The 367,723-nt window shown below is 59.4% G+C and carries 374 protein-coding genes, 5 tRNA genes, 1 other RNA gene, 1 pseudogene and 1 riboswitch; of the genes and pseudogenes, 239 read left to right on the forward strand and 142 right to left on the reverse strand.

Annotated elements, in window-relative coordinates; translation table 11 throughout:
* Nucleotides 1-5 precede the first annotated feature (5 nt).
* The 8 genes from GAL_RS00840 to hmgA form a co-directional block, all read right to left on the reverse strand.
* Nucleotides 6-701, reverse strand: coding sequence for an NnrU family protein (locus GAL_RS00840; protein WP_024095719.1), 696 nt, complete (start codon nucleotides 699-701; stop codon nucleotides 6-8).
* Between the two features lie 53 nt (nucleotides 702-754).
* Nucleotides 755-1,432, reverse strand: coding sequence for a maleylacetoacetate isomerase (gene maiA, locus GAL_RS00845; protein WP_024095720.1), 678 nt, complete (start codon nucleotides 1,430-1,432; stop codon nucleotides 755-757).
* A 51-nt stretch (nucleotides 1,433-1,483) separates the two neighbouring features.
* A complete protein-coding gene (locus GAL_RS00850) occupies nucleotides 1,484-2,026 on the reverse strand; it encodes a VOC family protein (protein ID WP_024095721.1) in 543 nt (180 codons plus the stop codon).
* Nucleotides 2,023-2,253 carry a DUF2783 domain-containing protein gene (locus GAL_RS00855; protein WP_024095722.1) on the reverse strand — a complete coding sequence of 77 codons (231 nt, stop codon included), beginning with the start codon at nucleotides 2,251-2,253 and terminating at the stop codon, nucleotides 2,023-2,025. The genes GAL_RS00850 and GAL_RS00855 overlap by 4 nt, the downstream gene beginning before the upstream one ends.
* The gene (locus tag GAL_RS00860) at nucleotides 2,250-3,869 is read right to left on the reverse strand and encodes an FAD-dependent oxidoreductase (RefSeq protein ID WP_024095723.1); all 1,620 of its coding nucleotides are present in this window, start codon (nucleotides 3,867-3,869) and stop codon (nucleotides 2,250-2,252) included. The genes GAL_RS00855 and GAL_RS00860 overlap by 4 nt, the downstream gene beginning before the upstream one ends.
* A 154-nt stretch (nucleotides 3,870-4,023) precedes the next feature.
* Nucleotides 4,024-4,974, reverse strand: coding sequence for an MBL fold metallo-hydrolase (locus tag GAL_RS00865; RefSeq protein WP_024095724.1), 951 nt, complete (start codon nucleotides 4,972-4,974; stop codon nucleotides 4,024-4,026).
* 11 nt (nucleotides 4,975-4,985) lie between these two features.
* Nucleotides 4,986-6,242 (reverse strand): fumarylacetoacetase, encoded by a 1,257-nt coding sequence (gene fahA / locus GAL_RS00870; protein WP_024095725.1) that lies wholly within the window; start codon nucleotides 6,240-6,242, stop codon nucleotides 4,986-4,988.
* A gap of 106 nt (nucleotides 6,243-6,348) precedes the next feature.
* Nucleotides 6,349-7,710, reverse strand: coding sequence for a homogentisate 1,2-dioxygenase (gene hmgA / locus GAL_RS00875; RefSeq protein WP_024095726.1), 1,362 nt, complete (start codon nucleotides 7,708-7,710; stop codon nucleotides 6,349-6,351).
* Between the two features lie 72 nt (nucleotides 7,711-7,782).
* Here hmgA and GAL_RS00880 point away from each other — a divergent pair, with 72 nt between their 5' ends.
* The 3 genes from GAL_RS00880 (at nucleotide 7,783) to GAL_RS00890 (ending at nucleotide 9,969) form a co-directional block, all read left to right on the forward strand.
* A complete protein-coding gene (locus GAL_RS00880) occupies nucleotides 7,783-8,223 on the forward strand; it encodes a MarR family winged helix-turn-helix transcriptional regulator (protein ID WP_014878845.1) in 441 nt (146 codons plus the stop codon).
* A 57-nt stretch (nucleotides 8,224-8,280) separates the two neighbouring features.
* Nucleotides 8,281-9,495 carry an adenylate/guanylate cyclase domain-containing protein gene (locus GAL_RS00885; protein WP_024095727.1) on the forward strand — a complete coding sequence of 405 codons (1,215 nt, stop codon included), beginning with the start codon at nucleotides 8,281-8,283 and terminating at the stop codon, nucleotides 9,493-9,495.
* 168 nt (nucleotides 9,496-9,663) lie between these two features.
* Nucleotides 9,664-9,969, forward strand: a complete 306-nt coding sequence (locus tag GAL_RS00890) for a VPEID-CTERM sorting domain-containing protein (protein ID WP_024095728.1) — start codon at nucleotides 9,664-9,666, stop codon at nucleotides 9,967-9,969.
* A gap of 36 nt (nucleotides 9,970-10,005) precedes the next feature.
* On the opposite strand, the gene xrtE is transcribed toward GAL_RS00890, so the two are convergent.
* The 5 genes from xrtE to trmD all read right to left on the reverse strand — a co-directional run bounded on the left by xrtE (nucleotide 10,006) and on the right by trmD (nucleotide 14,360).
* A complete protein-coding gene (gene xrtE, locus GAL_RS00895; RefSeq protein WP_024095729.1) occupies nucleotides 10,006-11,637 on the reverse strand; it encodes an exosortase E/protease, VPEID-CTERM system in 1,632 nt (543 codons plus the stop codon).
* Complete coding sequence (locus GAL_RS00900; RefSeq protein WP_024095730.1) at nucleotides 11,624-12,433, reverse strand: division plane positioning ATPase MipZ; 810 nt, start codon at nucleotides 12,431-12,433, stop codon at nucleotides 11,624-11,626. The genes xrtE and GAL_RS00900 overlap by 14 nt, the downstream gene beginning before the upstream one ends.
* Nucleotides 12,434-12,653: 220 nt before the next feature.
* Nucleotides 12,654-12,875, reverse strand: coding sequence for a 50S ribosomal protein L31 (gene rpmE / locus GAL_RS00905; protein ID WP_014876110.1), 222 nt, complete (start codon nucleotides 12,873-12,875; stop codon nucleotides 12,654-12,656).
* An 11-nt stretch (nucleotides 12,876-12,886) separates the two neighbouring features.
* Entirely contained in the window at nucleotides 12,887-13,258 is a 372-nt protein-coding gene (gene rplS, locus GAL_RS00910) for a 50S ribosomal protein L19 (protein WP_014876109.1), read from the reverse strand.
* A gap of 301 nt (nucleotides 13,259-13,559) precedes the next feature.
* On the reverse strand, nucleotides 13,560-14,360 hold the full coding sequence (trmD, locus tag GAL_RS00915) for a tRNA (guanosine(37)-N1)-methyltransferase TrmD (RefSeq protein ID WP_024095731.1): 801 nt from the start codon (nucleotides 14,358-14,360) through the stop codon (nucleotides 13,560-13,562).
* A 55-nt stretch (nucleotides 14,361-14,415) separates the two neighbouring features.
* On the opposite strand from trmD, the gene GAL_RS00920 reads away from it, so the two are divergent.
* The gene (locus tag GAL_RS00920) at nucleotides 14,416-15,456 is read left to right on the forward strand and encodes a phosphotransferase family protein (RefSeq protein WP_244462788.1); all 1,041 of its coding nucleotides are present in this window, start codon (nucleotides 14,416-14,418) and stop codon (nucleotides 15,454-15,456) included.
* A 5-nt stretch (nucleotides 15,457-15,461) separates the two neighbouring features.
* Here the strand turns inward: GAL_RS00920 and rimM are convergent, their stop codons facing one another.
* The 8 genes from rimM to ffh all read right to left on the reverse strand — a co-directional run bounded on the left by rimM (nucleotide 15,462) and on the right by ffh (nucleotide 21,003).
* Nucleotides 15,462-15,965, reverse strand: a complete 504-nt coding sequence (gene rimM / locus GAL_RS00925; protein WP_024095734.1) for a ribosome maturation factor RimM — start codon at nucleotides 15,963-15,965, stop codon at nucleotides 15,462-15,464.
* Between the two features lie 150 nt (nucleotides 15,966-16,115).
* Nucleotides 16,116-16,757 carry a 5,6-dimethylbenzimidazole synthase gene (bluB, locus tag GAL_RS00930; protein WP_024095735.1) on the reverse strand — a complete coding sequence of 214 codons (642 nt, stop codon included), beginning with the start codon at nucleotides 16,755-16,757 and terminating at the stop codon, nucleotides 16,116-16,118.
* Between the two features lie 4 nt (nucleotides 16,758-16,761).
* A complete protein-coding gene (gene rpsP / locus GAL_RS00935; protein WP_014876104.1) occupies nucleotides 16,762-17,121 on the reverse strand; it encodes a 30S ribosomal protein S16 in 360 nt (119 codons plus the stop codon).
* A gap of 41 nt (nucleotides 17,122-17,162) precedes the next feature.
* On the reverse strand, nucleotides 17,163-17,471 hold the full coding sequence (locus GAL_RS00940; protein ID WP_024095736.1) for a chorismate mutase: 309 nt from the start codon (nucleotides 17,469-17,471) through the stop codon (nucleotides 17,163-17,165).
* Between the two features lie 57 nt (nucleotides 17,472-17,528).
* Nucleotides 17,529-18,131 carry a GNAT family N-acetyltransferase gene (locus GAL_RS00945; protein WP_024095737.1) on the reverse strand — a complete coding sequence of 201 codons (603 nt, stop codon included), beginning with the start codon at nucleotides 18,129-18,131 and terminating at the stop codon, nucleotides 17,529-17,531.
* 37 nt (nucleotides 18,132-18,168) lie between these two features.
* Nucleotides 18,169-18,789 (reverse strand): GNAT family N-acetyltransferase, encoded by a 621-nt coding sequence (locus GAL_RS00950; protein ID WP_244462787.1) that lies wholly within the window; start codon nucleotides 18,787-18,789, stop codon nucleotides 18,169-18,171.
* 122 nt (nucleotides 18,790-18,911) lie between these two features.
* Nucleotides 18,912-19,457, reverse strand: coding sequence for a GNAT family N-acetyltransferase (locus tag GAL_RS00955; protein ID WP_024095739.1), 546 nt, complete (start codon nucleotides 19,455-19,457; stop codon nucleotides 18,912-18,914).
* A gap of 4 nt (nucleotides 19,458-19,461) precedes the next feature.
* Nucleotides 19,462-21,003 (reverse strand): signal recognition particle protein, encoded by a 1,542-nt coding sequence (gene ffh / locus GAL_RS00960; RefSeq protein ID WP_024095740.1) that lies wholly within the window; start codon nucleotides 21,001-21,003, stop codon nucleotides 19,462-19,464.
* Between the two features lie 492 nt (nucleotides 21,004-21,495).
* Between ffh and GAL_RS00965 the strand changes: the two genes are divergently transcribed.
* The 4 genes from GAL_RS00965 (at nucleotide 21,496) to GAL_RS00980 (ending at nucleotide 26,018) form a co-directional block, all read left to right on the forward strand.
* On the forward strand, nucleotides 21,496-23,496 hold the full coding sequence (locus GAL_RS00965; RefSeq protein ID WP_024095742.1) for a GTP-binding protein: 2,001 nt from the start codon (nucleotides 21,496-21,498) through the stop codon (nucleotides 23,494-23,496).
* Nucleotides 23,497-23,600: 104 nt separating this feature from the next.
* Nucleotides 23,601-24,128, forward strand: coding sequence for a prolyl-tRNA synthetase associated domain-containing protein (locus GAL_RS00970; protein ID WP_024095743.1), 528 nt, complete (start codon nucleotides 23,601-23,603; stop codon nucleotides 24,126-24,128).
* A gap of 106 nt (nucleotides 24,129-24,234) precedes the next feature.
* Nucleotides 24,235-25,113 (forward strand): LysR family transcriptional regulator, encoded by an 879-nt coding sequence (locus GAL_RS00975; protein ID WP_024095744.1) that lies wholly within the window; start codon nucleotides 24,235-24,237, stop codon nucleotides 25,111-25,113.
* Nucleotides 25,110-26,018, forward strand: a complete 909-nt coding sequence (locus tag GAL_RS00980; protein ID WP_024095745.1) for a DMT family transporter — start codon at nucleotides 25,110-25,112, stop codon at nucleotides 26,016-26,018. The genes GAL_RS00975 and GAL_RS00980 overlap by 4 nt, the downstream gene beginning before the upstream one ends.
* Before the next feature lie 6 nt (nucleotides 26,019-26,024).
* Here the strand turns inward: GAL_RS00980 and GAL_RS00985 are convergent, their stop codons facing one another.
* On the reverse strand, nucleotides 26,025-26,372 hold the full coding sequence (locus tag GAL_RS00985; RefSeq protein WP_024095746.1) for an ArsR/SmtB family transcription factor: 348 nt from the start codon (nucleotides 26,370-26,372) through the stop codon (nucleotides 26,025-26,027).
* Nucleotides 26,373-26,467: 95 nt separating this feature from the next.
* Between GAL_RS00985 and GAL_RS00990 the strand changes: the two genes are divergently transcribed.
* From GAL_RS00990 to GAL_RS01020, 7 genes are all read left to right on the forward strand, one after another.
* Nucleotides 26,468-27,364, forward strand: coding sequence for a DMT family transporter (locus GAL_RS00990; RefSeq protein WP_024095747.1), 897 nt, complete (start codon nucleotides 26,468-26,470; stop codon nucleotides 27,362-27,364).
* Between the two features lie 193 nt (nucleotides 27,365-27,557).
* Nucleotides 27,558-27,902 (forward strand): AtpZ/AtpI family protein, encoded by a 345-nt coding sequence (locus GAL_RS00995; RefSeq protein ID WP_014876092.1) that lies wholly within the window; start codon nucleotides 27,558-27,560, stop codon nucleotides 27,900-27,902.
* A gap of 27 nt (nucleotides 27,903-27,929) precedes the next feature.
* Nucleotides 27,930-28,733: a F0F1 ATP synthase subunit A gene (locus tag GAL_RS01000; RefSeq protein WP_014876091.1), complete on the forward strand. Its 804-nt coding sequence runs from the start codon at nucleotides 27,930-27,932 to the stop codon at nucleotides 28,731-28,733.
* Nucleotides 28,734-28,790: 57 nt separating this feature from the next.
* Nucleotides 28,791-29,015 (forward strand): F0F1 ATP synthase subunit C, encoded by a 225-nt coding sequence (locus GAL_RS01005; RefSeq protein WP_008562443.1) that lies wholly within the window; start codon nucleotides 28,791-28,793, stop codon nucleotides 29,013-29,015.
* A gap of 86 nt (nucleotides 29,016-29,101) precedes the next feature.
* A complete protein-coding gene (locus GAL_RS01010; protein ID WP_024095748.1) occupies nucleotides 29,102-29,647 on the forward strand; it encodes a F0F1 ATP synthase subunit B' in 546 nt (181 codons plus the stop codon).
* Between the two features lie 4 nt (nucleotides 29,648-29,651).
* The gene (locus tag GAL_RS01015) at nucleotides 29,652-30,212 is read left to right on the forward strand and encodes a F0F1 ATP synthase subunit B (RefSeq protein WP_024095749.1); all 561 of its coding nucleotides are present in this window, start codon (nucleotides 29,652-29,654) and stop codon (nucleotides 30,210-30,212) included.
* Nucleotides 30,213-30,404: 192 nt separating this feature from the next.
* Entirely contained in the window at nucleotides 30,405-31,154 is a 750-nt protein-coding gene (locus GAL_RS01020) for an acyltransferase (protein ID WP_024095750.1), read from the forward strand.
* Nucleotides 31,155-31,191: 37 nt separating this feature from the next.
* Here GAL_RS01020 and GAL_RS01025 read toward each other — a convergent pair whose 3' ends face one another.
* Nucleotides 31,192-31,962: a FadR/GntR family transcriptional regulator gene (locus GAL_RS01025; protein ID WP_024095751.1), complete on the reverse strand. Its 771-nt coding sequence runs from the start codon at nucleotides 31,960-31,962 to the stop codon at nucleotides 31,192-31,194.
* 203 nt (nucleotides 31,963-32,165) lie between these two features.
* Between GAL_RS01025 and GAL_RS01030 the strand changes: the two genes are divergently transcribed.
* From GAL_RS01030 to GAL_RS01045, 4 genes are all read left to right on the forward strand, one after another.
* On the forward strand, nucleotides 32,166-32,459 hold the full coding sequence (locus GAL_RS01030) for a hypothetical protein (protein ID WP_043939774.1): 294 nt from the start codon (nucleotides 32,166-32,168) through the stop codon (nucleotides 32,457-32,459).
* A 123-nt stretch (nucleotides 32,460-32,582) separates the two neighbouring features.
* Nucleotides 32,583-36,038 carry a chromosome segregation SMC family protein gene (locus tag GAL_RS01035; RefSeq protein ID WP_024095753.1) on the forward strand — a complete coding sequence of 1,152 codons (3,456 nt, stop codon included), beginning with the start codon at nucleotides 32,583-32,585 and terminating at the stop codon, nucleotides 36,036-36,038.
* Nucleotides 36,039-36,096: 58 nt separating this feature from the next.
* On the forward strand, nucleotides 36,097-36,564 hold the full coding sequence (locus GAL_RS01040; protein WP_024095754.1) for a YbjN domain-containing protein: 468 nt from the start codon (nucleotides 36,097-36,099) through the stop codon (nucleotides 36,562-36,564).
* 63 nt (nucleotides 36,565-36,627) lie between these two features.
* Nucleotides 36,628-37,017 carry a hypothetical protein gene (locus GAL_RS01045; protein WP_024095755.1) on the forward strand — a complete coding sequence of 130 codons (390 nt, stop codon included), beginning with the start codon at nucleotides 36,628-36,630 and terminating at the stop codon, nucleotides 37,015-37,017.
* Nucleotides 37,018-37,066: 49 nt separating this feature from the next.
* On the opposite strand, the gene GAL_RS01050 is transcribed toward GAL_RS01045, so the two are convergent.
* The 4 genes from GAL_RS01050 to GAL_RS01065 all read right to left on the reverse strand — a co-directional run bounded on the left by GAL_RS01050 (nucleotide 37,067) and on the right by GAL_RS01065 (nucleotide 41,543).
* On the reverse strand, nucleotides 37,067-38,239 hold the full coding sequence (locus GAL_RS01050) for a lytic murein transglycosylase (RefSeq protein WP_024095756.1): 1,173 nt from the start codon (nucleotides 38,237-38,239) through the stop codon (nucleotides 37,067-37,069).
* A 40-nt stretch (nucleotides 38,240-38,279) separates the two neighbouring features.
* Complete coding sequence (cbiB, locus tag GAL_RS01055) at nucleotides 38,280-39,191, reverse strand: adenosylcobinamide-phosphate synthase CbiB (RefSeq protein ID WP_024095757.1); 912 nt, start codon at nucleotides 39,189-39,191, stop codon at nucleotides 38,280-38,282.
* Nucleotides 39,188-40,141: a threonine-phosphate decarboxylase CobD gene (cobD, locus tag GAL_RS01060; protein ID WP_244462786.1), complete on the reverse strand. Its 954-nt coding sequence runs from the start codon at nucleotides 40,139-40,141 to the stop codon at nucleotides 39,188-39,190. The genes cbiB and cobD overlap by 4 nt, the downstream gene beginning before the upstream one ends.
* 427 nt (nucleotides 40,142-40,568) lie before the next feature.
* Nucleotides 40,569-41,543: a glutathione S-transferase family protein gene (locus GAL_RS01065; protein ID WP_024095759.1), complete on the reverse strand. Its 975-nt coding sequence runs from the start codon at nucleotides 41,541-41,543 to the stop codon at nucleotides 40,569-40,571.
* A 327-nt stretch (nucleotides 41,544-41,870) separates the two neighbouring features.
* Here GAL_RS01065 and GAL_RS01070 point away from each other — a divergent pair, with 327 nt between their 5' ends.
* Nucleotides 41,871-42,233 (forward strand): hypothetical protein, encoded by a 363-nt coding sequence (locus GAL_RS01070; RefSeq protein WP_024095760.1) that lies wholly within the window; start codon nucleotides 41,871-41,873, stop codon nucleotides 42,231-42,233.
* A gap of 150 nt (nucleotides 42,234-42,383) precedes the next feature.
* On the opposite strand, the gene GAL_RS01075 is transcribed toward GAL_RS01070, so the two are convergent.
* A complete protein-coding gene (locus tag GAL_RS01075; RefSeq protein WP_024095761.1) occupies nucleotides 42,384-43,556 on the reverse strand; it encodes a MalY/PatB family protein in 1,173 nt (390 codons plus the stop codon).
* Between the two features lie 97 nt (nucleotides 43,557-43,653).
* Between GAL_RS01075 and def (GAL_RS01080) the strand changes: the two genes are divergently transcribed.
* The 5 genes from def (GAL_RS01080) (at nucleotide 43,654) to GAL_RS22620 (ending at nucleotide 46,412) form a co-directional block, all read left to right on the forward strand.
* Nucleotides 43,654-44,172 carry a peptide deformylase gene (def, locus tag GAL_RS01080; protein WP_024095762.1) on the forward strand — a complete coding sequence of 173 codons (519 nt, stop codon included), beginning with the start codon at nucleotides 43,654-43,656 and terminating at the stop codon, nucleotides 44,170-44,172.
* Nucleotides 44,173-44,243: 71 nt separating this feature from the next.
* The gene (def, locus tag GAL_RS01085; protein ID WP_024095763.1) at nucleotides 44,244-44,753 is read left to right on the forward strand and encodes a peptide deformylase; all 510 of its coding nucleotides are present in this window, start codon (nucleotides 44,244-44,246) and stop codon (nucleotides 44,751-44,753) included.
* Nucleotides 44,750-45,247, forward strand: a complete 498-nt coding sequence (gene def, locus GAL_RS01090) for a peptide deformylase (RefSeq protein WP_024095764.1) — start codon at nucleotides 44,750-44,752, stop codon at nucleotides 45,245-45,247. The genes def (GAL_RS01085) and def (GAL_RS01090) overlap by 4 nt, the downstream gene beginning before the upstream one ends.
* Nucleotides 45,248-45,316: 69 nt before the next feature.
* Nucleotides 45,317-46,222, forward strand: coding sequence for a methionyl-tRNA formyltransferase (fmt, locus tag GAL_RS01095; RefSeq protein ID WP_024095765.1), 906 nt, complete (start codon nucleotides 45,317-45,319; stop codon nucleotides 46,220-46,222).
* 13 nt (nucleotides 46,223-46,235) lie between these two features.
* Nucleotides 46,236-46,412 (forward strand): hypothetical protein, encoded by a 177-nt coding sequence (locus GAL_RS22620; RefSeq protein WP_024095766.1) that lies wholly within the window; start codon nucleotides 46,236-46,238, stop codon nucleotides 46,410-46,412.
* A 77-nt stretch (nucleotides 46,413-46,489) separates the two neighbouring features.
* On the opposite strand, the gene GAL_RS01100 is transcribed toward GAL_RS22620, so the two are convergent.
* The 7 genes from GAL_RS01100 to GAL_RS01130 form a co-directional block, all read right to left on the reverse strand.
* Entirely contained in the window at nucleotides 46,490-47,113 is a 624-nt protein-coding gene (locus GAL_RS01100; protein WP_024095767.1) for a trimeric intracellular cation channel family protein, read from the reverse strand.
* A complete protein-coding gene (rnhA, locus tag GAL_RS01105; RefSeq protein ID WP_024095768.1) occupies nucleotides 47,110-47,577 on the reverse strand; it encodes a ribonuclease HI in 468 nt (155 codons plus the stop codon). Before rnhA ends, GAL_RS01100 begins: the two co-directional genes overlap by 4 nt.
* A complete protein-coding gene (locus tag GAL_RS01110) occupies nucleotides 47,570-48,169 on the reverse strand; it encodes a class I SAM-dependent DNA methyltransferase (protein ID WP_024095769.1) in 600 nt (199 codons plus the stop codon). Before GAL_RS01110 ends, rnhA begins: the two co-directional genes overlap by 8 nt.
* The gene (locus GAL_RS01115) at nucleotides 48,166-48,618 is read right to left on the reverse strand and encodes a DUF3429 domain-containing protein (protein ID WP_024095770.1); all 453 of its coding nucleotides are present in this window, start codon (nucleotides 48,616-48,618) and stop codon (nucleotides 48,166-48,168) included. Before GAL_RS01115 ends, GAL_RS01110 begins: the two co-directional genes overlap by 4 nt.
* On the reverse strand, nucleotides 48,615-49,232 hold the full coding sequence (locus GAL_RS01120; RefSeq protein WP_024095771.1) for a LysE family translocator: 618 nt from the start codon (nucleotides 49,230-49,232) through the stop codon (nucleotides 48,615-48,617). The genes GAL_RS01115 and GAL_RS01120 overlap by 4 nt, the downstream gene beginning before the upstream one ends.
* Before the next feature lie 131 nt (nucleotides 49,233-49,363).
* A complete protein-coding gene (gene ispH, locus GAL_RS01125) occupies nucleotides 49,364-50,314 on the reverse strand; it encodes a 4-hydroxy-3-methylbut-2-enyl diphosphate reductase (protein WP_024095772.1) in 951 nt (316 codons plus the stop codon).
* Between the two features lie 185 nt (nucleotides 50,315-50,499).
* A complete protein-coding gene (locus GAL_RS01130; RefSeq protein WP_024095773.1) occupies nucleotides 50,500-51,069 on the reverse strand; it encodes a LabA-like NYN domain-containing protein in 570 nt (189 codons plus the stop codon).
* Between the two features lie 139 nt (nucleotides 51,070-51,208).
* On the opposite strand from GAL_RS01130, the gene folK reads away from it, so the two are divergent.
* From folK to recO, 11 genes are all read left to right on the forward strand, one after another.
* Nucleotides 51,209-51,778, forward strand: a complete 570-nt coding sequence (gene folK, locus GAL_RS01135; RefSeq protein ID WP_024095774.1) for a 2-amino-4-hydroxy-6-hydroxymethyldihydropteridine diphosphokinase — start codon at nucleotides 51,209-51,211, stop codon at nucleotides 51,776-51,778.
* A 92-nt stretch (nucleotides 51,779-51,870) separates the two neighbouring features.
* A complete protein-coding gene (rpoZ, locus tag GAL_RS01140; protein ID WP_024095775.1) occupies nucleotides 51,871-52,224 on the forward strand; it encodes a DNA-directed RNA polymerase subunit omega in 354 nt (117 codons plus the stop codon).
* A gap of 40 nt (nucleotides 52,225-52,264) precedes the next feature.
* Complete coding sequence (locus GAL_RS01145; protein WP_024095776.1) at nucleotides 52,265-54,397, forward strand: RelA/SpoT family protein; 2,133 nt, start codon at nucleotides 52,265-52,267, stop codon at nucleotides 54,395-54,397.
* A gap of 33 nt (nucleotides 54,398-54,430) precedes the next feature.
* Entirely contained in the window at nucleotides 54,431-55,084 is a 654-nt protein-coding gene (locus GAL_RS01150) for a DUF2062 domain-containing protein (RefSeq protein ID WP_024095777.1), read from the forward strand.
* A 99-nt stretch (nucleotides 55,085-55,183) separates the two neighbouring features.
* The gene (locus GAL_RS01155) at nucleotides 55,184-55,945 is read left to right on the forward strand and encodes a pyridoxine 5'-phosphate synthase (protein WP_024095778.1); all 762 of its coding nucleotides are present in this window, start codon (nucleotides 55,184-55,186) and stop codon (nucleotides 55,943-55,945) included.
* A gap of 60 nt (nucleotides 55,946-56,005) precedes the next feature.
* The gene (acpS, locus tag GAL_RS01160) at nucleotides 56,006-56,437 is read left to right on the forward strand and encodes a holo-ACP synthase (RefSeq protein ID WP_040104281.1); all 432 of its coding nucleotides are present in this window, start codon (nucleotides 56,006-56,008) and stop codon (nucleotides 56,435-56,437) included.
* A gap of 63 nt (nucleotides 56,438-56,500) precedes the next feature.
* Nucleotides 56,501-57,337, forward strand: coding sequence for a signal peptidase I (gene lepB / locus GAL_RS01165; protein ID WP_024095780.1), 837 nt, complete (start codon nucleotides 56,501-56,503; stop codon nucleotides 57,335-57,337).
* On the forward strand, nucleotides 57,334-58,020 hold the full coding sequence (gene rnc / locus GAL_RS01170; RefSeq protein ID WP_024095781.1) for a ribonuclease III: 687 nt from the start codon (nucleotides 57,334-57,336) through the stop codon (nucleotides 58,018-58,020). Before lepB ends, rnc begins: the two co-directional genes overlap by 4 nt.
* Nucleotides 58,017-58,922, forward strand: coding sequence for a GTPase Era (gene era, locus GAL_RS01175; RefSeq protein WP_024095782.1), 906 nt, complete (start codon nucleotides 58,017-58,019; stop codon nucleotides 58,920-58,922). Before rnc ends, era begins: the two co-directional genes overlap by 4 nt.
* Nucleotides 58,923-58,928: 6 nt before the next feature.
* Nucleotides 58,929-59,258, forward strand: coding sequence for a DUF1491 family protein (locus tag GAL_RS01180; protein WP_024095783.1), 330 nt, complete (start codon nucleotides 58,929-58,931; stop codon nucleotides 59,256-59,258).
* Between the two features lie 2 nt (nucleotides 59,259-59,260).
* Entirely contained in the window at nucleotides 59,261-59,986 is a 726-nt protein-coding gene (gene recO / locus GAL_RS01185) for a DNA repair protein RecO (protein ID WP_024095784.1), read from the forward strand.
* Here recO and GAL_RS01190 read toward each other — a convergent pair.
* Nucleotides 59,970-60,374 carry an META domain-containing protein gene (locus GAL_RS01190; RefSeq protein WP_024095785.1) on the reverse strand — a complete coding sequence of 135 codons (405 nt, stop codon included), beginning with the start codon at nucleotides 60,372-60,374 and terminating at the stop codon, nucleotides 59,970-59,972. The genes recO and GAL_RS01190 overlap by 17 nt on opposite strands.
* Nucleotides 60,375-60,486: 112 nt before the next feature.
* Nucleotides 60,487-62,172, reverse strand: a complete 1,686-nt coding sequence (locus GAL_RS01195; RefSeq protein ID WP_024095786.1) for an acyl-CoA dehydrogenase family protein — start codon at nucleotides 62,170-62,172, stop codon at nucleotides 60,487-60,489.
* Between the two features lie 146 nt (nucleotides 62,173-62,318).
* Between GAL_RS01195 and GAL_RS01200 the strand changes: the two genes are divergently transcribed.
* Together GAL_RS01200 and GAL_RS01205 are read left to right on the forward strand one after the other, a co-directional pair.
* Complete coding sequence (locus GAL_RS01200; protein ID WP_024095787.1) at nucleotides 62,319-63,107, forward strand: sulfite exporter TauE/SafE family protein; 789 nt, start codon at nucleotides 62,319-62,321, stop codon at nucleotides 63,105-63,107.
* 58 nt (nucleotides 63,108-63,165) lie between these two features.
* Nucleotides 63,166-64,065, forward strand: coding sequence for a cation diffusion facilitator family transporter (locus GAL_RS01205; RefSeq protein ID WP_024095788.1), 900 nt, complete (start codon nucleotides 63,166-63,168; stop codon nucleotides 64,063-64,065).
* A gap of 69 nt (nucleotides 64,066-64,134) precedes the next feature.
* Here the strand turns inward: GAL_RS01205 and GAL_RS01210 are convergent, their stop codons facing one another.
* Complete coding sequence (locus GAL_RS01210; RefSeq protein ID WP_024095789.1) at nucleotides 64,135-65,733, reverse strand: phosphoenolpyruvate carboxykinase; 1,599 nt, start codon at nucleotides 65,731-65,733, stop codon at nucleotides 64,135-64,137.
* 347 nt (nucleotides 65,734-66,080) lie between these two features.
* On the opposite strand from GAL_RS01210, the gene GAL_RS01215 reads away from it, so the two are divergent.
* The 7 genes from GAL_RS01215 to GAL_RS01245 are packed head-to-tail and all read left to right on the forward strand — an operon-like array spanning nucleotide 66,081 to nucleotide 71,463.
* Nucleotides 66,081-66,782 (forward strand): response regulator transcription factor, encoded by a 702-nt coding sequence (locus tag GAL_RS01215; RefSeq protein ID WP_014876049.1) that lies wholly within the window; start codon nucleotides 66,081-66,083, stop codon nucleotides 66,780-66,782.
* Between the two features lie 32 nt (nucleotides 66,783-66,814).
* On the forward strand, nucleotides 66,815-68,527 hold the full coding sequence (locus GAL_RS01220) for a sensor histidine kinase (RefSeq protein WP_024095790.1): 1,713 nt from the start codon (nucleotides 66,815-66,817) through the stop codon (nucleotides 68,525-68,527).
* Between the two features lie 3 nt (nucleotides 68,528-68,530).
* Nucleotides 68,531-68,968 carry an HPr kinase/phosphorylase gene (locus GAL_RS01225; RefSeq protein ID WP_024095791.1) on the forward strand — a complete coding sequence of 146 codons (438 nt, stop codon included), beginning with the start codon at nucleotides 68,531-68,533 and terminating at the stop codon, nucleotides 68,966-68,968.
* Nucleotides 68,961-69,851, forward strand: a complete 891-nt coding sequence (gene rapZ, locus GAL_RS01230; protein WP_024095792.1) for an RNase adapter RapZ — start codon at nucleotides 68,961-68,963, stop codon at nucleotides 69,849-69,851. The genes GAL_RS01225 and rapZ overlap by 8 nt, the downstream gene beginning before the upstream one ends.
* 9 nt (nucleotides 69,852-69,860) lie before the next feature.
* A complete protein-coding gene (locus GAL_RS01235; protein WP_024095793.1) occupies nucleotides 69,861-70,268 on the forward strand; it encodes a PTS sugar transporter subunit IIA in 408 nt (135 codons plus the stop codon).
* Nucleotides 70,269-70,538, forward strand: a complete 270-nt coding sequence (locus GAL_RS01240) for an HPr family phosphocarrier protein (protein WP_014876044.1) — start codon at nucleotides 70,269-70,271, stop codon at nucleotides 70,536-70,538.
* Between the two features lie 34 nt (nucleotides 70,539-70,572).
* Nucleotides 70,573-71,463 (forward strand): lysophospholipid acyltransferase family protein, encoded by an 891-nt coding sequence (locus tag GAL_RS01245; RefSeq protein WP_024095794.1) that lies wholly within the window; start codon nucleotides 70,573-70,575, stop codon nucleotides 71,461-71,463.
* A gap of 90 nt (nucleotides 71,464-71,553) precedes the next feature.
* On the opposite strand, the gene GAL_RS01250 is transcribed toward GAL_RS01245, so the two are convergent.
* On the reverse strand, nucleotides 71,554-72,429 hold the full coding sequence (locus tag GAL_RS01250; protein ID WP_024095795.1) for a 3-hydroxybutyryl-CoA dehydrogenase: 876 nt from the start codon (nucleotides 72,427-72,429) through the stop codon (nucleotides 71,554-71,556).
* A gap of 155 nt (nucleotides 72,430-72,584) precedes the next feature.
* On the opposite strand from GAL_RS01250, the gene GAL_RS01255 reads away from it, so the two are divergent.
* Entirely contained in the window at nucleotides 72,585-73,406 is an 822-nt protein-coding gene (locus GAL_RS01255) for a DUF6473 family protein (protein WP_024095796.1), read from the forward strand.
* 92 nt (nucleotides 73,407-73,498) lie between these two features.
* On the opposite strand, the gene GAL_RS01260 is transcribed toward GAL_RS01255, so the two are convergent.
* The 6 genes from GAL_RS01260 to GAL_RS01285 all read right to left on the reverse strand — a co-directional run bounded on the left by GAL_RS01260 (nucleotide 73,499) and on the right by GAL_RS01285 (nucleotide 77,919).
* Nucleotides 73,499-74,425 (reverse strand): electron transfer flavoprotein subunit alpha/FixB family protein, encoded by a 927-nt coding sequence (locus tag GAL_RS01260; RefSeq protein WP_014876040.1) that lies wholly within the window; start codon nucleotides 74,423-74,425, stop codon nucleotides 73,499-73,501.
* Nucleotides 74,425-75,183, reverse strand: a complete 759-nt coding sequence (locus GAL_RS01265; RefSeq protein WP_024095797.1) for an electron transfer flavoprotein subunit beta/FixA family protein — start codon at nucleotides 75,181-75,183, stop codon at nucleotides 74,425-74,427. The genes GAL_RS01260 and GAL_RS01265 overlap by 1 nt, the downstream gene beginning before the upstream one ends.
* A 320-nt stretch (nucleotides 75,184-75,503) precedes the next feature.
* A complete protein-coding gene (locus GAL_RS01270; protein WP_024095798.1) occupies nucleotides 75,504-76,076 on the reverse strand; it encodes a cob(I)yrinic acid a,c-diamide adenosyltransferase in 573 nt (190 codons plus the stop codon).
* 3 nt (nucleotides 76,077-76,079) lie between these two features.
* Entirely contained in the window at nucleotides 76,080-76,286 is a 207-nt protein-coding gene (locus tag GAL_RS01275; RefSeq protein ID WP_024095799.1) for a twin transmembrane helix small protein, read from the reverse strand.
* Nucleotides 76,287-76,353: 67 nt separating this feature from the next.
* A complete protein-coding gene (locus tag GAL_RS01280; RefSeq protein ID WP_024095800.1) occupies nucleotides 76,354-77,184 on the reverse strand; it encodes an SDR family NAD(P)-dependent oxidoreductase in 831 nt (276 codons plus the stop codon).
* A 33-nt stretch (nucleotides 77,185-77,217) separates the two neighbouring features.
* The gene (locus GAL_RS01285) at nucleotides 77,218-77,919 is read right to left on the reverse strand and encodes an SH3 domain-containing protein (protein ID WP_024095801.1); all 702 of its coding nucleotides are present in this window, start codon (nucleotides 77,917-77,919) and stop codon (nucleotides 77,218-77,220) included.
* Between the two features lie 307 nt (nucleotides 77,920-78,226).
* Here GAL_RS01285 and parC point away from each other — a divergent pair, with 307 nt between their 5' ends.
* The 3 genes from parC to tuf (GAL_RS01300) all read left to right on the forward strand — a co-directional run bounded on the left by parC (nucleotide 78,227) and on the right by tuf (GAL_RS01300) (nucleotide 82,748).
* Nucleotides 78,227-80,575 carry a DNA topoisomerase IV subunit A gene (gene parC, locus GAL_RS01290; RefSeq protein ID WP_040104249.1) on the forward strand — a complete coding sequence of 783 codons (2,349 nt, stop codon included), beginning with the start codon at nucleotides 78,227-78,229 and terminating at the stop codon, nucleotides 80,573-80,575.
* A gap of 127 nt (nucleotides 80,576-80,702) precedes the next feature.
* Nucleotides 80,703-81,314, forward strand: coding sequence for a hypothetical protein (locus tag GAL_RS01295; RefSeq protein ID WP_024095803.1), 612 nt, complete (start codon nucleotides 80,703-80,705; stop codon nucleotides 81,312-81,314).
* Nucleotides 81,315-81,572: 258 nt separating this feature from the next.
* Nucleotides 81,573-82,748: an elongation factor Tu gene (gene tuf, locus GAL_RS01300; RefSeq protein WP_024095804.1), complete on the forward strand. Its 1,176-nt coding sequence runs from the start codon at nucleotides 81,573-81,575 to the stop codon at nucleotides 82,746-82,748.
* 997 nt (nucleotides 82,749-83,745) lie between these two features.
* Here the strand turns inward: tuf (GAL_RS01300) and GAL_RS01310 are convergent.
* On the reverse strand, nucleotides 83,746-84,456 hold the full coding sequence (locus tag GAL_RS01310) for a lysophospholipid acyltransferase family protein (protein ID WP_040104247.1): 711 nt from the start codon (nucleotides 84,454-84,456) through the stop codon (nucleotides 83,746-83,748).
* 152 nt (nucleotides 84,457-84,608) lie between these two features.
* Between GAL_RS01310 and GAL_RS01315 the strand changes: the two genes are divergently transcribed.
* Nucleotides 84,609-84,684 (forward strand) — tRNA-Trp (locus GAL_RS01315).
* Between the two features lie 162 nt (nucleotides 84,685-84,846).
* On the opposite strand, the gene GAL_RS01320 is transcribed toward GAL_RS01315, so the two are convergent.
* Entirely contained in the window at nucleotides 84,847-87,039 is a 2,193-nt protein-coding gene (locus tag GAL_RS01320; protein WP_024095807.1) for an O-linked N-acetylglucosamine transferase, SPINDLY family protein, read from the reverse strand.
* A 301-nt stretch (nucleotides 87,040-87,340) separates the two neighbouring features.
* Between GAL_RS01320 and secE the strand changes: the two genes are divergently transcribed.
* Both secE and nusG read left to right on the forward strand, forming a co-directional pair.
* Nucleotides 87,341-87,538, forward strand: coding sequence for a preprotein translocase subunit SecE (secE, locus tag GAL_RS01325; RefSeq protein ID WP_008560174.1), 198 nt, complete (start codon nucleotides 87,341-87,343; stop codon nucleotides 87,536-87,538).
* Between the two features lie 243 nt (nucleotides 87,539-87,781).
* Nucleotides 87,782-88,315, forward strand: a complete 534-nt coding sequence (gene nusG, locus GAL_RS01330) for a transcription termination/antitermination protein NusG (protein ID WP_014876030.1) — start codon at nucleotides 87,782-87,784, stop codon at nucleotides 88,313-88,315.
* Nucleotides 88,316-88,372: 57 nt separating this feature from the next.
* On the opposite strand, the gene GAL_RS22745 is transcribed toward nusG, so the two are convergent.
* Nucleotides 88,373-88,660, reverse strand: a complete 288-nt coding sequence (locus GAL_RS22745; RefSeq protein ID WP_024095808.1) for a DUF6525 family protein — start codon at nucleotides 88,658-88,660, stop codon at nucleotides 88,373-88,375.
* A 299-nt stretch (nucleotides 88,661-88,959) separates the two neighbouring features.
* Here GAL_RS22745 and rplK point away from each other — a divergent pair, with 299 nt between their 5' ends.
* The 7 genes from rplK to rpoC all read left to right on the forward strand — a co-directional run bounded on the left by rplK (nucleotide 88,960) and on the right by rpoC (nucleotide 100,438).
* Nucleotides 88,960-89,385: a 50S ribosomal protein L11 gene (rplK, locus tag GAL_RS01340; RefSeq protein ID WP_024095809.1), complete on the forward strand. Its 426-nt coding sequence runs from the start codon at nucleotides 88,960-88,962 to the stop codon at nucleotides 89,383-89,385.
* A gap of 1 nt (nucleotide 89,386) precedes the next feature.
* Nucleotides 89,387-90,085 carry a 50S ribosomal protein L1 gene (rplA, locus tag GAL_RS01345; protein ID WP_014878906.1) on the forward strand — a complete coding sequence of 233 codons (699 nt, stop codon included), beginning with the start codon at nucleotides 89,387-89,389 and terminating at the stop codon, nucleotides 90,083-90,085.
* Nucleotides 90,086-90,530: 445 nt separating this feature from the next.
* The gene (rplJ, locus tag GAL_RS01350) at nucleotides 90,531-91,049 is read left to right on the forward strand and encodes a 50S ribosomal protein L10 (protein ID WP_040104246.1); all 519 of its coding nucleotides are present in this window, start codon (nucleotides 90,531-90,533) and stop codon (nucleotides 91,047-91,049) included.
* Nucleotides 91,050-91,130: 81 nt separating this feature from the next.
* Nucleotides 91,131-91,505: a 50S ribosomal protein L7/L12 gene (gene rplL, locus GAL_RS01355; RefSeq protein ID WP_024095811.1), complete on the forward strand. Its 375-nt coding sequence runs from the start codon at nucleotides 91,131-91,133 to the stop codon at nucleotides 91,503-91,505.
* Nucleotides 91,506-91,779: 274 nt separating this feature from the next.
* Nucleotides 91,780-95,916, forward strand: coding sequence for a DNA-directed RNA polymerase subunit beta (gene rpoB, locus GAL_RS01360; RefSeq protein ID WP_024095812.1), 4,137 nt, complete (start codon nucleotides 91,780-91,782; stop codon nucleotides 95,914-95,916).
* 6 nt (nucleotides 95,917-95,922) lie between these two features.
* Nucleotides 95,923-96,168, forward strand: coding sequence for a hypothetical protein (locus GAL_RS01365; RefSeq protein ID WP_024095813.1), 246 nt, complete (start codon nucleotides 95,923-95,925; stop codon nucleotides 96,166-96,168).
* Nucleotides 96,169-96,196: 28 nt separating this feature from the next.
* Nucleotides 96,197-100,438: a DNA-directed RNA polymerase subunit beta' gene (gene rpoC / locus GAL_RS01370; RefSeq protein ID WP_024095814.1), complete on the forward strand. Its 4,242-nt coding sequence runs from the start codon at nucleotides 96,197-96,199 to the stop codon at nucleotides 100,436-100,438.
* A 132-nt stretch (nucleotides 100,439-100,570) separates the two neighbouring features.
* Here the strand turns inward: rpoC and GAL_RS01375 are convergent, their stop codons facing one another.
* A complete protein-coding gene (locus GAL_RS01375) occupies nucleotides 100,571-101,833 on the reverse strand; it encodes a DUF6161 domain-containing protein (RefSeq protein ID WP_024095815.1) in 1,263 nt (420 codons plus the stop codon).
* A 269-nt stretch (nucleotides 101,834-102,102) separates the two neighbouring features.
* Here GAL_RS01375 and GAL_RS01385 point away from each other — a divergent pair, with 269 nt between their 5' ends.
* Both GAL_RS01385 and GAL_RS01390 read left to right on the forward strand, forming a co-directional pair.
* The gene (locus GAL_RS01385; RefSeq protein WP_040104279.1) at nucleotides 102,103-102,927 is read left to right on the forward strand and encodes a glycosyltransferase; all 825 of its coding nucleotides are present in this window, start codon (nucleotides 102,103-102,105) and stop codon (nucleotides 102,925-102,927) included.
* Nucleotides 102,924-103,826, forward strand: a complete 903-nt coding sequence (locus GAL_RS01390) for a DMT family transporter (protein WP_024095817.1) — start codon at nucleotides 102,924-102,926, stop codon at nucleotides 103,824-103,826. The genes GAL_RS01385 and GAL_RS01390 overlap by 4 nt, the downstream gene beginning before the upstream one ends.
* Nucleotides 103,827-103,832: 6 nt before the next feature.
* Here GAL_RS01390 and GAL_RS01395 read toward each other — a convergent pair whose 3' ends face one another.
* The gene (locus tag GAL_RS01395) at nucleotides 103,833-104,609 is read right to left on the reverse strand and encodes a putative rhamnosyl transferase (protein ID WP_024095818.1); all 777 of its coding nucleotides are present in this window, start codon (nucleotides 104,607-104,609) and stop codon (nucleotides 103,833-103,835) included.
* A gap of 414 nt (nucleotides 104,610-105,023) precedes the next feature.
* On the opposite strand from GAL_RS01395, the gene rpsL reads away from it, so the two are divergent.
* From rpsL to rpmD, 30 genes are all read left to right on the forward strand, one after another.
* Nucleotides 105,024-105,395, forward strand: coding sequence for a 30S ribosomal protein S12 (rpsL, locus tag GAL_RS01400; RefSeq protein ID WP_005621086.1), 372 nt, complete (start codon nucleotides 105,024-105,026; stop codon nucleotides 105,393-105,395).
* A 15-nt stretch (nucleotides 105,396-105,410) separates the two neighbouring features.
* Complete coding sequence (rpsG, locus tag GAL_RS01405; protein ID WP_014876015.1) at nucleotides 105,411-105,881, forward strand: 30S ribosomal protein S7; 471 nt, start codon at nucleotides 105,411-105,413, stop codon at nucleotides 105,879-105,881.
* An 18-nt stretch (nucleotides 105,882-105,899) separates the two neighbouring features.
* Nucleotides 105,900-108,017, forward strand: coding sequence for an elongation factor G (gene fusA, locus GAL_RS01410; protein WP_024095819.1), 2,118 nt, complete (start codon nucleotides 105,900-105,902; stop codon nucleotides 108,015-108,017).
* 66 nt (nucleotides 108,018-108,083) lie between these two features.
* Complete coding sequence (gene tuf, locus GAL_RS01415) at nucleotides 108,084-109,259, forward strand: elongation factor Tu (RefSeq protein WP_024095804.1); 1,176 nt, start codon at nucleotides 108,084-108,086, stop codon at nucleotides 109,257-109,259.
* Nucleotides 109,260-109,520: 261 nt separating this feature from the next.
* Nucleotides 109,521-109,967, forward strand: a complete 447-nt coding sequence (locus GAL_RS01420; protein ID WP_024095820.1) for a Panacea domain-containing protein — start codon at nucleotides 109,521-109,523, stop codon at nucleotides 109,965-109,967.
* A complete protein-coding gene (locus GAL_RS01425) occupies nucleotides 109,936-110,340 on the forward strand; it encodes an ABC transporter permease (protein ID WP_024095821.1) in 405 nt (134 codons plus the stop codon). Before GAL_RS01420 ends, GAL_RS01425 begins: the two co-directional genes overlap by 32 nt.
* 330 nt (nucleotides 110,341-110,670) lie before the next feature.
* Nucleotides 110,671-110,985, forward strand: coding sequence for a 30S ribosomal protein S10 (gene rpsJ, locus GAL_RS01430; protein WP_008563081.1), 315 nt, complete (start codon nucleotides 110,671-110,673; stop codon nucleotides 110,983-110,985).
* Between the two features lie 18 nt (nucleotides 110,986-111,003).
* Entirely contained in the window at nucleotides 111,004-111,717 is a 714-nt protein-coding gene (gene rplC, locus GAL_RS01435) for a 50S ribosomal protein L3 (RefSeq protein ID WP_024095823.1), read from the forward strand.
* Complete coding sequence (gene rplD, locus GAL_RS01440; protein ID WP_024095824.1) at nucleotides 111,714-112,331, forward strand: 50S ribosomal protein L4; 618 nt, start codon at nucleotides 111,714-111,716, stop codon at nucleotides 112,329-112,331. The genes rplC and rplD overlap by 4 nt, the downstream gene beginning before the upstream one ends.
* Complete coding sequence (locus GAL_RS01445) at nucleotides 112,328-112,624, forward strand: 50S ribosomal protein L23 (protein WP_024095825.1); 297 nt, start codon at nucleotides 112,328-112,330, stop codon at nucleotides 112,622-112,624. Before rplD ends, GAL_RS01445 begins: the two co-directional genes overlap by 4 nt.
* A 181-nt stretch (nucleotides 112,625-112,805) precedes the next feature.
* Nucleotides 112,806-113,750 (forward strand): hypothetical protein, encoded by a 945-nt coding sequence (locus GAL_RS22405; protein WP_145957924.1) that lies wholly within the window; start codon nucleotides 112,806-112,808, stop codon nucleotides 113,748-113,750.
* A 256-nt stretch (nucleotides 113,751-114,006) separates the two neighbouring features.
* Nucleotides 114,007-114,849, forward strand: coding sequence for a 50S ribosomal protein L2 (rplB, locus tag GAL_RS01455; protein ID WP_024095827.1), 843 nt, complete (start codon nucleotides 114,007-114,009; stop codon nucleotides 114,847-114,849).
* 3 nt (nucleotides 114,850-114,852) lie between these two features.
* A complete protein-coding gene (gene rpsS, locus GAL_RS01460; RefSeq protein ID WP_005980699.1) occupies nucleotides 114,853-115,131 on the forward strand; it encodes a 30S ribosomal protein S19 in 279 nt (92 codons plus the stop codon).
* A gap of 3 nt (nucleotides 115,132-115,134) precedes the next feature.
* On the forward strand, nucleotides 115,135-115,515 hold the full coding sequence (gene rplV / locus GAL_RS01465; RefSeq protein WP_008560423.1) for a 50S ribosomal protein L22: 381 nt from the start codon (nucleotides 115,135-115,137) through the stop codon (nucleotides 115,513-115,515).
* Nucleotides 115,515-116,222 (forward strand): 30S ribosomal protein S3, encoded by a 708-nt coding sequence (gene rpsC, locus GAL_RS01470; protein ID WP_024095828.1) that lies wholly within the window; start codon nucleotides 115,515-115,517, stop codon nucleotides 116,220-116,222. The genes rplV and rpsC overlap by 1 nt, the downstream gene beginning before the upstream one ends.
* Nucleotides 116,223-116,234: 12 nt before the next feature.
* Complete coding sequence (gene rplP, locus GAL_RS01475; protein ID WP_014876004.1) at nucleotides 116,235-116,648, forward strand: 50S ribosomal protein L16; 414 nt, start codon at nucleotides 116,235-116,237, stop codon at nucleotides 116,646-116,648.
* Between the two features lie 167 nt (nucleotides 116,649-116,815).
* Nucleotides 116,816-117,436: a TIGR02466 family protein gene (locus GAL_RS01480; protein WP_024095829.1), complete on the forward strand. Its 621-nt coding sequence runs from the start codon at nucleotides 116,816-116,818 to the stop codon at nucleotides 117,434-117,436.
* 6 nt (nucleotides 117,437-117,442) lie between these two features.
* Complete coding sequence (locus tag GAL_RS01485) at nucleotides 117,443-117,670, forward strand: DUF6552 family protein (protein WP_024095830.1); 228 nt, start codon at nucleotides 117,443-117,445, stop codon at nucleotides 117,668-117,670.
* 54 nt (nucleotides 117,671-117,724) lie between these two features.
* The gene (locus GAL_RS01490) at nucleotides 117,725-118,090 is read left to right on the forward strand and encodes a hypothetical protein (protein ID WP_024095831.1); all 366 of its coding nucleotides are present in this window, start codon (nucleotides 117,725-117,727) and stop codon (nucleotides 118,088-118,090) included.
* Nucleotides 118,091-118,301: 211 nt separating this feature from the next.
* A complete protein-coding gene (gene rpmC / locus GAL_RS01495; RefSeq protein WP_014876000.1) occupies nucleotides 118,302-118,502 on the forward strand; it encodes a 50S ribosomal protein L29 in 201 nt (66 codons plus the stop codon).
* Nucleotides 118,503-118,514: 12 nt separating this feature from the next.
* Nucleotides 118,515-118,745, forward strand: coding sequence for a 30S ribosomal protein S17 (rpsQ, locus tag GAL_RS01500; RefSeq protein WP_014875999.1), 231 nt, complete (start codon nucleotides 118,515-118,517; stop codon nucleotides 118,743-118,745).
* 99 nt (nucleotides 118,746-118,844) lie between these two features.
* Nucleotides 118,845-119,213: a 50S ribosomal protein L14 gene (gene rplN, locus GAL_RS01505; RefSeq protein ID WP_005621870.1), complete on the forward strand. Its 369-nt coding sequence runs from the start codon at nucleotides 118,845-118,847 to the stop codon at nucleotides 119,211-119,213.
* 2 nt (nucleotides 119,214-119,215) lie between these two features.
* Nucleotides 119,216-119,527: a 50S ribosomal protein L24 gene (rplX, locus tag GAL_RS01510; RefSeq protein WP_014875998.1), complete on the forward strand. Its 312-nt coding sequence runs from the start codon at nucleotides 119,216-119,218 to the stop codon at nucleotides 119,525-119,527.
* Nucleotides 119,520-120,083, forward strand: a complete 564-nt coding sequence (gene rplE / locus GAL_RS01515) for a 50S ribosomal protein L5 (RefSeq protein WP_024095832.1) — start codon at nucleotides 119,520-119,522, stop codon at nucleotides 120,081-120,083. Before rplX ends, rplE begins: the two co-directional genes overlap by 8 nt.
* A gap of 18 nt (nucleotides 120,084-120,101) precedes the next feature.
* The gene (gene rpsN / locus GAL_RS01520) at nucleotides 120,102-120,407 is read left to right on the forward strand and encodes a 30S ribosomal protein S14 (protein ID WP_008561382.1); all 306 of its coding nucleotides are present in this window, start codon (nucleotides 120,102-120,104) and stop codon (nucleotides 120,405-120,407) included.
* 13 nt (nucleotides 120,408-120,420) lie between these two features.
* Nucleotides 120,421-120,813 (forward strand): 30S ribosomal protein S8, encoded by a 393-nt coding sequence (gene rpsH / locus GAL_RS01525; protein WP_014875996.1) that lies wholly within the window; start codon nucleotides 120,421-120,423, stop codon nucleotides 120,811-120,813.
* Between the two features lie 12 nt (nucleotides 120,814-120,825).
* Nucleotides 120,826-121,359: a 50S ribosomal protein L6 gene (gene rplF / locus GAL_RS01530; RefSeq protein ID WP_024095833.1), complete on the forward strand. Its 534-nt coding sequence runs from the start codon at nucleotides 120,826-120,828 to the stop codon at nucleotides 121,357-121,359.
* 11 nt (nucleotides 121,360-121,370) lie between these two features.
* Nucleotides 121,371-121,730, forward strand: a complete 360-nt coding sequence (gene rplR / locus GAL_RS01535; RefSeq protein WP_014875994.1) for a 50S ribosomal protein L18 — start codon at nucleotides 121,371-121,373, stop codon at nucleotides 121,728-121,730.
* Between the two features lie 168 nt (nucleotides 121,731-121,898).
* Nucleotides 121,899-122,465: a 30S ribosomal protein S5 gene (gene rpsE, locus GAL_RS01540; protein ID WP_014875993.1), complete on the forward strand. Its 567-nt coding sequence runs from the start codon at nucleotides 121,899-121,901 to the stop codon at nucleotides 122,463-122,465.
* Between the two features lie 12 nt (nucleotides 122,466-122,477).
* Nucleotides 122,478-122,666, forward strand: a complete 189-nt coding sequence (gene rpmD, locus GAL_RS01545) for a 50S ribosomal protein L30 (RefSeq protein ID WP_008559881.1) — start codon at nucleotides 122,478-122,480, stop codon at nucleotides 122,664-122,666.
* A 205-nt stretch (nucleotides 122,667-122,871) separates the two neighbouring features.
* Here rpmD and GAL_RS01550 read toward each other — a convergent pair whose 3' ends face one another.
* Together GAL_RS01550 and GAL_RS01555 are read right to left on the reverse strand one after the other, a co-directional pair.
* On the reverse strand, nucleotides 122,872-123,090 hold the full coding sequence (locus GAL_RS01550; RefSeq protein WP_024095834.1) for a hypothetical protein: 219 nt from the start codon (nucleotides 123,088-123,090) through the stop codon (nucleotides 122,872-122,874).
* A 207-nt stretch (nucleotides 123,091-123,297) separates the two neighbouring features.
* On the reverse strand, nucleotides 123,298-124,710 hold the full coding sequence (locus GAL_RS01555; protein WP_024095835.1) for an aminotransferase-like domain-containing protein: 1,413 nt from the start codon (nucleotides 124,708-124,710) through the stop codon (nucleotides 123,298-123,300).
* Nucleotides 124,711-124,790: 80 nt separating this feature from the next.
* On the opposite strand from GAL_RS01555, the gene GAL_RS01560 reads away from it, so the two are divergent.
* From GAL_RS01560 to GAL_RS01650, 19 genes are all read left to right on the forward strand, one after another.
* On the forward strand, nucleotides 124,791-125,735 hold the full coding sequence (locus tag GAL_RS01560) for an EamA family transporter (protein WP_024095836.1): 945 nt from the start codon (nucleotides 124,791-124,793) through the stop codon (nucleotides 125,733-125,735).
* Nucleotides 125,736-125,884: 149 nt separating this feature from the next.
* Nucleotides 125,885-126,100 carry a DUF1127 domain-containing protein gene (locus tag GAL_RS01565; protein WP_024095837.1) on the forward strand — a complete coding sequence of 72 codons (216 nt, stop codon included), beginning with the start codon at nucleotides 125,885-125,887 and terminating at the stop codon, nucleotides 126,098-126,100.
* A 623-nt stretch (nucleotides 126,101-126,723) separates the two neighbouring features.
* Nucleotides 126,724-127,194 carry a 50S ribosomal protein L15 gene (gene rplO, locus GAL_RS01570; protein WP_024095838.1) on the forward strand — a complete coding sequence of 157 codons (471 nt, stop codon included), beginning with the start codon at nucleotides 126,724-126,726 and terminating at the stop codon, nucleotides 127,192-127,194.
* Nucleotides 127,195-127,304: 110 nt separating this feature from the next.
* Nucleotides 127,305-128,669: a preprotein translocase subunit SecY gene (secY, locus tag GAL_RS01575; RefSeq protein ID WP_024095839.1), complete on the forward strand. Its 1,365-nt coding sequence runs from the start codon at nucleotides 127,305-127,307 to the stop codon at nucleotides 128,667-128,669.
* Complete coding sequence (locus tag GAL_RS01580; RefSeq protein ID WP_024095840.1) at nucleotides 128,666-129,313, forward strand: adenylate kinase; 648 nt, start codon at nucleotides 128,666-128,668, stop codon at nucleotides 129,311-129,313. Before secY ends, GAL_RS01580 begins: the two co-directional genes overlap by 4 nt.
* Before the next feature lie 335 nt (nucleotides 129,314-129,648).
* The gene (gene rpsM / locus GAL_RS01585) at nucleotides 129,649-130,017 is read left to right on the forward strand and encodes a 30S ribosomal protein S13 (protein WP_014875983.1); all 369 of its coding nucleotides are present in this window, start codon (nucleotides 129,649-129,651) and stop codon (nucleotides 130,015-130,017) included.
* 15 nt (nucleotides 130,018-130,032) lie between these two features.
* A complete protein-coding gene (rpsK, locus tag GAL_RS01590; protein ID WP_014875982.1) occupies nucleotides 130,033-130,422 on the forward strand; it encodes a 30S ribosomal protein S11 in 390 nt (129 codons plus the stop codon).
* 115 nt (nucleotides 130,423-130,537) lie between these two features.
* Nucleotides 130,538-131,554: a DNA-directed RNA polymerase subunit alpha gene (locus GAL_RS01595; RefSeq protein WP_014875981.1), complete on the forward strand. Its 1,017-nt coding sequence runs from the start codon at nucleotides 130,538-130,540 to the stop codon at nucleotides 131,552-131,554.
* A 134-nt stretch (nucleotides 131,555-131,688) separates the two neighbouring features.
* On the forward strand, nucleotides 131,689-132,111 hold the full coding sequence (gene rplQ, locus GAL_RS01600; protein ID WP_014875980.1) for a 50S ribosomal protein L17: 423 nt from the start codon (nucleotides 131,689-131,691) through the stop codon (nucleotides 132,109-132,111).
* Between the two features lie 188 nt (nucleotides 132,112-132,299).
* Nucleotides 132,300-133,697 carry a trypsin-like peptidase domain-containing protein gene (locus GAL_RS01605; RefSeq protein WP_024095841.1) on the forward strand — a complete coding sequence of 466 codons (1,398 nt, stop codon included), beginning with the start codon at nucleotides 132,300-132,302 and terminating at the stop codon, nucleotides 133,695-133,697.
* A gap of 2 nt (nucleotides 133,698-133,699) precedes the next feature.
* Entirely contained in the window at nucleotides 133,700-135,022 is a 1,323-nt protein-coding gene (locus GAL_RS01610) for a replication-associated recombination protein A (RefSeq protein ID WP_024095842.1), read from the forward strand.
* A 134-nt stretch (nucleotides 135,023-135,156) separates the two neighbouring features.
* The gene (gene crcB, locus GAL_RS01615) at nucleotides 135,157-135,537 is read left to right on the forward strand and encodes a fluoride efflux transporter CrcB (protein ID WP_024095843.1); all 381 of its coding nucleotides are present in this window, start codon (nucleotides 135,157-135,159) and stop codon (nucleotides 135,535-135,537) included.
* The gene (locus tag GAL_RS01620; protein WP_024095844.1) at nucleotides 135,534-136,580 is read left to right on the forward strand and encodes an RluA family pseudouridine synthase; all 1,047 of its coding nucleotides are present in this window, start codon (nucleotides 135,534-135,536) and stop codon (nucleotides 136,578-136,580) included. Before crcB ends, GAL_RS01620 begins: the two co-directional genes overlap by 4 nt.
* Before the next feature lie 12 nt (nucleotides 136,581-136,592).
* Entirely contained in the window at nucleotides 136,593-137,261 is a 669-nt protein-coding gene (locus tag GAL_RS01625) for an HAD-IA family hydrolase (protein WP_024095845.1), read from the forward strand.
* 4 nt (nucleotides 137,262-137,265) lie between these two features.
* Nucleotides 137,266-137,973 (forward strand): ATP12 family chaperone protein, encoded by a 708-nt coding sequence (locus GAL_RS01630; RefSeq protein WP_024095846.1) that lies wholly within the window; start codon nucleotides 137,266-137,268, stop codon nucleotides 137,971-137,973.
* A gap of 229 nt (nucleotides 137,974-138,202) precedes the next feature.
* On the forward strand, nucleotides 138,203-139,219 hold the full coding sequence (locus tag GAL_RS01635) for an amino acid ABC transporter substrate-binding protein (RefSeq protein WP_024095847.1): 1,017 nt from the start codon (nucleotides 138,203-138,205) through the stop codon (nucleotides 139,217-139,219).
* Nucleotides 139,220-139,362: 143 nt separating this feature from the next.
* Nucleotides 139,363-140,595: an amino acid ABC transporter permease gene (locus GAL_RS01640; protein ID WP_024095848.1), complete on the forward strand. Its 1,233-nt coding sequence runs from the start codon at nucleotides 139,363-139,365 to the stop codon at nucleotides 140,593-140,595.
* A gap of 3 nt (nucleotides 140,596-140,598) precedes the next feature.
* Nucleotides 140,599-141,897, forward strand: a complete 1,299-nt coding sequence (locus GAL_RS01645; RefSeq protein WP_024095849.1) for an amino acid ABC transporter permease — start codon at nucleotides 140,599-140,601, stop codon at nucleotides 141,895-141,897.
* Nucleotides 141,898-141,909: 12 nt separating this feature from the next.
* The gene (locus GAL_RS01650) at nucleotides 141,910-142,701 is read left to right on the forward strand and encodes an amino acid ABC transporter ATP-binding protein (protein WP_024095850.1); all 792 of its coding nucleotides are present in this window, start codon (nucleotides 141,910-141,912) and stop codon (nucleotides 142,699-142,701) included.
* Between the two features lie 159 nt (nucleotides 142,702-142,860).
* Here the strand turns inward: GAL_RS01650 and GAL_RS01655 are convergent, their stop codons facing one another.
* The 4 genes from GAL_RS01655 to argB form a co-directional block, all read right to left on the reverse strand.
* Nucleotides 142,861-143,319: a DUF411 domain-containing protein gene (locus GAL_RS01655; protein ID WP_024095851.1), complete on the reverse strand. Its 459-nt coding sequence runs from the start codon at nucleotides 143,317-143,319 to the stop codon at nucleotides 142,861-142,863.
* A gap of 208 nt (nucleotides 143,320-143,527) precedes the next feature.
* Nucleotides 143,528-144,025, reverse strand: a complete 498-nt coding sequence (locus GAL_RS01660) for a SixA phosphatase family protein (protein WP_024095852.1) — start codon at nucleotides 144,023-144,025, stop codon at nucleotides 143,528-143,530.
* A complete protein-coding gene (locus GAL_RS01665) occupies nucleotides 144,022-144,801 on the reverse strand; it encodes a hypothetical protein (RefSeq protein WP_024095853.1) in 780 nt (259 codons plus the stop codon). Before GAL_RS01665 ends, GAL_RS01660 begins: the two co-directional genes overlap by 4 nt.
* A 92-nt stretch (nucleotides 144,802-144,893) precedes the next feature.
* Complete coding sequence (gene argB / locus GAL_RS01670) at nucleotides 144,894-145,754, reverse strand: acetylglutamate kinase (protein WP_040104276.1); 861 nt, start codon at nucleotides 145,752-145,754, stop codon at nucleotides 144,894-144,896.
* A 215-nt stretch (nucleotides 145,755-145,969) separates the two neighbouring features.
* Here argB and GAL_RS01675 point away from each other — a divergent pair, with 215 nt between their 5' ends.
* Complete coding sequence (locus GAL_RS01675) at nucleotides 145,970-146,698, forward strand: SDR family NAD(P)-dependent oxidoreductase (RefSeq protein WP_024095855.1); 729 nt, start codon at nucleotides 145,970-145,972, stop codon at nucleotides 146,696-146,698.
* Between the two features lie 90 nt (nucleotides 146,699-146,788).
* Here GAL_RS01675 and yihA read toward each other — a convergent pair whose 3' ends face one another.
* From yihA to ttcA, 5 genes are all read right to left on the reverse strand, one after another.
* Nucleotides 146,789-147,439 (reverse strand): ribosome biogenesis GTP-binding protein YihA/YsxC, encoded by a 651-nt coding sequence (gene yihA / locus GAL_RS01680; protein ID WP_024095856.1) that lies wholly within the window; start codon nucleotides 147,437-147,439, stop codon nucleotides 146,789-146,791.
* Nucleotides 147,439-148,194 carry an MOSC domain-containing protein gene (locus GAL_RS01685; protein WP_024095857.1) on the reverse strand — a complete coding sequence of 252 codons (756 nt, stop codon included), beginning with the start codon at nucleotides 148,192-148,194 and terminating at the stop codon, nucleotides 147,439-147,441. The genes yihA and GAL_RS01685 overlap by 1 nt, the downstream gene beginning before the upstream one ends.
* Nucleotides 148,191-150,008, reverse strand: coding sequence for a membrane protein insertase YidC (gene yidC / locus GAL_RS01690; protein ID WP_024095858.1), 1,818 nt, complete (start codon nucleotides 150,006-150,008; stop codon nucleotides 148,191-148,193). The genes GAL_RS01685 and yidC overlap by 4 nt, the downstream gene beginning before the upstream one ends.
* Nucleotides 150,009-150,478: 470 nt before the next feature.
* A complete protein-coding gene (locus tag GAL_RS01695; RefSeq protein WP_024095859.1) occupies nucleotides 150,479-152,023 on the reverse strand; it encodes a putative bifunctional diguanylate cyclase/phosphodiesterase in 1,545 nt (514 codons plus the stop codon).
* Between the two features lie 66 nt (nucleotides 152,024-152,089).
* Nucleotides 152,090-152,977 (reverse strand): tRNA 2-thiocytidine(32) synthetase TtcA, encoded by an 888-nt coding sequence (gene ttcA / locus GAL_RS01700; RefSeq protein WP_024095860.1) that lies wholly within the window; start codon nucleotides 152,975-152,977, stop codon nucleotides 152,090-152,092.
* A 164-nt stretch (nucleotides 152,978-153,141) separates the two neighbouring features.
* On the opposite strand from ttcA, the gene GAL_RS01705 reads away from it, so the two are divergent.
* Nucleotides 153,142-153,714, forward strand: a complete 573-nt coding sequence (locus GAL_RS01705) for a DUF3833 domain-containing protein (RefSeq protein WP_024095861.1) — start codon at nucleotides 153,142-153,144, stop codon at nucleotides 153,712-153,714.
* Between the two features lie 5 nt (nucleotides 153,715-153,719).
* Here the strand turns inward: GAL_RS01705 and yidD are convergent, their stop codons facing one another.
* The 3 genes from yidD to rpmH form a co-directional block, all read right to left on the reverse strand.
* Nucleotides 153,720-153,992 (reverse strand): membrane protein insertion efficiency factor YidD, encoded by a 273-nt coding sequence (yidD, locus tag GAL_RS01710; RefSeq protein WP_024095862.1) that lies wholly within the window; start codon nucleotides 153,990-153,992, stop codon nucleotides 153,720-153,722.
* A gap of 100 nt (nucleotides 153,993-154,092) precedes the next feature.
* Nucleotides 154,093-154,545 carry a ribonuclease P protein component gene (gene rnpA / locus GAL_RS01715; RefSeq protein WP_024095863.1) on the reverse strand — a complete coding sequence of 151 codons (453 nt, stop codon included), beginning with the start codon at nucleotides 154,543-154,545 and terminating at the stop codon, nucleotides 154,093-154,095.
* A gap of 26 nt (nucleotides 154,546-154,571) precedes the next feature.
* On the reverse strand, nucleotides 154,572-154,706 hold the full coding sequence (rpmH, locus tag GAL_RS01720) for a 50S ribosomal protein L34 (protein ID WP_005980833.1): 135 nt from the start codon (nucleotides 154,704-154,706) through the stop codon (nucleotides 154,572-154,574).
* 399 nt (nucleotides 154,707-155,105) lie between these two features.
* Here rpmH and GAL_RS01725 point away from each other — a divergent pair, with 399 nt between their 5' ends.
* The 6 genes from GAL_RS01725 to GAL_RS01750 all read left to right on the forward strand — a co-directional run bounded on the left by GAL_RS01725 (nucleotide 155,106) and on the right by GAL_RS01750 (nucleotide 160,512).
* Complete coding sequence (locus GAL_RS01725; protein WP_024095864.1) at nucleotides 155,106-155,909, forward strand: TVP38/TMEM64 family protein; 804 nt, start codon at nucleotides 155,106-155,108, stop codon at nucleotides 155,907-155,909.
* Nucleotides 155,910-155,911: 2 nt separating this feature from the next.
* Nucleotides 155,912-157,333: a dihydrolipoyl dehydrogenase family protein gene (locus GAL_RS01730; RefSeq protein WP_024095865.1), complete on the forward strand. Its 1,422-nt coding sequence runs from the start codon at nucleotides 155,912-155,914 to the stop codon at nucleotides 157,331-157,333.
* A gap of 16 nt (nucleotides 157,334-157,349) precedes the next feature.
* Entirely contained in the window at nucleotides 157,350-158,738 is a 1,389-nt protein-coding gene (locus GAL_RS01735) for a sensor histidine kinase (protein WP_024095866.1), read from the forward strand.
* 110 nt (nucleotides 158,739-158,848) lie between these two features.
* Nucleotides 158,849-158,925 (forward strand) — tRNA-Arg (locus GAL_RS01740).
* A gap of 281 nt (nucleotides 158,926-159,206) precedes the next feature.
* The gene (locus GAL_RS01745) at nucleotides 159,207-160,115 is read left to right on the forward strand and encodes a helix-turn-helix transcriptional regulator (RefSeq protein WP_024095867.1); all 909 of its coding nucleotides are present in this window, start codon (nucleotides 159,207-159,209) and stop codon (nucleotides 160,113-160,115) included.
* A gap of 106 nt (nucleotides 160,116-160,221) precedes the next feature.
* Complete coding sequence (locus GAL_RS01750; protein WP_024095868.1) at nucleotides 160,222-160,512, forward strand: putative quinol monooxygenase; 291 nt, start codon at nucleotides 160,222-160,224, stop codon at nucleotides 160,510-160,512.
* Between the two features lie 645 nt (nucleotides 160,513-161,157).
* Here the strand turns inward: GAL_RS01750 and GAL_RS01755 are convergent.
* From GAL_RS01755 to GAL_RS01765, 3 genes are all read right to left on the reverse strand, one after another.
* Entirely contained in the window at nucleotides 161,158-164,037 is a 2,880-nt protein-coding gene (locus tag GAL_RS01755; protein WP_024095870.1) for a Hint domain-containing protein, read from the reverse strand.
* A 370-nt stretch (nucleotides 164,038-164,407) separates the two neighbouring features.
* Nucleotides 164,408-164,483 (reverse strand) — tRNA-Ala (locus tag GAL_RS01760).
* A 175-nt stretch (nucleotides 164,484-164,658) separates the two neighbouring features.
* A complete protein-coding gene (locus GAL_RS01765; protein WP_014875934.1) occupies nucleotides 164,659-164,985 on the reverse strand; it encodes a TIGR02300 family protein in 327 nt (108 codons plus the stop codon).
* 100 nt (nucleotides 164,986-165,085) lie between these two features.
* On the opposite strand from GAL_RS01765, the gene GAL_RS01770 reads away from it, so the two are divergent.
* On the forward strand, nucleotides 165,086-165,778 hold the full coding sequence (locus GAL_RS01770; protein ID WP_024095871.1) for a M48 family metallopeptidase: 693 nt from the start codon (nucleotides 165,086-165,088) through the stop codon (nucleotides 165,776-165,778).
* A 76-nt stretch (nucleotides 165,779-165,854) separates the two neighbouring features.
* Nucleotides 165,855-166,523: a GntR family transcriptional regulator gene (locus GAL_RS01775; protein WP_040104275.1), complete on the forward strand. Its 669-nt coding sequence runs from the start codon at nucleotides 165,855-165,857 to the stop codon at nucleotides 166,521-166,523.
* Between the two features lie 9 nt (nucleotides 166,524-166,532).
* On the opposite strand, the gene GAL_RS01780 is transcribed toward GAL_RS01775, so the two are convergent.
* Together GAL_RS01780 and GAL_RS01785 are read right to left on the reverse strand one after the other, a co-directional pair.
* A complete protein-coding gene (locus tag GAL_RS01780; protein ID WP_024095873.1) occupies nucleotides 166,533-167,435 on the reverse strand; it encodes a DUF1206 domain-containing protein in 903 nt (300 codons plus the stop codon).
* Nucleotides 167,436-167,591: 156 nt separating this feature from the next.
* The gene (locus GAL_RS01785; protein WP_024095874.1) at nucleotides 167,592-168,554 is read right to left on the reverse strand and encodes an acetyl-CoA carboxylase carboxyltransferase subunit alpha; all 963 of its coding nucleotides are present in this window, start codon (nucleotides 168,552-168,554) and stop codon (nucleotides 167,592-167,594) included.
* A 119-nt stretch (nucleotides 168,555-168,673) separates the two neighbouring features.
* Here GAL_RS01785 and GAL_RS01790 point away from each other — a divergent pair, with 119 nt between their 5' ends.
* Nucleotides 168,674-169,510, forward strand: a complete 837-nt coding sequence (locus GAL_RS01790) for an AraC family transcriptional regulator (protein ID WP_024095875.1) — start codon at nucleotides 168,674-168,676, stop codon at nucleotides 169,508-169,510.
* Nucleotides 169,511-169,513: 3 nt separating this feature from the next.
* Here GAL_RS01790 and GAL_RS01795 read toward each other — a convergent pair whose 3' ends face one another.
* Complete coding sequence (locus GAL_RS01795; RefSeq protein WP_024095876.1) at nucleotides 169,514-170,110, reverse strand: LysE family translocator; 597 nt, start codon at nucleotides 170,108-170,110, stop codon at nucleotides 169,514-169,516.
* 73 nt (nucleotides 170,111-170,183) lie between these two features.
* On the opposite strand from GAL_RS01795, the gene GAL_RS01800 reads away from it, so the two are divergent.
* Nucleotides 170,184-170,636, forward strand: coding sequence for an Lrp/AsnC family transcriptional regulator (locus GAL_RS01800; RefSeq protein ID WP_024095877.1), 453 nt, complete (start codon nucleotides 170,184-170,186; stop codon nucleotides 170,634-170,636).
* 51 nt (nucleotides 170,637-170,687) lie between these two features.
* Here GAL_RS01800 and GAL_RS01805 read toward each other — a convergent pair whose 3' ends face one another.
* Together GAL_RS01805 and GAL_RS01810 are read right to left on the reverse strand one after the other, a co-directional pair.
* Nucleotides 170,688-171,293, reverse strand: coding sequence for a hypothetical protein (locus GAL_RS01805; protein ID WP_024095878.1), 606 nt, complete (start codon nucleotides 171,291-171,293; stop codon nucleotides 170,688-170,690).
* Between the two features lie 80 nt (nucleotides 171,294-171,373).
* The gene (locus GAL_RS01810; RefSeq protein WP_024095879.1) at nucleotides 171,374-172,336 is read right to left on the reverse strand and encodes an L-malyl-CoA/beta-methylmalyl-CoA lyase; all 963 of its coding nucleotides are present in this window, start codon (nucleotides 172,334-172,336) and stop codon (nucleotides 171,374-171,376) included.
* A 313-nt stretch (nucleotides 172,337-172,649) separates the two neighbouring features.
* Between GAL_RS01810 and dgcN the strand changes: the two genes are divergently transcribed.
* From dgcN to GAL_RS01825, 3 genes are all read left to right on the forward strand, one after another.
* Nucleotides 172,650-173,651: an N-acetyltransferase DgcN gene (gene dgcN, locus GAL_RS01815; protein ID WP_024095881.1), complete on the forward strand. Its 1,002-nt coding sequence runs from the start codon at nucleotides 172,650-172,652 to the stop codon at nucleotides 173,649-173,651.
* Between the two features lie 159 nt (nucleotides 173,652-173,810).
* On the forward strand, nucleotides 173,811-174,776 hold the full coding sequence (gene dgcA / locus GAL_RS01820) for an N-acetyl-D-Glu racemase DgcA (RefSeq protein WP_024095882.1): 966 nt from the start codon (nucleotides 173,811-173,813) through the stop codon (nucleotides 174,774-174,776).
* 10 nt (nucleotides 174,777-174,786) lie between these two features.
* On the forward strand, nucleotides 174,787-175,647 hold the full coding sequence (locus tag GAL_RS01825) for a D-amino-acid transaminase (protein WP_024095883.1): 861 nt from the start codon (nucleotides 174,787-174,789) through the stop codon (nucleotides 175,645-175,647).
* An 82-nt stretch (nucleotides 175,648-175,729) separates the two neighbouring features.
* On the opposite strand, the gene GAL_RS01830 is transcribed toward GAL_RS01825, so the two are convergent.
* The 4 genes from GAL_RS01830 to ald form a co-directional block, all read right to left on the reverse strand.
* Nucleotides 175,730-176,404, reverse strand: coding sequence for a type 1 glutamine amidotransferase domain-containing protein (locus GAL_RS01830; protein WP_024095884.1), 675 nt, complete (start codon nucleotides 176,402-176,404; stop codon nucleotides 175,730-175,732).
* Between the two features lie 30 nt (nucleotides 176,405-176,434).
* Nucleotides 176,435-177,466, reverse strand: a complete 1,032-nt coding sequence (locus tag GAL_RS01835; protein ID WP_024095885.1) for an NADP-dependent oxidoreductase — start codon at nucleotides 177,464-177,466, stop codon at nucleotides 176,435-176,437.
* Between the two features lie 94 nt (nucleotides 177,467-177,560).
* On the reverse strand, nucleotides 177,561-178,148 hold the full coding sequence (locus GAL_RS01840; RefSeq protein WP_244462784.1) for a TetR/AcrR family transcriptional regulator: 588 nt from the start codon (nucleotides 178,146-178,148) through the stop codon (nucleotides 177,561-177,563).
* Between the two features lie 130 nt (nucleotides 178,149-178,278).
* Nucleotides 178,279-179,394, reverse strand: a complete 1,116-nt coding sequence (ald, locus tag GAL_RS01845; RefSeq protein ID WP_024095887.1) for an alanine dehydrogenase — start codon at nucleotides 179,392-179,394, stop codon at nucleotides 178,279-178,281.
* Between the two features lie 137 nt (nucleotides 179,395-179,531).
* Between ald and GAL_RS01850 the strand changes: the two genes are divergently transcribed.
* The 3 genes from GAL_RS01850 (at nucleotide 179,532) to ppk2 (ending at nucleotide 182,813) form a co-directional block, all read left to right on the forward strand.
* Complete coding sequence (locus GAL_RS01850; RefSeq protein WP_024095888.1) at nucleotides 179,532-179,990, forward strand: Lrp/AsnC family transcriptional regulator; 459 nt, start codon at nucleotides 179,532-179,534, stop codon at nucleotides 179,988-179,990.
* Between the two features lie 102 nt (nucleotides 179,991-180,092).
* Nucleotides 180,093-181,682 carry a GMC family oxidoreductase gene (locus GAL_RS01855; protein ID WP_024095889.1) on the forward strand — a complete coding sequence of 530 codons (1,590 nt, stop codon included), beginning with the start codon at nucleotides 180,093-180,095 and terminating at the stop codon, nucleotides 181,680-181,682.
* Nucleotides 181,683-181,895: 213 nt separating this feature from the next.
* Complete coding sequence (gene ppk2 / locus GAL_RS01860) at nucleotides 181,896-182,813, forward strand: polyphosphate kinase 2 (RefSeq protein WP_024095890.1); 918 nt, start codon at nucleotides 181,896-181,898, stop codon at nucleotides 182,811-182,813.
* 420 nt (nucleotides 182,814-183,233) lie between these two features.
* On the opposite strand, the gene rpsU is transcribed toward ppk2, so the two are convergent.
* The gene (rpsU, locus tag GAL_RS01865) at nucleotides 183,234-183,440 is read right to left on the reverse strand and encodes a 30S ribosomal protein S21 (protein WP_005614280.1); all 207 of its coding nucleotides are present in this window, start codon (nucleotides 183,438-183,440) and stop codon (nucleotides 183,234-183,236) included.
* Nucleotides 183,441-183,678: 238 nt separating this feature from the next.
* Between rpsU and GAL_RS01870 the strand changes: the two genes are divergently transcribed.
* Nucleotides 183,679-184,401 (forward strand): COQ9 family protein, encoded by a 723-nt coding sequence (locus GAL_RS01870; RefSeq protein ID WP_024095891.1) that lies wholly within the window; start codon nucleotides 183,679-183,681, stop codon nucleotides 184,399-184,401.
* 91 nt (nucleotides 184,402-184,492) lie between these two features.
* Nucleotides 184,493-185,485, forward strand: a complete 993-nt coding sequence (locus tag GAL_RS01875) for an NAD(P)H-quinone oxidoreductase (protein ID WP_024095892.1) — start codon at nucleotides 184,493-184,495, stop codon at nucleotides 185,483-185,485.
* A 36-nt stretch (nucleotides 185,486-185,521) separates the two neighbouring features.
* On the opposite strand, the gene GAL_RS01880 is transcribed toward GAL_RS01875, so the two are convergent.
* The gene (locus GAL_RS01880) at nucleotides 185,522-186,379 is read right to left on the reverse strand and encodes a DUF2189 domain-containing protein (RefSeq protein ID WP_024095893.1); all 858 of its coding nucleotides are present in this window, start codon (nucleotides 186,377-186,379) and stop codon (nucleotides 185,522-185,524) included.
* A 208-nt stretch (nucleotides 186,380-186,587) separates the two neighbouring features.
* Complete coding sequence (locus GAL_RS01885; protein ID WP_024095894.1) at nucleotides 186,588-187,259, reverse strand: ribonuclease T2 family protein; 672 nt, start codon at nucleotides 187,257-187,259, stop codon at nucleotides 186,588-186,590.
* A 142-nt stretch (nucleotides 187,260-187,401) separates the two neighbouring features.
* Between GAL_RS01885 and GAL_RS01890 the strand changes: the two genes are divergently transcribed.
* The gene (locus tag GAL_RS01890) at nucleotides 187,402-188,175 is read left to right on the forward strand and encodes a DUF1013 domain-containing protein (RefSeq protein WP_024095895.1); all 774 of its coding nucleotides are present in this window, start codon (nucleotides 187,402-187,404) and stop codon (nucleotides 188,173-188,175) included.
* 255 nt (nucleotides 188,176-188,430) lie between these two features.
* Nucleotides 188,431-188,507: transfer RNA gene (locus GAL_RS01895), tRNA-Met, on the forward strand.
* A 146-nt stretch (nucleotides 188,508-188,653) separates the two neighbouring features.
* Here the strand turns inward: GAL_RS01895 and recR are convergent.
* The 4 genes from recR to GAL_RS01915 form a co-directional block, all read right to left on the reverse strand.
* Entirely contained in the window at nucleotides 188,654-189,253 is a 600-nt protein-coding gene (gene recR / locus GAL_RS01900) for a recombination mediator RecR (RefSeq protein WP_024095896.1), read from the reverse strand.
* A 159-nt stretch (nucleotides 189,254-189,412) separates the two neighbouring features.
* Nucleotides 189,413-189,757 (reverse strand): YbaB/EbfC family nucleoid-associated protein, encoded by a 345-nt coding sequence (locus GAL_RS01905; protein ID WP_024095897.1) that lies wholly within the window; start codon nucleotides 189,755-189,757, stop codon nucleotides 189,413-189,415.
* Nucleotides 189,758-189,767: 10 nt separating this feature from the next.
* Nucleotides 189,768-190,163 (reverse strand): hypothetical protein, encoded by a 396-nt coding sequence (locus GAL_RS01910; protein WP_244462783.1) that lies wholly within the window; start codon nucleotides 190,161-190,163, stop codon nucleotides 189,768-189,770.
* The gene (locus GAL_RS01915; RefSeq protein WP_024095899.1) at nucleotides 190,160-191,977 is read right to left on the reverse strand and encodes a DNA polymerase III subunit gamma/tau; all 1,818 of its coding nucleotides are present in this window, start codon (nucleotides 191,975-191,977) and stop codon (nucleotides 190,160-190,162) included. The genes GAL_RS01910 and GAL_RS01915 overlap by 4 nt, the downstream gene beginning before the upstream one ends.
* A 224-nt stretch (nucleotides 191,978-192,201) precedes the next feature.
* Here GAL_RS01915 and GAL_RS01920 point away from each other — a divergent pair, with 224 nt between their 5' ends.
* A complete protein-coding gene (locus GAL_RS01920) occupies nucleotides 192,202-192,753 on the forward strand; it encodes a protein-tyrosine phosphatase family protein (RefSeq protein WP_040104243.1) in 552 nt (183 codons plus the stop codon).
* 56 nt (nucleotides 192,754-192,809) lie between these two features.
* Here GAL_RS01920 and GAL_RS22110 read toward each other — a convergent pair whose 3' ends face one another.
* The 3 genes from GAL_RS22110 to GAL_RS01930 all read right to left on the reverse strand — a co-directional run bounded on the left by GAL_RS22110 (nucleotide 192,810) and on the right by GAL_RS01930 (nucleotide 195,798).
* Nucleotides 192,810-193,223, reverse strand: coding sequence for a hypothetical protein (locus tag GAL_RS22110; RefSeq protein WP_024095901.1), 414 nt, complete (start codon nucleotides 193,221-193,223; stop codon nucleotides 192,810-192,812).
* A 92-nt stretch (nucleotides 193,224-193,315) separates the two neighbouring features.
* Nucleotides 193,316-193,554, reverse strand: a riboswitch (cobalamin riboswitch).
* A 183-nt stretch (nucleotides 193,555-193,737) separates the two neighbouring features.
* Nucleotides 193,738-193,836: signal recognition particle sRNA small type (ffs, locus tag GAL_RS22115), an RNA gene on the reverse strand.
* Between the two features lie 90 nt (nucleotides 193,837-193,926).
* Nucleotides 193,927-195,798, reverse strand: coding sequence for a 5'-nucleotidase C-terminal domain-containing protein (locus tag GAL_RS01930; RefSeq protein ID WP_024095902.1), 1,872 nt, complete (start codon nucleotides 195,796-195,798; stop codon nucleotides 193,927-193,929).
* Nucleotides 195,799-196,112: 314 nt separating this feature from the next.
* Here GAL_RS01930 and nudC point away from each other — a divergent pair, with 314 nt between their 5' ends.
* Both nudC and GAL_RS01940 read left to right on the forward strand, forming a co-directional pair.
* The gene (gene nudC, locus GAL_RS01935; RefSeq protein WP_024095903.1) at nucleotides 196,113-197,117 is read left to right on the forward strand and encodes an NAD(+) diphosphatase; all 1,005 of its coding nucleotides are present in this window, start codon (nucleotides 196,113-196,115) and stop codon (nucleotides 197,115-197,117) included.
* A gap of 68 nt (nucleotides 197,118-197,185) precedes the next feature.
* Complete coding sequence (locus tag GAL_RS01940; protein ID WP_024095904.1) at nucleotides 197,186-197,653, forward strand: SRPBCC family protein; 468 nt, start codon at nucleotides 197,186-197,188, stop codon at nucleotides 197,651-197,653.
* A 13-nt stretch (nucleotides 197,654-197,666) separates the two neighbouring features.
* Here the strand turns inward: GAL_RS01940 and GAL_RS01945 are convergent, their stop codons facing one another.
* Nucleotides 197,667-198,500 (reverse strand): prephenate dehydratase, encoded by an 834-nt coding sequence (locus tag GAL_RS01945; protein ID WP_024095905.1) that lies wholly within the window; start codon nucleotides 198,498-198,500, stop codon nucleotides 197,667-197,669.
* Nucleotides 198,501-198,619: 119 nt separating this feature from the next.
* On the opposite strand from GAL_RS01945, the gene GAL_RS01950 reads away from it, so the two are divergent.
* From GAL_RS01950 to fnrL, 6 genes are all read left to right on the forward strand, one after another.
* A complete protein-coding gene (locus tag GAL_RS01950; protein WP_024095906.1) occupies nucleotides 198,620-199,123 on the forward strand; it encodes a c-type cytochrome in 504 nt (167 codons plus the stop codon).
* A 241-nt stretch (nucleotides 199,124-199,364) separates the two neighbouring features.
* A complete protein-coding gene (locus GAL_RS01955; protein ID WP_024095907.1) occupies nucleotides 199,365-201,287 on the forward strand; it encodes an extracellular solute-binding protein in 1,923 nt (640 codons plus the stop codon).
* Between the two features lie 9 nt (nucleotides 201,288-201,296).
* Nucleotides 201,297-202,382 (forward strand): microcin C ABC transporter permease YejB, encoded by a 1,086-nt coding sequence (locus GAL_RS01960; RefSeq protein WP_024095908.1) that lies wholly within the window; start codon nucleotides 201,297-201,299, stop codon nucleotides 202,380-202,382.
* 3 nt (nucleotides 202,383-202,385) lie between these two features.
* Complete coding sequence (locus GAL_RS01965) at nucleotides 202,386-203,492, forward strand: ABC transporter permease (protein ID WP_024095909.1); 1,107 nt, start codon at nucleotides 202,386-202,388, stop codon at nucleotides 203,490-203,492.
* An 88-nt stretch (nucleotides 203,493-203,580) separates the two neighbouring features.
* Nucleotides 203,581-205,191 (forward strand): ABC transporter ATP-binding protein, encoded by a 1,611-nt coding sequence (locus GAL_RS01970; RefSeq protein WP_024095910.1) that lies wholly within the window; start codon nucleotides 203,581-203,583, stop codon nucleotides 205,189-205,191.
* Nucleotides 205,192-205,479: 288 nt separating this feature from the next.
* A complete protein-coding gene (gene fnrL, locus GAL_RS01975) occupies nucleotides 205,480-206,220 on the forward strand; it encodes a transcriptional regulator FnrL (protein ID WP_024095911.1) in 741 nt (246 codons plus the stop codon).
* An 84-nt stretch (nucleotides 206,221-206,304) separates the two neighbouring features.
* Here fnrL and GAL_RS01980 read toward each other — a convergent pair whose 3' ends face one another.
* Nucleotides 206,305-207,144 (reverse strand): universal stress protein, encoded by an 840-nt coding sequence (locus GAL_RS01980; RefSeq protein ID WP_024095912.1) that lies wholly within the window; start codon nucleotides 207,142-207,144, stop codon nucleotides 206,305-206,307.
* A 206-nt stretch (nucleotides 207,145-207,350) separates the two neighbouring features.
* Between GAL_RS01980 and ccoN the strand changes: the two genes are divergently transcribed.
* From ccoN to ccoS, 9 genes are all read left to right on the forward strand, one after another.
* The gene (gene ccoN, locus GAL_RS01985) at nucleotides 207,351-208,961 is read left to right on the forward strand and encodes a cytochrome-c oxidase, cbb3-type subunit I (RefSeq protein ID WP_040104242.1); all 1,611 of its coding nucleotides are present in this window, start codon (nucleotides 207,351-207,353) and stop codon (nucleotides 208,959-208,961) included.
* Between the two features lie 14 nt (nucleotides 208,962-208,975).
* Nucleotides 208,976-209,704: a cytochrome-c oxidase, cbb3-type subunit II gene (gene ccoO, locus GAL_RS01990; protein ID WP_024095914.1), complete on the forward strand. Its 729-nt coding sequence runs from the start codon at nucleotides 208,976-208,978 to the stop codon at nucleotides 209,702-209,704.
* Between the two features lie 12 nt (nucleotides 209,705-209,716).
* Nucleotides 209,717-209,914 (forward strand): CcoQ/FixQ family Cbb3-type cytochrome c oxidase assembly chaperone, encoded by a 198-nt coding sequence (locus tag GAL_RS01995; RefSeq protein ID WP_024095915.1) that lies wholly within the window; start codon nucleotides 209,717-209,719, stop codon nucleotides 209,912-209,914.
* Nucleotides 209,911-210,780 carry a cytochrome-c oxidase, cbb3-type subunit III gene (gene ccoP / locus GAL_RS02000; protein ID WP_024095916.1) on the forward strand — a complete coding sequence of 290 codons (870 nt, stop codon included), beginning with the start codon at nucleotides 209,911-209,913 and terminating at the stop codon, nucleotides 210,778-210,780. Before GAL_RS01995 ends, ccoP begins: the two co-directional genes overlap by 4 nt.
* 152 nt (nucleotides 210,781-210,932) lie before the next feature.
* On the forward strand, nucleotides 210,933-211,706 hold the full coding sequence (locus tag GAL_RS02005; protein ID WP_024095917.1) for a transglutaminase-like domain-containing protein: 774 nt from the start codon (nucleotides 210,933-210,935) through the stop codon (nucleotides 211,704-211,706).
* Nucleotides 211,707-212,264: 558 nt separating this feature from the next.
* Nucleotides 212,265-213,704, forward strand: coding sequence for a cytochrome c oxidase accessory protein CcoG (gene ccoG, locus GAL_RS02010; protein WP_024095918.1), 1,440 nt, complete (start codon nucleotides 212,265-212,267; stop codon nucleotides 213,702-213,704).
* Nucleotides 213,701-214,171 carry a FixH family protein gene (locus GAL_RS02015; protein WP_024095919.1) on the forward strand — a complete coding sequence of 157 codons (471 nt, stop codon included), beginning with the start codon at nucleotides 213,701-213,703 and terminating at the stop codon, nucleotides 214,169-214,171. The genes ccoG and GAL_RS02015 overlap by 4 nt, the downstream gene beginning before the upstream one ends.
* Before the next feature lie 6 nt (nucleotides 214,172-214,177).
* Nucleotides 214,178-216,358 carry a heavy metal translocating P-type ATPase gene (locus tag GAL_RS02020; protein ID WP_024095920.1) on the forward strand — a complete coding sequence of 727 codons (2,181 nt, stop codon included), beginning with the start codon at nucleotides 214,178-214,180 and terminating at the stop codon, nucleotides 216,356-216,358.
* Nucleotides 216,359-216,401: 43 nt separating this feature from the next.
* Nucleotides 216,402-216,560 (forward strand): cbb3-type cytochrome oxidase assembly protein CcoS, encoded by a 159-nt coding sequence (gene ccoS / locus GAL_RS02025; protein WP_024095921.1) that lies wholly within the window; start codon nucleotides 216,402-216,404, stop codon nucleotides 216,558-216,560.
* A 76-nt stretch (nucleotides 216,561-216,636) separates the two neighbouring features.
* On the opposite strand, the gene GAL_RS02030 is transcribed toward ccoS, so the two are convergent.
* From GAL_RS02030 to GAL_RS02040, 3 genes are all read right to left on the reverse strand, one after another.
* The gene (locus tag GAL_RS02030; protein WP_024095922.1) at nucleotides 216,637-218,226 is read right to left on the reverse strand and encodes a D-alanyl-D-alanine carboxypeptidase family protein; all 1,590 of its coding nucleotides are present in this window, start codon (nucleotides 218,224-218,226) and stop codon (nucleotides 216,637-216,639) included.
* Nucleotides 218,227-218,560: 334 nt separating this feature from the next.
* Nucleotides 218,561-218,899: a hypothetical protein gene (locus GAL_RS02035; RefSeq protein WP_024095923.1), complete on the reverse strand. Its 339-nt coding sequence runs from the start codon at nucleotides 218,897-218,899 to the stop codon at nucleotides 218,561-218,563.
* Nucleotides 218,900-218,939: 40 nt separating this feature from the next.
* Nucleotides 218,940-219,653, reverse strand: coding sequence for an HAD family hydrolase (locus GAL_RS02040; protein WP_024095924.1), 714 nt, complete (start codon nucleotides 219,651-219,653; stop codon nucleotides 218,940-218,942).
* 88 nt (nucleotides 219,654-219,741) lie between these two features.
* Between GAL_RS02040 and clpS the strand changes: the two genes are divergently transcribed.
* The 5 genes from clpS to GAL_RS02065 all read left to right on the forward strand — a co-directional run bounded on the left by clpS (nucleotide 219,742) and on the right by GAL_RS02065 (nucleotide 223,889).
* A complete protein-coding gene (gene clpS, locus GAL_RS02045; RefSeq protein ID WP_024095925.1) occupies nucleotides 219,742-220,083 on the forward strand; it encodes an ATP-dependent Clp protease adapter ClpS in 342 nt (113 codons plus the stop codon).
* A gap of 14 nt (nucleotides 220,084-220,097) precedes the next feature.
* The gene (locus GAL_RS02050) at nucleotides 220,098-221,090 is read left to right on the forward strand and encodes a class I SAM-dependent methyltransferase (protein ID WP_024095926.1); all 993 of its coding nucleotides are present in this window, start codon (nucleotides 220,098-220,100) and stop codon (nucleotides 221,088-221,090) included.
* 106 nt (nucleotides 221,091-221,196) lie between these two features.
* The gene (locus GAL_RS02055; protein WP_024095927.1) at nucleotides 221,197-222,000 is read left to right on the forward strand and encodes an SDR family NAD(P)-dependent oxidoreductase; all 804 of its coding nucleotides are present in this window, start codon (nucleotides 221,197-221,199) and stop codon (nucleotides 221,998-222,000) included.
* A gap of 37 nt (nucleotides 222,001-222,037) precedes the next feature.
* On the forward strand, nucleotides 222,038-222,931 hold the full coding sequence (gene hemF, locus GAL_RS02060) for an oxygen-dependent coproporphyrinogen oxidase (RefSeq protein ID WP_024095928.1): 894 nt from the start codon (nucleotides 222,038-222,040) through the stop codon (nucleotides 222,929-222,931).
* A gap of 124 nt (nucleotides 222,932-223,055) precedes the next feature.
* Nucleotides 223,056-223,889: a glycoside hydrolase family 25 protein gene (locus GAL_RS02065; protein WP_040104241.1), complete on the forward strand. Its 834-nt coding sequence runs from the start codon at nucleotides 223,056-223,058 to the stop codon at nucleotides 223,887-223,889.
* A 77-nt stretch (nucleotides 223,890-223,966) separates the two neighbouring features.
* Here GAL_RS02065 and hemC read toward each other — a convergent pair whose 3' ends face one another.
* A complete protein-coding gene (hemC, locus tag GAL_RS02070) occupies nucleotides 223,967-224,929 on the reverse strand; it encodes a hydroxymethylbilane synthase (RefSeq protein ID WP_040104272.1) in 963 nt (320 codons plus the stop codon).
* Between the two features lie 110 nt (nucleotides 224,930-225,039).
* Here hemC and hemE point away from each other — a divergent pair, with 110 nt between their 5' ends.
* Nucleotides 225,040-226,074, forward strand: a complete 1,035-nt coding sequence (gene hemE, locus GAL_RS02075; RefSeq protein WP_024095931.1) for a uroporphyrinogen decarboxylase — start codon at nucleotides 225,040-225,042, stop codon at nucleotides 226,072-226,074.
* Nucleotides 226,075-226,173: 99 nt separating this feature from the next.
* Nucleotides 226,174-226,341 carry a hypothetical protein gene (locus GAL_RS22625; protein ID WP_024095932.1) on the forward strand — a complete coding sequence of 56 codons (168 nt, stop codon included), beginning with the start codon at nucleotides 226,174-226,176 and terminating at the stop codon, nucleotides 226,339-226,341.
* A gap of 1 nt (nucleotide 226,342) precedes the next feature.
* Here the strand turns inward: GAL_RS22625 and GAL_RS02085 are convergent, their stop codons facing one another.
* Complete coding sequence (locus GAL_RS02085) at nucleotides 226,343-227,443, reverse strand: CaiB/BaiF CoA transferase family protein (RefSeq protein WP_024095933.1); 1,101 nt, start codon at nucleotides 227,441-227,443, stop codon at nucleotides 226,343-226,345.
* A gap of 215 nt (nucleotides 227,444-227,658) precedes the next feature.
* Here GAL_RS02085 and GAL_RS02090 point away from each other — a divergent pair, with 215 nt between their 5' ends.
* Nucleotides 227,659-229,839: a heavy metal translocating P-type ATPase gene (locus GAL_RS02090; protein WP_024095934.1), complete on the forward strand. Its 2,181-nt coding sequence runs from the start codon at nucleotides 227,659-227,661 to the stop codon at nucleotides 229,837-229,839.
* Nucleotides 229,840-229,868: 29 nt separating this feature from the next.
* Here the strand turns inward: GAL_RS02090 and GAL_RS02095 are convergent, their stop codons facing one another.
* Nucleotides 229,869-230,063, reverse strand: coding sequence for a SlyX family protein (locus tag GAL_RS02095; protein WP_024095935.1), 195 nt, complete (start codon nucleotides 230,061-230,063; stop codon nucleotides 229,869-229,871).
* A gap of 205 nt (nucleotides 230,064-230,268) precedes the next feature.
* On the opposite strand from GAL_RS02095, the gene hisS reads away from it, so the two are divergent.
* From hisS to GAL_RS02125, 6 genes are all read left to right on the forward strand, one after another.
* Entirely contained in the window at nucleotides 230,269-231,756 is a 1,488-nt protein-coding gene (gene hisS / locus GAL_RS02100) for a histidine--tRNA ligase (protein ID WP_024095936.1), read from the forward strand.
* Nucleotides 231,757-231,759: 3 nt separating this feature from the next.
* On the forward strand, nucleotides 231,760-232,848 hold the full coding sequence (locus GAL_RS02105; protein ID WP_024095937.1) for an ATP phosphoribosyltransferase regulatory subunit: 1,089 nt from the start codon (nucleotides 231,760-231,762) through the stop codon (nucleotides 232,846-232,848).
* Nucleotides 232,845-233,537, forward strand: a complete 693-nt coding sequence (hisG, locus tag GAL_RS02110; RefSeq protein WP_024095938.1) for an ATP phosphoribosyltransferase — start codon at nucleotides 232,845-232,847, stop codon at nucleotides 233,535-233,537. Before GAL_RS02105 ends, hisG begins: the two co-directional genes overlap by 4 nt.
* 266 nt (nucleotides 233,538-233,803) lie before the next feature.
* The gene (locus GAL_RS02115; RefSeq protein ID WP_024095939.1) at nucleotides 233,804-234,466 is read left to right on the forward strand and encodes a hypothetical protein; all 663 of its coding nucleotides are present in this window, start codon (nucleotides 233,804-233,806) and stop codon (nucleotides 234,464-234,466) included.
* 342 nt (nucleotides 234,467-234,808) lie between these two features.
* Nucleotides 234,809-235,156 (forward strand): helix-turn-helix transcriptional regulator, encoded by a 348-nt coding sequence (locus GAL_RS02120; protein ID WP_024095940.1) that lies wholly within the window; start codon nucleotides 234,809-234,811, stop codon nucleotides 235,154-235,156.
* Between the two features lie 1,182 nt (nucleotides 235,157-236,338).
* On the forward strand, nucleotides 236,339-236,854 hold the full coding sequence (locus GAL_RS02125) for a hypothetical protein (protein WP_024095943.1): 516 nt from the start codon (nucleotides 236,339-236,341) through the stop codon (nucleotides 236,852-236,854).
* Nucleotides 236,855-237,499: 645 nt separating this feature from the next.
* On the opposite strand, the gene GAL_RS02130 is transcribed toward GAL_RS02125, so the two are convergent.
* The 4 genes from GAL_RS02130 to GAL_RS02145 form a co-directional block, all read right to left on the reverse strand.
* Nucleotides 237,500-239,086: a GmrSD restriction endonuclease domain-containing protein gene (locus GAL_RS02130; protein ID WP_081731400.1), complete on the reverse strand. Its 1,587-nt coding sequence runs from the start codon at nucleotides 239,084-239,086 to the stop codon at nucleotides 237,500-237,502.
* A 132-nt stretch (nucleotides 239,087-239,218) separates the two neighbouring features.
* Nucleotides 239,219-240,433: a GIY-YIG nuclease family protein gene (locus GAL_RS02135; protein ID WP_024095947.1), complete on the reverse strand. Its 1,215-nt coding sequence runs from the start codon at nucleotides 240,431-240,433 to the stop codon at nucleotides 239,219-239,221.
* The gene (locus tag GAL_RS02140; RefSeq protein ID WP_024095948.1) at nucleotides 240,433-242,505 is read right to left on the reverse strand and encodes a DEAD/DEAH box helicase; all 2,073 of its coding nucleotides are present in this window, start codon (nucleotides 242,503-242,505) and stop codon (nucleotides 240,433-240,435) included. Before GAL_RS02140 ends, GAL_RS02135 begins: the two co-directional genes overlap by 1 nt.
* Nucleotides 242,506-245,223, reverse strand: a complete 2,718-nt coding sequence (locus tag GAL_RS02145) for a class I SAM-dependent DNA methyltransferase (RefSeq protein WP_024095949.1) — start codon at nucleotides 245,221-245,223, stop codon at nucleotides 242,506-242,508.
* A 396-nt stretch (nucleotides 245,224-245,619) separates the two neighbouring features.
* Between GAL_RS02145 and GAL_RS22935 the strand changes: the two are divergent.
* Both GAL_RS22935 and GAL_RS02150 read left to right on the forward strand, forming a co-directional pair.
* Nucleotides 245,620-245,730, forward strand: a pseudogene (locus tag GAL_RS22935) (hypothetical protein); the annotation flags it as partial.
* Between the two features lie 59 nt (nucleotides 245,731-245,789).
* Nucleotides 245,790-246,809 carry a tyrosine-type recombinase/integrase gene (locus tag GAL_RS02150; protein WP_024095951.1) on the forward strand — a complete coding sequence of 340 codons (1,020 nt, stop codon included), beginning with the start codon at nucleotides 245,790-245,792 and terminating at the stop codon, nucleotides 246,807-246,809.
* A 106-nt stretch (nucleotides 246,810-246,915) separates the two neighbouring features.
* Here the strand turns inward: GAL_RS02150 and GAL_RS02155 are convergent.
* From GAL_RS02155 to GAL_RS02175, 5 genes are all read right to left on the reverse strand, one after another.
* Nucleotides 246,916-246,992 (reverse strand) — tRNA-Pro (locus GAL_RS02155).
* A gap of 43 nt (nucleotides 246,993-247,035) precedes the next feature.
* A complete protein-coding gene (locus GAL_RS02160) occupies nucleotides 247,036-247,992 on the reverse strand; it encodes a DMT family transporter (RefSeq protein ID WP_024095952.1) in 957 nt (318 codons plus the stop codon).
* Between the two features lie 209 nt (nucleotides 247,993-248,201).
* Nucleotides 248,202-249,305 (reverse strand): 3-isopropylmalate dehydrogenase, encoded by a 1,104-nt coding sequence (gene leuB / locus GAL_RS02165; protein WP_024095953.1) that lies wholly within the window; start codon nucleotides 249,303-249,305, stop codon nucleotides 248,202-248,204.
* A 141-nt stretch (nucleotides 249,306-249,446) separates the two neighbouring features.
* Nucleotides 249,447-250,511: an endonuclease/exonuclease/phosphatase family protein gene (locus tag GAL_RS02170; RefSeq protein ID WP_024095954.1), complete on the reverse strand. Its 1,065-nt coding sequence runs from the start codon at nucleotides 250,509-250,511 to the stop codon at nucleotides 249,447-249,449.
* Nucleotides 250,508-251,341: a hypothetical protein gene (locus tag GAL_RS02175; protein ID WP_024095955.1), complete on the reverse strand. Its 834-nt coding sequence runs from the start codon at nucleotides 251,339-251,341 to the stop codon at nucleotides 250,508-250,510. Before GAL_RS02175 ends, GAL_RS02170 begins: the two co-directional genes overlap by 4 nt.
* 359 nt (nucleotides 251,342-251,700) lie before the next feature.
* Here GAL_RS02175 and GAL_RS02180 point away from each other — a divergent pair, with 359 nt between their 5' ends.
* Nucleotides 251,701-252,678 carry a DUF2332 domain-containing protein gene (locus tag GAL_RS02180; RefSeq protein ID WP_024095956.1) on the forward strand — a complete coding sequence of 326 codons (978 nt, stop codon included), beginning with the start codon at nucleotides 251,701-251,703 and terminating at the stop codon, nucleotides 252,676-252,678.
* 69 nt (nucleotides 252,679-252,747) lie between these two features.
* On the opposite strand, the gene leuD is transcribed toward GAL_RS02180, so the two are convergent.
* Both leuD and leuC read right to left on the reverse strand, forming a co-directional pair.
* A complete protein-coding gene (gene leuD, locus GAL_RS02185; protein ID WP_024095957.1) occupies nucleotides 252,748-253,353 on the reverse strand; it encodes a 3-isopropylmalate dehydratase small subunit in 606 nt (201 codons plus the stop codon).
* A 12-nt stretch (nucleotides 253,354-253,365) separates the two neighbouring features.
* Nucleotides 253,366-254,769 carry a 3-isopropylmalate dehydratase large subunit gene (gene leuC, locus GAL_RS02190; RefSeq protein WP_024095958.1) on the reverse strand — a complete coding sequence of 468 codons (1,404 nt, stop codon included), beginning with the start codon at nucleotides 254,767-254,769 and terminating at the stop codon, nucleotides 253,366-253,368.
* Between the two features lie 304 nt (nucleotides 254,770-255,073).
* Here leuC and GAL_RS02200 point away from each other — a divergent pair, with 304 nt between their 5' ends.
* The 3 genes from GAL_RS02200 to rlmH all read left to right on the forward strand — a co-directional run bounded on the left by GAL_RS02200 (nucleotide 255,074) and on the right by rlmH (nucleotide 257,588).
* Complete coding sequence (locus tag GAL_RS02200) at nucleotides 255,074-256,435, forward strand: mechanosensitive ion channel family protein (RefSeq protein WP_024095959.1); 1,362 nt, start codon at nucleotides 255,074-255,076, stop codon at nucleotides 256,433-256,435.
* Between the two features lie 228 nt (nucleotides 256,436-256,663).
* Nucleotides 256,664-257,032 (forward strand): ribosome silencing factor, encoded by a 369-nt coding sequence (gene rsfS / locus GAL_RS02205; protein ID WP_024095960.1) that lies wholly within the window; start codon nucleotides 256,664-256,666, stop codon nucleotides 257,030-257,032.
* An 85-nt stretch (nucleotides 257,033-257,117) separates the two neighbouring features.
* Complete coding sequence (rlmH, locus tag GAL_RS02210; protein ID WP_040104271.1) at nucleotides 257,118-257,588, forward strand: 23S rRNA (pseudouridine(1915)-N(3))-methyltransferase RlmH; 471 nt, start codon at nucleotides 257,118-257,120, stop codon at nucleotides 257,586-257,588.
* A 39-nt stretch (nucleotides 257,589-257,627) separates the two neighbouring features.
* Here the strand turns inward: rlmH and GAL_RS02215 are convergent, their stop codons facing one another.
* A complete protein-coding gene (locus tag GAL_RS02215) occupies nucleotides 257,628-257,996 on the reverse strand; it encodes a hypothetical protein (protein WP_024095962.1) in 369 nt (122 codons plus the stop codon).
* Nucleotides 257,997-258,032: 36 nt separating this feature from the next.
* Nucleotides 258,033-258,791 carry a DUF599 domain-containing protein gene (locus tag GAL_RS02220; protein ID WP_024095963.1) on the reverse strand — a complete coding sequence of 253 codons (759 nt, stop codon included), beginning with the start codon at nucleotides 258,789-258,791 and terminating at the stop codon, nucleotides 258,033-258,035.
* A 90-nt stretch (nucleotides 258,792-258,881) separates the two neighbouring features.
* Here GAL_RS02220 and GAL_RS02225 point away from each other — a divergent pair, with 90 nt between their 5' ends.
* The 6 genes from GAL_RS02225 to GAL_RS02250 all read left to right on the forward strand — a co-directional run bounded on the left by GAL_RS02225 (nucleotide 258,882) and on the right by GAL_RS02250 (nucleotide 265,241).
* Nucleotides 258,882-260,330: an FAD-linked oxidase C-terminal domain-containing protein gene (locus tag GAL_RS02225; RefSeq protein ID WP_024095964.1), complete on the forward strand. Its 1,449-nt coding sequence runs from the start codon at nucleotides 258,882-258,884 to the stop codon at nucleotides 260,328-260,330.
* An 83-nt stretch (nucleotides 260,331-260,413) separates the two neighbouring features.
* On the forward strand, nucleotides 260,414-261,514 hold the full coding sequence (locus GAL_RS02230; RefSeq protein ID WP_024095965.1) for an FAD-binding protein: 1,101 nt from the start codon (nucleotides 260,414-260,416) through the stop codon (nucleotides 261,512-261,514).
* A 3-nt stretch (nucleotides 261,515-261,517) separates the two neighbouring features.
* On the forward strand, nucleotides 261,518-262,852 hold the full coding sequence (gene glcF, locus GAL_RS02235; RefSeq protein WP_024095966.1) for a glycolate oxidase subunit GlcF: 1,335 nt from the start codon (nucleotides 261,518-261,520) through the stop codon (nucleotides 262,850-262,852).
* 130 nt (nucleotides 262,853-262,982) lie between these two features.
* Complete coding sequence (locus GAL_RS02240) at nucleotides 262,983-263,837, forward strand: trypsin-like serine peptidase (RefSeq protein WP_024095967.1); 855 nt, start codon at nucleotides 262,983-262,985, stop codon at nucleotides 263,835-263,837.
* Entirely contained in the window at nucleotides 263,834-264,649 is an 816-nt protein-coding gene (locus tag GAL_RS02245; protein ID WP_024095968.1) for a trypsin-like serine peptidase, read from the forward strand. The genes GAL_RS02240 and GAL_RS02245 overlap by 4 nt, the downstream gene beginning before the upstream one ends.
* Nucleotides 264,650-264,782: 133 nt before the next feature.
* Nucleotides 264,783-265,241 carry an Hsp20 family protein gene (locus GAL_RS02250; protein WP_014875848.1) on the forward strand — a complete coding sequence of 153 codons (459 nt, stop codon included), beginning with the start codon at nucleotides 264,783-264,785 and terminating at the stop codon, nucleotides 265,239-265,241.
* A gap of 99 nt (nucleotides 265,242-265,340) precedes the next feature.
* Here the strand turns inward: GAL_RS02250 and GAL_RS02255 are convergent, their stop codons facing one another.
* Together GAL_RS02255 and GAL_RS02260 are read right to left on the reverse strand one after the other, a co-directional pair.
* Nucleotides 265,341-267,530: an esterase-like activity of phytase family protein gene (locus GAL_RS02255; RefSeq protein WP_024095969.1), complete on the reverse strand. Its 2,190-nt coding sequence runs from the start codon at nucleotides 267,528-267,530 to the stop codon at nucleotides 265,341-265,343.
* Nucleotides 267,531-267,661: 131 nt separating this feature from the next.
* Nucleotides 267,662-269,137 carry an NAD-dependent succinate-semialdehyde dehydrogenase gene (locus tag GAL_RS02260; RefSeq protein WP_024095970.1) on the reverse strand — a complete coding sequence of 492 codons (1,476 nt, stop codon included), beginning with the start codon at nucleotides 269,135-269,137 and terminating at the stop codon, nucleotides 267,662-267,664.
* 199 nt (nucleotides 269,138-269,336) lie between these two features.
* Between GAL_RS02260 and GAL_RS02265 the strand changes: the two genes are divergently transcribed.
* The 12 genes from GAL_RS02265 to GAL_RS02320 all read left to right on the forward strand — a co-directional run bounded on the left by GAL_RS02265 (nucleotide 269,337) and on the right by GAL_RS02320 (nucleotide 281,176).
* Nucleotides 269,337-270,122: an alpha/beta hydrolase gene (locus tag GAL_RS02265; RefSeq protein WP_024095971.1), complete on the forward strand. Its 786-nt coding sequence runs from the start codon at nucleotides 269,337-269,339 to the stop codon at nucleotides 270,120-270,122.
* Nucleotides 270,123-270,342: 220 nt separating this feature from the next.
* Complete coding sequence (locus GAL_RS02270; protein WP_024095972.1) at nucleotides 270,343-271,551, forward strand: aminopeptidase P family protein; 1,209 nt, start codon at nucleotides 270,343-270,345, stop codon at nucleotides 271,549-271,551.
* A 336-nt stretch (nucleotides 271,552-271,887) separates the two neighbouring features.
* Complete coding sequence (locus tag GAL_RS02275) at nucleotides 271,888-272,640, forward strand: CDP-alcohol phosphatidyltransferase family protein (protein WP_024095973.1); 753 nt, start codon at nucleotides 271,888-271,890, stop codon at nucleotides 272,638-272,640.
* 18 nt (nucleotides 272,641-272,658) lie between these two features.
* A complete protein-coding gene (locus GAL_RS02280; RefSeq protein ID WP_024095974.1) occupies nucleotides 272,659-273,285 on the forward strand; it encodes a class I SAM-dependent methyltransferase in 627 nt (208 codons plus the stop codon).
* A 218-nt stretch (nucleotides 273,286-273,503) separates the two neighbouring features.
* Nucleotides 273,504-274,586 carry a hypothetical protein gene (locus tag GAL_RS02285; RefSeq protein ID WP_040104240.1) on the forward strand — a complete coding sequence of 361 codons (1,083 nt, stop codon included), beginning with the start codon at nucleotides 273,504-273,506 and terminating at the stop codon, nucleotides 274,584-274,586.
* A 2-nt stretch (nucleotides 274,587-274,588) separates the two neighbouring features.
* Nucleotides 274,589-274,774, forward strand: coding sequence for a hypothetical protein (locus GAL_RS02290; RefSeq protein ID WP_024095976.1), 186 nt, complete (start codon nucleotides 274,589-274,591; stop codon nucleotides 274,772-274,774).
* A gap of 82 nt (nucleotides 274,775-274,856) precedes the next feature.
* Complete coding sequence (locus tag GAL_RS02295) at nucleotides 274,857-275,978, forward strand: hypothetical protein (protein ID WP_024095977.1); 1,122 nt, start codon at nucleotides 274,857-274,859, stop codon at nucleotides 275,976-275,978.
* Nucleotides 275,979-276,085: 107 nt separating this feature from the next.
* Complete coding sequence (locus tag GAL_RS02300; protein ID WP_024095978.1) at nucleotides 276,086-278,023, forward strand: AAA family ATPase; 1,938 nt, start codon at nucleotides 276,086-276,088, stop codon at nucleotides 278,021-278,023.
* A complete protein-coding gene (locus GAL_RS02305; RefSeq protein WP_145957925.1) occupies nucleotides 278,020-278,745 on the forward strand; it encodes a hypothetical protein in 726 nt (241 codons plus the stop codon). Before GAL_RS02300 ends, GAL_RS02305 begins: the two co-directional genes overlap by 4 nt.
* Before the next feature lie 121 nt (nucleotides 278,746-278,866).
* Nucleotides 278,867-280,252, forward strand: a complete 1,386-nt coding sequence (locus GAL_RS02310) for a DUF6638 family protein (RefSeq protein ID WP_024095980.1) — start codon at nucleotides 278,867-278,869, stop codon at nucleotides 280,250-280,252.
* On the forward strand, nucleotides 280,252-280,518 hold the full coding sequence (locus tag GAL_RS02315) for a hypothetical protein (RefSeq protein WP_024095981.1): 267 nt from the start codon (nucleotides 280,252-280,254) through the stop codon (nucleotides 280,516-280,518). The genes GAL_RS02310 and GAL_RS02315 overlap by 1 nt, the downstream gene beginning before the upstream one ends.
* Before the next feature lie 10 nt (nucleotides 280,519-280,528).
* Nucleotides 280,529-281,176: a DUF1523 family protein gene (locus GAL_RS02320; protein ID WP_024095982.1), complete on the forward strand. Its 648-nt coding sequence runs from the start codon at nucleotides 280,529-280,531 to the stop codon at nucleotides 281,174-281,176.
* Between the two features lie 54 nt (nucleotides 281,177-281,230).
* On the opposite strand, the gene GAL_RS02325 is transcribed toward GAL_RS02320, so the two are convergent.
* A complete protein-coding gene (locus tag GAL_RS02325; RefSeq protein WP_024095983.1) occupies nucleotides 281,231-282,808 on the reverse strand; it encodes a DUF5928 domain-containing protein in 1,578 nt (525 codons plus the stop codon).
* 141 nt (nucleotides 282,809-282,949) lie between these two features.
* On the opposite strand from GAL_RS02325, the gene GAL_RS02330 reads away from it, so the two are divergent.
* Nucleotides 282,950-283,768 (forward strand): sulfotransferase family protein, encoded by an 819-nt coding sequence (locus tag GAL_RS02330; protein ID WP_024095984.1) that lies wholly within the window; start codon nucleotides 282,950-282,952, stop codon nucleotides 283,766-283,768.
* A gap of 128 nt (nucleotides 283,769-283,896) precedes the next feature.
* On the opposite strand, the gene GAL_RS02335 is transcribed toward GAL_RS02330, so the two are convergent.
* The 3 genes from GAL_RS02335 to GAL_RS02345 all read right to left on the reverse strand — a co-directional run bounded on the left by GAL_RS02335 (nucleotide 283,897) and on the right by GAL_RS02345 (nucleotide 287,649).
* Entirely contained in the window at nucleotides 283,897-284,364 is a 468-nt protein-coding gene (locus GAL_RS02335; RefSeq protein ID WP_024095985.1) for an NUDIX hydrolase, read from the reverse strand.
* A 114-nt stretch (nucleotides 284,365-284,478) separates the two neighbouring features.
* The gene (gene ilvD, locus GAL_RS02340) at nucleotides 284,479-286,323 is read right to left on the reverse strand and encodes a dihydroxy-acid dehydratase (protein WP_024095986.1); all 1,845 of its coding nucleotides are present in this window, start codon (nucleotides 286,321-286,323) and stop codon (nucleotides 284,479-284,481) included.
* 120 nt (nucleotides 286,324-286,443) lie between these two features.
* Nucleotides 286,444-287,649, reverse strand: coding sequence for a benzoate/H(+) symporter BenE family transporter (locus tag GAL_RS02345; RefSeq protein WP_024095987.1), 1,206 nt, complete (start codon nucleotides 287,647-287,649; stop codon nucleotides 286,444-286,446).
* 149 nt (nucleotides 287,650-287,798) lie between these two features.
* Here GAL_RS02345 and GAL_RS02350 point away from each other — a divergent pair, with 149 nt between their 5' ends.
* The 6 genes from GAL_RS02350 to GAL_RS02375 all read left to right on the forward strand — a co-directional run bounded on the left by GAL_RS02350 (nucleotide 287,799) and on the right by GAL_RS02375 (nucleotide 292,875).
* Complete coding sequence (locus GAL_RS02350; RefSeq protein ID WP_024095988.1) at nucleotides 287,799-288,353, forward strand: helix-turn-helix domain-containing protein; 555 nt, start codon at nucleotides 287,799-287,801, stop codon at nucleotides 288,351-288,353.
* A 187-nt stretch (nucleotides 288,354-288,540) separates the two neighbouring features.
* Complete coding sequence (locus GAL_RS02355) at nucleotides 288,541-289,404, forward strand: DMT family transporter (RefSeq protein ID WP_024095989.1); 864 nt, start codon at nucleotides 288,541-288,543, stop codon at nucleotides 289,402-289,404.
* A gap of 64 nt (nucleotides 289,405-289,468) precedes the next feature.
* A complete protein-coding gene (smpB, locus tag GAL_RS02360) occupies nucleotides 289,469-289,945 on the forward strand; it encodes an SsrA-binding protein SmpB (RefSeq protein WP_024095990.1) in 477 nt (158 codons plus the stop codon).
* Between the two features lie 188 nt (nucleotides 289,946-290,133).
* Nucleotides 290,134-290,700: a hypothetical protein gene (locus tag GAL_RS02365; protein WP_024095991.1), complete on the forward strand. Its 567-nt coding sequence runs from the start codon at nucleotides 290,134-290,136 to the stop codon at nucleotides 290,698-290,700.
* Between the two features lie 139 nt (nucleotides 290,701-290,839).
* Entirely contained in the window at nucleotides 290,840-291,691 is an 852-nt protein-coding gene (sseA, locus tag GAL_RS02370) for a 3-mercaptopyruvate sulfurtransferase (RefSeq protein WP_024095992.1), read from the forward strand.
* Nucleotides 291,691-292,875 carry an amino acid aminotransferase gene (locus GAL_RS02375; RefSeq protein WP_024095993.1) on the forward strand — a complete coding sequence of 395 codons (1,185 nt, stop codon included), beginning with the start codon at nucleotides 291,691-291,693 and terminating at the stop codon, nucleotides 292,873-292,875. The genes sseA and GAL_RS02375 overlap by 1 nt, the downstream gene beginning before the upstream one ends.
* Nucleotides 292,876-293,065: 190 nt before the next feature.
* Here GAL_RS02375 and GAL_RS02380 read toward each other — a convergent pair whose 3' ends face one another.
* Nucleotides 293,066-294,409: an ammonium transporter family protein gene (locus tag GAL_RS02380; protein ID WP_024095994.1), complete on the reverse strand. Its 1,344-nt coding sequence runs from the start codon at nucleotides 294,407-294,409 to the stop codon at nucleotides 293,066-293,068.
* 26 nt (nucleotides 294,410-294,435) lie between these two features.
* Nucleotides 294,436-294,774 carry a P-II family nitrogen regulator gene (locus tag GAL_RS02385; RefSeq protein WP_024095995.1) on the reverse strand — a complete coding sequence of 113 codons (339 nt, stop codon included), beginning with the start codon at nucleotides 294,772-294,774 and terminating at the stop codon, nucleotides 294,436-294,438.
* Between the two features lie 271 nt (nucleotides 294,775-295,045).
* On the opposite strand from GAL_RS02385, the gene GAL_RS02390 reads away from it, so the two are divergent.
* Nucleotides 295,046-297,310, forward strand: coding sequence for a transglycosylase domain-containing protein (locus tag GAL_RS02390; RefSeq protein ID WP_024095996.1), 2,265 nt, complete (start codon nucleotides 295,046-295,048; stop codon nucleotides 297,308-297,310).
* Between the two features lie 6 nt (nucleotides 297,311-297,316).
* Nucleotides 297,317-297,802 carry a GNAT family N-acetyltransferase gene (locus GAL_RS02395; protein ID WP_024095997.1) on the forward strand — a complete coding sequence of 162 codons (486 nt, stop codon included), beginning with the start codon at nucleotides 297,317-297,319 and terminating at the stop codon, nucleotides 297,800-297,802.
* Between the two features lie 63 nt (nucleotides 297,803-297,865).
* Here the strand turns inward: GAL_RS02395 and GAL_RS02400 are convergent, their stop codons facing one another.
* Together GAL_RS02400 and GAL_RS02405 are read right to left on the reverse strand one after the other, a co-directional pair.
* Complete coding sequence (locus GAL_RS02400; RefSeq protein WP_024095998.1) at nucleotides 297,866-298,474, reverse strand: MlaC/ttg2D family ABC transporter substrate-binding protein; 609 nt, start codon at nucleotides 298,472-298,474, stop codon at nucleotides 297,866-297,868.
* Complete coding sequence (locus GAL_RS02405; protein ID WP_024095999.1) at nucleotides 298,464-299,243, reverse strand: MlaA family lipoprotein; 780 nt, start codon at nucleotides 299,241-299,243, stop codon at nucleotides 298,464-298,466. Before GAL_RS02405 ends, GAL_RS02400 begins: the two co-directional genes overlap by 11 nt.
* A gap of 185 nt (nucleotides 299,244-299,428) precedes the next feature.
* Here GAL_RS02405 and GAL_RS02410 point away from each other — a divergent pair, with 185 nt between their 5' ends.
* From GAL_RS02410 to GAL_RS02435, 6 genes are all read left to right on the forward strand, one after another.
* The gene (locus tag GAL_RS02410; RefSeq protein ID WP_024096000.1) at nucleotides 299,429-301,159 is read left to right on the forward strand and encodes a type I secretion system permease/ATPase; all 1,731 of its coding nucleotides are present in this window, start codon (nucleotides 299,429-299,431) and stop codon (nucleotides 301,157-301,159) included.
* Nucleotides 301,156-302,472, forward strand: a complete 1,317-nt coding sequence (locus tag GAL_RS02415) for an HlyD family type I secretion periplasmic adaptor subunit (RefSeq protein WP_024096001.1) — start codon at nucleotides 301,156-301,158, stop codon at nucleotides 302,470-302,472. The genes GAL_RS02410 and GAL_RS02415 overlap by 4 nt, the downstream gene beginning before the upstream one ends.
* 125 nt (nucleotides 302,473-302,597) lie before the next feature.
* The gene (locus GAL_RS02420) at nucleotides 302,598-303,056 is read left to right on the forward strand and encodes a RidA family protein (RefSeq protein ID WP_014875815.1); all 459 of its coding nucleotides are present in this window, start codon (nucleotides 302,598-302,600) and stop codon (nucleotides 303,054-303,056) included.
* Nucleotides 303,053-303,826 carry a glycerophosphodiester phosphodiesterase family protein gene (locus GAL_RS02425; protein ID WP_024096002.1) on the forward strand — a complete coding sequence of 258 codons (774 nt, stop codon included), beginning with the start codon at nucleotides 303,053-303,055 and terminating at the stop codon, nucleotides 303,824-303,826. The genes GAL_RS02420 and GAL_RS02425 overlap by 4 nt, the downstream gene beginning before the upstream one ends.
* Nucleotides 303,827-303,872: 46 nt before the next feature.
* Nucleotides 303,873-305,060, forward strand: a complete 1,188-nt coding sequence (locus GAL_RS02430) for a GNAT family N-acetyltransferase (protein WP_024096003.1) — start codon at nucleotides 303,873-303,875, stop codon at nucleotides 305,058-305,060.
* Nucleotides 305,057-305,347, forward strand: a complete 291-nt coding sequence (locus tag GAL_RS02435; protein WP_024096004.1) for a 4a-hydroxytetrahydrobiopterin dehydratase — start codon at nucleotides 305,057-305,059, stop codon at nucleotides 305,345-305,347. Before GAL_RS02430 ends, GAL_RS02435 begins: the two co-directional genes overlap by 4 nt.
* Before the next feature lie 76 nt (nucleotides 305,348-305,423).
* Here the strand turns inward: GAL_RS02435 and GAL_RS02440 are convergent, their stop codons facing one another.
* Nucleotides 305,424-305,912, reverse strand: coding sequence for a peroxiredoxin (locus GAL_RS02440; RefSeq protein ID WP_024096005.1), 489 nt, complete (start codon nucleotides 305,910-305,912; stop codon nucleotides 305,424-305,426).
* Nucleotides 305,913-306,035: 123 nt separating this feature from the next.
* Here GAL_RS02440 and GAL_RS02445 point away from each other — a divergent pair, with 123 nt between their 5' ends.
* From GAL_RS02445 to GAL_RS02460, 4 genes are all read left to right on the forward strand, one after another.
* Nucleotides 306,036-307,247: an NAD(P)/FAD-dependent oxidoreductase gene (locus tag GAL_RS02445; protein WP_024096006.1), complete on the forward strand. Its 1,212-nt coding sequence runs from the start codon at nucleotides 306,036-306,038 to the stop codon at nucleotides 307,245-307,247.
* A complete protein-coding gene (gene rsmD / locus GAL_RS02450; RefSeq protein ID WP_024096007.1) occupies nucleotides 307,244-307,798 on the forward strand; it encodes a 16S rRNA (guanine(966)-N(2))-methyltransferase RsmD in 555 nt (184 codons plus the stop codon). The genes GAL_RS02445 and rsmD overlap by 4 nt, the downstream gene beginning before the upstream one ends.
* Nucleotides 307,799-307,822: 24 nt before the next feature.
* Complete coding sequence (locus GAL_RS02455; protein WP_024096008.1) at nucleotides 307,823-308,491, forward strand: HAD family hydrolase; 669 nt, start codon at nucleotides 307,823-307,825, stop codon at nucleotides 308,489-308,491.
* 186 nt (nucleotides 308,492-308,677) lie between these two features.
* Nucleotides 308,678-309,004 carry a hypothetical protein gene (locus GAL_RS02460; protein ID WP_024096009.1) on the forward strand — a complete coding sequence of 109 codons (327 nt, stop codon included), beginning with the start codon at nucleotides 308,678-308,680 and terminating at the stop codon, nucleotides 309,002-309,004.
* 82 nt (nucleotides 309,005-309,086) lie between these two features.
* Here the strand turns inward: GAL_RS02460 and map are convergent, their stop codons facing one another.
* Nucleotides 309,087-309,896: a type I methionyl aminopeptidase gene (map, locus tag GAL_RS02465; RefSeq protein WP_024096010.1), complete on the reverse strand. Its 810-nt coding sequence runs from the start codon at nucleotides 309,894-309,896 to the stop codon at nucleotides 309,087-309,089.
* 157 nt (nucleotides 309,897-310,053) lie between these two features.
* Here map and GAL_RS02470 point away from each other — a divergent pair, with 157 nt between their 5' ends.
* Nucleotides 310,054-310,980 carry a mechanosensitive ion channel family protein gene (locus GAL_RS02470; protein ID WP_024096011.1) on the forward strand — a complete coding sequence of 309 codons (927 nt, stop codon included), beginning with the start codon at nucleotides 310,054-310,056 and terminating at the stop codon, nucleotides 310,978-310,980.
* Nucleotides 310,981-310,984: 4 nt separating this feature from the next.
* Here GAL_RS02470 and sfsA read toward each other — a convergent pair whose 3' ends face one another.
* Nucleotides 310,985-311,683, reverse strand: coding sequence for a DNA/RNA nuclease SfsA (gene sfsA / locus GAL_RS02475; RefSeq protein WP_024096012.1), 699 nt, complete (start codon nucleotides 311,681-311,683; stop codon nucleotides 310,985-310,987).
* 50 nt (nucleotides 311,684-311,733) lie between these two features.
* On the opposite strand from sfsA, the gene GAL_RS02480 reads away from it, so the two are divergent.
* Genes GAL_RS02480 through GAL_RS02495 form a run of 4 tightly spaced genes read left to right on the forward strand, consistent with a single transcriptional unit; the run spans nucleotide 311,734 to nucleotide 314,767 of the window.
* The gene (locus tag GAL_RS02480) at nucleotides 311,734-312,471 is read left to right on the forward strand and encodes a competence/damage-inducible protein A (protein ID WP_024096013.1); all 738 of its coding nucleotides are present in this window, start codon (nucleotides 311,734-311,736) and stop codon (nucleotides 312,469-312,471) included.
* On the forward strand, nucleotides 312,468-313,211 hold the full coding sequence (locus tag GAL_RS02485; protein ID WP_024096014.1) for a GNAT family N-acetyltransferase: 744 nt from the start codon (nucleotides 312,468-312,470) through the stop codon (nucleotides 313,209-313,211). The genes GAL_RS02480 and GAL_RS02485 overlap by 4 nt, the downstream gene beginning before the upstream one ends.
* A 3-nt stretch (nucleotides 313,212-313,214) precedes the next feature.
* Entirely contained in the window at nucleotides 313,215-313,790 is a 576-nt protein-coding gene (locus GAL_RS02490; RefSeq protein WP_024096015.1) for a peroxidase-related enzyme, read from the forward strand.
* Nucleotides 313,787-314,767, forward strand: a complete 981-nt coding sequence (locus tag GAL_RS02495) for an OmpA family protein (protein ID WP_024096016.1) — start codon at nucleotides 313,787-313,789, stop codon at nucleotides 314,765-314,767. Before GAL_RS02490 ends, GAL_RS02495 begins: the two co-directional genes overlap by 4 nt.
* Nucleotides 314,768-314,854: 87 nt before the next feature.
* Here GAL_RS02495 and GAL_RS02500 read toward each other — a convergent pair whose 3' ends face one another.
* Entirely contained in the window at nucleotides 314,855-315,760 is a 906-nt protein-coding gene (locus GAL_RS02500) for a LysR family transcriptional regulator (protein WP_040104239.1), read from the reverse strand.
* 197 nt (nucleotides 315,761-315,957) lie between these two features.
* Here GAL_RS02500 and GAL_RS02505 point away from each other — a divergent pair, with 197 nt between their 5' ends.
* The 4 genes from GAL_RS02505 to GAL_RS02520 all read left to right on the forward strand — a co-directional run bounded on the left by GAL_RS02505 (nucleotide 315,958) and on the right by GAL_RS02520 (nucleotide 317,583).
* Nucleotides 315,958-316,413, forward strand: a complete 456-nt coding sequence (locus GAL_RS02505) for a DUF4399 domain-containing protein (protein ID WP_024096018.1) — start codon at nucleotides 315,958-315,960, stop codon at nucleotides 316,411-316,413.
* 98 nt (nucleotides 316,414-316,511) lie between these two features.
* Nucleotides 316,512-316,835 carry an NIPSNAP family protein gene (locus GAL_RS02510; protein ID WP_024096019.1) on the forward strand — a complete coding sequence of 108 codons (324 nt, stop codon included), beginning with the start codon at nucleotides 316,512-316,514 and terminating at the stop codon, nucleotides 316,833-316,835.
* Nucleotides 316,832-317,188, forward strand: coding sequence for an antibiotic biosynthesis monooxygenase family protein (locus GAL_RS02515; protein WP_024096020.1), 357 nt, complete (start codon nucleotides 316,832-316,834; stop codon nucleotides 317,186-317,188). The genes GAL_RS02510 and GAL_RS02515 overlap by 4 nt, the downstream gene beginning before the upstream one ends.
* 47 nt (nucleotides 317,189-317,235) lie before the next feature.
* Complete coding sequence (locus tag GAL_RS02520; RefSeq protein ID WP_040104238.1) at nucleotides 317,236-317,583, forward strand: hypothetical protein; 348 nt, start codon at nucleotides 317,236-317,238, stop codon at nucleotides 317,581-317,583.
* An 88-nt stretch (nucleotides 317,584-317,671) separates the two neighbouring features.
* On the opposite strand, the gene GAL_RS02525 is transcribed toward GAL_RS02520, so the two are convergent.
* Nucleotides 317,672-319,699, reverse strand: a complete 2,028-nt coding sequence (locus tag GAL_RS02525; RefSeq protein ID WP_024096022.1) for an NADPH-dependent 2,4-dienoyl-CoA reductase — start codon at nucleotides 319,697-319,699, stop codon at nucleotides 317,672-317,674.
* 157 nt (nucleotides 319,700-319,856) lie between these two features.
* On the opposite strand from GAL_RS02525, the gene GAL_RS02530 reads away from it, so the two are divergent.
* Together GAL_RS02530 and GAL_RS02535 are read left to right on the forward strand one after the other, a co-directional pair.
* A complete protein-coding gene (locus GAL_RS02530) occupies nucleotides 319,857-320,339 on the forward strand; it encodes an RNA pyrophosphohydrolase (protein ID WP_024096023.1) in 483 nt (160 codons plus the stop codon).
* 39 nt (nucleotides 320,340-320,378) lie between these two features.
* Complete coding sequence (locus GAL_RS02535) at nucleotides 320,379-320,894, forward strand: hypothetical protein (protein WP_024096024.1); 516 nt, start codon at nucleotides 320,379-320,381, stop codon at nucleotides 320,892-320,894.
* 20 nt (nucleotides 320,895-320,914) lie between these two features.
* On the opposite strand, the gene GAL_RS02540 is transcribed toward GAL_RS02535, so the two are convergent.
* Nucleotides 320,915-321,784 (reverse strand): EamA family transporter, encoded by an 870-nt coding sequence (locus GAL_RS02540; RefSeq protein ID WP_024096025.1) that lies wholly within the window; start codon nucleotides 321,782-321,784, stop codon nucleotides 320,915-320,917.
* Nucleotides 321,785-321,867: 83 nt separating this feature from the next.
* Here GAL_RS02540 and GAL_RS02545 point away from each other — a divergent pair, with 83 nt between their 5' ends.
* Nucleotides 321,868-322,356 carry a MarR family winged helix-turn-helix transcriptional regulator gene (locus tag GAL_RS02545; RefSeq protein WP_024096026.1) on the forward strand — a complete coding sequence of 163 codons (489 nt, stop codon included), beginning with the start codon at nucleotides 321,868-321,870 and terminating at the stop codon, nucleotides 322,354-322,356.
* A 109-nt stretch (nucleotides 322,357-322,465) separates the two neighbouring features.
* Here GAL_RS02545 and GAL_RS02550 read toward each other — a convergent pair whose 3' ends face one another.
* Entirely contained in the window at nucleotides 322,466-323,455 is a 990-nt protein-coding gene (locus GAL_RS02550; RefSeq protein ID WP_024096027.1) for an adenosine kinase, read from the reverse strand.
* Nucleotides 323,452-324,096, reverse strand: coding sequence for an endonuclease III (nth, locus tag GAL_RS02555; protein ID WP_024096028.1), 645 nt, complete (start codon nucleotides 324,094-324,096; stop codon nucleotides 323,452-323,454). The genes GAL_RS02550 and nth overlap by 4 nt, the downstream gene beginning before the upstream one ends.
* 177 nt (nucleotides 324,097-324,273) lie before the next feature.
* Between nth and GAL_RS02560 the strand changes: the two genes are divergently transcribed.
* Nucleotides 324,274-325,131: a methylated-DNA--[protein]-cysteine S-methyltransferase gene (locus GAL_RS02560; RefSeq protein ID WP_024096029.1), complete on the forward strand. Its 858-nt coding sequence runs from the start codon at nucleotides 324,274-324,276 to the stop codon at nucleotides 325,129-325,131.
* Here GAL_RS02560 and GAL_RS02565 read toward each other — a convergent pair.
* Complete coding sequence (locus GAL_RS02565) at nucleotides 325,086-325,370, reverse strand: hypothetical protein (protein ID WP_024096030.1); 285 nt, start codon at nucleotides 325,368-325,370, stop codon at nucleotides 325,086-325,088. The genes GAL_RS02560 and GAL_RS02565 overlap by 46 nt on opposite strands.
* A gap of 102 nt (nucleotides 325,371-325,472) precedes the next feature.
* On the opposite strand from GAL_RS02565, the gene GAL_RS02570 reads away from it, so the two are divergent.
* The 3 genes from GAL_RS02570 to GAL_RS02580 all read left to right on the forward strand — a co-directional run bounded on the left by GAL_RS02570 (nucleotide 325,473) and on the right by GAL_RS02580 (nucleotide 327,717).
* A complete protein-coding gene (locus tag GAL_RS02570; protein WP_024096031.1) occupies nucleotides 325,473-326,180 on the forward strand; it encodes a helix-turn-helix transcriptional regulator in 708 nt (235 codons plus the stop codon).
* Between the two features lie 125 nt (nucleotides 326,181-326,305).
* Complete coding sequence (locus GAL_RS02575; RefSeq protein WP_024096032.1) at nucleotides 326,306-326,965, forward strand: OmpA family protein; 660 nt, start codon at nucleotides 326,306-326,308, stop codon at nucleotides 326,963-326,965.
* 209 nt (nucleotides 326,966-327,174) lie between these two features.
* Nucleotides 327,175-327,717, forward strand: coding sequence for an NADPH-dependent FMN reductase (locus tag GAL_RS02580; protein ID WP_024096033.1), 543 nt, complete (start codon nucleotides 327,175-327,177; stop codon nucleotides 327,715-327,717).
* Between the two features lie 78 nt (nucleotides 327,718-327,795).
* Here GAL_RS02580 and GAL_RS02585 read toward each other — a convergent pair whose 3' ends face one another.
* Nucleotides 327,796-328,212, reverse strand: coding sequence for a VOC family protein (locus GAL_RS02585; RefSeq protein ID WP_024096034.1), 417 nt, complete (start codon nucleotides 328,210-328,212; stop codon nucleotides 327,796-327,798).
* 23 nt (nucleotides 328,213-328,235) lie between these two features.
* A complete protein-coding gene (locus tag GAL_RS02590) occupies nucleotides 328,236-329,303 on the reverse strand; it encodes an NAD(P)/FAD-dependent oxidoreductase (RefSeq protein ID WP_024096035.1) in 1,068 nt (355 codons plus the stop codon).
* A gap of 58 nt (nucleotides 329,304-329,361) precedes the next feature.
* On the opposite strand from GAL_RS02590, the gene mnmD reads away from it, so the two are divergent.
* Nucleotides 329,362-330,060 (forward strand): tRNA (5-methylaminomethyl-2-thiouridine)(34)-methyltransferase MnmD, encoded by a 699-nt coding sequence (mnmD, locus tag GAL_RS02595; protein WP_024096036.1) that lies wholly within the window; start codon nucleotides 329,362-329,364, stop codon nucleotides 330,058-330,060.
* Nucleotides 330,057-330,974, forward strand: coding sequence for a DMT family transporter (locus tag GAL_RS02600; RefSeq protein ID WP_024096037.1), 918 nt, complete (start codon nucleotides 330,057-330,059; stop codon nucleotides 330,972-330,974). Before mnmD ends, GAL_RS02600 begins: the two co-directional genes overlap by 4 nt.
* On the opposite strand, the gene GAL_RS02605 is transcribed toward GAL_RS02600, so the two are convergent.
* A complete protein-coding gene (locus GAL_RS02605; protein WP_040104237.1) occupies nucleotides 330,948-332,906 on the reverse strand; it encodes a lytic transglycosylase domain-containing protein in 1,959 nt (652 codons plus the stop codon). The genes GAL_RS02600 and GAL_RS02605 overlap by 27 nt on opposite strands.
* A 141-nt stretch (nucleotides 332,907-333,047) precedes the next feature.
* Here GAL_RS02605 and dapA point away from each other — a divergent pair, with 141 nt between their 5' ends.
* On the forward strand, nucleotides 333,048-333,920 hold the full coding sequence (dapA, locus tag GAL_RS02610; protein WP_024096039.1) for a 4-hydroxy-tetrahydrodipicolinate synthase: 873 nt from the start codon (nucleotides 333,048-333,050) through the stop codon (nucleotides 333,918-333,920).
* Nucleotides 333,921-334,286: 366 nt separating this feature from the next.
* On the opposite strand, the gene sigJ is transcribed toward dapA, so the two are convergent.
* From sigJ to GAL_RS02640, 6 genes are all read right to left on the reverse strand, one after another.
* Nucleotides 334,287-335,168 (reverse strand): RNA polymerase sigma factor SigJ, encoded by an 882-nt coding sequence (gene sigJ / locus GAL_RS02615; protein ID WP_024096040.1) that lies wholly within the window; start codon nucleotides 335,166-335,168, stop codon nucleotides 334,287-334,289.
* Nucleotides 335,165-335,635, reverse strand: a complete 471-nt coding sequence (locus GAL_RS02620; RefSeq protein WP_024096041.1) for a carboxymuconolactone decarboxylase family protein — start codon at nucleotides 335,633-335,635, stop codon at nucleotides 335,165-335,167. Before GAL_RS02620 ends, sigJ begins: the two co-directional genes overlap by 4 nt.
* Before the next feature lie 145 nt (nucleotides 335,636-335,780).
* Nucleotides 335,781-336,668, reverse strand: coding sequence for a dimethyl sulfoxide reductase anchor subunit family protein (locus GAL_RS02625; protein ID WP_024096042.1), 888 nt, complete (start codon nucleotides 336,666-336,668; stop codon nucleotides 335,781-335,783).
* Nucleotides 336,668-337,462 carry a 4Fe-4S dicluster domain-containing protein gene (locus tag GAL_RS02630; RefSeq protein ID WP_024096043.1) on the reverse strand — a complete coding sequence of 265 codons (795 nt, stop codon included), beginning with the start codon at nucleotides 337,460-337,462 and terminating at the stop codon, nucleotides 336,668-336,670. The genes GAL_RS02625 and GAL_RS02630 overlap by 1 nt, the downstream gene beginning before the upstream one ends.
* 79 nt (nucleotides 337,463-337,541) lie before the next feature.
* The gene (locus GAL_RS02635) at nucleotides 337,542-340,382 is read right to left on the reverse strand and encodes a molybdopterin oxidoreductase family protein (RefSeq protein ID WP_024096044.1); all 2,841 of its coding nucleotides are present in this window, start codon (nucleotides 340,380-340,382) and stop codon (nucleotides 337,542-337,544) included.
* Nucleotides 340,383-340,458: 76 nt separating this feature from the next.
* A complete protein-coding gene (locus GAL_RS02640) occupies nucleotides 340,459-341,592 on the reverse strand; it encodes a citrate synthase (RefSeq protein WP_024096045.1) in 1,134 nt (377 codons plus the stop codon).
* A 32-nt stretch (nucleotides 341,593-341,624) separates the two neighbouring features.
* Between GAL_RS02640 and GAL_RS02645 the strand changes: the two genes are divergently transcribed.
* Nucleotides 341,625-342,476 carry a phosphate acyltransferase gene (locus GAL_RS02645; protein ID WP_024096046.1) on the forward strand — a complete coding sequence of 284 codons (852 nt, stop codon included), beginning with the start codon at nucleotides 341,625-341,627 and terminating at the stop codon, nucleotides 342,474-342,476.
* 37 nt (nucleotides 342,477-342,513) lie between these two features.
* Here the strand turns inward: GAL_RS02645 and GAL_RS02650 are convergent, their stop codons facing one another.
* From GAL_RS02650 to pdxR, 4 genes are all read right to left on the reverse strand, one after another.
* Nucleotides 342,514-343,674 carry an acetate/propionate family kinase gene (locus tag GAL_RS02650; protein WP_024096047.1) on the reverse strand — a complete coding sequence of 387 codons (1,161 nt, stop codon included), beginning with the start codon at nucleotides 343,672-343,674 and terminating at the stop codon, nucleotides 342,514-342,516.
* Nucleotides 343,671-344,417 carry a TSUP family transporter gene (locus tag GAL_RS02655; RefSeq protein WP_024096048.1) on the reverse strand — a complete coding sequence of 249 codons (747 nt, stop codon included), beginning with the start codon at nucleotides 344,415-344,417 and terminating at the stop codon, nucleotides 343,671-343,673. Before GAL_RS02655 ends, GAL_RS02650 begins: the two co-directional genes overlap by 4 nt.
* 5 nt (nucleotides 344,418-344,422) lie before the next feature.
* Complete coding sequence (gene xsc, locus GAL_RS02660; RefSeq protein ID WP_024096049.1) at nucleotides 344,423-346,198, reverse strand: sulfoacetaldehyde acetyltransferase; 1,776 nt, start codon at nucleotides 346,196-346,198, stop codon at nucleotides 344,423-344,425.
* Between the two features lie 193 nt (nucleotides 346,199-346,391).
* Entirely contained in the window at nucleotides 346,392-347,867 is a 1,476-nt protein-coding gene (gene pdxR, locus GAL_RS02665; RefSeq protein ID WP_024096050.1) for a MocR-like pyridoxine biosynthesis transcription factor PdxR, read from the reverse strand.
* Nucleotides 347,868-347,958: 91 nt separating this feature from the next.
* Between pdxR and GAL_RS02670 the strand changes: the two genes are divergently transcribed.
* The 4 genes from GAL_RS02670 to GAL_RS02685 all read left to right on the forward strand — a co-directional run bounded on the left by GAL_RS02670 (nucleotide 347,959) and on the right by GAL_RS02685 (nucleotide 351,171).
* Nucleotides 347,959-348,738, forward strand: coding sequence for a penicillin-insensitive murein endopeptidase (locus tag GAL_RS02670; RefSeq protein WP_244462780.1), 780 nt, complete (start codon nucleotides 347,959-347,961; stop codon nucleotides 348,736-348,738).
* An 82-nt stretch (nucleotides 348,739-348,820) separates the two neighbouring features.
* On the forward strand, nucleotides 348,821-349,138 hold the full coding sequence (locus tag GAL_RS02675) for an ArsR/SmtB family transcription factor (RefSeq protein ID WP_024096052.1): 318 nt from the start codon (nucleotides 348,821-348,823) through the stop codon (nucleotides 349,136-349,138).
* Nucleotides 349,131-350,159, forward strand: a complete 1,029-nt coding sequence (locus GAL_RS02680) for a permease (RefSeq protein WP_024096053.1) — start codon at nucleotides 349,131-349,133, stop codon at nucleotides 350,157-350,159. Before GAL_RS02675 ends, GAL_RS02680 begins: the two co-directional genes overlap by 8 nt.
* A 256-nt stretch (nucleotides 350,160-350,415) precedes the next feature.
* On the forward strand, nucleotides 350,416-351,171 hold the full coding sequence (locus GAL_RS02685; protein WP_024096054.1) for an SDR family oxidoreductase: 756 nt from the start codon (nucleotides 350,416-350,418) through the stop codon (nucleotides 351,169-351,171).
* An 82-nt stretch (nucleotides 351,172-351,253) separates the two neighbouring features.
* Here the strand turns inward: GAL_RS02685 and GAL_RS02690 are convergent, their stop codons facing one another.
* Complete coding sequence (locus tag GAL_RS02690; protein ID WP_024096055.1) at nucleotides 351,254-352,651, reverse strand: aminotransferase family protein; 1,398 nt, start codon at nucleotides 352,649-352,651, stop codon at nucleotides 351,254-351,256.
* A 259-nt stretch (nucleotides 352,652-352,910) separates the two neighbouring features.
* Here GAL_RS02690 and GAL_RS02695 point away from each other — a divergent pair, with 259 nt between their 5' ends.
* The 8 genes from GAL_RS02695 (at nucleotide 352,911) to GAL_RS02730 (ending at nucleotide 363,594) form a co-directional block, all read left to right on the forward strand.
* The gene (locus tag GAL_RS02695; RefSeq protein WP_024096056.1) at nucleotides 352,911-353,717 is read left to right on the forward strand and encodes a 3-keto-5-aminohexanoate cleavage protein; all 807 of its coding nucleotides are present in this window, start codon (nucleotides 352,911-352,913) and stop codon (nucleotides 353,715-353,717) included.
* The gene (locus GAL_RS02700; RefSeq protein WP_024096057.1) at nucleotides 353,714-355,036 is read left to right on the forward strand and encodes an aspartate aminotransferase family protein; all 1,323 of its coding nucleotides are present in this window, start codon (nucleotides 353,714-353,716) and stop codon (nucleotides 355,034-355,036) included. Before GAL_RS02695 ends, GAL_RS02700 begins: the two co-directional genes overlap by 4 nt.
* A gap of 209 nt (nucleotides 355,037-355,245) precedes the next feature.
* Nucleotides 355,246-356,715, forward strand: a complete 1,470-nt coding sequence (locus tag GAL_RS02705; protein WP_024096058.1) for an aminotransferase class V-fold PLP-dependent enzyme — start codon at nucleotides 355,246-355,248, stop codon at nucleotides 356,713-356,715.
* Nucleotides 356,715-357,494, forward strand: coding sequence for a class II glutamine amidotransferase (locus GAL_RS02710; RefSeq protein ID WP_024096059.1), 780 nt, complete (start codon nucleotides 356,715-356,717; stop codon nucleotides 357,492-357,494). Before GAL_RS02705 ends, GAL_RS02710 begins: the two co-directional genes overlap by 1 nt.
* 169 nt (nucleotides 357,495-357,663) lie before the next feature.
* Nucleotides 357,664-358,416, forward strand: a complete 753-nt coding sequence (locus GAL_RS02715; protein WP_024096060.1) for a 5-oxoprolinase subunit B family protein — start codon at nucleotides 357,664-357,666, stop codon at nucleotides 358,414-358,416.
* Complete coding sequence (locus tag GAL_RS02720) at nucleotides 358,413-359,456, forward strand: 5-oxoprolinase subunit C family protein (RefSeq protein ID WP_024096061.1); 1,044 nt, start codon at nucleotides 358,413-358,415, stop codon at nucleotides 359,454-359,456. The genes GAL_RS02715 and GAL_RS02720 overlap by 4 nt, the downstream gene beginning before the upstream one ends.
* Nucleotides 359,453-360,226, forward strand: coding sequence for a LamB/YcsF family protein (locus tag GAL_RS02725; protein WP_024096062.1), 774 nt, complete (start codon nucleotides 359,453-359,455; stop codon nucleotides 360,224-360,226). Before GAL_RS02720 ends, GAL_RS02725 begins: the two co-directional genes overlap by 4 nt.
* 152 nt (nucleotides 360,227-360,378) lie before the next feature.
* The gene (locus GAL_RS02730; protein ID WP_024096063.1) at nucleotides 360,379-363,594 is read left to right on the forward strand and encodes a 2Fe-2S iron-sulfur cluster-binding protein; all 3,216 of its coding nucleotides are present in this window, start codon (nucleotides 360,379-360,381) and stop codon (nucleotides 363,592-363,594) included.
* Nucleotides 363,595-363,657: 63 nt separating this feature from the next.
* On the opposite strand, the gene GAL_RS02735 is transcribed toward GAL_RS02730, so the two are convergent.
* Nucleotides 363,658-366,234, reverse strand: coding sequence for an HWE histidine kinase domain-containing protein (locus GAL_RS02735; protein WP_024096064.1), 2,577 nt, complete (start codon nucleotides 366,232-366,234; stop codon nucleotides 363,658-363,660).
* 72 nt (nucleotides 366,235-366,306) lie between these two features.
* Nucleotides 366,307-367,017: a heme oxygenase-like domain-containing protein gene (locus GAL_RS02740; RefSeq protein ID WP_024096065.1), complete on the reverse strand. Its 711-nt coding sequence runs from the start codon at nucleotides 367,015-367,017 to the stop codon at nucleotides 366,307-366,309.
* Nucleotides 367,018-367,723 lie beyond the last annotated feature (706 nt).

The raw sequence follows: 367,723 nt of genomic DNA on the forward strand, positions 1-367,723 counted from the left end.
AAATCTCAGTAGGGCAGGGGCGAGACGCCGATTACCCCTTCGTGCAGGTGCAGTGTGCCGATCCAGAGCAGCAGACCGATCGCAGTGCGCAGACAGAGACCCCGCAGATGGTGTCGCCGCCAGTTCGGATCACCTATCGGCTTGAGTGAAAACAGCGCAGTATGGGCGAAATATGCTGCCGCTCCCGGACCCAAGGCAGTTGTTGCTTTGGCGTCGAAGAGCAGGATCGCAGCGCTTGCAAGAAATAAGGAACCGCCAAAGACGATGGCATGAGCCAGATCGCCATTGGCTAGAAGATGTGACAACGACCAAAGCAGCAGAGCCAACAAGAGCGGGTGGCGGCTCAGCGCGGCTCGGCCAAGGACATTCTGCGCCGGATCGGCGTTGCGGTTTCCTCCCAGCGTGTAGGGTGTGTCCACCCCTAAGCCCCAGACGGCCAGTACAAAGACCACGGGCATGGTCAGCATAGGCGCCCAGCGGGTCCAATCGAGAGGCGGCCAAAGCTCGACATAGGGCGCCTGCGCCGCCGCGACGATCACCCAGCCAAACAGTACTAGCGACAAGAGCCCGTAGACTGAGAAATAAATCTTGCGGCCCAGGGATGCGATCAGCCGCCCGCGCAGACCGGCGAGCCGGGGAAGAAAGTGACTGACGGTGAACATCGTCATGGCGAGGGCAAAGCCGGTCCAATCGTTTGTCATCTATAATGTCCTAACCCGGCGAATACGGTGTGACTGCGCGCGGTTCATTCTGTTTACGTCTGCGGCGGATCTACAGTGTGAACCGCATCTGGATGCGCCATCGCGAAGGCCGGGTTCTCAGCGCATGTGGCCTCTATCATCATGAGACGCGGCAGATCATCTAAAGCCACCCCCCAGCGGCGCGCGTTGTAGAGCTGCGGTATGAGGCAGAGATCCGCAAGCCCCGGATGATCGCCGGTGCAATAGGGCGCAACCGGATATTCCTCCAGCAGTGCGTTGAAGGCAACAAGCCCCGGGCGAATGAAATGTCGCATCCAGTCCGCAGGCATGTCGACAGGATGCGTGGCTGGGACGGCAGCGGACCCTTTGCAGAGACCACTGGCATGGCGGGCAACTTTCAGATTGCAGACCGGATGCAAGTCGACGGCGATGGCATGAGCCAAGGCTTGAGCCACCGCCCGCTCCGCAGGGGGGCGAGGCAGTAATTCCAGATGCCGGGTCTGGTCAAGGTAGTCCAGAATAGCCAGTGACTGTGTCAGCCGCAGCCCGTCGATCTCCAGCACAGGCACCAGACCTTGGGGGTTGCGGGTCAGATGTTCGGGGCTGACCTGCTCTCCCTTGACCAAATCGACCGTCACGGCCTCATAGGGGATACTCGCCAAGTTCAGCGCGATGCGGACCCGGTAGCTGGCCGATGATCGCCAATAGTCGTATAATATCACGTCAGACATTCCGCTTCCCCTACATTGCGATTGATACAGATCGCAGTACAGCCCGTTGGCCTAAACGTTGTTCAGCTCCTTGGCATGCAGCCAGTTGGCGTGTTTTGGGGCCTTCTTGGTCTTTGACCAGTCCTCCAGCATGTCCCACTTCACGGCGTTGAGGCGCTGGAGAAGCGCCTCCTCTTCTGGGTCGGGGCAGGCCAGCTCAACCCGATGACCGTTCGGATCGAAGAAATAGATTGAGTGAAAGATGGAGTGGTCGGTCACACCCAGCACCTCAACACCGTTGGCCTCCAGATGGTCTTTGAACTCAATCAGTGTGTCGCGGTCTTTCACCTTGAAGGCGATGTGCTGCACCCAGATCGGTGTGTTGCGGTCGCGGTCCATTTCCGGCTTGGTGGGCAGCTCGAAGAAAGCCAGGACGTTTCCGTTGCCTGCATCCATGAAGATATGCATGTAAGGATCAGGCTCATGGGTTGAGGGAACATGGTCCTCGGCGATCGCCAAGACAAAATCCATGTTCAGCATCGTGTTGTACCACTCTACCGTCTGCTTGGCATCTTTGCAGCGATAGGCGACATGGTGGATTTGCTCGATCTTCATGTGTCAGTCTCCCCTTGCGGTAGCGCAGCAGCTGTCAACGCTTGTGTCAGGATTGCGCGTTTCCCAATATGGTTCGCCAGCACCAGGACCAGACGCGCGTTTAGCGCATCGCTTTCGGCTTTGGTCAGCCCCTCATGGGCCGCGAGAAGATCGGCATAGAAATCATCGGCCCTTTCGATGTTCGGGGCCAAAATTAGATTTTCGTGATCGGTATTACGAGCGTTCATGCCGAGGCCTCCTTGCCAATCGCGCGGCGCAGGGCAGCACGAAATTGGTTTTCGTCAAATGCCGGGCGCCGCGCCGCCACATGCTGGTCAGGGCGGATCAGATAGACAGCACTTGTTGCATCACCGAGATAACGTTCGCGCAGGGTTCCGGTCTTGTCGTCTTTGGTCGACAGAGCCAGCCGCGTCACCGGGATACCCGCCTCCTCAAAGCTGTCGGGGGCATCCGCGTCGATGGTCAGCAGGGTAAACCGGTCTGCCAGTTTGGGCAGCAGATATACGTCCGCTATCGACACATCAGGACAGGGGCTACCGGGCTTGGTGCACTGAGGCCCATGTAAGGCATCCGCTGAATTCAGCGCCGACCTCTCATAGGTGCAGGGCAGGGACAGGCGCCCCGAATTCACCAGCGGGCGGGCAAAGGCGTGATGCTCGGACAGATCCAGAACTGCGTCCCGCATGATCCGGCTCATTTCCGATTTCGGTGTGATGAAATCGGTGGAACGGGAGGAGTTCAGGATATTTTCATCTGCACCATGGACGCGCTCTTTGTCATAACTGTCCAGCAGGCTCTCGGGCGCCTTTCCCTCCAGCACCAGTTTCAGTTTCCAGCACAGGTTATCTGTGTCCTGCAAACCGGAATTGGCTCCCCGCGCGCCGAATGGTGAAACCTGATGTGCGGCATCGCCGGCAAAGAGCACGCGACCGTGACGGAATTTCTCCATCCGGCGGCATTGGAAGGTGTAGATTGAGACCCACTCCAGCTCGAATTGCACATCCTCGCCCAGCATTTCCTTAAGTCTTGGGATCACGTTCTCCGGGCGTTTCTCACGCTCCTTGTCGATATCCCAGCCCAGCTGCAGGTCGATCCGCCAAACACCGTCAGGCTGTTTGTGCAAGAGTGCTGATTGCCCCTTGTTGAAGGGCGGATCAAACCAGAACCAGCGCTCTGTCGGGAAGTCCGCATCCATAATCACATCGGCAATCAGGAAGTTGTCCTCAAACACCCGGCCAACAAAATCGAGCCCCAGCATCTGCCGGGTTGGCGAGCCCGCGCCATCGCAGGCAATCAGCCAATCCGCCTCAAGATTGTAAGACCCTTCGGGCGTGTCGATCTCCAGCGTGACGTGATCCTCATGGGTGCCTATGGCAGAGACCTTGTTGCGCCCGCGAATTTCAATCGGGGCCCCGGCAGCCTGAAGCGCGTTCGCCCGCTGAACCAGATACTCTTCAAAGTAATATTGCTGCAGATTGATAAAGGCAGGCTGCGCATGGCCGCTCTCCGGCAGCAGATTGAATTCATAGACCTTACGGTCATCAAAAAACACCTTGCCCAGATTCCACTGCACGCCTTTTTCCACGAGCGGGCCGGAGAAGCCGAGACGATCCGCGATTTCGAGACTGCGTTTGGAAAAACAGATGGCCCGGCTGCCGAAGCTGACCTTGTCATTCTCGTCGAGAACCACGACACCAATTCCCTGTTGGGCGAGATCAATTGCGGCGGCCAGACCCACAGGACCGGCGCCGATCACGATGACCGGGTGGCGCACCGGGGCGCCTGTGTCCTGATCTTCGCTGCGCTGATAGGGGTACATGGGAACTTCAAAGATCTTGTTCATCTGGTTTCCTCCCGAAACTACATGCCCTAGGGCAAAACTCTCCCATGTACCGGCAGAGGTTGCCGGTATCGGATAAGAGCCTGTCATAAGTTGCCCCGGCACGACACGATCTGGATCAAATCTCCCCAAATGTGTCTTTGCCGGGCCTTGGATCTTAGTCCTGAAGCGCCTCCCACATCTCCAGATCGCGCTGGGCGGTCCAGATGCGCGGGGTATCAACGCCGCGGGCCTCATCATAGGCGCGCGCAACGTTGAAGGGCAGGCAATGCTCATAGATCGCATAGTCTGCGAACTTCGGATCACATTCGGCCCGCACTGCGTCCCAGGCCTCTTTCAGGGTGCCGTTGCGTGCCGCAACCTTGGCGGCAGGGCGGTAGGTGCTCTCAACGAAATCACGGGTGTTCTCAATGGCAGCGTTGACCATCTTCTTGCCAACCAGCGCATCACCGCGGCCTGGCGCGATGGCGTCGACGTCATAGGCCTTGATATTATCCAGCGTCCGGCTCCAGTCGCCGAAATGACCATCGCCGCAGTAACAGGCGGAGTGGTATTCAACGATGTCGCCGGTGAACATCACGTTCTGGTCCGGCACATGGATCACAGCATCACCTGCGGTATGAGCGCGGCCCAGATGTTTGATGTCGACCCGGCGATTGCCAAGGTAGACAGTCATGGCATCACTGAAGGTGGTGGTCGGCCAGGTCAGGCCGGGGATGCTCTCATGGCCTTCGAACAGACGTGGAAAGCGCTGGAACTCACTGTCCCAGTCCTCCTGCCCACGTTCAACGACCATCGACCGTGCCTTATCCGACATGATGATGTTCTGAGCGCCAAAGGCGGAAGCGCCCAGCACGCGGACAGCGTGATAATGCGTCAGCACCACATGGGTGATTGGCTTGTCGGTCACGGACCGCACGCATTCAATCACCTTGTTTGCCAGCCGCGGTGTCGCCTGCGCCTCGACAATCATCACGCTGTCATCGCCGATGATGACGCCGGAGTTCGGGTCGCCCTCGGCGGTGAAGGCATAGAGCCCCTCGCCGATCTCATCAAAGGTGATCTTTTTTTCGGTCATGTCCCCTTGGGACGCAAAAGCTTTTGCCATGGTGGTCTTCCTTATCTTGCGTAGGGGTCTTCAAGCGCGGGCAGGACAGTGCCAGTGCAGTCGCCGAATCCGATGGTGTAGCCGTCGCCTTTGGCCGCGCCTTTCAGGGTCAGCGTATCGCCATCAGCGATGAAGGACCGCTCCTCGCCGGTGTCCAGCGTCAGCGGCTCCTTGCCGCCCCAGCTGAGTTCCAGAAGAGATCCCCGGCTTTCCTTAGTGGGGCCGGAGATGGTGCCGGACCCCAGCAAGTCGCCTGCGTTCATCGGGCAGCCAGAGGTGGTGTGATGTGCCAGTTGCTGCGCCGCGGAATAGTACATTTCCTTGTAGTTGGTCCGCGCGATGGTTGTGGCCTCTTTGCCTTCCGGTGCCAGCGTTACTTCAAGGTCGATGTCATAGAGCATCGGCCCGCAGTCCTTCAGGTGGTCCAGCAATTCCACCTCGCGCTCTGGTGTGTCACAGCGGAACGGTTCCAGCGCCGGTTTTGTCACGATCCAGGGGCTGATCGTATTGGCCGTCGCCTTAGCCTGAAATGGTCCCAGCGGCTGGTATTCCCAGGCTTGGATATCACGCGCCGACCAGTCGTTCAGCAACACATAGCCAAAGATATGATCGTCTGCCTCCTGCACTGTGATGGGACCATCGGAGGGGGTGCCGACGATAGCACCCATTTCTAACTCGATATCGAACCGTGCGCAGGGCGCCCAGCGGGGTGCGTCGTCGTTCGGCCCCTTCAACTGGCCCCAGGGGCGGCGTACATCGGTGCCGGACACCACGACAGAGGACGCGCGACCGTTATAGCCGATCGGGATGTGCAGCCAGTTCGGCGGTAGTGCGTTTTCCGGGCCGCGGAACATCGTGCCGACATTGAAGGCGTGGTTCTTACCTGCATAGAAGTCAGTGTATTCGCTGACTGCAAACGGCATGTGCAGCTCGGCATCGGCAGCGGGAACCAGCAGGGGTTCCAGCTTTTCCTGCTCGGCAGCGCCTTCGGACAGCAGCGCGGTCAGACGGTCGCGCAGCGCGGCCCAGACGGCCGGGCCTTCTTCCATCAGGTCGTTCCAATAGGGCACGTCGAACAGCGGCGCATCGCCCAGCTGGATCAGTCCGGCCTCCTCGGCGGCCTGCATATCCAGAATCATGTCGCCGATCGCCACACCACAGCGCGGATCATCGCCGTCGACAGAGAACACCCCATAAGGAAGGTTGTTCAGCGGGAAGGGGTGGGCCGCACTATTTGCAGAGGGGACCCAGGATTTCATCAAAGGCATGCGTGATCCTTTTGTTTGGGAGCCGCTGCTCCAGTCATCTTTCCCGAAATACTCCGGGGGTGAATGCGGCCCTCAGGGCCGCAGAGGGGGCAGCGCCCCCTTTTGCTTACTTTTTGCCAGGGGTGCCGTCGAATTTCTTTTCGATGTCGGCCCAGCAATCTATGTAGTCATCCTGCAGTGGTGCCTCATTGGCGGCAAATGGCGTCAGATGCTGTGGGAAGCGCGTCTCGAACATGAAGGACATGGTGTTGTCCAACTTTTCCGGACCCAAGTTTGCGTTGGATGCGCCCTCAAAGGCGTTCCTGTCTGGGCCATGCGGCAGCATCATATTGTGCAGGCTGACACCACCGGGGACAAAGCCCTGTGGCTTGGCGTCATACTGACCATAGATATTGCCCATCAGCTCGGACATGATGTTCTTGTGATACCACGGCGGGCGGAAGGTATCTTCTGCCACCATCCAGCGTTCCCGGAACAGGACGAAATCGATGTTTGCGGTGCCGGGCTGGCCCGATGGGGCGGTCAGCACGGTAAAGATCGACGGATCCGGGTGATCAAACAGGATGGCCCCAACCGGGCAATAGGTCCGCAGGTCATATTTCATTGGTGCGTAGTTGCCGTGCCAGGCCACCACATCCAGCGGTGAGTGACCGATTTTGGTCTCGTGGAACTGGCCACACCATTTGATGGTGACGGTGGATGGCGTCTCACGATCCTCAAACGCCGCCACTGGTGCCTTAAAGTCGCGCGGGTTGGCCATACAGTTGGCGCCAATGGGACCTCGGCCGGGCAGCTCAAACTTCTGCCCGTAGTTTTCGCAGACAAAACCGCGACAGGGGCCATCCAGCACTTCGACCCGGTAAACCAGCCCGCGTGGGATGATGGCAATTTCCTGGGGTTCGAGATCGATGACGCCCAGTTCGGTCGCAAACCGCAGACGCCCTTCCTGCGGAACGACCAGCAGTTCGGAATCCGCAGAATAGAAATAGCTGTCCACCATCGAGTCTGTGACAAGATAGATATGGCTTGCCATGCCAACTTGGGTGTTCACGTCTCCCGCCGTGGTCATGGTGCGCATCCCCGTGAGCCAGGTCAGCCCCTCTGTGCCATGGGGCACAGGATCCCAGCGGTACTGACCGAGGCTGATCACATCCGGGTCCACGTTCGGGGCAGACTTCCAATAGGGCAGATCAATCTTGGTATAGCGATGAGAGTGTTTTACCGAGGGGCGAATGCGATAGCACCAGGTGCGCTCATTCTGGTGGCTTGGGGCAGTAAAGGCGGTGCCACTCAGCTGTTCGCCATAAAGACCGTAGTTGCATTTCTGCGGGCTGTTCATCCCCTGCGGCAGGGCGCCGGGCAACGCTTCTGTTTCAAAGTCATTGCCAAATCCGGGCATATAGCCCGCGTGAGGCCCGGCAAGAGACGGGGCCTGGATCATTTCATGGGCATCGACTTTGTGATTCATGACGCGCTCCTTTTGGTATGCTTAGTTTCGGTAATAGTTGATTTTGTAACTAACAAGGGATAGCTCTGCCCTATGGATGAAAAAGATGACTTCGCTTTGCAGGATTTCTTGCCGTATCTGCTCAACCGGGCGGCAGAGGAGTCCTCGCTCGAGTTTCAAAAGCACTACAAGAATCGCTATGGAATGCTGCGTAATGAATGGCGAGTGCTGTTTCACTTGGGCAATTACGGTCGCATGACAGCAACTGAGATCGGCCAACGTGCTAAGATACATAAGACGAAGATCAGCAGGGCGGTTGCGAAACTTGCAGAACGTCGTTTTGTGCTGCGTCATCGCGATGAGAAAGATCGTCGGGCCGAGCACCTGGAACTTACGTCGCAAGGTGAGGCGGCTTACCGAGACCTGAGCACGCAGGCTGCGATCTATGACCGTCAACTCGCAGGTCGTCTCAGCGACGGGGAAAGTGCGGCGCTGCGGCATATGTTGCGCAAACTTGCAGGAATTGAGCCATAGACATCGCCGGGCCAAGGCCTCAGATTGGACCGGGACCACAATATGAGGCCGTGCATAATGACGGATGCTGCTTCACGCGCCACGCCGATAATCGACTGGCTCACTGCTGAAGGGCTACGAGGGGCCAGCCGTCAGGAGATGTTGCAGGGATTCTGCCAGAGGCTCGCCGATACCGGGGTACCTCTGCTACGCTTCCATCTCGCACAGCGCGCCTATCATCCGAAATATGGTGGTATTGGGTTCAGCTGGACGCGGGCCGATGGGCTGTCGCATGAGTTTTACGAACACAGCGATACCCCACGGGATGAATGGCTCTACAGCACCTTCTATTACATGTTGGAACGCGACGTTCCGGAGTTCCGCAGTAGGCTGGCGGGCCATGTTCTAGAGAGGTTTCCAGCGTTGGCGCAGTTCAAGCAGCGTGGGGCCACGGATTACTTTGCTTTGGCAAAGCGGTTCGGTGATTTCGCTGATGCGCCTTTTGACCCTCGGCGCCCGGGCGAGGGCATTTTGTCCTCTTGGTCGACCGATCATCCTGAGGGGTTTACAGAGACAGACCTGGCCTTGATCCGCCAGATTTACTCACATCTGGCATTGGCGCTGCGCGCGGCGTCTGCACAGCAGATGGCCAAAGATCTGCTGCAGGTCTATCTGGGCCGCGACGCCGGTCAACGGGTTTTGTCGGGAGAAATTCAACGCGGATCTTCCCGCCAGATTGATGCGGTGATCTGCTACTTTGATCTGAAAGGGTTTACCCAGCTGGCAGAACAAATTCCGGGTGCTGAACTGATTGATATGCTCAACGATTACTTCGGTTTGGCTGTTGAGACGATCCAGTCCCATGGCGGGAATATTCTGAAATTCATGGGTGATGGCATATTGTCCATGTTCGACCTTGGCAGCATCGACGAGGATGCGACTGCTGCCCTAGCTGCAGCCAGCGCGTTACAGGGGAAAATTCGCAAGCGAAATATGCAGCGTTCTGCGCAGGAGGTGCCAACTGCGGATTTTACTTTGGCGCTGCACGCCGGCGAAATTCTATATGGAAATATCGGTTCTGAGAATCGGCTGGATTTCACAGTTATCGGACCAACCGTCAATCTGACGGCTCGGATCTCAGGTATGCATACTTCGGTTGGGCGCAGCATTATCGTATCTGAGCAGGTGCAAAAAGCAGCTCAGCCGACCAACCATGATCTGGTCTCGTTGGGTCGCTATATGCTGCGCGGTGTCGCGGAGCCGGTGGAGTTGTTCACGATCTACGAGGGGTAATTACTGCGGCTTGTTGGGGCTGGAATTCAGCGAAAGGTAAAATTTGCCATAATTTTCGCATTTTTCTCCCTTAGTGCTGAGAGCAGGAAAGGGTGTGGTCAGTGAGGTTCGTCGAAACCTCGCAACGCGTCACCCCGGACAGCGACGGAGCAGCAAGGATAAGATGCAATGAAACTGACACTGCGCATGACCCATCTGACAGCCGCGGCGGCGGTGTGGCTTGCAACTGGTCCGAATGCCTTTGCAGCGGGGGAGTGGCCGGATGCGGGCGGCCCCGGGAACGGCAACGGAAATGGCTGGGGCAATGGCTGGGGAAACGGTTGGGGTAATGGCGGTGGCAACGGAAATGGCAACGGTGGTGGCCAGACGGTGCCGGAGATTGATGTCAGCGCAGGTCTGCTGGCCGTCGCGGCCGTTGCAGCAGCACTGCTGTTGACCTGGGAACTGCGCCGCCGTCGGTCCGTAAATAGCTGACTCTACCGCAGGGTAGGTCGTCAGAGGAAACCGGGCCTAGATCAGGGCCCAGTTTCCCGTGGCAAAGGCGACATAGGCGATCAGCGCATTGGCCACCATATGAGCCAGTATCGCCGCAGAGAGACCACCCCCGCGCAAATACAGCGCACCAAAGATGGCGCCAGCCGCCATTCCCAAGGCAAAACGGTCGTGCATCAGGCCAAAGAGGGCGCTCGTTATGAGAAGTGCGATAACGGCCCGTAGAATCTGACCTTGTCCTGCCATGCGACGCAGCAGATATCCGCGAAAGAACAACTCTTCGATAATCGGGACCAGAATGATTGTGCCAAGCAGTCGTGTCCCTATCCAGAGGGCATTTCGTTCATCCGTGATATCGCCTCGGCTGATATCGGGTGTGGACATGACGATCCAGACAGCAGCAATTGCGGCCCCGGCGGCGATGTCAATTGGCCTTGGTCGATACGCCAACTGGCGCAGGGCAGGCCAGAATACGAACACTGCGGCGGCCATCATCGCCGCACGCAGCGGGTATCCTTGCGCAGGATCCGCCCAAATCGCGGACACCAGCACACCGCTTAACATCATCACGATAAATGGGATGATGGAGGCAAGCAGCATATCAGCGCGCATCGGCGGCAGTTCAGCCGCAGCTGCGGCCAGCGCCTCCGGATTGCTCTGCAACCAGCGAGAGCGATGCGCAATGGCCAGCACCAGCAGTGCCAACAGCGTGAACATCAGCCAGCCGGCGTAACTGTGGAAACCGTTAACGGCGTGCTCCGGTGCAATCCACGCACCGATCAGGATCAGGATGGCAATACGTACAATATTGAATGCCCAGCTGAGCAGAAGCGCAGCAGGGAACAAGACCAGCCAGTACCGCGTCTGACGAATATCGCGTCCCATCAGCAGCGCATATAGCCCCATGAATGTGGTCACGAGCGCAAAGCCCTCTACGCCCGAGCATGGTTCGCCGATTTCCACCAGAAACCCGTCAACCCGGATCAGATGCAGCGCCGCATCAGACCAGACCGTTGCGCCAGAGGCCTCCAGTACCCATGTCACCAGAATGAAGGTCACCGAGGTCAGCGCCTCGATGTTCCAGATGGGTTCCATCATGCGGGTGATGTCCGGCATGACCAGCGCGACCATAAGCGCAAGCGTCAAAGAGATCCCACAACCGCGCAACCAAGTCAGCCACGCGCGTAGCGGCATGAGCGCCAGTAGCCCCCCCAGCCCTGCAACACCACCACCTAGGCAGATCAGAATAAGGGTTGGTGAGATCCAGGCGTTGATCCCGGCCGGACCAAAGAGCAGTAGCGGGACAAGTGCGATTATTAGACCCGCAAGGTTGAGCGCCAGCGCTGAGGGGCGTCTCTGGGCTCGTCCTATGGCTGCCGTCAATGCGTGATATGCGCTAGGCATCAGGATCAGATAAAGCCCGAGCACAGTTAGAAGGGCCAACAAGCGCCCAGCGATCGAGCGGACAGTTGTGCAGGCAAGATCTGCGCCGGTGAATTTGCAATGCACATTCGCCAGCAGTTGATAGGCCACCATAATGACAAACAGTTCAGCAACTGCCAGCCCAAGGATCAGGACCAGCCGACGCCCGCCGCGCTGCACGATCGGTCCGGCTTCACCGGTGGTGGGGTGGTGGTCAGATATCGACATCCACGCCTGGCAGGTTCAGCGATTTCATCATGTCGCGCAGTTCCTGGCGCGCGGCGACGTTTGAGATGTTGAGCTGTTTGACGCCGATATCTTTGAGGTCCAGCAGCGTCAACCCACGCGGGAACAGTTCACGAAAGACCACCCGTTCGGAAAAACCGGGCGCCACACGAAAGCCGATCCGCTTGGACAGCATGGAAATAGCGCGTTCCATCTTTTCCTTATTGACCATGCGCTGGGTGCCAACACGATTACGGATCACGATCCAGTCAATCGGCTTCAACCCGGCTTGGGCCCGCAGCTGCCGCGCATTCCAGACCATTTCGGAATAGACGGACGGGCCGGTGATTTTCTCACCCTTCTGGTCGGTATGGGCCAAAAGGTCGAAATCGACAAAACTGTCGTTCAGCGGAGTGATCAGCGTGTCTGCTAGAGAATGGGCGACTTGGCTCAGGCGGGTATGCGATCCGGGGCAGTCGATCAGGATGAAATCATTGCTGGGTTCCAGTTCGGAAACCGCAGCAGACAGCCGATGATCATAGACATTTTCGCCCGGTTGCAGGCTATCGGCATCGATTTCAGGTAGCTCGTGCAGCGCAACCAGTGGCAGCTCCAGCGCTGCTTTCTCCATGAACGCCTTACGATTTTCCAGATAGCGCCCGAGCGACCGCTGTCGAAGGTCAAGGTCCAAGGCGGCAATTTTATACCCCAGCCGGGCCAGCGTGGTTGCCACATGCATGGAGACGGTGGATTTGCCCGCCCCACCTTTTTCGTTGCCGACGACAATAATATGCGCCACGTTCACTTCCCCCAATCACTGCGCGAAATACTGCGCATCTTGGGCTAACTATACTGTCGGGGCGAATCGATGGGAAGCGCGATATCCGCAGGTTAGGGCCTGATTTAGGCTCTGTAGTTTCCCCAGGGCGAATTTGCGCAATGAACATGGTCGCCGGAGTCGCAACAAAAAACGCCGCCCAAAGGAGCGGCGTTTTCCGAAAAAATAAGACCAGGTTGGCTTAGAAGCCCAGACCTTCGTATTTCTTCTTGAACTTGGATACGCGGCCACCGGCGTCCATCAGACGGGTGGAGCCACCGGTCCATGCGGGATGCACGGTGGGGTCGATGTCCAGCGCCAGGGTGTCACCCTCTTTGCCCCAGGTGGAGCGCATCTTGAGGATGGTGCCATCGGTCATTTTGACGTCGATGAAGTGGTATTCGGGATGGGTGTCTGCTTTCATGATACCACTCCTTACGCTTTGGCTTTGTAGTTTGTATCTTCTGCAATCCGTGCGGATTTACCGCGACGGGCGCGCAGATAGTACAGTTTCGCGCGACGCACACGGCCGCGGCGAACGACAGTGATGCTGTCGATGTTGGTCGAGTGCAGCGGGAACACACGCTCCACGCCTTCGCCAAACGAAATTTTGCGAACGGTGAACGAACCGGCGATGCCGGAGCCATTTTTGCGGCTGATGCAGACGCCTTCGTAGTTCTGCACGCGCGAACGGCTGCCTTCGGTCACTTTGTAGCCGACGCGGATGGTGTCACCGGCTTTGAAATCGGGGATCTCTTTCCCCAGGGCGGCAACTTGTTCCGCCTCCAACTGTGCGATCAGGTCCATCGCAGGTCTCCTATAATTGCTCGTGGTTTTGCCCACGAAGTTTTGCGCGGTTGCGAGAGCTCTTGGTCTTCACCGGGTCCCGCAGATAGCAGCCCGCCAGAGATCACTCCGTTCTTTCCTAAGCGTGTACCGTGCGCACCCTAAATTGCCGAAGAAGACGGGTCAGGGATTTCATAATGCAACAGAACACAGGTCCATAGACGCAAAAGCGAATCCAGACAGGCGCCTTCTATGCCTGTTTGGTCAGCGGATCAAGAGGAGAGGCCGCGTTTAAGAACCGCAAATCCCGCCTTCGGATCGTTCAGTCTGACGTCTTGCGGTCCTGGTGGGCCTGCCAGAGATCAGGACGGCGGGCTTGCGTGATCTCTTCACTCATTTTCTGCCGCCACTCTGCGATTTTACCGTGATGGCCGGACATCAGCACATCAGGAATGCTCTGTCCTTTCCATTCCGCTGGGCGGGTATATTGCGGATGTTCCAACAGGCCGGAGGAAAAACTCTCCTCTTCGGTCGAGGCCTGATTGCCCAGCACACCGGGGATCAGCCGAACAGTGGCGTCGATCATCGCCTGCGCAGCAATCTCGCCGCCGGTCATGACGAAATCCCCTAGGGAGACTTCCTGAATGCCGTAGTGCTGCAACACCCTCTCGTCGACGCCCTCGAAACGACCACAGAGCAAGGTGACCCCGTCGCAACGTGCAAGATTCTGCATCAAGGCCTGATCCATGCGCCGCCCGCGCGGGGACAGGTAAATCAACGGCCAGTTGCCAGAGGTGCCCGCCATCGTATGCTCAATCGCATCTCCCAGTACGTCTGCCCGCAGCACCATGCCCGCTCCCCCACCTGCCGGGGTGTCGTCGACGTTGCGATGTTTGCCGATACCAAACTGGCGCAGATCAACCGTATCCAACTGCCACAGACCCTCTTGCAGGGCCTTGCCGGTCAGGCTTTCGCCCAGAATGCCGGGGAAGGCAGTCGGGAACAGCGTCATGATCTTCGCTTTCCACACACCGGCGAGATCTGGTGTCGGTGTTATCAACTCGCGCGGCTTGAACGAGGGGCGAATGGCCTTGCGGCCGTGAGATTTGTTTTGTGCACTCATGAGACGCTGTTTAATCCAGTTAGAACGACACGCAATAAAAAGCTTTGGTGTTTGGATGAATCCGGAAATGGCCCCCAATGTAACCGACCGTGAGTATCAGGCCGCAATCGAGGATGTGCAGGCGCGCGCCAGAGCGTTCTGGCCGCGTATTGCATCGGACCTTGGTCTGGATGCCGAAGGTGCCCGGTTTCGTCAGCTTCTGGTGAACAGCCGGTATCAGCATGTTCGTAGCGTTCAGGCGGTGAAAACGGCAACCGGGCAACACTATGTTTTGAGAGCTGCGTTTGATGAAGCCAACGCCGTGTGGCAATGCAAGTCTCTAGACAGGCATCAACAGGCGTCGGAGAGGCTGAGCGCAGTCCCAGGTGTGTCATCACCTTCGATATTGTGGCGCGATCGGGATCGCGTTGTTGTGTTGATGGATTTCGCCGAGGGTGACACAGCGTACCGCGCACTATCGATGAGTGAGTACGGGTTTGGTGAGCGAGCAGATGTGCTTCGGCGGATAGGGCATGCTGTTGCTGCGCTTCACCGTGTATCGGACGTTGGAGAACGAAGGTTTTGGCCCAAATCATTTTTGAAACAGGTTTCAACTCGGGCAGAAGCTGTTCGGGCGGGGCAATTTCAAGTCCTGAAACCCAAAAAATTCCTAGGACTATGTGCGTTGCTGCATCGCGCTGGACGTTCTGCCCGCGGGCAGGTTTTTCGCGGTGCGGTAGAACACGGCGATTTGCATCTGCGTAATATTATGATGTCCGACACCGAGGTGTCCTTCATCGACTATTCAAACCACAAGGGGATTTTTCCCCAACGGGACATCGCAGATATTTGGCTATCGAACTGTCCGGATCACCTGGCACCTAACGGACGTCAGCCCGGTTTCGGCGGTATTGCCAGCGCGGATTGGGTGGCATTCGAAGACGGATATGGCATGCAGCTGACAGCTGATCCGCTCTTCCGGTTTTTCTTCATCTGGCGTCTGTTCAAACTGTGGTCCGCTCTGGCAGCGAGGCCATCGGATCAACACCGGCGCACCACCGAAGTCGTGGCCGGTGCTCAAAATGTTCTGGAGCAACTGTTGGCAGCTGAAGGCTGACGGGCTCAGAATACGCCATCCGGCGGGTCTGCGATGATGCGTCCGCTTGCAAGATCAACCGTCGGTACAGCCGCCAGCGTGAACGGTAGCAGCACGGTTCTACTCTCCGCTGGGAGAGTGATTTCCAAAAGATCGCTGGCGCCGTGGTTCTGGACCGATTTTACGGTCCCCAGCAGTGTCCCGCCGGTATCACAAACCTCAAGACCCATTAGATCGGTGTGGTAATATTCATCATCCGGGAGATTTGGTAGCCGCTCTCGTGGTGCAAACAGGCGGATCCCCTTCAATGCATCGGCCTGCTCCTTGGTCTCGATCCCGCCGATACGGGCGGTAAACCCGTTCTTGATGGCGCGGACCAAGGTGATCGTATAGGTTTGGCTGCCGTCTTCATTGCTGAGCGGCGCATAGTCTTCGATGTCTTCGGGCATGGCGCAGAAGCTCTTCAGCCGCACTTCGCCCCGTACCCCGTAAGAGCCGGAAATTGCACCCACGCAAATCTGCTCAGTCATTCTGTCCATCCTTTGCAGAAACGAGCAGCAGTCCAAGTGCCGCCTGCGAGTCCACAGCGTTCTGTTTGGTAATTGCGTTCATAGAGAACACCTGCGGTAAAGGCGATCAGAACAAAAACCGCAAGCCGGATCAATCGCCACATCTGTGGATTACCGGGTTTCGACCGGCAATGCGTTGCGGCGGGTTTCCCAGCCCAGCTGTTCCAGTTCCGGTGTTTTGGACATCCGCTCCGGGTGGCCAACGCAGAAATATCCGATCAACTGCCAGTCGGCCGGAACATCCAGATCCCGGTTCAGCTGTTGCGGATCAAGGATCGACACCCAGCCCAGCCCCAGACCTTCGGCGCGCAGGGCGAGCCAGAACAAGGTCACAGCAGTGACGACAGAGTAGCGGCGCATCTCCGGCATGGTGCCAGCGCCGAGCTTGTGCCCTTTGGTGGTGGAATCATCGCAGTAAATCGCCAGCTGAACCGGTGCTTCGCGCATGCCGGACAGTTTCAGCTTGGCATAACGCTCAGCTTTGGCTTCGGAAAAGCCTGCCAGCGCGGAGGCATTTGCGGTCTCGAAATTTTCAAGTGCGGCGGCCCGGGCTGCGTCACTTTCGACACGGATCACCCGCCAGGGTTCGCTGAGCCCGACCGAGGGCGCCAGCTGAATGGTGTCGAGACAGCGCGTAAGCACTGCCTCGTCCACCGGATCGGAGCGAAACCGGCGCACATCGCGCCGGACGCGCATCAACAGATCAAGTTGCATGCGGAAGTCTTCAGAGAATGAATTGTCCCGCATGTTCATCAACTTACTCCGCGTCTGCAGTCGCTTCAGCAGCCTTGGCTGCTTTTTCTTCGGCGCGCTCCTGAGCTTTCTTGCCCGGGGTGCCTTTCTTGGGGTTGTTCCGCTCCACCTTAGCGCGAACGCCAGCAGCTTCCAACATCCGAGCGATACGATCTGTGGGCTGAGCGCCCTGATCCAGCCAGTGCTGCACGCGCTCCATGTCCATTTTCACGCGCTCTTCGCTGTCTTTCGGCAGCAGCGGGTTGTAGGTGCCCAGCTTTTCGATGAAGCGACCATCGCGCGGCATGCGGCTGTCAGCAGCCACAATGCGATAGAAGGGACGCTTTTTCGAGCCGCCGCGGGCCAGACGAATTTTCATTGCCATGGGTTCAGTCTCCTTTAATGGCGTTTACAGGGATATCCCTGTTATTCCTGGTGTTTCTTATGGTGTCGGATGACTTCCTGAATGATGAAATTCAGGAAAGCCTTGGCGAAATCGGGGTCCAGGTCGGCCTGTTCCGCCAGGTCTTCGAGCCGTGCGATCTGCGCGGTTTCGCGCGTCGGATCGGACGGGGGAAGGTCGTGTTCAGCCTTGAGCTGGCCCACCGCCTGGGTGTGCTTGAATCGCTCGCCCAAAGTGTAGACGAGAATAGCATCAAGGCGATCAATGCTCTCGCGGTGGCCTTTCAGCAGCGTCGCTGCACGGGCGACGGGATCTTGGGTCTCTGTCGTCATTTCTGGCTCCACGAGGGAATGAATGGGACGCGCGTTGCGCGGCTGTGGATGATGGGATCAGTCAAGCGCCCAGCCCTCCGGTTTGAACAGGGGATCTGCGTAGTGGCTGATTTCCATCTCGATCCCATGGACCAGCTGGCTGTCCTTCAGCGCATTCGGGGCCGGGTGGCGATAGACAGCGTCACTGCCGTCAATCGTCGCAGCATCGTGATCCTTCTGTGCGCCCAGCCGTTCTGCCAACCGGATCGAATCCAAATTCTTTGGATCAATATAGCTGACCGCACCATCCCAGCCGAGCGTATTGTAATAATAGTTGCGCGCCGCATGAGTGGCTTCCAGCGCATAGCCTTTACCAGCGGCGTCGGGCCAGATGATCCAGGCGATTTCGCGTTCGGGCCAGCCTGCGGGCATCCAGCCTCCGGCCATCCCGTAGGTTTCCTCGGTGATCTTGTCGTGGATCATCCACATGCCAAACCCGCGCACCTGCCAATGGCCGATCTCAGCCGCGTAAAGCATCCAAGCTTCGTACGGGTTCAGTGGACCGCCCATGAAGCGCGCGCGATAAGAGCTGAAGGTTGCCTTGAAGTCGGGATAATCCACGGCTTCGGGGCCCCGAAGAACCAGACGTTTGGTTTCGATCACTGGGATGGACGAGGGCATCAGGCACACCCTACGTTGCTGAAATAACGACGAAAGGTCATTGGAGACGCCCGGTTATCACAGGTTCGCCCAAGAGACGCTGGCGAGGCTGATGCCGCCAGGTTCGCATGTTGTTGGCCGGGGCCAGGCGGAAAGACACCAATTGCTCAGGGCGGGCGCCGATGCGCTGCGCCAGAGCGATGGATGCGGCGTTATCTTCCGGAATGAAAGACGCGATATTGCTCCAGTTTTTCTCACGGAAGAGCCAGTCAAGAACGGCTTCTGCCGCCTCGCTTGCATAGCCTTTGCCCCGCGCATCCTCTGTCAGGTGCCAGGAGAGTTCGGGTTCGGGCCAGCCTTTGGGGAACCATGGGCCGATCATGCCGACTGGGCGTCCGGTGCTGCGCTCGACCAAGGCGAACAACCCATAACCGCGAAGGTGCCAGTGGCCAATGATGGTTGCAATCGACCACCAGAGCGCATCTGGATCGTCAGCTGCATCAATGAAGCGCGGGGCGCCAATCCGCAAAAAGGCATCATGCGCGTCGAAACCGGCCTCCGCAGGGGACACCAGTGTAAGCCTCTGCGTCATGAGGCTGGGAAAACGATAACCCGTGTCTGACATTACCACATCCGTATCAAACCCTGCGGCACAGGCCGCAGCGATCTGTTTATGCATCAAAGACGGTCTAACCATGCCAGATGCCGGAAAAGAATGGGTTAAAGCACCGCCCAAGCGTGGCAGAGGCGCCACAGCGGCACTGGTAGGGTAGCCTAGGTGACAGGCAAGAGAGAGATCCATCATGCGTAGGCCTCCATCCCGCCGTCATTCAGGCCATTGGGTGATGGATGACGCCAGATTTGCACCTCACCAAAGCGCTCGTGCTTAAAATACCCGTCCTGCCGTGCACCAAGCCGTTGCGCCAACGCGCGCGAGCCATGGTTATTGGTGTCGATCAGGCTTATCGCTGTCGTCCAACTCAGCACGTCATACGCATAGTTGCGCGCGGCGCGTGCGGCCTCGGTTGCATAGCCTTTTCCACTGAACCCCTCGAAGAGGTCCCAGCCGATCTCAGGTTCAGGCCAGCCATGGGGGAACCAGAGGCCGATTATCCCGGCCGCTTGTCCGGACTGCTTTTCCTCGACGGTCCAGCGCCCATAGCCGCGCAGCTGCCAATGACCAATCTCCAGACCAAGCTGACGCCAGACCTGCTCAGCACCCATTTGCCCACCAACGAATTCCGCCCGATCGGAGGCAAAAAAAGCGCACAGCGCCTCGAAGTCCGCGAGCGTAGGCGCGCGGAGGATCAGGCGATCTGTCTCAAGGGTGGGGATGGCTACGGTCATGAATTTACTTCTTCTTGCCCAAACCGCTCAGACCGCCGGGCAGGCCCATGCCACCAAGGCCGGGTAGCCCGCCAGGCATACCGCCCATGCCACCGGGCAGCCCCTTGCCGCCGCCCATGGCTTTGGCCGCTGCTTCCAGCGCTTTTGGGTCCATCTGGCTCGGATCCATTCCAGCCATATCGGGCATGCCGCCGCCTTTGCCGAACATGCCTGACATGGCTTGTTTCAGCATCTTGCCTTTGCCCATCTTGCCCATCTTCTTCATGACGTCGGCCATCTGACGGTGCATTTTCATCAGCTTGTTGAGGTCGGAGACCTGCATACCTGACCCTGCGGCAATGCGTTTCTTGCGAGACGCCTGAAGTAGGGCAGGATTGGCGCGTTCTTTCTTGGTCATCGATTGGATCATGGCGATCTGCTGACGCAAGACCTTGTCGTCAAAACCGGATTCTTCGACCTGTTTCGCCATTTTGGCCATGCCGGGCATCATCTGCATCATGCCCTGCATGCCGCCCATCTGGATCATTTGCTCAAGCTGCATCTTCAGGTCATTCATATTGAAATGACCCTTCATCATGCGCTTCATCATGCGCTCGGCCTGTTCGGCCTCGATGGTTTCCTGGGCTTTTTCAACCAGTGCAACGATGTCGCCCATGCCAAGGATACGACCCGCGATTCGGTCGGGCTCGAAGGTCTCGATAGCGTCCATCTTCTCGCCCAGACCGACAAAGCGGATGGGTTTACCGGTGACCGCGCGCATCGACAGGGCGGCACCGCCACGGCCATCGCCGTCCATCCGGGTCAGGACAACACCTGAGATGCCGATCTTGGCATCGAATTCTTCGGCCACTTCGACCGCCACCTGACCGGTCAGGCCGTCAACAACCAACAGAGTTTCGCGGGGGGAGACGACGTCGCGGACGTCTTCGACTTCCTGCATGAGCACTTCGTCGATCTGCAAGCGCCCGGCAGTGTCGAGCATGTACACATCGTAGCCACCCAAGGCGGCCTGCTGTTTGGCGCGCTTGGCGATATCGACCGGTTTCTGACCCGGCACGATTGGCAGTGTGTCGACACCGATCTGGGTACCCAACACGGCCAACTGATCCATCGCAGCAGGGCGATACACATCAAGCGACGCCATCAGGACGCGCTTGCCTTCTTTATCTTTCAGACGCTTGGCGAGTTTACCGGTGGTTGTGGTCTTACCCGACCCTTGCAGACCAACCATCAGGATGGGGGCTGGCGGGTTGTCAACTTTCAGCTGGCCTGGATCCTCATCGCCGCGCAGCACATCCACCAGCGCGTCGTGGACGATTTTGACAACCTGCTGGCCGGGTGTAACCGATTTGGTCACCGCCTGGCCTGTAGCCTGCTCCTGTACACGTTTCACGAAATCTCGGGCAACTGGCAGCGAGACGTCAGCCTCCAGCAGGGCCACGCGGACCTCGCGCAGAGCGGTTTTGACATCCTCTTCGGAGAGTGCGCCCTGTTTGGTCAGCCGGTCAAAGACACCGGATAGGCGTTCGGATAAATTTTCAAACATGCCTTCGGCCTCCTATGCCGGTTTCAACGTGGGCGCCCCACATGTAGGGAGCAAAGGATCCATGCGCAATCACCCCCACGGGCGTAACACGCTGGTGGAGGGCGATCCCTGGCAAAGGCGGGGACCGGAAGACTGTAGCGGCTCCCGGATTTGGGCCATGCGTTACGCGTTTGGCCGCAATGAGTCAACCCGGACCGCTTGGCCAGGAAGGGATGGCTCGCTGCCATGCGCTGAGCGCAACGGTTGACGCAAGGCACTGCGGTGGGGGAGTATCAGAGTGCGGGGTACGTCTATACGCGTGCAAGCGCCGTCGCATTGCAGGTGCGTGAACAGCACCTATACGATGGCTCTTCGGTAGATGTCAGACATGAACAAAAACATGGGTCAGCCAAGCCCCCACTGCTGAGGCAGCTATTCTCAAGGCATCTGGTGCGGCATTCCTGCCGTATTCCTTCATCGGGCGGCTTTGCAGCCACAGAAGGATCAAGACAGATGCGTGTATTTACACTTATTGGCCCCTCTCATTCCGGAAAGACTGAGTTGGCAAAAGCTCTGGCGACACTCCAAGAGCCAGAGCAGAAGCCGCAGCAGGCCACAGGTGTTGCGGAGTTGAGAGCGTTTCCGTTCATGGATGAGGCCTGGGGCGTGATCGATATTGCCGGCGGGGTTGAGAACTTGGCGACGGCGGGGCCAGCGTTGGCAGCCAGCGATGCGGCGGTTGTTTGCGTGTCGGCGGACCCATCTGCGGGGGTTTTGGCTGCGCCTTATCTCAGGATGGTCGAAGAGGCGGGCATCCCCGCCTTTCTTTTTATCAACCGTATGGATCAGGCCGCCGGGCGGGTGGCTGATATCGTTGCCGCGCTGCAAACCTATTGTCGGCACAATATCGTCCTGCGTCAGATACCCATGCGCGCGAGCGGGGAGGTGATCGGGGCGGTGGATCTGATCTCAGAACGGGCGTGGAAATATCAGGAAGGGCAGCCCTCAGCCCTGGTGGCTTTCCCGGATAGTATCCATGCCCGCGAACGTCAGGCGCGTGGAGAAATGCTGGAAGCACTGGCTGACTATGATGACGATCTGCTGGAGCAATTGATCGAAGATCGCAAGCCGGTGACAGAAGCGATCTATGACGTGGCCACCCGCGTCTTGCAGCATAACGACTTGATCCCGGCGCTTTTGGGGTCTGCGCTTCATCGCAACGGAATCCTGCGTCTGATGAAATCCCTGCGGCATGAGGTCCCCGCGGTTGAGGTCGCAGCACAGCGGTTGGCAGGGGACGGGCAGCCTCTGGCCGTGGGGTGTATCGGAGACCTCGTTAAACATCTCGGCAAGACGGTCGTCGTCCGCGCGCTGAGCCAACCGGTGGGAGCGGGGGCGCAGGTTGGAGGCAGCAACCTTGGAGCGATGACGCAGTTGAGGGGGGAGCGTACGGCTGCGAAAACCGGCACAAGCGCGCCTGCAGCCGGGCGCGCTGCTGGCAATGGCCGTAACCCATCCCCCGCCGGTTCGGGCCCCTCCGGTTCGTGTGACCTTGCACCGGGGGATATCGCGCAAGTAGTGAAATCGGACCATCTGAGCCTTGGGTACGCCTATCTGGAAAACCGTGCCGCGCAATTGCCGCGGTGGACCCAACCGCGCCCGTCGAGCTACCAGCGGATCATCGCGCCTATGAATGACCGTGATGATGTCCGGCTGACGGCGGCGCTGGAGCGCATTGCTGAAATTGATACCGGGATGCTGGTCGAACAGGATGAGATCAGCGGGCACGCGCTGCTGCACCTGCAAGGGCCGCTGCATCTGCGCCGTATCCTGGGGCTGTTAAACGACTCGTTCGGTATCGAGGTCGGAGATAAACCTGTGCCGCCCGCCCTGCGGGAGACCATCACGCGCCCGGTCACGATCCATCATCGCCACCGCAAACAATCAGGCGGAGCAGGCCAGTTTGCAGATGTGGTGCTGAGCATCGCGCCAGCCGCGCGCGGGTCGGGTTTCCACTTTACCGATGAGGTCAAAGGCGGTGCGGTGCCCAAGGGCTATATTCCGTCAGTAGAGGCAGGCGCGCGCGAGGCATTGAAGGCGGGCGCCAATGGTCATCCTGTTGTTGATGTGCGGGTGACTTTGAAGGATGGCAAGCATCACTCCGTTGACAGTTCGGACTATGCGTTTCGTACGGCGGGCAAATCTGCGGTCCGCGAGGCTCTGGCAGAAGCAGGGTCCATGGTGCTGCAACCTATCATGCGGGTGGAGATTCACGTTCCTTCAGTCTTTACCGGTGGGCTTGTCCCTGTGGTCAGCGGGATGCAGGGGCAGATTCTTGGCTTTGCGGCCCATCCTGAGGCTGCAGGCTGGGATGTTTTCGAAACCTTGCTGCCGGTCGCGGCTCAGGAGCAGCTCTGTAGCAGCCTTGCCAGCGCAACCCGCGGTACGGCCTGGTTCTCGAGCGGGTTTGACCACTACGAAGAGGCACGGCGCATGTCGCCTGCGGCTAGCTAACAACAGTCAGGGAGCGGGTGGGATGTTGATGTTGCCCCTTGTATCTTCATGCGTTTCTCAGTGATCTGCGGGCAATATCAGATGTGCAGAACAATGAGGCCGCTATGGACGCATCATCTCAGTTTCAGGACAGCCTGCCTGTTTCTTCCGACATGCTTCTGGCGCAGCTGGATGCATGGGGCATAAAATACCGGCTGCACAGTCACGTTGCATTACGCACGGTCGAGGACGCGAAGGCGGTTGAAGCTGGCTTCATGCAGGCAGGGGAGCGCGCGCTGCGGCTCAAGAATCTCTACCTGCGGGACAAGAAAAAACGCAATCACCTGGTCAGCCTGGAGCAGGACCGCGATATCGATTTGAAATCGCTAGCGGCCGATCTGGGATTGGGAAAACTGTCATTCGGATCTGCGGAGCGGCTGCTGGAAATACTTGGTGTGCGCCCTGGTGCCGTGACTCCATTGGCTATGGTCAACGGGGTCAATCAGGATGTGCACTTCTATATGGACAAGGCCGCGCAGCAGGCGGAAGTGATCTATATGCATCCTCTGGTAAATGATCGCACCGTCGCGCTTACGCGGCAGGCATTTCTGGATGTGATGGACCGATTGAACGTTACGATCATCTGGGTCTGAAGTGGTGGGCCATCTTGTGATCACTGCGCAATTCTGAACCTTTCTCTGGCTAGGGCCTGCGGAATGTGCATGGTTGCCGTAAGTGAGACGCAGGCAAGAGGTGATCATGGAGAACTGGGACGAGGTACGCACCGCCTATCAGGTGGCCCGGATGGGAACTGTGAGCGGGGCCGCTGAGGTTCTGGGGGTCCATCACGCGACAGTTATCCGTCACATCGATGCGATCGAGGCGCGTCTCGGCGTCAAGCTGTTCCAGCGCCATGCCCGTGGCTACACCCCGACAGAGGCCGGTCAGGATCTGCTGCGGGTTGCGCAGGCCACGGATGATCAGTTCGGTCAGCTGGTTGGTCGGCTCAAGGGGCATGGGGATGCGGTATCCGGCGAATTGGTCGTGACCTCGCTATCCTCAATGTCGACATTGCTGGTGCCCGCGCTTACGGAGTTTCAGCGCCAGCATCCTGAATTGGTGATCCGTTTCCTGACCGGCAGTCGCCTGTTCCGACTGGAGTACGGGGAGGCGCATGTCGCGATCCGGGCGGGCTCGCCGCCGGAGCAGCCGGACAATGTGGTCCAGCCCTTCATGCAACAGCAATATGGGCTCTATGCCAGCGCGTCGTATCTTGAGACCTATGGTCCACTCAAAGGGGTGGAAGACATGCACAATCATCGTTTTATCTGTAACGATGATATCGACAGCCGTGCGCCTTATTTTCGGTGGTTGCGTGCAAATGTAGCTGAAAGTGCGCTTTCTTTTCGCTGCGTGACTGAGGTGTCCATGCAGGACGCTCTGCTTGCGGGGGCTGGTATTGGCTTTCTAACCCGGTGGGAAGCCGCCCGGCACCCGGAACTGATCCAGATGATGGAACCGCTTCCAGAGTGGGCGGGCGAATTGTGGCTTGTCACCCATGTTGATCTGCACCGGACGACCAAGGTGCAGAGCTTCCTCAGCTTCCTGAAAGCCGAAGCCAAGGCCTGGACCGCATGACACCGAGCTATCGCGGTCATCTCGCAATGCTGGTGTTCTCGGCCTTGGTGGCCGGATCGTTTTCGCTTGGCGCGATGGTGGCCAATGACATCGCTCCCATGGCTCTCAATGCTATTCGGTTTGTGATCGCCGCAGTGGTGATTGGTATTGCGGCACAGCTCACCCATGGCCTGCACCGCAAAGATTTTGAGGCGCCTTGGCGTTTCCTCGTGCTGGGTGGCCTGTTTGCCATCTACTTCGTGCTGATGTTCTACGGATTGCAAACCGCCGCGCCAGTGAGTGCGGCTGCGGTATTTACACTTACACCGGTTCTGAGTGGGGTTTTCGGATGGATCCTGCTGCGCCAGATCACGACATGGCGGATGGCGCTGGCGTTGGCGATTGGGGCTGTAGGGGCAATCTGGGTGATTTTTCGCGGCGACCTGTCGGCCATCTGGGCCTTTGAAATTGGCCGTGGAGAGATGATATATTTCTGGGGATGTGTGGTCCATGCCGCCTATACGCCGATGGTGCGCTTGCTGAACCGGGGCGAGCCCGCGGTGGTGTTTACCTTCGGAATGTTGGTCGCGGGCGCAATAATCCTGTTGGTGGTCGGCTGGGGCGACATTCGCGCTACGGATTGGACCGGGCTGTCACCGCTTGTCTGGGTGGTCCTGCTCTATGTCGCGCTGATCGCCAGTGCCGCCACCTTCGTTCTGCTGCAATATGCAACGCTTCATCTGCCCTCAGCCAAGGTCATGGCCTATACCTATCTGACGCCAAGCTGGGTCATCTTGTGGGAAATTGCGCTGGGCCGTCCGGCACCTAGTGGCATCGTGGCGCTGGGCGTGGTTTGCACCATCTGGGCGCTTTGGTTGCTGCTACGGGAGGGGCGCAGCGCAGTGCCGAATATGCAATCCGGCTGACCCGCTTCACTCGGAGGAGGGGTCTGCTGTCGGGCTGCCGAGTTCGGTTTCCAGAAAGCGCTCGAAGGCATCCAGATTGACGGGCTCGAACTGACCGAACCCCTGCATCCAGACGGAGGCGGACCGCATGGCGTCCGGCTGCAATTTGCACCACTTCACGCGGCCATGTTTTTCCTGCGCAATGAGGCCTGCTCGTGTCAGGATCATCAGGTGTTTGGAGATCGCGGCGAGCGACATTTCAAAGGGTTCAGCGACATCTGTGACAGCCATATCGTCCTCCAGCAGCATTGTGAGAATGCTGCGCCGGGTTGGGTCCGCTAGGGCGGCAAATACGGTATCAAGAGGATCGCTCATGCCGACACACCTAAACCGCAAGATGCGGGTCGACAATCCCAAGCCTCTAGCGGCATACAACTGGCGATGACGGCAGAGCGCGAAAGAGACATAGTATGGCATTGAAATATTGGGCGGCGATCTTTGTACTCGGGATCGGCTGGGGCATGTCCTTCATGTTCAATGCTGTATTGCTGCGCGAACTGGGCCCTCTGTCGGTGTCCATGGGGCGGGTAGGCTTCGGTGCGTTGGGATGTTGGATCTATGTCGTGGCGGCGCGTAAGCAGGTGCCGGACCGACCACAGCGTTGGCTGGCGCTTTTTGGTTTTGGTGTGCTGAGCTATGCGGCGCCCTTTGCCTTCTATGCGCTGGGACAGCAGCATATTGCCAGCGGCGTGGCCGGGATCCTTAATGCATTTACCCCGGCCCTTGCCGTTATGGTGGCGCATTTCTGGCCGGGTGGAGAACGGGCGACCTGGCAGAAATCACTGGGCGTGGTTTTTGGCTTTCTTGGAATTCTGGTTTTGTCGTGGCCGCTGCTGCAGGGCGGTCGCCAGTCTGAAATCTGGGCCGTGCTCGTTACGCTTTGCGCGCCGCTGTGTTACGCATTTTCGGTCAACATTGCCCGCCAGTTCCGTGATATTGATCCAGTGGTCCTTGTCGCCGTTGCCTTGACCGGGGCCACTGCGGCCATCACGCCGCTGGCGATTTGGGCTGAAGGTCTGCCGGTGATCACCCGATTGGAGACTTGGGGTGCGTTGTTCATTATCGGCTTCATCCTGACGTCAGCAGCTTTCATCCTGTTCTATTGGGTTTTGCCTCGGGTCGGACCAACCAATATCACCTTGCCAACGCTGATTGCACCGGTTTCCGCCTTGGCGATGGGGGCCTGGATCTTGCAGGAGCCACTCAAACTGGAGCACCTGACAGGGATGAGCCTGATCCTGATCGGGCTGGTGCTGATCGATGGTCGGCTGCTGCGTAAAATACGGCGCCGACCGGCCCTCCGATAAAATCAACCTTTTGGTTGAATATGGATTTTGACCGGAAAACCCTCGTTTGCTCTGGAGACGTGCAGGAGGTGATGCGATAGGCCTCAGGCATAACTTAATAGTTACAATGAGTTGCGTCCGATGTCGCAGGGCTTTCAGGGTTGTTGACTCTGAGGCGAGGACTCCTTAGCACCGCAACAGAATTCACGTGAGGATGGCGACCGTGTCACAAGAGCCAGACAAGCAGCGCTTGGCGCAGCTAGAGGCCAAGTTGGCAGAGGCGCGTAAGGCCCAAGAGCCCAAGCCGCGCGTGGATGAGCATTATTCGACGGCCAATCAGGCTTGGCGGATGGTGATTGAGTTGGTGGCCGGTCTGATGATCGGCTTTGGTATCGGATACGGGTTGGACCTTCTGCTTGGGACCATACCGATCTTTCTGGTGCTGTTCACGATGCTGGGTCTGGCGGCCGGGGTGAAGACAATGCTCCGCAGCGCGCAAGAGATCCAGGAAAAGAAACTGGCCGAAATGGCCGAACAAGATGCGCAGGACCGGGACTGATCCCCCGGCGACAGGAGAAACGGGACAATGGGCAAACTAATCTTTGGTGCAGCTTTTCTGCTGGTACTTGCGTCTGGGCTGTTCTTTGCCCCCGCTATTCCGGGCCTCCAGATTCACCCGACTGACCAGTTCCTGGTCAAGCCGCTGGGTGGCGCAGCTGAATTGAACTTCTACACTCCGACCAACGTGACCCTCTGGATGGGGCTGGCGATTGTCGCGATCTTCGCGCTGATGGTTCTGGGTTCCGCAAAACGCGCGATTGTCCCATCGCGCATCCAGTCGGTTGCTGAACTCGCCTATGGCTTCATCTATAAGATGGTCGAAGATGTGACCGGCAAGGACGGTCTGAAGTTCTTCCCCTACATCATGACCCTGTTCATGTTCATCCTGACCGCGAACATGCTGGGCCTGATCCCGGGCAGCTTCACCACCACATCGCATTTTGCCGTGACTGCAGTTCTGGCCATGCTGGTGTTCGTGACTGTGACTGTGACTGGTTTCGTGCTGCACGGAACTAAGTTCCTGGGCCTATTCTGGGTTGGCTCCGCACCGCTGGCTCTGCGCCCGGTGCTCGCGATCATCGAACTGATTTCCTATTTTGTGCGTCCTGTCAGCCACTGTATTCGTCTTGCAGGTAACGTGATGGCGGGCCATGCGGTTCTGAAGGTATTCGCAGGTTTTGCAGGCGCATTGGGCCTGTTCAGCTTCCTGCCGATCTTTGCCATCACCGCAGTCTACGCACTCGAAGTTCTCGTGGCCTTCATTCAGGCCTACGTGTTCACCATTCTGACCTGCGTGTACCTGAAGGACGCGCTGCACCCGTCGCACTAAGACGCGGTCAGGTCCGAACAATAAGATCCTCAACTTCCAATCGTAAGGAGATACACAATGGAAGGCGAACTCGCACACATCGGCGCTGGCCTGGCTGGCATGGGTACTGGTATTGCTGCACTGGGTGTTGGCAACGTTGCTGCTAACTTCCTGGCAGGCGCTCTGCGCAACCCCTCCGCGGCTGCTTCCCAGACCGCAACCCTCTTCATCGGCATCGCATTTGCAGAAGCTCTGGGCATCTTCTCGTTCCTGGTCGCTCTGCTGCTGATGTTCGCCGTCTAAGACCCTTCGGAACCATTTTCCTTACGGCCGGGCGGTGTGGATGACCGCGCCGCCCGGTGTAACGGCAAGTTCCCTAGGAGGACGACATGGCAACTCAGACGCAGGACGCAGGTCACGGTGCCGCAGAGGCCGCCCACGGTTCGGGCGGTATGCCGCAGCTGGACTTCTCGACCTATGCGAACCAGATCTTCTGGCTCGTGGTCACGCTCGTCGTGATCTATTTTATCCTGTCGCGCATCGCGCTGCCCCGCATTGCGGCAGTGTTGGCCGAGCGTCAGGGAACCATTACCAACGACCTCGCCGCGGCTGAAGACCTGAAGGCCAAAGCCGTAGAGGCCGAAACCGCTTATAATCAGGCTCTGGCAGATGCCCGTGCAGAGGCTCAGCGCATCGCTGCTGAAACCCGTGCGGAAATTCAGGCAGATCTGGATGAGGCCATTGCCAAGGCAGACGCACAGATTGCGGCCAAGGCAGCGGAATCAGAAGTCGTCATCGCCGAGATCAAGGCCGGTGCCATCGCCAGCGTCGAAGCCGTCGCTGTTGATACCGCCGCTGAGATTGTCGCTACCTTTGGTGGCAAGGCAGACGAAAAAGCCGTCGCAGCTGCGGTTGCCGACCGGATGAAAGGATAAGAACATGCGCTCTGTACTGGCTCTTGCTCTGACCTTTGGTGCCACCAGCCCCGCATTTGCGGCGTCCGGCCCGTTCCTGTCGATGAGCAACACCGACTTTGTTGTGACGCTCGCATTCCTGCTGTTCGTCGGCATCCTGCTTTATGCAAAGGTGCCCGGTCTGCTGGGTGGCCAGTTGGACGCCCGCGCCGAAGGCATTAAAAAGGACCTCGAAGAGGCCCGTGCCCTGCGTGAAGAAGCCCAGACCATTCTGGCCTCTTACGAGCGCAAGCAGCAGGAAGTTCAGGCGCAGGCTGATCGGATCGTTGCGTCGGCGCGTGAAGATGCTGCGAAAGCAGCTGACCAAGCCAAGGCTGACCTGGAAGTCTCGATTGCGCGTCGCATGACCGCTGCTGAGGAACAGATCACAGCGGCGCAGGACTCCGCGGTGAAAGAAGTGCGCGATCAGGCAATCACCGTTGCAATTGCAGCGGCGGATGCGGTGATCTCGAAACAGATGACAGCGACCGAAGCCAACAAGCTGATCGACGCTGCTATCGCCGACGTGGACGCCAAGCTGCACTAATTTGCTCTTGCATCGACGCTGTTAAAGAACCCGGCCCAAGTGGCCGGGTTTTTTGTATTCAAATGCGTTGCCTGCGATAACCGCGCACATCCTACTTTCCCTAAAATGGTGGATTGAACGCAGGCCGAGCGATAGAAGAGAGCGCAAGACCCTGCCTGCTGGTGGGGCTTTCGGTTACCAGAGGAGTCACAGATGCGCGTCCATCCGACGGCCATTGTCAGCCCAAAGGCCAAGATCCATCCGAGTGTCGAAATCGGCCCCTTCTCGATCGTTCATGACAACGTCGAAATTGGCGCGGGGACCAACATCGGAAGCAATTGTGAGCTGGGCGTCTCAACCCGTCTGGGGGATGGCTCTCCGTTGCGCATCGGGGAAGGGACGACAATCCGCTCCCATAGCGTTTTCTACGAAAGCTCAAGCTTCGGTGACGGTCTGGTGACCGGGCATCGGGTCACGGTGCGCGAGCTCACCCAGGCTGGACGCGGGTTTCAGATTGGCACGCTGAGCGATATCCAGGGTCATTGCACAGTTGGCGACTACGTGCGGCTGCACAGCAATGTGCACATCGGACAAAAGAGCGTCGTTGAAGACTACGTTTGGATCTTTCCCTACGTAGTGTTGACCAATGACCCGCATCCGCCGAGCGAGGTCTTGCTTGGCGCGCGGATCAAATCATTTGCGGTGATCGCCACGATGACCACTGTTCTGCCCGGGGTCACTGTCGGGGAGGGGGCGCTGGTCGGGGCATGCAGTGCCGTCACCAAAGATGTTGCAGACCACCGGATCGCGGTTGGCAACCCCGCCGTTGACCGGGGAGATGCCAATCGGGTTCGCCTGAAAGATGGCACTGACCGGGCAGCTTATCCTTGGAAATCTCATTTTCACCGAGGATACCCCGAGGCCGTCGTTGCCGAGTGGATGGCGTCATTGCCCGAGGCCTGATGGGGTTGCGGGCCGTTTAAAGTCCGTGGGTTGGTTCCTAGGTCTTGCTAACTTCGTGCTGCAGACGTTGCTTGGCCACCTCAGCATTGCGCAGGGCGCGCTGATGGTCAGTCAGGGCCTGTTTTACATAGTCCAGATGAGTTTCAACAGCGGCCCGTGCTGCCGACGGGTCGCGGGCCTGTAGCGCGGTGTTGATGGCGCTGTGCTGGGCCAATAGGGCATCGCGCGTGGTGTGCTGCTGGAACATAACGCGACGATTATAGAAAACACCTTCACGCAGCAGCTCGAACATAGAGCGCATCATATGCAGCATGACCACATTGTGGCTCGCGTCCATAATTGCGGAATGGAACTGGGCGTCGAGCGCGGCAGCCTCTTCCGAGATGGCGGGATCACCGGCCTGCTCCATCTTGTCAAAAATCGTCTGGATCACCTCCAAATCATAGTCGGATCCATATTTGGCGGCGCGCTCGGCGGCTAGCCCTTCCATATCTCGGCGAAAGCTGAGGTAGTCGAAAACCGCCTCGTCATGGCTCGCAAACAACTGTACCAAGGCCGGGGAAAACGCAGAGCCAAGCACATCGGCAACAAACACTCCGGCGCCAGCCCGCGAGACCAACAGGCCACGGTCCTGCAATTCGGCCAGCGCATCGCGCAAGGAGGGCCGTGATACCCCCAGACGCTCCGCCAACTCCCGCTCGGCTGGGAGCCTTTCGCCGGGTGTGAGAATTCCGCGCAGGATGAACTGCTCAATCTGGCGCACCACAGACGCAGAGAGTTTTTCGGGCTGTACTTTTTGGAAGGGCATGCTGTCAGTCTTTTGAATGCGCGATTGGTCAAAACATATGACCACGGGGCCAAGGCCATCGCAAGAGGATGTGCGCCCAATCAGCAGACAGCCCGCCTGTTCCTTGCTAGTTTGAAGGGACGAGCGAAGATCCAGCCCTAATCGGTATAGGAATACAGATGTGTGATCTCATCAGGCGAACGGTTCGATCCCGCTCAATTTTTATGTTCCTTCTTGCTGTTCCGCGTGCAGCCTGCGATACGGCAAGCCCGCATTTCCGTGGTCAAGCGGTGCAACGGATCACGGTGGAGGGCAGCGTATTTGAGGTGCGCCTGCGCGGGTCGCTTGCAGAGGCAGTGCGCGTCAATCCTCAATATGCACCGCGTCTTGGCCCCATCCGGAAACGCGCACAACGCGCCATGGAAGTGGCAAGTGGCTGCCCAGTGCGCGATGTCCTGGGCGATCAGGCTGTCCTCGTCGGGCGCTTGGACTGCGGGAGCGGCGAAGCCGCGCAATGAAGAGTTATCCACAATATATGGTGGCGATATGACGCTGACCCAGCGGATTTGGGGGGCGGCCACATTGACAGTGGTGTAACAAAACCATGACACTTACATCCCAATGAATCACAGGATATCGGCTTGCGCTTCTCGAAACTCAGACTGAACGGCTTCAAGAGCTTTGTGGACCCAACGGATCTGTTGATCGCGGATGGCCTGACGGGGGTTGTCGGCCCAAATGGCTGTGGCAAATCCAACCTTCTTGAGGCGCTGCGTTGGGTGATGGGCGAAAATCGCCCAAAGGCAATGCGTGGCGGTGGTATGGAAGACGTGATCTTCGCTGGCACCAGCTCCAGGCCGGCTCGCAATTTTGCCGAGGTCAGCCTGCAGATCGACAACAGTGAGCGGCTGGCTCCATCTGGTTTCAACGAGAGTGACAATCTCGAAATCCTGCGCCGTATCACCCGCGATGTCGGTAGCGCCTACAAAACAAACGGCAAGGATGTGCGCGCCCGTGATGTGCAGATGCTGTTTGCCGATGCCTCAACTGGCGCGCATTCTCCTGCTTTGGTTCGACAGGGGCAAATTGCCGAGTTGATTAACGCCAAGCCCAAGGCGCGGCGGCGTATTCTGGAAGAGGCAGCGGGTATCTCTGGCCTCTACCAGCGGCGGCACGAGGCCGAGCTGAAGCTGAAAAACACCGAACAGAACCTGTTGCGCGTCGACGATGTGATTGAACAGCTCGCAGCACAACTCTCACAGCTGGCCCGTCAGGCACGCCAGGCGCAACGGTATCGCGATATCGGTGAACAGCTGCGCCGGGCCGAGGGCATGTTGCTCTATCGTCGCTGGCGGGAGGCGGATGACGCGCGGCTGGAAGCTGAAGATATCCTGCGCAGCCGCGAGACCCAGGCAGCGAAGGCAGAGGCACTGGCCCGTGTTGCCGACGGCAAGCGGCTGGAAGCTGAGAGCGCGCTGCCCCCCCTGCGCGAGGAAGAGGCAATAGCTGCCGCCGTCCTGCAACGGTTGTTTGTCCAGCGTGACACCTTGAGTGATCAGGAGGCGCAGGCGCGCCAGACCATCGAAACTCTGACCAACCGCGTGGCACAGCTGGGCCGCGACATTGAGCGCGAAAGCGGGCTGAACCGAGATGCCGGCGAAACGATTGAACGGCTGGACTGGGAACAGCGTGAACTGGCGCGGGCCGCTATCGGTCACGATGATCGCATGGCTGAGGCAGCCGAGCGGTCGCGAGAAGCGGGATCGGTGCTGCAGGCCCGCGAAGAACATCTGACGAGCCTGACAGAAGATGTCGCGCGGCTTGCAGCACGTCACCAATCAGCGCAGCGTCAGGTTGAGGATTGCCGCCGTGCCTTGCTCCGTGCCGAGGAGGAAGGGGGGAGTTCCCGCGAGGCGATGGCCGAGGCCCGCGATACGCTGGCTCAGGCAGAGTCCGCTTTCGAGGCGGCTATTGAGGCTGAAGAGGAAGCGCGCGCTGCTGCCGAGCTTGCCGACGAGGCGCTCGCTGCGGCCGATGACGCGCGCAACGACACCCAATCGCGCGAGGCTGAGGCCCGCGCCCGCCGCTCTGAAGCGGAGGGCGAATTGGGGGCGCTGCGGGCAGAGGTGACGGCGCTTGCAAAGCTTGTGGAACGCGATACCGCCGAGGGTGGCCATGTTCTGGATGAGATGCGCGTCGCAGCGGGATACGAGAAGGCGCTTGGCGCGGCTCTCGCCGATGACCTGCGCGCGCCTCTGGCGGAGGTTGATGGGCCGAGCGGTTGGGTCAGCTTACCGCCATATGACGGCGATGCGCCGCTGCCAGCGGGGGCGGTGCCGCTTTCGCTGCATGTCAGCTGCCCAGATGCTCTGCAACGTCGGATTTCTCAGGTTGGCCTCGTCGATGGTGATGCCGCGCGTGATCTGCATTCGCGGCTGAAGCCAGGACAGCGTCTGGTTACCCTGGAAGGGGATCTGTGGCGCTGGGATGGGTTCCGGGCTTGGGCTGAGGATGCACCAAGTGCCGCGGCGTTACGGCTTGAGCAGATGAACCGTCTTGAAGCGCTGAAGCAGGATATGGAACATGTTGGTGCGCGTGCGGATGGGGCCAAGGCTGCGCATGAGGTTCTGATGCGCAAGCTGGCAGAGGTTACCACGGCCGATCAGGCCGCGCGTCAGGCGCGACGCGTTGCCGACCAACGCGTCGCCGATGCAGCGCGGGCGCTGAGCCGGGCTGAAAGCCATCGCAATCTGTCCGAAGGCAAGCTGGAAACCCTCAGCATTGCGGTTGCACGGCATGATGAAGACGCTGCGGCTGCGCAGACGCAGTTGACGGATGCGGAAGCCGTTGTCGAAGGGCTGGAGGACCTCGCTGAGGCACGTGCCAAAGTTGAGGATGTAAAGCAGGCGGTAGAAGCTGCTCGGATCACCATGCTAACCCATCGGTCGACGCAGGATGAGCTGCGGCGTGAGGGAGAGGCCCGCACAGCGCGCGGGCAGCAGGTCACCAAGGATCTCTCCGGGTGGCGCCACCGGCTTGAGAGTGCGGACAGGCGGATTGCTGAGCTGACGGAGCGCCGTGCCGCGACTGAAGAAGAACTGCAAGAGGCGCATGAGGTGCCTGCCGAGATTGCAGAAACCCACGAGGAACTGAACCTCGCCATTGAAGAGGCAGAAGCGCGTAAAGCGGTTGCCTCAGATGCGCTGATTGGCGCTGAAACCGTCCTGCGCGACGCTGTTCAGAACGAGCGTGAATGCGCGCGACTGGCCTCTGAGGCGCGCGAGGCACGGGCGCGGTCTGAGGCGCGTTGCGATGCTGCCCGCGAAGCCGTTGGTCATGCTGAAGCGCGTATTCGCGAAGAACAACAGACCGTGCCTGACGATCTGTTGGCTAGCCTTGATGCAACGCCTGAAGACATGCCGAACGCGGAGGAGCTGGAGGCAGAGGTCAACCGTCATAAACGTCAGCGAGACGCGCTGGGAGCGGTCAATTTGCGCGCAGAAGAAGATGCGCGCTCGGTTCAGGATGAGCACGACCAATTGGTGCGCGAGAAGGCGGATCTGGAAGAGGCCGTGAAGACGCTAAGGGCGGGTATCGCCAGCCTCAACCGTGAAGGCCGCGAACGGTTGCTGACCGCGTTTGAGGAGGTGAATGCGAGCTTTACGATGCTTTTCACCCATCTCTTCGGCGGCGGGGAGGCCAACCTGGTCATGGTGGAAAGTGATGATCCACTGGATGCCGGGCTTGAAATCATGTGTCAGCCGCCGGGCAAGAAACTTTCGACGCTGTCACTGCTGTCAGGGGGGGAACAGACATTGACGGCCATGGCCCTGATCTTCGCGGTGTTTCTGTCTAACCCGGCGCCGATCTGTGTGCTGGACGAGGTGGACGCGCCGCTCGACGATGCCAATGTCACTCGTTTCTGCGATTTGCTGGACGAGATGTGCCGCCAAACCGACACGCGCTTTCTGATCATCACGCACCATGCGGTGACGATGGCGCGGATGGACCGGCTTTTCGGGGTCACGATGCAGGAGAAAGGCGTCAGCCAACTGGTGTCCGTGGACCTCAAGAAAGCCGAGGCGCTGGTCGCCTGAGCCCTTGTTCCAACGCGGCGCAGGTTCTATCGTCGGCGCGCCAATGACAGGATTTACAATGAAATTTCTTTCTCTACTGACCGCTGCTGCCCTGTTTGTCCTCCCGGGCCTTGGGCATGCTGAAAACATTCTGGCCAAGGATGCGACCACTCTGGCGCGTTTCTTTGAAACGGAAGGCGTTGAATTTGAGGTCACCACTGATGATGTCGGCGACCCAAAGCTGAAGGTCGACTATTACGGCAATGATTTCTCGATTTATTTCTATGGTTGTGAAAACAACAAGAACTGTGATGCGATCCAGTTCTTCTCTGGTTATCAGACGGATGGTGGCATTCGTGTGGTCAAGATCAATGAGTGGAATACCGAGAATCGGTTTGGTCGGGCCTATATTTCGGACGAAGGGTCCGCTCGGGTGGAACTGGATGTGTATCTGGGGAACACGGGCATGAACCCCGACGATTTTGCTGAGTTGCTTGGCTACTGGTCGCGGATTGTTCAGGAATTTGAAGAATTCATCAACTGGTGACCGCATCTCCCCTGTCACTGAAACGTGAGACGGGGCCGGGGAAAATACAGCTAGGCTGGCAGCATGAATTATCTCACGCTGCTGGCTTTTTTTGTACTTATCGGATCAATCCAACTGCCAGGCAAGGTCTTGGCGCAAGATGGAGCCATGCGGGCGGGTGATCGTCCCTATGACGAAGAGGCGCTTGCGGCGCTACCGGGGCAATCTTTTGTTTTTTATGATGATGGTGAGGCAATATTCGGGGACGACGGAGCCTATTCCTACACTTATTCAGCGGCAAATGGCGGTGGCACTGCATGGGGCAGCTATCGTGTCGCGCAGGATGGTCAGGTCTGTGTGACGTTCGTCAACGGTATGTCCCGTTGCGATCAATATGTGACCAACCGGGATCGCACTGTGGTCATTACCTCAGAGGGGCAGAGATTTCCGGTGCGATCATCGCAAATTCCCTGAGACATTCCTCCGAGGAAACCGCCCCCAAGGGGCGATCTTTCCTCATAGATTAGAGACGCGACAATAGTGTCGGTGTTGGCCAGGCGTCTGCGGGGAGGCCAAGGCGTTTTTGTTCTTTTTGAACTGCAACACGTGTCTTGGCACCTAGGATCCCATCGACATCACCAACGTCATGACCGCGTGCCTGAAGCTTGCGCTGCAACTGTTCCATTTGTTTTGCCGCGAGGCCGGTATCTGGGCTGCCCGCATCGTAACTCGCAGCGCCCGACAGCCGGGTGGCAAAATAAGCGGCAGTCAGCACATAGGTAAAGCTCTGGTTCCATTCGAAATAGACATCGAAATTAGGGTAGGCAAGAAAGGCAGGTCCCTTATGCCCCTGTGGTAGAATCAGCGCTGCCTTGGTATCGCGCTCCGCCAGTCGGCCACTGCGAGGGCTTATGCCCAATGCTTGCCAGTCAGCGACCGTCTCCTTGTGGTGGACACCACTGAGGTTCAGGTCCAGATCTGCCGGGATTGTCACCTCCTGCAACCAAGGCTCATTTGGGCGCCACCCCAAATGAGAGAGCATCTTTGCGCCGGACATCAATGCATCGGGGGCGGAGGTCTTGAGGCTGACATGGCCGTCTCCATCGGCATCGACACCGTTTTCGAGAATGTCGCCAGGTAGCATTTGAACCATGCCGATTTCACCGGCCCAGGCACCGGTGGTGCGGCGCGGATCAAAGTTGCCCTGACGGAACAATTCCAGTGCGGCAAAAACCTGAGGGCGGAACAACTCGGGCCGACGGCAATCATGGGCCAGAGTCACCAGCGCATTCAACGTGTTGAAATTTCCCTGTACGGCGCCGTAGTCGGTTTCAAAGGCCCAGAACGCCAGCAAAACGCTGCGATCAATGCCGTAGGTCGTCTCTATCCTGCGGAATGTGGCGTCGTATTTTCGCGACATCGCCTGACCACGGTCCAGGCGGCTCTTGGAGATCAGCCGACGTGAAAACTCGATAAAGGGTTTCTGGAACACACCCTGCGCGCGGTCGGCCTTTAGGACTGCGGGATCTTGGCGCACGTTCTCAAAGAAACGGTTGACCGTGGCGCTGTCATAGCCCCCCGTCAGCGCCTCTTCTTTCATCAGCTGAACGAAATTGCGAAACCCGCCACCACATTGCGCATGGGCCTGAAGCGGGAGCAGAAATGAGACAAGGGCGAGAATGCTGGGGCGCAACACAGGTGACGTGTCCTTATTGAGATGTGCTGCCCCTTGTTAGCTATAACAACGCGGCAATGGCAACCGTTAGCGCAAGTCCGAAGGCCCAAGAGGCCCATAGAAGGTGTATACTTTGTGTGATGCTGTGGGCGCTGGCGCTTTTGGAGCCACTGGCGTTGACCCAGGCAAAGTCCTGCAGTTGGCCGTCGTAGGATCGCGGGCCGGCGAGTGCGATCCGCAACGCGCGCGCCATTGCGGCTTCGGGCCAGCCAGCATTCGGGGAGCGGTGGCGGCGGGCATCCTGGGTAATGTCAGGCCAGCTGCGCAATACCAGGCCAACGGTGGCGATCATCAGTGCGGACAGGCGTGCCGGGATCAGGTTCAGCAAGTCGTCCAACCGGGCAGCCCCCCAGCCGAAATTCCTGTGCCGTGGCGTCTTGTAGCCAATCATGCTGTCGGCGGTGTTGGTGATCTTGTAGATCATCAAACCCGGCAGTCCGCCAATCAAAAACCAGAATGCAGGGGCGACCACACCGTCGGAAAAATTCTCTGCCCCGCTTTCGATAGCGGAACGCGCAATCTGCGGCGTGGTCATGCCGGTGGTATCACGGCTGACAATCATCGCAACGGCCTCGCGGCCTTCTGTCAGATCAAGACGCAGCCCATCGGCGACGGCCTCGACATGGTCGCAGAGCGACCGCTGCGCCAGCAAGATGGCGGCGATAAGGATTTGAACCAAGGGGCCGAACAATGTCAGCAGCCAGCCAAGCCAGCCGGCTGAAACAACAAGAAGCGTTATGGCCAGAACGCCACGCGCTTTGCGCTGTTTTCCGGTGTTTAATGTCTGGTCAACGAGAGACACAGCACGGCCCATCAACACCGCAGGGTGGGGCAGTCTTGACCAAAGCCAGCGTGGTTCGCCGAAAATGGCATCCAGCAGCAGCGCCGGTATCAACAAGGCGGCAGTTGTCACAGAGCGGCCTCAAGCCGTGCCCAGCCTTCACCCGTTGGCAGACCAAGCCGCAGATAGGTTTTGGAGTATGGGAAAATACGCGCCCAGATTTGAGCGCGGGCGAGCCGGGCCTGCCATGCAGCGGCGTCGTCAACGTCATAAAGACGGAATAGATCGGTGCCGCCGACCAGTTTCGCTCCTTTTCCGGTCACCATCTTGTCGAGACGTTTTGCGTCCTGCTGCAAGCGCGCCCGTGTGGTTTCTGCCCAGTCGGCATCTCTTAGGGCCTGGGCGCCGATGCGCAGGGCCGGACCGGAGACAGCCCAGGGTCCTTGCCAGGCTGCGAGTTTGTTGATCAAGCAGGGGTCACCGATAGCAAACCCCAGCCGCAGTCCCGCGAGCCCCCAGAATTTGCCAAAACTCTTGAGAATTACGACGCCGGGGCGGTCTGCCAAATGCATCAGGCTGTCCGCAGGGCAGACATCACAGAAGCTCTCATCGATGACGACCAGCGGGGCCTGCACATCTTCAGCGCTCCAGCGGCGGCCGTCAGGATTGTTCGGATGAACCAGCACGCTAGCTTCGGCTGGGCCAGCGGTGACAGTCTGCCATCCGTGCGCGGTGAATGCTGCGGCGTGCTCATTGTAGGTTGGCGGTGTTATCTGAACCCATCGGGGGTCGGCCAGGGCGGGAATGGCGGCAATCAGGGCTGAAGCGCCGGGGGCTGCCAGAACGGCTGCCTTTCGCGGCACGTTCCAGAAGTGACGCGCGGCAGTCACCAGGTCAGTCATTGCCGCCTGATCGGGCAGGGCGCCCCAATCCGCTGTGGTCAGCTTCGGCATCGGGTAGGGTACAGGATTGATCCCGGTCGAGAGATCAACCCAGTCGCTGGCTACACCACCATATTTAGAAATTGCGGCGCTGAGGTTGCCGCCGTGGTCCCGTTTGGGGACCTCTGTCAGATCCAGCATGCCTGTCATCTTGGGCCTTAACAAATGAACCAGAACCGAGGGCCAGGAAATATACCGGCCCAGTACCGCCGTATGGAACAGCAATTGTGAGAAAGCAACCATAGCATTTCGGGTTCAACAATTCGCTAATATCGGGGAGTCTTGTGCTTCTGAATCACCTTATGAGTGTATTTCTTGATGAGTAATCTGGACATCTTACACAGGCTAAAGTCGGCCAGAGACGGAACATCTATCGGCGCCCGGTTGGCGTTCTTCCGCCTCGATTCTCTCACCGGGACCGTAAGGTTGGCGGCGCGTTGCGCCAACACTTTCAGCGATTTAGAAGACAATCACGATGGGCCTGCCGAATTGTCGCTGCGCATATGGCGTACCACGAATGCCCGATCGGGGGGATTATCGACCCCCTCGTTGGTGGGCGTCCTGGTGTTCAGTCGCGACCGTGTGGGGCCATCCAGTCGATACGTGGATTGGTTGGGATAATCCGATGAGGATTGATGGTATCATGGCTGTAGTGATAGTGGCGCACGATATGGTCCATCCCGACGGTGTCTGAAACACCCGGCCATTGATAGAGCGCGCGTGTATAGGCCCAGAGATGGGGATAGTCGATCAAGCGTCGGCGGTTACACTTAAAATGCAGGTGGTAGACAGGATCGAAGCGGACCAATGTGGTAAACAACCGCCAGTCTGCCTCGGTCAGCCTGTCCCCCAGAAGGAAGCGGTGCTCTGACAGAATGTCTTCCAGCCAGTCCAAAGTGTCGAACAAAGGGTCGATCGCCGCGTCATATGCGTCCTGTGTTGTGGCAAAACCGCATTTGTAAACACCGTTGTTCAAGGTGGAATAGACCCGGCTGTTCACGGCCTCAATCGGTTCCCGCAGCTCTTCCGGCCAATAGTCGTCATGGTTGCCGGTGATCTCGTCGAAGGCGCTGTTGAACATACGAATGATGTCGGCACTTTCGTTTGAAACGATGGTATTTTCTTTTTTATCCCAAAGAATTGGGACCGTGACCCGGCCAGAGTATTGCGGGTCGGCGCGGGTGTATATCTGGTGCACGTGGTCATATCCGAACAGGTGGTCCCCGGTGGCGCCATGGTCGTCCTTAGCAAGGCTCCAGCCTTTGTCCAGCATGTCCGGGTGTACAACGGATACCGTGATGTGATCGGCCAGCGCCTTTAGCTGACGGAAGATCAGTGTGCGATGCGCCCAAGGGCAGGCCAGCGAAACATAGAGATGGTAGCGTCCGCTTTCGGCGGCAAAGCCACCTTTGCCGGATGGTCCTGCCTGTCCGTCTTTGGTGACCCAGTTGCGAAACTGCGCCTGTGAGCGTTTGAACGCGCCACCGGATGACGCGGTATCGTACCATTGGTCGTGCCAGATGCCGTCAATCAAAAGGCCCATCAAAAACTCCTATGCGCTGTGAGTACATTCTGTGCGGTGTAATCTAGGCTGCGCCTGCGCCTGCGCCCATGGCCCTCGGCGCGCAGCTTCCCTGCGCCAATGCACAGGTGGCGCATACGCGAGGTGTTGGGGGAGCCACTGGTGCTTTGCTCTGGCGTATCTAAAGTGGTGCTGCGGCCAAAGCGTGGAAATGATTCAAAAAGTTCACTTGATTTTATCCTTTGTGCGTTCACACTTGTAAGGAACAGGGCAAAATGCCCACCTGCTCTGGCAGCCAGCCGCGCGGCGGTTGATGTCAGAGCGGTCTCAGATCGAAAGGTCACTGCCATGACGACATTTGTTCCCCAATCGGTACAGGACGCGCTGGATGCTGCGCGGCTCGATGGTATGAAAAACAAGAGCCGCTTGCGGGTGGCTGCGGATGATCATGTCTTCCCAGTGCTGCGCATGTGGAAGGACGGATTTTCGATAGAGGCGGCAGATGCGCCACAGCTGCGCGGGCTGGTCGATCTCTACGATGGAACCCGCCATTTGTCGCAATGCCTGATCGTGGCATCAGATGAAGAGGCGGGTGAAATGCGCTATGAGTTCAAGCGTGCGACGCCGGCGGCGGATCAGGCGCCACTGGATTTCTACCGCGCACCAGATGCGCCTGTTGCACTGATCGCACAGGACGATATGCGGCTGTAAGCATGGCTGGGCCTTGTCGCTTGCCTGACAAGCAAAATAAACCAGTAAGCCAATTGGAAAGGGGACCACGGTCAAGTGGTCTCCTTTTCGTATGGTGTTTCTAACTAGGGGCCGGTGCGACCGGGGCTGTTCCCGGTCACGACACCGCTGCTATTGCAGGTCGGAGAACGCGGCGCGCAGCCGTTCGCAGGCCTCTTCCACCCGCGCGCGTTGCGTGCCGAGGTTGAAACGCAGGAAAGTGTCGCCGCCAGTGCCAAAACTCGGACCGTGATTGGCGGCAATCTTGGCGCTCGTTTCTACCCGCTTGGTAAATTCCTCGCGGCTCATGCCGGTGCCAGAGAAATCGACCCAGGCGAGATAGGTCGCCTCCAGACGGGTGGAGCGTAGACCTGGAATTTCATTCACGGCAGCATCAAAAAGTTGGCGATTGCCATCCAGGTAGGGCACCAGCTCATCCACCCAAGCGGCCCCTTCCGGGGAGTAGGCTGCTGCCGTTGCCCATTGGCCGGGGGAATTCGGCGAGAGGGCCAGCGCCAGCATCCGGCGGGAGAATTGCGCACGCAGCTCGGGATCCGGAATGATCACCTGCCCCGTATGCATACCGGCAAAGTTGAAGGTTTTGGACGGCGCAGTCAGCATGAGCAGGCGATCCGTGATGTCCGGCGCCGCGTTCTGCATTGGGATATGTGTGGCACCGTCGAAGACCAGATCGTGATGAATTTCGTCCGACAACAGGATCAGATCGTGCCGCTTGGCAAAATCCGCAACGCCGCGCAGCTCTTCCTCGGTCCAGACACGGCCAACCGGATTATGTGGCGAGCAGAGGATGACCATTTTCTCGGTGCCGGTCATCTGCGCGTCATAAGCTGCAAAATCCATCTCGTAGCGCCCGTCGTTGACGGTCAGCTCGCATTCCACAACCTCACGCCCCGCATTGCGGATGACTTTGGCGAAGGCATGATAGACCGGTGTGAAGAGCACGATCCCGTCGCCCGGTTGGGTGTAGGTGTCCAGGCACATGCCGACGCCGTTCACCAAGCCTGTTGTGGTGAAAATCGCCTCCGGATCGACCGACCAGCCATGCCGGTTCTGCATCCACCAGCAGATCGCGGATCTATAGGGGCTATCGCAATTCACATAACCATAGACCCCGTGGTCTGCCATCTCACGCATTTTGTCGGTTACAACCGAGGGAACTGCGAAATCCATATCCGCAACCCACATCGACAGGCCCTCGTCGCGCGGGACATTGTAGAGATCCTCCATCATGTCCCACTTGATGCAATGTGTATTCCGGCGATCAATGATCTTGTCAAAATCCATGTCTGAACTCCCGTTGTTCAGGGGCGAAGCTAACGGCAATCCAGCCACGCGCAAGGGGGGCGTTGCAGGGCGGGCGTCAATGGCCTAAATCAGCGGCATGAAACGTCCGATCCTGATCCACCCTGATCCCCGCCTCAAGAAGGTTTGTGCAGCCGTGCCGGATATGTCCGACGCGTTGCGTACGCTGGCCGATGACATGTTGGAAACCATGTATGCCGCGCCGGGTATTGGTCTTGCTGCACCGCAGATCGGGGTGCTGGATCGGCTTATCGTGCTGGATTGCGTCAAGGAAGAGGACGGCCCTGCGCGCCCACTGGTCATGTTCAATCCCGAGGTGGTTGCCGCCTCTGATGAGAGCAATGTCTACGAGGAAGGGTGCCTGTCGATTCCCGATCAATACGCTGAGGTGACCCGCCCCAAGGTGGTTGAGGTCGAATGGATGGATCGCGATGGCAATGCTCAGCGCGAAACCTTCGATGGGCTTTGGGCCACCTGTGTCCAGCATGAGATCGACCATCTGAACGGCAAACTGTTTATCGACTATCTGAAACCGCTGAAGCGGCAGATGATTACGCGGAAGATGCAGAAATTGAAACGTGAGCGCGGGCGCAGCTGAACACCTCTCGCGAGGTTGGGACATAGTCCCCGCCTGAGTGGGGCGAATTCTGACAGGGAAAGGTGAACGAAATGACGGTTCTCCCTATCAGGGCTTGGCCCGATCCGGTGCTGAGCATGCGTGCAAGCCCGGTTGATGCCACAGAGGATGTGGCCGAACTAGCGCGTGATATGCTCGATACCATGTATGCCGCGCCGGGGCGTGGGTTGGCCGCGCCACAGGTCGGCGTATTGGCACGACTGTTCGTGATGGACACCACCTGGAAAGAAGGTGCGCGCGACCCGCTTGTCTGCATCAACCCGGACATCGTTGCGTTGTCGGAGGAGATGGCCACAATGTCAGAGGGCTGTTTGTCGATCGAAGGTGTCAGCCTTGATGTCACGCGCCCGGCCTGGGTCGATCTGGCCTGGAGTGATTTGGAAGGGGTCCGGCATCAACGCCGGTTTGAGGGATTCGCCGCAGCCTGCGTGCAACATGAATATGATCACCTTGAGGGGTGCGTAACCTTCGACAGGGTGTCCCCCACGGCGCGTGCTGCTGCCGTCGCTACCTATGAAACCTATCTGGAGACAACCCGATGACCGTGCGCCCTTGCCTGCCATGGCCCGACAAACATCTGCGCAGCCGTGCCGAGGAGGTCAGCGAAATCACTGATGCAACGCTCGCCCTCTGGCAGGACATGATCGACACAATGGAAGCGATGCCCGGTGTTGGTCTGGCCGCCAACCAGATCGGTGTTTTGCAACGGCTTGCGGTGGTAGATGGCTCCAGCGAGCGGGGGCGGGCAGTGCGTCTGGCCAACCCTGAGATTCTGCATGCCTCGGTCGCGCTGCGCGAGCATGAAGAAGCCAGCCCGAATCTGCCCGGCGTCTCGGCCAAGATCAAACGTCCCCGTGCGGTGACTGTGCGGTACATGGACGAAACCGGCGCCACGGTTGAGCGGGACTTTGTCGGGATTGAAGCCACCAGCGTGCAACACCAGATCGACCACCTGAACGGCAAAATGTATTTCGACAAGCTGTCGAAGGTGAAGCGCGATATGTTGATCCGCAAGGCGAAAAAGCTGAGTGGCTGAAGGTCAATCGGGGTTTCCCGAAGTTAGAGCCTATTTCGGGCGGGTAAATTCAGAGTGAAGGGGCGGCATATGCGTATTGTTTTTATGGGGACGCCAGATTTCTCCGTTCCGGTGCTCAATGCGTTGGTTGAGGCTGGCCACGATATTGCTGCCGTTTATTGTCAGCCACCTCGCCCGGCGGGGCGTGGCAAGAAAGACCGACCTACGCCGGTTCACGCCCGGGCGGATGCGCTTGGGCTTGCAGTGCGCCATCCGGTCAGCCTGAAGGATGCGCAGCAGCAGGCTGAGTTTGAAGCGCTGAACGCAGATGTGGCGGTTGTGGTTGCCTATGGCTTGATCTTGCCGCAGGCCGTGTTGGACGCGCCGCGCCAGGGGTGCCTCAACATCCACGCAAGCCTCCTGCCGCGCTGGCGTGGCGCGGCGCCGATCCACCGTGCGATCATGGCGGGGGATGCGCAGACCGGGGTGTGTATCATGCAGATGGAGGCCGGGTTGGATACCGGGCCAGTTCTGATGCGTGAGGCGACAGATATCGGCGCAGAGGAAACCACGGCTCAGTTACATGACCGCCTGTCTGAAATGGGTGCGGACCTGATCGTGCGGGCATTGACACAATTGACGGAGTTAACACCACAGGTGCAGCCGGACGATGGTGTGACCTACGCCCACAAGATCGACAAGGCGGAGGCCCACGTGGATTGGACACGCCCGGCGAGTGAGGTTGATCAGCAGATCCGCGGGCTGTCCCCATTTCCCGGGGCCTGGTGCGAAATTGACGGCCAGCGCGTGAAACTTCTGGCGTCACGTGTTGTCGATGGTACCGGGGCGGCGGGCAAAGTTCTGGATGACACCTTGCGGGTCGCCTGCGGTGAGGGCGCGGTTGAGCTGCTGAAGTTGCAGCGTGCGGGCAAGGGGGCACAGGAGCGAGAGATCTTCTTGCGCGGCTTTCCTGTCACTGCTGGCACACGGCTTTAAGGGGGGGTAGGCGATGTTTCTAGCTCTTTTCGGCAGCGTAGTGATTGCTGGGATTGTTGGCTACGTTGCGGAGAAAACTGGCTTCACTCAGAACGGCTATCTGTCTTCCATCATCATCTGTGTGGGCGGTGCCTTTCTGTTTCACTTTGTGGTGATCATGTTTGGCATCGGTTTTCGGGCACCGGGATGAAACGCAATCGTTGCCTCAATCGGTGCACTGATTATCGTGCCGTTTCATTGGCGCCGCTAAGGGGCTGAGAGACGGGATCAGCTGCGTGGCGGGCGCGAGCGATAGACCGGCAGATGCCAACCAAAGGTGATGGAGCCTGCCCGCAGAACCCAGCAGATCACTGCACAGGCCAACAGGGCCCAACGGGTCGGCAGGCCAAAGGCGATGCTGATCACGGCGGTGATCGCGCCAGCCATTGCGCAGGAGATATAAAGCTCCCCCTGCTTCAATACCAACGGCACCTCATTGCAGACGACATCCCGCATGAGCCCACCCAGCGTGCCGGTTGCCATGCCCATCAGAACCACGATCACGGGGGGCTGACCTGTCAGTAGGGCCGCCCCGGTACCGGCAGACACCGCCACTGCCAGTGCAAAACTGTCAAGCCATACAACCCAGCGCAACCGGCTCTCCACCAGATGGGCGGTGAAAAACACCAGCACCGCAGCAGCGGCCGCCAGCAGGATATTGGTGGAATCCCCAATCCAGAAAACCGGATGCCGATCCAATAGCAGGTCCCGTACCGTGCCCCCGCCGACAGCGGTCAGACAGGCCACGAAGGCAAAGCCAACGATATCCAGCTGCGCCCGACTGGCCACCAGCGCGCCAGAGGCCGCGAAGACCAGAACGGAGGCGTAGTCCAGAAGGGTGAGGATGGTCATGCTTTGGCTTTGCCGGGTTTGAAAGGGGCCATGCCTGCACGCGCGAGTTCGTCAGCGCGTTCGTTCTCGGGATGGCCTGCGTGGCCCTTGACCCATTCCCATGTGACATCATGCCGACGCTGAGCCTCATCCAGTCGCTGCCACAGCTCGACGTTTTTCACCGGTTTCTTCGAGGCGGTTTTCCAACCGTTGCGCTTCCAGCCATGAATCCACCCGGTGACGCCGTTCTTCACATATGCGGAATCGGTGACAACCGTAAGCGTGGACGGTCGCGCCAGGCTTTCAAGGGCATTGATCGCGGCGAGCAACTCCATCCGGTTGTTGGTTGTTTCGGCCTCGCCGCCGCTTAGTTCCTTTTCCTTGACGATGGTCTCGCCATCCATTGCCCGCAGCAACACCCCCCAGCCGCCGGGGCCAGGGTTGCCGGAGCAAGCGCCATCGGTGTAGGCGAACAGCTCAGCCATGACAGGCCACCGAAATCCAGCGTGCCATTGACCCGTCCAAACCGGCACTTTCGCCTGTGGTGCTGTTGGTGGGGGTGAAACCGGATGAGCCCAGCAGATCCTTCAATTCCTCGTCCTCGTAATAGGTGTAGAGCCGCCCAATGGCGTCCCGGGCCTCGCCCTTACCGAGCTTTAGCGCAATGTAAAAGGGGCCACCTGATCGCAGTGCTCGCCGGATGGCGCGCAAATGTCGGGGGAAGTCGGCGCGCGGGGCATGCAGCAGGCTGAAATTGGCCCAGACACCATCGTAGATGTCGATGCCGGTGAGCTCATCAAAGCTGGCAAGCTGGGTCTGAACCCCGGTGAGCTGATCCGCCAGCGCGATCATTTCAGCCGAAGCATCCATGGCAAGAGGGCGTAGACCGGTCGCAGCCATAACGGCGCTGGATGTGCCTGGGCCACAGCCCAAATCGAGCACGTGGCCACGGGGCGGGCAACTGGCGATGAATTCCTCAAGCCGCGGATCCTGCCGCAAGTGGACCTCGTTGCGGTCTGCATACTCCGCAGCCTTGCGGTTGTAGATTTCCAGAGTTGTGCGGTCCGGTTCGCTCATAGGTACAGGCCTACGGCCAAGCTGGCGATCACGATAGATGTGAGCAGCAGTCGCAGTTGCATCCACCATGATGGCGTCAGGCGCCAGACGGAGAAAGCATAGTCCAGAAGCAACAGCCCGGCGAAGCCGTAGATCAGGTTGATGCCTGCGCTGGTTGGGCCGCCGCCGGTCGTGAAAAACGCCCAGAGTGCGGGCAGCACCGACAGTGCATAGCCCGTTGTCGCCCGCACACCTGAGGTCTTGGTCGCAAATCCCCACAGCACACCGGACATGAAGCTCAGGATGACCGAGCCGTAGAACAGTTGCACATAGGGGCCAACGAACCGTGGCCCGAGATGGGTCGCGCCCCAGGCTTGTAGAGCGGGGTTCAGCGTGGTCAGGGCGCCCCAGACAAATGGCACCAGCCCTGCCAGTCCCAAGACGAGAGGTGCTGGCGGTATCCGGCTCACGCGCGTTCCATCGCCAATCGTGCCGCCAATGCGGCGAACAGCCCGGCAAAGCTGCGGTTGAGCCACTTCACCACTGTGTCGGATCCCAGGATCAGGTTGCGCGCTTGGGCCGCGAACAGGCCATAGAGCACAAACATCGCAAAGGTCATCGCCATGAAAATCAACCCAAGGACAACCATTTCCTGCGTTGCGGTTTCTGGAACGCCTGAGAGGAACGGGGGCAGAAGGGCCAGAAAGAACACGGAGAGCTTTGGGTTGAGAATGTTGATCATAGCCCCGCGCTTGGCAATTTTCATGCCTCGATCTCGCGCTGTGGGCGCATTCGACAGCGACAGGGCGCCATCCGTTTTCAGCATCTGCCACGCGAGATAGAGAAGATAGAGAACGCCCGCGATTTTTACCGTTTGAAACAGCACTGCGGAGGTATGCAGAACAGCTGCCAGCCCCAGTGTTGCCGCCGCCAGATGGGGCACAATGCCGAACGTGCAGCCAATCGCGGCGCAGATCGCGGCACGACGGCCCTGACCGAGGCCAAGCGCCAGCGTGTAGAGCACCCCGGTACCGGGCGCGAGAACGACAACAAATGCGGTAATCAGAAATTGCAGCGAAATCAAATGACTGGTCCTTTCAGGAATAAGGCTTCTCTGAGCAAGGATAATCGGCTGCCAATCAGTTGCAAGACAAAGAAAAGCCGCAGTGGGCGGAGCCCGCCGCGGGTATGTGTAAGGGGCTTTCGGAGGTTGGTTCAGGCGGTTTGCCGCAGGACGCGGGGAACCTTGAACTCGACCCGCTCAATAGCGGTTTCCACAAGTTCGACAGTGACATCAAATCGCTTACGGAAGGCGTCGATGACCTCATTCACCAGCAATTCAGGGGCTGAGGCTCCGGCAGTGATGGCCACCGAGGAAATTCCCTCAAGTGCGCGCCAGTCGATGTTTTCGGCGCGCTGCACCAGCTGTGCATATTGGCAGCCTGCCTTTGCGCCGACTTCGACAAGACGGCGGGAGTTCGACGAATTCGGCGCGCCGACCACCAGCAGGGCGTCTGCTTTGGGGGCGACTTCCTTGACCGCTTCCTGACGGTTTGTTGTGGCGTAGCAAATATCTTCCTTATGCGGGCCAACGATATTGGGGAAGCGTGCCTGCAGGGCTGCGACGATATCCTTGGTGTCATCCACAGACAGGGTCGTCTGGGTGACATAGGCCAAATTATCGGGGTCACGTACCGCCACGGTGGCCACATCATCGGGCGTTTCGACCAGCAGCACTTCTCCATCGGGCAGCTGCCCCATGGTGCCGATGGTCTCCGGATGGCCCTTATGACCAATCATGATCATCTGGAGGCCGTTTTCAGCATGACGCTGGGCTTCGATGTGGACCTTTGAGACCAGCGGGCATGTCGCATCGACATAGATCATCTGGCGCCGATCGGCTTCTGCTGGAATAGACTTCGGCACACCATGGGCGGAAAAGATCACCGGGCGGTCATCAGGGCATTCGTCCAGCTCTTCGACAAAAACAGCGCCCTTATCCCGCAGCCCATCCACCACGTATTTGTTGTGAACGATCTCATGGCGCACATAGACCGGCGCCCCCCATTTCTCGAGCGCCATTTCAACGATTTTAATGGCCCGGTCGACACCGGCACAGAAACCGCGTGGTGCGGCTAGGTATAGCGTCAGGGGTGGCTTGGTCATCGCGGTCTCCTTACCGCTCAGAGCTAGGACGTTCTGTCGGCAAGGTCCAGTGCTGCACAGCGGACTTGTGCTGCTGATGTGTCAAAATGCGCGCGCCGCACAAACGAAAGCCCGCAGCCAGTGAGTAGCACTGCTGCGGGCTGTGTCTGCCATGTCCGAAGCGCGTCGTCGGCGCCAGATTGATATCAGCCGCTTGCGGTTGACACCGAACGCGGATCGCTTTGTTCGCGGGGGGGGCGACCAATCACGTCCTTCAACTCTTCCAGTTCGATGAAATTGTCGGCCTGACGGCGCAACTCGTCGGAGATCATCGGTGGCTGGCTGCGAATGGTGGAGACCACGGAAACCCGTACGCCCTGCCGCTGCAAACTGGCGATGAGGGGGCGAAAATCACCGTCGCCGGAAAACAGCACGATATGATCCACGCGTGGCGCCAGTTCCATGGCATCGACCGTCAGTTCGATATCCATATTCCCCTTCACCTTTCGGCGACCCATGCTGTCGGTATACTCTTTGGCCGGTTTGGTCACCATGGTGAAGCCGTTGTAATGCAACCAATCCACCAAAGGCCGGATGGGAGAGTACTCATCATTTTCCAGCAGGGCCGTGTAGTAAAAGGCGCGCAGAAGCTTGCCCCGGCGCATAAATTCCTGCCTGAGCAACTTGTAATCGATGTCAAACCCCAGCGCCTTTGCGGCGGCGTAAAGGTTCGAGCCATCGATGAACAGCGCAAGCCGTTCGTCCTTGTAAAACATCAAATATGTCCTTCCGGTAGGTCCGTCCCAGCAGTGAGGTTCCGTGAGTGAATGCTGAAATACGCTAAAACGGGTGGACTTAATGTAGGTTATTTGACATTTGCCGCAAGTGTGTCGGGATTAAGAAACGAGGGCAAAAATGACCGAAATCCGGTCAGAGGCGCTTATTGCCATGGGGGGAAACCTGCCTATCGGCGAGCAGTCGGTGGTCCATACCCTCATAGGGGCTGTTGAGCAGTTGTCCGAATCAGACATCCGGCTGGCGGCGGTATCGCGGTTCTATCGTACGCCCTGTTTTCCGGCCGGGTCCGGTCCTGACTATGTGAACGCAGCGATTGCGATACGCACAAATCTGTCGCCGCGTGCCTTACTTGATCTGTTGCATCAGGTTGAGGCAGACTTTGCCCGCCGTCGCGTGCAGCGCTGGGGCATGCGGACGCTGGATCTGGACCTGATCGCCTATGATGATCTGATCTGTCCGAATGTGGCCACCTTTGAACGTTGGAAAGATCTGCCGCTTGATCAACAAATGCAGGAGGCACCGGGTCAGATGCTGATACCGCACCCACGGCTTCAGGATCGCGGCTTTGTCCTCGTGCCGTTGCAGGATATCGCACCGGATTGGCGGCACCCGATTCTCGGTCAGACGGTCCGTGAGCTCTGCGCTGCGCTGCCAATGTCGGATTTGAGTGAGATTTCCCCGGTCTGAGCCGCCAATGCGCCCCATTCGGCGCTTGTCAAGAGAAAGCTTTGGTTTTAGAAGTCACCCTTCTGGACTTATTTTGATTTGGAGAGTCGCCCATGGCCCGCGTGACGGTTGAAGACTGCGTAGACAAGGTTCCCAACCGCTTTGAGCTGGTGATGCTCGCCGCGCATCGTGCGCGTGAGATTTCGGCCGGCGCCGCGCTGACGGTTGAGCGGGACAACGACAAGAACCCTGTCGTATCCCTGCGCGAAATCGCTGACGAAACCCAGAGCGCCGACTCTCTGCGCGAGCGTCTGATCGAAAGCAATCAGACCCAGATCGAAGTGGATGAGCCGGAAGATGATTCCATGGCCCTGCTGATGGGTGCGGAGAATGACAAACCCGCCTCCGATGATATGTCGGAAGAGAAACTGCTGCGTGCGCTGATGGAGGCGCAAGGGCAGGGCTGAGACGTCGCAAGACATAGTGAGCTGAGGCTGCGGACCGGAAATGATTTCACCAGAAGATCTGATTGCTCTGGTCCGCAACTACAATCCCCGGACTAATGCGGACAGGATCGCCGATGCCTATGCGTTCGGTGAGCAGATGCACGATGGGCAGTTTCGCCATTCGGGCGAACCCTATTTCACCCATCCCGTATCAGTCGCGGCCATCCTGACCGAACAGCGGCTGGATGATGCCACCATCATCACCGCCCTGCTGCACGACACCATCGAAGATACCAAAGCTTCCTACGATGAAATCTCCACGCGGTTCGGGGATGAGGTGGCAATGCTGGTTGATGGTGTGACCAAGCTGACAAACCTGCAGCTGTCCAGCCGCGAAACCAAACAGGCCGAGAATTTCCGCAAACTGTTTATGGCGATGTCGAAAGACCTGCGGGTCATTCTCGTCAAACTCGCCGACCGTCTGCACAATATGCGGACCATCAAGGCCATGCGCCCGGACAAGCAGGCCCAAAAAGCGCGCGAGACCATGGATATCTATGCGCCGCTGGCAGGTCGTATGGGGATGCAATGGATGCGCGAAGAGCTGGAAGATCTGGCCTTTCGTGTGCTCAACCCCGAAGGGCGCCAATCCATTATCCGCCGCTTTGTCACGTTGCAGCGCGAAACCGGTGACGTGATCCACCGCATCACCGGCGACATGCGGGCGGAGCTTGAAAAGACCGGGATTGAGGCCGAAGTTTTCGGCCGCGCAAAAAAACCCTATTCCATCTGGCGCAAGATGCAGGAGAAAGATCAGGGCTTTTCGCGTCTCTCTGATATCTACGGGTTCCGCATCATCACGGCGAGTGAGGAAGACTGCTACCGCGCGCTGGGAGCGATCCATCAGCGCTGGCGGGCGGTACCCGGCCGCTTCAAAGACTACATCAGCCAGCCAAAATCCAACGGGTATCGGTCAATCCACGCGACGGTTTCCGGGCGTGATGGCAAGCGCGTTGAGGTGCAGATTCGCACACGCCAGATGCACGATGTGGCCGAAACCGGTGTGGCGGCGCATTGGTCATACCGTGATGGTGTGCGATCCGAGAACCCCTTTGCTGTTGATCCGGCAAAGTGGATTGCGTCCCTCACGGAACAGTTCGACGCGGAGGAGGATCACGATGAGTTCCTCGAAGCGGTCAAGCTGGAGATGTATTCGGATCAGGTGTTCTGCTTCACACCCAAGGGGGATGTGATCAAACTGCCCAAAGGGGCGACGCCGATCGACTACGCCTATGCGATCCACACCCGCATCGGGCATGCCTGCGTAGGGGCCAAGGTGGATGCGATCCGCGTGCCGCTCTGGACCCGTTTGCGCAATGGCCAGTCGGTTGAGATCATCACTGCTGAGGGGCAGACCCCGCAGGTGAGTTGGTTGGACATTGCGACCACCGGCAAGGCACGCACCGCGATCCGCCGCGCCCTGCGTGAAGCGGACCGGGCCCGATTTGTGAAACTGGGCCATGAGCTAGCACGCTCTGCTTTTGAACATGTTGGCCGCAAAGCCACGGATAAGGCGCTGGAAACAGCGGCGCGCGCTCTACGTGTCAGTACGGTGGATGAATTGTTGGCCCGTTTGGGTGCGGCCGTTCTCACTGCTCATGATGTGGTTCAGGCCGTCTATCCGGAGTTGGCCGCAGACGACAGTGATGAAGTGCCTCCTCGCAGGGCAGTAATTGGTCTTGAGCCGGGGCAGAGCTTTGAGCGTGCGCCCTGTTGTCAGCCCTTGCCGGGCGAGCGGATCATTGGCATCACCTACCGCGGGCGTGGTGTTGTGGTGCATTCCGCAGATTGTGACGCGCTGGGAGAGGTGGAGGACCAGCCCGAACGCTGGGTTGATCTGCATTGGCATAGCGGCACCCACCCGGCGGTTTATGGTGTGACGCTGGAACTGACGATTGGCAATGATGCCGGTGTTCTGGGGCGCATTTGCACGTTGATCGGTGAGAAAAAGGCCAATATCTCAGACCTTGAATTTGTCGATCGGAAACCAGACTTTTACCGGCTGATGATTAATGTCGAACTGAGGGATGTGGAACAGCTGCATTCTCTGATGTTGATGCTGGAAGCCGAGAGCGATGTCGCTGCCGTTGCTCGGTTCCGCGATTTGCCGGAAAGCCGCCCAAAGTTAGGGTAGCCGTTCAGCAGGATTTGGGAAGGACGCGTATCTTTGGTATTCAGGCGCCGTGATAGACGTCCGCCTCTGCGCGCGGTTGCCGATTTTCTGTGGCCACGTGGCGGCTGGGGACGCGCGTTTCACTATGTGAAGCACCGTGTGCGCCGTCTGCCCGACTCGCCGGAGCGGATTGCTCGTGGGGTCTGGGCTGGCGTCTTCACCACATTTACCCCGTTCTATGGCATGCACTTCGTTGTGGCAGCGATCATCGCGCGGCTGATGAACGGCAACATTCTGGCGGCTCTTAGTGGCACTTTTTTTGGAAATCCACTCACCTATGTGCCGATTGGCGTCGCCTCTCTGCAGACGGGGCATTGGATTCTGGGAACCGAATTCGATGCCGACGTGGACAAATCACTGGTCGGGAAATTCTTGGCTGCGGGCAGCGATCTTTTTGACAACCTCATTGCGTTGGTCACTGATCGTCCGGCTGACTGGCAGGGGCTGACCCTGTTCTATCACGATGTGTTCTACCCCTATCTTGTCGGCGGCGTCATCCCGGGCATCATCACGGCAACCGTCTGCTATATGCTGAGCGTGCCGGTGATCCGGGCCTATCAGCAGCGCCGCCGGGCGAAGATCAAGGCGAAGTTCGACATTATCAAGAAACGCGCCTCCTTGGACGAGGCAAACGACAGTGATCGTTAACCATCCGTATGTCAGCGTGATTTGGTGCTTTCCGGGCTTGCTCTTGGTCTCTTAGCCCCTAGTGTCAGGCAAAAGGCACTCAATCGGGAACGGCATTCCATGGCACAGACTTCCTCACAAAACACAGGCTTGCGACTTGGTGTGAACATCGACCACGTCGCCACTGTACGCAACGCGCGCGGCGGTTTGGCGCCGGACCCAGTTCGGGCGGCAAAATTGGCCGAGGAGGCCGGTGCTGACGGGATCACCGCGCATCTGCGGGAGGATCGTCGCCACATCACGGATCGCGATATTGACGGGCTGATGGAGGCACTGAGCGTGCCGTTGAACTTTGAGATGGCCGCCACCGAAGAGATGCAGAAAATCGCTCTGCGTCATAAACCCCATGCGGTGTGCATCGTGCCGGAAAAACGCGAAGAGCGCACCACCGAGGGGGGGCTGGAAGTGGCCCGCGAGGAAAACAAACTGGCGCATTATATTGCTCCGCTGCGTGATGCAGGCTGCCGGGTGTCGATTTTCATCGCTGCGGATCAGCGCCAGATCGAAGCGGCGCATCGCATTGGCGCCGAGGTCATTGAGCTGCACACCGGGGCCTATTGCGATGCCCATGCTGAGGGCGATTTTGCCAAGCGTGATGCGGAGCTGGCCGCTCTGCGCGAGATGTCGAGCTTTGCTCAGTCCTTGGGGTTGGAGGTCCATGCGGGTCATGGTCTTACCTATGATTGTGTGCAGCCCATCGCCGCTTTCCCCGAGGTGCGAGAGTTAAACATTGGACATTTCCTGATTGGCGAGTCGATCTTCAGGGGGCTGACCCCGGCCATTGCTGAGATGCGTCGTCTCATGGATGAGGCACGCGGCTGATCGGTTTTTGCAGCAACGGCAGCTCTTGCCAGTTTGGGTCAGATGGCATTTGATCGCCGCATGATCCTTGGCGTTGGCACTGACTTGGCAAATATCGAGCGTATTCAGCGCACGTTGGACCGGTTCGGTGACCGGTTCAAAAATCGCGTCTTCACGGAGATTGAACAGCGTAAGGCGGAGCGGCGGTTAGATGTTGCCGGGACCTATGCCAAACGCTGGGCGGCCAAAGAGGCCTGTTCCAAGGCGCTTGGAACTGGGCTGCGTATGGGAATCGCCTGGAAGGACATGGCGGTGTCCAATCTGCGGACGGGTCAGCCTGTCATGCATGTTACGGGCTGGGCCGCCGACCGACTGGCCAAGATGACCCCGCCCGGCCATCAGGCCATCATTCATGTGACTTTGACCGATGATCACCCTTGGGCACAGGCTTTTGTGGTGATTGAGGCGCGTGCAATCGTCACTGAGCCGCCTGCAACGCCGGGCGATGCTTGACTTACCCGGATCGGCCCCGCATGTAGCGCCGGACCCTTGTTTACAGTTAGACCGGAGAGCCTGATGACGGCCAAAGCAACAGTCGGAAGTTCGATCCTTGAGACGGTCAAGACCATCGTGTACGCGCTGCTGATAGCTGGCGTGTTCCGCACCTTGTTCTTTCAACCGTTCTGGATTCCCTCCGGTTCCATGAAGGAGACGTTGCTGATCGGTGACTTCCTGTTTGTGAACAAGATGGCCTATGGCTATTCCTCCGCTTCCTGCCCAAGCCTGAAATTCCCCAGCGTCGGTATCGATATCGATAGCAGTGATATTTGTGGCTTCCTTGATGGTAATAACTCCCGGATCTGGGCCGGTGATCCCGAACGCGGTGATGTCGTAGTCTTCCGCCACCCTGTCAACCAAAACGACTTCATCAAGCGGCTGATCGGTCTGCCGGGCGATAAGGTTCAGGTCAAAAACGGGGTGCTGCATATCAACGGCGCTGCTGTCGCGCTGCAGGACGCGGGCGAGTTCGAGGAGCTGATGGCGCCACAGGGGCCCGCCGGGTCCTACCCGCTGTGCGAGAATGCACCGGTTGGCGAGGGCGCGATGTGTAAAAAATCCCGCCAGATCGAAACGTTGCCGGGCGGCAGCCAGCATGTTGTGCTCAATATTGGCAATCAGGGGATGGATCACACCGGGATCTATCAGGTCCCCGAAGGTCACTATTTCTTCATGGGGGACAATCGCGATAACTCCTCCGATAGCCGCTTGCCGCAGTCTGCTGGGGGTGTTGGTTATGTGCCGTTTGAAAACCTGATTGGGCGCGCGGACCGGATCATGTTTTCGTCGGCTGGTCGTTCGATGCTGTTTTTTTGGACCTGGCGCAGTGATCGCTTCTTTAAGGGGATCGAGTGAAACTCTCTAAGGATATGCGCGCGTTCGAGACGCGGATCGGCTATAGTTTCTCCCAGCCGGCCCTTTTGGTGCGGGCGCTGACGCACGCCTCTGTGTCGTCTCCCAACCGGCAAGACAATCAACGGCTTGAGTTTCTGGGCGACCGGGTGCTGGGGCTGGTGATGGCCACGGCGCTTCTGGACACCGATAAGGCCGCGACAGAGGGGCAGCTTGCCCCGCGGTTCAATGCGCTGGTGCGCAAGGAAACCTGCGCGGATGTGGCCCGTGATATCGATCTGGGGGCGGTGTTGAAATTGGGTCGCTCTGAGACCATGTCCGGCGGACGGCGGAAACTGGCGCTGCTGGGCGATGCCATGGAGGCTGTGATTGCAGCCGTTTATAAGGATGGCGGGTTTGATGCGGCACAGGAGCTGATCCTGCGCCTCTGGGGCAGTCGCATCGGTCGGGTTGAGGCGGATGCCCGTGATCCGAAGACCACATTGCAGGAGTTTGCCCAAGCGCGTGGCGAACAGCCCCCAGCCTATGTGCTGGTTGAGCGAAAAGGTCCGGACCATCAGCCGGAATTTACAATTTCCGTGCAGTTGCAGGATGGCACCGAAGGCCGCGCAACTGCCGGGTCGAAACGACAGGCCGAACAGGCCGCCGCCAAAACACTTTTGGCACAACTGGAGCAAGACAAATGACCACACGCGCCGGTTTCGTCGCCCTGATTGGGGAACCCAACGCGGGAAAATCCACGCTGCTCAACCGTATGGTCGGGGCCAAGGTCTCGATTGTGACCCATAAGGTGCAGACCACCCGCGCCCGCATTCGCGGGGTTGCGATGGAAGGGGACAGCCAGATTGTGTTTGTAGACACGCCCGGACTGTTCCAACCACGCCGCCGTCTGGACCGCGCCATGGTTGCTGCCGCCTGGGGCGGTGCTGCGGATGCCGATGTGGTGGTCCTGATGGTCGAAGCGCACCGGGGAATTACCGAAGGGGTGGAGCGCATTCTTGAAGGTCTTGAGAATATCGGCGAAGGGCGCAAAATCGCCTTGGCGATCAACAAGATCGACCGCGTGCAATCCGAGGTTCTGCTGGGGCTGACCAAAGATCTGAACGAACGCTATGCTTTTGCGGATACCTTTATGATTTCCGCGGAAAAGGGGCATGGGGTTGAGCACTTGCGCGGCTGGCTGGCAGAGCAGTTGCCAGAGGGGCCGTGGCTTTACCCTGAGGATCAGATTGCTGACCTGCCCATGCGGATGATCGCGGCTGAAATGACCCGTGAGAAACTGACCCTGCGGCTGCATCAGGAACTGCCCTACCAGCTGACCGTAGAAACCGAGAACTGGGAAGAGCGCAAGGATGGGTCTGCCAAGATCGATCAGCTGATTTATGTTATGCGGGACGGTCACAAGGGGATTGTGCTGGGCAAACGCGGAGAGACCATCAAGGCTGTGAGCCAGGCCGCCCGCGCGGAGCTGGAAGAGTTTCTCGACCGTAAGGTGCATCTCTTCCTGCAGGTGAAGGTGCGTCCGAACTGGCTGGAAGAATCCGAGCGTTATTCCGAGATGGGTCTAGATTTCAAAGACGGGAACTGATCCTGCATGGCGCGGCTGACAGCCAGTTTCTGGGTGCAGGCTTATCTCACGCGCTTGCGGCTGGCCGATATCCCCGCCTTTGTCACCGCGCATGGGGATGACACAGCGGGCGCCGTTTTGATCAAGCTGAACACGCTGGACCGCCGCGCGCAGGCCTTGCATCGCTCTTACGATCTGATGAGCGGGGCGCGAAGCTGGGTCACGCTGGCAGAAGGTGATGAGGCCGACGTTGATGCCGCCATCAGCAAACAGCGCAGTTTTGATCCTGATCTCTGGGTGATTGAGGTCGAAGATCGCCATGGCCGTCACCTGCTGGATGAACCGGGGCTGGACTGATCATGGACTGGCGCGACGAGGGCATATTGCTGACGATGCGCCGCCATGGAGAAAGCGCGGCCATTGTCGATGCATTCACTGCCGAGCATGGACGTCACGCCGGGATCGTACGCGGCGGTGCGGGGCGGAGGATGGCCCCCGTGTTGCAGCCTGGTGCGCAATTGGATCTGACTTGGCGTGCCCGGCTTGAAGACCACCTCGGCAGCTATCAGGCCGAATTGATCCGAAGTCGTGCCGCGACTGCCATGTCCAGCCGGTTGGCGCTTGCTGGATTGAACGCGGTCACGGCCTTGCTCGCCTTCTGTCTGCCGGAACGTGAAGCCCACCCGGACCTCTACCGGCGCAGCACGCAGATTCTGGACCTTCTAGGCCGCGATGATATCTGGCCTTTGGCCTATCTGCGTTGGGAGGTCGCCCTTCTGGAAGAAATGGGTTTCGGTTTGGATTTCGAGCAATGTGCCGTCACCGGCAGTCGTCTCGACCTGATCTATGTCTCACCCAAGAGTGGACGCGCCGTTTCACGCACAGGGGCAGGTGAATGGGCTGATCGGATGTTGCCCTTACCTCCGGTACTGATGGGACGTGGAGGGGCGGAGAATAGTGAGATCGTGACAGCCCTCACGACGACCGGTTTCTTCCTGCAAAACCGGCTGGCCCCATCGCTTGGCAACCACCCGCTGCCGGAGGCTCGGGGGCGGTTCATCGATATTCTCAGTCGGCAGCCGTGAAAATCATCTCTCGCCCGGCCTCATTCGACAAAATCATCACCGCGCCTTTGATCTCTACGATTTCCATTGCCTGCAAGGCAGCGAGGACATCGGTTTCTTCCTGCAAGGCGGCGCACACCATACGAGTCGTGGCGAGGCGCTCGACCTCAAACCATGGGTAGGGCGCGGTGAGTTGTCCGGTCACCCGGTTGCAGGGCAACTCACCGGCCAGCACGCCGGGACGGGGAAAGCTCAGTGTCGTGACTTCTGAGACCGCTTCGCCGTCGACCTCACGTAGCTGCCATGTGGCGCTGTTGCCGCCATAGGCCCGCAGAGTTTCATCACCAAGGCAGGCGCTGAGGATACCGGTGAAAAGTATCGCAAGTATCAGAAAATAAGTCTGTTTCATGACGGCACGCTAACTTCTGACGGGGATACGTCAAGGTGAAGACAACGAAAAACCCGGCACAAGGGTGCCGGGTTGGTTGCAGATTAAAGTCTGCTCAGTGATCTGTCCGTGATCAGGCCAGCAGGCGGCGTGCGATCACCTGTGCCTGGATTTCTGCAGCACCCTCAAAGATATTGAGAATACGGGCATCACACAGAACCCGGCTGATTTTATATTCCAAGGCAAAGCCATTGCCACCATGGATCTGCAAACCGTTGTCAGCCGCCGCCCAGGCGACGCGCGCGCCCAGCAGCTTGGCCATGCCGGCCTCAAGGTCGCAGCGATGCCCGTTGTCCTTCTCCCACGCAGAGAAATAGGTGAGCTGACGCGCGATCATGATTTCGACGGCCATCATGGCAAGTTTGGAGGCAACACGCGGGAAGGCGATCAGCGGTTTGCCGAACTGCTTGCGGTCCTGCGCATATTGCATCGCGATATCAAGCGCCGATTGTGCAACGCCAATGGCGCGGGCTGCAGTCTGGATACGGGCGGATTCGAAGGTCTCCATCAACTGCTTGAACCCCTTGCCCTCATCTCCACCGAGGAGGTTTTCACGCTTCACGTGAAACCCGTCAAAGCCCAACTCGTATTCCTTCATGCCGCGATAGCCCAGAACCTCGATCTCGCCGCCGGTCATACCTTCGGTCGGGAACGGGTTTTCATCGGTGCCCGGTGTTTTTTCGGCCAGGAACATCGACAGGCCACGGTGATCGGTTGTGTTGGGGTCCGTCCGCGCCAGAAGCGTCATAACATGGGTGCGGGCGGCGTGGGTGATCCAGGTTTTGTTGCCTGTGATCCGGTAGTCGCCATTGTCGTCCTTTACGGCACGGGTACGCAGGGAGCCAAGATCAGAGCCTGTGTTTGGCTCAGTGAACACAGCTGTTGGCAGAATTTCTGCGCTCGCAATCCTGGGCAGCCAACTGGCTTTCTGCTCCTCGGTGCCACCGGCGATGATCAGCTCAGCCGCGATTTCCGAACGGGTTCCAAGGCTGCCGACGCCAATATAACCGCGTGACAGCTCCTCCGAGACCACGCACATGGAGGCCTTGGAGAGGCCAAACCCACCGTATTCTTCGGGAATGGTCAGGCCAAAAACACCCATTTCGGCCAGTTCCTCGATGATCTCCATCGGGATCAACTCATCCTTCAGGTGCCAGTCGTGGGCGTTCGGCTCTACCTTTTCGAGCGCGTAGCGGCGGAACTGGTCGCGGATCATCTCCAGCTCTTCATCAAGACCGGAGGCGCCAAACATCACGGAACCAGCCTGTTCCTGCATCAACTCGACGAGCCGCAGGCGTGCGGCCTGGGTATTGCCGCTGTCGCAGAGCGTCATCACAGCAGGGGCCATCAGCATCCGCTGGCTGTCCTGCGACAGGCCAAGATCCTGCAGACGCAAGATTTCACCCTGGTTCATCTGAATGCCACCGTAGATCTGCCAGAGGTATTCGCCAAAACCGATCTGAAGCATCAACTGCTCCATCTCGCCAAACTTACCATCTGCCTGTAGCTGCCCGGCCCAACGATGCATCTGGCGCAGGCTGTAAGCGTAGGTCGCAAGCCAAGCGAGCCCATGGGCAGCTGTCTGATGTGCCTCAACCAACGTCCCGGAGACGCGCCCGTCCTCGCTGACCTGTTCGCGTACTGTAGCACGCGCTGCCTCCAGCAGCTGGTCCACCGGCTCCAGCGCAGCAGCGGTCAGTGTCAGCACATCAGAGATAAGCGTCGGTTGCATTTGCGGGTCCTGTCCATCGTGGGCCATGAATCACATCCTTTTCAGCTGCGTATGTGGTAGATCATTTTGCAGTTGCAGCGCAACAAAAATACCCTGCGACATAACGCATAGATCAAAAATTGCGTGCATATTTCGCGAGCGCAGCAGAGGAAACCTGTGCTAAGGGTCTGATCATGTCAGATAATTCATTTGTTATGCTTTTCCTCCCAGCAGAGCTTGCCTCTGTAAATATGCTTGCGGCCTTCGCGATTGCAGCACTTGCGGGTGCGGTGAAAGGGATGGTGGGGTTCGCCATGCCGATGATTCTCGTGTCTGGTCTCAGTCTGTTCCTGCCGCCGGATATCGCCTTGGCTGGCCTAATCCTGCCCACTTTGGTGACGAATGGGATGCAGGCCCTGCGGCAAGGCACGCAGGCGGCATGGCAGTCGGTGAAACGGTTCAGGATTTTTCTACTGATTGGTCTGGTTTTTCTGCTGGCCAGCGCGCAGCTTGTCCGCGTTTTGCCGCAAGATATTATGCTGATCCTGATTGGCGCCCCGATCACCCTGTTTGCTGTGTTGCAGCTGTTTGGGATCGCAATCCCTATCTCCCGCGCCACGCCGCGTGTGGAGGCCATAGTTGCCGCCTTCGCCGGGTTCATTGGTGGGTTTTCCGGAATATGGGGCCCTCCGACCGTCGCCTATCTGACCGCCCTCGGCACTGAAAAACGCGAACAGATGCGAGTACAGGGCGTGATCTACGGCTTGGGCGCGGTGGCCCTGTTGATTGCGCATATCGGATCGGGTGTGATGCGGGCAGATACAGCGCCGTTTTCGTTACTGCTGATCCCGCCAGCTATTTTGGGAATGTGGATCGGGGGACGCTTGCAGGACCGGATCAATCAGGCCACTTTTCGACGGGCAACGCTGCTTGTGTTGCTGGTCGCCGGGGCAAATCTGCTGCGGCGCGGACTGATATATTAGGGTCTAGCAAGCGTGTTAGGGTCGGTATAGGGTGAAAAACGCGCAGAAAGGGCCGCAGATGCCAACGCGACTGAGCGCTGAACAGCTGGCCACCGCATCCATTGCGGTCGCACTTCTGGTGCTTGCAGCAAAGGCGCTGGCCTGGTGGCTGACCGGCTCGATTGCACTTTTCTCCGATGCAATGGAGTCTCTGGTCAATATTGGTGGTGCGATCATTGCGTGGTTTGCGGTCCGTTACGCAAATCGCCCGGCTGATGTCGGCCATCCCTTTGGGCACCACAAGGCGGAGTATTTCTCGGCTGTTGTGGAAGGGATCATGATCATCGTGGCGGCGCTATTGATTCTTCAGGAGGCGATCAGCGCCTTGCTCGTGCCGACTCCCTTGGTTTGGAGCCCGGCCGGATTGTGGGTCAATGCGGGCGCAATGGTGATCAATCTCCTTTGGGCGCGGGTGCTGATCGCACGGGGGGCGGCCCTTAAATCTCCGGCATTGGCCGCAGGCGGCCGCCATCTGATGAGTGATGTCTGGACCTCTGCGGGAGTTCTCGTGGGGTTGGTTCTTGCGATGGGGACGGGCTGGCCCTTGCTTGATCCAATTCTGGCCCTTTTGGTTGCGGTCAATATTCTGCGCGAAGGCTATCTGGTTGTGGCCTCGTCAGTTGGGGGGCTGATGGACCAGGCTGCACCGCTTGATGAGCGCAGGCAGATTGCCACTATAATCCATCACACGGCTCATGGTGCCCTTCAGGTGCACGGTTTGAAAACTCGTCGTGCTGGGCAGGTTGTTTTTGTCGAGTTTCATATGGTTGTCGCGGGCGGGATGACGGTGCGGGTCTCACATGCGATTTGTGATCGTATCGAGGAGGCGATCCGCGCCTCACTGCCGACGGCGCAGGTTACGATCCACGTGGAACCGGAGCATAAACTGGAAGACACTGGCATCAAACCGGGGCAGTAAGCCCTTTGATCCCAGATGTGAAAAAGCCCCGGTCAAATGCCGGGGCTTTTCTGCTGGTTCGTTGCTGGCTTAGCTTATTGCAGCAGCCTTCACGTCGTCATCAATGTAGGGCAGGTACTGTTCAAAGTTATCAGAGAACATCTGCACCAGCTTGGCGGCCTGCGTGTCATAGGCGGCCTGATCGTCCCAAGTCCGGCGTGGATCCAGCAGAACTTCGGCTACACCGGGCACTGTGACAGGCACATCAAAGCCGAAGTTGCCGTCCTTGCGGAATTCAGACTCTGCCAGCGAGCCGTCCAGTGCTGCGGTCAGCAGGGCGCGGGTCGCGCGGATCGGCATACGCGAGCCGATGCCGTAGGCGCCGCCGGTCCATCCTGTGTTGACCAGCCAGCAGGTCGCACCGTGCTCGGCAATCTTCTCACGCAGCAGGTTGCCGTAGACCTCAGGGCGGCGCGGCATGAAGGGGGCACCAAAACAGGTGGAGAAAGTGGGCTCCGGCTCGGTCACACCGCGCTCGGTGCCGGCCACCTTGGATGTGAAACCGGACAGGAAGTGGTACATTGCCTGCGCCGGGGTCAGCCGCGCGATGGGAGGCAGCACGCCGAAGGCATCACATGTCAGCATGATGATGTTCTTGGGGTGGCCGCCGCGGGCGCTGTCCGAAGCATTGGAGATGTAATGCAGCGGGTAGGCGCAGCGCATGTTGGCGGTCAGGCTGTCGTCGTTGAAATCTAGCTCTTTGGTTTCCGGATCGAAAACCATGTTCTCAATCACGGTGCCGAACTTGGAGGTGGTGGCATAGATTTCAGGCTCTGCCTCGGCGTTCAGGTTGATGGTCTTGGCATAGCAGCCACCTTCAAAGTTGAAGGTACCGTTGTCAGCCCAGCCATGTTCGTCGTCGCCGATCAGAACGCGGTCCGGGTCGGCGGACAGGGTGGTTTTGCCGGTGCCGGAGAGGCCGAAGAACACGGCGGTGTCCACCGGGTTACCCTTGGCGTGGTTGGCGGAGCAGTGCATCGGCATGATGCCTTTTTCCGGCAGCAGGTAGTTCAGCAGCGAGAAGACCGATTTCTTGTTCTCACCGGCATATTCCGTGCCGCCAATCAGAATCATCTTGCGATCGAAGTTCATCGCAATCACGGTCTCGCTGCGGCAGTTGTGGCGCTCCGGTTTGGCTTGGAAGCTGGGGCAGTTGATGACGGTGAAATCCGCGATGAAGTCGTTCAGATCTTCACGGTCCGGGCGGCGCAGCATGGTGCGAATGAACAGACCATGCCAGGCCAGCTCGGTCACCATGCGGACGTTGATCGCATGGGCGGGGTCCGCACCACCGACGAGATCCTGAACATAGTATTCCTTGCCCTGCATATGGGCGAGCATGTCTTCATAGAGCGCGTCAAAGCCTTCGGGGCTCATCTCGGCATTGTTTTCCCACCAAATGGTCTTGGCGACACTGTCGGTCTTAACGACATGTTTGTCCTTGGGGGAGCGGCCGGTGAACTTGCCGGTGGTGACCAGAAAGGCGCCACCATTGCCAAGCGTACCCTCGTCGCGCTTCAGGGCCGCCTCAATCAGGGCTGGCTCCATGAGGTTATAATAGACGTTCCCCAGTCCTTCGATACCTTGATCTTCGAGGCGGAATTGCGGGTTAACCCGTCCAGATGCCATGTGTTCTTTCTCCTGTGTCGACCATCAAAGGCCGCAAACAATAAAAGCCGCGCCCTGGGGCAGAAATCGGCACAACGGCCGATGTGGCTGGTCTTAACATGAGGGTTTGTACGCTGAACAGAACGGTTTGACGCAGTTAGCGCCATCAAGGCGATGTTTAGCGCAACCATTTTTTTTAAAGACAATTTGCAGGGGTGGCTGCCGGAATCTTCAGCGCCTGCTAAGGTATTTTTGTCTCAATTGAGGCGAAACTGTGTCCAGATTCTTCAATTGGCATTGATTCGCCGAAGCAGAACGGCGATGAACGTCTAAAAAACGCAAAAAAGAGCAGATTAGGGGCCAATCAGATGTCTAAGATTGCTTTAGTCGATGATGATCGGAATATCCTGACTTCGGTCTCGATGACCCTGGAGGCCGAAGGCTTCGAGGTGGAAACTTATAATGACGGGCAGGCTGCGTTGGATGCGTTCAACAAAAAACTGCCGGATATGGCCGTTCTCGATATAAAGATGCCGCGCATGGACGGCATGGACCTGTTGCAGCGGCTGCGGCAGAAAACCCAGATGCCGGTGATCTTTCTCACCTCCAAGGACGATGAGATCGACGAGGTGCTGGGCCTGCGCATGGGCGCCGATGATTACGTCAAAAAACCGTTTTCGCAGCGACTGCTGGTCGAGCGGATCCGCGCCCTGCTGCGCCGTCAGGAAGCGATCAGCGGCGATGCGGTCGCCACGACCACTGAAAACAAGGTGATGGAGCGCGGGAATCTGCGGATGGATCCGCTGCGCCATTCGGTCAGCTGGAAGGGGCAGGATGTGTCACTGACCGTGACCGAATTCCTGCTGCTGCAAGCGCTGGCGCAACGCCCCGGTTTTGTCAAAAGCCGCGATCAACTGATGGATGTCGCCTATGATGATCAAGTCTATGTCGACGACCGCACCATCGACAGCCATATCAAGCGTCTGCGCAAGAAGATGCGCAGCGCGGACTCTGAATTCTCGGCGATTGAGACGCTTTACGGTATCGGATACCGTTACAATGAAGAGTAACCCCCGTCTGGGGCAGGCGGAGTAAAACGCCGATGCGCGATTCCGGCATAAGCCGTTCACAGCGGGATAATGATGTCGTTCTGGGCGACGATTGGGTCGCACCGGACCAAAACGTTACGCGTGAGCTGCAGGACAAGCGCGCGCGTCGTGGTGTGCTGTCGCTGCGGGGCTCTCCGCTGACGCGCAAGATTATCACGCTGAACCTCATCGCGCTGATCATTCTGGTTTCGGGTATTCTCTACCTCAATTCTTCACGCCAGAGCTTGGTGCTGCAGCGCGCCGGCGCTCTTGCGGCAGAAGCCATGCTGATCTCGGATGTGTTCGAGGCGCAGCTGCCTGAGGTTGGCACGGTTAGTCTGGCTGTCGGCGATGGTATAGATCCTGTGACCACTCTGCAGAATATTAGCCTGCGCGCTGGGGCTGAGGTCTTCGTTTTTGATACCGCCGGCACGCTGATCGCGCAGACCAAAGGTGTCGAACAAGGCGGAGCACTGGATCTGCTGAGGGATGACGACCCATCAGCCACCCTGATCAGCGATGGTCTTGCTGCGCTTTGGTCGGCGGCAGGCGGTTTGCTGAAATCGGATACGCCGGAGCCCACAGCTCAGCCGCTGGAGGATCAGCTGCGTGGTATGGTGCAGCAGGCCCTGGCTGGCGGTACCGAAGTGAAGGCCGTTGTAGACACCAGCGGCGGGACGGTGTTTTCCGCAGCCACGCCGATCCTCTTTCAGGGCCAGGCCATCGGTGTTGTGACACTGGCGTCGCCGACCGGAGAGATCGACGCCTTGGTGCGCGGGGAACAGGAACGCGTCTTGCAGATGTTTGTTGTGGCCCTGGTTGTCTCCATCGGTCTGAGCCTGATCCTCGCCTCCACCATCGCGAACCCGCTCGCGGATCTGGCCGAAGCGGCTGAGCTGGGCCGGGATGGGGATTCCCGAAAATCCAAACCGGGACGTATCCGCATCCCCGATTTGAGCGCGCGGCCCGATGAAATCGGCCGTCTCAGTCGGGCACTCCGTGGCATGGTAAAGGCACTCTATAACCGTATTGACAGCAATGAGCAGTTCGCAGCGGACGTGGCACATGAGATCAAGAACCCACTGGCGAGCCTGCAGTCCGCCGTGGGAACGCTGCGGATGATCAAACGCGAAGACCAGCGTGAGAAGTTGTTGGATGTCATCGAGCATGACGTGCGGCGTCTGGACCGGTTGGTCAGCGATATTTCCAACGCCTCACGACTGGATGCTGAATTGGTCAAGGAGGATGAAGAGAGCTTCGACCTTCTCAATATGCTCGGTAACCTCAATCAGTTCCTCGGCGAGGACGCCCGCGGGAAGGGCATTGATTACATCACCGATTTGCCGAAAACCCCGATCACAATCCAGGGGCTGGAGGCGCGACTGGCCCAGGTTTTTGTCAACCTGATTACAAATGCGATTTCGTTTTGCGAGGACGGCGATGCGATCCGGGTCTGGGCGCGCCGCCGCGACAATCGCGTTTTGGTCGTGGTTGAGGACACCGGCCCCGGCATCCCCGATCAGGCCTTGACCAAAGTGTTTAAACGTTTTTACTCGCAGCGCCCTGTCGAGCATTTTGGCAACAACTCCGGTCTCGGCTTGGCTATTTCGAAGCAGATTGTTGAAGCACACGGTGGTGTGATCTGGGCCGAAAACATTCGCCCGACAGAAGCCGACATCACCTCGGAGCCTCTAGGGGCGCGGTTCGTCGTCGGCCTGCCGGTCTGACCAATGATTGCGACGCGCACCTGTCGATTGCACGCCAGCTGCGTCGACCTCGCGGGGAATGGGGTGCTGATAACAGGCCGGTCCGGCAGTGGAAAATCGGCACTAGCATTGCAATTGATGGCCTATGGTGCAGCGCTTGTTTCAGATGATCAGGTGATTGTAACGCTAGACGATCAGGGGCTGGAGGCCACAGCTCCTGATGCCTTGCATGGTATGATCGAAGCGCGCGGTATCGGCCTGTTGCGGGCTAGTGTATGTTCGCGATCCCGGCTGGTTGCTGTTATAGATTTGGAACAGCTTGAAACAGATCGCCTGCCACCCCAGCTGGAAACGATGATCCTTAACCACCCAATCCGTCTACTGCGCCGTGTTGATAGCCCGCAGTTTGCGTCTGCCCTGATACAGTTGCTCAAATGTGGAGCCGTAAATCCCGATGCTTGACCCGGATATTACCTGCGATCCGTCGGCGGTGCCGATCGTTCTGGTGACAGGCCCGTCTGGTGCAGGGCGCACCACTGCGATCAATGTGCTGGAGGATTTGGGGTTTGAGGCGATTGACAACCTGCCGCTTCGGCTGCTGCCGGGATTGGTCGACGCCAACAGTTTGACACGTCCGATGGCGCTTGGCCTCGACAGCCGCAACCGGGATTTTTCTCCGGCGGCGTTGCTTGATGTGATCGAAATGCTAGCCGCGCGTCGCAATTTGGACCTGACGGTACTTTACTTGGATGCAGATCGTGATGTGCTGCTACGGCGCTACTCGGAAACCCGCAGGCGACATCCGCTTGCCCCGGCTGAGGACCCGGAGGTCGGGGTTCTGCGCGAAATTGATCTGATGCTGCCGATCCGCGACCGCGCGGATCTATTGCTGGACACTTCTGAATTGAACATCCATCAGCTCAAGGCGGATATCGAACGGCGCTTTGCGCCTGGCGGGCGTTCTCTGGCAGTGTCCTTGCAGAGCTTTTCCTATAAACGCGGCGTGCCGCGCAGCATCGATATGGTGTTCGACTGTCGATTTCTGCGCAACCCTTATTGGGAGCAGAGCCTGCGCACCCTGGATGGGCGCGATGCGGCGGTACAGTCCTACGTGCGTGAGGACAGCCGCTATCAGCCGTTTTTCGACCGGGTGCTTGACCTGATCCGCTTGCTGTTGCCTGCCTACCGAGAAGAAGGTAAGTCGCATCTCTCAATAGCATTTGGATGCACCGGAGGGCAGCACCGCTCGGTCACACTGGCAGAAACCCTGGCAAAGGATCTTGCGGAAGACGGGCAGCAGGTGTCAATTAGACACCGCGAGCTGCATGGCCAGCGACAGAAGTGAGGGACCGGCTTGATCGGAATCGTGATCGTTGCACATGGGGGGTTGGCCAGAGAATATCTGGCCGCCGTGGAGCATGTCGTGGGTCCTCAGGTCTGCCTTGAGGCCATCAGTATCGGTCCGGAAGATAACCGGGACGAGAAACAGCGCGAGATCTGCGGGGCCGCTGATGCGGTCGATAGCGGCGGCGGCGTGGTGGTGGTCACGGATCTGTTTGGCGGGTCTCCATCAAATCTCAGCCTGTTGGCTTGTACCCCGGCAAACCGACGTATTCTCTACGGGGCCAATCTCCCGATGCTGATCAAACTGGCAAAATCTCGCCATTTGCCGGTGGCCGATGCCGTCCGGCATGCCATGGAGGCGGGACGTAAGTACATTAACGCCCAAAACATCAACCCCGAAGGGGAGCAAGCGCACTAAATGGTTCAGAAAACGCTGAAAATCGTCAACGAAAAAGGACTGCACGCGCGCGCATCGGCCAAGCTGGTTGAAGTGGTCGAGGGTTTTGATGCCACGGCTGAGGTGTCGCGGGATGGGCTGTCGGCGTCCGGAGACAGTATTATGGGGCTTTTGATGTTGGCAGCCTCAAAAGGAACGACTATTGACATCGAGACTTCGGGCCCGGATGCAGAGGCGCTTGCCTCCGCGCTGGATACGCTTGTTGCCGACAAGTTCGGCGAAGGCTACTGAGGCTCATTCACGACTACGGAACAGGACAAGGCACTTGGCGGATACAGCGCATGATCGGGACACTGGCGTGACGTCAGGGACCGAAGAGACCGGCGAGATCTATGACCGCCGGACGCTCACCTACGCCAATTCCTTTGACGATCGCTGGACGTCGCTTGCGATCCGGGCCATCGAATGGTGCACAGGAAAGCTGACAATCCTGCGTATGGTACGTCGTTTTGAACGCAGCAATGCTGAATACCGTGGCCAGAAATTCTGGCGTGGCGCCCTAAATGTCATGGGTATCGATCTCGAAACACCTATGGAGCAGATCCGGCGTATTCCCGGTGAGGGCCCGGTGATTGTGGTTGCAAACCACCCTCATGGGATGGTCGACGGCATGATTTTCGCGGACCTCATTGGCCGCGTGAGGCAGGACTACCGCATTCTGACCCGCTCGGTGCTGACCGGGCTGGATGAGGCGGCGACCTCCTTCATGATCCCGGTGCCATTCCCCCATGACCCCGAAGCGCAAAGCAAGATGGTCGAGATGCGGGCCAAAACCATGGCTCATCTGAAGGAGGGCGGTGTTGTGGCACTGTTCCCCTCTGGTGTGGTGATGTCATCAGAAACATGGTTCGGCCCCGCGATTGAGCAGGAGTGGAACGTTTTCACGGCGCAGCTCATTCGTCGGTCCGGCGCGCGAGTGGTGCCAATCTTCTTCCCGGGCAGCAATTCCCGTTGGTACCAGATCGCCAACCGGGTGTCGCCGATCCTGCGACAGGGGTTGCTGCTGCATGAAATCGTGCGGTCTTGTAATAAACCACAAAGCCCCGTCGTCGGCGAACCGTTGACCGAGGCGCAGATGGAAAAACTGCAGAGCGATCCGCGCGGCTTTATGGCCTGGCTGCGGGAACATACGCTCAGCCTCGGCGAAGACAGCTGATCAATCGGCAGGTCCTATTCGGGTTGAAAATATCGAGATGAATTGGCCATCAGGCCAAGAGGGGGCAGTGCCGCCTCCGCTCTTTCAGGATCAGCGCGTCGGCACTGGGGTTTCACCGCGATAGTCATAAAAGCCACGCTGAGTCTTGCGACCGAGCCAGCCAGCTTCCACATATTTTGTCAGCAGCGGGCAGGGGCGATATTTTGTATCCGCCAGACCGTCATGCAACACGTTCATGATCGCCAGACAGGTGTCCAGGCCGATAAAATCAGCCAGCTCCAGCGGGCCCATCGGGTGGTTGGCGCCCAGTTTCATCGATTCGTCGATGGATTTCACCGATCCCACGCCCTCATAGAGGGTATAGACCGCTTCATTGATCATGGGCATCAGGATGCGGTTCACGATGAAGGCCGGGAAATCTTCGGCGCTGGCAGCGGTCTTGCCCAGCTTCTCCACAACTGCATGGCAGGCTGAGAAGGTGGCCTCATCAGTGGCGATGCCACGGATCAGTTCGACCAGCTGCATCACCGGAACCGGGTTCATGAAATGGAAGCCCATGAACCGCTCCGGGCGGTCGGTGCGGCTGGCCAGTCGGGTGATGGAAATTGAAGAGGTGTTGGAGGTGAGAATCGTATGCGGCAGGAGATGTGGTAGCAGATCCTCGAAAATTGCCTGCTTAACAGTTTCCCGCTCTGTCGCCGCCTCGATCACCAAATCGGTCTTGCCAATGTCGGCCAGCGTCAGTGTCGTCGAAATGCGCCCCAACGCGGCCTCAACTTCGGTCTGATCAATCTTGCCTTTGCTGGCCTGACGGGCCAGGTTTTTCTGGATCGCGCTTACGGCCGCGTCCAGTGCCTGCTGGCTTATGTCATTGAGAACAACGTCATAGCCCGCCAAGGCCATCACGTGAGCGATGCCGTTGCCCATTTGGCCTGCACCAATCACGCCTATTTTCTGGATGTCCATCGCTCATGCCTCTTGAGAGTTTTCCGGCGGATCATACTGGCGGGTCTGTGGACGGCACAAGGCCGATTGGGCGGCTTTTTAGGCAAAGTTGAGCATTAGCATTTCATCAACGGATCTCGGGTTAGGTGAGTCTCGGGTGAAATTTGGTGGGTATTATGAGCTATGAACTCAAGAGCGCGACAGCGCTTGCGGGCGAGCCTTGCAGCTATGCGGGTTCGAAATTATTGGTCCGCGGGCCGGCGCGTAATCTGACTGAACCATATTTGGCATTTATTGGCGGCACTGAGGTCTTCGGACGCTTTGTCGAACGCCCGTTTGTGTCTGAAACCGAGGCGTTGCTTGACCGTGTGTGTGTAAATCTGGGTAGTGTGAATGCAGGGGTCGACAGTTTCCTGAGCGACCCTGATATTCTTGAAATCGCGGGCCAGGCCGAAACAACGCTGCTGCAGGTGCTTGGGGCACAGAATATCTCCAATGGGTATTACAAGGTGCATCCACGACGCAATGACAGGTTCCTTTGTGCACATGAGCCGCTGCTGGAGCTCTATCCGGAAGTGGACTTTACCGAATATCACTTCAACAAGCACCTGCTGAGCGCGCTCAGATCTTGCTGCACAACCCGTTACCAAACGGTTCGCGATCATCTGCAGGATACGTGGGTTGAGCGCATGGGGGAGTTGATCTCTGCCCTTAACGGTGCGGTGACGCTTCTGTGGGTGCATTACGACGTCGACCAGCAGGCATTGTTTGGTCACGAACCTGCGCTCGTGGACCGGCCCATGGTGGATGCGTTGCGCGCCCGCGTCCTCGGAGTGTTGGAAATTCCCGTGCATACCGCGCGGGATGCAGCCGACATCGACGGTATGTTTTACGGTCAGCTTGACTTGCCCTCAGCGCAGCGCATGCTGGGACCAAAGGAGCATCTGCGGATAGCACAACAGGTGGCGCAATATCTGCGCCCCCGTTTGACCACATAGGACCGGCGCCCTTCGGGCGACTGTTCTATGGGCGCCCACGGAAAAAGCCCGCAACACCGGTTGCGGGCTTCCTCATTAGATAATTGCCAAGCTTACAGTTTTTCGATCAGCTCGGGCACAGCCTGGAACAGGTCGGCGACCAGACCATAGTCGGCCACCTGGAAGATCGGAGCCTCTTCATCCTTGTTGATCGCGACGATGATCTTGGAGTCTTTCATGCCTGCCAGGTGCTGGATTGCACCGGAGATGCCAACCGCAACATACAGCTCAGGTGCGACGACCTTACCGGTCTGACCCACCTGCCAGTCGTTCGGTGCATAGCCCGAGTCGACTGCGGCACGGGACGCGCCAACTGCGGCACCCAGCTTGTCTGCGAGGCTTTCGATCAGTTTGAAGTCTTCTTCGGAGCCAACACCGCGACCACCGGAGACAACAACACCAGCAGAGGTGAGTTCGGGACGATCGCTGGCGGCGACTTTGTCCTCAACCCATTCGGACAGGCCGGGGTTCTCAGCCGCGGAGATGGTGTCAACAGAGGCAGAGCCGCCGTCGCCAGCCGCGTCAAAGGTGGAGGTCCGGAAGGAGATCACCTTTTTCGCATCGCGAGACTTCACGGTCTGGACCGCGTTGCCTGCGTAGATCGGGCGCTCGAAGGTGTCGCCGTCAACAACGCCGGACACATCCGAGATCACCATCACATCCAAGAGGGCCGCCACGCGGGGCAGGACGTTCTTGGCGTCTGTGGTCGCGGGCGCAACGATGTGTTCGTAGTCGGATGCCAGCGACGCGATCAGCGCTGCAGTCGGCTCCGCCAGGCGGTGGCCCAGCGACGCATCTTCGGCAACCAGAACCTTGGCGACGCCTGCGATCTTCGCGGCTTCTTCGCCAGCTGCTGCTGCGGATGCACCGGCGGCCAGCACCGTCACATCGCCCAGTTTGCCCGCGGCGGTAACCGCTTTTGCGGTTGCGTCCAGCGCCAGGGCGCCATCGGTCACTTCGGCAAGGAGAAGAACAGCCATTACACAGCCCCCGCTTCTTTGAGTTTCTCAACCAGCTCATCGACCGAACCCACGATGATGCCAGCGGCACGGGCTTCGGGTTCTTTGGTGGAGATGATTTCCAGACGCGGCGAGACGTCGACGCCGTAGTCGGCGGCGGTTTTCTCGTCGAGCGGCTTTTTCTTCGCCTTCATGATGTTCGGAAGCGAGGCATAGCGCGGCTCGTTCAGGCGCAGGTCGACGGTGACGATGGCGGGCATCTTCACTTTGATGGTCTGCAGGCCGCCATCCACTTCACGGGTCACAACAGCGTTGTCGCCATCGACGTCCAGTTCAGAGGCAAAAGTACCCTGGGACCAACCCAGCAGTGCCGATAGCATCTGACCTGTCGCGTTCATGTCGTTGTCGATCGCCTGCTTGCCCGCCAGAACCAGACCGGGCTGCTCTTCCTCGACCACTTTGGCGAGGATCTTCGCAACCGCGAGAGGCTCGACGTCAGTGTGGACGTCATCAGCCGCGTTGACCAGGATCGCGCGGTCGGCGCCCATGGCAAGTGCGGTCCGCAGGGTTTCCTGCGCCTGTTTCACACCGATGGAGACAACAACGATCTCATCTGCTTTGCCGGCTTCCTTGAGGCGGATGGCCTCTTCGACGGCGATTTCGTCGAACGGGTTCATCGACATTTTGACGTTGGCGAGATCGACACCGCTGCCGTCCGCTTTGACGCGGACCTTCACGTTGTAGTCAATCACGCGCTTGACAGGCACGAGTACCTTCATTTTGCGTTCTCTCCTTAACAAACGGCAAGCCGCCGAGGCGACTCTCCTCCATGCTCTCGCGATGTTGATAGCGGCTTAGATTGCGCCGCAACAGGGCAAAATCGTCACGTTACCGCCCTCCGACGTCGCGTCTGACGGTTTGCATCATCAGTTTTGCAGGAATGTTGCGACGAAAAATGCTGCACTGCCGCAAGGGAAGCAGATCGTGGCGCAGAATCACGGCTTACCGACCAAGCGGTCCAGCCGCCAGTGCGGCCAATGGCATGACGCGCCGCGCAGACTGACTAGCCCCTATGGCGTGAGAAAGATGCCTGAGGGTGCTAGCGATTAGCGCCAGGCACCCACAGAACATCGCGTGCCCCATTGTCGTTGGCCGCGCGCGATGCGACGAAGAACCAGTCCGAGAGCCGGTTGAGATAGGTCACCGCCGCCGGATTGATGTCCTCCTGCGTCGCTAAGTCGGTCGCTAAACGTTCGGCACGTCGCGCCACAGTACGGCAGACATGCAGATGCGCGGAGAGTGCAGCCCCGCCCGGCAGCACGAAGCTGCGCAGCGGCGAGAGTTCCGCGTTCATCGCATCGATTTCCGTTTCCAACCGCGAGACCTGCGCATCGGCAATCCGCAGGGGCGGGTAGTCAGCATCAGCGTCCTTGTCCATTTCCGGTCGGCACAGATCTGCGCCAAGATCAAAAAGGTCGTTCTGGATGCGGGCCAGCGCGGCGTCCATCTCATCCTTGGCCTCAAGCCGGGCCACTCCGACAAAGGCGTTCAGCTCATCCGACGTGCCATAGGCATTCACCCGCGCGGAATGTTTGGCCACTCGGTCGCCATTGCCAAGCGCGGTGTCCCCCTTGTCACCGGTGCGGGTGTAGATCTTGTTCAATACGACCATGGCTCACTGACCTCCCTGGGTGCGAAGATAGACATAGCCAAGGATGAACACCACGGCGAGAAATTGAAACAGGATGCGCAGCCGCATCATCTTATTTGCATTTCTGGCATTGAAGGCACCACCGGCGCCAAATCCACCAATGCCGATCACCAGCACGATGACAGTTGCTGCGATTGCAGCAATCGCCAGGATGTAGAGCGGGTCGCCCATCTTCTCATATTCCTTGTTTCTTATCGCGCCAGCGGTTGCCCCCATGGCAGATCTGGCCGCGCATCAGCTATCTAAGTCGCGCGAGGATGCGGTCAATCGCGCGTGTTGTCAGGATGCGTTTTAGCACACCGCCAATATGGGTCGGTACGGTGACATAGTAACGCGGATGCGGGCGTTTGCTCTCGCAGGCATGAACCAGCTTGGCTGTAACAGCTGAGGCCGGGAGCTCAAACCTGTCTGGCCCGGTGCTCTCGTAGAGACGTTTCAGCAGGCTCGCCTCATAGCGGTCACGCAGGGCGGAATTTTCCCAATCGACGTATTTTTCGAAATGCGGAATGGCCTTTTCGCGGATCTTCGATGTAACAGGGCCAGGTTCGATCAACACCACTTTGATACCGCTGTCGCGCAGTTCAACCCGCATGGTGTCGGTTAGGCCCTCTATGGCGTGTTTGGTGGCGACGTAGGCCCCGCGCCATGGGAAGCTCACGAAGCCGAGGATCGAGGAATTCTGCACGATGCGACCATGGCCCTGCGCACGCATCACCGGGATGACGTTGCGGGTCAGTTCGTGCCAGCCAAAGACATTGCTTTCAAAAATGCTGCGCAGCCCCTCGGTGGAAACATCCTCAACCGCGCCGGGCAGGCCATGGGCACCGTTGTTGAACAGCACATCCAGTGTGCCGCCGGTGTGCGCTAGCACCTCGCCCAAACCGCTGCGGAGTGTTTCAGCATTTGTGTAATCCATCAATGGGCTGATGAACCCTTGGGCACGCAGCCTGTCGCAATCGACGCGTTGACGGCAGGAGGCAAAAACAGTCCAGCCCCGTTCGCGCATCCCATGCGCCGCGTCCAGCCCGATCCCGGAGGAGCAGCCTGTCATCAGGATCGTTTTTTGCATAAAGCCCCTCGCGCGGTCACCTGTACCGACGCTTTATGGGCGTTTCTGGCTCACCAGGGAAGCGGCAATCCAGCCAACTTTGCCGTCTTTTACGGTGCGCAGGTGCAGCCAGCCGGTGCCGATATCTTCAAATACCGCAACTTCTTCACCGTTGCTCAGCCGGTCAACGATTGGATACACCGTGCCCGGGCCGGAGCGCATATTGACGCGCGTCGCCGTGATGGAGCGAATGTCAGCGGCTGGCTCGACGATGTCCTGCGGCTCGCTCTCAAGCGCGGCCTGGACCAGTGGTTGTGTCGATAGCCCGTCGGTGAGCGAGGCCAGCTGTACCGCACCAGATGTTGCAGGAGACGTTTGGAAGCTCGCCTGAGAGGTTGTGGTGGCCGAAAATGCTGTATCACTGTTGCTAAGGCCTGCGCCGACAGCGGCGATCTGCTCCATCGCGACCCGAGAGCGCAGCGCGGGGTCGGCGGCTGGTCGGGCCGGTTTCGTGTTTGCCGCTTGTGTCGTATCACTCTGCGGGACGCGCAGGGCCACCTTGCTGATCAGCGACTCGGCTGTTACCTCAGTGCTGCGGATGGATGCAGTCGATGGGCTGCTGTCGCTGCCAAACGCGGCCTTGGCGATATTAACTGCGGCTGAAGGACCCTTCGGCGGTTCAAAATCTGCGCCGCCACTGGCCTCGTAAAATCCCCAGCCCAAAAACAGAAACGATGCAATAACAAAGCGTGACATATACAAATCCCCCCCAGGATCAGCCTGATAACCTGTGCAAATTGATGAGTGGCGAACATCCGCCCGCATGCAGGTAATACGCACCTACAACACAGTTTGTTCCGGCATCTTCAAACCCTACAGCAGTTTAACGAGTCGCAATAGGGGAGAGGTGGCCGCTTTCTCCCCCGATTTGATCGACGTTGAACACGGAACGGTGTTGATGTTCTGCAAACCCCACACGTGGTCGGGCCGATATATGGGGGTAACTCTGCATTTTCTTACGGCGCTGCTTTACCAAGACTGGAGGGGGCAGTATCACCAAGACATGACCGACCTGGTAGATGATCAAGACACCCCCGATTCCCCCGCATCCGGAGAAATACTGGAACCGTTGCGCCGCGCGATTGGCGAGCGTTACCTGACCTATGCTCTCAGCACCATTATGCACCGGGCATTGCCCGATGCGCGTGATGGCCTGAAACCGGTGCATCGCCGCATTCTCTACGCCATGAGCCGCTTGCGACTCACCTCCACCGGAGGGTTTCTGAAATCGGCCAAGATTTCCGGCGACACCATGGGGGATTTCCACCCTCACGGGGATGCTGCGATTTATGATGCTATGGCGCGTCTGGCGCAGGACTTTAACGTCCGCTACCCGCTGGTTGATGGTCAGGGTAACTTTGGCAACATTGACGGCGATAACCCTGCGGCCTCGCGCTATACCGAGGCGCGGATGACCTTTGTCGCCGAGGCGATGCTGGAGGGTCTGAGCGAAAACGCCGTTGATTTCCGCGATAACTACGATGGACGACTGACCGAACCGGCGGTACTGCCTGCGACGTTCCCGAATATCCTTGCCAATGGGGCGGCCGGTATCGCCGTGGGCATGGCAACCAATATCCCGCCGCACAACATCAGCGAACTGATCGATGCCTGTCTGCATCTGATCAAGACCCCTGATGCGCGCGATGATACTTTGCTGAACTATGTGCCCGGCCCGGATTTCCCAACGGGGGGCATCATCGTCGAGCCTAAGGAAAACATCGCCAAGGCCTACAATACCGGTCGTGGTTCTTTCCGTCTGCGCTGTACCCATGAGGTTGAGGACCTGGGCCGCGGCCAATGGCAGATCGTCATCACCGAGATCCCCTATCAGGTCCAGAAATCCAAGCTGATCGAAAAGATCGCGGAGCTGATCCAGACCAAGAAGATCCCTATTCTGGGTGATGTGCGCGATGAGTCGGCGGAGGATATCCGCATCATTCTTGAGCCGAAGTCCAAGAATGTGGACCCCGAAGTGCTGATGAACATGATGTTCCGCAACTCGGATCTGGAAATTCGCTTCAGCCTCAACATGAACGTCCTGATCGACGGCGTCACGCCCAAGGTCTGTTCGATGAAGGAGGTGTTGCGCGCCTTCCTTGATCACCGTCGCGATGTCTTGCAGCGCCGCTCGCAGCACCGGATGGATAAGATCGATCACCGTCTTGAGGTGCTCGAAGGCTTCATTATCGCCTTCCTCAATCTGGATCGCGTCATTGATATCATTCGCTATGACGATGATCCTAAGGCCGCGTTGATGCGGGAGGACTGGTCGCTGGATCACCCGCGCGCCTATACCGAAGCTGACTACATTTCGCCCGCTATCGGTGCGGGGGAGTTGAGCGAAGTGCAGGCCGAGGCGATTCTCAACATGCGCCTGCGCAGTTTGCGCCGCTTGGAAGAGATCGAATTGGTGCGCGAACGTGACGCCCTGCGCGACGAACGCGCCGGGCTGGTTGAATTGTTGGCATCAGAAGATCTGCAATGGTCCCGCATCGCGGAACAACTGAAGGACACCAAAAAGCAGTTCGGAAAAACCTATGAGGGCGGCCCGCGCCGCACCCGCTTTGCCGAGGCGGGAGAGGTCGAAGAGGTTCCGCTGGAAGCCATGATCGACCGCGAGCCGATCACTGTGGTTTGCTCACAAATGGGCTGGATCCGCGCGATGACCGGCCATATCGACCTGGGGCGCGAATTAAAGTTCAAGGATGGCGACGGCCCCCGCTTCATCTTCCACGCCGAAACCACGGACCGATTGCTGGTTTTTGCCTCCAATGGACGGTTTTACACGATTTCCGCGTCCAATCTGCCCGGCGGGCGTGGCATGGGAGAGCCTCTGCGGCTGATGGTTGATCTGCCGAATGAAGTCGAAATCGTTGATATCCTGATCCACAACCCGGAAGGCCGCCTGCTGGTCGCTTCTGATGCGGGCAATGGCTTTATCTGTGCCGAGAAAGATATCGTCGCCCAGACCCGCAGTGGCAAACAGGTGCTGAACGTCAAAGACGACGACCGCGCCAAGATCTGTATCCCGGTGACGGGCGACCACGTTGCGGTGGTGTCCGAGAACGGCAAATTCTTGGTCTTCGCAGTCGAGGAAATGCCGGAACTGACCCGAGGCAAAGGCGTGCGTCTGCAGAAATACAATATGGCGCGTGGCAAGCAGGGGTCGTTGGAACTGGATGGCGGGCTGAGCGATGTCACCACCTTCAACTGGGATGATGGCCTCAGTTGGGAAATGGGTGGCGGTAAGACGCGGCACGAAACTGACTTGGGGCAATGGCTGGGCAAACGCGCCGGTATCGGCAAGCGGCCGCCGTATGGGTTCCCGCGCAATTACAAATTCAAATAGGGCGCCTCTTGCGGCCATGCACCTGTGGCCTCAACGCCACCCGTCGGAACCACAGGGCCATCATGGCTTTACCGGTTCCGTATGGGGCGGCTATCTGAGGGCGTCTGTTAACTGAAATGAGACTGCTATGATCCGGATCTTCGCTCTTCTGGCCGCCATGGTCGCCGTTGCCGCCTGCACCGCAGCCGCGCCTGACGAACCCCTGGAGGATCTCGGTACCTTCAAGCTCGGCCATAATATCGTGATCGCCTCCAAGGTGCAGATGGTGCCGGGTTCACGTGAAGTCTCACAGAAAGAATGGGTCGATATTCTCACCAATGAGGTCGATGCCCGGTTCAGTCAATATAATGGCGACAAGATCTATCACTTTGGCATCAGTGTTGAGGGATATTTTGTTGCCCCCGGTGGTGTGCCGCTTGTGCTGAGCCCAAAATCTGTCCTGGCCATTAATGTGACGGTCTGGGATGACGCCGCAGGCACCAAGCTGAACAAGGCCGTGAAGAAATTCACTGTCTTTGAGACGACAACCGCAGACAGCTTCCTCGTTGGATCTGGTCACGCCCGTACCCGGGAAGAGCAGATGCTGGGGCTCGCGCGCAATGCTGTTGGCCAGATCGAAGACTGGTTGGTGGAGCAGCGCAAAGAAAATGGCTGGTTTGAGCCGGAACTGGGCAATGCTGCGGACCTCAGCGAAGATGCCACCGGCGCAGGCGCTGGGCAGACGGCAGCAGCTGGCTAACGTTCTCGAGGCGCCTTTTATCCTCATACAGCCGTAGAAACTTGCGCGTATTGCGCGCGAATTCGCGTCTGCACCTGACATCATCCCAACTCCGATGGGGCTCGCGCGCTGGCTGTGGGGTCTCGTCTACGATCTTGCGGTGATTTGCGCGTAGACGTGCCGGAACGGGTTGATTTTCACCCGCAAACCAAATAAGCCGCGCGCGCAGAGGAAATTCGGGTCGGGTTTCGACCCCCAATTCAAAAGGGCGCCTACAGAATGGCTAAGGAAAAGTTTGAACGTACAAAACCGCACGTCAACATCGGCACCATCGGCCACGTTGACCACGGCAAGACCACGCTGACCGCAGCGATCACCAAGTATTTTGGTGACTTCAAAGCCTACGACCAGATCGACGGCGCACCTGAAGAGAAAGCGCGCGGGATCACCATCTCGACCGCGCACGTGGAATATGAGACCGAAGGCCGTCACTACGCCCACGTCGACTGCCCTGGCCACGCTGACTATGTGAAGAACATGATCACCGGTGCGGCGCAGATGGACGGCGCGATCCTGGTTGTGAACGCTGCTGACGGCCCGATGCCGCAGACCCGTGAGCACATCCTCTTGGGCCGCCAGGTTGGCATCCCGAAGATGGTCGTGTTCATGAACAAAGTGGACCAGGTTGACGACGAAGAGCTCCTGGAGCTGGTCGAAATGGAAATCCGCGAGCTGCTGTCGTCCTACGACTACCCCGGCGACGATATCCCGATCATCGCAGGTTCCGCTCTGGCGGCGATGGAAGGCAACAAGCCTGAAATCGGCGAAGAGAAAATCAAGGAGCTGATGGCGGCTGTTGACGATTACATCGACACCCCTGAGCGCGCTGTTGACCAGCCGTTCCTGATGCCGATCGAAGACGTGTTCTCGATCTCTGGCCGTGGTACCGTTGTGACCGGTCGTGTTGAGCGCGGCGTGATCAACGTTGGCGACTCGATCGAAATCGTTGGTATCCGTGACACCTCCACCACCACCTGTACCGGTGTGGAAATGTTCCGCAAGCTGCTGGATCGTGGTGAAGCAGGCGACAACATCGGCGCACTGCTGCGCGGTGTTGACCGTGACGGCGTTGAGCGTGGTCAGGTTCTGTGTAAGCCGGGTTCCGTGAAGCCGCACACCAAGTTCGAAGCTGAGGCCTATATCCTCACCAAAGAAGAAGGTGGTCGTCACACCCCGTTCTTTGCGAACTACCGTCCGCAGTTCTACTTCCGCACCACCGACGTGACCGGCACCGTGACCCTGCCTGAGGGCACCGAGATGGTTATGCCGGGCGACAACCTGAAGTTCGACGTTGAACTGATCGCGCCGATCGCGATGGAGCAGGGCCTGCGCTTCGCGATCCGCGAAGGCGGCCGCACCGTCGGCGCCGGCGTTGTGTCCAAAATCACTGAGTAAGACGGCTTTGCCGTCTGGCGGGCGGCAGTTGGTTTTGCGCAGCAAAATCAATGAGAGCCCGCACAGGTGAGATGATAGAAAGGGCCTCCCTTGGGAGGCCCTTTTTCTATGCGGTAACGCCTGAACAGGGCAGGGACCGGCCAGGGGCCGGAGGCGGTCTTGCAAAAGCTCCAGTGAAGCTTTTGAGGCCGCAGGGAGCGTCAGCTCCGGGTGCGAAGATTCGCGCCCGCCCATTCGGGCAGGCCGGGCGCGGCCCGAACACGGGGCGTCCGGGCGGGTACAAAACCGCGGTCTATTTGCCTCTTAAAGCACTAATGAAAATCAGTCTTGCAGGAATGTCCGTTAGGGAGTGGTTTGTGTTTTCCGGGGTTGCCTCTATCCGGTATCTTCCAGTGGACAGTCTGGCCGAAGCAACTTCCAGCCCGTACTTTTTGCCGATAGCCATCATAAGACTTGGCAGCAGGTTCGATTGCTCAAAGACCAGCTCATCTTAGCCAATTCCCCATTCGTAGATTTTCACGGAGAAGGTGAGGAGGCCGGGATCATCCGTTGTCTGATCGGGCGGGCCAACGTCGTATCCGTCCCTTCTGAGTTCACTGGCACGGCCAGCGCGCTTTTGCAGCAGCAGATACAGTCCATACTCTTTTGGTCAGAGCACTTTTGTTTCCAAAGAAACCGTGTTGCGGGATCCAAGATCGATTTCTGTTTCCGTCCAGGCCTCGCCGCACATCAGGAACGCAGCGGAGGTAACGAAGCATGTTGTGGTACGCAGAAGTGAGATGCTGAATACGTGCATTTTTGATCTGTAGAATTTCGAGTTTAAAAGGAAAGTGGTGTCCCGCCAGAGTTCTGCATTCTGAGGTTGAGCGTAATCCGGCGCGACTCTGAGCATGAGAGGCATTAAACTCACGCCTGTTTTGGCGCCTGCAGACCAAGCAGTTGCTTGAGGCTCCTACAGGAGATCAATCTATCTTCAGTCGAATTTGAGAAGCTGAGATCAACTCACTTGCGTCTTCGCATCCTCATCACTTCGACCGGTGGCAGCATCCGCCGCATCAGTGATTGTGTCCAATGAGGTTTCAATGCTTTGGCGCAGCCTTTCGAATTCTTCGTCGGTGGGCTTTTTGGGCACTTCCTCTGTCCATTCCTGACAGAGGAGAACACCACGCGAAAACGGCAGCGGCAGCATCTGCTGGTCCCAGGTCGGCAGCTTCATCACCTTCTTCTCGGCAAAAGCGACGGTGAACACACGACATCCGGTCATCCGCGCCCAAGTGATAGGCACGCCGGAGGATACACGGGCCGGGCCTCTTGGTCCGTCGGCGGCGATGCCGATCGAGCATCCTTCCTTGGTGCGGCGCAGCACTTCGCGGGATAGCGCGACGTGGCGTTTGTGACTGGACATCGGGATGGTCTCAAACCCCAATCGCACCAAAATTTGCCCCGCCAGCCGTCCGGCGCGGGCGGCAGACGTCAGCGCGCAAATGCGGCCCAGAGAGGTGTCAAACAGATAGGGGGCCATGATCAGCCGCTGGTGCCAGAGTACGAAGATCACCGGCTTCCCCGATGCGACGCAGGCATCCATCTCCTCAAACCCCCGACGCTCCCAGCGCGAGGTGCGATAGGCGAATCGTACATAGCCAGCCAATAGGGTCTCGACGGTGCGATTCACCTTCGGGCTGTCGGCGATTTTCTTACGCAGGCTCACTCTGGGCTCTTTCTTCTGGATCCTTTGCCTTGTCATACTGGAGCCTGACAGCCGGGACCAGTCATCCTGGCCTGAGACGCGGAAATCAGGGGGATTTCGTCGATTTCCCTCTTGCCAGCGGCGCATCCCTGGCTTAGGAACTGCCGCACCGTAGGGGTATAGCTCAGTTGGTAGAGCGACGGTCTCCAAAACCGTAGGTCTCGGGTTCGAACCCTGATGCCCCTGCCATTTTCCTAAGTTGCAAAACCAGTAGACGAATGTGCGATGATCGCGGTCGTGTGCTTTGTACTGCAGGCGGGTGGTCGCTGTCGTGATTGTAGTCCATTCGCGTTTCCCCCACCGCCTTGTTCGGACAGCGAGGGCGTTTGCGTCGGTTTTCCTATACTGTGGTCAGGCCGCGTGAATGGGCGGTGTGGTGACCTTCCCGCGGGGCAGACTGTCGACGGGCGGTTTGGGCATAAAATCCTCGGCTGGGACCGCCACGTGCTGTGGCGGGAGGGCGTCGCAGTGACGTGCGAATACAATGTCCAACCCCCGTTCCAGATCCTGCATGTAGCCAGCGGTATTGAACAGCGGGGCCTTGGATTGCATCAGACGCAGCTTGCTGCGAAGCGCCATCAACTGGTCGCGATCTCCGGCCAGTTCCAGGGCGCGCGCCTCATAGCCCTGGGGCGTCGTCGTCTGCAATTCCTCCATTCCGGCGGCGGCCAGCAGACTGGCGGTGGTGCGTGCAGCGAACTGGCGACCGGCCATCGTCAGCACAGGTAGCCCGGCAACCAGCGCATCACGGGCCGCAGGACCGGCATTTATGGTGAAACTGTCGAGGAAGAGATCCGCAACCATGCTGCGGGCCATCCGCTCCTCTCCGGTGCAGGATCGCGCAAAGATCAGGCGATCGGGGTCGACGTGGCGATCGCCTGCGGCTTGGCGAAGCGCTGCCTGCGCCTCTTCGGGGTGATCTGCCAGCCAAAGCACGCTGCCGCCGATCTTGGTCAGCAGGCGCATCCAGATGTCGAACTCACGCGGGGTTATCGCGTGGCTGGCAGAGAAACTGCAGAACACAAAGGCCTCATCCGGTAGACCGCAATCGCGACGGCTGAATTGATGTCCGGACAAATCTAGCGGGCCTGAAACACTCTGGTAGCTGTGCGGCAAGCGAATCAGATGTTCCTCGAAATACCGCTCACTGCCAGGCGGGCAGGTGACCGCATCCCCTACAATATAATCGTAGGCGGGGGTGCCCATGGTGCCGGGGAAGCCGGGCATCGCGATTTGAACCGGTGCAATACGGGCCGAGAATACGGTTGCATCAGCCTCTTGTGCATAGCTGGTCAGATCAATTGCAATGTCCAGCTGATCCGCCACCGCCTGTGTCTTGATTGTGGTAGGTGACAGTCCGCGAATGTCACGGTGTAGGACGCCGACAAGATCTGCGCGCGGCGCGCTCGCGGTGTAGGCATACAAGGCGAATCGGCTCTGGTCGTGGCGTGCTAGCAGACTGTCGAGCAGTCGCAGCGCGTCCAGATCCTGAGTTGAGCTGACAAAGTAGCCGATACGAAGTTGCTGAGGACGCGTTTCTGGACGAGGGCGTTGCGGCGCCGGATCCGCCTGCAGCCCTGCGCTGGCATGGGCCTGCATCCTAATGCGCAGGAGGTCGGGGTTATCTTCGAGGCCGATCTGAGCCTGCGGCGCACACGCTGAGCCGCGTAACCCTAGATGGCGACGGTGATCCTGATATTCATCCAGCCAGCGCCAATCGCAAAGATCGGCCATCAGGCGCAGCTTCAGGGCGCGGGCACGATCATCATTTGGGCGGGCCAGCAGGATCTGTTCCAGATTGCGGATCGCCTCAACCCTTTCGCCGACCATGCCGGTAAGCTGCGCTAGATTATAGCGTGCCTCCAGAAAACCCGGCGCAAATCGTGCGGCCCGTCCATAGAGATCACGGGCGATGCCCAGATTGCCAAGCTGGCGCTGGATATTGGCGCGGTTGTAGAGCAGCTGAGCGTTGTCCGGCGCCTGGTCAATCGCACTGGCAAAGCATTGGTCCGCCTCAATAATACGATCCTGATCTAGCAGTGTATTGCCTAGATTGTTGAGTGCAGGCAGGCAGGTCGAATCAAGCGACAGTGCTTTCTTGTAGAGGGCGACTGCATCCTCCGGACGGTTCTGGCGACGGTAAACATCCCCCATCGCAGCAAAGGTTGTGGCCGAGGTCGGATTCAGTTCGCAAGCTTTGTTGAGGCAGGTCGCAGCCTCATCCAGCGCGGTTTGTGCCAGATGGCAACGGCCGAGCAGTTCCCACAGGAATGCAGATTTCCGATGACTGTTCAGCAGTTCGGCGCATCGGGCTGCAGCCTGCTGATGGTGTCCGTGCTGAAACAGCGCAGTCAGCTGCTCTTGCAGCTCCGGATCCAATTTGGCTTCCGCCTGCTGTGGTCGCGCGTGGCCGCGCCCGGAAAGCTTGCCGGAAATTTGCATGGTCAGCGGTGGGGTTGCCTGCGCTTCGCGCTGGGTGGCGGCACCTGCTGGGGTGGTTTGGCTCAGGCCGGTTGCCTGTGGATCGTTCTGTGCGAGGGTCATGGAATCCTATCTCATAATCGCGCTCGGTGACGGGCGGGGCGCGATGAGATGGCATCTGCGCTGCCCGGTGGCGATATGTATGCCTCGCGAAAATTAAGATAGAATTGACTGAGCCGGCGCTGGTTGACGCAACGGCACAAGTCGGCACCGATCATCACAGGACCCCAGTTGCGAGCAGGCTTATGCCTCTTCAGCCAAACAGCGGACCCCGGCTGCCGGGGGTGATCTGCAGCGGGGCTTGAAATCGCCATAGTCTGAGGTTAAATCGCTGCTTGATTGCTAGCAGAGAGAACCCCGCCTCATGGCCACCACCAACCCCGTCCAGTTTATTCAGCAGGTTCGCGCCGAAGTTTCCAAGGTCGTCTGGCCGACCCGCCGTGAGGTGCTGCTGACCACCGTGATGGTGTTTGTCATGGCGGCGCTGACGGCCGTGTTCTTCGCCATTGTGGATATTCTGATCCGCTTTGGGCTTGAGGGCATCTTGGGCATGTTCGGCTAACTCAGCCTGATGACCCCGTGTTGCGCATCGTTGCGACACAGGGGGTTAGGCATTGCAATTGACGGCTCACCTCTTGATCTTGGACTCCCGGGGCGGTAGGTGAGCGCGTAGCTCTGACGTAGGCGTGTGGCGATTCGTGTCGCGCGCCGCTTTTTGTTAGAGGGCAGTCCCGAGAGGCTGTATTTTATTTCAGCAGTGGCACGGCAATCTTGTCGGCCAAGAGACACAAGGACGATCAGGTTCATGGCGAAACGGTGGTATTCGGTCAGCGTTCTTTCGAACTTCGAAAAGAAAATCGCAGAGCAGATCCGTACGTCGGTCGCAGAACAAGGCCTTGAGGACGAGATCGACGAAGTTCTGGTTCCCACCGAAGAGGTGATCGAGATCCGTCGCGGCAAGAAAGTCTCGACCGAGCGTCGCTTCATGCCGGGTTACGTGTTGGTCCACATGGAAATGTCCGACCGCGGCTATCACCTGATTTCTTCGATCAACCGTGTGACCGGCTTCCTCGGCCCGCAAGGCCGCCCGATGCCGATGCGCGACGCAGAGGTGCAGGGTATCCTCGGTCGTGTTCAGGAAGGCGAAGAGGCACCGCGCACGCTCATTTCCTTTGAGGTCGGTGAAAAGGTCAAAGTCAACGACGGTCCGTTCGAAGATTTTGACGGCATGGTTGAGGGTGTCGACGACGACAATCAAAAGCTCAAGGTCACCGTGTCCATCTTCGGCCGCGAAACCCCGGTGGAGCTGGACTTCACACAGGTGACCAAGCAGGGGTGATAACGCCCCTTTTTGGGATGCGAACGTGAGACAAGGCGGCCCGGTAGTGGTCGCCTTTTATCGTTTAGGTGAGGCGGCATCGGGGTGAGATGATCCCCAGATCTTTTGTGCATCCTTCACCATAAGTTTCCGCTGGATCAGGTTCAATTCACTGAATGCGAGCGCTCTATTCCCTGTGCGGGCCAGCGCCTTGTTGAAGGTGCGATGAACGGACCTCGCGCTCCAAGGCAGGACAGCGGATGAGATCCAGCGGCGCAGGTCTCGGGGGAGGCAGTCGTAATCCTGCATCGGGTTTCCACGGCGTGGCTTACGTTTCAGGCTGGTTTGACCGCAGTTTCCAATCATCTTAGAGGCCTCTGACAGGAGTGGTTTTAGTTTTTGACACAACAAGTAGTTAGGAGTTGTTATATGATATCATTACACTTGAAAAGTCGCTTGCCCTTATGTCACGCAAGCAGGTCGATTTCTACTGGCGTGTGCCTCGCCGAGCCTCTTGCCAACCTCACCATTCCCCTATAAATGCCGCCTCTATCGTCTTCGGGCGAGATTCTCTCGTGGGAGATGGATGGGTCGCGACCCTGACATCGGACCACGCAACACACACTGGGTAAGACGCGTCTTGCCCGAGTTGAAAGGAAAACCAAATGGCTAAGAAGCTTGTTGGCACAATGAAGCTGCAAGTGCCCGCCGGTAAGGCAAACCCATCCCCGCCGGTCGGTCCGGCACTGGGTCAGCGCGGCATCAACATCATGGAATTCTGCAAGGCGTTCAACGCCAAGACTGCAGACATGGAGCCCGGCGCACCGTGCCCGACCGTGATCACCTACTATCAGGACAAGTCCTTCACCATGGACATCAAGACGCCGCCCGCGTCTTATTACCTGAAGAAGGCCGCTAAGGTGAAATCCGGCGCGAACAACCCGTCGCGTGAAACCGTTGGCACCGTCAGCGTCGCTCAGGTGAAAGAAATCGCCGAAGCGAAAATGAAAGATCTGAACGCGAACGACATCGACGCCGCAATGCAGATCATCCTGGGCTCTGCCCGCTCCATGGGCATCGAGGTGAAGTAAGATGGCTAAGCTCGGTAAACGTACCCGCGCTGCGCGCGAAGCTTTCGCTGGCAAAGACAACCTGTCGGTGGAAGAAGCGGTCGCTCTGATCAAGGCGAACGCAAACGCTAAATTCGATGAAACCATCGAAATCGCCCTGAACCTCGGCGTTGACACCCGTCACGCAGACCAGATGGTTCGTGGCGTTATCGGTCTGCCCAACGGCACCGGCAAAGACATGCGTGTTGCTGTTTTCGCCCGTGGCGCAAAGGCTGACGAAGCCAAAGAAGCTGGCGCGGACATCGTCGGTGCAGAAGACCTGATGGAAACCATCCAGGGCGGCACCATCGACTTTGATCGCTGCATTGCAACCCCGGACATGATGCCGATCGTCGGCCGTCTGGGCAAAGTGCTTGGCCCTCGCAACCTGATGCCGAACCCCAAGGTTGGGACCGTGACCATGGACGTGAAAGCAGCCGTGGAAGCAGCCAAAGGCGGCGAAGTTCAGTTCAAGGCTGAAAAAGGCGGCGTAGTCCACGCAGGTGTTGGCAAAGCATCCTTCGACGAAGCCAAGCTGATCGAGAACGTCAAAGCGTTCATCTCGGCAGTTGCTAAGGCCAAGCCGGCTGGTGCCAAAGGCGCCTATATGAAGAAGATCGCTCTGTCCTCCACCATGGGTCCGGGCGTCACTGTTGACGTGGAAACCGCCGTTACCGAGTAATTTCGGCAGGCGGAGCGATGTCTTGGTGGTGCGCAATGCCGTGCTGCCGTAGATCGTACCCATTAGCGATAGACCGGGGGTCCCTTAAGGGATCCCCGGTTTTGCATTTTGGGGCTGTCCTTGCCTGGATTCCGACTGATCCCGCCCCTGTTGGGTCCTGAGGCAATTTTGCCCTTGGAAAACCCCTAAAATGGGACTAACTACGACCGCGAGATAAAGCGTGCGATTCGTCGTGCGCTTTATTTCATTTCGTCCAAGATGGTGGGTGGCCTGTCGATCGGGTCTTAATTTCCCTCCTGAGACGGGAACGACCAAAGGATCGAGGGAATTCCTACCCTCGGGTGATTTTGGCTCACCCCGTTAAAACGGACTTGAACGCCGGACAGAAATGTTCGGCACATCAATGAGCCGGGATGCGCAAGTGTCCCTAAACTTGGAGAGAACTGTGGATAGAGCCCAGAAAGAGAGAGTGGTCGAGGAACTCGGCCAAATCTTCGAAAGCTCTGGCGTGGTGGTCGTAGCCCACTACACCGGTCTGACAGTTGCAGAGATGCAGGATCTGCGGGCGCGCGCAAGCGAAGCCGGAAGCTCCGTGCGTGTTGCCAAGAACAGGCTCGCCAAAATCGCCCTCGAGGGTAAGCCGTGTGAAAGCATGTCTGACCTGCTGACAGGGATGACCGTTCTGACCTATTCCGAGGACCCCGTGGCAGCAGCCAAGGTGGCCGAGGGCTTCGCCAAGGAGAACAAGAAGTTCGAAATCCTTGGCGGTGCAATGGGCGAGAACGCTCTTGACCGTGCCGGCGTTGAAGCCGTGTCGAAAATGCCTTCGCGCGACGAGCTTATTGCTCAGATCGCAAGCATGCTCGGCGCACCTGCTTCCAACATCGCCGGTGCGATTGGCGCACCTGCAAGCAACATCGCAAGCATCCTTTCGACCATCGAAGAGAAGGCGGAAGCTGCGTAAGCGGTTGGCACTGAATGACTGGCGTCGGGCACCAGCCCGCACGTTGGAACACACACACTGTAAACGGAAAGAGCTGATAAAATGGCTGATCTGAAGAAACTGGCAGAAGACATCGTTGGTCTGACCCTGCTTGAAGCACAAGAACTGAAAACCATCCTGAAGGATGAGTATGGCATCGAGCCCGCAGCTGGCGGCGCTGTTGTCATGGCAGCTGGCGGCGACGCCGGTGGCTCAGCGGAAGAAGAAAAGACCGAATTTGACGTCGTTCTGAAAAACGCTGGTTCGTCCAAAATCAACGTGATCAAAGAAGTTCGCGGCATCACCGGTCTTGGCCTGAAAGAAGCCAAAGAGCTGGTCGAAGCTGGCGGCAAGATCAAAGAAGGCGTGGACAAAGCCGAAGCAGAAGACATCAAAGGCAAGCTGGAAGCAGCTGGCGCCGAAGTCGAGCTGGCCTAAGCTACGCGATACGGGACAACACTGGGGGTCGGTTTCGGCACCCTTTGAACATCCCGGAAATTTGGCTGGGCCCGGTGAAAACCGGGTCCAGCCGAACCTGTCTTAGAAAGGGCCCAAATCTATGGGCGTTTTTTCAGGCGAGGTTCAAAGGATCGGGAGGCCACCATTCGGGAAGGTGGTCATGAATTGATCCGAACACGCTGTCTCGTATGGGTAAGGTGCCGGGGCCCGGCGGCATCCTTGCTCAGTGAGAATTGGAAAGGTGACATCTGACATGGCTCAATCGTTCCTTGGCCAGAAACGTCTTCGCAAATACTACGGTAAAATCCGCGAAGTCCTGGACATGCCGAACCTCATCGAGGTCCAGAAATCTTCTTACGACCTCTTCCTGCGCTCTGGTGATGCAGAACAGCCGCTCGACGGCGAAGGCATCATGGGCGTGTTCCAGTCGGTATTCCCGATCAAGGACTTTAATGAGACGTCGGTTCTGGAATTCGTGAAATATTCCTTCGAGCGTCCGAAGTATGACGTCGAGGAATGCATGCAGCGCGACATGACCTACTCGGCTCCGCTGAAGGTCACATTGCGTCTGATCGTCTTTGATGTGGACGAAGATACCGGCGCCAAGTCGGTGAAGGACATCAAGGAACAGGACGTCTACATGGGCGACATGCCCCTGATGACGCCAAACGGCACTTTTGTGGTCAACGGCACCGAGCGTGTGATCGTATCCCAGATGCACCGTTCGCCGGGCGTGTTCTTTGATCACGACAAAGGCAAGACGCATTCTTCGGGCAAGCTGCTGTTTGCCTGCCGCATCATCCCGTATCGCGGCTCCTGGCTAGACTTCGAATTCGACGCCAAGGACATCGTCTTTGCGCGTATCGACCGTCGCCGCAAACTGCCTGTGACAACCCTGCTGTATGCCCTGGGTCTCGATCAGGAAGGCATCATGGATGCCTATTACAACACCGTGAACTTCAAGCTTGAGAAGAGCCGTGGCTGGGTCACGCCGTTCTTCCCCGAGCGCGTACGCGGCACCCGTCCGACCTATGATCTGGTTGACGCAGCCACTGGTGAGATCTTTGCCGAAGCGGGCAAGAAGGTCACGCCGCGCGCCGTCAAGAAGATGATCGACGAAGGCAACATCACCGACCTGTTGGTGCCCTTCGAGCATATCGTTGGCAAGTTTGTCGCCAAGGATATCATCAACGAAGAAAACGGCGCCATCTATGTCGAGGCCGGCGATGAGCTGACTCTCGAATACGACAAAGGCGGTGAGCTGATTGGCGGGACGGTCAAGGAACTGATCGATGCCGGTATCACCGACATCCCGGTTCTGGACATCGACAACATCAATGTCGGCCCCTACATGCGCAACACCATGGCGCAGGATAAAAATATGGGTCGCGACACTGCGCTCATGGATATCTACCGCGTCATGCGCCCGGGTGAGCCGCCGACCGTTGAAGCGGCCTCCGCGCTGTTTGACACGCTGTTCTTCGATTCCGAGCGTTATGACCTCTCCGCCGTTGGCCGTGTGAAGATGAACATGCGCCTTGCTCTGGATGCTGAGGACACTCAGCGGACCCTGCGCAAGGAAGACATCATCTCCTGCATCAAGGCGCTGGTTGAGCTGCGCGACGGCAAGGGCGACATCGACGACATCGACCACCTTGGCAACCGTCGTGTGCGCTCCGTTGGCGAACTGATGGAAAACCAGTACCGTGTCGGCCTTCTGCGTATGGAACGTGCGATCAAGGAACGGATGTCCTCCGTCGAGATCGATACTGTTATGCCGCAGGATCTGATCAACGCGAAACCGGCTGCTGCGGCTGTGCGTGAATTCTTCGGCTCCTCGCAGCTGTCGCAGTTCATGGACCAGACCAACCCGCTCTCCGAAGTGACGCACAAGCGTCGCCTCTCGGCGCTTGGGCCTGGCGGTCTGACCCGTGAGCGTGCTGGTTTTGAGGTGCGCGACGTTCACCCGACCCACTATGGTCGTATGTGTCCGATTGAGACACCGGAAGGCCCGAACATTGGTCTGATCAACTCGCTGGCGACCTTTGCCCGTGTGAACAAGTACGGTTTCATCGAAACACCTTACCGTGTCGTCAACGAGGCGAAGGTGACCGACGAAGTCCACTACATGTCCGCGACGGAAGAAATGCGTCACACCGTGGCGCAGGCGAACGCGACACTTGATGAAGATGGCAAGTTCATCAATGATCTGGTTTCGACCCGTCAGTCGGGCGACTACACTCTTGCCCCGCGTGAGAGCGTTGACCTGATCGACGTTTCGCCGAAGCAGTTGGTCTCCGTTGCGGCCTCGCTGATTCCGTTCCTTGAGAACGACGATGCGAACCGGGCTCTGATGGGTTCGAACATGCAACGTCAGGCGGTTCCGCTGCTGCGCGCAGAAGCACCGCTGGTCGGCACCGGCATCGAAGAGATCGTGGCACGGGATTCCGGCGCGGCCATTATGGCGAAGCGTGGCGGTATCATCGACCAGATCGACGCACAACGTATCGTGATCCGGGCGACCTCTGACCTCGAAATGGGCGACGCGGGTGTGGACATTTACCGCATGCGCAAGTTCCAGCGTTCGAACCAGAACACCTGCATCAACCAGCGTCCGCTGGTGAAGGTAGGCCAGGAAGTCCGCAAGGGCGAAGTGATTGCCGATGGTCCGTCCACCGATATGGGTGAACTGGCTCTGGGTAAAAACGTCGTCGTGGCCTTCATGCCCTGGAATGGCTACAACTACGAAGACTCCATCCTGATCTCCGAGCGCATCGCGCGTGACGACGTCTTCACCTCGATCCACATCGAAGAATTCGAAGTCGCAGCCCGTGATACCAAGCTTGGGCCGGAAGAGATCACCCGCGACATCCCCAACGTCGGTGAAGAAGCGCTGCGCAACCTCGACGAGGCAGGCATCGTTTACATCGGTGCGGATGTGGAACCGGGCGATATCCTCGTCGGTAAAATCACTCCGAAGGGCGAAAGCCCAATGACCCCGGAAGAAAAGCTGCTGCGCGCCATCTTTGGTGAAAAAGCATCTGACGTGCGCGACACTTCACTGCGCGTGAAGCCGGGTGACTACGGGACTGTGGTTGAGGTGCGTGTCTTCAACCGTCACGGCGTTGAGAAAGACGAGCGTGCGCTGCAGATCGAGCGTGAAGAAGTCGAGCGTCTGGCCCGTGACCGGGACGACGAGCTGGGCATTCTGGATCGCAACATCTACGCACGTCTGCGCGGCATGCTGCTGGGTAAAACTGCCGTCAAAGGCCCCAAAGGCATCAAGGCTGGTTCTGAAATCACTGAGGAGCTGCTGGAGACACTCAGCCGCGGCCAGTGGTGGATGCTGGCGTTGGAAGACGAGCAGAGCGCACAGGTCGTCGAGGCCCTGAACGAGCAGTACGAAGCACAGAAACGTGCTCTGGATGCCCGTTTTGAGGACAAGGTCGAGAAAGTGCGTCGTGGCGATGATCTGCCGCCGGGTGTGATGAAGATGGTCAAAGTCTTCATCGCTGTGAAGCGTAAGCTTCAGCCGGGCGACAAGATGGCTGGCCGTCACGGGAACAAAGGTGTGATCTCGAAAGTGGTGCCGATGGAGGACATGCCGTTCCTCGCCGATGGTACCCCGGTCGATTTCTGTCTGAACCCGCTCGGCGTTCCGTCGCGGATGAACGTTGGTCAGATCCTGGAAACCCACATGGGCTGGGCCGCACGCGGTCTGGGCATCAAAGTTGACGATGCGTTGCAGGACTATCGTCGCTCCGGCGACCTGACCCCGGTTCGTGAAGCGATGCACCATGCCTATGGTGACGACGTCTACGGTGAAGGTATTGCCGACATGACCGAGACCGATCTGGTCGAGGCCGCAGGCAATGTGACCCGTGGTGTGCCGATCGCGACACCTGTCTTTGACGGCGCCAAAGAGGCCGACGTCAACGACGCTCTGGTGCGCGCTGGCTTTGACACCTCCGGTCAGTCGATCCTGTTTGATGGCCGCACCGGCGAGCAGTTTGCCCGTCCTGTGACCGTTGGCATCAAGTACCTGCTGAAACTGCACCACCTGGTCGACGACAAGATCCACGCACGTTCGACCGGTCCGTACTCCCTCGTTACTCAGCAGCCGCTGGGTGGTAAGGCGCAGTTCGGTGGTCAGCGCTTTGGTGAGATGGAAGTCTGGGCTCTGGAAGCTTACGGCGCCGCCTACACCCTGCAGGAGATGCTCACCGTGAAATCGGATGACGTCGCAGGCCGGACCAAGGTCTATGAATCGATCGTCAAGGGCGAGGACAACTTTGAAGCGGGCGTACCGGAATCGTTCAACGTTCTGGTCAAGGAAGTCCGTGGTCTCGGCCTGAATATGGAACTCCTGGATGCGGAGGTTGAGGAGTGATCCGAGATGGCCGGTATGCCAACGATGGGTCAAATCTGGCTGTTGTTGCTTGTGGCAACAGCCGGGCTCATCCTCATCGGAGCGCTGATCGCTTTTTTGATCGCGCTGGCAAGGTATCGAGAGCCTTCGGAAGGTCTTTCTGTAATTGGCGTGAAAGGCTTGCTCAGAGAGTTCGCTTCCAGAACATGCAAAATTTCGTCGGCTCTGATCGTCCTAATTTTACTGATCTTAGCTTTGACCATGGCCGCCTGAACATGGCTGCTCGACAAGGAGCAAATAAATGAACCAGGAAATCACCAACAACCCGTTCAACCCGCTCACGCCGCCGAAGGTCTTTGATGAAATCAAAGTCTCGCTGGCATCGCCTGAGCGGATCTTGTCGTGGTCCTACGGCGAGATCAAAAAGCCGGAAACCATCAACTACCGTACGTTCAAGCCTGAACGTGACGGCCTGTTCTGTGCGCGTATCTTTGGCCCGATTAAAGACTACGAATGTCTCTGCGGCAAATATAAGCGCATGAAGTATCGCGGCGTTGTCTGCGAAAAATGCGGTGTGGAAGTCACCCTGCAAAAGGTCCGCCGCGAGCGTATGGGCCACATCGAACTGGCGTCGCCGGTTGCGCATATCTGGTTCCTCAAGTCGCTGCCGTCGCGCATCGGCCTGATGCTGGACATGACTCTGCGCGATCTGGAGCGGGTTCTGTATTTCGAAAACTACGTTGTCATCGAGCCGGGTCTGACCGACCTCACCTACGGCCAGATGATGACCGAAGAAGAATACATGGACGCTCAGGACCAGTTCGGCATGGACGCCTTCACCGCCAACATCGGCGCTGAAGCGATCCGTGAAATGCTGGCCGCGATCGATCTGGAAGCTGAAGCCGAGCATCTGCGCGCAGAGCTGGCCGAAGCCACAGGCGAGCTGAAGCCCAAGAAGATCATCAAACGCCTGAAGGTGGTTGAGAGCTTCCTGGAATCCGGCAACCGCCCGGAATGGATGGTCATGACCGTCATTCCCGTGATCCCGCCAGAACTGCGCCCGCTGGTGCCGCTGGATGGGGGCCGTTTCGCGACCTCCGACCTGAACGATCTGTATCGTCGCGTGATCAACCGGAACAACCGTTTGAAGCGCCTGATTGAGCTGCGCGCGCCTGACATCATCGTCCGCAACGAAAAGCGGATGTTGCAGGAGTCGGTCGACGCTCTGTTCGACAACGGCCGTCGTGGCCGCGTGATCACCGGCGCCAACAAGCGTCCGCTGAAATCGCTGTCCGACATGCTGAAAGGCAAGCAGGGTCGCTTCCGTCAGAACCTTTTGGGCAAACGCGTCGACTTCTCCGGTCGTTCGGTCATTGTGACCGGCCCTGAGCTGAAGCTGCATCAATGCGGTCTGCCCAAGAAGATGGCGCTCGAACTGTTCAAGCCCTTCATCTATTCGCGTCTGGAGGCCAAAGGTCTGTCCTCCACCGTGAAGCAGGCGAAGAAGCTGGTCGAAAAAGAGCGCCCCGAAGTTTGGGATATCCTCGACGAGGTGATCCGCGAACATCCTGTCATGCTGAACCGTGCGCCGACGCTGCACCGTCTTGGCATTCAGGCGTTTGAACCCACGCTGATCGAAGGTAAAGCTATCCAGCTGCACCCGCTGGTTTGCTCGGCGTTCAACGCGGACTTCGACGGTGACCAGATGGCGGTTCACGTGCCGCTGAGCCTTGAGGCCCAGCTGGAAGCGCGCGTCCTGATGATGTCCACGAACAACGTTTTGTCGCCCGCCAACGGCGCGCCGATCATCGTTCCATCGCAGGATATGATCCTGGGTCTCTACTATGTGACCCTGGAACGCGAAGGCATGCCGGGTGAAGGCAAAGTGTTCGGTACCATCGACGAAGTTCAGCACGCGCTGGACGCAGGCGAGGTGCATCTGCACACCAAAATCACCGCGCGGATCACTCAGATCGACGAAGAAGGCAACGAGGTTCTCAAGCGTTTTGAGACCACCCCGGGCCGGGTCCGTCTGGGCGCGCTGCTGCCGAAGAACGTCAAGGCACCGTTTGAACTGGTGAACCGTCTTCTGCGGAAGAAAGAGGTTCAGCAGGTCATCGACACCGTCTACCGTTACTGTGGTCAGAAAGAGTCCGTGATCTTCTGTGACCAGATCATGACCATGGGCTTCCGTGAAGCGTTCAAGGCGGGCATTTCGTTCGGCAAGGACGACATGGTGATCCCCGACACCAAATGGACGCTGGTCGATGAGACCCGCGATCAGGTGAAGGACTTCGAACAGCAGTACATGGACGGCCTGATCACTCAGGGTGAAAAGTACAACAAAGTTGTCGATGCCTGGTCGAAGTGTAACGACAAAGTCACCGATGCGATGATGGGCACCATCTCCGCAGACAAGCGCAACGAGGCTGGCGCCGTGATGGAACCGAACTCGGTTTACATGATGGCTCACTCCGGTGCGCGTGGCTCGGTTACCCAGATGAAACAGCTGGGCGGTATGCGCGGCCTGATGGCGAAGCCGAATGGCGACATCATCGAGACCCCGATCATCTCGAACTTTAAAGAAGGTCTGACCGTTCTCGAGTACTTCAACTCGACTCACGGTGCCCGTAAGGGTCTGTCGGATACCGCTCTGAAGACGGCGAACTCGGGTTACCTGACCCGTCGTCTGGTTGACGTGGCACAGGATTGCATCGTGCGCGATCGTGACTGTGGCACTGAGGCTGCAATTACTGCTGAGGCCGCGGTCAACGACGGTGAGGTTGTGGCGTCGCTTGGCGAGCGTATTCTGGGCCGTGTTGCGGCAGAGGATATCAAGAAGCCGGGCACCGATGAGATCATCGTCGCCGTGGGCCAGCTGATCGACGAGCGCATGGCAGATGCAGTGGAAGAGGCCGGCGTTCAGTCGACCCGTATCCGCTCGCCGCTGACCTGTGAGGCCGAAGAAGGCGTTTGCGCCCAGTGCTATGGCCGTGACCTGGCCCGTGGTACGCAGGTGAACACCGGTGAAGCTGTCGGCATCATCGCCGCGCAGTCGATCGGTGAACCCGGTACACAGCTGACGATGCGGACCTTCCACATCGGCGGCGTTGCTCAGGGTGGCCAGCAGTCCTTCCTTGAAGCCTCGCAAGAGGGCAAGATCGTCTTCGAGATGCCGCAGACCCTGGAAAACGCCAACGGCGAGACCCTGGTTGTTGGTCGGAACATGAAGCTGATCATTCAGGACGAGCACGGTGAAGAGCGCGCCAGCCACAAGCTGGGTTACGGCTCCAAGCTGTTCGTCAAGGAAGGTCAGACCGTGGCCCGTGGCGACAAGCTGTTCGAATGGGATCCCTACACCCTGCCGATCATCGCCGAGAAACCCGGTACCGCAAAATATGTGGACCTGGTCTCCGGTATCGCCGTGCGGGATGAGACCGACGAAGCCACGGGCATGACCCAGAAGATCGTGATCGACTGGCGTGCGGCTCCGAAGGGCTCCGATCTCAAGCCGGAAATCATCCTGGTGGATGGCGATGGCGAGCCGGTGCGCAGCGATGCGGGGAACCCGCTGACCTATCCTATGTCCGTGGACGCCATCCTGTCGGTCGAAGACGGCCAGCAGATCATGGCAGGTGACGTTGTCGCGCGTATCCCGCGTGAAGGCGCCAAGACCAAGGACATTACCGGTGGTCTGCCGCGTGTTGCGGAACTGTTCGAAGCCCGTCGTCCGAAGGACCACGCGATCATCGCCGAAATCGATGGTTACGTGCGCTTTGGCCGCGACTACAAGAACAAGCGCCGCATCTCGATCGAGCCTGCTGATGAGTCGATGGAGCCCGTCGAATACATGGTGCCCAAGGGCAAGCACATTCCTGTTCAGGAAGGTGACTTCGTCCAGAAGGGTGACTACATCATGGACGGCAACCCGGCGCCGCATGACATCCTGTCCATCATGGGTGTCGAGGCTCTGGCGAACTACATGATCGACGAGGTTCAGGACGTCTATCGCCTGCAGGGTGTGAAGATCAACGACAAGCACATCGAGGTGATCGTTCGCCAGATGCTGCAAAAGTGGGAGATCTCCGACTCTGGTGACACCACACTGCTCAAGGGTGAGCATGTGGATAAACAGGAGTACGACACTGCCAATGAGAAGGCGCTGGCCCGTGGCAAGCGTCCTGCTCAGGGTGAGCCGATCCTCTTGGGTATCACCAAGGCGTCGCTGCAGACCCGCTCCTTCATCTCGGCGGCCTCCTTCCAGGAGACCACCCGTGTCCTGACCGAGGCTTCGGTGCAGGGCAAGAAGGACAAGCTGGTTGGCCTGAAAGAGAACGTCATCGTGGGTCGCCTGATCCCGGCCGGTACCGGTGGCGCCACCCAGCGGGTGCGCAACATCGCCCAGTCGCGTGACAATGTCGTCCTTGACGCACGCCGTGAGGAGGCCGAAGCTGCTGCCGCACTGGCCGCGCCGTCGATGGATGACGTCGCCACCGAGGACACCCTCGATAATCTGGTGGAAACCCCAGAGAGCCGCGACTGATCCACGCTGATCTGAACAAGAAAGCCCCCCGCAACTCCTGTTGCGGGGGGCTTTTGTTTGGAGGTGTCCGCAAACCATGATGGCCCGCTCCGCGGACAAAACGGTCATTCGTTGCGGACGCCCTTGACGGTCTTAAGAACGACTTAGAATCTTCGAGATTGCGGCGGAAATTGAAGGGTCGAAGCCGCCATCTTCGTTCTTAATGATCCCATCCGGTGTGGGCCTAAACAACGCGGCGAGCACGATATTCTCGTTTTCTTTGGCAATCGATTTGTCTTGGGTGATGGCGGCGAAGGACTTCGCAAATGCTGTTTTTTCTTCTGCATCAAGGCTGAGATGACGTTCGCTGAGGAACATTCGGTACTGCAGCCTCGTGGCCCAAAGCAGCACTGAGAACGTCACGAGCAAACTTGCGGCTAAGACTGGCCCTTCGTAGCTGAATACAATTTCACAGGACTGGGCGCCGTTTTGAATAGTGCAGACCTCTCGCGTAAAAGATGCAGCGATCTGATCACCGAAACTGACGGCTGTGCCAACTGCTGTGGCAACAGTTACTCCACCTAGGCCGAAAAACCACCTTAACGCGGAAACAGACCGATTGCTGTGCTGTACAGCCCTTTTGCCCCATAGAACAACCGGTGCATCGAGTTCCATATGCTGGCGATACTGCTCAATCATCTCCTCAAATTTGACCATTTGTTCATCGAATTGCTTGGCTCGAGAGTCTCCGGCGCGCGCAAATTCTCGCCCCCGACGCTCTTCGAGATAACTAAACACCCTGAAAAGTCTTCCAAATTGTTCGGTATTATGGTCGTTGGCCGCCGCGCCTTCATCGATCAGATCGTGAACTCTAGATAGCTCATTTTCAGCCTGATCTGTTACAGCCTTTATCCCCTGTAGGTCGCTAACATTGGGTACAATCGGCAATACCGCGCCAAGTGCTTGAAGCACAATTCTTCCCTGCTCGAGACTCTGCAAGTTCTTTTGGTGGCTGTTAGCTATCTGCAAGGACCGGCTGTCAACCATAAAGGCCGCAAGCACGTTGATCGCAATTGCAGACCTATCGTTCCCAAAGAGACCGAGAATTGCCGAACCTTCCGGGGACGTACTGGGCGGCGGTAAAGCTAGGGCCTTGCGATTGCCATCGGCCTTTTCATTGAACCTCTCCACATCTTCAATGAAATTTTGCAATTCGGTTATCGCCGCTACAATTTGATTGAGACTCAACGGGCTATTGTTTGGGCCTCGAACGTTCAAAGTGAAACTTCCGCCTTGCGGGGCTTTCAGCATCGACGACCAGGCTTTTGCTTCTCTGTCCAAGTAGTCTCTTACGGCTTTTTGTGATTTAAATTTCACACAGGGGAAATCTTTGTAGGAAATTTTATGATTGGCCAAATGATCTCTCCAAAAATCGACGATAAATATAGCAGCCCATCACGACATGGATTCAGTTGCATTGGCAAGATGGCAATGCGCATGTCGGGCTCGAAGCGGACCAACGCGATTTGCGGACATTACTTTTTTCGGTGCAGCGGCTTCGGTTGCGGGCCGACCGCGCTGTCGCCGGGCGGGGCGATTTATGATCTTTCCAATGAGCTGTAGGAATGATCTTTTGCGCTCAACACCGCCCGGTCCATCCGGGCTGCGATTGGGGGCGCTTGGATATGGATATCAAACTCAGCATTGTCGGCCTTGTGCGCTTTTCCGTGCTGACCCCGACTTACTACTCCGAACGGTTCGCGACCCTTGAGGACACTGCTGCCCATCTCTTTGCGCCAGAGCGGATGGAGTTGCGGTTTCGGGTGTTCGAACGGCTGTGTCTGCGGTCCCTGTTGCGGCAGAGCGATCAGGGGTTTCACCTCATCGTTCTCACGGCCGAAGATATGCCAGAGCCTTATCTGGAGCGTCTGTCGGCCCTCTTGGATTCTGCCGACCATATTACGCTTATGCCGGTGGGTCCGGGTGTCCATTACAAGATGTTGAAACAGGGGTACAATGCCGTCCCGGTTGGCGATGCGACTCATCGGCTGATGTTCCGGCTGGATGACGATGATGCGGTGGATCTGGATTATATCGCGCGCAATCGTCGCCTTGCCATGGGGATGATCCCGCTACAGGGCGCGGATACCCCCTTCATCCTTGCCAATAATCGTGGCCTCTATCTGCGGCGGACCGAAGGGAGGGATGGTCCCGAGGATGAGATCTTCGATGCCTGTGAAAAGGCGCCGCTGTCGGTAGGGGCCGCATTGGTGGCACCGGTGGGGTACGGGGCAAATCCCTACCGCTATAACCATCGCCGCTATGCGCAGCATTGGAATACGTTCTCGGATATCTCCACCCCGGGATTTCTGCGCACTATTCATGGGGATAACAAATCCAATCCGGCGCAGATGGGGATCACCCATAAATTGTCCGAGGCTGAAATCGCCAGCGAACTCGATCGCCATTTCGCGATGACGCCCGATCAGCTGCGCGACGTGTTGCCATGATCTCCCGGCTGACAGGTAATCAGCTCGGCGCGCTGTTGATGGTGGGAAGCATGGCGGGTTTCACCCTTAACGACGGGATGGTCAAACTTGCCGGGCAAAGCCTGCCGCTCTCGCAGATCCTTGTGGTGCGCGGTGTTGCGGTCAGCCTGCTGATCTATGCGCTGGCGCGGAGCTATGGCGGCCTGCGTTTGTCGCTGACGCGGCGCGACTGGGCCTTGGTTGCCGGGCGCAGCCTAGCCGAGATTGCCACCACCTATTTCTTTCTCAGCGCACTGCTGACGCTGCCGATTGCAAATGTGACGGCGATCTTGCAGATGCTGCCGCTCACGGTGACGCTGGCAGCCGTACTCTTTTTTGGCGAGACGGTCGGCTGGCGCAGGGCCACAGCCATCGGTGCGGGGTTCCTGGGCATGCTGTTGATCGTGCGCCCCGGCACTGACGGGTTTGATACAGGCACCGGTTACGCGCTTGCGGCGGTTCTCTGCATTACGGCCCGTGACCTCTTTACCCGGCGTATGTCGGCGGCGGTGCCGTCGCTGACGGTCACATTGATGGCAGCTGTGTCGGTGTTGGTGTTTGGCCTCGGGCTTGGCCTGCAGGAGACATGGCAGTCGCTGACCCTCCCGACCACGCTGATCCTGCTGTTGGCCGCGGGCTGTATCTTTATCGGCTATCTGTTTTCAGTGATGGTGATGCGGGTAGGTGATGTGGCGGCGGTCTCGCCGTTTCGCTACACGGGCCTGCTTTGGGCGCTGCTCTTGGGGTGGCTGATGTTTGACAGTTGGCCCGACGCCCTGACGCTGTTTGGTGCCGCTATTGTTGTAGCCGCCGGTGTGTTCAGCCTGCTGCGCGAACGCCCTCGCCGCAGGACCAGCTCGGATCTGTCGCCACCGGAATAGCCCCAGTCAGGATTGGATCGCAAAGCGCGCATCAAACTCGCCCACCTGTTCCGGGGTGAGCCGAGATAGCTCTGGCTCCTTTGCGCCATTCTGCCGGGAATCATTGGAGCTATTGAGCGTGCGTACGAACATCGGCGCATCCGGGATGGTGATGCTGGGCATGAAACGGGCAATCTTGTGGTGGGCGAAGTTCATGATGCTTTGTTGGCAGCCCCCCGCCACATACATGCCCATAGCGGCGACGAAATATGGACGGTGAACCTCAGCGGCAAAAATCCCATCGGGTTCAAAACGAGCGGTAAACCCCTTGCAGAAGTCAATTGCCAGCGTCTGGTTCCGCGCGATCAGCGGCTGGCAGTCCTGAGCGGTCTGTCGCAGCCGTTCGACAAAATCGACTGATACCGCATCATCGTCATCATGGCGAAACTGCAAACAGGGGGCGCCCGGGTCATGGCGCGCGTCATTCAGCACCTGTTTCATCACTTGCCGGTGCGGGCCGGGGGGCAGGGCACGGATCTCCACCTGCGGCATATCCGCAGTCAACGCGCGCAGTCGCGCGACATGTACCGCCGATAGGCTGTCGCCGATGACAATCACCAGCGTGAAATCCGGATCAGTCTGGGCGCGCAGGCAGGGCAGGGCGACCCGCTCCAGCAGTTGAAACCGTTCTTCCATCCGGGTCTCTGCATAGAGATAGGCAATCCGCGCCTCCAGACTGTCGTGTTCCACCTGAAAGCCGCCGATCGCGGGGTAGGAAAACCGGCATAGACCTATGACCTGCATCACTGTAGACCCTCACATCTGCGGCTTTCATCTATCGCCGCTCATTGTCCGCGACTATGCACCGCGCAGGTTGTGCGGACAAGCAAGCCGCGCCTATCGGTTTCGATGCAGTGCGTGTTACGCCTGTCCGAGCTGAACGCACCGGTGGGCGCTGTTGACATCCCGTGCGACTCCCCATATACGCCCGCCTATCCGGCACCCGGGGGTCGCCCCAAAAGCCGATATCAAAATCTAAGTGGCCCAAGATCTCGTGCGCCTATTTGTGCGGATCCTCTGTAAACCCACCGCGTCGTTTACCTCGGAATGGAAACGATTGCGGTTTTTGCGCTTGCGGACGCGTAAGTGCGACGAATTTAGCCGTACGTTCAAGGACGTGCATGACACATGTGTTGTTGAGACGGGGAAAGAACCGGAATGCCAACGATCCAACAGCTGATCCGCAAGCCGCGGCAGCCGAAAGTAAAACGCTCTAAGTCCATGCACCTGGAACAGTGCCCGCAAAAGCGCGGCGTCTGCACCCGTGTGTATACCACCACACCGAAGAAACCGAACTCCGCTATGCGGAAAGTTGCGAAGGTCCGCCTGACCAACGGTTTCGAAGTGATCTCCTACATCCCGGGTGAAAGCCACAACCTTCAGGAACACTCCGTGGTTCTGATCCGTGGCGGCCGTGTAAAAGACCTTCCCGGTGTCCGTTACCACATTCTGCGTGGTGTTCTGGATACCCAGGGCGTCAAAGACCGTAAGCAACGCCGTTCGAAGTACGGCGCGAAGCGTCCTAAATAAGAAGGATATTGATAAATGTCTCGCCGTCACGCTGCTGAGAAACGCGAAGTCCTGCCCGACGCCAAGTTTGGCGACCGCGTTCTGACCAAATTCATGAACAACCTGATGATCGATGGTAAAAAATCGGTCGCAGAAAGCATCGTTTACAACGCATTCGATCGCGTTGAATCGAAAATCAAACGTGCCCCCGTGGAAGTGTTCCACGAAGCCCTGGACAACGTGAAGCCTTCCGTCGAAGTGCGTTCGCGTCGTGTGGGTGGTGCAACCTACCAGGTGCCCGTTGAAGTGCGCCCTGAGCGCCGTGAAGCCCTGGCGATCCGCTGGCTGATCAAAGCGGCCCGCGCTCGCAACGAAAACACCATGGAAGAACGCCTCGCCGGTGAACTGCTGGACGCCGTACAGTCCCGCGGTACCGCCGTGAAGAAGCGCGAAGACACCCACAAGATGGCAGAGGCCAACAAAGCCTTCTCCCATTATCGCTGGTAAGCTAGGGGACCCAAACCTATGGCACGCGAATATCCGCTCGAACTATACCGTAACTTCGGTATCATGGCGCACATCGACGCAGGTAAAACCACCTGCTCCGAGCGCATCCTGTATTACACCGGCAAATCCCACAACATTGGTGAGGTGCACGATGGTGCAGCCACCATGGACTGGATGGAGCAGGAGCAGGAACGCGGGATCACCATCACTTCGGCTGCGACCACCACTTTCTGGGAACGCACCGAAGACGGTCAGACCGCTGACTCGCCGAAGCACCGCCTGAACATCATCGACACCCCCGGCCACGTTGACTTCACCATTGAAGTTGAGCGTTCGCTGGCGGTTCTCGACGGTGCTGTCTGTGTTCTGGACGCCAACGCCGGTGTTGAACCCCAGACCGAAACCGTGTGGCGTCAGGCTGACCGCTACAAGGTTCCGCGTATGGTGTTCGTCAACAAGATGGACAAAATCGGCGCTGACTTCTTCAACTGCGTCAACATGATCGAAGACCGCACCGGTGCCCGCGCGGTTCCGGTTGGTATTCCGATCGGCGCAGAGACCGAGCTGGAAGGCCTGGTTGATCTGGTCAACATGGAAGAATGGCTGTGGCAGGGTGAGGACCTTGGCGCGTCGTGGATCAAATCTCCGATCCGTGACAGCCTGAAAGACATGGCCGACGAATGGCGCGGCAAGATGATCGAAGCGGCCGTCGAAATGGACGACGACGCGATGGAAGCCTACCTGGAAGGCGAAGAGCCTGACGTGGCAACTCTGCGCAAACTGCTGCGCAAGGGTACTCTGGAGCTGGCATTTGTGCCTGTTCTGGGCGGCTCCGCGTTCAAGAACAAAGGCGTTCAGCCTCTGCTCAACGCTGTGATCGACTATCTGCCCAGCCCGCTGGACGTTGTTGACTACATGGGCTTCAAACCCGGTGACGAAACCGAAACCCGTGACATCGCCCGCCGTGCGGACGACGACATGGCGTTCTCGGGTCTGGCGTTCAAAATCATGAACGACCCCTTCGTCGGCTCGCTGACCTTCACCCGGATCTACTCCGGTGTGCTGAACAAGGGCGACACGCTGCTGAACTCGACCAAAGGTCGTAAAGAGCGCGTTGGCCGGATGATGATGATGCACTCCAACGACCGTGAGGAAATCACGGAAGCGTTTGCAGGCGACATCATCGCACTGGCAGGTCTGAAAGACACCACAACCGGTGACACGCTCTGCGCCGTCAACGATCCTGTGGTTCTGGAAACCATGACCTTCCCCGATCCGGTGATCGAGATCGCGGTTGAGCCGAAAACCAAGGCCGACCAGGAGAAAATGTCCCAGGGTCTGCAGCGTCTTGCTGCTGAGGATCCGTCCTTCCGCGTGGAGACCGACATCGAGTCCGGTCAGACCATCATGAAGGGCATGGGCGAACTTCACCTGGACATCCTGGTTGATCGTCTGAAGCGTGAATTCAAGGTCGAAGCCAACATCGGTGCGCCGCAGGTTGCCTACCGTGAGACCATCGGTCACGAAGTCGAACACACCTACACCCACAAGAAACAGTCGGGTGGTTCGGGTCAGTTCGGCGAAGTGAAGATGATCATCTCGCCGACAGAGCCTGGCGAAGGTTACTCCTTCGAATCCCGTATCGTTGGTGGTGCGGTTCCGAAGGAATACATCCCCGGTGTTGAAAAGGGCGTTCAGTCCGTCATGGATAGCGGCCCGCTGGCTGGCTTCCCCGTGATCGACTTCAAGGTTGCTCTGATCGACGGTAAGTTCCACGACGTTGACTCCAGCGTTCTGGCCTTCGAAATCGCGGCACGTATGTGTATGCGTGAAGGCATGCGCAAAGCTGGCGCCAAGATGCTGGAACCGATCATGAAGGTGGAAGTTATCACGCCTGAGGATTACACCGGTGGTATCATCGGCGATTTGACCTCGCGTCGTGGTCAGGTGACCGGCCAGGAACCCCGTGGCAACGCAATTGCGATCGATGCATTTGTGCCGCTGGCGAATATGTTCGGCTACATCAACACCCTGCGTTCGATGAGCTCGGGCCGCGCCCAGTTCACCATGCAGTTCGATCACTACGATCCGGTTCCGCAGAACATCTCTGACGAGATCCAGGCAAAATTCGCATAAGCGAACAGATATTGAGGGGTTCGCGCCACGGCGCGTGCCCTTCTCAACACGAAAAGGAGGCCTCTCATGGCTAAGGAAAAGTTTGAACGTACAAAACCGCACGTCAACATCGGCACCATCGGCCACGTTGACCACGGCAAGACCACGCTGACCGCAGCGATCACCAAGTATTTTGGTGACTTCAAAGCCTACGACCAGATCGACGGCGCACCTGAAGAGAAAGCGCGCGGGATCACCATCTCGACCGCGCACGTGGAATATGAGACCGAAGGCCGTCACTACGCCCACGTCGACTGCCCCGGCCACGCTGACTATGTGAAGAACATGATCACCGGTGCGGCGCAGATGGACGGCGCGATCCTGGTTGTGAACGCTGCTGACGGCCCGATGCCGCAGACCCGTGAGCACATCCTCTTGGGCCGCCAGGTTGGCATCCCGAAGATGGTCGTGTTCATGAACAAAGTGGACCAGGTTGACGACGAAGAGCTCCTTGAGCTGGTCGAAATGGAAATCCGCGAGCTGCTGTCGTCCTACGACTACCCCGGCGACGATATCCCGATCATCGCAGGTTCCGCTCTGGCGGCGATGGAAGGCAACAAGCCTGAAATCGGCGAAGAGAAAATCAAGGAACTGATGGCGGCTGTTGACGATTACATCGACACCCCAGAGCGCGCTGTTGACCAGCCGTTCCTGATGCCGATCGAAGACGTGTTCTCGATCTCTGGCCGTGGTACCGTTGTGACCGGTCGTGTTGAGCGCGGCGTGATCAACGTTGGCGACTCGATCGAAATCGTTGGTATCCGTGACACCTCCACCACCACCTGTACCGGTGTGGAAATGTTCCGCAAGCTGCTGGATCGTGGTGAAGCAGGCGACAACATCGGCGCACTGCTGCGCGGTGTCGACCGTGACGGCGTTGAGCGTGGTCAGGTTCTGTGTAAGCCGGGTTCCGTGAAGCCGCACACCAAGTTCGAAGCTGAGGCCTATATCCTCACCAAAGAAGAAGGTGGTCGTCACACCCCGTTCTTCGCGAACTACCGTCCGCAGTTCTACTTCCGCACCACCGACGTGACCGGCACCGTGACCCTGCCTGAGGGCACCGAGATGGTTATGCCGGGCGACAACCTGAAGTTCGACGTTGAACTGATCGCGCCGATCGCGATGGAGCAGGGCCTGCGCTTCGCGATCCGCGAAGGCGGCCGCACCGTCGGCGCCGGCGTTGTGTCCAAAATCACTGAGTAAGACGGCTTTGCCGTCTGGCGGGCGGCAGTTGGTTTTGCACAGCAAAATCAATGAGAGCCCGCACAGGTGAGATGATAGAAAGGGCCTCCCTTGGGAGGCCCTTTTTGTTTGGGTGCAGTATTTGCACGCTCGATCAAAATTTTTGACACTTGTTCACTTATTGTTCTAAGGTTGTACCTTGGTTCTTGTTATTGACGGAAAAAGTTTCCATATATGGTTTGCATTCTTGTGGAAGGATGAAGCCTTGGAGGATCGCTAGACATGGCTGCGCGGTTAGAAAGTGTTGCCAAGTACATTTGCGAGAAGTCGGGTTGGAATATTTCTAATCTGCAGCTTCAGAAGCTGATGTATCTGGCTCAGATGATTTACATGGGTAGAACTGGGGGGAAGCGCCTGTTCGAAGGAGACTTCGAAGCATGGGACTATGGTCCCGTAGAGCCGAATTTGTATCACAAGGTGAAAGTCTTTGGCTCCAGCTCTGTGCAAGATATTTTCAGAAATGCCTTGGGCTTTAAGGATGGTGACAAGCGACGCAAAGTTATGGACGACGTTTCTAAAAGGTTTTTGAAATTTTCGGCTGGTGACCTAGTGGAGATTACCCACTGGGACGAAGGCGCTTGGGCTAAGAGCTATATTCCAAACGCACGTAATGTGCCTATTCCCGACGAGGACATTCTTGACGAGTATCGAAAACGAAACGCCGCCTGAGAATGATCTGGAGGCATTTAAACCTGGCCCGCCGCAGCATCGGATCGATGACAAAGCTGCGGTACTCGAAAGGGAGATTCAGGACCTCAAAGTCGGATTTAGGCGAGAGAGATTTCTGTACTACTTTATCATACAAGGGTTAATTCTTGGTGTGGTTGGTCCTCACTTGCCAGGGGCTGTTTTTGGAGTGCTTATAGTCTTTTGCCTGTTGTTCTCCATCGGGTTGGCTAAGTTTTTGGATTTTCCTTGGATTGTCCTTCATTTGGAGAGGTGGGAGCAATTGCTCTACGACGGAGCCAAGAAGAGGATTCTTGGCCCCCCTGAGAGTGAAGTAACAACGGAACCTTTGGATAACGGTGACGAGAACGTTTGAGCTTCAATGGAGGAACTGAGTATTGCTGAGAACTCTTCTTTTGAGTGTTTTGTGAGGTAATTTTTGCACCTTATTGGCGTGTTGCTAACGGCAGCAGCGCTAATAATCTGACTACCTGTACCCACGCCAACAAACCCCAAACCCACCAGTTTTGCAAACCCAACCATCCCCAGCCAAACCCCCTTGCCACACTGGTCCAACAGGCGTATACGGCGCCATCCCGCTTTGCGGGGCAAAGGCGGGGTGATTCCCGCCTTTTGGGTTCGATGAGGGTACGCGGTGGTCGCTGGCCCTCCTCTCAACCCCAACGCCTGAGAAAAAGGCATGACTATGCAAAGCCAAAATATCCGTATCCGGCTGAAGGCATTCGACTTCCGCGTACTGGACGCCAGCACGCAGGAAATCGTGAACACTGCCAAGCGGACCGGCGCGCAGGTGCGCGGCCCGATCCCCCTGCCGAACAAGATTGAGAAATTCACCGTTCTGCGTGGCCCGCACGTTGACAAGAAATCTCGTGACCAGTTCGAGATCCGCACCCACAAGCGGCTCCTGGACATCGTTGATCCGACCCCCCAGACCGTGGACGCGCTGATGAAGCTCGACCTCGCCGCTGGTGTGGACGTCGAAATCAAGCTGCAATCCTAAGATCGGAGGGTAATGAATATGCGCTCTGGTATTATCGCAAAAAAAGTCGGCATGACCCGGCTGTTCCTCGAAGACGGCAAGCAGGTTCCTGTGACCGTTCTTCAGCTGGACGGCCTGCAAGTGACCGCACAGCGCACCGAGGAAAAAGACGGCTACACAGCTGTTCAGCTCGGCGCAGGTTCGGCCAAGGTCAAGCGCGTCTCCAAAGCCATGCGCGGCCACTTCGCAGCAGCGAAGGTTGAGCCCAAGCGCAAGCTGGTTGAATTCCGCGTGCCTGCTGACGGCCTGATTGAAGTGGGTGCGGAAATCTCCGCAGAGCACTTCCTCGAAGGTCAGAAGGTTGACGTGACCGGCACCTCCATCGGTAAAGGTTTCGCCGGTGCGATGAAGCGCTGGAACTTTGGTGGTCTGCGCGCCTCGCACGGTGTGTCGATCTCCCACCGTTCCCACGGTTCGACCGGTCAGTGTCAGGATCCTGGCAAGGTTTTCAAAGGCAAGAAAATGGCCGGCCACATGGGTGCTGCCCGCGTGACCACTCAGAACCTTGAGGTCGTCAAGACCGACGCCGATCGTGGCCTGATCATGATCAAAGGCGCCGTTCCCGGCTCCAAAGGTGGCTGGGTCACCGTTAAAGACGCCGTGAAAAAGAAAGCCCCCGAAGGTCTGCCCTATCCGGCAGCTCTGAAGTCGGCTGCAGCGGAAGAAGTCTCCGCGGAAGGTGGTGAAGCATGAAACTTGATGTGATCAAACTTGACGGCGCCAAAGCCGGCGACATCGAGCTGGATGCAGAGCTGTTCGGCCTCGAGCCGCGCACCGACATCCTGCACCGTGTGGTGCGCTGGCAGCGCAACAACGCGCAGCAGGGCACGCACAAGGTCAAGACCCGCTCCGAGACCTCCTACTCAACCAAGAAGATCTATCGCCAAAAAGGCACCGGTGGCGCACGTCACGGTGACCGTAACGCGCCGATCTTCCGCAAGGGTGGTATCTACAAGGGTCCGACCCCGCGTTCGCACGGCCACGAGCTGACCAAGAAATTCCGCAAGCTGGGTCTGCGCCACGCGCTGTCCGCCAAGGCAAAAGCGGGTGAACTGGTCGTTATTGAAAACGCCGATTCCGCAGGCAAGACAGCCGCTCTGGCCAAGCAGGTCAAAGACCTGGGCTGGAAGCGCGCACTGGTCATCGATGGCGCATCCGTGGACGAGGGCTTTGCCCGCGCCGCGCGCAACATCGACGGTCTGGATATCCTGCCGACAATGGGCGCAAACGTCTATGACATCCTGAAGCGTGACACCCTGGTGATCACCAAAGCAGGTGTCGAAGCACTGGAGGCTCGCCTGAAATGAGCGCGAAGGCAGAACACTACGACGTGATCCGCAAGCCGATCATCACTGAAAAAGCAACCATGGCATCCGAAACCGGTGCAGTGGTCTTCGAAGTGGCGATCGACTCCAATAAGCCCCAGATCAAAGAAGCCGTTGAGGCGCTCTTTGGTGTGAAGGTCAAAGCGGTCAACACCACCATTACCAAGGGTAAGGTTAAGCGTTTCCGCGGCCAGATCGGCCGTCGCAAGGACGTCAAGAAAGCCTATGTGACCCTGGAAGAAGGCAACACCATCGACGTGTCCACCGGACTCTGAGATCTGTTTGTCTGAGACTTAAGAAGGCCCCTGCGAAAGCGGGGGCCTTTTTCGTTTTGGGTACGGTCAAACCACGAAGATCCACTTCAGTCCCTAGGTGGGCGTGAAGCGCCCTCCCATGGGGAGGGTCGGGCGCTGCCCGGCCTGCGGCCGGACCACTTTTCCATAAGTGGAATTTCGCGTGTCTATTGATTTATTAGGTTGTTTAGGGCTGAATACGCCGAGAAGAATTTCCGATTGGTTTCAAATGAGCAAAACATCCACTGTCAAAAACCCTTTGACGATCATTGCTATCTTTGCGGGCCTTACAGAGGTCGGAGGCACTGGCGTTTTGCCGCTTCTTTCCTCAGATGCACAGAGTGTGTACATCTGGTTTTTGATGATCTTCCCAATATTTTTGGTGGTTCTGTTTTTCTGTACGCTCAACTTTAATCGAGAGGTTCTCTATGCGCCTTCTGACTGGTCTAATGAGGACAACTTTTTCCGAAAATTGTCAAAAGTCTCTCCAGAAGAAAGGCTCTCTCAAGTTGAGGAGGAAATCGAAGATGCGCAACACGACGGTGAAGGGGTTTCTGACGAAGAGGTTGGTGGGGGGCGCTGCGAGGATAGTGTCGATTCAGCTACTACTCACAGCGAGTTGAAGAATGACACTGATCGTAAAAATCGCTTATTGAAGCAGCAAGCTGAAAATTATGCTTTTACATACCGTGCAGCAGAGGAGTTTGGCCTAAGTAAGCTTGCGGGCAAGTTGAAGCTAGATTTTCGATCTGGAGTTAGGTTTTCGTCTAATGATATGCCGAACACGATTTTTGATGGCTTGGCAATTGATGAGAAGACCGTTCACTTGGCTGAGGTGAAATACTCTAGAACGGGGTTCACTTCTTCACTCATAAGTCGTTTTTCGACAGAGCTAGCAAAATTCAAGCTCGTCCGGAATTCCTTTTTGGAAGACGGAAAAGATCTGGTTCTCCATTTGGTAGTAGTTGCGCCAAGTTTCTCAGCGGGAAACGTTGCCGACAAGCGCGCCGAAGAGCGCTTGCTTAAGATGGCACGAAGCTACGGAGTGAATACTAAAATACATGTTTTTCCATGGGTGCGCGCGCCGTCAGTCGATGATCATCCCTAGGAATTGCATAATTCCCACGTCTGGCATAGTAGAGTTTTACCGGTAGCCTCTTCCCCATTGCCACCCTTCCGACTCTCTGCTATTGCGCACCAATCCTGACGACCCCGGATTCGCTCCGGGGTTATTACGTTTGTCAGGATGCACGAACTCGGGGACCTTTGGGGCCCTATATCACTGGCACCTACGGGGGCCTTAAACATAGCTGGACCAAAGACAAAAACCTAAGGTCTGGCACGCTAAACGGAAGACAGAAAGCATGGCACTCAAGTCGTATAAGCCGACGACGCCGGGCCAGCGTGGGCTGGTTCTGATCGACCGTTCGGAGCTTTGGAAAGGGCGTCCGGTCAAATCTCTCACTGAGGGTCTGACCAAATCGGGCGGCCGGAACAACACCGGACGGATCACTTCACGTCGTCGTGGCGGCGGCGCAAAGCGTCTCTACCGGATCGTTGACTTCAAACGGAACAAATTTGATGTCTCGGCAACCGTTGAACGGATCGAATATGACCCGAACCGGACCGCATTCATCGCGCTGATCAAATACGAAGACGGCGAGCAGGCCTATATCCTCGCTCCGCAGCGTCTGGCAGTTGGTGACAAAGTCGTTGCATCCGCAAAGGCCGACATCAAGCCGGGCAACGCAATGCCGTTCTCGGGCATGCCGATCGGTACCATCGTTCACAACATCGAAATGAAGCCCGGCAAAGGCGGCCAGATCGCCCGTGCTGCCGGTACTTACGCTCAGTTCGTTGGTCGTGATGGTGGCTACGCTCAGATCCGCCTGTCCTCGGGCGAACTGCGCCTGGTTCGTCAGGAATGCATGGCCACCGTTGGTGCGGTCAGCAACCCCGACAACTCCAACCAGAACTTTGGTAAAGCCGGCCGTATGCGCCACAAGGGCAAGCGTCCTTCTGTGCGTGGTGTGGTTATGAACCCGATCGATCACCCGCACGGTGGTGGTGAAGGTCGTACCTCCGGTGGCCGTCACCCCGTGACACCCTGGGGTAAGCCGACCAAAGGCAAGCGTACCCGCAACAAAAACAAAGCGTCGCAAAAGCTTATCATCCGCTCGCGCCACGCCAAGAAGAAGGGACGTTAATCTATGTCTCGCTCTGTATGGAAAGGCCCCTTTGTCGATGCTTACGTGCTGAAAAAAGCCGAAGCAGCGCGCGAGTCGGGCCGCAACGAAGTCATCAAGATCTGGTCGCGTCGTTCCACCATTCTGCCCCAGTTCGTGGGTCTGACATTTGGTGTGTACAACGGTCAGAAGCACATTCCCGTCAACGTCTCGGAAGACATGATTGGTCAGAAGTTCGGTGAATACTCCCCGACTCGGACCTATTACGGTCACGCTGCGGACAAAAAAGCGAAGCGGAAGTAAGTCATGGGCAAGGCAAAAAATCCCCGCCGCGTGGCAGACAACGAAGCAATGGCAAAACTGCGCATGCTCCGTACCTCCCCGCAGAAACTGAACCTCGTCGCCGGCATGATCCGTGGCAAGAAAGTTGAGAAGGCTCTGACCGACCTGACTTTCTCCAACAAACGGGTTGCGCAGGACGTGAAGAAATGCCTTCAGTCCGCAATTGCGAACGCCGAGAACAACCATAACCTGGACGTCGATGAACTGATCGTTGCCGAGGCTTATGTGGGTAAAAACCTGACCATGAAACGCGGCCGTCCTCGTGCCCGTGGCCGGTTTGGCAAGATCCTCAAGCCGTTTTCGGAGATCACCATCAAGGTGCGTCAAGTTGAGGAGCAAGCCTAATGGGACATAAAGTCAATCCGGTCGGCATGCGCCTTCAGGTCAACCGCACCTGGGACAGCCGTTGGTATGCCGACACCAAAGACTATGGTGATCTGCTGCTGGAAGACCTGCGCATCCGTGATTTCATCAAGGAAGAGTGCAAGCAGGCAGGCATCGCCCGTGTGATCATCGAACGCCCCCACAAGAAGTGCCGTGTGACCATTCACACCGCGCGTCCGGGCGTGATCATCGGTAAAAAAGGTGCTGACATCGAAGTGCTGCGCAAGAAGCTCGCCTCGATGACAGACTCGGAACTGCACCTCAACATCGTTGAAGTCCGCAAGCCCGAGCTCGACGCACAGCTGGTTGGCGAGTCCATCGCTCAGCAGCTGGAACGTCGTGTGTCCTTCCGTCGCGCGATGAAGCGTGCCGTACAGAACGCCATGCGTATGGGCGCCCTGGGTATCCGGGTGAACGTTGCTGGGCGTCTGGGCGGCGCTGAAATCGCACGGACCGAATGGTACCGTGAGGGTCGTGTGCCTCTGCACACGCTGCGCGCCGACATCGATTACGCTCACTCCGAAGCCATGACCCCTTACGGGATCATCGGGATCAAAGTCTGGATCTTCAAAGGCGAGATCATGGAACACGATCCTCAGGCGCGTGATCGTAAAGCACAGGAACTCCAGGACGGTCCGGCACCTCGCGGTGCAGGCGGTCGTCGCTAAGGAGGAGATGACATGCTTCAACCAAAGCGTACTAAATTCCGCAAAATGCACAAAGGCCGGATCTCCGGTCTGGCAAAAGGCGGTTCGGACCTGAACTTCGGCACCTATGGCCTGAAGGCAACCACTCCTGAGCGCGTCACCGCGCGTCAGATTGAGGCTGCTCGTCGTGCCATGACCCGCCACATGAAGCGTCAGGGTCGTGTCTGGATCCGTATCTTCCCGGACACCCCGGTGACCTCCAAGCCCGTCGAAGTTCGTATGGGTAAAGGTAAAGGCTCCGTGGATTACTGGGCTTGCAAAGTGAAGCCCGGTCGCGTGATGTTCGAGATCGACGGCGTCAATGACGACATCGCACGTGAGGCCCTGCGCCTGGCCGCGATGAAGCTGCCGGTCAAGACCCGCGTCGTGGTTCGCGAAGACTGGTAATCGGCGGCGCGGTTGCGCATCCGATGAGAAACAAAAGACCCCCGCCGAGCAATCGGTGGGGGTTTTCTTATGCTGAATGGTGGGCGGCTCTGATAGTCGAAAATGGGCAAGGGGCGTAGCGCACAGAGCCTCTCGCCAGTCTCCCCTGGCTAGGCTATGACTGCGCTATGGCACAGATAGATTCCCTCTTCGTAACCCGTCTTTACCGCGCTGCCCTGTCCGAACACGGACCCAAGGTTGACGCGGGTGAACTTGAAAACTCCTGCTTCGTGATCGCGCAAGACGACGACGCAGGCCAGGACTGGTGCGAGGAGAACGGCTATCCCGGCTACACCTCCTATGCCTCATTGACGGATCTGCCCTGGCGATTCCCGATTTTTGCCGATCTGGTGAAGTCTCTGGACCTTCATGTTGCGGCCTTTGCCAAGGATCTGGAACTCGATCTCGACGGTCGCGCATTGGTGCTGGAGGATCTCTGGATCAACATCCTGCCCGAAGGCGGCACTCATGCCAGCCACATCCACCCCCATTCGGTGATTTCGGGTACCACCTATGTCTCCATGCCGGATGGCGCTTCCGCGCTGAAGCTGGAAGATCCGCGCCACGCCATGATGATGGCGCATCCGCCGCGCACCAAAGATTGCCGGCAGGAGCTGAAGAGCTTCGTCTACCAGAAACCTCGTGTTGGTGATGTGCTGCTCTGGGAAAGCTTCATTCGCCACGAGGTGCCGATGAACATGGCCGAAGACGAGCGCGTCTCCGTGAGCTTTAATTACCGTTGGGAGTGATCAGACGTGAAGACCGTTGATATCGTTAAATGGGTTGCAACCGCTATTCAGCTGGTTGGCTATGGAATGACCGGTCTTAATATGACCCCGTGGAATGTTTACTTCTTCTTCGCCGGTATTTTTCTGTGGTTTGCCGTTGGCGCGATGTGGAAAGACAAGGCGATTATGGTGGTGCATGTGGGGGCGTTCATTTCTCTGCTGATTGGGCATCTTAACGCGCCTCCAGTTTATTAAAGTGGCTGTTTTCAGCGGATGCACCCCAAGGTGTGTCGACACTAGGTACGCAGCATGTACGATCACCCGGCAATCGAACTGTTGGAGGGCGAGCAGGCGGTTCACGCCACTCACGCCCGCATAGCGCCAACGCTGAACGAGATAATCGTCATCGTGCTTTGCGCACCAGTGGCGCTGGTGATTTGGCTGTTTATCCATAGGTCCTTTCGCTCGGTCACCTACATCATAACCACGCGGCGCGTGTTGATTGTCGAAAAGCAGGGCATTGTCGATCAGATCCGCATTCAGGATATTCAGCGAGTTAAGGTGAGACGGCGCGCAGTTATGATCTTTGCAATGAGGAAGCGTCTGTGGCTCGCGCGGCTGCAAAACGGGTGGCAATTTGATACGATCTTAACGCGGGTTCGCGCACTGCGTTAGGCGCCGCGACCGGGTTAAAACGGTGTCGTAACTTCGCCCTTGCCCCGACTGCCTACCTCCTGTAAGTGGACCCATCGCCTGACCCTTGATTTCTCTGGATCCGGGGCTGGTGATTCTTTTTGCCGCGTCTTTTGGCGCGGTGTGACATAACCCACCAGGTAACAAGGTGACCCTCGGGGCCTTCTGGTGCTTTGGACAAGGAACAAAGGCGATGAACGCCAATGATCTGCGCGAGAAAACCGTGGATGAACTCCGCGATACCCTCGCATCCCTGAAAAAAGAGAGCTTCAACCTGCGTTTTCAGCAGGCAACCGGTCAGCTGGAATCGACCGCAGGCATCAAGGCGGCTCGCCGCAATGCTGCACGCGTCAAGACCATCCTGAACGAAAAAGCCGCAGCAGCGGCTGAATAAGGAGCTACTCGAATGCCCAAACGTATCCTGTCTGGCGTCGTGACCTCCGACGCAAACGCACAGACCGTCACCGTATCCGTAGAGCGTCGCTTTACGCATCCGGTTCTGAAGAAAACCATCCGTAAGTCCAAGAAATACCGGGCTCACGATGAACAGAACGCTTTCAAGGTCGGCGATTCCGTACGCATCATTGAGTGCGCGCCGAAATCGAAAACGAAACGCTGGGAAGTTCTGGAAGCCTAAGAGTCTCATCCGAGACTCCTGGCGACTAGACTTAACAGTTAGTCGAAACCCTGGGGGATCACGCCACGCATCGGCGCCCCAAAGGTCGGGAGAAACCACATGATCCAGATGCAAACAAACCTGGATGTTGCTGACAACTCCGGCGCTCGCCGAGTTCAGTGCATCAAGGTTCTGGGTGGTTCCAAGCGTAAATACGCATCCGTAGGCGACATCATCGTCGTCTCGGTCAAGGAAGCCATCCCGCGCGGCCGCGTGAAAAAAGGGGACGTCCGCAAGGCCGTCGTCGTACGCACCGCCAAAGAGGTCCGTCGTGAAGACGGCACCGCAATCCGTTTTGACCGCAATGCAGCTGTCATCCTGAACAACAACAACGAGCCGGTAGGTACCCGTATCTTTGGCCCGGTTGTTCGTGAGCTGCGCGCGAAAAACTTCATGAAGATCATCTCGCTCGCTCCGGAGGTGCTGTAATCATGGCTGCTAAACTCCGCAAAGGCGACAAGGTCGTCGTGCTGGCCGGCAAGGACAAGGGCAAAGAAGGCACCATCGCCTCCGTTGACCCCAAAGCTGGCAAAGCCATCGTTGACGGCGTGAACATGGCAATCCGCCACACCCGTCAGACCCAGTCCGACCAGGGTGGCCGTCTGCCTAAGGCACTGCCGATCCAGCTGTCGAACCTGGCTCTGCTGGACGCAAATGGCAAAGCAACCCGCGTTGGCTTCCGCATGGAAGGCGACAAGAAAGTGCGCTTCGCTAAAACCACGGGGGACGTGATCGATGCTTGATAACGCAACCTACACCCCGCGTCTGAAAACTCTCTACAAGGACACCATCCGTGGCGCCCTGAAAGAAGAGTTCGGCTACAAGAACGAGATGATGATCCCCAAGCTGGACAAGATCGTTCTGAACATCGGCTGCGGCCGTGCTGCCGTGAAAGACAGCAAGAAAGCCAAGTCTGCTCAGGCTGACCTGACCGCAATCGCGGGCCAGAAAGCTCTGACCACAGTGGCAAAGAACTCCATCGCCGGCTTCCGCGTTCGCGAAGGCATGCCGATGGGCGCAAAGGTGACTCTGCGCGGCGACCGGATGTATGAATTCCTTGACCGTCTGACCACCATCGCCATGCCCCGTATCCGCGACTTCCGCGGCGTTTCGGGCACGTCTTTTGACGGCCGTGGCAACTACGCCATGGGTCTGAAAGAGCACATGGTCTTCCCCGAGATCGACTTCGACAAGATCGACGAACCCTGGGGTATGGACATCGTGATTGCCACCACCGCGAACACCGACGCGGAAGCAAAGGCGCTGTTGAAAGCATTCAACATGCCCTTCAACAGCTAAGCGCGGGAAGGAAGAGACATGGCTAAGAAAAGCATGATCGAACGCGAGAAGAAGCGCGAGCGCCTGGTGGCAAAATACGCCGCAAAGCGTGCCGAGCTGAAAGAAATCGCAAATGACGAATCTCGTCCGATGGAAGAGCGTTTCAAAGCGCGCCTCGATCTGGCGAAACTGCCGCGTAACTCGTCGGCAACCCGTCTGCACAATCGCTGCCAGCTGACCGGCCGTCCTCACGCTTACTATCGTAAGCTGAAGATCAGCCGTATCGCTCTGCGGGAACTGGGCTCGAATGGCCAGATCCCCGGCATGGTGAAATCGAGCTGGTAAGGGAGAGACTGATATGAACGATCCTATCGGCGATATGCTCACCCGTATCCGTAACTCGCAAATGCGCGGCAAATCCACTGTCATGACACCGGCTTCCAAGCTGCGTGCATGGGTTCTGGATGTGCTCAAGCAAGAGGGTTACATCCGCGGTTATGAGTCTGCGACTGATGCAAAGGGCCACCCGGCTCTGGAAATCAGCCTGAAATACTTCGACGGCGAACCTGTCATTCGTGAACTGAAGCGGGTCTCCAAACCCGGTCGTCGCGTTTACATGGGCGTCAATGACATCCCGTCGGTCCGTCAGGGCCTGGGTGTGTCGATTGTCTCCACCCCCAAGGGTGTGATGTCGGACGCAAGCGCACGCGCAGCCAACGTTGGCGGCGAAGTGCTCTGCACCGTCTTCTAAGGAGGCCCCACGATGTCCCGTATTGGTAAAAAACCGGTCGAACTTCCCAGCGGCGTAACCGCTTCTGTGTCCGGCCAGACCATCGAAGTCAAAGGCCCGAAAGGCGCCCGTAGCTTCACCGCGACCGACGACGTCACCCTGACTGTTGACGACAATGTCGTCAAAGTGGACCCCCGCGGCAAATCCAAGCGCGCGCGCCAGCAGTGGGGCATGTCCCGCACGATGGTCGCAAACCTGGTTGCAGGCGTGACCTCTGGTTTCAAAAAAGAGCTGGAGATCCAGGGTGTGGGTTACCGGGCTCAGATGCAGGGCAACACCCTGAAGCTGAACCTGGGCTACAGCCACGACGTTGATTTCACTGCCCCGGAAGGTATCACTATTACCGCTCCGAAGCAGACCGAAATCGTAGTCGAAGGTAATGATCAACAACTCGTTGGCGAAGTTGCGGCCAAAATCCGCGACTGGCGTCGTCCCGAGCCCTACAAAGGCAAAGGCATTCGCTACAAAGGCGAGTTTATCTTCCGCAAGGAAGGCAAGAAGAAGTAAGGACCAGCAAAATGGCAAACAGCAAACGCACCCTGTTTCTGAAGCGCCGGCTGCGCGTCCGGAACAAGCTTCGCAAGGTCAACGCAGGCCGTCCGCGCCTGTCCGTGCACCGTTCGAACAAGAACATCTCTGTTCAGCTGATCGACGACGTACGTGGTGTGACCCTCGCTTCGGCATCGACCCTGGAAAAAGACCTGGGTCTCGTTGGCAAGAACAACGTCGAAGCAGCTACCAAAGTGGGTTCGGTTATCGCCGAGCGCGCCAAGGCGGCAGGCGTCTCCGAGGCCTATTTCGATCGTGGCGGCTTCCTGTTTCACGGCAAGGTGAAGGCTCTGGCCGACGCTGCGCGTGAAGGCGGCCTGAAGATCTAAGGATCTGCGCCCCGTGCTCTCGGTTATCCGAGGCCGCGGGGCGCACCCTAAGTCAAGGTGGATGGCGTTCGCGCCATCCCGATGATCCGGGGGTGGGCCGATCCGGCCCTTGCCCACCTGGATTGAGTATAAGTCAGGCGCTTGTCGCCAGAATAAAAGGATTGCCTCATGGCAGAACGTGAAAATCGCCGTGGCCGTGGCCGCCGCGAAGAAGAAACCCCGGAATTTGCAGACCGTCTGGTCGCGATCAACCGGGTGTCGAAAACCGTAAAAGGTGGTAAGCGCTTCGGCTTCGCCGCTCTTGTGGTTGTTGGCGATCAGAAAGGCCGCGTCGGCTTCGGTAAAGGTAAAGCGAAAGAGGTCCCCGAGGCCATTCGTAAAGCCACCGAGCAGGCCAAGCGTCAGATGATCCGTGTGCAGCTGAAAGAAGGCCGCACCCTGCATCACGACATGCACGGCCGTCACGGCGCAGGCAAAGTTGTCATGCGTACCGCCCCTGAAGGTACCGGTATCATCGCAGGTGGTCCGATGCGTGCTGTCTTCGAAATGCTCGGCGTCAAAGACGTTGTTTCGAAGTCGATCGGTTCGCAGAACCCCTACAACATGATCCGCGCCACTATGGACGGTCTGAAAAAAGAGCAGTCGCCTCGTTCGGTTGCTCAGCGTCGTGGCAAGAAAGTCGCCGACATCCTGCCCAAGCGGGATGAAGCACCTGCTGCTGAAGCAGAAGCGTAAGGAGACGGACACATGGCAAAAACCATCGTCGTTAAGCAGATCGGTTCCCCGATCCGCCGCCCCGCAGACCAGCGCGCAACGCTCGTTGGCCTGGGTCTGAACAAGATGCACAAGACCCGCGAACTGGAAGACACCCCTTCCGTACGCGGTATGGTCAACAAGATCCCGCATCTGGTTGAGATCATCGAAGAGCGCGACTAAGCGTTCTCTCGTATGAGCCAAACAAAAGAAAGCGCCCCGAAACGGGGCGCTTTTTTTGTTGTTCAACTAGATCTTGGATAGGGTTTTGCCAATTGACCTACCCGAGAGAGAGAGGCGGGTCATATGGATCTTCGGTTATCAACATCAGCGATGATCGCCAGATCCACGATGGCAAATGTATTGGGCGGCCCGCGGCGATTTGGAATCAGCCGAAATAGGTGCGCGCGTCGTAGTAGGGCAGATCGGGGCTGGCTTCAGCCGCGTCCTGGCGGTCGATGGTGGCCTGCAACAGGCGTGTCGCCACTTCTGCGATCATCGGGTAGAGCACGAGACCTGCCACAACGGTGGTAGAGAGACCGATATAGCCGCTTGTGACTGCGGTGACGGTTACGCTTGCGCCGATGAGAGTGCTGAAGAGGGCCATATAAGTGATCCTTGATGCTGATGTTGTCCGTGTTCTTAATTTGCCATTTGCCTTAAATTGCAGCAATCACACCAAAGGATAGTTGGCCGTTCCAGAGGTTAGCTGTCGCATCCCTAGGGTGAAGGAAAACGTCGTTGGAGCGGACATATGGCCGACTTTAGCAGCCGTTCTGTGTGGTAACGCCCTGAGATTACATGGGGCGTCAGTTTAGATCTGAAGCGCGTGGGATTTACGTGACTCGCGTAAAAGATGTGCGATGCGCTGAAGCCCAATCATTAGTCGGCCTTCGCAAACTTCGTGGCTGAGGCAAAGCCGTACCGCTTCCGGCGCGTCCTTTGGGGTGATTGCAAAGCTGCGTCCCTCGCTGATCAGTACCTCGGATTGGGCGCATTGGGTACGAAACACATCAGCGCGTAGATCCGCGGGCAGGGGCAACCACAGATGCAACCCCTGCGGATCGGCCTGATAGAACATGGGTGCGGCACCGGGCGGCGATAGGATCGACCGGGCCAACGTCTGGCGATGTCGCGCAGCGCGCCGCTGCTGCTCCGCCAAAATCTCAGCGGTGCCATCAAGGATCAGCCGCGCGCCGATTTCCGCCGTTAGCGGCGGTGCCATCCATAGGCTGAAGTTGGCCGAATGGCGCAGCGCAGGCATCAGCCGTTGCGGCGCCTTCAGGATGCCGACCCGCAGGCCTGGGGCGACGGATTTCGACAGGCTGGTTACGTAGATCGTATGATCTGGCGCATGCGTGGCCAGCGGGGCAGGGCGGTCAGGTTTCAGTGGTGCGAAGACGTCATCTTCGATGAGGATCACATCATGGCGCGCTGCGATCTCGGCGATCTCAGCGCGACGTTCACCATCTAGGGTGACGGTTGTCGGTGCCTGCAAGGTGGGCGTCAGATAGAACGCTCGGGGCTTGGCATGCCTGCAGAGGGTGGCAAACGCCTCAGGCTGAACCCCTTGTGAATCCATCGTTACCGCTGCAGTGGCCACCCCCAGACGTTCTGCTATCGCCTGAACCGGCATATAGGTAAGCGCCTCTGTCAGCAGAAGGTCACCTGTTTTCAATACGCCCGCTAGCGCGCAGAACAGCGCATGCTGACCGCCAACCGTTGTCATCACCTCAGCTCCGGTGGCGCCGACGCCACAATAGGCCAGCCAGCGTTGCCAAGCCTCGGTATGTCGGTCGAGATCGGCATCCGACTGGTAGTCGAGCAGTGGTGACAGATCACTGCCCTCAGACAGGGCCTGCAGCGCTTGGCGGATATGCGGTTGGGAAAACCCCGCCAGCGGCAGGTTGCGCGACAGGTCAATCGGCCCCTGAGCATTTCGGCGCAGACTGTTGGCGGCTCCGTCTTGGGGGGCCATTGGTTCGGGCGACCGCACGAAGCTGCCGCGCCCGACCTCTCCCCGCAGCAACGCCCGCGTCACCGCCTCGGCATAGGCGCGACTGGTGGTATTTGCGGACACGCCAATCTGATAGGCCAGCTCCCGATGGGGCGGCAACTGCGCGCCGGGGGCCAGCCGCCCGGTCGCGATATCCTCTGCCATCGCTTCGACGATTTGCAGGTATTTCGGACCACTGCGTCCGTTGAGGTTTGGGAGCCAAATTGCCATCAGATCAATGTTTTAATTGCATTGGTGCAATATTGGGGTCGATCTTCGCTTTGGTCAATGCAATTTGAAGAGGTCTCCAGATGAGTCGTGTTTCCCCCTCCGTTGGCACTGGTATCGCCCTGTCGCTTGTTAGCTTGGCGCTGTTGGGCATTATGCCGATTATCTCCAATCTGCGCCCGGCAGTGATGGGCGCGTTGCCCTTTGCCTTTGCTCTGTCAGTCTGGCAACTGATCTTCGCTCTGCCATGCTTTGCTGTTGAATACAGAAGTCGCACCCGCGGGATTTTCGCAATGCGCCTGTCGTCAAGACAACGCCGCCGCATGGGCGGGGTGGCCATGTTCACCGGCAGCCTCTTCGGCCTGTCGACTTATCTTTATGTGATCGGCGTGGAACAGGCAGGGGCAGCCAACGCCGCGATCGCCATTCAGGCCTACCCACTCTTTGCGATCCTCTGGGAGAGCTTGTTTCTGAAGCGGCGAAAGACCCCTGCCGAATTGACCCTGACTGCGCTGCTGCTGACCGCGCTTTACTATCTGGGCACCGACGGCACCCTGCGCATGTCTGGCCTGTCGCCGTGGTTCCTGCTGGCGCTTGGAGTGCCGTTTTTGTGGAGCATCGCCCATGTCCTAATTAAAGAAGAACTCAGCAGCACACCCATCACCCCAATTCAGGTGACTTTGATCCGGGTGGCGATTTCCTCGGTCTTTCTGGGCGCCGTGTTGGTGCTGGTTCTGCCCTCCGGGGCGATGCTCGGATTTGCTGCGCTGATGCAGCCGATGGCGGTGCTGATGGGGTTGGTCTATTTCCTGGAGCTGATCGTCTGGTTCTATGCGGTGCGCCATATCGATGTATCACTGGCCAGCTCGATTACCACGCCTTGGCCTGCTCTGACGCTTGCGCTCTCGGTGCCGTTGCTGGGCGACCGGATCGAACCGCGCCAAGTTGCTGTCCTGGTGGTTGTGGTGGCCTGTATCTATGGGTTGACGCTGGTGGGTCTGCGCCGCGCGAAGCGGATTAACGTTTGAGTCATCTCCTATGCTTGGCGTGCATAGCGGGCAGACCGAGCCATCAGTTGTTTGCGCAAACATTTACCCCTATCTCTCGGGTGTCACTGAAACAGACACAACTGAGAACAGCCGGAAATTCGTCCGGCCAGAGTATAAGGACTACCACTATGGCACATGTCATCAACACCACCGACACTGGCTTTACCTTCATCGCGCGCCTGCGTGGCGTGGCAGAAGAGATCAAGGACAGCTGGGCGCGTCGCGCCGAATACAAACGCACCTATGCGGAGCTGGACAGCCTGTCTAACCGCGATCTGGCCGATATCGGCGTGCGTCGCTGCGATATCCCGCAGATCGCCCATGTTCAGGCTTACGGCCACTGAGCTTTGCCACCTTGGGGTTGATCGCAGCAATGCCGCCGCCCCTTGGTTGCCCAAGTGTCAGATCGGCTCTTTCTCCTCCCTCAGGGGCCGGACTGGACGCGCCTCCGCTTTGCGGGGGCGTTTTTTGGTTTCAGGGGGCGCGATGTAAGGGGTTGGCCCGTTGCCAACCCTCCGGCCGCGCGCTCCATGATCCGTTCACGCGCTTTTGTCATGCTGTGCAGGATCGCGATCACCCGCCGGGCCTGACACCCCCGGCGCCGATGACCAGGGCCCCGGCGTGGCAGCCGGGGAGCACGATAATATTATCCACGCACGGGAAAGATCCCGTCCCAAATCCCCCGGCGGCACCGCCACCCTTTATCGGTCGACCACAGACGCAACGGACCACATCGCGGATACCCGGATCGGCAACGGGTCAAGAACTGGCAGGGCAGGGGCCTTGGCAGCGAATCCGGCTGCGCGGCGCTCGTGGTTCAGTTGGCAGGCGCACTGTGCCCTTGATCCCGCCCCGCATCGGGTCTATACGCCCCCGGTGGTCCTGCGGGCCACAGAATCAGAAAACCAAGAAACGCCGTGTCTGCCCTAATCCGCTTCGGGGGCACTTCCGGCAAAGGAGAAGCGATATGAAACTCAATGAACTGCGCGACAATCCAGGCGCCGCCAAAAAACGTATGCGCGTTGCCCGTGGTCCGGGTTCCGGCAAAGGTAAAATGGGTGGCCGTGGTATCAAAGGTCAGAAATCCCGTTCGGGTGTTTCGATCAATGGCTACGAAGGCGGCCAGATGCCCCTCTACCAACGCCTGCCCAAGCGCGGCTTCAACAAGCCGAACCGTAAGGCATACGCCGTTGTGAACCTGGGCCTGATCCAGAAATTCATCGACGAAGGCAAGCTGGACGCCGGTTCCATCACCGAAGATACCCTGATCTCTTCGGGTCTGGTACGTCGTAAGCTGGACGGTATCCGCGTTCTGGCAAAGGGTGACTTCACCGCCAAAGCAACCATCGCTGTGACTGGTGCCTCCAAGGCCGCCGTTGACGCAGTCGCAAAGGCTGGTGGCGCCCTGACCGTGGCAAACACTGCCGCAGCTGAGTAACAGCTTGTGAGCGGCGCCGATGCCGCTTACATAGTCTTCAGTTTTCCATTAACGCCGCCCGAGCCGGAAAACGGCCCTGGGCGGCGTTTTCGCAAGAAGAGACCTTTTTTATGGTATCAGCAGCAGAACAAATGGCGGCGAACACCAGCTGGGCCGCTCTTGGCAAAGCCACGGATCTGCGCAACCGCATCCTGTTTACGCTCGGGCTTTTGATTGTCTATCGCCTGGGCACCTATATTCCCGTTCCGGGGATTGATGCGGATGCACTGCGCCAGTTCATGACCTCGGCAGGGCAGGGCATCGGGGGCATGGTGTCCATGTTCACCGGCGGTGCGCTTGGCCGTATGGGCATCTTTGCACTCGGCATCATGCCCTATATTTCGGCGTCGATCATTGTGCAGCTGCTGACCTCGATGGTCCCGGCGCTCGAACAGCTCAAAAAAGAGGGCGAGCAGGGCCGCAAGAAAATCAACCAATACACTCGCTACGGCACCGTGCTTCTGGCCACGGCGCAGGCTTATGGCCTCGCGGTCTCGCTCGAATCGGGCGATCTGGCGACAGACCCGGGCATGTATTTCCGCCTCGCCTGCATGATCACGCTGGTGGGCGGCACCATGTTCCTGATGTGGCTGGGCGAGCAGATCACCCAGCGCGGCATCGGTAATGGTATCTCCCTGATCATCTTCGTTGGCATCATCGCCGAGGTGCCCGCCGCAATTGCACAGTTCCTGGCCTCCGGTCGTTCGGGTGCGATCAGCCCCGCGGTGATCATCGCAGTGATCCTGATGATGATTGCCATCATTATGTTCGTGGTGTTCATGGAGCGCGCCCTGCGCAAGATCCATATCCAGTACCCGCGCCGTCAGGTTGGCATGAAGGTCTATGACGGTGGCTCCAGCCACCTACCTGTGAAAGTGAACCCAGCAGGCGTGATTCCGGCGATCTTCGCTTCGTCCCTGTTGCTGCTGCCGGTGACCATCTCGACCTTCTCCTCGAATGCAACCAGCGGCCCGATCATGTCTTGGCTCTTGGCCAACTTCGGCCCCGGTCAGCCGCTCTACCTGCTGTTCTTCGTCGGCATGATCGTGTTCTTTGCCTATTTCTACACCTTCAACGTATCCTTCAAACCGGACGAGGTGGCGACCAATCTGAAGAACCAGAATGGTTTTGTTCCCGGCATCCGCCCCGGTAAGAAGACCGCTGAGTACCTCGAATATGTGGTCAACCGCGTGCTGGTCCTGGGCTCTGCCTATCTGGCTGCTGTCTGTCTACTGCCGGAAATCCTGCGCGGTCAGCTTGCAATCCCGGTTTACTTTGGCGGTACCTCCGTGTTGATTGTGGTTTCTGTTGTGATGGACACCATTCAACAGGCACAAAGCCATCTGCTTGCGCATCAATACGAAGGTCTCATTGAAAAGAGCCAGCTGCGCGGTCGGAATAAGAAACGGACACGACGGGGACCTGCACGCCGATGAGCAATATTATTCTTCTGGGCCCGCCCGGCGCGGGCAAGGGAACTCAAGCACGCTATCTGGTTGAATCACGCAATATGGTTCAGCTGAGCACCGGCGACATGCTGCGCGATGCGCAGGCGTCGGGCAGCGAGATGGGCCAGCGGGTTGCTGCGGTCATTGCCCGGGGTGAACTGGTCACCGATCGGATCGTCATTGGTCTGATCCGCGAGAAGATCGAAGAGGGCGCCGAGGGCGGCTTTATCTTCGACGGCTTCCCCCGCACGCTCGCTCAGGCGGATGCGCTGGCAGAATTGCTGCGCGAAACTGGTCAAAAGCTGGATGCCGTGATCGAAATGCAGGTGGATGACACCGCATTGGTCGCGCGCATCACAGGTCGGTCCACCTGCGGCGATTGCGGTGAGGTCTATCACGACGAGACCAAGCCATGGCCCGAGGATGGCAAATGCACCAACTGCGGCGGCACCAACCAGAAGCGCCGCCCGGACGATAACGAGGAAAGCCTCCGCACCCGTCTGATGGAATACTACAAGAAGACCTCGCCGCTGATCGGCTACTACTATGCCAAGGGCAACCTTCAGCGTCTCGATGGTCTGGCTTCCATCGAAGAGGTCCGCAAGAACCTCGGCTGGATCATGGGTGACTGATCGCCCGATGCTTTCGGAATTGATAAAACGCCCCGCGCCACCCTGGCCGGGGCGTTTTTTGTGCGCTCCCCGCGCGCTGGCAGAAAAACAACACAAATCGCGCTGCGGGTGGTTGACCTTGGGGGAAACTTCGGCCCCAGTCTTGCCGACGGGTTGACCATAGTGCGATTTCCACATAGGGAACCCCATCCCTTCTGGGAATCATCACAGGTGCGTGCAATTTCTGCCGCCCTGACCACCTCGAAATGCTGGACCATCGGGCGACACTGCCAAGGTCAAGCGTTGTGAAAAAAGGTTCCGGCGCTACGGAACCGCAACGAAAAGGAAAGTGACACGTGGCACGTATTGCCGGCGTAAACATCCCGACTGCAAAGCGGGTACCGATCGCCCTCACCTATATCACTGGCATTGGCACGACCTCTGCTGAAGCCATCTGCGAAGCCGTAGGCATCGACGCAACCCGTCGTGTAAACGAGCTGTCCGACGCTGAAGTTCTGGCTGTGCGTGAGCACATCGACGCCAACTACACCGTTGAAGGCGACCTGCGCCGTGAAGTTCAGATGAACATCAAGCGTCTGATGGACCTTGGCTGCTACCGCGGTCTGCGCCATCGTCGTAACCTGCCCGTTCGCGGTCAGCGTACCCACACCAACGCTCGTACTCGCAAAGGCCCCGCAAAGGCCATTGCTGGTAAGAAGAAATAAGGGAGGGTTTGATCAATGGCACGCGATAAGACTCGTACCAAGCGCAAAGAGCGCAAGAACATCGCCTCCGGCGTTGCACATGTGAACTCCTCGTTCAACAACACCAAGATCCTGATCTCGGACGTGCAAGGCAATGCGATTTCCTGGTCCTCCGCAGGCACCATGGGCTTCAAAGGGTCGCGTAAATCGACTCCTTATGCGGCTCAGATGGCTGCTGAAGACGCAGGCAAAAAAGCGCAGGAACACGGCGTTAAAACCCTGGAAGTCGAAGTTCAGGGCCCCGGTTCGGGCCGTGAATCCGCACTGCGCGCTCTGGCCGCAGTCGGCTTCAACATCACCTCGATCCGTGATGTGACCCCGATCGCGCACAACGGCTGCCGCCCGCCGAAGCGCCGTCGCGTCTAAGCGACACTGATTTTTGCTGGGGCTTTGCTATTTCTGCAAGGCCCCAGTACGCCATTTGAAACCTCGGGCGTCTGTACCTTCGGACATGAGGTATAGACAGGAATGGAGGGACCGCATGATCCACAAGAATTGGGCTGAACTGATCAAGCCGACTCAGCTTGACGTGAAGCCGGGCAATGATCCCGCACGCCAGGCCACCGTTGTGGCTGAACCGCTGGAGCGCGGCTTTGGTCTGACACTGGGCAACGCGCTGCGCCGCGTCCTGATGAGCTCGCTGCAAGGCGCCGCCATCACCTCCGTGCAGATCGACAACGTCCTGCATGAATTCTCCAGCGTGGCCGGCGTTCGCGAAGATGTCACCGACATCATCCTGAACCTGAAAGGTGTGTCGCTGCGCATGGAAGTCGAAGGCCCCAAGCGTCTTTCGATCAATGCCAAAGGCCCCGCAGTTGTCACCGCCGGTGACATCTCCGAATCCGCTGGCATCGAAGTGCTGAACCGTGAGCACGTGATCTGCCACCTCGACGATGGTGCGGATCTGTTCATGGAACTGACCGTCAACACCGGCAAGGGCTATGTCTCTGCTGATAAGAACAAGCCTGAAGATGCGCCCATCGGGCTGATCCCGATCGACGCTATCTACTCGCCGGTCAAGAAGGTCTCCTATGACGTTCAGCCGACCCGTGAAGGTCAGGTTCTGGACTATGACAAACTGACCATGAAGATCGAAACAGACGGCTCCATCACGCCCGATGACGCGGTCGCTTATGCGGCCCGTATCGTGCAGGATCAGCTGTCGATCTTCGTCAACTTCGACGAGCCGGAATCGGCAAACCGTCAGGACGATGACGACGGTCTCGAGTTCAACCCGCTTCTCCTGAAGAAAGTGGACGAGCTGGAACTGTCCGTGCGTTCGGCCAACTGCCTGAAGAACGACAACATCGTCTACATCGGCGATCTCATCCAGAAGACCGAAGCAGAAATGCTGCGCACTCCGAACTTCGGCCGCAAGTCGCTGAACGAGATCAAAGAAGTGCTGTCGGGCATGGGTCTGCACCTTGGCATGGACGTTGAGGACTGGCCGCCGGACAACATCGAAGATCTGGCCAAGAAGTTCGAAGATAGCTTCTAAAAGATTGGGCGGCTTACAGGCCGCCCGAAATGCCCGGACTTGCCGGGGACGACAAGGGCACACGCCCCAAGGTGAGCCGCTGACACGCATCAGCAGCCTGACAAAGCAAAAACGCAGATCAAAGGACTATCAAAATGCGTCACGCACGTGGTTACCGCCGCCTGAACCGTACTCATGAGCACCGTAAGGCCCTGTTCTCCAACATGGCTGGCTCGCTGATCGAGCACGAGCAGATCAAGACAACCCTTCCCAAAGCAAAAGAACTGCGCCCGATCATCGAAAAGATGATCACCCTGGCGAAGCGCGGCGACCTGCACGCTCGTCGTCAGGCCGCGTCCAAGCTGAAGGAAGACAAGGACGTCGCAAAGCTGTTCGAGGTTCTGGGCCCGCGCTACAAAGACCGTCAGGGCGGCTATGTCCGTATCCTGAAAGCCGGTTTCCGCTATGGCGACATGGCACCGATGGCGATCATCGAATTCGTTGATCGTGATCGCGATGCAAAAGGCGCCGCCGACAAGGCACGCCTCGCCGAAGCAGAAGCTGCTGCTGACGAATAATCAGATCGGTCATCTGACCGGACCTGACCCCCCGCTCTGGCAACAGGGCGGGGGTTTTTCGTTTTCCTACTCCGCGCGGGGGCTGAAAGCGGGTGGGTGAAAATGCAGGGTTTTTCCCCCGCAAATCCAACCTTGTAAAAGATGCCTCCGGTCCGCATATCCTGTTCACAAGAACAATCGGAGTCGTCATGTTTCGCGCAATCCTGACCGCCGCAGGCCTGTTTCTGGCCACTCAGATCCCCACCACACAGGCGCTCGCAGAGACCCGTGTACCGCAGAATCAGGCAGAGATTTCCCTCGGCTTCGCGCCGCTGGTGAAAGAGGCCGCCCCGGCAGTGGTCAATATCTACGCCAAGATTGTTCATGAACAGCGCCGCACGCCCTTTATGAACGACCCGTTCTTTGATGATTTCTTTCGCGGGTTGTCCAAGCCCCAGCCGCGGGTGCAGAACTCGCTTGGCTCTGGCGTGATCCTGTCGGCGGATGGGATTGTGGTATCGAATTACCATGTTGTGGGCATGGCCACCGATATCCGTGTCGTGACCACGGATCGGCGGGAATATGCAGCACAGGTGGTGCTGGCGGATCGCGCCAGTGACCTTGCCATTTTGCAGTTGGAAGAGGCCGAGAACCTGCCCTATCTGGAGCTGCGCGACAGCGACGGGGTTGAGGTGGGCGAGCTGGCGCTGGCCATCGGCAATCCCTTCGGCGTTGGTCAGACTGTCAGCAGCGGCATTGTCTCGGGCCTTGCGCGCAGCGGCGCGGCCACGGGGGAGGGGATTGGCTACTTCATTCAGACAGATGCGCCGATTAACCCCGGCAATTCCGGCGGCGCGCTCATTGATGTGAATGGTGGCCTGATCGGCATCAACACCCGTATCGTGACCCGCTCCGGTGGGTCCAACGGCATCGGTTTTGCCATCCCTGCCAATCTGGTGCGCGCCTTCATGCGGCAGGCCGATCAGGGGGCGGAGGAGTTCCAACGCCCCTGGGCTGGCATGATGGGGCAACCGGTGGATGCCGATCTGGCGGCCTCGCTGGGGATGGACCTGCCGGAGGGGATGGTGATTTCCGAACTGCACCCCGCCAGCCCGTTCACCAAGGCCGGGTTTCAGGTCGGCGATGTGATCCTTGACGTGGCCGGGCAGGCGGTGAACTCCCCGTCGGAGATGGTGTTCCGCATGTCCGTCATCGGCCTCGGTGACACGGCTGAGGTCACCCGACTGCGCACAGGCGAACGCGAGGTGCTGACGGTGGAAATGATCCTCGCCCCGGATGAGCCACCTGCCAATCCGCTCAGCCTTGATGAAAACACGCCGCTGCCGGGGCTGACGGTCGCGCGGATCAATCCGCAGTCAATCCTGCGCTTCCAGCTGCCGATGTCCTCTGACGGGGTGGTGATTACCGACCCCGGCGCCTATGGCGGCCGCGTCGGTCTGCGCGCGGGAGACATCATTCTCGGGATCAACAACGCCGTGATCAAATCCCCATCAGATGTGCCAGAGGTTCTATCGACGATCGGCCGCTGGATGAAGGTTGATCTCAACCGGCAGGGCCAGCGTGTGTCGCTGCGCTACCGGCTCTGATCATGGCGGATCTCTTTGACAGTGGCGATGCCGCCCCCCGCCGGGACCCGCAGTCGGAGGTGACCCGCCCGCTGGCGGATCGCCTGCGCCCGCAGTCGCTGGCAGAGGTAATCGGTCAGGCGCAGGTCCTTGGTGAGGAGGCGCCGCTTGGGGTGATGCTGGCCTCCGGATCGCTCTCGTCACTGATCTTCTGGGGGCCGCCCGGTGTGGGCAAGACCACCATTGCGCGGCTCTTGGCGCGGGAGACGGATCTGCATTTCGTGCAGATCTCAGCCATTTTCACTGGCGTGCCGGATCTGAAGAAAGTGTTCGAGGCGGCCAAGATCCGTCGCCAGAACGGTCAGGGCACGCTGCTCTTCGTGGATGAGATCCATCGCTTCAATAAGGCCCAGCAGGACGGGTTCCTGCCGCATATGGAGGATGGCACCATCCTCCTGGTAGGGGCCACGACCGAGAACCCGAGTTTTGAGCTGAACGCCGCTGTGCTGAGCCGCGCGCAGGTCTTGGTGCTGGAGCGGTTGAGCCTTGTCGATCTGGAACGACTCACACAGAGGGCGGAGCAGGAACTGGATCGCGCCTTACCGCTGACCCCGGATGCGCGGGACGCGCTGCATGAAATGGCAGATGGGGATGGGCGGGCGCTCTTGAACCTCATCGAACAGATTGCCGCCTGGAAGGTGGACAGCCCGCTGGGGCGGGAGGCGCTGGCCGCACGGCTGATGCGGCGCGCGGCAAAATACGACAAATCCGGTGATGAGCATTACAATCTGATTTCCGCGCTGCATAAATCCGTGCGCGGATCGGACCCGGATGCAGCACTGTATTGGTTCGCCCGCATGTTGGAGGGCGGCGAGGATCCCAGATACCTGGCCCGCCGCCTGACCCGGATGGCGGTTGAGGATATCGCTCTGGCTGATCCGCAGGCGCAGGGCATCTGCATTCAGGCCTGGGAAACTTATGAGCGGCTCGGCAGCCCGGAGGGCGAGTTGGCGCTGGCGCAGGCGGTGATCTACCTCGCGCTCGCGCCCAAAACCAACGCTGGCTACATGGCCTATAAGGCAGCGCGGCGCTTGGCGAAGCAGACCGGCAGCGCCCCACCGCCGAAACATATCCTGAATGCGCCGACCAAGCTGATGAAATCGCAGGGCTACGGCGAGGGTTATGACTACGACCACAACGCCGCAGATGGATTTTCAGGGCAGAACTACTTCCCCGATGATGTGCCACGTCCAGTGTTGTACCAGCCGGTTGAGCGCGGGTTCGAGCGCGAGTTGAAGCGCCGGACTGAGTATTTCGCCAATCTGCGCGCCAAACGGAACTGCTGATCCGGCTTTGCTGGGCAAAGCCGGTGCCTGCGGCGCGAGTATTTTGGGAAAGGTGACGGGCTTGCGTCGCTGCGCAATGCTGCCATGCTTGCGCAAAACTTGACATCCAAGCGCCAGCCGGCGACAGACCGTTGATGGTTTTTTCGGTTCTATATGTGGCTTTGGGCGGCGCGATCGGTGCCGCCTGCCGCTATCTGGCCGGTTTGGGGATCACCCGTCTCTTTGGGGTGGGGGAATTTCCGGTGGCGATCCTGACGGTGAATGTGATCGGCTCCTTTCTGATGGGCGCTTTTGTTGTCACGGCGGCCCATAAGGGGCTGACCCACCTGAGCCCATTTGTGATGACTGGCCTTCTGGGCGGTTTCACAACGTTTTCGGCCTTCTCGCTTGAGACGGCCACCCTGATCGAGCGTGGCGCCTTCGGGCAGGCTGCGCTCTATGTGCTGTTGTCTGTGGGCCTGTCGGTCGGCGGGCTGTTTTTCGGCCTGATGGCCGCCAGAGGAGTGTTCGCATGAGCGGCGTACAGATGATTACCGTCAGTGAAGACGATGCAGACCAGCGTATTGACCGCTGGCTGCGGCGGCTGTTCCCGCATGTGAGCCAGGGGCGGATCGAGAAGATGTGCCGCAAGGGCGAATTGCGTCTGGATGGGGGCCGGGTGAAGGCCAACAGCCGCGTCGCCGCTGGGCAGGTGGTGCGTGTCCCGCCGCTTGGCGCAAGCGATCTGAAACCGGCAGAGGCGCCGAGCTACCGGATTTCCGAAGCGGACGCCAAGATGATCCGAGGCTGCGTCATCTATAAGGACGATGCCGTCATCGTGCTGAACAAGCCCGCCGGTCTTGCCGTGCAGGGCGGCAGCGGCACCACCAAACATGTCGACGGGCTGAGTGCGGCCTTGCAGTTCGATGCGGAGGAAAAGCCGCGTCTGGTGCATCGTCTGGATAAGGACACCTCCGGTGTGCTGGTGCTGGCGCGCACCCGTCAGGCGGCGCAGTCGTTGACCGCAGCCTTCCGGCACCGTGCCACGCGCAAGATCTACTGGGCGCTGGTGGCCGGTGTGCCGACGCCCTATCTAGGCGAAATCAAATGCGGGCTGGTGAAGGCGCCGGGTCACGGCAAATCGGGCGAGGGCGAGAAAATGATCGCCATCCATTCCAATGAGGTGGACAGCACACCCGGCGCCAAACGCTCGCACACCCATTATGCCACGCTCTACCGTGTGGCCAGCCGCGCGGCCTGGGTTGCGATGGAGCCGATCACCGGCCGCACCCATCAGCTGCGTGCGCATATGGCCGAGATTGGCCACCCGATTGCGGGTGACGGCAAATACGGTGGCTCCAGTCAGGAAAACCTCGGCGATGGCTGGGGCGCGCAGCTCGGGGGGATTATCTCCAAGAAGCTGCATCTGCACTGCCGCCGCATGGCGTTTGAGCATCCGACCACGAAAAAACCGCTCTCGATTACAGCACCCTTGCCCGATCACATGAAGGACAGCTGGGACACCTTTGGCTGGTCCGAAGATCTGGCGGCAGAAGATCCGTTTGAGAGCCTGCAATAAGGGGCTGCACAGATGAGCGATGATCTGCGCCTGATCCTGTTCGATGTGGATGGCACCCTAGCGGACAGCCAGGGTGCCATCACCTCAGCGATGGCGGCTGCCTTTGACGGAGTCGGACTGGCTGCGCCGAGCCGGGCAGAAATTTTGTCGATCGTTGGCCTGTCGCTGCCCTTGGCGATTGCCGAACTGGCCCCGACGCTGGGTGCCAGTGTTCAGACAGAGCTGGTCGAGGGCTACAAGTCAGCCTATAAATCCGCCCGGTTGGCTGCAGGCGCCGGGCATTCGCCGCTCTACCCCGGTGCGGCGGAGGTGCTGACGGAGCTGAACGCAGTGCCGCACTACCTGTTGGGGGTGGCCACTGGCAAATCGCAACGCGGGCTGGATGCGCTGATCGAGTCGCATAATCTGCGGTGTTTCGTGACCCGGCAATGTGCCGATCACCACCCGTCCAAACCGCATCCGTCCATGGTGCTGCGGGCGATGGACGAGACCGGGGTACTACCTGAGCATACCGTGATGATTGGCGACACCAGTTTTGACATCGATATGGGGCGCGCTGCCGGCGTGCGCACTATCGCTGTGAACTGGGGATTTCACCCCGCTGACCAGCTGGGGGCGGATCACATTATCGATAGCTTCGCCGATCTGGCGCCGCTGTTGCAGCACATCTGGAAAGACTGACGATATGAGCGAGTGGAAACAGAAACGATTCTGGAAAACCGTCTCAGTGGCCGAAACCGAGGATGGGTTTGCGGTGGAACTGGATGGGCGGCGCGTAAAAACTCCGGCAAAAGCTGCGCTTGCTGTGCCGGGGCGCGACATGGCCGAGGCAATTGCGGCGGAATGGGAGGCGCAGACCGAATCAGTCGACCCGTCAACGATGCCGGTAACGCGTTCTGCAAATGCTGCAATCGACAAGGTGTCGCATCAGCATGGCGAAGTGTCGGATATGCTGTCGGACTACGGCGATTCCGATCTTTTGTGTTACCGAGCGGAGATGCCGGCCGAGCTGGTGCAGCGTCAGGCTGAGATTTGGGACCCGGCGCTGGAGTGGGCAGCGGAAACGCTCGGCGCCCGGCTGGAGCCGCGTTCTGGGATTCTGCATGCACCGCAAAACCCCGAGGCACTGGCACGGTTGCGCGGCTTAGTCCATGAAATGACACCATTTCAGCTGGCGGCCTTCCATGATCTGGTGGCGATGTCCGGGTCCTTGGTCCTTGGGTTCGCAGCGGCAAAGGGCTGGCGCCCGGCGGATCAGATCTGGGAGATGTCCCGGCTGGATGAGCTGTGGCAGGAGCAGCAATGGGGCCAGGACGAAGAGGCCCAGGCCACCGCAGACCTGAAACGTCATGCGTTTTTACACGCTAAGCGGTTCTATGATTTTTCCTGTTAGCGCAATTAATTACCTAAAACGCGACGTTGCCGCAAAATTCGTTCGCGGCCATGGAAATGTTCTCTATACGGCCATCGAAATTCCTGATCACGCACTTGACGTTTGTTGATGAATGCGACCACACTTGGTCGCGAAACGGGGAAAATCCTGTTTCAACACCTATCTCCGGCATGGCTGGTGCCGGGCAAAAAGAGCCGCCAAATAGGCGGACAATCAGGAAGAGGTAAACATGAAGAATAAGGTAATTTTGGGTGCGCTGACTGTTGCTGGTCTGGCCGCCGGTGCCGCTGCGGCGGGAACGCTGGACGACGTCAAGGCCCGTGGCAAGCTGAACTGCGGCGTGACCACTGGTCTGGTCGGCTTTGCAGCGCCCAATGCCAATGGCGAATGGGAAGGTTTTGACGTTGCTGTCTGCCGCGCGGTTGCTGCGGCTGTACTGGGCGACTCGACCGCCGTTGAATTCGTGCCGACCACCGGCAAAACTCGCTTCACCGCTCTGGCCTCCGGCGAGATCGACATGCTGGCGCGTAACACCACCTGGACCTTCAGCCGCGATGTCGACCTGAAGTTCGAATTCGTTGGTGTGAACTACTACGACGGTCAGGGCTTCATGGTTCCCAAGGAACTGGGCGTGTCCTCCGCGAAGGAACTGGACGGCGCGACCGTCTGTATCCAGACCGGTACCACAACCGAGCTGAACCTGGCGGACTTCTTCCGCTCCAACAACATCAGCTATGAGCCGGTTCCGATCGAAACCAACGCTGAAGCACAGCAGCAGTATCTGGCTGGCGCCTGTGACGTTTACACCACTGACGCCTCTGGTCTGGCCGCTACCCGCGCGACCTTCGATGATCCTTCGGCGCATGCTCTGCTGCCCGAAATCATCTCCAAAGAGCCGCTCGGCCCGCTGGTTCGTCACGGCGACCACGAGTGGGGCGACGTTGTCCGCTGGAGCCTGAACGCACTGGTTGCAGCTGAAGAGCTGGGCGTGACCTCCGCCAACATCGGCGAGATGGCTGCAGGTACCGAGAACCCGGAAATCAACCGTCTGCTGGGCACCGAAGGTACCCTGGGCGAGATGCTGGGTCTGTCGGCTGACTGGGCGAAAAACGCCATCGGCGCTGGCGGCAACTACGGTGAAGTCTTTGCGAAAAACATCGGCGAAGACACTCCGATTGGTCTGGCACGCGGTCTGAACGCACAGTGGACCGAAGGCGGCCTGCTCTACGCACCGCCCTTCCGCTAAGAACGACTGAGGAAAGGGCGCAGGACCAACCTGCGCCCTTTTTTCCTACCGACCTATCCTAACAAAAACGCTTGAGGTCTGACGCGAGCAGGGAACCAACCCCGCCGAGCAGTTGACCTATAAGCCACGGGGATCACACATTCATGTCAACTCTCACTGACCCTCCAAAGGCACAGTTTCAGCTGTCCATGTTGGTCAACGATACCCGCTATCGTTCGTTGACCTTCCAGGCGATTGCTGCACTGGTTCTGGCCTTGGCCATCTGGTATCTGGGGAACAACCTTATTCAGAACCTGCGGGCCGCGGGTCTGAATATTTCATACGGGTTCCTTGGGGATCCATCCGGTTACGATATCAACCAGCGTCTGATCGAATATGACAGCCAGTCCAGCCACGCGCGTGCGGCGGTTGTTGGTGTTCTGAACACGCTGCTGGTGGCCGTTCTTGCCTGTATCACTGCCACCATCTTTGGTGTGATTGCGGGTGTTCTGCGCCTGTCGAACAACTGGCTCGTCTCCAAACTGATGGCCGTTTATGTGGAAATTTTCCGCAATATTCCGGTTCTGATCTGGATCATCATCATTTTCACCATCATGACCGCCGTGATGCCGGGGCCTCGGGAATTCCGGGGTGACAACGCCACGTCGAGCATGCTGTTTGACCTCTTCGCCTTCACCAACCGGGGTGTTTACATCCCGATGCCCTGGTTCGAGAGCGGTTTCTTCGCCTCGGGTGCGATGAACTGGCTGGTGATCATCGCAGTGTTGGTCGGGTCCTTCCTTGTGATGCGCAGGGTTGAGGCCAACGCGACCAAGACGCAGGAAAAGACTGGCGTGCGTCCCAACACCAAGCTGATTGCCCTGGGCGTCTGGTTGGTGCCGCTGGCGCTGGTCCTGTTTGTCATGGGTCTGTCCTGGGAAGTGCCTGAGCTGAAAGGCTTCAACTTCAAAGGCGGTATTAAAATCGGTGGTCCGCTGATTGCCCTGTGGTTTGCCTTGTCGATCTACACCGGTGCCTTCATCGCGGAAAACGTGCGTGCGGGTATTCAGGCCATCAATAAGGGTCAGACCGAAGCTGCCGCAGCACTGGGTCTGCGTCCGGGCCGGATCATGAACCTCGTGGTGCTGCCGCAGGCGCTGCGCGTCATCATTCCGCCGCTGATCTCCAACTTCCTCAACATCACCAAGAACTCCTCGCTGGCGATTGCTGTGGGCTATGCCGACATCACCGCGACCCTGGGCGGCATTACGCTGAACCAGACCGGCCGCGCCATCGAATGCGTGCTGCTGCTGATGTTGTTCTATCTCACCGCGTCGCTGCTCATCTCCATGGTGATGAACGTCTACAACGCATCTGTGAAACTGAAGGAGCGCTGAGACATGAGCGATACACACGCACAAACTGTCGCCTTTGTCCGCGAAACCCAGATCCCACCGGCGCCGCCGCCGGGCCGCGAGACCGGGGTCTATAAATGGATGCGCGAGAATCTGTTCTCCAGCATCCCCAATTCGATCCTGACCTTGGCTGCGCTGGCGCTGATTTATGCTCTGCTGAGCAGCACCCTGCCGTGGTTGCTGAACGGTGTCTGGACCACCAACTCTCTCGCGGAATGCCGTGAGGTTCTGGACGGTAAGGTTGGCGCCTGTTTCTCGGTCCTGACTGAGCGTTGGAACCAGCTGCTCTATGGCTTCAAATATCCGGGGACGGAATATTGGCGCCCCAATCTGGCATTGGTGCTGTTGTTGGTCGCATTGGCACCGGTGCTGTTCTTTGATCTGCCGCGCAAGCTCTTGGCTTTCACTGCGATCTATCCGTTTCTGGCCTTCTGGCTGATCTGGGGTGGCTCCATTCTGGTGCCCATCGTTGCGCTGCTTGGTTTTGTTGCTGCCGGGTTCGTGTTTCAGAGATTCGGCAAGGGCAGCTTTGCTCTGGGGTTCTTCGGAGCGATTGTTGCGGCGATTTTTGTCTGGAATATCGGTGGGCTGCTGATCCCGGAAGGGGCGTCTGACAACGCAATGCTGTCGGCTGTGCCCTCACGGGATTTGGGCGGCTTCATGCTGAACATGATGCTGGGTGTAACCTGTGTGTCGCTGTCGGTGCCGCTGGGTATCGCGCTGGCACTGGGGCGTCAGTCCAACATGCCGCTGATCAAGTGGATCTGCGTCGTCTTCATTGAATTCGTGCGTGGCGTGCCGCTGATCACCCTGCTGTTCGTGGCATCGGTGATGCTGTCCTACTTCTTCCCGCCAGATGCCACCGTGGACCTGTTCCTGCGTGTGGTCATCATGATCACCCTGTTCTCTGCGGCGTATATCGCCGAAGTGATCCGGGGCGGTTTGGCCGCGCTGCCCAAGGGGCAGTATGAAGCAGCAGACAGTCTGGGGCTGGATTATCCGCAGGCGATGCGCCTGATTATCCTGCCGCAGGCCCTTAAGATCTCGATCCCCGGTATCGTGAATGTGGCCGTTGGCCTGTTCAAGGATACCACGCTGGTGTCGGTCATTTCGATGTTCGACCTGGTGGGCATGATCCGTGGCCCGATTCTCGCCTCCACTGAGTGGAACGGCGTTTATTGGGAACTCCTCGGCTTTGCCGCCTTCCTGTTCTTCATCGTCTGCTACGGCATCTCTCAATACTCACAGTGGCTTGAGCGTCGTCTCGCCACCGATCACCACTAAGGAGTTCAACATATGTCTGAACTTATGTCCGACCGCGCCATCGACCGCTCCAAAATGCAGGTGAGCGACGAGGTTGCTATCGAAATCAACAATATGAATAAGTGGTATGGCTCATTCCATGTGCTGCGCGACATCAATCTGACCGTCAATCAGGGCGAGCGGATTGTTATCGCGGGGCCGTCGGGCTCCGGCAAATCCACCCTGATCCGCTGCCTGAACGCGCTGGAAGAACACCAGCAGGGCAAGATCGTGGTGGATGGCACGGAGCTGTCCAACGACCTCAAGAACATCGACAAGATCCGGTCCGAGGTTGGCATGGTGTTCCAGCACTTCAACCTTTTCCCGCATCTGACGATCTTGGAGAACTGCACGCTGGCGCCGATCTGGGTGCGCAAGACGCCCAAGAAAGAAGCCGAAGAGCGGGCAATGCACTTCTTGGAGAAGGTGAAGATCCCCGACCAGGCGCATAAATATCCCGGCATGCTCTCCGGTGGTCAGCAGCAGCGTGTGGCGATTGCCCGCTCGCTGTGCATGATGCCGCGGATCATGCTGTTTGATGAGCCGACATCGGCACTGGACCCTGAGATGATCAAAGAGGTGCTCGACACCATGATCGAGCTCGCGGAAGAGGGTATGACCATGCTCTGTGTGACGCATGAGATGGGCTTTGCCCGTCAGGTGGCGAACCGCGTGATCTTTATGGACGCGGGTCAGATCGTGGAGCAGAATGAGCCGGAAGAGTTCTTCAACAATCCGCAGAGCGAGCGTACCAAGCTGTTCCTGAGCCAGATCCTCGGCCACTGAGGTCTGTCTGCTATGATACTGAAAAGGCCGGGCATCTGCCCGGCCTTTTTTGGTTTGTGACCCTGGCGAGGGGCAGTGTCGGGGAGCACCGGCAGGGGGCGCTGCCCCCTGACCCCCGGAGTATTTCTGGAAAGATGACAGGGCGCGGTTGCGCAGAGGTTAGCCGTGGTGCGCAAAAATCTCGCTGGTGCCATCTTCCCGGATCAGCAGCGTGGCGAAGGGCGCGATGTTGTCGCCCATCTCCATGCCAGGAGAACCGATTGGCATGCCGGGCACGCTGAGGCCGTGGGCACCCCGGCGTTCTGCGAGAAGACGGGTGATATCTTGTGCTGGCACATGACCTTCGATCACATAGCCCGCGATCATTGCAGTGTGGCAGGAGGCCAGCGCATCGGTGATGCCGAGCCGGGACTTCATATGCCAGAGCTGATCATCGCTGACATTCCGGACCTCTGTCTGGAAGCCTGAGGTGATGAGGTGGTTCACCCATCCGGTGCAGCAGCCACAGCTGGGAGATTTCATCACCTCAATCACCGGGGTGGCGTCTGTGACGGCCCATGCGCCTGTGGCGACGGGCAGCGTAGCGGTGGCGGTGAGCAGAAAGGATCGGCGGTTCATATCAGGGAGGCTCCATTTGCGTGGTCTCAAGTCCGACGGATGGTAGGGGATATCTGCGAGAGGGGGCGTATGGGTTCCCGCGTGGGAGCGACAGGATGCCACAGATGCGGCGTCACGCCCAATGGGAGTGGTTGCATGGTGACGCAGCTGCGACGGGCGGGCGATCCCGGCGGTGGCACTTTGAAGGTGTGGGCTGGCGAGCCGTCCGTCAGGCGCCCAGCAACTCACGCGGGACAGTGAATTCCGCGACCTTGCCGCTGCTCCACGTCAGATCGGCCCAGCTATCGATATCGAAGCGGGCGATCAGCGTGGCGCCCGTGGGGAAGTCGTCAAATCGGGAATGATCCGGCGGGTGACGGACAATGGAATGTGCAAATGCAGCCAGCCCGGGGTTATGGCCCAGAATCAGCACCTGCTTGTGTTCGGCCTCACGCAGTACCTGAAACAGGATCTCGGCGCTGGCGTGATAAAGCCGTTCGATAAAGACCGCAGGCGCACCAAGCTCCATCAGATCACAGGTCTCGCGGGTGCGCTGCGCAGAGGAGGAGATCACCTGATCCGGGATCATCCCGATTTCGCGCAACCAGGTGCCAACGGCCGCGGCGGAATGGCGGCCACGGTTGTTCAGCGGGCGGGCGTGGTCACTGGGGGCGGAGGTATCCCAGGCGGATTTGGCGTGGCGGGTCAGGATCAGCGTGCAGGTCATTTTATGTGAAAATACCTCATGTGATGGGCGGTTTGCGCCGGGAGACGGTCAGCGCCTGCGCTCAGCGGGCAGGCGCGGCGGGCGAGACAGCCAGCGGACAGGCAGGACGTGCCTTCTGGGCTGTCCAGATGGTCATGGCAGGCTTCCAGATCATAGGGGCCACCATCGTTCAGGGCGGCCACCGGGCAGGTGGTTACGCAGGGGCGGGTATCGCAGGTGAGGCAGGGGGCCTCGGCTCGTGGTGGTGGTGGCAGGTCAAAAGGAGTGGTGAAATAAAGCGCGCCGCGAAAGGAAATCATCATACCGTAGCGATCATGCACCAGCATTTGCGACGGGGATGTGAAACATCGACCCGTTGCCAGCGCCCAGTCCACAAAAGGCGCATAGGGCGGGCCTGTGAAGGGGAAGGCCGGGGTGGCCTGCCACGCCGCTGCCAATGCGGTGATGACGCGGCGCGACCAGCGGTCAACCGGGTCGGTAGCGCCGTCCTGCGCCTCTGGGCTGCCGCCGAAGTGTGTCCAGAAGGACGGCGCCGTGCCCAGCAGGATCAACGTGCCATGTTGGGTGCTGGGGGCGGCATCCACGGGCCAGGAAGCGCCCGGGAACCGGGACATCTCTGCGTGCGAGGGATGAAGGCTGCCGTAGATATCCAACCCAAGCTTTTCGGCAGCGTTTTGCAGCCGGATATAGCTTGAGGTTGTCTCAACAGGGTCAGCGACTGGGGCCGTTGCAGTATCTAAGGCAACGGTCCTGTCCGTGTCGGGGGGGCTGGTCATAGCCACAGTCTAGCGCAATTTGGCCAGTTTCCCTAAGGGGATTTCACCGTCGTCAATTCGTCGCAAAGAGCGCTGATGCGCTCAAGCTAGGCTCAGGGTCGGATCATCGACCCGGCCCCGTGGTCGGTGAACAGCTCCAGCAACACCGCATTCGGCACCCGTCCATCGACGATGGTACAGGCCCGCACACCGCTGCGCACCGCAGAGAGGGCGGTTTCCGTCTTCGGGATCATGCCGCCGATGATCACACCATCGCGGGTCATCGCTTCGACGTCGGCGGCTTTCAACTCGGTCACAACCTCACCTGCGCCGTTCTTGACACCCGAAACATCGGTGAGCAGCAGCAGCCGGTCGGCCTTCAACGCGGAGGCAATAGCCCCGGCGGCGGTGTCACCATTGATGTTGAAGGTCTCACCATCGGGGCCTGCGCCAATGGGGGCAATGACCGGGATCATGTCCTGTTCAAACAGGTGGTGCAGCACGGAGGGGTCCATCTGCGATGGGGTCCCGACAAAGCCGAGCTCAGGATCCGCCTGGGTACAGGTGATGAGATTTGCATCCTTGCCCGAAAGGCCGACACCGGCGCCACCCTGACGGTTGATCGCCTGCACGATGCGCTTGTTCACCATGCCGGACAGCACCATTTCAACCACATCCATCGTGGCAGCATCAGTGACCCGCTTGCCGTTCACGAAATCTGACTTGATCTGCAGTTTTTCCAGCATGGCATTGATCATCGGGCCGCCGCCATGAACGATAACCGGGTTCACGCCGACCTGGCGCATCAGGACGATGTCGCGGGCAAAGGTGTCCATCGCCTCGTCGCTGCCCATGGCGTGGCCGCCCAGCTTGATCACGACGATGGCACCATCATAGCGCTGCAGATAAGGCAGGGCGCTTGAGAGGGTCTCGGCTGTGGCAATCCAATCGCGGTTCATGTCTTGTTTCTTCATCATTGCAATCCCTGGAACTGACCGTCGCAGACGGCGCAGGCTTGGGCCTTGTGTTACGCGGTTCTGTCCGCTGTGCCAAGCATCGGTCGGAGTATTCGCCCCATTGCAGTTGCCCGTTGGGGTGCTAGGTTCGCCTCAACGTGCCGATGATGCGGCGCCGATTGTCTGACTGGCAGACGGAACCTAGGGAGTGGCTTTGGGCCAAGGATGGTAACATGCGCAAGAAGACCCTGTTGTTGACCGGTGCAAGCCGGGGCATTGGTCACGCGACCGTGCAGCGGTTCAATGCCGAAGGCTGGCGGGTGATCACCTGTTCACGCCAGCCCTTTCCTGCCGAATGTCCCTGGGGGGGAGGGCAGGAAAACCATGTGCAGGTGGACCTCTCCGATCCGACAGACACCATCAACAAGGTGGGGGAGATACAGGAGCTGCTGGACGGGCAGCTGGATGCACTGGTCAACAATGCCGGCGTGTCGCCAAAGGGGCCAGAGGGCGAGAGGCTCAACACGCTGGACACCGACCTGATGACCTGGGGCAAGGTGTTCCACGTGAATTTCTTTGCTTCCGTGGTGCTGGCGCGCGGATTGAAGGACGAGCTGGCGGCGGCCAAGGGATCGGTTGTCAATGTGACGTCGATTGCGGGCAGCCGGGTGCATCCCTTTGCCGGGGCCGCCTATGCCACATCGAAAGCGGCGCTGGCCGCGCTGACCCGCGAGATGGCGCATGATTTCGGCCCGCTGGGGGTTCGTGTGAATGCGATTGCGCCGGGGGAGGTGGAGACCGCGATTCTATCGCCGGGCACTGACAAGATTGTCGAGAAACTGCCGTTGCAACGTCTCGGCCAGCCGGAAGAGGTGGCAGCGGCGATTTACTATCTGTGTTCGGACCAAAGCTCTTATATCTCAGGCGCGGAGATCGAAGTGAACGGTGCCCAACACGTCTGAGTGCGGCTCTACCTTGCGGGTTAGAGACAAAACGCCCCCGGATCAGCGGATCACGGGGGCGTTTGTCATGTCACTGAAGGCGAGCTGGCGTCATTCCAGCCCGGCGATGATGGACCGCAGGGTGGCGATGCCGTCACCCTTTTCCGAGGAGGTCAGCACGATCTCCGGATAGGCGGCGGGGTGTTTGGACAGGGCGCTGCGCACCTGTTCCATCACCGCGGCGCGGTCCTTGTCCTTGACCTTATCCGCCTTGGTCATCACGCATTGGAAGGTCACGGCAGAACTGTCGAGGCGGGTCATGATCTCATCATCGACCTTCTTGATGCCATGGCGGCTGTCGATCAGCACGAAGGCGCGGCGCAGGGTCTGGCGGCCGGAGAGATATTGTTTCAACAGGCGCTGCCATTTCTCCACCACAGGCAGGGGTGCATTGGCATAGCCATAGCCGGGCAGGTCGACCAGATAGAGCTCCGGGCCTTGGGTGAAATAGTTGATTTCCTGCGTGCGCCCCGGCGTGTTGGAGGCGCGGGCCAGACCTTTGGTGCCGGTGAGGGCGTTGATCAGGCTGGATTTGCCCACATTGGAGCGGCCGGCAAAGCAGACCTCGATCCGGTCGGCAGGGGGCAGGCCGGACATGGCGACAACGCCTTTGACAAATTCCGATTGCCCGGCAAACAGCTTGCGGCCTTTTTCGGTCATGATGTCATCTGGCGTCTCGGCCAGGGGAAACGGCATCTGCATCAGAGCACCTTTACGCTATCGCCGACGCGGATCGCGCCGTCTTTGATGACCTCTGCATAGACAGCAAAGTCCTGGTGGCCCCACGTTTCGCGCAACGCCTTCAGCGTATCCGCGTCACGTTCGCCGGTCTCGGGGTTGGTTGTGGTGGCAAGGCATCGGACGGTGCGTTCGCGGATGGTCAGCACTGCCTCACCAATCTGTACATCGCGCCCGATCCAGTTGTTTTCTTCCCAGGCGGTGCCTGTGTCAAACCAGATATTGCCGCGCCAGCGCTGCGGCGACAGCGGGTGGCCGATGGCCGCTTCGACTGCGCGGTGAGACGCCCAGTTGCACAGGCTGATCGACGGGAAATCGCTATCGGTCATGCCACGCCCCGGCACCCGCAGAATGCGCGCGGAGGCGGCGCGATCCTCCGGCATCAGGGGGCGTACCCAGTCGAGAAACCGGGGCAGGTCAGCCGCGCTATCAGGGGTGAAGGTCAGCGCATCCTGCGTAGGATGGGTCAGTGTGACCTCACCCTGTTCTTCGTCATAGCGTGCTTCTACCGCCATTAGCTGCGGGGCCTTGGCCACACGGCTGAAGTTGGCGCAGGGTACCCAGGCGCTGCCGTCGGCCTTGGACGCCTCATGCGCTACCGCCCAAACGCGATCGCCGGGCAGACACTGCCCGGCGACCAAAGAGGCGCTCTCAAGCGGCTCCCGACCATGTGATTTGATCGGGTGCCGCCAGATATGAGTTATTATGCCTTCGCTCATTTTTTCTCCGCCTTTGGCGTCTTCTTGAAGCCGGATTTGATATTGCCGAACACATCGGGTTTGTAGCCGTGGCTGCGCATGATCAAATACTGCTGCGTGAAGGTGATGGTATTGTTGGCAATCCAGTAAACCACCAGACCGGAGGCAAACCCGCCCAGCATGAACATGAAGACCCAAGGCATCCAGGCAAAGATCATCTGCTGGGTCGGATCAGTGGGAGCCGGATTCAGTTTCTGCTGCAACCACATGGAGATACCCAGGAGGATCGGCAGAATCCCGATGAAGATCGTCGCCATCAGCGTGCCTTCGACCGGGGCAGCAAAGGGCAGCAGGCCGAAGAGGTTCATGATCGAGGTCGGATCCGGCGCGCTCAGATCCTGGAACGGACCAAAGAACGGCGCGTGGCGCAGCTCCAGCGTGACGAAAATCACCTTGTAGAGCGAGAAGAAGATCGGGATCTGGATCAGGATCGGCAGACAGCCTGCGGCCGGGTTGACCTTTTCCTTCTTGTAGAGCGCCATCATCTCCTGCTGGAGCTTCTGACGGTCGTCGCCCGCTTTTTCCTTGATTTCCTCCATCCGCGGCTGGAGTTCTTTCATCTTCGCCATGGAGGCGTAGGATTTATACGCCAGCGGGAAGACCAGAAGCTTGATCAACACGGTGAGGCCGATGATCGCCCAGCCCATGTTGCCGATAAAGCCGTTCAGCCAGTGCAGAACCGCAAAGATCGGCTTGGTCAGGAAGAAGAACCAGCCCCAGTCGATGCTGTCGAGGAAGCCTTCGATACCGTCTTTCTGGTAACCGCGAATGGTGGCCCATTCCTTGGCGCCGGCAAACAGCATGGTGGTTGCCTCGGAGGTCTCACCATTGGCGACGGTGACGGTCGGCAGCACGATATCGGTCTGATAGATCTCGCGACGCTCATCGAATTTGGCGATGGAGCGGAAGGCCTGACCCGGCTCCGGTACCAGGGTTGACATCCAGTAGTGGTCGGTGAAACCGATCCAGCCATTGGTTTCGACCTGTGTCACCTCGGCGCGGGCACCACTGCGGGCGTCCACCTCGAAATCGGTCATGTCATCATAGTCGATTTCGGCGAGGGTGCCGTCCGCCATGCCGATAACGCCCTCATGCAGGATGAAGAAGTTCTTCAGATCCTGCGGCTCACCATGGCGGGCCAGCGTACCGTAGGGTGCCAGCGCGACGGTGCTGCCGGAGGCGTTGGTGACCGACTGCGTGATGGTGAAGAGGTAATCCTGATCGACCGCGATGGTGCGGTTGAAGGTGAGCCCTTTGCCATTGTTCCAGGTCAGGGTGACCGGGCTGTCTGGCGTCAGGGTCGCATCGCCTTCGGCCTGCCACAGGGTGTTGGCACCGGGCACATCATCAGGGCCAAGGCCAGCACCCGGCGCCCAGCCATAGAGCGCGTAATAGGCGTTCGGATCACCGGCGGGGGACAGCATCTTGACGATGGCGGCATCCTCTTCCAGCGAGACGCGGTAGTCCTTGAGCGACAGGTCATCAAGACGCCCGCCCAGTAGGGAGATGGTGCCGGAGACGCGGGGCGTGTCGATGGTGAGGCGCGGTGCATCGGCGGCGGCCTCAGCCTCGGCGGTGACAGCGGCGCCTTCGCTGCCAGCTGCCGGGCTGGTGGCGGCTGGCGCGGTCACGACGTCGCCCGCAGGCGTGGTCTCTGCAACAACGGCGTCCGGCTGGGGTTTCGGCTCTGGCGGTGGGAAAAAGACATACCACCCCAGAATCACCAGGAAGCTAAGCGCGGTTGCGAGAAGAAGGTTCTTGTTCTGATCGTCCATTGGGGACTGCCACCTCGTGTATGGAATGACAGGGTGTGGTTCAACAGAGATGCCCCCCAAAGGTCAAGCGGAATCGCCCCCAAGGCGGTCTCACGACGCGGTTGAAGGGGGATTTCTCTGCATCATTGCTGTAAAATACCGGATTGCCGCCTCACGACGAATGAAAAGGCGGGCGACAGGACAGGGGAGCGGGCTGGGCTGAGGTCCCCGCGCAGGGTCACATCAGATCCTCATCAGGCCCAACGTCAGAATAAGCAGGCTCTGGATGACAGGGCGTTGGTTGGAGCGGGGGCTGGAGGCACAAGGTCCGGCGACGGGATTGGCTACCTAGGCGGGCAGCCCGCCTAGGTAGCCAATCTGCGACTGGTCATATTGGGCATGGTCTGCGGGCGCGCTGCGGGTTGTGTGCCCAGGGGCTGGGTGCCTTGCGCAATGACTGTACAGGTCGGTGGTCCTGACTCGTTGCCTTGTTAGTTTCCCTGGCGCCCGATGGTTGGCGCCTCTTGCAACTTGGCCTCATGCGCGGCGATCCAGTCGAGTGTCTGGTCAAACGGCATGGGGCGGCCAATGCCAAAACCCTGCACATGATCACAGCCCAGCTGAGACAGGAGCGCGTGTTCGCCGACGGTCTCCACCCCTTCGGCGAGGGTGGCCAAATCCAGCCGTTCGGCCATGGTCAGGATTGCGGCGATCAGTTTTTGCTGTTCGGGATCGCGGTCCGCCTTCATTACGAAAGAGCGGTCAATCTTGATCCGTGAGACGCGGAAGCGCTGAACTGCCGCGATAGAGGCATGGCCGGTGCCAAAATCATCCAGATCAATGCCGCATCCCAATTCGCCAAGGGCGGCGATATTGCGCACGATCATATCATCCGGGCGATCTGTCATCACAGTTTCCAAGATCTCAATGCTGAGCCGATCCGGTGTGAGGCCAAACCGCTCCAGTTCCCAGCTGATCCGTTCCACCAGATTGGCGTTGCGCAACTCATCCGTGGCAAAGTTCACGCCGACAGAGGGCACATTGAGGCCAGCGGCATCCCAGGCTTTCAGTGCGGTCAGCGCGTTATAGAGCATGATTTCGCTCAGTCGTTCCATCAGGCCGGCGCTTTCCAATGTCGGGAGGAAGGACATCGGCGCGATCATGCCGCGGACCGGATGGGCCCAGCGGGCCAGGGCCTCGAACCCGGAGACACGGCCGGTGTCGGTGCAGATCTGTGGCTGGAACCAGGCCTGGATCTGGCCATTCTCCAGCGCCTCAGTCACCTCATCCAGCATATCGCCGCGCGCCTTGCTGCGCTGATCCATCTCCGGAGAGAAGGCGCGAATACCAGATGGGCCGTTATTCTGGGCATCCAGCAGGGCGGTGCATGCCGCGCCCATCCAGTCGTTGCCGTTTGGTCGGGGGGTGCGGCTGTGCAGGCAGAAGCCGATTGAGCATGACACGTAGAGCGAGGCCCCATCCACAGCAATCGGCTCTTCGATGGAGGCTTGCAGGCGACCGGCCATCTGGATCGCCAGTTCGAGATCCATTTGCAAAACGGGTGTCAGGCAGATGGCAAAACGCGAGTCGCCGATGCGGGCGACGTAATCCTGTGGGCGCAGAATGGAAATAATGCGGTCGCCACATCGGTTGACCAGCTGATCGGCAGTCTCCTGTCCGTGGCGTTGGGCCAGTTCCTTGAAATCATCAAGTTCGACGATGAAAACTGCGGACCGCAGGCCGGCATCGGCTGCACTGTCATATACTTCGGAGACGATTTCATTGAAACCATCACGCATCATCATGCCGGTGAGGCTGTCGCGGGGCATGGTTGGGCGACGGAAATGGGCGAACCCGCCTGAAGCCGCAAAGATCAGAGGCAGACCGAGGGCCACCGCCAGCAATGCCGCCTCGCCGCCCAGCCAGAAGGTGGCCAGTGTCAAGGCCGGCAAAAACGCAAGCAGGGGTGGCCCGAGCAGCACCGGGGCAATCCGTTTTCTGACCTGTGTCAGCGTCTGCGACAGCGTTTTTGACATCTGTAGACCTTTCACCTACGGCATATGGCGCCTGCTGTAGACTAGGGTCGCGGTCTGACCGGCAAGTTAACGCAAATCGGGAATCTCATCTGAATCTGCTCCCAAATCGGGATTTTTCAGCATAAGCCCGGAAAAATCGAACAGTTTGGGGTCCAGCAGGTGCGATGGACGGGCATTCATCAGGGCGCGGAACATCACCTGGCGGCGTCCCGGGCTGTTTGATTCCCACTGATCGAGGATCTGTTTCACCTGCTGACGCTGTAGCCCATCCTGGCTGCCGCAGAGATCGCAGGGAATGATCGGATAATTCAGGGCCTTGGCGAATTTCTCGCAATCCACCTCGGCGACATGGGCGAGGGGGCGGAACACGAACAGATCCCCCTCCTCATTGACCAGCTTTGGCGGCATGGTTGCCAGACGGCCGCCGTGGAAGAGGTTCATAAAGAAGGTCTCAAGAATATCGTCGCGGTGATGGCCAAGAACCACGGCGGAACAGCCTTCCTCGCGGGCAATCCGATACAGGTTGCCGCGCCGCAGACGCGAGCAGAGGGCGCAAAACGTCCGACCCTGCGGGACTTTATCCATGACGATGCTATAGGTGTCCTGGTATTCGATGCGATGGGGCACGCCCATTTTTTCCAGAAACTCGGGCAGCACGGTGGCCGGAAATCCGGGTTGACCCTGATCCAGATTGCAGGCGAGCAGATCCACAGGCAAAAGCCCGCGCCACTTCAACTCATAGAGAACCGCAAGCAGGGTATAGCTGTCCTTGCCACCGGAGAGGCAGACGAGCCATTTCGGCGTGCTGCCATCCTCTCGCCGTTCCACCATACCGTATTGGTCGATCGCCTCGCGCGCGTAGCGAACGATCCGTTTGCGGAGCTTCTTGAACTCCGTCGTCGAGGGTGCGCCGGCGAACAGCGGGTGGATATCGTCCAGATCATCATCAAGCATGGGCGCGCCCTAGCCGACGATCGGCGTTTTGCCAAGAAGAAAAGGCTCCGCAGGCGTGTCGTAACGCCAGGATGAAAGGGCAGGCCGGGTGGCAAAGTCATCCAAAAGCGGGGCCGCTGCGTAGCCAAGAGCGAGAGACACAGGACAAAGATGAGGTGTGCGACATGGCATTTGTGACGGAAACACCACGCCGGTTTCGGTTTGGCCGCTGGGCGGCTCTTGGCGCGGGGGCAGCAGCTGTTGCGGCGCTGGCGTCCTGCGGGCGGCCCAGTCTGACGGATGAGAAGCTGAGTGATAAGACCTTCAATCTGGAGGAGTATTTTGAAGGTAAGACGGTTGCCTATGGCCAGTTCGCGGATCGGTTTGGCACTGTGCGGCGCCGGTTCAAGGTAGATATTACCGGTGAATGGGACGGCCGTGTACTGACGCTGGCGGAGAATTTCCGCTACGCCGATGGCACTACTGAGCAGCGGATCTGGTCGCTGACCAAGACCGGGGAGAATACCTGGGAGGGCAGCGCCGATGGGGTTCAGGGCATCGCCAAAGGCGAAGAACGCGGTGACACCTTCAACTGGGGCTACACAATTGATCTGCCGGTGCCCGGGGGCGACACCATGCGGGTGACATTCGATGACTGGATGTGGCTTCTGGAGGACGGCAGGTTGCTGAACAAAGCATATATGAGTCGCTATGGTGTCACGCTGGGCGAAGTCACGCTTTTCTTTGAGAAGCTCTGAGCGGGTTACCTGCGGCCAGCAGCCGGGTCCTGTTTGGCCCGGTCATGGTCGGGATCACAGCCGGGCACCGGATCGTAGCCATCCCCGCCAAGGGGGTGGCAGCGCCCGATTCTGCGCGCGGTGAGCCAAGTGCCTTTGATTGCGCCGTGTTTCTCCAGCGCCTCTAGCGCATAGGCTGAGCAGGTGGGCTGATATCGGCAGTTAAAGCCGACCCAGGGGCTGAATAGCAGCCGGTAGGCGCGCACAGGCAGAGCGAAGAGATGGGCGAGCAGGGTCATGGCGCATAGATAGGCGCGATGGCGTCCCATAGCAATCTGTGAGGGTGTCGCGGCAGCGCGGGGAAGGCGCACCGGTAGGCGCGGGCATTGACTGTTGTGCTTACTTGCCGTGAATTTTCTTCAACGCGTAGATCAGATCGTTTTTCAGATCTTCAAACGGGCGATCAGCAGTTCCACCGGCACGGCCAATCAGCACATAATCCCAACCGCTGCGACCGTGGATTGGCAGAATCATCCGCGCCACCTCGCGCAAGCGGCGTTTGGCACGGTTGCGGGCCACCGCATTGCCCACCTTTTTAGAGCAGGTAAACCCCATGCGAATGCCAACGCCGACGGGTTCATCGCTCCGGCGTTTGCGGCCCTGAACCATCATTCCCTTGGTGCCCTGACGCCGTGCCCGCGCCGCCGCGAGAAAATCGCGACGCTTGGCGATCACAACGGGTTGCGGCTGGGGGAGGCTGCGTGCAGGTGTTTCAGACGCAGAAACGGACACCGCCGGAGACCTGGTCCCGTGGGCAGCTGAGCCATCCTTGGGGGTCTCCGGCGGTGTCATGTCTGTTTGAACAGAACTGGGCGCGATTACGCGCTCAGCGACTTACGACCGCGTGCGCGGCGTGCGTTCAGGATCTTGCGGCCTGCCTTGGTGGCCATGCGCGCACGGAAGCCGTGGCGGCGTTTGCGAACCAGGTTCGAAGGCTGATAGGTGCGTTTCATCGCTCCGGTCTCCAACTGTTTACATCGGGACGGCGCGGAATCGGCCACCCGGGGGTCAATCTCGAAGCCCGGTCTCTAGAAGGGAATGACCTGCGAGTCAAACCCCAACGCGGTTGTTTTCTGCGCGAAATGCAACATTTCCATGAAAACCGGACGCTGGAGGCTCTTTAGCAGAAGAGAATTGTAACAGACAGGGGGCAGATTGGTGTTTGGCTCACTTTTTCACAGGGGCTGATCAAGCGGACGTGAAGAGGTGGCGCATGGTCTCGTGCAGGGCCTATTTACCGGATAGCCAGAGACAAAGCCCATAGGGCCTATGTTGACCAAGCCGAACAACCGCAGCTGCGGGACAATGTATGACCGGTCAGCCATGGCCCCAGACAGCAGGATTTACGTAAGATGCCAAATCAGTCCGACCAGCCAGATATCGGAGAAAACGCTCCGGCCCAGACCGCCGCAGACGAATCGGCCAGCAGGGGCGAGAAAAAACCAGCGCTGACCCGGTTCCTGCCGCTGGTGCTGGTGCTGGTGGTTGCGGTGGTCGGCGCGATGACCTTGGGCGATTATCTGACGTTTGAAACGCTGCGCGACAACCGAGTAACGCTGATGGCGTTTCGCGATGACAACTACCTTGGCCTCGTTGGTCTGTTCGTGCTGGCCTATGTGGTGATTGTCGTCTTCTCGCTGCCCGGTGCGGCGGTGGCCTCGGTCACTGGGGGATTCCTGTTCGGGCTGGTGGCGGGCACGGTGTTCAATGTGCTGGCGGCTACGGTTGGTGCTGTTGGTATCTTTCTGGCGGCGCGCTGGGGGCTTGGTGCGATGCTGACCCACCGGTTGGAGGCAGCCGAGGGGCGCGTGCGGATCCTCAAACGGGCGTTGCGGGAAAATGAGATCGAGGTGCTGTTGCTGTTGCGGCTGGTGCCTGCGGTGCCGTTCTTTGTCGCCAATCTGCTGCCTGCGCTGGTCGGGGTGAAGCTGGTCAATTTCTTGTGGACGACGGCCGTCGGTATCATTCCGGGCGCAGTGGTCTTCACCTGGATTGGTGTCGGCCTTGGTGCAGTGTTTGACCGGGGCGAGACGCCGGATCTGTCGATCCTGTGGGAGCCGTTTGTCATTGGGCCGATCCTTGGCCTGTGTGTGTTGGCGGCGCTGCCCATCCTGCTTAAGAAACGCCGCCCACCAGCCGCCGGAAAGGAACAGTGAACATGCATGAGATAACTTGCGATCTGCTGGTGATCGGGGCCGGATCGGGCGGGTTGTCCGTCGCGGCAGGGGCGAGTCAGATGGGCGCCGACGTGGTGCTGCTGGAAGGTCATAAAATGGGCGGGGATTGCCTGAACTATGGCTGCGTGCCCTCTAAGGCGCTGCTTGCCGCTGCCAAGGTTGCTTATGGTCAGGCCCATGCCAATGCCTATGGTGTCGCGGATCAGGTGCCGGCGGTGGATTACGCTGCGGCGAAGGATCATGTGCAGGACGTGATCGCCACCATCGCGCCGGTGGACAGTCAGGAGCGGTTTGAAGGCTTTGGCGTGCGCGTCCTTCGCGACTACGGTCGGTTTGTCGATGATCGCGTGGTCGAGGCGGGGGAACATCGGATCACAGCCCGCCGGATTGTGATCGCCACGGGGTCCTCTCCGCTTGTGCCGCCCATCGATGGGCTGGGGGATGTGCCCTTTTATACCAATGAGACGCTGTTTGAGCTGCGCGAGCGGCCAGAGCATCTGCTGATCATCGGCGGTGGTCCCATCGGTATGGAAATGGCGCAGGCCCATATCCGGCTGGGCAGCAAGGTGACCGTGATTGAGGGCGACCGGGCGCTGGGCAAGGACGACCCGGAGCTGGCGGCCATTGTACTGGACCAGTTACGCGGCGAAGGTGTGGAGATCGCCGAGGGGGCGCAGGCCGAAACGATCACCTCTACGGAGGCAGGGGGCATTCGTGTGCGCACCAAGGATGGGCGTCAGTTCGACGGCAGCCATCTTTTGATGGCGGTTGGGCGGAAGGCCAACATAGATAAATTGAATCTGGAAGCAGCCGGGGTAGAGACGAACCGGGCAGGGGTGGTGGTGGACGACAGCCTGCGCAGCAGCAACCGCCGGGTCTATGCCATTGGTGATGTGGCGGGCGGGATGCAGTTCACCCATGTGGCGGGGTATCACGCCGGGATCATCATCCGCTCAATCCTGTTTGGCCTGCCGTCCAAGGCCAAAACCCATCATATCCCCTGGGCGACCTATACCGCGCCAGAACTGGCGCAAGTTGGTCTCACGGAGGCGCAGGCGCGTGCGCGACACGGCGACCGGCTGGAGGTGGCCCGGTTTGACTATCACCACAACGACCGCGCCCTGGCTGAGCGCAAAAGCAAGGGGCTGATCAAGGTGATGGTGGTCAAGGGCCGCCCGGTTGGCGCCTCCGTCGTGGGGCATCAGGCGGGGGAGCTGGTGGCGCTTTGGTCCATGGCCATCGCCAATAATCTGAAGATGAGCCAGGTCGCGGGCATGGTGGCGCCCTATCCCACCATATCGGAGGTGAATAAACGCGTCGCAGGGGCCTATTTCTCGCCACGGCTTTTTGATAGTCCAATGGTGAAACGAGTGGTGCAATTTGTGCAGCGCTGGCTCCCGTAACGCCGGAAGGGGCTGAATGCTCAACACGCTTTCAGGCAGATTCCTGATCCTGACCACGGTCTTCGTGATGTTGGCCGAGATCCTGATCTTTGTGCCCTCCATCTCTCGGTTTCGGCTCGACTATCTGGCAGACAGGCTGGAACGGGCGCAGATTGCCTCGCTGGCGCTGCTGGCCGATGACATGCTGGAGACCGAATTGGAGGCGGAGCTGTTGGAAAACGCAGGCGTCTTCAACGTGGTGCTGCGACGGGATGAGGTGCGCCAGCTGGTGCTGTCTTCACCGATTCCGGCCCCGATTTCGGGCACCTATGATTTGCGGATGAGCAGCCCGTTTGCGCTGATTGGCCATGCGATGCAGCGGCTGGTGACGCCGGAAAATCAGATCATCCGGGTGATTGGCGCGCCGGTGCGCGATGCCGGGTTGCTGATTGAGATTACGATTGAGACAGACGGTCTGCGTGATGCGATGATCGACTATGGCGTGCGCATTCTGCTGTTGTCTGCGGTGATCTCCATCTTTACCGCAGTGTTGCTGTTTGCAGCAGTGCGCCGGTTTATGGTGAAACCGATCAAGGGCGTCATCGGCTATATGCAACGTTACGCCGCTGCGCCAGAGGACGCCCGCGGCATTATCCATCCCACCGCCGGGGTCCGCGAATTGCGCGAGGCGGAAGAGGCGCTGATGCAGTTGCAGACCGAGCTGACGCAGGCGTTAAAGCAGCGCGAGCGGCTGGCACAGCTGGGCGGTGCGGTGGCAAAGGTGAGCCATGATCTGCGCAATATCCTGACCTCGGCGCAGCTGTTCACCGATCGTATCGAGATGAGTGAAGACCCGTTGGTGCGCCGCCTTGCGCCTAAGCTGGTGAATTCAATCACCCGCGCGGTGTCGCTTTGCGAGGGAACGCTGGCGTTTGGCCGGGCTGAGGAACCGGCGCCGACCTTTGGCCGCGTCGCCCTGCATGGGCAGATAGAGGACATTCTGGAAAGCGAGAGTCTGGCGGGGGGCACTGAGGGGCGGGTCCGTTTCCTGAATGAGGTACCTGTGGATCTGATGCTGCGGGCCGATCCCGAACAGCTGTTTCGGATCGTGATGAATCTTGTGCGCAACGCGCGTCAGGCGATCGAGGCCACAGGGCAGGAGGGGCAGATCACCCTCTCTGCCCGCGAAGATGCCGAAAGCTGGTGGATTTCGGTTGCGGATACCGGTCCCGGTCTGCCGCCAAAGGCGCGGGAAAACCTCTTTACCCCGTTTCAGGGCGGTATTCGCAAGGGTGGCACCGGTCTGGGCCTTGCCATCGCTGATGAACTGGCGCGCGGTCATGGCGGCATGGTGGTTTTGCGTGAAACCGGTCCGGAGGGCACAGTGTTTGACATCTGTCTACCCAAAGGCGACGGGACGCTCTGAGGGTTTGCCCTCGGTAACCGACGTTGGATGCGCAAAATCACGAAAACCTGCGGCAAGCTGACATTTTAGGCTTGCACCCCCGCGCTGCTGCGCATAAACCCCGCCGCAGTGGACCGATAGCTCAGCTGGATAGAGTACTTGACTACGAATCAAGGGGTCGGGGGTTCGAATCCTCCTCGGTCCGCCACTTCCTCCCTTGTTCGTGATGTATAGGTTAGCTGTTCGCGGCAGGACCTATCCGCTCTTGAGATACAAGCATTCGTGGGATGGTTCCTGTTGTGATCGGTCTGAAGGTCCGTGCGGATAATCATGGCTGATTTCAGGGCCAGACACCGAAGGCGCCTGTTTTGGAAACCTTGCGACGGTGTATTGACGGATCAGATATTTGCGCTGTTTTGCCGCTCCGGGACCAATTGAGGGGCCGTCCAGGTCCTTGTAAGTTTTGAAGAACTTTGGAGGATACGTGTGATGGTCCGTGGACACGGGGTTAAGACCTGCGCCGCCTTAGAGGATAAGGTTCTGTTGCTTCCCGATGGGCTTCACAGTTTTGCAGGGGCAGAGGCGATCATGACCAGTGGCCGGGCGGGGATCTTTCATAAGCTGCTGCATCAAGATGCTTTTGGAACTGAGTTTTTCTCCAATGTGCCGTGTCTTGCATATGTGCTGAGGGGGCGCGAAACCTTTTTCGACGCGGATGGAGAAGAGACCGTTGTTGCATCGGGCGACACGCTACTGGTGCCACGGCATCATCACATGGTGTCTGAGTTCTCAAGTGAAACGGGGCCGCTTGAGGCGGTCTTATTCTTTTTCAACGATGCGGTGATCACCGACTTTCTCGCAGCTACCTCGCATGGCGTGACAGCTGCACCGCGCAGCAAGACGGCCCTGTTTGCAGGGTCGCCGTCGCTGCGCGAATATGTCGGTGCGCTGCCTCGGGTCTACAGTGGCCTGCAGGCCTCCCCGGCACTTGTGAAGTCGAAACTGTTCGAGCTGCTGTTACTTCTGGATCTGCACGATCGTGAGGGACAGTTGTGGCGATTTCTGGCTCACGAGAACTCCGAGCGCGGCCGCCGCAATATCAAGCAGGTTATGCGAGCGCATGCGCTCGCGGATTTGTCGGTTGCGGATTATGCGAGGCTTTCTGGACGGTCGGTGTCGACCTTTCAGCGTGACTTCAAGCGTGCCTTTGGGGAGGTTCCAAGCGTCTGGCTGCGCCGTGCGCGGCTCGACCACGCCCGAGACATGGTGATCGACGGGAAAGAGCCGATTGCAGATATCGCGCTTGCTGCTGGGTTCTCCGACACCTCACACTTCATCAAAGCCTATAAGTTCCAGTTTGATCATACGCCGAAGCAGCATCGCTTGCATCTGGCCTGATGTTGCGTGTGTAGCTGACCAATAAACCCGATTTTCGCAGTTGGTTTTCTATCTCTACATGTGGGCTGCAGTGACACTGTGCCTGTCAGAAAGAGGGAGACTATCCATGACGATTTGGGTCACGCTTGAAATGCGTGTAAAGGACGGGGCGTTTAACGCATTGTCGGCGTTTCTGGAAGAGAACCTGCCGAACGTGCGCGGCTTCGACGGGGCGTTGAGTGTCACGCTTTACTATGATGCGCAAACACGGGCGTTTCTTCTCCACGAAGAGTGGCTGAGCCGTGAGCACCATCAGACGTATCTCGCCTTCATTGACGAGCATGGAGTTATGGCGGCTCTTCTCGGCTTCATGGAAGGGCCGCCCAAGGTCACCTACTACGACCGGTTGGTACTATGATGGCGGCGCGACTTCACCTGTCCCGGCGTAGCGTGGTTGCCGCAATCCCCGTTTTTCTGCTGGCATGGCGCGAAGCGGTTGGGGCTGCGCCTGACGCGCTTCGACCTGGATCTCAGCCCGTTTTGCGAGTCGAAACTGGAATGTCGGAGGTTGCGGCTGCTTCGCTGGCGACCGCTTTGCGGCGCGCGCCGGGATGTCTACGTGTTGATGTTTTCCGGAGTGACAGGCAGGATATATCTATGTTCCAACGCTGGCGCACCCAGTCCGAAGGTGACGCATTTTGGTCGGACCAGGCCAAGGTGCAGGGTGCGCTTTCCCTGCGCAGGCTGGAGATCTAGTCCGATAGCTTGCCAGGTCGCGCTGTACTGGAGCTATCAGGAGCGCTCAAAGGCGATAGCGTGAGGTGGATGTGGACTGGCGCATTCTGGAACAGTCACGAAGGGCCGTTGATCGTCCGTGCTCTGACCAGAGTGGTGTCTCAATAAGTGCGCGAAGTACAAGCCTCTGGCGATGTCAATGCCTTAGCGCGATGTATGGGCGGCGGTCTGAATTTGCCAGGGCTATGATGCGGCTTGACGCGTATGCCCTGCCGCTGGTGAGAAGGATGCTCACAAGCGGCAGGGGGATTGCGCGACAAATGGGGTGCTACGCGGCACGTCGATCGGTAATGTCGCGGCGTCTAAGGGATCGGCGGGCGAGATCGCCGTAGGTCTTGCGGACCTGACTGCGGCCAGATTCGCCTGACAGCCCATGCACTGTTGCCAGCTCCGGGAATAGTGTCAGCAGCTCGCGCAGGTCATCTACCGACAGGCCGCGGATCGCCTCCGGGCCGGGCCAGAAGGTTTCCGTCGTGATGCCTTCTGCAAAAATGACCTCGTGCTGCTCCGTCATCAGGTGGACATAGGTGACCGGAGTCTGATGTGTTACCTGTTCTGCAAAGTCCGCGTCCATCTCGGCAAGGAGTTTTGCGGACACAAAGCTTTCATCACGCGGCTGTTCCGGCATCAGGCAGCGGTCGTTGACGATCAGGCGGTGTTGCGGGGACAGCAGCATCGGTCGGTCCGGTGACAGCACCCCGCCCGGGCGCAGGCAATAGGGGCGCAACTGTGGACGCCGCATGAGTTCGGCCGCGCTAAGGTGGCGCTTGCCAACCCAGATCACCGGCTGAAATCCATTGTCTGCGGTTTGCAGCAGATCCCCGACACGGATCTGACCGGCAGGAATGGCGCCCCGGCGTGTGGCGAGCCGTACGTCAGGCGTAAAGCAGGGAATGCCTGCGGCGTAGAGCTGGTTGTGGCTGCTCATCTGCGCGGGCGTGACACCCTGAAGCACCAATTGCTCCCCGCCGGGGAAGGTCAGGAGCGCATTGCCGAACCCGTCGTCGGCGACGGCGACGTCGCTGGTGCGCACTGCGCCATCAGTCCCGCTGCCGCCGGCCAAGTCAGAGACATCCAGCTGGTCATTGTAAAACCCGTTGCCATCGTCATCGTTCAGATCGAAGTCACTGACGGTATCGACACCGCCGCCCTCCGTCAGAAGCAGTTCATCATCGCCGGCCCCGCCGGTGATGGAATCGTCGCCTTCGCCGAATGTGATCGTATCGTCGCCAGCACCGGCATCGATATCCACCCCAGCGTTGTCGGCGGAGGCATCAACCACATCCGCCTGATCGGTCAGGGTCAGCTGTTCAATCTCGCTGAAGGAGATCGTGTCGGTGCCATCGGTGATCTGACCGGCCTCATAGCCGGAATAGGTGACGTTGACACTGTTGGTGACATTCGACAGGTCGATGTGGTCGGAATCGTTTCCGGCTTCACCGCCCGAAATGGTGTCATTGCCAAAACCATCCGACATCCGGAAGGTGTCAGCATCGGCTTCGCCATACATCTTGTCATCACCGGCGCCGCCGACCAGAAGGTCGTCGTCATTGCCACCGTACATGGTGTCGGCGCCATCGCCGCCTTCCAGCGTGTCATTGCCATCGGTTGCGACAATGCTGTCGTCGCCGGTACCGCCGACCAGGCTGTCGTCACCGGCTGAGTTGCGCAGCGTGTCATTGCCGGCCCCACCAATCAGCGTGTCATTGCCAAGCCCAGTGGTCAGGCTGTCGTCGCCGTCGCCGCCGTCGATGTAGTCGTCACCATCGCCGCCCGCGATGGTATCGGCGCCGAGGCCACCCATCAGCGTATCGTTCCCGACACCGCCATCCATCACGTCGTCGCCGGTGCCACCATCTAAGCTGTCGTTACCGGACTCGCCATACATGAGGTCATTGTCGGCGCCTCCAAGCAGCAGGTCGTCGTCATTGCCGCCGTACATAGTGTCATTACCATCGCCGCCTTCCAGCGTGTCAAAGCCATCAGTTGCCACGATGCTGTCGTCACCGACACCGCCAACCAGGCTGTCATCACCGGCGGAGTTGTTCAGCGTGTCATTCCCCTCACCGCCAAGGAGGGTATCATTGCCGATGCCGGTGGACAGTTTGTCGTCGCCTTCACCGCCCTCAATATAGTCGTCTCCGTCGCCGCCAGAGAGCGTGTCGCCACCGGCACCTCCAAGCAAGGTGTCGGCACCTGTGCCCCCCTCCATGACATCGTCGCCTTCACCGCCGTCCAGCAGGTCATCCCCTTCCTCGCCAAGCAGCGAATCGTCGCCCCCCTGGCCATGGAGAACGTCATCGCCAACACCGGCCATGATCGTATCGGCCCCTTGCTCGATAATGGTGGTAACCGGATCATCCAGAACGTCACCGGACAGGGTAAACCCGGCCAAGCCTGCACGGGTTTGAAGGGTGAATTCAATTGAGGAGCGGTCCTCAAACGAGGCGGAGAACCAGGAATCCTGATCAGTGTAGTCGTTCAGTTCTGATCCGGTGGCTTTGACGACATCCCCGTTGACGTTGGTGGTTAGCGACGAATCCGATGACACGCCAAAAGAGGTAAAGCTGCTGCCGTCAATAATGACTGCTTCTGCGTCGCCGTAATAACTGTTGTCGTCGATGTCATTGAAGGTCGCGGTGGAGTTGAGGTAGACAGTCTCTCCGGTATCAGGATCAAAGAACTCCAGCCGAAATTTGGCCTGATCGCCGGGCCGATCCCCATCCAGCAGGATTTCTGCACCATTCGTATAGCCAAATTCCACCGACATATTGGCGTTGGATTTTTCGACCAGAATCAATTTTCCGGAAATGCTGGTGCCGTCCTCAAGGGTGGCAACGTTGCTGAATACCGCATAGTTGCCTGCGGAGCCTGTGCCACCATCGTGGGACACGCTATGCATATTGTTGATATCCAGGGTCAGCGGAGAGGCCTGCATTCCCTGATCAAACCCGTCCCCCATGTCGCCATAGATGATATCGTCGCCTTCACCGCCGTCGATAAGATCGCTTCCCTCCTCACCTGCGACAGTGTCGTCCCCCTCGCCGGCATCCATAGTGTCATCACCAGTTGTGCCGCCAAGTTTGTCCTCGCCCCTGCCACCTGTAAGCGTTGTGAGGAGATTTTCGAGCCAATTTGAAAGGGCCATGCCGGGTATCAATCCTTAACCGATTTAGACAACTGTCGTGTTGACCAATAAGCACGCGCTGCATGGTCGATGGTGGGGACACACATCAAACGAAGCTTAGATGTTTGGCGATAATAAAGCGTAAATCGGCAAGGCTGCCCGTTGTGCAGCGTTGCAGCAGGCGTCGTGCGATGGGATGGGACGTCCGTTGCATGCTCTCTGGGACGAGAGGAATAGGCGGTGAGCCGTTTGGTCAGATTCCGCCGTATGGGCGCAACCGGAACTGCAGCCTGACGGCTCATCAAAAGGCCGCCTATATCACAAGACTCTTTCAGAAATACTGAACATCTTTGGGAGATACTATTGATATGCTGGAAATTCAGGAGGTGTTTGGTGGAGCCTAGCGGGATCGAACCGCTGACCTCCTGCATGCCATGCAGGCGCTCTCCCAGCTGAGCTAAGGCCCCAAACCGCCGCGTTTCGTTTCCGTCTCGCGGTGTGTGTCGGTGATTTAAGGGAGGCTGGCGCGTGCCGCAAGCGGAAAATGCACCATCATCCGAGATTTTTTCAACACCGATTTTCCGGCGGTTACTTGCGGTATCCGGGGGAGGCGGCAGCACCTCCCCCAAGGGTCTTGTGACCTTAGGACTCGTCGTCTTCGGAAGCGACGTCGGCGATCTCGTCGAGCGAGACGTTGTCCTCGTCATCATCGTCGTCCAGGACGTCGTCGCCCAGATCCAGATCGACATCATCTGCATCATCAAGCACCGCGTCATCACCGTCGGTGTTTTCTTTTGCCTTGCGGCTGGCCGCATCTTCGGCGTCGGCCTCGATCATGCGGCTTTTGCCGTTGTTCAGTTCGACAACCTCACCGGTGTAGGGGCTGACGATCGGGTTCTTGTTCAGGTCGTAAAAACGTTTGCCGGTTGTCGGGCAGACGCGCTTTACACCCCATTCTTCATTGGGCATGTGGATCCCCTTGATTTTCTGCTGAGTCGGTTCGACGATTCAGGTGCCTTGCCATATGCGCCGGGTGCTGTCAAAGCCTTTGCCAAAAGGGGAGGCCGTCATGGCTGATCATCACCTGCCTGGAGACCCGCCGGTTCCGCTGACGCTGCGCCGCTCTGCGCGGGCGCGGCGGATCAGTCTGCGCATCTCGGGGCTGGATGGTCGGGTGACGCTGACGCTGCCGTCACGGGTCCCGGATCGCGAAGCGCTGGATTTCGCGCGGGAAAAGGAAAGCTGGATTCGCGACCATCTGGCCAAGCATCCTGAGTGCATTGATGTGGATTACGGCAGCGTGCTGCCGATCGATGGTCGACCACGGCAGGTGATGGCCGGGCGCGGGCGCAGGGTGCTGTTGGAACCGGATCAGGTGACGGTGCCGGGGGGCGCCAGCGGGGCGAAGCCCGGGCGCCGGATTCAACGCTATCTACAGGAGCTTGCGCGTGACAGGCTGGCGGCGGCCTCTGATCACTACGCTGCCGCGCTGGGGTGCCCCTACAGCCGTATCAGTCTGCGCGACACGCGCTCACGCTGGGGGTCCTGTTCCTCTGAAGGGGCGCTAATGTACTCATGGCGGTTGATTCTGGCCCCGCCTGACGTGCTGCGCTATGTTGCCGCGCATGAGGTGGCCCACTTGGCGGAGATGAATCATTCGCCAGCATTCTGGGCCACTGTCCGGCAATTATACGGCAGCTATGACGGCGCGCGAGAGTGGCTGCGTCGCGAGGGGAATCAGCTGCATCGTTACCGTTTCTAAAGCATCGGTGCAGAGGGCCTGTGTTTGGCGCAGAGTGCTGGTTGACCTGACCGGGATTTGTGATCACAACATCTTTATGTCTGATCCTGTGTCCAACCCCATTCGCCCGACTGTTGAGCCGCCCACCGGCTCTGCCCACGACCGGGTCTACCGTGCATTACGCACCCGGATCATGCACGGCGAGATAGCACCGGGGGAGGCCCTGACACTCCGCGGGATTGGTCGTGAGTTTGATGTGTCGATGACGCCGGCCCGCGAATCGGTGCGGCGGTTGGTGGCAGAAGGGGCCTTGTTCCTGTCGTCTTCGGGTCGGGTATCGACGCCGGAGCTGACAAATGAGCGGATTGAGGAACTGGCAGCCCTGCGGGCGCTGATCGAGGTCGAGCTGGCCAGCCGGGCTCTGCCGCGCGCGCATATCGCGCTGATCGACCGGTTGCAGAGCATCAACAGCAATGTTGCCGAAATGATCTCCAAGCGGGATGCCGTCGGCTATATCCGTACCAATCTGGAGTTTCACCGTACGCTGTATCTGCGGGCGCAGGCCCCGGCGATGCTGGCGATGGCGGAGACGGTCTGGCTGCAACTGGGGCCTACCATGCGGGCGCTTTATGGTCGGCTGCGGCGGACCGAACCGCCGCAGAATCACAAGTTGATCATTGCAGCACTTAAGGCTGGGGATGAACCGGGGTTGCGATTGGCAGTGCGTTCAGACGTGACACAAGGGCTGCGGATGCTAGCGGGATAGGTCGCGCCGTCAGTCGCCGCTGAGTACATCGCCGAGGGTCTTTGTGCCGCTAGAGCTGGCCTTGGGCACAACGCGATACAGTGCATTTATCCAGCAGAACAGCGCAAAGCCCAAAAGTCCGAGGCAGAGAGCCGTGACAAGGATCTGACCAAAAACCTGCGCCTGCAGCCAGTCAAAGACACTACCGATACCGTCTGGATTGTCAGCGGAGGCCGACACGGCGGCCTTCATGATAAGTGCTCCGATAACGCCAATAACCACGCCGTTTGCGGCGACCCCGATTTTCAGCAAGGTATTGAGGCGTCGGGTAAGCTGATTGGCTTTGAGGTGTGTCCGGTAGCCTTCGTCCCATGCTTTGTGAAGGTAGTAGACGGCTGCACTCAGAGTCAGGAGGCCCACCACGCTAAAAATAATCGTGCCAGTCGAAGACGACGCAAGTTGCGCGATCTTATCACCGCGGGAGTTGCTGTCAGATTGGTGATCGATGAGGACCGCAACGGCGAGGCCTGCCATGACGAGATGAACGAGGCCCGTCACGATCATAGCCGTGCGGGCGACAAGCCCCTTTACACCCAGGCCATAGGCTTCGAGATCCCAGATGCTGTCGACGACACGCCAAATTGCGTAGGCCGTCAGCCCAAGAATGATGAAAAGCAGAACGATTGTGCCCCATCCCCCATCCAACCATTCCAAAGCCGCAGTGGTTCCTTTGGCATCGCCTCCCTGCCAGATCGACCACAGCGAGGTACCGGCAATCGTGAGATAGACCAGCGCCCGACCACCATAGCCGGTACGCATGATTGGTATTGCCCAGGAGAAGTCATCTGGGTTGATCTGGTCAAGAATCTCATTGCGGGTTTGCTGCGAGGGCAGGGTACGGTTTGCGAGCTCTGATTTTAGGCGGTCTGACATGGTGGCGCTCCTGGCCCTAGGAAAGGGCATCTATCAGTCAAATGCGCAGCAGCGCAGGATTGTTCCGTAAGCAGATCGTCACGATGCGAGCACACATAGAAAAAACCCGGCGCACAGGCCGGGGTTTCGTTTTAAATCAGAGCGTTGCAGGTGGCCTTAAGCCGCCAGCCCCTTCGACCCGATATCCAGGAACTTCTGTCGGCGGTCCTTGATCAGGGCGGCGGCGTCCTTGCCGTCCAGCTCTGCCAGCATGTCGGACAGCGCGCCGCGCACCGCCTCAAAGGCGGCCTCGGCATTGCGGTGGGCGCCACCGAGCGGTTCGGGGATGATCTTGTCCACCACGGCCAGCTCCTTGAGGTTCTGGGCGGTGAGGCGCAGGGCCTCTGCGGCTTCGCGCATCTTCTCGGCATCTTTCCAGAGGATAGACGCGCAACCTTCGGGGCTGATCACGGAGTAGACGGAATGTTCCAGCATCGCCACGCGGTTGGCAGTGGCAAAGGCCACAGCACCGCCAGAGCCGCCTTCCCCAATGATGATGGAGATCAGCGGCACGCCGATTTTCAGGCACATTTCAGTGGAGCGGGCGATGGCCTCGGACTGGCCGCGCTCTTCTGCGCCTTTGCCGGGGTAGGCGCCTGCCGTATCCACGAGCGTGACAACAGGCAGACCAAACCGGCCGGCCATTTCCATCAGGCGGATGGCCTTGCGGTACCCCTCGGGGCGGGCCATGCCGAAGTTATGGGCGATGCGCGCCTTGGTGTTGGAGCCTTTCTCATGGCCGATCACCATCACGGGCTGATCGTTGAACCGGGCCAATCCGCCCATCACGGCGAGATCATCGGCAAAGTTCCGGTCGCCGGCCAGCGGGGTATATTCGGTGAACAGCGCATCGATGTAGTCACGGCAATGCGGGCGTTCAGGGTGACGAGCAACCTGACATTTGCGCCAGGGTGTCAGATCCTTATAGAGATCGATCAGCAATTGCGCCGCCTTCGCGTCAAGGGCGGCGGCCTCATCGGTCAGATCAGCCTCTTCATTTGCCCGTGCCAGGGCGCGCAGTTCTTCCGCTTTGCCTTCGATTTCGGCCAACGGTTTCTCAAAATCCATGTACTGGGTCATGTCGTCTCACTCGAGCGGTTTGCCCGATATATGGCCTCAAGGGCCGACGGATGCAACTCAGCAAGATTTGTGAAGTGCTACTGTGGCATCCAAATCAGGGCAGAAGAGGGACGTTTTCCATGAGCAACTCCTATGAGGACCGCATTCTGCGGGTGCTGGGCTATATCTACGACAACCCCGAGGGGGACCTGTCGCTGGATGCACTGGCGGATGTTGCGGCGATGTCGCGGTTCCACTGGCACCGGGTGTTTCGTGCCCTGACCGGGGAAACCTGTGCACAGGCGGTGCGTCGGATTCGGTTGCATCTGGCCGCGACGGCACTGGTGCAGGGCGCAGCCCCGATTGAGAGCATCGGTCGGGCTGCAGGGTATCCCAATGCGCGATCTTTTGCGCGTGTCTTTGCCGAGGCTTATGGAGCGTCGCCCGCGGCCTTTCGCAGGAAGGGCCGTCTTCTGCCGCCCAATCCCAATCTAATATCCCAAGGAGACCCCATGTATCCCACCACGATTCGTACTGAACCCGCTCGCACCCTGGCCGCATTGGCCCACAAGGGGGCCTATAGCGAGATCGGGCGCAGCTTTGAGGCGTTCTCAGCGCTATGTACCGCGCGCAATCTCTGGCCACAGATGCGCCAGATGATCGGCGTCTACCTCGACAGTCCAGATACAGTCCCCGATGCCGAGCTGCGCAGCTATGCCGGGGCCAGCACGGCTGAAGGTGTTACCCTGCCCGAAGATATGGAGGCGGTGGCTCTGCCCGGCGGCAAGACTGCGGTGATGACCTATAAGGGGCCATATTCCGGCATCCATGCCGCCTATGGTGATTTGTTTGGCGCGTGGTTGCCACAGTCGGGCGAGGAGCCCGCCGATGCGCCCTGCTATGAGATCTATCTCAATGATCCGCATCAGGTTGCACCGGAGGAGTTGCTGACGGAGATCTGCCTGCCGCTGAAATGACACTCAGCGCTGCAGCAGGATCGCAGCCAGCGACGCAAGAAGCAGAGCCGCCATGGTCCAGTTGAAGGCCCGCAACTGTGCGGGTTGGGTCAGCAGCCGTCGCAGTTGCTGGCCCAGCAATGTCCAGGTCGACGCTGAGAAACTGCCCACCAGCAAATAGGTGCCCGATACCCAGAGAATGGCAGTCACATCGCGGCTGGCCGCATAAAGGGTGATTGCGCCAAGGGCCATCGCCCAGGCCTTGGGGTTGACCCATTGGAAGGCGCAGGCCTGAAGGAAGCTAAGCGGTGTTCCCTGCGCCTCACCATCGCGCGGCGGGGCCGCATTGGCGACTTTCCAAGCGAGCCACAGCATATAGGCAACTGAAAGTGCCGTCATAATCCAGGTGAGCGCGGGAAAGGCATCAAACAGCTGCATCACCCCAAGGCCAACGGGCAGGATCATCAGAGGAAAGCCAACCGCGACGCCTGTCAGATGCGGAAGGGAGCGGCGAAAGCCGAAGTTGGCGCCGGAGGCCATCAGCATCAGGTTGTTGGGTCCGGGGGTGAACACCGTGCCAAAGACAAAGCCCGCGAGGGCGAAGAAGAGTTCGTAGGTCATGGCGATGAAAGTGGCGAGTATTTGAGCGAATGAAATTGCGTTCTCTGCAAACGGGCGTCATATTTTGCAACAAATGGCGAAACTGGATTATATAAACGACAGGATATTGCAGGAGCTGAGCCGCGACGGGCGGATCAGCAATCTTGAGCTGGCGGATCGCGTGGGGCTGTCGCCTTCTGCCTGCCTGCGGCGGGTGCAGGATCTGGAGCGCGGCGGGGTGATTACCGGATATCGGGCTGTATTGGACCGGCAGGCACTGGGTGTTGGCTTTGTCACCTATATCGGGGTGGGACTGGGAGAGCACACCAAAGAGGCGCAGGAGGCATTCGAACATGCCATGCGGCGGGCGCCCGAGGTGGTGGAGTGCCACAATATCACCGGAACCATCGAGTATCTCCTGCGGGTCGAATGCGCGGATTTGCCCAGCTACAAGCAGTTTCATACTGATATTCTGGGAACATCCCCCTATGTGACCTCGATCACCACCTATGTGGTGATGGGATCTCCCAAGGACATGCGGGCCTGAGAGACGGGGCGTCGGAGATTGAGTATTTAGAGAAAGGTGACGGGGCTGGCGTCAGTCTGCGCCTGTGAGGCTTCGCATGGCGATGGCGGGGGATGCGAGCACCGGGATCTCGGCTTCGATCAGATTGGCAGCGCTAGCCATGGAGGCCTGCGCCAGCACCACACAGGAGGTATCGGCCACGAGGGCCAGGCTGGTGCTGACCCAGGTGGCGATCTGTTTATGGAACAGATCGGTATCGCCTGCGGTGAAATGCGGCCAGAGGCCGGTCAGCGGCAAGGTGCGGATTTCTGCTGATGTGCCGAGGTCGCTGAAGGCGCGCTCTAACAGGGCGGTTGAGGGTGCGCGTGTGCTTTCCAGACAATATGCAATCAGCACCGGTCCGCCGATCTGCGCCGCGGTCTGCATCATCGGCCAGTCGAGCCGGGTGGCGCCGAGACTTTCGGCCAGCTCTCCCAACGTGGTGCAGGTGCAGAGGATGGGGCCGGTCAGGCGCTGGATTTCGGTGGTGATTTCGTGGCGAAGGGCGTCGTCGACGCCGTCTTGGGCCCGCTCCAGCCAGTCGGGACGGACGATATGATGCAGCTTTGCTTTGCCCGCCAGCGCATCGAAGGTGGCGACATGGGTCTCGGCGGTGTGGATCAGGGTGAGATCGATCATGTGCTTCGCCTGCCTTTGTCTCTGCCTTGACGGCCAATGTCATACCGGGGGTACTGTCGCACCCCCGGTTTTACAAACCGTTAGCCGTTCTGGGCGATCAACTCCGATTGGGCGACGATCACTTCGGCCTGTTTGATGGAGGCGATATCGACCAGACGGCCCTTATAGACCGTGGCGCCTTCGCCGTTGGCCTTGGCTTGTTCCATGGCGGCGAGGATCTCGCGCGCCTCTGAGACCGCTTCATCAGATGGGGTGAAGACCTGATTGGCCAGCGCGATTTGTTTTGGGTGGATGGCCCATTTTCCGACCATGCCCAGCGTGGCGGAGCGTTTGGCCTGGGCGATGTAGCCCTCGTCATCGGAGAAATCGCCGAAGGGTCCATCTACCGGCAGGACCCCATGGGTACGGCAGGCGGCGACAATGGCGGCCTGCGCCCAGTGCCAGGGATCCGACCAGTGTTTTTCACCAGCGCGTAGCATGTAGTAGTCTTCCTGGGTGCCGCCGATGCCGGTGGTTTGCATGCCCATGGAGGCGGCAAAATCCGCCGCGCCGAGGCTCATCGCTTGCAGGCGCGGGCTGGCGGCGGCGATGGCCTCAACATGGGCGATGCCGGCGGCCGATTCGATGATCACCTCGAAGGATATCGGCTTGCGGCGGGCCTTGGCGCGTTCAATCGCGGTGACTAAGGCGTCAACAGCATAGACATCTTCGGCGCAGCCCACTTTTGGGATCATGATCTGGTCAAGCCGGTCGCCTGCCTGTTCCAGCAGATCGACCACATCGCGGTACCAATAGGGGGTATCCAGCCCGTTGATCCGTACAGACATGTATTTGCTGCCCCAGTCTACCGTGTTCAGGGCCTCGATCACATTGGCACGGGCTGCATCCTTATCCGACGGGGCGACCGAATCCTCCAGGTCGAGGTTGATCACATCTGCTGCTGAGGTTGCCATTTTTGGGAAGAGTTTGGTGTTGGAGCCGGGGCCAAACAGCTGACAGCGGTTCGGGCGGGCCGGGGCGGCGGGTTGGATGCGAAAGCTCATATCAGCGACCTCTGAGTAATGATGTGTCGTAATTGTTTGTCATTTTGGTATTAAATTGCAGTGCGACCCGCAAGCATTTTGTGCAGGCGCAGCATTGCGAGCGCAGAAACAGTCACTGGGGGACCAGTTGTACCACAGCGCAAGCAAGGAACCGGCGTATATGATCACTAACCGGGAGGATCTTCGGATTATTTCGCCAAGGTTAGAAGATTCATGCGTCAATTTTCAGATGTTGCGCAGAATTCGGGATCCTCTCGCAGGCGCGCTCTCCTACACTCGCGCGGAACTCGACTTTTTCTGAGGAGGCCCCGCCATGATCGAGACCCCATATCTGCTGTTCCTGGGCGATGCGCCCGATATGCTGGCCGCCAAAGTGGCCATCGGTATTCGCGACTGGCGCCCGGACCACGCCGTGGGCCAGATCCGCCTGCCCGGCTGTGGCGCGGATCTTGGGCTGACCGATATGACGCTGGCAGAGGCCAAGGCGGCGGGCGCCAAGACGTTGGTGATTGGTGTGGCCAATCGTGGCGGCGTGATCTCTCCAGCTTGGAAAGAGGTGCTTATTGCAGCCTTGGAGATGGGTTATGATCTGGCGTCCGGGCTGCACAATCTGCTGCGGGACGAGGGTGATCTGGTGGCGGCGGCCCAGACCCATGGCGGAACCTTGCATGATGTCCGCGTGCCCACTGTCGGCTATCCGATTGCAAATGGTGTGAAGCGTAGCGGCAAACGCTGTCTGGCCGTTGGCACCGATTGTTCCGTGGGCAAGATGTATACTGCGCTGGCCATGGATGCCGAGATGCAGAAGCGCGGAATGAAGTCGACCTTCCGCGCCACTGGCCAGACCGGTATTCTGATCACCGGCCATGGCGTGCCGCTGGATGCGGTAATCGCGGATTTCATGGCAGGGTCAATCGAGTATCTGACCCCGGACAATGACGATGATCACTGGGATCTGATCGAGGGGCAGGGCTCGTTGTTCCATGTGTCTTATTCTGGTGTGACCATGGCGCTGGTGCATGGGGGGCAGCCGGATGCGCTGATCCTGTGCCATGAGCCGACCCGTGAGCATATGCGGGGTCTGCCGGGTTATAAGCTGCCGAGCCTTGAGCAGCTGCGTGACACCGCGTTGTCGCTGGCGCAGGTCTCCAATCCTGAGTGCAAGGTCGTGGGCATTTCGGTCAACACACAGCATTTGAGCGAGGAGGACGCGAAATCCTATCTCGCAGAAGTTGAGGCCCGCATGGGGCTGCCGGCGGTGGATCCCTATCGCCATGGCGCGGGTCGTCTGGTGGACGCGCTGGACGCTGTGTGATCTAACCCCTGCTGCCGCCGGGGGTGAGCCGAACGGTTCGAAGCCTCCGGCGGGAGTATTTTTGGAAAGATGACATTGGGGTGCCCGGCCGTGCGGGTGTCCTTTGGGCCTTTTCCGGTTCTTTAGACAAAGAAAACAACCGCAGTTATGGAGAGACATATGCAGATCAGCGTGACACCCGATATTTTCAAGCTGGCGCAGGTCTTTACCATCTCCCGAGGATCACGCACCGAGGCCAAGGTGCTGACCGTGCGTATCGAACAGGATGGCGTGACGGGCTGTGGTGAATGTGTGCCTTATGCGCGTTATGGTGAGACGCTGGAGAGTGTGACGGCTGAAATTGAAGGTCTGCCAGAGCGTTTCAGCCGCGAAGAGCTGCAATTGCTTTTGCCTGCAGGGGCCGCGCGCAATGCCGTTGATTGCGCGCTGTGGGATCTGGAAGCGAAACAGGCGGGTAAGCGCGTGTGGGAGCTGGCAGGACTGCCGGAGCCAAAACCAGAAATCACCGCCTATACGCTGTCGCTGGACAGCCCCGAAAACATGCAGGCGCAGGCCGCCAAGAATGCCCATCGCCCACTACTGAAGATCAAACTGGGTACTGCTGATGACATGGCCCGTTTGGAAGCCGTACGCGCCGGTGCCCCGGAGGCTCGTATCATTGTCGATGCCAACGAGGGCTGGAGTGCCGAGGTTTATGCTGATCTGGCCCCGCATCTGGTGCGACTGGGGGTGGCGCTGGTGGAACAGCCGCTGCCTGCGGGGGAGGATGCTGCCCTTCTTGGGATGGAGCGCCCGGTGCCGGTCTGTGCGGATGAGAGCTGCCATGACCGCGAGAGCCTCGCAGCCCTTGAGGGGAAATACGACGTCATTAACATCAAGCTGGACAAGACCGGTGGTCTGACGGAGGCGCTGAAACTGCGCGACGCGGCGCTGGCGCGCGGCTTTGAAGTGATGGTGGGCTGCATGGTCGGATCCTCGCTTGCCATGGCGCCTGCGACACTGGTTGCACAGGGGGCGGTGGTCACCGATCTTGACGGGCCGCTTCTGTTGGCCGAAGACCGTGCGGAACCGTTGAATTTTGATGCAGCTGGCGTACACCCGCCAAAAGCGGCCTTGTGGGGTTAAGGAGACCAAGATGACCCGTACCGTATATGTGAATGGCGATTACCTGCCGGAAGATGAGGCCAAGGTCTCGATCTTTGATCGTGGTTTCCTGATGGCGGACGCTGTCTATGAGGTAACCTCGGTCCTGGGTGGAAAGCTGATTGATTTCGAAGGGCACGCTGTGCGTCTGAAACGCTCGCTGGATGAGCTGGAGATGGCCGAGCCTTGCACCAAGGAAGAGCTGCTGGAGATTCACCGCAAGCTGGTAGAGCTGAACGGTATCGACGAGGGGCTGGTCTATCTGCAGGTCAGCCGTGGCTCTGATGGGGACCGTGATTTTGTCTTCCCCTCGGCGGATACCAAACCCACCATCGTGTTGTTCACCCAGAACAAACCCGGTCTGGCGGACAGCCCGGCATCGCGCAAGGGCGCTAAGATCATCTCGATCGAGGATATTCGCTGGGGCCGTCGCGACATTAAGACCGTGCAGCTGCTTTACCCCTCCATGGGCAAGATGATGGCGAAGAAGGCGGGGGCCGATGATGCCTGGATGATCGAGGATGGTCATGTGACCGAAGGGACCTCTAACAACGCCTACTTCGTGAAGGATGGCGTGATTGTTACCCGCCCGCTGTCCAATGACATTCTGCACGGCATCACCCGCAAGGCGGTTTTGCGCATGGCAGAAGAGGCGCAGATGAAGATCGAAGAGCGCCTGTTCACCATTGAGGAGGCAAAAGAGGCGGATGAGGCCTTTACCACATCGGCCTCCGCCTTTGTGATGCCGGTGGTTGAGATCGACGGCGTGGCGCTGGGCGATGGCACGCCGGGTCCGATCGCCAAGCGCTTGCGCGAGATCTATCTGGAAGAGAGCATGAAAGAAGCGACCTGATCGCGACATCACATGCCGATGCAAAAGGCCGCCCGCATGACTGCTGGGCGGCCTTTCTCATTTAACAATCAGGCTGTGTGCCTCAGAGCAGGGCGAGCAGCTGTTTGGCGGCCTCTTCTGATGAGGCAGGGTTCTGGCCGGTGACCAGCTTGCTGTCGGTGATGGCAAAGGAGGCCCAGTCGTCGCCTTTCTCATAGGTGGCGCCATTCTCAGCCAACATGTCTTCCACCAGGAAGGGTACGACGTTGGTGAGGCCGACGCCGTCTTCTTCGCTGTTGGAGAAGCCGGTCACGCGTTTGCCCTGTACCAGCGGCGCGCCATCGGCGTCTTTGGTGTGGCGGAACACGGCCGGAGCGTGGCAGACAGCGCCGACGGGACGGTCGCTGTGTGCGAAGGCCTCGATCAGGCGGCGGCTGTCGGCATCCTCGGCCAGATCCCAGAGAGGGCCGTGACCGCCGGGATAGAACACCGCGTCAAAGCCATCGTCTTCGACCTCTGCCAAAACCTTGGTGTTGTCCAAGGCGTCCTGCGCGGCGGTATCTTCCTTGAACCGGCGGGTGGCATCGGTCTGGGCGCTTTCATCATCGCTTTTGGGATCAAGCGGGGGTTGCCCCCCTTTGGGGGAGGCCAGTGTGATGTCGGCGCCTGCATCTTTCAGCGCATAATAAGGCGCGGCGAATTCCTCCAGCCAGAAGCCGGTTTTTTCGCCTGTGTCGCCCAGTTTGTCATGGGAGGTGAGGACCATCAGGATTTTCATCTCGGGTCTCCTTATATTCTGAAGTTCAGATCAGTCGGCGAGGTGGATGACACGTTTGCCAAACGCTTCGCCTCTCAAAAGACCAACAAATGCGGCGGGGGCTTGTTCCAGGCCTTCGATCATTTCTTCGCGGTATTTCACTTTGCCCTCCTGCACCCAGCCGGTCATCTGCTTGGCAAACTCCGGGTAGAGATGGCCGAAATCGTCGAACACGATAAAGCCGCGCATGGTGATGCGTTTACGCAGCAGCTGGCCCATCAGGTAGTTCATCCGATCAGGGCCGTCGGGCAGGGCAGTGGCGTTGTACTGGGAAATCAGACCGCAGAGCGGGATGCGGGCAGAGGGGTTCAGCAGCGGCATCACCGCGTCAAAGACAGCGCCGCCGACGTTTTCGAAATAGATGTCGATGCCATCTGGAACCGCCTTGGCAAGGTCGTCGGCAAAGCTGTCGGCCTTGTAGTCGATGCAGGCATCAAAGCCCAAAGTCTCGACCACGTGCTGACATTTTTCCGCCCCACCCGCGATGCCGACGACGCGCAGACCGAGGATCTTGCCGATCTGACCAACAGTTGCGCCAACCGGGCCGCTGGCGCCTGCGACGACCAGGGTTTCGCCTTCTTTTGGCTGGCCGATCTGTGTGAGACCCGCCCAAGCGGTGAGGCCCGGCATGCCCAGAACACCAAGCGCCCAAGACGGGTTTTGCGGGGTCTTGCCCATATTGATCACACCGGTGCCATCCGACAGCGTGTAGTCCTGCCAACCGCCGAATGCGACGACCCAATCGCCTTTTTCATATCCCTTGACGTTGGATGTCACGACCTCGGCAACGGTGCCACCCACCATGACCTGATCGATCTCGACCGGCGCGGCATAAGAAGGCGCGCTGCTCATCCGACCGCGCATATAGGGATCCAGCGACAGGTATTCGTTGCGCAGGAGCATCTGGCCTTCGCCGGGGGTGGGCACGTCTGTGGTTTCCAGGCGCAGGGTGCTGTCGGTTGGTTCACCCTTGGGGCGCTCGGCGAGGACATACTGGCGGTTGGTGGTGGATGTCTGCGTCATGTTGGGGTCCTTTTCTTGAGGGATTAGACCGATCGTCTAGTGATCGGTAATTTTTTTTGGTGGCTGCCAGCTGCGTCGGAACGGTTATGGTAGGTTAGGTTTGCCTAGGCGAGGGCAGCATGGTGCGGGTCTGGAGCATGGCGGTGTCAAACGGGGTGCTGTCCTGAGACAGATGCGCCATCAGGCCGGCCCCAAGCCAGATCTGATAAAGCGATGTTGCCGTCTGAACGGGGTCGACGCTCGGGCTGAGGGAACCGTCCCGTTGACCTTTGCGCAGGCAGTCGGCCAGCCGCGTGGTAATGCCTTCGACAGCCTGTTGCAGAATGCCGCGCATCGCGGGGGAGAGGTCGGCGATTTCGGCAGCCAGTTTGACGATGAGGCATTTTTGACCGGCCATGTCCGAGCTCTGCCGTTCCTGCCAGGCGGTGACGTAAGACAGCACCTGATCGCGCCCGGTGAGTTCTGGATTGTTCAGCGTGGGCCCTAGTTCAATCCGGTACTGATCGACGTAGTGACGCAGCAGGGCGCAGCCGTAGTCCTCTTTGGAGGAGAAGTAGTGGTAGAACGATCCTTTCGGCACCTGTGCCGTCGCCAGCAGCTCCGTCAGGCCGACGGAGGTGTAGCCGCGCTGTGCTGTCAGTGCGCGTCCGGTGTCCAGAATATGCAGTCGGGTGTCGCTCATACGAGTAGACATAAGGTCACTAGACCGATTGTCTAGTGGGGTTGGCAACTTTTTCCCACCTGTCAAAAACGAGATAAGGCCCCGCGTCTGCGAGGCCTTGCGTTGGCTGATACCAAGTGATCGGGAGGTGTTACTTAATCATCAGCTGAGGGGAGACAACGTCGATGCCCAGAGCCTTGCCGACCGCGAAATAGGTCAGCTTGCCTGCGTGCACGTTCAGGCCATTCAGCAGATGCGGATCGTCTGCGCAGGCTTGTTTCCAGCCTTTGTTTGCCAAATTCAGCAAGAATGGCAGGGTGGCGTTGCCCAGTGCCTGGGTCGAGGTGCGGGCAACAGCGCCGGGCATGTTGGCCACGCAGTAGTGCATGATGCCGTCGACCTCATAGATTGGATCGGCGTGGGTGGTGGCCTTTGATGTCTCAAAGCAGCCGCCCTGGTCGATGGCGACATCCACGAGGACCGCACCGGGCTTCATCTCGCTAAGTTGTGCACGTGAGACCAGCTTTGGTGCTGCGGCACCGGGGATCAGAACCGCGCCGATCACCATGTCTGCATCACGCACCAGCTCGGCCGTGGCGCCTGCGGTGGAGTATTGGTTCTTGAAGTCGCGGCCGAAGACATCGTCGAGATATTTCAGGCGGGCCAAGGAACGGTCGAGGATGGTCACGTCCGCGCCCATGCCAGCGGCAATCTTGGCTGCATGAGTGCCAACGACACCGCCGCCGATCACCACAACCTTGGCGGGGGCTACGCCGGGAACGCCACCCATCAGAACGCCGCGACCGCCATTGGCTTTTTGCAGGGTATAGGCGCCCACTTGCGGCGCCAGACGGCCGGCAACTTCGGACATTGGCGCCAGCAGCGGCAGGCCGCCACGGTCGTCGGTCACGGTTTCATAGGCAATCGCGGTGCAACCGGACTCCAGCAGATCACGGGTCTGGTCCGGGTCGGGGGCGAGGTGCAGATAGGTGAACAGCAACTGGCCCTCACGCAGCATCTTGCGCTCAACGGCTTGCGGTTCTTTCACCTTCACGATCATGTCTGCGGTGGCAAAGATCTCCTCGGCGGTGTCGATGATTGCGGCACCTGCTGTAGTATAATCTTCGTCAGTGAAGCCAGCGCCCATCCCGGCACCGGCCTGAATTAGGACGGTATGGCCATGGTTTACGGCTTCGCGGGCGGCGTCCGGTGTCATCCCGACGCGGAATTCCTGCGGCTTGATCTCAGTGGGGCATCCGATTTTCATGCGATCTCTCCTCCAGCATGCTTGCGCTATGATGCCGCAGGAGTGATGAGATTTGCTGCTTTTTTAGGCGAAATAAAAAGGTGCATATCGAAGGTTCTTCTAATATGCTCACCCTTTATCGAAGGATCTTTCAAGATATGTCACTTGATCACACAGATCGTCGCATCTTGCAGGTATTGCAGAAGCAGGGGCGGATCTCCAACGCTGAACTGAGCGAGCAGGTGAACCTGTCGGCATCCGCCTGCCACCGGCGTGTGCAACGGTTGGAGACAGACGGGTATATCCGTAATTACGTCGCTCTTCTTGACGCGCGCAAGATGAACCTGCCGGCAACCGTCTTTGTGGAGATCACGCTGCAAAGCCAGGCCGATGAGCTGCTGGACGCCTTTGAGAAGGCGGTGGGGCGCATTCCCGATGTGTTGGAGTGCCATCTGATGGCGGGTACGGCGGATTACATCCTGAAGGTGGTGGCTGAAAACACCGATGATTTCGCCCGCATCCACCGCCAACACCTGACACGGCTGCCCGGTGTGGCGCAGATGCAGAGTTCTTTTGCATTGCGTACCGTATTCAAGACTACGGCACTACCGGTCTAGCCCTTCCAGCGTGCCTGGGCCTTGGATGGCTTGTCAGGCGGAATGATCTGGGAAAGACTGCCCGATAGAACAGAACGGCAGGACTGTCGCGGGCGGGGGCGTATGGACTGGGACTATATCATTATCGGCGCAGGCAGCGCGGGCTGCGTGTTGGCCAACCGGTTGAGCGCGGCAGGCCAGCGGGTGCTGCTGCTGGAGGCGGGCGGCAAGGACAACTACCATTGGGTGCATATCCCGATGGGCTATCTCTACTGCATCAACAACCCACGCACCGACTGGATGTATCGAACTGAGGCGGAGGCCGGGCTGAATGGGCGCGCGCTGATCTATCCGCGCGGCAAGGTGCTGGGCGGCTGTTCGTCCATCAACGGAATGCTCTATCTGCGCGGACAGGCGGCGGACTACGATGGCTGGCGCCAGCGCGGACTCACTGGCTGGGGCTGGGATGATGTGCTGCCCTATTTCAAGAAATCAGAGGATTACGTCGACGGCCCGTCTGATATGCACGGGGCAGGCGGCGAATGGCGGGTGGAGAACCAGCGCCTGCACTGGGATGTACTGGATGACTGGATGCAGGCTGCTGCCGAATGGGGCCTGCCCAAAGTCACCGATTTTAATACCGGCAACAACGAGGGCGTCGGTTATTTTCGGGTGAATCAACGCGGCGGCTGGCGGATGAATACGGCCAAGGCGTTTTTACGCACCGCGACGGGGCAAAACCTGAAGGTAGAGACCGGCGCCCATATCCAGCGCATCCTGATCGAGAACGGTCGTGCCGTTGGGGTGGAATACCGCCAAGGCGGTGTGGTGAAAACAGCGCGGACGGACGGAGAAGTGATCCTGTCCGCAGGGGCGATCAACAGCCCACAGATCCTTCAGCTGTCTGGTCTGGGTCCGGCTGACGTGCTGCGAGACCACGGAATTACTGTGCAGCGGGACATGCCCGAGGTTGGTCAGAACCTGCAGGATCATCTGCAATTGCGTTGCGCCTGGCGGCTGCAAGGGGCAAAGACGCTGAACACGCTGGCCAATTCGTTTTTGGGCAAGGCAAAGATTGCAGCGGAATATGCGTTGCGCCGGTCCGGCCCGATGTCGATGGCGCCGAGCCAGCTCGGGGCGTTTTCCCGTTCGCGCCCGGATCTGGCGACGCCAGATCTGGAGTATCACGTTCAGCCCCTGACGCTCGACGCCTTTGGTCAGCCGCTGCATGACTTTCCAGGGTTGACGGCAAGCGTGTGTAACCTGCGACCTGAAAGCCGGGGAGAGGTGGCTATCGCCAGCGCGGATCCCATGCAGGCGCCCCGGATCGCGCCGAATTACCTATCGACCGAAGGCGACCGTCAGGTGGCCGTGGCGGCCATCCGGCAAGCGCGGGCGATTATGGGCCAGGGGGCCATGCAGCGTTATGCACCGCAGGAGCTGAAACCCGGCGGCGGTTCGGATGATGAGGCGGATCTGATGCAGGCGGCAGGCGCGATCGGGACAACCATTTTTCATCCGACCTGTACGGTACGAATGGGCGCGGAGGAGGCGGCCCCGGTGGACGGCGCGCTGCGTTTGCGCGGAGTTGGCGGGCTGCGGGTGGTTGATGCCAGCGTGATGCCAGTGATTCCCAGCGGCAATACCAACGCGCCGACGATCATGATTGCGGAAAAGGCAGCTGACATGATTTTGAGCGATCATCGCGGGTAATTGGTGGCTCGGGCTGCATGCCCCCTTGCGTCTGCCGCCAATATTCGATTCCCTGTTCCGATCCGGCTGGCGCGTGGCTTGCGGGATGCGCTGGCCCTTTCAGGGACCAGAGGGGCTAACAGCACTTATCGCTTGCCTGAATGTGACACGAAACGATCACATCCGCCTGATACTGCCGCGTGACTGACCATTGAACGACCAAGGAGCCTTAGCGTGACCAGCGACCATGACCCTGATTCCTTTGACTGGCTGGACGCCGAACTTCAGGACACGCTGGACGAGGATTTCGAGATCGAATTCGCCGAGCCGATGTTGTCGATGGAATTGCGCAAGATCTATCGCTCGCAGCATCCTGAGATGCTGGATCGCAAGGTCTATTTTAGCAATCTTCTGCGGTTGCAGGCTGAGCTGATCAAAGTTCAGGATTGGGTCCAGCACACCGGGGCCAAGGTCTGTATCCTGTTTGAGGGGCGCGACAGTGCCGGCAAGGGCGGGGTGATCAAGCGGATTACCCAACGTCTGAACCCGCGTGTGGCGCGTGTGGTTGCACTGCCGGCTCCCAGTCGCCGTGAGCAGAGTCAGTGGTATTTTCAGCGTTATGTGCCCTACCTGCCGGCCGCAGGTGAAATCGTGCTGTTCGACCGCTCCTGGTATAATCGGGCCGGGGTGGAGCGGGTGATGGGCTTTGCCAGCGATGATCAGGTCGAGCAGTTTTTTCAGGACGTCCCCGAATTCGAGCGGATGTTGGTGCGGTCGGGCATTATCCTGCTGAAATATTGGTTTTCCATCACCGATGAGGAGCAGCAGCTGCGGTTTCTCATGCGGATCCACGACCCGATGAAGCAGTGGAAGCTATCGGCAATGGATCTGGAGAGTCGCATCCGCTGGGAGCAGTATACCAAGGCCAAGGAAGATATGTTCGAGCGCACCAATATTCCCGAAGCGCCCTGGTATATTGTGGAAGGGAACGACAAGAAGCGTGAGCGGTTGAACTGTATCGAGCACCTTCTGACCAAGATCCCCTATTGCGATGTGCCAAGTGAACGCGTGTCGCTGCCGGATCGCGAATATAAGCCCGACTACGAGCGCAGGGTGCTGCCGGATGATCTCTATGTGCCCAAGATTTACTGACCAGAGCTGACGTGGCCGCCGCACTGGAAACGGGCACAAATGTGCCATGCTGGCGTTTTCTGCGCGGGGATGAGGCGGGGAAGAAGGAACCCGGAGCGGCAAATGCCTTGGTTGTAAGGGGGTAAGACAAGCGCCTGATGGGGGGGAGACGCTGCCTGCTCCGGGTTAGACCATCGGGTGTTCCAAATCCGATGGAGCGGGCAGCTGCTGGGGAAACGCGTCAGCCTGCCCGTGCATTAACCAGAGTAGCGCAGTTTGCTCAAAACGAACACACGCAATGCGTGTAATTTTCGATAAAATATTAAGTTTATAGGTGGCGGATTGTCGCACTCGCTATTTATGGGGAGGCCAAAAACGACAAACCCCCGCGGCTGAGCCTCGGGGGTCGTCATTTTGCGTCCAGAACTGCGGACAAAGGGCTCAGAGGAGGCCTTCGCGCTGTGCTTTCTTACGTGCCAGTTTACGGGCACGGCGAATCGCTTCAGCTTTCTCGCGCGCTTTTTTCTCGGACGGCTTCTCGAAATGTTGCTTGAGCTTCATTTCACGGAAGACGCCTTCACGCTGCAGCTTTTTCTTCAGGGCACGGAGCGCCTGATCGACGTTGTTGTCGCGAACACTAACCTGCATGTGGTTTTCACCACCTTTCTAAGTTGAGTTGCAAGGATTTGCAGGAAGTGGCCATATAGCAAGGTCGCCCTAGCTTGTCCAGTACCGGGCCAGTCGGCGGTTAGGCCATTGTGGCGATCGACGGCGGCGCGTCAGTGAGACGATTGGCCGGGTGGATATTGCCCATGTGACATCAGATATCCTGTGTAAACAGATGCGATTGCAATTAGTAAGACGTGAAATTTCGGAAGGCGAGACCATGACGATTGAGGATCACACCGACCCGCGCACAGAGCCTGAGGCGGGAGACATCACCGGGCAATTGCTGGATGCAGCTCTGTTGCATGTGCCCTTTGATGGTTGGAGCGCGGCGACGTTCGCTGCAGCTGTCGAGGACGCAGGGATCACGCCAGCGCTGGCCGAGGCGCTGTGTCCGCGTGGGGCGGTGGATCTGGCCGTTGCCTTTCACAAACGCGGCGATCAGTTGATGCTCGACCGTCTGGCGGAAGAGGACATGACCGGCCTGCGGTTTCGCGACAAGATCGCACGTGCCGTGCGGTTGAGGTTGGAAGTGGTCGATGACAAGGAAGCGGTGCGCCGCGGCACCACGCTGTTTTCCTTGCCGCAATACGCGGGCGACGGAGTTCGCCTAATCTGGGGCACGGTCGATGCGATCTGGACTGCACTGGGCGACGCATCTGAGGATATCAACTGGTACACCAAACGCGGCTCGCTTGCCGGGGTCTATTCGGCGACGGTGCTCTACTGGTTGGGTGACGACAGTCTGGAGCATCAGGCCAGCTGGGAGTTTCTGGACCGTCGGATCGACAATGTCATGCAGTTCGAAAAGCTGAAGGCGCAGGTGCAGTCCAATCCACTGCTGAAACCCCTTCTGGTGGGGCCGAACTGGCTGGCGCAGCAGATCAAGGCGCCCGGCACCCGTGATGACCTGCCGGGCAGCTGGTCCGCGCCACGACGCTGAGCCGCGTAACGTTACAGCGATCCGCAGCGGTGCGGGACCTATGACAGCCGGGTGTCCTTTGCTAGTCAGTGACAACAGCGGAGGAATGCCAATGACCGAAATGATGCGCGCGATTGAGATCCGGGAGCCTGGCGCCCCCGATGTATTGGAGGTCTGCCAACGCCCGGTGCCGACACCCGGCCATGGGCAGGTGGTGCTGAAAGTCGCCTATGCGGGCGTCAATCGCCCCGATGCGCTACAGCGTGCTGGTAAATATGCTCCGCCCCCGACGGCGAGCGACCTGCCGGGGCTGGAAGCCTCGGGCGAGGTTGTTGCCCTTGGGGCGGGGGTCAGTGAGCTAGAGATTGGCGACCGCGTCTGCGCCTTGCTGCCCGGTGGAGGCTACGCCGAATATGTGGCGACCCCGGCGGCGCATTGCCTGCCAATTCCTGAGGGGTTTTCGCTGAAGCAGGCGGCTTGCTTGCCGGAAACCTGTTTCACGGTGTGGTCGAATGTCTTCACCCGTGGTGGCCTACAGGCGGGGGAGCGGTTCTTGGTGCATGGTGGCTCGTCCGGGATTGGGACGACGGCCATTCAACTGGCATCGCAGCTGGGCGCACGGGTGTTCACCACCGCCGGGTCGGATGAGAAATGTGCGGCCTGCCTGAAGCTGGGGGCCGAGCGGGCGATCAACTACCGGGACGAGGATTTCGTAGAGGTGTTGAAGAGCGAAGGCGGGGCCAATCTGATTTTGGATATGGTGGGTGGTGACTATATTCCCCGCAATGTGCGTGCATTGGCGGATGATGGGCGTATGGTACATATCGCCTTCCTCTCCGGTCCGAAGGTGGCGCTGAACTTTGCCCAGATCATGGCCCGGCGGCTGACGCTGACCGGTTCAACCCTGCGCCCGCAAAGCGATCTGGCCAAGGCGCAGATCGCGCAGGATCTGCGTGAAGTGGTCTGGCCTCTGATTGAGGCGGGGAAGTTCGCGCCTGTGATGGATCAGACTTTTGTTCTGTCGGATGCCGCAGCGGCGCATAGGCGGATGGAAGGGTCCACCCATATCGGCAAAATCGTTCTGGAAGTTGGTGGCGAAGTCTAGGCCTCGCTTGATTTGGCTGGTTGCAGAGGCTCGCGGTCAGGCAACGGCTCGACGATAGAGGTGCCATGTGGCGTGTCCCAGTACCGGGACCGCCACGATCATGCCTGCAAACATCGGAACCGCGGCGAGCGTCAGAGCCAGCGCGACAATGGCGCCCCAAGTCAGCGAGACCAGCAGATTTTCGCGCACCACGCGCAGGGAGGTCGCCACTGCGATGGGAAGGCCGACGTGCCGGTCTAGCAGCAGAGGGAATGAGACAAGGCTGACCGCGAGCGCGGCAAATGCAAAGACCGCGCCCGCAGCGCCGCCGATCAGCAACATTGCCCATCCGGGGGCAGTTGTGAAGATGTCCTGTATGAACAGGCTGAGGGAGGCCGGGGCCTCGGGGCCAAGTGTTCGGTTGTAGATGGCGGCGGCGACCGTCAGCCACAGGATGCAGAGCGCGGCAAGATATAGCCCCAGCATCAGGATCGACAAGAACGCAGGAGACCGCAGCACCGCAAAGGCATCCATCCAGCGCGGCGTGAACCCGGCCTCTCGTCGTGCCGACATCTCATAGAGACCAACAGCGGCCACCGGTCCGATCAGCGCAAAGCCCAGAACGAGCGGGAACACCAATGGCAGCAGGTTCATCGACAGGCTGAGGACCACGAGAGCAACACCAATCAGCGGGTAGAGAAACACCAGCGCCATGGCATCAGATCGGCAGGCCGCGAAATCCTGCCAGCCAGCCCGAAGAGCGGCGCCCAGATCCGTGACGTCCAATTGCAGTACACGCGGCATCTCGCCAACCTTGTCGCTGCCGAGGTGATCCACCGAGGCGGAGACATGAGAGCCGGTCAGGCCAAGGGATTTGGCAAGCCAGCTGATGGGGTTTCCGATGGTGCGTTCCATGATCCTTCCTCTCGGGTTAGCGCAGGGCGCACCGAGCGGACGGGTCTGGGGGAGACGGGCGTAGTAGCTCCAGATCAGCGACGCCCCATGCCGGTGCGTATCTGTATCGTACCATAAAGACATCGTGAAGCGGGTCACTATGGCGCGAGGGGCCAATCCGGGGCTGGTCCATGGGCTGAGGCTGTTGCCAGTTGCCGTTGAATGGCCTTTACCGGATCGGCTCAAACACCGCATTTTTCTGCGTGCAATCACGGATCACATCCCTGCCGCAAGGGACAGGTTGCAGATCGCGGGACAAACAGACACGCGCCTCCTGGATGTGACCGTCGCGGCAAGTGATGGTCAGCGTGTTGGGCGCCAGGTCAGGATTGTCCTGCAAGAAGGCCTGCTCGATCAAGCTCGCAGGCAGGGTTACCGGTTGCTGCAGTTTGCGGAAGGCGGCGGGACGTTCAATCTGCGCATAGGCTTGCCGCGACAGCTCAAAATAGGCGCGGGGCGACAGCCCGGAGCAGGTGCCATGTTTCTTCCACTGATGCCAAGCGAGGCCGGGGCTTCCCATGATATCTGCCATCTGCCGCGTCTGCTGGCGGCTTGGCGGGGCCTCGGCAGTGCGGCAGTAGCTGGGCCAGCCGCGGTGAAACTGCGGCCACAGACCATGCAGGGTCCAGCCGTGATCATGGCGGGGGTCGCATTGGTCGGAGTTCTTGGCATCGCCTTCAAGCGCGCACCAGTTCGGTGACCAGCTGAGTGCCAGAACGTAATAGTCGAACTGCCCGGCAATCTCGCCTTCGGCTTTTGCCGGTGTTGCCGTGCCGATGTTCAGCCCGGCGCCCGTGACTGCAATAAGGGCTGCCATCAGGGCCTGTTTGATCCCGCGCATTCGCCTCTTTCCTTATAGAAACATCGCGACTATATAGAACTGAAGTTCCCCGACAACGGAAACCGCCCCAAATCGGGGAAGCCTCTTTCAGGCGACGGGAAAGATGTATCTGGGACAACCGTGTTATTAAGGAGATGAGCGCATGGCAAAACCGTTGATGGCCAAGGCGACCGCCGTGTGGCTGGTGGACAATACCACGATCAGCTTCAAACAGATCGCCGATTTCGTTGGCATGCACGAGCTGGAAATCCAGGGCATTGCAGATGGCGATGTGGCTGCGGGCGTCAAAGGGTTCGACCCGGTTGCCAACAACCAGCTGACGCAGGACGAGGTCGACAAGGCCGAGAAAAACCCCCTGCATAAGCTGAAGTTGAAGTTCAACCCGGCTGCCGCCGGCGAAGAAAAACGCCGAGGTCCGCGCTATACACCGCTGTCCAAGCGTCAGGATCGCCCGGCCTCGATCTATTGGCTGGTGAAGTTCCATCCGGAACTGTCCGATGGGCAGGTGTCGAAACTGGTCGGTACCACCAAGCCGACCATTCAGGCCATCCGTGAGCGGACCCATTGGAATATCGCCAACATCCAGCCGATTGACCCGGTTGCTCTGGGCCTGTGCAAACAGTCCGAGCTGGACGCCGCCGTCCAGAAGGCTGCGGCCAAGAAGGCTGCCGAAGGTGGCGTGATGAGCGATGATGAGCGTCGCAAGCTGGTGTCGACGGAGCAGTCGCTTGAGATGGATGCAGAGCCGCGTATGCCGTCGGCGATCGAGGGTCTTGAAACCTTCACCCTGGGTGGCAACGACAAGCCTGAAGCGGCAGAGGAAGAGACTGTTGTGGATGCGGACAGCTTCTTCAACCTGCCTGCTGGTGGCGATGATGAGGATGAAGACGAGGATAACATCGATCCTCGTTTCTGAGATCCACGTATCGCCGGGCTGGCGGTAGAGCAGATAGCAAAGACCACGGTGCGCGCTGCGTTCCGTGGTCTTTTTTCGTCTGGGGCGCGCAGAGGCCGGGGGTGCCGCCAGGGTAATGTCGCGGCGCATAATGGGGTGCGCGGAGGTCGCTCAATTGAGCGTCACAGAAAATTCGCCTTTCGACGCCGATCCCTGCATTTTTCTGACTTTTCCGCCTTGACGCGCGGGCGTGGCTGGCGTACCTCGCACCCCGACGGCGCGGTAGCTCAGTTGGTTAGAGCGAACGACTCATAATCGTTAGGTCGGGAGTTCGAGTCTCCCCCACGCCACCATTCTTCTCTTGAAAACATAGACTCGGCCACTGGCAGATTGCCGGATGCGACTTGCGCTTTGTGGCTATGAGCGGGTCTTGTGGCCGGTCTCGGTTGATCTCGTCAAGGCTGGTGGGGCGAAGTTGCGTAGCACCCGCTGGAGCGCTTCAGATCTCCTTACGCGCGCGCAGGGCGGCTGTGATGGTGCCTTCGTCGAGGTAGTCCAGTTCTCCGCCGATGGGCACACCCTGTGCCAGTGAGGTGAGGCGAACGCGGCCGCTCAGCTGATCAGCGATGTAATGCGCGGTGGTCTGGCCGTCGATGGTGGCATTCAATGCCAAAATAACCTCGGTGACCTGTTCGGCCTGAACCCGGTCCACCAGACGGGGAATGCGCAGATCCTCCGGACCGACCGCGTCCAAGGCCGAGAGCGTCCCGCCGAGCACATGGTATCGCCCCTTAAAAACGCCCGCACGTTCCATGGCCCAGAGGTCGGACACATCCTCCACTACGCAGAGTTCGCCGTTCGCACGGGTCATGTCCTCACAGATGGTGCAGAGGTCACTAGTGCCGACATTGCCGCAGTTGAGGCATTCCTGCGCGGTGGCGGCCACCTCGCTCATGGTTTCAGCAAGTGGAGTCAGCAGCAGGGCGCGTTTGCGAATGAGGTGGAGTACGGCGCGGCGGGCAGAACGCGGCCCCAGCCCCGGCAGTTTGGCCATCAAGGCAATCAGGTCTTCGATATCGGTGGTTGAGTTCTTGATCATGCCTAAACGCCCTTCTTTGCCCCGCTATATAGGCTGATTGCGCCCTCGGAGTACAAGGGGGCGCAGGGCAACTGTTCAGGTTTTGTTTTTGCGGGCGCCGCGGGCAAAAACAAAAGGCGACCCGAAGGCCGCCTGATGTTGTGTATATGGTGCCGAGCGTCAGAACGGCAGCTTGATATCCTTGGGCAGGCCCATGCTTTCGGTCAGGCTGGCCATTTCTTCCTGCGCCTTTTCGGCGGCTTTGGCCTGGGCATCCTTGATCGCAGCGAGGATCAGGTCTTCGACCACTTCCTTGTCGTCGCCGTTGAAGATCGACGGGTCGATATCCAGCGCCTTCAGGTCGCCCTTGGCCGAGGCAGTCGCCTTCACCAGACCTGCGCCTGCTTCGCCGGTGACCATGACATTGTGCAGCTCTTCCTGCATCTGCGCCATTTTGGTTTGCAGTTCCTGTGCCGATTTCATCATCTTGGCCATGTCGCCAAGACCGCCGAGGCCTTTGAGCATCTGTTTTCTCCTAAGTGCGAGGGCGCAAGGCGCCGTAAGTCATCACCGCACATATCGCAATTGCGAGGCCGATGAACAAGTGGGGTGGTCCGAGGCAGCCTTCAGCAAGGGCGTAGGTATCCACATAATCAAGCGCGTTTTCGTACCGGTCAACCGCAATGACAAAGGCGATACCGGCCCAAAGCACGGCGGCGATTACGAAGGTCGGGCGGTTTCGTGTGACCAGGGCGATGCCCGCAAGGGCAAGCAACGCAAGGGACATGGGCAGGGTGGAGAGGTTAATCAACTCATCCCAGGCTGTGGCCGGACCATTACCTGGGTGCCAAAACGGTCGTTCCTTATCACAGACTTCTGCAAGGGCTGCGGCAGGAAACAGCGTCGCGATGAAGCCTATCGCCCAAGTCACTCTTCTTCGAAGGGATCCCATTCGTCTTCGACCTCTGGCAGGGCGTCTGCTTCGACCTCGGCGGCGAGATCTTCTGCTGTGCGAATTTTGGTGATCTTTGCGTTGGGGAAGCTCTCAAGGACAGCTTGAACGATCGGGTGTTTGCTGGCCTCCGCTCGCAGGGCGTTCTCAGCGGCGTTGTCACGTTCAGTGATCGTCTCACCGCCACCCTCATTGGCGAGGGAGATCACCCAACGGGCATGGGTCCAGGTCTGCAACTGCTGGCCCAGACGTGCGGCGAGATCCTTGGGGGCGTCATCCGTTGGCTGAATAGTGATCCGACCGGGTTGGTAAGACACCAGACGCAGGTAGGTCTTCACATATTCCAGCAGCAGGCCGTCGCGCTTTACCCGGATCAGTTCGATCACATGTTCGAAGCTGGGATAGCGGGCGAGGGCGAGATCTGCCTGCGGGGCGAGCGCGGTTGCCTGTCCGTTGCCTGCCGACATCGTCGGTCCGCCTTGGGGGCCGCCTGGCATGCCGCCCTGCGGTCCGGGTTGCTGGGGGACGTAAGCGCCTGCGCCTTGGGGGGCGCCAGATGGTCCGCCAGAGTTCCCCATGGGCGCGTTCATATGCCCGCCGGATGGCGGCGGCGGCGTATCCTGCAGGGTGCGCATCAGCTGTTCAGGTGTCGGTAGGTCTGCCACATGGGTCAGGCGGATCACCGCCATTTCAGCAGCCATCATCGCATTGGGGGCGGCGGCGACCTCTTCCAGCGCCTTCAGCAGCATTTGCCACATCCGAGTCAGGACACGCATCGGCAGCGCCTCGGCCATTTGGCTGCCACGGGCGCGCTCATCCGGGCTGACGGTGGGGTCTTCAGCCGCGTCAGGGGTGATTTTCACCACGGACACCCAATGGGTGATCTCGGCCAGATCACGCAGTACGGCCAGCGGATCGGCGCCCTCGGCATATTGCGCGCTGAGTTCGGTCAGCGCCGAAGCCGCGTCGCCGCGCAGAATCATGTCGATGAGGTCCAAGACCCGTCCGCGATCCGCCAGCCCCAACATGGCGCGGACCTGATCTGCTGTTGTTTCGCCCGCGCCATGGGAGATCGCCTGATCAAGGAGTGAGGTGGCATCGCGGGCAGAGCCTTCGGCGGCGCGGGTGATGAGCGCCAGCGCGTCCTCGGCGATCTGCGCGTTTTCGGCGCCGGCGATCTTTTGCAGTAGGCCGATCATCACCTCGGGTTCAATGCGGCGCAGGTCGAAGCGCTGGCAGCGCGACAGGACGGTCACCGGTACCTTGCGGATTTCCGTGGTCGCGAAGATGAATTTCACATGTGCGGGCGGTTCCTCCAGCGTCTTCAATAGCGCGTTGAAGGCGGAGGTCGACAGCATGTGGACTTCGTCGATGATGTAGATCTTGTAGCGGGCAGAAGCGGCGCGGTACTGTACCGAATCGATGATTTCGCGGATGTCGCCCACCCCGGTGCGCGAGGCGGCGTCCATCTCCATCACGTCGACATGCCGACCTTCCATGATCGCCGTGCAATGCTCGCATTTGCCGCAAGGTTCAGTGGTTGGGCCACCCTGACCATCCTCACCGATGCAATTCATGCCCTTGGCAATGATCCGCGCGGTTGTCGTCTTACCGGTGCCGCGAATACCGGTCATGATAAAGGCCTGGGCGATACGGTCGGCAGCAAAAGCGTTTTTCAACGTCCGCACCATGGCATCCTGACCTACCAGATCGGCAAAGGTCTCGGGCCGGTATTTGCGGGCCAGAACCTGGTATTGGGATTGGCCTGCTGTGTCGCCTGCTGTGTCGCTCATGATCTCTCGTGCCAGATTCGGGGGTCGGTCTTTTGTATTCGGGTAAAGTAGGCAAGCGCGCGCGTGGCGTCCACCGCTGATGCAGATCGAAGAGGCTTCCACCGCCAGTGCGGACCAAGAAACCACTAGGCGCCTGGCGGGTGGGTCGCTACATTGAAGGGTGTGATCGTCCGGGGGGATCGTTGACGCAGGATTTGCGGCGCATTTGGCAGTGGGGGCTGACAATGGAGCATGAATCTCAGGGTGACGAGGTCGACAGCGGGAAAAGAGGCAGGCCATTGGTGCTGCATGCGCTATCGGTGGCGGACGGTATTTTGGCGCTATGTCCGTTGCCGGGGTCAAGCGGGGATTATTATGCCGACATAGAGCATATTCGGGAGTGGCGGCCCGGGCTGGTCATTTCCATGACAATGGAGGCGGAACACGCCGCTGTCGGTGCAGCGAGCCTCGGCAGCGATTTGCAGAGCCTTGGCAGCCGATGGATCCACCTACCGGTTCCCGACTTCAGCACGCCCCCTCCGGACATTTTGAAACGTTGGCCTGAGGCCAGTCATATGGCCCGCAAAGCGCTTGTCGGGGGTGGCCGGGTGCTGGTGCATTGCCGGGGCGGCTGTGGCCGGTCGGGAATGGTTGTGCTGCGACTAATGACAGAATGCGGTGAGCGGCCCGATCTGGCGCTGGCGCGACTGCGCGCGGTGCGCCCTTGCGCCATTGAAACCGAGGAGCAGATGGCTTGGGCCTATGGCCCAAGACGCATTCCCGGCAACGCGCGCTGACTTGGGGTCGCTACGTAGCGCCGCCAAAGGCCCGTTCAACAGGTTGCTGTGGGTTGTCAGGCGGTCACGGATTGCAGTTGCGTTGGCTTGATCCCGGGCTTTGGTGTCAAGGGCAGGGCCTGAGCGAGGCCACAGGGGTATTCCGGCAGACGGGTGATGGGGCGGCTGTTCGCTGTTTGGCAGAAAAGTGCATCCGCGAATTGGTCAAGACTTCCCTGATCCGCCTCCGGAGAGATGCCGCAGTAGATGCGGATACGATCGTGGCTGGCCGCAAACCGTGCCTGGCAGGGCCGGTCGCAGGCGGTCAACTCACAGTTGCCCGCAATTTCAAAGTCATCAGTTGTGACCGTGCGGGCCTGTCCCAAAGCAGCGGCCAGGCGTGACAGCATGCGTTCTGCCGCAGGGCAGGGGTGTCCCAGATGTTGGCAATTGCTGAGTGAGTAGCGATGTGTTGTATCAGTCCAGTTCATTGCGCCCTCCGCGCGAAGGAGGGGATGAATGGTCAGAGCTGGCAGGCCAATGGGCAGACATGCAGACCCTGCCAGAACACCCCGCCTGGTTTCGAGTTTCTTTTCAGATGGCAGGTCTCCTGACTTGCGGGTCGTCACAACACCGGGGCCTTCCCAATGCGGCAGGTCCATGTGGACGCTGGCATCAGTGGCATAGTCCGGGGTCGCTCACCGCTTACAGTTGCGGGGGCAGTCGCGGCATTGATCTGGCTGGTTTGCCATCTCGCACCGTGTTCCCTTTTCATCCTGACCGTCCGAAGGCGATACAGGAACCATCTGCTTAAGAGCTAGCGGGGGTGGGGCCGAGTCGTCAAGCGCTTCGTCTGGATACGGCCGGAATTACTGATCCGTGCTGGCGCTATATCTGGTGGTGCGAATTCTGAGGCTTCTATATATTGTGCTGTTTGACATCTCTTATGCGGAAGTGATGCTGTGCGCTCACTGCTACGGAACAGCCATCTCGTACGAAAGAGAAAGGTGAGAGGTTGGACATCGACCCAAGCGGGGCTCGTTGTGGCTGCTTCCTTCCGGATCTGACCAGGTTGGCGAGGCGCTTGCCCGCGCCAACCTCTCAATCCCCGATATAGGAGTGCGGGCGGGGAATGGCAAGCCCGTGCGATGCGCAATATGAACGGAGCCGCGAGGCTGATCATATGCTTTGATCTTACAATCTGACGCCAATCCGCAGGAACCCGTCGGGTGTGGTTCCATGCAGGCTGTGGCGGGACGGATCAAGATCGCTGAGATAGGCGCGGGCTCCTGGGCCGGTAAAGATCTCGGCTTCTGTGGAGGCGTGGCTGAACAGGCGCCAGGGCGGAGGTGCGTGTTCCAATGGGTCACGGTCAGTGCGTCCGGCAACGTAGTCGCGGATTGCGTCTCTCACCCTTAACGGGGGGGTCGGTAGTGGCGTGGCGGCCTGTGCAGTGGCGAAATTACCGCCGCCGCCGATGCGGTAGCTACTGACTGCCACCGCGAAATGCTGACTGTCACGCACCGGTGCCCCCTTCCAGCGGAGGTTGCGGATCCGGTGGCTGTCCGGATTTGCCAGTTCTCCATCGCTGGCAAACCGGGCTGGTGCAGAGACATCAATATCGTATTGGATGCCGAAGATGACATCGAAATTATGGCCGGCCCGATCTTCGTTCAGTAAGGGCGAGCCAAAGGTGCCGGGGGCAACCTGATTGAACAACCCGGCCGACATTTCCAGCCAGTCGCGCAGTTGGGCGCCATTTAGAACCACCGTGCGCAACTCATTCGGGAAAGGTTGAATATCGATGACATGGCGCATGTACATCTGCCCGACCGGCACATCCGTATAATTTGAGGGGCCTGAGCGTGCTCCAAATTTTCCTGGGGCCGCCGCCGAGAGCAGGGGCAGGTTGCTGGCCACGGTATCTGTCAGGGCCGGACGCACTGCAGCTGCCTGGGCCCAAGCCACCAAGGCAAGGGCCTGATCGCGTCCGAGAAAAGTGAAATAGGAATGCAGCGGTTGGTTTGTGCGGCCCACGGGTTGCGCCATGCGGGTCCGTGTTTCGGCATGATCTTCCGCGAGTGCCTCGATCATTGCAGGATCTTCCGCCACGAGCGGCGTCAGTACGCCGCCAGCACCGCCAATGGTCCTGCGTCGAGCTATGGGACGGAGCGTACTGGTGGCCTTCGTTATTGCCCAGCGATCAGAATGCCACGTGACCCGCAGATCGATCACGCCAAGATGTGAGCCATGGGCCCCGGGCATCACGACTGGCACAGAAACCGGGTGGCGCGGATCGGGCAGCGTCAGATGGGTATGGCCGCCGATAATTGCGTCCAGTACGCCAAGATTGGCCAGCGGATGGAGGGCATTTTCGATACCGTAGGTCGCGTGTTTCTCTCCGATACCAGTATGAGCGAGCGCCACGACGATGTCGCAGCCCTGTTCGCGTAAGGCCACAGCGTGGTCGCGGGCGGATTGCACCATGTCCTCGATCGTAACTTTGCCCTGGAGTAGATGAGCTGCCCATTTGAGGGTTTGTATCGGCAGGACCGAGAGCAGGCCAATACGCAGCGGCGGTGTGTCTGCGGTATCAGCGAGCTCACGTTCGAGAACGGTTGCTTGGCTGAACGGAAGAGACAACTGCGGGTCCAGCGCCTGCATATTTGAACAGAGCACCGGACAGTTGATGTGCAATAGCGCCTGCCGCAACTGGTCCAATCCGAAATCGAAGTCGTGATTTCCAAGGCCGACAGCATCATACTTGAGCAGATTGAATGCTTGCGCAACCGGTGCGGGACGGGTGTGGCTGAGTTCTAGCGGACGCTCTGCAATCGGGGTGCCAAAGATACTATCTCCGTTATCCAGAAGCAGGGTAGCAGCACCGATTGTCGCGGCTTCGCGGCGCGCCTGCGCAATCAGCGTGGCTACACGGGAGAGACCCAGCGCAGGATCAGGTTGATCGGAGTAGTAGTCGTGACTGAGCAGGTTTGCGTGGAGATCCGTGGTCGCCATAATGCGCAGGGATCCGACCTTGTTGTCCCCGGCTTCGTCCGATCCTGTCATGTGGCGTTTCTTAGAGGTCGCACGGTAAATCCCGAGGTGGCGTTGATTGCCAATTTATTAACAAGCCTGTTTGCCTCTTTGAAGCAATCAAATGTGACACTCGAAAGCCGCTTATTGCTGAAAATTCTATTCAATGGCGTTGCTTTCCTCTTGAGATACCGCGGATTTGCGGCTTTCACCTACTTCGAGGGTTCGGAATATTTCTAGGCCACTGTGGCGCAGAGGAAACAGCTTTTCAGCTTAGGGCTGCATGTCTCTGACGGATTCAGGTGCTGCGGCACATTTGTGCGCAGGCGAAAGAGCGGGACGAGGCGATGCGACAGGCAGAACAGGTGACATTTGGCGGCAGTGGTTTGAACCGGGCAGCGCATCTCAGGGACGATCCTGCGGCTTTGGCTGCGCTTTGGGAAGGCGGGAACTGTCGTATCCTGTTGATCTGGCGTGGAAAGCCATTGTGCACCCTGCCTTCAGGGGCTGCCGTGGTATCAGACAGCGCGATTGTCCCTGAGGCTCTGGCCTGGATCCGGCCTGATCATCCTGTGGTCACGGGCACGGCGGCGGGTGCTGTCTTTCTCGGGATCTGTACGGCAGGGCTGGCACGGTTCTCGGTTGATATCAGTGATTGGCAGCCGGACAACCTTGACGATATGGCGCTGCGCGCCTTTGTGGATAACAGCGAGCAGCAGCATCCGGATCTGCCGCAGGACACTGGATTTGTCGAACTGCGACGCATCATGGCCCAGCTCAGCCGCGAGGATGCAGAACTGGCGGCGACCGCACGGGCGGTGTTCGGCTGGCATCACTCGCATGGATATTGCGCTTGCTGCGGCACCAAAAGCGATATGGCGCAGGCAGGTTGGCAACGGGTCTGCCCCAGCTGCGGAGCGGCGCATTTTCCACGCACTGACCCGGTCGTGATCATGTTGATCACCCATGGGGATGCTGTTCTGGTCGGGCGGTCGCCGGGGTGGCCCGAGGGGATGTATTCCCTGCTGGCCGGGTTCGTGGAACCAGGCGAAACACTGGAGGTCGCTGTGCGGCGTGAGACTGCGGAAGAGACCGGGGTGAAGGTCGGTGCCGTCAGCTATCTGTCCAGTCAGCCCTGGCCATTTCCAATGTCGCTGATGTTCGGTTGCGCGGGTGAGGCCTTGGGACGTGAGATCACCATTGATCCTAAAGAGATCGAAGATGCGATCTGGGTCTCGCGTCAGGATATGATGACGGTATTCGAAGGGGAGCACCCTGATATTCGCCAGCCTCGCAAAGGTGCAATTGCACATTTTCTGCTGCAGAACTGGCTTGCAGATACGCTGGATTGAGACGAATAGTAGCAGTCAGTACAAGATCGCCATCGGATTTTCAGATCCGCTGTAACAACAGGACGCCCATGGATTTTTCCAGCAAAGAAGACATCGACGCACCAATTGCAGAAGTCTTTCGATCGATTTCGGATTTCGAAAATATGGAGCGTATGGCGCTGCGCCGGGGTGTGGATGTGCAGCGGATGGGGGATGTTCATCATCCCGAAAACGGGCTGGCCTGGGAGATCGAGTTCCAGTTTCGCGGCAAGAAGCGCAATCTGCACCTATCGCTCAGCACCTATGAGCCGGTGACGCAGATTGTGCTGACAGGCACAGGCAGCGGCCTGGATGGCGCGATGGATATCGAGTTGCTGGCCCTGTCGCCGCGGCGTACCCGCTTGTCGGTGACCCTATCGCTGACACCCAAGACGCTGTCGGGGCGTTTGATGGTTCAGTCGTTGAAGTTGGCGCGCAGCAAGTTGAACCGCGGCTTCAAGAAACGCGTCTCCGAGTTTGCCAAACAGACTGAAGACCGGGTTGGCCGCTCCGCCTGACGCGAATTACAGATCAGAAACGATCATCATTCGCCGGGTAGACCCCCAGGATTTCGATGTTGGTGGTGAAATAGGCCAGTTCATCCATGGCGAGGCGAACATTGGGATCGTCCGGATGGCCATCGATATCAGCATAGAACTGGGTCGCGGTGAAAGACCCGTCGACCATGTAGCTCTCGAGCTTTGTCATGTTGATGCCATTTGTCGCAAAGCCACCCATAGCCTTGTAGAGCGCGGCGGGTATGTTGCGGACTTGGAAGACGAAGCTGGTGATCATGCCATGGTTGCCCCGGCGCTCCATATTCGGCTCGCGCGACATGGTCAGGAAACGGGTGGTATTATTGCCATGATCCTCGATATGGCGGGCCAATACCTCCAGGCCGTAGATCTCGCCAGCCAGTTCACTGGCCAGCGCGGCGTGGGTCTTGTCACCCTGTTCGGCCACGTCACGGGCGGCGCGGGCATTGTCGGGGCTGACACGGCCGTGGATGTTGTTTTCGCTTAGAAACCGTGCACATTGCGGCAGCAGCACGAGATGTGAATGCGCTTCTTTAACTTCTTCAAGCTGCGCGCCCGGAACGCCAAGGAGGTTGATGTGCACCCGCACAAAGGCTTCGTCAATGATGTGGAGGCCGCTGTGCGGCAACAGGCGGTGAATATCGGCAACGCGTCCATAGGTGGAATTCTCAACCGGCAGCATGGCCAGCTCAGCCGCACCGCTGCGTACTGCGTCGATCGCGTCCTCAAAGTTGCGGCAGGGCAGCACATCCATCTCTGGTCGCTCCTTGCGGCAGGCTTCGTGGCTGTAGGAGCCAAGCTCCCCCTGAATGGCAATTCTCTGGGTCATAACTGCGACATCCGTGCAAAACTTCAAAAAACGGGCGTTTCGTCGCGCTGTCTATACCTTGCCACTTGAGAGGGGAAGCCTTAGACACCCTCCCAGACAGCTGAAATGGACTCGCGATCATGTTTGACACGATGACCCTTACCAAAGCGACCGCAGGCGTTTGCGGCGCGTTCCTCGTGTTCCTCCTGGGCAAATGGGCCGCAGAGGAACTCTATCATACCGAAAGCCACGGCGAGGCTTCCTATGTGATTGAAGTGGAAGAGGCAGGTGCGGAAGAAGTTGTTGAAGTCGTAGACTTTGGCGAACTGATGGCCGCTGCAGACGTTGGCAAAGGTGCCAAGGTCTTCAAGAAATGCTCCGCCTGCCACAAACTCGAAGCCGGTGACAACGCCACCGGTCCCTATCTCTATGGGGTGGTTGATCGTCCGATCGCCGCTGCGGATGGTTTCGGATACTCTGCTACTCTGGCCGGTCTTGGCGGTGAATGGACCGCAGAAGAGCTGGACGCCTTCCTGACGAAACCGTCGCAATACGCGCCGGGCACCACCATGAGCTTCAGCGGGCTGAAGAAGCAGAAGGATCGGGTGAACCTGATCGCTTATCTCGATAGCCTCGACGACTGATTTTGTCGCTTTACGGCAGAACGAAAAGACCGCGCCATCCAGCGCGGTCTTTTTCGTTTTCAGGCGTGGGCAGCGTCGAAGTGATCAAGTTTAAGTGCGATTCGGCGGGTTCATGCCCGCTCGTTGCTTGACACACGGGAAATTCAGCCAATCTGAACTTGAATGTTAGGGGGGCAGCCGCATAGCTTTGGGTCAGACAATGATCCTGGCAGCGAACGCCGGACAATGGAGGTATTGGCAGATGAAGACGCCCACCGCACCGCGCCGCGCCGTTTCGGCCCGAGTGGTTGATCCGCAACCATTTTTTCGCATCGTGATGACAGGGTTTGCCGCGCTCATCATCTGCGCGATGGCGGCCTCGCTGGCCTTTGCTGAAGAGCGGGTGATCAAAAGTCACGGCTTCACTGAATTCGGAGAGCTGAAATATCCCGAGGGCTTTGACCATTTTGACTACGTCAATCCAGAGGCCCCGAAAGGCGGCGAACTGTCTCTCTCTGCGGTTGGAACCTTCGACAGTATGAACCCTTACACCCGTAAAGGGCGCGGAGGCGCCATGTCGGCGGATCATTTTGAATCACTTATGATTGCTTCTTACGATGAACCCGGATCCTATTATGGGTTGCTGGCAGAGAGTCTGGAGTATCCGGAGAGCCAGGACTGGGTGATTTTCAACATGCGCCCTGAAGCACGGTTTTCTGATGGGACGCCCGTGACGGCTGAGGATGTTGTCTTCTCACACAACCTTCTGTTGGAGCAGGGGCTGCAATCCTACGCGGAGGCCGTCAAAAAGCGCATTCCGAAGGCAGAAGCGCTTGGGCCGCATCGGGTGAAGTTCTATTTCTCACCGGATTTCCCGCGCCGGGCGATGATCACACAGGTCGGTGGAACCTCAGTGTTTTCCAAGGCCTGGTTTGAGGCAGATCCGGAGAACCGGCGTCTGGATGAGCCGCGGTTGGATCCGGGTATCGGGTCTGGCCCGTATGTGCTCGAAAGCGCGGATGTGAACCAGCGTATCGTCTATAAACGCAATCCCGATTACTGGGGCAACGACGTGAATGTAAATGTCGGGCGCCACAACTACGATCGCATTCGGATTGAGTATTTCGGCGACAGTGTTGCCGCGATGGAAGGGTTCAAGGCCGGGGTCTATACCATGCGCCCGGAGAACAGCTCCAAGAGCTGGGCCACTGCCTATGGGTTCGACGCGGTCAAAGAGGGCGATGTGGTGAAAGGGGAATTCCCCGATGGTAATGTTCCCGCTGCCAGCGGGTTTGTAATGAACCTTTTGCGCCCCAAATTTCAGGATCCCCGCGTGCGCGAAGCGATCCAGCTTGCCTATAATTTTGAATGGACCAACGACAGTCTGCAATATGGGCTGTTCGCGCAGCGCCATTCGTTCTGGCAGGATTCGGCTCTTGAAGCGACGGGGCTGCCCGAGGGACGCGAATTGGAAGTGTTGCAGGATTTGGGTGATCAAATTGATCCGGCGCTGCTGACAAGTGAGCCGGTGATGGCGCATAGCTCAAAACCTGCGCGGCCAGCGGATCGGCGCAACCTGCGCCGGGCGATGAAACTGCTGGATGAGGCGGGCTGGGCTGTTGGCGATGATGGTCTGCGCCGCAATGCAGAGGGCGAGCTGTTTAAGCTTGAGTTCCTGATCGATTCGCCCACGATTGAGCGGATCGTACAGCCCTATATCGCGAACCTGCGGCAGATGGGGGTGGATGCCATCTCTAACCGGGTCGATTTCGCGCAATATACAAGCCGTCGCCGTGAAAAAGACTTTGATATGATCACCTTCGCCTATCCAAAATACCTGCAGCCCTCGACCGGGTTGTATCAGCAGTTTGGGTCCGACGCGCATGAGTTTTCAGTGTTCAACCCGGCGGGGATGGCGGATCCGGCGGTTGATACGCTGATTGGCGCCATCGTGAAGGCGGAAGATCAGGAAGAGCTCTACGCCAATGTGCGCGCGTTGGACCGCGTCCTGCGGGCTAAGCGTTTCATGGTTCCCACTTGGTATCTGGATGTGAATTGGGTGGCCTATTGGAATTTCTATGAGCAGCCCGAGACCCTGCCGTTGTTCGATCTGGGATTGCGCGATGTTTGGTGGGTCAACGCCGAGAAAGAAGCGGCATTGAAATCCTCTGGCGCATTGCGGTAAGCGCCTGACATGGCAGCCTATATCCTTCGACGTTTTCTCCTGGTGATCCCGACGCTGTTCGGGATTCTCGTTATCAATTTCGCTCTGGTGCAATTTGTGCCGGGTGGTCCGGTTGAACAGATGATTGCGCAGCTGGAAGGCGGCGGCGATGTGTTCGAGGGGTTCGCCGGGGGTGGCGGTGACGCTGGCGGAGAGGCCATCGCGGCCAATGACAATTACGCAGGCCGACAAGGGTTGCCGCCTGAGTTGATCGCAGAGCTGGAGCAGCAGTATGGCTTGGACAAACCGCCGTTGGAGCGATTTTTCCTCATGCTCGGCAACTACATGCGCTTTGATTTCGGTGAGAGCTATTTCCGCAAGATTGATGTGATGGATCTGGTTCTGGAGAAGATGCCGGTGTCAATCTCGCTGGGGCTTTGGTCGACGTTGATTGCCTATCTGATCTCCATCCCGTTGGGTATCCGCAAGGCTCTGCGGGACGGCAGCCGGTTTGATACCTGGACCAGCGGTCTGATCATCGCGGCCTATGCAATCCCCGGTTTTCTGTTTGCGATCCTGCTCTTGGTGTTGTTTGCCGGCGGGTCCTATTGGCAGATTTTCCCGCTGCGGGGGCTGACCTCTGATAATTGGGAAAACCTCAGCCTCTTTGGTAAAATCGCCGACTATTTCTGGCACATCACGCTGCCGGTTGTGGCCTCGACCATTTCGGCCTTTGCGACGCTGACACTGCTGACCAAAAATTCGTTCCTGGATGAGATCAAGAAGCAATATGTGATGACCGCACGCGCGAAGGGGCTGAGCGAACGGCGGGTGCTTTATGGTCATGTGTTCCGCAATGCGATGCTGATTGTGATCGCGGGATTTCCGGCGGTCTTTATCGGGGTGTTCTTCTCCGGCAGCCTGATCATCGAGACGATCTTCTCTCTCGACGGTCTGGGTCGCCTGGGGTTTGAGGCCGCGGTGGCGCGCGATTATCCGGTGATCTTCGGCACGCTGTTCATTTTCGGCCTGATGAGCCTTGTGGTCGGGATTATCTCCGACATCATGTATGTGATTGTCGATCCGCGTATCGACTTTGAGAAGAGAGAGGGCTGACAGATGGCATTGTCCCCGCTCAACCAGCGCCGCTGGAGCAATTTCTGCCGCAATCGCCGGGCCTTCTGGTCGCTTTGGATCTTTTCCGTTCTGTTCGGGATTTCGCTGTTTGCTGAGTTTGTCGCCAATGACAAACCGATGCTGGTGAACTATCGCGGTGAGTATTTTACACCCGTTTTCAATTTCTACCCGGAGACGGCTTTTGGCGGGGATTTCCAGACGGAGGCTGCTTACCGTGATCCGGAGGTACAATGTCTGATTGCCTCTGGCGGCGTTGAGGACTGCTTTGACGATCCCGAGGGAATTCTGGAAGAGATCGAAGCCGACACGTTTGCGGCGGATGGGTTTGTGGAAGGGTGGGCGATCTGGCCGCCAATACCCTATTCTTTCAACACCACGGTCGACCGGCCCGGCGCAGCGCCGTTGCCACCTAATGGGCAAAACCTGTTGGGCACGGATGATACCAAGCGCGATGTCTTGGCGCGCGTCATTCACGGGTTTCGTCTGTCGATCCTGTTCACCCTGATGGTCACCGGAGCCGCCACCTTGGTGGGCATTGCGGCGGGCGCGGTTCAGGGTTTCTTCGGTGGCTGGTTAGATTTGATTTTCCAGAGGGTGATTGAGATCTGGGGCTCCATCCCGCAGCTCTATGTCATCATCATCATGTTCGCCATTCTGGGGCGCAGTTTCTGGCTGCTGGTTGTACTGATGATCCTGTTCAGCTGGACCGCTTTGGTCAGTGTGGTCCGGGCAGAGTTCCTGCGGGCGCGCAATCTGGAATATGTGCGTGCTGCCAAGGCATTGGGGGTGGGCAACATGACCATCATGTTCCGCCATATGCTGCCGAATGCAATGGTTGCGACCCTGACATTTCTGCCGTTCATCGTGACCGGCACCATCGGAACGCTTGCGGGATTGGATTTCCTAGGATTTGGCTTGCCATCTTCCGCCCCGTCGCTCGGGGAACTGACATTGCAGGCCAAGCAGAACCTTGAGGCGCCCTGGCTGGCATTCACCGCCTTCTTTACCTTTGCCATCATGCTGTCCCTGCTGGTCTTTATCTTTGAAGGGGTGCGCGATGCCTTCGATCCGAGAAAGACGTTTTCGTGATGAGATCAGGCCCTAACATGCACGTCAGAGACGAATTGCTGATCTGTTTTGTGCCGAGACGCAGCGCAACAGGCAGATGTTCCAACCTATGGGCTATTCGATGACCGTACCTGAAAAATCCACCCCGTTGTTGAATGTCCGGGATCTCCGCGTGTCCTTCCGCCAGGATGGCAAGGTGACAGAGGCGGTACGCGGTGTGTCCTTTTCGGTAGGTCGAGGGGAAACAGTTGCGTTGGTGGGCGAGAGCGGTTCCGGCAAATCAGTTTCGGCTCTGTCCACGGTTTCACTGCTGGGTGACAGCGCCACCGTCACCGGTTCCGTCACTTATGATGGAACCGAGATGGTCGGCGCCAGTGAGCGCCATCTTCGGCAGGTACGAGGCAATGATATCAGTTTCATCTTTCAGGAACCGATGACCTCTCTCAACCCGCTTCATACGATTGAGAAACAGTTGGCGGAATCCCTGGCGCTGCATCAGGGGTTGGATGGTAAGGCGGCACGGGAGCGGATCGTTGATCTGTTGAACCGGGTTGGTATCCGGGACGCAGAGACCCGTCTGGACGCCTATCCGCATCAGTTGTCCGGCGGACAGCGCCAGCGGGTGATGATTGCCATGGCCCTTGCCAACAAACCCGACATTCTGATTGCGGATGAGCCGACAACTGCTCTTGATGTCACCATTCAGGTGCAGATCCTCGACCTGCTCGCGGATCTGAAAGCCAGCGAGGGCATGGGGTTGCTGTTCATCACCCATGATCTGAGCATTGTGCGCCGGATCGCGGATCGCGTTTGCGTCATGCAGGCGGGTGAGATCGTTGAAAGCGGCCCCACGGCTGAGATTTTTGCCAATCCACAGCATCCCTACACGCGCAAACTGCTGGATGCCGAGCCGACGGGCCAGCCTCAACCGGTGCCCCAGGATGCCAAGGAGCTGATCCGAACCGAGGATCTGAAAGTGTGGTTTCCCATTCAAAAGGGCTTGCTGAAACGCACTGTCGGCCATGTGAAGGCGGTCAACCCAACGTCGCTTTCTGTCCGCGCGGGTGAGACGTTGGGCATTGTGGGCGAAAGCGGATCTGGCAAGACTACGCTGGCGCTGGCTATCATGCGGTTGATCGCCTCGGACGGGCGGGTCGAATTTCAGGGACAGGATCTGCGCCAATGGTCAACACGGGATTTGCGCCGGTTGCGGGCGGATATGCAGATCGTGTTTCAGGATCCCTTTGGGGCGCTCAGCCCGCGGATGACCTGCTCCCAGATCATCGCCGAGGGCTTGGCCATTCACAATGTTGATCAGGATCGTGATCCGCGGGATTTGGTTGCTGAGGTGATGGCTGAGGTGGGGTTGGATCCGGCGTTTATGGATCGCTACCCGCATGAATTCTCAGGTGGTCAGCGGCAACGGATTGCGATTGCGCGGGCGATGGTGCTGCGACCAAAACTGGTGGTGTTGGATGAACCAACATCGGCACTGGACATGACTGTGCAGGTGCAGATCGTCAATCTGTTGCGTGACCTGCAGGAGCGGTATGGGCTCGCGTATCTGTTCATCTCGCATGATTTGAATGTGGTGCGGGCCATGTCGCACAAGATGATCGTGATGAAACAAGGTGATGTGGTTGAGGCGGGATCGGCCGCTGACCTGTTCAACAATCCGTCGGATCCCTACACGCAGCAACTTCTGGCCGCTGCCGGGTAGGGTGCAGTTTGCGCGAATGTATCTAGCGGTTTCGCAGTGGGGCCGCTTGGATTGTCGCGACAGTATGGCACATCCCGCCAATTAGGCTACAGGTATTGGTGCCGGGAAGCGGATAAGCCCTTGTCATCGTTATGAGGGGCGGCACCTTGGCTATTGCCGGCGAGGGGTGCATTCCCAGCGCGACACTCCAACAAACGCGGCGTCGCCAATTGTGATTTGCGCGGTACATGTTTAAATTGATACCGCTAGGTGAGCATTAGCCTTAGCGCAGATCAAATCGGACCTCTCATGAACGCTCCTACCATTCAAAACGTCAATTGCGGCGATTGCCCTATTCGTCATCGCGCTGTTTGCGCGCGCTGTGATGCGGACGAATTGGAAATGCTGGACTCTATCAAATATTACCGCACCTATGATGCGGGCCAACCGATCACCTGGTCCGGTGATCGGATGGATTTTGTCGGCTCCGTTGTCTCGGGCATCGCAACCTTGACGCAGACGATGGAGGACGGGCGGACCCAGATGGTTGGTCTGCTGCTGCCCAGCGATTTTGTTGGCCGACCCGGGCGCGATACGGCAGCTTATAACGTGGTAGCAACCTCAACCGTGGTCATGTGCTGTTTTCGCAAGAAACCGTTTGAGGAGATGATGGCCCACACCCCGCATGTGGCACATCGTCTGCTTGAGATGACGTTGGACGAACTGGACGCTGCCCGGGAATGGATGCTGGTTCTGGGGCGTAAAACGGCGCGCGAGAAGATCGCCAGCTTGTTATCTATTCTGGCCCGGCGCGATGCGTCCTTACAGCTCCATAAGGATAGCAACCGACGCGTTTTTGATTTGCCGCTGACCCGCGAGGCTATGGCTGATTATCTGGGGCTGACGCTGGAAACTGTCAGTCGGCAGGTGTCGGCGCTGCGTAAGGACGGCGTGATCGAGCTGGAAGGCAAGCGGCATGTGACCGTGCCTGACATGGGGCGCCTGATGGAAGAGGCCGGAGATGACAGCGACGGCGGTTACCTGATCTGACGCTGGTATCAGGCAATACTTGAAGCGAGAAGAGAGTAGGGGGCCGGTTTCTGGCCCCTTTTTGTTGCGTGCACATATATTGTTTTAGTGCGCCATCAGCACAGGCACTTTTGCCTTCTCCAGCATATTGCGGGTGGCGCCACCAAGGATCGCCTCGCGAAAGCGGGAATGCCCATAGGCGCCCATCACGATCAGATCTGCCGCCGTATCGACCGCATGTCTGTTCAGCACATCTGAGACGCGGGTCATGGTTTTGCTGAGCACATCAATCTCACATTTGACCCCATGGCGGGACAGCATCTGACACAGCAACCCGCCCGGATCTGAGCGCTCCGGCCCGTGCTGGGGCGGGTCAATGACAACGACGCGCACCACATCCGCCGCCTGTAGCATTGGCAGCGCCTTGCGAATGGCGGTCATGGCTTCGATGCTTTCGTTCCAAGCAACCAATACGGTTTTTGGCTGCGCGGGCAGGGGGGCATCATCTGGTACAACAAGTACAGGTGCGCGGCCTTCAAAAAGGGCCGCTTCGACGATGGCCTCTGCCTCGGCGGGGCGGTCCTTGCCGTAGGGTTGACCCAGTACCACCAGGTCGGAAAACCGTGCCAGGCGGGCAACGTGACGACCGATATCCGCCATCTGAGCGACGCCTGTTTCAACGTTGAAGCTGACCGCTGACCGGGTCAGACGCTCGGTAGCGGTAGCTTCGATGCCGCTGACTTCTTCCTTGGCACGAGCGAGGGTTTCTTGCAGCACCATCGCGTTGGCCCCAGCGTAGTAATAGCCGGTCTGGGTACGATCCACGCCAAGGCACAGCGCGTCCACATGGCCATCAGTTAGCCGCGTCAGCGAGATTGATTGCTCCAGTTGAGCACCGGTATTGGCGGGGGTTGTCAGAACCGTCAGCAGTGTTTTGTAGGACATATTAACCTCGCAAGGATATGTGCGACCGCAACGAACTTGTGGTTGTGTCGCGAGTTACGTCATTATGAAGGTGCTTCTCACATTCTGCGGCAAACTGTCTTGATACAGATCAAGGCGTTGTCTGGCGCAGTTTTGCATTTAAGGCTCAGAAAAAACTGTCTGACGCGGACCAGAGAATCGTGTCGGGCAAGGAAAAGGGACGCAAGATGTCTAATTATATCAAGCTAATCGTGCTTGGTTTGGTCACGCTCTTTGCGATGATCGCGACCAATTACGCGCGGGATTTGGCCTATCAGGTACATGCGATCATCATCATGATCGTGGCTGGCGGGCTGTTTCTATACACCCTTCGACACACTGATGAGCCGGTGATCGCAACGGGATCGCTACAGGGCGAATACTTTGACAGTGTGGTGCGCGCCGGTGTGGTGGCAACCGCGTTCTGGGGCGTGGTCGGGTTTCTGGTTGGGGTCTATATTGCCTTCCAGCTGGCCTTCCCGGTCCTGAACTTCGAATGGGCCCAGGGCCTGGCCAACTTCGGGCGGCTGCGCCCGTTGCATACTTCAGCGGTGATTTTTGCCTTTGGCGGCAATGCGCTGATCGCGACCTCATTTTACGTGGTGCAGCGCACCTCGGCCGCCCGTCTCTGGGGCGGTAACTTGGCGTGGTTTGTGTTCTGGGGCTATCAGCTGTTCATCGTACTGGCTGCGACCGGCTATCTGTTCGGGTCGACCCAGTCCAAGGAATATGCGGAGCCGGAATGGCATGTCGATCTCTGGTTGACCATCGTCTGGGTGGCCTATCTGGCTGTGTTCCTGGGCACTGTGATCAAGCGTAAGGAGCCGCATATCTATGTCGCCAACTGGTTCTATCTCGCGTTTATCGTGACCGTTGCGATGCTGCATCTGGTCAACAACATGACGATACCCGTCAGCATTTGGGGCTCCAAATCGGTGATCATGTGGTCAGGCGTGCAGGATGCGATGGTCCAATGGTGGTATGGTCACAACGCTGTGGGCTTCTTCCTGACCGCGGGCTTCCTTGGCATGATGTACTACTTCGTGCCAAAACAGGCTGAGCGCCCAGTGTTCAGTTACAAGCTGTCGATCATCCACTTCTGGGCGCTGATCTTTCTCTACATCTGGGCCGGTCCGCACCACCTGCATTACACCGCGCTGCCGGATTGGGCCTCGACCCTTGGTATGGTGTTCTCAATCGTGCTGTGGATGCCCAGCTGGGGTGGCATGATCAACGGCCTGATGACTCTGTCTGGCGCTTGGGACAAGCTGCGCACCGACCCGGTAATCCGAATGATGGTGATCTCGATCGGCTTTTACGGCATGTCCACCTTTGAAGGTCCGATGATGTCGATCCGTGCCGTGAACTCGCTGTCGCACTATACTGACTGGACCATTGGTCACGTTCACTCTGGCGCGCTTGGCTGGAACGGCATGATCACCTTTGGTGCGCTCTACTTCTTGGTGCCGGTCCTGTGGAAACGTGAGCGTCTCTACAGTCTGAGCCTGGTATCCTGGCATTTCTGGTTGGCCACCATTGGCATCATTCTATACGCGGCATCCATGTGGGTGACCGGCATCATGGAAGGCCTGATGTGGCGTGAAGTCGATGCCAACGGGTTCCTCGTGAACTCCTTTGCAGACACCGTGGCTGCGAAATTCCCGATGTACGTGGTGCGCGCTCTGGGTGGGGTCATGTTCCTCGCTGGTGCATTGATCATGTGCTACAACCTGTGGATGACTGTACGGCGTGCGCCGGCCAAAGAGGCCAGCCTGACCGTCGCAGTCCCTGCTGAATAAGGAGGGCCCGAGCAATGGGAATTCTCGACAAACACAAAATCCTCGAGACCAACGCGACCCTCCTGCTGGTGTGCAGCTTCCTGGTTGTCACCATCGGTGGTCTGGTCCAGATCGCACCGCTGTTCTGGCTGGAAAACACCATCGAAGAGGTGGAAGGCATGCGTCCCTACACCCCGCTGGAGCTGGCCGGGCGTGACGTCTACATCCGCGAAGGATGCTATGTCTGCCACAGCCAGATGATCCGTCCAATGCGAGATGAGGTCGAACGTTACGGGCCGTATTCACTGGCCGCAGAGTCGATGTATGACCACCCGTTCCAGTGGGGGTCCAAGCGGACGGGGCCGGACTTGGCCCGTGTGGGCGGTCGCTATTCGGATGAATGGCATGTCGATCACCTGCGCGATCCCCAGTCAGTTGTCCCCGAATCCGTGATGCCGAAATATGGCTTCCTGGAGAACAATCGCATCGACGGAAAATATATCGGCGATGTGATGGCGGCGAATGCTTTTGTGGGCGTTCCGTACTCTGATGAGATGCTGGAAAACGCACAGGCTGACTTTCGCGCCCAGAGCGACCCGGATGCGGACTATGACGGCCTGCTGGAACGCTACGGCGAAAAGGTCAGCGTCCGGAACTTTGACGGGCAGCCCGGGGTCTCTGAAGCTGATGCTTTGATTGCTTATCTGCAGATGTTGGGGACATTGGTTGATTTCTCGACCTTCACCCCCGTCGCCAACCGTTGATTGGAGGCAGAGATGGATATCTACACACTGCTTCGCGAATTTGCGGATAGCTGGATGCTGCTGTTCCTGTTTGTGTTCTTTCTGGCCGTGGTGATCTGGGCGTTTCGACCCGGCAGTACCAAGGTCTACAAGGATACCGCTAATATCCCCTTCCGGCATGAAGACAAACCCGCCCCAGAAATGGGTAAAGCCAAGGAGGCGCGGTCATGAGTAAGAAAGTGAAGAAGTTCGAGGACGATCCGAACACCACTGGCCATAGCTGGGACGGGATCGAAGAGTTCGACAATCCGATGCCGCGTTGGTGGCTCTGGACCTTCTATGCGACCATTATCTGGGCCATCGGCTATACCGTTGCCTACCCGGCCTGGCCGGGGATCCAATCGGCGACAGCCGGTGTGCTGGGCTGGAACTCTCGGGCGCTGGTCGCTGAGGAAATCGCAGCCGTGAACGAGGCCAACGCCCCGATCAACAGCCGTCTGGAGGAGATTGAGCTGGCCTCTATCAGCACCGATCCCGAGCTGAATGGCTATGCGGTCTCGGCTGGTTCGGCGGTGTTCAAGACCTGGTGCGCCCAGTGTCACGGTGCCGGCGCGGCTGGCGCGAAAGGGTATCCGAACCTTTTGGATGACGACTGGCTTTGGGGCGGGTCGATGGAGGACATTCACGCCACTATCGCCCATGGTATTCGCAACGAAGAAAGCGACGATGCGCGCTACTCGGAGATGCCAGCCTTTGGCCGGGATGAGTTGCTGGAGAAGGAAGAGATTGATCAGGTCGTGAACTATGTGATGTCTCTTTCGGGTGAGCCTCAGGATGCTGCCAAGGTTGAGGCGGGGGCGGTGCTCTTCGCGGACCATTGTGCTTCTTGCCACATGGACGATGGCACCGGTGACCGCTCCCAGGGGGCGCCGAACCTCGCAGATGCCATCTGGCTCTATGGTGGGGATCACGCGACACTGACCGAAACCGTCTACAACTCGCGTTACGGGGTCATGCCCAATTGGAATGCGCGCCTGACAGAGGCCCAGATTCGCGCGGTCACCGCCTATGTGCACCAATTAGGTGGTGGCGAATAAGGCTGCGACTTTCCATACATTATCAACATCAAGCGGGGCTGCCTTCAGGCGGCCCCTTTCCGTTTCAGCACGTCGGTTCATGGTTGATTTTCCCCTTGAAGCTACAGTCGCTGTAGGATGTAGCAGGGGTGGGCAATCAGATAGGTGATCTCATGCCCAATAGCCGTTTTCTTGACGTAACACAGATGCTTGACAGCAAGGCTGCAGCAATAGCAGCCCTGATCTCAGATCGTGGTTGGCAGCAGCTGTCACCTCATGAACGGATCGGTGCGGCCTATGACTACGTCCGCGATGAGATCCTGTTTGGCTATAACGTGGCCGATACGCGCCGCGCCTCGTCGGTTCTTGCGGATGGGTATGGTCAGTGCAACACCAAGGCGACGCTGCTGATGGCCTTGTTACGCGCGCTTGGTATTCCGTGTCGACTGCACGGGTTCACCATCGACAAGAGCCTACAACGCGGCATAGTGCCTGAACTTGTTTATTGGATGGCGCCGCGCAACATCCTGCATTCATGGGTTGAGGTTCGTCTGGACGGGCAATGGATCAATCTTGAGGGGTTCATTCTTGATCAGCAGGTCTTGAGCTCGTTGCAAGCGGCGTTTCCGGGCCGGACGTCGTTATGTGCCTATGGTGCGGGGACCGACTGCCTGCAAGCGCCAATGGTCACGTGGCAGGGGCGGGATACCTACATTCAGCGAACCGGTATCAATGCCGATCTTGGTGTTTTCGACAGTCCGGATGCGTTCTTCAGCGAATATGAACAGGCACTGACCGGGGTACGGGGGTGGCTTTACCGAAACATCATCCGTCACTGGATGAACCACCGGGTCGCTGCGATCCGGCGCGGGGCTGTGCCGACGCTGCCTGGCGATGGCAACGCACTGATGCCGGATGTTCCGGCTCGGGTATTTACGGATCGCTGAAATCGCAGCACCTATTTTATGGTTCTTTGATCCCTGTCAAATACCCAAGCAGCGTTGCTGGGTAATATCCCTTCTTGAGACAGTGCCGTCGGTTCGCCCTTTCCAGCGCCGATGGCTGTCCAGTTCGCCCTCCTGCTTTGCAGGGGCGGACCCGGCGTCGGCTTTTCGATCTGTTCGCGCGTTTCCTGAAAAGCCGACGCCCTGACGCTCCCAGATGACTGACAGGGCTGCTGTATCCTTGCAAACGTCGCGCTACCTAACGCGCAGCGATCGCGCTATGCTCTTTTGTAGAGTGAAAGTGCCCAGCGAATGAGCCTGCGCTCTGGTGTCACATCTGCGACGCGGCGACGCGCGGGGGCTTGTCGCAAAAACATGTAAACACCTGTATTATATGAGATTATGCTGTGTGCTGTAATTTCGGACAGAATGCCGCGCCCGGTTGACGGCGTCCGAGTAGCGGCAAAGATGCGTTCTGTATATGCGTTTGATCCACGTCAAGGTTCGTCCGTGGCGCATCTGGGACAACCGCTGCAACAAAGCAAGATTTGGAGTGAGTCCGTGAGCGATTCCGATCCCGCCCCCAGCCTGTATGCCGCCCGTGAGCCGATATTCCCTCGCCGTGTATCCGGCCCCTTTCGAAACCTGAAATGGTATATCATGGCGGTGACGCTGGGGATCTACTACCTGACCCCGTGGATCCGGTGGGACCGTGGTCCGGCGCTTCCCGATCAGGCGGTTTTGCTGGATCTGGCCAACCGGCGCTTTTACTTCTTCTGGATCGAAATCTGGCCGCATGAATTCTACTTCGTCGCTGGCCTGCTGATCATGGCCGGTTTGGGCTTGTTTCTATTCACGTCGGCGCTTGGCCGTGTCTGGTGTGGCTACACCTGTCCGCAGACTGTCTGGACCGACCTCTTTATTCTGGTGGAACGCTGGATCGAGGGGGATCGGAACGCACGATTGCGTCTGCATCGCCAGAAAAAGCTGGACTTCAGAAAGGCACGCCTGCGGGTTACCAAATGGGTTGTCTGGCTCCTGATCGGTTTGGCGACCGGGGGCGCATGGGTGTTCTACTTTGCAGATGCACCGACCCTGCTGCGTGATCTGTTGACGGGTCAGGCTCACCCCGTTGCCTATACCACGATGGCCATTCTGACCGGCACCACTTTCCTTTTCGGTGGGTTCGCCCGAGAACAGATCTGTATCTATGCCTGCCCCTGGCCGCGTATTCAGGCCGCGATGATGGATGAGGATACCTTGACCGTCGGGTACCGCGAATGGCGTGGAGAGCCGCGTGGCAAGCCTCGCAAGACCGATGAACCGGGTCTGGTGCATGGCGACTGCATTGATTGCATGGCCTGCGTCAACGTCTGCCCGATGGGGATCGACATTCGCGATGGGCAGCAGATGGAATGTATTACCTGTGCCCTCTGTATCGATGCCTGTGATGATGTGATGGAACGGATCGGCAAGCCGCGCGGATTGATCGACTACATGGCGCTGAGCGATGAGGCGAACGAGCGCGCAGGCCATCCCCCGAAAAACATCTGGAAACACATCCTGAGGCCACGCACCATTATGTATACGGCTCTGTGGGGGAGTGTTGGTCTGGCGCTGTTGTTTGCCCTGTTCATCCGCTCTGACATTGAACTGACGGTCGCCCCGGTGCGCAACCCGACTTTTGTGACCCTCTCCGACGGATCGATCCGCAACACTTACGATGTGCGGTTGCGCAACAAGACCGGTGAGCCTCGTCCGTTTGAGCTGTCGATCAAGGGGGAGCCTGCAATGCAGCTGAATCTGGAAGGCATCGATGGCACGATTGTTACCGTACCTGCGGATACCAGCTTCCTTCAGCGGGTCTATATTGTGGCACCAAAAACCGCCGAGGCTGCATCTGCACGCAGTACGCCGGTGCGGATCTGGGTCGCCGATCTCGACAATGGGGAGCGCGCGTATAAGGATACGGGCTTCAACGGGCGGGGAGCCGGGCAATGAGTGAAGGTAAAACACCACGGCAATTCACTGGCTGGCATATGCTCATGGTTTTTGGCGGGGCGTTCACCGTAATCATCGGCGTCAATATTGCGCTGGCGGTCAATGCGGTGCGCACCTTTCCAGGGCTTGAGGTGAAAAACAGCTATGTCGCCAGCCAGAGCTTTGATGCTCGTCGTGATGCGCAGCAAGCCCTGGGCTGGTCGGTCTATGCCTCGGCTGTCGGCGATCAGGTGAAACTGGAAATCACCGATGCCGATGGCGCGCCGGTTGAAGTGGCGTCGTTGCAAGCGACCCTTGGGCGCGCGACCCATGTGAAGGACGACCAGACCCCGGATTTCCGGTTTGATGGCACGGCCTATGTTGCTCCGGCTGAGTTGAGCGCTGGAAACTGGAATATTCGCATGGTGGCTCGGGCGGAGGACGGCACAGAGTTCACGCAGCGTGTCATCCTGCATGTGGCGCGGTAACCGACCATGAGTACCGCCGTCCGCCCACAACTTGCCGCCTGTCCAGGCTGCGTTGCCGCACCAAATGGCACAGTGGAGCAGGCGCCAACCGAGGCGCGTCTGGCGCTGTCATTGCCCAGTATCCACTGTCAGGCCTGCATCTCAACCGTTGAGCGCGGGCTGAACGCGGTGCCGGGCGTGCGGAACGCGCGGGTGAATCTCACATTGAAACGCGCGCTGATTGAGGCGGACCCCGAGGTGCGCGCATTGGATCTGGTGCCGGTTTTGGAGCGCCTGGGGTTCGAGGCGCATGAGCTGGACCTCGCGGCGCTAAGTGCAACCCAGACAGATCAGGCCGGTCGTGACCTGTTGATGCGATTGGCGGTTGCCTTCTTTGCCTCCATGAACGTGATGCTGCTGTCGATTTCGGTCTGGTCCGGGGCGAGCGACGCAACCCGCGATATGTTCCACTGGATTTCTGCGGCGATCACCTTCCCGGCAATCCTATTTGCTGGGCAGCCGTTCTTCCGCAACGCCTGGCAAGCCCTGCGGGTGGGGCGGCTGAATATGGACGTACCGATTGTTCTGGCAATTGTTCTGGCCCTGCTGACTTCGCTGTGGGAGACCTCCCTTTCTGGAGAGCATGCGTATTTCGATGCGGCGCTGACGTTGACGTTCTTTCTACTGGCGGGGAGATATCTGGACCATCGCACTCGCGCGGTCGCTCGATCCGCTGCGGAGGAATTGGCCGCCTTGGAGGTGCCGCGTGCGCTGCGCCTGGATTCGGCGGGGCAAACGGTGGAAGTGGCGGTCGCAGATCTGGTCATCAATGACCATATTCTTGTGCGTCCCGGTGGGCGAATGCCCGTGGATGGCGTCGTGCTGGAGGGCCAGTCTGAACTGGACCGATCCCTGCTGACCGGCGAAACGCTACCGGTTTTTGCCGAAGTCGGAAGCTCGGTTTCGGCAGGTGAGGTCAATCTGACCGGTCCCTTGGTGATCCGTGCGACGGCGGTCGGGAACGAAAGCTCTCTGCATCAGTTGGCGGATCTTGTCGCCATCGCGGAATCCGGTCGCTTGCGCTACACTTCACTGGCAGATCGTGCGGCAAAGCTCTATGCACCGGGGGTTCACATCCTGTCGGGGCTGGCCTTTCTTGGCTGGTACCTCTTCACCTTCGACATGCGGGTCGCGCTGAATATCGCAGCAGCTGTTTTGATCATCACATGCCCCTGTGCACTGGGGCTGGCGGTTCCTGCGGTGACCACCGCAGCCTCTGGTCGGTTATTCAAGAAAGGCATGTTGATCAAGCAAGCTACCGCGCTGGAACGTCTGGCGGAGGTCGATACCGTGGTTTTCGATAAAACCGGCACCCTGACCAACGGGCAGCCACACTGTGACGACTTTGATCAATTGTCGCTGTCGGATCAGAGGCTGGCCTTTGCGTTGGCGCAGGGGTCGGACCACCCGCTGTCAGTCGCAATCTGTCGCGCCGCTGAACAGGCCGGGGTTGAAGCTATCCCCCTGAGCGGGCGGCAGGAAGTTCCCGGATATGGCAGTGAAGCCTTGTATGAGGGGCAACGGGTGCGTCTTGGTCGTGCGGCCTGGGTCGGAGCCGAACCGGGGGAGAAGACAGCGGCTTATCTTGATCGGGGGGCAGGCGCACCGCAGGCTCTGACGTTTTCTGACAGTTTGCGGCCCGGCGCTGCTGACGCCGTTGAGGCACTTTTGAAAGCGGGCAAGGATGTCTGGCTGATCTCCGGTGATGCAGAGGGGGCGGTTCGTGATCTCGCAACACGTCTTGGAATTAAGAGCTGGATTGCCGCAGCCTTGCCACAAGACAAATGCGACCAGGTATCGCTGTTGTCGCAGCAGGGGCATCGGGTGTTGATGGTGGGCGATGGGCTTAATGACACGGCAGCGCTGGCGGCGGCCCATGTCTCCATCTCGCCGGCCTCAGCGCTGGATGCAGCACGGGTTGCCTCAGATATTGTTCTGCTTGGGCAGGATCTGTCACCTATTGCTGAAGCCTGCACCGTTGCCCAGAAAGCCACCCGCCGCATCCGCGAGAATTTCCGCATTGCGACGCTTTACAACGTGATCGCAGTCCCTCTCGCAGTTGCTGGTTTGGCGACCCCATTGGTGGCCGCCTTGGCGATGTCGACCTCGTCCATTACAGTATCCCTGAACGCGCTGCGCCTGCGGTAATGAAACGCGCAGGCGACGGTGAACCCAGACCAAGAGAGTTCTGATGAGTGTACTGACCTATCTGATTCCAATCTCTCTGTTTCTGGGAGGCGTTGGCCTTGTCGGGTTTCTCTATACCGTGCGTTCGAATCAATATGATGATCCTGAAGGGGACGCCCGCCGCATCCTGAGCGATGAGTGGGACGACCATCCGAAGCCCTGATAAGGCCCTGTAGCAGTCAGTCAAAAGAAAAGGCGCCTCAGAGGCGCCTTTTCTTGTTGGCTCTGCGATCCCGCGCTTAGGAGGGACCGACCGTTTCGCAAGTGATATTGCGGGCAGAGAGGCGGCGGCAGGCGAGGGCCGCACTCTCTTTGGTCATGCCAAGGAAATTGGCATCAAAGCCACGAGGTGTTCTGACAACTTTGCGCAGGCTGCCGTCCAGGGTCGCCATTTCGGCCAGGGCGGTACGCAGCAGCACTTTTTCCGCCTGATAGCGGCTGCCATAGCGCCCGACATTGATCCCCCAGTAGCGCCCACCTGATGTGGAAAGGCGGGTGACAACGACGGGTTCCGGTTCTGCGGTCGTCTGGTTTTCAGCCAGCCGCGCGGGACGCGCCATCGGGCGCAGCCCGACAAAGGGACGCGGCTTGGCGATCGGGGTTGAGGCTTGCTCGGCTACAGCAGCGATGACTTCTGCCTCGGCAATCGCTGCGGTGATGCTGGCCTGTAGCACGTCGCGATCCAGTTTTGGTGCGTCGTCGCTTGCGGCCGAAGGTGCTTCGGTGGTTAGCGCATCGGCGGTCGGGGTGTTTGTCTGCGCCTCTGCCAGCAGTGTCGCGGTGCCCGGTTCGTCTGATGCCGGGCGACCCTTCGGACGCAAGCTGGTCTTCACCAGACCTGAAACGCGGATTGTTTTACCTGCAGCACCATTTGGTGTGCTGTCGCTAGCGCCGGCCAGCTGTGTTCCGAGACCGCGATTGCCTTGATAAGGTGGGCGGGCCGGGCGGCGGAGTTTGGCGCGACTGGGCGCCCGGCGAAAGCCGAGATCCAGCAGTTCGGCGACCTTGGCGTTGCGGGAAGTGGAGGATTTGCCGCCAAAAACCGTTGCGATGACCCGCTCATTGCCACGTTCGGCCGAGGCGACGAGGTTGAAACCGGCGGCACGGGTGTAGCCAGTCTTGATTCCATCGGCGCCACGGTAGGCCGCCAGCAAGCGGCGGTTGGTGTTGGGCACCTTGCGCACGCCCGCATCCGTCGACCGGCGCGAAAAGAGGTTGTAATATTCAGGATAGTCATAGAGCAGGTGCCGCCCCAGCGTTGTCATGTCGCGGGCGGTGGACATATGCCCCTTCTGGGTCAGGCCGTGCGCATTTTTGAAAGTGGTGCGCGACATGCCGAGCGCCTTGGCGGTGCGGGTCATACGCCGGGCAAAAGCGGCCTCTGATCCAGCCAGTGTCTCGCCGATGGCTGTGGCGGCGTCATTGGCGGATTTCACTGCGGCGGCACGGATCAAGTAACGAAAGGCAATGCGCTGACCAGTTTTCAGGCCCAGCTTGGAGGGCTGCTCGGAGGCGGCGTTGCGGCTGATTTTGACCTTGGTATCAAGGCTGATCTCGCCGTTGCGGACCGCTTCGAACGCGATGTAGAGCGTCATCATCTTGGTCAGGGAGGCGGGGTGCAGCCTTGTATCAGCGTTGCGCGAGTGCAAGACCTCTCCGGTCCGGGCGTCAATCACCATCGCAGCGTATGGCGCAGCCATCGCTCCGGGCGGCGCGGTTGCGACCATCGATAGGAAAATAACCAGTCCCAAGACCCAACGCCCCAGACGGGAACACGCCCGTCCTGCGCGGATCAGCGGAGTCCGCGTGACCTGCACGATATCTGCCATTTTTGCCTCTTGCCGCCGGTTTTCCGACTGACGTTTTTTGCCTGTATTAAAAAAGCGTAACACAGGGTCTATTCGGAATAAACAGTGAGGTTTTTAAGGGAAAATCGCGAACAGGCCGGAGGTTTCGATATCTAGTGGAGCACCCGGAGAGCACCCACTACATCGGCGGTTGGTTAAAGAAGTGTTAGTAAAAAAAGTTGCAAAGCTTGCGGTCTTTGGCGGTTGTGCGCTGCCGTCTGGTGCCGACATGCAACAAGGTCGAGCGCAGGCACTCCCTGTTGGGTGCTCGCAAGTGTGGCGGGTCGCTTGCAGCCCCTTTGGCTGGGCTCATCGTTCAGGGGTGATGTTGGCCGGTGATATAGAAGGGGCCTGTATAAGCCAGCTCCAGAGAAAACGCACAGGGGACAGAGATTCGCGCAGTGATTGCCGCGTGTAGCGACTTAAGTAACGTGTTGGAAAAATTCGCATCGCGATGCGGCTTCACCAGCACAGAGACCTTCACCGCAACATGGGTGTGGTGATAGGTATCGGTCGAATAACCGCGCCCCTTGCAATCGCCCGCACCATCGTCATGGGACAGGATGACCTGTTCGATCTCAGCAAGAATCGCGGGGATATCAAGATCGAGATTGCTGCTATATTTTATTTCGGCATGAGGCATTGGCGTGTCCATTGTGTTGGGCCTTGGGGCGTTTGCTGAGGCCGGAAGCGGATCACCTGATCCGCGCCACCAGCGCGGGCAGGGCGCTCAGATCGGCAATTTCAGTATATCGGGAGCTGTGAACCGGGGCTGGGGCGTATTCGACTTCCCAGACCAAGCCATGCGGAACATAGGTGCCCCAGCCACCCGCCTCGATGACGGGCACCACGTCGGATCGCATGGAATTCCCCACCATCATCGCGTGTTCGGGGCCATCACCGTGTCGTGCAAAAATCTCGGCATAGATCTGTGGCGTTTTCTCCGACACGATCTCAACGCCGTCGAACAGATCCCCCAAACCGGACTGCGCCAGTTTACGCTCCTGATCCAATAGATCGCCCTTAGTGACCAGCACCACCCGGTGGCTGTCAGCCAGCGCCTCCACCGCGCTTCGTGCGCTGGGCAGCAATTCGATCGGATAGGACAGCATCATCTGGCCTGCGACAATCAACTCCTGAATCACGCTTGCCGGGACGTGGGCATCCGTCACCTCAATGGCGGTTTCGATCATCGACAGGGTGAAGCCTTTCACGCCGTAGCCATAGCGGCCAAGGTTCTGCTTCTCCGCGGCCAGCAGACGTGCGCCGAGAGCTTGCGAATCGAGCTCCTGCGGGACGTGGTCCATCAGCAATTCGGCAAAGCGATCCTGAGTAATGCGGAAAAATCGTTCATTATGCCAAAGGGTATCATCGGCATCGAAGCCAATTGTTGTCAATTTTCGGGTCAATACAACACGCTCAATGCCTTTTCCTATTCACCAGAAAGGCTATATAAGCGGGACACCAAAATCCATCCACGATCGGAAGTCTGTGCCAATGCTGCCCACGCCAGTTATGATGTCGGATCATTCAGATGACGATACCGATCTCGGTGTCCTCACCAAGACCCGGCCCAAAACGCAGCGTCCGCCGCACTATAAGGTGCTGTTGCTGAACGATGACTATACCCCGATGGAATTCGTGGTCATGGTGCTGGAACGGTTCTTCAACATGACACATGCCGAGGCGTTTGAAGTGATGTTGACCGTGCATAAAAAAGGCGTCGCTGTGGTTGGCGTGTTCAGCCATGAAATCGCCGAGACCAAGGTGGGGCAAGTCATGGATTTTGCCCATCGCCATCAGCATCCGTTGCAATGCACGATGGAAAAAGAAGAATAAAAAGAGGCTTCTAGATGTCTATTCGTCTGTCCCTGGCCGTCGAGACGGGTGGATTTTCCGTGCCCGAAACCGGTCGTATCGCGGTGTTTCATCCCGCCTCTGATGTGGACCTTTCGGCCCTACCGAAAGAGCGGGTTCTGATCGTTCAGCCCTTTGCTCCTGATTATGCTGCGCTTGTGGCGGGGGGCTATGACTGCGTGCCTGAGGTGCCTGCTGAGGCACGGTTTGCGGCAGCGGTTGTGTTCCTTTCGCGTGCCAAGGCGCTGACGCGTGGCCTATTGGCGCAGGCGGCAGCGCTCAGCGACGGGCCTGTTCTGGTCGATGGCAGCAAGACGGACGGCGTTGATTCGGTGCTGAAAGCTCTGCGCGCGCGCTGCGAGGTGTCGGCACCCATCTCAAAAGCCCACGGGAAGGCGTTCAGCTTTGATGCGACAGGCACAGATCTGAGCGACTGGCAGGCTGCAACCACGCAGATTGACGGAGAGTTTCAGACCGCTCCGGGAGTGTTTTCCGCCGATGGTGTGGATCCGGCCTCGGCCCTGCTTGTCGCCGCCCTGCCGGAGAAGCTGGGCCGTAATGTGGTCGATCTTGGCGCCGGCTGGGGATATCTGTCTTCAGCGGTATTACAACGAGAGACAGTGCAGACGCTGCATCTCGTCGAAGCTGACCACCGTGCGCTCAGTTGTGCACGACAGAATATAAACGATCCCCGCGCCCAGTTTCACTGGGCGGATGCCCGCAGTTGGCAGGCACCGGAACGGGTCGATTGTGTCATCTCCAACCCGCCGTTCCACACCACACGCGCTGCGGAGCCGTCGCTGGGGCAGGCCTTCATCACAGCAGCCTCCGGTATGCTGGCGTCCGCTGGCGCTTTCTGGTTGGTTGCCAACCGGCATCTTCCCTATGAGGCCACACTTGCCGAACAGTTTGCTACGGTGACGGAGGTCGCAGGTGACAATCGATTCAAAGTGCTGCAGGCCAGTCGCCCACGCCGTCACCGGCGCTGACAGAGGCGGATGACAAAGGGTGGTTCCCTTGTTTCTGTCCGCAGTCTAGGTTGCAGAAAAGAGGCTGGCCGCTGGTCCATCCTCTCGGTCCTGACGGAGGTCATTCATGTCTTTTTCCATTTCTGGCAAAACGGCCATCGTTACCGGCTCAGCCAGTGGCATCGGCTTGGCTATAGGTAAGCAATTTGCTGCGGCTGGTGCCAATGTGATGTTTGCCGATACCGATGAACGGGCCTTGCTGAGTGAGCTGGGCACCCAGGCGGATGAGAGTAATATCCGCTATTTTGCCGGAGATCTGCGGGAACGGCTGACCATCGCTAATCTCCTATCGGCAACTATTGATGCCTTTGATGAGGTCGATATTCTGGTCAATGGCGCTCGGCAGGTGGTGCCGACCGATCCGCTGGATCCAGAAGATAAGTCGATGGAACTGCTGCTCAATGAAACCCTGCTGCCGACGATGCGTCTGTCGCAACAGGTGGCGCGGCGGATGATCAAACAGGGCGAGCAGCGCGACAGCAGTGGACCGAATGGCGCGATCATCAACCTGTCATCCATCGCAGCGCGCCGGTCCCACCCTGAGCTTATGGCCTATTGCGTGGCGTCTGCGGCGCTGGACCAGCTGACCCGCTCGCTTTCGGTATCGCTTGCGCCGCACCGGATCCGGGTCAATTCCATCGCTTTCGGCTCGGTGATGAGTGCCTCGATGCAGGCCACGCTGAAGGATAATCGCGCTTACCGGCAGGATATCGAACGGCATACGCCGCTGGGCCGGATTGCCTCTCCCAGCGAGCTGACCGAGGCCGCGCAGTTCCTTGCCTCCGACGCCGCCGCCTTTATGACAGGACAGATTGTCACATTGGATGGCGGGCGCACGTTGCTGGACACGGTTGCCGTGCCGGTCCATTAAACCAACTCCCACCTCTCCTGCGGACATAGGCGACCAGATGAGCACCGATATGATCAACGAAAAGGCCCGCGCAGCGGCCTGGTTCAAATCTTTGCGCGATGACATCGTCGCGGCTTTCGAAGCACTGGAAGACAGCCACAACAGCGGCCCCCTCTGCGATCAGCCTGCCGGGCGGTTTGAGGTCAGCGAAACCACCCGCGGCGCCGAGGATGGCAGCGATGCCGGTGGCGGCCTGATGAGCGTGATGCGTGGTGGTCGCGTGTTCGAAAAGGTGGGTGTGAATATCTCGGAGGTCTACGGCACCCTTGGCGCCCGCGCACAAGCTGCGATGGCAGCCCGTAAGGGCATCCCGGGCATGCAGGACGACCCGCGGTTCTGGGCCTCTGGTATTTCACTGGTGGCCCATATGCAGAACCCCCATGCGCCTGCCGTCCACATGAACACGCGGATGTTCTGGACTCCGCACGCCTGGTGGTTCGGTGGCGGCTCGGACCTTAACCCCTGTCTTGAGTATGATGAGGACACGGCCCATTTCCACCGCACCCAAGAGGAGCATCTGGCGCCGCATGGGGACACTCTCTATGGGGAGTTGAAGGAATGGGCAGATGAGTACTTCTATATTCCCCACCGCAACCGGGCACGCGGCGTTGGCGGCATTTTCATGGACGATCGCAACAGTGGTGATTGGGAGGCGGATTTCGCTCTGACGCAGGATATTGGCCGTGCCTTCTTGCCTGCCTATCTGCCATTGGTCGAGAAGCGTCGGGCGATGGCATTTGGCGCACCGGAAAAGGATACTCAGCTGGTCCATCGCGGACTCTATGCGGAATATAACCTCGTCTATGATCGCGGCACGAAATTCGGGCTGGAGACCGGGCATGATGCCAATGCGGTGCTGATGAGCCTGCCGCCAATGGCGAAATGGGTCTGATCGCGCGGGCTTCTGCTGACGGCAGCGGGCGGCGAGCTTGAGCATTGCCCTCAACGGTCGTGCAGGCTTTACTGATGCAAAGCGCGATAAAGCGCGCGGTGTCAGGCAGGTAGGGCAGATGGTTATGGGCAGATTCTGGGTGGGGCTTGCGGCTATACTGGTGTTGACTGCCTGTGCAGCAGACAGGGCGCCGTCACCGTCCCCGGCCATAGGGCAACCGGTGCAGCCCGGCGCAACACAGGCCAGCCTTGCGGCAGCGCGAGCACAGCTCATTACCCATCCTAAATTCGCCGATACCGATCCGCATCCCTGGGAGGGACGCACACCCTGGTCCTATCCCATCCACGGGATCGATGTCTCACGTTGGCAGGGGGACATCAACTGGCGCCGGGTGAAGGCCGCAGGCATCAGCTTCGCTTATCTCAAGGCGACCGAGGGCGGTGATCTGGCGGATCCGAAATTCCGTGATCACTGGCGCCGCGCGCGGCGGGCGGGGGTGAAACGCGGCGCGTACCATTACTTCTACTTCTGCCGCCCAGCGGCGGAGCAGGCGCGCTGGTTCATCCGTCATGTCCCGCGCGACAGTCAGGCCTTGCCCCATGTGCTCGATATGGAATGGACGCCTCATTCGCGCACCTGCACCAAACGGCCTTCCGGCAGTAAAATCCGTGCCGAGGCGGATCGGTTTCTCGATATTCTTGAGGCGCATTACGGACGCCGCCCAGTGCTCTACACCACCGTTGATTTCTACCGTGATACTGGCATCGGCCGCCTGAGGGGCACCGAATTCTGGCTGCGCTCTGTTGCGGATCACCCCCATGTCACCTATCCCGGCGCGCTATGGCGGTTCTGGCAATATACCGGCACCGGGCGCGTGCCGGGGATTGAGGGGAACGTCGACCTGAATGTCTTTGGCGGTGGGCCAGAGCGTTGGTTGCGCTGGTCCGGTCAGATCTGAGGCACCACACTTGGCGCATCTTCTGGCTGAAAATATCCCGGAGCGCGAGGCAGCGCCTCGCATCCTGTGGCCTAGCCTTAGCGTCTCCAGTCGAAGAAGCCTGCCCCGGCTTGCGCCAGCAGCTTTGCCGCCATCTCACGGCCCAGTTCTGCGCCATCCTCAACCGGGCAGAACTGCTCATCGCTGATCGCCTCGGAACCGTCAGGGCGTAGAACTTCGCCGCGCAATCTCAGTGTCCCGCCGTTCAGGGTTGCCAGCCCGGCAATCGGGGTTTCGCAGGACCCATCAAGTGCGGCCAGAAATGCACGTTCTGCGGCCAGACGCTCTCCGGTTCGGCGGTCATGCAGCGCGGCCAGCATATCGCCAGTGCGGTTGTCATCCGCGCGCCGCTCAATCCCAATGGCGCCTTGGGCTACGGCGGGCAGCATGTCCTCAGGCGGAATGGGGGTTGCGGGCACCTGATCTGCGCCGAGGCGGTTCAGGCCGGCCATTGCCAGAAACGTACATTCCGCGACACCATCGCGCAGCTTGGCCAGGCGAGTCTGAACGTTACCGCGAAATTCCACGACTTGCAGGTCGGGGCGGCGATGCAGCAGCTGGGCACGCCGCCGCAGGGAAGAGGTGCCGACAATGGCCCCCTCGCGCAGATCGGCAATTGCGGTGACATCCGGCGAGACGAAGGCATCACGCACGTCTTCGCGGGGCAGATAGGTCTCCAGCAGCAACCCGGCAGGCTGCGCCACAGGCATATCCTTCATCGAATGCACCGCGATATCGATGGCGCCGGACAACAAATCCTCTTCGATTTCCTTGGTGAACAGCCCCTTGCCGCCCAGTTCTTTCAACGGTTTGTCCGCCGCGATCAGCGCCTGATTGTCGCCGCTGGTCTTGATGACCACGATTTCGAACGCCGCCTGAGGCAGGTCGAAGGCGGCACTCAGCCGGGCGCGGGTTTCATGGGCCTGAGCCAGCGCCAGAGGCGAACCGCGGGTGCCGATTTTCAGGGGCGAAGCGGGGGAGGGCAGATCGATCTTTGTCATGTATTGACCCTTAATCGCGACATAATGCCATGACAAGCACCGGTCCTGCTGCCCTTGACAATTTGCCGCCAAGGCTAGACCTCAGATGCAACATAGATATGAGGGTGACCATGGCCGAACAGAAGAAACTGCTGCGCGCATTGGCGGGCGAGACACAGGATGTGCCGCCGATTTGGATGATGCGTCAGGCCGGTCGCTATCTGCCGGAATATCGCGCCACACGGGCCGAGGCAGGTGATTTCCTGTCGCTCTGCTACAATCCGGAGCTGGCAACCGAGGTCACTCTGCAGCCAATCCGCCGCTACGGGTTCGACGCTGCGATCCTTTTTGCCGATATCCTACTGGTGCCGCAGGCTCTGGGGGCGGATCTTTGGTTTGTGACCGGCGAGGGGCCGCGGCTGTCGACAGTCACCACTGAGGCGGATTTCGCCAGACTGGGCCCGGTCAGCGATATCCACGAAACGCTGAACCCGATCTATGAGACCGTGCGTTTGCTCTCTTCAGCGCTGCCGTCTGAGACCACGCTGATCGGCTTTGCCGGTGCGCCCTGGACTGTCGCGACCTATATGATTGCCGGGCGCGGCACCCCGGATCAGGGGCCTGCGCATCTGCTGCGTCAGGAGAACAACCCGCTGTTTGAGGCTTTGCTGGCGCGCATCACAGAGGCGACGATCGAATATCTGTCGATGCAGATCAAAGCCGGTGCAGAGGTGGTCAAAATCTTTGACAGCTGGGCAGGCTCGCTGCCTGGTGAGGCGTTTGAGAAATATGCGCTGGAGCCGTGTCGTCAGATCACCGAGGCGCTGAAGCAGCGTCATCCGGGCATCCCGGTCATCGGTTTCCCGCGTGAGGCGGGCGAAAAATATGTCGGGTTTGCCAAGGCAACCGGGGTGGATTGCGTCGCGCTTGATAATTCGGTGGATCCTGAATGGGCGGCAGCCCATGTGCAGGTGGACGGCTGTGTGCAGGGCAATCTTGCCTCGCGTCATATGGTCAGCGGGGGGCAGGAACTGGTGGATGAAACCCGCCGCATCGTCAAAGCCTTTGGCAATGGGCCGCATATCTTCAACCTTGGTCATGGTATCACGCCTGATGCGGACCCGGACAATGTGCAACGCATGATTGATGCGGTACGGGGCGGCTGATCCGTCTGCGCTCCACAATGTGATGCTAGTAATAATCTTGCGCGCTGAGGCCAATTGCGGCATCAGCGCCTTTTGCGATCACGCCGAAAGGGCAAGTCGATGGACTACAAGAAATCTGGCGTCCCCAAAAAGGGCAAGAACAGCCCGCGCCACCAAGAACACAACGCCAAAGGGTCCGACAACAACCCATACGGCGGCCGCAATCCGAAAGCTGACCTGCTGGCGCGAATGAAGGCGGCGGCTGAGAAAGCCAAGAAAGCCGACTGACTTAGCGTCGGCGCTGCATCAGGTCGGCCAGTATCTGGGCTGTATGCTCACCGCGTTCTGGCGCGGGAGGGGCGGTCCACTCTCCCTGACCTGAGAAACGCGGCGCGGGTGCAGCTTGCAGGCCATTGGCTGCCATGATCCATGTCCCGCGCGTGTTCATTGGATGGGTCACGGCTTCTTCCGGTGACAGGACGGGGGCCACGCAAGCGTCGTTGCCATCGAATAGATCGGCCCAGTAGTCCCGCGTCTGGGTCGCAAAGATCCCGGTCAGTCGTGCGGCGAGCACCGGCCACAGCCCTTTATTATGCTGCTGAGCGAATTGTGCGTCCTCGTCCAGATCCAGACGTGACAGAAACTCTGCATAGAACTGTGGTTCCAGACATTGCACGCTGATATGGCCGCCGTCAGCGCAGAGGTAGCAACGGCTCCAATGGGGCCCATCCAGCAGGCTCGCCCCGCGCGCTGTCACAAATTGTCCGGCCTGTTGCAATGTCATCAGCAGGTTCATCATATGGGCTGAGCCATCGTATATCGCTGCGTCAACCACACATCCGGACGGGCTATCATCTTGGACGTTTCCACGCTTAACAAGTGCTGCGAGAATACCTGCGACCAGATAAAGCGCGCCTCCACCAATATCGCCTACCAGTGTCGCAGGCGGCTGGGGTGGTGTTCCGGGCGTCGCGTCATACCAGAGTGCGCCTGAAAGCGCGGTATAGTTCAGATCATGGCCTGCAGTCTGCGCCAGTGGGCTGTCCTGCCCCCAGCCTGTCATGCGCCCATAGATAAGATCAAGGTTGCGAGCATGACAGGCCGCAGGCCCAAGGCCCAGGCGCTCCATCACGCCGGGACGAAACCCTTCTATCAACGCATCGGCGCTTTCGACCAGCTGCAGCAGCGTCTCCACATCGGCCGCAGATTTCAGATCCAGCATGATGGAGCGTTTGCCACGGTCGATGATCGGATGTGGTGGCATTAGGCCTGCGTTTTGCCCTTTGCGGTGGACGCAAATAACGTCAGCCCCCAGATCTGCCAGCATCATCGCGGCAAAGGGCGCAGGACCCAGTCCTTCAATTTCGATAACACGAATACCCTGCAGCACGGCGGCGCCTCCTTGGTCGTGGTGCTGGCGGATCGGCCAGGCGTTCTGCGCAGCTTAGCGGCTTTCTGTCCTTTCCCAACAAGGCCGTTGCGGCACGTCTTGAGCGCGGATGAATTTGGATCGGGTTTTTCTGAAGAAATGTCTTGAAGCTCTAGTGGCTGTAGCAACTACATAGTGCGCTGACAGCATATGAGAGCAGGAAAGGCGGCGTTTACATGGCCAAGGATACGGGTGAGCAGCTGGAGTGGCGGGTCACAGGGATGGACTGTGCCTCCTGCGCGACCAAACTGCGCGGCGCGGTTGAACGATTGCCAGGTGTCAGCGGCGTTGAGGTTGCGATGATGGCGGAACGGCTGCGCCTGGATCTGGACCCGCAAGAGGGGTCGGTGATCGCTGTGGAGAAGGCGGTGCGCAGGCTCGGATTTGACCTGATGGCCCGTGGAGACGGGGCCGTGACCGACCGGACCCTCTGCTGCGGCAACACGCAGGTCAGCGCTGCCACAGTGACTGAGACACCTGCATGGTATCGCAGCGGTAAGGGGCAACTGCTGTTAGGAACCGGTTTGCTGCTGGCGCTGGCCTGGGCGATCAAACTCATGGCATCCCCTACGGTGGGCCTCTGGGCGTTTATGCTGGCAACCCTGATTGGCGTGGCTCCCATCGCACGCCGCGCCTTTGCGATGCTCCGGGCGGGAATGCCATTCACCATCGAAATGCTGATGTCGATTGCGGCGATTGGCGCCTTGTTTATTGGCGCTGCCGAAGAGGCTGCGCTGGTGGTGTTCCTCTTTGCCGTGGGTGAAATGCTGGAAGGGTTGGCCGCGAACAAAGCACGAGACGGGATTCGTGCGCTGGCCGATCTCGTGCCCAAAACTGCGTTTGTGGAGCGGGGTGATGTGTTGGAGGAGGTCGCAGCAGACAGCCTGCGTGAAGGTCAGATCGTTGTGGTTCGCCCCGGTGACCGGGTGCCAGCGGACGGCGCAGTTATCGATGGGGTCTCCGGCGTCGACGAAAGCCCGGTGACAGGCGAAAGCGTTCCGTGCCTGAAAGAGCCCGGTTCCGAGGTTTTTGCCGGATCGATCAATGCCGAGGCCGTCCTGCGGGTGCGCGTGACCCGTGCGGCAGCAGATAATACCATCTCGCGGATCATTCGCTTGGTTGAAGAGGCCGAGAGTGCCCGCGCCCCGACTGAGCGATTTATCGACCGTTTCAGCCGCGTGTATATGCCCATCGTTGTTGGGGTCGCGCTGTTGGTGGCACTGGTGCCCCCGCTTGGCTTCGGTCTGGATTGGGACACCTGGATTTATCGCGCGCTTGCGTTGCTGCTGATTGGTTGCCCCTGCGCGCTAGTGATCAGTGTTCCGGCGGCCATTGCGTCGGCTTTGTCAGCCGGGGCGCGCCACGGTCTGCTGCTGAAGGGGGGTGCGGTCATTGAGGCCGCGGCTGGCACCACACATGTGGCTTTTGACAAGACCGGGACGCTGACCTGTGGGCGGCCGCAGGTCACGGACATCGTTGTTCATCATGGTAGCGAGGATAAGCTGTTGGAACTGGCCGCTGCTGTTGAACGCGAGTCGAGCCACCCGCTGGCGGAAGCGATCTGCGCGCGGGCGGCTGCCCGCGGCGTGGATATTCCGTTGGGACAGGAGGCACGTGCGGTGCCGGGCAAGGGCGCCTCTGCTAAGGTTGGATCTGTTATGATCACTGTCGGATCTCCGCGTTTTGCCTCAGAGACCGGTGTCATGACAGAGGCCGCCCTTGCGCAGGCGGCCAAGCTGGAATCGCAGGGCAAGACGGTCGTCGTTCTGTTCAGCGAAGAGATGCTCTACGGGCTAATCGCGCTACGTGATGAACCCCGCGAAGATGCGGCTGACGCAGTACAAGAGCTGAGGCGGATGGGGATCAATACGACCATGCTGACCGGGGACAACACCCGCACGGCAGAGGCGATTGCCGGGCACTTGGGCCTGGACCATCACGCGGAGCTGATGCCGGAGGATAAGGTCACGGCGCTGCAGGATCTTACCCGGAGCGCTCAGGTCATGATGGTTGGCGACGGGATCAACGATGCGCCTGCGCTCGCGACGGCTCAGGTCGGAGTCGCAATGGGATCGGGCACAGATGTGGCGCTTGAGACCGCAGATGCGGCGATCTTGCGGAACCGGGTCAGCGATGTTGTTGGTGTCATCCGACTGTCACGGGCGACGCTGAGCAACATTCGCCAGAATGTTGCTGTGGCGTTGGGGCTTAAGGGGGTGTTTCTCGTGACCTCGGTTCTTGGCATCACCGGTCTGTGGATTGCCATCCTTGCAGATACCGGCGCCACGGTGCTAGTCACGCTCAATGCGCTGCGCTTGCTGTCGTTCAAACCGTCCCCGGCGAGCAGCGACGGCTAAAAAGCGCCACAGTCAGCCGTCACAGAAGATCAGTAATGCGGTGGGCGTTCGTCACCGATGACAACCCCGCCGCCGCCGTCCTGCTCACGGGCGGCTTCGCGCTGATACAGCATGGCGACGCGATGAGTCAGCCGGTCGATCTCTGATTGCTGCCGGTTGATGACCTCGCTCAGATCATCGACGGTGCGCGTCAGGTGGGCGATCTGTTCTTCGAGATGTTGCATGGCTGTCTCCTTAGGGCTCACGCTCTCATATGCGCTGGCGGCGCGCGCGTCCATGCTGTCACAAGTCTGAAACACAGTGCCTGCATGTGAGGCAGGGCAGAGACGCCTTGCCGGGTGTGCACCTCTGCCGCCTTGCTGTCAGCCCGCCCTTGGGCTAGACCGCCGAGCGAGTATCTGACCCATTTGACACCCCGAGGAGGCCAAGATGGCCAAAGTCAAGAAACAGCCCCGCCCCAAGGCGATCACGCCCAAGGGCTTCCGTGACTATTTCGGCGAAGAGGTGAGCCAGCGCAGCGAGATGCTGCAGGCCATCGCGGGGGTTTATCATCTCTACGGGTTTGATGCGCTGGAATCTTCTGCGGTGGAAACCGTTGAGGCGCTGGGCAAATTCCTGCCCGATGTCGATCGTCCGAATGAGGGGGTTTTCGCCTGGCAGGAATACGACGACAGCGGCAACGGTGATTGGATGGCGCTGCGCTATGACCTGACTGCCCCGCTGGCTCGGGTTTACGCCCAGCACCGCAACGACCTGCCGACGCCGTATCGCCGCTACGCGATGGGGCCGGTTTGGCGCAATGAGAAGCCCGGTCCGGGGCGCTACCGCCAGTTTTACCAATGTGACGCTGATACCGTTGGCACTGCCTCGATGGCGGCGGACGCTGAGATCTGCGCGATGCTTTCTGATACGTTGGAAACCGTCGGCATTCCGCGCGGCGACTATCTGGTGCGGGTGAACAATCGCAAAGTGCTGAATGGCGTGCTGGAGGCCATGGGGCTCGAGGCAGGCGATGCCAAGCGCGACGATGTGCTACGCACCATCGATAAATTCGATAAGGTTGGCGAGGCAGGCGTACGCGAATTGCTGACCAAGGGGCGTCTGGATGCATCCGGTGCGTTTATCGATGGTGTTGGTTTGTCGGAAGATCAGGCCGCGCCGGTGCTGGCCTTCCTGACGTCCAAGGGGGCGGACGCTGCCAAGACCCTTGCCAACCTCCGCGAGGCGGTTGGCAGCAGCTCCATTGGTGCTGAGGGTGTTGGCGAGCTGGAGCAGATCGGCGAACTACTGGCCGCAGGCGGCTACGGTGCTGACCGCATCGACATTGACCCATCGGTGGTGCGCGGTCTGGGCTATTACACCGGGCCAGTTTATGAGGCGGAACTCACCTTTGAGATCCTTGACGAGAAAGGCCACAAACGGCAGTTCGGTTCGGTTTCTGGCGGTGGCCGCTATGATGACTTGGTAAAGCGGTTTACCGGTCAGGAAGTTCCGGCAACTGGCGTGTCCATTGGCGTCGACCGTCTGTTGGCGGCGCTGCGCGAAAAGGGCCGGATCAAGGCCGAGGCCACTGGACCCGTCGTCGTTACCGTGATGGATAAGGCCCGCATGGCGGACTATCAGACCATGGTGGCCGAGCTGCGTAATGCAGGTATCCGAGCCGAGGTCTATCTGGGCAACCCCAAGAATTTCGGCAACCAGTTGAAATATGCGGACAAGCGCAACTCGCCCATCGCGGTGATCGAGGGTGGCGAGGAAAAAGATAGCGGTGTGGTGCAGATCAAGGATCTCATTCTTGGCGCGCAAATCGCTGAGAATGCGACTCTTGAGGAGTGGAAAGAGCGTCCAAGCCAGTTTGAAGTGCCACGCGGTGATCTTGTTGCCAAGGTGCGCGAAATCCTCGCAGGGCAGGGCTGAACGATGAGTGATCGTCTAAGCGCCCTGTCGCTGGCCGCGCGGCTGCGCATGAGTTTTGAGGCTGCTGGCGCACGGGTTGTGGAGCCGCCGTTCCTGCAGCCTGCGGAGACACTGTTGGATCTCTATGGTGAGGACATCCGTGCCCGCGCTTATGTGACCTCAGATGCGCTGCGCGGAGAGCAGATGCTGCGGCCTGATTTTACCGTGCCAGTGGTCGAAATGCACATGCGCGATGGCGCAGAGCCTGCGCGTTATACCTATGCGGGCGATGTATTTCGCCGTCAGGAACACGACGAAGACCGCGCCAACGAGTATCTTCAGGTCGGGTATGAGGTCTTTGAACGCAATGATCCCGCCGGATCCGATGCCGAGGTGTTTGCGCTGATTGCGCTGCAACTGCGCGACCTGCCTGTGCGGGCGGCGACCGGGGATATCGGTATTCTGATGGCTGCGGTCGAGGGACTTAACACCACGTCGTTGCGCAAGGCAGCCCTGATGCGACATATCTGGCGACCGCGCCGGTTCCGGGCGATGCTTGACCAGTTTGCCGGGCGCAGCCCAGTTGCGGAAAGCCGTCGCAAGCTGCTGTCGACCGAAGGGGTGTTGACGGGGAAGGTGCCCGCCATTGGCAAACGTCGCCCCGCGGAGGTCGATGCCCGTGTTGAGGCCCTGCGCGCTGATGCGGCAGCCCCGCCGATTGCTGAGAACGAGCTGACCGCACTAGAGGCGCTGATGGCGGTGCGCGAGACCATTCCGTATGCATCTGAACAGCTGCGCGATATCGCGGTGGATCTGCCTGCGATCAACCCTGCGCTGGACCGGCTTGATGCGCGTACCGCAGCGATGAAGGCGCGGGGCATTGATGTCGACAGCCTTGATTTTGAAGCCTCATACGGGCGCACGTCAATGGAATATTACGATGGCTTCGTGTTTGGATTTTACGCTGATAGCCGTCCAGATCTGCCGGTGATTGCCAGCGGTGGTCGCTATGACGCGCTGACGCGGCAGCTTGGGCAGGGGGCAGAAATCCCCGCCGTCGGCGGTGTGGTTCGTCCCGATCTGATGCTGCTGCTGGAAGGGGCGAAGTCATGAGCCTGAAGCTTGGGGTGCCGTCCAAGGGGCGGCTGATGGAGAAGACCTTCGAGTGGTTTGCAAAACGCGGAATTACCCTGTCGCGCACCGGGTCGGACCGTGAATATGCCGGCGCAGTCGAGGGGATTGAGGGGATCGATCTGGTGCTGCTGTCCGCAGGGGAGATGCCCCGTGAACTGGCCGCCGGGCGCATCCATCTTGGGGTGACCGGGACCGATCTGGTACAGGAAAAACTACCCCTCTGGGAGCAGCAGGTTGAAGAAATCGCAGGGCTGGGCTTTGGTCATGCCGATCTCATTCTGGCGGTGCCACAAGTCTGGGTCGACGTAGAGACCATCGACGATCTGGATGCGGTCGCCGCCGCTTTCCGTGCGAAACACGGCCATCGGTTGCGCATCGCGACGAAGTATCACCGTCTTGTGCGTGAATATCTGATGGACGCAGGTGTTGCGGATTATCAACTGGTTGATAGCCAAGGCGCGACCGAGGGCACCGTCAAGAACGAGACGGCTGAAATGGTTGCCGATATCACATCGACCGGGGAAACCCTGCGGGCCAACCACCTGAAGCTGATGTCGGACGGTCTGATCCTGCGCTCGCAGGCCACGCTATGGCGCAGCCGGGTGGCAAAATACAGCGCTGAGGAAAAGGCCACATTGGGTGACCTGCTGGAACGCCTGCACGGGTAATCTGGGCACGAAATTCGAGCCTAATTGGCGGATCAGAGCCAATTGGAGATACATAAAAGAAAGCCGCACCGAGAGATCTCAGTGCGGCTTTCTTCCGTTATGGGGGTTCATCCTTGGCGGGTGTGCTTAGCTCAAGTTTGAAAACCTCCTGCTGGCCTCTACTTAAAGGTTGGCAAGCGTATGTGCCCGCAGAGCAGGGTCCGTGATATCGTTCTGCTAGAATGCGGTCAGGCGCTCGCTTCGATACAACAAGGGAGACTAGAAAGATGACAGTGACCATGGCAGCGGCAAAAGCCGCGCTGATCGCTATCCCGCTGCTCTTGAGCGCTGGTGGGGCTGCGCTGGCTCAGGACACCAGCATGAGCTTTTTTGTGACCAGCGTCGGCTCGGGTAAGGGCGGTGATCTCGGCGGGCTCGCGGGTGCAGACGCGCATTGTGCCAGCCTCGCCGAAGCGGCCGGTATCACGGGCAAAACCTGGCGCGCCTATCTCAGCACACAGGAAGAGGGCAAGCGCGGGATTTCAGCGCGTGAGCGGATTGGCAGCGGTCCTTGGCACAATGCCAAGGGTGTATTGATCGCGGGCAATCTGGATGAGCTGCATCTTAGTCCCAATATTGTCAAAGCCACTGGGCTGGATGAGAATGGCAATCTGGTGAATGGTCGGGGTGATCGCCCGAATGTCCATGATCTGCTGACCGGCACCATGGCGGATGGCACTGCTTACTTTCCATGGATGGAAGGCGATAAGACCTGTAGCAATTGGACCAGTTCCGGTGAGGGCAGTGTCACGGTCGGACATCACGATCGCCATGGTGGCGGCAATACATCTTGGAATGCGGCCCATGACACGCGTGGATGTTCGATGGAAGCTCTTGCCATGACAGGTGGCGCCGGGTTGTTCATGTGTTTTGCCACAAACGGCGGCTAAAGGCGGAGCACTAACCTGAAAACACAAAAGGCGCCCAAGGGCGCCTTTGCATATTTGGTCGGAGCGAGAGGATTCGAACCTCCGGCCCCTGCCTCCCGAAGGCGAGTGACCGGGGCAAAGATCAGCAAAATAAGGGGTTCTGGTGCCGGTCACTGAGCTTCAGTGGTAGTTGGTGCCGGAAAAACTTTGCGGTTTCATTGCGAACAAATCCCGCCACAAATCCCCATACACGTCATCGCTATAATGAAGAATAGAAACTCGATCTACATCCAATCGGAGAGGATAGTGATGACCAAAAACCCGCACGAAGATACACCGTTGGCGAAATAAGTGGAACGCCGGGTGCTCGAACTGAAAGGTCAGAAGAGCCAGTCAGAAATCGCCGCCGAAGCCGGATATGTCAACCAGAACATGATCACGATGATCAAGCAGGGGAGCTCCAAGGTCGCTCTGGATCGCGTCCCGGCCTTGGCGCGCGCACTGGAGGCAGATCCGGCCTTCGTGATGCGGCTCGCTTTAGAACAAGCGATCGGCCAGACGGCGGCTGAGGCAGTCGTGGAGGTGTTCGGCGAACCCGTCACCGCGAACGAAGTTGGTTGGCTGCAGGCGATCCGTGAGGCCTCGAACAACACGGATCCCCGGCTTACCAGCAGATCGCAGGCGGCGATCAAGTCGATCTTCGGGAGGTAGGTAACATGTGCCGCTGACCCCCAACGAACGCGCCTGGCTGCGCTTCCTGCGCGAGGTGAGCAACTCGGCCCACCTTGCGTCGGGTGCAGCTCCTGCGGCGTCGCTGCGCGCCTCGATCTGGATGAGTTGGACTTATGCTGGGACCACGGTGAGGAATGGCTCGATCGTTGCGCTTCGCCGGGTCCCGAATACTTCCGCAGCAACAAGCGATAGGGTTGTCATGGGGTTTACATGGGCTGACATCCGACAACTTCAGCGCCGGTTCACGTAAACCCCGAACCCTCGAAAACACCGCAAAATCAGCCTTCAGGGTTTACCTAAGATTTACATAAAGTTGACGGATTGAAGCCGAAAACGGCGTTTTTCACGAGAAATGTAAACCTCTGTCGGTGAGGAAGCCAAGGAAACAAGGGGCTTCGGTGTCAGTCCAGCACTGTAGAAGAGCGCGTACAACATCGATAGCGTGCGTGCAGCATACGAAACGCATCAGAACATGGACCGCGCTCAGCGACGCAAACAGCGCGCCTGAGAACACACTATGTCAGTGTCGCAGTTACCGCCCGGATCGAGCAGAGTGTGTCCAGAGTGATGGTGCCGCGTGATAGACCGTCCGGCACGTTAATCATGGATTGGGTGGAACAAAGTGCGCCAGATCGTCCAGAGGAGCTTACGGACGCGCCATCGCAACCACATCCTGTCCGTTAGCCGTGGATAGAAAGCTCCCATGCCTCACTTTCAGACGCGGTCGATAGATCAGATCACGGAAACATTTGGACATTGAAGCCCTTCTCGCCGTGCCAAGGAATGGCTCGACATCCCGGTAGGTCCCGTCGGTGCCAGACATGTGAAGCGAAGTCCTAGGTTTTTTAGATGGAGACTAGGGGGATGCATTCTGGCGCCGCGAGCAACCTTGAAACGGAAGTTCCCATGCCAGTTGGCTACTTGCCTGAGCTTCTCAACAGCTTCAGGGCTGCGCATCGCAGGCTGCCTGCTACAATGACGACGCTGATAGTCTAAGTGCCCGCCAGAGAGCGCCCCAGCCATCCTGGTGGGCTTTTCGGATTCAAGGGTCGTGCACCGACCTCCAGAAGCTGGTAATTATTTTTAGCCCATTTTGCGCGTCCCGTGAACGCGGTTGCTATAGTGCCCAGTGGACCGTAAATCACCGAAGGAACCGGACACATGAAGGACTGGGCAGGAAAGGGAGCGATTGGCAGAGGAGGGCGCTGTGCTCTGCACCAGCGCATACGCCAGGAGCTGCGCACCAAGCTGCTTGACTACGATTTCACGCACTTCATTACGCTGGCATCGAACCACCAGCCATTGGGTTATCTGCGTATGCGCGCTTTGCTGAAAGAGTGGGATGCACGTGTGAACCGTGAGATCAACGGGCCGAAGTGGGGTAAGCGGCCGGACGAGCGCTTGGTCTGGTTCGCCTTCCCAGAGAAAATGGACGTGAATCCGCATTGGCACATGATTGTGCAGGTGGATCAGGACATCGAATCTTCCACACGAGCCGAGCGCACCGAGCGCTTGTTCGAGATCGGGCACATGCACTGGCTGAGCTTGGTGCGGCAGGGATCTTTTGACTGTCAGGGCGTTGAATCTGCTGGGGTTATCCAATATATTGCGAAGATGAGTGCCGAGGAGACACATTTCAATAAGTTCGTTGTCTTCCGAGAGTTCATGAACATCTAGGTGACCGCCAGGGGCCTGTCTGCAACGCTGCAGGTGACCAGCAATTTCCTTTACAGTCGACTTCTTATGCGGCCTACTTTTGGGCTGTAATGGTGTTCTATGGTTTCGAACTGGAACACAATGAATAGGCGATCAACGCTTGATAACAAGGCACACGACTTGGTTGAGCGCCGACCAAAGGGAGGTGCTCATCGGACTGAGAGAGACCTTAGGCCGAACGAGGGAGAAGATAGCTTTTAGGGTGAGGTCAGCGTGTAGAGGTTGCTACGAGAATGATGTTTGGTGTTTGCGATGGCAATGGTCAAAATGAACATGAGGAGATACCGAGATCATGACAGAAACATGCTCCACTAATCTGAAGCTCGCTGACGAAAAGATGCGTGCTGAAATCGCTAGAATTCAGTCTAAGCGGTATCGGATCGACGTGGGCACGTTTCTGGTGCCTTTTCTCATAGCGGCGTGTTTGATGGGGGTGACGGGCGCCATCACAAAGCTCTTCTTATGACGAACCTCAATTTCAAGAACGAGAAAGTGGCCTAAACGAGCACCTGGGGCGGCTCAAAAACGGGACACGTCCACCTCTGGCCTGTATCTGCACGGCGCTCTGACCAGCTACAAAGACACGGCTGCTCCTGCTTTGCGTGGTTAAAATACGTCGTGCAATCCTACGCTTTCACCATCGCAAAGTTTCAACATCACACCTTCTATCATTTTGGCTCGTGCCTCAAGGAATTCATTGAAGTCACCAGTTGTCAGCTTTTGCACAGGAATGGCATGTGAGCTGAGGCGGCGACTTACTTCGGCTTCGTCTATATCGATTTCTTTAGCACGTTCGGCGATATAGGTTGCCGGCGGTTTTGCTCCAATCGAGCGATTGGTTCGCCAGCTAATTAGTGCGCAATTCAATGCGCAAAATATGTCACGTTTCTCGAAATTCTTCTCAAGTAGAGCTTTAGGAAACAAGTGGTGGTATTCGCGTTTTTCGAAACTTTCTTGGCCAAAGGGTGCTTCATCGGCAAAGTCATACCCGCCGATGCGTAGCGAAGCAGTCAGGATGGCGCGCCCAAGACGATCTTTCGTCTTCGGCCAACCACCGGTCTTGAGCTCCCCAACTGTCGGCAGTGGAGTGCGTTGACGGTCTAGGAGTTCAGGTAGAGGCCCATTCTCATCGCGATAAGCAATCAGTTGTCGAACATCGAGGGCTGCTCTGGTCGCGCTTGTCTTTTGGTAGCGTTCCGAGAAAGCACCGCTCCAGAGCGCTTTTCGAGCCAGACGTCGAGCAGCGCCTTTGGCATCCTTCCCTTCTGCCGCGGTAGCCCAAAAAGCTGCCAGCACCGAGAGGATAGGATCCGAAGGTAGAAGCTTGGCATTAAATATTTTTTCTTCGGCAAGGAAGCCGATAGCCCTTAATAAGCCTCGCTCAACATCAGCCCAATTCTTTGCGAGGGATGCCCCAAAATCCTTGGATAGGTAAGTCGCGCGATTTGGTGGTCGATCCAAAAGAATGGCTCCCACCTGCATCGCTATTTCACCAGGATCACCAAATCTTGAGGCGCCTGGCACAGCCGCTTTTAGTGCCTCAACCTTTTCGTGGAGTGATGCGTCCATCTCCGCTTCAACCTGTGCCACTACGATGTCGAACGCGGACAGCGCGGTATTTTGAGTATTCATCTTGATGAAAACGTCAAGCGCTGCATCCCTTGAAGTGCCCAAGGGAAGTGAAAGAAATGGTAGTGAATATTTGGCAATGCGTCCTCGAAGCTCGTTTGCGATTTCATTGATTTCACTATAGAAATCCATATCACCAGCGGCTGCTTCTTTGCTCCAGACTTTTAAGCGACCACGGCCTGCTTCATCCGGGGCGAGCATTTCGACAGGTATGCGACGCCGTTTCCAGGTTTCTACAGGGCTATTGCACCAACGAGGATACCTTTGCCCCTTATTGTCATACCGTCGAATGGCGTCGATTTCGGGCTCCTCATTGCTGTCAACGTTCACCATGTAGGTAAAGTCCGGATATAGACCATTCAGACTGCGCCAGAGAGCTGTAACACGCTGCTGACCGTCTAATAGATGATAGCCAGGTCGACCTTGGGGTTGTGGAGCGCCGGAAATCGGGCGCGCATGGAACGGCGGTGTCTCTCCAACTTCAAGGGTCAACAGAGCTCCAACAGGCAGTGCCGGTTTGCGTAGGATGTTTTCCAGGATGCCTTGAACCTGCCACCACCCCATGCCTCAAACCGCTGAAACCTGGGAAGCACGACATGACCATCGCGGATCCAAGCAAACCAATCCTCAATTGTGCGGTTTCGTGCTTCCATTTGTTTTTCCTAATAATTTTAACCAGCCTTATAGTTCGACGGGTTACGATGCCTTGGTTCTGGGTGAAATTTTCTGGCTGGTCGGATCATACCAGAACTCATGCAGCCGCCCTTCTCGGATCAACGCTGCGGCATGACTCACATGCTCTGGCAAAACAAAGAACCATTCCTTGGGGTGGTGCATCTTATTGCCAAAACGATCTGGGACAGTGAGTTTTGCAGGACGCGCTGCTTCGAAGAACCGATGAAGAAGCTTCTCGACCCTTTCCCTGGGTAAGTTTCTTAAACGGTATGTTGCGACGATCTCAACAGGGGCCAGCAGAAAGGTTGGGTCATTCTTGGCATCTGCCACACGACGTTTCACGTCCTGGCTGGTCACACCGATCTTGTGAAGAATGTCGCGGTGTGGCCGGATGTTAGGATCATCGGACATAGATTTTGCGACATAGATTATCCCGGTGACGGCCAGCTGGTCCGCCTCCCATTCCGGATCGAGTGGCCCCAACCCAACCTTCTGAACGGAACGGGCGGTTTTGTCATCGTTCAACGCTTTGCGGAATGAAGCGACCATGGGGTCACTTTCCGTGCCGTTGGACAGCACTATGCGCAACCGGTCTTCCTGAGACAACCCGCCTGAAGATTTACGCATCCGCTCGACTACGAGGCACAGAAGCCCATTTCGGATGAAAACATCCCCGGCGACAGGTTCGATAATCGCCCATTTCTCAACGATCCTGGTTTTCCGCTCACCTGCTTCTAGAGCGGCCTGAATCTGCGAGAACTTGGCTTCGAATTGGTCGAATTCTTGGCAAGGGACAAACTCTGCACGGTGTTCTGGCTGATGCCTCTCCGCAGACGGCGTAACATGACGGAGGTCCGAGAATTCTGTTGGCACCTCCAGATCATCATCAGCAAATATATCGTCCAGACTGTCTGGGATAACATCTTCAGTTGGCTCGTCGCGCCAGTTCGCGTGTTCAGGTTCTGCGGCAGTCAAGAGGCCCAGCCTATCCGCCTCCAACATGTCTTGGGTCGGGGCTTGCCTCAACTTGTCCCAAATGGTTCCCAGGCGCATCTCTTCGTGGTCTTCCGCGTCCGGATCCGGCAGACGACCGTGCTGCTCGAAAAACCGCGTAACGTCGCTGAGAACCGCTGTCCCGCCGTCAGATTTCGACGCAACCTGCTTCTGAGGGGCGACTTGAAGAAGGCCAAACTCGTCAGGCTCGGCGAAGATGTCATCAAGTGTGGGTCTTGGCATCAGAGCGCCCCTTCACGCATTCGTTTGGCTTTCTGGGTTTTGAGCCAGGCCAAGGTCTCGGCCATCCGCTTCTCCAATGCATCAGCTGCGTTCAGATTGGGTTCACGCCCCTCGGAAGCCCGAAACGCCTTGATCCGTGGCCAAAGCGTGCGTGCCTCTTCCTCGGTCATGGCGACGCGGATGGCGACCATGGCGGACTGGACGTGCTGCAGCAACTGAGCGTCGAGCGACTTGGAAGCGACTTCAAACCGTTCTTGGAAGGCATTCACACTGTCAATCAGATCTACGTCGATTTCGCGCACGTTGATGAATTTCTTCACCATTTGCAGAAGTGTGTTCGGGGCACCCTCTGGTTCTTCTTCACCGTTGTCGTCAACATCAGTTGGCTTGCCTTCAAAAACCGCCGCAGCCTCCGCCATCCCACGCTGCTCTTCCTGCCGGGCAAGGGTCAGGATGTTCATATGCGCAGCGAGATGCTGGCGGGCGCTTTCGGTTTCTTCGTCATTGAGGTCCGGATAGCGCGTTTCGATGATGTCTGTCAGAACCATCTGGGTAGCGACCTCAGGGGCCGTGTCAGGCGCCAGAACCCGCTTGTCCATGGCCTGGCAGGCCGCAGCCAGCAGATCATGCATATCCTGCTCGCAGATCTCTTTGGCGCGCACAGTGGGCGGCTCGATCAAGCCCTTGATGCCGATCATGACGTTGCCCTGGCCATCGCTATGCACCGGCTCACGCACGTCCCCGTCTTCGCGGCGATAAAACTTGAAGTTCGGGGCCAGCACCTGCTCCATCAGAAGCGAACCAGAGATCGCCTTGAGCATGTCGTTGACCGCGTCCGAAACCACATCGGTTTCGACCCCTGGCTCTGCCACCAGGTTGGTGAAAGCAGCGCGCGGCTTTCCCGGAGCATCGCGCGTGGCGCGGCCGATAATCTGCACGATTTCTGTGAGCGAGGATCGATACCCGATGGTCAGCGCATGCTCGCACCAGACCCAGTCGAACCCTTCCTTTGCCATGCCAAGCGCGATGATGATGTCCACCTTGGCTCGATCCGCCGCATCATCTCGTTTCCCATCCACGCCCTTTATCTCGCGCGACAGGGCCGTCTTGACGATGCCGCGCCCTGGACCATCGTCAACGAGGTCGGCAACCTTCAGAACCCGCCCCTCGGGCAATTCGATCAGATCGAACCCGGTTTCCGGATCCCGACCGACGTGCTTGCCAAGGAAATCCATGATCTTTCCGACCTCATTGTTCTTGTCATCGAACGCCTCGGACGAGCCACGGTGAGGAATGTGGATGATGGTCTTCTGTGCCGGGTTCAGCACACCTTCCAGTCCGTTGGTATAGTTGCCTTTGTAGAACTGGTAATTCACCCCCAGCGCCTTGAGGTGCTCATAGCCCTCCAGCTGTTCGTAGTAGCTGTAGGTGATCGTGGTGAACTTGGCCTCATCCTCGGGGCGCAGCACGGGGTCGGCGTCGCCACGGAAATAGCTGCCGGTCATGGCCATCAAATGGCATTTCTCGCGAGCCACCAAGGCTCGCAAAATCACGCCGAGGCGGTTGTTGTCCGAGGCCGAGACGTGATGGAATTCATCCACTGCGATGAAGCAATCGTCAAACGCCTCGATCCCCTGATCTTCCATCACCTTGTCATAGGCAAAGCGGAAGGTGGCGTGAGTGCAGACCAGGACCTCAGCGTCTGAGCCCATGAAGTCGACAAAGGCTTTCACCTTCTGATCCTGGGCGTCATCGCCAGTCAGGCAGAGGTTCCACTTGTCCTCGACCTCCCAATCCGCCTCGAACCCATAGCTGGTCAGATCCGTCGAGCGGAATGACCCGCCGATCGAGGTTTCTGGCACGCAGACGATAGTCTTTTCACGGGCCTGATGGCGCATCTTGTCGAGTGCGATGAGCATCAGTGCCCGGCTTTTCCCCGCCGCCGGGGGCGCTTTCAGCAGCAGGAATTGTGCCGCCCGCGCCGCATAGGCCCGCGCCTGCATTTCGCGCATGCCCATGGCGTTGGTCGAGGACTTCGAGCGCCCGTAGGTCACATTGAGCATCTGAGCCATCTATTTGCTCCTTTTGCCGCGCTTGCCTTTCGCAGCCTGTTTTTCAATCTGTTTGATCTTGGCGGCATAGAGCTTGAAAAGATGCTCCAGCCGTTCGGTGTCATTGCGGAAGGGCCGCCCGATATACATGGTCTCCAACAGATCATCATTCTCCCGATGCACCGCGCGCAGGTCGTCGGGCATCTTCTCCGGGTCATAGAGCTGGGCGATGGTCGCTGGGTAATGGGAATAGCGGCACTTCAGGATCTTGCGGGCCGAGGCATTGAGTGCCTCAAGCTGTTCCTCCGAGAACTTTGGCACAGGGAAGGTGTTCCAACCCAAAGTGTTGGAATAGCGGAAATCGGATTTCAGCTTGCCGCAGACGGTTGCGATCCAGATCAAATGGATGCGAGAGGCAATCAGGGCAAGGCACCAGTCGGGAGAGTCCGGGATCAGAAATGCCAAGTTGGAAACCACAGCGCCACGCTCAAGCTTTCCTACAGGGAACCACGCTCTCCGTTCTGAGCTCACAGAGGGAATAATCGTGGGGGAGCCAACTCTCGGCCCTACATGTTGAAAGCGATGGGGCACGGTTGAAAGAAACTCTCTGGTTTCCTTCTTTTTACTCACTTTGCGGATTTCTGCGACCCGCCGTGTCCTCTCACAGACCTCTTCGATCTTCATTGCTTCAGGCAAAGCATCGTCGTCAATCGCCAAACACCAACGGTCCAGCGACTTGATAAAATCTTCTGATCCGGCAAAACGTCGAAGGAACTGGGTAGCGCTGGGTGCTTCGCCCAGCAGGTTGGCCTTCTCAATGTTGGACAGGATCAGATTTCCCCCGTCATTGGGGACGCTACCAGTTACCATCTTTGGAAGAAGGTTAAATATTGGGTTTGGAGCACTCGCTACCGGCACGTCCACCGCGTTAATCAAATACCGATTTATCTGATCGCACTCATGAACAACCCCATCCGAAAAAAGCCTTCTGGTGGTTCCTGTGCTCGGATTTCTCAGACCTACGATAACGCAATTGACTGCAGCCTTGCCTGAGGCGTTATTAGACCACTTGAAGGTTGTATGTGCGAAAAAGATCTCAGCTCCCTTGGAAAGAAGCGCAGGCCACAGTTGGTCAACCTGACGACCTTGGCAAACCGAGTTCGTGGCAACCAGTGCGAATTTGGCAGCTCTACCTGCAATAAAATCCGAAGCAAGAAGGAACCAGCAGCCTACATAGTCGACATATCCATATTTTTTCAGCCGGTCACCGAAGATATACTCCATGTCCTGGAGATGCTGAGTTTCTTTCTTGCCCTTTCCAAGAAACGGCGGATTGCCTGCTATGAACACCTCTTCGCCCTCTCCAGGCGGCGGGCAAACCTCTTCCCAATCCACCTGTAGGGCGTTGTCACAGACGATGTGGGCGCTCTCGCGTAGCGGCAGGCTGGGCGGGCTCTGTCCAAAAACCTCCTTGAACACCGCGTTGGCCTGATACTCCGCGATGAACAGCGCCAGCTTGGCGGTTTCTGCGGCGAAATCGGTGATCTCGATCCCGTGGAAATTGGCGATTTTCACGGCCGAGAACATTTCCTTGGTGCTCTCACCCGTCAGTTCCTCCAGCCGCTCCAGGATCCGCATTTCGCGTTCGCGCAGCTGACGGTAAGAAACGACCAGGAAATTGCCTGATCCACAGGCGGGGTCAAAAACCCGGATCCCCTCGATCCGCGTCAGCGCCCTGCGCAGGCCATTGGGCCGTTCCCAAGCCCTCACTATCTCGGCATCAAGATCATCCAGGAACAGCGGCCCGATCACCTTCATGATGTTGGGCACCGAGGTGTAGTGCATCCCCAGCTCGCTGCGCTGTTTTGGATCAGCCACCGACTGGATCATGGAGCCAAAGATGTCCGGATTGATCTCGCGCCAATCCTCATCACAGGCATCGCGCAGATAGCGATAGGCGGTCACGTCAAAGACGGGCGCGTCGATAGATCCCGCAAAGAGCCCGCCGTTCACATATTCCAGGTCACCCGCCCAGGCAGGAAGATCGCTGCGCTTGTCCTTGGGTTGGTTCATGGCGGTGAAGGAAGCGATAATCACCTCGCGTGCTTCCTCGCCCTTGTTGCCCGCATGGTTGAACAGGATCTGGCTGAACTGGTTATCGGGGAAGATGCCCACGTCCTCGGCAAACATGCAGAAGATCAGCCGCATCATCAGCTGGCTCATCTCATGCCGACGCGCGTCGCTGGCCCAATCCGGGTTCTTGCGCACCAGAGCGTCATAGAGCTTGGCCAGCTTGGCGGTGACCTTGACGTCGATCGGGTTTTCTTCGGCTGCCTCATAGCGTTCCTTGCCCGCAGCAGGCAGGAAGAAGCCGAATTTGTCCCCGATCTCGTCAAAACGGCAATGCAGGGTCTCTCCGCTAACCCGCTGTTGGGCAGCCACCATTTCGCCATCGGTGGCGATCAGGATCGCCGGTTTGGCGGTGGCGGTCTTCTTGGAGTTTCGCAGGGCCTCCAGGGTGACATCGGCCATGCCAGACATGGCAGGCGCAAAGTGGAACTTCTTGTTGACCAGGACGCCGCCGGGCTGATCCGACTTATTGGTCGTGCCATTGCGCAGCTTAGCAATAGCCGCCTGGGCGACATCCGTGGCCTGGGCAAAATCGAACGGGAATTCGTCAGCGTCGAACGGTTTGTCGGAGATCTGTTCCAGGGCTTCGAAGATCTCGGTGGGGTTCATGGAAAGTCCGTTCTTGATAGTTCTGTCTTGGCGAAGCCAAAATTGACTGCGTGGGAAATTTCTAAGTGCGGATAGTGGCTTGCGCAACCTATTGTTGATTTCATCGACCGTGTTTCGGAAGCACGTAGCCGCTAAGATTTTTCAGCTTCTGAAACAATTCCTGAAACACCTATGATCGAATTTTGCTCATTAAAATCATATATTTAATATTTTCCTTTGGGGTTTGGTGCGCATACGAAGTCGCAGTTGCTATAGAGTATTCTGTTAACATGAAAACAGGAGTTGTTCTCGCAATGAGCAAAAGCATCCAGCATGAGGCCCGCAAGAAACGATCCTTTACCATCAGCATGTTCTGCAACACCCTGCCGATGTTCTTGCCGACCCAGGCAGGCCAGCATGAGAGCTGACGAAGCGTTTTTGACTGTTGAAGATTTTGCAGCAGCTTTGCACCGCACCATTTCGTCCAGAACGGTTAGGACGATGATCCACGATGGACAAATTAACGCGACCAAGATTGGGCAGCGTTTTTACATGACACGTGAAGAACTGGCGAGGTTCGTTTCCACATGCCACGCAAACGCAAACCGGCCCGACTCTTCCAGCGCAAAGACGATGGCGCTTGGGTCATCCTCGACGGAGGACAGCAGATCCGGACAGGTTTTGGTGACGGATTTCATAAGGAAGCAGAAGAAGTCCTGAGTGATTACATCGCACGGAAGAGACGACAGGATGATCATGTTTACGAGCCGGGTGAGATCACCGTCGGCGAAGTCCTGGTGCACTACGGTGAAGCCAAGATGAAGACGGTGCGCGACAAGGACCGTTTACTATACACAATTCAGGCTCTGTCGCCTTACTGGGGTGACCTGAAAGTGTCGGAAATCGACATCGATAGGTGTCGTGGTTACACGGCCTGGAGAAAATGTGCAGCTTGGACCGTTCGGCGCGAGATGACGACGCTGAATGCCGCGGTTAAATACGCCTTGGCGACGCGCAGGATCAGTTATGCTCCGATTGTGACCTTGCCGGAAAAGGGGGGTGCGAATGACCGCTGGCTGACTGAGGAAGAAGTGCAGCGTCTGTTGGGCGCTTCCGCACCGCACGTCCAGAGGTTCATCAAGATTGCGCTTTATACTGGGCGCCGCAAGACGGCGATCACGCGACTGAAGTGGATGCCTTCCCTGGATAGTGGTTGGGTCGACCTTGACACTGGTGTGATCCATTTTCTCGGCAAGGCCGAGGCTGAAACCAAGAAGCGCAAAGGCTTGGTCAGGATGCCCGCCACGCTCCACGAGGAAATGAAAACTTGGGTTCAGGAGGGAAGCCACGTGGTGTCCTTCAAGAACACCTCGATACACCGGATCGATAAGGCCTTCCGAGCCGCTGTCGAGCGCGCCGAACTGAAGGACGTAACGCCCCACACCCTCAAGCATACGGTAGTAACCTGGGCGTTCAAAAGGGGCATGACCCTGGAAGACGCGACAGCCTACTTTGCTACCTCGCGCGAAACCTTGGAGAACGTCTACCGATCCTACAGTCCGGATGCGCTGAAGAAGGCCGCCGGGATCATGGACTGGAAAATTTGACGCGCCCTGGCAACGAATGCGCACATCCACCGCACGAAATGTTGCGAATGTCGTTGCGGCAACTTCGCTGAAAACAACAAAGACGCCTTAGGGCGCCTTGTTTTATTGGTCGGAGCGAGAGGATTCGAACCTCCGGCCCCTGCCTCCCGAAGACAGTGCTCTACCAGGCTGAGCTACGCTCCGACCGTGGCGCGGAATTACACGGCAGGAATTGGATATGCAAGCCCTATTCCGCTGGTTTATCCTCGCTTTGCCGTTTCAGCATGAGTGATACATTGGTGCCGCCCGCAGTATATCCACGGCTCCGGGTGCGCAGAACCGGAGTATTGTCGGAGCGCCCGCCAAAGGCTTCTCGCAGCACAATAAAAATGCCGCTGGCGATGATGATGGCGGCGCCGACCAATGTCATCAAATCGACCTTTTCGTTGAAGAGAACCACGCTGAAAAGAGTGGCCCAGATGATCTGCGAATACTGCATGGGGGCGACGATCGCGGCCTCACCGATGGTATAGGCGCTGACGGTCAGCAGGGTTGCGCAGAAGCCAAACAGGGCCACAATCGCGATGCCGCCAAAGGTCACGCCTTCCAGTGGAACATAGACCAGAGGCAGCGCCAATCCCATCACCGCGAAGGTCATCAGCATCGGATAAATCATCAGTACGACCCGGCGTTCATCAGCGCTGATTTTACGCAGAACGACCGATTGGAAGGCGGCACAAAAAGAGGCAAAAAGCGCCGCTGCATGACCCAAGCCAAAACTGGTTGCGCCGGGGCGCAACACCACCATTACGCCGACAAAGCCGACCACGACCGCTGCCAATCGCGGCAGCCCAACGCGTTCGCCCAAGATCGGGATCGACAGCAGAGTGATCAGCAGCGGCGTGGCAAAAAGCAACGCATAGGTTTCCGCCAGCGGCAGTTCGGAGAAAGCATAAAAGGCGCTGGCAGGGATCACAGCCATTGTTGCGGACCGCGCAGCCATCCACCAGGGATGGACAGGTCTCAGATGGCCAGGAGTCGCATCTTTCACCAGCATCAGAACCAGCAGAGGAAAGGATAACAGGCTGCTGAAGAATACCAACTGAACCGGCGACACATCGGCGCCGAGGATCTTGACCACCACATCGTGAGTGGAAAAAATCGCATAGGCCAAGAGGGCAAGCAGAGCGGCTTTTATGTTCATAGGCTTATCCGGATGGCTGCAAAACGCGGCAGATAGCCTGCACCATAGCGCTAACACTGTCAGGGAAATACTAAAAAAACCGATGATTGTCGCGGATCGCACCGTCCAATCGGCGCGTGGTCTGGCTGCCGCGTGTCAGGTTTGCGACCGGTCTGAGGCTGATGCGGCGGGGCCATCGGTGGCCCGCGCCGCGATTTATGCCGAAGCCCTTAGAGGCTGGCGTCAAGGGCGGCGATGATCACATCGCCCATTTCAGACGTGCTGATCGGAGAGACGCCTTCTTCGCCCAGCAGATCGCCGGTGCGGTGACCATCAGCCAGAACTTTCTCTACCGCAGTTTCCAGACGGTCCGCCTCGGACCCCTGATCAAAGCTGTAGCGCAGCGCCATCGCAAAGCTCAGGATACAGGCAATCGGATTTGCCTTGCCTTGGCCCGCGATATCCGGCGCGGACCCGTGTACCGGCTCATACAGCGCCTTGGGTCGGCCGTTTGCCATCGGCGCACCGAGCGAGGCAGACGGCAGCATGCCCAGAGAGCCGGTCAGCATTGCGGCACAGTCGGACAGGATATCGCCAAAGAGATTGTCGGTGAGGATCACGTCAAACTGCTTGGGCGCGCGCACCAGCTGCATCGCGCCGTTGTCAGCATACATGTGGGACAGCTCGACCTCGGGGTAGTCGGCAGAGACGCGGGTGGTCACTTCGCGCCACAGGATGCCGGACTCCATCACATTGGCTTTTTCCATCGAGCAGAGTTTTTTGTTCCGGCGCATGGCCAGTTCAAACGCAGACCGTGCGGCGCGTTCGATTTCACTCTCAGTATAGCGCTGGGTATTGATTCCGACGCGCTCATTGCCCTCTTCAAAGATGCCGCGCGGCTCACCGAAATAGACACCTGAGGTCAGTTCGCGCACGATCATGATGTCGAGACCGGCAACGATGTCCTTTTTCAAGGAGGAGAAATCCGCCAGTGCGTCAAAGCATTGCGCCGGGCGCAGGTTGGAGTAGAGATCCATCTCCTTACGCAGACGCAGAAGGCCGCGCTCGGGCTTCACAGAGAAGTCGAGATCGTCGTATTTCGGGCCACCTACGGCGCCTAGCAGGACGGCGTCGACCTCCTGCGCCTTCTCCATGGTCTCATCCGCCAGCGGTTTGCCATGCACATCGTAGGCGGCACCACCAACAAGATCCTCGCTCACATCGAACTGTAGATCGCGCTTTTCGCCATACCAGGTGATGACCTTGCGGACCTCGGCCATGACCTCGGGGCCGATCCCGTCGCCGGGCAGAATCAGAATCGATGGATTGGACATATGGGTACTCCTTGAAAGCGTTGCTGTCGGGGTAACGGCACATCGCACTTGGGTCAATGTTTCGGGGGCATATAGCGGCTAATCGCTTTGTTTTTATGGCTGAGAGGGCGGTATTCTCGCCATCTTGTTGCAGTGAAACTGCTACGGAATATTCAAATCTGTCCAGACCAGCGCATGACGGCTGGCAGGGCGGTTCGTGTCGCCGTCTGTGGCCGGGATGTTAGCAGGCCATATCAGCCCTGACGCGACAACCTGCAACGCTTGTGAAGGCAGGATGTAGTCGACACGCATCGACCCGGATGTGCCCCAGTTGACGGTATCTGTGTGTCCTGCATTATCCCGTGGCCGTGGATCTTGCAGGCGCGGATCGCGAAGTAGGTCGGCGATGGCCGCGCGGCGACCGGCGCCTTTCTCCGGGTCGAGGTTGGCCCCGCCCACGATGACCCATGGTTCGGCTGGTCTGGGACCAAGCCCACCATCCAGCAGGACCTGCCAAAGCCTGATTTCGTCTTGGTTGCGCAGTCCGTTACGGTCCTCCGGCCCGTCAAACAGCGGGGGTGTTGCCTGAAATGCCAGTACTGATAGCGGTTCACCACTGGGCAGCAGGATGGGGACAACCCAGTGCCCGGTTGTAGACAGACGCTGCGCTGCCAGCGCGTCACGGCTGGGAAAGGGGGGGCCATTGGAGTCGGTTGGCAGTGTGGCGCCGGGCAAGTCCTGCCAGAGCAACTTAGACAGATCTCTCACGTCATCGCGTAGAATAGGCAGTCGAGAGAGGATGGCCATGCCATCCTGCCCGGTGAAGCGGCCATAGCCCTGTGCATCCCGTGCGGTACCCAATCGCCCATCACCGTCCATGTCGCGCCCGGTCTGCATGCCAGTGTTGGGCCGCGCGGCGTAGATATGGCCATAACGGGGAATGCGTTTGGCCAGGAGGTTGCGCAGTTCGGTTGCGCTGCGGCCTTCATAGTCCCAATCAATCCCCTGCAAGACAAGTATATCCGCATCGGCCTCGGTGAGGGTCTGCAAAATGGCGGTTATCTGCGGATCCTTGCTGCGTTGCAGATCTCGCAACAAAAGGCCGGGGCCCTTGCGGGACAGCTCCGTATTGAAGCTGGCGATGCGCAACGTCTTTGCAGGGTCTGCGTCGGCAGGGCTGATCAAGGGCAGAAGAGCGGCCAGCAGAAGCGTGGCCAGCTGTCTCATGCGGTTTGCAATGCCTCTGAACTGGCATAGGCCGCGCGGCGCTTCTGTGCGATCAGATCTGAAATCCGCAGCATCGCGAGCCCGCGCATGATCATCGACGCAGGAACAAAGGCCCAGGCAGAGACGACCCAGACCAGGGTCTGCGGGGCCGCCAGCAGGCCGGGATCCACCACACTGGAGGCGAGCTTTACCATTGCAGGCAGCGCAAAGGGCAGAAGCACGCCACCAACGATATTGATCCGGGCATCCCGTTGCAGTCGCTCAACCACATCGCCGCCGGTCGTGGGGTCGAAGAGAGGCAGATTGGTCCAGACATTGAAAGGCCCGTTGCCGAGCGGCCAGTCCCGAAGCCGGATCGCCAGTGCAAAACCCAGGATGGTGGTGAGGGCAATCATATAGCTGAGCGCCGCTGCCGCCATCACCTGTGTGATAAGATCTGGCGCCACATGGGCAGGCATCATCAAACCGGTCAGCTGGATCGGGGAAAACGCAAAATCAAGTGTGTCGCCCAGCCCTGAGGCCAAACCATGGACCAGCGAGGTGAGGGCGGTGGCTTCCATCGGATGACGGGCCACTAGGCTGACCAGAATGACGATCAGGGCCAGCGATATGAACCGCATTCTGTTCAGCGGAGGAGCCTCGCGAAACTCCACGAAACTTGGATAGCTTGAAAAATACTCGGCGAAGGTCAGCGCTGCGGCGAGGATGGCAAGCAGAGCGATCACCTCGGGTGATCGTGTCGCTGCATCCGGCAACAGGAGCGATGGCATTGCAATCAACAATGCAACAAAGATGCCGCGGATGGCCGCGCCTGTAATCCGTGCTATCACGCCTCGATCCCTTCAAACTGGACTGGCCGGTGCATTGCCGTGCCGTTGTTCCAACTTGATGCCCGCATGCATTTCTTGGTGAAATGTCTCTGCTGAGCGCTGCCTCATTTCCGCCTTATTTGTGCCTGTCAGCGGGATATTGCTCAAGTTCGCACCAGAGTTTCAGCAGGGTTTTGTGTGTTTTGGGTGGTAGGGTGGTGCTGGTTTGCATCAGTGATCGTGGCTGGGGTCGAATAAAAACAACGGTTTATACGGTCGTCCACAAGATGTTGTGGCAGGGCCGCACGGCCGGGATAGTAGGGCCACTCGGGGGAGGTCACGTTTGGCGCGTGCTGCTCGTGGTTTAGTTGGAGGCTGGGATGATTCATCATATTGCGGAACGCTACATCAGATTCGCACAGTTTGAGGCCGCAGGTCAGTCACCCATCTATGAGAGGCTGGCGCTGCATGTGGCTCACTCGCAAAACTGTCTCGGCTTTCTGTCGGTGCTGCCTGCGGATCGCCAGCAACCCAACCTGCTGTTTGCGGCAGTGCGCCACGTTGCAGGTGAGATTTCCTGTTCGGAGGCATTTGATAGGGTCATCCGAGACCGGGCCGAGGAAGTCGCCGCGGTCATGCGAAGACGGACGACGCAAACAAATGAGCCGGGACGCTGTGCTGTCTTGCTGCCCCTTTTGGCGCAGATCACTGGACCGATCGCGCTGATTGAGGTGGGCGCCTCCGCTGGTCTGTGCCTGTTGCCGGATGTCTATGGATATGACTGGGGCGACCATAAGCTGTCCCCGCCGTCGGAGTTTGCACGTCGCTCTCCGATTTTTCAGTGCAGCGCGTCACCGGGTACGCCGCGACCGGTGGCGCACCCTGATATCATCTGGAGGGCGGGGCTGGATCTGAACCCTCTTGATGTCAGTTGTGATGCTGACATGGCCTGGCTGGAGCAGTTGGTCTGGCCTGAACATCAGCTGCGCCTTGATCGACTGCGGTCTGCGATTTCGGTCGCAAAGCATTGTCCGCCACGTGTGGTTTCCGGAGATTTGACGCAGGACCTGCCTGCGCTGATTGCTGAGGCACCGGCCAATGCAACCGTCGTCGTCTTTCACACCGCAGTTCTGACCTATGTCGCGGGTCAACAGCGGCGGGATGCTTTCGCCAAGCAGATGCTTGAGAGTGACGCAATATGGATCAGCAATGAGGGACCGCGCGTCTTCCCTCAGTTTGCAGCCCGTGCAGGTCAGTCTCGGGACGATATGTTCTTACTTATGCAGGACGGTCAGCCCTTGGCATGGACCGGTCCGCATGGGCAGCAGATCGCGTGGCTGTCTGCTGCTGGAGCATAGCACGCAAGATAAAAAGCCGCCCATGAGGGCGGCTTTTCGCTGTGATATCGAAGGTTACCTGATGTCGATTCAGACCCAGGGGCGCTCTTGCGAAGCTTTGTCTTCAAAGCTGGCGATGGAGGTGGATTTTTCCATGGTCAGACCGATGTCGTCGAGCCCGTTCAGCAGGCAGTGCTTTTTGAACGCATCAACGTCGAATTTGATCACCTCACCATCAGACGTGGTGATCTCCTGCGCTTCCAGATCGACGGTCATGCGTGCGTTGGCACCTTTTTCCGCGTCCTTCATCAGCAGATCTACCTGCTCTTGCGGCAGGACAATCGGCAAGATGCCGTTCTTGAAGCTGTTGTTGAAGAAGATGTCCGCAAAGGATGTGGACACAATGCATTTGATACCAAAGTCGGCAATCGCCCAAGGCGCGTGTTCGCGCGATGAGCCGCAGCCAAAGTTGTCGCCCGCAATCAGGATCTCGGCATCGCGATACTGCGGCTTGTTCAGCACGAAGTCGGCAATCTCGGATCCGTCGCGGTTATAGCGCATCTCGTCGAACAGGTTCTTGCCGAAACCGGTGCGCTGAATGGACTTCAGGAACACCTTCGGAATGATCATGTCGGTGTCGATGTTGACCAGCGGCATGGGGGCAGCGATGCCTTGGATTTTTGTGAATTTTTCCATTTTGCTGGCTCCTTAGTTCAGCTCGCGCACATCGGTCAGCTTGCCTGTCAGGGCAGCAGCGGCAGCCATGGCTGGGGACACCAGATGGGTGCGACCCTTGTAGCCCTGACGACCTTCGAAGTTCCGGTTGGAGGTTGCGGCACAACGCTCGCCTTCGGACAGCTGGTCGGGGTTCATCGCCAGACACATGGAGCAGCCCGCAAGACGCCACTCGAAACCGGCATCCTGGAGGATCTCGGCGATGCCCTCTTCCTCAGCTTGGGCGCGGACCAACCCGGAGCCGGGTACGACCATGGCACGCATGCCGTCCTTGATCTTCTTGCCCTTCACGACATCAGCCACGGCGCGCAGGTCTTCGATGCGGCCGTTGGTGCAGGACCCGATGAACACGGTGTCGATCTCGATGTCGGTCAGCTTCTGGCCGGGAGTGAGGCCCATGTATTCGATCGAGCGGCGGGCTGCCTCAATCTTGCCGCCGGTGAAATCCTCAGGTGCCGGAACAACACCAGTGATCGGCAGCACGTCCTCGGGGCTGGTGCCCCAAGTCACGACGGGTTGGATGTCCTCACCTTTCAGGGTGATAACTTTGTCGAAATGAGCGCCTTCGTCGGTATAGAGGGTTTTCCACCAATTCAGTGCGGCTTCCCACTGGGCGCCCTTCGGGGCGTGCGGGCGGCCTTTGACATAGTCAAACGTGGTCTCGTCCGGGGCGATCAGACCGGCGCGCGCGCCGCCCTCGATTGCCATATTGCAGACGGTCATGCGGCCTTCCATCGAAAGATCGCGGATCGCTTCTCCGCAATACTCAATAACATAGCCGGTGCCGCCGGCGGTGCCGGTTTCGCCGATGACGGCCAGGGTGATGTCCTTGGCGGTCACCCCTGGTTTCAGCTTGCCGGTGATCTCCACCTTCATGTTTTTGGATTTCTTCTGGATCAGCGTCTGGGTCGCCAGCACGTGCTCCACTTCCGATGTGCCGATGCCATGCGCCAGCGCGCCAAAGGCGCCGTGGGTTGCTGTATGGCTGTCGCCGCAGACCACGGTCATGCCGGGCAGGGTCCAGCCCTGTTCCGGGCCGACGATGTGTACGATGCCCTGGCGGACATCATCCACGGGGTAGTAATGTACGCCGAATTCGCGGGCATTCTTGTCGAGTGCTTCGACCTGAATGCGGCTTTCCTCATTCTCGATGCCTTTGGCGCGGTCGAGTGTGGTCGGCACGTTGTGGTCTGGCACAGCAATGGTTTTGTCGGGCGCGTGTACCTTGCGGCCTGCCATGCGCAGGCCTTCAAACGCCTGCGGGCTGGTCACTTCGTGAACCAGATGGCGGTCAATATAGAGCAGGCAGGTGCCGTCTTCTGCTTCATGCGCAACATGCGCATCCCAGATTTTGTCGTAGAGCGTCTTGGGGGACATAGGTCCTCTCCCGTAGTTTTTGGAGTAAGCTGGCAAAGGGCTGGATCGCAGCCTTATAGGCGCGCCAGGACCGTGCGGGCGGCACCAAAGAACCGTTCGCGCAAGCGTGCGCGATCTTGCAGCTCTATATGATGGGCCAAAACGAGGGTCATGGCTGTCAGATACATCCGCTGGGCGTGGCAATCAAGATTCGTTCTGAAATGCAGTGAACAAGGTGTTTGTGCAACGGCGGCGGGCGGTGGCCGATGTCCTGTCTTGATCCCTGTGGAAAGGGGCGGCAGACTTCGATCACGAAGGGGGCGCTATGGATCCGGAAGAACAGATCGAAACCAAAGATGCGCTGGCCGAGGGGACAGCCGAGGCGATTGAATTCGGGCAGCGGGTCTGGGGCTTCCTGGCTGATTCTGCTGAGGTGTTGCTGCGACCCTGGAATGCCTATCAGCTAGGGATTACGGTTGGTCTGTTGCTGCTTGCAGCAGTCTTGGCCCGCCCCATCGCCGGGGCCTTTCACAATTGGCTTCGCGGCCAGACGGGCTGGCCGAGATGGCGAATGCGGGCCGCGCTTGTCCTGCATAAGCGTATCAGGGGAATCCTCTTTGTCCTGCTGATCTGGACCACTGTCCTGATCATGCAGGAGGTGACCTGGCCCAGTCGGTCGCGGCTCTTGGTGGTGATCGCCAATCTTTCCCTCGCCTGGCTGATCGTGTCCTTTGCCACCCGCCTTGTGGCCAACCCGCTGCTTCGCAAGCTGGTGAAATACGGGGCCTGGGCCTGGGTTACCCTCAGGATTCTCGGCCTGACGACTGAGGCGACGGATTTTCTCGACAGTGTAGCGGTTCACTTTGGCGATCTTAGGATATCCCTGTTCCTGATAGTCCAGGCGATTGTCATCCTCGGCGTGATGCTCACGCTGGCGCGTGCGATTTCATCCGTTGCCGCGAACCGGATACGTAACAATCCGGACATTTCACCATCAATGCAGGTTCTGGGTGCTAAACTGGCGCAGATCCTGCTACTTGGCGGTGCCTTCTTTATTGGATTGAAGGCGATCGGAATAGACCTGACGGGCCTCGCAGTCCTGTCTGGTGCCATCGGTGTTGGCCTCGGTTTTGGCCTTCAGAAGGTCGTGTCCAATCTGGTATCGGGCCTCATCATTCTGCTAGATAAATCCATCAAGCCGGGGGATGTTATCTCACTGGGCGAGACCTTCGGCTGGATCAACTCTCTCGGTGCGCGCTATGTGTCGGTGGTGACTCGTGATGGGCGTGAATATCTGATCCCGAACGAAGATTTTATCACCAATGAGGTGGTGAACTGGTCTCACTCCGATCGATTCGTTCGGTTGGATCTGAAGTTTGGCACGGCTTACAATGATGACCCGCATGAGGTACGCCGCGTTGCGATAGAGGCTGCCAAGGGGGTGGACCGTATTCTGAGCGGCGGGACACGTGCCCCTGTCTGCCATATCATCGGGTTCGGTGATAGTAGCGTGGACTATGTGTTGCGGTTCTGGATCAGCGACCCCACTGGCGGGCTGACCAATATCCGCGGGAATGTCTATCTGGCACTCTGGGACGCCTTCAAGGAGGCTGGAATCTCGATCCCCTTCCCGCAGCGGGAGGTGCGCGTGTTGAACGAGGCTTTGCCTGTGGCGATGCAGGACTGAGACAGGTGCCGACGGGGGAGGTGGCCAGTTAAATTGTCATTTCACGCTGATCTTACGCCTGCGCGGCGCGCATAGCAGCCGGCCGTCAAGGTTCATTGAAAAACCGCATATGGCTTGCTACATTAAAGCATCCCCAGCGCCGGGGGACCGGCGGCGCGTTATAAGGAGGACAATGTCCTGTCACCCGAACCTCAGGCGGCCCCAGATGCTGGCCGCGGAGTGGCCGTAATGGCTACCAAATCACAGCCAACCAGCGATGAGCTGCTGGCGCGTGTTCTTTCCTCGCTGAATGACGACAAGGCTGAAGATGTCGTGCAGATCGACCTGCGCGGCAAAACGGCTATTGGCGATCACATGGTTATTGCCTCGGGTCGTTCGACCCGTCAGGTGGCGTCTATGGCTGAAAAGCTGGCTGACCGCCTGAAGCAGGACTACGGCATGGTCTGCAAGGTCGAAGGCAAAGACACCGGCGACTGGGTGCTGATCGATACCGGCGATATCATCGTCCATCTGTTCCGTCCGGAAGTGCGCGAATTCTATCAGCTCGAGAAAATGTGGCTGCCTGCGGGCACGTCACCCGCCCAGAGCGAGAACTGATCCCCAGATCGGATCCGGTTCCATCAGATCGGCCCGTGCAGAGCGTATTATGCGCCTGGCGCGGGCCTGTATCGAAAGTGTCCTCATGAAAGTTCATTTCTGTGTGGTCGGGCGGCTGCGGGCCAGTCCGGAAAAGCAGTTGATCGACGACTATATTGAGCGCTTCGACCGCACGGGCCGGGCCCTTGGTCTGGGCCCTTGTCGCATTGTGGAAGTCGAGGACAAGAAAAACGCAGGCATGGCCGCCGAGGCGGAGCTGCTGCGCAAGGCAATCCCCAAGGGGGCTGTCATCTGTACATTGAACGAACGCGGCAAGTTGCTGAGTTCGCCTGATTTCTCAAAACGCCTTGCCGATTGGCGTGATACCGGCCGCCAGGATGTGGCCTTCGTGATCGGGGGAGCGGATGGAATTGACCCCAGCTTGCGTGCTGAGGCAGATTTTTCGATCTCTTTGGGCAAGATGGTCTGGCCACATATGCTGGTGCGGGTGCTGTTGGCAGAGCAGATCTATCGCGCCGCCACTATTCTGGCAGGCAGCCCGTATCATCGGGTCTAGTCTATAAGACTCCTCAGCAGAGTGGTGTCGTCGCTGGCGTCAGCAGGAGGAGCAGGCAAGAGGCAGCACATAGGTTGCTTCGGACCAGCCATCAACATTGCAGCGGGCCTGGATCAGCACGGTATCCAAGCCCTCCGGTATTGCCACACCAGCCAATGACCTGGTGAAGGGCTGTTCGTTTACATGCGGATGCGCCAGCTCTCGCAGGCCGAGCACATTGCCGCTGGTGTCCAGCACACGCCAGCCATCCGTATAATGGTCCCAGCCGCTGTCCGGATGGGTTAGTGTGACACTGATACGCCAGCTGTCGCCCGTCTGCTGTGCGGTCGCGTCGGTTATTTGCGGATCATCTGCCAGCGCCACCGCAGGCAGACAAATCAGAGAGAGAAGAGTGATGCGTCGGATCATGGCCCGAGTATAGGCGTGACGCGCATCCTGTCGCGGTCACATCTGCGTGTTGCTTCGGTCGGTGCCTACGGTTGCGCCGGGCGCAGGCGGCGTCGTGTTCGCGGGTACACGTTGCAATATGCTGCGTGATTGTGAGGCAAACTCGCGGCGGTAGAGTACAGCGAAGGTCACAAGAGTGGCTGCAACCAGCGCCCAGGATCCGATCAGCCAAGCGACGGCGGTAAGCGCGAAATAGGTCGAGCGCATGGCGCGGTTGAAACTGCGCGCTGCGGTAATGCTGAGATCTGCTGCCTGACTGGCGCGGGGGTAGGCGCGTGCGTCTGCATCGGTGTTGGGCACCGCCGCCATCAGCACAAAGCAGTAGCCGAACAAACGATGCGCCCAGACATACTTCAGAAATGCGTTCGACAGCAGCAATAGTACCATCAGGATTTTGACGTCCCAGACAAAGGCTGGCGCGCTCTCCAGGCTCAGGTCTTGCGCGACCCCGGCCAGTTGATCCGTGTTGCCGATCAAAGCGAGCCCGCCGCCAATGGCGATCATAGAGGCGGAGGCGAAAAAGGCGCTGCCCTGTCGCAGATTGGCGATCAATTGTGCATCAAAGATTCTCGGCTCGCGTTGCACCATCTGAATCATCCAGGCATGCCGGAACTCTGCCATCAGGCCAGAGACGGAAGGGTTTTCTGCCGTGGCATTTTCGATGCGCCATCCAATGCCAAGCCAGCACAGGATCAAAAACACGCAGGCTGCGAGATCAGCGGGTGAAAACAGGGTGATACGGTCGAGCAGGGTCATGTGGTGACCCTAGCTGCAGAACTGCGGGCTTGCCAGTTGGGAAAATTGGTAATATTAGTTTACCAAACATCGCATCCACAGGAGAGCCCCATGGATATGCCCATCCCAGATCAGACAGTGTTGTCACAGAAGACGGAGTTGGCATTGCGGCTTGCGGCGGTCTTGCCGGATGATGCGCTGGTTCAGGACCCGGCGGAGACCCGCGCCTATGAATGCGACGCGCTGACGGCATATAAATGTCCGCCGATGCTGGTTGTCCTGCCGCGCACGACCAAGGAAGTCTCTGATGTGTTGCGGATCTGCTATGCGGCTGGTGTTCCGGTGGTGCCGCGCGGCGCGGGCACCTCACTTGCCGGTGGCGCTCTGCCGACGGCTGATTGCGTGATCCTTGGCGTCGCGCGGATGAATGCTGTTCTGGAAACGGATTACGACGACCGCATTATACGGGTGCAGACCGGGCGCACCAATCTGAGCGTGTCAGGTGCGGTGGAGGAGGAAGAGTTTTTCTATGCGCCGGATCCGTCGTCGCAGCTGGCTTGTGCGATTGCTGGCAATATCGCGATGAACTCCGGCGGTGCCCATTGTCTGAAATATGGCGTCACCACCAACAACCTGATGGGAGTGACCATGGTGATGATGGATGGAACTGTTGTGGAAATCGGCGGCGCCCATCTCGATGCTGGTGGGTTGGACCTGCTAGGTGTGATCTGCGGCAGCGAGGGACAGCTGGGGGTAGTTACCGAGGCTACTCTGCGTATTCTGCGCAAACCCGAAGGTGCGCGCCCGGTGCTGATTGGCTACGACAGCAATGAAGTCGCCGGTGCCTGCGTCAGTGACATCATCAAGGCAGGCGTGCTGCCGGTTGCAATCGAATTTATGGACCGCCCTTGCATTGAGGCGTGTGAAGCCTTCGCCAAGGCAGGCTATCCGATGTGCGAAGCCCTGCTGATCGTCGAAGTCGAAGGCAGCGATGCGGAGATCGACCACCAGCTGCGGCTGATCACCGAGATCGCCCGCTCGCACAATCCGGTGGAACTGCGCGAGGCTCGCGACAGCGATGAGGCCGCCCGCATTTGGCTGGGCCGGAAATCGGCCTTTGGTGCGATGGGGCAGATCAATGACTACATGTGTCTGGACGGCACGATCCCGGTCACATCGCTGCCCTATGTGCTGCGCCGTATAGAAGAAATGAGCAAGGAATTTGGTCTGGATGTCGCCAATGTATTTCACGCGGGCGATGGCAATATGCATCCTTTGATCCTGTTTGATGCTAATAAGCCCGGCGATCTGGAAACCTGCGAGGCCCTTGGCGCTGAAATCCTGAAGCTCTGCGTGGAGGTCGGTGGCTGCTTGACAGGGGAACATGGTGTCGGGATCGAAAAGCGTGATCTGATGCTGGATCAATATGGCGCTGCGGATATTGAGGCACAGCTGCGGGTGAAGGATGTGTTCGACCCGAAGTGGTTGCTGAACCCGGCCAAGGTTTTCCCCCTCTCGACCACGCAAAGCCGTCGAACCCCTGCAGCGACTCCCCTGTGACAGTGGCCTATGGCAGACCCTGTGCGGGTCTGCGGCGGGGGCTTTGCCCCACGACCCCCAGAGTATTTTGGAAAGGTGAAAGAATGACACCTCAGAGCGAGGCCGAACTGGGCCAGATCATCGCAGGGGCAACAGCGCCTCTGGCCGTCTGCGGCGGCGGTACCCGTGGTTTCTCGACGGACGGTGAGACGCTCAGCGTGGCCGGTCTCAACGGCGTCACGTTTTATGAGCCCGGAGCCCTGACGCTGGTCGTGCAGGCGGGTACACCGTTGGAGGAGGTGCAGGCGCTGCTGGCAGGGGAAAATCAGCGCCTGGCCTTTGAGCCAATGGATCATCGCGGGCTGTTTGGAACCACAGGAACGCCGACCATCGGCGGGGTTTTTGCTGCCAATATCTCTGGCCCCCGGCGCATTCAATGCGGTGCGGCGCGGGATTTCCTGTTGGGGGTGCGTTTTGTCGATGGACGCGGCGCGGTGCTGAGCAATGGCGGCCGGGTGATGAAAAACGTGACGGGTTACGACCTGGTGAAGCTGTTGGCCGGCTCTTATGGCACCCTGGGGGTCTTGAGCGAGGTGTCGTTGAAGGTCCTGCCGTGTTCGGAGGCCTGCACGACGGTGACGGTGCATGTCGCGGATCTGGCGTCGGCGGTTGTCGCGATGTCGACGGCACTCGGCTCACCCTATGATGTAACCGGTGCGGCCCATGACCCCGAAGCGGGCGCGGTTTATATTCGGGTTGAGGGGTTTGAGGCCTCCGTAACTTATCGCGCAGAGGCCTTGAAAGAGGCGCTGGGTCGATTTGGAGAGGTGAGCCTTACCCTTGGCGCCGGAGATGCACTGTGGGAGGGGATCCGCGATGTCGCGGCGTTTCATGACCGGCCTGGCGATGTCTGGCGAATCTCGGTCAAACCATCGGATGCAATCGTACTGGCGCCTGCGCTGGAGGCGGAGGGCTTGCTGTTCGACTGGGGCGGAGGCCTGATCTGGGCGTTGGTTCCGACCGGCAGGGACCTGCGATCCCGGCTGACGGTGCCGGGTCATGCGACTTTGGTACGTGCGAGCATGCAGACACGGGCAGAGCTGGGCCAATTCCAGCCGCAACCGGGACCACTCGCCGCGATATCTGAGGGGCTGCGGCGCCAGTTCGATCCGCGCGGCATTCTTAATCCGGGACTGATGGGGTAGACGATGCAGACGACATTCAGCGAAAAACAGCTGCGCGACCCGGGCACCCAGCGTGCAAATGAAATCCTCAGGTCTTGTGTGCATTGCGGCTTCTGCACGGCGACCTGCCCGACATATCAGGTGCTAGGCGATGAGCTGGACAGCCCACGCGGTCGGATCTACTTGATCAAGGATATGCTGGAGAACGAGCGGGTGCCGGACGCCAAAACCGTCAAGCATATTGACCGCTGCCTCAGCTGTCTGGCCTGTATGACCACTTGCCCGTCGGGGGTGCATTACATGCACCTTGTGGACCATGCGCGCGCCTATATCGACAAACACTACGCTCGGCCATGGAGTGATCGTGCCCTGCGTTGGTTGCTGGCCCGGATTCTTCCGTATCCGGGGCGGTTCCGTCTCGCCCTGATCGGGGCCAAGCTGGCACAGCCTTTCAAGGGGCTCATGCCGGATGCCCGTTTGCGTGCCATGCTGGATATGGTGCCGCGGCATATCCCACCGGTGAGCCGCAATGATGACCCCCAGAGCTTTGCTCCCAAAGCGCCGCGTAGAAAACGCGTTGCCCTGATGACAGGCTGTGCTCAGAAAGCGCTCAATACCGATATCAATGATGCCACCATCCGTTTGCTGACCCGGCTGGGGTGTGAGGTGGTGGTGGCCAAGGGGGCGGGCTGCTGCGGAGCGCTCACCCATCACATGGGGCGCGAGGAAGAAAGCCACGCCACCGCCGCGAAGAACATCCGTGCCTGGACAGACGAAATTGACGGGCAGGGGCTGGACGCCATTGTTATCAATACCTCGGGCTGCGGCACCACAGTCAAGGACTATGGCCATATGTTCCGCAATGACGCGCTGGCAGAGGATGCGGCGCAGGTCTCGGCCATCGCTATGGATATCTCCGAGCTGTTGATGCAGCTGGACCTGCCCGAAGGGGAGGATAAGGAAACAACAGTAGCCTATCACGCGGCCTGTTCCTTGCAGCATGGGCAACAGATCAAGACCCACCCGAAAACGCTTCTGAAGCGCGCAGGCTTCAGGGTGGTAGAACCTGCCGACAGTCACCTCTGCTGCGGTTCGGCCGGGACTTACAATCTGTTGCAGCCGGAAATTTCGGCTGAGTTGAAGGCCCGTAAGGTGAAGACATTGGAAGCCAAGCAACCGGATCTGATCGCAGCGGGCAATATTGGGTGCATGATGCAGATCGGCTCCGCCACGGATATCCCGATCCTGCATACCGTGGAGTTACTGGACTGGGCCACGGGAGGCCCGAAACCACGGGCATTGATGGCGGGTGGGCCGGGTGCAGATCCCCGCGCGGGAGAGATCCCGATCCTTAGATGATGCAGGTCGGCAAGAAGTCGCTGCCGCCCACCCATATGCTGAGTGCATTCCGGACCCTGCTGCCGTAATTTTGCCCCAAGCAAAGCATACCCTGAAATGGGAGCGATTGGGACATAGGGCTGGTAGGGCGATGAGCGTAAAGAAACCGATCCGGCAGCGGATGCTGTCACTGGCGGCGGCGGTGGTCTCCATCGGGCTTGTCTGTGTCGCCGCGCCGACGGGTGCAAGCGCTGACGATAGCCGTCTGCAACGGCTGGAAACCACTGAGGCGGGGCGTGAGTGGGAGGCGGTCGGACGGCTTGACGTCGATGGCGAAGGTTTCTGTACCGGCGCATTGATTGCGCCTGATCTGGTGCTGACGGCAGCGCATTGTCTTTATGACCGCGACAGTCGGACCCGGATCGCACCGCAGACCATTGAGTTTCTTGCGGGATGGCGTAACGGGCGTGCCTCGGCTTATCGGAGTATCCGCCAAGCAGTCATCCATCCCAGCTATATCTACGATGGCAAAATATCGACCGACCGGGTGCGCAACGATATCGCACTGCTGCAGCTACAAAGGCCCATCCGCAACACCACTGTGATGCCATTTGAAACCGATCAGCGCCCGCAAAAGGGCGCGCGGATTGGTGTGGTATCTTACGCACATGACCGCTCTGAGGCGCCGTCGCTGCAGGATGTCTGTGCCGTGATGGCCCGGCAGGAGGGCGTGTTGGTGATGTCCTGCGATGTGGACTATGGCTCTTCCGGTGCGCCGGTGTTTTCCTTTGACGCAGGGCGCCCCAAGATCGTGTCGGTGGTCTCTGCCAAGGCGGAGGTTTCCGGTCAGCAGGTCGCCCTTGGCTCGGCTCTGGCAGAGGAATTGGCGCTGTTGCGTGCGCAGCTTACCGGTAGCCGTATTGGTGGGCAGATGCCCCCCGGTGTTGGCCGCGTGAAAGTGGGGGAGCGCCGGAGCAATTCCGGCGCAAAGTTCATCAGCCAATGAAACTATGCTCACTTATTTTGGCCGTGGTGACGGCAGTTTCTGCGACTGTGGCAGTGGCACAGGGTACCGGGTTGCGGCGTCTGACGGATCGCGATGATCTATTGGGCTGGGAGGCAGTTGGACGCCTGGAACTCAACGGGCAGGGGTTCTGCACCGGAACGCTGATTGCACCGGATCTGGTGTTGACTGCCGCGCATTGTGTCTATGATCGCGGCGGAGCTTTGCGGGAGGCGACGCAGATCAGTTTTCGCGCGGGTCTGCGCGATGGTGTGGCAATTGCCGAACGCCAGGCCTTGCAGATCGCGGCGCATCCGGGGTTCCGTCCGGGTGGTCGGCTTGATCTTGAGAATATCCGCCATGATGTAGCGCTGATCCGGCTGGCGGCCCCTGTGACCAGTGGTTTCGCGAACGCCTTCGCGCTGCATTCCGGGCGGGATTACGGAAGTGATATATCGGTGACATCCTACGGGATGGGCCGTGCCGAGGCCTTGTCGCGCCAGCGACACTGCAATCTGATGGCGGAACGCGCGGATGTGTTGATGATCGACTGCAACGTCACTTTCGGCTCCTCCGGTGCGCCGGTGTTCTCGCAGGTGGGCGGGCGTGGGCGTATTCTGGCGTTGATTTCCGGGGGTGGCCTATACGGTGGTAAGCAGGTGGCTTTTGGCATGAAACTGCCACAGAGGGTGGCGGAGCTAAAAGCACAGCTGCGCCGCAATCCAGTGGCGGCACCAGATCGGCGAATTAAGCGGATCCGCGTGGGCAGCGGAACGTCGGCGGGCGGTGCGAAATTTGTCCGCCCCGGCGGATAGGCCACCTCTTGAACTGGCAAATTCAATCCTTATCTCAGGTCTGTTCGGATCGCCGATGATCGGGATCCGACAGCACAAACGCCTGTCCCTGATGGGAGGGCACGTAGAAATCGCTCACGAATGAGGATGACACATGCGTAGTTTTGATTTTGCACCGCTGCACCGGGCCACCATTGGCTTTGACCAGATCGCCGACCTGATGGATCGCGCCCTGAGTTCTGACGTCGCGCAGCCGAGCTATCCCCCATATAATATCGAAAAAACCGCTGCAGATGCCTATCGGATCTCGATTGCCGTTGCCGGCTTTTCCGAGGCTGATCTGGGTGTCGAGGTGAAAGAAAACGCGCTGGTCGTTTCGGCGAAGAAGTCCGAAGACGACAGCGACCGTACCTACCTGCACCGCGGCATTGCCACCCGTGCCTTTGAGCGCCGGTTCACCCTGGCCGACCATGTGCGCGTAACAGGCGCCAGCCATTCCGACGGTATGCTGCACATCGATTTGCAGCGTGAGGTGCCGGAGGCACTGAAACCCCGCCGTATCGAAATCTCAACCGGCAAGGCACCGGAACTGGATGCCAAGACCGTCAACTAATTCTGCCCTGATCTTTTGATCTGACAGCTTCGAACGCCGCAGCCCCCCGGTGCTATCGGGGGGCTGTTTTGATGTTCCGGGCACTCTGAGTGGGTGAGGTTAGTTGACGGTCTGCGTGTTCATCTGACCGATGGAAAAGAACATCGTCTCACCGGAGGCATCATCGACGCCATCATTGTCGGTCACGATGAACCCTTCGCCCTCTGCAGTGATGGCCAACCCTTCGACCTTATCCAGAACGTAGCCGCCGGTTGCGGTCAGATCCGGTAGCAGATCGCGCACCAGTTCCTTGCTGACCACCGGCAGATCACCACCCAACGGGGTCGGTGTCATCTCGGCCAGCGGAATACGGTAGACCTTCTTGGTGACAGCGCGGAAATCATGCTGGTTGTCGCGCTCAATCACGTAGACATAATCGCCATGGGCCACGATCTCCGACAGGCCAACCCAACCGGTGTCAGGCTCTGCCTTAGGATAGTGGATCGCGCCCCATTCCTTGGTCTCAAGGTTGTAGGCCACCAGTTTGACGTGGTTTTTGGGGTCATCTTTCCATTCCCGCTGAACCGCCATCCAGAGGGTGTCACCAACTTTGGTGATGCCTTCAAAGCCAAAGCGTTTTTCAACGGCCATCAGCTCGGCAGGCAGCCCGATTTCGCCCTTCTTTGCTTTGATAAGCCCGTCCTTGGAGACGTGATAGATGGCATGTGGGGTCACCCGATCAGAGCGCCCTTCGGAGGCAACATAAAAGCCACCTTTGCCGTCCAGCGTGATGCCCTCCAGATCCAGTTTCTGGGCCGGGTTGCCGTCTTGGCGATGAATGCGGATCACATCGACGATCCGGGCTGGTGTCTGGCTGGGATCAATTTTGAAGATTGAGGGCTGGAAGCCGTAGAAACTGTCGTTGACCGCGTAGATCATGCCGCCCGCATCCGCCACCATGCCAGAGAGCGCCCCCCAACCGATTAGTTCATCGGCGCCTTCTGAGGTCAAATGCGGATAGGTGGGTGCGCCCGCCTGCAACTCATAGAGCATCACGTGGGCGCGGGGGCCCTTGTCCTCGATCAGGTCTTTCTCATTCGCAGAGACCAGCAGGTTGCGCGCGGGCAGTACTGCGTAACCTTCGGGTCCGACGCCCGAGGGCAAAAGCTGTGTGAGCACCGGGTTACCTAGGTCGCTGACATCATAGACACCCACAACTGACGCGCGCTCTGCTCCGACGAACACATAGGGCGTGCCGTCAAATTCAGCGAAGGTCACGCTTTCTGGTTCAACGCCTTTGGCATCGGAGCGCTTGTCTGGGTAGTGTCCAATCTGCACGATGGCGTGTTCAAAGGAGGTGCCGCTGTCGTAAACGACGGATCCATCCTTGTTGAAGATCGTCCAGCCGCGAGAGCCGCCGGTGTAGTCGCCTTCGTTGGCGGTGGCAAAGTGCGTGTCATCAACCCAAGTGACGGCATCGGGTTCGCGCAAGCGCCCTGTCTGGCTTTCGTTGAAGATCAGCGCGCCGCGCTCATCAGTTGCGTCGATCTCGTCAAGATCCACAGAACCGGCAGAGAAATGATTCACGATCTCGCCGTCCTTAGAGACGATCACGAGGTGATTGTTTTCCTGCAGCGTGACAACTGTCTCCCCAAGCCCGTTGATCGAGACATATTCCGGCTCCGGATCCTCACCTGCGATATCCGCCAGACCTGTCAGGCTGACAAATTTCATTGACGCGCAGTCCAGACCGCTTTGGGTGGTGTTCACCAGAGCCAGATTGCCCGCAGGCATCTGCGGCAGCATGCCATCATTCAGGTCCTCGTCCCGCTCGTTTTCAATGGCCACGGCAAGGAAGGCACCATCCTTGGATTTTGCGATCGAGTCCGGCTGGCCACCCAAATCACAAGAGCCCGTTTCAGCGCCCGTTTTTGTATCGATAGACTTCAGCAGACCAGAGGGTTGTGTGTAGCTTTCTGAGGTATTGATGCCGACATATGCAGTGCTGCCAATAACCGCGACAGATGTGGGTTCGCCGGGCAGTGCAATATTGCCGTTGGGCGCGGGGTTTGTCGGATCGGTGATATCGATCAGGCCCAGAGCCTCCAACGGGCTGTCGGTATAGACCAGCGTCATGCCATCCGCAGTTGCGTCGATAATCTCTGGCGAGGTTTCGCGTGATGTATCTTCTCCGGCGGCCATGTTCTGGACCACCGGGAAGGCTGCGATGCGGTTAAAGGATCTTTCTGCCTGGGCAATACCTGCGGTAAGGGCCAGCGCAGAGGTCAGACACATGAGGCGCGGAAACATCGGCTACTCCGAGATTGGACAGTTGATTGCCCATGCTCCTGCCGTGTCCGCGTAAAAGGAATGTGACGGTTCGATGTTGTTTTGACGATGATCGGCCCCGGCTTTGGTTAACCGGGGCCTTCTGAGGCGGATCAGACCGACATGCAGATATATTTCATCTCCAGATAGTCTTCGATGCCGTGATGGCTGCCTTCGCGGCCAAGGCCCGACTGTTTGACGCCGCCAAAGGGCGCGAGTTCGGTTGAGATGATCCCGGTGTTGACGCCGACGATCCCGTATTCCAGTGCCTCGGCCACCTTGTAGACCCGGCTCAGATCCTTGGCGTAGAAATAGGAGGCCAGACCAAAGATGGTGTCATTGGCCATTTCGATGACATCGTCTTCGGTCTCAAATTTGAACAGCGGCGCCATCGGGCCGAAGGTCTCATCTTGAGAGAAAACCATATCCTGCGTGGCACCGGTAATGATCGTCGGCTCAAAGAAGGTGCCGCCCAGCTCCGATGGATTGCCACCCAGGATCACCTCAGCGCCTTTTTCCTTTGCATCGGCGATATGCGCCTGCACCTTTTCAACCGCTTTCTCGTTGATCAGGGGGCCAAACTGGGTGCCCTCAGCCAGACCATCGCCCACGGTCATTTTGGACACGGCTTCTTTCAGCTTTGCAGCAAAGGCATCGTAAACACCCGCCTGTACATAGATCCGGTTGGCACAGACACAGGTCTGGCCGTTGTTGCGGAACTTGCACATGATCGCGCCTTCGACGGCAGCGTCGAGATCGGCGTCGTCAAAGACAATGAACGGTGCGTTGCCGCCCAACTCCATCGAGCACTTCATCACGGTATCGGCCGCCTGCCGCATGAGGATGCGGCCAACTTCGGTAGAGCCGGTGAAGGTCAGTTTGCGCACGGCGTTATTCTCGCAGAACTCCTTGCCGGTCTCTGACGCATTGGAAGAGGTGACGACGTTGAAGACACCTGCCGGAATGCCCGCGCGCTCTGCCAGAACGGCCAATGCGGTCGCAGACAGTGGTGTCAATTCAGCAGGCCGCGCGACAAAAGCACAGCCCGCTGCCAGCGCCGGACCGGCTTTGCGGGTGATCATCGCGTTGGGAAAGTTCCAGGGCGTAATGGAGGCGGCTACCCCGATGGGTTGCTTCAGCACGGTGATCCGCTTGTCGCGATGATGGCCGGGAATGGTCTCGCCATAGACGCGCTTGGCTTCTTCGGCAAAGAACTCGATGAAGGATGCGCCATAACCGATCTCGCCGCGCGACTCGGCCAGGGGTTTGCCCATTTCGGCAGTCAGGATCACGGCCAGATCTTCCTGGTTCTCCATCATGAGATCGAACCATTTACGCAGAACACTCGCGCGTTCCTTGCCGGTCCATTTCGCCCAGTCTTTCTGGGCGACCTCAGCCTGCGCGATGGCACTTGCCACCTGTGACCGGCTGACGTCCGCCACATTGGCAATCACATCGCCACGCGCCGGGTTTTTCACCTCGAATGTGCCATCCTGGCCATCGACAAAACCGCCGCCAATATAGGCGCGTGGTTCCAGCAGGCTGGGATCGGTGAGCAGTGATTTCAGATCAGTGGTTGCGTCGAGCATTGCGGGCCTCCCGTATGTCATTTGCGAAATGCAAATCAGCTGTGACTTGATATGTCCAGAAAGAGTGGTGAGTCCAGAATTTGATCAAATTAAGAGGCGCGGTCTCCACGACATCGCTGCTCAGCAGGGATCGGGTCATTTGACATGTTCTGTGCCAGACTGTCAGGTAGCGTCAACAAGAAGAACAGGGAGATTGGGCATGGAGCTCGACGACGCGTATTCAAATGGCGCCTATATCGAAAACGCTGACCGCTACCCGCCGCGCTGGGCGGCCTCAGCCGAGGATTTTCGCAACGCGATGCGCGATCGGTCCCGGCTGGACGTGCCGTATGGCGAAGGGGCCCGGCACCGCTATGATCTGTTTCTTCCTGAAGGTGCTGCCAAGGGGCTAATGATCTTCGTGCATGGCGGCTATTGGATGGCGTTTGACAAATCCAGCTGGTCGCATCTCGCGGTGGGGGCGCTGGCCCAGGGCTATGCGGTGGCCATGCCGTCCTATGACCTTTGTCCTGAGGTTCGGATTGCCGATATCACCCAGCAGATCGCCGCAGCCGTCGCCGCCATCGCGGGTGAGGTGGAGGGACCGATTGCGCTGGCGGGCCATTCCGCGGGGGGGCATTTGGTGGCCCGCATGTTGGATCGGGATCTTTTGCCGAAGGAAGTGGGTGAACGAATTACGGCGGTGGTGCCGATTTCGCCGCTCGCGGACCTGCGGCCTCTGCTGCGCACCTCCATGAACGGAAAGTTCAAACTGGACGCAGCAAGCGCTGCCGCAGAAAGCCCAATTGACATGGACCATCGCTACCCGGCGGAGGTCACAGTCTGGGTGGGTGGTGACGAGCGCCCGGCCTTTCTGGATCAGGCTGTCTGGCTGGCCGAAGCTTGGGGGGCCGATCACGTCATTGCGTTCGGCAAACATCATTTCAACGTGATCGAACCCTTGGCCGATCCTGACAGCGATCTGGTGGCGGTATTGGTCAAATAACCTGTCGCCTCAGGAAAAAGTCCCTCAGCGCCGCAGAAACCTGCGGCGTTTGTCGTTTTTTGACCCTCTCGCGGGGATTCAGACTTGCCAGCATCGCAGCTCTGCCGCATCTTCTGCGCCAAGGGCCAGGCGATGGCGTCGCCGCATGGGATCCATGCTGCCCTAACTCTCAAACCGTCCTGAACGCCGGGACCTTTCTTGTAAGATGGAAGGGTCGACTATGACTTCACGTCCTGAAATGTATCGTTTTCACAATGGTGAAAAGGCGCCGCTGCAATTTGCCGTCTCCGAATATGAGGCGCGGATCGCAGGTCTGCGCAAAATCATGGCAGAGACCGGTGTAACCGCCGCTGTCTTCACTTCGATGCACAATATCTCCTACTATTCGGGGTTCACCTACTGCGCGTTCGGTCGCCCCTATGGTATGGTGGTCACCGCGTCCGAGGCTGTGACCATCTCGGCTGGCATCGACGCCGGCCAGCCCTGGCGCCGGTCGTTCTGCGACAACATCACCTATACCGACTGGCAGCGCGACAACTTCTGGCGTGCGATCAAATCGGTTTCAGGCGACGGTGCCGTCGTCGGCTACGAGAGCGATCACCTGACCCTGCTGCAGAAGGCAAAACTGGAACATTTCCTGACGCCATTGCAGATGGTTGATCTCTATGAGCCGACCATGCGTCAGCGGATGGGTAAATCTGCAGCAGAACTCGATATGATCCGCTCCGGTGCCGCGGTGGCAGACGTTGGCGGTTTTGCGATCCGCGATGCGGTGAAGGAAGGGGCGCGGGAAATCGACGTGGCGATGGCAGGTCGCGATGCGATGGAGCTGGAAATTGCCAAGCGCTTCCCGGATGCGGAATACCGTGACAGCTGGGTCTGGTTCCAGTCCGGCATCAACACCGATGGGGCCCATAACCCGGTGACGGCCCGCAGGCTGGAGCGCGGCGATATCCTGTCACTGAACACCTTCCCGATGATCTCCGGCTACTATACCGCGCTGGAACGCACCATGTTCGTGAAGGAAGTGGATGCCGAGTCCCTGCGCATCTGGGAGGCCAACGTGGCGGCGCATGAGCTGGGTATCTCGCTGTTGAAACCTGGCGCGAGCTGCGCGGAAATCACACATCAGATCAATGCCTTCTTTGAAGAGCAGGACCTGCTGCAATACCGTACCTTCGGCTATGGCCACTCCTTCGGCGTCCTGTCGCACTACTATGGACGCGAGGCGGGGCTGGAGTTGCGCGAGGACATCGACACGGTGCTGGAGCCGGGGATGGTGATCTCCATGGAGCCGATGTTGACCATTGCGGATGGTCAGCCCGGTGCAGGCGGTTACCGCGAGCATGACATCCTGATCATTCATGAGGATGACAATGAGAACATCACCAAATACCCCTATGGTCCTGAGTTCAACGTTGTCGGCTGAGGCTTCTCTGATCTGAGCGACAAATGCAGGCGGGGGCTCCCGCCTACTCATGGCCTCCCCGAGGGAGGCATTCCCAGTTGGGCGTGGCACCGTGCAATGCACGGTGCTTTCGCTTTTTTCTGCGAGGTATATCTGTCGCTGCGTGATGTGATCAGCAAGCGATGGTCAGGCCGTGATATCGCCGTCGTGCCTGTCTCGCAGGTCGCAAAGATTGCACCGACGCCCTGGTTGGGGCATATGTGCGCAAAGGCGACACCCTGATCCTGCGATTATACCCCGCTTCGGGACGCTGGGAGTGTGGTGGCTCCCTGCTGTGAACAAGGAAACACCACCGCTATGCACCACCCACCGGAAAAGCGAAAATCCGAATACGCGCTGATCCAGCTGTTGCCGAACATGATGACCATTGCGGCCATCTGTGCCGGGCTGTCTGCGATCCGTTTCGGGGTGCAGGGCAACTATACGCTGGCGGTACAGCTGATCTTGGCTGCGGCGATTCTGGATGGCTTTGACGGGCGTCTGGCGCGGATCCTGCGCAGCGACAGCAAGATGGGTGCGGAACTCGACTCGCTGGCAGATTTTCTCAACTTTGGCGTCGCCTCACCACTGGTGATCTACTATTGGGCTCTTCAAGACATGCGCGGCTTGGGGTGGCTGGCGGTGTTGGTGTTCTCGGTCTGCTGCGTGGTGCGGCTGGCGCGGTTTAACGTCTCGACCAAGTCCGAGCAGAAAATCACCGCAAAAAGCGTTTATTTTGAAGGGGTACCATCCCCGGCCGGCGCGCTGCTGGCGATGCTGCCAATGTTTATCTCTTTTGCTTTCGCCGATGCGCCGGTCATTCCGGATATTTTGATCTGCCTTCATATGGGTGTCATTGGATTGCTTATGATCAGCCATGTGCCAACCTGGTCGCTGAAGGCAGTCAAAATTTCACGCGAAAACGTGAAGTATTTTCTGGTCGGTTTTGCCTTTGCGGGGGCAGCCGTCCTGATTTACGCATGGATTACGTTGGTGATCCTGTGCCTTGGGTATGCCGCGATGGTGGCCTGGGGGTTGGTTAAAAAGAAAACGCCGGAGACCGGCGCATAAACGAGTAAGGGTGGATAATTGGATATCAAGGCTGTTGAATCGTCGTATGCCCGTTGGGCCCCTGTCTATGACAAAACATTTGGGGTGATTACGAATGGCGGCCGTCGTCGGGCTGTTGCTTATGTCAATGAACATCGCAGCGGTCGGCTGTTGGAGGTGGGGGTTGGTACCGGCCTTTCGCTACCTCTGTACAAATCCAGCCTGAAAGTGACGGGGATCGATTTCAGCGAGGATATGCTGAAAAAGGCCCAGAAGCGGGTCGAGGAAAGCGATCTCGACCATGTGGAAGCCCTGCGCCAGATGGATGCGCGCAGCCTGGATTTCCCGGATGCCACATTTGATACGGTATCAGCCATGCATGTGCTATCGGTCGTACCAGACCCGGAACAGGTGATGGGTGAAATTGCACGGGTTCTGAAACCTGGGGGCAAAGTGGTGATTACCAATCATTTTCTGCGCGAACAGGGCGTGCTGGCCTTTTTGGAACGGGTGTCAGCACCCTTCGCCAATGTGCTCGGCTGGCACTCCGATTTCGAGATCGAAACCGTTCTGGGGGAAGATCATCTCTCCATTGAACACCACCAGCCATTGCCGCCCTTTGGTCTGATGACTTTTCTGGTGCTGTCCAAAATCAAACCCGTTTGAGGCGCAGCTGCTTCCCGCTGGTCAGTATCTGCGGACTGTGACCGATCGGGCTGCCGGTCGGTCTTTCCTTTACAGGGCTGCTCTGCAAAACTGCTGGCAACGGATCTGCGCGGTACTGCGTTATGGCTGTAGCGATGGCAGGTTTTCTATACATGGGGGATGTAAATCATGTTCACATCTCCCATATGACACTTAAGACATTGCAGAAAGGGCACTTTATGAGCCAATCACAATTTGACGAGATGGTGCGGGCCTCACAAGCCAAGGTGAGCGAGTCGCAGCAGAAGATCACGGCGCTCACCTCGCGGATGGAAACCGCGCGGGCCAAGATTTCGGCCGGAGAAGACGCCAGCATCGACATTGAGAACGCAACACTGGATGACGTGCACGCCCATACCGAGGTGATGAACGCCAATATCGCCGAGTTGATCATGGGTCTGGATGATGTGACCACGGCCTTCTCCAAGGATTTCGACGAGATGCGGTCGAAAACTGGCTGGGAGAGCTTTGTCGGTTTCTTTTCTAAGGGGAAATCGGATTCCCTGCGTCAGGAACGGATGCGTACCGCCAATATCGACGACAAACTGCAGGACCTGATCGCCAAATCGGATGTGATTGTGAAGTTGCTGGAGGGCCAGCTGGCCACGCTGGAAGATCAGCGCGAGAAGGTGCAGGTCAACCTTACGTCCACGCTGGACGACCGTGAGTTGACCGTGCAGGAGCTGGAGGCCGTCCGCGCCGAGATTGTGGCTTTGGATCCGCAGATCATTGAGCTGGAGAACAAGATTTCAGTCGAGCAGGACGCTGCCGCCCGCACCAAGCTGGAAACCGAACTGGCCGACATCAATGCCAAATACAACGCCTTGGTGCAGGATGAGCAGGTCAAACTTGCGAAATCCCAGACGCTGGAGCGCTATATCGAGAAGGGCAAGACCTGGGTCGATAGTTTGCAGAACCAGGCCGCCACGCAGATGGTGCTGATCAACAAGTTGCAGACGGATACGGCGCAGCGGGTGGTGCTCTATGATGCGCTGACCAAATCCCTGAAGACCGCGCAGCAGCAGGATGTGGCCCACAGAATTAACGAGATCGGCGTGCAGACTGACAAAGAAGCCCAGACCGCGATGGCCGCAATCGGCACCGCGACCAACCAGAAAATGGCTGACATGCTGGAAAGCCACGAGGACAATATGGTGTTCGCCCGCGACGTGCTGGAGAAGAAGGCCAAGGCCGACGAACGCTTTGCCCGCCGGTTCGCGGCAATTGTCGAGAAGCACGACAAGAACCTGTATGGAGGGTGAGCGTGGATTGGCTGGAGTTTCTAAATGTCCCTTGCCCGCCGAACTGGTTCTGGTGGAGCGTTCTGGCGGTCATTTTTGGAACTTTGGCTGTTCTCTACTTCGCCGTCGGAGGCCCTTTTGCAGGCTGGGTTGTGGCCGCAGTTGTTGGAATATTTGCAGCCTTCGCCTGGGATCTTTTCAAGGCGTAGAGTGAATAGTTTTAAGCTCAGTAAGAACTAGGATTGAGATGCACAAAGAACGCAACGGAGGATCGCGCCCCGGAGGTTTGGCATGACCGATCCCTCCCACGACCACGCAGGCCTCAGCGACACCTTCGCCTCGCGCCGGTATTTCAAGAAGTTCGAGACCATCATCCGGCATCTGACCCGGGTGGCGGCGGCGATGCAGGCGGAGGGGCGGCTGTCGAAATCCGATGTGAAGGTGCTGACCGCTTACCTTATGCGGCTCAACTTCACCTTCCGCGCGTTGAGCATGAAGTACCTGATGGCGGGGCGTGATACGGGCCGCTTTTTTGGCAGCCTGGCGATGGACAAGCGTGATAGCGGTTTTCCGATCGCAGCAGAGCTGATGACCATGGCCAATGACGCCCAGCAGGCGGAGCGGCATCTGGCCAATATGGCCAGTGAGGCGCAGCTGAAGGACGATATGGTGCGGACGATCATCTCGGACCGCACGACACCGTCGAAGCTGCAATTCGCCATGTCGCAGCGGCTCTATTATCAGGAACTGCTGAAGGGGCAGCTGTTCTGGACGCAGAACGATCCGGTCTGCGACTGGCTGGAGAACATCGGCGAGCGGCGGCGCCGCTTCCTGCTGCACTGGGCGGCTTATGATAGCCAAGTGAACCTGCCGGTGATCTACCTGATGGAGCTGGAGGACAGCGGTAAAGTGGCCTTGCCCAAGGACGAACGCCGCTGGCCGGAGGTTCAGGCGCATCTGATGGCGCAGGCCTTGGCCGGGCTGAAGCTGGTCACAATTGCCAAGGGGTTTGACGAGGATTTCGACGATCTCCACCCCAAGCACCTGCGCCGTTTCCACGTCGGCCCGATGTATTCCTCCGCCTATACCGAACAATCGGGGCCGCTGCACCGGGTGCTGGAGGAGGCAGAGGCACCAGCGGGCCAGGACTGGGCCTTGGCCTGGACGCTGGAAGAGCTGCAGAGCGAAGACGTGCGCGAGGAGCGTTCGGGCTGGTTTGGCACTGTAGAGCGGGAGATCTTTGCGCTGGATCCCTTTGGCGGGCGCGGTGCGGATACCGGCGCAACCCGGACCCAGCGCGCCATCATCCTGCCGCAGCGCCCGTTTCAGGTGTTGGCGGAACTCGACCCGCCGGGGTTCGGCGATGTGCAGAAGTTCGTGGTGAGCGAGGCCGGGCAGGTGCTGCGGTATTGAGCGCCTGCGTTTGTTGAAGCCGGGGGAGCCTCCGGCGGGGATATTTTTAGCCAGAAGATGAGCGGGCCGGATTTTTCTCCGGCGATGATAAGAATTGAGAGGGTGAGATGAGCATTTCAGGCAATCAGATGGAACTGCGGGAAGAGGATATCCGCAAGCATTACTCCGCTGCGGCAGCGATGCTGGAAGGATTCGACCACACCCCGCGCATCGCCAAGCCTGCGGTAGAGGGTAAGGCGCCGGAGCGGTCGCCCGGGATTGGTACGCGGCGGCGTTTCCGCTCCACCACGCCGGGGCTTGTAACGCGCTCCTCTGCGCGCCCCGAAGGCGTGCATCTGATTTCCCGGATTGAGGCGGCGGATGAGGATGACCCGCTGACCTCGCCCTTGCAGGCGACCTTGCAGCACACCTTGCGTCGGGCGCTGGCAATCTCATTGGCGATGGGGGAGGCTTATGCGGATGTCTCTGGCCTTGCGGATCTGAAACGGGCCAATCTGGCCGGGTCGCTGGATGCGGCGCGCAAGGGGGAATTCACCGAATTGCTGGCCGCCGAGGCGTTGATTGCGGCGCATGTGTTTGCCAATGCCGCGGCCTATCTACTGGCGCCGCATGGGTCCGAGGCGCAGGCTGAGGTGGGCGAGGCGGAGGAGCTGCTCACAGACAATGCGCCGCTGGCCTTGCACGGGGCGCTGTGGGAGCTGGACCAGAAGCTGGCGCAGCACGCGCCGGACGACGTACATCTGATTGCCGCCACGGCGGGGTATGCCGAGCAACTGATGGAGAAAGCCGCCCTGCGGGCGCAGAACGCGCCACGTCTGGAAGGGTTCACCGCCGCAGACTGGCGGGTGGAGGCGGATGATCTGACCATCAGCGGCTTTGAACCCGCGGCCAAGGCGAAATCCACAACCCTCACTATGGCGTTCAAAAAACCGCATGAGGTGGTCGGCAACCATATCGCCAAGTATCAGGCTCTGCGGCTCTCCAAGATGCTGATGGCCTATGATTTTGACCGCCGCCTGAACCCCTTTGCCGAGATGGGCGGCTTCATCTTTACCTTCATGGGCGACGGCAAGCCGGGGACGGGTAAGACCACGCTCATTCAGATGATGGCGGGGCTGATCAACGACTATTGCCAGAATGCAGGCTATGCTTTCCGCTACCAGAATTTCGGCATCGACAATATCGACAGCTATCAGGGCAAGTCCGGCCAGAACGCCAAATCCTTTATCCAGAACGTGATTGATCCGGGCGTCATCGGTTTTGGCACCATCGACGACATCGATCAGATCGCAGGGAAACGCGGCGACCGGCAGTCCAGCGCGGGCCAGCAGGAGGTGACGGCGGTCTTCATGGAGGCCTTTGCCGGCGCCAATACCGTGGTGCGCGGCAATTGCACCTTTGGCATGTTCTCCAACTACCCGGAGAATGTGGACGACGCGCTGCGCCAGCGGGCGGGCGCGCGGTTCCTGGTGGACGGGCCGCAGACGCGGGAGGACTACATCGATATCCTGACCCTGCTGATGGGCAAAAACCACGAGATCCCGCTGGGCGATCATGACCTATATGGCGCGCAGGAGATCAAACAGGCGGTCGCGCGCTCCTTTGAGGCGCACAATCGCCCGCAGGAGCCGGGGCTGGCAGAGGTCTTTGGCCGCGTCCATGACCAGATCGGCGAACTGGACAGCCTTGCCAAGTTGGGCACCTATCTGAAGGCCATTCAACAGGCGGATGAACGCTTCACCGGGCGGGCCATCAAGAACATCACCGATGCGGTGAAGGTTCGGGCGATGGATTTCGAACTGCCGGATGACTGGATGGAAAACCCGGAGCTGTTCCTGTTCAAGGATTACGACACCAAATCCGCGATGATTGCAGAGCTGCGGGTGCCGATCACCATCGACATGGTGGTGCAGGAGATCAACCGCTACGCCGACAGCGAGTTCCGCTATGCCGATAAGTCGGATGAGGTGGCGATTGACAACATGGTGCGCGATTTCGGGCGGCAGGAAGAGGCCAAGCGGCGGTATCTGGAGGGGCGGGGGTGAGCGTATTGAATAGCGAACCTTACTGGGCAACAGGGCCGGGCGAAATTCTTCGCCATGGCGTTTCCTTGCTTGGGGAAGACAGGGATACCAACAGGCGCTTGGCAATGATTAGCATCGACAATTCAGTTGAGTTGATGATGCAGACATACCTTCAGCTTCCCAAAAGAGTAACGGGTGTCAGTATTTCGCGCACAGAGCGTGAGAATTACTGCAGAAACTTTCCTTCACTCTTGGATGGAATCGAGCAGCACGCTGCAGAGAAAATCGTTGGTTTCGATCTCGGGCATATCGAGTGGTTTCATCGCTTACGTAATCAGCTTTATCACGACGGTAATGGATTGACTGTCGAGCGCGCGAAAGTGGAGGTCTATGCGGAGCTAGCACAAAGGCTCTTTGAGGCCTTGTTCGGAGTTGCGCTTGAAGTGCCCGATACCGACAATATGCGGCGTTACGGGGAGTTCATTGATACTTGGGCGAAAATCGAGAGACATTTGAGGGATGTGCCAGAAACCGAGAGGCGCTTCCCTACAACAAGGACACTCATGAAGCTTCAAGCTGACGGAAAAATTTCGCAGTCCGAGTTTGCTAAGTTTGAAGAAGTGCGAAATGTGCGAAATAAATTGGTGCACGGTGAAATAGAGCCTGAAACTACTTTGAGTTCACGAATTATCGAGGCCGCAAAGGAAGTTCTGATCGTAGCTGCTCGGATTTCGATGCCATGAAACTAATGGTGTCTCCCGCGGCGAAGCCGCGACGCGCCCGACCCGCCCCCCAGGGCGGGCGCGTTCCGCACCCACCCTCGGGCCGGGCGCATCGCTTGTGCCATGGACACAGGAGGAAATCATGAAACGCCTCATCCAGAACGGTCTGATGTTCGGCAATCTCTTCCATGTGGCCTCGCCCGCATTGGTGGAGCGCTATAACCGCGCGCTGAAGCATTTGACGGGCAAGACCACGCGCCTCACCGATTTTCACGTTGATATCTCCGGCTACTCCCCTGAAGTGGGCGATGAGCTGGGGGATGACCACTATCTGAACCATGCGGGTGTGAACCGGCAGTTCATTCTCTTGAGCACCGAGCAGAAGCGCTGCCCGCTTCTGAATGTGAAATTCTCCACCAGCCGGGACATTCTGCGCCGGTTCATTGCCGCAAATGAAAGCCAGCTGTTTGCGCTGACCGCGACCGATGCGGTGGCGGGTGAATTGGTGAATTCGGTGTTTGAGGTCGCGACGCCCGCGCAGCTTTTTGATATCCGGCAGGTCAGGGTCGAGGCGGACACCACAAAGGGCACACTGCGGCAGGCTGATCAGCTTGCGGAACTGGTGGATCGGTTCAAGAGTGAGGAAGACGGCTGGTTTGACGATGCGCTCATCACTGAGATGATCGAGACGGCCGAAAAGACCGGCGATGTCACCCGCAACCCTGTGCGGCTGAAACATGAGGTGTTTGAGCAGCAGAATTTCTGGACCGCGCATTTCGGCGGGCTCTATGTGTTTCAGAATGTGGAGCACCCGGCGCTGATCGCCAGTGGGGAGAAACCCGAAGGCGTGCCGCTTGATCGCGTGTTTGATCGCACGCAGGACAATGCGATTGCGAAGTTTCTGGAGCTGAACGGGCTGGTAGAGCCGATTATCCGTGCGCGCGGTGTCGATGGCGCGGCCATCCTGCGCCAGAAGATGGGGTTTCTGGCCATCAGCGTGCTGGCGGACAAGGGGATGGACCTTTCGGGCCTGTCCCGTAGCGATCTGCGGCGCATGGCGGCCCGCCACGCCAGTGAGCTGCCGGAGGAATTCGAAGGCATGGCGGCGATGGTTCGCTGGGCCGAAAGCGGTGGCAAATGGCCCCGGATCAAATCGGATCACCCGGCCTATTTCTACTGCCTGCGCGCCACCAACACGCCGAACCGCGATCTGGTCAATATGCTGTTGGCAGAGCTGACGCCGCTGGATTTCCGCCAGCTGTTCATCTGCCACAAGGAAGTGTTTTATCAAGAATACCGCCGCTGGCCGGAGGCGAAGAAGGACCATGTCGTTTCCTTCCTCGCGCGTGAATACGCGATGGATAAGGCAGGCGCGCGGGCGGCGCTATTTGGCCATGAGCCGGACATGAGTGGTCGCAGCACCGCCGTGCAGCATCAACCAAAGCAGCGCCGAACAGACAGTCTGGTTGAACGGGTCGGCCCCTGGGGCGCTGTCAGCAGCAGATCTGGCAACAGGGGGCGCCGCTGATGTTTGCCTTTATCCGCCTGATGGCGATTTTGCTGGTGGTGCTGACCGTGATCTACGGCATTGTCTCGCTCTACTCGCGCGAGGTGCGGCGCGCCAAGCTGAAACGTCGTTGGGCCGAGAAGGGGTTGACCGGAGACCGTTCCGCCTTCATCCAGCGCGGGTTGCACCAATATGACAGATCGCTGCGCCGCAGATTGATCCTGTTGGTCTATGTCGTGCCGCTGGGGGCCATTGCGCTCCTGGTCTATGTCATGAATTTCATGTGAGGTCGCTGAGATGCGTTATATCAAATGGGTGTTCATTCTCACCATCTGGCTGCTGGCAGGGGCCTTTCTGCATTACACACTACCGCAGAATGATGTGGTGCGCGTGGTCAAGACTGAGGTGCGCCGGGTGGATTTCGGCGAAAACTCGATCTTCTGGGCGCAGCAGGACACAGCACAGGAAAGCGCGACCAGTGTGAACCGCGATGTGCGCTTCGTTGAGGCGTTCCTGCCCAATGGCCGCCCCATCGTCTACCGGAACGAGGATACCGGCTGGGGCTGGCCGCCCTATTTCAAGCTGGACAGCTCCAACCTGCAGGCCGAGCTGACCGATCTCGCCTCCACCAAGGCGGATCCGCAGTGGGTGCTGTTGCGTCACTACGGCTGGCGTAATGAGTTTCTGTCGATTTTCCCGAATGCGGTGGCGGTGAAGCCTGTGAGCGGGCCGGAGTATAGCCAGGTGAATTGGTTCAATATCATCTTCCTGACCATGTTAGCCGCTGTACTCTGGGCGCTTTATGTGCGCTGGCGTCGCTTCCGCCGCGCGCGGATCGACCCAATGGTCGAGAATGTCGAGGACAGCCTTTACGCTGCGGGTGATGCGCTGTCAGAGCGGCGTGGCCGGGTCCGGCGCTGGCTGGACAGCTGGAAACAGAAGTGACCAACCACGCCCGTATCATGACTCAAACTGGGGCGGCTTGGTTGTAAGGCTGCCCTAGTCTGAGAAGAGATGCTCGGTCCGCGCGAGTGTCAGAGCGGCCTCATGATCCAACGCCAGAAACGGCATCAGCTGTTCGGCGATCTGCTCATCACTGTCGCTTTCGCGGATCAGGCTGTGGTGACTAAACCCGACATCGCGGATACGGTCGGATTCGTGCTGGATGTCATTGCGGATGGTCGGCAGCAGCCGTTCCAAGGCCGTGGCAGAGGTCTGCTGCCCCGCCAGCCCGATGCGCTCAGCATGGCCCGTCAGATACTCGTCGCTGAGATTGCATTCTATCTGCAGGATACGTGTGACGGCCCGATCAGCGCAGAAATCCTGCATCAACTCCAGCGCTGACGGATCAAGGCAGATCACCAGGCGGTCAGTCTCGTAGTAATCAAACAACATTCGTACCAGCGCGCGACGGTGGCGGGTGCGCTTCCAGAGCGTTGCCTCGATACCGCCAAGGTCGGGCATATCGGTGCCTTCCTCGTCAAAGAGATAGGCCAGTGCTGGGACGTTGCTTACCTCGCGCAGCCGGTCAATCAGCCGTTTGGCAACATGCCATTTCTTGCAACTGATGATCAGCAGTTCGCGGTTGCGCCCCAATGTGCTTTCGGTTTCCCAAAAACGGGGGGCAAAGCGCAGCCCGTGGCGTCCGCGTTTGGTCAGGAAGCCATAAAGGTTGCGCCCCTCATTGGAGATCTGAAATTCAACACCCTGCTCGGCATACAGCGCGCCAAGACGGGATTTCAGTTCCTGCGCCTCGGGGCTGATCTTGCGGGCGAAGAGGAAATCCTGCCCCATCAGCATATCGTAGTGATCATTGTAGAACTGCACCGGCATCCCGTAGTCCGAGAACATCAGTAATGTCAGCGTGCGGCTCTCGATCTCCTTCGTGGGGACCAGGTGACGCACCAGGGTCTGAAAGAAGGTTTCATCCGGGATCCAGGTGGTGCGAAAGAACCGCAGGACATCGCGCCGTTCACTCAGTAAGGACAGGATCCACTCGACGGTGCGGCGACGCAGGCACCACCATTGGCTGCCGATTTGAACCTGCACGTCTTCAGGCAGGGCGCGTGTCAGGCCGAGGCGTTTCTGCAGGCGGTGGCTCAGATCGAAGAGGCGTTTGTTTTTGCGTTCGTTGAAGACATGGCGATAGATAAGCCGGTCTTCTTTCATGCCGGTCTTGATCCAGTTGCTTTCAAAGAAGTCAAAACTCTCGATATAGTCACAATCCCGGCTATCCAGCAGCTGATGGGCATATTCCGCGGTTTTGATCGCCATGCAGTCGCCCGAGACCATGTAGAAATGTGTCGCGCGCCGGAAGGTGGCCACTGCGCTTTCCAGCGCATAGAGCGTTGCCTGAACCAGCGACCACTCTCCCCAGCCGCATTTGACCCGCTTGCGGGCAAAGCAGATGTTGGGATTGTCTTTCAGAGCCGTGCGGATTTGCTGATAATCACTGGCCGGAGAGCGCCCATCGAAATGGATCGCCATATAGTCACCGGCTGCGGTTAGTCGCTCCGCCTGCTGAATAATCGCCTCTGGGTCCTTATGGCACAGCAGAACATATGCGATTTTTGCCATGACAGCGCCCCGGTGTCGTATTTTGATTGATTGTTTCCTTGATACTGACGAATTCTCACTGAATAAACCGCATTATTTCGCTTTTAACGACTAGAGTAGTACGAGGCGCCAATTGCGGCGCATGGGGACGGGGAGAGGCAGATGGGATTTCCAGGTACCTGGATGACGGAGAGCGAAAGCGTGGTCTATCGCGTGGTGCCCAAATGTGCTTGCTCTACCATCGGCCAGATCATGTATTACTCCGACCACGGGCAGTTCTTTGACGGTGATATTCACGATGCCAAGGGCGGTCTGCACAAATGGGCGCTGCCTGACAGCCAGCCGCTGATCACCAGCAATGTGCAGGCGCAAAATTCCTACGCATTCACCTGCGTGCGCAATCCTTACACCCGTGTGCTGAGTTCCTTTTTCGACAAGATTTGCGGCATCCAGCGCAATGGCAAACGCTATCGGGGCAATCTGGTGCCGCGACTCACCTATGACTATGGGATTGACGTGGGCGGCGATGACGGCAAAGAGCCGTTCGATCAGATCAAGAGCTTCCGCCGTTTCCTGCTGTTTGTCCGAGACACGGTGAAATTTCGCCGTCCTATGGAGCCGGATATCCACTGGTCGGCCACATCGGGCCATGTCTCGACGTTCATTTGCAATGGTGGCCGGTACGACAAGGTGATCTGGACCGAAGCCTTCAACGAGGGCATGCAGGATGTGCTGGACGCGATCGAGACTCCGCATCAGGTGGATCTGACCCAGATCCCGCGCTTTAACGAAAGCGAAGGCCACGGCCCCAAACGCGCCCATCCCGTCGAAGACTATTTCGACGATCTGTCGATGCATCTGGTCTATGAAATCTACAAACGGGATTTCGAAGTGTTCAAATATGACTTTGAAAACCCCGCCAACAAGATGCCCGTGGGTGAAATCGACCTGGATGAGGTGCACGCCAAATTGGGTGAGTGACCCCAAGCCGCGCGATGCTCCCGCCCCGGGGGGCGATCATTTCATGATCTGACCCGGTTGGGCCGGGCGCCGCTGCCGCGGCGCGCCTCCGGCGGGAGTATTTTGGGAAAGGTGATGGGGTTCGTGCCTTATGCGCAGGTCTGGGCACCCAGATCTTGCAGATGCGCTTTTAATCCGGTTGGAAACAGCTCAGTCCCGTCGGCCTCCAGCGTATCAGGGTGAAACCATCTGGCGATACATTTCAGACCGTTGTCTTCGAAAAACTCAATCGTATCGCTCGCCAGATGCGGGGCCTCTGGCCAAGTGACCTGCGCGGCGAAGATGATCTCATGACCGGTCTGCCCTTCGTGCTGATAGATGTTCTCCAGCACGACGGGCGCGCCGATGATGGTGATCCCTACACCGAGCTCCTCCTGAAATTCCCGTTGCAGCGCCTGTTGCCAGGTTTCGCCAAATTCAACCGTGCCCCCCAGAGGGCGGACGCCTTTGGTTCGGCCGCTGTCATCGGGGACCTCCGCTGCGAGAAGATGGCCTTTGCGCCAGGGTAGACCAATGGTTTTCACGCGAATGGATTGAGCGGGGCGCCAAATGGTCATGTCGGATCTCCAGCGATGCTGCGGTGTGTCGAATAGGGTCCGTTTCCTATGATAGAAAAAGCCCCGACATCCAAGATGCCGGGGCTTTAAATGCGGATTACCTGACAGCGTCGATTATTCGTCGTCGGGCAGGGCGCGCACGGCACCTTTGGCCGCCGATGTGGCCAGCAGCGCATAGGCCTTCAGTGCAGTGGAGACCTTGCGCTTGCGCGGCTTGACCGGTTTCCAGCCTGCGGCGTCCTGGGCGGCGCGGCGCGTGGCGAGCTCCTCGTCCGAGACCGCCAGATGGATCGAGCGGTTGGGGATGTCGATTTCGATGGTGTCGCCCTGTTGAACCAGCCCGATGGTACCGCCTTCTGCCGCCTCGGGTGAGACATGGCCAATGGAGAGGCCCGAGGTGCCGCCGGAGAAACGGCCATCGGTCAGAAGCGCGCAGGCTTTGCCCAGCCCTTTCGATTTCAGGTAGGAGGTCGGGTAGAGCATTTCTTGCATGCCCGGCCCTCCGCGCGGACCCTCATAGCGGATCACCACCACGTCGCCTTCCTTGACCTTGCTGGTCAGGATGTCGTTCACCGCCTGGTCCTGGCTTTCACAGACATAGGCCGAGCCGGTGAACTTCAGGATGTTCTCATCCACACCGGCGGTTTTCACGATGCAGCCGTCGCGGGCGATATTGCCGAACAGCACCGCCAGACCACCATCCTGACTGAAGGCATGGTCTTTGGACCGGATCACGCCGCCCTCGCGGTCGCTGTCCAGCTCCTTGTAGCGGTTGGACTGCGAAAACGCTTCGGTTGTGCGCACGCCGCCAGGGGCCGCTTTGAATAGCTCTTCAGCTTCGGGGTTGTTGGCAACCTTGATGTCCCATTTGGCGATGGCTTCACCCATGGTGCTGGAATGCACGGTGCTACAGTCATTGTGCAGGAGGCCCGCGCGGCTCAGTTCACCTAGAATGGAGAAGATGCCACCGGCGCGATGGACGTCCTCCATATGCACATTCTCGATATTCGGTGCAACCTTGCACAGGCAGGGCACCTTGCGGCTGAGGCGGTCCATGTCGGTCATGGTGAAATCGACCTTGCCCTCATTGGCGATGGCCAACAGGTGCAGCACGGTATTGGTGGAGCCGCCCATGGCAATGTCGAGGCTCATGGCGTTCTCAAACGCATCAAAGGTGGCGATTTCACGCGGCAGCAGGCCCTTTTCCTCGCCCACATAGTGGCGCTTGGTGATGTCGACGATCTTGCGGCCTGCTTCCAAGAACAGATGCTTGCGGTCGGCATGGGTGGCGAGGGTTGAGCCATTGCCCGGCAACGCCAGACCCAGCGCCTCTGCCAGACAGTTCATCGAATTGGCTGTGAACATGCCGGAGCAGGATCCACAAGTCGGGCAGGCGTTTTCCTCAATATGCTGCACTTGCTCATCGGTCATCGTGTCGCTGGCGGCGGCAACCATGGCATCCACCAGATCAATCTTTTTCATGTCGAGATCGGCGATGTCGATCTTGCCTGCTTCCATCGGACCACCGGAGACGAAGATTGCGGGAATATTGAGGCGCATGGCGGCCATCAGCATCCCCGGAGTGATCTTGTCACAATTGGAGATGCAGACCATGGCATCGGCACAATGGGCGTTGACCATATATTCGACGCTGTCGGCGATCACCTCGCGCGAGGGCAGGGAGTAGAGCATACCGTCATGGCCCATGGCGATACCGTCATCCACCGCGATGGTGTTGAACTCCTTCGCCACCCCACCGGCCGCCTCAACTTCGCGCGCGACCATCTGGCCCAGATCCTTCAGGTGGACGTGGCCGGGCACGAACTGGGTGAAGGAGTTGACGATGGCGATGATCGGTTTTCCGAAATCATCGTCCTTCATGCCTGTGGCGCGCCACAGGCCGCGCGCGCCGGCCATGTTGCGGCCATGGGTGGAGGTTCTGGATCGGTACATTGGCATCTGGCTGGTTCCCTTGTCTTTGCCCCTCAGGGACACGATTTGCGCAACAAAGGCAACATGTCGGGGCGGTCTGCGGTAATTATCTGGTGGTTTCTTCGCAATTTTGCAGGCTTTGGCGGATTATGATCGGGCCGGATCTGCAGCGGTGTCCGCTGTTGCCGTGTTTGGTGGCGGAGGGGTGATTACCTGATTCACGGCAATACCAACCACGAGTGCCCAGAACGCAGCACCAATTCCGAAGAAACTGACGCCGGATACGGTGACCATGAAGGTGATCAGTGCAGCGTCGCGACCCTGTGCGTCTCCTAACGCAGCTGAGAGGCTGTTGCCGATGGTCGACAGCAGAGCGAGGCCCGCCACCGTGGCGACCAGCGCTTTGGGGGCAATCAGGAACAGGCTGATAACCGTGGCACCGCCAAGCCCGACGAGGATATAGAACACACCCGTCATCACCCCGGCCATATAGCGGGTTTTGGGGTTCTCATCTGCCTCTGGCCCGCAGCCAATGGCGGCGGTGATAGCTGCGAGGTTGAAGGCAAATCCACCAAAAGGCGCCAGAACAAACGAGGTAAGGCCCGTGACGACAAGACTGGCTGAAACCGGCGGCGTATAGCCCGCAGCCCTGAGGGTCACGATTCCGGGCATATTCTGCGATGACATGGTGACAATATAGAGAGGCAGTCCAACGCCGATCAGCACAGGCAGTGAGAAACTTGGTGTCATGAACACTGGCTGAGCGAGTGTCAGGTCCAATGAGGCCGTATTGGTGAGACTACCATTGCCAAGGCACCACAAGATGCCCACCGTCAGAACCGCTGGGATCGTATAGCGCGCAAACAGCCGCCGCCCGGCTACAAAAGTGACCGCCATGGCGGCAACTAGAGCAGCGTCGGATTGAAACGCGCTGAAGGCGGCGATGCCAAAAGGAAACAGCAATCCGGCCAGCATGGCATTTGCCAGCGCATCGGGGATCAGCCGCGATAGCGCGGCAAACCAGCCGGTCACCCCGGTCAGGATCAGCAGGGCAGCGCAGAACAAAAACGCACCTATCGCATCGCTTAGAGGCACATCGGCAAGGCTCACGGCCAGTAACGCAGCACCCGGTGTGGACCAGGCGGTCAGGATCGGCATGCGATACATCAGCGACAGAACGAGGCTGCTCAGCCCCATGCCAAGCCCAAGCGCCAGCATCCAGCTGTTGGCCTGTGCCTGACTGGCGCCTGAAGCCTCAATGGCCTGAAAGATGATCGCGACGGACCCGGTGTAGCCCACCAGCACGGCAACCGCGCCTGCAACAATATGGGAGAGTTTCAAGGAATTGAGCATCCGGGTTTTCCTGAGATCGCGGATCCGCTAGAGATCGGAGGAGTGTACGTTATAGCGCACAGTACTGCTTGTGCGTTATAACGCACAAGTGTTTTTTGAGCAGCGGCTTGAAACGCCGTGTGACCGACAGAAAAGCGACGGGCAGCACAATGAGCGAAGAAGGCATCACTCTGAATTTGCGGGATATTCGTCAGGATGCAGGGCTCAGCCTGTCCAAAGCCGCTGAGGTCACGGGGGTCAGCAAGGCGATGCTGGGCCAGATCGAACGGGGCGAATCAAGTCCGACGATTGCGACGCTGTGGAAAATCGCCAAAGGGTTCCACCTGCCTCTGACAGCGCTGATTGGTGACGCCTCGCAGCCCGAAGGCAGCAGTGGCCGCAGCTTTCGCTCGGTGCAGTTTCCCGGCTCCATCGCGGTGAAAATGGTGTTTCCCTTCGATCCGGTGCTGGGGGCGGAGACGTTTCATGTCAGCCTGCGACCCGGCCAGTCGCATCAGTCGCAGCCCCATGATACCGGCGTCACTGAAGAGGTCTTTGTGCTGGAGGGCGCCATGGAGGTGCTGCGGGATGGCGGTTGGATGCCGTTGGAGACTGGCCAGGGGGTGCGGTTCGCGGCCGACCAGCCGCATGGCTACCGCAGCGGCGACAGTGGGGCGGCTTTCCTGAATATGCATCACTATCGTCGTGTAGGTCGCACTGACTAGGGTCCTGACCCTAGGCTGTTCTGGCGGATCAATTCGCCGCAGCTATGTGGCTTGTTCCGCAGTCGCGGCCTGCCTAATTCTTGCACTGTTACACAGCGCCGTTCCCGCCTTGGGGAGCGTGCGAATACCGATCTTTTATGACCCATCGCCGGGGTATTTTCCGGCTCACAGGAAAGCGATTTGATCCATGGATACACTGCGCGGCAGCCTCCTGATGGTGCTGGCCATGGCGGCCTTTGCGCTGGAAGACATGTTCATCAAGTCCGCCGCCCGCAGCTTACCTGTAGGTCAAATTCTGATCCTGTTCGGCGCCGGCGGGATGGTGATTTTTGCGATCCTGGCGCGTGCGCAGGGGCATCGTTTGTGGACCCCGGTGTTTTACACGCGCGCGCTTTTGGTGCGCTCGGTTGCAGAGGTCGCGGGGCGGCTCTGCTTTACGCTGGCCATTGCGTTTACGCCTCTATCGTCGGCTTCGGCCATCCTTCAGGCCACGCCTCTGGTGGTGTCTGCCGGGGCGGTGGTGTTTTTCAACGAAAAGGTTGGTATCCGTCGCTGGCTGGCGATTGCGGCTGGGTTCATCGGGGTTCTGATGATCCTGCGCCCCGGAGCCAGCGGGTTTGAGCTGGCCTCACTCTTTGCGGTGGCGGGCACGCTGGGGTTTGCCGGGCGCGATCTGGCCACGCGGGCAGCGCCAGCGGGGCTGTCCAACGCCCATCTGGGGCTGGCGGGGTTTGCCATGCTGGTGGTGGCCGGGCTGATCGCGCTGCCCTTTGGGGCGCCGATGCAGGTGCCGGATGTAGAGACCACCATTGATTTGGTCGCCGCAACGCTGGTGGGGGTGGTGGCCTATCAGGCGCTGACCGGGGCGATGCGGGTTGGTGAAATTTCTGTCGTGGCGCCGTTCCGCTACACCCGGTTGATCTTTGCCATGGTGTTGGGGGTCGTGGTCTTCCATGAGCGTCCGGATATGTGGACCCTGATCGGCAGCGCCGTCATTGTGGTCAGCGGTGGCTTCACCCTGATGCGCAGCAATCGCCGTCAGGTAGCCTGAGGTCGGCCTCTCATCTGCATCACCATCTTGCACCTCGGTCTCCGGCACCTTACATCTGCGCCCCATGGCCAAGCAAAAATCAGACCCGAATTACAAAGTGATCGCAGAAAACCGCCGCGCGCGGTTCGACTATGCGATTGAAGACGATCTGGAGTGCGGGATCCTTCTGGAAGGGTCCGAGGTCAAATCCCTGCGCGTGGGCGGCACCAATATCGCCGAAAGCTATGCGACTGTGGATGATGGCGAGCTGTGGCTGGTGAACTCCTACATCGCGCCGTATGAGCAGGCGAAGATGTTCAAACATGAAGAACGCCGCCGCCGTAAGCTTCTGGTGTCGCGTAAGGAGCTGTCGAACCTGTGGAATGCAACCCAACGCAAGGGTATGACCTTGGTGCCGCTGGTGATGTATTTCAACCATCGTGGGCTGGCCAAGATCAAGATCGGCATTGCCAAGGGTAAGAAAAATCACGACAAGCGCGAGACCGAGGCTAAGCGTGATTGGTCGCGTCAGAAGCAGCGCCTGCTGAAAGACCACGGCTGATTGGCTGCGCCCCGCAGAGCGGCATCAAAGGTGCCGTGCAACGATCCTCGGCTATGGCTGTGACACCGTCGTCAGGGTTGCGCATTGCAATAATTGACTGAATAAGTCAGATAAGCCGCACCCAGCAGACTCATCCCTCGGTCAGGCCCGGCATCCTTCTTGTTCCTGTTTGAAAGAGGATGATGCACATGCCGATTTCTGAGCCGCAGACCCCAGACCAGACACTAGCTGTCGCCCCCTCCGCTGCGACTGTTTCACCAGACGAGGTCGCGTTGGCGGATTTGGGACTTGATATGTTTGAGGTGGCCCTGCTGCCGCAATTGCGCCATTTCACCACTTGTCTTCAGACGCCGCAGAGCCAGGCTTGGCAGTTGGCCTATCGCAGCGCCGCTGAACGCTGGGGCGAGACATTTGGGCTGGCGGTCGCACATGCGCTGTTCAAGGTGGTGCGTTGCTTGCACGACCTGCGTGGTGATCACTACGTGGGACATGACGCGCTGACATTGGAAACACGCACAGTGGTGACTTCGGACGAGGCGGCGTTTCTGCGGATGCTGCATCATATGCGTCGTGATGAGACCCCGGCGGCGCGGGACGCAGTTGCGGATCTGTCGGGCGGCTGGATGGATCCGCATGTGATCCGCGCCGCGCTGTCCTTTGCTGATCGGTTTCCGGCGGGCAAGTCGCAGCCGGCTGAGAGGCCGCAGACCAGCGCGAGGGGCGATCAACCGCCACACCTGCGGGTGGTCCGCTAAAGAACGCCGATTCAGGCCATGCGGGGTAACAGACACCGACCAGTGGGATAGATTATTGCGCTGCGGGTCCGGGCTCTCTTGCGACTCTGCCCGCACGGTTGTACGGATGCCTCAGCACATATGAGGGGAGACGGAAACGTTGGACGATCCTAAAACGCTTGTGTCGACAGACTGGCTTGCTGCGCATCTGAAGGACCCGGATTTGCGGATCCTCGACGCATCTTGGTACATGCCACACGAAGGCCGCGATCCTAAGGCCGAATATAACGCAGCCCATATCCCCGGCACGCGCTTCTTTGACATCGACGATATCGCTGACAACCGCTCTGACCTGCCTCATATGGTCCCACCGGTGGAGAAATTCATGTCCCGCCTGCGGGCCATGGGGGTCGGTGATGGCCATCAGGTTGTGGTCTATGATGGCACTGGTCTGCGCTCAGCGGCACGGGTGTGGTGGCTGTTCCGCCTGATGGGGCAGACCAATATCGCGGTTCTCGACGGTGGTCTGCCGAAGTGGCAGGCCGAGGGCAACCCGGTGGAAGATCTGCCGCCGGTGATCCGCGACCGGCATATGACCGTTCGGGTCCAGAACCACCTGCTGCGTGACGTGACACAGGTCTCCTCCGCCGCCAAGCTGGGCGATCACGAGATTATCGACGCCCGCGCGGCAGAGCGTTTTCAGGGTGCCGTGGCCGAACCTCGCGAAGGCCTGCGTGCAGGTCACATTCCCGGGTCCCGGAACGTGCCCTATACGGAGCTGTTGAACGCCGATCAGACCATGAAATCGCCGGACGCTCTGCGCGCGGTGTTTGAGAAGGCCGGCGTTGATCTCAGCAAACCAGCCATCACCACCTGTGGGTCAGGTGTCACCGCCGCTGTCCTTAGCCTCGCCATGGAGCGTTTCGGCAAGACCGATCATGCGCTTTATGATGGCTCCTGGACGGAGTGGGGCGCCTTCCCGACACTGCCCGTTGCAACCGGAGAAGCCTGATGTTCGAAGCCCTGAAACCCCAGCCAGCCGATAAGATCCTGGCGCTGATGCAGATGTTCCGCGACGATCCGCGTGACAGCAAAATCGACCTCGGCGTCGGCGTCTACAAAAACGCCGAAGGGGTGACCCCGGTGATGCGCGCCATCAAGGCGGCAGAGCATAAGCTCTGGGAAGAGCAGACCTCCAAATCCTATGTTGGTCTGGCTGGAGATCCGGCCTATTCGGACGCCATGATCAAGCTGATCCTTGCCGACAGTGTCGCGCGCGGCAATGTCGCTGCTGCGGCCACCCCCGGTGGCACCGGCGCTGTGCGTCAGGCCTTTGAACTGATCAAGATGGCCAACCCCGGCGCACGTGTTTTCGTATCAAACCCGACCTGGCCGAACCACATTTCGATCCTGAACTATCTGAACATCGAAACTGTTGCCTATCGCTATTTCGACCGCGACACCTGCGGCGTCGATTTTGATGGCATGATTGAGGACCTGAAGACCGCGAACAAAGGTGACGTGGTTCTTCTGCATGGGTGCTGCCACAACCCGACCGGTGCCAACCTCAATATGGTGCAGTGGCAGGAAGTCGTGGCCATCCTGAACGAACGTGGTCTGATCCCAATGATCGACATTGCCTATCAAGGCTTTGGTGACGGTCTGGAAGAGGACGCACAGGGGGTGCGTTATGTGGCGGCCAACACGCCCGAATGTCTGATCGCGGCCAGTTGTTCCAAGAACTTCGGCATCTACCGCGAGCGCACCGGCCTGTTGATGGCGGTCTCCCAGGACGGCGGCGCACAGGCGCTGAACCAGGGGACCCTGGCCTTTCTGAATCGCCAGAACTACTCCTTCCCGCCGGATCACGGCGCGCGTCTGGTCTCAATGATCCTGAATGACGACGCGTTGCGCGCCGATTGGGCCGCAGAGCTGGAAGAGACCCGTTTGGGTATGCTGGCCCTGCGCCAGCAGCTTGCGGATGAATTGCAGCGCCTCACCGGCTCTGACCGCTTTGGCTTCCTCGCCCAGCACCGGGGGATGTTCTCGCTGCTTGGTACCACGCCGGAGATGGTCGAGAAGATGCGGGCCGACAGCGGCATCTACATGGTGGGCGACAGCCGCATGAATATCGCAGGCCTGAACACGCAGACTGTGCCGATCCTGGCTCAGGCGATTGTCGACGCCGGCGTCTGACGCTAAGCAAACCAGACTGACATGAAGCGCTCCGCCACAGCGGGGCGCTTTTTCGCGGCGTGGTCCCAGATTTCTAAAAGTCTGGCCAAAAGTCTTCAAAAAACTTTTGGCTGCGATCGGAAGGTAGTGCCACACACAAAGGCGGCCCCCGTTTCCGGGAGCCGCATCGACGTTTCAGTCGGTGGTCGGGTCAGCTGGGGGAGAATTCGGGATAGGCTTCCATCCCCAACTCCGCCATATCCAGACCATTGACTTCATCTTCTTCACCAACCCGGATCCCGGTCACAGCCCGCAGGATCAGCCAGACGACAGCGGAGGAGATCGCGACAAAGAGCGCGATCACCACGATCCCGGTCAGCTGGGTGACGAGGCTCGCTTCGGGGTTGGTCAGAACCACCGCGAGGGTGCCCCAGATCCCGGCAACCAGATGCACCGGGATGGCGCCGACGACATCGTCGATCTTCATCTTGTCCAGCATTGGCACCACAAAGACCACGATCACACCACCAACAGCGCCGATCACGGTCGCCATGCCAAGGCTCGGGGTCAGCGGCTCAGCGGTGATCGACACCAGACCAGCCAGCGCGCCGTTCAGCACCATGGTAAGATCCGGCTTCTTGAACAGCAGCTGGGTCAGCAGCAGGGCGGCAACCGCACCACCTGCCGCAGCGGCATTGGTGTTGGCAAAGATACGGCTGACGTCGGCCACATCGCCGACGGTGCCCATCGCCAGCTGCGATCCACCGTTGAAACCAAACCACCCGAGCCACAGAATGAAGGTGCCCAATGTGGCCAGTGCCAGATTTGAGCCGGGCATCGGGATGGTTTTGCCTGCCTTGTATTTGCCCAGACGCGGGCCAAGGATCAGCGCGCCGGTCAGCGCAGCCCAGCCGCCCACGGAATGCACCACAGTAGAGCCGGCAAAGTCGAGGAACCCCATCTCATCCAGGAAGCCGCCGCCCCATTTCCAGCTCGCTTGCAGCGGGTAGATCACGGCGGTCAGCACAATGACAAAGGCGAGGAACGGCCAGAGCTTCACCCGCTCCGCCATTGTACCGGACACAATCGATGCGGTGGTCGCGCAGAACATCAACTGAAAGAAGAAATCAGACCCGGTGGAGGCATAGGAGTAATCATCCGCCTGCTCAGCGGTGATGCCGACCGCTTCCAGTACGCCCGGCCCCCAGACACCTGACAGCACGCCTTCAATCGACCAGGTGCCCAGCGGATACATCAGGTTGTAGCCAATCAGATAGTAAAAGATCGCCGCGAGCGAGAACAGCGCCACATTCTTGGTCAGCTGCATGGTGACATTCTTGGAGCGGACAAGCCCGGCTTCCAGCATGGCAAACCCGGCCGCCATCCAGAACACAAGGAAACCGCCCACCAGAAACAGCAGCGAGTTGAGGATAAACACGGTATCGGTTGCCGCAGCACCGGCAGGCGCCGCAGTTGCGGTCTCCTGTGCAACGGCGAGGCCGGGCAGCGCCAGCGCCGCCGTCACAACCGCAAGGGAGAGGGGTGATTTACGCATAACTTATTTCCTTCCTTTGCGCGTTTTCACAGCGCGTCGTGATTGGTTTCGCCGGTGCGCACGCGGATTGCCTGCTCAACGTCGAGAACAAAGATCTTGCCGTCACCGATTTTGCCGGTACGGGCGGTCTGGGTGATGGTGTCGACCACCTGGTCAGCGAGTCCGGAGGGCACCACCAGATCGAGCCGCATTTTCGGCACGAAATTCACCTCGTATTCCGCACCGCGATAGATTTCTGTGTGGCCTGACTGGGCGCCAAACCCCTTGATTTCCGTGACCATCAGCCCGGACACGCCGATGGATGTCAGCGCTTCGCGGACCTCCTCCAGCTTGAACGGTTTGATGGTTGCTATGATCATTTTCATCCCTGAACCCCTGTCATGATGACGGCGCGTGATGAGAGCGCCTGAACTGTTTGCAGGTGCAGCAAATCGGCAGAACCGAGTCGGTGGAACGTTTTGAGGGCAGTTTCAGGGGGCTGCCGCAGCGGGACGGTGAAAAAATAGGCGGTCTTTTGCTGGTGCGCTTAAAAAACACCCGGCTTGCAGAGGGGAATTGCTGTCAAACTGCCCCTCAACAAACCGGTGCGGACGGGGTATTGTCCGCAAAACGGGCAAACCGGGCAGGATCTGGAAGATGGCACAAGGACCGCGGCGCCGACCTCTGGTCGCAGACAAGCGCTACGCGACAGCGGGGCGCGGCACGCAAGGAAAACCCTCCGCGCGCAAGGCCAAACCACGGCCAAAATCCACCACGACACGGCGCAAATCCGGCTGGTTTGGCCTGTTCGGTAGCGGTGGCAAGGCTGGTGGAAAAACCGGAGGCAAGGGCGGCGGTGGCAAAGGTCCACGCAAACCGAGAAAGCCCAAGACGCTGCTGGGGCGGATGCTTGTGCTGATCCTGGCGCCATTCCGCTGGGCGTTCCGGCTTGCTTGGGGGTTCATCTGGCGCGTCGGCATGATCTCCACCGCATTGGTGGCGCTGGCGGTGGGCTATCACTACATGAAATTGCCCGAAGCCGCGACCTTGCTGGATGGCCGGGCGCGCGGCTCCGTCACTCTGACTGATCGCAACGGTGAGGTCTTTGCCTGGCGCGGAGATCAATTTGGTGGCGTGGTCACCAGTGAGACGGTCTCACCCTACCTGAAAAACGCCATCGTCGCGACCGAGGACAAACGGTTCTACCGCCACTTCGGGGTGTCGCCCCGCGGTGTCGCCAGTGCGGTGCGTATCAACCTGCGAGAGGGGCGTGGGCCCCTGTCTGGCCATGGTGGCTCCACCATCACCCAGCAGACCGCCAAACTGCTCTGTCTTGGTGTGGTCTATGATCCCACAGAATGGGAGAGCGAGCGCGCCTATGAGCGCGATTGCCGCCAAGGCTCGCTTTGGCGCAAGGCCAAGGAAGCCATCTTCGCGATGGCGATGGAGGCCAAATACACCAAGGATGAAATCCTCTCGATCTATATGAACCGCGCCTATCTGGGCGGCGGCGCCTATGGTGCGGAGGCCGCAGCGCAGCGCTATTTCGGCAAATCGGCCAATCAGGTCGATGCCGCAGAGGCGGCAATGCTGGCAGGTCTGCTGACCGCGCCATCGACGCTGGCGCCAACCAACAACCTGCAACGCTCGCAGGATCGTGCCGCCACCGTGCTGCGGCTGATGCAGGAACAGGGCTATCTGACAACGGCTGAGATGCGTGCATCCCAGAACAGTCCTGCCGTGCTGAGTGAGGCCGCCGCCGCCCGTGCGGGGGGCTATTTTGCCGATTGGGTGATGGATACCATCCCGGACTTCTTTGGCAGCGAGACAACCGAAGATGTGGTGATCCGCACCACCATCGACCAGCGCCTGCAACGCGCCGCCGAGGACGCGCTGAACCATGTGTTTGACACCAAGGTCCGCAAGGGATCGAAGGCACAGGCCGCCATCGTGGTGATGAGCGCGGATGGCGCGGTCCGCGCCATGGTGGGCGGGCGTAAGTCTCGTGTCTCCGGCGTGTTCAACCGCGCCACCCAGGCCAAGCGTCAGACCGGCTCGGCCTTCAAACCCTTTGTTTATGCCACTGCGTTGGAACTGGGGTATTCACCGCTCGACCGGGTTCTGGACGCGCAATATTGCCTGGATGTGCCGGGTTCTGGTCAATGGTGCCCGAAGAATTACACCCGTAAATTCTACGGTGAGGTGACATTGGCGCGGGCTCTGCGCGACTCGCTGAACATCCCGGCCGTGAAGGTCTCCGAGGCCGTGGGCCGCGATCTGGTGCGCCGCGTCGCGGGTGACTTTGGGCTGGACAGTGAACTGGCTGCGGGTCCTGCACTTGCGCTCGGCGCATCTGAAAGCACGCTGATTGATATGACCGGTGCCTATGCGGGTATTCTCAACGGTGGCTCGTCGGTGACCCCTTACGGGGTGACGGAGCTGACATTGATCGGTGACAATACACCCATGATGGGGGCCAGTGGTGGTCTTGGGGAGCGGGTGATCCAGACCAAGGCTGCGCGGGAGTTGATCTGGATGATGGAGCAGGTGGTCTCACAAGGCAGCGGTCGCCGCGCCCAGATCCCCGGCTGGCAGGCTGCCGGCAAAACCGGCACCACTCAGGCCGCACGCGATGCTTGGTTCGTTGGTTTCACCGCTGATTACGTGGCCGGTGTCTGGATGGGCTACGACGATAACACGCCACTCTCCGGTGTGACGGGCGGCGGCTTGCCCGCTGATATCTGGCGCGAAGTCATGGTACGGGTGCACGATGGGCTGACCCCCAAACCCCTGCCGATGATTGCCCCCAAACCCATCGCCCCGCCGCCGCGACCACAACCCCAACGCCGCCAGCGCCCCAATGTCGGACAGGAGCTGGGTCGTGCGGTGGATGGCCTTCTGCGCGATATCTTCGGGAACTGATCAGACATGCCCTTAGCGGACCATCTGACCATCAGATCAGCCCGTCCCGGTGACGAAACCGGGATGAGCATGGTGCTGACGGAGGTGTTGACCGATTGGAACAGCACCCGCCCCGGAGACCCCGCACATGTGCTGGCCGCTTATGTCGGCCATCCTGACCGTATCGACTGTGCCATCTGCGAAGGTCCTGAGGGGATTGTCGGGTTTCAGTCTCTCAGATTGGCGGTTCTCGGTAACGCCTATGAGGTTGAACCGGGCTGGGGAATTATTGGAACCTATGTGCGGCTCAATATGGGGCGGCAGGGCATCGGGCAGGCGCTTTTCGCTCACAACCTACGTGCGGCCCAAGCAGCTGGGCTGCGCTGGATCGAGGCAACCATCGGTGCCGACAACCTCAGGGCGCAGGCGTATTATGATGCGATGGGGTTTCAAACCTATCGAACAGAAGATGGCGCGGTACGCAAATGCTGTTCAGTGCTGCCTCTGCGGTGAAATCTGACATGAAAAAGGGGCCGAGCGGCCCCTTCTTCTGTTCGGTGCGGCGTTGTCAGCCGTTCAGCTCAACCGCTTCAGCTCGGCGATCAGCTTGTTGATGTCGCCCTTGTTGCGGTCAAGGATGGCGCCGATCTCGGTCCGCTCGGTCAACAGCAGATTCACGCCTTCGATGAACATATTGTAGAATTTATCGCGCCCGGATTTATCCGACACGAGGAAAGTCACCTCGAATGGGGCCTGACCTTGCAGCTTCGCCAACGACTTGATCTCATAACCGGCTTTGATCTTGCGCGCGGATTGCACTTCGACGGACCCGCCGATGAACTCACGGAACCGCTTGCCGTATTTGCGGGCGATATAGCTCTGGAACGCGCCGGAAAAGGCCCGCATTTGCGAGGCGCTGGCACGGCGGGCGTCCACACCCAAGGCATAGCGCGCCATGATGTTCACATCCGCATAGCGCACGAAGATTTTTTCAAAGTCGCGGATCATCGCGCCTTCGGACTTACCGGAGGCGATGACTTTGTTGATATCCCCCACGACGCTGCCCACAAGATTACGCGCGCCGGACTCGGTCAGGGCAAGAAGTTTACCCGGCAGGGCTGCCAAACCAATAAAAGCAGCGCCAGTGGCCAGAAAACTGCGGCGGGTCAGAAAATTACTCGGCATAGATGTCCTCATACGGATCTGAATAGGGGTCGCCATAGACCCCTTCGTATTCGCTTTGATCGCCGCCCAACTCAAAACGGCGGTTTTGCAGGTAGATCAGCCGCGCCTGTGCGTAGCTGTCTGCACTCTCATACAAAATCGAGTCGATGGTGTCGGAATATGTGCCACGATCCCCCAGACGGCGCACCACCTCGGCGTAGACGCCGATGTTGTCGGCTGGATTATGCCGAGCGTAGCTGATCGGGTTGGTGAAGAAATCAACCAGAATGCCGGTACCGTCGCGTGCGGTTGACGGGCCAAAGAACGGCAGTTCGACATAGGCGCCTTCGCCAACGCCCCAGACATGCAGGGTTTCGCCGAAATTCGTATCCACCCGCGGCATATTGAAATCCGACGCCGGATCGCCAAGGCCACCAATGCCAAAGATCGTGTTGACCACGAACCGAGACAGCGCAATGCCGGATTCCTTCAGGTTGCCTTGCAGCAGCGCGTTCACCGCCTGACCCGGCATCGACAGGTTCTCAGCGAAGTTATTGAAACTCTTCACCATATCCGGAGGGACAACCGCCACGTAGCCCTTGGCGGCCGGGCGAAAGGCAAAGCGGTCAACACCGCGGTTGAAGTTATGGATCGACCGGTTGGTGTTCTCATAAGGATCAAACACCTCACCCGAGTTGCGGGAGACGCTATCTTGGGTTGCACAGCCTGCCAGTGCCGACGTAACAGTTACCAGGGCCATCAATACAAAAGGTCGCAGCGGGAAGGTCATGCGCTTCGGTGTCCAATCTGTCTGCTGTGGGCATATCTGACCCACTTATAATGTTTCTCGTCTCTGCCTAGTCAGAGACTGAGCTTGTTTACACTGTTGTGGCAGATTTGGAACATGTGAAGGTTCAGTTTTCTGCGCGCGTGGCTGATACATAGGGCATATCGATAGGGAATTGCAGACCTCTCATGACGAAAACCTCTCATAAATCCGGAATAGAGGAGCTGCGCGCACATCGTCGCCGCAGCCGTGGCCTCTATTGGTCGGTCGGTATTTTCAGTTTCTTTGTGAATATGCTGATGCTGACCGGTCCACTCTACATGATGCAGGTTTATGACCGCGTGCTTGGCAGCCGGTCGGTGGAAACCCTGATCGCGCTCTCGCTTCTGGTGGTGTTTCTCTATGGCACGATGGGGGTTCTGGACTACGCGCGGGGCCGCATTCTGGCGCGTGTCGGTGCACGGTTTCAGGCCGGGCTTGACCAGCGGGTGTTTGACGCGATGATCCGCCGCTCGGCGGTGGCTCCTGATCCGGTGGCCCAGACCGGCCTCAGCGATCTGGAGTCTGTACAGCGGCTGATCGCCTCGCCGGTGCTTGGGGCTGCATTCGACCTGCCGTGGACGCCGATCTTCCTCTTTGGCATTGCCCTGTTTCATCCCTGGCTGGGGCTGCTCGCCCTTGGTGGCGGCGCTGTTCTGATTGCCATCGCGGTGCTGAACCAGTTTCTGTCGCGCCGCCCGCAGATGCAGGCGGGCATGTCCGGCCATCGCGCCAACCTTATGTCGGAGGAAATCCGTACCGAGGCGGAGATGATCCAGTCGATGGGCATGCGCCGCGCGGCCTTTCAACGCTGGAAGGCGGGCCGTGACGCCGCCTTGGTCGACAGTGTCACCGCCAGTGATGTCGGGGGAGGCTTCACCACGCTGACCAAAACCCTGCGCTTGTTCCTGCAATCGGCAATGCTGGGTCTGGGCGCCTATCTGGTACTGCAGAATCAAGTTACTGCCGGGGCGATGATCGCAGGTTCCATCCTCATGGGCAGGGCGTTGGCACCAATCGAACTGGCGCTAGGTCAATGGGCGATGGTGCAGCGCGCGCTCAAAGGCTGGCGTAACCTCGCTGAGCTGCTCGACAAGGTGCCGGAGGAGGTCGAGCGCACCGAACTGCCCAAGCCCACCGCCAATCTGGAGGTACAGGCGCTGGCCGTGGTGCCCCCTGGCGATAACCGCCCGCAGCTGCGTAATGTCAGCTTTCGCGTGCAACCGGGGCAGGCCATCGGCGTGATTGGGCCGTCCGGTTCGGGCAAATCCACCCTCGCACGGGCGCTGACCGGGGCCTGGCGTCCGGCGGCAGGTACTGTCCGGCTAGATGGGGCTTCGCTCGATCAATATGCACCAGAGGTGTTGGGCCAGAACATTGGCTATCTGCCACAGCGGGTGCAGCTGTTTGAAGGCACCATTGCGCAGAACATTGCGCGTCTGTCTCCCAACCCGGATTCCGCCAAAGTGGTCGCCGCCGCGAAGAAAGCCGCCGCCCATGACATGATCGTGCATCTGCCCGATGGCTACGACACCCATATCACCGCCGGGGGAGGACGTCTGTCCGGTGGTCAAATGCAGCGGGTCGCACTGGCGCGCGCTCTTTATGATGATCCGGTGATCGTCATTCTGGATGAGCCAAACTCCAATCTCGATAACGACGGATCCGTGGCGCTGAACCGGGCGATCAAGCAGTTGAAGGCCGAGGGCCATTCGGTGCTGATCATGGCCCATCGCCCCGCCGCCATTCAGGAATGTGACCTGCTGTTGGTGATTGATCAGGGGGTGCAGACCGCTTTTGGACCAAAGGATAAGGTCCTGCGCGAAATGGTCTCCAACCACCAGAGCATTCAACAGGCAGCGCCGGGAGGTGTGCGATGAACCAGAGCAAATCCGAGACCAATGCCTGGTCGGCCCGCCGCCCGCTGATCATCGGGCTGATTGGGGTGCTGATCCTGCTTGCTGGTTTTGGCACATGGTCCGTGGCCACGTCGATTGCCGGCGCGGTTGTTGCCTCAGGCCGGATTGAGGTCGACCGCAACCGGCAGGTTGTCCAGCATCTGGATGGCGGCATCGTGCAGGAAATTCTGGTGGAGGAGGGCGATACCGTCGCCGAGGGGGCAGTCCTGCTGCGTCTGGATGCCAAGGAATTGCGCTCGCAGCTGGTCATCACCGAAGGGCAGCTGTTTGAGCTGATGGCCCGCCGCGCCCGTCTTGATGCGGAACGTGACAGCGCCGAGACGGTAGAATTCGACACGGAACTGCACGACCTGTCCGAGATCCGGCCAGAGGTGGCGGATCTGATGCAGGGGCAGGTCCGCCTGTTTCAGGCCCGCAAGGATTCCGTTGCGCGGGAAATTGATCAGTTGGAGAAGCGCCGCACCCAGATCCAGGATCAGATCACTGGCGTCCGCGCTCAACAGGCCTCGCGCCGCACCCAGCTTGACCTGATTGAGGAGGAACTGGCCAACCAGCAGTCCCTGCTGGACCGTGGGTTGGCGCAGGCCGGCACCGTTCTGAACCTGCGTCGGACCGAGGCCGATCTGCAAGGGTCGCTGGGCGAGCTGATCGCCACCGAAGCGCAGGCCGAGGGGCGCATCACCGAGATTGATATCGAGATCCTGAAACTCGGCACACAGCAGCGCGAGGAGGCGATCACCCGCCTGCGTGATCTGCGCTATCAGGAGTTGGAACTGGCCGAGACTCGCCGCGCACTGAAGGACCGTCTGGCGCGGCTCGATATCACGGCGCCGGTCTCCGGCATCGTCTATGGCCTGCAGGTGCATACGCCCCGCTCGGTGATCCGGCCCGCGGATCCAGTGCTCTATCTGGTGCCACAGGACCGACCGCTGGTGATTGCCGCGCAGGTGGCCCCCACGGATGTCGATCAGATCTTTGTCAGTCAGGCGGTAACCCTGCGCTTCCCTGCACTGGATCAACGCTCGACACCGGAGCTGTTTGGCTCGGTGAAACAGGTCTCCGCCGATGCTTTTGAGGATCAGGCCAGCGGATTGTCCTACTACCGTACCGAAATAGAACTGAACCCCGGCCAGCTGGAGACCCTGCCCGAGGGCACTGTTCTCATCCCCGGCATGCCGGTTGAAGGCTATATCCGCACCGCGGATCGAACTCCGCTTGGTTATTTGGTCAAACCGCTTGCGGACTACTTTGTCCGCGCCTTCCGGGAAAGCTGAACAGCAAGGCACCGCCCAGTGTGCCCCGCGTCGCAAAACCGTCCCTTCGGGGGCGGTTTTTTTGCTTTCCGCCCTGCCGCTTCCCGGTTAGCGTTCGGCAAAACCTGATACAAAGGACCACACCCATGGATATCGAAGCCAAACTCAAAGATCTGGGCATCCAGCTGCCAAGCGCGCCGGCCCCCGCAGCCAACTATGTGCCCTATGTGGTGGTCGATAATATGGTCTATATCTCCGGCCAGATCTCTGCCGGGCCTGAGGGTCTGATCACCGGAAAACTGGGCGCCGATATGGATGTCGCCGCAGGTCAAAAAGCCGCCCGCCAATGTGCGATCGCGCTGCTGGCGCAGCTGAAAGCCGCTTGTGACGGCGATCTGAACCGCTTGAAACGCGTTGTCAAACTTGGTGCGTTTGTCAATTCCACCGACAGCTTCACTGACCAGCCGCAGGTGGTGAACGGGGCGTCTGACCTGATGGTTGAGGTGCTGGGCGATGCTGGTCGTCATGCCCGTGCCGCTGTCAGCTCACCCTCGCTGCCGCTGGGTGTGGCAGTCGAAATCGACGGCGTGTTCCAAATCTCATGACCTCTGATCTGCCTGCCGCATTCCTGCGCCAGCCCATCACCCATCGCGCGCTTCACGACGTGCGCGATGGTCGCCCGGAGAACAGCCGCGCTGCCATTCTTGCGGCGATTGAAGCGGGCTATGGCATTGAAATGGACCTGCAACTGTCCTCTGATGGGCGCGCCATGGTGTTCCACGACTACAATCTGGAACGGCTGGCTGAGGGGGCCGGGCTTGTTGCGGATCACACCCGCGACCAGCTGCGCGCCATCCCTCTCAAGGGCGGTGATGGTGAATGCATCCCGGATCTGGCCGAGGTCCTCGACCTGGTTGATGGGCGCGTGCCGCTCTTGATTGAGCTGAAGGATCAGGATGGCAATATGGGATCAAATATCGGCGCGCTGGAGGTCGATACTGCGGATCAACTGAAGGACTATAAGGGCGAGGTCGCTCTGATGTCATTCAACCCGCATTCTGTGGTCGAACTGGCGCGCTTGGCGCCCGAGCGGCCGCGTGGCCTCACCACCAGCAGCTACAGGGTTGAGCATTGGCCCGAGCTGACGGCGGAGGTCTGCGACCATCTGCGCGCAATCCCGGATTTTGACCGCTCCGGCTCCTGTTTCATCAGCCATGAGGTGGCTGATCTCGCCAGCCCGCACGTCGCGGAACTACGTGCCAATGGTGTGCCGGTGCTGTGCTGGACAGTGACCTCTGCCGCAATGGAAAAGGAGGCGCGCAAAATCGCGCATAATGTCACCTTTGAGAGCTATCTTTCTGATATTCCGGCTTGATCCCATCCGCGGCGGACCCAGATACTGTCTGTCGCGGAGGAACTAAATGGAACAGGCGCAGATTGAAATCGAAGTGCTCGGCGCGCTGTCGCAGCTATCGGCTGAGGAGTGGGATGCCTGCGCCTGTCCCGAGGCCGCTGACGGCGGTGCCCCACGGGATCCCTTCACCACGCACCGTTTTCTGAGCGCGCTGGAGGAGAGTGGTTCCGTTGGGCGCGGCACCGGATGGCAGCCGCAGTACCTGACCGCGCGCCGTGACGGTGTTCTGATCGCCTGTGCGCCGATGTATGCCAAATCCCATAGCCAGGGCGAATATATTTTCGACCACAACTGGGCCCATGCCTACGAGCAGGCGGGCGGGCGCTATTACCCCAAGCTGCAGATAGCAGCGCCTTTTACCCCCGCCACAGGGCGGCGTTTCCTAGTGAAGCCGGAATTCGAAGGTCTGGGCCAGTCAGCACTGGTGCAGGGAGCTGTACAACTGGCAGCGGACAACCGCGTCTCCTCTCTGCATGTGACTTTCTGCACCGAGGATGAGGCGCAGATGGGGGCGGAGATGGGGCTGATGGCCCGTGTCACGCAACAGTTCCACTGGCTGAATGACGGCTATGGCAGCTTTGATGATTTCCTTGGCGCACTCTCGTCACGCAAGCGCAAGACCATCCGTAAGGAACGCGCGCAGGCGCAGGGCTTTGGCGGTGAGATCCATGCCTATCACGGCAGCGATCTGCGCCCCGAACATTGGGATGCCTTCTGGACCTTCTATCAGGACACAGGCGCGCGCAAATGGGGGTCGCCCTATCTCAGCCGCGCCTTTTTCGACATCGCGCATGATACCATGGCGGACGATATGGTGCTGATTCTCGCCGAGCGTGACGGGATGCCGGTCGCCGGAGCGTTGAATTTCCTAGGTCGCGACACGCTTTACGGGCGCTATTGGGGCTGTAGCGAACACCACCCCTGCCTGCATTTCGAACTGTGTTACTATCAGGCCATCGATCAGGCGATTGCCCGCGGGCTGGATCGGGTCGAAGCGGGCGCGCAGGGGGAACACAAGCTGGCGCGCGGTTATCTCCCGACGCAAACGCATAGTCTGCATTGGGTGGGGGATCCGGGATTTGCCGATGCCATTGCCCGCTATCTGGAGGCCGAACGCGGCGCCATCGAAGAAGAAATCGAGATCCTGACGGACTACGGTCCGTTCCGCAAACCCCATGTGGAGGAGCAACAATGACCGAGAAACTCTCAGACGCCACGCGCGGCCCGCTGCTGGATCCGCTGTTCAGCGCCGGTTGGCAGGTGGTTGACGGCCGCGATGCCATCACCAAGACCTATAAATTCGACAGTTTTGTTGATGCCTTCGGCTGGATGACGCGCGCCGCAATCTGGGCCGAAAAATGGGATCACCACCCGGAATGGAGCAACGTCTACAACACCGTTACGGTGACTCTGACCACCCATGATGTCGGTGGCCTCAGCGCGCTTGATGCAAAACTCGCGCGCAAGATGGAGAGCCTTTAGGCGGCCACCACCCGACAGATATGAAAGGACAAAGGCGCGGCTTGGTTCCGCGCCTTTATCTATTGTTCTATGCGGATCAGCCGATGGCGTCCAGCAGCGCCTCGCCCGCAGACAGCTCACATTGGCCGGGATTGTCTTCGGCGTTCATGACCTCGACCTTGCCATCACGCGCCAGCATCGCATAGCGCAGAGACCGCCCGATCAGACCCGCCGCAGGTGCATCCAGCCGCATCCCGATCGCATCGGTAAACCCGCATTCGGCGTCTGACAACATGGTGATGCCCGCAGTGCCTGCACCGGTGGCCTCCGACCAGGCCTGCATCACAAAGGGATCATTGCCGGCGATGCAGATAATTTCATCCACGCCTTTGGCCGCCAGCGCGTCCTTGTTGCGGATGAAGCTGGGCACATGGGCCGAATGGCAGGTCGGCGTAAACGCGCCCGGCACCGCAAAAATGGCAACCGTGCGCCCCTTGGTCAGCTCCGCCATGCTCACCTGTTCAGGGCCCTCCGCCCCCATGCGGGTCAGTGTCGCCTCAGGCAGGGTCTCTCCAACGGAAATCATGATCTGTTCCTCTCCCGTGATTGTGTTTTATATCCCCACACATATAGGGTCGGGCAGCGGACATGCCAGAGGCGTGTGACAACCAGCAGCCGCAGACCGGGACAGCAGAAAGAGAGGGGAACCATGACCCATTTCGTCGTGATCGGGGCAGGGCAGGCCGGCGCCGCGCTGGTGGCTCAGCTGCGCAAGCAGGGCTTTGACGGGGAAATCAGCCTGATCGGCAGCGAACCGGTCGTCCCCTATCAGCGTCCGCCCCTGTCCAAGGCCTATCTGCTGGGCGAGATGGAGCTGGAGCGGCTCTATCTACGCCCTGAGAGTTTCTACGCCGATAGCAATATCACCCTGAAGCTGGGTCAGCAGGTGCAGGCCATTGACCCAGCGGCGAAGACCGTCACCCTCGCGGATGAGGTGCTGCACTACGACCAGCTGGCGCTCACCACCGGGTCCAGCCCGCGCCGTCTGCCTGCGGCAATTGGTGGTGATCTGAACGGCGTTTACGTGCTGCGCGATCTGGCAGATGTAGACGCCATGGCGCCCGTCGTGAAAGACGGCGCGCGCACGTTGATTGTGGGCGGTGGATACATCGGACTGGAGGCCGCTGCCGTCTGTGCCAAACGTGGGGTCTCCGTCACGCTGGTGGAAATGGCCGACCGCATCCTGCAACGGGTCGCTGCGCCGGAAACGTCGGACTATTTCCGCAGCCTGCACACAGGCCATGGTGTCGATATTCGCGAAGGTATCGGGCTGGAGCGGCTGGAGGGTGAAGGTGGCACCGTCAAACGCGCTGTGCTCAGCGATGGCTCAACGGTTGAGGTGGATTTTGTGATTGTCGGCGTCGGCATCACCCCGGCAAGTGATCTGGCAGAGGCGGCGGGCCTGACGCTTGAGAATGGCATCAAGGTGGACGAACACGGGCACACATCGGATCCGTCGATCTGGGCCGCGGGGGATTGTGCGTCTTTTCCCTATCGCGGCAGCCGCATCCGGCTGGAAAGCGTCCCCAACGCCATTGATCAGGCGGAAGTCGCTGCCCGCAATATGCTCGGAGCAGGGGAAACCTATGTGGCGAAGCCCTGGTTTTGGTCCGATCAATATGATGTCAAACTGCAAATCGCGGGCCTCAACACCGGCTACGACAATGTCGTTACCCGCGCGGGACAGGATGGCACCATGTCCTTCTGGTACTACACCGGCGATCAGCTGGTTGCGGTGGACGCAATGAATGATCCCCGCGCCTATATGGTCGCCAAACGTCTGATCGAGGCGGGACGCACCGCCGACAAAACCGTGGTGGCTGACCCTGAGGCGGATCTGAAACCGCTCCTGCGCGCATGAGGATCATCGCCGGAGATTTCCGTGGCCGCGCGCTCACCAGCGTGGGCAAGGGGGATGCAGGCGCCCATCTGCGCCCCACCACTGACCGGGTGCGCGAAAGCCTGTTCAACGTGTTGAGCCATCTGGTCGATTTCGACGGGCTGCGGGTGCTGGATCTGTTCGCGGGCACCGGTGCCTTGGGGCTAGAGGCGCTGTCGCGCGGCGCGGCGGATGCGGTGTTTGTTGATGATGGCCGGGTCTCACAGGGGCTGATTTCCAAGAACATCGAGCTGCTGCGCATCAAAGATCGCGCACGGCTCATCCGCCGCGATACGACCCGCCTGCCGACCAATGAGGGCGCGCCCTGTGATGTGGTGTTTCTCGATCCGCCTTATGGCAAATCGCTGGGAGAGCAGGCACTGACAGCCGCCACCAGAGGAGGCTGGCTGGCGGAGGATGCGCTCATCGTCTGGGAAGAAAGCAGCCCCATGCAGCCTCCCGAAGGATTTACCCTGCACGACAGCCGCAAATACGGTGACACGCATGTTACCCTCCTGTGGCGCGAGAGCTGAGCATCAGCACAAAGGACGCACTTCATGCCGATCACATATCCCACGCCGAAACTGGTGATTTTCGACTGTGACGGCGTGCTGGTGGACAGCGAAACGCTTAGCAATCAGGTGCTGGTCGACAACCTCGCACGCCACGGGCTTCAGCTGTCACTCGCGGAATGTATGGATCTCTTTGTCGGTGGCACCATGGCAGATGTCCGCACCAAGGCCATCGCCCGTGGCGCTGACCTGCCCCAAGATTGGATCGCGGAAATCTACGAGGAAACCTACACCCGTCTGCGGCAGGGGGTCGATCTGGTGCCGGGGGTGTCCGATCTTCTGGCGCTGTTGCAGGCGCGGGGCATCGCCTTTTGTGTGGCCTCCAACGGCAGCGAAGAAAAGATGCGCATCACCCTTGGCCAGAACGGTCTTTGGGATCTGTTCCATCCTCACGCGATGTTCTCGGCCCATACGCTCAAGACCGGCAAACCGGACCCGGATCTCTTTCTTGCGGCGGCCTGCCATTTCGATGTGCAGGCGCGTGATTGTCTGGTGGTCGAGGACAGTGAAAACGGCGCCATCGCCGCCGCCCGCGCAGGCATGCGCTGCCTTGGCTTTGATCCGCATGGTACGGGCCACCGCCTCACACCGCACAACGCCGAGCATATTACCACCATGACCGACGTCCCGCGTCTGATTGGCCTGCTTCCCTGATGGCACTCTCAGGTAGAGTGCGACATTTTCACAGCAAGCTATGCGTTTTGCTTGGCGGAACTCCCCACAGTCCGACCGCAGGATTTACACGGGCCAATGTTCGCCATATTCGGCCTGGGAAACGAACGATCTCTCGGCCCGTTCAGCATCTCATTTCAGATGCTCAGAATTGAAGTAGGATACAATATGAAACTCAATCTCCGCATCGGCCTGGCGCTCGCCGGCGCCTTGGCCCTATCGGCTTGCGTATCGCCTGATGTTGTCACCAAAACGCAGGTGGGGGATGCTAAGCTGACCTGTACCGAAATTGCGGTGCAGTTGAACCAGTTGGAAGAAATCCGCAAAGAAGCCAAGAAGGGCAAGAGCATGTCCGGCGAGAATATCGCAGCCGCGTTGTTGTTCTGGCCCGCAGTGATCGGCAACCATTCCAACGCCAAGCAGGCGCTTGAAGCCGCGAATGAGCGTCACGAAGTACTGGTGGCTTTGGCAGAGCGCAAACGCTGCAAGCTCTGATACCGGTGTGGGCAATCTGTATCGCTGAACGACAAAGGGGCGCGCCAGATGGCCCGCCCCTTTGTCGTTCAGCGATACGGTCTCAGCCGTAGGTCGGATGAAATTTGCCTGCAGGCGACAGGGTGAAGATCTCAGCACCATCTGCCGTCACCCCGACCGAATGTTCAAACTGCGCAGACAGCGATTTGTCGCGGGTCACGGCAGTCCATTCGTCGGCCAGGATCTTGGTCTCTGGGCGGCCAAGGTTCACCATCGGCTCGATTGTGAAGAACATGCCTTCCTCCAGCACCGGACCGGAGCCCGCGCGACCATAATGCAGCACGTTGGGTGGGGCATGAAAGACCTGACCCAGACCGTGGCCGCAGAAATCCCGCACCACGCTCATGCGCTGCGCTTCGACGTAGGACTGGATCGCGTGGCCGATATCACCGAATGTGTTGCCGGGTTTCACCGCCTCGATCCCCTTCATCAGGGAGTCATGCGTCACCTGGATCAGCCGCTCGGTTTTTCGGGATAGCTTGCCGGCCACATACATCCGGCTGGTGTCGCCAAACCATCCGTCGACGATCACCGTGACGTCGATATTCAGGATGTCGCCATCTTTCAGTCGCTTGTCACCGGGGATGCCGTGGCAGACCACGTGATTGACGCTGATGCAGCTGGCGTGCTGATAGCCTTTGTAGCCGATGGTCGCTGAGGTCGCGCCTGCGTCCTCCACCATCTGGGTGATCAACCGGTCCAGTTCACCGGTGGTCTGACCGGGCACGACATGGGCGGCAATATCGTCAAGGATCCGGGCCGCCAGCGCCCCGGCCGCGTGCATTCCGGCAAAATCGCCGGGCTCATAAATGCGAATGCCGTCTTTTGTGGTGCGGCCGTCTTTCGATCTCATCAGATGAGGCTCCATCGGGTGTCTTTGACATAGCTATGTAAGCTGTTCGGGCCAAAAGGGCCAGAGCTGGCACCACCGCCCGCTGGGAACTTTTTCCGACGCAGCTGCGTTGCTCTCTCTGACGAATTGCAATCGCACGACGGAGGACGCCGCAGCCATGGACAGCATGAATGCCCTGATGCAGACCGAAATCTACAACGGCAAATCGCTGGCCGATCTGGTCACGCTGGAGTTTCTGGCCCAGGCCATGGGCAGCGTGCTCGCCGCCATCGTGATCTTGCTGGCCGGGTTTATCGTTGCCAGCTGGGTAAAACGCCGCATCGTGCAGATCGGCGACAGCCACGCCAGTCTTGATGTGACCCTGTTCCACTTCCTCGGCAATCTGGCACGTTATGTGATCCTCGCCTTTGCGCTGTTGTTTGTGCTCAACACCTTCGGGGTTGAGACCACCTCTATTATCGCCGCCATCGGTGCTGCCGGCCTCGCCATTGGTCTGGCGATGCAGGGGGCGTTGTCCAATGTGGCCGCCGGGATCATGCTGATCCTGTTCCGCCCGTTCAAACTGGGCGACTTCATTGAGGTGAATGACGAAATGGGCACGGTGAAGGAAATCACCCTGAACAACACCGTGATCGCCAGCCTCTCCAATCTGAAGGTGATCATTCCCAATTCCGAGGTTTGGGGCAATACGATCACCAACTACTCTGAGTTCGACACCCGTCGCGCGGAATGGACCTTTGGTGTAGGCTACGGAGCCAATCTGGCGCGGGCCGAACAGGTGATCCGCGACACCATCATGTCCGACAGCCGCTCTCATGCAGAGCCGGATCCGTTCATTCAGGTCAATAACCTCAACAGCAGTTCTGTGGATTTCCTGGTGCGTGTCTGGGTCGATGCGGCGGAGTATTTTCAGTACCAAGCCGACATGAAACGCCGAGTGAAGGAAGCACTGGATGAGGCCGGAATTGATATTCCGTTCCCGACCCGCACGTTGGTTCAGGCAAGCCCCGATGCGTCGCAGCAGGCTTCAGAAAACGGCGATCAGCAGGACAGGACTGCAAACCGCAACGAGGCTGCTGCCTGAGGGATCAAGCCGGGATCACACCTGCGATCTCAACACCCTCCGGGGTGATGCTGGTGGAGATCACCAATCGTTCCACACCCGCTGCCGCCGCTGCATCCCAGGCGGCGGCATAGGTGGGGTCAATGTCGCGGGCAATCTCAAAGCGATCACAATCCTCGCGCTGCACGAGATAGAGCAGCACCGCGCGATGTCCGGCCCGGCACATGTCCGCCAGATTGCCCAGATGCTTGGCCCCGCGCGCGGTCACACTGTCGGGGAACTCCGCCAGCCCAGTCTGACGCGACAGGGTGACACTTTTCACTTCAACATAACAATCGGGCAGACCGGGCTGGTTTAGCAGAAAATCAATGCGACTTTTCTCGGCGTATTTCACCTCGGCCCGGACTGTTTCATACGCGGCCAGCTCGGCAATCTGCCGCGCCTCCAGCGCCAGTTTCAGCGCGCGGTTCGGGACCGATGTATCCACGCCCACCAGCGCCCCGCCGGCAACCTCAACCAGCCGCCAGCCGTATTTCAGCTTTTTCTTCGGATCGTCATTTGGCTCCAGCCAGACCGGGCAGCCCGGCTCGGCCAGCCCCAGCATCGATCCGGGATTGGCACAATGGGCGGTTACCTCGCGCCCATCCGGCAACTGGCAGTCCGCCAGAAACCTTTTGTAGCGTCGGATCAGCACGGCGGGCAGGAGAGGGGTTTGAAAGCGCATGTCACAGGGCCTATACCTGCGCTATCATTGGATCAAGAGGAGGAGCGCAGATGGCAACCCCAACCGCCGCCATGCCAACCGCAGCCATGCTGGTGATCGGAGACGAGATTCTGTCCGGGCGCACCCGTGATGCCAATATGTACTATCTTGCCGGCGAGCTGAGCAAACATGGCATCGACCTGCGCGAGGTGCGCGTGATCAGCGATGATGACGCGGCAATCATTACGGCAGTGAGGGCGCTATCGGAAGGGTTCGACCATGTCTTCACCAGCGGCGGCATCGGCCCCACCCATGACGACATCACCGCCGATTGCATCAGCAAGGCCTTTGGTGCCCATCTGGACGTGCGCGACGATGCCCGCGCGCTGCTGCAAGCTCACTACGATAAATCCGGGCAGGAGCTGAACGCCGCCCGCTTGCGGATGGCGCGGATCCCCGATGGCGCGACCCTGATCGAAAACCCGGTCTCCACAGCCCCCGGTTTCACCCTGCGCAATGTGCATGTGATGGCGGGTGTGCCCAGTGTGTTTCAGGCCATGGTGGCCTCGGTGCTGCCCACGCTCACCGGCGGCGCGCCGCTCTTGTCGCAGACCCTGCGGGTGCAGCGCGGCGAGGGCGATATCGCCCCCATCCTGACCGCCATTGCGGAGGCCTATGATGACCTCTCCATCGGTTGTTACCCGTTCCAGCAAAACGGGGCCTTTGGCGCCAATGTGGTGGTTCGGGGCGCTGATGGCGCGCGGGTGGATGCGGCGATCACGGCGCTGGCACGGGATCTTGATCTTTGACGCCCACTCACTCTCTGACCGACCCCAAATATTACGACGTCACTGACCACACATGGCCCGCCGCTGAACTGCGGCAGCTTGGCCCGGTAACCTTGCGCCGGGGCGCTGGCGGCGGCAGCCGTGTCTCCGCAGCAACCGTGGTTACAGGCCACGCTAGCGAGGCAGAAATCACTGCCGCCGAACAGGTCATGGGCGATATGGGGCAGGATCATCTGTTCATGATCCGCGACGGGCAGGATGAACTGGACGCCCAGCTGGCCGCGCGCGGCTATGTGATCAAGGATCCGGTGGTGCTCTGGAGCTGTCCGGTGGACCTGCTGTGCCCTGTTGAAATCCCGCCGGTCACTGCCTTCTGCGTTTGGGAGCCGCTGGCCATTCAGCACGAGATCTGGGCCGCAGGCGGCATCGGTCCCGAGCGCTTCGCCGTGATGCAACGGGCTGCGGGGCCAAAGACATCGCTTCTGGGGCGCTGTGAGGATGCGCCGGGTGGTACCGGCTTTGTCGCGATCCACGATGGCACCGCCATGGTCCACGCGCTGGAAATCCTGTCTCATCAACGCCGTAAGGGCATGGCCGTTTGGCTGATGCACCGCGCTGGGCAATGGGCTGCCGATCAGGGCGCGCGCGAATTGGCAGTTCTCTGCACCGAAGCCAACGCAGGGGCAAACGGTCTATATGCCTCACTTGGCATGCAGCGCGCCGGACGTTACCACTATCGACACAACCCAAAGGGAGTGTAACCCATGACACGCGACACCGACGCACCCACAGCGCTTGACCTGCCGATGGTGGACCCGCTGCCGCCCGAGACGCAGAAGTATTTCGACATCTGCCAGGATAAGCTCGGCATGGTGCCCAACGTGCTGCGCGCCAATGCATTCGACATCGACAAGCTCAATGCCTTTACCGGGATGTATAACGACCTGATGCTGGCGGACAGCGGGTTGTCAAAGCTGGAGCGCGAGATGATCGCGGTGGTGGTCTCCGCTATCAACAGCTGTTTCTATTGCCTGACGGCCCATGGTGCCGCTGTGCGCCAGCTGTCAGGTGATCCCAAGCTTGGTGAGATGCTGGTGATGAACTACCGCGTCGCGCCGCTGGAGCCGCGCCAGCGAGCGATGCTGGATTTCGCCGTAAAGGTGACCAAAGCCAGTGCCGAGATTGAAGAGGCCGACCGCCAAGCCCTGCGCGACCACGGGTTCAGCGACCGCGATATCTGGGACATTGCCAATGTCACCGGGTTTTTCAACATGTCCAATCGGGTTGCCAGCGCCACCGGCATGGTGCCCAACGACGCCTATCACGCGCAGCACCGGTGACCCGCCGTGCCGTTCTTGCCGGCCGCTGGCTGATGCCTGCCTTGGCGGGGCTGCTCTGCGCAGCGCTGCCGTCTCTGGCGACCGCACAGGGGATCAATCTGCCCGCCGGTGCGCGCCAACTCGCCGAACGGGCCACCGCCCTCGGCAGCTACGCAGTGCCGCTCGGTCCTGCCAGCGACGATGGCGTGCCTGCACGCCAGGTCGAGGGGCAGATCCTGCGCCGCAGCTGGCGGATCTCCGGTGATGCTACGGTGCTGCAAGTGCTGGCACCGCTGCGTGCGCAATTGATCGAGAACGGCTTCGAACTGCTTTATCAATGTCCCGCGCGCAGCTGTGGCGGGTTTGATTTCCGTTTCGATATTGAGGTGATCCCCGCCCCGGACATGACCGTGGATATCGGCAACTACAGCTTTGTCTCGGCAGAACATCCCGACGGCCGCATCGTAAGTCTGCTGGTCTCGCGCTCCGGAAACGCCACCTTTGTGCAGGTGATTGAGGTCACGCCCGAAGGTGTCAGCCCGCCGATCATCACAGATGGTAGCAGCCCGGTAGATGGTAGCTCCGATGCAGCCCTGGCCACCGCGCTGCCACTCATTGGCGCGGCTGAGCTGATCACCGGGCTACGCCGCAACGGGCGGGCGGTCTTGGCGGATCTGGAATTTGAAACCGGCGCCGTGACACTGGGGGCCAAACCCTATGATAGCCTTGCGGCTCTCGCAGAGTTCCTGATTCAGAACCCGGATTTCGATGTGCTCTTGGTGGGTCATACCGACACGGTGGGATCGCTGGAGCAGAATATCGCGATTTCTGAACGCCGCGCCGATGCGGTTCGCCGCCGCCTTTTGGCCGATAGCGCTGTTGATCCCGGTCGGGTTTCGGTGGCCGGTGCGGGGTTCATGGCGCCGCTGACCACCAACCTCACCCCCGAGGGGCGTGAGGCCAATCGCCGGGTTGAGGCGGTGCTGATCAGACGGTGATGTGGTGCGGTCCCGCTCGGCCTGTCGGACAGATACAGAAAACCCGGCACATCGGCCGGGTCCTGTCCAATCCCAAAGGGGCGTGCCTCACCAGGTCATGCCATCCTTGTCGGCAAAGGCATTGGCGAGGAAGTCGATGAAGGCCCGCACCTTGGGCTGGGTGAAACGGCCGGGAGGGTAGACCGCATAGATGCCCTGGGTTTCCATCGGCAGTGAGGGCATGACGTCCTCGACCAACCCTTCGGCCATGGCATCGGAATAGAGGTAGCTCGGCAAATAGGCGATCCCCAGACCGGAGATGGCGGCATTCAGCAGCGATTGTCCGTCATTCACTGACAGCCAGCCAGATGTCCGCACCTGCCGTTTTTCGCCGGACGGCGCGGTGATCTTCCACATGCTGCCGCTCGATTGGTTCGAATAATGCAGCAGTTTGTGCATGTTCAGATCGTCGATCTTCTGCGGTCGGCCGAATTTCTCCAGATAGGCGGGCGAGGCGATCATCCGCTTGGTGGTTTCCGTCAGCTTGCGCGCCCGCAGGGAACTGTCCTCCAGCTCACCAATGCGCAGGGCCATATCGAACCCTTCAGAGATCAGCTCCACATAGCGGTTGTTCAGCACCATATTGACGGTGATATCCGGGAAATCACGCAGGAAATCCGACAGTACCGGCGACAGGTGGTTGACGCCAAAATCAGTCGCCACAGAGATCCGCAACAGCCCCGAAGGCGCAGATTGCATCGAGGTCACCAGCGCATCCGCCTCCCCGGCATCATTCAGCACCCGGCGCGCCCGGTCGTAGTACGCAAGACCAATTTCCGTGGGCGACACCCGCCGCGTGGTCCGGTTCAGCAGCCGCGCGCCAAGACGGGCCTCTAGGCTGGACACATGTTTGGACACCGCCGATTTGGAGATCCCCATTTTCTTGGCCGCATCGGTGAATCCGCCCTGATCCACCACATTGGCAAAGGCCTCCATTTCGGTCAGTCGATCCATAGTACTCGCGTCCTTGTCCATCTCGGTTGCCTCATTTGTCGCGGTGAAATCGGGCAAGAAGGGGGCGGGGATGGGATAATTGCGAGGTTATTCACCCATAGTTTACCAGCTGGAAACACCTGCCCGCGCGACGGAAGATCGAAAACCCATCCGCTTCCACTATGTTGAAAGAGGTTATGTCAATGGGAGGACATCTTATGAATGCGATGATCAGATCCACACTGGCGGCTGTGGTGGCCTGTACCTTGCCCGTCTCTGCGGCCCTTGCGGGTGGCGAAACCCCGGCGCCGGAAGGGGCAGAGGTTTATTTCGTGACCCCCAAGGATGGTGAGGTGGTGTCGGCACCGGTAACCGTGGTCTTTGGCCTGCGCGGCATGGGGGTGGCACCAGCCGGGACTGAGGCCGAAAACACCGGCCATCACCACCTACTGATCGACCGCCCGCCACTGGGGGAGGGCGAAGACGGTGCAGACGAACTATCCTACGGCCTGCCTTCGGATGAAAACCACATTCATTTTGGTGGCGGACAGACCGAAACCACGCTGGATCTGGCTCCGGGTGAGCATACGCTGCAGCTGGTGATGGGCGACTACGGTCACGTCCCACATTCGACGCCCATCGTCTCAGAAGTGATCACCATCAAGGTTGAATAAGCCCGTGTGGCGGGCGTGATACTTCGGTGCAGGGCGAAGCATTCCTCACATTCTGGCTGCTAAATCGGGGGCGTATTTTCCAAGAAAGGACGCCTCTGATGCTCACCTGTATTATCCGCTATCACATCGACCCCACCAAACGGGACGATTTCGCCACCTATGCCCGCAATTGGGGGCAGGCGATCCCACGCTGTGGCGCTGATCTGATCGGGTACTATGCCCCGCACGAAGGTTCATCAACGCTGGCTTATGGCATCTATGATGTGGCAAACCTTGCCGAGTACGAAGCCTACCGCGCGCGGCTGGCGGCGGACCCGCTGGGGCGCGAGAACTATGCCTTCGCTCAGGACCGCCGCTTTATCCTGCGCGAGGATCGCACCTGGCTGAAAAAAGTCTCCGACCCGGAAGGATCCACAGGATGATTGCCGTTATCTTCGAGGTTGAAATCAAGGAAGGGGCGAAGGACCGTTATCTGGAGATAGCCGCCGATCTGAAACCGCTGTTGCAGGAGGTTGAGGGCTTTATTTCAGTCGAACGGTTCCAGAGCCTCACCACACCGGGCAAGCTGCTGTCGCTGTCCTTCTGGGAAGACGAGGAGGCGGTCGCCAACTGGCGCTGCCTCAGCGCCCATCGCGCAGGCCAGACCGAGGGGCGGGAGGCCGTATTCAGCGACTATCGCCTGCGGGTGGCTGGCGTGCTGCGCGACTATGGCATGACCAACCGTGATGAGGCTCCCACCGATGCCCGCGCGGTTCATGACTCTGTTGCCACGTGAAACATGAGGCGCGCAGACGAGGCCTCTGGGGCTGTGCCGTCATCTGCATGGTTGTCGCCACCTCTCTGGTTGGGGCGGAAGAGGCGCGGATACCCGGCGCGGCGATCCTCGCACCCCGGGATGGCGATATCCTATCCTCGCCTGTTGATCTCAATCTCTGGATTCCGGCGGATGGGCGCTACCAGCTTTCTGTCGATGGGGTGGTTTTCGGCCCTGACCCGCTGCCCCATGGGCCGGTCAGCCTGCCGATTAATTTGCCCATAGGCCTGTATCAACTGAACCTAAGTGACAGGAACGACACTGGCGGCAGCGACGGGGTCACCATTCTGATCGACCGGGTGGTCACGGATCAGGACAATGGCTGCCTCAGATGTGGTGGCCTGTCTCGACCCTAAGCCGCAGGCGAGAGCCACATAGGCCGCGAAAAAGGCGCGCGGGTTGGGCAAAACCTGCGCGCCTGTTCTTTGGGAACTCAGAGTGTGCTCAGAGCGAGGCGGCCAGCCGTGTGCCCTGATTGATGGCCCGTTTGGCGTCCAGTTCGGCAGCCAGATCCGCCCCGCCGATCACATGACAGGCGGTGCCCTGTGCCTCCAACGTATCCGCCAGCGACCGCTCGGATAGCTGGCCCGAGCACAGCACCACAGTGTCCGCCGCGATCACGGTTGGGTTCTCGCGCGCCTCACCAAAGCTGACATGCAGGCCCTCGTCGTCGATCTTCTCGTAGTTCACGCCGCCGACGAAATTCACATCCTTCATCTTCAGCGTGGCGCGGTGGATCCAGCCAGTGGTCTTGCCGAGCCGCTTGCCGTGACGCTCCGCCTTGCGCTGCAACAGCGTCACCTCACGTGCCGGGGGAACGGGCTGCGGCCCTTCCGGGGACAGACCGGCGCGGTGCTCGGCGGGGTCCGCAACGCCCCATTCCTTCATCCACAAGGGCAGGTTTTCGGTGGCGCTCTCACCTTCGTGCAGCAGGAATTCCGACACGTCAAAGCCGATGCCGCCAGCGCCGATGACCGCAACCTGCTTGCCGACCTCGGCCTTGTGGCGCAGCACGTCGATGTAATCGACCACATTGTCACGATCCTGACCGGGGATCTGCGGGTCGCGCGGCACCACGCCGGTGGCAATCACCACCTCGTCGAACCCGTTGAGATCACTGGCCGACACTTCACGGTTCAGCTCCAGCGTCACATCGCTCTGGGCCAGCATGGTGCGATACCAATCCACCAAGCCCCAGAACTCTTCCTTGCCCGGCACCTGTTTGGCCATGTTCAACTGGCCGCCAATCTCACTGGCCCGGTCAAACAGCGTCACCTTATGGCCGCGCTCAGCCGCCGCCAGCGCCGTCGACAGCCCCGCCGGACCCGCACCGACAATGGCAACAGTCTTGGTGGTTGCGGCAGGCGTCAGCACCAGCTCGGTCTCGTGACAGGCGCGCGGGTTCACCAGACAGGACGTCAGCTTGCCGCCAAAGGTATGATCCAGACAGGCCTGATTGCAGGCAATGCAGGGCGCGATCTGATCGGCCTTGCCTTCGGCGGCCTTGGCCACAAAATCCGCATCCGCCAGCATCGGTCGCGCCATCGACACCATATCGGCACAGCCGTCGGTCAGCACCTGCTCTGCCACCTCAGGTGTGTTGATCCGGTTTGAGGTGATCACCGGGATGGAGACCTTGCCCATCAGCTTCTTCGTGACCCAGGCAAAGGCCGCGCGCGGGACCGAGGTGGCAATTGTCGGGATCCGTGCCTCATGCCAGCCGATGCCGGTATTCAGAATGGTCGCCCCGGCTTTCTCGACCTCTTGCGCCAGCTGAACCACCTCATCGTAGGTGGAGCCATTGGGCACCAGATCAATCATCGACAGGCGATAGATGATGATGAAATCCGTGCCCACCGCCTCGCGGGTGCGGCGCACCACCTCAATCGGCAGGCGCATCCGGTTCTCATAGGATCCACCCCAGCGATCCGTCCTCTTGTTGGTATGGGTGACCAGGAACTGATTGAGGAAATATCCCTCGCTGCCCATGATCTCAACACCATCATAGCCAGCCTGCTGCGCGAGCACAGCGGCGTTGACGATATCCGCGATCTGTTTTTCGATGCCGCCTTCGTCCAGCTCATTGGGCGGGAAGGGGGAAATGGGCGATTTCACCGGGCTGGGGGCGACACATTTTGGGCCGTAGGAGTAGCGCCCCGCATGTAGGATCTGCATGGCGATCTTGCCGCCTGCCTCATGCACGCGGCTGGTGACGATGCTGTGGTTTTCCACATCCTGTTCGCTGGCCATCATCGCCGCCCCAGGCAGAACGGAACCTTCAAGGTTCGGGCCAATACCGCCTGTCACCATCAGCGCCACGCCACCGCGCGCCCGGTCGGCATAGAACTCCGCCACCCGGTTCCAGTCCTTGGTTTCCTCAAGCCCGGTGTGCATGGATCCCATCAGCACGCGGTTTTTCAACGTGGTAAAGCCGAGATCCAGCGGCGCCAACATTTTCGGGTACGCAGTCATGACACTCTCCCTGGTAGTTCTCTGATACGTCTTAGTATCTGGGTTTGCGCGAAAATGGCCCAGCCTGAAAGGGATTGTCACTTCAGACGCGGCGTCACCCTCTTGCACGACGCTGGGGCATGGGTACACAAGGGGGCATCCAACCGAGGAGAGCCTGATGACACCCGAAGAAATCGCCGCCTTGCCCTATCGGCCCAATGTGGGTGTGATGCTGATCAATGCGGCAGGGGATGTCTGGGTTGGCCAGCGGATGGACCGTCACAAGGATGCCTGGCAGATGCCCCAGGGCGGCATTGATGCTGGCGAAGATCCCCGGCGCGCCGCCCTGCGTGAGCTGGAGGAAGAAACCGGCGTCACCCCTGATCTGATCGAGGTTATCGCAGAAAGCGACGGCTGGCTGCCCTATGATCTGCCGGTTGATGTGGTGCCGCAGTTCTGGGGCGGGAAATATCGCGGGCAGGAGCAGAAATGGTATCTGATGCGCTTTCTCGGGCGCGATGATCAGGTCAATATCGCCACTGATCACCCGGAATTTTCCGCCTGGTGCTGGCAACCGGTGGATCAGCTGGTGAGCAAGATCGTGCCATTCAAACGCGAGGTCTACGAACGGGTTATTCAGGAGTTTCAGGACCATCTATGATGGTTCGGACCTAACTCGTGCCTGACAAAGGACAGCCTGATGCCACCTCTTCGCAGTCTCATCGCGCCAGCTGCCATTTCCGTCGCGCTCATCGCGACCTTGACGGGGCCTGTATCCGCCCTCAGCTGCCTGCCCTGGGGGCCGTCGGACGCCTATCTTGCAGCCGCAAAATCTGACAAGAGCTATATCGTGGTCGAAGGCGAGCTGAGTTTTGATGAGGGCGCGCTGCCCAAGGCGCCGCAGGACAATCCCAATGACGCGCCGCCGCGCAGTCTGATTCCGGCGCGGATGGAGGGCAAGCTGATGACCCCGAACGGCTTTTCAAAAGACGTTGATCTGGGCATCACATTGGAAATCCTCTGCTTTGGGCCGTGGTGTGCTGGCGCAGCGGATGGCGTGGACTATCTGGCGTTTCTTGAACAGCGCGACGGTGCCTATGTGCTGCGCATGGATCCCTGTGGCGGCTTTGGCTTCGGGGGCACCGATGGTGCCGCCCGAGATGAGGTGCTGGCTTGCCACGCGGGAAAATCCTGCACCCCCTGGTCTGAACGTTAATCCGCAGCCGGTTTGGGAGACTAGATGCTAGCCACCCGTCGCCTCCGCCAGCGCAAGCCGCTTTGCCCCAACCATAGGCTGAACAGCGCAAGGCCTGCGCCAATGGCCTGCTTTGCCGTCAGCACCTCGCCAAGGATCAGCCAGCCCAGGATCACCGCTGACAGCGGGCTGAGCACGCCCAGAAGCGACACCACCGATGGCTCCAGCCGGGCAATGCCCCGAAACCACAGGACATAAGTCGCAGCGCCGCCAATCAGGCTCATATAGGCCAGCCCAAGCAGGTTCTCGCCGCTCAGCTGCGGCATGGCGGGCAGGGACCAGAGCGTCACCGGGATCAGCAACAGACCGCCCGCCGTCAGTTGCCATGCGGTGAAGGTCAGCAGCGATACAGGCGGCTGCCACTTGCGGCTCAGCACCACACCCGCCGCCATCGCAATGGCCCCGGCCAGCCCCGCAAAGACACCGATCCCGTCCAGCTCTGCACTCGGCGTCAGCACCAGAAGCGCCACGCCAAGAATGCTCAGCCCCGCTGCCAGAACCGCCGCCGCGCGCACCGGCGTCTTCAGCATCAGCGCCGACAGAAACAACACCACCAGCGGCTGCACAGCACCCAGCGTTGCGGCAACCCCGCCGGGCAGGCGATAGGCGGCGACAAACAGCAGGCTCCAGAAAATCGAGAAGTTCAGCGCTCCCAGCACCAAGAGCCTCGGCACCCAGCTCAGTGGCGGCAATTGCCGCACCATCAGCATCAACAGGAGCCCGGCAGGCAAGGCCCGCAACAAGGCGACCAGCAGCGGCGACTGTCCCGGCAACAGGCTGGTGGTGACAATATAGCTGCTGCCCCAGATCACGGGCGCCAGCGCGGTAAGGATCAGATCACGGCTCTGCATGGCAGGCTCCTCCTGGTTTTCTCGACATCAAGATATGATAGTTTTTCTTGACGTCAAGATATCATTCGATAAAACCTTCCGACATGGACCATGTGGATTTTGTGACCCAGCAATGGGAGCGGGAACGCCCTGACCTTGATGTATCGGCGATGGCCGTGATCGGGCGGGTTGGACGATTGGCGCAGGCCTATCAAAAGGAAATGCAGAAAACCTGGGCGCGCTATGATTTGAACGGCGCCAAGTTCGATGTTCTGGCCACCCTGCGTCGCGCCGGTGCACCGCATCGCCTGTCACCGGGGGATCTGTTGCAGGCCACTATGGTGGCCTCGGGCACCATGACCAACCGCATTGACCGGCTGGTGGATGCCGGGTTGGTCGCGCGCAGCGTCAACCCCGAGGACAGCCGCAGCTTCCTGATTGAGCTGACGCCCGAAGGGCTGCGCCTGATCAATGAGGTGGTAGAGGCGCATGTGGCCACGCAAGCGCGCCTGCTTAGTGGACTGGGAGCGGAAGAGCAGAGGGTTTTGACCGAGCTGCTGTCAAAGGCGCTGACCTCCGCCGAAAACGCCTGATCCCGGCCAGACCTCGAACGGGGACAGCCAAAGCTGTTCACCGAAGAAAAAGCCGCCCCCGATCGCTCCGGGGCGGCTGTCTCAAATCGGTTGCGGGATCATTCCCGGCTCAGATCAGCCCTTCACGGCGCAGCACCTGGCTCATCACCGCCTTGGGACGGGGGCCGATATGGCTGATCACCTCAGCCGCGCAGATATTGCCGATCTTCGCGCAGGTCTCAACATCCAGCCCTTTGGCCATGCCAAACAGGAACCCGGCTGCAAATTGATCGCCCGCCCCCGTGGCATCCACCGGCACCACCCGCTCAACCGGCACTGACACGCGGGTGTCGCCCTCAACCACGGTGACGCCATCGCCCGAGCGGGTGCAGACCACCAGCGAACAAATTGCCGCCGTCTTGGCCAGCGCCTCTTCCAGATCGTCGGTTTCAAACAGCGATTTGATCTCCGCCTCATTGCCGATCACGAAATCCAGATCATTTTCGATCAGCGACAGGAAGTCAGCGCGGTGGCGTTCCACGCAGAAAGGATCGGAAATCGCGATACCGCATTTGCCGCCGCCTTCGCGACAGGTTCGCGCCGCCTCCATGAAGGCGGTTTTGCCCTTGTCCTTGTCGAACAGATAGCCCTCAAGGAACATCAGCTGCGCCTTGCCCGATACCGCGTCCGGCACATCCGACGAGGATAGCTCGGAGGAGATGCCCAGATAGGTGTTCATCGACCGCTCGCCATCGCCGGAGACAAAGATCATCGACCGCGAGGTGGGCAGCTCACCGCCCTCAACCGGCGGGTTCACAAAATTGACGCCATCATCGGCCATCGCCTGTGCGTAAAACCGCCCCAGCGCGTCATCATGTACCCGCCCGATAAAGGCCGCATCCAGCCCCAGCGCACCGGCACCGGCAATGGTATTTGCAACCGAGCCGCCGGGCGTCTGCACCCGGTCCTGCATCGCCGCATAAAGCACCTCGCCGCGATCCCGTTCGATCAGCTGCATGATGCCTTTTTCGATGCCCATATGCTCCAGAAAGCTGTCGTCGCATTGGCTGATCACGTCCACAACGGCATTGCCGATCCCGACGAGCTGGTATGTTTTCATAGAGTTTTGTCCTCAAACTGGCAGAGATCGCGGATGATGCAGGTGGGGCACATCGGTTTGCGAGCCTTGCAATGATATCGTCCGTGCAGGATCAGCCAATGATGGGCATGGAGCTGAAAATCTGCCGGAATATTGTCTTCGATGGCGCGTTCGACCGCATCGACATCCTTGCCCGGCGCAATGCCCGCCCGGTTGCCAACCCGAAAGATATGAGTGTCCACCGCCTGTGCGGGCTGGCGCCACCACATGTTCAGAACCACATTCGCCGTCTTGCGCCCGACGCCGGGCAGGGATTGCAAGGCAGCGCGGGAATTGGGCACCACGCCGCCGTAATCCTCGACCAGAATGCGCGACATCTTGATCACGTTCTTGGCCTTCTGGCGGTATAGACCAATGGTCTTGATATGTTCGGTCAGCCCCTCTTCGCCCAGATCCAGCATCTTCTGCGGGGTATCCGCGATCTGAAACAGCGCGCGTGTTGCCTTGTTGACACCCGCATCCGTAGCCTGCGCTGACAGCGCCACCGCCACCACCAATGTGTAGACGTTGACATGCTCCAATTCGCCCTTGGGCTCTGGATCCGCTGCCTGAAACCGCGTGAAGATCTCACGCAGGGTGTGATAATCGAGTTGCTTTGCCATCGCGGTCCTTAATGCCGCGCAGGGTCCCCCGGCGCAAACAGAAAAGCCACGATAGGTGAGCGAAGCGTTACCCTGTGGTGATGGACCCATAGTCGGCTGTTCGCGCAAGATCCGGGTCGCGCTGCGGGGGCGTGATCCTATACTGAAGGGCAGCAGTACCGGACGGGAGGGTCTCTCATGAACATGCAGGCACGCGAACAGAGCTATCACTACGGCGTCATGCGCCGCGCGATTGAGCTGATTGACGAGGGCGGCGAGGCTCTGACTCTGGCCGAACTGGCCGCCGCCATGGATATGAGCCCGGCGCATTTTCAACGCCTGTTCTCGGCCTGGGTTGGTGTCTCCCCCAAGCGTTACCAGCAGTATCTGCGCCTTGGCCACGCTAAAAGCCTACTGCAAGATCACTTCACCACGCTGGAAGCGGCCCACGCGGTTGGTCTTTCCGGCAGTGGTCGGCTGCATGATCTGTTCCTGCGCTGGGAGGCGATGAGCCCCGGTGAATACGCCCGCAAGGGGGCCGGTCTGCGCATCCTCTGGGGTTGGTTTGACAGCCCGTTCGGACTGGTTCTGGTGATGGGCACGGAGAAGGGGATCTGTGGTATGGGCTTTGCCGCAGAAACCGGGGCGGAGCCGACCATGGCCGATATGCGCAGCCGCTGGCCCGATGCCGATTTTGTCGAAGATCCGATGGCCCTGCGCGCGATGGTGGAGGCGATTTTTGATCAGCGGGGCGAGGCCGCACTGCATATGATTGGCGCGCCCTTGCAGATCAAGGTCTGGGAGGCGCTGTTGCGCATCCCCTCGGGTCAGGTCACCACCTATTCCGAGATTGCCCATGCCATCGGCGCGCCCCGTGCTGTGCGCGCCGTCGGCACGGCGGTGGGGCGCAACCCGGTCAGCTGGCTGATCCCCTGTCACCGTGCGCTGCGCAAATCCGGTGCCCTTGGCGGGTATCACTGGGGCCTGCCGGTCAAACGCGCGATGCTGGCCTATGAGGCGGCGCGCGATGAGGGGCAGCAGGACGGCGCGGCCTGACCGGAATCTGCCTCACCCTGATCCACGCGCCGCTCAAACAGGCGCCGCAGCAGTCCGGGGCGTTTGGCGGTTGGCTCCGGATCTGTCTCGGCCTGCGCTGCAGCTCTGGCAGCTTCCTCAGCTGCCCCCCGGATTTGCGCGGCATCTCGTTCCAATTCATAGGATTTGGGAAACCGGCGCTGCGCCTCCCATTTGTCCTTGCCCAGCGTGATCAGAACAATCCAGTCATAGGTCAACATGGTGTCTCTCCTTCTGTCTGAAACGAGAAAACCACAACGCTGCTGACACGCTTTGTCAGCGGGGCGTGCTAAGATGTCAGCAGCCTGTCAGTGGAGAAACCCATGGAACGAACCGGTCGCCTGTTCGAAGTCATCCAGATTTTGCGCGCCGCCAGCGCCCCGATCCGGGCGGAGGATCTGGCGGAGAAGCTTGAGGTCTCAAAGCGGACCGTCTACCGCGATATTGCGGCACTTCAGGGAATGCGAACTCCGATCGAGGGGGAGGCAGGTATCGGATATATGCTGCGCAAGGGCTATGACCTGCCGCCGCTCAACTTTGACGATGAAGAGCTGGAGGCGCTTTATGTGGGGCTGTCCATGCTGATCCGCACTGGCGATGGCGCCCTGCAGGAGGCCGCCATAAGGGTCTGTCGCAAGGTGACGGAATGTCGCTCTCCCGGGGATCGGCTGCAGGTCGCCCCCTGGGGTGGCGCGCCGCAGGATGACCCCGAACTGGGCTGTGTATCGAAGGGGCTGCTGCGTCAGGCCGTCCGCGAAAGCCGTAAACTGCGGCTCACCTATCTTGGGCCTGACAGTGGTGAAACCCAGCGCGTTCTGCGCCCGTTGGCGCTGATCTACAATGTCGAGACCACGCTGCTGGCCGCCTGGTGCGAATTGCGCGGCGGCTTTCGCCACTTCCGCACCGACCGGATGCTTTGCGCTGATCTGCTGGAGGATAGCTTTGCCGCCGAGGCAGATATGCTGCGCAAGCTCTGGATGGACCAAGGTGGCGGCGTACTTGGCGATGAAGAGGGTGTCGCCTCAGCTTAAAGCAGAGATTGGGCAGGTTTTCGCCGAGCGGAAAAGGCGTTACCTTGTGGTGGCAGCACCGCAGCACGATATTCTACCGGATGCACGGGCGCTGCCCGGATTGAGCAAGCAAAAGGCAGATTTTGATGATGCAGATGAAACTTACCACCGCCGCCATTGTGGCCGCTGGCCTTGGCCTGACCGCCTGTACCGATCCCGCAACCATCGGAACCCCCGGCAGCAAAACCCAGAACGGTGCGCTGATTGGCGGCCTGATCGGTGCGGGCGTTGGCGCCGCTGCTAATGATTCTGACCGTGGTCTGGGTGCTGTTACCGGTGCGCTGGTCGGGGCTGCTGCTGGCAGCGTGATCGGCAACCAGCTGGACGCACAGGAGCGCGAGCTGCGCCAGTCGATCTCCAATGATGGCATTTCTATCGTCAACACTGGCGACCGCCTGATCGTGTCGCTGCCGAATGACCTCACCTTTGCCACCGATAGCGCGGCGGTTTCGCCTGCGGTGCGCTCTGACCTGAACAAAGTGGCCAGCAGTCTGGTGCGCTATCCCAACAGCCAGGTTCAGGTGATCGGCCACACCGACAGTGATGGTGACGCGGGTTATAATCAGGGTCTGTCCGAACGCCGTGCCAATGCGGTTGCCGACCAGATCCAGGCCGGTGGCGTGCCTTACAACCGCGTACAGATCATTGGCCGTGGTGAGAGCCAGCCAGTTGCCTCAAACCTCACCGCTGAGGGCAAGGCGCAGAATCGCCGCGTCGAAATTGTGGTGATCCCGCAAGGCGCCTGATTTCCGGTTTCACGGTAAAGGCTGAGAGACAACAGGGCTGCGCCTCATGGCGCGGCCCTTTTTCTGTGCGTTTACGCGTCACGAAAGGGCAGCGGGGTGCGTATTGTGAACTTATGCACATCCACTGCGCAGGCTTTGGGCTTTTCTTGAGGTGTAACCGGCATAGGTTTGTCCAAGACAGAAATTCAAAAGCAAAAAGGCATCCTTCCATGTCCGATCCCAAAATCCTCACCATTTCCGGCTCGCTGCGCGCCGGGGCCACCAATCGCAAACTGCTGGCCGAAGCCGCGCGCCTGTTTGGGCCTGCCGAGGTGACAGAGGCTGATCTCAATCTGCCGCTCTATGATGGCGATGATGAACAGGCCAGCGGTATTCCCGCAGCCGTTCAGACACTTGCGGATCAGATCTCGGCGGCGGATGCGGTGATTATCTCCACCCCGGAATACAATGGTGCGCCTTCCGGTGTGCTGAAAAACGCCCTCGACTGGGTCAGCCGCACCAGCAGCAAGCCCTGGCAAGACAAGCCCGTCGCTATCATGTCTGCGGCTGCGGGTCGTGCCGGAGGCGAGAAATCGCAGATGCTGCTACGCACATTCCTGGTGCCATTCCAGCCTCGCGTTTTGACTGCTCCACAGGTGCATCTGGCAGCCTCGCATTCGGAGTTTGACGAGGGCGGCCGCCTGCTGAGTGAGCTATATACTGAAACGCTTGAGGCGTTGATGACGGCGCTACGGGCCGAAATCGTGCGCTGAAACAGACAAAGACCCCCAACAGGCCCGGTGTTCGTATTGTCCCGGGCCTGTTGTCTTGTGGGCTAGGGCGGGCAATGGCTACCCATCGCGTGTCGGCTCATCCGGGTTGCTGGAGAAAAGTGCAATCTTATTGCCCTGCGGATCACGCAGATACCCCACGTAGAACCCCGCACTATAAGCCGCGCGAAACCCCGGCGCGCCGTCGTCTGTTCCCCCTGCCGCCACTGCGGCGGCATGCAAGCTGCGCACCTGCGCCTGAGTGTTGGCCTGAAAGGCAACCATCACCCCATTGCCCGCCGCAGCAGGCGCGCCGTCAAACGGGTGTTTCACGTAGACATCCGGCGCGGTCGGAACCTCTCCCTCTGCCACTGGCAGGGCAAAGCTGAGGCCGTCGGGCCCTTCGCTGAACTCGTAGCCAAGTGCCGGCAGGAATGCGGTATAAAACGCCCGGGCGCGGGTCATGTCATTGGTACCGATGGTGATATAGGCGATCATCTCTCGGCCCCCTGGCCTGTTATTCAAAAGTTGTCTTCGACCCGGAAACCTTCGGGGATATCATCCTTCCCGTCCAGCAGAAGATCGGCCATGGTTTCGGCCACTTTAGGCGCCATGCCAAAGCCAATCTTGAAGCCCCCGTTGGCGATGAAATGACCGCGCCGATCTGGCCAGCTCCCCAGCATTGGCGCGCGCGAGCGGGCGCGGGGGCGCACCCCGGCCCAGCGTTCGATCACCTCAGCTCCGTGCAGAACCGGCAGCGCTGCGCGCGCACGCTCAATCACATCGTCCAGCTGGGCATCGGTGCTGCTGGGATCCTCAAACTCGCGTTCACTGGTGGAGCCTATGGCCAATGTCCCATCCGCATGGGGAATGATGTGCAGCCCATCCGCATAAAGCTGTGGCACCTCCGGCCCTTCGGCAAAGCGCAGGAGTGCAGCCTGACCCTTCACACCATTGCCCAAGGTCTTGCCTGCCGCCGGGCCGTCGGGACCTGCCAGCATCCGGTTCAGTTCCAGCAACCCGGCATAGCCCTTGGCATGGACCACCAGCCCCTGATCGGTGCCCTCTGCCTGCACCTCAACACCCATGACCGCAAGCCCCGCTACCAAAGCGGCACAGGCGCGGCGGGGGTGCATCCGGGCGCTCAGCGTGTCGTGGATCACATAGCCCGTGGCGCTGGGCGGCACCCATGGTCCCATCTCAGAGACCGGGCAGACTCGCCATTCGGCCTCGCCCTTCCAATAGGTCTGGGCCGAGGCCTCGCGGGCGTGGGCCAGATCCAACGTGCGCTGATCATGGATCGGTTGCAGCCGACCGGTGCGACCATAACCGGGAGAGATCCCGCCGGTGTCCTCAACCTCGGCCCAGAACCGATCAGCCATCAGCAGGCTTTCCAGCTGGTACTGTTTCTTGGGGTTCCAGTTCTCCGGCACATGCGGGGCCAGCGCGCCGACCAGCCCGCCGCTGGAACCGGCGCCCGCCCCAAACGGATCAATCACCTGCACCGATGCGCCGCGGCGTGCGCAGGTCCAGGCGATCGAGAGCCCAAAGATCCCTGCGCCCCGGACGGTGATATCTGCCATTGCCATTTTCGCACCCTTTCGCCAGTGTCGCGCCGTTCCACCGCATCACTTAGGGGATAATAGCATGGCAGACCAGCAGGCGCGGCTCAGCTGGCGGGATGGCAGCATTCCGGTATCCGATCAGTTCGACGATCCCTATTTCTCCATCCACGATGGGCTGGCCGAGACGGAGCATGTGTTTCTGGACGGCAATGATCTGGCCACCCGCTTTGCCAGCGCCGCAGAGGTGGGGACCGATTTCCACATTGCCGAGCTGGGCTTTGGCACCGGTCTGAACCTGTTGGCCGCCTGGCGCGCCTGGGAGAGGGCGCAGGAGGGCTGCGCCGCGCCATCGGTTCTGCATTTCACCAGTTTCGAAGCCTTCCCGATGGCGACGGACGACATGGCCCGCGCACTGGAAGCCTTTCCCGAGGTGGCGCCCTGGGCCGAACGGTTTCTGGCGGACTGGGGCGGCACAGGTCTGTGTGATCTGGGCACTTTGCGTGTCACCGTCATCACCGGCGACGCCCGCGTGTCGCTGCCAGACTGGACAGGGGCGGCGGACGCATGGTTTCTGGACGGGTTTTCACCGGCCAAGAACCCGGAGCTGTGGCAGGAGGATCTGCTCGCCGCTGTCGCGGGGCACACTCGCGCGGGTGGCACTGCGGCAACCTACACCGCAGCGGGATTTGTCCGCCGGGGGTTGGAGGCTGCCGGGTTCGAGGTCACGCGTACGCCCGGTTTCGGGCGCAAGCGGCATATGACAAAGGCACTCCTGCGATGACCATGCGCCCTGATGCAAAAATACTTGAACCGCGCCGAGAACCCTTGACCCAGAAGAACAACGTCACGGCAGGCGTCCTGTTGATGATCGCGGCGACCGTTGTCTTTGCCTCGCAGGACGCAATCTCGCGGCATCTGGCCGGGGAGTACAACACCTTTATGGTGATCATGGTGCGCTACTGGTTCTTTGCGCTCTTTGTGATCGCGCTTGCCGCGCGCGCACCTGGAGGCATTCGCGCCACAGCCCGCACCGATCAGCTGGGTTTGCAGATCTTTCGCGGGGTGCTGCTGGTCGCGGAAATCTGCGTGGCGGTTTATGCTTTTACCGTGCTGGGGCTGGTCGAAAGCGTGGCGGTCTTCATCTGCTACCCGCTCTTGGTGGCGGCCCTGAGCGGGCCGGTGCTGGGGGAGCAGGTGGGCTGGCGGCGGTGGGCGGCGATTTCGGTGGGGTTGATCGGTGTACTGATCATCCTGCAACCCGGTATTGGTGTCTTTGACCCCCTGGCGATCATCCCGTTTGTCTCGGCGCTGATGTTTGCGCTCTATGGGCTGATCACCCGCTATGCCGCGCGGCGCGACAGCACGGCGACGAGTTTCTTCTGGACGGGCGTTGCAGGCATGGTGGCGATGACCCTTGTGGGCATCTGGTTCTGGGAGCCGATGAGCCAGAGAGACTGGATCTGGATGGCCATTCTGTGCCTGACAGGGGTGACCGGGCATTGGCTGCTGATCAAATGCTATGAGATGGCCGAGGCGAGCGCGGTGCAGCCCTTTGCCTATTTCCACCTGATCTGGGCGGCGGTGCTTGGGGTGGTGGTGTTTGGCGAGGTGATCCGCACCAATGTGGCCATCGGTGCGACCATCATCGTGGCGGCGGGGCTGTTCACCCTATGGCGCGAACGCGTCAAGGGTTGAGCCAGCGAGTTCCTTGGAGAAAGGCACCGGCAGCGGCGTCTTGCCAAGGCGCGCACGGTAGACAGGCAGGCTCTCGGTGACGCGCATCACGTAGTTGCGCGTCTCGTTGAAGGGGATGTGTTCGATCCAGTCGACAATCCCCGGCGTGCCGTCACGCGGATCGCCATAGCGCTCCATCCAGGCCTTGGGGCGATGGGGGCCTGCGTTATAGCCTGCCGCCATCATCACCACATTGCCGTTAAAATCCCCCGCCAGATCGGCAAGGTAATTGCTGCCCAGAAGGGCGTTATAGGACCAGTCGGAGATCAGTCGCCCGGTTGTGTGATTGGCCTGAATGCCCATGTTCGAGGCGACCAGTTTCGCGGTGGCGGGCATCACCTGCATCAGCCCCCGTGCGCCCGCGTGGCTGATCACGATAGGGTCGAATTCACTCTCGCGCCGGGCAATGGCGAGAGTCATTTCGCGTGCCATCGGCAGGTCCTTCTGGGCGACGGGATGCAGCGGAAAATAAGCGGCTTCCAGCTCTTCTCCCTTCTGGGCGGCGCGTTTGGCAATCATCACTGCCAGATGCGGCTCCTTCATGGCGACGGCCATTTCGCCCAGCTGGCGTGCCTCAACCGGGCCGAGCCCTTCGACCAGATGGGTGAGGAAGCGTTCCGCCAAGGGCATGTCGCCTGCCTGCAACAGCAACAGCCCGGCCTCCGCCACGGTGGAGTTCAGAAAACCCGCGGCGCGCCAGTCGGGCACCTGCGGCGGGGTGATGAGGTCGGGATCAAAGGGACGGCCCAGAACCTCTGCGGCCAGAAGCCCGTAGAATGATGTCTGATAATCCGCAGCCTTGGCATAGGCGGCATGGGCCTTCTCGATATCGCCATGGGCACCATAGGCCTGACCCAGCCAATAACCGCCACGACCCACCGAAATCGGGCTTTCGACCGAGGCAAGGAAGCGTTCAAAGTGATAGGCCGCCAGTTCCGGGTCCTGCAATTTGCGCAGCGCAATGTAGCCTGCCAGCCATTCGCAATCGGAGTAGCCGTAGCCGGCATCCTCCGGCGCGAAATGGTGTGCGGCAAGCTGGTAGGCGCGTTCGTGATTGCCGTCACGCATGTCCTGCCGCGCCAGATCGCGGCGACGGCGCAGCCATTTGGCTGGCTCGCCCAGTTTTTCGGCTGTGGTGCTTCGATCCATCATCAGGGTGATGGCATCCTCCTGCCGCCGCTTGCGGTCGCGCCAGGCGAAACGATCATAAGCCAGGCCCGCATTATCCTTCAGCGCGTCGGGGACGGCGGCGATTCGGGCATCGACGCCGGGTTCCGCCTCTTGCAGGGCCAGTCGCGCCTCCGCCAGTTTGCGCGGCCCGTCCTCAACCAGCGGCAACATTCGCCGGGCGCTGACCTTGTGATTGTCCCAGAGCATCTGATCCAGTCGCGCCGCGTGATGTGGCGCCAGCAGCTTGGCGTGGCGCTTCAGATAGTCGTCCTGAATGACCGACCCCATGGGCATGGTGCGCCAGGCCAAAACCAGCTCTGCCTCGCCTTCGCCTTTCTGCCCAGCTGCGATCAGCGCACGGCCATAGCTCAGCGCGCCTTCGGCCGTTTGCGGGCGGGTGTCTTTGTAGAAGGCAAGGATAGTCTTGCGCCCGGCCTCGGCAATCTGCGGTTCGTTCTTGCGCCGCAGCAGCGCCAGCCCGGGCCAGTCCGCGCGCCTTGCCAGAAACGCCATCACATCGGCGGCCGACCCCATCCCGGCGCGCAGCCGGTGCCATTCAATCACATCGCGGGCCACGGTGGCTTCATGGCCGGCACTCCGCCCGGCTTCGCTCCATTTTTCAGAGCGCATCAGCTCCAGCGCGCGGTTCAGGTCCACGGCGATGGCAGCGGTGCCGCTCAGAGTGGCGGAAATGAGGGCAATAAGGGCCAGAATGCGTGTCATCTCTTGCATTTTCCAACGTTCCGGGGATAGAGCCAATGACGATAATCCGTGACCTGCCGGTATCAACTCAAATCCCCGGCATGTCCATCACTCAAGCCGGTGCAATTCTGCGCCCGCACGAACAGCAAAGGGAGCGTGCCCATGTTCAAAGGCTCTATGCCAGCCCTCGTCACCCCGTTTTCCAACGGCGAGCTGGATCTGGATACGCTCAAACGGTTGGTCGAGTGGCACATTGATCAGGGCTCCACTGCGCTGGTCCCGGTGGGCACCACCGGCGAAAGCCCGACCCTGACCCATGAAGAGCATGAAACCGTCATTGCCGAAGTGGTGAAAAGCGCCGCCGGCCGGGTGCCGGTGATTGCCGGTGCGGGCTCCAACAACACGGTTGAGGGCAAGCGGTTTGTGCAATTCGCCGCCGAGGTGGGCGCCGATGCCGCGCTTGTGGTGACGCCCTATTACAACAAGCCGACCCAGCGCGGATTGATTGCGCATTTCACCGAGCTGCATAACTGTGCCGATATTCCGATTGTGATCTACAATATTCCCGGTCGCTCTGTCATTGATATGACTCCTGCCACCATGGGCGAACTGGCCAAGCTGGAGCGCATCATCGGTGTGAAGGATGCAACCGGCGATATCGCCCGTGTCTCGCAGCAGCGCGCCTCTTGCGGTGCGGATTTTGTGCAGCTGTCTGGCGAGGATGCAACCGCACTGGGCTTTAACGCTCATGGTGGGGTTGGCTGCATCTCGGTCACCGCAAATGTCGCGCCGAAGCTCTGCGCCGAATTCCAGGCGGCGACGCTGGCCGGTGATTACGCACTGGCGCTGGAGTATCAGGACAAGCTGATGCCGCTGCATGAGGCGATTTTCATCGAGCCGGGTCTGGCGGGGGCGAAATATGGTCTCTCCAAACTGGGTCTGTGCAGCGAAGAAGTGCGCCTGCCGCTCACTGGTCTGGAAGACAGCACCAAGGCCGCGATTAACGCTGCCATGGCCCATGCAGGCCTGCTCTAACAGCGGAACAACAGACAAACACCTTATTTCGGGCCGGGACGCTGCTGCGTTCCGGCCTGTTTCGTTTTGGCTTTCTTCTGTCTCTAACCGGCGGTGTAGGGTCACATGCCTACGGTCAGACTTGGTGGAAATAGAAAGGCGGCGCCGCCCCGGTGGAGATCCCGGGAATGGCTGGAAATTGCGGGGCGCGTCACTGCCCCGGTGCGAAACTGCTTTGCACAGACCCTGACGGCACAGATGCCGCCGAGGCCGGTTTCCATGGTGTCCGGGGTCGTAAAGCCCGGCGGTGATCGCGATCTGGAACAGGGTAGCGCCGCCGGATGTATCAGCGGTAAGCGGGGCGTGCGCTGCCTGGGCAACGGCAGATCACCCCAGCACAGATGCCAGATGCCCTGTCTTATCCGGGTTGCGGGTGACATAGATGCAGGCAATCCGGCCGTCGCGAATATCCAGAGAGGTGGCTTGCAGGATGCCATCCTCGCCCCGGCTCAGAACGGCAGGCAGACCATTGAGCTGGCAGGCGCGCCACTTCTCCGGGACCGTCTGGTCGCTCTTGCGAGCCAGCCCCGCGAGCAGCCGTAGCACCTTGTCGCGTCCGTAGATCGGGTTGAGTGCGGCCATCGCCTTACCGCCGCCGTCGGAGATCAGCTGCACATCTTTGGTCAGCAACTGCGTCAGCGCGGCGGTATCGCCGGTTTTAGAGGCGCGAAAGAATGCCTCGGTCAGCGCGGCGCCTTGGTCTGGGTTGCTGGGGGCGTCCGGTCGTCGGGCCTGCACCTTGCGGCGCGCGCGGGTGGCCAGTTGGCGGCAAGCCTCGGGCGTGCGGTTCAGGGCAGAGGCCACATCGTTGTAAGAGCTGTCAAAGATATCATGCAAAAGGAAGGCCGCGCGTTCCAGGGGGGAGAGGGCATCCAGCGCCAGCAAAAGCGCAACCGAGACGTCATGATCCAACAACTCGGTGGTCTCATCCGTCAGCACCGGTTCCGGCAGCCATTCCCCCGGATAGGTCTCGCGCCGCACGCGGGCTGATTTCAGCTGATCCAGACAGAGCCGCGTGGTGATCCGCATCAGATAGCCGGTCGCATCCAGAACTTCACCCTTGGGTGCGGATTGCCAGCGCAGATAGGCGTCTTGCAGGATATCCTCGGCATCGGTCACGCTGCCCAGCATCCGGTAGGCGGCCGCAAACAATCGCGGCCGCGCTGTCAGAAACGCATCGGTTCCTGTGTCTTTGGTCTGTGCTGTCACGCCGCGTTGGCCCCGGTGGTGGTTTCGCTCACAGGGTGGGCGCTGCGAAAGCCGATTGCAATGCGGTTCCAGCTGTTGATGGCGCCGATCAGCAGCGTCAGCAGCACCTGTTCGCGCGGCTCGAACAGCTCTGCCACGGCGTCATAGTCGGCATCGGGTGCGGCGGTGGCTTCTACCCGTGTCAGCGCCTCACACCAGGCCAGCGCCGCGCGTTCGCGGGGCGTGTAGAGCGGCGATTCGCGCCATGCGTTCAGCAGATGCATCCGGTCCTCGCTCTCGCCCTGGGCGCGCATCTCATGGGTGTGCATATGGATGCAGAAGGCACAGCCGTTGATCTGGGAGGCGCGCAATTTCACCAGTTCCACCACGCTGAATTCCAAGGTGCTGTTCTTGAACAGGGCTTCCTGCTCCATCATCGGTTTGAACAGATCCCCGGCGGCAGAGAAATAATCGAGACGTTGCGACATCATTTGGTCCTTTCTGATGGGTTCAGAAACAGGACGAGGCAGCGGGTAGGTTTGTGACATGGCCGGTGCGATTTTTTGAAAAAAGATGTGGGCCATGAAAAAGGGCGCCACCGGGGCGCCCTGATTGTTGGGGGTTTGGGGAGGTTCAACGCTTGCCGTAATAAAGCCCGACCACATGTTCGGCCTGAGCAAAGAACAGCCAGCGCGAGACGGCAATTCCGGCGATGTGCAGCAGCACCGCCAGCCCCGCGAGCAGGTGTTTGAGCATCAGCCCCTCCACCGGCAGGATCAGGCAGATCAAGGGAAGCGCAAAGCCCAAGGAAAAGGCGATCACCCGCAGTTTCTGCGCATGTTTGCGCCCGACCACATGCACGAATTCCCGCAACAGATAGTTGGAGCCGGTATGGGGCGGCTCAAACGCGCGCACGGCACCACGATCTCCGAGGCCCGTCGCGGTGCCCATATCGGTGCCGGAGGTGGCAAAGGCCTGATCGCCTTTGGCCCAATAGGCCAGTTGCACCGAACCTGCGATGGCCAGCAACCAGGGGGCCAGCGCCTCCGCCCCGGCCAGCAGTGACCCGCCCGCAAGGCTGAAGGACAGGAACATCACCGGTGTCAGTGACATGTTCCAGCGCGGAATGGTCTTGAGCTGGGTGTAGATCATCGAGGTGGTAAAGACCGTCGCCAGCGACAGCGCTGCGCCGATCCAGCCAAGCGCCCACCAATGGGTGTCCAGAAACACCGCGCCAAAGGCAAAAAGCCCCATCACCATGAGGGCGGCAACAGCGCAGATGCCTTCGCGGCTGAGCCAGCTGGTTTTCCACTGGGTGAAGGCGCGCCAGGCCCGTTCCGGTCGGCCGAGGTGAAAGGTCGAGGCCAAGAGCCCGCCCACCGCAAAACCAAAGGCGATGGCGTAGAACACAAAGGCGACCCAGCCCGTCACCTCGGGTTTGCCAAGGCCAAGGAAGGTCAGAAGGCCAAAGCCGAGACCAGAGAGGGTGGTAAAGATGATAACAGAGGGTGCGGGATGCATCAGCTTGTCTCCTCTGCGGAATTGCCCGGTAGTTTGTCGAGCGCCTTGTCCAGCCAGCCGAGGAAGCCCTTGGGTTCTTCTGCGACAGGGGCCAGCAGCGGGGCCAGAATGTCGATCTGATCCTCGATCTGGTCCTTGGGGCGCGGGGGCAGGTATTTGTTCACGGGTTTGGTGCCCATTTCCGGCATCAGATCCATGCCGCCGCGCTCTGCCACCAGTTTGGAGACATCGCTGTCGGGATCGCCCAGATCGCCAAAGTGACGCGCGCCTGCCGGACAGGTCCGCACGCAGGAGGGCACACGGTCTACCTCTGGCAGATTTTCATTGTAGATCCGGTCCACACAGAGCGTGCATTTCTTCATCACCCCTTCGGCCAGATCCAACTCACGGGCGCCATAGGGGCAGGACCACGCGCAAAGGCCACAGCCGATGCAGTTGGATTCATTGACCAGAACGATGCCATCCTCCACCCGTTTGTAGCTGGCGCCGGTGGGGCAGACGGTGACGCAGGGGGCGTCTTCGCAATGCAGGCAGGATTTCGGAAAATGCACCAGTTGGGCCGCCGGGTTTGGTTGGCTCGCACATGGCGAAGGCTGCACCTCATAAGAATGCACGCGGTTGAGGAAGGTGCCGGAGGGATCGGCGCCATAGGCATTCTGATCTGATAACGGTGCGCCATAGTTTTCGGTGTTCCAGCCCTTGCAGGAAATCACACAGGCATGGCAGCCGACGCAGGTGTCAAGGTCGATGACCAGCCCCATCTTGCGGTCGGTCTTGGTGGGAAGCTCAGTCATTGCGTACCCTCAATGCAGAGTGCGGAACCAAGAAAATGTCTATTTTCTTGGCAATTTCCTCGGAAGAAAATTGGGTTGATCATTTGCCCACCTTCCATGTCAGGTCTTTGGGACCGGTGCCAACGGGTGAGGTTTGCGCCGGGACCGCGGGTTGGCTTTCGCTCAGATCCTGTGGCGCGGCGGCTTTTTCGATCTTCACCTTCAGATCGAACCAGGCGGCCTGACCGGTGATCGGGTCGGAATTGGCCCAGCGAAGCCCGTCGCCCTTGGGTGGCAGCAGTTCGTGGATGAGGTGATTGAGGAGGAAGCCCTTGGTGGCCTCGGGGGCATTTTCCTCAAGGGCCCATGCGCCCTTGCGCTTGCCGATGGCGTTCCAGGTCCAGACGGTGTTTTCATTGAGCGCGGCCATCTCCATCACGGGCACGGTGATTTCGCCATGAGGGGAGGTGACCTTGGCCCAGTCGCCATCGCTGAGGTTGTTCTCGCGCATCAGCTTGGTTGGCACATATAGGGGATTGCGGCCGTGGATCTGGCGCAGCCAGGCGTTCTGCGTGCCCCAGGAGTGATACATCGCCATGGGCCGCTGGGTGAGGGCGTTGACGGTGAAGCCCTCGTTGCCTTGCTGATCGGTTTCATACCAGATCGGCAGCGGGTCCATCGTCTCCTTGATGCGGTCGCGTAGGTACTCGGGCGGCTGACGCTCACCGTGGCCTTCGGCGGCGAGCTGGAATTTGCGCAACGGCTCCACATAGAGCTGGAACAGATAAGGCTGCGGGCTGTCAAAGAGGCCGAGATTCACCGCCCAGTCCTGATAGGCCATGTTCCAGGGTTTGAAATAGCTGGCCTCTGCCGGGATATGCTCAACAAAGAAACCACCGTTTTCGATGTATTTATCCAGCTGTTCGGGGTTCACCTCGCCCCGGCCGACCTTGCTGCCGTCCTCGCCCCGGAAACCTGCAAGCGGGCCGATGCCGGGTTTGCGTTCGTGGTTCACGATATAGTCGGCGTAGTCCTGCCATTTAGCTGTGCCGTCTTCATGGGTGAAGCCGGGCAGTTTCATTTTGTTGGCCAGTTGTACCAGCACGCTCTGGAAGCCCCGCACATCGCGGTCGGGTTCAACCACCGGCCAGCGGATCGCATCCGCCGCGCCGTCGGCCTCACAGATGGGACGGTCGAGCAGGGAGATACAGTCGTGGCGTTCCAGATAGGTGGTGTCGGGCAGGATCAGATCCGCATAAGCCACCATTTCCGATGAATATGCGTCAGAATAGATGATCCGGGGGATCACATAATCGCCGTTGTCGTCGGTATCGGTGAGCATCTCCATCACGCCGCGCGTATTCATCGAGGAGTTCCACGACATATTGGCCATATACATGAACAGCGTGTCGACCTTGTAAGGGTCACCGGCATGGGCGTTGGAGATCACCATATGCATCAGCCCGTGGCTGGACATCGGGTTTTCCCAGGTGAAGGCCTTGTCGATACGCGCCGGGCTGCCGTCGGTCTTCAGTGCCAGATGCTCCGGCCCATGGACAAAGCCCAGATGCGGGCCGTCTAGCGGTTTGTTCGGGGTGACGCGGCAATGGGGGGCGGGATGGGCCTCCACCGGTTTGGGGTAGGGCGGTTTGAAGCGAAAACCGCCGGGGGCCTCCACCGTGCCTAGCAGGATCTGCAACACATGCAGCGCGCGGCAGGTCTGGAACCCGTTGGCATGGGCCGAGACACCGCGCATAGAGTGCATGGCGACCGGGCGGCCTTTCATGGTTTTGTGGGTCTCACCGCGGAAATCGGTCCATTCCTGATCCAGCTCGAAGGCCTCATCAAACGCGACGCGGGCCAGTTCGGCGGCGATAGCGCGGATGCGCTTGGCGGAGACGCCGCAACGCTCGGCCACGGCTTCGGGGGCGTAGTCGTCGCTGAGGTAACGCTGGGCCATCAGTTGGAAGACGGACACATGGGTGATGTCGCCCATGGTGAAGGACCCGCCGAGGTCAGGACGCACACCGCGCATGTCAAAGGGGGCCAGCTTGCCGGTGGTGCGGTTGATCACCAGAGGCGCGCCATGGTCGTCGCGCAGGAACAGGCCGTAGTCAGGGCTGTCGGGGTCCTGATTGACCAGCACCGGCGCGTTGGTGAACTGGCTGAGATACTCCAGATCGATCTTTCCGGCCTTCATCAGCACATGCACCAGCGACAGGATAAACAACCCGTCGGTGCCCGGCGTGATACCGACCCAATCATCGGCCACAGCGTTATAGCCAGAGCGGATCGGGTTCACCCCGATGACGCGGGCGCCGCGCGCCTTGATCTTGCCGATGCCCATCTTGATGGGGTTGCTGTCGTGGTCTTCGGCGACGCCAAACAGCATGAACAGCTTGGTGTGATCCCAGTCGGGCTGGCCGAATTCCCAGAACGCGCCGCCCATCGTGTAGATGCCGGCGGTGGCCATATTGACCGAGCAGAACCCGCCGTGGGCCGCATAGTTGCAGGTGCCGAAGTTTTGCGCCCAGAAGCTGGTGAAGCTCTGGGATTGGTCACGCCCGGTAAAGAACGCCAGTTTCTCCGGGTTGTCTTTGCGGATCGGTTCCAGCCAGCCAGCAGCAATGTCCAGCGCCTCATCCCAGGAGATTTCCTCGAACTTGCCGGAGCCACGTGGGCCGACGCGTTTCATCGGCGCGCGCAGGCGCGAGGGGGCGTTGTGCTGCATGATCCCGGCCGAACCCTTGGCGCAGAGCACGCCCTTGTTCACCGGATGATCGCGGTTGCCTTCGATGTAGGCGACCTTTTTCTGGCCATCCTTATCCGTCTTCATGTGGACGTTGATGCCGCAACGGCAGGCGCACATGTAGCAGGTGGTCTGGCGGATCTCGTCCGATACAGGCGGCGAGGTCTCTAGCTGGGGCTGGGTATGTGCCATGGTGTCCCTGTCTGATGATGCGCCGGGCCTGCATGGGCCGGGCGGCGTTATTTGGTGTGTCGCTGAATGGGTGGGATCAGCGTGCGTTTGGTGGAACATAGGCGCGGGGTTCCGGCCCGTTGTAAAGGGTCAGCGGGCGGATCAGGATATTGCCGCGCTGCTGTTCGATGCACTGGATGATCCAGCCGGGCATCCGGCCGATGGCAAAGATCGGTACGTAGAGATCCATTGCGATGCCGTGCAGCTGGTAGATCACGCCGGAATAGAAATCGACATTCACGTTCAGACCGTGGCGCGCGTAGGGCTGCATGGCCTCCACCACGGCCTGCAGGATTTCATACCATTCTGGCGCGCCCATTTCCGCGCCCAGCTGGCGCACGCCCTCGCGCATGTGGCGCGCGCGGGGATCTTCCTTGCGGTAGACACGGTGGCCAAAGCCTGTGACGGCCTCCTTGGCGGCGCGCTTGGCCTTTACGTAGGCGGCGGCTTTGTCGGGGGTGCCGATCTCATGCACCATTTTCATCACGTCCTCGGCGGCGCCGCCATGGGCCGGACCAGCGAGGGTGGAGAGCGCGGTGACGATGCCGCCGTGGAGATTGGTTTCGGTCCCGATGGTGACCCGCGCGGCAAAGCTGGAGGCATTGGCACCATGTTCGGCGTGCAGGATGAAATCGACATCTGCCAGTCGGGTGGCCTCGGGTGTGGGTTTTTCGCCCTTCAGCATCCAAAGCCAGTTTCCCGCATGGGTGAGATCCATGTCGGGGGCCACCACCTCGCGCCCGTTTCGAATGGCATCATGGGCGGCGATGATGATCGGCACCTGCGAAATCAGCCGAATCCCGTTGGTCACAAAGGCGTCTTCGCCCACCTGCTGGCTGTCTGGTTCGAGCGCGGCGAGGGCGGAGACTGCGGTACGAAGCACATCCATCGGGTGACCATCCTTGGTGGCACGGATGATATCCAGCACCGGGGCAGGCAATACGCGGGCGGCTTTCAATGCGGTGTCAAATTCTGCGAGTTGATCCGCATCAGGCAATTCGCCATGGATCAGCAGGTAGCAGACCTCCTCAAACGTGGAATGCGTGGCCAGATCGTGGATCGAATAGCCGCGATAACTCAGCTCGCCCTTGGCGCCATCAATGTCGGAAACCCCGGAGCGTTCGAAGTAGATCCCCTTGAGACCGCGGTTGATCTTGACGTTATCGCTCATTGCTGGCTCCTTTCCCCGCAAGGGAGAACAAAATGACTGTACTTGAAAACGCATATGCGCTGGCTCGGGATCGCAAGGCACGGGTGGTATTTCCCGAAATGGATGATCCCAGAGTGGCGGCTGCGGTGGACCAGCTGACCCGTGAGGGGCTGGTGGAGGCGGTGCCTTTGGCGCCGGTGTCCGACGCGCATGTTGAGGTGCTGGTGGCGGCGCGCGGCATGAAGGAAGGCATTGCGAAGCGGGCGCTTTCCAAACCCCTGTACCGCGCGGCGGCTATGGTGGCTGCGGGAGAGGCGGATGCAATGGTAGCGGGTGCAGATGTGCCCACGCGCCGGGTGATTGAGGCGGCGAGCATCGGCATCGGGCTGGACGCGGGGGTCAGCACGGCCTCGTCGTTCTTCCTGATGGTGTTTCCGGACGGGCGCGAATTGGTGTTTGCCGATTGCGCCGTAAATGTCGCGCCGGATGCGGTGCAACTGGCGGATATTGCACGGGCCTCGGCACGTTCGGCAGAGGCTCTTTTGGGGTCAGCACGGGTTGCGATGCTGTCGTTTTCCACCGGCACCTCGGGCGATGGTGACAGTGTGGCGCTGGTGCGCGCGGCGGCAGAGGCCAGCGGATTTGCCGGGCCGGTGCAAGCGGATGCCGCGCTGAACCCTGTGATTGCGGAGAAGAAAGGCATCGCGCCGGTTGAGGCCAATGTGCTGATCTTCCCGACGCTGGATGCGGGGAACATCGGATACAAGCTTTGCCAGGAGTTGGGCGGCGCGCAGGCGCTGGGGCCGTTCTTGCAGGGCTTTGCCAAGCCGGTCTGTGATCTGAGCCGGGGTGCCTCGGTCGAGGATATCGTGGCGGCGACCGTGTTGACGGTGGCGCAGATCTGATCCTGCACGTGATATGAAAGGAGGACGGGGGTGGCGATCATGACGCCCCCATCAGGGTCTGGGCATCCATGGCGATCTGACGCTCTTCCTCGGCCTCGACCACCCAGATTGCCACTTTGGAGCTGCCCGCGTGCAGGCGTGATTTGCGGGCGTGGTTGGCATCCACATCCATACGCGCACCGACCCATTCCAGACCGCGTAGAATGCGGGCGCGGACTGCCACCGCGTTTTCGCCGATACCGCCGGTGAAGGCGATGGCATCCAGCCCTTCCATGGCAGCAATCAGGCTGCCTGCGTGACGCAGGCTCCAGTAGCAGAAATGTTCGATCGCAAAGGCGCTGTCGGCGCTGGGGTCCAGCATCAGGTTGCGCATGTCGGATTTGCCACCAGAGAGACCCAGAAGACCGCTTTCGTTGTTGAGGATCGCCTTGGTGCGGTCGAGGCCGTTATCCTCGACAAGGCGCAGCACCGCATTGGCGTCGATGCCGCCGGACCGGGTGCCCATGGTCAGGCCATCAAGCGGCGAATAGCCCATGGTGGTGGCGACGGACTGGCCATTGCGGATCGCACAGAGCGAAGCCCCGTTGCCGAGGTGAAACGCCAGCAGGCGCGAGGGCAGGGCGGCGCCGGAAATCTCCGGCAGGCGCCGCACCAGCGAGGCGTAGGACAGACCGTGAAACCCGTAGCGGCGGATGCCCTTCGTTTCTTCTACGCGGGGGATCGCATAGCGGGTTGCGACCTCAGGGTTGGTGGCATGGAACGAGGTGTCAAAGCTGGCAAATTGCGGCAGGTCCGGCGCGGTGGTGGCCATTGTGTCAATCGCCGCGAGGCTGTGGGGGTTGTGCAGCGGAGCCAGCGGCGTGCAGTCGGCGATTTCGGCCCGGATCTCGGGGGTGATGCGCAGTGGTTTAGTCAGCTTGCGCCCGCCATGGACGACCCGGTGGCCCACCGCTGCCAGCTGCGTCGGGTCAACCCCGTGGTCGGGCAGGGCTGCAAGGATCGCGGCCAGCGCTTCGGCATGGGTGGGGAACTGGCTGTCGCTGCTGTCGCCTTCGATGCGCAAACGCGATTGCGGCGTGCCGATGCCCTCTGCCAGACCGGCGATGCGCTGGCTAAGATCCGCATCGAAGATCGCGAATTTGATCGAGGAGGACCCGGCATTGAGGACCAGAATGTCGGTGGCAGCAGATGTGGTCATAGCGCAGCCTTCACGATGTTGAGGGCCGCCAGTGCCGCCAGCAGTGTAACGACATAGCGGCGGAACAAGTGCGGTGCGGCCAAAGCAAAGCCGCGTGAGCCGACCCAGACGCCCGCGCCGAGGATGGGAAAAGCGAGGAGAACACCCCAAAGCGTGTCCGGGCCGGTCAGCCCGTGGGCGGACATTACCGGCAGCGCCATCAGGTCAATTCCAGTGAGAAACACAATCATGGTGGCGCGAAACACCGCAGGCGGGATCGGCTGCGCGGTCATGAAGGCAGCAGCGGGCAGACCGCCAACGCCGGCGCTGTTGGCCATGCCGGAGGCCATACCCACCGCCACATGGCCTGTGGTTCCGATGGGGCGCGCGAGGCTCCAACCGCTGAGCAATAGCAGGCTGAGGGCGAGGATCAGGAGAGAGATCACCAGCCGCGCCTGATCAGGACCAAGGCGGGACATCACCGCGACGGCGGGCAGCGTGGCAACAGCAGCACCTGCTAAAAGAGCCAGGGATCTGCGCCAGTCGATATGGGGGCGGATGCCGCGGGCCTGAAAGACCGTCATCGCGATCTCGCAGGCAAAGACCACGGGGATCAGCGGCAGCGGATTGGTGACGAGCGCGGCGAGAATGATGAAGATCGCGGAGAACCCAAAGCCGGAGTATCCGCGGATAAAGGCCGCCGCAAATAATGCGGCGGCCAGAAAGGCGCCCTCGCCCGTTGAGAGATCAAAAGGCAGGGGCATATACGTCAGACCTGCTGCTCGCGCATGTCGGCCTTGTCGATGCCTGCCACGCGGACCGGCTTCTTCATGGCGTCACGGCGGAACGGCTCACCCAGCTCTTGGTTGATCATGGCTTCGATCAGGGTGGTCTTGCCGTTTTTCTGATCCTCGATGGCCTGCGCAAGTGCCGAGGTCAGCTCATCCATGGTGCGGGCCACCACACCGTTGAGACCACAGGCGCTGGCAATGCCCGCATAAGAGACCTGCTCGTCCAGCTCGGTGCCGACGAAGTTATCATCGAACCACAGGGTGGAGTTCCGCTTCTCTGCGCCCCACTGGTAGTTGCGGAACACGATATGGGTGATCGCGGGCCATTCGCCGCGGCCAATCGCGGTCAGCTCGGTCACGGCGATGCCGAAGGCACCATCGCCAGAGAAGCCGACAACCGGGGTGTCGGGGCAACCGATCTTGGCGCCGACAATCGCGGGCAGACCATAGCCACAGGGACCAAAGAGGCCGGGAGCAAGGTATTTGCGTCCCTCGTCGAAGGATGGGTAGGCGTTGCCGATGGCGCAGTTGTTGCCGATGTCGGAGGAGATGATCGCCTCACGCGGGAGGGCCTGCTGGATGGCGCGCCACGCCATGCGGGGGCTCATCCATTCGGGTTTGTCGGCGCGGGCGCGTTCGTTCCAGGTGGTGCCCGGATCGTCATCCTCGTGGGTCATTTCGGTGAGTTGCTGCGCCCAGCGGGATTTGGTTTCCGAGATGCGGTTCTTACGCTCTGCGCGACCGGTGTCACCAGCGGTGTCGCTCAGCTGGGAGAGGATCCCGGAGGCCACTTTGGCGGCGTCGCCGATGATGCCGACGGAGACCTTCTTGGTCAGGCCAATACGATCGGGGTTGATGTCGACCTGAATGATCTTGGCATCAGCGGGCCAGTACTCCATGCCGTAGCCGGGCAGGGTGGAGAAGGGGTTCAGACGGGTGCCGAGGCAGAGAACGACGTCGGCGTCTTTGATCAGTTCCATCCCGGCTTTGGAGCCATTGTAACCCAGCGGACCGGCAAACAGCGGGTGGTTGCCGGGGAAGGCGTCATTGTGCTGATAGCCCACGCAGACCGGGGCATCGAGACGTTCGGCTAGCTCTTGCGACGCGGCGATGCCGCCTTGGGACAGAACCACACCGGCGCCGTTCAGGATCACGGGGTTCTTGGCTTCGGACAGCAGTTTGGCGGCGTCACTGACGGCGGTTTCGCCACCGGAGGGGCGCTCAAACTCGACAATGGCGGGCAGTTCGATGTCGACAACCTGGGTCCACATGTCACGCGGGATGTTCAGCTGCGCCGGAGCCGACGCGCGTTTGGCGTTCATGATGACGCGGTTCAGCACTTCGGCCACACGAGAGGGGTCGCGGACCTCTTCCTGATAGGCGACGCAGTCGGCGAACATGCGCATCTGTTCCATTTCCTGGAAACCACCCTGACCGATGGTCTTATTCGCGGCCTGCGGTGTGACCAGCAAGAGCGGGGTGTGATTCCAGTAGGCGGTTTTCACAGCGGTCACAAAGTTGGTGATGCCGGGGCCGTTCTGAGCGATCATCATCGACATCTTGCCGGTGGCGCGGGTGTAGCCGTCCGCCATCATCCCGCCGGAGCCTTCATGGGCGCAGTCCCAGAAGGTGATCCCCGCTTCTGGGAAAATGTCGGAAATCGGCATCATGGCCGAACCGATAATGCCAAACGCATGTTGGATGCCGTGCATTTGCAGTGTTTTTACAAATGCTTCCTCGGTGGTCATTTTCATCGCGTATTCTCCTGATGAGACGCCAAAAGGGCCGGCACGAAGGCCGGGATACATCCGGTTTATTCCGCGGGGCGAAGGGCAGTTAGGGCCAGTTCCTGTATCGGCTTAGTACCAGTATGCGATAGGGTGCCGAATGCTGCGGTGCGGCGTCAATCTAAAGGCCCGGAGGCGGGCGCATTGCAGCTGTGGCAAGCTAGCCAGCCTTTGCACGACTGGGGCGCAGGGCCTCTGCGATGAGGGCCAGTCCGGGCGCGATCCGGTTGGACGGGATCGAAGAATACCCCAGGCGGTAATAGTTCTGTTTGCGATGTTCCGCCGCGAAGAATGGCGCACCGGGTTCGATCAGGACGCTCTTTGTCTTCAGGGATTGGGCGACCGCCGCAGTATCTACATTGGCGTCGGCGCGCATCCAAAGGGAGGAGCCGCCGTAGACGCCGACGCCTGCCACGCTAAGCCCGTGATGGGTCACCGCCTCTTCGATCACGCAGCGGCGGTCATGCAGAACCTTGGCCATGCGGCGAATCTGGGCATCGTAGTGACCCAGTGACAGGAAATAGGCCACGGTGCGCTGTACATGACCGGGCGGGTGGCGCAGCACATTGGCGCGCAGGGCGCGAGCCTGCCGGATGAAGGGCTCGGATCCGACCAGATAGCCAAGGCGCAGGCCGGGGAAGAGCGATTTGGAGAAGCTGCCGACATAGACCACCCGACCATCTGCATCGAGGGACTTCAGCGCCGGTGAGGGTGCGCCGAGGAAGGACATCTCGAATTCATAGTCATCCTCGACAATCACCGCATCAATATCGCGGGCGCGGTCCAGCAGCTGTTTGCGACGCGCCATCGGCATGGTGGCTGTGGTCGGGCTCTGGTGGCTGGGGGTGGTGAAAATGACATCGGTGTCATCCCGGATGGTGTCGGGTGGCAACCCGTCATGGTCCACCGGCAGGCAGTCGATCTCGCAGCCGCGATAGACCAGTTGATCGCGCAGGGTATAATAGGTCGGATCCTCCAGCGCGGCCTTGCGCCCCGGACCCAGCAGCAGCTGTGCCACCAGCCAAAGCGCATTCTGCGCCCCAAGGGTGATCAGGATTTCCTCTGGCCGGGCAGAGATGCCGCGGCGGGGCAGGGTGTGGCGGGCGATATATTCCACCAGAAGCGGATCGTCCTGATCGAAGTAATCATTGGTGAGCGCGGCGAAATCCTTTTGCCCCAGTGCCCGCAGCGCACAGAGCCGCCAGTTGGCGTGGTCAAACAGCGAGGCATCCGCCTGCCCGTAGATGAAAGGATAGCGATAGTCGCGCCAGTCCTGTGGTTTGCGGGGCGTGTCGCCGCCGCAGTAGTTGCCGACGATGGCCGTGGACCAGTCCACCGTATCCGCAGATTTCTGCGAGGGCGCGTAGCTGGGCGGCACCGGGGCGTTTTCGGAAACATAATACCCAGACCGTCCCTTGGAGATCAGGTAGTCATTGGCCAAAAGCTCTGTATAGGCGAGCGTCACGGTGATGCGGCTGATGCCCAGATGTGCGGCCAATTTGCGCGAGGAGGGCAGTTTCTCCCCCACGCGCAAGCGGCCCGAGAGAATACCCTCGGCAATCATTTCCTGGATTTGCGCCTGCAGGGTGCCATGCGCATCGGGGTTCAGAAAGAAGGTGTCGACAGAAATAGCCATGAATCACTGTAGGCTGGACATAAATGGGGTGCAATCTGGACTTACTCATTTTTATGTCTTGCTGCGAGAAACTCATCGGTGTCGATCTTGATTGCAATCGACGCCCGGCTTTTGGCATGTTCTGCCCATGACAAAGTTGGTAGGTCACGGCCTGATTGTACTGTTCCTGACTATGGTGACGCAGATTGGTGGGCTGGCCTGGCTGGTTTCGCGGTTGTTCCGCAGATCCTTGCTTGCCTTCGTCATTGTTTATGCGGCCTTCAGTTTTGCGGCGCAGTACACAGCCCCGGTCTTTGGCAGAACGCCGCTCAGCTGTTTTGGATCAGGAAACCTGCAAGTTCAGTCCTGGTTTTACTGTGCCTTGAACAGAACCTATGTGTCGCCCGCGTTGCTTGAGGTGTTGCAGGACAATGCGGATGCTGTCGCGCGGGAGTACCCGGGCACGGTTACACTCGTCTTGGATGGCAACTTCCCGTTCTGGGATGGGTTCCCACTGCTGCCACATCTTTCACATGATGATGGAGAGAAGGCGGACTTGGCGTTCTTCTATAGCGAGGATGGTCGATATGTTCCGGGGGCGGTACGGTCGCCCATTGGCTATTTCGCATTTGAGTCTGGGCCGACTGAGTGCCGCAAGTCTTGGTTGTCTCTGCGCTGGGACCTGGGCTGGGCGCAGGGGATTTGGCGAGATCTGCTTTTTGAAGAGGGCAGAACATTTTTTCTGGTGAAGGTACTGGCAGAAGATGCGCGGGTTCAGAAGGTGTTTATTGAGCCCCATCTAAAGGACAGGATGGGCGCAGACTTTCGCAAAATCAGGTTTCAGGGCTGCCGTGCCGCCCGTCATGACGACCACATACACGTCCAGCTTTAGTTGGGTCATGGAAATGGGTTGATATAGTTCGTTGATTCGATAAAACCAGTTTTATCGAATCAACTTTTGTCGGAGCGTAGCTATGGAATGGGAACAGGCGGCGGGTGGATTTGCTGCGATGGGGTCGGAGGCGCGGCTGGCGGTGTTGCGCTGTCTGGTGCGCGCGGGCGACGGCGGGCTGATGGTGCAGGATATCCGGGACCGGACCGGCATCGCACCTTCCACATTGGCCCATCATCTGAAACTGCTGGCTGGAGCCGGGTTGATCCTGCAGCGCAAGGACGGGCGCAGCACCTATAACACGGCGGACTATGATCAGTTGAAACAACTGGCGGGGTTTATCCTCAGTGAATGCTGCGCGGATGATGTCCCTATCCGGGAGGTGGCAAACGATGGCTGAGCTGACACAAAACCCACGCCCCGCAGGCTTGATTGCGCGGGGGCTGAAGACCCCCTGGGCGCTCTGCGTGGCGATCGTGATGGCGGTGGCTGTGTTGGATCCTGGCAATCTGGCGGAGGTCATCCGTTTTGCCGGGGCGGCGCTGCTGCATACCGGGCGGTATATCCTCTTTGCGGTGTTGCTGCTCTCCTATCTCAAGGCGACGGGGGCCGAGGTGATGGTGGCGCGCGCCTTTGAGGGGCGTGAAGTGCGGATGATCTTCTTGGCGGCGGTCTTTGGCGGGTTGGCACCGTTCTGTTCCTGCGAGGTCATTCCGTTCATTGCGGGTCTTCTGGCGCTGGGCGCGCCGCTTTCTGCGGTGATGGCGTTCTGGCTGGCCTCGCCCCTGATCGACCCGCCAACGCTGCTGATCACCGCAGGCGCACTAGGCTGGCCCTTTGCCATTGCCAAAGCGGTGGCGGCGGTGGCGCTGGGGCTGTTTGGCGGTTTTGCCATCAAGGCGCTGCGGGGCGCGGGTGCCTTTGCCAGCCCGCTGAAGCAGGCGCCGGCGTCGGGCTGCTGTGGCTGTGGCGCGCCGAAGGCAGAGGCGCCGGTCTGGGCCTTCTGGCGGGAGCCTGCGCGGCGCAGCCAGTTCCGGCAGGAGTTTGTGAGCAATGGTCTGTTTCTGGTGAAATGGCTGACGCTGGCCTATGTGCTGGAGGCGCTCTTGGTGTCCTATGTGCCGGCCGATCTGATTGCTGGCGTGGTTGGTGGTGAAGGCCTGCTGCCGATTGCCACTGCGGCGCTGGTGGGGATGCCTGCCTATCTCAACTCCTATGTGGCGCCGCCCTTGCTGGCGGGTCTGATGGAACAGGGGATGAGTGCGGGGGCTGCGATGGCGTTCATGGTGGCGGGTGCAGTGAGTTCAATCCCGGCGATGGCGGCAGTGTGGTCACTGGTGAAACCGCAAGTCTTTGCCACCTATCTGGCGCTGGGGATCACCGGCGCGATCCTGTCTGGGATCTTGTTTCAGATGGTCTGAGGAGCCGGGACCGGGCGGGATGCTCCCGTCCGGTGCGCGGCATCTGAGATGCCTGACACCCGTTGGGCCAAGCGCCGCGCAAATGCGCGGCGCTGTCGCGTCTGGGGCGGCGTTACCTGGCGGTCCGGGACCGGCGGCCTCCGCGACCCGTTTCCTGCGGGAAAGTGAAGAGCCTCCGCTGCAACCGCATGAAACGGGTCGAGTGCATGTCAGTGAGGCGGTTAGCTCAGGGCGTCAACCAATGGAGGCTTTGATCATGGAACTAAAAGACAAGACACTTATCATCACCGGCGCAAGCAGTGGCATCGGTGCTGCTGCGGCGTTGTTGTTTGCGGCAGAAGGGGCCAATGTCGTGCTGGGTGCCCGGCGGCAGGCTGAGCTGCAAACCCTTGCAGGTCAGATAAATCAAAGCGGTGGGCGGGCCGCCAGCCTGGCCGGGGATGTTACCGAGGAATCCTATTCAGAATCTTTGGTGGCCTTGGCGACAGAAGCGTTTGGCGGGCTGGACGGCGCCTTTAACAACGCGGGCATCATGGGAGACATGGGGCCGGTTGAGCAGATGGATGCCGCCAACTGGAACGCCGTCCTCACGGCAAACCTGACCGGCGCGTTTTTCTCGGCCAAGGCGCAGATCCCGGCTCTGCGCGCACGCGGCGGGGGCGCGCTGGTGTTTACCGGATCCTTTGTTGGGTTCAGCAATGGCGGCATGCCTGGCATGGGGGCCTATGCGGCGTCTAAGGCGGGATTGATCGGCCTGGTTCAGTCGCTGGCGTCCGATCTTGCTGCAGAGGGCATCCGGGCAAACGCGCTGCTGCCGGGCGGAACCAAAACCGCCATGGCGGGGGACGATCCGGACACACACAGTTTTATCTCGGGGTTGCACCCGATGAAACGGATGGCCGCGCCGGTGGAAATTGCCCAAGCTGCGCTGTTTCTTCTGTCGGACCGGTCCAGTTTCGTGACCGGCGGTCCGGTGGCGGTGGATGGCGGAATCGCGGCGCGGCTTGTCTGAACCCGACCGGGCCAACTGTCTCAACAAGAAAGCGCCCCGGACATACCGGGGCGCAATTCGTTCCTCCAACAGGGGAAATGTATCAGCCAAACACTTTGGTCAGGGCGACATCCACCGCGTCGGTGATCTTGTCCACGTCCTCGGGCGTCACGATCAGCGCCGGGCTGAAGCAGAGGGTGTTGTTCTTGCCCGGAATGGAGCGGTTGGTCACGCCGATGATAACGTTCTGATTGCCACATTCGGCCACAACCGCCTGTGCCAGTTTCTCGTCCACCGGCGCCTTCGTTTCGCGGTCTGCAACCAGCTCGGCGCCAAGGAACAGACCCTTGCCGCGCACATCGCCGATCACCTGATGCTTCTCCATCAGCGCCTCAAGGTTGGATTTCATCCGCTCCCCCATGGCGGTGCAGTTCTCCAGCAGGTTCTCATCCTCGATGATCTGCATATTGACCAGCGCGGCGGCGGGGCCGGCGGTGCAGCCACCAAAGGTGGAGATGTCGCGGAAGTAGTTCATCGGATCACTGGCGTCATCCTTGAACATATTGAAGACGTCTTCGGTGGTGACGAGGCAGGCAATTGCGGCATAGCCCGAGGCGACGCCTTTGGCCATGGTCACGAAATCAGGCTGAATGCCGTAGTGCTGATAGCCGAACCAAGTGCCGGTGCGGCCGACGCCACAGACCACTTCGTCGATATGGAGCAGCACGTCGTACTGCTTGCAGATCTCCTGCACGCGCGGCCAGTAACCTTCGGGGGCCTCAATGACGCCACCACCTGCGGTTACAGGTTCAAGGCAGAGCGCGCCAACGGTGTCGGGGCCTTCGCGCAGGATGACCTCCTCGATCAGATTTGCGGCTGCAATGCCGAACTCCTTGCCGGAGAGATGCTCCAGACCCAGCTCGTGCTTGCGGTATTCCATGCAATGGGGGACCTTCACAAAATCCGGGGCGAAGGGGCCATATTGCATATTGCGCTCTTCCTGGCCGCCTGCGGACATCGCTGCGAGGGTGGAGCCGTGGTAGTCGCGGTCGCGGTACAGGATCTTGGTTTTCTTGCCACCGTATTTCTTGTGCGCGATCTGGCGCACCATCTTGAAGGCTTTCTCATTCGCCTCCGAGCCAGAGTTGTTGTAGTAGACGCGGCTCATGCCCGGCATCTTCTCGATCAGCTTTTCGGCAAACAACGCACCGGGGATCGAGCCTGCGGATTGTGCGAAATAGCAGAGCTTCATCAGCTGGTCATAAACGGCCTTGGCGATTTCCTCGCGGCCATAGCCGACATTGACGGTCCAGACCCCGCCGGAAACGGCGTCGAGCCATTCCTTGCCGTTCTGGTCCCAGACCCGCATGCCCTTGCCCTCGACGATGATGCGGGGGTCGTTTTCTTCAAACGGCTTGTGCTGGATCAGGTGATGCCAGACGTTTGCCTTATCGGCGGCGATGACCCGGCTCAGGTCGTTTTCATTGAACGTGCCATCCATGACATGCCCTTTCCACGTTGTTCGAAAATGCGGTCTGCCATGGATTGGCTGGCCAGACTCGCCCTGTATCCACGAAACGCTATATTTACGTTTTGCTCTAGGTCCAGTTGCCGACGCAATTTAGCTCCAGACGCGGGGTGGGCGGAGACCTGTGGTAAAAAACATTTGTTCTGAATTTGTCAGATTGAGAACATGCGCTGTTATGCGCCAGATCGGTGCTGCCGATAGACCGGCGCAGTGAGATAAGCGGAGCGAAGCCTTGACGACATATCACCTGATGGTGGCCCCCAACGGGGCGCGGCGACAACAGATGGATCATCCGGGGGTGCCGTTGCGCATGGCGGAGATTGCTGCGACGGCGGCGGCTTGCCAGCGGGCCGGGGCGGATGCGCTGCATCTGCATGTGCGCGACCGGGACGGCGGCCATTCGCTGGATACGGGGCGCTACCGCGCGGCGATGGCGGCGGTGGCTGAGGCGGCGCCGGGGATGGCGATCCAGATCACCACCGAGAGTGCGGGGATGTTTGACGTGGGGGAGCAGCTGGCCTGCCTGGAGGCTCTGCGCCCGGCGGCGGCCTCTGTCTCGGTCCGGGAAATGGCGCGGGACTGGACGTTGGCCGCGCGGGCCTATGCGATCTGCGCGGAAGCCGGAACCGATGTGCAACATATCCTATATGGCACTGGCTGCATTGCGGCGTTGCGCGGGGCCTATGAGCGCGGAGATATCCCGGCGCAGATGCGCTCTGCCATTTTTGTGCTAGGCCAATATGCACCGCCGCGCGTGGCCCGACCGAGTGAGCTGCCCGCATTTTTGGAGGCGACAGCGGATCTGGATCTGGACTGGGGACTGTGTGCCTTTGGTCATCAAGAACACGCTTGCCTGATGGCCGGGCTTGAGGCCGGGGGGCGGCTGCGGATCGGGTTTGAAAACAATACCCAGGCTGCGGATGGATCGGAGTATCCTGACAACGCAGCCTCTGTTGCCGAGTTTGTCGCATTGGCCCGCGCGGCGGGACATCGCCCGCATGTGATGTCTGTTTCCGAGGATAAAGGAGCCCAGTTATGAGCCATGTTTTCCCGCGCCACACCAAGGCCAACCTGCCCACTGCCGTCGCAGGAGACGGGTGCTATTTGATCGACGCTGATGGCAAGCGTTACTTTGATGGCTCTGGCGGGGCGGCGGTGTCCTGTCTTGGTCATTCCGATGCGGGGGTGATTGCGGCTGTGCAGGCGCAGGTGGGTCAGCTGGCTTTTGCCCATACCGGGTTTATGACGTCGGAACCGGCAGAGGCGCTGGCGGATTTGTTGATTTCACAGGCGCCGGGGGATCTGGGCCGGGTCTATTTCGTCTCTGGCGGGTCCGAGGCGACAGAGGCGGCGATCAAGCTGGCGCGGCAATATCATCTGGAGCATGGGGACACCACGCGCCGCCATGTGATTGCCCGGCGGCAAAGCTATCACGGCAATACGCTGGGTGCGCTGGCGGCGGGTGGCAATGAGTGGAGGCGGCAGCAGTTTGCGCCGCTGCTGATTGATATTTCTCACATAGCACCTTGCTATGAGTATGTTGACCGGGGCGAGGGCGAAAGCAGCTATGACTATGGCCAGCGCGTCGCCAATGAGCTGGAGACGGAGATTCTGCGGCTTGGCCCGGAGACGGTCATGGCGTTTATGGCGGAGCCGGTGGTCGGGGCCACATCCGGCGCGGTGCCTGCGGTTGAGGGGTATTTCAAACGCATTCGCGAGATCTGCGACCAATACGGCGTGTTGCTGATTCTGGATGAGGTGATGTGCGGCATGGGGCGCACCGGGCATCTGTTTGCCTGCGAGGCGGATGGTGTGGCGCCGGATATCCTGTGCATCGCCAAGGGGCTTGGGGCTGGCTATCAGCCGATTGGTGCGATGTTGTGCAGCCGTCAGATCTATCAGGCGATTGAAGGCGGCAGTGGGTTTTTTCAGCATGGCCATACCTATATCGGCCACCCTGTGGCGACGGCTGCGGGGCTGGCGGTGGTGCGGGCGCTGCTGGATCGCGGATTGGTGCAGCGCAGTGCCGAGATGGGCGAGAGGCTGCACGCGGCGCTGCTGGCGCGTTTTGGTCAGCACCCGCATGTGGGCGACCTGCGCGGACGGGGGCTATTCCGCGGGATCGAGCTGGTGGCGGATCGCGATAGCAAAACGCCGTTTGATCCGGCTCTTGGTGTTGCGGGCAAGCTGAAGAAAGCGGCCTTTGAGGCCGGACTGATCTGCTATCCGATGGCGGGCACGCGTGACGGGCGCAATGGGGATCATATCCTGTTGGCACCGCCCTTTATCCTCAGTGACGATCAGATCGGCGAGATCACAGACAAGCTGGAGATCGCCTTCGCTCAGGTGCTGCCCTAAGACGGCTGGTGGCGTGGGTGGTCAGCGATGTGCTGTGGACTGGCAGATCATACCATCGGGGTGCGGTCCCATGTTTGAGGTTTTGATCGGCTGTGAGCCTTTTATAGTGTCATTTGATGAATGATTAAGTTTATACCTGCAATAAATGAGTGAATAATCATTGGTCCTGCTTGGTAGTGTGTTTGCAACACAGCAAGAGGACCGTTCAAATGACCACAAATTTCGCCCCTGCCGACCTTCTTGATCGCTTCGGCGCATCGCTTGCCGGGGCGGAGTGTCTGGACCGCCTGCGGGCTGGTGTCATTGGTGACGGGGCGGAACTGCCGGGATCGAACGGGCCGGTGAAGATGATATACGCCGATTACGTCGCCTCTGGCCGGGCCTTGCGCCAGGTGGAAGACTTCGTGCTGAACGAGGTGTTGCCCTACTATGCCAACAGCCACACCGAGGCATCTTATTGCGGCAGCTTCATGACCCGGCTGCGGGGGGCGGCGCGGCAGACCATTGCGCGGATCTGTGGTGCGGATGATCGCTATGCAACTGTGTTCACCGGATCGGGTGCGACGGCGGGCCTCAATCGGTTGGTGCATTTGTTGGGGGTCTCCGGCGCAGTGGCTGCGGGGCAGACTCCTCTGGTTATCCTTGGCCCTTATGAGCATCATTCCAACATCCTGCCGTGGCGCGAAAGCGGCGCCGAAGTGGTGGAGATTGCCGAGGCCACCGAGGGCGGGCCTGATTTGGACAAGCTGGAGGCGGTGTTGCAGCGCGAGACTGGCGGCGAGCGCCTGATCGTTGGCGCGTTTTCGGCGGCGTCGAATGTGACCGGGATTGTCACCGACACTGATGCGGTCAGCCGCCTGTTGCGTCGCTATGGTGCACGGGTGGTCTGGGACTACGCCGGTGGCGGCCCCTATTTGCCAATGGATATGGCTGCGGGTACGGATGCCGAGAAAGACGCGATTGTATTTTCTGCCCATAAATTCCTGGGCGGGCCGGGGGCCTCTGGTGTCATGATCCTGCGCAAGGCTGCTGTCGCAAGCACACGCCCAACCCTGCCCGGTGGCGGCACCGTGAAGTTTGTCTCCCCCTGGCGGCATGATTACGCTGATGATCTGGCCGCGCGGGAAGAGGCTGGCACACCCAATGTGGTTGGCGATATTCGCGCCGCACTGTGTCTCCTGGTGAAGGAAGCGATGGGACAGGCGTTTATGGATCGGCGGCAGGAAGAGCTGCGCCAGCGGGCGCTGGCGGCCTGGCAGGATCTGCCCAATCTGCGGATCCTCGGCAATCCCAATGCCAAGCGGAAGCTGCCGATCTTCTCATTTCAGGTGCAGGACCCGGAGACCGGCGCGCCGATCCACCAGCAGCTGTTCACCCGGATGCTGTCGGATCACTACGGTGTTCAGGCCCGTGGCGGCTGCGCCTGTGCGGGGCCGTATGCACATCGCTTGCTGGAGATTGGGCAGGTGCAATCCCGTGCGATGCGCGCCGCCATTCTGGGTGGGCAGGAGATCGAGAAACCCGGCTGGACGCGGCTCAACTTCTCCGCAACGCTGAGCGATGAGAAGGCCGATGCAATCATCCACGCGGTGCGGGATCTGGCGCAGAACCCGCAGCGGTACTGTGAAGGCTATAATGTTGATACCTCTACTGCGCGGTTTGCGCCGAAGGTGGCATAATGTGCCGTCTGCTCGCCTGGAACGGGGCCCCGCGTTATCTTGAGGATCTTGTGTTCGTGCCGGAACATTCGCTGGTCCATCAGTGTCGGAATGCGCTGATCTGTAAGACGCCGATCAATGCGGATGGGTTTGGTATGGCCTGGTATTCCGACCGCCCGGAGCCGTGTCTTTACAAGGACACACACCCGGCCTGGTCCGATCCCAATCTGGCGCAGATCTCGCGCCATACCAAAACGGGGTTGTTTCTGGCCCATGTCCGCGCCTCCACTGGAACGGCCACCTCGCGCAATAACTGCCATCCCTTTGCCAGCGGCAAATGGAGCTTCATGCACAATGGTCAGGCTGGCGGGCATATGCAGTTCCGTAAGCGACTGGATACGATGATCCCGGATGCGTTTTACGACCACCGTCTGGGCGGCACCGAGAGTGAGGCGATTTTCCTGATTGCGCTTGGGCTGGGACTGGATGCCGATCCCATCGGCGCGGTTGCCGCTGCCGTGCAGCAGGTTGAGGCGGTCTCGCGCGAGCATGGCACCACGCCGCATATGCGGTTTGGGGCCTGCTGGTCCGATGGCACCCGGCTTTATGCGGCGCGCTATGCCTCCGACCGGCATGCACCCAGCCTTTATTACCGGGTCTATAAGGAGGGGGTGATCGTCACCTCTGAACCGCTGGACAGCGATATCGGTGCGTGGATTGAAGTGCAGCCGAACCGGGCGCTGGTGGTCGAGGGCGGCGAGGTCATGGACCTGCCGTTCACCCCGGCGCTTGCGGCCTGATCCCGGTTTGGTGCCGCGAGAGGCAACTCCTGTGGGTTGGTGACCTTAGAGAGCAAAGCGCGGTTGACTATCCCCGCTTTGCGGCGCAACCCTGTGGCGAAAATGGACGGCGATACCGGAGCGGCCCGAGGCGGCCTGAGCGTCGCCCGTCGCCGCTGTCGGAGGAACCATGTCGCGCGAGGCCCCCCCAACCTATCCGTTGATCCGAACCATTGGGCTGTCGGGGATGCTGGTCAGCTTTGGCGATCAGCTGGACGAAGCCACTAACCGGGCCACGCTTGCCTTTCGCAGTGCGGTCAATGCGTTGGGGCTGAGCGGTGTTGTGGAAACTGCGACCTCTTTGGCCTCGGTCTTTGTGCGCTTTGATGCGGTGGAGCTGCCGCATGATCGGTTGCGCGGGGCGCTGGCAGATCTGTTGCTGACTCGGGATTGGTATCAGGCGCCGCTGCCGGATGGGCGGCGGTTCTGGCGGGTGCCGACGGTGTACGGCACCGATCTGGCGCCGCAGCTGGCGGAGGCGGCGGAGCTTGCGGGTGTGAGCGAGGCAGCAGCGATTGAGGAGCTGGGCGCGGCGCGGGTTCGGGTGCTGACCATCGGATTTGCACCGGGGCAGCCCTATCTTGGCACGTTGGGCGAAAGCTGGGATATCCCGCGTCAGAGCGAAGTCACCCCGCAGGTGCCGGTTGGCGCGCTGGTGCTGGCGATCCGGCAGTTCGTGCTGTTCTCAACCGCATCGCCAACCGGCTGGCGCCATGTCGGGCAGACCGGTCTGACGCTGTTTCAACCCGATTCTGAAGATCCCTTTGCGCTGCGGGCAGGGGATGAATTGCAGTTTGAGCCCGTAAGCCGGGCGGCGTTTCTGCGGTTGCGGGACAGCGGTGCCGAACAGGGCGGTGCCATTGTCAGTGAGGTCACATCATGAGAGCGCTGAGGGTTCTGCGGATTGGCCCCTCCTGCACGGTGCAGGATCGGGGCCGGGTTGGCTACCTCGGGCAGGGGCTGTCGCAGGGCGGCGCGGCGGATACGCTGGCATTGGCCGAAGGGGCGGCGCTGTTGCGACAGGATGCCGGGCTTGCGGCACTGGAGATGGCCGGCATGGGCGGGCTGTTTGAGGCAAGCGCGCCGATGCGGATTGCCCTGACCGGCGCCGAGATGGTGGCGACGCTGGACGGCGCGCCGCTGGTCTGGAATGCGTCGCACCGGATCGAGGCAGGGCAGCGGCTGGAGATCGGGGCCGCAAAACGCGGCGTTTACGGCTATCTGCATCTGGGCGGCGGTCTGGCCACGCCATCGCGGCTGGGCGCACGGGCGTCGCATTTGGTGGCAGCGCTGGGCGCGCCGGTGACCGCCGGTGATATGCTGCCCGTCGGGGAAGAGGATGTCCCGGCAGCGCGGCAGGTGAGCGGGCTTTGCCTGCCGGTGGCGGATCGTTTCTCCGGTGGGGAACTGCGTCTGGTCGAAAGCTTCCAGTCTGATTTGTTCCCGCCTGAGGTACGCCAGCGCTTTGCTGAGACACCCTTTACGCCGGGGCGGCGGGCCAGTCGAATGGCGCTGCAACTGATGTCGGAGGGCGAGGGGTTCGCGGCCAGCGGGCAACTGAATGTGCTGTCTGAGGTGATTGTGCCGGGAGATGTGCAGATGACCGGCGACGGGCGCCCCTTTCTGCTGCTGCGTGAGGCGCAGACCACCGGTGGCTACCCGCGTATTGGCACCGTGTTGCCCTGCGATTTGTCACGGGCGGTGCAGGCCGCTGCCGGGGCGGTGCTGCGGTTTCGCTGGGTCTCGCTGGAGGAGGGGTTGGCGCAACAGGCCGCCCATGATGCGGCGGTGGCGCGGTTGCCCTCAGCCTGCCGCCCGCTGTTGCGGGATCCGGCGGATATGGGCGATCTACTTTCTTATCAGCTGATTGGCGGCGTGATTTCCGCCGAGGCTGACCCGTTTGAAACAGGAGCTGAGACATGAGCAAGACCGTCGATCTGAACGCCGATATGGGCGAGAGCTTTGGCCCCTGGGCCATGGGCGATGACGCGGCGCTGCTTGATGTCGTCTCTTCGGCCAATATTGCCTGCGGCTTTCATGCAGGTGACCCGGATGTGATAGCGGCGACCATGGCGCGGGCGCGGGATCACGGGGTGGGGATCGGCGCCCATCCTGGGTTTGATGATCTTCAGGGTTTTGGCCGCCGTAAGATGCAGGTGCCGACGGAGACGCTCGCGAATATGATCCGCTACCAGCTGGGTGCGGCGCAGGGGATGGCGCGGGCAGCAGGCAGCAAAGTGCGGCATCTGAAGCTGCATGGAGCGTTGTCGAATATGGCCTCTGTCGATCATACCATGGCGCGGGCCTGCTATGAGGCGGCTTTGGATCTGGACCCGGATCTGATCATCATGGTGCTGGCGGCCACCGCTATGGAAGAGGTGGTGCGGGAACTGGGCTGCAACTGGTGCGGAGAGATCTTTGCAGATCGGGCCTATAATGACGACGGAACGCTGGTAGACCGATCCCTGCCCGGCGCGGTGATCCATAATCCGGCGATTGCCGGGCCGCGCATTCTGCAAATGGTGCAGGAGGGGTCGATTATCACCGAAAGCGGTGCGCGTATCCCAACGGCCATCGACACCATTTGTCTGCACGGGGACACCCCAACCGCCGTGCAGCTGGCGCGGTCGGTGCGACAATCGCTGGCGGGGGGCGGGATCGAGATCCGCGCTTTTGACGGGCGTCGGGGGTAAAGTTGCTCTAATATCAAGATTGGATGTCCATTGTTTTGTTTAAAAACAATATGTTGTATTTCATGTTTGTGAAATTGGATGTTGGAGCCTATCCCTTGGGCGGATTTCTGGGCTAAACCTGTGGCAGCCTTTTGCTGCAACAGGATCCGCCTATGTCTCTCCGCTTGTTTTCGACCCGGTCCCGCCCGATCCATATGGGGCCGTTTCCGATGGAGCGGGTGCAGCCGGGGCCGATGCCGGACCTGAGAGGCGTGCCACCGTTTCAGCCGCTGAATTTCCGGCGACCCGATATGCCGGCCTCCATCGTCAATGCGATGGGTGAATATCAGGCGATGATGGATGCGATCCGCGACGGGCTGGTCAACAAGGCGCAGGCGGACTGCCCGAGCGACCCGCAGGAACGGGCCGATCATATCAAGGCCTTTGGCTATTTCAGCGATGCGGCGATGGTGGGGATTGGGCCGATGCCTGCCTCTGCCCGGCTGGATGTGCCCTATCGCAACCCCGATATCGACCGGCTGTCCCATGATCTGAAGACGCGCCAGACCAAGACGCTGGCCTCGGGCATTGATATGATCATGGCGGATCTGCGCGATGCGATGAAGGCGCCGCCGACCACTATTGGCGACCATACGCATTCGGTTGTGTTTCTCTATGACATGCCGCGCGATCCGCGCCCGGATGAGGCAGGCTGTGACTGGCTGGACGGGGCAGAGCGCCACCGCGCCTGTCTGCGGGCCTCGGAAACGGCGGTGGTGTTGGCGAATTACATCCGCTTGCTGGGCTGGGATGCCAAGGCGCATACCGGCAGCTCGGCGGATGTGGATCTGAACCAGCTGACGGTTGCCGCTGGGCTGGCCACGGTTGAGGATGGCAAGCTGGTGAACCCCTATCTGGGCACGCGGTTTGGTGTGGCGGTGGTGACCACCGATTTTGAGATGGCACGGGACAAGCCGCTGTTGCCGCAGGAACTGCAACCGGTGATGCAGGTGAAGGGGCCGAAATGGTGGCTGGGGGTCGGCTCCGAACGCTCAGCACTGAATGGCGATCCCTTTGCCCGCCGTGATTTCTGCGATGGGCCGCATCCGTTTGAGACGCTGAAGCGGGTCGCGGATCCGACCACCTATATTGACGAGGCGCGGGTGGCGCGGGTGCCCAAACGCGCCGATATGTTTGCCCGCAGTCAGTTCGGCGACATGGGCAAGACCAATCAGGCGGCGGCCACCGGAGGGTTTTACGTGCGCAAGGCCGCGCCCTCGATGGCGCAGCGGCGAATGCTGGGGGCCTTTGTGCTGTTGCAGGATGGCGCGCCTGCCCCACAGGCGCCGCGCCCCACGGATGCGGAGCGCAATGCTGCCAATATCAAGGCGGCGAGCTATTGGCTGGGGATTGACGCAGTGGGGATCAGCCGCTGCCCGGAATGGACATGGTACAGCCATGATGCCACCGGTGCCGAAATCCACCCGGAGCATGATCAGGCGATCTCGATGATTGTCGATCAGGGCTTTGACACGACGGAGGGCACCTCCGGCGATGACTGGATTGCGGTGGCGCAGTCCATGCGGGCCTATCTGCGGTTTTCCCTGCTGGGCGGGGTGATTGCCCGCCAGATCCGCAACCTCGGCTACAAGGCGAAGGCGCATACGGTGATGGACGGGGAGGTCTTGCAGCCGCCGCTGCTGCTGCTGTCGGGGCTGGGGGAGGTTAGCCGGATTGGTGAGGTGATCCTGAACCCCTTCCTCGGGCCGCGATTGAAATCCGGGGTTGTCACCACCGATATGCCGATGGCCCATGACAAGCCGATTGATTTTGGCCTTCAGGCATTCTGCGAGGCCTGTAACAAATGTGCCCGCGAATGCCCGTCGGGCGCCATCACGGCCGGGCCGAAGCTGATGTTCAACGGCTATGAAATCTGGAAATCCGACAGTCAGAAATGCACCACCTATCGCATCACCACACCCGGTGGTGCGATGTGCGGGCGCTGTATGAAAACCTGCCCGTGGAACCTTGAGGGGATATTCAAGGAAAAGCCGTTTCGTTGGGCGGCGATGAATATGCCTGCGGTGGCCCCCGCTTTGGCCAAGCTCGACGATATGGTTGGCAATGGTGAAATGAACCCGGCCAAGAAATGGTGGTGGGATCTGGAGCTGGAAGAGGATGGCGGCTACCGTCCGACCCGGCATCCGGTCAATGCGCGCGCGCTCCAGAAAGATCTGGATCTGCGCTATGAGGATCAGACGCTGGCGGTGTATCCTGCGCATCTGGCGCCGCATCCCTGGCCCTACCCGTTTCCAATGGACCGGGAGGCAGGGATTGAGGCCTATCAGGCAATGGTCACGGCGGAGGAATACAAGGCCCGCCGTGCGCGGGGCGAGACCGGCGGTTGGGATCACATCTATACCAATGACGGCGACAGTCCGGTTCTGCGGGTTGAGGTGTCGAACGTCGAGGAGATGAGCAGCGGCGTTACCAAATATGAGTTCCGGAGCCTGGATGGCAGCCCCTTGCCGGAATGGACTGCGGGTGCGCATCTGGACATTGTGGTCGCGCCGGAGTTTCTGCGTCAGTATTCCATGTCGGGGGATCCGGCAGACCGGTCGAAATACCAGATCGGTGTGCTGCGCGAGGATCTGGGGCGGGGTGGTTCAAAACTGCTGCACCGGATTTTCACCAAGGGGCGGCGGGTCTTCATCTCCAAACCGATCAACCATTTCCCATTGGTGGAGGAGGCGCGTCGCAGTTTCCTGATGGGAGGCGGGATTGGTGTGACGCCGATGATTGCCATGGCCCATCGTCTGCACGCGTTGGGACAGCCGTTTGAGCTGCATTATTCCGTATCATCGCGCCAGGACGCAGGCTACCTGAGTGATCTCGCAGCGATGCCCTGGGCGGAGCATGTGCATATCCATGTCTCCGATGAGGGCAGTCGCGCGAATCTGGATCGGGTGCTGGCGGATTACCAGGATGGCTGGCACGTCTATACCTGTGGACCGGACCGCTACATGGGTGGCGTGATGGAGGCTGCAGAGCGGCAGGGCTTCCCTGAGGAAGCGCGTCATCTGGAGTATTTTTCCGTGCCGGAGGTGCCGGAGTATGAAAACCACGACTTCACCCTGAAGCTCAGCCGGTCAGGGCGTGAGTTATTGGTGCCGGCGGAAAAGACCGCTACGGATGTGTTGGCCGAAAACGGCATTCATATAGATGTGAAATGTTCCGACGGGATCTGCGGCGTGTGCAAATGCGGTCTGATCGCAGGCGAGGTGGAGCACCGCGATTTCGTGCTCTCCAAGGCGCAGCGTCAAGATGCGGTGATCCTGTGCCAGTCACGGGCGGCAGAGAAAGATGGCGTGATTGAAGTGGATCTTTGACAGTGGAGGCCGCGCCACAGATGGCACGGCCCGGTTGCTGCTATATAGGTATTGCCACCCCGATCAGGTGATTTCCGGCGTTGGCCCCTCACCCGCGCGGAGAAGGGCGGCGACCAGCGCGCTTTCAGAGACCGGTTTCTGCACGATTGGGCAGGGCGGGTAGATCTCGATGATATCCTGGACCTCGCCATAGCCGGTGGTCAGCACAAAGGGGATGCCGCGTCGCGCCAGTTCTTCTGCCACGGGGACCGATTGCTCGGAGCCGAGATTGACGTCCAGCACTGCGTAGTCGATGCTGCTCTCTTCCAGTTTGTCTAGCGCCTTGCCCACGGTTGAGGCGCTGACGGTTTCCGCAAAACCGATGTCTTCCAGCATGGCGCTCAAATCCATCGCGATGATGAAGCTGTCTTCGACCACCAGTGCTTTGCCTCCCAGCTTTGGAGCTTCCTTGGTATCGGGGAGAGGTGCGTCGTCTACGGGGTCAGTGTCAGTATGCTTGATCTTTTCGAGATAGAGGGTGGGGATGCGGAACCGCGCCTCAAGGCCGGTTGTCTTATACTGGACCGAGGCGTCGCCTTTCAGCTCGTGCGGAATGGAGTTCTCCACGATGGTAGAGCCAAAACCGCGTCGTGCAGGGCGCGCCACCGGCGGGCCTCCGCGTTCAACCCAACTGATCAGAAGGGCGCCGCTGTCCTCTTCCTCCAAGGCGATCTCGACACGACCGACCCCATTGCTGAGCGCGCCATATTTTACTGAATTGGTGGTCAGCTCATGCAGAACCAACGCCAAAGTCGTGAAGGCGACCGGCGTGACCAGCGCATCGGGACCGGTCAGGACAACCTCATCATCGCGACCGGTGGAATAGGCCTCCAGTTCGCAGGTGATCAGCGCCCGCAGGGAAGCGGGTTCCCATTGCTCACCCGTCAGCTGGTCATGCGCGCGCGCCAGCGAATGGATGCGGCCATCCAGGTTTTCGGTGAATTCGGTGAGCGTCCGCGCCGTGCCCTTGGTCTGGGTCACCAGTCCACTCATCAGGTTGAGGATGTTGCGGACCCGGTGATTGAGCTCAGATATCAGTAGTTGCTGTTGCTCCTGCGCCCGCGCCCGCTCGGCGTTGTTGGCTTCGGTCACCTTGAGGAAGATTTCCAGCAGCACGGTGCGCAGCATATTGGCGCTGTGAAGGCTGTTGTCTGCCCAGGGGGCGGACCGCCATTCGACGGTTTCCTGCCAGGCCTCGAAGCTTTTGCGGGGGGTAAGCCGCACGCCGTTGGGACCGACCTCCATCGGTTTGGTCGGGTCGCCCGCCCATTCTACCGTCTGCGAGATGCTGCGGCGGCACAGGATGAGGTAATCGCGTGGGCGTTTGGAAATCGGGATCGCGAGAATGCCGGCGCAGCGATCAATGTAATCCCGCGCCGGGTCATGAATGCTCTCCAGTTGGTTGGTGGAAAACGCCGTTGCCCCAATGGTGACATCCAGCATTCTGGCGAGGGAGCGTGTCTCCTCGGCGGTGGGGGTGGTGCCGGTGGCATGAAACTCCCCATCGGAGTAAAGCACCAGACCGTCATGAGGGATGACGTCCTGAATGTCTTCGGAGACTGAAATCAGGCTTTCCTTGAACGGGCGGCCATCCGCCAGCATCGCCATCAGTTGTGTCTGCAGGCGGCTCATACTCTTTTCTTCGCGGGTGCGCTGGGTGGTCTCAAACTGGCTCAGCTCATATGAGAAGACATGCGCGAACATCTCAATGGCGGTGCGGCGTTCATAGTCTATATACCGCGGGCGGTTGTGATGGCAGGCAAACAGGCCCCAAAGCTCCCCGTCTTTCATGATTGATACTGACATGGAGGCACGCACGCCCATATTGCGCAGATATTCCAGATGGATCGGCGAGACAGCGCGAGTCACCGCCAGAGACAGATCCAGGGGTGCGCCATCGATTTTGAACGCCGGGCTGATCGGCGCGCCCTCATCGTCCACATCGGCAATCAGCCGCAGCAGTGACCGCTTGTAAAGCGCGCGCGCCTGTACAGGAATATCCGAGGCGGGAAAGAACATGCCTTCGTATTTCTTGGTCCGGTCACTGCGTATCTCGGCGATCACCTGTCCCGAGTGATCAGGCTGGAACTGATAGACCATGACGCTGTCGAACCCCGAAAGCGCCTGCAGGCCGCGCGCCGCGCCCTGCGCCAGTCGTGAAATATCCTCGTCCCGGCGCAGCTGCGAGAAATGCGGATAGATCTCGGACATCACATCGCGCTCGCTGCGCTCGAATTTTGGCTCGAATTCGATGACCAGATGACGGCCACTCTGATGGATGCTGACATCAAACGCCTGGCTGTGGTCCTTCAGCGGGATATTGAAGAACCGCAGGTTGCTGTCCGGGGTCTCCAATGCGCCCAGATTGCGACGGATGCGGGTGAATGCGTCCTCCGCGATCAGATTCCCCAGCGAATGGCCGATAGCCGCCTGCGCCTCGGTGCCCAGTATTTCAAGAAGATTGTCTGAGGCATGCTGCACCAGCCAGTCGGTCGAAACCGCGATCAGCGCGCCATAAGATTGCACCCGGCCCAATTGGTGGATCGGTTCACGGTCGCAATTGGTCAGTGTGGTGGTGGAGACTGTCTGTTCCAAAGCCATTGTACAGGCCCTTTTTTGATAAGCCGTTTTAACGTTGCGCAGACGGCATTGTCTTAGGTGTATTTCTTTATATCAGATCGTCGGTGTTTTTAGTGGATTGAGCCGCGCCGCAGTCTCAAAGAGGTCGAACCCTTTACGGGTATCTGCAACGATGCGTTGGGCCAGCGCGCTCTTGGGAGGAAGCTGTTCCAGATCCGTGCAGGTCGCGCGCCAAGTCGCCAGATGATCTCTTGGTGCGAAATAGGCAGGCAGGGCCATCTGGCCTGCGGCCTCGCTCAGGCGGCGGCGGAGCACCTCATTGCCCATACGGGATCCTAGCACGAGGTAATCCACCGCTAGAGGGTGCAGCTGGGGTAGGGTGTCCGCAGAGATAGCGGCCGGCCGGTCGCCATTATCGGCGCAATCCGCGCGCAGCGCAGCGGTCAAATCTGCTAGCAATGCGGTGGCCCGTCCCCTCTCGAGACGGCAGGTGTCGGCCAGCGCATGTAACGCGGTATGCTGGCAGGCCAGAAACCACGCAAGATGGGGCAGGGGTCTTTGGTGAAAAGGGGCAAAAGCCAGTTCAGCTGTATCATGTTCGGGCCGGGTGGCTCGCCGCAGTTCAGACCGAAACCCGGGCTGATCCTGGAGGTGGCGTTGCAGGCCATGGGGCCGCTGTACCTGTCTACCCTCTGTTTCGGGCGGGGCATCGACCTTTGGCACAGTGCTCAGGTTGCGTCGGCCAGGGTGGGCTGCGGTATCCTCGGATAGGGTAAGTGCCGCGGAGGGGGAAAGATCTGTCATGGTCTCGTATCTTGGTCCTGAGCGCATGCGTTCTGGATGTGTATGGACAGCATTCGCCTGTCATCCACCTGTGATCCGGACCACCTGTCTATTGCGCCGCGCGCTTATCACTGCTGCATGGTCATGCTTGCAGCCTACCAAAGCCCATGAGGGGGGTATGGCACAACCCCTAGTCGTAACAGTGACCTAGCGGCTTCCGGAGGTTTGACCAGCAGGCCGTGGGAAGAGACGTGTTTGTGCAGAACTATGGCTGCGCTCGGCAGTTTGCGGTTCGTGATTCCGACTCGAAATAGGTCGAGGCTGCATGAGTCCTAGTGGTCTCGCGCAGTCTGGCATCTATATATAGATATCGAACTGTCGCGCTGGCGCTTAGGCAATCTGTGAGTCGTGAGAAATGTACCCGAAATGAGGAGCTTTCAGAGAAAAAAATCGATCTAATATTATGATATAAAACAAAAATATTGGTTTTCGACGAAAACTTCATGAAAACGTCAAAAAACTGCTTGCGGCTTTGTGCAACTCGCCTTAGAACCCCCTTCACCGGCGGCGCTGAGGCGCTACGGGGACACACTGGACGGGACGGCGGCGACGCTGGATTGGGCGGGAAACGCGGCGGAGAGACGCTGGGACGGGCTGGAGAGACGGTCGGACGCATCGGAAAGACGGTGGCATTTATGGGGTTTTGATCGGCGGGCGCGTCAGGAAT

The sequence above is a fragment of the Phaeobacter gallaeciensis DSM 26640 genome, assembly GCF_000511385.1.
In the GTDB taxonomy this organism is placed as follows: Bacteria; Pseudomonadota; Alphaproteobacteria; order Rhodobacterales; family Rhodobacteraceae; genus Phaeobacter; species Phaeobacter gallaeciensis.

Coding starts and splice junctions, on each gene's coding strand:
- GAL_RS01565 (WP_024095837.1), top strand. CDS start 125,885: ATGGCACATGTCATCAACACCACCGACACTGGCTTTACCTTCATCGCG.
- rplR (WP_014875994.1), top strand. CDS start 121,371: ATGGCAAACAGCAAACGCACCCTGTTTCTGAAGCGCCGGCTGCGCGTC.
- GAL_RS01725 (WP_024095864.1), top strand. CDS start 155,106: ATGCCAAATCAGTCCGACCAGCCAGATATCGGAGAAAACGCTCCGGCC.
- GAL_RS01970 (WP_024095910.1), top strand. CDS start 203,581: ATGGGCTATTCGATGACCGTACCTGAAAAATCCACCCCGTTGTTGAAT.
- ccoS (WP_024095921.1), top strand. CDS start 216,402: ATGAGTGTACTGACCTATCTGATTCCAATCTCTCTGTTTCTGGGAGGC.
- GAL_RS02515 (WP_024096020.1), top strand. CDS start 316,832: ATGATTGCCGTTATCTTCGAGGTTGAAATCAAGGAAGGGGCGAAGGAC.
- GAL_RS02310 (WP_024095980.1), top strand. CDS start 278,867: ATGAAACGCCTCATCCAGAACGGTCTGATGTTCGGCAATCTCTTCCAT.
- GAL_RS00840 (WP_024095719.1), bottom strand. CDS start 701: ATGACAAACGATTGGACCGGCTTTGCCCTCGCCATGACGATGTTCACC.
- acpS (WP_040104281.1), top strand. CDS start 56,006: ATGATCCTTGGCGTTGGCACTGACTTGGCAAATATCGAGCGTATTCAG.
- rplC (WP_024095823.1), top strand. CDS start 111,004: ATGCGCTCTGGTATTATCGCAAAAAAAGTCGGCATGACCCGGCTGTTC.
- GAL_RS02640 (WP_024096045.1), bottom strand. CDS start 341,592: ATGAGCGATAACGTCAAGATCAACCGCGGTCTCAAGGGGATCTACTTC.
- yihA (WP_024095856.1), bottom strand. CDS start 147,439: ATGCAGATGCCGTTTCCCCTGGCCGAGACGCCAGATGACATCATGACC.
- GAL_RS02415 (WP_024096001.1), top strand. CDS start 301,156: ATGAACCAGAGCAAATCCGAGACCAATGCCTGGTCGGCCCGCCGCCCG.
- GAL_RS01000 (WP_014876091.1), top strand. CDS start 27,930: ATGGGCAAACTAATCTTTGGTGCAGCTTTTCTGCTGGTACTTGCGTCT.
- GAL_RS01265 (WP_024095797.1), bottom strand. CDS start 75,183: ATGAAGGTACTCGTGCCTGTCAAGCGCGTGATTGACTACAACGTGAAG.
- rpmD (WP_008559881.1), top strand. CDS start 122,478: ATGGCAAAAACCATCGTCGTTAAGCAGATCGGTTCCCCGATCCGCCGC.
- fmt (WP_024095765.1), top strand. CDS start 45,317: ATGCGTATTGTTTTTATGGGGACGCCAGATTTCTCCGTTCCGGTGCTC.
- GAL_RS02525 (WP_024096022.1), bottom strand. CDS start 319,699: ATGACTGCGTACCCGAAAATGTTGGCGCCGCTGGATCTCGGCTTTACC.
- rplN (WP_005621870.1), top strand. CDS start 118,845: ATGATCCAGATGCAAACAAACCTGGATGTTGCTGACAACTCCGGCGCT.
- rpsL (WP_005621086.1), top strand. CDS start 105,024: ATGCCAACGATCCAACAGCTGATCCGCAAGCCGCGGCAGCCGAAAGTA.
- trmD (WP_024095731.1), bottom strand. CDS start 14,360: ATGAGTGCACAAAACAAATCTCACGGCCGCAAGGCCATTCGCCCCTCG.
- def (WP_024095763.1), top strand. CDS start 44,244: ATGACGGTTCTCCCTATCAGGGCTTGGCCCGATCCGGTGCTGAGCATG.
- GAL_RS01805 (WP_024095878.1), bottom strand. CDS start 171,293: ATGATCGATCTCACCCTGATCCACACCGCCGAGACCCATGTCGCCACC.
- GAL_RS01225 (WP_024095791.1), top strand. CDS start 68,531: ATGATTGCGACGCGCACCTGTCGATTGCACGCCAGCTGCGTCGACCTC.
- mnmD (WP_024096036.1), top strand. CDS start 329,362: ATGGCAGACCAGCAGGCGCGGCTCAGCTGGCGGGATGGCAGCATTCCG.
- rapZ (WP_024095792.1), top strand. CDS start 68,961: ATGCTTGACCCGGATATTACCTGCGATCCGTCGGCGGTGCCGATCGTT.
- GAL_RS00995 (WP_014876092.1), top strand. CDS start 27,558: ATGGCGACCGTGTCACAAGAGCCAGACAAGCAGCGCTTGGCGCAGCTA.
- GAL_RS02285 (WP_040104240.1), top strand. CDS start 273,504: ATGAGCCAATCACAATTTGACGAGATGGTGCGGGCCTCACAAGCCAAG.
- recO (WP_024095784.1), top strand. CDS start 59,261: ATGGACTGGCGCGACGAGGGCATATTGCTGACGATGCGCCGCCATGGA.
- GAL_RS02090 (WP_024095934.1), top strand. CDS start 227,659: ATGGCCAAGGATACGGGTGAGCAGCTGGAGTGGCGGGTCACAGGGATG.
- xrtE (WP_024095729.1), bottom strand. CDS start 11,637: ATGTCGATATCTGACCACCACCCCACCACCGGTGAAGCCGGACCGATC.
- rpoB (WP_024095812.1), top strand. CDS start 91,780: ATGGCTCAATCGTTCCTTGGCCAGAAACGTCTTCGCAAATACTACGGT.
- GAL_RS01365 (WP_024095813.1), top strand. CDS start 95,923: ATGGCCGGTATGCCAACGATGGGTCAAATCTGGCTGTTGTTGCTTGTG.
- GAL_RS02250 (WP_014875848.1), top strand. CDS start 264,783: ATGCGTAGTTTTGATTTTGCACCGCTGCACCGGGCCACCATTGGCTTT.
- GAL_RS02700 (WP_024096057.1), top strand. CDS start 353,714: ATGAGCCATGTTTTCCCGCGCCACACCAAGGCCAACCTGCCCACTGCC.
- crcB (WP_024095843.1), top strand. CDS start 135,157: ATGGTTTTTTCGGTTCTATATGTGGCTTTGGGCGGCGCGATCGGTGCC.
- GAL_RS02480 (WP_024096013.1), top strand. CDS start 311,734: ATGGCAACCCCAACCGCCGCCATGCCAACCGCAGCCATGCTGGTGATC.
- GAL_RS01980 (WP_024095912.1), bottom strand. CDS start 207,144: ATGTCCTACAAAACACTGCTGACGGTTCTGACAACCCCCGCCAATACC.
- GAL_RS00860 (WP_024095723.1), bottom strand. CDS start 3,869: ATGAACAAGATCTTTGAAGTTCCCATGTACCCCTATCAGCGCAGCGAA.
- GAL_RS01915 (WP_024095899.1), bottom strand. CDS start 191,977: ATGAGCGACACAGCAGGCGACACAGCAGGCCAATCCCAATACCAGGTT.
- GAL_RS01850 (WP_024095888.1), top strand. CDS start 179,532: ATGTCACTTGATCACACAGATCGTCGCATCTTGCAGGTATTGCAGAAG.
- GAL_RS02255 (WP_024095969.1), bottom strand. CDS start 267,530: ATGTTTCCGCGCCTCATGTGTCTGACCTCTGCGCTGGCCCTTACCGCA.
- GAL_RS02540 (WP_024096025.1), bottom strand. CDS start 321,784: ATGCAGAGCCGTGATCTGATCCTTACCGCGCTGGCGCCCGTGATCTGG.
- GAL_RS01030 (WP_043939774.1), top strand. CDS start 32,166: ATGTTCCTTCTTGCTGTTCCGCGTGCAGCCTGCGATACGGCAAGCCCG.
- GAL_RS02535 (WP_024096024.1), top strand. CDS start 320,379: ATGCCACCTCTTCGCAGTCTCATCGCGCCAGCTGCCATTTCCGTCGCG.
- GAL_RS02620 (WP_024096041.1), bottom strand. CDS start 335,635: ATGTCGCAACGTCTCGATTATTTCTCTGCCGCCGGGGATCTGTTCAAA.
- GAL_RS02585 (WP_024096034.1), bottom strand. CDS start 328,212: ATGATCGCCTATATCACCATCGGTACCAATGACATGACCCGCGCCCGG.
- GAL_RS02500 (WP_040104239.1), bottom strand. CDS start 315,760: ATGGATCGACTGACCGAAATGGAGGCCTTTGCCAATGTGGTGGATCAG.
- tuf (WP_024095804.1), top strand. CDS start 81,573: ATGGCTAAGGAAAAGTTTGAACGTACAAAACCGCACGTCAACATCGGC.
- GAL_RS02510 (WP_024096019.1), top strand. CDS start 316,512: ATGCTCACCTGTATTATCCGCTATCACATCGACCCCACCAAACGGGAC.
- dapA (WP_024096039.1), top strand. CDS start 333,048: ATGTTCAAAGGCTCTATGCCAGCCCTCGTCACCCCGTTTTCCAACGGC.
- def (WP_024095764.1), top strand. CDS start 44,750: ATGACCGTGCGCCCTTGCCTGCCATGGCCCGACAAACATCTGCGCAGC.
- GAL_RS02740 (WP_024096065.1), bottom strand. CDS start 367,017: ATGACAGATCTTTCCCCCTCCGCGGCACTTACCCTATCCGAGGATACC.
- GAL_RS01270 (WP_024095798.1), bottom strand. CDS start 76,076: ATGGTCGTATTGAACAAGATCTACACCCGCACCGGTGACAAGGGGGAC.
- secY (WP_024095839.1), top strand. CDS start 127,305: ATGGTATCAGCAGCAGAACAAATGGCGGCGAACACCAGCTGGGCCGCT.
- GAL_RS00850 (WP_024095721.1), bottom strand. CDS start 2,026: ATGAAGATCGAGCAAATCCACCATGTCGCCTATCGCTGCAAAGATGCC.
- GAL_RS01660 (WP_024095852.1), bottom strand. CDS start 144,025: ATGACCTGCACGCTGATCCTGACCCGCCACGCCAAATCCGCCTGGGAT.
- fahA (WP_024095725.1), bottom strand. CDS start 6,242: ATGCCTTTGATGAAATCCTGGGTCCCCTCTGCAAATAGTGCGGCCCAC.
- GAL_RS01390 (WP_024095817.1), top strand. CDS start 102,924: ATGATCTCCCGGCTGACAGGTAATCAGCTCGGCGCGCTGTTGATGGTG.
- def (WP_024095762.1), top strand. CDS start 43,654: ATGAAACGTCCGATCCTGATCCACCCTGATCCCCGCCTCAAGAAGGTT.
- GAL_RS01555 (WP_024095835.1), bottom strand. CDS start 124,710: ATGGCAATTTGGCTCCCAAACCTCAACGGACGCAGTGGTCCGAAATAC.
- GAL_RS02140 (WP_024095948.1), bottom strand. CDS start 242,505: ATGGCTCAGATGCTCAATGTGACCTACGGGCGCTCGAAGTCCTCGACC.
- GAL_RS01885 (WP_024095894.1), bottom strand. CDS start 187,259: ATGCGCGGGATCAAACAGGCCCTGATGGCAGCCCTTATTGCAGTCACG.
- GAL_RS01745 (WP_024095867.1), top strand. CDS start 159,207: ATGGTCCGTGGACACGGGGTTAAGACCTGCGCCGCCTTAGAGGATAAG.
- GAL_RS01650 (WP_024095850.1), top strand. CDS start 141,910: ATGTCTGAACTTATGTCCGACCGCGCCATCGACCGCTCCAAAATGCAG.
- GAL_RS02180 (WP_024095956.1), top strand. CDS start 251,701: ATGATTCATCATATTGCGGAACGCTACATCAGATTCGCACAGTTTGAG.
- GAL_RS02315 (WP_024095981.1), top strand. CDS start 280,252: ATGTTTGCCTTTATCCGCCTGATGGCGATTTTGCTGGTGGTGCTGACC.
- GAL_RS01550 (WP_024095834.1), bottom strand. CDS start 123,090: ATGGCCCTCTTCAGCACTCTCATCGGCGCAAGCGTAACCGTCACCGCA.
- GAL_RS02225 (WP_024095964.1), top strand. CDS start 258,882: ATGGATATGCCCATCCCAGATCAGACAGTGTTGTCACAGAAGACGGAG.
- GAL_RS01800 (WP_024095877.1), top strand. CDS start 170,184: ATGGCGAAACTGGATTATATAAACGACAGGATATTGCAGGAGCTGAGC.
- GAL_RS01905 (WP_024095897.1), bottom strand. CDS start 189,757: ATGCTCAAAGGCCTCGGCGGTCTTGGCGACATGGCCAAGATGATGAAA.
- rplO (WP_024095838.1), top strand. CDS start 126,724: ATGAAACTCAATGAACTGCGCGACAATCCAGGCGCCGCCAAAAAACGT.
- GAL_RS02065 (WP_040104241.1), top strand. CDS start 223,056: ATGGGCAGATTCTGGGTGGGGCTTGCGGCTATACTGGTGTTGACTGCC.
- GAL_RS02330 (WP_024095984.1), top strand. CDS start 282,950: ATGGGATTTCCAGGTACCTGGATGACGGAGAGCGAAAGCGTGGTCTAT.
- GAL_RS01955 (WP_024095907.1), top strand. CDS start 199,365: ATGAAGACGCCCACCGCACCGCGCCGCGCCGTTTCGGCCCGAGTGGTT.
- GAL_RS01110 (WP_024095769.1), bottom strand. CDS start 48,169: ATGAGCGAACCGGACCGCACAACTCTGGAAATCTACAACCGCAAGGCT.
- tuf (WP_024095804.1), top strand. CDS start 108,084: ATGGCTAAGGAAAAGTTTGAACGTACAAAACCGCACGTCAACATCGGC.
- GAL_RS02350 (WP_024095988.1), top strand. CDS start 287,799: ATGAGCGAAGAAGGCATCACTCTGAATTTGCGGGATATTCGTCAGGAT.
- GAL_RS01835 (WP_024095885.1), bottom strand. CDS start 177,466: ATGACGCAGACATCCACCACCAACCGCCAGTATGTCCTCGCCGAGCGC.
- GAL_RS01385 (WP_040104279.1), top strand. CDS start 102,103: ATGGATATCAAACTCAGCATTGTCGGCCTTGTGCGCTTTTCCGTGCTG.
- GAL_RS01930 (WP_024095902.1), bottom strand. CDS start 195,798: ATGACAGGATCGGACGAAGCCGGGGACAACAAGGTCGGATCCCTGCGC.
- rlmH (WP_040104271.1), top strand. CDS start 257,118: ATGAAAGTTCATTTCTGTGTGGTCGGGCGGCTGCGGGCCAGTCCGGAA.
- GAL_RS01155 (WP_024095778.1), top strand. CDS start 55,184: ATGGCACAGACTTCCTCACAAAACACAGGCTTGCGACTTGGTGTGAAC.
- GAL_RS01855 (WP_024095889.1), top strand. CDS start 180,093: ATGGACTGGGACTATATCATTATCGGCGCAGGCAGCGCGGGCTGCGTG.
- GAL_RS02105 (WP_024095937.1), top strand. CDS start 231,760: ATGAGTGATCGTCTAAGCGCCCTGTCGCTGGCCGCGCGGCTGCGCATG.
- rplS (WP_014876109.1), bottom strand. CDS start 13,258: ATGGACCTGATCGCACAGTTGGAGGCGGAACAAGTTGCCGCCCTGGGG.
- GAL_RS01275 (WP_024095799.1), bottom strand. CDS start 76,286: ATGGGCGACCCGCTCTACATCCTGGCGATTGCTGCAATCGCAGCAACT.
- GAL_RS01005 (WP_008562443.1), top strand. CDS start 28,791: ATGGAAGGCGAACTCGCACACATCGGCGCTGGCCTGGCTGGCATGGGT.
- GAL_RS02675 (WP_024096052.1), top strand. CDS start 348,821: ATGGAATGGGAACAGGCGGCGGGTGGATTTGCTGCGATGGGGTCGGAG.
- GAL_RS01145 (WP_024095776.1), top strand. CDS start 52,265: ATGATTTCACCAGAAGATCTGATTGCTCTGGTCCGCAACTACAATCCC.
- GAL_RS01490 (WP_024095831.1), top strand. CDS start 117,725: ATGTACGATCACCCGGCAATCGAACTGTTGGAGGGCGAGCAGGCGGTT.
- ccoP (WP_024095916.1), top strand. CDS start 209,911: ATGAGTAAGAAAGTGAAGAAGTTCGAGGACGATCCGAACACCACTGGC.
- GAL_RS02645 (WP_024096046.1), top strand. CDS start 341,625: ATGACTGTACTTGAAAACGCATATGCGCTGGCTCGGGATCGCAAGGCA.
- rpsU (WP_005614280.1), bottom strand. CDS start 183,440: ATGCAGGTTAGTGTTCGCGACAACAACGTCGATCAGGCGCTCCGTGCC.
- clpS (WP_024095925.1), top strand. CDS start 219,742: ATGCTGCCCACGCCAGTTATGATGTCGGATCATTCAGATGACGATACC.
- GAL_RS01965 (WP_024095909.1), top strand. CDS start 202,386: ATGGCATTGTCCCCGCTCAACCAGCGCCGCTGGAGCAATTTCTGCCGC.
- GAL_RS01395 (WP_024095818.1), bottom strand. CDS start 104,609: ATGCAGGTCATAGGTCTATGCCGGTTTTCCTACCCCGCGATCGGCGGC.
- GAL_RS01770 (WP_024095871.1), top strand. CDS start 165,086: ATGGCTGATCATCACCTGCCTGGAGACCCGCCGGTTCCGCTGACGCTG.
- GAL_RS01250 (WP_024095795.1), bottom strand. CDS start 72,429: ATGGACATCCAGAAAATAGGCGTGATTGGTGCAGGCCAAATGGGCAAC.
- GAL_RS00885 (WP_024095727.1), top strand. CDS start 8,281: ATGACGGATGCTGCTTCACGCGCCACGCCGATAATCGACTGGCTCACT.
- GAL_RS01190 (WP_024095785.1), bottom strand. CDS start 60,374: ATGAAACAGACTTATTTTCTGATACTTGCGATACTTTTCACCGGTATC.
- GAL_RS02505 (WP_024096018.1), top strand. CDS start 315,958: ATGAATGCGATGATCAGATCCACACTGGCGGCTGTGGTGGCCTGTACC.
- GAL_RS02490 (WP_024096015.1), top strand. CDS start 313,215: ATGACACGCGACACCGACGCACCCACAGCGCTTGACCTGCCGATGGTG.
- rplQ (WP_014875980.1), top strand. CDS start 131,689: ATGCGTCACGCACGTGGTTACCGCCGCCTGAACCGTACTCATGAGCAC.
- rplL (WP_024095811.1), top strand. CDS start 91,131: ATGGCTGATCTGAAGAAACTGGCAGAAGACATCGTTGGTCTGACCCTG.
- GAL_RS22620 (WP_024095766.1), top strand. CDS start 46,236: ATGTTTCTAGCTCTTTTCGGCAGCGTAGTGATTGCTGGGATTGTTGGC.
- GAL_RS01260 (WP_014876040.1), bottom strand. CDS start 74,425: ATGGCTGTTCTTCTCCTTGCCGAAGTGACCGATGGCGCCCTGGCGCTG.
- GAL_RS02325 (WP_024095983.1), bottom strand. CDS start 282,808: ATGGCAAAAATCGCATATGTTCTGCTGTGCCATAAGGACCCAGAGGCG.
- rpsS (WP_005980699.1), top strand. CDS start 114,853: ATGTCTCGCTCTGTATGGAAAGGCCCCTTTGTCGATGCTTACGTGCTG.
- GAL_RS01730 (WP_024095865.1), top strand. CDS start 155,912: ATGCATGAGATAACTTGCGATCTGCTGGTGATCGGGGCCGGATCGGGC.
- GAL_RS01685 (WP_024095857.1), bottom strand. CDS start 148,194: ATGAGCGAAGGCATAATAACTCATATCTGGCGGCACCCGATCAAATCA.
- GAL_RS02410 (WP_024096000.1), top strand. CDS start 299,429: ATGACGAAAACCTCTCATAAATCCGGAATAGAGGAGCTGCGCGCACAT.
- GAL_RS01840 (WP_244462784.1), bottom strand. CDS start 178,148: ATGAGCGACACCCGACTGCATATTCTGGACACCGGACGCGCACTGACA.
- GAL_RS02520 (WP_040104238.1), top strand. CDS start 317,236: ATGGTTGTCGCCACCTCTCTGGTTGGGGCGGAAGAGGCGCGGATACCC.
- GAL_RS02635 (WP_024096044.1), bottom strand. CDS start 340,382: ATGGCACATACCCAGCCCCAGCTAGAGACCTCGCCGCCTGTATCGGAC.
- folK (WP_024095774.1), top strand. CDS start 51,209: ATGACCGAAATCCGGTCAGAGGCGCTTATTGCCATGGGGGGAAACCTG.
- ispH (WP_024095772.1), bottom strand. CDS start 50,314: ATGACCAAGCCACCCCTGACGCTATACCTAGCCGCACCACGCGGTTTC.
- GAL_RS01765 (WP_014875934.1), bottom strand. CDS start 164,985: ATGCCCAATGAAGAATGGGGTGTAAAGCGCGTCTGCCCGACAACCGGC.
- GAL_RS01215 (WP_014876049.1), top strand. CDS start 66,081: ATGTCTAAGATTGCTTTAGTCGATGATGATCGGAATATCCTGACTTCG.
- GAL_RS01705 (WP_024095861.1), top strand. CDS start 153,142: ATGGCATTTGTGACGGAAACACCACGCCGGTTTCGGTTTGGCCGCTGG.
- GAL_RS01130 (WP_024095773.1), bottom strand. CDS start 51,069: ATGTTTTACAAGGACGAACGGCTTGCGCTGTTCATCGATGGCTCGAAC.
- GAL_RS02050 (WP_024095926.1), top strand. CDS start 220,098: ATGTCTATTCGTCTGTCCCTGGCCGTCGAGACGGGTGGATTTTCCGTG.
- GAL_RS01075 (WP_024095761.1), bottom strand. CDS start 43,556: ATGGATTTTGACAAGATCATTGATCGCCGGAATACACATTGCATCAAG.
- GAL_RS00880 (WP_014878845.1), top strand. CDS start 7,783: ATGGATGAAAAAGATGACTTCGCTTTGCAGGATTTCTTGCCGTATCTG.
- GAL_RS02625 (WP_024096042.1), bottom strand. CDS start 336,668: ATGCATCCCGCACCCTCTGTTATCATCTTTACCACCCTCTCTGGTCTC.
- cobD (WP_244462786.1), bottom strand. CDS start 40,141: ATGCTGGATCTGACAGAGGTCCCCAAACGGGACCACGGCGGCAACCTC.
- hemC (WP_040104272.1), bottom strand. CDS start 224,929: ATGACAAAGATCGATCTGCCCTCCCCCGCTTCGCCCCTGAAAATCGGC.
- GAL_RS01880 (WP_024095893.1), bottom strand. CDS start 186,379: ATGGAACGCACCATCGGAAACCCCATCAGCTGGCTTGCCAAATCCCTT.
- GAL_RS01295 (WP_024095803.1), top strand. CDS start 80,703: ATGATCCGGATCTTCGCTCTTCTGGCCGCCATGGTCGCCGTTGCCGCC.
- GAL_RS02270 (WP_024095972.1), top strand. CDS start 270,343: ATGACTTCACGTCCTGAAATGTATCGTTTTCACAATGGTGAAAAGGCG.
- GAL_RS02650 (WP_024096047.1), bottom strand. CDS start 343,674: ATGACCACATCTGCTGCCACCGACATTCTGGTCCTCAATGCCGGGTCC.
- GAL_RS01785 (WP_024095874.1), bottom strand. CDS start 168,554: ATGACCCAGTACATGGATTTTGAGAAACCGTTGGCCGAAATCGAAGGC.
- GAL_RS02680 (WP_024096053.1), top strand. CDS start 349,131: ATGGCTGAGCTGACACAAAACCCACGCCCCGCAGGCTTGATTGCGCGG.
- GAL_RS02575 (WP_024096032.1), top strand. CDS start 326,306: ATGATGCAGATGAAACTTACCACCGCCGCCATTGTGGCCGCTGGCCTT.
- rpmH (WP_005980833.1), bottom strand. CDS start 154,706: ATGAAACGCACCTATCAGCCTTCGAACCTGGTTCGCAAACGCCGCCAC.
- GAL_RS02440 (WP_024096005.1), bottom strand. CDS start 305,912: ATGATTTCCGTTGGAGAGACCCTGCCTGAGGCGACACTGACCCGCATG.
- GAL_RS01620 (WP_024095844.1), top strand. CDS start 135,534: ATGAGCGGCGTACAGATGATTACCGTCAGTGAAGACGATGCAGACCAG.
- hisG (WP_024095938.1), top strand. CDS start 232,845: ATGAGCCTGAAGCTTGGGGTGCCGTCCAAGGGGCGGCTGATGGAGAAG.
- GAL_RS02375 (WP_024095993.1), top strand. CDS start 291,691: ATGTTCGAAGCCCTGAAACCCCAGCCAGCCGATAAGATCCTGGCGCTG.
- GAL_RS02685 (WP_024096054.1), top strand. CDS start 350,416: ATGGAACTAAAAGACAAGACACTTATCATCACCGGCGCAAGCAGTGGC.
- GAL_RS01280 (WP_024095800.1), bottom strand. CDS start 77,184: ATGCAAAAAACGATCCTGATGACAGGCTGCTCCTCCGGGATCGGGCTG.
- GAL_RS01735 (WP_024095866.1), top strand. CDS start 157,350: ATGCTCAACACGCTTTCAGGCAGATTCCTGATCCTGACCACGGTCTTC.
- GAL_RS02590 (WP_024096035.1), bottom strand. CDS start 329,303: ATGGCAATGGCAGATATCACCGTCCGGGGCGCAGGGATCTTTGGGCTC.
- hmgA (WP_024095726.1), bottom strand. CDS start 7,710: ATGAATCACAAAGTCGATGCCCATGAAATGATCCAGGCCCCGTCTCTT.
- leuC (WP_024095958.1), bottom strand. CDS start 254,769: ATGTCCCCCAAGACGCTCTACGACAAAATCTGGGATGCGCATGTTGCG.
- GAL_RS02320 (WP_024095982.1), top strand. CDS start 280,529: ATGCGTTATATCAAATGGGTGTTCATTCTCACCATCTGGCTGCTGGCA.
- GAL_RS02130 (WP_081731400.1), bottom strand. CDS start 239,086: ATGGGGTGGTGGCAGGTTCAAGGCATCCTGGAAAACATCCTACGCAAA.
- dgcN (WP_024095881.1), top strand. CDS start 172,650: ATGATCGAGACCCCATATCTGCTGTTCCTGGGCGATGCGCCCGATATG.
- GAL_RS01015 (WP_024095749.1), top strand. CDS start 29,652: ATGCGCTCTGTACTGGCTCTTGCTCTGACCTTTGGTGCCACCAGCCCC.
- era (WP_024095782.1), top strand. CDS start 58,017: ATGACCACACGCGCCGGTTTCGTCGCCCTGATTGGGGAACCCAACGCG.
- GAL_RS00940 (WP_024095736.1), bottom strand. CDS start 17,471: ATGACGACAGAGACCCAAGATCCCGTCGCCCGTGCAGCGACGCTGCTG.
- GAL_RS02365 (WP_024095991.1), top strand. CDS start 290,134: ATGCCGATTTCTGAGCCGCAGACCCCAGACCAGACACTAGCTGTCGCC.
- recR (WP_024095896.1), bottom strand. CDS start 189,253: ATGATCAAGAACTCAACCACCGATATCGAAGACCTGATTGCCTTGATG.
- GAL_RS01665 (WP_024095853.1), bottom strand. CDS start 144,801: ATGACCAGCCCCCCCGACACGGACAGGACCGTTGCCTTAGATACTGCA.
- GAL_RS00985 (WP_024095746.1), bottom strand. CDS start 26,372: ATGAGCGATCCTCTTGATACCGTATTTGCCGCCCTAGCGGACCCAACC.
- GAL_RS01645 (WP_024095849.1), top strand. CDS start 140,599: ATGAGCGATACACACGCACAAACTGTCGCCTTTGTCCGCGAAACCCAG.
- sfsA (WP_024096012.1), bottom strand. CDS start 311,683: ATGCGCTTTCAAACCCCTCTCCTGCCCGCCGTGCTGATCCGACGCTAC.
- rpmC (WP_014876000.1), top strand. CDS start 118,302: ATGAACGCCAATGATCTGCGCGAGAAAACCGTGGATGAACTCCGCGAT.
- GAL_RS01020 (WP_024095750.1), top strand. CDS start 30,405: ATGCGCGTCCATCCGACGGCCATTGTCAGCCCAAAGGCCAAGATCCAT.
- GAL_RS02020 (WP_024095920.1), top strand. CDS start 214,178: ATGAGTACCGCCGTCCGCCCACAACTTGCCGCCTGTCCAGGCTGCGTT.
- GAL_RS01595 (WP_014875981.1), top strand. CDS start 130,538: ATGATCCACAAGAATTGGGCTGAACTGATCAAGCCGACTCAGCTTGAC.
- GAL_RS01625 (WP_024095845.1), top strand. CDS start 136,593: ATGAGCGATGATCTGCGCCTGATCCTGTTCGATGTGGATGGCACCCTA.
- GAL_RS01480 (WP_024095829.1), top strand. CDS start 116,816: ATGGCACAGATAGATTCCCTCTTCGTAACCCGTCTTTACCGCGCTGCC.
- GAL_RS01420 (WP_024095820.1), top strand. CDS start 109,521: ATGGCTGCGCGGTTAGAAAGTGTTGCCAAGTACATTTGCGAGAAGTCG.
- GAL_RS01100 (WP_024095767.1), bottom strand. CDS start 47,113: ATGACCATCCTCACCCTTCTGGACTACGCCTCCGTTCTGGTCTTCGCG.
- GAL_RS01025 (WP_024095751.1), bottom strand. CDS start 31,962: ATGCCCTTCCAAAAAGTACAGCCCGAAAAACTCTCTGCGTCTGTGGTG.
- rpoZ (WP_024095775.1), top strand. CDS start 51,871: ATGGCCCGCGTGACGGTTGAAGACTGCGTAGACAAGGTTCCCAACCGC.
- GAL_RS01630 (WP_024095846.1), top strand. CDS start 137,266: ATGAGCGAGTGGAAACAGAAACGATTCTGGAAAACCGTCTCAGTGGCC.
- GAL_RS00865 (WP_024095724.1), bottom strand. CDS start 4,974: ATGGCAAAAGCTTTTGCGTCCCAAGGGGACATGACCGAAAAAAAGATC.
- GAL_RS02035 (WP_024095923.1), bottom strand. CDS start 218,899: ATGGACACGCCAATGCCTCATGCCGAAATAAAATATAGCAGCAATCTC.
- rplP (WP_014876004.1), top strand. CDS start 116,235: ATGCTTCAACCAAAGCGTACTAAATTCCGCAAAATGCACAAAGGCCGG.
- maiA (WP_024095720.1), bottom strand. CDS start 1,432: ATGTCTGACGTGATATTATACGACTATTGGCGATCATCGGCCAGCTAC.
- GAL_RS02150 (WP_024095951.1), top strand. CDS start 245,790: ATGCCACGCAAACGCAAACCGGCCCGACTCTTCCAGCGCAAAGACGAT.
- GAL_RS02690 (WP_024096055.1), bottom strand. CDS start 352,651: ATGGATGGCACGTTCAATGAAAACGACCTGAGCCGGGTCATCGCCGCC.
- GAL_RS02230 (WP_024095965.1), top strand. CDS start 260,414: ATGACACCTCAGAGCGAGGCCGAACTGGGCCAGATCATCGCAGGGGCA.
- GAL_RS00890 (WP_024095728.1), top strand. CDS start 9,664: ATGAAACTGACACTGCGCATGACCCATCTGACAGCCGCGGCGGCGGTG.
- GAL_RS02275 (WP_024095973.1), top strand. CDS start 271,888: ATGCACCACCCACCGGAAAAGCGAAAATCCGAATACGCGCTGATCCAG.
- hisS (WP_024095936.1), top strand. CDS start 230,269: ATGGCCAAAGTCAAGAAACAGCCCCGCCCCAAGGCGATCACGCCCAAG.
- GAL_RS02265 (WP_024095971.1), top strand. CDS start 269,337: ATGGAGCTCGACGACGCGTATTCAAATGGCGCCTATATCGAAAACGCT.
- GAL_RS02395 (WP_024095997.1), top strand. CDS start 297,317: ATGCCCTTAGCGGACCATCTGACCATCAGATCAGCCCGTCCCGGTGAC.
- GAL_RS02245 (WP_024095968.1), top strand. CDS start 263,834: ATGAAACTATGCTCACTTATTTTGGCCGTGGTGACGGCAGTTTCTGCG.
- rplD (WP_024095824.1), top strand. CDS start 111,714: ATGAAACTTGATGTGATCAAACTTGACGGCGCCAAAGCCGGCGACATC.
- GAL_RS02725 (WP_024096062.1), top strand. CDS start 359,453: ATGAGCAAGACCGTCGATCTGAACGCCGATATGGGCGAGAGCTTTGGC.
- rplV (WP_008560423.1), top strand. CDS start 115,135: ATGGGCAAGGCAAAAAATCCCCGCCGCGTGGCAGACAACGAAGCAATG.
- GAL_RS02460 (WP_024096009.1), top strand. CDS start 308,678: ATGAAACTCAATCTCCGCATCGGCCTGGCGCTCGCCGGCGCCTTGGCC.
- GAL_RS02455 (WP_024096008.1), top strand. CDS start 307,823: ATGCCGATCACATATCCCACGCCGAAACTGGTGATTTTCGACTGTGAC.
- GAL_RS01240 (WP_014876044.1), top strand. CDS start 70,269: ATGGTTCAGAAAACGCTGAAAATCGTCAACGAAAAAGGACTGCACGCG.
- GAL_RS01220 (WP_024095790.1), top strand. CDS start 66,815: ATGCGCGATTCCGGCATAAGCCGTTCACAGCGGGATAATGATGTCGTT.
- rplX (WP_014875998.1), top strand. CDS start 119,216: ATGGCTGCTAAACTCCGCAAAGGCGACAAGGTCGTCGTGCTGGCCGGC.
- GAL_RS02095 (WP_024095935.1), bottom strand. CDS start 230,063: ATGCAACATCTCGAAGAACAGATCGCCCACCTGACGCGCACCGTCGAT.
- GAL_RS02655 (WP_024096048.1), bottom strand. CDS start 344,417: ATGCCCCTGCCTTTTGATCTCTCAACGGGCGAGGGCGCCTTTCTGGCC.
- GAL_RS02630 (WP_024096043.1), bottom strand. CDS start 337,462: ATGACTGAGCTTCCCACCAAGACCGACCGCAAGATGGGGCTGGTCATC.
- GAL_RS01040 (WP_024095754.1), top strand. CDS start 36,097: ATGAAATTTCTTTCTCTACTGACCGCTGCTGCCCTGTTTGTCCTCCCG.
- ffh (WP_024095740.1), bottom strand. CDS start 21,003: ATGTTTGAAAATTTATCCGAACGCCTATCCGGTGTCTTTGACCGGCTG.
- GAL_RS01920 (WP_040104243.1), top strand. CDS start 192,202: ATGGAGCATGAATCTCAGGGTGACGAGGTCGACAGCGGGAAAAGAGGC.
- GAL_RS02345 (WP_024095987.1), bottom strand. CDS start 287,649: ATGCTCAATTCCTTGAAACTCTCCCATATTGTTGCAGGCGCGGTTGCC.
- GAL_RS00955 (WP_024095739.1), bottom strand. CDS start 19,457: ATGACCGTAGCCATCCCCACCCTTGAGACAGATCGCCTGATCCTCCGC.
- GAL_RS01445 (WP_024095825.1), top strand. CDS start 112,328: ATGAGCGCGAAGGCAGAACACTACGACGTGATCCGCAAGCCGATCATC.
- GAL_RS02735 (WP_024096064.1), bottom strand. CDS start 366,234: ATGGCTTTGGAACAGACAGTCTCCACCACCACACTGACCAATTGCGAC.
- GAL_RS02125 (WP_024095943.1), top strand. CDS start 236,339: ATGAAGGACTGGGCAGGAAAGGGAGCGATTGGCAGAGGAGGGCGCTGT.
- GAL_RS00920 (WP_244462788.1), top strand. CDS start 14,416: ATGAATCCGGAAATGGCCCCCAATGTAACCGACCGTGAGTATCAGGCC.
- rplE (WP_024095832.1), top strand. CDS start 119,520: ATGCTTGATAACGCAACCTACACCCCGCGTCTGAAAACTCTCTACAAG.
- GAL_RS02550 (WP_024096027.1), bottom strand. CDS start 323,455: ATGAAAACATACCAGCTCGTCGGGATCGGCAATGCCGTTGTGGACGTG.
- leuD (WP_024095957.1), bottom strand. CDS start 253,353: ATGGAAAAATTCACAAAAATCCAAGGCATCGCTGCCCCCATGCCGCTG.
- GAL_RS02300 (WP_024095978.1), top strand. CDS start 276,086: ATGAGCATTTCAGGCAATCAGATGGAACTGCGGGAAGAGGATATCCGC.
- GAL_RS02530 (WP_024096023.1), top strand. CDS start 319,857: ATGACACCCGAAGAAATCGCCGCCTTGCCCTATCGGCCCAATGTGGGT.
- ccoO (WP_024095914.1), top strand. CDS start 208,976: ATGGGAATTCTCGACAAACACAAAATCCTCGAGACCAACGCGACCCTC.
- GAL_RS01950 (WP_024095906.1), top strand. CDS start 198,620: ATGTTTGACACGATGACCCTTACCAAAGCGACCGCAGGCGTTTGCGGC.
- GAL_RS00980 (WP_024095745.1), top strand. CDS start 25,110: ATGACACCGAGCTATCGCGGTCATCTCGCAATGCTGGTGTTCTCGGCC.
- smpB (WP_024095990.1), top strand. CDS start 289,469: ATGGCCAAGCAAAAATCAGACCCGAATTACAAAGTGATCGCAGAAAAC.
- hemF (WP_024095928.1), top strand. CDS start 222,038: ATGAGCACCGATATGATCAACGAAAAGGCCCGCGCAGCGGCCTGGTTC.
- rpsJ (WP_008563081.1), top strand. CDS start 110,671: ATGCAAAGCCAAAATATCCGTATCCGGCTGAAGGCATTCGACTTCCGC.
- GAL_RS02545 (WP_024096026.1), top strand. CDS start 321,868: ATGGACCATGTGGATTTTGTGACCCAGCAATGGGAGCGGGAACGCCCT.
- rpmE (WP_014876110.1), bottom strand. CDS start 12,875: ATGAAAGCAGACACCCATCCCGAATACCACTTCATCGACGTCAAAATG.
- rplK (WP_024095809.1), top strand. CDS start 88,960: ATGGCTAAGAAGCTTGTTGGCACAATGAAGCTGCAAGTGCCCGCCGGT.
- GAL_RS02390 (WP_024095996.1), top strand. CDS start 295,046: ATGGCACAAGGACCGCGGCGCCGACCTCTGGTCGCAGACAAGCGCTAC.
- GAL_RS02425 (WP_024096002.1), top strand. CDS start 303,053: ATGACCTCTGATCTGCCTGCCGCATTCCTGCGCCAGCCCATCACCCAT.
- GAL_RS01695 (WP_024095859.1), bottom strand. CDS start 152,023: ATGTCAAAAACGCTGTCGCAGACGCTGACACAGGTCAGAAAACGGATT.
- fnrL (WP_024095911.1), top strand. CDS start 205,480: ATGAACGCTCCTACCATTCAAAACGTCAATTGCGGCGATTGCCCTATT.
- GAL_RS02560 (WP_024096029.1), top strand. CDS start 324,274: ATGAACATGCAGGCACGCGAACAGAGCTATCACTACGGCGTCATGCGC.
- GAL_RS01890 (WP_024095895.1), top strand. CDS start 187,402: ATGGCAAAACCGTTGATGGCCAAGGCGACCGCCGTGTGGCTGGTGGAC.
- GAL_RS01255 (WP_024095796.1), top strand. CDS start 72,585: ATGAGCTATGAACTCAAGAGCGCGACAGCGCTTGCGGGCGAGCCTTGC.
- GAL_RS02295 (WP_024095977.1), top strand. CDS start 274,857: ATGACCGATCCCTCCCACGACCACGCAGGCCTCAGCGACACCTTCGCC.
- GAL_RS01675 (WP_024095855.1), top strand. CDS start 145,970: ATGCGCAAGAAGACCCTGTTGTTGACCGGTGCAAGCCGGGGCATTGGT.
- GAL_RS01810 (WP_024095879.1), bottom strand. CDS start 172,336: ATGAGCTTTCGCATCCAACCCGCCGCCCCGGCCCGCCCGAACCGCTGT.
- GAL_RS02420 (WP_014875815.1), top strand. CDS start 302,598: ATGGATATCGAAGCCAAACTCAAAGATCTGGGCATCCAGCTGCCAAGC.
- rplA (WP_014878906.1), top strand. CDS start 89,387: ATGGCTAAGCTCGGTAAACGTACCCGCGCTGCGCGCGAAGCTTTCGCT.
- GAL_RS02145 (WP_024095949.1), bottom strand. CDS start 245,223: ATGAACCCCACCGAGATCTTCGAAGCCCTGGAACAGATCTCCGACAAA.
- nusG (WP_014876030.1), top strand. CDS start 87,782: ATGGCGAAACGGTGGTATTCGGTCAGCGTTCTTTCGAACTTCGAAAAG.
- GAL_RS02565 (WP_024096030.1), bottom strand. CDS start 325,370: ATGTTGACCTATGACTGGATTGTTCTGATCACGCTGGGCAAGGACAAA.
- GAL_RS01285 (WP_024095801.1), bottom strand. CDS start 77,919: ATGTCACGCTTTGTTATTGCATCGTTTCTGTTTTTGGGCTGGGGATTT.
- GAL_RS02005 (WP_024095917.1), top strand. CDS start 210,933: ATGCCCAATAGCCGTTTTCTTGACGTAACACAGATGCTTGACAGCAAG.
- GAL_RS01320 (WP_024095807.1), bottom strand. CDS start 87,039: ATGACCCTCGCACAGAACGATCCACAGGCAACCGGCCTGAGCCAAACC.
- GAL_RS01750 (WP_024095868.1), top strand. CDS start 160,222: ATGACGATTTGGGTCACGCTTGAAATGCGTGTAAAGGACGGGGCGTTT.
- GAL_RS01755 (WP_024095870.1), bottom strand. CDS start 164,037: ATGGCCCTTTCAAATTGGCTCGAAAATCTCCTCACAACGCTTACAGGT.
- GAL_RS01640 (WP_024095848.1), top strand. CDS start 139,363: ATGTCAACTCTCACTGACCCTCCAAAGGCACAGTTTCAGCTGTCCATG.
- yidD (WP_024095862.1), bottom strand. CDS start 153,992: ATGACCCTGCTCGCCCATCTCTTCGCTCTGCCTGTGCGCGCCTACCGG.
- GAL_RS01045 (WP_024095755.1), top strand. CDS start 36,628: ATGAATTATCTCACGCTGCTGGCTTTTTTTGTACTTATCGGATCAATC.
- GAL_RS01205 (WP_024095788.1), top strand. CDS start 63,166: ATGCCAACGCGACTGAGCGCTGAACAGCTGGCCACCGCATCCATTGCG.
- GAL_RS01605 (WP_024095841.1), top strand. CDS start 132,300: ATGTTTCGCGCAATCCTGACCGCCGCAGGCCTGTTTCTGGCCACTCAG.
- GAL_RS02160 (WP_024095952.1), bottom strand. CDS start 247,992: ATGAACATAAAAGCCGCTCTGCTTGCCCTCTTGGCCTATGCGATTTTT.
- GAL_RS02730 (WP_024096063.1), top strand. CDS start 360,379: ATGTCTCTCCGCTTGTTTTCGACCCGGTCCCGCCCGATCCATATGGGG.
- ald (WP_024095887.1), bottom strand. CDS start 179,394: ATGAAAATCGGATGCCCCACTGAGATCAAGCCGCAGGAATTCCGCGTC.
- GAL_RS02470 (WP_024096011.1), top strand. CDS start 310,054: ATGGACAGCATGAATGCCCTGATGCAGACCGAAATCTACAACGGCAAA.
- GAL_RS01070 (WP_024095760.1), top strand. CDS start 41,871: ATGACGACATTTGTTCCCCAATCGGTACAGGACGCGCTGGATGCTGCG.
- xsc (WP_024096049.1), bottom strand. CDS start 346,198: ATGAAAATGACCACCGAGGAAGCATTTGTAAAAACACTGCAAATGCAC.
- ccoN (WP_040104242.1), top strand. CDS start 207,351: ATGTCTAATTATATCAAGCTAATCGTGCTTGGTTTGGTCACGCTCTTT.
- glcF (WP_024095966.1), top strand. CDS start 261,518: ATGCAGACGACATTCAGCGAAAAACAGCTGCGCGACCCGGGCACCCAG.
- GAL_RS02055 (WP_024095927.1), top strand. CDS start 221,197: ATGTCTTTTTCCATTTCTGGCAAAACGGCCATCGTTACCGGCTCAGCC.
- pdxR (WP_024096050.1), bottom strand. CDS start 347,867: ATGGCTATTTCTGTCGACACCTTCTTTCTGAACCCCGATGCGCATGGC.
- argB (WP_040104276.1), bottom strand. CDS start 145,754: ATGAAGAAACAAGACATGAACCGCGATTGGATTGCCACAGCCGAGACC.
- GAL_RS01995 (WP_024095915.1), top strand. CDS start 209,717: ATGGATATCTACACACTGCTTCGCGAATTTGCGGATAGCTGGATGCTG.
- rpsN (WP_008561382.1), top strand. CDS start 120,102: ATGGCTAAGAAAAGCATGATCGAACGCGAGAAGAAGCGCGAGCGCCTG.
- bluB (WP_024095735.1), bottom strand. CDS start 16,757: ATGAACATGCGGGACAATTCATTCTCTGAAGACTTCCGCATGCAACTT.
- hemE (WP_024095931.1), top strand. CDS start 225,040: ATGGCCGAACAGAAGAAACTGCTGCGCGCATTGGCGGGCGAGACACAG.
- rnpA (WP_024095863.1), bottom strand. CDS start 154,545: ATGACACCGCCGGAGACCCCCAAGGATGGCTCAGCTGCCCACGGGACC.
- GAL_RS00945 (WP_024095737.1), bottom strand. CDS start 18,131: ATGCCCTCGTCCATCCCAGTGATCGAAACCAAACGTCTGGTTCTTCGG.
- rpoC (WP_024095814.1), top strand. CDS start 96,197: ATGAACCAGGAAATCACCAACAACCCGTTCAACCCGCTCACGCCGCCG.
- fusA (WP_024095819.1), top strand. CDS start 105,900: ATGGCACGCGAATATCCGCTCGAACTATACCGTAACTTCGGTATCATG.
- leuB (WP_024095953.1), bottom strand. CDS start 249,305: ATGTCCAATCCATCGATTCTGATTCTGCCCGGCGACGGGATCGGCCCC.
- GAL_RS01870 (WP_024095891.1), top strand. CDS start 183,679: ATGACGATTGAGGATCACACCGACCCGCGCACAGAGCCTGAGGCGGGA.
- GAL_RS02435 (WP_024096004.1), top strand. CDS start 305,057: ATGACCGAGAAACTCTCAGACGCCACGCGCGGCCCGCTGCTGGATCCG.
- GAL_RS01180 (WP_024095783.1), top strand. CDS start 58,929: ATGGCGCGGCTGACAGCCAGTTTCTGGGTGCAGGCTTATCTCACGCGC.
- GAL_RS01825 (WP_024095883.1), top strand. CDS start 174,787: ATGACCCGTACCGTATATGTGAATGGCGATTACCTGCCGGAAGATGAG.
- GAL_RS01780 (WP_024095873.1), bottom strand. CDS start 167,435: ATGTCAGACCGCCTAAAATCAGAGCTCGCAAACCGTACCCTGCCCTCG.
- GAL_RS02030 (WP_024095922.1), bottom strand. CDS start 218,226: ATGGCAGATATCGTGCAGGTCACGCGGACTCCGCTGATCCGCGCAGGA.
- rsmD (WP_024096007.1), top strand. CDS start 307,244: ATGAGGATCATCGCCGGAGATTTCCGTGGCCGCGCGCTCACCAGCGTG.
- GAL_RS02580 (WP_024096033.1), top strand. CDS start 327,175: ATGTCCGATCCCAAAATCCTCACCATTTCCGGCTCGCTGCGCGCCGGG.
- GAL_RS02115 (WP_024095939.1), top strand. CDS start 233,804: ATGACAGTGACCATGGCAGCGGCAAAAGCCGCGCTGATCGCTATCCCG.
- rnhA (WP_024095768.1), bottom strand. CDS start 47,577: ATGGCTGAGCTGTTCGCCTACACCGATGGCGCTTGCTCCGGCAACCCT.
- GAL_RS01065 (WP_024095759.1), bottom strand. CDS start 41,543: ATGGGCCTTTTGATTGACGGCATCTGGCACGACCAATGGTACGATACC.
- GAL_RS01560 (WP_024095836.1), top strand. CDS start 124,791: ATGAGTCGTGTTTCCCCCTCCGTTGGCACTGGTATCGCCCTGTCGCTT.
- GAL_RS02710 (WP_024096059.1), top strand. CDS start 356,715: ATGTGCCGTCTGCTCGCCTGGAACGGGGCCCCGCGTTATCTTGAGGAT.
- map (WP_024096010.1), bottom strand. CDS start 309,896: ATGAGATCGAAAGACGGCCGCACCACAAAAGACGGCATTCGCATTTAT.
- GAL_RS01610 (WP_024095842.1), top strand. CDS start 133,700: ATGGCGGATCTCTTTGACAGTGGCGATGCCGCCCCCCGCCGGGACCCG.
- GAL_RS01795 (WP_024095876.1), bottom strand. CDS start 170,110: ATGACCTACGAACTCTTCTTCGCCCTCGCGGGCTTTGTCTTTGGCACG.
- GAL_RS01580 (WP_024095840.1), top strand. CDS start 128,666: ATGAGCAATATTATTCTTCTGGGCCCGCCCGGCGCGGGCAAGGGAACT.
- GAL_RS02170 (WP_024095954.1), bottom strand. CDS start 250,511: ATGAGACAGCTGGCCACGCTTCTGCTGGCCGCTCTTCTGCCCTTGATC.
- GAL_RS02200 (WP_024095959.1), top strand. CDS start 255,074: ATGGATCCGGAAGAACAGATCGAAACCAAAGATGCGCTGGCCGAGGGG.
- GAL_RS01875 (WP_024095892.1), top strand. CDS start 184,493: ATGACCGAAATGATGCGCGCGATTGAGATCCGGGAGCCTGGCGCCCCC.
- yidC (WP_024095858.1), bottom strand. CDS start 150,008: ATGGACGATCAGAACAAGAACCTTCTTCTCGCAACCGCGCTTAGCTTC.
- GAL_RS02705 (WP_024096058.1), top strand. CDS start 355,246: ATGACCACAAATTTCGCCCCTGCCGACCTTCTTGATCGCTTCGGCGCA.
- rpsC (WP_024095828.1), top strand. CDS start 115,515: ATGGGACATAAAGTCAATCCGGTCGGCATGCGCCTTCAGGTCAACCGC.
- GAL_RS00990 (WP_024095747.1), top strand. CDS start 26,468: ATGGCATTGAAATATTGGGCGGCGATCTTTGTACTCGGGATCGGCTGG.
- secE (WP_008560174.1), top strand. CDS start 87,341: ATGGCCACCACCAACCCCGTCCAGTTTATTCAGCAGGTTCGCGCCGAA.
- GAL_RS02385 (WP_024095995.1), bottom strand. CDS start 294,774: ATGAAAATGATCATAGCAACCATCAAACCGTTCAAGCTGGAGGAGGTC.
- rplF (WP_024095833.1), top strand. CDS start 120,826: ATGTCCCGTATTGGTAAAAAACCGGTCGAACTTCCCAGCGGCGTAACC.
- GAL_RS02570 (WP_024096031.1), top strand. CDS start 325,473: ATGGAACGAACCGGTCGCCTGTTCGAAGTCATCCAGATTTTGCGCGCC.
- GAL_RS01200 (WP_024095787.1), top strand. CDS start 62,319: ATGTCAGATAATTCATTTGTTATGCTTTTCCTCCCAGCAGAGCTTGCC.
- GAL_RS02220 (WP_024095963.1), bottom strand. CDS start 258,791: ATGACCCTGCTCGACCGTATCACCCTGTTTTCACCCGCTGATCTCGCA.
- GAL_RS02400 (WP_024095998.1), bottom strand. CDS start 298,474: ATGCCGAGTAATTTTCTGACCCGCCGCAGTTTTCTGGCCACTGGCGCT.
- GAL_RS02015 (WP_024095919.1), top strand. CDS start 213,701: ATGAGTGAAGGTAAAACACCACGGCAATTCACTGGCTGGCATATGCTC.
- GAL_RS22745 (WP_024095808.1), bottom strand. CDS start 88,660: ATGATTGGAAACTGCGGTCAAACCAGCCTGAAACGTAAGCCACGCCGT.
- GAL_RS01775 (WP_040104275.1), top strand. CDS start 165,855: ATGTCTGATCCTGTGTCCAACCCCATTCGCCCGACTGTTGAGCCGCCC.
- nth (WP_024096028.1), bottom strand. CDS start 324,096: ATGGCAAAGCAACTCGATTATCACACCCTGCGTGAGATCTTCACGCGG.
- GAL_RS01655 (WP_024095851.1), bottom strand. CDS start 143,319: ATGAACCGCCGATCCTTTCTGCTCACCGCCACCGCTACGCTGCCCGTC.
- GAL_RS02240 (WP_024095967.1), top strand. CDS start 262,983: ATGAGCGTAAAGAAACCGATCCGGCAGCGGATGCTGTCACTGGCGGCG.
- GAL_RS01010 (WP_024095748.1), top strand. CDS start 29,102: ATGGCAACTCAGACGCAGGACGCAGGTCACGGTGCCGCAGAGGCCGCC.
- GAL_RS02405 (WP_024095999.1), bottom strand. CDS start 299,243: ATGACCTTCCCGCTGCGACCTTTTGTATTGATGGCCCTGGTAACTGTT.
- GAL_RS02605 (WP_040104237.1), bottom strand. CDS start 332,906: ATGACACGCATTCTGGCCCTTATTGCCCTCATTTCCGCCACTCTGAGC.
- ttcA (WP_024095860.1), bottom strand. CDS start 152,977: ATGCTTGATGATGATCTGGACGATATCCACCCGCTGTTCGCCGGCGCA.
- GAL_RS22625 (WP_024095932.1), top strand. CDS start 226,174: ATGGACTACAAGAAATCTGGCGTCCCCAAAAAGGGCAAGAACAGCCCG.
- GAL_RS02335 (WP_024095985.1), bottom strand. CDS start 284,364: ATGACCATTTGGCGCCCCGCTCAATCCATTCGCGTGAAAACCATTGGT.
- GAL_RS00975 (WP_024095744.1), top strand. CDS start 24,235: ATGGAGAACTGGGACGAGGTACGCACCGCCTATCAGGTGGCCCGGATG.
- GAL_RS01790 (WP_024095875.1), top strand. CDS start 168,674: ATGAGCAACTCCTATGAGGACCGCATTCTGCGGGTGCTGGGCTATATC.
- GAL_RS00855 (WP_024095722.1), bottom strand. CDS start 2,253: ATGAACGCTCGTAATACCGATCACGAAAATCTAATTTTGGCCCCGAAC.
- GAL_RS00970 (WP_024095743.1), top strand. CDS start 23,601: ATGGACGCATCATCTCAGTTTCAGGACAGCCTGCCTGTTTCTTCCGAC.
- GAL_RS01960 (WP_024095908.1), top strand. CDS start 201,297: ATGGCAGCCTATATCCTTCGACGTTTTCTCCTGGTGATCCCGACGCTG.
- rpsH (WP_014875996.1), top strand. CDS start 120,421: ATGAACGATCCTATCGGCGATATGCTCACCCGTATCCGTAACTCGCAA.
- GAL_RS02380 (WP_024095994.1), bottom strand. CDS start 294,409: ATGCGTAAATCACCCCTCTCCCTTGCGGTTGTGACGGCGGCGCTGGCG.
- GAL_RS00965 (WP_024095742.1), top strand. CDS start 21,496: ATGCGTGTATTTACACTTATTGGCCCCTCTCATTCCGGAAAGACTGAG.
- GAL_RS22110 (WP_024095901.1), bottom strand. CDS start 193,223: ATGAACTGGACTGATACAACACATCGCTACTCACTCAGCAATTGCCAA.
- GAL_RS00950 (WP_244462787.1), bottom strand. CDS start 18,789: ATGCATAAACAGATCGCTGCGGCCTGTGCCGCAGGGTTTGATACGGAT.
- dgcA (WP_024095882.1), top strand. CDS start 173,811: ATGCAGATCAGCGTGACACCCGATATTTTCAAGCTGGCGCAGGTCTTT.
- rimM (WP_024095734.1), bottom strand. CDS start 15,965: ATGACTGAGCAGATTTGCGTGGGTGCAATTTCCGGCTCTTACGGGGTA.
- rpsG (WP_014876015.1), top strand. CDS start 105,411: ATGTCTCGCCGTCACGCTGCTGAGAAACGCGAAGTCCTGCCCGACGCC.
- rpsK (WP_014875982.1), top strand. CDS start 130,033: ATGGCACGCGATAAGACTCGTACCAAGCGCAAAGAGCGCAAGAACATC.
- GAL_RS01940 (WP_024095904.1), top strand. CDS start 197,186: ATGGATTTTTCCAGCAAAGAAGACATCGACGCACCAATTGCAGAAGTC.
- GAL_RS01210 (WP_024095789.1), bottom strand. CDS start 65,733: ATGGCATCTGGACGGGTTAACCCGCAATTCCGCCTCGAAGATCAAGGT.
- ilvD (WP_024095986.1), bottom strand. CDS start 286,323: ATGCCAATGTACCGATCCAGAACCTCCACCCATGGCCGCAACATGGCC.
- GAL_RS02445 (WP_024096006.1), top strand. CDS start 306,036: ATGACCCATTTCGTCGTGATCGGGGCAGGGCAGGCCGGCGCCGCGCTG.
- GAL_RS02720 (WP_024096061.1), top strand. CDS start 358,413: ATGAGAGCGCTGAGGGTTCTGCGGATTGGCCCCTCCTGCACGGTGCAG.
- lepB (WP_024095780.1), top strand. CDS start 56,501: ATGACGGCCAAAGCAACAGTCGGAAGTTCGATCCTTGAGACGGTCAAG.
- rplB (WP_024095827.1), top strand. CDS start 114,007: ATGGCACTCAAGTCGTATAAGCCGACGACGCCGGGCCAGCGTGGGCTG.
- GAL_RS02135 (WP_024095947.1), bottom strand. CDS start 240,433: ATGCCAAGACCCACACTTGATGACATCTTCGCCGAGCCTGACGAGTTT.
- parC (WP_040104249.1), top strand. CDS start 78,227: ATGACCGACCTGGTAGATGATCAAGACACCCCCGATTCCCCCGCATCC.
- GAL_RS02715 (WP_024096060.1), top strand. CDS start 357,664: ATGTCGCGCGAGGCCCCCCCAACCTATCCGTTGATCCGAACCATTGGG.
- GAL_RS02600 (WP_024096037.1), top strand. CDS start 330,057: ATGACCATGCGCCCTGATGCAAAAATACTTGAACCGCGCCGAGAACCC.
- GAL_RS02430 (WP_024096003.1), top strand. CDS start 303,873: ATGGAACAGGCGCAGATTGAAATCGAAGTGCTCGGCGCGCTGTCGCAG.
- GAL_RS01945 (WP_024095905.1), bottom strand. CDS start 198,500: ATGACCCAGAGAATTGCCATTCAGGGGGAGCTTGGCTCCTACAGCCAC.
- rsfS (WP_024095960.1), top strand. CDS start 256,664: ATGGCTACCAAATCACAGCCAACCAGCGATGAGCTGCTGGCGCGTGTT.
- GAL_RS02215 (WP_024095962.1), bottom strand. CDS start 257,996: ATGATCCGACGCATCACTCTTCTCTCTCTGATTTGTCTGCCTGCGGTG.
- GAL_RS02260 (WP_024095970.1), bottom strand. CDS start 269,137: ATGCTCGACGCAACCACTGATCTGAAATCACTGCTCACCGATCCCAGC.
- rpsQ (WP_014875999.1), top strand. CDS start 118,515: ATGCCCAAACGTATCCTGTCTGGCGTCGTGACCTCCGACGCAAACGCA.
- GAL_RS01635 (WP_024095847.1), top strand. CDS start 138,203: ATGAAGAATAAGGTAATTTTGGGTGCGCTGACTGTTGCTGGTCTGGCC.
- nudC (WP_024095903.1), top strand. CDS start 196,113: ATGCGACAGGCAGAACAGGTGACATTTGGCGGCAGTGGTTTGAACCGG.
- rpsP (WP_014876104.1), bottom strand. CDS start 17,121: ATGGCAATGAAAATTCGTCTGGCCCGCGGCGGCTCGAAAAAGCGTCCC.
- rpsE (WP_014875993.1), top strand. CDS start 121,899: ATGGCAGAACGTGAAAATCGCCGTGGCCGTGGCCGCCGCGAAGAAGAA.
- GAL_RS02355 (WP_024095989.1), top strand. CDS start 288,541: ATGGATACACTGCGCGGCAGCCTCCTGATGGTGCTGGCCATGGCGGCC.
- GAL_RS01830 (WP_024095884.1), bottom strand. CDS start 176,404: ATGAAAATCCTGATGGTCCTCACCTCCCATGACAAACTGGGCGACACA.
- GAL_RS01195 (WP_024095786.1), bottom strand. CDS start 62,172: ATGGCCCACGATGGACAGGACCCGCAAATGCAACCGACGCTTATCTCT.